Raw genomic sequence first — 461,373 nt, 5'->3', positions numbered from 1 at the left:
ATAGCACCCGCGCCACCGCTACCACAGAATGAAATACCGAAATCTGCTTTTTCGCTATTCATCACATCACCCAGTTTCATATCTGCGGCCACACCGGGAATAACCACCACGCGACCACCAGCTAATTCAACACCTTGCCCAACTTTCTGGCCTTTTCCTAAACGGTCGCCAATCACAACGGTAATTTGACTCATAGTCTCTTCTCCAGATCAGGTTTTTATGGGTTATTATCTTTCGCTACTTCAAAATGCACCGACAACAAATAAGCTTCTTCAATGGGTAAATTAGGAAATTCATCGACCACCTGTTGTGCCATTTGCATCGAATGTGCTGAAATCTCATCAAATAATGATTTCTCCACTTCAGGTAACGGCTCGCCTGTTATTGAGCGCAACACCATAGCCCGAATGTGTGATGTCAACATCTGCTGTTGAACTGCATTGGTAAAAATATTTTCGGCATTTAACATCGCGGTAATTTCAGCTAATACCCGCTCAGTGATGATAATGGCCTCTTTCATTCCAGGGTCTTCGACTGCATTCAATGCGGCTAGATCATTCACGCTAGCAATCCTCTATTCCTTGCGGTTACAACTTTATGACTGCAAAGATAAGTTCAGTTATTTATTCGACCTTGCCTCTGCGCGATAACCTCACCCTACCTGCAAGCGGAATAGCTGTGTAGCGGCATTTTTTCCAGTTCAAAGTGGAAATGTAATGGAGTGATGGGATCACTTTCGCAAATAGCGATGTTAGATAGCTAACTTAATCATTAACAACAAAATAACTTTTATATAAATGCACAGCGAAAGCGGGCAGCGGAAAAAAGTTCGTGATCCGGATCTCTTTCTTTTCTAGTCGGAAGAGCCTAATATCAGATTAATATTAAGCTATTTTCTAACACCCCCTCTCCTATGGCGTGGGGGTGTTGTTTTTATGTTTTGCTGAAATTGAAATTGGAGAGTGGTATGACCAAGCCAACCATCACGATTAACGAGCTGGATGCTGAACGTTTGGATGCGTTACTGGCGCAACCGGCCTTTGCCGGTTCAGTGGTCGCAACAGCGCTCAATGAAGAACTGGATCGTGCAGAAATTCTGCCCCCGAATGCTATCCCGGCAGATGTAGTGACCATGAACAGTCGCGTGCGTTTTCGCGACCTGAATAGCCAGGAAGAGCATATTCGCACTTTGGTTTATCCAGCGTCGCTGAAAGACAGCAATGAGCAACTCTCCGTCATGGCGCCTTTAGGTGCAGCACTGTTAGGATTGCATGTTAATGACGAAATAAGCTGGAAATTGCCGGGTGGGGATGAAGCCCGCATTACGGTGCTGGAATTACTGTACCAACCAGAAGCTGCCGGTGAATATCACCGCTAATTGATGTTAGGAGGGTAATGACCTAAAGCCATTACCCTCTTTCCCCGATCAGCGGTACTTTTTGTGATAAGTATCGCGCGTCGGTTTAAAGTCTTGTGCCGCCTTTTTAGCTTCATCTAGCTTGCCTTGATCGGCCAATGCCAGTGCGCCATCAATCTGTCCAATCAATAAATCCAAACCATGGCGAAAATCTTTCACCTCAGGGCTATCCTCGGCTTTATTTTTCAATTTGCTAGGGATCCCTTTCTGCGCATCAAGTGCTGCTACTCGCATTGCCTGTAAGCCTTTCTTGATGACATCAGTAGAATCAGCTTTCAGCACTTTGCCGTAGTTCTCAGCAATAGTATCCATGTTATCCGCCACACTCGCGGCCATTGCCAGGCTACTGGCACTGAGTAATGCCGCCGCGATTAATCCCATGATTGTCTTGCCCATTTGCGTTCCTTATAATTATTGTTAATTTAATAGTTACATTGCTCCTACTTAACATAGGCAATAGAAAACTAAACTGACAATAATTTTTTGTAATCAGTTAAGAAATGGAACTGGGCTGGATTCAGACAAAAAAAAAGCTGGCAACAGATGCCAGCCTTAGATTTATAGCAACAAATTATTATTCGCCCGCAATCTTCATGGCAGGTAATAAAATAGAGCCACATTGAATGTTACTGCGCGTTTCGATGTCACTGCCAATGCTGACGATATTACGCAGCATATCTTTCAAGTTGCCAGCGATAGTTATCTCGCTGACCGGATACTGAATCTCACCGTTTTCGACCCAGAAACCGGCCGCACCACGCGAGTAATCACCGGTCACGGTGCTGACACCCTGGCCCATCAATTCAGTCACCACCAAACCTTTATCCAGTTGCTTTAGCATTCCCGCGAAGTCCTGCCCCTGACCGGCAACACGCCAGTTATGGATGCCACCTGCATGTCCGGTACTTTGCAGCCCCAATTTACGGGCAGAATAACTGGTTAGCAGATAGGTTTGCAGCACCCCATCTTTGACAATTTCACGTTGCAGCGTACGTACACCTTCACTGTCAAACGGTGTCGAAGCCAAACCACGCAGTAAATGTGGATGTTCTTCAATCGTCAGCCACTCTGGTAGAATCTGCTTGCCGAGGTGGTCGAGTAAGAAAGTGGATTTACGATAAATATTGCCACCGCTGATGGCCGATACCAAATGTCCAAACAGGCCAGTTGCCACTTCTGCGGCGAACAGCACGGGCGACTGCATGGTAGGCAGCTTACGCGGCGATAAACGGGATAAAGTACGGCGAGCACACTCTTCACCCACCCATTCAGGACTGGCTAAATCTTCCATTCGGCGGCCAATGGTATAGGCGTAATCTCGCTCCATATCCCCATTGTGCTCCGCAATCACACTGCTGGAGAGTGAGTGGCGGCTAGAGCAGTAGCTCTGCAACATACCGTGGCTATTGCCGAATACCTTAATCCCGTAATGGCTGTTAAAACTGCCACCTTCCGTATTAGTAATCCGCTTGTCAGCCTGTAATGCTGCTTGTTCAGCACGAGCGGCCAGTAAGATACCTTGCTCTGCATCTAAATCACTCGGGTGGAACAAATCCAAATCCGGTGCATCAAAGGCTAGCAATGATTTCTCAGCCGGGCCAGCGTAAGGGTCAGGGGAGGTATAACGGGCAATATCCAGCGCTGCCTGTACTGTACGGGCGACCGCATCTGGATTTAAATCGGTGGTGGAGGCACTGCCTTTACGCTGCTGGTGATAAACGGTAATTCCCAGCGCACCGTCGCTGTTGAACTCGACGTTTTCCACTTCGCCAAAGCGGGTACTAACACTGATTCCGGTGGTTTTACTGACGGCAACTTCGGCCGCATCAGAACCCGCGCGGGCCAATTCCAAAGCCTGTGCAACAGCTTGTTCCAGCGTTTTACGCTGTTCTGCAACTTGAGTGACTACTTTCATCAGTCTGCCATAATTAATGAGATAATCGTTCAGGAAAGTGTCGTAATGAAACGACTTACACGGATAAAATAGATAACACGATGGTTCTGAGTCTATCAGAGATCTTTGCACAATTTCGCAGAAAGCCAACAACCTGCTAGGCTTTACATGAGTTTATATCACTGAAATTAAAGGATTAATTTCTATCAATGTCCACACATTGACCACATCTAGTAAACATGGCCTCGCTTGCGAGGCTTTGTTTTATCTTGCGTCATGCGCGTAAAGTTAGCAAACGGCGTTTTACTTGATAGCCGTTATGACTGTTTTTGTTGGTTTTCTGGCCGAGATCAAAGTGAGTTTCTCACCCGTTTTTACAGTATCAAAATTTCCCCTCAACTTTGCGCAATCCCTTGCGGCGTCTGGCTTGCCGCACAATTCTATTTATTCTCCTGAACGCTTTCCGTTTTGCATTTGATCGGACGTAAAACATAAAATCCCTTTAAAATCATGACGTTGAATTTCTTAGATCACATCGAGATCGTTCCAATTACTGTAATTCACTGAAATCTATATCACTCGTTACAGTTAGAGATCCATGCGAGATCTTTAGCGTTGGCGCGGTCTGGCGTGGGTGTTTGTAGAGTTACCAAACTGAAATAATTCCCCCAAATATTTTGTGCAGGCGTGGTGGGAGTGTGCGTTTTACTTCCCGTTTCTTTTACGTGGCCGGATTTACCCCGCATGTTTCATGGGTGGGTCATGGTGCGATCATCTTGTTTGAATTTGAATCTTGAGGTGTATTAGGTGGTGCGTGTCATGGCGTGGCTCTCAGAACGTCAGGCGCGATGTACTCCGGCCTTACTGCGCGGGCAGTAGGGAATTTTCCTGTAATTTTTACCGGGATATTACGTAATTTTGTTACTTTTTTTTGGGGGTAGGTACCGCTGCAGCACAGACAATTATGTCTGTGCTCGATGTCAGCTAGGCAATAAAGGGGCTGTACTTGGCGGTAAGGGCTTGTGTGCGGTTGGCCGTGGCGGTGAAATCACCGGCATTCAGTGGGCCACCGGTATTCTGGTGCGTGTGGCCTGCCGTCTGTTGTGCCAGGGTTTGGATCACATCCAGCGTGTCGGTTAACAATGTCAGCACATTGATATCATCGGTACCCAGGCGCACCGATGGCGCGATTAACTCCTGGGCTGCGGCCACACTGCGTCGAATGCCGGCGATTTTCTCCGTCAGCGCGCCGGCAACGTCAGTCGTTTGGTTCTGTCCAACGGTAATATTTTGGTTCTGGCCAACATCGTCATTTTTGTCTTTGCCGACCTTGGTCACCATATTGGCTGATGTACCTATTGAATAGTCGCCCTCGGCAAGTTGTATCACCTGGCCGGCCATCAGGGTTTTAGTTCCCAGCACGGTGGTGCTGTCATTGGCTTTTACCGTGGTGTTGCGGGTCGTGGTGGTACGGCTTTCCTCGTCACTGGTCACACTGCGCCGGCTGCTGGTTTCCTCAATCGCCTGGTCAGTGTCACGTTGCCAACTGCCGTCAACTGTCACGCGCTGACTGACGCCGGCGCGCTGCTGTTGTAACTGTTCGCCCGGTTTCACTGCGGGCAGTGATAGCCCCTCAGACAGTATTTGCCTAATCATCGGCTTGTCAGGCCGGCCATCAGCAAAACCAATTTCTACCAATGTCCCCTCTGGCGGGAATTGGAACATACCGCCCTCACTGCTGGCCATCGGAATGGGAAGCGGTACCGCGTTATATTCCTGCGCACCGGCGGCGGCGTTGCCGTTCTCGTCCAGCAACTGAACATTGACCGCATAACGTGGCCGGAATGGGTCGGACGGGTCGCCCAACTCGGCGGCATCGGTCGGACTCATTACCCGCGCACGACGGGGCAAATGTAACCCCGCCCCCAACTCTGGATAAAGTTTTTCAATCTGACGCTGTTCCGGGGATTTCTGCGCCGGCTGGCCCTGGCTGTTTAATGGCGTCCAGCTCAATGTCATGGTGTCGTCGCTCACATCTACCTTGGTGATGCGCCGGCCATTCACAATCACCCCCGGACGGATCGCCGGGATAAGTGGCAAGGTAAGACTGTTACCGCCGCCGCCGCCCTGGGCGAATTCCTGCGGAATATCAACCGGTGTTTGTGCAAAACGGGAATCGGCATAGCTGCCGACATAGACGGTGCCGTCAGACAGTTGGTACCAGACATAATCCGGGATGCTGAACGCGCGCCCCAAATTGAGCATCAGTTGATTACCGCTACCATTGTGTTGGAAATGGGGGATCGGGGTATCGGTATAAGCGGCATTTTCCGGTAATACAAAACGCATGTTGGTTGCTTTGCCGACCGCGTCGGTAACATCGCGTAACGTGGGGTGTTGCAGTGAGCACGGCCACGAACGCTCGAACACACCAACCAGCTCCCGCACAAGTAGTCGTTGCGCGCCATTTTCAGCCGGCGCGCTACGTTCAACAAATCCGGTTAACCAACGGTAAATAGATGTGTTATAGCCCAAATCCAACCGCACTAATTTACCGGTACACTCCTGGTCAGTTAATGCAGTGATAAAACCCAGGCCGCACCCATTGAGTGAGAGCGAAAGGTTTAAGCTATTGGCGGGGATTTCATCATCGCCAATGCGCAATGTTACAACGGATTTCATGCGCTCCCCCCGGCTGGGCCGATGGCGTTATCGACCTTTTGCAGCACACTTTCAAACCATGATCGACTTTCTGCTGTCTCGCCGTCTGCTGCACCGGCTGTAGATGTGCCGCCGGCGGTCTGGATAGTGGCATTTTTACCACCTTGGCTGGCCTGTTGTGCTTTGCGTTCGGCCACACTGGAATATTCAGCCAGGGTAAAATTAACCAGCCAGGCCATTTTATCGGTTTGCTCTGCGGCATCCACACCGCTGGTAAAGGTGGCTTCCCGAAATTTGACCGCCTGAGCTAATGAGTGGGCGACACGATAACGTTTTTTACTGCCATCACTGTTCTTGGCTTCGGCCAGGCTATAAATTCGCGTCAACATGGCGGGATTGGTGTAGTGAATTAACCCGGACACGCGCAACTCTTTACCCTTGGTGCCTTGTTCTGATTTGCTGGTACTGCTGGCCTGGCCGCTCTGGTCTTTGTCCTGTATTTGCATGGTGAGCGTTACCAGAATGTTTTTTAATAAAATCGCCTCCCCATCAAGGGCCAGCGTGACAACATCACTCATGATTGACCACCATTGCGCGCAGTGGGGCCAAATCAGCGCCCACAAACAGGATTGCCAGGCTGAATATAGCCTGGCTGTCGGGAATGTCTTTTTTCATCTCGGCGATCGCCGTTTGGGTATTGCCCTCAACTGACAGCGACCAAACCGGCACACTGGCCCCCTGCAATTGTGCCAGGCTATTTTTTGCCTCGGCCAGTAGTGCGGCGCGTTGTTGGCTGAATGCGGTCAGGGCCGAACCGATAGCCGCACTACTGCTGCCGGCTGCGGTATCACTGATTGCTTTTTGCAGGGCTTGCGCCCCGGATGCCTGGCGCGCGGTAGTAACAGATAGCGGCGCGGCGGCGGGTAGGCCACCAGGGCGCGCGGGAATTTGCATTTTACTGACATCCAGACTTAACGCGGCTTTGGCTCGTCGCTGAACCTGGGTTAATGCCGGGATGGGGAATACGTCGCCGGCGGCAGTCAGCAACGTAATAAATTCACCCAGGGTATTGGCCGTGATAAGCAATATCAGCACGTCCTGATTATTGTCAGTGCCGGCCAAGCGGCTGGCGAGTGCATTAATGGCATTGGCCGGGCTCAAAAACGAGCCTGATTTTTCCGTCTGGCCCACACCAAACGCCCAGGGGTGAACGGCCACGGTGGAACACGTAATCGGGGCCAGATTAGCCGGGATGCGCAGTAATGATTTACGCCACATAGGATGCATCCGGCCAAATCGGTACCCGGTAGCCATTATTGACGGCTTCAATCAATAACCATTGGGGCAATTCTGGCAATTCAACTAACGGCCAGCCGGCGACGGTCGGCCATGAACGGTAAATCGCACGGACGCCAATGAGTTCACCGCGTTGTTCCTCGGTCAGTGGTGCATCATCGATAGAATAATCACTGACCATCAGGGGATCGGTTGCAATAATAAACGTGTCGCGAAACATGCGGGCGGTTGCTGCCAGCAAATTATCGTTTATTGCCCATTGCACACCATCCCATCGGGTAAACCTTGCCGGTGCGCTGTCTGTAGTATCGGCAGGATAATCACCCAAATCAACTACCGTTACTTGCTCACCAGAAAGGGTGCTATAGCGAATTTCACCGCGATAATCTTTTTGATATTCCCATGCCAGCCCATCATGAGTGCGGCAAACCGCAAAACCTTTTTTTGCTGTTCTAGGTGAGTCTAAATAAGCATTGGCGGGTAATCCTTGCCCTACATTTAGGAACTCTTTAGATGCTGCGATAAATTCGCCCGTATCCGGCGCGGCGTTATATACCGTGACTTCACCGGCAGTGAGTGCATATCCATCTTTATCAAATTTAATCGCCATTACGCAGCCCTCACAATGTAGTTAAAGGCAATATTTCGCATACGGTTTTCATGGGCAGTAGGTACTACCGCTGAGGCATCAAGCCGGAGTCCCTGCACATTACCAGGGTTAGTATTCTGCCAGCCAACATACTGCCAACCATCTTGGCGAATAAAAGCCCCTGAAAAATCACTATTTTCAGTGCTTTTCCCACCGGCGGGAATATAGGAGCCGGTAATATTTCGAATGGCATCGCCCTGCTCAGAAAGCAAACCGCGCCCAGGGTCAACACCGCGCCCATCATCCCAGGAGCGAATAACATCACCCCGCATATCAGGGAGTTTGCCAGAGGGATATTTTGCGGCTAGTTTTGGATAGGTTGCCGTACTAAACGAGCCGCCATTGAGTTTAAAAAAAACAATACCCAGCGTCGTCGCAGGGATAGCAGCCAGTGGATACGGCAGCGGAATACCGATCGGGAACACTGCGTCAATTAATGCTCTCACGGCCACATTGGATGCAACATCACTTAACCCCAAGTTAGCTAGCGTTTGCGCTACTGCTGCTGGCCCTAACTCCTTTATCTCGAATAGCAGGTTTTCTATCTGCAAATATTGGTCATGCGGATTTTCTGCCCTAACGTGATCGCTGATAGCGGTAACGACATAACTCATTACCTGTTTAACCGCTTTTGGCGTTGCGGCCAGGGTTTCGCTCTCACTATCAGTAGCGCTATTCAGTTGGACAAAACCTTTTGCCGTGAGTGTGCCGTCCGGGTGGTTACGTGATTTCTCATGTTGTGCCAGGGCGTCGTCGGTGAGTGAGCCTTTGGGCCGTAAATCGGTAATATTGCCGGCGGCGTCGATACTGGCGACCGCAAACACATAGTGCATAAAACCGGATTGGCTGTAATTTTCCAGCGTTGGTGCGACGGTGATTTTTATCACAGCCTCCCACTGGCTGGTAATGTTGCCCTGCAAGCTGACATCAGCCCAAATCTTGGTCACCGCTGCGGGTACTGCAATGTTGCGATTAGCGGGTAGGTCGGCACGAATGCCACCAATGTAGCCGGTGCCTTGGGTGACAAAGAATTGTGAGCCAGTTTTAGCCACCAGATAGCCCGTACCAAAGAACGCCCCTGGGCCGTAGTTATCAGCATTAATGAGCCGCTGCATTTCATCAATACCGGTCAATCGGGCGGTAAAATCAATTTGCCAGGTTTCTGCCGGGGTAGTGATGCTGGTTGCGGTTGCCGCGCCGTTGTACTCCATTAAGAATGAACGTGTCAGGACGTTACCTTGTTGGCCGGTCACGTTGGCGATTTTGCGCTGGGTCGGTGCGTGCACAATCATCGCGACGGTTCCGCTGGCCTTATTGACCAGGCCGATCCAGTTGAAATCAAAATCGCCGATTTCTGTCCCCATGGTGACGGAATACACCACCGCATTATCATTGACCAGCCCAATTTTATTCACCGTCTGGCGGTGAACAATTTGCGCCGCCGGCGGCAATATCTCGGCGCGGTTAATGGGGACGGTATGATCCAGACCTGGGACATAAGCCAGGACAAACTCATCCAACACCACGGTGTTACCGGCGGCGGCTTCCTGAGCTTTCCATTGCTCAAAAGCAAAAGTAATCGCAGTTTGTGACATTAGTTTTTCTCCATCAGCGATGCGCCAAAGGCGGCGTTTGTCACTTCATTTGATACGGTGCTGGCGCTGTAGCAGATATACTCACACCCCACATGACCGGCACGAATATGCATATCCGCCGGCGTGATAATTTCATACCGGTAGCGGCGGCAGGTACGGCCATATTGGCGAATGATATTCATCAGTAATTCACTGTTTTCAGCCACCTGGCTATCAGTGACGCGCACGGTTATCACATCCCAATCAATATCCGGTTGCCGCTCCAGCAGTTCGACATAGCCCACGCCCAGGCGGGCGAAGATGGCAATAAATCCGGCAACTGAACCCGCGTCTTTGGCATTGATAAAGGCAAAATGTACCCGCTTGCGAAACAAGGTGAGCGGTTCACCGGCAAATCGAGTCACATCGCGCTGATATGCCAGCACATTAAGCAATGGCACCACGCAAGTTAGCGGGTCGGTCTGGTTAAGCGGCCATCTGATCCAGATGTAAACCTTTTGCCAAAACGCCAGGCAGGCGCGCATAAATTTGACTGGCTCACCTTTATTCAGCCATACCGGCAAGTTAAAAATGGGTAGCTTATCCATTGGCATTCTCCAGTGTCAGTTCGCCCAGACGCGGGACAGATAGCTCACTGATAATGTCGTCGCGTGAAAAGGTTATCGATTCAATTTCAACAAAATGATCGTGCAATTCTTCCCCCAGGCGCGACATAGAAAATCGACTGTGCGGCCAGGTTTTTTGTACGGTGTAATCGGTATTTTCTCGGAATGCACAGCCGATCAGATTGCGGATATTTGCCAGTAACGCGGTGACTTGTTCATCCTCTAAATTGCTGCTATCGAAAAAGTGAAGTGTCACGGTCAGGTCATAAATGACTTCTGGCAACGGTAAGCACAACACATCGTCACCGTGGCCATGATTGCCCTGGCTCATCACATAGTCATTCACCGTTTCGATAAACGGCTGGCTGGCGATGCCGGAATCCAGCAATAGATAAACGTTGGCGGTACCGGGCCCGCGCGGTGCATCGTGTAAGAAAAATATCCGGTCGGTGGTCAGCCCGGCAATGCCGGCAATTAATCCACGGTAAACCGCATCAATATGATATTGACCAGGCAAATTAAATTGATTACGTACCCGGTCGCGCAAGTCGTCGTCTTGTTCGGTGTCCGCGCCTGGCGCAATTAACCAGTTATCCTCATTCACTGCACTGGCGATACCGTTCACCGCGACCGGCAAGATACGAAAATAACCCGGTGCCAGGTTGTGGCCGCTGCCGGCAGTTTCTGCAATAACCGCAATTAGCGCACCGCTTACCCCTGCGGGTATCACTGTGTCGGCCAATGTCATTAATTTATAGACAGTGCCGTTAATGCGTTCGGTCTGAATAAGGGTGCCGGCGGGTACGGTGATTTCAGCGCTGGCGGTGTCTTTGGTGAAACGGATCACGCCTTGGGCGGTGCTGGCCTCTTTGCGGGATAAATTGACCGCCCAGGCAAAGAGATCCACAAATGTGCCGCTGGCGGTTGCCAGGAATAAATTAGCCATGACGGTATTAACCAGGGCATCAATCAACCACATCACAGGGGTAGTCACGATGGCCTTAATTAACCGCCAGAATGGGGACATATTTGATGTATTGGTCACTACATTTTCATTATCCACCGTTTTTTCGAATTCAGCGTGAACCTGGGTTTCTGTCGTCGGCATCCCCTGCGCGGCAAGAATGGCTTTATAGTCAGGATTGGGGCGATTATTCATGATAAATCTCGCGTTGACAGTGGGCCGAAATCATAGGTATCAGCCGTAATAAAATAATTTCCCTGGCTATCGTCCGTAATGACAATGGTACCCGGCACAATGCGGCTGTCGGTTTCAGTCAATAGCTCCATTTGCAACAAGATATCGGCACGCAATACCGGGCTGCGTTCGGCAATCAATAACTTGACCAGGCCGGATTCGATAATCCGGTGTACGCAATCCTGTGCAATGCTGATGCGGTTATTACACAACAGCGGTTCATTGCCGGATGAAAGCGTAAAGTCCCCGTCGGTTATCAGCAGGTCGATGTACAGTGGTTCACTCATCCGGCGGCAAGCTCCCTTGATTCCATGATGCTATCCAGCGTGGCCCCATTTGGCGGGTAAATATTCACTTCACCGATAGTATTGCCGGTGCGTATGGTGCTGGTCTGATTGCTGTTGTTGGTGGTCAGCGTTTTGGCTATCCCACCCTTATTCATGGCTGGGCTGACCAATCCAGCCGGTACGGGTAAGTTGGTGGCCGGCGCGGCTGCGCCGTCCTCACTTTGGCCTATAGGCTTAAGGTCGATATTGACGCCAGGGATTTTATTTAACTTGCTCACTATCCAGTTATAGGTCGCGCCAAAGGATTCCGTTAGGTAGTCCCATAAGCCACTAAACACATTGCCGATAGCGTCAACAAAGCCGTTAAAGGCTTCGACCGGCGACAAGCCGCCAAAGAATGCAACCACCATTTCCCAGCCCAAGGTAATGGAGGCCCACACACCGGCGAACATCTCCCCTACCTGGCCGGCAATCTGCATTACCCATTGAAACGCGGCGCTGTCCAGTAGTGCGGCCTTAAGCTGATCCCAATGAGAAATTACATACCAGACGCCCGCCGCCAGTGCGACAAGCCCGGCAATAATCAAAGTGATAGGGCTGGTTAGGAGTTGCATACCCACGCCGGCCAGCATGGTGGCAATACCGTAAGCACGCATTGCTACCGTGCTGCTTATCAACATCATGCGAGTTGCAATGAGCGTGGTGCGCATGAATTTTAGTGCGACGTTATAGATCCCAGTGACGAAGGTGACTAACTGAATGGCGCGAGCCTTGATATTGAGTGCCCACGTCAGGGCCTTGACTGTGACGGTGACCACCGTCAAGATCCCCTTCAAGCCTATCCAGATAAATCTCGATACGCCCATGACGATATTGGCAATCGCACCGGCTGCGGCCATACCGAGCGTAGCCATAGCGATGTAGCCAATCCAGCGCGCAATATTGGGAAACATGTCCAGCCATTTGGCAAACTGTGTGCCGGCATTAATCGCATAATCAGCCAGGGGGGATATGGCCGGAATAAGCTGCATCCCCACGGCAATTCGAATGCGTTTCCAGACCTGATCCACCCGTTCCCACATATCGGCCATTTTTTTAGCCATTGCCACCGCATGATCTAATCCCTGGGTATTCCCCATATCACGCATATGTTGGCGCAATTTATCGGCCTGGCCCCAGGTGGCGGTTAATGCTTGTGCGCCATCGCCAAAGGCTTTGTTTAATGCGGCTTGCGCCTTAACGTTGCCCTCAATGGTGTTACCGAATTTCACCTGGAGTTTTTGCAAAATGTCGGGGAATTCCAGCATTTGGCCTTGGGCGTCAGTAAAGCTAAGGCCCAACTGTTTACCACCCTCAATGGCGCTTTTCAGGAAAGCGTCGTAAATCCCGCCGGCCTCGGTGCCTTTGGTCTGTTTGAGCATTCCCATGACGGCGAGTTGTTCATCCATCCCCGCGCCCATTTGCAAGCCGGTGCCTTTGCTGGATTTGACCAACTCGCGAATCTCATCAAGGCTCGTGCCAAAGTTCTGCACCATGTAAGCGCCTTTAGACGCCATCATTTCGGCAAACGGAATATTGCCCATTTCGCTGGCGGTGGTGCGGAAGTTATTCGCCATGTCGGCCATATAATTGGCGGCACCCTCGGCGCTGCCTTTGGTGGCTACGGCCAGAGTATTAATGGCGGTGGTATAGCGCGGTAACTCATTGTCGGTGATGCCGGCAATGGTACTTTTGATAATGGTTGCCGAACTGATAAAGTCGGCGGCGTTCTTGCCGTAGGCAGTGCTAAACGTCTGCGCCGCTTTAAACATTTTGTCTAAGGCTTGTGTACTGACATTGCGGGTAGACAGCTCGTCTAAGGTCTTTTGAACCTCGTATGCAGGAGCAAGCAAAGCCTTGACACCCTGCGCAACACCCCACAGCCCTATGGCCCCGACCGCGATTTTCTTAAATGCCTGTTGGGATTTCTTGGCGAACTGATCGACAGACTGTTGCGCTTTGCCGAGCGGCGCGCTCAGGTTGTTTTTAAGACTCAACAGAAAAGACAGTTCTTTCATGATTATCCCTACTCACCGTTAAAGGCTTTACAAATCCCGCCGGCGACTCCGTTTATTGTGCTTTCTTGGAAATATTCAGCCAGCCAGACCGCGCGCGCCAGGCTCATGACGTCATCACCTTCTTGCGGGAGGTAATGACGCCGAAGCGTCATATATTGTTCAAGCGGGTTAGCCTTAATCGCTTGAATCAGCGCGTTTATTCCTTTACTTCGATATCTGCATCAGGTGCGTAAATCTCATTCACTTTCTTAGCGATTTGCGCCGCCATGCCGGGGAATTGCAGCAATTCGGCCAGACCGTCGCGAGACTCCGGCACAACAATGCGTTTCAGGTAGGTACTGATCGCGCCGACGATATTTTCATCGCGCGCCGACTCATTCAGGCACTTGTTATAGGCAACCAGTGTCGGGGCGAATTGCACCGTAATACCTTTTACAACCAGGGTGATCACGTCTTTGGTTTCTTTGCTCATTTCTCTCATTCCTTTCGTAAGTAAATTTCGGCGATTAACTGGTTGTGCCGCGCGGCGCAATCCGGGTAAATCTGCGCATATTGCTGCAATGTGTTGCTAAAATCGGTGCCAGTATTACCGGCCAGCCGTGGCAACGTGACCGGGCAAGGGGTTAACAGGTTTTCCTGATAAGGTACGCTCGGCACTTTCCGCGCTGGCGTTGAACAACCGGACAAACTCATCAGTAGCACAAACATTGCTAAATACCGGTTTAATGACCTCAGTCCTGATAAGTCGCTCTGTATGTACTTCATTCGCCCTTAGCCCCGCTAATTTGTCCTCAAGTTGCCGCGCCGATGTTCCGGCAATCTTTTCAACCTGTACTCGGTTGGCTTCTGCCAGTTGATTCATTGCCAGTTCGATTTTTGCCTGGCTCTCACCGTGCATCGTCCAGCCCAGCCACCAAGCTGCAATCAGTAGCAGTACCGCCGGCAACAATTCGCGCATCACTTCACCCCGTTATGTTCCAGGCTAAAATGATTGCCATCTTTGAAGCGCCCGCCCCAAGTGCCGCCAATCGATTCCCAATACTCACCCAGGGGTTTATAGGCTTCGCTTTTGTCCTGGTACTGGCCGTTAATAAACAAATTGAAATCCACTGCCAGGCGTTGTGTGTGCAAGCTGTTGGTGATGCCTTTGCCGTTCCTGGCGTTTAATGCGGCCTGTTCCGGGGTGCGGTAGGCTTCGCCAAAGGTCAGGCGGTAGCCGTGTTCGTCAGCCCAATTGATGAGCTGGGCGATCATGATGGTAAATACCGCCTGTTTTTCGCTTAATGTCATGATTCACTTTCCTTTTTAATTCGCCCTAAATAACGGGTAAGCAACCTTGTTAGGAGTAGCTCGATGACACTGGATCCGGTAATTCCTAGCGCCGATGCGATGGCGAGCAATTCCAAAAGGCCCAGACCGGGTAAATGAATAAGTGCCATACCCGCCAGTAATGACGTCGCCGAACCTAAGATGATGCGACCGACAATCAGTCGGAGGGTGAGCGCTTCGTTACCGACCAACACCTGGCCGAGAGAAATAAAGCCCCCAACCCCGCCCAGCATCAGCACAATGCGAATAAATGATGTTTCTCCGTTTGGCATATGCATCACTTACCCGACCAGGTCGCGGACATCGGACATTGATAAAATAGGTGTGCCGTCGATACGCACAAAATCCGGGCTGGTCACAAAGAATTTGACTTTATGAGTTGCGGTTTCACCGCCTTTCGGGTCAAAGGCTAGCGGGCTGGTGACTACCAACTTGCAGCCAAACAATTCAACGGATAATTCTTCATCACCGGTGTTGGCATAAAAAAGAATGTCAGTAGTCGGGATTTGGCGGTAACTGCCGGCTGATTTAGCTGCCGCACCAATTTTTTTAAAGTTCTTGGTGTCCAGCTCCATTTCACCCTCAGCGGCCACATCACCTGCTACGTAACCGTCAGGTACCCCGCGCGTTTGTGTGGCGGCGGTGTTGTCGGTGATATCCACTGAAATGGTTTTCACATGAATATTTTGTGTTCCCAGGCTAATGTCGAATGCATTACCCCCGATACGGGCCTTAGTCATAATTAACCCTCCGTGATAGTAGTGATCGACTCATCAAGCATGATGCCGACGGTGATTGTTTTAGCGCTGCCGTAAGGCCGTACCACAATGTAAATACTCACCGTTTCACTGTCCGACCAGGTAATGACCACATCGCCCGCTTGCGGTGACTTCACCTCGCCGGGGAATGTCTCGCCGTTAACTTGGACGCTGTGAGACATATCGCGCAGGGTGCGGGCGAAATAAGTCTGGTGTGCGGCAATGCTGCCCGGTGTACTGTTCATTGAACGGTCGCAAATTTTGGCGATAGCCTGAATGCGCACCCGACGAGAAGCTTTATCAACAATCCGCACATTCTCAATTTTCTGGAAATCGCCGCCAACCACGTCTAACGTGCGACCATCGGCCCAGTACATACCCTCATAATCGGGGTACCACATCGGCACGGAATAACGAAGGTCATGCATGGCGCGCAAATGGGCCAGAGTGACTTCAACCCCGTTGCTATCAACCGGCATATCTGCGGTATTAATCCCCAGGCCGATCAATGCACCGGTTTTCACTCGCGCCGGGCTGTCTGCTACGGTCACGCTGCGGTTGCATAAGCGGCCCGCCAGAACGCCGGCTTCATTGCCCCACAATGCTGGCACCAGTTGCACCGATTCGGCGGCAATGCTGGTTTCCAGTTCAGCCATAAAGGCCAGGTATTCCGACCAGGTCATTTCTGTTAGTAATTCTTTTTGCCCGGTCGGGCTGGCAACGGTCAGCATTGACCATGCCCAGCGGCCATATTTATTCGCCAGGTCGGCGCGCAGGGACGCATACAAATTAATTTTGGTGCGCCCGGCATTAATGTCGGTGATGGGAATAGTGCAAACAATCCCCTCAACAGATAAGTGCAATTGCGCGTTAATAATCGCCTGAACGTCGTCACCAGGTTGAGCATCAGTCGGCAAAATGATGGCGTAGGCTTGCCAGTTTTGACCGCCATTGCGCTGGCCGGCGCGCACGTTCTCACGCAGGTCAATATCTGCATCAACCAAAACCACGTCGATATCAGATTGTGAGTCGAGGGCAATCAAATCACCGGGGTTATCAGAATCAGCGGCGGCACTGCCAATAAACAAGACTGTGCGCTCTACTTCGTTAATCCTGCCCTGGCGCTGGTTAAGCTGGTTTAGTGTTACTGTGGGCCATGTCATTTTTTTACTTTCCCCTTAATGTCTTGCGCCCGGACGCCACCGCCGTAATTGATGGCTTGCATCTGGCGCGCCAGCATTTTGTTAAATTCATCGTCATTGACTGCCAGCCATTCGCGGCCAGGCAGGGTGATCGTCCAGCTTCTTTTTGACTCTTTCCCCTCAAGGCCGCGAATAATGGCCCCGGCTTTGCGTTGGCTCAGGGTTCGCATAATCTCAGCTACGGAGGGTGCGCGAGGCGCACTCACCGGAAATACGACATAACCCAAGTCCAGCAATTTTTTTGCCTGGTTCAGCGTGGCGTTTGCGGTGCTGTCTTGCCCTTTAGCCGCTTTTTGAGCGGTCATTGAGGTGGTAAAGCCCACCTGTTGCATTCGGCCCACCACACCGGGCGGCGTTTTTTTATTGCCCCGCAAATAAATTCTTGCTGAGTCGGACGCTGGCAGTTCACCAATAACCATCATTCCCGGCAGTTTGGTCATCATTTTGGCTTTACGCTTGTCAGCTCGTCCCGGCCACTTCACGCCCTCTGCGTTTTCCTGCCGCTTTTGATGGCGACGAGCGGCAGGCATGACACCTGATTTCAATATTCGCCAGAGCAAGCGGCGGCGCTTGGCGGGGGGTAACTCCAGATTCTTTAACGTCTTCTGGAGTGCGCCCCACTGAGCGGCGTTGAGCGTAAAATCAGCCTGCATCACGCTCACCCGCTGAGTGGGTCGGTGCGGCGATGCCGTTTGCGCCTACAATCCAGCCGGCCGTTGCTGTATTTACTACAGGGGGTGCGACGCGGTAACGCTTGCCTTTTAAAGGGATGATCCCCTCACTCTCGCTTTCAACCAGAATAATGTCGTCAGCCAGTGGTACGGTGATAAACAGGGCCGCATCCTCGTTATCCGTCAGTTGTAAAATGACGGTCGGAGGCGGCATTTCATCCAGGTTGTAATGCTCGTTGGCGTGTTCAGTCAGCCACACCATGACCAGGGCAAATAGTGTGTCTGGGTCATACTGGCGATAGGGCCAGCGTTCCCAGGCTAACGTCGCCTGATATTGGCGTATGGCTACACGGCGCTGACCTAGCCCCCACGCCTTAGCTGCGTGGATGATTTCAATATCTTCCATCCAGGCATCGGCCCCGGTGGTTTTCATCAGCCGTTCGGGCAAGTGGCTACTGACAAAATCATATAATTCATCCAGTTGCGTCATACCAGATGCACTCCCACGCGGCCCCGGCCCTTAATGCCACGTAATACCACTGCGGCCTCGGCCAGTAATGACGCTTTTGTCTGCGGTGCGTCCTGATTGGTGTTGTCCTCGCGCCGGCTAACAGCGGCAAACTCCCCCATCAAGTCGGCTTTTGTCCTGGCGTAGACCGCTTTTTTATATTGGGCGGTTAGTACGTTCTCGCCCTCCATCGTCGGGCCGGGTACTGCACTGGCAGATTGATACCCTTTACTTTTTTGCTGCATTACAAAGTTGGCTAACGAGGTGTTAACTTCGGCAACGGCGGCAAGCATGGCTTGCACCACGGTTTTTTCGTTAATGGTGGGCGGTATGCTGCGCTCACGCTGGAATTCATCCAGCGCCAAGTTAGGCCAAAAACCGTCATTGGTTAACGTGGATTGCTGAAAACCGTTATCACCGGGTCGAAACATAAAAACCTCTCGTTATGGGGTGCGGGCTGACAAGTTTCCACGGCCCGTTAGCGCTTGCGCTACGGCCTCCACTTCGCCCGCCCCGGCTGGCCGGGTGTCGGTACAGCCCCGCGACAACGTCAGGGGGCGGAGTTCACAATTTAAAAGGCTATTATTCGACTACAGCACCCTTGGGTAGATCAACAGGGGCATAGACCGCGAAGCCGGGATGGCGATCATCTTCAACCGCCTCTAACTCGCTTTCGTTAAACCAGTCTTTTAGCGCCCGACCGTCAGCAGTCTTGTAGAAAATGAAATATTGGTTTTCAGAGTGCGCATATTCGGCGCGACCGATAACCTCTCCCCACTCATCACTAATTCTGGGTTCAACTACTTGATTTAATTCAAATTTAAATTTCATCGTGATCGCCTTTTGATGGGTCAGATTCCGCTATTTCAGCGGCTTGTTTTTCCAGGGCGCGAATGCGGGAAGCAATGCGCTTACGTAACGTTTCTACCCCGATTTTTTGATGGAATCCCTCAGCTTGGGCGAGTAACTCATTCGCCCGCTTTAAGGTCGGGATATCACTGATCGCGGCGGCGGCGGGTTTGCCGTCTTTGTCGCGTAACAGGAATTCGCCGGCGAACTTGAACCATTTGGCGGTATGCCTTTCGTTTAACCGCCAGTTCTCGCGCACGTTGGTAAAGGTGCGGGAAAAATACGGCTCAATACTGCGGCCCGCTTGTGATTCGCCAGCGGCCCATTCCAGAATGATGTCAGCCACAAAAGCCGGGAATTTAGACTTGATTTTGTCCGGTGTCGCCTGACTCTGAGATATGGCAATATCGGCCCAATCCAGCGCCTTATCGATATCGCCGGTATCAAATAACCAGACCACGCAATAACCGAAAACAGGGTATGGGTAGACCTTGCCCGCCTTGAGATAACGCTCGGCATACGGAAGCCATTTAGGTAACAACTCCCGCGCCTTTAGCTCTATTTTGTCGGCAACACGCGATAGAACGCCCAGGCGTTTAACGTCTTTTTCCAGGCTCAATAGCTGCAAGTGCAGGCTTTCGTCTGCGCCTGGCTCGGCTTCTGTCGGGGCGGTATGTCGTACCCTTGCCTGAGCTAATGCCTGTGCCCGGTATCGTAATGGGTTAAACGCCATGGGGTTCCCTCCGTTTAAATCTGTGTGTTATCCAGGACAGGGGTATCTTGCCCTGGAGTGCCGGGGATCAAGCCATTCAGAATGGCAAAGTTAATATCCTCTTCGGCTTCAATGGTGATGGCCGCTTCGTCAATCGCGCCGTACAGCATCGGGTGCCCCAACGCATAACCAGAGTTACGCCACCATGCATTTTCAAAACCTAGGCGGTCTTGTACATGCTCCGCGCGGCGGTATTGGTGATTGCGCTGGTTATAGACGTGCAGGTTTGCCAGCGTGGTCACAACCATGCGTTTGCCTGGCAGGAATGGCGCTACATAGACGCGGCGACCGGTCACCGTATTGGCGAGCATTTGGGCGGCAATATTTTCTGTCGGTTTACCGGCCTCCTGGAATAAGCGGAACTGTTCGGCAGCAATCAAGTCAGAGCCGATCAACAAGACAATGTCCGGCTCATTCTGGAATTGGCTTGGAATAGTGGTACTGATAAGCCAGGAAGCCATCGCATCCAGCGTTTTAAAGATACCGTTCTCACCAAGGGTTAATTCACCGTCACCCGGATTGATCACGCGCGGGGTGAAGCCCGGAATACGGTCTTGCTCAGGTGTGGCGGGGTTCGCATGTAGAGTGTCGAAATTCTTCGCGATTTGGTGCCAGCCGATATTAATATCTTCCCCGTTCGGGTAGGTATCCTCATCGGTTTCAAGAGCCGCATGCGTACCATTAAAGCCCACACGCAAGATATCGTTCGCAAAGGAACGGAGGGTAAACTCGGCAACATGCTGAATAAATTCATCATCTGTCGTACCGGAATGAATCCAGTCAGACAGCGTTTCCCACGCTAGACGGGTGCATGAGTCGGTGGGGTATAATTGGTAAACGTTGCCGGACAGCCCCACATCCTTGGTAAATCGACCAGCTTTACGACGACCGGTGAACAGCCCTGGATTACCGACATCAATCACTTGACCGCGAATCTGGTCAACATCACGTACAGTGATCAATGGCATAAACCAACCTTGCTCCATCAGAGCCAAACGCAAAGCCGTTTCCTGTGGCGGGCTAATACTGAATCGACCAATGCCATTCGCCGTGATAGGGAGTATGGTCACATCCGAACCGCTAGCCTCACCAATGCGGCGCGCATAGTTTTGTGTCAGGGTATATAACTTATTCATTGGCATAATGAGTGCTCTCGTTTATTTGTCAGTGCGTTTACCGCAATGGCGATTTAATTCTGTCTGTTCCGGTTTAATTAACCGTAAATCAGAAGTTGTAACTCTTACCGCTGGACGCATTAGGAGCGGCGTCGGGTAATTTGGTGGTGACTTGTTCAAGCTTGTTGAACTTTTTATCAGCAGCGTTGAGTTTGTTTTTAAGTTTGCTGAATTCACCGCCTGTCACCTCGTCTTTAATTTCGGTCACTTCTTCCTGGACGGTGACCAATTCTGTTTTAACTTCCGCGAGGGCTTCCTGAATTTCGGTCACGTCAGTTTCACTGGCTTGCAACTCGGAAATAATGGTTGCTTGCTCTTCAATGGTTTCCGCTTGCTCTTCGACGGTGTCCTGTAATTCGGCTACCGCTTCAACAATTGTCTGAATATCTTCATCAGAAAACTTTCGGCTGGAACTGGAAAATAAACGGGACTTTGGTTTGACCGGTTTTTTATCACTGCCTTTATCGGCAAGATTAAAAAGACTGCGGAATAACGCTTTCTTTGGGTTTGAATCTTTGGATGACATATTTAATTCCTCGGTGTCGGCAACATCACTAATTACTAATGCCTCTAGTGCGCCGTAGAGTTTTCCATTTTTATTTGCACTAAAGCGCATGCGCTCAGTGCCGATGCTGGCCGGGGAGCTGGTGACGCCCAAGCCCTCAAGATAGGGCTTTCCGGTACCACGAAAATTCAGGTCGTCCGTAGGCTCGATAGAGCAAAACAGCATTTGCCCGTTGCGGTTGGCGTACAGCAAATCCATACCAGGACAAAGTCGGGCTTTAAGGCGCATCAAGCCGTCTTCTATCTCGGCTTTTAATTCCTGAACTTCGCCGCACGCGCCATACCAGCGCTCATGCTCCGGCCAAATCATGGCGGTATAGATTTGGGGGTCGTAACTTTCTGCCATATCGACCAGCCATTGCGACGGAATTTCCCGACCGTCAACCGTTGCACCCTCAGTCGCTATGCGAATAAAATTCGTTGTCAGTTGTGAACTGGGCATAATTAACCTATTTAATAAATCGGCTTGGCGTGGTGATGGTATTAACTCCACTCAGTATTACGGATTGCTTTTATTATTTCATTTATCAAACTTCTTATTAATTCGCAATAAAGGCGTATTGCGATTTATTGCGGCATTTAATTGTCATTTTGAATAAATAAAGCCGCCATAATGAGGCATGAGCAGAAAATCAAAATATCCAGAGGAATTAATAGGCGTTGCGCGCTCGTTATATTTAAAGCGCTGGACAGCCCAAGAGATAGCCGCTGAATTAAATCTTAATTCAACGCGGATTGTTTACTATTGGGCTGATAAAGGCGGCTGGCGCAGTTTATTAAGTGAGGAAGATTTAGAATCAGTTATTAACCGCCGTGCGGCTGTGTTGGTCGATAAAGCCAATAAAAATGATATTGAGTTAAAAGAACTCGATAAATACATTGATATGCACTGCAAGTTAATTGTCAGCCGTCATAAACATACTGAAAAAATTCACGCCATGAATTTAGAGGCGGCGGCGAGGGGGATATCTGCTACGGGAGCCGGTGGCACCATTGAGGCGATAGCCAGTGAGGGCGACGACGACAATAAAAAGAAAAGCGGCAAGCGTGGCGGTAAACGAAATAATGTGGCCGGCATTGTGGCGGCTGATTTTGACGAGTTTGTTGATGGTTTGTATGACTATCAAATCACACTGCGGGAAGCAAAGCTGCACCGTAACCGGATATGGCTGAAATCACGCCAAATCGGTGCAACCTGGTACGCCGCATTTGAAGCCCTGGAAGATGCCATTCTCACCGGCAACAATCAGGCGTTCTTGTCGGCCTCTCGCCCTCAGTCGCTTATTTTCCGGCGCTATATCATCAAGTTTGCCTTTGAATTGTTCGGCATTGAATTGACAGGTGACCCTATTGTATTGAGCAATGGCGCAGAGTTTCATTTCCTGTCAACCAACAGCAGCACCGCCCAGGGCTTTTGCGCCAACGTCTACATAGATGAAATTTTCCATCAGCGTGGGTTTACCAAACTAAAAGAAGCGGCCGCTGCGATAGCCACACATACCTATTTACGCCGCACTTACATTTCAACACCCAGCGCTAAAACGCATCAGGCTTACCCGTTCTGGACGGGTGACGAATGGCGTAAAGGCAAAAAGGCGCGGGAAAACGTCGACTTCCCGACCTTTGCGCAAATGGAAGCCGGGATTATGTGCCCGGATAACCACTGGCGTTATATCACCACGGTTGAAACCGCCGTTGCTGACATGGAGGAAAAGGCCAAAGTCTATGGCGATGCCGCCATTCTTATCAATCTGGAAGAGATACGGGAAGAAAACAGCGCAAGCGCCTTTAACCAGCTGTACATGTGCCAGTTCGTCGACATCGGCGATTGTGTCTTTCGCTTCGACCAGTTGGAAAAATGCCTCACCAGCGTGAGCACCTGGGAAGATCACGACGTCAACGCCATGCGGCCATTTGGTAACCGTGAAGTGTGGGCCGGTTATGACCCCGCCCGCAGCGGTGATACCGCCTCGTTTGTCCTGGTAGCCCCGCCGCAAGTGGACGGCGAACCGTTCCGGGTGCTGCATATCGAAACCTGGCACGGCTTCGCCTTTAAATACCAGGTTGGCCGCATCAAGGAATACATGGCCCGCTACAACATTACGCATATCGGCATAGATACCACCGGTATTGGCGGGCCGGTGTGCGAAATGGTGCAGGACTTCGCGCGCCGTGAAGTGACACCGATCCGTTACAGCCAGGAAAGCAAAAACCGCCTGGTGATGAAGATGATCGATGTGGTCGAGCACAAGCGTATTGCCTGGGATATTGAGGATAAAGGTATTGCGGCCAGCTTTATGGCCATTCGCCACACCACCACCAAGAGCGGCGGCGGCATGACATTTGTTGCTGACCGTAGCGCCGACACCGGCCATGCCGACCGATTCTTTGCCATCGCCCATGCGGTGATAAACGAGCCCATCAACAACGAACGCAAGCGGAAATCCGGCTGGGCGGGACGTCTGACAGGAAAAAATAATGAACAAACGCAAACAACGCTACAACGCCAGACAGCAAAAATCCAATGCGCAAGCTATGCCGGCACGGCGTGGCACATTCAGTATCGTAACGACCGACACACCGATGCCCATACTGACGCAGGGAACGCAGTACCACGAAATCTGGTACGACTCGACCGCCGACCACTGGCGGCAACCCATCGACCGGTTAGCCCTGGCGCAACTTGCCAACATGTGCGGCCAGCATGGCGGGGTTCTGTACGCCCGCAAGAATATGGTGGTGAGCGACTATGCCGGCGGTGGTCTGAGCCTGGGCGAAATGGGCCAGGCGGCTTATGACTATTTGCTGTTCGGTGATATCGCTATATTGAAAGTGCGTAACGGCTGGGGCGATGTAGTGGATTTGGTACCGCTGCCGGCGCTGTATGTCCGACGACGCAAGGACGGGGATTTTTCGGTCTTGCAGAAAGGCCCGCCGCTCATCTACCCGGCGCGCGATGTGATTTTTTTGCGCCAGTACGACCCACAGCAACAGGTTTACGGCTTACCGGATTATATCGGCGGGATGCACAGCGCCTTACTCAATACAGAAGCCACTATATTCAGGCGGCGCTATTTCCATAACGGCGCGCATACGGGCGGGATTATTTACACCACCGACCCCAATTTGAGCGACGAAATGGAAGAGGATATCGCGAAAAAAATTGAGGAATCCAAAGGCGTGGGTAACTTCAAAATGATGTTTATCAATATCGCGGACGGTGGCGAAAAAGGGGTGCAATTTATCCCGATTGGTGACGCCGGCGTGAAAGATGAATTCGCCAATATTAAAAGTATCAGCGCGCAAGACGTGTTGACCGCGCACCGTTTCCCCTCTGGCCTGGCGGGGATAATCCCCACCAACGGGGCGGTGATGGCAAGCCCGGAAAACGCGCGCGATACCTATCGAAAAGATGAGGTGATCCCGCTTCAACGAATGTTCGCCAGTGCAGTGAAGCATGATCCCGAAATCCCGCCCCATTTGCACCTGCAATTTGAGGGGCTAAACAGTGATGGATTGCCACTGACCAAGCCGGCTGATAATGAGATTGTTATCACGCCAGGTGATGGGGTGTAACGTATGAGAAATAAGCGGCAAAAAGTGCTAAAATCATCTCAAGATGGCGGTTTTTCGGGGGATGGTATGGCGACAATCAAGGTTATTTGCACGGCGTGTGGTGCGCGGATGCATAACCGCAAATCAGTATGGCAAGCGCCCCAGCTTGCAAACCTGTATTACACCTGCACCAATGTGGAATGCAGTGAAACCAGCGTTTATGAATTAACCCGCTCACATACCGTTAGCCCTAGCGGCTTGGGTGATAAGGGATTGATTAAAGCTTTGCTGGAAAGGCTGCGGCCAGATGAAAAACAAATAGCCCTGGACTGGTTACAAGGTCAGCCAGGATAAGAGAAACCCGCCGAACGGCGGGTTTTTTGTATAGCTACGGTACGAATATCAACGGTTTATTGGGTAGAACAGTTATTTCTACCATATGTTTCCCATTAATCTCCGCCGACACTTTGGATACCATAATGATATCAACCAATATTTCATTAATAACTTGCCTATTGAGGGCGCACTCGATTCGCAACTGGTCACCCTCGACAGGGCGAGAACCGAGTTTATAGGGGAAAATTAACTTACTTAACATCCCAAGCCTGATCCGTTCAAAATAGTCAGGGCCAACACAGATATCAAATACAGTCATAATCTCACTCCACACTCTGCGAGGATACAATTCTCAGTGGCTGCGTGTGCAGTGAGCTTTGCAATTCTTCACAGCCTTGGAGCCCCTCGCGAATATCGTTGTTAATGTGATCGATAAATACCGATATTTCAGAGGCTGGTATTGAATCGCCACAATGCTCTTCGTAACGGGTGATTAAGTTTGAGAGTGTACTGGTGGCTTGCATCGCGCGAGTTAAAAGGTGATAGGCGTCTTCTTCAATCATATGGGTGAACATGGGTGAGCCCTCAATAATATGAGTAAATCACCACCGTTGAGGTGCAAATCTCATAAGGGGTGGTGAGCTGACAGGGTTTGCACTACCGGTCACCCAAGACCCGGCGAGCCTTTCGACTCCCCTGCCAGCCCACCATTGTTTAGGTTGAGTCTGGCCGGCGCATAAAAAAACCGCGTAACGCGGCATGCGTTGGGTGATATCCGAGGTGCAAATCCCGGCAGCGGATTTTGCCGCTGCAACGAGACTATGGATCGGATATCACAAATAGTCAATCGGAGCCCTTACGTTTGACTGTGTATAAACAGCCGTCCTGACCGGCCCGATAATCTAGCTCATCAATACTAACAATCTGCCCTATCGCAAGACGGCGTAAGCCTGCGCGACTGATATCAAGCTGCATTGAGTTCGCAAAATCATCGATTTTATCAACCAATACATTAAGTTCAGGCGACAGCGCCCGCTCTCCGATGGTCGGCGGTCGAGGCTCTTTGGGTTTATCGTCACCGCCATACCTCGGCGGCGGTAATTTCCGCAACCGCTCACGCATTTCTCGCCGTTGGGTGAACGTTATTTTGGAAAAATCACTTAAATCAGGCGGTGGTGTTGTGCGTTTTTTACGCTGCTTTAGGGCTTCGTCGTCGGGGTGGGGACAGTTATTGCCACGAGTCCGAGGGGCGATACTGCCGCCCTCAACTGCAAAATCAAAATCAAGGTCAACGGCTGCGGCCGCTTCGCTGGCCTTGGCTTGGTTGTCGTCGCTGCCCGTCTTGCGTACCATTTTCCAATTGTCGGCGTGGGTACAGATGCGGGATTCTTCGCCCAGGCTCGGCGACCAGACGCCATAAATCTTAGTGCCGTGTTCGCCGTAGTCGTTGGGAGTTTCTGACTCGATGTAAGCGGTGCGGATAAGGTGATCTTTGCGGGGTTTGAGGACGCCACCTTGTTTTAGGATGTACGTTGCCATGCAGCCGGCATCCGCTGCGGCTAGTACATCATCCATCGCTTTATTGGGTAATACCTGTTTCCATTTCCCCTGTTCCGGTTTGGCCTGGCGTTGAAGCTGGCCGGCCAGCAAGCGTAACTCGCGGTATGCCTGGCGGGAGGGGATGCCAAAGAAGCGGAATTGCTGGACACCGTGAAGAGAAGCCCAGGCAACCGCCCGTTCGGTATCTTCGCCTAGCGGCTGTCCGGTTTCTTTACCCACTATTGGTTTACCGGTCTTTTTATCCAGCTTTCCTCTAATGTTGCTGCCGCGCACGTTCTTACCCAGGTACTTAGTTAGGTAGCTGGTGATGGTGCCTTTGCTTTTGAGTACCGGCTTCACATCAAAACGGGGCTTGATGTTGCTTCCCAACTCTTGGCGGTCTTCACGAATGGCAAACTCTCGCATCACCTGAGTTATCTTGGCGCGGTCTTGTTTTTTCATGATGCACATCAAATGCCAGTGGACGGTTCCGTCATGATGGGGTTCGGCAATGCGCACGCCATACCAGCGCAATTTTAATCGGTTGAGTTTTTTCCTGATGCCGGCAAAAAGGTTAACCAGATAATCACTGCTTTCCCTGACAGTTTTTGTGCTCCATTTTAGATTAGGTCTGCCGTCTTTAAGGGTGGCGTGATACCTGGATGGACAGGTTATTGTGTAAAACATCGCCTTATCGCCACGCATTTCTGCCAGATTCTCCAAGCCCTTACAGGCGGTCATCATTTCGATGTAGCGTAAGCGTGGGTTGCTGGCGCTGGCTTCGACCACCTGCTCCATATCCATGACAAAACCACTGTCATTAATCAGGTCGTGGGCGCGGATAAACTCAGCAGAGCGCCGCCATTGTTCGCGCTGATGAATAAGCGCTTCCTGGCTGATATAGGGGGAGGATTTCTTATGTACCAGCATGACGGCGCGCAGTTGTTCCTCTCGCCACTGACAACGCAGCCGCCATAACCGACCTTTCCACCAGGTGGCACAGCGTAGACGAGCCAGCGCGCCGGGGATTAGGTCATAAGGTATTTGGCCCCTGTGGCGTAATTTATCGTTGAGAGCGTCCCAATTAGGTGGGGTGATCGAGAACTTTAGGGCTTCGTTAGCAACAGCGTGATAAATGCGCAATATCTGGCTTGGAGTGGCATTTTCAACCGGGAGTGCCATCATTTGGCTATCAAGCAACATATCCATATGGGCTGCGGCCATTGTCGCCAGTGTGGTTACCTCTTTTTTATTAAGTTCGGCCAGGTGCAATAAACCGTCCAGTCTCTCGCGGCTGGCGATGTGTCTAAGTGCGGCGGTTTGTTGCTTTTCTCTCATTGCGTCCAGGCGTGACAATGCTTTCTCGACAATTTTGGTTAAGAAATCATTAGCCCGCTCGTCGCTACGTTCCCGACACAGGTAATCAATGCGTCGCTGTATAGGTTGACGAATAAATTTTGGCTGGTCGTTAAGATTAGCCTGGGTTTTTAAGCTGCGATTATGGTGTTCGGCTTCTCTGGCTAAGGCCAGCCAGGCAAGGGTTATTTCACGCTTAACCTCATCGTCTTCGAAATTATCAAGCCGCCACTGATGCCGAGTTTTGGCCTTGCGTTCCTCGTCAGTCAGCGCGGCTTCGGTGGCAGCTTTCTTGTTTTCAATATCTTTATGGTAGGCCGCTATCATTTGCGCTAGCGGGGTGAGCTGTACCGGCGCAATATTTTGACGCGGGCTTATGCCGGTGTTGGGTTTATTCCAAGAGTAAACCCCGGCAAACGTTTCATCGTTTCCGGGGTAAGGTTGTGGCGGGGTGGGCTGAATTCTGCCGCGTGCGTTGGTCATTGCGGAATGCTGGCGCAGGGCGTCGGCATTCGGCGCGACCGGTAATGGGTGACCTTGTAGACGTAGGCAACCGGAACTTCCATTTTCTCGGCGATGATCGCAGGCTTTACACCTTCATCGTAAAGCGCGCGGCAGAGTTCAACATCATAGTCGCTGTATCTGGCGTTGCGGTTGCGTTCGCCAATATTTGACGGGTTTATACCTTCGGTAAATGCTTTCTGCTGCACCGCTTTTGGTGTCCGGCCCAGGTGTTCGGCAATATCCTGATATCGGATTGTTGTTGCCGCTTCACGAAGATAAGCTAACTCATCCGGTGCCCAGGATTTGCAGCGGAATGAGGTTAGCCCATTAAGAAATGCCTTTCGCCTGACTGCCGGCACTGACCTACCCAAACGTTTGGCAATATCCCGATATCGGGTTGTTGCGATATTCTCACGTAAATAAGCTAGCTCGGCTGGTGACCAGGGAGCGAGGTGGCGGTTTAAGGTGCTCATATTGCACCGCCGGATTGCTCAATACTTTCTTTTAGCGGTTTTAATATATCGTCAAATAACTTTATATAGATATCCGCTGACTCTTTCCCATGTAAAAGGCCCATAGCAAAAGCATGCGCATATACAATTGTACGAATTCTCTCAACCGTTTCTATTGCGCCTTGTTTTCTTGCTGCTTCTAATTCAAATATTGCTGACATATCAATCTCCATAAATAAATCTCCCCCGCCACAAGGTGGTAGGGGATGTTCAATTTTATTTTTCGTCTGACGGTCGTTTGTATTTGTTGATGTTCAGCAGTACACGCAAAGCCATTGCGCCCGTTTGTATGGCTTCATGTCGGATCGCTTCTAAATCACCATCGTGATAATGGTAATTAACGGCGGCATCGGTCAGGTCGCCTGATTTCTCACTGAGAATAGAAACAGCGTGAAGTGCATCAGTCGGCCATTGGGGGTGTATTGCTGACGCGCGGACTACTTCATCAATTATTTCGGTTGAAAGAGGTAGATAGCGCGCAACATTGTCGGGTTTATGAGTAAATTCGCAGACAAGAAACGAACGGCCTGATGAAGCCAGCGCGTCGAAGGGATGATGATTAGACCACCCCGCATTTACATCTCTTTCCTGTTCCGCTTTAGGTTGTGCCTTTTGAAATGCTTCCGCTATGCGCTGGGCTATCACGCGGTCGGTTTCGGTTTTACTTATGGCGTAAATGGCTCTGTCGGTAGCCGTATCAATATCCATACCGCGGTGAAGTATATTTTTCCCCGCGTCTGTAACAGCGACAGCGTCAAGAATTGCAGTCCAGCGCTCATGAATGCGCACGTGTTTAGCTGTCATGGGTTCCATATTTTCTGCTTTTAACTTCACATTCTCGCGTCGCAATATATTCACTTCATTATTAAGACGCTCAATTTCAGTTGCGGCATTTATCAACTGTGGGATGCAGTGCTGGGCGGAGTCGCTAAAAAAAACATCGGGTGAGCGATCCTTAATAAACTCAATGGCGTGAGTCAGCCCTTTAATTGCATTTATGGTGCAGTCATTGGTTCCTTTATCAAAAGACATAATTATTTAACCTCTTTATTAATAGTGGATGAATTAACAACGGGTTTCATTTCTGATATCCATGTGGATAACTCTTTAAATACTTCCACCTTTGAAATGCTGGAAATATTCAAATTAGTCAGTTTATTTTCTAACCGCTCAAGCAATAACAATCGTTCAGAACGGCGGGCATTATTAAAATGCTCGACCAGTTCTATGTCGTTTATCTCATTTGTTAATTTTATCGGTGCAACACTCATTCTATTACCCCGCCTTTAGATAATGGGAATCCCGACGCAACAAAGCGCCTGTTAATTTCAGGTATTTATTTAATTACTTTTATTATCCGGTAAGGGTTCACAATCTATATAGGTGATCCGTTCCGGTAATAAGCTGGTTGATGCCCGCCATCTATTCAGTGCATCAACTAAATTTCTCTGCTCTTGCGGTAGCAGCTCCTTAAATCCTAAGCCATGCCTTGCCCTGGGAATGTCTGCAAGGTAATAAATGGCACCTTTCATTTTTGGGTCTGTCTCGCCCATTTCATTAATCAGTGCCGGTATAACTCCCTGGTGTTTTTTGCTTGGGAGCAAAGACCAAATTTCAGCTACATGCTGTAGGCCGTGCTGCCGCTCTTTTAATGTCAGCGGAACGGCGCGGGCCTCTTCGGTGTTTGCCATACATCCCCCTACGCAAATATTCCCATCAGACGCGCCCACCAACGGGGTTTAGCCCTGGGCTTTGTCATAAATGGAGTACGACAACCTTTAATAAACTGTACTTCGCTAGCCTTAGGCTGAAAATCGCGACCGTCTGGCGCTTCAATCCAGCCACGCATGTGCCGATGGTGCGTTACTTGCTGGCCGTTCCGTAGCATTGCAGCCAGTGACGGGCATTGATTAGCGGTCATTAAGTGATCTCCATCAAATGAATAGTTGCCGGGGTACTGCATCGCGCCCGGCGCGCGTTTTTTGTGGTACTGTTTTTGCGCCGGCTAATACTGTGAGAAGAAACCCCGGCGCTATACCCACCAACTACAAAAGGAAAATGCATGAGCAATGATATCGATGCTGAACTGGATAACATGGCTAATGGCGAACTATGGGAATTCTTTAATCTCGTTGGGCCAGGCCAGTCTTATGTAGGTATCCGCTTTGAATACGACCTTGAAGAACACGAAACGCTACCCGATGCCAAAAATTTAATTACCCTACTTACACTTGAAAAGGCGAAAGCGCTCATTGAGGAGCTTCGGATTCAGGTAAGTGAGATTGAGGGTCGGAGTGTGCCGGTTCAGCCTGAAAAGCCGCTTCACTAATTGCCGCCGAAATAATATTTCTCATTTCTCTGAAACTTACCCCAGGTGTGGATGTGCGCACCTTTCCTGGGGTTCTTGTTAGAAAATAGCCGGGTGCCACCTCTACAGTTAAGCTCTTACCGTCCGCAATTGGTTCTGCTAGCTCTTGTGACTTATCGTCGGAGGCGGGGGCATAAATAAAGATATTTTTAAATTCGACTTTACCGCCCAGCCCTTCCATTTCCCTTATGACGTCCCCTTTCATTTCGTCGTCAAAATCTGATTCGTTGGCGTAAAGAATAAACCCAGCGTGTGCGTCGTTGTGGTAATAGCGGCGGCGGAAAACGGTTTCTTCGCGGCCTAAGGTAACGGGCTTGCCATCAGCAGGAATAATGGCGGCGGCAATGTCGTCAATTTCTGCGAACGTGCGTATAGTGTCGCCATTAAGGAATTTAATTATTGAGCCGGGAGCGTCAGGAAGTACTGACTCAACACTTTCAGTATTAAGAATAAAGTATTTGTCGTCTTTCTTTATTTTGACAAAATTAGACATATTTAAATCCTCGCTCGGTTAGTAAGAAATAAAACCCTTTCGCAAATCTGTTATTTGAGGAAGGGCTTTAGCCCCTCAAAACTTCATTGAATGGTTCGGGTAATGTCTTACCGGCACTGAAACCCTGGACTGCATCCCTCAATAATGGGTACACCGTTTCGTCACCCTCGCCAGTGGTCACGGCCAGCGTTGTTAACATATCCAGATTGGCAATGGTATTTGCAGTAATAACCTTACGTTCACGAATGAAGTTGAATTTGCCGATATAGCCCTGGTCAAGCCGGATGCGCGCCGCTTCCATGTGAAAATGATGGGTCTGTAACACGATGTTGGCGAGTTGTAGAATCAGTGACTTTTTCATTTCAATCCCTCATTTCGTGGAGTGTGTCGATGTATTCAATGGCTTGCGCCAGTGCGTCGAACTTGCCGTAAGACTCATCACCCTGGCGAACGTGGTAACGGGTGATGTGGTCTATCTTGTTACGGTCAATGCGAGTAATGGAAAAACCAAGGTAACCGTGAGTGTGATCGCTAATGCGGGTTAGCTCATGGATGGGGTTATTGGGCGATGGGGTAGTCATGCCGTTGCGCTCTGATTCGGGGCTTCTCCACCTTTGATATTCCGCATCACGGTTAGCTTGTCCTTGCGAATTATATTCTCAATCCATTCCCGCTCTGCTCCAGTGCAAAGGGCGCGAGTTTTCGCCATCGCTTCTAAATATTCATTCCACATGATGAAACGGCGTGGTCGCTTGGTGCCGGGACGGCCCTCGCGGTGAACCGGTAACTGATTGCGATCCATCATGTTCACAACCGAGCCATAACTACGGCCGGTACGTGCGCAGAATTCGCGCGGTGTAATTGGCTCCGGCTCAGAAAACTTTGGCGTATTTCTATCTATTGGCATCTGTTAACATCCTTAATGGCTCTCTTCTGATGCTTCATGATGGCTTTACTTGTTATGTGAAGCCCCCTGATGTATCGGTTGAGTTGGATTATGTATGTATATTTTGGAAAATGCAAAATGAAAATTGATATTGCAGAAAAATTAAAACTAATGAGGGAAAGTGAGCGGATTACAAGTAGAGCCGAAGCGGCTGATTTACTTGGCATTCCTCAGAATGCTTTATGGAGGTACGAAACCGGCGATAGCGTGCCAAAAGGCGATGTGATTATGAAAATTCTCAATCACCCACGATACAAAAAATATGCCCTCTGGTTTATGACTGGCGAAATAGCTCCTGAATCCGGGCAAATCGCACCGGCTCTCGCACACTATGGGCAAAACGAAATAACCTCACCGTCCTCAGGCAAAAAGACTGGGTAACTCTCCATAATGATTTTTTGTGCTTCATTGATTCATTAAGTTTCTGTAATAACAGCAACATCGGAGGGCTTCGCAATGTCGATTAAGAAGCTTGATGATGGTCATTACGAAGTGGACTTACGGCCGCACGGGCGCGATGGAAAACGCATCCGGCGTAAATTTGATAGAAAGAGCGATGCACTCGCTTTTGAAAAGTATGTGATCGCCAACTTCCATAATAAAGAATGGTTAAGTAAACCTGCTGATAAGCGGCGTTTAAGCGAGTTTATTTCGAAGTGGTGGGATTATCACGGGCGTAATTTAAAGCACGGTAGTAAGCGCCTCAATGCAATTGAGGGCATATGCAATGACATGGGTGATCCGATGATGTATCAAATTACCAACCGTTTACTCATGGATTACCGTGCAAAACGGTTGGCTAATGGTATAAAGGCATCCACAGTAAATCACGCACTTGCTGTACTTAGTGGTGTATTCAGTGTGATGATCGAAGCTGAAGAGTTTTTTGGCGAGCACCCAATAAGATCGCTTGCACGCCTTAAGACGCAACAACCTGAAATGTCTTATCTATCATCGGAAGATATCACCAGACTATTAGACACGGCGAAAGGTGATGCGCGGCGTATAGCCATACTCTGTTTGGCAACTGGTGCCAGGTGGGGGGAGGCTAAGAGCCTTAAGGCAGAAAACATCATTCATAACCGAGTGACGTTTATTGAAACGAAGAATGGGAAAAAACGTTCCGTACCTATTTCACAGGAGATCGCCGACCAGGTGAAAACTATAGAAACCGGGCCGTTGTTTAAAACTCATTACCTGACGTTCTATAAGCTAATAAAAAAAGTAAAACCTGACCTCCCTCGCGGGCAAGCGGTACATGCTTTACGGCACACATTCGCAACCCACTTTATGATGAAGGGTGGAAATATAATCGCACTCCAACGAATACTTGGACATGCGAACATTCAGCAGACCATGACTTATGCGCACTTTGCACCCGACTATTTACAGGATGCAATAATGCTAAACCCGCTAAGTGGAATGTCCACAAACCGTCCACACTTGTGAGGTTTTGGGATGTTGTAGGATGTTTTTAGACGCCTAATGATGCTTTAAGTTGTTGATATCCGGTAGTCCAGCCCGTGGCTACTGGATATGCAATCCCACAACCTGCTACGATTAGCCTCTTTTTAAGGAATTTGACCATGAACAAACAGCCCGAAGACTGGCTAGATGAAGTCCCAGAAGATAAAAACGACGATGACGATGAAATTATCTGGGTCAGTAAAAGTGAAATTAAGCGTGATGCCGAAGCGCTGAAAGATCTCGGTACCGAGCTGGTTGAGCTGGGTAAAAACGCGCTAGAGAAGATCCCGTTAGATGAGGATCTGCTGGCTGCCGTTGAATTGGCACAGAAAATTAAGAAAGAAGGCCGTCGCCGCCAAATTCAGTTAATTGGTAAAATGCTGCGCGCCCGCGATGTTGAGCCGATTCAAACCGCGCTGGATAAGCTGAAAAATCGTCATAACCAGCAAGTCTCGCTATTCCATAAATTGGAAACACTGCGCGACCGTTTGGTTGAAGAAGGCGATGATGTCATTCCAACCGTGTTGGAATTATATCCAGAAGCTGATCGCCAGCAACTGCGTAGCTTGGTGCGTAATGCCCAGAAAGAGAAAGCAGCGAATAAACCGCCGAAATCGTATCGCCAGATCTTCCAGTATCTGCGTGAATTGGCAGAGAAGCAGTAGTCTATTCAATCAGGCGTAATCGTCGCAGGCAGCTTGAGTGCGGACAGCGCGCAGAACCCGGAGCGTACATGCAGTACGTGAGGAGTTCGAGCACTGTCCAAGCTCAAGATGGCAAGTAAAATAGTCTGATTAGACAATATTGAAACGTAAGCTGCCCGCCAGCTCCTCTTCTGCCTCTTCGAACAATAAAACTATTGCTCCAAAACGGCGTTTCCGGCGGTGATTGAAATGAATAAATTCAATCTCTACCGGTAAAGCTATCTCGCCTGTGACCACATCCCACAGCGCATCCAGATTGGCACCAAAACTTTCGCTCAGCGCAAATTTTTCGGCGAATGCGCGATAAAAAGTAGGAAGATCAGGTATATGGTCAAAATCGAACACCACTTTTACCATCTTTTCACTCCATCCGAATGAAATGCTTGTAGTGATCCTGAGTTAGATAAATCAGGCCGTCATTGGAGTAGAGCAACCGATCAGAACCACGATGCCCACAACGATAATTTACATCAGCTTCACGCCAGTTGCGGCCTTTGGCTTCAGGCAACTGACGTTCACGGTTAGAAAAACGATCGCCGCCGATAGCTTTTCCCGGTAGTACCTTACACAAGTTCCCTTCTTTTGGGTTCCAGCCCTTTCCACGCGCCTGCTGTTTGGTAATGTAAAAATCCGGCAGGCGGTGATGAGATTGCAAATATTTAACAACCTGTTGGTGCTGAGTCAATTGCTCAATAGAAGCAGGAGCCGATAACCGCGGGCGTTCAAGCTCCGGCGACTGACCAATATCACGAGCAGTGACATTATCAACGCCTCGGAACGCCACCACGACTAGCAGCAATAACACCGCCAGAATGGCCATAAGTCGTTTATTCATGGTTCTCCTTAACCTTCTGGCTTCCAATCATGTTTTGGCTACTCATCGCGATAACCCACTGCTAACTCTACCCACCAACGTGATACCTTTATCTGAATTATAAATTACCCAGATGCAAGGTTTTCACTTCCATAAACTCATCCAGCCCCAGCACTGAACCTTCTCGCCCAAGGCCAGATTCTTTAACGCCACCAAAAGGTGCCAGCTCAGTTGAGACCGAGCTTTCGTTCACACCAATCATACCGCTTTCTAGTGCGTCTGAAACCCGGAATACCCGTTGCAAGTTCTGAGTATAGAAATATGCTGCCAATCCAAATGGAGTATTATTCGCCCGCTGAATGACTTCTTCTTCCGTTTTGAAGCGGAAACAAGCAGCCAGTGGGCCAAAGGTCTCCTCAGAAGCCACTTTCATTTGTTCGGTGGCATCAGCAATCACAGTCGGTTGGAAAAAATTGCCGCCCAAGACATGGCGACTGCCACCGGCCAATAATCGCCCACCTTTCTCAAGCGCATCTTTTACGTGGTCTTCCACTTTCTCCAGACCTGCCAGGTTAATCAGCGGCCCCATGTTGACGTCTTTATCCATGCCATTGCCAACTTTCAGTTTTTTAACCTCAGCGGCCAGGCGGGTAACAAACTCGTCGTAAACGCCATCCTGAATATAGAAGCGATTGACGCAAACACACACTTGCCCGGCATTGCGGAATTTACAAGCCATGGCTCCCGCGATGGCAGCACCTAAATCGGCATCATCAAATACGATATAAGGTGCATTCCCACCTAACTCCATGGAGATTTTCTTCATGGTAGCGGCAGCATTACGCATTAAGGTCTTACCCACTTCGGTCGAACCGGTAAAGGAGATTTTGCGCACTTCAGGACTGGCCATGATGGCATCGCTGATAGCATGGGTATCACCGGCAACACCATTGAGCACTCCTGCGGGTACCCCCGCCTGCTCGGCCAATGCCAGTAATGCAAAGGCAGATAGCGGTATGTTATTGGCCGGTTTAATCAGCCCAGTACAACCTGCCGCCAGTGCTGGCCCGAGTTTGCGGGTGAGCATCGCCAGTGGGAAGTTCCATGGCGTGATAGCCGCAACCACACCGACCGGTTCACGGGTCGCCAGAATGCGGGCACCTTCCTTGGCCGGCGGAATGATTTCGCCATTGGCTCGCTTAGCCTGCTCACTAAACCATTGAATAAAGCTGGCGGCATAAGCAACCTCACCTAATGCTTCTTTCAATGGTTTACCTTGCTCAGAAACCATTATCTCGGCCAATGACTGTTGATGTTCCATTATCAACAAATACCAGCGCTGTAAAATCTCTGCTCGCTGTTTAGCGGGGGTTTTGCGCCAGGCAGGAAAAGCCTTACTGGCTGCTTTAATGGCGGCCTCGGTTTCATGTTTACCGGATTTAGCCACTTTTGCCACCAATTCACCGGTAGCAGGATTGCGGACCTCGAAAGTATCCTGCGCCTGATGCCAGGTGCCGCCAACGAAGTAACCAATATGATAAATACCGTCGCTGTGTCGCTGGGATTGTAATGGATTGCGTGATGGATTATGTGCTGACATCTTGTCGACCTCCTGCGGGAAATGATGCCCCCCATCAATGGAGGGCGAGGAAGGATAGTTCCAGATTCAGTATAGCCCTTGAAAAAGCGATGAGAACAGCTTAGCTCCTTTCGAGTATTTGCTAAATAAGCGCACTCTGATATCGGTGCAGCATGTCTGCCAGTCGTTTTACCGGTCGGGTAACAGATTCAGGTGATTGATAATCAACTAATTTCTGCTGATACTGGTCGAGTTCCTGCAATAATCTGGCGAAGTAATAACTGCGCTTCTGGGAGTTCTTCGCATTAATGACGCGATCCGCGGTGTAGCGAATTTGCTTATGGAAAGCACTCAATTCAGCATTCACCGGAACTTCCGTTTTATTGAGCCGCTGATGGGCGATAATCAAAGTTAAAGCCAGACGATACTTATCTATATCACCAGGGAACATCATCAAAAGCTGATTCAGTTGTTGATACAGCGCGGGTAAATGGTTTTCATTGCGGCGCGCTTTATTGGTGGTAAGCGCGGATACTGCACTGTAAACAAAACGATTTAACAAAGTTCTGCCGGTTCTTTCCTTAGCATTATCGCGGATCAACAACAACACAATCAGGGAAACAAAACAGCCGACAATTTGACCCAATGCGCTGTCGAGAAACAGGCTGACATTAAATTTCATCGGGTTACTCAACACCATAATATTGATAGTACTGGCTAGCGTACCAAGTGATCCCAAGCGCCGTTTTTGCACTTCGATACCAATAATAAAGGCCAACAACCCCAGGCTGATACACAGCAATAGCATACTCTGCTGCGTAGCGGGGATGATAAACATAAAGTACAACGCCCCAATGGGCAGCGCCATTATCACCCCTAGCAGGAAGTCTATCGCTACCATGCGAGGGTTAGGGGTTCGCATTGCCAGCGATGTCACCACTGCAATCATCACCATACAACCCGCACCGGATGTCCAGCCAGTCCAGAGCCAGAACAAGCCACCAATTGCTGTTGCAATACCGGTACGCAGGCCATTAATCATCGCGTGATGACCCTCAGCTGAGACATGCTTCACCGGTACCACGCCCGTTAGAATATCTTCCTCAACCAGACTAATACTGCTGTTGGTATGAATCCCCTTTGATAATAATAAATAGCGAGTTGCCGCCCCAACCCAACTACTGATGGTCGCGGGAATGTCCTCACTGTGGCTGCCACCGATAAATTGGCGCAGTTTTTTCATTCGTTGATGAATTTCAGCCGGTGTTTGTGCCGGTTCGCTCAACAGGGCTTTCAGTTCAGCGGTTAAGATATCGGGGTAATTGGCGAGCACCAGATAGGTTTCACACGCCTGGGTGATGAGTGTTAATGACTCGGTATGTAAGACCTGTAAACGGCGATTGCAGCGCTGCCAACGAGAAGATTCCATCATTAGATAGCTGCGCATCCCATTGAGTGCATTCGTATTTTTGACTAAATCATTCCAGGCACGATCGATATCGGTTTTTTCCGCTGGGCGAATACACAGTTGTAGCAGCTGATATTGATCCACTAACACCTTATCCACCAGCCGATCGATATCCTGCTTGATTGATCGCGGCGAAAACAGCAGATCAGCCATCACTGCACAGACGATCCCCAGCACAATCTCACTACAGCGCTCAACAGCAAACTGAGGGGTCAATAGCGGGGTTTCACCGGTTGTCACAATGATGATAAGCGCGGTATAGCCCGCCAAACCAAAGGCATAGGAGTTTTCGACGCGCACCAGTGAGGAGATCCAGGTACACACCCCAGCCCACAAGCAGCACAGCATCAAGGTCAAGACCGGCGCTCTGATGGTCAGAACAATTATAATCAGGCCGCCAATACAACCGATGAATGTTCCGATAATACGCAACCAGCCACGATGACGGATTGCACCAGAGAACGGTTCGCCACCGGCGGCAAAAGCCGGGCCAGCGGCCACAATCGCCGCCGTCAATACCGACCAGCGCGGTGTTTCCAATTGCAGATGGAAGCCCAGAAACAGTGCCGCCACAATGGCGAAACTAAGCTTAAAAGCAAAGCGCAGGCGGATAAAAGTCGGGCTGCTCATGTTAGCCAAACTCGCGCAGACGATGCATTAATTTCACCATCGGTGATGCCTGATTAGGGTCGAGATCCGTTGAGCCAGTAATAACCACTGTCGCGGTAGTACCTGCCGGATACGAATGCTGCTGATCTTCGCTATCTAAACGGATCTTCACCGGCACACGTTGTGCCAGTCTCACCCATTCCAGATTATTATCAATGGTCGCCAACCCTTTGCTATCCGCACTGCTACTGCTATTGGTGACCCCCGCAGAGATACTATCAACCGTGCCATGCAGAATGCGGTTGCTACCCAGCGGAGTAATTTCCGCTCGATGACCTGGCTTAACCCCTTCCAGCTTAGTCTCTTCCAAGTAGGCTAAAATATAGAAACTATCTTTTTTCACCAAAGCTACCGCCGTTGCACCACGGTTTATAAACTCTCCGGCGTGGACATTCAGGTTTGTCACCCACCCTTCGGCGGGAGCACGCACGGTGGTACGTTCCAGATCAAGTTTGGCTAAATCCCGCACCGCGACAGCTTTCGCCAATTGATGGCGCACGGTTTGTAATACGTTGTTGGACTGGTCAATCTCTTCTTGTGACATTGCCTGAATCCCCAGGCGTTGGCGTCTACCAGATTCCCGTTGTTTCTCGGCGGCTAGCGTCTGGTAATAGGCAACATCAGCTTCGGCCTCAGCCAACGCTTGTTGATAGCGCGGCTGGTCAATCACAAACAGTACTTGGCCTTTCTGCACCAGTTGGTTGTCTTTAACCGGCACATCAGTAATCAGGCCACTGACGTCAGGGGCAATAGCAACCACATCGGCGGTAAATTTTGCATCACGAGTCCAAGGCGACTCAGTATAAAAGGCCCAGACTTTGAAAATAGCCATAACAGCCAGTAAAACCACCAACAAGGTGATGCCGATGCGAATTATTTTTAATGAAAAAGTGCTCACGGCGACCTCAGGAAAAAAGACGAGATATTAAGTAAAAAAGACAACCATACAGTGCGGTATTAAATAGCGCTGGATGCCAGACAAACTCATAAATACCCGTGGGCTGCAACACACGGCGTAGAACGAAAAAAAATGCCAGCGAGAGAATCAGTTCAAGAAATATCGGCGGAAAAGAGAGACCGAAAATAACCATCACCGGAAGTAAACTCATTCTGTAAATCCTTCATGTTATAGGGTGTCGGTGAATACGCCCGGATGAATAGTCTGATACTCAGTTGAAACACATCCAATCACAGCAGCCACGACCAAAAGCACCAGCTATAAGACTGACTTATAGGTTAAACTTGATTGTTTAGTATGACTGCACTTGGACGAGACGAGGTAACACTTCGGCTACGTGGCTTTCAAATTTCGGACTGTTCTACCGACAGCAGTATATTAGCCTGCTTATTATCAAGTTATCTACAATGTGTGATCTAAATCACTTTTAAGCCAGAGTTAACAATCAACACAGAGTGAGCCATGGAAAGATTAAAACGGATGTCAGTCTTTGCCAAAGTCGTCGAATGCGGCTCCTTTACTGGTGCAGCACGGCAGTTGGCAATGAGTGTATCGTCGATAAGCCAAACGGTGTCAAAACTAGAAACCGAGTTAAATGTGAAACTGCTTAACCGCAGCACGCGACGTATTGGTCTGACGGAAGCTGGCCGAATTTATTATCAGGGATGCCGGCGTATGTTGCAGGAAGTGCAGGAAGTGCATGAGCAATTGTATGCGTTTAATAATACCCCGACCGGTACACTACGAATCGGTTGTTCTTCAACTATGGCACAAAACGTGCTGGCGACCATGACGGCTGAGATGCTGAAAGAATATCCAGGGCTTTCTGTCAATCTGGTGACAGGTATCCCTGCGCCGGATCTGATTGCTGATGGCTTGGATGTGGTGATTCGTGTCGGAGCTTTACAAGATTCAGGGCTATTCTCACGCCGCCTTGGTTCTATGCCGATGGTAGTCTGTGCGGCTAAACGTTATTTAGCACAACATGGCACACCGGAAAAACCCAGTGATATGACGAACTTCTCCTGGCTGGAATACAGTGTACGGCCAGATAGCAATTTTGAATTAATCGCACCTGAGGGTATTACCACTCAGATATCGCCACAGGGCCGCTTTGTCACCAATGATTCGCAAACCATGATCCGCTGGCTTAAAGCGGGTGCGGGCATCGCCTATGCGCCATTAATGTGGGTTATTGAGGAAATAAAACGCGGTGAGGTGGAAGTGCTATTCAAAAAATACCATTCAGACCCACGACCGGTATATGCACTATATACCGAGAAAGACAAAATGCCGCTTAAAGTCCAGGTCTGCATTGATTATTTAACCGAATACTTTAAACGCGTTGCAGAGGTATATCAGGGTTATCGATAAATACATCCGTTATTGGGCACTCAACTTGCTACTGAACTGAGCACCCAAAATACGGTGTTATCTAACAAACCTTACGCCGTACCACCTACCGTCAGATTATCCAACTTCAGGGTCGGTTGACCGACGCCAACCGGCAGACTTTGGCCTTCTTTGCCGCAGACACCGACGCCTTTATCCAGCGCCAGATCGTTACCGACCATCGAAATCTGCTGCATGGCTTCAATACCCGAACCAATCAAAGTGGCCCCTTTCACCGCGCTAGTGATTTTGCCTTTTTCGATTAAATAGGCTTCGGAGGTTGAGAATACAAACTTGCCGGAGGTGATATCCACCTGGCCGCCACCAAAGTTAGGGGCATACAGGCCATATTCCACACTGGAAATAATCTCTTCCGGTGTTGATTTACCCGCCAACATATAAGTGTTGGTCATACGCGGCATCGGCAAATGAGCATAGGATTCACGGCGGCCGTTACCGGTCGGCGCAACCCCCATCAGGCGCGCATTCAGCTTATCCTGCATATAGCCTTTCAGAATACCGTTTTCAATCAGCACGTTATATTGACCCGGCACTCCTTCATCGTCGATAGCTAATGAGCCACGGCGGCCTTGCATGGTGCCATCATCCACCACGGTACACAGCTCTGAAGCCACCAGCTTACCCATTTGCCCGCTGAATACTGAGCTGCCACGACGGTTGAAATCACCTTCCAAGCCATGGCCTACTGCTTCGTGCAACAACACGCCCGGCCAACCTGCGCCCAGCACCACCGGCATGGCACCAGCAGGTGCTGCGATCGCGGACAGATTCACCAGCGCCATCCGCACCGCTTCATTGGCAAAGTTATCGGCACGCACTTCACCATCCACCGTTTCCAGGAAGTAGTCATAGCCGAAACGACCACCACCACCGCTGGCACCGCGTTCACGTTTGCCGTTATCTTCCACTAATACGCTGACTGACAGGCGCACCAGTGGGCGTACATCTGCCGCCAGTGTACCGTCGGTGGCGGCGACCAGGATTTGCTCATACACGCCGGTCAGGCTGGCGCTCACTTCCTGCACCCGCTTATCAGCAGCACGCGCGACTTTATCTACGCGATGCAATAGAGCGATTTTGTCTTCACGCGACAGACTTTGCAGCGGATCAAGCAGCGGATACAGTGCTTGATGGCGAATCTCACCCAAGGTATGCACTTTGCCATTGCCAATATCACGCACAATACTACGTGCGGCATGAGCGCTTTGCTGTAAAGCATTCAGAGTGATTTGGTCTGCATAGGCAAAACCGGTTTTTTCACCGCTGACAGCGCGCACACCTACACCCTGATCAATATTGTAAGAGCCATCTTTGATGATGCTGTCTTCCAACACCCAGGCCTCGTGGTAGCTGGACTGGAAATACAGATCAGCATAATCGAGGCGGCGCTCAGCCAACTGCCCCAATACTGAGAACAAGTCCTGATGGTTCAGCTTGTTAGCAGCGAGTAACTGCTCACTGACAAACGAGAGGCTCATAGTTTTCACTCTTATTTAGATGATTGTTTTGAATCAGATAATGGTGGTACCAGCGATGACACAAAGCGATTGTGCTGCAATACCGGCATCTGGTTACGAATAGTTTTCAAACCTGTGGTTTCGATTTTGACTTTTAAGGCCGAAACCGCATCTGGATTCTGCCCAATGATTTTACCCCAGGCATCGACTGCCATGGTGTGACCCCAGGTACGGCGGGTTGCACCATGACGCCCCACCTGTGCCGCCGCCAGTATTACGCACTGGTTTTCAATTGCCCGGGCGCGCAATAAAATCTCCCAGTGAGCTTCACCGGTCACTTTAGTAAAGGCCGCCGGAACTGAAATAATCTCGGCACCCTGCGCCCGCAGAGCCTGGAACAGGCCGGGGAAGCGCAAATCATAACAAACCGTCATGCCAAGGCGACCTACCGGCGTATCAACCACAGTAAGGTGTTCACCCGGCTGATAGGTATCAGACTCACGATAACGGCCATGCACATCGTTGATATCCACATCAAACATATGAATTTTATCGTAACGGGCTTTAAGCTCGCCTTGAGCGTCAAACAGTAAGCTACTGGTGGTGATAAGGTCCGGTGACTCACGGCTTATCATCGGCATAGAGCCTACTTGAATCCAGACACCATACTTACGCGCCATCTCGCGGACTTCTTGCTGTAATGGCCCGTCATTGTGTTGCTCGGCATGATGACGATATGAGGCTGCATTGGCAAATAGCAATGCATTTTCCGGCGTCATAACCAGTTGAATACCTGAATTTAGCTGTTTGATCTGCTGCTCAATTTGAGCCAGATTGTCACGGGTATTTTCACCGCTGCATAACTGTAATAATGCAACATTGGCATTTTTCATGGCGCCTTACTCTCCTTTAGTTGGCGTAACACTTCATGGATAGTCGGTTGATCCAAGCTGCCGGTAATCTGGTAGCGAATCAACGAAATCTTGCTCCATAACGGCCCTAAAATCTTCGAGGCCGCGAATACTGCCGCTCCAACCACCGGGTTAATCGCAAAAGCAGTTGCGACACCAACAGTGGCAGAAATCTCTGGCGTAATGACCGCTTCCATAGCTATTTGACGTTTCACCAAATCAACATTCCCGCTCATCGCGATATCAGCCGCCAGCCCATCAACCACTAAGTCATTGGTATACATCACGCCATTTTTAATATTGGCAGTACCGCGAATAGAATCAAACGCAAAGTCACGACTAAACGTATCACTAAAATCAAGCTGGAGCTTACGTAATAGTGCGTCAAAACTCACCAGCCGTAATAACTGACCCGCTCGGCCGCCACCAAGATCGGTCAGTTGACCTCGGCCCAATCTATTCTTTAACGTGCCATTCAGGGTATTAATCTGCGGTTGCCACGGAACCCCGCGCCAATTGACATCAGCATTGATATCAAACGAGGCACCTTTTATCGGCGTCGTCAGACCAAAGAACGAAATAGTTTCATCAATTTTCGGCCCACTCAGCACCACATTGAGCGATGTTTTGTCACCTGAACTGTCTTGCTGCCACTGCCCGCTAATTTTCGCTCGTCCGTTACCCGCTTCGATTAGCCCATTGGTCAGTGCCAGAATATTGCCTTTCGGAGTCAAATCCGCATTAACGCGCCCGACACTCTGCCCGAGAATCCAACAATCCTTACAGCGAAGTTGCAGGGCTGGCCAGTCATGGAAGCGGATATTACTGAGGCTTTGTGGCTTCTGCGATGCCGCTTGCGCCAGTGGATCTTTCTTTTCACTTCCCGTCCACTGCGGGTTGTAATAAAGATAATCAATATCGGCATGCCACGGCCCACTTGCCGCCATTAGCAGGCGACCATCCACTTCCTGACCTTGTGCCGTGACTTTCGTCCCGGAGGGTAACGGATCGACCTGTAAGGTCAGATTGTGCCAAGCCTGGCCGCCTACCAAGAGCTGAGGTGTCTGCAATATCAGTCGTTTAGGAAGAATAACATTAGACTGACCGCCCTTGATTGCCGGTTGATCTGACGCGGCAAAAGGCGCGCTGACTGCCGCAAACTCCTCCCCCAACAATGCCAGCCAGCGCTCACCATCGAGGTTAGGCAACTTGAGCACCAAACCTTTATCATCTGGCAATAGCGGCGCTTTCTGACTCTCTGTTTTCAAAATAGAGGCGGTCTGCCAGATAGCGCGCGCCAACTCCACTTGTTGTTTTTGCATCAACCATTGGCTATTAAAAGCATTGTGACTGCCCGCACGACCCGATAAGGTAAAACTTTCAAGACCACCGACTGCTTGTATCTGTAGTGGTAATGGCTCACCACTTGATTTATCGAGTGGTGAAGGTAAGTGACTACTCACTTTCTTAAGATCGGCAGTCACATCAATTTTGTAGTCCGGCTTACCATTTTTAGGCAATTGCACCATGACCTTACCTTGCCAGTTGGCGCTGCCACTCAGTAACTTCGCCACATCGCCCGGTATGCCCGGTAATTTGGCGGGTAGCCAATCACCGTGCAGTCCAACATTCACCAAGAAGTTCTTTGGTTGTTCTTCAGTAGTAAAATCAACGGTTAATGGCTGCCCAAACCAGTTAGCTGATAAAGTATCACTCTCAAGATTGCCGTCATTGAAACGGAATTTGCCGCTGATATTCTCCAGTTGGCTTTGCAATGGCTTCACCAACAGGCTGTTATTTTTCAGTGTGACTTCACCGCTGGCATGAGTAATGCGGTTTTCTTCCAATGGGATATCTAGATGTAAGCGCCCACTAACATCACCTCCTACCTGCAACTCTTCCAGTGTCCCCGCTACCGAATCGTTGAGTGGAGTCTTAGTAAAGTAGTCATGGACGTCACGCCCAGCACCGGCGACTTCAGCATCAACATAGAGTTTTTCTTTCAGATAATCCGGAATGATAGCGCTGATATTACTACCAGTAACTTTACCCAGCATGGCATGAGGTGCATTCATCCACAGGCCTTCATTGAGAAAATCGAGGTCGATGGCTAAATTATCTAACGTGGGCCAATCCGGCTGGAACTGGAAGGTAGCGTTACGCAGCGGAACATAAACCTGGAACTGGCCCTCTTTATGTTTATAGGGGAAATCGTGAGGATTACCGTTGTAAATCAGCGTGGCATTGTCTACCTGCCCTCCGTGCAATGCCTCAGTCAAATAATCAGCCAGCTTTCCACCCATTAAAGGCACTGGGAAGTAACGCCAGGCATCTGCCGCATCATACAAACGAATACCCGTTAGAATCTTAAGCCACGGCTGCCCCATGTCCGGTTGCATGTAACGGAAACTACCGTTGGCCCACAATGATTTAGCCCTAACATCCAGCTGATCACTCCACATCTCCCAGCCTTTATCATCAACCTGCCAGTTCACAGCACCGCTAGCCTGACTGACCTCTAACGGTGCACGGAACATATCGCCATAAGGTAACGTGCTGTTTTTCAGATTGATATCCAGCCGTCCAAGCTCGACGGAGCCGCTGAGTGAACCTGCAAAATTATTCACTCCTGGCACCATATCCCAATGCTGCCAACTGATATCGTGCCATTTCGCCTGAAAACGGGTCTTTTGCGGTTGGCTGATAGGTATATCCAAAGCCAAAGCATCGACGATCCCTTGAGGCCTTAAATCAGCTAAGTGATTCATAAGCTCGGGGGTCAACAGTGATAATGTGGGTAATAGCGGCCCGACTCGCTCTAACTGAATATTAGTGGCACGAATGCGTAACTCTTGAGATTGGTCTGGTCCAATAAATTGACTATTTTCCGGCAACCACAGCGCTGACAAATGCCCTTTTGGCCAAGGTTGCCCATCGGTTTTCAGACTCAATTCCGGCGCATCAATTTGCCAACCATTACCCTGACGACGACCTTCCAGCACCAAGTTATCTACTGCTAACTGATGGGATTCGCCCTGCGCAGTCCAACTGGCTTGCCCCTGACTGAGCAACGCATTGCCGCTGTAGATTTCACCACTTTTGATACTCAACCACGCCGCCAAACTAAACTCAGCACTTTCCAACCCGGTATTGGTGTGTAGCCAGCGGCTAATCCAGGGTTTTACATCAATATTGTCGGCCTGCATATAAACAGTGCCGTTGCTTAAAATCCCCTGATTATCATGCAAGTCCATCCGCACCATTAGCACGCCGTGCTGACCATTAATGGTCGACAGGCTGATTTGACCTTCAGCACGATGCCGGGCTGGGAAGTTAAGCCAAGTGAGCTGTGGGATCTCTAATTCGGCGCGTGGGCCAGAGGGGGTAAGAAAAGAAATACGGCTGTTGCGTAGATCAAAGTGATCTAACTGACGTAAGAAAATATCAGTGATAGTGCTGGCTTCAAAGTTGTTGTCATTGCTTTGCTGCCTGTCTAGCGTGGTATTGAGATCCAGCTGCAATTGATAGAAAGTCATGTCGCGAAATTGCCAACGGCGATGCAACAATGACTGCCATACGTCAAGCGCAAGAGTCACCCGTTGCACTTGCCAGTCGGCTTTCGGCAACTTAGCGCGAATATCACGCAATTCCAATGTCGGGCCAAAGGTTTCCCACGTCCCTTGCATGAACCCCACTTCCAGTGGAATACCGCTGATGGACTGAATCTTGGCCACGATTTGTGGACGGTAATCGTTGATAAGAGGCAACATCATGCGTAGCCCACTGACCAACAGTGCAACCACAACAATTATTGTGGCGCCTGTCGCAAACATTATCCTGGGCAGTCGCCTCACACTTCTCTCCTTGCCATCCGCTGCAAGCTGTAAGACCGGGGGGATCTTACATCATCACCACATCAAATTGTTCTTGGTTATACAGTGGCTCAATCTGAACTTTCACTTGCTTACCGACGAAGATTTCCACTTCAGCCAGTGCATGAGACTCTTCACCTTTCAGCGCTTCCCCCACCGCTGGAGAAGCATAAACCAGGAAACGGTCAGAATCATAAGCATGGTGAACACGGACGATTTCGCGCAAGATCTCGTAGCACACGGTCTCTACCGATTTGACCGTGCCACGGCCACGGCAGGTTGGGCACTCATTGCATAATACATGCTCGATGCTCTCTCGCGTGCGCTTGCGAGTCATCTCTACTAAGCCTAGCTGGGAGAAACCGTTAATACTGGTTTTTACTCGATCTTTAGTCAGAGCTTGTTCCAGCGAATGCAGGACTCGCCGACGATGCTCTTCATTACTCATGTCAATGAAATCAATAATGATAATTCCACCCAGATTGCGCAGCCGTAACTGGCGCGCGATAGCTTGAGTAGCCTCAATATTGGTATTGAAAATGGTCTCATCAAGATTACGATGACCGACAAAAGCACCAGTATTAATATCCACGGTCGTCATGGCTTCAGTCTGATCAATAATCAGGTAACCTCCTGATTTTAGCTCAACTTTACGCTCCAATGATCGCTGTATTTCATTTTCGACATCATAGAGGTCAAAAATGGGTTGCTTACCCGCATACAGCTCCAGTTTTTCGGTCATTTCTGGAATATATTCACTGGTAAATTCCACCAGCAAATCATAGGTCAATTTTGAGTCAACACGGATTTTATCCAATGCTGCACCGGCGAAATCACGTAGGACACGTTGCGCCAGCGCCATTTCACCGTACAACTTATATTTGGTGATATTGCGTTTTTTACGTTCCTGAACCTTCGTCCATAAGCGCTTGAGGAAAGCGGCATCAGCGGCCAGCTCTCCTTCACCAATCCCTTCCGCGGCGGTACGGATAATAAAACCACCTTGCTCATCGCAATACTCTGCCACGGTTTTTTTCAGGCGCTCACGCTCAGCTTCACTTTCAATACGCTGGGAAACGCCAACATGGGCTGCACCCGGCATAAGCACCAGATAGCGGGAAGGTAGGGTAATATCGGTGGTCAGACGTGCGCCTTTAGTGCCAAGCGGATCTTTCACCACCTGCACCATGAGATCCTGCCCCTGACGAACCAGCTCAGCGATGTCGCGCACGTTAAAATTTTTCTGCTCATCCCCAGCCACGCATTCGGTGTGGGGCATGATATCGGAAGCATGAAGGAAGGCGGCCTTATCCAGACCTATATCAACAAAGGCCGCCTGCATCCCCGGTAAAACCCGGCTAACACGACCTTTGTAAATATTACCGACGATCCCTCTTTTGGCTTCTCGCTCGATGTGTATTTCTTGCAGGATGCCACCATCAATATAGGCAACCCGCGTTTCAGACGGTGTAATATTGACCAGTAATTCAGCTGTCATGTATTCCTCTCACATTACGTAGCGCAATGAAATTACTTAGTAATTCATGGGTTTCAACCAACGGCAAACCCACCACGGCATGATAACTGCCTGTAATGGATCTGACGAAACAACCACCTTTCCCCTGAATACCGTAAGCGCCCGCTTTGTCCATGGGTTCACCGGTAGCAATATAGTCACTGATTTCCAACTGGGATAACACGCGAAATGTCACATCTGTCACAACCATAGCAGATAACATATTTTTTCGGTCAGCGAGAGACACCGCGGTGATCACTTGGTGCTGCTGCCCAGACAATGCACTCAGAATTTGCTGTGCATGCGCTTTATCCCGTGGTTTTTCTAATACCTGCCCATTTAACACCACAATGGTATCTGCGCCGAGTACTGGCAAATCCTGCGGTGCGACACTCACCCCTGCTCGAGCTTTGTCCTGTGCTAAACGCTGGACATATTGTTGTGCACTTTCCTCGGCTCGGCGCTGCTCCTCAACGTCTGTTTTCAGTACCTCGAAAGGAACATCAAGCAGAGTTAGTAATTCACGGCGGCGCGGAGAACCAGAGGCGAGATACAGGGCGGTCATGAGTCTTAAATCCTTATTGCACCGTAAATTGACGGCGAATTTTACGCATTAACAAAAACAGCCAAGGCCACAGAATACCGTTGACCACACTACTCCAGAACACTTCGGGACGGAATGAGACATTACTGACTAAAAACTCAGACCAAAACACCACGACATCCATCGTCAGCGAGAGCAGCATCACAATAAGCGCCTGCTGCCACAAGGCCATATTGCGAAATAGCTGAAACTTAAACGCAACCAGATAAGCAATAATACTCAATGCCAGCGCCCGCACACCGAGAGTAGAACCCAAAATAAGGTCCATAATCAGCCCGAGAGTAAAGCCCGTCCCTACATTCACGCGATGCGGTAATGCCATAACCCAATAGATTAATACTAATGCTAGCCATGAGGGCCTGAACATATATATCTGTTCAGGCCACGGCATGATTTGCAGCACCATGGCAATCAGAAAGGATAACCAGATAACCCAACGACCATTACTGCTGTAACGGTTCATGGTGAGACTCCCGGAGCAGTCACTGCTGTTGGGGCCGTTGCTGTTGGCGGTGCCGGAGGGCCCATCGCATCTGCGGCCGGTAATACTTGCGACATCATGGGAGCCAAACGCTCATTTGCGACGCGACGGACTTCATCAGGTGGTAATGGCATACCCCCATCACGATCCGCGCCCCATAATAACAACAGGTAACGTAAGCGTTGTAAATCAGCGGTCGGGCGCGCTTGAATCACAGTATAGGCTCGCTGGTTATCAACTTTAACGGAAGAAACCACGGCTACCGGATAACCCTCAGGGAAACGGCCACCCAAACCGGACGTGACTAATACATCCCCAACACGAATATCTGTATTGTTAGGCAAATGCTCTAATAATAAGTCATCAGTGCAACCACTACCGGCGGCAATCACCCGAATATCATTTCGTAGAACCTGAATAGGAAGCGCGTGGGATGTATCACAGATCAATAATACGCGGCTGGTAAATTTACTCACCGCTACAACCTGGCCTACAACGCCACGGTCACTGATAACCGGTTGGCCTTCGTACACCCCATTGTTAGAACCTTTGTCGATAACGACTTGATCACTATAAGGATCCGTCCCACTGGACATCACCTGCGTCACCATTTTTTGTTCATCCTGACGCAACGGAGAGCCGAGCAATTCACGTAAGCGGTTATTTTCCTGCTTAAATTGCCCCAACAATTGAAGATCAGTATTTTTTAGCAATAGCTCTTGGCGCAACGCACGATTTTCAAGCTCCAACTGTTGGTGGGTAGCCAGAGTTTCAGAAACGTTGTCGAGAACTTTGCGTGGCCCATTGGCCAGAAAATAGAAAGGGCTAACGGCGGTGTCCATATAGGTACGTATTTTAACAAATGTACCCAATCGGCTATCCGCAATAACCAAAACAATGGCTGCAAGAACGGCAAAGAACAACCGTAGTTGCAGGGATGGACCCCGGCTAAAAATCGGCTTCATAAATTTTGCGTATTCCTCGACGACAAAAAAAGAAGTACTTGACCTGATGCGTACAAAATACGGTTATCCGATCAAGCCCTCTTCTTTTGTTTTGGCTGACTATTCTTCGCTGAACAAATCGCCGCCATGCATGTCGATCATTTCCAACGCTTTACCACCGCCGCGAGCGACGCAGGTCAATGGATCTTCTGCTACCACAACCGGGATACCTGTTTCTTCCATCAGCAAGCGATCCAGATTACGCAGCAATGCGCCACCACCGGTCAACACCATACCGCGTTCAGAGATATCAGATGCCAGTTCTGGCGGGCACTGTTCCAGCGCAACCATAACTGCGCTAACAATACCCGTCAGCGGCTCTTGCAGCGCCTCAAGGATCTCATTGGAATTAAGAGTGAAGCCACGTGGCACACCTTCTGCAAGGTTACGGCCGCGAACTTCAATTTCCAGAACTTCATCACCGGGGTACGCAGAACCGATACTGTGCTTGATACGTTCAGCCGTTGCTTCACCAATCAGGGAACCGTAGTTACGGCGCACATAATTAATGATGGCTTCATCAAAGCGGTCACCACCGATGCGTACGGAAGAAGAATAAACCACACCGTTCAGAGAGATAACGGCCACTTCTGTGGTACCGCCACCAATATCCACAACCATTGAACCGGTTGCTTCAGAAACCGGTAAGCCGGCACCAATTGCCGCAGCCATAGGTTCTTCAATCAGAAACACTTCACGGGCGCCTGCGCCCTGAGCAGATTCACGGATCGCACGGCGCTCAACCTGAGTTGCCCCGACCGGCACGCACACCAATACACGCGGACTTGGGCGCATAAAGCTGTTGCTGTGAACTTGCTTAATAAAGTGTTGCAGCATTTTTTCAGTGACAAAGAAGTCGGCGATAACACCATCTTTCATCGGACGAATTGCTGCGATATTGCCGGGGGTGCGCCCAAGCATCTGTTTAGCATCATGGCCCACAGCCGCAACGCTCTTCGGGGAACCGGCACGATCCTGGCGAATAGCAACCACTGAAGGTTCATTCAGTACAATGCCTTGTCCTTTAACATATATAAGGGTATTGGCGGTACCCAAGTCGATGGACAAGTCGTTGGAAAACATGCCACGAAATTTCTTAAACATAACGAAAGGATAATCCTGCAAGCTGGGGGCGGAAAATAAAATCCGCCTACTTTACCAACCACACGAAGCAGCGACAAGGCGCAAAAACGTCCTGATTCGGTGAAAAAGTAGCTGCGTTATTGACATATCGTTTCATCACGAACCCATGTTATTTGAAAAGATTGAATAAACCTTCAGCACAACACAGATTCTGCGCAACGACCGGCGTAACACAGCACATAAAATCTAACATTTAACCTGATTCTCGTCGGAAGTAAGCACCCACCAACGATTTACGGAAATGACTGGCACATTCTACGTTAATTTTTGCTCAACGATCAGGCTAAACATGGCCCTAATACGAATATTTTTTCTTTCCAGGGTTTAAAAGCGTTGGCGGAGCAAAAAAATTGCCCTGTCCACCGTAAACACCTTTCTCCTTTAGCGTTTGCCATTCTTGACGAGTAAGAACTTCTGCCGCAAAAACTTTTGCATGCGTTCCCGCACAAGCACCGGTCAGACTCTCGACAAACAACTGATTCTCATAACGCAGATTAATGCTTCTAACTAATCCCGGATGAAGTTTAATCATTTCAACCCGAAGAGACTTAATATATGACGTACTGACCACCGTCAATCCGGCCTGCGACACCAGGATCTTACACCCCACCCCCAGCAGTAAACGCATCATTGGGCGGATTTGGCTGATATATTGACACACATCTGCCTCTGCAAGTTCAAAGATAATTCGCTCTCTATCTGATTTTCTACATTGCAATAGCGTATCCCGCAGCCAGCGCTGGAAAGGACGCTGCAATAATGAATCAACGCTGATAGAAAATGCCAGAGTTTCATCCGGCCATAATGCTAATAAAGGAATTATCCGATCAATTTTTTGGCGGTCATAGCGCTCACCCAAACCGAACAATTGCACCAGTGGAGTAAATTCAGCGGCGCGCAATTCTTGTTCACCATCATAAATGCGGCTAATTATTTCTCGATGGTGAATTTTACCATCAACTGTAACAACCGGTTTCTGATAAAGCCGAGGGCCGCCGTTAGCCAGCGTTTGTTCTAACAAAGTACGCCATTTGACACTGCCACGGCCTTTTTCTGCTACACGAGTATCATAGACATACCAGCCGTTGCCCCCATACATCGCCGCATTTTTGGTCGCTTGTCCAGCATTATCCATTATCTGCTCTGCGGAATCGCCATTGCGGTACGCCACAATGCCAATATGCAGCAGTGACTCACGATCAATAACCTGTGGCTCGGGCAATGCCCCAAGCGCATGCACCAATTGTGCAGCGATAACATCGGCATCTTTTAGCGTTTTATGGGGGAGTAAAATAGCGATATCACTGTGATGATAACGGGCCAATAACGCAGAGGGATGGCGGGTAACAAAAGTCGAAAGCAGGTTAATCAGCGAATGCATCAGCTCTTGCACTTTCTGGTGATCATCCGTTTCAATTAAGCTGTCAAAATCCGGTAACTGCACCATCATCACAACCCCGTGGGCACCAGGCTCTTCCAATTGAGTCGTCAACTGATTATCAAAAAACTGGCGGTTACTGAAGCCGGTTTTGGCGTCCTGTGCGGCAAAAATACGAATTAATGTATCAACGCGATTACGCTCTTCTCTTACTTCTATCAGCTCAGCCAATAGATGGTCTATAGCACGGCTGGCACAAGGCGGCCATTCGTGGCCGTCACTATTAATGGCGTGTTCACGTTCGCCATTCAGGATCCGTTTAGCCCGCCACTCAAGTTTTTCCTGACCTGCGGTTTGTTCACGCAACCAACGGAAACTCAGCAACAGTGTTATCGCAATAATCACCACCACCAACGACAAAATAGCAGCGGCATAAAGGGAGCGGGCATAGCTGTTCAAGGGGTCAATATAAGTGAAATGCATTGAGGTCCCCGGCTGATGCAACATAGGAACAACTAAGCTACGGTGGCGGTTTTGACTGTCCCAGGGGGCATAAATGGCAGGGAGTTTTAGTTGGTACAACGTGCTGTTTTTATTCTGAACGCTCACTTCCAGCACACCTAGCGTTCGCATCATGATGGGTAGCCATTCGCGTTCTTTATCAGCAGGTTGTAACAGCAATGACTGATCATAAGCTGTCACAATGGTCTGGAGGCGGTACTCCATTTTTTTCTGGCATAAGTGAAAGAAACTGGCCGTGCTACCCAGTAGCACTAAGCACATCGCCAATACGACCAAAAAGGTCATAAATACAGAAAGTTTGGTTGTAAATCGCATCCTTTAACCTTGCGAAGCGCAATTCAATGAAAAAATGCCTCAGTCCCTTCGAGAAAAATACTATATGTCAGAATGCCGACATAATACTGATTTTTTACTTCGTAATGCGACAGAAACACAATAACTCAGCCTTTTTCTCTGAACTTTGGCTAATCCTCTTTCAAGAATAGTCACGGACGAAATCAACCACCTGATTTTTGTTCTTGATCAGGCTCGAGGGTTGATGTTGTCGCTATATTAGCCCACTCTTAAATCATTCTTTTTCTGTTTTTCTGGAGTGCCATATGCGAGCGCTTGTACTTGAGCAAACCGAAGGTCGTACTACCGCAGAAGTGCGTGAGATATCTCCTTCACAATTGCCAGCCGGTAATGTCACAGTTGATGTCATTTGGTCCAGCCTGAATTATAAAGATGCACTGGCTATAACGGGCAAAGGAAAAATTATCCGTGAATTCCCGATGGTGCCAGGCATCGATTTTGCGGGCACAGTTCACAGTAGCGAAGATCCACGTTTTCATGTCGGTCAGTCAGTTTTACTGACCGGTTGGGGCGTGGGTGAAAATCATTGGGGCGGTTTGGCAGAACAAGCTCGCGTCAATGGTGATTGGCTGGTTCCTATGCCTGACGGGTTGGAACCGCGTAAGGCCATGATTATTGGTACCGCTGGGTTTACTGCGATGCTGTGTGTCATGGCGCTAGAGGAAGGTGGCGTGACGCCTGAAAGCGGTGAAGTGGTCGTCACTGGCGCCAGTGGTGGTGTGGGCAGCACTGCAATCGCTTTACTTGCCGCCCTGGGCTACAAAATCGCCGCCATTTCGGGCCGAGATAGCAACAGTGATTACCTGAAAAGCCTAGGCGCTCATCGAGTGCTATCGCGCAATGATTATCTTGATGCTTCGCGCCCACTGGAAAAACAATTATGGGCCGGTGCTATTGATACCGTTGGCGACAAATTACTGGCTAAAGTGCTGGCGCAGATGAATTACAACGGCACCGTTGCCGCTTGTGGTTTAGCCGGTGGCTATTCGCTCCCGACGACCGTGATGCCATTTATTCTGCGTAATGTGCGGTTACAAGGGGTGGACTCAGTGATGACACCGCAACATCGCCGCCTGCAAGCCTGGCAACGACTACAGAAAATTTTGCCTGAAAGTTTCTATCAGCAGGCCTCGCAGGCCATTACCCTCGCCGATGCCCCGACTATCGCCGCTCGCCTACTGGCCAACGAAGTCACCGGCAGAACCCTGGTGAAAGTACGCTGATCCCGTGTCGCCGGAGGCTCATACCTCCGGCCTATTATCTGTATTGTAATGATTTTCAAATTTCTCTCTGCTCCTCTAGCACTTATCTCTATAAGCCGCCATGATTAATGTCAATGAGGTTGGTATGTCTACCCTGTTTGACGGAGTCATTTTATGCGAAATTTTTTATCCCATTCACTGCGTAATGCTGCCATGCCGCGCAAACTGACCGAAGCTGATGTGACACCAGAAAGTGTCTTTTATCAGCGCCGTAAAGTATTACAAGCATTGGGAATCACTGCTGCCACACTGGCATTGCCCACATCAGCTCAGGCTGACTTGCTAGCATGGTTTAAAGGAAATGACCGACCCAAAGCCCCTTCTGGTAAGCCGCTGGATTTCACTAAATCAACGGTTTACCATCCAGACTTGACGCTAACGCCGGAAGATAAAGTCACCGGCTACAATAACTTCTATGAATTCGGCTTGGATAAGGCCGACCCTGCCGCCAATGCCGGAACACTGAAAACCGAAGGTTGGCAGATAAAAATCGACGGTGACGTCGCCAAGCCCATGACACTCGATATTGATGACCTGACAAAACGCTTCCCGCTCGAAGAACGCATTTACCGTATGCGTTGTGTTGAAGCCTGGTCAATGGTGGTACCGTGGATTGGTTTTGAGTTGAGCAAATTGCTGAAACTGGTTGAGCCCACCAGCAATGCTCGCTACGTTGCATTTCAAACACTTTATGCGCCGGATCAGATGCCGGGGCAGGAAGATCGCTTTATTGGTGGTGGCCTGAAATACCCTTATGTCGAAGGATTACGGTTGGATGAGGCCATGAACCCACTGGCCTTTATGACCTTGGGTGTCTATGGCAAAGCCCTACCGCCACAAAATGGTGCGCCACTGCGCCTCATCACCCCGTGGAAATACGGGTTTAAAGGGATAAAATCCATTGTTCATATTCGTCTGACTAATGAACAGCCACCGACGACCTGGAACCTGAGTGCGCCCAACGAATATGGCTTTTATGCCAATGTGAACCCACATGTCGATCATCCGCGCTGGTCGCAAGCAACCGAACGCTTTATTGGCTCTGGCGGTATTCTTGATGTTCAGCGTCAACCAACACTGTTGTTTAACGGCTATGCCGATCAGGTAGCCTCACTCTATCGTGGCCTGGATCTACGGAAAAATTTCTAATGCGGCTTACTTTACGACAAATCAAGTGGCTCAAGGTGGCTATCTGGCTGGCCGTTGCACTGCCGTTTCTATGGCTGATCTTATCGGTAGATCAAGGCTGGTTCAGTGCTGACCCAGCCAAAGACATTCAACACTTTACTGGACGCATGACACTGAAATTGTTACTGGCGACACTGTTGGTCACGCCGCTAGCGCGCTATGGCAAGCAACCGCTGCTGATCCGCTGCCGCCGGTTGTTGGGTTTATGGTGTTTTGCTTGGGGAACCTTGCACTTAGTCAGCTACTCGGTATTGGAACTTGGACTGAGTAATATTGGCCTACTGGGGCGTGAGCTGGTGACCCGCCCTTATCTGACGTTGGGCATAATCAGTTGGCTGTTGTTACTGTCACTGGCTGTGACATCCACCTTATGGGCGCAACGAAAAATGGGAGCCAACTGGCAAAAATTGCATAATTTGGTGTATGTTGTCGCCATTCTTGCACCAATTCATTATCTTTGGTCGGTAAAAACTCTATCGCCACTCCCCATTCTTTACGCAGTGACGGCAGTGATATTATTGGCGTTACGTTATAAAAAATTTCGACAATGGTGCCGCTAACTGTCTGAACATATCGCGGTTATCCCCATCATAAATAATGTTGGAAGCACAGTTCGTTATTTTTTCTATTGAATATCTTCGCTGATAAGACCAGTATTTAGCTGCTAATTGCTACGATATCATTATAATGCCCGACCTTAGTACCGATCGCAGTGTCAAATTCATCGTAAAAAGGTGACAAATCGGTGACATCAGGTTATTTTTTACGATGATGTACTAATTGCCGGAGATACCAGCACAATGTCGGATAAGTTTCACATTTTGCTTCTGAATGGCCCGAACTTGAATCTGCTTGGAACCCGTGAACCGGAAAAGTACGGTTACACAACATTGGCTGAGATTGTCAGTCAGTTAGAGGCTCAAGCTCAGGGAATGGATGTGGTGCTATCCCACTTGCAGTCAAATGCAGAGCATGTGCTGATCGATAGAATTCACCAGGCTCGGGGTAATACCGACTTTATCCTGATTAACCCGGCAGCGTTTACACATACCAGTGTTGCACTGCGTGATGCACTGTTAGGTGTGCAGATCCCGTTTATCGAGATTCACTTATCTAACGTGCATGCCCGGGAGCCTTTCCGTCATCATTCATATCTCTCTGATATTGCGGTTGGCGTAATCTGTGGACTTGGCGCAGACGGCTACAACTTTGCTTTACAGGCAGCGGTAAATCGCTTGTCAAAATCCAACTAGACCCGAAATAATTCGAGTTGCAGGTAGGCGGCAACTGAGCGAATCCTCATAAGCTTATTGATTTTAAGGTCAATGGCAGTAACTGGGGGGTGAACGAAGGCAGTCAACACATATGCAACCTGAAGTACGATGGGTATAATTGCAACACACAAAGAGTACGGAATCACACTCATGGATATTCGTAAGATTAAGAAACTGATCGAACTGGTTGAAGAGTCCGGCATTTCAGAGCTGGAAATCTCAGAAGGCGAAGAGTCAGTACGTATCAGTCGTGCTCCCGCCGCACCAAACTACCCAATGATGCAACAGCCTTATGCTTTTGCTGCACCACAGCAACAGCCAGCACTGGCCGCCGCCGTTGCTCCAGCACCTGCTGAAGCCGCAGCACCAGCAGCCATCAGTGGCCATATCGTGCGCTCCCCAATGGTCGGTACGTTCTACCGCACCCCGAGCCCGGATGCTAAAGCCTTCATTGAAGTAGGTCAGAAAGTTTCTGTTGGTGACACTCTTTGCATCGTTGAAGCGATGAAAATGATGAACCAAATCGAAGCAGATAAATCCGGTACTGTAAAAGCCATTCTGGTTGAAAACGGTCAACCGGTTGAATTCGACGAGCCTCTTGTCGTCATCGAGTAACGAGGCGTTCCATGCTTGATAAAATCGTAATCGCTAACCGCGGTGAGATTGCGCTACGTATCCTGCGAGCTTGTAAAGAGCTGGGGATCAAAACTGTTGCAGTTCACTCTGTTGCGGATCGTGATCTTAAACACGTGTTATTGGCTGACGAGACTGTCTGTATCGGTCCCGCACCTTCTGTTAAAAGCTATCTGAACATTCCAGCGATCATTTCTGCTGCTGAGATCACCGGCGCGGTGGCTATTCACCCCGGCTATGGTTTCCTGTCTGAAAATGCTGATTTTGCGGAACAGGTAGAACGTTCAGGTTTCATCTTCATCGGCCCACGCGCCGAAACCATTCGCCTGATGGGTGACAAGGTTTCCGCAATCAATGCCATGAAGAAAGCCGGTGTACCTTGCGTACCAGGCTCTGATGGTCCACTGGATGACGACACTGCCAAGAACAAAGCCTTTGCCAAACGAATCGGTTATCCGGTCATTATCAAGGCATCAGGTGGTGGTGGTGGTCGTGGTATGCGTGTGGTGCGTCATGACAAAGATCTTGAGCAATCCATTAACATGACCCGTGCGGAAGCCAAAGCGGCTTTCAATAACGACATGGTTTACATGGAAAAATACCTGGAAAACCCACGCCATATTGAAATTCAGATTTTGGCTGACGGTCAAGGTAATGCTATCTATCTGGCTGAGCGCGACTGTTCTATGCAGCGCCGCCACCAGAAAGTGGTTGAAGAGGCACCAGCACCAGGTATCACCAGCGAAATGCGCCGTTATATTGGTGAGCGCTGTGCGAAAGCCTGTGTGGAAATCGGCTATCGTGGCGCGGGGACTTTCGAGTTCTTGTATGAAAACGGCGAGTTCTATTTCATCGAAATGAACACACGTATTCAGGTTGAACACCCAGTCACCGAAATGATTACCGGTGTCGATTTGATCAAAGAACAGCTACGTATCGCTGCAGGCCAACCTCTCTCCATCAAACAAGATGAAGTGAAAGTGCATGGCCACGCCGTGGAATGCCGTATCAACGCCGAAGACCCAAATACCTTCCTGCCGAGTCCGGGTAAAATTACCCGTTTCCATGCGCCGGGCGGTTTTGGTGTGCGTTGGGAGTCTCATATTTACGCCGGTTATACTGTGCCTCCATATTATGACTCCATGATCGGCAAGCTGATCACTTACGGTGAAAACCGTGATGTTGCTATTGCCCGCATGAAGAATGCGTTGGCAGAACTCATTATCGATGGCATCAAGACCAACGTTGAGTTACAGCAACGCATCATGAACGACGAAAACTTCCAGCATGGTGGCACCAATATCCACTATCTGGAGAAAAAACTCGGGTTGCAAGAAACCTAATATTTCGCCTTTTATATCAAGGCCGGTAAATTACGAGGTTAATGATAAAGCGCCCGTAGTGGTGAAAACAGGTAGATCGTAAAGACGCCGTAAAATCGTCCCTGATGGCTCGAGCCGCGCCATCCCTGACGCGGACGCTTTACTCTTCTGCCTGTCCTCACCTTACAAGATCGAGTTTTTGAGTTTTGTCAGCAATCTGAGGCCGGTAAATTACCGGCCTTTTTCTTTTCATTTGGTTAATTTTCTTTTGATTAATAGGGTTGGCATTTCGCATAGTGGTATGCCAATCACACTGCAAGGCTAAGATAACAATGGGATTTCCCAAATTAGTTGGCCTCGCAGCCAGGCAGCAAACAAATGAATCCCGATGAGCTGACTCAGGTCAGTGATTCGGGTGAATGAGTGCAGCTAACAATGCTGCGGGGTTAAGTAAGAAGGGAGAATATGGACACAAGGTTCCTACAAGCCAATAAAGAAGCACGCTGGGCCTTTGGCTTAACGTTGGCTTATCTGGCTGGGTGGATAATAACGGCGTATTTACCGGGCAACATCGCTGGGATAAGCGGTCTACCGGCCTGGTTTGAAGCCGCCTGTATTGCACTGCCACTGCTATTTATTGTGCTGTGCTGGTTAATGGTACGCGTCATATTTCGTGATATCCCATTGGGGGACGACAATGCAAACTGAGGTCGTCCTGCCATTAGTGGGCTATCTGGCCATGGTATTTGGCTTATCAGTTTATGCTTATACCCGCCGCAAAACTGGGAATTTCCTCAACGAATACTTCATTGGCAACCGCTCAATGGGGGGATTCGTACTGGCAATGACCCTAACCGCCACTTATATCAGTGCCAGCTCATTTATCGGCGGGCCGGGTGCCGCTTATAAATACGGCCTTGGCTGGGTGCTGTTGGCTATGATTCAATTGCCAGCAGTATGGTTGTCACTGGGCGTATTGGGTAAGAAATTCGCCATCCTGGCACGCCGTTATAATGCTGTAACCCTTAACGACATGTTGTATGCGCGCTATCAGAGCCGCTTATTGGTATGGCTTGCCAGCCTCAGCTTACTGGTGGCATTTATCGGTGCCATGACAGTACAATTTATCGGCGGTGCTCGTTTACTGGAAACAGCAGCGGGTATTCCTTATGACACGGGTTTACTGATTTTCGGTATCAGCATCGCGCTATATACCTCTTTTGGTGGTTTCCGCGCCAGTGTACTCAACGACGCCATGCAAGGGCTGGTGATGTTGGTCGGTACTATTTTGCTATTGGTGGCGGTTATCCATGCCGCAGGTGGTCTACATAAAGCCGTCGAGACTCTACAGCATATTGATCCCGCACTGGTTTCTCCACAAGGTGGCGATCAGATCCTCGATCTGCCGTTTATGGCATCATTCTGGATCCTGGTATGCTTTGGGGTTATTGGCCTACCACATACCGCCGTACGCTGTATTTCGTACCGTGATAGTAAAGCAGTGCATCGCGGCATTATCCTCGGCACCATTGTGGTAGCAATCTTGATGTTCGGTATGCATTTAGCTGGCGCATTAGGCCGGGCAGTGTTGCCAGACCTGAAGATTCCGGATCAAGTGATCCCGACACTGATGATAACCGTGCTGCCCCCCTTTGCTGCCGGGATCTTTTTGGCGGCACCGATGGCGGCGATTATGTCGACCATTAATGCCCAGTTGCTGCAATCCTCTGCCACCATCGTGAAAGATTTATACCTCAATCTGTGGCCGGAAGAGCTGAAGAACGAGCGTAAACTGACACGTATATCCAGCATGTCGACACTGATACTCGGGCTATTACTGCTGCTTGCTGCCTGGCGTCCGCCAGAAATGATTATCTGGCTGAATCTATTAGCCTTTGGCGGCTTGGAAGCCGTATTCCTCTGGCCACTGGTGTTAGGGTTGTACTGGGAGCGCGCCAATGCTCACGGTGCCCTTAGCTCAATGATCGTTGGTGCGATATGCTATACCGTGCTGGCCAGTTTCGACATTAAGATTGCAGGTTTGCATCCGATAGTGCCATCTCTGGTGCTTAACCTGCTGGCGTTTTATATCGGTAATCAGTTTGGCGATAGGGCGCGAGCGCGACAGCCTGTTGTAGTTAGCACTGATTAGAAACGATTAATTTATATTAGCTCGATTATATACCCAGTAGATTTCAAGATGCAGGAAGGCGGCAAGCGAGCGCATCCCGATGATGTTTACACCAGTAAGTGACTCGGGTGAATACGCGCACCCAACCCCCTGCGACTTGAAAGATGAAGGGGATTAAACTTTTGAGAGAAAAGCTATGCCTTGGATCCAACTAAAATTAAACACCACCGGTAATCAGGCCGAATCCCTTGGGGACGCGCTAATCGAAAGTGGCGCAGTATCCGTAACTTTCCAGGATACCCACGATAACCCTGTATTTGAACCGCTGCCAGGTGAAACTCGCCTGTGGGGCGATACCGATGTAATCGGTCTGTATGATGCGGAAACTGATATGGCAGAAGTGATTGCCATGCTGGAATATAATCCACAGCTCGGTAAAGGTTTCATCCATAAAATTGAGCAGTTGGAAGATAAAGATTGGGAACGTGAATGGATGGATAACTTCCATCCAATGCGTTTTGGCGAGCGTCTGTGGATCTGCCCGAGCTGGCGCGATGTGCCCGACCCTACTGCCGTTAATGTGATGCTTGACCCTGGTTTAGCCTTTGGGACCGGTACTCACCCGACTACCGCATTGTGTCTGCAATGGCTCGATGGCCTCAATCTGACAGGGAAAACAGTTATCGACTTCGGTTGTGGCTCTGGCATCCTGGCGATAGCAGCGCTAAAACTCGGTGCAGCGCGCGCTATTGGCATTGATATCGATCCGCAGGCTATCCAGGCCAGCCGCGATAACGCGCAACGTAATGGCGTTTCAGAGCGTCTGGAGCTGTATCTCGCCAAAGATCAGCCAGCCGATTTATCTGCTGACGTGGTGGTCGCCAATATCCTGGCTGGCCCATTACGCGAACTGGCGCCACTGATTAGCGTCTTGCCGGTTTCGGGCGGCCATCTTGGCTTGTCAGGTGTGTTGGCAACGCAGGCGGCGGGTGTCGCACAGGCTTACGAGGATAAATTCACTCTCGACCCAGTGGCAGAGAAAGAAGAGTGGTGTCGCATCACCGGTATTAAGAAGTAATACCGCCAGCAAATTATTGGCGTTACAGCTTACATTCATTGCTACGACGCCAATGATCTGACGGCAAATTAGTTGTGACGCCAAATTCGAGGAATAGCGCTAGCATTTCCCTGCATCATACTGCAATCCATCAAGCATTATTTTTAACTAAAATGAGATGTCTAACTCATTTATATCTGTTCTTTATCATTGGTTTGATGAATAAATCAGCACTTTCGACCACAATCATGCTATGCCTGTAGTCGATAATTATGTTGTTTAGTAGAAAATACTCAAGCGCACAAATTAACCATATCCACATAACGTCATGTTATATATGGATTAATGATTAATTAGCTCAGATTGACCTATTATTTATTGCTCTTTTTTCATCAATTGGTCAAAGTTTGGCCTTTCATCTGAGAGCAAAAATGCGTAATATACGCGCCCTTACGGACACAGTGTGGTCATTCTTTGTCTATGCGTATTGGACACATCCAGCTTACAAATTGCCTGATTGCCGCCCCGATGGCTGGTATAACAGACCGCCCCTTCAGAGCGCTATGTCACGGCATGGGGGCTGGGATGACTGTATCTGAAATGCTCTCCTCTAACCCAGAGGTATGGCGGACGGATAAGTCGCGTTTGCGCATGGTTCATAGCGATGAGCCAGGAATTCGTACCGTGCAGATTGCCGGTAACGACCCGGATGAGATGGCAGCAGCCGCCAGAATCAATGTGGCGAATGGTGCACAAATCATCGACATCAATATGGGATGTCCGGCCAAGAAAGTGAACCGTAAACTGGCAGGATCTGCATTATTGCAACATCCTGATCTGGTCAAACAGATCCTCTCCGCAGTGGTTAATGCGGTAGATGTGCCGGTAACGTTGAAGATCCGGACTGGTTGGTCTGCCGAACACCGTAACTGTATAGAAATTGCCCAACTGGCTGAAAATTGTGGTATACAGGCCCTGACGATTCATGGCCGAACCCGTTCTTGCCTGTTTAATGGCGAGGCGGAATACGACAGTATTCGATCAGTTAAGCAGATTGTTTCCATTCCCGTTATCGCGAATGGCGACATCACTGACCCGCATAAAGCCAGAGCGGTGCTCGACTACACTGGGGCTGATGCCCTGATGATAGGACGTGCCGCTCAGGGAAGACCTTGGATCTTCCGGGAAATCCAGCATTACCTGGACACTGGGGAGCTGCTGCCACCGATGCCACTTGGCGAAGTGCAGCGCTTGTTGAACGGGCATATACGGGAATTGCACGACTTTTATGGTCCAGGCAAGGGATTTCGTATTGCACGTAAGCACGTCTCTTGGTATCTCCAGGAGCACGCCCCTAACGACCAGTTTCGGCGCACATTCAACGCCATTGAGGATGCCAGCGAACAGCTGGAGGCGTTGGAGGCATATTTCGAAAATCTTGCGTAAACAGAAAAAAGAGCTGACAGAACTATGTTCGAACAACGCGTAAATTCTGACGTACTGACCGTTGCAACCGTAAACTCACAAGATCAGGTGACTCAAAAGCCTTTGCGTGACTCGGTTAAACAAGCACTGAAGAACTATTTTGCTCAACTGAATGGTCAGGATGTAAGTGACCTGTATGAGTTGGTACTGGCTGAAGTTGAACAGCCATTGTTGGACATGGTGATGCAATACACCCGTGGCAACCAAACCCGCGCTGCCCTAATGATGGGCATCAACCGTGGCACGCTGCGTAAGAAATTGAAAAAATACGGCATGAACTGATACTAGTCAGTTAAGGTGTTGTTTAAAAAGGCGTACTCCACACGGAGCGCGCCTTTTTTATTAGATCATATTCAGGCAACTTCTACTCGATTTCGTCCGTGCTGCTTCGCGCGATATAGCGCTTCATCAGCCCGTTTCAGTGTATCTTCTGGCATTCCTTCTCCATTCCAAAACGCCACACCCAATGAAATCGTGATAGGTCGAATGTCTGCCATCACCATCATTTCTACATTTTGCCGTAGCCGCTTGGCGACCTGTGTGGCGACTTCAGGCTCCGTGCCAGGTAACAACATCAGAAACTCTTCACCGCCACTGCGACATAGGATATCGCTGTCACGTGAACTTTCGCGGATTTGTATCGCCAATTGCTTGATAACCTCATCGCCGACGTCATGACCATAAGAGTCATTAATCTCTTTAAAGTGATCAATATCCAATGCAATAACAGAAAAATGCTGTCCGAGCTGCGCGAGAGGCTCAAGTGTTGTCGCTAGGCCACGTCGGTTATACAGGCCAGTCATGGGATCGGTTTGGGCCTCAAACCTCAACTTACCGATTTTCTTTTGCAACAGACTGATGCCGATCAGCAATGCTCGTTTGAGCTGAGTCGATTCGAAATACCATGAGGGAATCTCTTTAATGCTGCTGGCAATATCTGGCTTATCCATATCATTAGCACTACCTGCCAGAAGCCACAATGGGCGAGCGATTAAGCGGGATAACAACCAAACTCCCAACAAGGTCAGTAATGCCAGTGGTGCTATGTGGCCCAAGCCTTTAAGCATCAAACCTTCCAGAGGTTTCAAAGTGGATGACTCTGGTCGCAATGTAATAATCTCCCAACCTGGCGGCTCCACAACGGCATAACCCGCCAGCATCGACTCACCATTGTTGATAGTCACCATCAAGCTGCCATTGTCAGCTTTTTTGACAGCCTCGGTAATCGGCTTCGGCTCCAGTATCTCGCCAATGCGATTAACATCCCGGTGATACAAAATGCGTCGATCACGGTCGAGTACCACAATGTAAGAACCATCTCGATAATAATGCTCACCCAATAACTCATTTAAAATACTTTTCTTACGCAGATAAATCGTCCCGCCTATATAGCCGCGATAGTGTCCATCTGGCGTGATGATAGGTGACGATATATTGATAACCAGATTATTGGCTGCTGACACATAGGGTTTACTGATAAGCGGACGCCGGACTTTTAGCGCTTCCGCTGCTCCTGGCGAGGTCAAAGTATGGCCCAAGAGTTGTAGGCTATCTGGCGATGTTGCACGGACAACGCCGTGAGCATCGGTTATCACTACCGAATTAAAACTGTCTGTTTGGTATTTGAGCCGTGCGGTTTCTGCTTGCAGAACAGTCTGATCATCAAAATGATTAGCGGCAATCATGCTGCTGTAATGAAGCTGCTTTTGCGCACTTCGTAAAAAAATTTCAGTGCTTGACGCCAGCTTAGTGGCATAAACACGGTTAGCTTCCAGTGTGTTATCAATCAACAGCTGCCGTTGAACCCGATAGCTGGCATAGAAGCTATTTGCCAGTGTCACAAAGGCACTCATCACAGCCAGAATGAGGATTAAGCGACCTAAGTCGAGGCGGAAAATCTTGGTTGAAATCATCGAGCGTAACAAGACAACATTCCTGAAGAGGTTAATCGGCGATATTTGGTATTGACGTTAACATGAAAAGGAAGCGGGAACTCGCCTATGTGAGCATCTGCTCATTATTTATCTCCTCAAATGCATCATTATCACGCTATAGTCATTATTAACAGTTATCTATACCCTCAATAATTCGAGTTGCAGGAAGGCGGCAACTGAGTAAATTTCCTGGAGCTTACATGAGTAAGTGGCTGGCAGCCAACGCACATGCAGTTTGAAATATGACGGGGATATGGCTTTGGTGATTGTTAGCTAACGTCTGATTTGTACTGATAATTAGGGGGTCATGATGAATAAACTGGTCATTGTTGTAGCACTTGCGGCTACCGTATTAAGTGGGTGTGCCAACAACCGAACGGCGTCTGGTGATACTTTCACTGCTTCTCAGGCACGACAAGTACAGACTGTGACTTACGGCACGGTAGTCTCAGCGCGGCCAGTCACCATTCAGGGTGGTGATAAGAATAATATCGCTGGTGCCATTGGTGGGGCCGTAGTGGGTGGCTTCCTGGGTAATACTATCGGCGGTGGTCGTGGTAATAGCCTGGCGACAGCGGGCGGTGTCGTTGCTGGTGGTATGGCGGGTCAGGGTGTGCAAAGCGCAATGAACCGCAGTGAAGGTGTTCAACTGGAAATCCGTCGCGATGATGGCAGCAGCATCGTTGTCGTACAGGCACAGGGGCCAACCCGGTTCAGTGCAGGTCAACGCGTTATCATTGCCAGTGATCGAAGCGGTACAGTGACAGTTTCACCTCGTTAAATTCAAGTACCGGGGGGATTCCCCCGGTACTTAGCGGCCTAATGCAAAAAAATGCAGTTTTTTTTATTGGTCTAATTGGCTGTTTAGTCACATTAAAATAGCCAATTTCATGCATGCTTAGCTAAAAAAACCATTGATATTAGTTATAGCAGTCGAATATTGGGTTGCCACGAGTAATTTGTTGTGGTTAAATAGCGTCATCGGTTTGGAACACAGACCTTATGAAAGCAGTTTTAGTAAAGCAGTCCTCAGTTCAAGCGTTATCCATAGATATCCCTTCTCCGTGAGTCTCCTCCTAAGTGCCCAATAAGTTATCCTCTGAAAAACAGACCACGCTCGCTAACATATTGTGGAAAAACAGTATGGTGGCAAAAAAAATAATTGAAGGAAGTATCTCTATGTCTAATAAAATGACTGGTTTAGTAAAATGGTTTGACGCTGGTAAAGGTTTTGGTTTCATTACGCCTGCTGATGGCAGCAAAGACGTGTTCGTTCACTTCTCGGCTATCCAGAGCAATGATTTCAAAACCCTGGATGAAGGTCAAAAAGTTGAGTTCTCTATCGAGAACGGCGCTAAAGGCCCATCAGCGGTAAACGTAGTCGCTCTGTAATTCAGTGTGATTAGGGGAAGCAGGCTGCCAATAGCGATGACGGTTAGACCCGAGCAGAGCACCTACTCCCCAGTAAAGTAGTACCCGGTTGACAGTAACATTTATGCAAGCAGTTTTAGTAAAGCAGTTCCCCGTATTAGCGTTATCAGACAGATATCTCTTCTCCGCGAAATTCCTTCTAAGTGCCCCATAAGTTGTACCCAAGCCTATTCGCTCGCCAATGGCGGCAATCAAAAATAATTGAAGGAAGTATCTCTATGTCTAATAAAATGACTGGTTTAGTAAAATGGTTTAACGCCGATAAAGGTTTTGGTTTCATTACTCCTGCTGATGGCAGCAAAGACGTGTTCGTTCACTTCTCTGCTATCCAGAGCAATGATTTCAAAACCCTGGATGAAGGTCAAAAAGTTGAGTTCTCTATCGAGAACGGCGCTAAAGGCCCATCAGCGGTAAACGTTATTGCTCTGTAAGAGTCAATAATAGATATCTAAATCATTGAACTACAGTTTTAATGATGCAGGTATATCGGAATGATTTACGATAGCGATGAAGGTGATAGCCCTGAGCAGTTAAATCATTCTGAATAAAAAAAGCCCGCCTTTGTGCGGGTTTTTTTGTGTCTGAGAATATCATCCTATCTCTGATAATATAAGTATATGTTCAGATAAACCTGACATATTCAATGTTCAATATTTATTCATTATATCTTAACGGATATCTTCATTCTGTACTGCTGTTTACACTTCTCTCTCAGGCCCTTTACCATCTTGTCTATTCGTGCAAAATTATGTTGTTTTAACAGATAAAATCCCGCGCCATATAATTAATAAAGTAGAGTAATCGCCAAATTTAGTCTGAATTACCTTGTTCAGAGTAATATATTTATTTCACCAAACATCCCTGCTCCGTACAATATAAAAATGACTTTGATCAAAATCATGACGTTATTTTATCTATACAGTTATTTCATATAATCACAGCCTTAATAATATAACTATTCCCTACATCTGTTGGCGATGATTAACACTGCACATAAAATAGCATTAGGGTAAATATTCATGTCGATATTCAAAACGCGTATAGCAAGGATGCTGCTGATCCTATTTATTGGGATAAGTATCTGGTTTAGCCCAGTACCGGAATCGGTGGATCCACGAGCCTGGCATCTCATGGCGGTCTTTGCCGCAACAGTTATTGGCCTGATTCTCTCGCCATACCCGCTAGGGGCAATGGCCGTGTTTAGTCTAACGGTCGTGGCCGCCACCGGTTTGTTGAGCATTAAAGAGGTGCTCGCCGGTTTTGGCGATCCAACCATCTGGATGATAGCCTGTGCTTTCTTTATTTCACGCGGATTTATTAAAACAGGTTTTGGCCGCCGAGTTGGATACTTATTTATCAGTAAGTTAGGTCACAGCTCATTGGGTCTGGCTTACGGCTTGGTGCTAACAGATTTACTGTTTGCGCCCGCAATGCCATCAACCTCTGCCCGTTGTGGTGGCATCATCACCCCGCTGTTCCGCTCAATATCTGAAGCTTATGAATCCACACCAGACCGGGGTACTGAACGAAAAATCGGGGCTTTCCTGGTGCAATGTATCTTCCAATGTAACGCGATTACTTGCGCCATGTTCCTGACCTCAATGGCCGGTAACCCGATGATAGGCAAGTTGGCCGGCGAGATGGGCATCACCATTACCTGGACTAGTTGGGCATTGGCTGCGATTGTCCCCGGTTTAATCTCTCTGGCGGTCATTCCGTTGCTGCTATATCGCTTTTATCCACCGGAACTGAAAAAAACACCGGAAATGCGCGCACTGGCTCTCGTGAAACTGAAAGAAATGGGGCCGATGAGCCGCAATGAATGGATCGTGTTATCTGTATTCGTTGGGTTGGTAACTCTGTGGGTATGCGGTGCAGCACTGAATATCGATGCTACTATGACGGCCTTTATTGGTCTGGCTATCCTGCTGCTGAGCGGTGCACTAACCTGGGATGATGTCATCGCCGAGAAAGAAGCATGGCACACGGTGATTTGGTTTGCGGTATTGCTAACCCTTGCCAGCCAACTGAATAAACTGGGATTTATAAGCTGGTTTGGTGCCTCAATTGCTGGCTCAGTACAGGGCATGAATTGGGTACCGATGATGGGTATTCTGCTGCTGGCGTACTATTACAGCCATTACATGATGGCCAGTGCCATCGCTCATATCAGCGCTATGTATGCGATTTTTGTTTCTATTGCTATCGCAGCGGGCGCCCCGCCAATGCTGACAGTACTGGTGTTTGGTATGTTCAGTAACTTATACATGGCGACCACCCATTACTCCGGCGGCCCAGCGCCAATCCTGTTTGGATGTAACTTCATCCCGCTGGCAACCTGGTGGAAAATCGGTTTTCTGATCAGTTTAGTGGTCATTCCTATCTGGCTGATTATCGGTAGTGCCTGGTGGAAAGTGTTAGGGTTCTGGTAAGCATTCCGTGCACTTAAAGTTAAACACCGCGCTAATATATCGGCGCGGTGTATTTATTAGCTGCTGATATTCCTCCACGACAACCGCCAGAACACATTCCCCCCTCAACCCTTGATCTTGTTATTTCATTTGCCGCGGTTATGATATAATTCGCCAAAAGCTAATCTCGCTTACCGATAGCCCCTGTTTTGTGACCATTCACTACGCGACACCGCTTTTAATGTAAATGTAAATAATGTGTCAATTATCGTATTTGCGAAAACGATAGTCGACCTATGGTGTCTGAAGATATGTACCGCTATCGAATTATATCCTTATGCGCTACACGCTCGCACTTAACGTATAACGATAGAGTTCCCTATGATAAAACCGCAGAAGTTTCATATTTCCCTGCTCCACCCACGCTATTGGCTGACTTGGTTTGGCCTTGGCTTACTGTTTCTGTTAGTCCAACTACCCTATCCAGTGATCAATAAGTTAGGAATTTGGCTCGGCCGTACCTCAATGCGTTTTCTTAAGCGCCGAGTTTCTATCGCCCGACGTAACTTGGAACTGTGCTTCCCTGATATGGACAACGCTACCCTCGAACGGACTATTGTGGGTAATTTTGAATCCTTGGGTATGGGGTTACTGGAGACCGGTATGGCATGGTTTTGGCCCGATGCGCGCGTCAAACGCTGGTTTACTGTTTCCGGACTCAATAACCTGAAAAAAGCGCAGGAAGGTAATCGCGGTGTCTTGGTCATTGGTGTGCATTTTATGTCACTGGAACTGGGTGGCCGAGTGATGGGCCAATGTCAGCCGATGATGGCAATGTACCGCCCACACAATAATAAAGTGATGGAACTGGTGCAGACGTGGGGGCGTATGCGCTCCAATAAAGCAATGTTGGATCGCAAAGACCTGCGTGGCATGGTGCAGGCCCTGAAGAAAGGTGAAGCCGTTTGGTTTGCACCAGATCAGGACTACGGCCCACGTGGCAGCGTTTTCGCGCCCTTGTTTGCGGTAAATCAAGCCGCGACCACCAGCGGTACTTTTATGTTAGCGCGTCTGGCAAAACCGGCATTACTGCCGTTGGTGCTGCTGCGTAAAACGGATGGCAGCGGTTATGACCTGCTTATCCAACCGGCATTGGAAGATTATCCAATAGACGATGAATTAGCCGCCGCCCGTTACATGAATAAAGTGATCGAAAAAGAAATCATGCGCGCGCCTGAGCAATATCTTTGGTTGCACCGCCGTTTCAAAACCCGCCCAGCGGGCGAAGCATCACTCTATTAAGTCATCGTGTTCATAGAAAAACCCGGTCTCTGCCGGGTTTTTTATTGCCGTAATTCCACTTTGTATGGCGAAATTACGGCTGTATAACCACCGGTGCTGCACTGCCTATCTGTGTCGCACTTTCACTTATCGCAATAGCATTACGCCCCGGTAATGTCTTACAAGCCGCTCCAACGACTGGAGGTGCCGTCGTGGGATAGACATCTTTGGGTGAGATATAAACCGGCGTGGTAGCGACAAAACCGTCACTGAAAGTGGCTTCAACAAAAGTCGCCTGCCAACCAGAAGTGGGGACCGTCAGTGCGATATCAAGTGTATTATCTGGTGTGACTGCCAGTGGGAACTCGCTGTAGCGCACATCACAAGCATAGCGAAAATCACGTGCCTCACTGTTCGCAGCAGTCCACAACAACACTTTATCCGGCGTCTCAGATAAGCTTATCGTCAATGTTTTCACCTTATTTTTTATGGCGATGCTGGTATTGACTTGCGGCATTGACATGGATTGGCGTACGCGATTAACAAAAGAAATAAGTGACTGTTCGCTGAAAGTCTTAATACCCGAGTGACTAGAATTTGGTGCAACCCGCAGTGCTTTCTCACCGGGTAATTCGTCGTAATAAAAATCTGTATTGTCAGGCACGTAAAAATCATCGCCACTGGCATTGATAATATATTTCGGAATACTAAGCCGTGATTGGTACTCAGTCCCCATGTACTGGAGGGGATCAATAATTTGCATCAATTTAGCAAAACCGGCCGTATCCAACTTTTTATCAACTTCATCCAAATAATAAGGGGTAAAAGCGATGGGCCAATTGCCACCATAAGATTGATACATGTGTTCCAATGCAGCGCGAGTATCCAGTAAATCAATAACAAACGGCGCGATGGCTATAACGCGCGAATCCGCAATCGCCGTCAACCAAGTTGTCCAGCCACGTTTGGATAAGCCGGTGACAATAAAACGGTCTAATGCTTTCTCCGGCAAAGCTTGTTGGGCCATCGTCATAGCTTGGGAAATCGCCGCCGCCATTGGGACTTGTAAAGGTAATATTGTACGAGACTCCGGCGCATCCATAAATAAAGTCCAACTACGAGCGACACTGTAATCCTCTTTACGTGGTTCATTATCCTGCTGATATTCAAGATATTGATTGGGAATAGTGCTAATCGCTATCACTACCGTTTGGGTTTTGCGGGCAATATTTTGCAATGACTCGATGGAAAAGTCAGTCGGCCCGGAGACAGGAACCGTATCGCTAGGATGGTTAGTACCATTATTAATCACCACCAGCCCTTGCGTTGAAGTACTCTCACTCGGAATAAAAACCTCAACTTTATGCTGCCAGGTAGCAGGAGTGACTAACCCCTCTGGTGACCAATGCTGAGAAGTCAGTTGGCAGCGGCGCCATTCCAACCCCGGCAAATTCTCCTGACTCAGCAAATGGTAGAGAAGTGGTTCTGTGGCTAATTTATCTTTGTAGCAGGATAAAACCTGAGAGAAATCAGTATTGCTGCATTTTGTCGACTCAACATCCGTTTGTGCCAGGCAACGTGTCGTGAGTAGCCACGGCAACACACATATCAAGACAGTTAAATAACGAGGCATAATCCCTATCCTTTTATCTAATTTAGGTAAAAACATTCCCAAAGGGATTAGATAACGGATTGAGAATTCAAAAAATCCGAATTTCACCTGTCTTGCCGATTTTTTATATTAAGACACAGATAAAACACCAGCAGTAAATCCATTCGGCAGCCTGAAATCCTACAGATTCAGAGCATAGGAATTTTCTGCCCTAAAAAACACCAATTTGCCCTGAAATGCCCTATTAAAGGGCGTTTTATCCTATCGGCAGCCCCCAGAAAGAGTTAACCCTTAGTAATTATCCAGTTGTTCAATGAAATATAACTCTGGCACTCCATTTGCTAATACCAAACTGGCTACACGCCAACAGACAGCGACGGTGCATCACGGGTGCGCTACAAAATCAAAATAGGCATGACTTTGCCTCACAGGACGCTTTGATGAAAAACATAATGATTTCAACGCTGGTTGCTGCTGCTTCATTAGTGGCATTAGCGGGTCAGGCCCACGCGGGCACGACTTTGGATGCGGTGAAGAAAAAAGGCTTTGTGCAATGTGGTATCAGTGATGGGTTACCTGGCTTCTCATATGCAGATGCCAGCGGAAAATTCTCCGGCCTTGACGTTGATGTTTGTCGTGGTGTGGCTGCTGCCATCTTTGGTGATGCAGAAAAAGTAAAATATACCCCGTTGACAGCCAAGGAGCGCTTCACCGCGCTGCAATCAGGTGAAGTTGATATTTTATCCCGTAACACCACCTGGACATCATCCCGCGATGCTGGAATGGGCATGTTGTTTACCGGCGTGAACTATTATGACGGTATTGGTTTCCTGACACACAATAAAGCCGGGCTGAAAAGTGCCAAAGAGCTGGATGGTGCCACTGTGTGTATTCAAGCCGGTACCGACACTGAGCTGAATGTCGCCGACTACTTTAAAGCCAATAAGATGCAATACACCCCGGTCACCTTCGACCGCTCCGATGAAAGTGCCAAAGCGCTGGATTCCGGCCGCTGCGACACGCTGGCTTCCGACCAATCTCAACTGTATGCATTGCGTATCAAGTTAGGTAAACCAGACGAATTTATCGTATTACCGGAAGTTATCTCCAAAGAACCACTGGGGCCAGTGGTACGCCGTGGCGATGAAGATTGGTTTGCCCTTGTACGCTGGACATTGTTTGCCATGCTGAACGCAGAAGAAATGGGTGTGACATCGAAAAATGTCGAAGAACTGGCAGCCAAACCGACCACTCCTGATATGGCTCATTTATTAGGCCAGGAAGGCAATTACGGTAAAGATCTAAAAGTGCCGAATGATTGGGTAGTTAAAATCGTCAAACAAGTGGGCAACTACGGCGAAAGTTTCGATCGTAATGTGGGAATGGGCAGTGAGCTGAAAATCAAACGCGGCCAAAATGCGCTGTGGAACAATGGCGGCCTTCAATACGCCCCTCCGGTTCGCTGATGTAGACTCCCCTCCGGCAGGCTAGCCCTGCCGGATGAATGACACAGACCGAGGCCCACACTATGTCACAACGCCCAACCGTCAAAGGTGCCTTTTCGCTGACCAATCCAGCAGTGCGCGCCTGGCTGTATCAAATTATCGCGCTATTGATACTGCTCGGATGCGGTGCGTACCTTTTCCATAACACCATCACCAACCTGTCAACCCGAGGTATTACTTCCGGCTTTGCTTTCCTGAATAACAGCGCTGGCTTTGGCATTGTTCAGCATCTTATTGACTACGAACAGGGCGATACCTATGGCCGGGTGTTTCTGGTCGGGTTATTCAATACCTTGTTGGTCTCCGTATTGTGTATTTTCTTTGCTTCAATACTGGGTTTCTTTCTCGGATTGGCGCGCTTGTCCGATAACTGGCTATTACGCAAACTGTCGACCATTTATATTGAGACATTCCGTAATATTCCGCCGTTACTGCAAATCTTCTTCTGGTACTTTGCCGTTTTGCGCAACCTTCCGGGGCCAAGACAGAGCCTGGATGCTTTCGGCGTGGCATTTCTGAGTAACCGTGGTTTATATCTGCCATCCCCTGAATTTGTCGCCGGTTTTGTGCCCGCCCTGATGGCTGTGTTACTGGCGGTTATCGCCATCATTACATTGCATCGCTATAACCATTTTCGTCAGTTACATACCGGGCAATTCCGCCGCACCTGGCCTATAGGCTTGGCGCTGTTAATCGCCCTGCCCACGCTGGCTCATTGGCTATATGGCCCGGCACTGCACTGGGATTTGCCGCAGTTACGGGGGTTTAATTTTAAAGGCGGATTGGTGCTCATTCCCGAACTGGCTGCCTTAACACTGGCTCTGTCGGTTTATACCTCAACCTTTATTGCCGAAGTTATCCGCTCGGGCATTCAGTCCGTGCCTTATGGTCAACATGAAGCCGCCCGCTCATTGGCGTTGCCCAATACCGTCACCTTGCGCCAGGTGATTCTGCCGCAAGCGCTGCGGGTGATCATCCCGCCGCTGACCAGCCAATATTTGAATATCGTCAAGAACTCCTCACTGGCAGCGGCAATTGGCTACCCCGATATGGTGTCGTTGTTTGCCGGAACAGTACTAAACCAGACTGGCCAGGCGATAGAGACCATCGCCATTACCATGTCGGTCTATTTGGTTATCAGTCTGTCCATTTCATTTTTAATGAATCTCTACAACCGGCGCATTGCGCTGGTCGAGCGTTAAGGGAAGCGAATGACGATGATATTAACCCGCGAGCCACCCAGCACGGTACGGCCCGGCAACCCATTAAGCCGTATGGTTTTTTGGGCCAAAAAGAATCTGTTCTCCAGTTGGACTAACAGTTTACTGACCCTTTTGTGTCTATGGCTGATGTGGCAATTGATCCCGCAGCTGCTGAATTGGGCCGTTTTCAACGCCAACTGGCTAGGTACAACGCGCACTGATTGCACCCGAGAAGGTGCCTGCTGGGTATTTATTCATGCACGCTTTGGCCAGTTTATGTATGGCCTTTATCCTATTGATCAGCGCTGGCGCATCAATACCACGTTGATTATTGGCTTGGTCACACTCATCCCGCTGTTCTGGCGCGCAGTGCCACATCGCGGCCGCTATCTGGTGGTTTGGGCCGTGGCCTATCCATTATTGGTATGGGTGATGCTATATGGCGGTTTTTTCGGGCTGACTCGCGTTGAAACGCGCCAATGGGGTGGGTTGACACTGACCTTAATCATTGCAGCCGTCGGGATTGCTGGCGCGTTACCACTCGGCATTTTGCTGGCACTGGCACGCCGCTCCAGTATGCCCGTGGTGCGCATTCTATCGGTGGTATTTATCGAGTTTTGGCGCGGGGTGCCATTAATCACCGTGCTATTCATGTCCTCGGTGATGTTGCCACTATTTATGACCGAAGGCACCAGCATCGATAAGTTGATCCGCGCATTAGTCGGGGTGGTGTTATTCCAATCGGCTTATATCGCAGAGGTGGTGCGCGGTGGCTTACAAGCCCTACCCAAAGGCCAAACCGAGGCCGCCGAATCACTCGGGCTGGGTTATTGGAAAACCCAAGGGCTGGTTATCTTGCCGCAAGCGCTAAAAATGGTGATTCCAGGGCTGGTGAACACCATTATCGCACTGTTTAAAGATACCAGTCTGGTCATCATCATTGGTCTGTTTGACCTGTTCAGCAGCGTACAACAAGCCACTGTCGACCCCGCCTGGCTGGGTATGTCGACCGAGGGCTATGTCTTTGCCGCTGCCGTTTATTGGATTTTCTGTTTCAGCATGTCGCGCTATAGCCAGCATCTGGAGAAGCGCTTTCACACCGGACGTTCCACACATTGAGGCATAACATGAGCGACAAGATGATGATTACGCTGGAAAACGTCAATAAGTGGTACGGGCAGTTCCACGTATTGAAAGATATCAATTTGCATGTACGCCCAGGCGAACGCATCGTGTTATGTGGCCCTTCTGGCTCGGGAAAATCCACCACTATTCGTTGCATTAACCACTTGGAGGAGCATCAGGAAGGGAAAATCATGGTGGATGGTATTGAGCTGAATGATGATTTACGTAACATCGAGCGGGTACGCAGCGAAGTTGGCATGGTGTTCCAACACTTTAATTTGTTTCCGCACTTAACCGTGATGCAAAACTGTACGCTGGCCCCGAGTTGGGTTCGTAAAATGCCGAAGAAAGAAGCGGATGAGCTGGCGATGCATTATCTGGAGCGCGTGCGTATTGCGGAGCATGCACATAAGTTCCCCGGTCAGTTATCCGGCGGGCAGCAGCAGCGAGTAGCCATTGCTCGCTCTCTGTGTATGAAACCCAAAATTATGCTGTTTGACGAGCCGACCTCGGCACTGGATCCGGAAATGGTGAAAGAAGTGCTGGATACCATGATCAGTCTCGCACATGAGGGGATGACCATGCTGTGCGTCACCCATGAGATGGGTTTTGCTCGCACCGTCGCTGATAGGGTTATTTTTATGGATCGCGGGGAAATTGTCGAGCAAGCGCCCCCGGCTGAATTCTTCTCCAATCCAAAATCAGCGCGCACACAGGCATTTTTAGCACAGGTTATTCACTAACAAATTCATTACTTTGGGAGTTTCATTGGGTACTTCCGGGTGAGGGCATCCTCACCCTTTTTTATCGCGGTTACCACAGCAGATGCCCCATCAGCGGTGCGCCGATAACTGTAATAATACCGGCCAGCATCATCACCAGGCTGGATACCACGCCCTCCTGTTGCCCCATCTCATACGCTTTAGCCGTGCCTGCTCCGTGAGAAGAAGCCCCAAGGCCTGCGCCTTTTGCCAAACCACTGCGCACAGAAAGGCGTAGGAATAGCAAATCCCCTACCGCCATCCCGAATACCCCGGTAATCACCACAAACAGTGCCACTAAATCCGGTTGCCCACCCAGCTGTTTTGCCGCTTCCAATGCAAACGGTGTAGTAATAGAACGCACCGCTAAACTGCGCTGCACCTCTTCCGATAGCGTTAATAACTTCGCCAGCCACACCGAGCTGACCACCGCCACGGTAATAGCGGTGATAACTCCCGCAGTCAGAGACAACCAGTGGCGGCGAATAATCGACAGATTCTCATAAACCGGCACCGCAAACGCGATGGTTGCTGGCCCCAATAGCCACAATAACCAATGCGTCTCACCAATATAATCCTGATAAGAGATATGGGTAACCACCAGCAGCAACACCAACACCATCGGCGTCAATACCAAGGGCATCAGCAATAATGACCGGCGGCGGCGATAGAGTTTTTTATTGGCGAAATACAGTGCCAGCGTGGCAAGGAAACACGCAATACTGATAATAAAATCATTCATGATGATTAGACTTGCGGCGCTGTAGCCACACCTCAAAACGGTAAACCCGGTCAACCACCAAACCCGTTGCCGCCAGGGTCAGTGAGGTACTGACCGCGATAACGGCAAAAATCTTCCAACCGTCCACCATGATCAACTGAGCATAATTTACCACCGCCACGACCGCAGGAACAAAGAACAACAGCATTTCAGCCAACAACCAACGTGAACCAGCCTGAACCCAGCGCACCGGCAAAATCCGCAGCATAATCATAGCCAGCAGCAATAGCATGCCGACAATATTGGCGGGTAATGGTAGATGGAAAACGCTAACCAGTTGATCAGAAATAATAAATATCCCAGCATACAGTGCTACTTGAACCGGTACCTGTAAACGCATGAGAACAGACGGCGCAAAACTGCGTAACGCCAATGACATGAGAAACCCCGATGGGAAATTTTACCAGTGCTCAGTATAGGCCGCGGGCAACCTTGCGGAAAATGAATTAAAATCATTGGAATCATGCCTAAATGGCATACTTTTCCGCTCCGCTCACAGGAAAAATAATGGATATCCGAACACTGCGTTATTTCGTCGAAGTCGTGCGCCAGCAAAGCTTCACCCGAGCTGCGGAGAAGTTGTTTGTCACTCAACCCACCCTCAGCAAAATGCTGCGCAATCTGGAAAATGAGTTGGAGTGTAGTTTACTGACGCGTGAGGGGCGACGTCTGCATTTGACCGACAGCGGGCAGGCAGTTTATCAGCGTGGGCTGGTGATTCTCGACCAGTTTCAGCAGTTGGGAGCGGAGCTGGAAGACATTAGCTCATTAAAGAAAGGCAAGCTACGTCTAGGCATTCCGCCGATGGTTGGCACGCAAATGGCGGTACTTATCAGTGAATTTCGCGGCAGTTACCCCGGAGTAGAACTGCAAATTGCTGAATTTGGCGGTTTAACTGTGCAACAGGCGGTGCTCTCTGGGGAATTGGATTTAGCCCTAACGGCCCTCCCCGCTGATGCCGATTTACCGCTAACGTCATTACCGCTGTTCAGTCATCCATTGTGTGTGGTGGTGCCGCGCACCCCGTTTTGGCTTAATCGCACCACCCTCAGTATTCCTGAGTTAGCTGACCAATCCATCCTGATTTATAACGAAGATTTTGCCCTCTATCGCCAGCTAATGGATGCTTTTGCTGCCGGGGGATTTACACCGCAAATCGCCGTGCGCAGCGGTCAGTGGGACTTTCTGGCCGCGATGGTACAAGCCAATATTGGGATCGCCATTTTACCGGAACCTATCTGTCAGCGGCTGGATAAAAATGCACTGTTATGGCTACCATTAGAACCATTGATGCCTTGGCAATTAGGATTGATCTGGCGTCAGGGAAGTTACCTTTCTCACAGTGCGCAGGCGTGGATTAACCGCTGCCGTGAGTTTTGGCCCAATGGTTCGTTGGTGGAAATAAAACCGGCTACTGATCAGTAGCCGGATTGAAGAATATTAACCTTCTTTTTCGATCAGCAGCGCTTCCAGCAAATCCAGATCGTGCAACAGTTTTTGCAGAGTTTCGTTGCTGATTTTCTGTGTAGCACGCAAATGATACAGCTCACCGCGTTCAGCCCGCAGCGCGGTTAAGCGAAAGCGCCGCTCCAGATTTTCGATAAGTAAAGTGTTCTCGATTTCATCTTTACTGCCCGTTCGTCGACGCAAAGTCCCGATGACGCGAGAGCTGACCTCTTTTAGCAATTCAGGATCGATATTCTCCTCACTGCTGGCCGCCAGGCGTTCTTCCATTTTATTCAAGCTGACAATCGCCACTTCTGCCGCTGCCGCCCGCGCCAAACGAATCTCTTCGCGGCTAGCGCTTTTATCGGCAACAATTACGCCGCGCAATAATGGCGGTAAAGCAATAACCCCGACAATCACCGACAACAAAATGACGCCGGTGGCGATAAACACCAATTGATAACGGGATGGGAAGGCCGAACCATCACTGAGGAATAAAGGGATGGACAGCACACCGGCCAGTGTAATTGCCCCACGCACCCCGGCAAACGAGGCAACCCACAGTTCGCGGGTGGTGTAATTACTGAACTCCAATGGCCGCTTGCTCAACAAACGCTTACTGAGTTTCTTCATCGACCACAGCCAGCCAAAACGCAGCACCAGCAATGCACCATAAATGATGGCGACGTCGGCAAACAGATTCCAGGTTTGAATCGTCGGATCTAACTCAGCCTGCACAATTGAGGTTTCGAGAATCCCCGGTAATTGTAGGCCCAGCAGGATAAACACCATGCCGTTAAACACGAATTCCAGCATCGACCATACACTGTCGGCACGTAATCGCATGGTGAGCGGAGCATTGCGGATCACACCAGACTGACTAATGGTCATACCCGCCGCCACTGCGGCTAAAATACCGGACACACCAATATGTTCTGCAATCAAATATGAGGCAAATGGCAACAGCAGCAATAAGACGATTTGTGTTGCCGGATCATCGCCACTCCAGCGGCTCATCAGGCGCAGCGACTTACTGTATAGCCAAGTAACGGCCACACCAGCCAGCAGGCCACCAATCGCTACTTTCAGGAATTCCAGCGTCGCGCCGGACACTGTAAACACCATAGTGCCCATGGCAACGGCAATAGCAAACTTCAGCGCCACCAGACCGGAAGCATCATTCATCAATGCCTCCCCTTCCAGCACGCCCATAATTGATTTAGGTATACGCCCTTTCCCCACGATACCAGACAATGCAACGGCATCGGTAGGCGACAGCACTGCCGCCAGCGCAAAGGCGGCAACCAGCGGAATACCAGGCACCATCCAGTAAATCAGATAACCGATACCCACCACTGTGACCAATACTAAGGCCAAAGCCAAACCAAATATTTCCCGCCCGTGGTGAATAAACTCCCGCGTCGGTGTTTTCCAGCCATCAGCAAACAGTAGCGGCGGAATAAACAAAACCAGGAATAATTCCGGGTCAAAATCAACATGCAAACCAAAGTGGGGCCAGGCCAACAAAGCACCACAGACAATCTGCATAAGAGGGAGGGGAACTTGAAACGGTAACATTCTCGTGACAACGCCAGAAAGCGACACCACTAAAATCAGAATGAGGATTGTAAAAAAGATTTCCATGCTTTCCTTAGACTCAACTCAACGCAACACAAAACCTGATCGTACTCACCCACAAACAGGGGCGACGTGCAGCTTTTGATAGTAGATCAATTTTTTGTGCAATGGGGAAAAAAATCGGTAATTGATGGCAAGAAAATACAAAGAAAGTAGGGGTATTATCGAGCGTAATGGCATCGGGAACATATTCATCCCGATGCCAACCAAGACTCAAGGCTTAGATTGCCCAACCGCCAGCGTAGAATGCCACCAGCGCCACAGCGATAATTACAGTGCCAAGATTCAGCTTACGCCATTCACCGGAGCAAATACGGCCAATCACCAATGAACTGAAGCCCAGCATAATACCGGTCACGATATTGCAAGTCAGCACGATAAACACCGCGCAGAGCAAGCCAGACATAGCATCAACGAAATCTTCAAAGTCCAGTTTAGAAACGTTGCTCAGCATCAGCAAACCGACATACATCAGGGCCGGAGCAGTTGCATAAGCTGGAACCAAATAGGAGAGTGGTGAGAGAAACAGAATCAGCAAGAACAAGATACCGACGACGGTCGCTGTCAGGCCAGTTTTGCCGCCTGCCGCAGTACCGGCCGCTGATTCAATGTAAACTGCCGCTGGCGCTGCACCCACTAAACCGGCGAAGATGCTGCTGACGGAGTCAGAAGTCAGCGCTTTACCGCCACTGATAATCTGGCCGTCTTTATCCAACAAGTTTGCTTGCCCTGCTACCGCACGGATAGTGCCAGTGGCATCAAACACCGCAGTCATCACCAGTGCCAGCACACTTGGTAGCACCACGGGTTTCAGCGCGCCCATAATATCAAGACTAAAAATCAATGAGTTGCCGTTTTCATCTGCCAGACTTGGCATGGCAAACAATCCTTGATACTTAACACTTGGATCAAAAATCAAACCGATAATTGAGATGGCAATAATCACCAACAGAATGCCACCCGGCACCCGCAGTTTTTCCAGACCAAAAATCACTGCCAGACCTAATAACGTCATAATGACGGGGAAAGAGGTAAATGCGCCCAGCGCGACCGGTAAACCTTCAATTGGGTTTTTGATAACCAGACCGACACCGTTAGCAGCAATCAGCAGCAGGAACAGGCCGATACCAATTCCGGTGCCATGCGCCACCCCCATTGGCAGATTACGCAATATCCACGAGCGAATCCCCGTCACGGAGATAATGGTAAACAGCACCCCCATCAGGAATACCGCCCCCAGAGCCACGGGAATACTGATATGTTGGCCTAATACCAAGCTAAATGCAGTAAATGCTGTCAATGAGATGGCGCAACCAATCGCCATCGGTAGGTTCGCCCACAAGCCCATCAGCAAAGAACCTAAGCCCGCGACCAGACAGGTGGCAACGAATACCGCTGTTGGTGGGAAGCCCGCTTTACCCAACATGCTCGGCACAACAATGACCGAATAGACCATCGCTAAAAAGGTCGTCAGACCGGCCAGCACTTCCTGACGTACATTACTGCCACGTTCACTAAGCTTGAAAAACGCATCAAGCGAACTCTTCGGCTTTACAGCCTGGTTCACTTGAGGATTGTTGCTAGACATGGTTATGTCCCCTGTGTGTCATTTAAAAGTCGTCAACAAGTCACGCGCCCTTTCCATACGTAATCGTTTCCGTCCATGCCGATAAACTCGCCAATTCCCCCAATGTCGATATGACGGAGAAAATAGCAAACGATTAGCTGGAAACACACATGACTGAAAAAATCGAAGTTTAGGGTAGATGAAATTCAAAGCAAACGATTATCTAGCTATTCACAGCGACTAATCAACATCAGAAAGCGGCATTTAATGCATTTTCTTACATTAATTTGTCTGGGGGCATGTAATTCGAGTTACATGAAGGCGGGAAACGAAGTGTGAGCGAGCTCACACCCGTTTTTCTTATCTAACTCTTGATAGGCTTATCCGTTTTCTAATTTGAACGCGCCGCCCTTTTCAATCGCCTGTTGATAAGCTGGGCGCTGATGAATACGCACTAAGAAATCTTGCAGTTTCGGGAACCCCACAAGGCCGCTGCGCATATTTATTGCCTCAATAGGAAAACTCATCTGAATATCTGCGGCACTGAAATCACTTCCCGCAAACCATTGATTCTTTTCTAAATACTGTTCCAGATAATCGCGATGAGTAGCAATTTGCTTATTCAGATAATTTTTCTGCACCCCATCACCCAATGCTTTGGCGACCGGACGAATAATCCACGGAACAGGCGGCCCACCGAAACGGCTAAAGATAAGCTTCATCACCAGCAATGGCATCAATGAGCCTTCGGCGTAATGCATCCAGTAACGAAATTGCTGTCGATCATAATGGCCGGTGGGCTTAAACAAGCCTTGCGCATCATAGGTTTCCTGCAAATACTCGATGATGGCACCCGATTCCGCCAGTGTCAGATCGCCATCAGTAATCACCGGTGATTTCCCCAAGGAATGGATTTTTTTCAACTCCGGAGGTGCCAGTAAACTACCAGGATCGCGCTCATAGCGCTTCAACTCATAAGGAACTTGCAGTTCCTCCAACATCCATAAGATTCGTTGTGAACGTGAATTATTCAGATGATGAACAATAACCATGATCAATCTCCATGGGAGGAATATCAGAGTATTGATTATAAGCATAAAAAATATTTTTGTTTATGGCGCCGTGAGATGAAACATGACGTTACGCTCTGCGAGCAGAGTAAACTCTGCCCGAGATGATAATTTAGTGTATTAATGGCTGCTGTTTATTTTTTAAGGAGATATCCTTTAATTTCTCTGTAGGGACATTACAGACTATTTCGCGAATAATTCCGGCGATCGACTTTTCTGGGAAGCTTTCCCATTGCCCAATACTATCGCGTTTGGCGATAACCTTTCCTTTAGCGAAAAGCTCAGAAAAATACACTCTGTCGAATATTGCGCGTTCTGGTCTGTCACAGTTGATAACATTAATAGCACTCGAACTTTTGATCGATACGCCATCTGATTTGGAAATAACAGTAGCCTCTTTATAGTTATTGATTAAATAAAACTGGCGTAGATGAGCGTTGCCATTATAAAGCGATATACTTTCGAAAGATAAATAAGTCGTTGTATCTTTATTATCAACTAATTTAGCCATATGAGGAGGAATATCTACTTTTTGAGTTGCATGGGGTGCGCACCCTGTTAACCATGCTATTCCTGCAATAATAAAAAATCGTTTCATTATTCATTCCCTGCGGCAATATCTGGTCGTTCCTGGAGCAGAAGAGCCCGATCGATATTGCCCTGAATGGAACAGCTCAGCAAAGATTTGCCATTTTTGTTACTCAGCATCACGACCTTTTCAGCACTATCTTTCGCTGGAGCAATACCATCAATAGCTGAAGGATTCGGCTGCCATGGTTGTGTCAGTTCGACTTTGATTTGTGGATGAGTTATATAAAGTCCATTATTATTTTGCCATTTCACTTCGGGCGTTAAAGCGATAACTTTCTCGACAGGCTCATCAATTAATACTCCCCAGAAATAATATTTACCTAACTTCCCTAGATCTTCACTCTGCTCATAATAACCGGAGAGGGTCAAGTCACCATCGCGGAATGTATGAGTAAAGTAAGCAATTGTCCCTTCTTTATCCGTCACCGGCACCCAGGCAATTGCTTTATGGTCATCTTGGACACGGACCACTTTTTTCAGCGCTGTACGCTGCTGATAGAGCGTTTCGAAAAACTGAGGATTACATTGTATAAGACTGTCGGTAAAAGTAGCGGCAATGCTGCTACTCATAGAGACACCTAAAAACGAGGTAATAAATAAAACTTTCGATACAGACATACCTATCCCTTTTATCATCTGCTGCACGTCTTTTAGCAGCGCATTAGGCTTAGTCGCCAACCCGGTGACTCGCTAAGGTTTTTTTATCGGCAAGCTCAACAATGTACTTTAGCCCTTTTATTTTTCTTAACATCGATTTAGTCATGTGATGGCCGATGCAAACTCTATTATGTGTAGCCATAAAAAAACCCCGCCAAGGCAGGGTTTATTTCTATCACCAGTGTGACTGGTACTAAGCAAGTCGTAGGATCAGAACGGAATATCGTCGTCAAAATCCATTGGTGGCTCATTGCCGCCTTGTGGTTGTGCTGCTGGCGCTGATTGAGCCGGGCGTGAAGCCTGCTGGCCACCGCTGAACTGGTTGCCACCTTGTGGCTGCTGAGGTTGACCCCAACCGCCTTGCGCGCCACCGTCTTGTGGTGCACCACCACCCGCCGGAGCACCACCGCCTTGACGGCCACCCAGCATTTGCATGGTGCCGCCCACGTTAACCACAACTTCAGTGGTGTATTTCTCAACACCAGCCTGATCTGTCCATTTACGGGTTTGCAATGCGCCTTCGATATAGACCTGAGAGCCTTTGCGCAAATACTCACCAGCAACTTCCGCTAGTTTGCCGAACAACACCACACGGTGCCATTCCGTCTTTTCTTTCTGCTCGCCGGTTGCTTTATCACGCCAGCTTTCGGAAGTGGCCAGGGTGATATTGGCAACAGCGCCGCCATTCGGCATGTAGCGGACTTCCGGGTCTTGGCCCAAATTCCCGACCAAAATCACTTTGTTTACGCCTCTGCTGGCCATGTGAACTCTCCTGATGAAATAAATTTTGTACAGTATAAACCAGTAAGTTTAACACGCTAGCGGGTAAACGGCACAACTGATCATCGCTGCGCAATGCATTACAAATTTATTGCAATAACGGCCTTAATTGCACTCGGATACTGGATATCCATTCAGGTTTTTTTGTGTCATAATTATCCGTTTCGTACTGGCTGTGTACTTTTGGGATGTTGGAAATGCACCTGTATATCCCCAAAATAGGCACGGGAGAGGCTCAGTTTACATCCGGGAAATGTTTGAATGGATAATATCGAAGTTCGGGGCGCTCGCACCCATAATCTTAAGAATATCAACCTGATTATTCCGCGCGACAAACTGATCGTGGTCACCGGTCTATCGGGTTCAGGCAAATCCTCACTGGCATTTGATACCCTGTATGCCGAGGGCCAACGCCGCTATGTTGAGTCTCTCTCCGCTTATGCGCGCCAATTTCTATCGCTGATGGAAAAACCGGATGTCGACCATATTGAAGGTCTCTCTCCGGCCATCTCCATCGAGCAAAAATCGACCTCCCATAACCCGCGTTCTACCGTGGGCACCATCACTGAAATTCATGATTATCTGCGTTTGCTGTTCGCCCGTGTCGGCGAGCCGCGCTGCCCGGATCATGATGTGCCGCTTGCCGCGCAAACGGTCAGCCAGATGGTGGATAACGTCATCAGCCAGCCAGAAGGCCGCCGCCTGATGTTACTGGCGCCAGTGGTAAAAGATCGCAAAGGCGAACATACCAAAACGCTGGAAAATCTGGCAATGCAGGGCTATATCCGGGCGCGGATCGATGGCGAAGTTTGCGATCTGTCTGATCCACCGAAATTAGAACTGCAAAAGAAACATACCATTGAAGTAGTGGTCGATCGTTTTAAAGTGCGCGAAGACCTGGCTCAGCGTCTGGCTGAATCATTTGAAACCGCATTGGAACTTTCCGGCGGCACTGCCGTGGTTGCCGATATGGACGATCCTCACGCAGAAGAACTGCTGTTTTCCGCTAACTTTGCCTGCCCCATTTGCGGCTATAGTATGAGCGAGTTGGAGCCGCGTCTGTTCTCCTTTAACAACCCGGCCGGTGCTTGCCCAACCTGTGATGGCCTGGGTGTACAGCAGTTCTTTGACCCAGATCGTGTGCTACAAAACCCTGAGCTGTCACTGGCAGGGGGCGCAATTCGGGGTTGGGATCGCCGTAACTTCTACTACTTCCAGATGCTACGTTCACTGGCTGATCATTATAAGTTTGATATCGAAGCGCCATTTAACTCGCTGGATGCCACCATCCAGAAAGCCATTCTGTATGGTTCTGGCAAAGATACCATTGAATTCAAATACATTAATGACCGCGGTGATACCACGATACGCCGCCATCCATTTGAAGGTGTGCTGCACAATATGGAGCGCCGTTATAAAGAGACGGAATCCAGTGCGGTACGCGAAGAGCTGGCTAAATTTATCAGTAATCGCTCCTGTACTTCATGTCATGGCACACGTCTGCGCCGTGAAGCGCGTTATGTCTTTGTCGAAAATACTACATTGCCAGAAATCTCAGAACTGAGCATCGGTCATGCGCTGAGCTTCTTCCAAAATATGAAACTCAGCGGTCAGCGAGCACAGATTGCCGAGAAAGTACTAAAAGAAATCGGCGACAGGCTGAAGTTCCTGGTTAACGTCGGGCTGAATTACCTGTCATTGTCCCGCTCTGCGGAAACCCTCTCAGGTGGTGAAGCGCAGCGTATTCGTCTGGCCAGCCAGATTGGTGCCGGTTTGGTGGGTGTCATGTATGTGCTTGATGAGCCGTCCATCGGTTTGCATCAGCGCGATAATGAACGTTTGCTCGAAACATTGATTCACCTACGTAATCTGGGTAATACCGTGATTGTGGTAGAACATGATGAAGATGCCATTCGTGCCGCCGACCATGTGATTGATATCGGCCCTGGTGCCGGTGTGCATGGTGGTGAAGTAGTTGCAGAAGGGACCGTTGATGACATTATGGCAGCGCCTAATTCACTCACCGGCCAGTTCCTCAGCGGTAAGCGGGAAATTGCCATTCCAGCCCAACGCGTGGCAGGTGATCCAAGCAAAGTGTTGAAGTTGATTGGCGCCAGCGGTAACAACCTGAAAGATGTCACTCTCACACTGCCCGTTGGGTTATTTAGCTGCATTACCGGTGTTTCTGGCTCAGGTAAATCGACGCTAATCAACGATACCTTATATTGCATTGCACAGCGCCAATTGAACGGGGCGACCAGTAATGAACCGGCTCCGTATCGTGATATTCAAGGGCTGGAGCATTTCGATAAAGTTATCGATATCGACCAAAGCCCGATTGGCCGGACTCCGCGCTCAAACCCGGCAACCTATACCGGCATCTTTACCCCTATTCGTGAACTCTTTGCGGGCGTACCTGAGTCACGCGCTCGGGGCTACACGCCGGGTCGTTTTAGCTTTAACGTGAAAGGCGGCCGCTGCGAAGCCTGTCAGGGCGACGGGGTGATTAAAGTTGAAATGCACTTCCTACCTGACATTTATGTCCCTTGCGATCAGTGTAAAGGTAAGCGCTATAACCGCGAAACACTGGAAGTGAAATACAAAGGCAAGAGCATTCACGAAGTGTTGGCGATGACTATCGAAGAAGCACGTGAGTTCTTTGATGCCGTTCCGGCATTGGCGCGCAAGCTGCAAACCTTGATGGATGTTGGCCTGTCATATATTTGTCTGGGCCAGTCGGCAACGACCCTATCGGGCGGGGAAGCACAACGCGTCAAATTGTCACGCGAACTATCAAAACGTGGTACTGGCCAGACACTCTATATTCTGGACGAACCGACCACCGGCCTGCACTTTGCTGATATTCAGCAGTTATTGGCGGTGTTACATCAGTTGCGGGATCAGGGCAATACCATTGTGGTCATTGAGCATAATCTGGATGTGATTAAGACCGCAGACTGGATTGTTGATCTGGGGCCAGAGGGCGGCAGTGGCGGCGGCGAGATTTTGGTTTCCGGCACACCAGAGACCGTCGCAGAATGCGCAGCATCACATACGGCCCGATTCCTCAAACCTATGTTGCAGCGTAAGTAGCCATTAAATCAGCGCTCCGGGGCAATCCGTCAGTTGTCCTGGAGTGTTATTTTTAGCCTTCAGACAACTAACTCTTGCCGCCGATGCTCGGGTAATCCCTGTAAAACCAATTGGTAAGAACGGTCTATTAATGAATAGAACTGTGAGTTTGGTAATTTGCCATCCAGAAATACCGTGTTCCAGTGCGCTTTGTTCAAGTGTTCACTTGGCACGATCTCCGGATGTTGCTCTCTCAGGCTTTCTGCCAATTCAGGGCTGGTTTTCAATGAGATAGAGGGGCGTCCCTCCGTCTCGCCTACCATAGCAAACATCACATCCGCTACTTTAATCTGATTCGCCTGCCACTTCTCATGGTCACTCTGCTCTGCTCCAGGTTTGGACATGCAGTATTCCAGTAATGCTGAATTATTCATGCGGATATCTCCTGTAATGGGCCGGTACCGTCTCGCGAAACGGCCTCATAAGTTATTTATTCCATAAAGGCTTCATTAGGCAGTTACGCATGCTGAACCATCAGTTTGCGCCTTTCAAAACAGCTTTACTGTGAGCAATGAATGATCGTTTAGCATGTATCAGCCACATCAATTAGTATATTATTTAATCGATTTACAGCCATCGGTGTTGGGATAAACAAGTAGAAGATGAAGATAACTCACGGAAAGGTAGCGAAAAAAATAAACAAAAAAGGCGATATTTCTATCGCCTTAATTTAAATCATGTGAATAGCAGATTACTGTACCGCGGCAAAAGCCGCCGCAACACGCTGAACATTACTGTGATTGACGCCCGCCATACACATCCTGCCACTGGCAATCAGATACACACCAAACTCTTCACGCAGGCGATCCACCTGTTCTGCGCTAAAACCAGTGTAGCTAAACATCCCGCGTTGTTGCAGCAAGTAGTCAAAATTACGATTTGGTAGTGAAGCTTTCAAGGCTTCTACCAACGTGCTACGCATTTCAATAATACGTAGGCGCATTTGCTCCACTTCAGCCTGCCATTGCGCTCGCAATTCGGTGTCATGCAGCACTTTGGAAACGACTTGCGCACCGAAGTTAGGTGGGCTGGAATAGTTACGGCGAACGGTGGCTTTCAGTTGCCCTAAAACACGGCCTGCGACTTCTTCACTCTCACACACCACAGATAAACCGCCGACTCGCTCGTTATATAAAGAGAAGATTTTAGAGAAAGAGTTACTGATCAAACAGGGTAACTCAGCTGCTGCCATCGCGCGGATAGCATAAGCATCTTCATTCAGTCCGGCACCAAAACCTTGATAAGCGATATCCAGGAAGGGAATCAAATCCCGGCCTTTAGCTACTTCAATCACTTGATCCCATTGTGCATTAGTGAGATCCGAACCCGTCGGGTTATGGCAGCAAGGGTGCAATAACACAATGCTTTTGGCGGGTAACTGCTGGAGTACAGCCAGCATTTGATCAAACTTCACGCCCAACTTATCGTTATCGAAATACGGATAGGTATTGACCTTAAAACCTGCACCGCTAAAAATAGCAACGTGGTTTTCCCAAGTAGGATCACTGACCCAGACTTGAGAATCAGGAAAATAATGATTCAGGAAATCAGCACCAACTTTTAATGCACCGGAGCCACCCACGGTTTGAATTGTCGCCACTCGCTGCTGTACCAACATCGGATGATCTGCACCAAATAATAGCTGCTGGATAGCAGTACGATAGGAGTGGAGACCTTCCATCGGCAAATAGACTGGTGTTCCATGTGGCTGAACATTTAATTGTGATTCAGCAACTTGAACCGCTTGCATCAGCGGGATCTCACCCAGTTCATTGTAATAAAGCCCGATGCTCAAATTTACTTTATGAGCACGGTTATCGACTTTAAAACTTTCCATCAGCGACAGGATCGGGTCACCTGCGTAGGCGTCAACATTTTGGAACACGGCGCTGCTCTCCTTTAACGATAATTATTGTCTCTAGCAGCTTACCTTATTCCCCTAAATATTCCATCGCGACGCGGGAGGTCAGCTTAGTAATCAATTCGTAGGCGCTGATACCAGTGCAGGCTGCAATTTTCTCAACCGGCAGCTCAGCGCCCCACAGCAATACCTCGTCACCCACTTTATCTGTCGCATTTGGCCCGAGATCAACAGAAATCATATCCATTGAAACCCGGCCCACAATGCCAACTTCGCGGCCATTTAGCCACATCGGGGTGCCTGAAGGAGCGCTGCGCGGATAACCATCGCCGTAGCCGATCGCCACCACCCCCAGACGGGTATCGCGATCACTCACCCAAGTACCGCCATAACCTACAGGTTCACCGGCTTTATGCTCACGTACCGCTATTAGGCTGGATTTCAATGCCATCGCTGGTTTTAGTTCAAAATGACTGGCATAAGGCTCATCCATTGGTGAAACCCCATACAGTATGATTCCTGGGCGAACCCAATCACGGTGTGCTTCTGGCCAGAGCAAAATACCGCCAGATGCCGCGATAGATTGCTTGCCAGGTTTATCGGCGGCGAAAGTATCAAAACAGTCTAGTTGCTGGCGGGTGGTATCCACTTGCGGCTCATCCGCCCGGCTAAAGTGACTCATGATATTGACTGGCTGAATAACATTCTTACACGCGCTTAAGCGCTGATAGAAAGCCTCCGCGTGCTCTGGACGCACACCCAAACGGTGCATGCCGGTATCCAGTTTCATCCAAACATGAATAGGAGCAGAGAGCTCGGCAACTTCCAGCGCTTCCAATTGTTCAATGCTATGTACCGCAGTTTCAATGCAATTAGCCGCTAGAATAGGGAGATCTTCTGCCGCAAAAAATCCTTCCAACAACAAAATCGGTTTCACGATCCCACCGGATCGGAGCATCAAGGCTTCACCGATCCGCGCTACACCGTAGCAATCTGCATCTTGCAAGGTATGCGCTGTTTCTAATAACCCGTGGCCATAAGCGTTTGCTTTCACAACAGCAATCAGGCGGCTTTGCGGCGCTATACGCCGTACCTGTTGCAAGTTATGTCGCAGAGCGCGGCGGTCGATTACTGCTGTTGCCGCTTTCATTTCTTATCCTTAATACTCAATAGATGTTATGCCCAAAGTCATTGGAGTTGCAGGTAGGCAGCAAGCGAACAAACCCCGATGAGCTGACACCAGTCAGTGATTCGGGTGCATGCGCGTAGCTAACAATCCTGCGGCTTCAAGTACGAAGGAGGATTACTCATCATCGTATTGCGGGCCGGCATAATTATCAAAGCGCGACCATTGACCATTAAACTTCAGTCGAACAGAACCGATCGGGCCGTTACGCTGTTTGCCCAAAATAATCTGTGCAATCCCTTTCTCATCACTGTTTTCGTGATACACCTCATCACGATAAATAAACATGATTAAGTCGGCATCCTGCTCGATTGAACCTGATTCACGTAAGTCGGAGTTGACCGGCCGTTTATCCGCACGTTGCTCCAAGCTACGGTTAAGCTGAGAAAGTGCCACGACCGGCACTTGTAGCTCTTTTGCCAATGCTTTCAGGGAACGTGAGATTTCGGCGATTTCCAAGGTACGGTTATCCGAAAGCGACGGCACCCGCATCAATTGCAGGTAGTCGATCATAATCAGGCTTAACCCACCATGTTCGCGAAAAATACGTCGCGCACGGGAGCGCACTTCAGTCGGAGTCAGACCAGAGGAGTCATCAATATACATATTGCGTTTTTCCATCAATATGCCCATGGTGCTCGAAATCCGTGCCCAATCCTCATCATCGAGCTGGCCGGTACGGATACGCGTCTGATCGACATGGGACAATGACGCCAACATACGCATCATGATCTGATCGCCTGGCATCTCCAGACTGAAGATCAATACCGGCTTTTCCTGCATCATCGCAGCGTTTTCGCACAGGTTCATTGCGAAAGTAGTTTTCCCCATCGACGGGCGCGCGGCGACAATAATCAAATCTGACTTCTGCAAGCCAGCAGTCTTCTTATCCAAATCGGTAAAACCGGTTGAAACCCCGGTAACGCCATCATGTGGCCGCTGGTAGAGCTGCTCGATACGCGCGACCGTGGCTTCGAGGATCTGATCGACGCTTTTCGGTCCTTCATCTTTATTGGCCCGGCTCTCGGCAATCTGGAATACCTTCGATTCGGCTAGATCCAGCAGATCTTCACTGCTACGCCCTTGCGGATCGTAACCCGCGTCAGCAATTTCATTCGCAACCGAGATCATTTCACGTACGACTGCACGCTCACGAACGATGTCAGCATAAGCACCAATATTCGCTGCACTTGGCGTATTTTTCGATAGTTCTGCCAAATAGGCGAAACCGCCTACCGATTCCAAATCACCCTTTTGCTCCAGTGACTCAGAAAGCGTGATCAAATCGATTGGCTTGCTGTTTTCCAGCAAACGCTGCATTTCAGTAAAGATTCGGCGATGTGGGCGGCTGAAAAAGTCATTGCTGGCAACGCGCTCAGAGACATTATCCCAGCGCTCGTTATCCAGCATTAAACCGCCCAACACGGACTGCTCTGCCTCCAGCGAATGAGGCGGGAGTTTCAGCCCTTCCATCTGGCGATCGCGTGGCTCTGTCATATTGTTGGTAGGTTTTTTTGCTGCCATGAAAAGTGTTCTTTACCTCTATTATTGCGCCAGGATAATGGTTGCTATAGGAAAATAGTGCCGCTTAGTATACGCGATGATACCCGAAGGGTAATTATGAATTCCCTATTACTTATCGGTATTAGCAAGATCTCGGCTCCTGGTGTAGAACCCTATAGGGTAAAATATATCTATCGTAAAGGAGCTAACATGGCAAAGCATATTCAATTTAGCACCACAGGTGGGCCGGAAGTGTTGCAATATCTCGATTTCACGCTGGCGGCCCCCGCGACGCATGAAGTTCAGGTAGAAAACAAAGCTATCGGAATTAATTATATTGATACCTATGTGCGTAGCGGCCTTTACGCACCGCAGCACTTCCCGAGTGGACTGGGAACTGAAGCCGCCGGGATCGTGACAAAAGTAGGTTCGGCAGTTAACTCACTAAAAGTGGGTGACCGAGTGGTTTATGCTCAGTCAACTCTCGGTGCTTACAGTGAAGTACATAATGTTGCTGCGGAGAAAGTTGCTCTGATCCCAGAACAAATCTCTTTTGAACAAGCCGCAGCTTCATTCCTTAAAGGGCTGACTGTTCAATATTTATTGCGCCAAACTTATGAAATTAAACCCGGCCAGGTGTTCTTATTCCATGCGGCAGCCGGTGGTGTCGGGTTGATTGCCTGCCAATGGGCAAAAGCGCTGGGTGCCAAATTAATTGGCACAGTGGGTTCTGATGAAAAAGCCGAATTGGCTAAAGCCAATGGAGCGTGGGCAACCATCAACTACCGTACAGAAAATATCGCTGAGCGGGTGGCTGAACTGACGAATGATGAAAAAGTGGATGTGGTATACGACTCGGTGGGCAAAAGCACCTGGCTGGACTCACTTAATAGCCTCAAACGCAGAGGTTTAATGGTCAGCTTTGGTAATGCCTCTGGCCCGGTGACAGGGATAGACCTTGCTATACTCAACCAAAAAGGCGCGCTGTATGTGACTCGCCCATCTCTTAATGTTTATGTCACTAACCGACAAGAACTGGAAAGCGCCAGCCACGAACTGTTTTCACTGATTATCAGTGGCGCAATTAATGTGGATGTAGCCAAAGCTCAGCAATTCCCGCTAAGCGATGCTCGTCGTGCTCATGAAATATTAGAAAGTCGTCAGACAACCGGCTCCAGCCTGTTAATTCCTTAATTAAGGATTTTAGTCAATTAATAATGGATAGTTGGGTATTACTATCCATTATTAACAATTATAGTTTATTAAAAAAATTATTTCATATTACTTTTAGCGTATTAACCAGTGCGTCCTTATTGTCCTCTTTGGGTTATCTATATATCCTCAGTTTGTAATAGTTAAGTAACATAATTTCATTACATACATTGAGGTTTTAATTATGCATGATTCAGAAATCAATAGAGATATAAAAACATTACTGAACGCTTTTTATCGTGACAATAGAATTAGCAATGAAGAACTGCAGATACTACGGGACTTTGCTGATGAAAGGTTTGATTTATTGCTCAGTGAATTCGGTGAAAATAATAGTTTATCTGCATTTCAAAAATCCACTGATGTCACCGTTCAATTAATGCAACAAAGCTTTTTTGATATAAAAAAGAAATGCAATAATCAAGAAGAGAAGATAATTATCAAAGAAGCATTTGTCGCTCAAATAGTTTATATTATTGCTAACTACAATCGATTTTTTACTAATATCTAATACTAACGATTCCTCTTCTCACGTGGCTTAATTTAATATTTTAGATACTTAGTTTTTAGTCATTCACTTTACACTATAAAAGTAATAACCAGGGCCTCTAACAACTAGAAGCCCTGGTTACACTGCTTTCTTTAGTGCAAACGTAGGGGTACTACAGGGTAGACTGCCAGAACTGAGTGCCGTTTATACAGCTATTGTTAGCTCTGTCAGGGATGAAAATGTGATCCCAAACTGTATCGGACTGCATCCTAGCAAGCTCGTTTGAGAAAAAATACGTTTTCCCCCAGATTTATCCTACTAATCTTTCAGGCTGTGATCTCTGCTGCAAGAAAGCGAAATTTTAGTAATGCCTTACAGTAGGTTTCTGCATCGAACGCCATATCCAGACCACCACAACGGCCAGAATCAGCCAAGGTAGTAGCTTAAACATCATGATAAATAACCCACCCAACATCATAAAGGCCGCCGCAACCAATAGAGCTGCAAAGATACCCAGTAACGAAATACCGGTCACCATAAGCATGATAAAAAAGCCGATAACAAAGAAAATTTCAAACATGGCAGGCTCCTAAATAACTGTTTATTCCCCCACAATCACTTGATTAAATATAACAATCAGTTCGGGGATTTTATAAGGAGTATTACAAGAAACGTGCCAATCGCGAAAAGACGGGTAACCACTTGAATTTTATTATTTTAGATAAAAACAAGCCTGCCAAAACAGCAGGCTGGCGTGGTCAATTTCACTAACTTATAGTCATTTTTCTTAAGAACTGTGCTGTGGGCGGGTCACCAGAGCCAGCGCCTGTTCGACAACGGAAACATCTGCTCCAGGCTTATGTGCATTTTCACTCAGATGACGACGCCACTGGCGCGCGCCAGGTATCCCTTGGAAAATACCCAAGATATGACGAGTGATATGCCCTAAATAAGCACCGCGTGACAGTTCTTGCTCGATATAAGGAAAAAGAGCTTCAACAGCTTTAACACTATCTACCACCGGCGCATTTGGGTCAAAAAGTTCACGATCCACTTGCGTCAATATACTGGGATTTTGGTAAGCTTCGCGGCCCATCATCACCCCATCAACATGTTTAAGATGTTCTTTAGCTTCAACCAGTGTTTTCACACCACCATTAATGGCAATGGTCAGTGTAGGAAAATCACGTTTAAGCTGATAAACCCGCTCATAATCCAGTGGAGGTACTTCACGGTTCTCTTTCGGACTTAAGCCTGAGAGCCACGCTTTGCGGGCATGAATGGTGAATATATCGCATTCACCACGCTCCGCGACAGTTTGCACGAACTCACACAAGAACTCATAACTATCCAGCTCATCAATCCCGATGCGGGTTTTCACTGTAACCGGAATAGAAACGACATCACGCATGGCTTTTATACAATCAGCAACCAGACTAGCCTCTGCCATCAAGCAAGCACCAAAACGGCCGTTTTGCACTCGATCAGACGGGCAGCCTACATTCAGGTTTATTTCATTGTATCCGCGAAGCTCAGCCAGCTTGGCACAATGGGCTAATGCCTGCGGATCACTGCCACCCAGTTGTAGTGCGACAGGATGGTCTTGCTCGCTATAGGCCAGATAGTCTGCTTTACCATGAATAATCGCACCTGTTGTAACCATTTCGGTATACAACAAAGCCTGTTTGGTCAACAAGCGATGAAAATAGCGGCAATGACGATCTGTCCAGTCGAGCATCGGCGCGACGGAAAAACGCTGTAGGGGATAATGTGGCTTATCAGCCTGAGTGCTGGAAAAAGTCTGAGCTTGGTACATTTACTGTAGTTTCATCGGTTATGACTGCATCAATTACCCATTAATATTACTCATTGAGTAAACCAAACAATCGGAAAGAATATGTGATTATACCATAGAACTTTATAATGGCAGTCTGAGTGATAGTTGTAGCTAACACATGGCAACACGCGACTAGCAGCTTTGACTTGCTAAAGTTGTGACACTCCGCGACATCCTATTTTTTCATCTATCGGCGATTAGCTGTAAATATGATAAAATTGGCACCATTCAAATGCTGCGGGATGTACATGATGAACCCTATCAATCAGGAAAAGCTGCTTGCTCAGGCTGAAAGCCTGTGCCAACAACGAAACGTCCGGCTGACACCGCAACGTCTTGAAGTCTTGCGTTTGATGGCGCAACAGCCTGGTGCAATCAGTGCTTATGATCTGTTGGATTTACTGCGTGTTTCTGAACCACAAGCTAAACCGCCAACAGTCTATCGTGCATTGGATTTCTTGCTTGAGCAGGGGTTTATTCACCGTGTTGAATCAGCAAACAGCTATGTGCTATGCCATCATTTTGAAGAGCCAACTCATACTTCGGCATTATTTATCTGCGATCGCTGCAAGATAGTGACTGAACGAACAACTGTTGGTATCGAGGAAGCTCTGGCACAGTTAGCAAAACAGTCTGGTTTTACCCTGCGCCATACGGTGGTTGAAGCTCATGGTTTATGTGCTGAATGTGGGGAAGTCGAAGCATGTGAAAGCCATGATCATTGTGGTCATGACCATTCTATTGTGACTAAAAAGAAGTAGTCCCTGATGATAAAAGTAGACTGTCGCCTGATAGGCGGCAGGATAAGTATGAGAGGAATAATGGCTATAGAGAATAAATAAGAATTTAAATAAAACAAGACACATCCTTGTGTCAATTCGATATAAATAAGATACCTGAAGAGTATTGCTAATTATTAAATTCACCACTAAGTTTTAATGTGAAGAATATAAAAAACTAAAGGTTATTTAATAAATAAGTATTCTATGAATACCAGAAGCTCGATTTATTTATATCGATATCAGTTTAACACCGCTACCAGCGATATTTGCTGTGATCTTCCCAAGCCTTAACTTCTTTCTCGGCTTGCTCTTTCTGATAGCCGTATTTCTCCTGGATTTTACCCACCAGCTGGTCACGCTTACCTTCAATGACGGTCAGGTCATCATCGGTTAGTTTGCCCCATTTCTCTTTCACTTTACCTTTAAACTGCTTCCAGTTACCGTCGGCTTGATCTTTATTCATAATATCTCCGTTACCTTTGGATTAGTCAGTTTATTTAATTAAATACGGTAATAAATAGTTTAAATTTGAAATCGTTCCTTCGCTTACCGTATGAATAACTGTAGCAGAGGATACTGATAATTAAAGTCAGATTAATATTAATCACTGATACTTGAGAAATAAACAGAAAGGAAAAGCTGATAATATTCAGTTAAAACAGCAAGTAATAACTTATTATCGGAATATTCTCAAACTAGATTGAGTTGAATATAAAAGGGATAAAATTCTTTATATACCCTTCTTACTGAAGGGTATATAAATCAACGCGAAAATCAGATCCAGTCGCCATTACGGATGACACCAACGGCTAGACCTTCAATAGTAAAACTTTGTTCACGTAGATCGACTACAATCGGCTGGAACTCACTATTTTCTGGCAGAAGTTGGACGATATTACCTTGTTTTTTCAAGCGTTTTACCGTTACTTCATCATCAATACGCGCAACAACCACTTGCCCATTACGTACATCTTGGGTTTTATGTACAGCGAGCAAGTCACCGTCCAGAATACCGATATCTCTCATCGACATTCCATTTACCCGCAACAGGAAATCCGCACTCGGCTTAAACATGGAAGGATCGACTTTATAGTGGCCTTCAATATGCTGCTGCGCTAATAGTGGCTCCCCTGCGGCAACCCGGCCAATCAGTGGTAAACCATCTTCTTCTTCCATCAATAGACGGATACCGCGAGAAGCGCCGGAGACAATCTCGATCACACCCTTACGGGCCAGTGCTTTTAAATGCTCTTCAGCGGCGTTAGGAGAGCGAAACCCCAGGCGCTGCGCAATTTCGGCACGGGTCGGTGGCATACCTGTTTGCGCTAGGTGATCGCGCACAAGGTCATAAACCTCTTGCTGTCTGGTAGTAAGTGCTTTCATTCCGCCCCCTGTTTGTTTATACAGTCTTGCTGTGAGTATATACAGGTAAGTGAGTATTGGGAACCAAAGAGTGAATAAAAACAGGGATTAATCACTGTTTACATCCACAGCGCTGTTTATCGCGTTGTTTATCGCATTCTTAGCCGACATGCTGCCAGAGCACTGTTACCCATATAAATAACGCCAACAAAATGGCCAGACATACGGCAGCAGACCCCATATCCTTGGCCCGTCCTGATAGTTCGTGGAGTTCACTGCCGATGCGGTCCACCACCGCCTCAATAGCACTATTGATAACTTCAACAATGACGACTAGCACCACACTCGCGATCAATAAAATACGTGCTGTGGCCTCTATATCTAACCAAAAGGCCAGTATGATAGCGAGTATGGCAGCCACTGCTTCCTGGCGAAATGCGGCTTCATTTTTCCAGGCTGCGGTTAAACCTTTCACAGAATAACCAGCAGCTTTATAGATTCGGGTTAATCCAGTTGACTGATTTGCCATATTTTATTGCCTTTATCTTAAGTTAATGATGATTTTTGCCGCTTTCTGTTGTCTCATCACCACAGATCTCAAAACCAGTTTCTGGTATCCTTGCGACGAATTGCTAACAAGAGGCTTCATGTAGTTATGTCAGGTTGGCGTAAAATATATTATAAGTTATTGAATTTACCACTTAAATTGTTGGTAAAAAGCAAGGTTATTCCGGCAGATCCTGTGACTGAGTTAGGGTTAGACCCGTCTCGTCCTATTCTGTACGTTTTGCCTTACAATTCTAAGGCTGATTTACTGACTTTGCGAGCGCAGTGTCAGGCTCAGGATCTGCCCGACCCATTGATTCCATTGGAAATCGATGGTGTGCAGCTTCCCAGCCATGTCTTTATCGATAACGGCCCAAGGGTATTTCGCTATTACGCCCCGAAGCAGGAATCGGTAAAAATATTCCACGATTATCTCGATCTGCATCGCAATAACCCGGAGTTGGATATTCAAATGCTGCCGGTGTCGGTGATGTTTGGCCGCTCTCCAGGGCGTGAAGGCCACGGTACGCCACATCTGCGCGTACTGAACGGTGTGCAGAAATTCTTTGCAGTATTGTGGCTGGGCCGCGATAGCTTTGTGCGTTTTTCCACCACAGTTTCACTGCGCCGGATGGCCAGTGAACATGGTACAGATAAAACAATTGCCCACAAACTGGCGCGCGTAGCGCGGATGCACTTCTCACGTCAGCGTTTGGCTGCTGTAGGCCCTAGCCTGCCGGCACGTCAAGACCTATTCAAGAAACTGTTAACATCCAAAGCGATTGAAAAAGCGGTCGCCGATGAAGCTCGCACCAAGAAAATCTCCCATGAGAAAGCGCAGCAAAACGCCATAACGTTGATGGAAGAAATTGCCGCCGACTTCTCTTATGAAGCCGTGCGTCTGTCGGATCGGGTTTTGAGCTGGACGTGGAACCGCTTGTATCAGGGGATTAACGTCCATAATGCTGAGCGTGTACGGCAGTTGGCGCAAGATGGCCATGAAATCGTCTATGTGCCTTGCCACCGCAGCCACATGGATTACCTGCTGCTATCTTATGTCCTTTATCATCAGGGGCTGGTGCCGCCGCATATTGCTGCCGGTATTAACCTTAATTTCTGGCCCGCTGGCCCGATCTTTCGCCGCTTAGGTGCGTTCTTTATCCGTCGTACCTTTAAAGGCAACAAGCTCTATTCCACCGTGTTCCGTGAATATCTGGGTGAGTTGTTCACCCGGGGCTACTCAGTGGAATACTTTGTTGAAGGCGGGCGTTCACGTACCGGCCGTCTGTTGGAGCCCAAAACCGGCACTTTGTCGATGACCATACAGGCTATGCTGCGCGGCGGTTCACGCCCAATCACCTTGGTGCCGATTTACATCGGCTACGAGCATGTGATGGAAGTGGGGACTTACGCCAAAGAGCTACGTGGTGCAACTAAAGAGAAAGAGAGCCTGTTACAGATGTTGCGGGGCTTGCGCAAGCTGCGCAATCTCGGTCAAGGCTACGTCAACTTTGGTGAGCCAATACCGTTGACCACCTATCTGAATACCAATGTGCCGCAATGGCGTGATGCTATCGATCCTATTGAAGCACAGCGCCCAAGCTGGCTGACGCCAGCGGTGAATGACTTGGCCGGTAAAATTATGGTCAGAATTAACAATGCGGCAGCAGCCAATGCCATGAACTTGTGTTCTACCGCATTGTTAGCATCACGTCAGCGTTCACTCACCCGCGAGCAGTTACTTGAGCAACTTGATTGCTACTTGCAACTGATGCGCAATGTGCCTTATGCGAAAGATGTCACCGTGCCGGATAAGACGCCGGAAGAGCTACTTAATCACGCCTTGAATATGAATAAGTTCGAGGTGGAGAAAGACAATATTGGTGACATTATCATCCTGCCACGGGAACAAGCCGTGCTGATGACCTACTATCGCAATAACATCCAGCACTTGCTGATCCTGCCATCGCTGATTGCTAGCATGGTAATGTACCAGCGGCGCATTACCCGTGCCGAATTGTTACGCCAAATCAGCATGATCTACCCAATGCTAAAAGCTGAATTGTTCCTGCATTACAGCAAAGAGCAACTGCCACAGACCCTAGATACGCTGATTGATGAACTGGCGCGCCAACAGTTGATTTGCGACAAAGGAAGTGAGTTGGTGCTGAACCCAGCCCGTATTCGCCCACTGCAATTACTGGCAGCGGGAGTGCGAGAAACCTTGCAACGTTATGCGATTACCCTTTCATTGCTTAGTGCGAACCCCAGTATCAATCGGGGTGCGCTGGAGAAAGAGAGCCGCATTATGGCACAGCGTTTATCTGTGTTGCATGGGATTAACGCGCCGGAATTCTTCGATAAAGCGGTGTTCTCAACCTTGGTGGGCACATTGCGGGAAGAGGGTTATATCAGTGACAGCGGTGATGCTATTCAGGAACATACACTCGAAGTTTACAATATGCTGAGCGCATTGATGACACCGGAAGTGAAGCTGACGATTGAAAGTGTCAGTATGCCAGCAGAAACCAATAACCTGCTGCCAGAACCTGAGGCAGAGGATAAAGAAGAAAACTAACTCTTCGCTCTGTTAAGTAAAAACAAGAATGGCCGGATTCATCATCTGGCCATTTTTTTATAGATAACTAATGAAGATACCGAGAAACAACACCAATCCTACGTAATTATTATTCAAAAACGCGCGGAAACATGGATCACGTTCACGTCCAGCAATTATCTTCTGTTGGTGGACAAACAGAGTACCAGCCAGCAGAATTGACCAATAAAATGCTCCGCCAAGATTCATCAGCCAGCCAATAGTCACCATTAGAACCAGCGTTGCCAGTTGCAGCAAACCAATAATCAGCTTGTCCTGTTGACCAAACAAAATCGCAGTAGATTTGACGCCAATCTTCAGATCGTCATCACGGTCAACCATCGCATATTGGGTATCATAAGCCACCGTCCAGCAGATATTGGCCAATAAAAGTAGCCAGCAGACCAAAGGTAAACTTTCGCTCACGGCGGCAAAACCCATTGGGATTGACCAACCAAAAGCTGCACCCAAGACCACCTGAGGCAGATGTGTCACCCGCTTCATAAAGGGATAGACCCAGGCTAATGCCAGTGCTGCCAATGATAGCCAGATAGTCATGCTATTGAGCGTGAGTACCAACCCGAACGAGAGCAATACCAAGACGACAAACAGGACTTTACTTTCTTTCTCGCTGATAAGGCCGCTAGGTAATGGCCGTGATGCGGTGCGTTTCACAAAACCGTCAATGCGGCGGTCAGCATAATCGTTGACGACACATCCAGCCGCGCGCATAAAAAAGACGCCCAAGACAAAAACAATCAATATTTTGGTGTCGGGAATACCTTTCCCTGCCAACCATAACGCCCAGAGGGTCGGCCACAACAGTAGTAATGAGCCAATGGGTTTATCAATGCGCATCAAACGGCAATAAGCCCGCCATTTGCTTTGAAATTCACTTCCCTTCAATTTCTCACTCTCCAAAATCTCCCCCCTCTTAAATCGAATACAGCGGCGAGGCGGGTAAAAAAACTTCCGTCAACAACAGGGGTTTACCAGACAAGCGCAGTAACGAACGGCGCGCCCAAAGCTCCTCTTGCCGCCCTACCTGAATATAATCCCGGGTTAAATTGTTGCCACCAAATAAATAGCGCCCAAGGGGTAATGTGCCTAAATCCACCAGCGCCCGATCAGGGCCAGAGAGTGTTTCTTCGGGGATAATAGTACGCCCCAGTAGCCACGGCTCATTATCACCACACAATACAATCTCGCGCAGCCAATAGCGCTTACTTATCGGCAGATGTTCAGCATCTTCGCCTAATGCATGACGTGTAATAAAGCATTCTCGTTGTGGCTCGACATGAACCCGCTGGCAATGTTGCTCAAAACGTCGGGTCATCGAGCCTAATTCCATCAACCAATCCGCGATAGCAGCCGGTAGATTTGGCTGTTCAATAGCACACCATTGGATAGGCTTTATAATTGATGCATCGCCGGTAGACATGCAGTTAGCTCCCTGCTGGGGATAAAAAACCCATCCCGCTAAGTCGTCAATAGGGAGCCATTGTAGCGCAGAATGCGTGTCCCGCGACATTAGGTTGCTTTTTATTACCTAACAAAATGAACGGCCTAATGACGCGTATATTCTTCAATATGATCGAGGATAAGCTCAAACTTACCCTTGAATCCCAAATGTTGCTTGGCATCTATTGGTGAATAATATCCTTCCTCTGCGTCACCGAAATCGATAGGATAAAATGTGTTACTTTCCTCATCATATAAAAAATTATTAAAGCCAAAATCATTATGAATACAGTTGTAGCGCCCTAAATCCTCGACCATACTTAAAAAACGCTCTCTCGCATTAGCTGGGTAAATCTCGGTCTTAATCTGCGCCAGCGTTTTGCCTGGCACGCGATACATTCTTATATAATGTTGGTTACCTTTATTAATTAATTCAGCAGCACCTTCACCGTAGTATCGATTAAAGAACTCAACCTCTTTCTTGAACACATTATCTATAAGATATGGATCTTCCGTACCTATTTTCTTAAGAACAAAATCGGGGTTATTGGCATCAAGATAGACTTCAGCTGTCAATCCGCTACCAATTTTTTTACCTAATTTAATTTTAGGATTAAATTTAGAACCAGAATCTTTTGATAACAATGGCCCGCCCCCCGGTAACCTACCTTGTGGCGAAAATTCAGGGCCTTGCTTCATGACCACCCCCAAGTCCTTGCCGGTCGCTAAATCAACTTCCCAATAATAAGCACCGCTGATCCCTTGTCTGACCCACGCCTCACGTATTCCATCTGCCATTTGTGGATCTTTAAGCTCAATACGTTGTATTTCAATTGGCTTTCCGTGTGGGCTTTGTATCATTTGGCGATCAAGTTCAGTTGCCGTGGGTGATAGCTCAGGAAAACCTGATGCGGCTGTGCCCCGCGGAAGGGGTTCAATCAACTTCACCCCCCGCTCCATTCCCCTGAGCTGCCCGGCCTCCATCAGCATGGCCACCATACCCGCCGCCATATTTTCCTTTTCGTTACGAGAACGCGGTCCTTCAACTCTGGCGATAGTACACATAGGGTTCGGCAGTGGGAGTTTACACACCCAGTGTTCTTCTAACGATGTCCAGGCATTGCGCCAAAAACGCGCATTCTCAGACTCTGGCCGATAGTCACTGGCAAGGGCATTGATTTTATTTTGTAGCGCCCCGCCAACAGGCCGCTGGCCTTCAGTAATTAATATCTCTATTGCCTGGGCCCGGATTGCAGGATGAGAGCTGATCTGTGTATTGTATTCATCTTTTTTAGCTTTCATCGTTTTAGCCACGTCAATCAGTCTGCCGTTATTACCTGTCAGCGACATATTTTCAACAGTACGATCACTCGCATCTCGACGCCGTTTGAATTCATCAAAAGGTGAATCGAATTTTTTCTCTGAAAAACCAAACTGAGGATCCTGACGGTAAATATATTGCCGAGGTAAATAAATGTCCCTTACCTTATTTTCTGCCAGAATTTCTCTGATCGCATGATCGTCATTAAACGCAGCAGGAGGATGACGATAAGCTAAACGCATATCGAGATAATTTAACTGTTGTTCTATTTTTTCTGGTTCGGTTTTATAAAGTCGGTCATACGCCAAAATGTATAAGGGCTGATCGGGCCCACAAAGTTTAGCCAGAGCTTTAAGCTCCACCTCAAACCGCTCATGTTCCAAATCTATAGCTGTGCCAGCAACAATGTTGTCCGCCAATTGTTTTATGCGTTCAAAGGTAGTCTGAGCGTTTTCAGACAAATTGGACATATTGATATATCCAGCCATATGTTTTATAGCACTTGCTACTTGCTCTAAAGTGAGAGGTTCAACTTCATTCGATTGACTGAAATGAGATAAGAAAATAGCCGTCGGGCTATAACTCGCCCCACCAGCTTGATGCAACTGATCTTCTTCTTGAAGCAACAGCTGATACAGTTGCTCGGTATTCTTGCCTTCCAGTTCCGCAACAGCTTTGCCTTGCAATTGGTAATGTAATTTGAGGGTAGTTGTAAGAGAAAACGCCAGGCTGCCTACCGCATGTTCAAAATCGAGAAATTGCGTGAAATCCTGCTGGCTACAGGCATCAAATCCAATTTGGTCGCACCCGTTTAAAATCATCTCCGCCAATTCTGATGATTGCCTTTTTAGGTGGCTCCCTTGGGCATTTTTTGGTGCAAAGCCATTGGCGAGATAAGATTCTGATGATAGCAATATCGCCGGTGGGGCATTCATCCCTTCGTGAATAACTCTTAATGCCCTGAATGCCCGAGCAACCGGTCGTTCCGGCGAACCCAATTGCTCCTGCCCCCAATCGTTCAAATCCGCACGGGGAATCTCCGCTATTTCACCATAACGATTGCCATAATGGGAATAGTTATAAAGTAGCGCCGCCTGAAGTTGGATCTCTTTATTTTCAGGTCGATAAATTGCGGCTAATAACTCAGCCAACGTAAGCTTATCTGTTTGTCCTAGCCGCCAGGCAAGACTAAGAGCAGCGAGTGGCGTAAGTTTTTCATCTTGGGAAAGCGCCAATCCTTTCTGACGTAATCTAAAAAGAGTTTCTCGTTCCAAACTGATAACTCGAGCCTTTTCATACCCTTGAACTGGCGTTAATCCTGCTCTTAAATGTGATAAATCATCTAAAGTATTCGCATACTCCACACCTTCAACATCATGAAGTTGCAGATAAAGATCGACAATTTTCCCTACACGGGCATCACTGATTTCTGGAAACTGTCTAGCCCACGTTTTTTGATCCAATTCTCTGGAGCGCTCAATTAGCTGCATCGCGTGGCTGAACGCCGGGTCCACAGTAGAACTGACGTTGGGTAACTCTTTTACCAATTTTTCTAATAGAAGATTATCTCGTGCCGTCACTTTTAAAGGTAATACTTTCGCCTCCATAAGGTAGGTGAGTTCCGCCATGATAGAACTTAGAGTTAATAGCGAAAGGTTATCTTCTGCCATCTGTGGAAAACACGGTTGCACCGCAAATGGAGTCGACCAAGGCTGTGCGGCAGCCCCTAAATAAAGTTTATTTTCCTTTAACATCAAATAGTTCCTTTAATTTAATCAGCTGAACAATAAACTATCGTTTAAAGTGATCTCATGTCATTTATGATATCGACAAAAAACCTATCGCATGTCTTATAAAGGCTCATTTACTCTTTGTATTTCTACAAAAAATAAATAAGTGGATTTGATATTTAAAGCAAAATTAACTAAAACACGGTGTAGTGAGCGGCAGTAGCCGTTATTAAATCTAATAAGAAAAAAGGTGCGCCGAGGCGCACCAATCATCCAGCCATATTCGGCAGTGCCGGGATTTACCCCTTGCCTTTTACACTACCAATAAAGGTTTTTCGGGCTGAAGTTGAGCCCAAATGTTCCGCTTCGTTCAACAATTTCAGCGCCTTATCAACATCACCGGCTTTCACCGCGTCTTTAATCGCCTGGTTGAAATAGTTTTCAGTCTCACTCAGCATTGGCTCTGCCGGTTTTGCAGCTACTGGTGCCGCGACTGTCGCAGGCTGAATAGCGCTGCCCACCACGACAGGTGCTGATGCCGGTGTTGACTGTATTAAGCCAATCATCACATTACCCATACCTTGTTCGGCAGTGGCTTTAATTCTCAAGTTGCCGGTTGGGATATGCTTGGCGATAGGATCCGGAATATCGGGCACCGCATTTCCTACGCCCATAGCATAAGCCTTCGCCGGATCCAGTAGCTTGGTGGTTTTAGCTAGATCATCACGGGTGGTATAGACCAGCAGATAGATCTGTTTTTGTCCCAGCGCCGGAGTCAGCTTCATCACTCCTTGCAAGCGATCGCTGGTCATGATGCCCGCTTTTTCATAAGTGAAATAGCTGGACGGATAATAAGCCGCCGGGCGCATTTGTTCGTCTAACACTAAAACACTCGGAGCAAATAATTGGTTGTCTGTCACCAAACTGCTGAGCGTGATCTCCATTGATCCACGATCGGCTGGTAAAGTAACAGCGGCTACAGCACCGTCCACATTCCCTTGCGAGATTTGTGGGCTGGAGGCAGTCAATTTGATATCTTGCGTCGCCGGTGGCACTAATGGTTGCCACGGCAATTGTTGTAATGTCGCGGTACTGATCGTCGGCGCGATAGAAACATTCGCAGGGGAAATCGTTGATTCGGCTTGTGCTGCAAGAGGTGCAGTGCCCCCCAGAGCCAATGCCAGACAGAGTGTCAGCAGATTCTTTTTCATTGTTATACCCTCGTACATTAAGCGTCAGCGCTAACTGTGCACAGGCAAGGTCGGCAAAGTTAACCAATCTACCCGTCATACTTCAAGCCGCATGTGTGTTGGCTTCGCTCAATCACCCGTATTGCTTACTTATGTAAGGTCATCAGGATTATGAGCCTCAGCTCACCCTACGGGCCAGCGCAAGCGCTGTTCAAAATGGTTTACAACCAATTTGTCTCTCGCTTGCCGCCTTCCTGCAACTCGAACTATTTTGGGTATGTTTCTTGTTGTCAGCAGAATGCGAGCCATCGCCCGCACACCAGTAACACAGTTATTTCAGCAAACAGAACAGCCGCCCCAAAGGACGGCTGTATTACTTTTGTTACCACCAAGCTTCGAATTGCGCGCCGAAGGTCACTTCATTGCTCTTACCACGGCTATCGGTACCAATGGTCCCGTTTTGCGCTAACCCATTGTCTGGGCTTTTATCAACATTGTTGTAGCCCCACTTCTCATCCCAATTAGCATAAGTTGCGAAGACACGGATTGCCGGACGAGACCAAATGCTGTCACCTGCCTGCCATTGTTGTGCCAGGGTCAGTTTGTATTGACCGTTACGGTCACCAGTACGTTGTGACTTAACATTGTCGTAGCCCGCTTCCAGCAAGGTACTCATGATTGGCGTCCATTTGTACATTGGGCGCACACCCACGCTGTACCATGTGGTGCCGTTGTTGTTGTCCCAGTCAGTATCCTGATACAACGCGACATACATCATGTCCCACTTCTCTGCCAGATTGATGGCACCGTGGTCGATAACACGCAGCATGTGGCCGTTGTTGTTTATAGACGTCCCTTGTGAATGGCCGCTGTTCCATGAAGTCATAGAGTCAGTCGCATACTGGACCACAAATTTGTTAAAGCCACCCATCATGCTTTGGGTATGTTCAGCGGTCAGTAACACGCCATCTTTAGAAGCATTAGGTGCTAATGAATAATCGTCCTGGGTGTTGGCGCGGCCATAGTCCACACCGAATTCCAATGAGCCGCCTGGGTTGGTTTCTAAACCGGCTAAACGGATGTCATACACATCGTTGATGGTTTTATCGGCATCTTTGCGCTGATTATTGATCCAGGCGCTTGAACCACCCGCTTCTGAGTTACGAGTTGCTGCCACAGACAATTTACCGAAGCCCAGATCAATGGCTTCTAAACCTGCACCTGGGCCGGAAATATCCCAGTAGTAGAAGTCAATCATATGGACGTCATGACGTTGATAGAAACGTTTACCGGCCCACATGGTGGAACCCGGCAAGGATTCAATCAGATTCTTACCCTGCACGTTGGCTTCGCGGAAAGCCGGATCGGTGGATTCCCAATCATCACGTTGTGAAACGGAATAGGCGACGTTGGTATCTAAATAGAAGCTTTTATCGCCTTCTTTCCACAATTCCTGGCCTAATTTAAGTTCCGCATAAGTTTCACACTCGTTACCCAGACGGTATTTACTTTGAGCACCGGTTGTTTTGAAACATTGTTGTTCACCGCCACTTCCCGTCCAGCCGATACCGGAGCGCGCATACCCGTGGAAATCAACAGCCAGAGCTTGAGTGGAAAGGACACCAGCGGCAACAGCCAGTGCTATCGGTAACTTGCGCAGAGTAGTCATCAGTAATCTCCTGTTATATTTGCCTGTCGGCATGCGTGCTTAACATTTTCCGAAACCGACCGTCGTGGTAACTAGACGCCCAGTTCTTGGTACAATCGCTTACACGCAGTGCCATCTTCACGGAAAAGATGGCAACGGTATGGCGGCAGACCGATGGCGAATGTTGCACCTTCTTCTACCAGCACCACGTCGTTCTGGCGGTAGACCAGGTTTTGACGTATTGCAGGGATTTGGATGTGAATTTGAGTCTCATTACCCAGTTGCTCTACCACCTGAATCTCACCTTCCAGCGTGACTTCAGAGGCACTGCTTGGCAGCAGATGTTCCGGACGGATACCCAAAGACATATTTGCACCGACATGAACTCGCTCACCTTCCACCGGCAGCCACACTAACTGGCCATTAGGATTTGGCAGTTCGATCTGCACCTGATGAGGTTCAACGGCGGTCACTTTAACCGGTAAAAAATTCATTTTTGGCGAGCCGATAAAGCCCGCGACAAAGCGGTTGGCTGGATAGTGGTACAGTTCCAGTGGCTTACCGACTTGCGCCACATTGCCGGCATCCAGCACCACAATTTTGTCGGCCAATGTCATGGCTTCGACCTGATCGTGGGTGACGTAAATCATGGTGCGTTGTAGACGCTTATGGAGGCGTGATATCTCAATACGCATCTGCACTCGCAGTGCCGCATCCAGGTTGGAAAGCGGTTCATCAAGCAGGAAGACATCCGGCTCGGCGACCAAGGTACGGCCGATGGCCACACGCTGGCGTTGGCCACCGGATAGCGCTTTAGGTCGGCGTTCCAGCAGGTGAGCCAGTTGCAGCACTTCCGCTACCTGATTCACTCGTTGGTTAATTTCTGCTTTCTTCGCACCGGCCAACTTCAGGCCGAAAGACATGTTTTCTGCCACAGATAGATGGGGATAAAGCGCATATGACTGAAACACCATGCCAATACCGCGCTCTGACGGTGGCACTTCATTCATCCGTTTACCGCCAATCAACAACTCACCCGAGGTAATATCCTCAAGACCGGCAATCATCCGCAGCAGCGTTGACTTTCCACACCCGGATGGCCCAACAAAGACAACAAACTCACCGTCATTGATTTCCAAATTGATGTCTTTGGAAATCACAGCCTCACCAAAGGCCTTATAAACGCCGCTCAGCGTTACATTAGCCATCTGTTACTCCTTTGCTTACGCAAACAACTTTTCATGTGAACCTGACTGAAGAAAAATGGCGGAAGCAAATTCCGGCATGACCCATCGATTACTCCCAGTCCCCTGATGACTCTCTTGCTGCGCGCCGTACCGCCATGCCTGAGCAAGGTTGCCCCGGACGACGTCGCGGCCTGAGTATAGGGCCGCACGTTGGTTAACGCTGCAACGTCCTGATCGACCTGGGTAGTAATTAACCGAACAACCACATTTGGTTGGTGACGCTGTTTCAATGACGGCGATAATGCGGCAGTCGCACTATTTGGTAATCATCCGTAACAAAGTTTTTCATGGGGGAGGAGATGGGAGGATGAGGGAACGACCACTGCGAGTAGAAGTTCCATCACAAATACAAATACGTGACCTGACACGCAAATTTCGACCTACATTATTGTGTCTGACACCACAGAATAGGCTGCAGTGTTAAGTCGGTCACAATAACTCGTTGGGGGGCGTAGAGAGGGGGAGGATGATGCTGTATCCAGTTGTGACTCAATATGTCAGCGTAATGTATTAGTCCCTGTAATAAATGTTTTGGTCAGTGCAATAAGATAGATGTAATGACTCACAAGAAAGTCGGTACCCACAAAATTGGATAAAAGGATTGGATTATGACTCGCAGCTTCACAAAATCCGGCATTGGTAAGACCGCACGTGTTTTGGCTCTTTCAGCGTTAACCACACTGGTGCTCTCTTCCTCTGCTTTTGCCAAGATTGAAGAAGGTAAACTGGTTATCTGGATTAATGGCGATAAAGGCTATAACGGGTTGGCGGAAGTCGGTAAGAAATTTGAAAAAGATACCGGTATCAAAGTCACTATCGAGCACCCAGATAAACTGGAAGAAAAATTCCCACAAGTGGCTGCGACCGGTGATGGCCCAGACATTATCTTCTGGGCACATGACCGCTTTGGTGGCTACGCGCAATCTGGTTTGCTGGCCGAATTGCACCCATCTAAAGCCTTCCAGGACAAACTGTTCCCGTTCACATGGGACGCCGTGCGCTTTAATGGCAAACTGATTGGTTACCCAGTGGCGGTCGAAGCACTGTCCCTGATTTACAACAAAGACCTGATCAAAGAAGCACCGAAGACTTGGGAAGAAATTCCTGCACTGGATACTACCCTGCGTGCTAATGGCAAGAGCGCCATCATGTGGAACCTGCAAGAACCCTACTTCACCTGGCCACTTATCGCCGCTGACGGTGGTTATGCCTTCAAATCTGAAAACGGCGTCTATGATGTCAAAAACGTTGGCGTGAATAATGCCGGAGCTAAAGCAGGCCTGCAATTTATTGTCGATCTGGTGAAGAACAAACACATCAATGCTGATACTGATTACTCCATCGCAGAGGCGGCCTTTAACAAAGGCGAAACAGCGATGACTATCAATGGCCCGTGGGCATGGTCTAACATTGATAAAAGTAAAATCAACTACGGCGTGACGTTACTGCCAACCTTCCACGGCCAACCTTCCAAGCCGTTCGTGGGTGTTCTAACTGCCGGTATTAACGCCGCCAGTCCGAACAAAGAACTGGCGACTGAATTCCTGGAAAACTATCTGATAACTGACCAAGGCCTGGCTGAAGTCAATAAAGATAAGCCTCTGGGCGCTGTTGCACTGAAATCATTCCAGGAGCAATTGGCAAAAGACCCGCGTATTGCGGCAACTATGGCTAACGCCACCAAAGGCGAAATCATGCCAAATATTCCGCAAATGGCCGCCTTCTGGTATGCAACCCGCAGTGCAGTGTTGAACGCCATCAGTGGGCGTCAAACCGTGGAAGCTGCATTGAACGACGCAGCAGCCCGTATAGTTAAGTAACTGTTTCACCTGCAAAAGGGGCGCGGTTCGCTGTGCCCGACACCGTTTTCAGTCGTAGAAGTCGCTGATAGAATGAGCTTAAGGGAACATTATGCAGTTATCCCACACCGAATACCAAAACCGTAAAAAGAAAACCGCCTGGTGGCAAAGTGATGCGCTTAAGTGGCTTATTATCAGCATATTAAGCTTATTCACCTGCTATTTAATCGTGTTGATGTATTCTCAAGGCGAATATCTTTTTGCCATCGTGACGCTGATTCTGGTGACTCTAGGGCTGTACGTTTTCGCCAATCGCCGTGCTTATGCCTGGCGTTATGTTTATCCCGGCGTAGCAGGGATGGGCCTATTTGTTCTGTTCCCCTTGATTTGTACTATTGCCATTGCCTTTACCAATTACAGCAGTACCAACCAATTAACCTTTGAACGCGCCCAATCAGTATTACTGGATAGACAATTCCAGACCGGTAAAACCTATACTTTTGGTCTTTACCCCAGCGATAACCAATGGCGTTTACAACTGACGAACCCGGATGATAGTAACGTACTGATTTCAGAGCCTTTCAGCTTTGATGCGGTCAATGGACAGTTACTACACCTTGCCCCTGCCAGCGCTGAACAGACTGGCGAGCGTGCTTCACTGCGGATTATTACCCAAAATCGTCAGGCACTCAGTGGCGTGGTGGCAGTCTTGCCCAATGGGGGCGAGCTACGCATGAGTTCACTGCGTCAATTCGCCGAAACCAGCCCGCTTTACACATTAGCTGCTGACGGTAAAGAACTCAAAAATCAGCAGACAGGTGTGATATATCGACCAAACCTTGATACTGGCTTTTATCAGGCAATCAATGCTGACGGTCAGTGGGAAAATGAAAAACTCAGCCCCGGTTTTACTATCACCATCGGCTGGAAAAACTTCCTGCGGGTACTGCAAGATGAAGGTATCCAAAAGCCCTTTATCTCGATCTTTATCTGGACCATCCTCTTCTCAGTCTTGAGTGTCATCCTGACCGTTGCCGTCGGTATGGTGCTGGCTTGCGTGGTGCAATGGGATGCCCTGAAAGGGAAAGCTATCTATCGCGTGCTGCTGATATTGCCCTACGCGGTTCCGTCATTTATCTCAATTTTGATCTTCAAAGGGTTATTTAACCAAAGCTTCGGGGAAATTAACCTGATGCTTAATCAGCTATTTGGTATCAAACCCGAATGGTTCAGTGACCCCATTACTGCTAAAAGTATGATTTTGATTGTGAATACCTGGCTGGGTTATCCCTACATGATGATCCTCTGTATGGGGCTGTTAAAAGCCATCCCTGATGACTTATATGAAGCATCGGCTATGGACGGTGCAGGGCCTTTCCAGAATTTTTTCCGTATCACCTTCCCGCTACTGATTAAGCCGCTGACCCCGCTAATGATTGCCAGTTTTGCCTTTAACTTTAATAACTTCGTTCTGATTCAGTTATTAACGCGAGGCGGCCCGGATATGATTGGTACCAGCACCCCAGCGGGATATACCGATTTGCTAGTTAACTATACCTATCGTGTTGCCTTTGAAGGTGGGGGTGGGCAAGACTTCGGGCTGGCAGCGGCAATTGCAACACTGATTTTCATTCTGGTAGGCGCACTTGCGATACTGAATTTGAAAGCCAGCAAAATGAATTTTGACTAAGGAGGAGATGCAGATGGCTATGGTTCAACCTAAATCCCAGCGTTTGCGTCTATTTGGCACTCATTTCTTAATGCTGTGCTTTATCGCGCTGATTATGTTCCCGCTACTGATGGTGATTACCATTTCACTGCGGCCCGGTAACTTTGCCACTGGCAGCCTGATCCCGGATCAAATCTCCTGGGAACACTGGAAACTGGCTCTGGGCATGAGTGTAACCCATGCTGATGGTAGCGTGACTCCGCCACCATTCCCGGTGATGTTATGGTTGTGGAACTCAGTCAAAATTGCGGTGATTACCGCCATTGGCATTGTCACCCTCTCCACCACTTGTGCTTACGCCTTTGCCCGCATGCGTTTTCGCGGCAAAGATACCTTGCTTAAAAGTATGCTGATTTTCCAGATGTTCCCCGCAGTGTTGTCACTGGTGGCGTTATATGCCCTGTTCGACCGCCTGGGGCAATATATGCCGTTTATTGGGTTGAATACTCACGGCGGCGTGATTTTTGCTTATATGGGGGGGATTGCCCTGCATGTTTGGACCATCAAAGGCTATTTCGAAACCATTGATAACTCATTGGAAGAAGCCGCCGCTCTGGACGGCGCTACACCATGGCAAGCTTTTAGGTTGGTGCTGTTGCCACTGTCGGTGCCGATTTTAGCTGTCGTCTTTATTCTGTCGTTTATTGCCGCGATTACCGAAGTTCCGGTCGCGTCTCTGCTGTTGCGCGATGTGGACAGCTACACTCTGGCAGTGGGTATGCAGCAATACTTAAACCCGCAAAACTATCTGTGGGGCGATTTTGCCGCTGCCGCCGTGTTATCGGCCATCCCTATCACCGCCGTCTTCTTACTGGCGCAACGCTGGCTGGTCGGTGGCCTCACGGCAGGTGGAGTGAAAGGTTAAATTGATGCTAAAGGGGTGACTGTTCCTACGGGCGCTCCGGTGGCTTACACCACTACGACCCGAACGGAACATTTCCCCTTCTATCCGTATTATCAGTTATTTAAATTTATGCCGCTGCTTCACTTGCTGTATTTTCCCTCTGGTACTGTGTCTTTGGCGGCCTTGATGGCCGCCATTTTTATTCGCGCTTCAGCCGCTCGGTATTGGCTAAATACAAAGTCACCACCAGCAGCAATATCGAACCCGAATAAATCAGCGTATCAATTGGATTTTCATGATCGACAATGATCAGCCGGATAATTGCGGTGATCCCAATATAAATAAAATAGCGTAGTGGGAAGTGATAACCGGACTCAAAGTACTTAACAATCAATGCGATAAACTCGAAATACAGAAAGTAGATCACAATCCCTTCAATCAGCATGTAAGAAGACGCATCCTGATTATTGACGAATAAAACCTTGCCGAGATGGAAGGTTTCTTTTATCAGAAAGACCACCAAAATAGCGGCCAATGCAATCAACCCCACATTCAGTAAACGCTGTAGATTTTTGGCTATCCACTGTGAGCGCGAATTTTTGGCCATAAATACTCCTATTGAAAGTAGGTGAAATGATCCGGACCCAAAAAAAGCCCCTTACATTAGTAAGGGGCTAATAAGCGCGGATCAAAGAGCTTAGCCCGTTAGCTTAACGCCAGCTCTTGAAACGGTTAATCAACGCATTGGTAGAACTGTCATGGCTGGTGACATCTTTGTCATCTGCCAGTTCTGGTAAAATACGGTTAGCCAGTTGTTTACCCAGCTCCACACCCCATTGGTCGAAGGTGTAGATATTCAGGATAATCCCTTGTGTGAAGATCTTGTGCTCATACAGCGCAATCAATGCACCCAGGCTGAAGGGTGTGATTTCGCGCAGCAAGATAGAGTTGGTTGGGCGGTTGCCTTCGAAAACTTTGAATGGCGCAACATGAGCCACTTGCTCAGGTGTTTTACCTGCAGCAGCAAATTCTGCTTCAACTTCTGCCAATGATTTGCCGAAAGCCAGGGCTTCGGTCTGTGCGAAGAAGTTAGACAGCAGTTTCGCGTGGTGGTCACTCAGTGGGTTATGACTGATAGCCGGTGCGATAAAGTCACAAGGAACCAATTTGGTGCCCTGATGGATCAACTGATAAAACGCATGCTGGCCGTTAGTACCAGGCTCACCCCAAATAATTGGGCCAGTCTGGTAATCAACTGGTTTACCATCACGGCCAACATATTTACCGTTGGATTCCATATTGCCCTGCTGGAAGTAAGCCGGGAAACGGTGCATATATTGGTCATATGGCAGGATAGCTTCGGTTTCTGCGCCAAAGAAATTGTTGTACCAGATGCCAATCAACGCCAGCAGAATCGGCAGGTTTTTCTCAGCCGGAGTTTCTGCAAAGTGTTTATCCATAGCATGTGCGCCACTGAGCAACTGTTCGAAGTTTGCGAAACCAACTGACAGCGCGATAGACAAGCCAATAGCAGACCACAGGGAATAACGGCCACCGACCCAATCCCAGAACTCAAACATATTGTCGGTATCAATACCAAAATCGCCTACGGCTTTAGCATTGGTCGACAATGCCGCAAAGTGTTTAGCAACATGTTTCTCATCACTCGCGGTAGACAAGAACCAGTCACGTGCACTGTGAGCGTTAGTCATGGTTTCTTGAGTCGTAAAGGTTTTTGATGCGACCAGGAACAGTGTGGTTTCTGGATTTAGGGGTTTCAACGTTTCAGCAATATGAGTGCCATCCACGTTAGAAACGAAATGCATATTCAGATGATTTTTATACGGACGCAGCGCTTCGGTCACCATGTAAGGGCCGAGATCTGAACCACCGATACCGATATTTACCACATCAGTAATCGCTTTGCCGGTATAGCCTTTCCATTCGCCGCCAATCACACGGTCACAGAACTGTTTCATTTTCGCCAGTACCGCGTTTACTTCTGGCATCACATCTTTGCCATCGACCACAATCGGCGTATTGCTGCGGTTACGCAGAGCAATATGCAGCACAGCACGATCTTCGGTGCGGTTGATTTTCTCACCAGAGAACATGGCCTTAATTGCACCAGCCAGATCAGTTTCTTTAGCCAGAGCTTGCAGTTTTTCCATGGTTTCGCTGGTAATGCGGTTTTTGGAGAAATCCACCAGCATTTGATCGTCAAAAGTCGCTGAAAATTGGCTAAAACGCTGGTCGTCCTTGGCAAACAGACTACTGATAGTGACATCTTTCATCTGTTCAAAGTGTTGCTGTAACGCTTTCCAGGCAGCGGTTTGACTAGGATTAATATTTTTCATAGCGGCGCTCTTCTAGGCTTAAGGATTAATGAAACGAATACTTTGATTGTATCCTGTTACCCTGTGATTGAGATCTCTTTTCTTGCGATAGGTATTATCTCTCGAAACAACTATTGATCTGATCCATGTTTCTCAATACCTCGGTTCATCTTAAGATTTTTAATCATAATCTGAAGACCTTCAATCAGATACTCTAAATAATTCGAGTTGCAGGAAGGCAGCAACTGAGTAAATCCCCAGGAGCTTACATGAGGGAAGTGACTGGGGTGCGCGAAGGCAGCCAACGCACATGCAGCTTGAAGTATGACGAGTATAGTGGCCGCTCACATTCAGGCCAGTATCCAATCAATTTAGTGATATGAGAGAGCATATTATTAAATATGAAAATACCTCATAGCCATTTCATTGACAGAAAGTGGATAACCCGTTATTTCCTTGTACAGAGAAAAATACCGCCGACCACCCGAGATGGCATCTGACACGAGGTTTTTTAGATGATTTCCGCTTCACAACGACAGGCTTCACAACAACAGTCTTCACAACAACAAGCTCGCAGTGCCCCATCCCAGACGGTAGTCGCCAAATTTGGTGGTACTAGTGTGGCTGATTTTGATGCCATGAGTCGCAGCGCGGACGTCGTTTTATCGAACCCGGATGTTCGTTTGGTAATTTTGTCGGCTTCAGCCGGGATAACCAATCTGTTGGTCGCGCTGGCCGATGGTTGCGAACAGGAAACTCGCGCCCTTCATTTAGATGAAATCCGCCGCATTCAATACAGCATTCTCGCTAAACTTTCTGGCCCAGCCGTTATTCGTGAAGAAATTGACCGCATGCTGGAGAACATTGCCATGCTGTCAGAAGCGGCCAGTCTGGCTACCTCGGCAGCACTGACGGATGAACTGGTCAGCCACGGCGAATTAATGTCGACATTATTGTTTGTCGAACTGTTACGCCAACGCCAGGTGGCGGTGGAATGGTTTGATGTGCGCAAGATTATGCGCACTAATGATCGCTTTGGCCGAGCCGAGCCAGATACCCACGCATTATCCGAACTGGCCCAGACCCAATTAGCGCCACGTATCGAGCATGCCATTATCGTAACGCAAGGTTTTATTGGTAGCGAAAGTAAAGGTCGCACCACCACGCTAGGCCGAGGTGGCAGTGATTACACGGCTGCATTGTTGGGAGAAGCGCTGAATGTCAGCCGCATTGATATCTGGACGGATGTTCCAGGGATTTATAGCACTGACCCGCGGGTAGTTCCCGGTGCAAAACGTATTGATAAAATCGCTTTTGAAGAAGCTGCTGAAATGGCGACGTTTGGTGCCAAAGTGCTGCATCCGGCAACTTTATTACCGGCCGTGCGTAGCGATATCCCAGTATTTGTCGGATCGAGCAAAGATCCCGAAGCAGGCGGTACCTTGGTGTGCAATGAAACGTACAACCCTCCGCTATTCCGGGCCTTAGCATTACGCCGTAAACAAACTCTGCTAACCCTGCATAGCCTGAATATGCTGCACGCACGCGGTTTTCTGGCCGAAGTTTTTAACATTCTGGCGCGCCACAATATCTCGGTTGATTTGATAACCACCTCTGAAGTGAGTGTAGCACTGACACTGGATACCACGGGCTCGACATCGACTGGCGATAGCTTGTTGACCAGCTCATTGTTGACAGAGCTTTCCTCCCTGTGCCGGGTTGAAGTGGAAGAAAACCTGGCATTGGTGGCGATTATCGGGAACAACCTATCGCAAGCCTGCGGGGTGGGTAAAGAGGTGTTTGGCGTGCTTGACCCATTCAATATCCGTATGATTTGTTACGGAGCCAGCAGCCACAACCTGTGCTTCCTGGTACCGGGCACTGATGCCGAGAAAGTGGTGCAAACACTGCATCACAATCTCTTTGAATAACTGATTATTTGAATAACTAAATTGTTTAAATAACTGAATTGTTTAAATAACCAGCAATACAATAATGTAGTTTTATAACAAACCGGGCGCTTTCGTCCGGTTTTCTTATCTCTAACACTGACGATTAAGGATACTCGCTTCATGTTAGCCAAAATTACCCGGCTGTTCCCACTCTGGGCATTACTGCTCTCAGTTGCGGCCTATTTCCGCCCGACAACCTTTGTCGGCATTGGCCCCTATGTTGGCCCGCTATTGATGCTTATTATGTTTGCGATGGGGGTGACTTTGCGATTAGATGATTTCAAACGCGTGTTATCGCGCCCGGCCCCCGTCGCGGCGGCAACATTCCTGCATTATCTGATTATGCCACTCACCGCTTGGATTCTGGCAATCTTATTCCGTATGCCACCCGATCTGTCTGCCGGAATGGTATTAGTCGGCAGTGTTGCCAGCGGAACAGCATCCAATGTCATGATTTATCTAGCTAAAGGTGATGTTGCGCTCTCCGTGACTATCTCTGCTGTTTCGACATTGGTCGGCGTATTCGCTACCCCACTGCTGACTCGTTTATATGTGGATGCCACCATCAGTGTGGATATCGTCGGTATGCTCAAAAGTATTCTGCAAATCGTGGTTATTCCTATTACTGCGGGCCTGATTGTCCATCATACCTTCACTAAAACCGTCAAACGTATCGAGCCTTATCTGCCAGCAATATCAATGGTTTGTATTGTCGCCATTATTAGTGCGGTAGTCGCCGGTAGCCAGAGCCATATTGCTTCTGTCGGTTTCGTGGTGATTATTGCGGTTATTCTGCATAACGGTATTGGTTTGCTAAGCGGATACTGGGGTGGGAAACTGTTTGGTTTTGATGAGTCAACCTGTCGCACATTGGCAATTGAAGTCGGGATGCAAAATTCAGGATTAGCCGCCACTCTGGGTAAGATTTACTTCTCCCCCTTGGCCGCACTGCCAGGCGCGCTGTTCTCGGTTTGGCATAACTTATCTGGCTCACTGCTGGCAGGTTATTGGTCAGGTAAACCGGTAGATAAAGAGAAAAAATAGATAATTATCTAATACCCCAAGAAATGAGTATTGCAGGTGAGTGATAGGCTCCCCTGCAACATCTCATCTAAGCGTCAATCAATCAGCATCATAACCCAGGTTCGGGGCCAGCCAGCGCTCGACTTCACCTACCGGCATACCTTTACGGGCAGCGTAATCTTCAACTTGATCGCGCTGAATCTGCGCCACAGCAAAATATTTACTATCCGGATGACTGAAATACCAGCCCGATACCGATGCCCCAGGCCACATGGCATAGGACTCCGTCAGTTTCATCCCGGTATGAGTTTCCACATCCAGCAACTGCCAGATTTGGCCTTTCTCTGTGTGCTCTGGGCAAGCCGGATACCCCGGAGCCGGGCGGATCCCTTGATAATTTTCCCGCACTAACTCTTCGTTGCTCAGATTTTCATTCGGTGAGAAGCCCCAATACACCTTACGCACCCGCTCATGCAGATATTCCGCAAAAGCCTCTGCCAGCCTGTCAGACAGCGCCTTAATCATGATTTTATTGTAATCATCATGTTGAGCATCATAGGCATCGGCCAATGCATCCTCTTCCAACCCGCCAGTGACCGCAAAGGCACCATAATAATCAGCTTTACCGCTGGATTTAGGTGCGACGTAATCAGCCAGACAATAGTTCGGAAAATCGGTTTTTTCGGTTTGCTGGCGTAAGTGATGACTAACCACCAGCACTTCATCACGTCTTTCATCATGATAAATTTCGATATCATCGCCGACACTGTTGGCCGGAAATAGCCCGACGACACCTTTTGGATGCAGTAACCCCTCCGCTGATAGTTTATCCAGCATCTCATTAGCATCAGCAAACAGGCGTTTGGCCTCTTCACCGACCACTTCATCTTCCAGAATGCGCGGATACTTCCCCGCCAGCGACCAGGTCATAAAGAATGGCGTCCAGTCGATGTAGTTACGTAGAGTTTCTATGCTGGCTTCCACCGCCTGCACGCCTAACTTATGTGCCACCGGTGGAGTGTAGTTTTCCCAATCAATAACGGTTTGGTTATCTCGTGCCACTTGCAAACTGACCGGCGGAGTACGTGGTTTTTTTCGCGCATGTTGAATGCGGACAGTTTCGTATTCTTTGCGAGTTTTCGCTATAAAATCATCTCTTTGCGTATCAGATAACAATGCTGAAACTACGCCAACACTGCGCGATGCGTTAGAGACATAAGTGGTAGACCCACTGTAGTTCTGCTCAATTTTAACCGCGGTGTGTGCTTTGGAAGTGGTAGCCCCCCCAATCAGCAGCGGCAAGGTAAACCCCTGACGCTCCATCTCTTTAGCGACATTCACCATCTCATCAAGCGATGGCGTAATCAGGCCGGATAAACCGATAATATCGACCTTTTCTTCCCGCGCGGTACGCAGAATTTTTTCGGTCGGCACCATCACACCCAAGTCTATGATTTCATAGTTATTACACTGCAACACCACACCGACAATGTTTTTGCCGATGTCGTGTACATCACCTTTAACTGTCGCCAGCAAGATTTTACCGGCCGTAGTGCCTTTCTGTTTACTGGCTTCAATATAAGGTTCGAGATAGGCAACCGCTTGTTTCATCACTCGGGCGGATTTTACCACCTGCGGCAGGAACATTTTCCCCTCGCCAAATAAGTCACCCACCACATTCATCCCTGCCATCAGTGGCCCTTCGATAACCTCGATTGGCCGATCGGCCTGTTGGCGGGCTTCCTCAGTATCCAGCTCTATGAACTCGGTAATCCCTTTAACCAGTGAGTATTCCAGACGTTTTTTCACCGGCCAGCCGCGCCATTCCGCTTGCTGAATCGCCACCTCATCACTCTTACTGCCACGGTATTTTTCTGCCAGATCCAGCAGGCGCTCAGTGCTGTCATCACGACGATTAAGAATGACATCCTCAACTGCATTACGCAGTTCATCTGACAGATCGTCATAGATTGCCAACTGTCCGGCATTCACGATCCCCATATCCATTCCATTACGAATGGCGTAATAAAGGAATACCGCATGAATAGCTTCCCGCACCGGATCATTACCACGGAAGGAGAACGAAACGTTGGAGACTCCGCCTGAAATCATGGCATGCGGCAGTTCGGCTTTGATATCGGCACAAGCTTCAATAAAGTCGACGGCGTAGTTGTTATGTTCTTCAATCCCGGTAGCGACGGCGAAAATATTCGGGTCAAAAATAATATCTTCCGGCGGGAAGCCAACGGTTTCAGTCAGAATTTTATAGGCGCGGCGGCAAATCTCTATCTTACGCGCGCGAGTATCAGCCTGCCCCTGCTCATCAAACGCCATCACCACCATCGCTGCACCATAGCGCCGCACCAGCTTGGCATGATGAATAAAGGCATCGACACCCTCTTTCATCGAAATGGAGTTAACGATGCCTTTACCCTGAATACATTTCAGACCTTTTTCGATAACATCCCATTTGGAGGAGTCGATCATAATCGGCACCCGGGCAATATCGGGTTCACCGGCAATCAGATTCAGGAAGCGCACCATAGCAGCTTCAGCATCCAACATGCCCTCATCCATATTGATATCGATGATTTGCGCGCCACTTTCAACCTGCTGACGAGCCACATCGAGCGCTTCGCCATATTTCTCTTCTTTTATCAGCCGCTTAAAGCGAGCCGAACCCGTGACGTTTGTCCGTTCACCGACGTTAACAAACAGCGTATTAGCATCGATTGTCAGGGGTTCCAGCCCTGCTAAACGGCAAGCGACCGGAATATCCGGCAACGGACGTGGTGCAACGCCAGCGACAGCTTTAACCATCGCGGCGATATGTCGTGGCGTGGTACCGCAGCACCCGCCGACAATATTTAAAAACCCTGCCCGCGCCCACTCACCAATCTGTTCGGCCATCTCTTTGGCTTCCAGATCATATTCACCAAAGGCATTCGGCAAACCGGCATTCGGGTGCGCACTGACATAATATTCAGAAATTCGTGATAGCTCAGCGACATATTGACGTAACTCATCCGGTCCCAAAGCACAGTTTAGGCCAAAAGAGAGCGGCTTCACGTGGCGCAGAGAGTTATAAAAAGCTTCAGTGGTTTGGCCGGAGAGAGTACGACCAGAAGCATCGGTAATGGTGCCGGAAATCATCACCGGCAACAGCATACCCATAGCTTCAAATTCAGTTTCGACAGCAAAGGTGGCTGCTTTGGCATTCAGGGTATCGAAAACCGTTTCAATCATAATTAAATCAACACCCCCCTCAATCAGGGCACGGGTCGATTCACGGTAAGCCTCAACCAACTGATCAAAACTGACATTACGAAATGCCGGATCATTCACTTTCGGTGAAATAGATGCGGTGCGGTTGGTCGGTCCAAGCACCCCGGCAACATAGCGTGGTTTGTCAGGTGTGCGGGCAGTCCATTCATCAGCACAGAGACGGGCCAGTCGGGCAGCTTCATAATTCATTTCAGCTGACAGCGACTCCATCTGGTAATCCGCCATAGCAATGGAGGTGGAGTTGAAGGTATTGGTTTCGAGAATGTCAGCGCCGGCTTCAAGATAGGCATTGTGAATCGCAGTAATGACTTCAGGCTTGGAGAGCACCAATAAATCATTATTCCCTTTCAGATCACTGGGCCAATCAGCAAAGCGCGCACCACGGTAATCCGCCTCTTCCAGTCGATAGCTCTGGATCATGGTTCCCATGCCACCATCCAACACCAAGATCCGTTGTGCTAATTGTTGGTGTAATTCCTTAACCTTATTATTTGTTACTGTGTCCACCACTGTCGCCTCTTTACCCTGTTGCCTTGCCATTATCCGATGCATCTTTAATTGTTTATTCGTATCAGACATGCTGAAAAATTCATCTGTCATCCTAGCACAAGTTGTCAATGTAATGAGTCCAGTCACAGTTGAGACTTTTTCAGGTAGGAAACCAAACTCATCGGATGAGCAATTCCTGAAGTTTTCATGCATAATTAAAAACGAAAATGAGTTCCATAATAATAGACAAGAGGCTTATTTATGGCGTTACCGATTGCGATCAAACGGGGGAAGAAACCCAAGGCAGCTGCGCAAATGGCGACAGCTCCAACTGGCCAGGTTCAATCATTGACCCGGGGCCTTAAATTACTGGAATATATTTCCGAAGCACAGGGTAGTGTCGCACTGACAGACTTAGCACAACAGGCGGGTTTACCTAATTCCACCACTCACCGCCTGTTAACCACCATGCAACAGCAAGGTTTCGTTCGCCAAGTGGGGGATTTAGGCCTTTGGACGATGGGCGCACACGCCTTTATTGTCGGCAGCAGCTTTTTGCAAAGCCGCAATTTACTGGCTATGGTTCACCCCATGCTGCGACGTTTAATGGATGAATCTGGTGAAACCGTCAATCTGGCAGTGCTGGATCACAGTGACTATCAGGCCATTATTATCGATCAAGTACAATGTACCGCTCTGATGCGGATGTCCGCTCCGATTGGAGGCAAGCTACCCATGCATGCCTCGGGTGCCGGTAAAGCATTTCTCTCCACCCTGCCAGACGAGCAACTGGTCCAGCTTTTACATAAAAAGGGGCTGCATGCCTACACGCAGCATACCCGCACCAGCCCTGCTAGTTTGAAAGAGAATCTGGCGCTGATTCGCAAGCAGGGTTATTCATTTGATGATGAAGAACATGCCCTCGGTCTACGCTGTATCGCCGCCTGTCTGTTCGATGAACATCACGAAGCCTTTGCCGCAATTTCTATTTCCGGCCCGATATCGCGCATTACCGACGATCGTGTCACAGAGCTAGGCGCATTGGTTATTCATGCTGCGAAAGAAATCACTCAATCATACGGCGGCGGGAATCGTAATTAATTAAATAATCGAATGCATAAAAACTTTGTCGTTCGGTGAGAACAAGCAGATCGTAAAGACGCCGTAGATTAAGCACAGTGATCTAAGGGTTTACCGCACCTAGGGGCACTCCGGCGGCTCACGCCGCTACGACCCCAACGGCACGATTCCCCTTCATTTGATATCGTTATTCATCTGTATTTTTCAATCCAACCAAGGCGTAGCGAGCGAAAGGAGTTTGGGTGCGCCCTGCGCGCAGAACCTGGAGCGTATATGTAATACGCGAGGAGTTCGAGCACAGCGCAAGCCCAAAATCCGCACACGCAGTAGCCGTTAATTTAAAGTCCGCTGGGAGAAGCGTTGTTTTCGTCGATAGGCAAAAACATCCTCCACATGCCCATCACGGATACGCTGCTGCAAACCACGCCAGTAACTGGCATGGAACAAGTCGCTGTGCATTTCCTCAAAAAAGTGCCGAACTTTGCGGTCACTACATAAGAAATGGCGAAATTCTTCGGGGAAAACATCATTGGGAGATACGCTATACCACGGCTCACTGGCCATCTCATCTTCCGGATAACGTGGCGGCGGGATATCGCGGAAATTCACCTCAGTCATATAACAAATTTCATCATAATCGTAGAACACTACGCGCCCATGACGAGTTACCCCGAAGTTCTTAAATAACATGTCGCCGGGGAAAATATTCGCCGCCGCCAGTTGTTTAATGGCATTACCGTATTCTTCAATAGCATCCTTCAACTGCTGATCATTTGCCTGCTCCATATAGAGATTCAATGGCGTCATCCGCCGCTCCATATAAAGGTGTTTAATGATGATTTGGTCGCCTAAGTCTTCCAGTTTTTCCGGTACTTCCCGCTGTAATTCAGTCAGTAATTCTGCACTGATGCGATGCTTATCAATCACAAAATTCTCATACTCTTGGGTATCCGCCATTCGCCCTACTCGGTCATGTTCTTTAACCAATTGATAGCACTCTAAGACTCTCGCCTGACTGACTTCTTTTTGTGGCGCGAACTGATCTTTAATGATCTTAAAAACCCGGTCAAATGATGGCAGAGTAAATACCAACATCACCATCCCTTTGACCCCAGGCGCAATAATAAACTGTTCGCTGGATTGATGAACAAAGGTTAGGTATTCACGATAGCTTTCGGTTTTACCGTGTTTTTGGCAGCCAATCGCCATATACAGTTCAGCAGTCGATTTGCCCGGCAAGATTTCCCGCAGCCATTCCACCATTGCCGCAGGTAAGGGGGCATAAACCATAAAATATGAACGGGCGAAACCGAACACAATACTAGCCTCGGCCTTGCTGGTGAGGCAGGTATCAATAAATAGCCCGCCTGATTCATTGTGATGGATAGGTAGCAGAAATGGATAGACCTCGTCAGCCAGTCGCAGTTTCCCCACCAACCAAGCGGCTTTATTACGATAAAACAGTTCATTAGCAATTTGAAACCGCGCTGCTGCCAGTTGCTCATCGGTAAAGTTTTGCCGCAATGCAGTCGCAATGTAGCCGATATCGCGGGGCAGATCTTCCCAAGGTAAACGCAGCGGCAAATCATTGAGTACCACCTGCAACATACCGCTCAAATCTCCCTTGGGGGCAAAATCACGCGCCAAGGGACGGGGAATTTCACGAAAGCGCCGCTCCGGTTGTGAACTGAAAACAAACAGCTTATCCGGGGTTAAATCGCGGTGTTTAAATAACCGACAATAGACTGAATTAAAAAAACTTTCAGCGATTTCAAAGCGCGGATAATCGGGGAGCAAGTCGGTATAAATATCTTTTACTCGCGTTAGAAAATTCACATCAAAACAGCGCTGATCAGTGATGTGTTTCAATTGCTCCACCACCAGACCCACATGACTATCATAGAGGTGAATACGCTTTTTCATCGCCTGCTGTACCGCATGCCAATCAGCCTGCTCAAAACGATGTTGCGCCCCCGCAGTGATCTCCAGAAAGCGGCCATATTGAGCATCAAACCCCTGCAAAATTGTTTGCGCGATTAATTGTTCCAGCTTTGTCACCATACTCACCTCCGTCATACGGAACAGAGCCTGCATAAGCAGGCTCTTGATAACACACTCTTTCACTCAAATAGTGGAGCTAAAATTGCTGTTCTTCCGTCGAGCCGGTCAATGCTGTCACGGAAGACTCACCGCCCTGAATGATATTGGTGACTTTATCAAAGTAGCCGGTACCCACTTCCTGTTGATGAGACGCGAAAGTGTAGCCGCGCTCAACAGCGGCAAATTCTGGCTGCTGAACCTTCTCAACATAGTGTTTCATGCCTTCTCCCTGTGCGTAAGCATGCGCCAGATCGAACATGTTGAACCACATGCTGTGGATACCCGCCAGTGTAATAAATTGGTATTTGTAACCCATTGCCGACAGCTCGTCCTGGAAGCTGGCAATCTGTTGGTCCGTCAGGTTCTTTTTCCAGTTAAACGATGGAGAGCAATTGTAAGCCAATAATTTACCTGGGAATTGTGCGTGAATCGCATCAGCAAAACGTTTAGCTAGCGCCAAATCTGGCGTTGAGGTTTCGCACCACACCAAATCTGCATACGGGGCATAAGCCAGGCCGCGACTGATGGCTTGCTCAATACCAGCATGAGTGCGGAAGAATCCTTCAGCAGTGCGATCGCCAGTAATGAATTCGCTATCATGCGGGTCACAATCAGAAGTCAGCAAATCAGCGGCATCAGCATCGGTACGGGCAATCAGCAGTGTTGGCACACCGAGAACATCAGCAGCCAGACGGGCGGCAACCAACTTCTGAATCGCTTCCTGAGTCGGTACCAAAACTTTACCGCCCATATGACCACATTTCTTCACGGCAGCCAGTTGGTCTTCAAAATGTACGCCGGCAGCACCCGCCTCAATCATAGCCTTCATCAATTCGAATGCGTTCAGCACACCACCAAAACCGGCTTCCGCATCGGCTACAATCGGCAGGAAATAGTCGGTATAACCTTTGCTACCTGGCTCAATATTATTTGACCATTGAATCTGATCTGCGCGACGGAAACTGTTATTGATACGTTTAACCACTGCGGGAACGGAGTCAACCGGGTATAGCGACTGATCCGGATACATGCTGGATGCGGTGTTAGCATCAGCCGCGACCTGCCAGCCTGACAGATAAATGGCCTCAACCCCTGCCTTCGCCTGTTGCAGCGCCTGACCACCGGTTAACGCACCTAAACAGTTGATATAATCTTTACGCGATTTGCCGTGCAGTAATTCCCACAATCTCTTCGCACCGTGCTGCGCCAAAGTGCACTCTGGGTTGACTGAACCACGTAATTTAATCACTTCTTCGGCACTATACGGGCGAATAATGCCCTCCCAGCGCGGTGATTTCCATTCCTGTTCCAATTGCTGAATTTGTTGAGTACGAGAGGTAGTCATGGCGATATTCCTTATTATTTAATTTTGTAGGGTTAAATAGGATTTGATACCTAAAGTCATTGGCGTTGCAGCCAGGCAGCAAGCGAACGAGTCCCGATGAGCTGATACAAGTCAGTGATTCGGGCGAATAAACGTAGCTAACACCGCTGCAACTTCAAGGACGAAAGGTATTTCAGGCTAATAGTGCGTAGCCGGGTAGTGTCAGGAAGTCGATAAGCTCGTCTTGTGTTGTAATTCGCTCCATCAAACGCGCAGCTTCTTCAAACCGCCCGCTATCAAATCGCTCTGCGCCAAGCTCCAGCTTCACCACCTGCATTTCTTCACTCAACATATTTCGGAACAGCTCTTTCGTCACCGTTTGACCATTACTCAGGTTTTTCTGGTGATGTATCCATTGCCAGATAGAAGTACGGGAAATCTCTGCTGTCGCAGCATCTTCCATCAGTCCATAAATCGGCACGCAACCATTGCCAGATATCCATGCTTCAATGTATTGCACAGCAACCCGGATATTGGCGCGCATCCCTTCTTCCGTGCGTTCACCGCTGCAAGGCTCCAACAATTCAGCTGCGGTGATAGGTTGGTCCTGCGCTCGGCTAACCTCTAATTGATTTGGCCGGTCACCCAGCACCTTGTTAAAGACTTCCATCACGGTATCGGCCAGTCCTGGATGGGCGACCCATGTACCATCATGGCCATTACTGGCTTCTAACTCTTTATCCGCCCGGACTTTATCCAGTACTTGCGCATTTTTTACCGGATCTTTATTCGGGATAAATGCTGCCATGCCCCCCATCGCTAAAGCACCGCGTTTATGGCAGGTTTTGATCAATAAACGAGAATACGCGCTCAGGAATGGTTTATTCATGGTGACCGATTGGCGGTCTGGCAACACACGATCACTGTGGTTTTTCAGTGTTTTGATATAGCTGAAGATATAGTCCCAACGACCACAATTGAGTCCAACAATGTGATGGCGCAGGTGGTAGAGGATTTCATCCATTTGGAACACGGCAGGTAATGTTTCAATTAATACCGTGGCTTTAATGGTGCCTTGCGGTAAGTCGAAGCGCTGCTCGGTAAAGGTGAAAACATCACTCCACCAAGCAGCTTCCTGATAAGACTGCATCTTCGGCAAATAAAAATAAGGGCTGCTGCCATTGGCAAGTAATTGCTTATAGTTATGATAGAAATACAAAGCGAAGTCGAACAGACCACCAGGAATATCTTCCCCCTGCCATTTCACATGTTTCTCCGGCAAGTGCAGGCCGCGAACTCGCGCAATCAGTACCGCAGGGTTGGGTTTGAGCTGATAAATCTTGCCAGATTCATTTGCATAGGAAATCGTACCTTTTACCGCATCATGCAGGTTAATTTGACCATCAATCACTTTGTCCCAGCTTGGTGCCAACGAGTCTTCAAAATCAGCCATAAAGACTTTTACGTTAGCATTGAGAGCATTAATCACCATTTTGCGCTCAACCGGCCCCGTAATCTCTACCCGACGATCACGTAAGTCAGCAGGAATCCCCTGAATCTTCCAGTCACTCTCACGAATGGAATTAGTTTCCGAAAAAAAATCCGGCAAGGCACCTTGGTCGATATTTTTTTGCCAGGATACCCGTAAGGCAAGGAGTTCACGACGTAACTGTGCGAATTTCACCACCAAATCGGTCAAGAATTCGATCGCTTCATCCGGTAAAACCTGTCTTTCAGCAGCATTAAAATGCTGTGTAAAAACTAACTCCGTGCCGACTAACTGTTGTGTCATTTCCCTTCCCCTTTCCAATTTCACCGCTTTCACATCAACGCTAATGTAGCGTCATTCTTGGCTTCGTATCGGATAATGTGTTCCAACCGGAAATTGAAGGCTAGATTATATGGTCACTTTTCACCCCGACAGGACTAAGAATAATCAATTAATTAAGAAAATCAAAAACGATTTCCATTTTTATTTAAAATATTTTTTTAATCTTTATTTATCATATCGTTAACATAATGGTGAGTATTAGATAGATAGGAACTAGCTTCCATTAATGACTTTATCTCATGGTAACTCGTTGTTTGATAAAGAGATCAGACCAGTTTAAGTTAAGATGAATGGGGTATATTCGAGCAAAAAATAGAAAGGCGGCTCGATTCAGCCGCCTTTATTAACATTCTGGGAGGGGAAAAGTTAGTCGAGAGTCGGATTCATATGACGTAAATCAAATGGTGTGATTTGGTAAACGTAGTAGTTCAACCAGTTAGCAAATAACAGATGCCCGTGGCTACGCCAGGATGCTTTGGGGGATAATGAAGCATCATCATTGGGGAAATAATTGAGTGGGATTTGTGGATTCAGACCAGCAGCCAGATCACGTTGATATTCTCCCGCTAAGGTATCAACATCATATTCAGGATGACCGGTTACAAAAGCGACCCGCTTGTCTTTACTGGCAAATAAATATGCACCGGCCTCTTCTGAGGAAACCAGAATATCCAGATCAGTGTATTGCTGAAGTACCTCGACGGGGAAATCGGCATAACGAGAGTGTGGGGCCAAGAATGTCTCATCGAAACCACGCGTGAGTAGCGCCATTGGTTTATCTGTTTGATGCTGGTAAATACCTGAGAGTTTAGTCTCACGCGTCATTTTAGGAATACCATATAAGATATTTAAAGCTGCCTGTACCGCCCAACACACGAATAAAGTTGAGGTTACATGGTCTTTTGCCCAGGCAATAATACGCTCAATTTGCGGCCAATAAGCAACATCACAGAAATCGATCAAGCCCAGGGGAGCTCCTGTCACAATAAGCCCGTCAAAATTTTGCTCCTGAATATCTTCAAAATCACAATAAAAGTTGTTCAGGTGCTCAGCTGGCGTATTTTTTGACTCGCGACTATCAATTCGCAACAATTGAATATCAATCTGTAGGGGTGAGTTCGAGAGTAAACGCAGGAATTGATTTTCCGTCTCAATTTTTTTAGGCATCAGATTTAAAACCAACACCTTCAGGGGACGAATTTCCTGAGTTTTTGCACGCGATGAGGTCATAACAAAAACATTCTCATTACGTAAAAAACTCACTGCTGGTAATTCATCAGGAACCCGAATTGGCATGCCTATATCCTCAATATATCCATTTATACGTTTAGACTTCTAGATGCCTGAAGATAGCGGATTTTTGGAGGAAAGTCGAGCAATCTGCTGCAACCTGAAAATGTTTCATTGCTGAAATTTCAGCCTATAAAATATAGTGAGCAGCCATAATCATTTTATATACTGCAAAAATACAAAAATCCTCTGCAGATATAGGTAGTTAAGTGTCATTTGGCGATGTAATTTCAGATATATTATATGGAAGGTAGTGGCGATTGAGGCAATCTATTATCGGTTACTAGCCGTTTATTGGTATGTAGATATTTATCGAATAGTAGAAAAGCAAAAATCCCACGCTTTTGGCATGGGGTCTTTACTTGATTTGATACCTGGCAGTGTCCTACTCTCGCATGGGGAGACCCCACACTACCATCGGCGCTACGGCGTTTCACTTCTGAGTTCGGCATGGGGTCAGGTGGGACCACCGCGCTATTGCCGCCAGGTAAATTCTTTTCTACAACTACCGAACTTTAACCCATGTAACTGGTGCTGATACCCAGAGTCGAACTGGGGACCTCACCCTTACCAAGGGTGCGCTCTACCAACTGAGCCATATCAGCACGCTAAATTTGATGCCTGGCAGTGTCCTACTCTCGCATGGGGAGACCCCACACTACCATCGGCGCTACGGCGTTTCACTTCTGAGTTCGGCATGGGTTCAGGTGGTCCCACCGCGCTATGGCCGCCAGGCAAATTCTGTTTTAATTAACCCGCTTGGTATCTCTACCCAGCCAGCCAACCCAATCTCGGAACTTCGCTGAAAATTAATCTCACTCTCTCAAATCCAAAACACCTTTGGTGTTGTAAGGTTAAGCCTCACGGATCATTAGTACTGGTTAGCTCAATGCATCGCTGCACTTACACACCCAGCCTATCAACGTCATAGTCTTTAACGTTCCTTCAGGGGGCTTAAAGCCCCAGGGAAGACTCATCTCGAGGCAAGTTTCCCGCTTAGATGCTTTCAGCGGTTATCTCTTCCGAATTTAGCTACCGGGCAATGCCATTGGCATGACAACCCGAACACCAGTGATTCGTCCACTCCGGTCCTCTCGTACTAGGAGCAGCCCCTCTCAATCTTCCAACGCCCACGGCAGATAGGGACCGAACTGTCTCACGACGTTCTAAACCCAGCTCGCGTACCACTTTAAATGGCGAACAGCCATACCCTTGGGACCTACTTCAGCCCCAGGATGTGATGAGCCGACATCGAGGTGCCAAACACCGCCGTCGATATGAACTCTTGGGCGGTATCAGCCTGTTATCCCCGGAGTACCTTTTATCCGTTGAGCGATGGCCCTTCCATTCAGAACCACCGGATCACTAAGACCTACTTTCGTACCTGCTCGAGCCGTCACTCTCGCAGTCAAGCTAGCTTATGCCTTTGCACTAACCTCACGATGTCCGACCGTGATTAGCTAACCTTCGTGCTCCTCCGTTACTCTTTGGGAGGAGACCGCCCCAGTCAAACTACCCACCAGACACTGTCCTCACCCCGGATTACGGGGCCGAGTTAGAACATCAAACATTAAAGGGTGGTATTTCAAGGTTGGCTCCATGCAGACTGGCGTCCACACTTCGTTGCCTCCCACCTATCCTACACATCAAGGCTCAATGTTCAGTGTCAAGCTATAGTAAAGGTTCACGGGGTCTTTCCGTCTTGCCGCGGGTACACTGCATCTTCACAGCGAGTTCAATTTCACTGAGTCTCGGGTGGAGACAGCCTGGCCATCATTACGCCATTCGTGCAGGTCGGAACTTACCCGACAAGGAATTTCGCTACCTTAGGACCGTTATAGTTACGGCCGCCGTTTACTGGGGCTTCGATCAAGAGCTTCGCCTTGCGGCTGACCCCATCAATTAACCTTCCAGCACCGGGCAGGCGTCACACCGTATACGTCCACTTTCGTGTTTGCACAGTGCTGTGTTTTTATTAAACAGTTGCAGCCAGCTGGTATCTGCGACTGGCTTCGGCGCCGAGAGCAAGTCTCTTTACCTAATGCCAGCGTGCCTTCTCCCGAAGTTACGGCACCATTTTGCCTAGTTCCTTCACCCGAGTTCTCTCAAGCGCCTGAGTATTCTCTACCTGACCACCTGTGTCGGTTTGGGGTACGATTTAATGTTACCTGATGCTTAGAGGCTTTTCCTGGAAGCTTGGCATCAACTACTTCACCACCGTAGTGGCTCGTCATCACACCTCAGCGTTGATAAGTAACCGGATTTACCAAGTCACTCCGCCTACATGCTTAAACCGGGACAACCGTCGCCCGGCTAGCCTAGCCTTCTCCGTCCCCCCTTCGCAGTAACACCAAGTACAGGAATATTAACCTGTTTCCCATCGACTACGCTTTTCAGCCTCGCCTTAGGGGTCGACTCACCCTGCCCCGATTAACGTTGGACAGGAACCCTTGGTCTTCCGGCGTGCGGGTTTTTCACCCGCATTATCGTTACTTATGTCAGCATTCGCACTTCTGATACCTCCAGCAACCCTCACAGGTCACCTTCAACGGCTTACAGAACGCTCCCCTACCCAACAACACCTAAGTGTCGCTGCCGCAGCTTCGGTGCATGGTTTAGCCCCGTTACATCTTCCGCGCAGGCCGACTCGACCAGTGAGCTATTACGCTTTCTTTAAATGATGGCTGCTTCTAAGCCAACATCCTGGCTGTCTATGCCTTCCCACATCGTTTCCCACTTAACCATGACTTTGGGACCTTAGCTGGCGGTCTGGGTTGTTTCCCTCTTCACGACGGACGTTAGCACCCGCCGTGTGTCTCCCGTGATAACATTCTTCGGTATTCGGAGTTTGCATCGGTTTGGTAAGCCGGGGTGGCCCCCTAGCCGAAACAGTGCTCTACCCCCGAAGATGAGTTCACGAGGCGCTACCTAAATAGCTTTCGGGGAGAACCAGCTATCTCCCGGTTTGATTGGCCTTTCACCCCCAGCCACAAGTCATCCGCTAATTTTTCAACATTAGTCGGTTCGGTCCTCCAGTTAGTGTTACCCAACCTTCAACCTGCCCATGGCTAGATCACCGGGTTTCGGGTCTATACCTTGCAACTAGACGCCCAGTTAAGACTCGGTTTCCCTACGGCTCCCCTATTCGGTTAACCTTGCTACAAAATATAAGTCGCTGACCCATTATACAAAAGGTACGCAGTCACACCACGAAGGTGCTCCCACTGCTTGTACGTACACGGTTTCAGGTTCTATTTCACTCCCCTCGCCGGGGTTCTTTTCGCCTTTCCCTCACGGTACTGGTTCACTATCGGTCAGTCAGGAGTATTTAGCCTTGGAGGATGGTCCCCCCATATTCAGACAGGATGTCACGTGTCCCGCCCTACTCATCGAGTTCACAGCAAGTGTGTTTTTGTGTACGGGAGTATCACCCTGTACCCTGCGACTTTCCAGACGCTTCCACTAACACACAAACTGATTCAGACTCTGGGCTCCTCCCCGTTCGCTCGCCGCTACTGGGGGAATCTCGGTTGATTTCTTTTCCTCGGGGTACTTAGATGTTTCAGTTCCCCCGGTTCGCCTTGCATGGCTATGTATTCACCATGCAATAGTGCAACGAATTGCACTGGGTTTCCCCATTCGGGTATCGTCGGTTGTAACGGTTCATATCACCTTACCGACGCTTATCGCAGATTAGCACGCCCTTCATCGCCTCTGACTGCCTAGGCATCCACCGTGTACGCTTAGTCGCTTAACCTCACAACCCGAAGGTGTCTTGACGACAACTTGCGTTGTGATTATTTGAGAGACTCTAATACAGGTTAATCCTTATCTCAGTACCTCTACGGAGAGATAAGTTTCAGCTGTATTGTTTCAATTTTCAGCTTGTTCCAGATTGTTAAAGAGCAATATTTCACAACACACTGTGTCTTGCGACCGCAGTACGTTTTGAAATAATTTTTATATGGTGGAGCTAAGCGGGATCGAACCGCTGACCTCCTGCGTGCAAGGCAGGCGCTCTCCCAGCTGAGCTATAGCCCCATATAAAAAGCAAATCACCTTATTGCTGCAACTCAACAGGGAATGGTGAGTTGGTGGGTCTGAGTGGACTTGAACCACCGACCTCACCCTTATCAGGGGTGCGCTCTAACCACCTGAGCTACAGACCCAACAAGGTACTAAAGCCCGACTAATTTCTCAGTCCGGCCTTATTTGCTCGTTACTTTCTATCAGACAATCTGTGTGGACACTGCGCAATGCGTATCGTTAGGTAAGGAGGTGATCCAACCGCAGGTTCCCCTACGGTTACCTTGTTACGACTTCACCCCAGTCATGAATCACAAAGTGGTAAGCGCCCTCCCGAAGGTTAAGCTACCTACTTCTTTTGCAACCCACTCCCATGGTGTGACGGGCGGTGTGTACAAGGCCCGGGAACGTATTCACCGTAGCATTCTGATCTACGATTACTAGCGATTCCGACTTCATGGAGTCGAGTTGCAGACTCCAATCCGGACTACGACAGACTTTATGTGGTCCGCTTGCTCTCGCGAGTTCGCTTCACTTTGTATCTGCCATTGTAGCACGTGTGTAGCCCTACTCGTAAGGGCCATGATGACTTGACGTCATCCCCACCTTCCTCCGGTTTATCACCGGCAGTCTCCTTTGAGTTCCCACCATAACGTGCTGGCAACAAAGGATAAGGGTTGCGCTCGTTGCGGGACTTAACCCAACATTTCACAACACGAGCTGACGACAGCCATGCAGCACCTGTCTCACAGCTCCCGAAGGCACTAAAGCATCTCTGCTAAATTCTGTGGATGTCAAGAGTAGGTAAGGTTCTTCGCGTTGCATCGAATTAAACCACATGCTCCACCGCTTGTGCGGGCCCCCGTCAATTCATTTGAGTTTTAACCTTGCGGCCGTACTCCCCAGGCGGTCGACTTAACGCGTTAGCTCCGGAAGCCACGCCTCAAGGGCACAACCTCCAAGTCGACATCGTTTACAGCGTGGACTACCAGGGTATCTAATCCTGTTTGCTCCCCACGCTTTCGCACCTGAGCGTCAGTCTTTGTCCAGGGGGCCGCCTTCGCCACCGGTATTCCTCCAGATCTCTACGCATTTCACCGCTACACCTGGAATTCTACCCCCCTCTACAAGACTCTAGCTTGCCAGTTTCAAATGCAGTTCCCACGTTAAGCGCGGGGATTTCACATCTGACTTAACAAACCGCCTGCGTGCGCTTTACGCCCAGTAATTCCGATTAACGCTTGCACCCTCCGTATTACCGCGGCTGCTGGCACGGAGTTAGCCGGTGCTTCTTCTGCGAGTAACGTCAATCACAAAGGTTATTAACCTTTATGCCTTCCTCCTCGCTGAAAGTGCTTTACAACCCGAAGGCCTTCTTCACACACGCGGCATGGCTGCATCAGGCTTGCGCCCATTGTGCAATATTCCCCACTGCTGCCTCCCGTAGGAGTCTGGACCGTGTCTCAGTTCCAGTGTGGCTGGTCATCCTCTCAGACCAGCTAGGGATCGTCGCCTAGGTGAGCCATTACCCCACCTACTAGCTAATCCCATCTGGGCACATCCGATGGCGTGAGGCCCGAAGGTCCCCCACTTTGGTCCGTAGACGTTATGCGGTATTAGCTACCGTTTCCAGTAGTTATCCCCCTCCATCAGGCAGTTTCCCAGACATTACTCACCCGTCCGCCGCTCGTCACCCAGAGAGCAAGCTCTCTTGTGTTACCGCTCGACTTGCATGTGTTAGGCCTGCCGCCAGCGTTCAATCTGAGCCATGATCAAACTCTTCAATTTAAGATTTGTTTGATTTGCTATGAGTTAACATAGCGATGCTCAAAGATTACTTTCTGCAAATATGCATTCGAACCGAAGTTCAAATGTGTACTGCTTTGGTCACTCTTCAAGACTTTGATATTTCTTCTGCCTGCCGAAACAGGCTTCGATATCGTCTTGCGAGTGCCCACACAGATTGTCTGATAAATTGTTAAAGAGCAGTGCGTTAGCAACACTTGGTTGGTAACGCGAGGTGCGCATATTACGCTTTCCTCATTCAGAGTCAACATTTAATTTTGTTGAATTTCTCTGTTCTCTTTGCCGGTCACTTAACTACTTGATTCGTTGTGTGCCGTCTCGATGGATGCGCATTATAGGGAGTCGAATTTTTTGCACAACTCTTTTTTCGTGTTTTTTTCTTGTTTGAATACTTTTCACTCCTTACGTGCAGATCTTGGTCGATCCGCTGTATTTTCACGGCGATCACCGTGCTCAATTGGTTGTAATTCCATCAGCAAAGGCTAGTATTGCCGGTAAAGTACTTTCTTATAAAGAGGCTATTATTATGTCCGATGCTATTCGCCCCTATCTTCATTACTTACCTACGCTAGGTGCACACGTCATGATCGATAGATCCAGTGTGATCATTGGTAATGTTGTTTTGGGTGATGATGTCAGTGTCTGGCCGCTAGTCGCCATTCGGGGTGATGTCAATCAGGTGAGTATTGGTGCACGTTCTAATATTCAAGATGGTAGCGTGCTACATGTTACTCATCAATCAGAGCATAATCCCGAGGGAAACCCTCTGATTATTGGCGAAGATGTGACTGTCGGACATAAAGCCATGCTTCACGGCTGTACTATTGGGAATCGGGTATTAGTAGGGATGGGTTCTATTATACTAGATGGCGCGGTTATAGAAGATGATGTCATGATTGGAGCGGGCAGTTTGGTTTCCCCTGGAAAGCGATTGATTAGTGGTCACCTTTATATGGGTAGCCCAGCCAGACAAGTTCGCCCTCTAACACCTGCTGAATTAGAAGGCCTGCTTTATTCTGCGGGTAACTATGTGCGCTGGAAAGATGACTATTTGGCAGAGACCAAATAGAAGCTAATTTCTGATGCAGGGAATGAGTTATGCCTCTCCCTGCATTGTGCCATATCTTTCTATTTAGCCTAACTCATCGCGCAGCTGATTTAATACAGGGGTAATTTCAGGCATGACACCATGCCATAACTGAAAAGCATGTGCAGCCTGCCCCACCAACATACCCAAACCATCGGCATAGCTTGTCACCCCCAAACGCGTGCTCCACGCTAGAAATGGTGTACTATCCGCTTGATAGAACATATCGTAACAGCGAGTTTGTGGGCTAATAATATCCATAGGTAAGTTTGGCACTTCGCCATGAATACCCGAAGCTGTTGCATTGATGATTAAATCAAACGGCTTCCCACTCAGATCTTGCATCTCGACAGCATCTATATCCCCTAAATGGTGGAATATTTCTGCAAGTTGCTGCGCTCGAGCATAAGTCCGGTTAGTGATAACGACTTTGCAACCATATGAAAGTAAAGGAAGGATCGCACCTCGAGCCGCCCCACCAGCACCCACCAATAAGATACGATCTGTCGTCTGGATCAAATGCTGTCGTTCAAGATCACTGAGTAAGCCAATACCATCAGTGTTGTCACCTAACAGACGTCCGTCTTTTAATTGCTTAATCGTATTCACGGCTCCCGCTAGTGATGCACGATCGGTCAATTCATCACACTTTGCGTGAGCACGTTCTTTAAACGGTGTCGTTATGTTTGCACCTATCGCCCCACCGGTAAAAAAAGACACTAATGTCTCTTCAAAGGTTTCATTCGGGGCCAAAACCATACCGTAGCAATGTTCAATACCGGTTTGCTCAGCAAAGAGCGCATGGATCCTTGGCGACTTACTGTGCCCAATAGGGTTACCAAACACTGCGAACTTCTGATCCATGCTATTTCCTACCCTTGACGAAAATGTTTGCCGGTTAGTGCATCTCTAATTTCAGATGGATTCAAACGCCCACCAACCAAACCTGCCAGCACTGGCAGAGAAGAGCCAAATTGTCTTCTGACTTCTTCAGTTGTGCGGCATGGTTCTTGCCCACTTAAATTCGCGCTGGTTGAAACCAAAGGTTTGCCATATTGGCAACAGAGTTGCTGTACAAGTGGATGATCACTCACTCTCACTGCCAATGAATCAAAACTGCCCGTTAGCCAGCGCGGTGTCTCAAGACGAGCGGGGATGACCCAAGTTACCGGCCCTGGCCAAACGGAAAAAATAGTCTCCCGCTGTGAATCAGTGAGTGTCGAGTCATCCACATACGGTTTTAACTGTTCATAATTGGCAGCAATCAGAATCAGTCCCTTCTGCCATGGTCGCTGTTTTAATGCTAATAAGGCATTTACTGCTTTTTCACTATCAGGGTCACAGCCTAAACCAAAAACAGCTTCTGTCGGATAGGCAATAACCTCTTCTTGTTGCAATGCCTGCAATACATCCGACAAAGCGGCTCTATTTTCATTTCCACTCACGTTGTTATTACTCACTGACGACTGCCTTCCCGCATAACTTACTGGCGCAAAAACGTTTTACACCTTGTGCTGTTCTCTTTTCCATTAACAATGGATAGTGGCAATAAGCACACTCTCCCGCAATGGGTGGCTGATTAATTGTAAATTGGCAATCGGGGTAACGATTGCAGGCATGGAAGGCTTTTCCAAACCGAGATTTGCGCTGTAGCAATTTTCCTTGTCCACACTGTGGGCAGTCGATCGATGTTTCATCCGGTTTATCAATGACTTCAGTATGATCACATTGCGGATATTGGCTACAACCAATAAACATACCAAAACGCCCTTGCCGCAATACCATATCCGAACCGCATGCAGGGCAATGATGCCCTTCCAGAACTTTCACGATATGACCATCAGATTGCGCTTTCAATGGCCGCATATACTGACAGCCTGGATAATGTGAGCAACCAAGGAATGGGCCATGACCGCCGCTGCGAATGACTAGCGCCGATCCGCACTCAGGACACGACCCATTATCCTTGGCAGTAACTGTTTTTGTCATAACGCCTTCTATATAAAGTTATTTGTCCGTGATATTACCACTTAGTGCAAATAACCTTCATTGACTTCAAAAAGTAACTCTTCCATCTGCTGATAAGCACTTTCATAACCCGGAATATTAAAGAGCACCATTAACACAACCCACTTGAGATCCTCCAAATCAATCTCATTCGAGTCTAATGCCATAATACGGTCGATAACCATCTCACGAGTATCAAGGTTTAACACCTGAATTTGCTCAAGAAACAGGATAAAACCACGGCAAGTAACATCCAGGCGTTGGGACTCTTCTGCCGTATAAATACGCAGTGCTTGCGGATCCGCAGCATAGAGATAAGGTGCTTTCTGCCCATCTTGTAGGTCAGCGAGAGCCTCTAACCAGTTCAGGGCGTTGTTGATATCCTCACGATAGAAACCTGCTTGTGCAAGATCGTCAGTAATCTTGTCTTGATCAACAAGCATTTCCGACTCGTTATGCATATAAGTTTCAAATAAGTAAATTAGAACGTCGAACATGGCCTGCCCTCCTTAATCGGACATAGCCGCCGGGTACAGCTGCGATCCATCCTGCTAACTCCAGCTCGAGCAATTTGCTGACGATATCTGGCACAGGTTGGCCGGCGCGTTCGGCGACGACATCAACGGGTGTCACCTCATCTCCTACGTTAGCCAACACATCGGCAAATGGCAATTCAACTTGCCCTTCGGATGAAGAAATAATTACTTTCTCGGGTAATGATATCCATTGTAGCGTTCCCCCTATCTGTTCAACGACCTCACAGGCTGATCTCGCCAAGTAAGCTCCCTGCTGGATTAACCAATGTACGCCCTCACTAGTTGCACTGCCTAGTGGCCCCGGTAAGGCAAAAACATCTCTCCCTTGCTCCATAGCATAGCGTGCAGTAATTAAAGAGCCACTTTTCAGTGTAGCTTCGACCACCAATACTGCGGAGCTTAACCCACTGATAATACGATTTCTTCTAGGGAAATGAGTGGCAACAGGTAATGCTGTTGTTAGAAACTCGGAGACTAAAACCCCACCGTGATGCTCAATTTCTAGCGCTAATTGGCTGTGACGACGTGGGTATATGTTTTCCAGACCGCTACCTAATACCGCAATGGTTTTTCCTTTGGTATTCAAGGCCGCCTTGTGACATATTCCGTCAATCCCCATAGCCAAGCCACTGGTGATAACTAACCCAGTAAGAGCCAGTTCTGAAGCAAAATGTCGCCCCCAATGTTCGCCATAATGACTAAAATGACGACTCCCCACCATGGCAACTTGTGGTCGATAAAGGACATCAAGTTCGCCAGCTGCATAAATGACTAATGGAGGGGAGGAAATATGAGTCAAACGCGGCGGATAGCCGGGTTCACCATAAGCCAGTAAGTGATGAGCAGAGTCAGCAAGCCAAGTTAGGGTGGCATCAATATAACGAGGGTCTACCTGAGTAAATTGCTGACATTGCAGCGGTTCTAACCCGTAGGCAGCTAATCTCCCGAGGTGAACATCACCACTGGCAAGTAACCTTCTAACCAAGGCACTGCCTTTTATTGCTCCTAGCCCTTTGACCTGACTCATCCTGAGCCATAATTCCGCCGCTAACATATCGCCTCCCTGGCTTGCTTCCTAAGCTGACACCGATTTGTTCAATTGGTAGACGATGCTGTCAATCAAGGCCGGAAATGTCTAGAATAGAGATTGAATATCATTCACTACTCGGACGCAGATCTAGATATTTATGTCAGTATTACAAGTATTACATTACCCAGACGAGCGGCTGCGCAAAATTGCAGCGCCAGTTAAAGAAGTCAATGGTGAAATCCAGCGTATCGTGGACGACATGTTCGAAACGATGTACGCAGAGGAAGGTATTGGCCTTGCTGCAACACAAGTGGATGTTCACCTGCAAATTATCGTCATTGATGTTTCGGAAAATCGTGACCAGCGTTTAGTGTTGATTAACCCTGAACTGTTGGAAAAAAGCGGTGAAACCGGCATTGAAGAAGGTTGCTTATCCATTCCTGAGCAACGTGCATTGGTTCCTAGAGCAGAAAAAGTCAAAATCAGAGCGTTAGATCGTGACGGAAAACCGTTCGAGCTAGAAGCTGATGATTTATTGGCAATTTGTATTCAGCATGAAATGGACCACTTGGTTGGTAAACTGTTTGTGGACTATTTATCACCACTGAAACGTCAGCGCATCCGCCAAAAGCTGGAGAAAATGGCCAAGCTGAATGCTCGTGCTAACTAACCCCTTTTAATTCAGGAAACCAATGTGTCTGATTCTTTGCGGATTATTTTTGCCGGAACTCCTGACTTTGCAGCGCGCCATTTAGGCGCGCTGTTGTCTTCTCAACATCAGATTGTGGGTGTTTTCACTCAACCAGACCGCCCGGCTGGCCGAGGGAATAAACTCACTTCTAGTCCGGTTAAGGTCTTAGCCGAACAACACGATATTCCCGTTTTTCAGCCAAAATCATTACGGCCAGAAGAGAATCAGCACCTGGTTGCCGATCTTAATGCAGATATTATGGTGGTGGTCGCCTATGGCTTAATTCTCCCCGCATCTGTTTTGGCCATGCCACGCCTAGGTTGTATTAATGTCCATGGTTCTCTGCTGCCGCGCTGGCGCGGTGCTGCGCCAATCCAACGTTCATTATGGGCTGGCGATGCAAAAACCGGTGTGACAATAATGCAAATGGATGTCGGGCTAGATACCGGTGATATGCTGTATAAAATTGAGTGTGATATTCAGCCAGAAGACACCAGTGCTACGCTCTACGATAAGTTGGCGCAGCTTGGCCCTCAGGGCTTATTGGTAACATTACAACAGTTGGCCGAAGGCACTGCACAGCCCGAAGTACAAGATGAAGCGCAAGTTACCTATGCAGAAAAACTCAGCAAAGAGGAGGCCAAATTAGATTGGTCACTTTCTGCTGTCCAGTTAGAGCGTTGTATTCGTGCTTTCAATCCTTGGCCAGTCAGCTATTTCGTTGTTGATGAACAACCCATCAAAGTTTGGCAAGCACAAGTACTCGCCACTGTTGATAAAGTAGCACCTGGCACAATCATTTATGCCGATAAACATGGCATCCAAGTCGCTACCTCTGATGGTATTTTGAACATTACACAATTGCAACCCGCCGGAAAGAAAGCTATGTCCGCTGCTGACTTGCTAAATTCACGACGCGAATGGTTCACACCCGGTAGCCAGCTAGCATAAAAGATCTATTTAATCATAGACCCAATAGATTTCATGGTGTAGGAAGGCGGCAAACGAGAGAATCCCGATGAGCTTATTTATTTTAAGGTCAATCGCAGTAAGTGGTTCGGGTAATCGAGAGCAGCCAACGTATCTGCAACTTGAAAGATGACGGATATAAGTTTCATTGCCCGGTATATCATCATCGGGCCACTTTCCCTTTATTTGCTGACGTTTGTCGGCTTTTTTGGTTATGAAAAACACATATAATCTCCGCAGCATCGCTGCTAAAGCAATTAGCCAGGTATTGGATCAGGGGCAATCGCTCAGTACCGTTTTGCCTGGGCTACAAAAAAGTATTTCTGATAAAGATCGCGCATTGCTGCAGGAGTTGTGTTTTGGCACTTTGCGTGTCCTCCCACAGCTAGAGTGGTGTATCCAGCAGTTAATGGCACGCCCAATGACAGGTAAGCAGCGTGTTTTTCATTATCTGATTATGGTTGGGCTTTATCAGCTGATATACACACGTATTCCGCCTCATGCGGCACTGGCAGAGACAGTCGAAGGCGCAACCGTACTCAAACGGCCGCAGTTAAAAGGGCTAATTAATGGCGTACTGCGCCAATTCCAACGTCAACAAGTGGAATTACTGGAACGAGCTGCAAATAACGATAGCCACTACCTTCATCCGAGCTGGTTATTGGCACGAATTAAGCAAGCCTATCCTGATCAATGGCAGCAGATCCTAGATGCAAATAATCAGAAACCACCAATGTGGCTGCGCGTAAGCCGACTACACCATTCACGCAGTGAATACCTCGAGCTACTGAAGCAAGCCAATATTGACGCTCTGCCTCATGACTTTTATCCTGACGCAGTTCGCCTTATTACACCTTGCGCAGTCAGTGACCTCCCCGGCTTTGAGCTTGGCTGGATAACGGTGCAAGATGCATCGGCACAAGGCTGTGTTGATCTGCTTGATCCACAAAATGGTGACCAGATCCTCGATTTGTGTGCCGCTCCGGGGGGCAAAACAACCCATATTCTGGAAGCTGCGCCAAAGGCCCATGTATTAGCTGTCGATATAGATGAACAACGCCTCAGCCGGGTTAAAGAAAATTTACAACGCCTGAAATTACATGCAGACGTGCGAGTCGGCGATGGTCGAATGCCAGATGAATGGTGCGGTGATCAACAATTCGATCGAATCCTGTTAGATGCCCCTTGTTCAGCAACGGGTGTTATTCGCCGGCACCCAGATATCAAATGGTTGCGTCGAGACAGTGATATTGCCGAGTTGGCCCAACTTCAATCTGAGATAATTGAAGCTATCTGGCCTAAACTGAAAAAAGGTGGCGTAATGGTTTATGCTACCTGTTCTATATTGCCCGAAGAGAATCAGCAGCAGATCGCCACTTTTCTGCAACGCCACAGTGAAGCAGACTTGGTCGAAACTGGCACAGTTTCAACTCCTGGCAGGCAAAACTTGCCTCATCCTGAGGATGGCGATGGTTTTTATTATGCAAAATTGATCAAAAGATAGTCGTGGCCTTTGCTACCTCAAACCTAATTTCAGTGTGAAACAGAGAACGCTATGAAAATAATTATTCTTGGGGCGGGGCAAGTTGGCGGTACCCTGGCAGAAAATCTGGTGGGTGAGAACAACGATATTACCGTGGTGGATGTCGATTCCGGCCGGTTGCGCCAGTTACAAGATAAATTTGATTTGCGAGTCGTGCAAGGGCACGGTTCGCACCCGCGAATTTTACGAGAAGCCGGGGCAGAAGATGCCGATATGTTGGTTGCAGTAACAAATTCTGATGAAACCAATATGGTTGCCTGCCAAATAGCATACTCGCTATTTAACACACCAAACCGTATCGCTCGCATCCGTTCAGCTGAATATATTCGTGAAGCAGATAAGCTGTTTCTCCCGGAAGCGGTCCCTATTGATCATTTAATATCACCCGAGCAGTTAGTTATAGATTACATCTATAAACTAATCGAATACCCCGGCGCTTTGCAGGTCGTCAATTTTGCTGAAGGTAAAGTCAGTATTGCTGCGGTCAAGGCCTATTACGGCGGACCATTAGTCGGAAATGCATTATCATCTTTACGTGAACATATGCCGCATATCGATACCCGAGTCGCGGCTATATTTCGTCAAGACCGGCCAATCCGTCCGCAGGGTTCTACAATTATTGAAGCTGGTGATGAAGTCTTCTTTGTTGCCGCCTCGCAGCATATCCGAGCAGTGATGAGTGAACTGCAACGGCTGGAAAAACCCTATAAACGCATCATGATTGTCGGTGGTGGAAACGTTGGGGCAGGCTTGGCGCTACGATTAGAAAAAGACTATAGCGTAAAATTAATCGAGCGGGATCAGCAACGCGCTGCAGAACTAGCAGAAATGCTGCACGATACAATCGTATTTTATGGCGATGCATCAGATCAGGAATTGTTAGCAGAAGAACATATTGAACAGGTTGATGTCTTTATTGCCATTACTAATGATGATGAAGCTAATATTATGTCCGCCATGCTCGCAAAACGCATGGGTGCTAAAAAAGCAATGGTATTAATCCAGCGTAGTGCGTATGTCGATCTGGTTCAGGGAAGTGTTATTGATATTGTTATATCACCACAACAAGCCACTATTTCCGCGCTATTAGGTCACGTCCGTAAAGCCGATATCGTTAGCGTATCATCATTGAGACGTGGGGTTGCAGAAGCGATAGAAGCCATTGCTCATGGCGATGAGACCACATCAAAAGTAGTAGGACGAATGGTCGAAGATATAAAGCTGCCACCGGGAACAACTATTGGAGCAATTGTTCGTGGTGATGAGGTTATTATTGCTAATGGGAACTCGGTTATCAAACAGGGGGATCATGTTGTGATGTTTATTACCCACAAGAAATTTGTCCCCGATGTGGAACGGTTATTCCAACCAAGTCCATTCTTCTTGTAATCAAAGACGATTAAATCAAAACTATTCCGATAGAGAATCGAAAAATTTTCCTATAATTATCGCTGTATCCAGTTTTATTTAGCTAAAATTAAGTAGTTCATTTTAAAGGGGGTGTTGGTTATGAGTTTTATGAAGGAGTTTCGTGAATTTGCCATGCGTGGCAATGTGGTCGACTTAGCTGTCGGGGTAATTATCGGTGCCGCGTTTGGCAGAATTGTTTCTTCACTTGTTGCCGATATCATAATGCCACCATTAGGCTTATTGCTCGGTGGAGTAGACTTCAAACAATTCCATTTCGTATTACGTGCGGCCGAAGGGAATATTCCAGCTGTAGTGATGAATTATGGTAGTTTTATTCAAAGCGTTTTTGATTTCGTTATTGTTGCGCTGGCTATTTTCTCCGCCGTTAAACTGATGAATAAATTACGCCGTGAAAAAGCGGAAGAACCTGCAACGCCTCCAGCACCTACAACAGAAGAAAAACTACTCGCAGAGATTCGTGATTTACTGAAAGCGCAACAGCCAAAATAACTACAGCTTTATTTAACGTTAAAAGCCATCATTTGATGGCTTTTTTATTGGTTTCAAATCGAGAAGGCCAGTGGTAATAAATCTATTGATCGCTTACCACTGGCCTCCCAGTTACCGCCTTTTGCGTGCTTTTCTTTACGCTGATAGCTCCCTTTGCCTTTAACATTCTTCTCAATACGTTGCCTGAAAAGAGGATCATGCAGAAGGGCTTCCAACGCGTTATCCTTGATTTTTCCTTTGGTATGCCGATATGTCGTCATAGTCGTGCCTCACTAATGAAAGTATTGACTAAAAATCCCACGAATAATACTGCTTGTGTGAATTGATTAAAACTATCCATTTGAAAAATTTAATTCCTGGCTAACTCTTCAGCAGCACCCTGTTCCAACGCCTCCAGAATTGAGCAATAAGTCGTGGCATGCGCACTGCCACAACATGCATCACTCAACCGTTTTAGTGACTCACGCATTCTTTTTAGCTCTGTAATTTTACTTTCTACATCGAGTAACCGAGAATCCACAATAGCTTTCGACTCCTGGCAGGTATGATGTTCAGGATCGACGCGGATCGACAGTAGTTCAGCAATTGTTTCTAATGTAAAACCAAGCTGCTTTGCATAACGAATAAAACGCAAGCGCTGCAAATCTTGTTCAGTATAAAGTCTGTAACCACCTTCAGTCCGTTCACCATGATCCATCATGCCTTGTTTTTCATAATAGCGAATAGTATCCGGCGTCACGTCAGCAAGTTTAGCGATTTGCCCAATTTTTAACATGCATTACTCCTCTTTAGACAGTTTATATGACACTTTATGCTGATATTCTTGATGCAAAAAATCTGTGCTAAGACCTGCCTGCTTTAATTTTAACTCTAATAAAGCCAATCGTTTATGTAAACTCTCATAGTCTTCATGCTGCTTGTTGAGATGTGACAATAAATCAGTGATAGTGAGTGCTTCCTGCCTACCCTGTAATTCGGGAGGAAGGTATCCCGCATTCTTCAGTAATCTGTATCCGGCCCTTAACTCAACGGGAACGAAGGTATCATCATCGAGTATTAATGGTTGACCATTGCCAGGTAAATTATCGAGTTCACCTTTTTCTTGAGCATTGATAATGTGTCTTTCAGCCCATTCGTCAATTAATCCCATATTCCTCCTAGAGATCAGTGTTCACAAAAATGGAATGGCGATTAAGATTAATGGATTGGCAGGTAAATAATAAGAGGAAAGAAGAAAGATACGAGAGGTAATACTTATCTTACTGAATTATGGACGTAAAAAAACCGGGCAAGCCCGGTTTTTTTACGCGTTTACAGATTACTCTGCAGCAACTACTTCTGCTTGCGATGCAGCACGATCAACTAACTCGATGTAAGCCATCGGTGCGTTGTCGCCTGCACGGAAGCCACACTTCAGAATGCGAGTGTAACCACCGGCGCGGCTCGCGAAACGCGGGCCTAGCTCGTTAAACAGTTTTGCCACGATCTCGTTATCACGAGTACGGGCGAATGCCAGACGACGATTAGCTACGCTGTCGGTCTTGGCAAGAGTAATCAGCGGCTCAACAACGCGACGCAGCTCTTTCGCTTTCGGCAGGGTCGTCTTGATTATCTCATGACGAACCAAAGAGCCGGCCATGTTACGGAACATAGCCTGGCGATGGCTGCTGTTACGGTTCAGTTGACGACCACTCTTACGATGGCGCATGACCTTATCCTTCTCAGTAAAACCTTAACCTGTGATCCGGTTACTCGTTATCAGCAATGCTAGCCGGTGGCCAATTTTCTAGGCGCATGCCTAAAGAAAGACCACGTGATGCGAGCACGTCTTTAATCTCAGTAAGAGATTTTTTACCCAGGTTAGGCGTTTTCAGCAACTCAACCTCGGTACGCTGTACCAGATCACCGATGTAGTGGATAGCTTCTGCCTTGAGGCAGTTAGCAGAGCGGACAGTCAATTCCAGATCGTCAACAGGGCGCAGCAGGATCGGATCAAACTCTGGCTTCTCTTCTTTAACTTCCGGCTGACGTACATCACGTAGGTCAACGAAAGCTTCAAGCTGTTCAGCCAAGATAGTTGCCGCACGGCGGATCGCCTCTTCAGGATCGATCGTACCATTGGTTTCCATCTCGATAACCAACTTGTCCAGGTCGGTACGCTGTTCTACACGCGCTGCTTCAACATTGTAGGCAATACGCTCTACAGGGCTATAGCATGCGTCTACTAACAAACGACCAATCGGGCGCTCATCTTCTTCCGAATGAATTCGGGCAGAAGCCGGCACATAACCCCGACCACGTTGAACTTTGATACGCATACTAATAGATGCGTTCTCATCGGTCAGGTGGCAGATAACGTGCTGCGGCTTGACGATTTCGACATCACCATCATGGGTGATATCGGCTGCAGTCACAGGGCCAATGCCAGACTTATTCAGGGTAAGAATAACTTCATCTTTACCCTGAACTCTCACCGCCAGCCCTTTCAGGTTGAGCAGGATCTCCAGGATATCTTCCTGTACGCCTTCTTTGGTGCTGTACTCATGCAGTACACCATCAATCTCAACCTCGGTCACCGCGCAACCCGGCATAGATGAAAGCAGAATACGGCGCAGTGCGTTGCCGAGAGTATGGCCAAAGCCACGCTCTAACGGCTCAAGGGTCACCTTGGCGTGCGTCGAACTGACTTGCTCGATATCTACCAGGCGCGGTTTTAGAAACTCTGTCACAGAACCCTGCATTGTGTCCTCTCTTTGGTACTAAGCTTTACTTGGAGTAAAGCTCGACGATCAGGTGTTCGTTAATGTCCGCAGACAGATCAGTACGTTCAGGAATACGTTTGAACACACCTTCCATCTTGACAGCATCAACTTCCAGCCAAGTCGGCTTTTCACGCTGCTCAGCCAGCTCCAAAGCTGCCTTAACACGAGACTGCTTTTTAGCTTTCTCACGGATGCTGACTACGTCATTCGGAGATACCTGATAAGAAGCGATGTTAACAACGCGACCATTTACCATGATAGCTTTATGACTAACCAGCTGACGTGATTCAGCACGAGTTGCGCCAAAGCCCATACGGTAAACTACGTTATCCAGACGGCCTTCCAGCAATTGCAACAGGTTAGCACCTGTGTTGCCTTTCAGACGTGCTGCTTCTTTATAGTAGTTACGGAATTGACGTTCTAGAACACCATAGATACGGCGAACTTTTTGTTTCTCACGTAACTGCACACCGTAGTCAGACAGACGCGGTTTACGCGCACCGTGCTGGCCAGGTGGTTGTTCAATCTTACACTTGGTGTCAATCGCGCGAACGCCAGACTTAAGGAACAGGTCTGTGCCCTCACGACGGCTCAGCTTGAGCTTAGGACCCAAATATCTTGCCATTTTCTCTCTCCAACAAACCTAAAAGCAGCGTTATACGCGGCGCTTTTTCGGCGGACGACAACCGTTATGAGGGATCGGAGTCACATCAGTAATATTAGTGATGCGGAAACCAGCCGCGTTTAACGCACGGATAGTAGACTCACGGCCCGGACCAGGTCCTTTAACCATAACTTCCAGATTCTTGATACCGTATTCTTTCACTGCGTCAGCGCAGCGCTCTGCTGCAACTTGCGCTGCAAACGGAGTAGACTTACGAGATCCACGGAAACCGGAACCACCTGCTGTTGCCCAACCCAATGCGTTACCTTGACGATCTGTAATAGTAACGATGGTGTTGTTGAAAGAAGCATGGATATGAGCCACACCGTCAGAGACTGTCTTTCTTACACGCTTGCGTGCACGAATAGGTGCCTTTGCCATTATTCAATCACCCCGATTATTTCTTGATCGGTTTACGCGGACCCTTACGGGTACGTGCGTTGGTCTTAGTACGCTGACCGCGAACTGGTAGACCACGACGATGACGCAAACCACGATAAGTCCCAAGGTCCATCAGACGCTTGATGCTCAGGGTCACCTCACGACGCAGATCACCTTCTACAACGTACTTGGCAACTTCGTCACGCAGCTTCTCGATTTGCTCTTCAGACAGCTCACTGATCTTAACATTTTCAGCAATACCCGCAGCAACACAGATAGCCTGTGAACGGGTCTTACCGATGCCGTAGATCGCAGTTAAAGCGATAACGGTATGTTTCTGATCAGGAATGTTAATGCCTGCTATACGGGCCACTATGCACTCCTACTATTTTATACAGCAATACCATTCTGAAAAGCCCGTTTTCAGGATACTCAAATAGCATTGCAGTCACATACAAAAGATTGGCTGGCTAATCTAGCCAGCTCAACCCAACTTTGCAAGAAAAATATGCAAGATAAATCAGCCTTGACGCTGTTTATGCTTTGGTTCGGCACTGCAGATTACGCGAACGACACCGTTACGCTTAACAATTTTGCAGTTACGACATAATTTCTTGACGGAAGCACGAACTTTCATTTTTACTCTCCGTAACTTCTCAAACATCCCTGAATTAGCGGTTATAGCCTTTCAGGTTTGCTTTCTTCAATGCAGACTCATATTGACTAGACATCATCAGAGTTTGCACTTGAGCCATAAAGTCCATGATGACCACCACTACGATAAGTAGGGAGGTACCACCAAAGTAAAATGGTACTTTCATCGCGTCACGCATGAACTCCGGGATCAGGCAGATGAAAGTAATATACATCGCACCAATTAAGGTTAGACGCGTCATTACTTTATCGATGTACTTCGCCGTTTGCTCTCCCGGACGAATTCCTGGCACGAATGCACCGGACTTCTTCAGGTTATCTGCTGTTTCACGCGGGTTAAACACCAACGCCGTGTAGAAGAAACAGAAGAAGATGATTGCAGACGCATAGAGTAACACATAAAGCGGCTGTCCCGGCTGCAAATACATCGAAATAGTCGTCAGCCAGTTCCAACCTGTCCCACCCCCAAACCATGATGCAATCGTGGCAGGGAACAGAATTATGCTGGAAGCAAAGATTGCAGGGATAACCCCCGCCATATTCACTTTCAACGGTAAGTGTGTGCTCTGTGCTGCATAAACACGACGACCTTGTTGACGTTTAGCATAGTTAACGACGATACGACGCTGACCACGTTCAATGAAAACAACGAAGAAGGTTACTGCAAACACTAATACTGCAACCAACAGCAACAGGAGGAAGTGCAGGTCGCCTTGCCGAGCTTGCTCGATGGTATGGGCTATTGCAGGTGGAAGACCAGCAACAATACCAGCAAAGATTATGATTGAAATACCGTTACCGATACCACGCTCAGTAATCTGTTCGCCAAGCCACATGAGGAACATAGTCCCCGTGACCAAGCTAACAACAGCGGTAAAATAGAAGGCAAAGCCTGGATTGATTACCAGACCTTGCATCCCAGGCATATTCGGTAGACCGGTAGCAATACCGATCGATTGGAATATAGCCAATACCAACGTGCCATAGCGAGTGTACTGACTAATCTTACGACGGCCAGCCTCCCCTTCTTTCTTTATTTCTGCTAACGCTGGATGAACCACCGTCAGCAGTTGGATAATAATCGATGCCGAAATATACGGCATGATACCCAAGGCAAAGATAGAAGCACGACTGAGAGCACCACCAGAGAACATGTTAAACATTTCAATGATGGTCCCTCTCTGCTGCTCGAGCAATTTAGCAAGCACAGTGGCATCGATACCAGGAATCGGAATAAAAGAGCCGATACGGAAAACAATAAGCGCACCGATAACAAACAAAAGTCTGCGCTTCAGTTCGCCTAATCCGCCTTTAGCACTTTGAAAATCTAATCCTGGTTGCTTAGCCATCTGCTACTTATTCCTCAATTTTACCGCCAGCAGCTTCGATAGCAGCACGAGCGCCTTTGGTGACACGCAGACCACGAAGAGTTACCGCACGAGTGATTTCGCCTGAAAGCATAACTTTCGCGAACTCAATCTGGGTACCAACAACGTTAGCGGCTTTCAGCGTGTTCAGGTCGATTACGTCGCCTTCCACTAAAGCCAGTTCAGACAGACGAACTTCTGCCGTGATCATAGCTTTGCGAGAGGTGAAGCCGAATTTCGGCAAACGACGATATAAAGGCATCTGACCACCTTCAAAACCACGACGTACGCCACCACCAGAACGAGAGTTCTGACCTTTGTGACCACGACCAGCAGTTTTACCCAGGCCAGAACCGATACCACGACCTACACGCTTCGGCGCATGCTTGGCACCTTCAGCCGGAGACAGAGTATTTAAACGCATCTGTTACTCCTCAACTTTAACCATGTAGGAAACCAAGTTGACCATACCACGCACAGCAGGAGTATCCTCACGCTCTACAGTATGACCAATACGACGCAGACCTAAACCGATCAGAGTTGCCTTGTGTTTCGGCAAACGACCGATACTGCTTTTTGTTTGAGTTACTTTAATAGTCTTTGCCATGGTTATTTCCCTAGAATTTCTTCGACGGATTTACCACGCTTAGCAGCGACCATTTCTGGAGATTTCATATCTTCTAGAGCAGCGATAGTTGCACGAACCACGTTAATCGGGTTAGTAGAACCATATGCTTTAGCTAAAACGTTATGAACCCCTGCAACTTCCAAGACGGCGCGCATTGCACCACCGGCAATAATACCGGTACCTTCAGAAGCTGGTTGCATGAATACACGGGAACCTGTGTGAGCACCTTTAACAGGGTGCTGCAGAGTGCCGTTATCCAAAGCAACATTAATCATAGCGCGACGGGCTTTTTCCATCGCTTTCTGGATCGCTGCCGGAACTTCGCGTGCTTTGCCGTAGCCAAAACCAACGCGACCGTTACCATCACCAACTACTGTCAGTGCGGTAAAGCTGAAAATACGGCCACCTTTTACGGTTTTAGATACGCGGTTTACCGCGATCAGCTTTTCCTGCAGTTCGCCAGCTTGTTTTTCGATGTGAGACATCTTACACCTCTACCTTAGAACTGAAGGCCAGCTTCACGGGCAGCATCTGCCAGTGCCTGGACTCGACCATGATATTGGAAACCGGAACGGTCAAAGGATACTTTCGTGATCCCTTTTTCCAATGCGCGCTCAGCAATAGTTTTGCCTACAGCTGCTGCGGCATCTTTGTTGCCGGCGTACTTCAATTGCTCATTGATAGCTTTTTCTACAGTAGAAGCTGCTACCAAAATTTCAGAACCGTTTGGTGCGATAACCTGCGCGTAAATATGGCGTGGGGTACGATGTACCACCAGGCGAGTCGCACCCAGTTCTTTGAGCTTGCGGCGTGCGCGGGTCGCACGACGGATACGAGCTGCTTTCTTATCCATAGTGTTACCTTACTTCTTCTTAGCCTCTTTGGTACGCACGACTTCGTCGGCGTAACGGACACCCTTGCCTTTATAAGGCTCAGGACGACGGTAGGCACGTAAATCTGCTGCAACCTGACCAATCACCTGCTTATCAGCGCCTTTCAGCACGATTTCAGTTTGGGTCGGACATTCAGCAGTAATGCCAGCCGGCAATTCATGGTCAACTGGATGAGAGAAGCCTAAAGCTAAATTCACCACGTTGCCTTTAACTGCGGCACGGTAACCTACACCTACCAATTGAAGCTTCTTGGTGAAGCCGTCGGTAACACCAATGACCATTGCATTAAGCAGTGCACGAGTGGTACCCGCTTGGGCCCAACCGTCTACAGCGCCTTCGCGTGGAGCGAAAGTCAGTGTATTTTCTTCTTGCTTAACTTCAACAGCACTATGGACGGTACGAGTCAGCTCGCCGTTCTTACCCTTAATCGAAATAACCTGACCGTTGAGTTTTACCTCTACGCCGGCAGGAATGACGACGGGTGCTTTTGCAACACGAGACATTCTTTCCTCCCGAATTAAGCTACGTAGCAGATAATCTCGCCACCAAGACCAGCTTGGCGAGCTGCACGATCGGTCATAACACCTTTAGAGGTAGAAATAACAGCGATACCCAAACCGGCCATAACTTTTGGCAGCTCATCTTTTTTCTTATAGATGCGCAGACCTGGACGGCTGATACGTTGAATGCTTTCTACCACTGCCTTACCCTGGAAATACTTAAGTGCTAATTCCAGAACAGGCTTGGTGTCGCCTTCGACTTTAAAATCTTCAATAAAACCTTCTTCCTTCAGAACGTTGGCAATTGCCACTTTCAGCTTGGAGGAAGGCATGGTGACCGCGACTTTGTTTGCGGATTGACCGTTACGGATACGGGTCAGCATATCCGCGATCGGATCTTGCATGCTCATCTGTCTTTACTCCCGTGATTCAATTGGTGACAATTACCAGCTAGCCTTTTTAAGGCCCGGGATTTCACCGCGCATTGCGGTTTCACGGACTTTAATACGGCTCAACCCGAACTTCCGCAAGAAACCATGCGGACGACCAGTTTGGTTGCAGCGATTACGCTGACGGGACGGGCTGGAATCACGCGGCAGAGACTGCAGCTTCAGAACAGCATCCCAACGTTCTTCGTCGGATGAGTTCACACCAGAGATAATAGCTTTTAATTCCTCGCGTTTAGCGCGGTATTTTTCAGCTAGTTTCACGCGAACGACTTCGCGTGCTTTCATTGATTGCTTAGCCATCAGTAACCCTACCTTACTTGCGGAATGGGAATTTAAAAGCAGCCAATAATGCACGGCCTTCATCATCGGATTTCGCAGTAGTGGTAATGGTAATATCCAAACCACGCACACGATCTACTTTATCGTAGTCGATTTCCGGGAAGATGATCTGCTCGCGCACACCCATGCTGTAGTTACCACGACCATCGAATGACTTAGCGGACAAGCCACGGAAGTCACGGATACGAGGTACAGCAATGGTAATCAGACGCTCAAGGAATTCCCACATGCGTTCGCCACGCAGGGTTACTTTACAGCCGATCGGATAGCCCTGACGGATTTTGAAGCCTGCAACAGATTTGCGTGCTTTGGTGATAAACGGCTTTTGGCCGGAGATTGCTGCCAAGTCAGCTGCTGCATTATCCAGCAGTTTCTTGTCAGCGATCGCTTCACCAACACCCATGTTCAGGGTGATCTTCTCGACCCGAGGGACTTGCATGACAGAGTTGTAGTCAAACTGAGACATCAGTTGTTTGACCACCTCGTCTTTGTAGTAATCATGCAGTTTCGCCATCGTATTACTCCAAATTACTTGATAGTTTCGCTATTAGATTTAAAGAAACGGACTTTTTTTCCGTCTTCGAATCTAAAGCCTACACGGTCAGCCTTACCAGTTGCCGCGTTGAACAGCGCAATGTTGGAAACTTGAATTGCAGCTTCTTTTTCAACAATGCCACCTGGTTGGTTCAGGGCCGGAACCGGCTTCTGATGTTTTTTAACCAGGTTGATACCTTCAACAATGACCTTACTAGCAGACAGGACATTCTTTACTTTACCGCGCTTACCTTTGTCTTTCCCGGTTAGCACGATAACTTCGTCATCACGACGGATTTTCGCTGCCATGGTTCGCTCCTTAGAGTACTTCTGGTGCCAGAGAGATAATTTTCATGAACTTCTCATTACGCAGTTCACGAGTTACCGGCCCAAAAATACGCGTGCCGATTGGCTGCTCGCTGTTATTATTTAAAATAACACAAGCGTTGCCATCGAAGCGAATGACAGAACCGTCCGGGCGACGTACACCCTTCTTGGTGCGCACCACTACCGCCTTCAGAACATCGCCTTTCTTCACCTTGCCACGAGGAATTGCTTCCTTGATGGTGATCTTGATGATGTCGCCGATGCCTGCGTAGCGACGGTGCGAGCCACCTAGAACCTTGATACACATTACGCGACGTGCACCGGAGTTGTCGGCCACGTTCAGCATAGTCTGTTCTTGGATCATGTTAGTGCTCCGCTAATGTCAACTACTACTTTAGGACCCAGAATAGGTCGTTTAAAAGCCCCATGAATGAGGGCGCAGCATTATAACACCGCTTCCAAATTATGGGTAGAAAAAATAAACGGCCCACTTTCTGAGCCGTTTATTATGTTCGAGTTGGCTACTCTATTACAGAATCGCTTTCTCTACAACGCGAACAAGTGTCCAAGACTTAGTCTTTGACAATGGACGGCATTCGCGGATTTCTACCACGTCACCGATTCCACATTCATTGTTCTCGTCATGTACATGCAATTTCGTCGTACGACGGATGAATTTCCCATAAATTGGGTGCTTCACCACACGTTCGATAGCAACAACCATGGATTTCTCCATTTTGTCACTAACTACGCGACCTTGCAGAGTACGGATTTGGTCAGTCATTACGCACCCGCCTTTTCAGTCAGTAAAGTCTTAACACGTGCGATATTACGGCGCACTTGTTTCGACAGGTGAGTTTGTTGCAGCTGGCCACTAGCCGCCTGCATGCGCAAATTAAATTGCTCACGCAGCAGGTTGAGCAGCTCAGTGTTCAGCTCTTCAACGCTTTTTTCACGCAGCTCTTGTGCTTTCATTACATCACCGTCTTAGTTACAAAGGTGGTTCCTACAGGCAGTTTCGCTGCAGCGAGCTTAAATGCTTCGCGAGCAGTTTCTTCCGGCACACCAGCCATTTCAAATAAAACTTTTCCTGGCTGGATCAGGGCAACCCAATACTCTACGTTACCCTTACCTTTACCCATACGCACTTCGAGCGGCTTCTCGGTGATCGGTTTGTCCGGGAATACACGGATCCAGACCTTACCTTGACGCTTAATTGCACGTGTCATCGCACGACGGGCTGCTTCGATTTGACGAGCCGTCAGGCGGCAACGGCCACAAGCTTTCAGGCCGAACTCACCGAAGCTAACATCCGTACCTTGCGCAAGGCCACGGTTACGGCCTTTGTGCATCTTACGGAATTTTGTACGCTTTGGTTGTAACATCAGCGATTCTCCTTACTTGCGGCCTTTACGCTGCTGCTTTTTAGGTTGAGCAGCCGGTTCCGGTTGTTCAACAGCAGCCATACCACCCAAGATCTCACCTTTGAAGATCCATACCTTAACGCCGATTACACCATAAGTGGTGTGCGCTTCAGATGTGTTGTAATCGATATCCGCACGCAGTGTATGCAACGGAACACGACCTTCACGGTACCATTCGGTACGCGCGATTTCAGCACCGCCAAGACGGCCGCTTACTTCAACTTTGATACCTTTAGCGCCAAGACGCATTGCGTTCTGTACAGCACGCTTCATAGCACGACGGAACATAACACGACGTTCCAGCTGTGAAGTGATGCTATCAGCAACCAATTTTGCGTCCAGTTCCGGTTTACGGACTTCGGCGATGTTAATCTGTGCAGGAACGCCAGCGATATCCGCTACGACCTTACGCAGTTTTTCGACATCTTCACCTTTCTTGCCGATAACGATGCCAGGACGAGCTGTGTGAATAGTCACACGGATGCTCTTCGCTGGACGTTCGATAACGATGCGAGAAACGGAAGCTTTCGCTAATTCCTTAGTCAGGAATTGGCGAACTTTAAAGTCGCTGTCCAGGTTGTCAGCGAATTCTTTGGTATTTGCGTACCAGGTAGAGTTCCAAGCTTTGACAATACCTAGTCGAATACCATTAGGATGTACTTTCTGACCCATTGCTAGTCTCCAGAGTCTCAGCGATCGGACACAACCACAGTAATGTGGCTGGTGCGCTTCAGGATGCGATCTGCACGACCTTTTGCACGCGGCATAATGCGCTTCATGCTAGGGCCTTCGTCTACGAAAATCTTCGTGACTTTCAGATCATCGATGTCAGCGCCATCGTTGTGTTCTGCGTTAGCAATGGCAGACTCTAGTACCTTCTTAACCAAACCAGCAGCTTTCTTGTTGGTATAGGCCAGAGTTTCCAGAGCTTGCGACACTTTCTTACCGCGAATCAGGTCCGCTACTAAGCGAACCTTCTGAGCAGAAGAACGAGCGTGGCGATGTTTAGCGATAGTTTCCATCTCTTCCTCCTACCTTAGCGCTTTTTAGCCTTTTTATCGGCCGCATGGCCGCGATAAGTACGGGTCGGCGCGAATTCGCCCAGTTTGTGACCGACCATTTCATCGGAAACAAAAACGGGAACGTGCTGACGACCATTATGGACAGCGATGGTCAAACCGATCATATTTGGAAAGACCGTTGAACGACGGGACCAAGTCCGAATTGGCTTCTTGTCTCCGCTTTCCACCGCTTTCTCTACCTTCTTCAGCAAGTGCAGGTCAATGAAGGGACCTTTCTTGAGAGAACGTGGCATGGCTTATCCTCTAATTATTTTTTACTACGGCGACGTACGATGAACTTATCAGTACGCTTGTTGCTACGGGTCTTCTTACCTTTGGTTTGAACGCCCCACGGGGTTACCGGGTGCTTACCAAAGTTACGACCTTCACCACCACCGTGTGGGTGATCTACCGGGTTCATCGCCGTACCGCGAACGGTAGGACGAATACCACGCCAACGACTAGCACCTGCTTTACCCAGGACACGCAGCATGTGTTCAGCGTTACCGACTTCACCTAAGGTGGCGCGGCAATCAGCTAGAACTTTGCGCATTTCGCCTGAGCGCAGACGCAGAGTAACGTAGGAACCGTCACGAGCAACGATCTGAACGTATGCACCAGCAGAACGAGCCAATTGGCCGCCTTTACCTGGTTTCATTTCTACGTTATGAACCGTTGAACCAACTGGGATGTTACGCATAGGCAGGGTGTTACCTGCTTTAATTGCAGCATCAACGCCAGATTGAATCTGGTCACCAGCTTTCAGGCCTTTCGGCGCCAGGATGTAACGGCGTTCGCCGTCTTTGTACAGAACCAGCGCGATATTCGCGGAACGGTTCGGATCGTACTCCAGACGCTCTACCACAGCAGGGATACCATCTTTGTTGCGTTTGAAGTCAACCAGACGATAATGTTGCTTGTGGCCACCACCGATATGACGGGTAGTGATACGGCCATTGTTGTTACGGCCACCGCTTTTGCTTAATTTCTCAAGCAACGGGGCATAAGGCTTACCCTTGTGCAGCTCAGGGTTAACCACTTTAACAACGTGGCGACGACCCGGAGACGTAGGTTTACATTTAACAATTGCCATTGTTTACTCCTCCGACTTACTCTGCGCCGCCGATGAAGTCCAGATTCTGGCCTTCTTTCAGGGTGACGTAAGCTTTTTTCCAGTCGCTACGACGACCAACACGCTGACCGTGACGCTTACTCTTGCCTTTAACCAGCAAGGTGTTAACGTCTTCGACTTCGACTTCAAACAGTTTCTGCACTGCAGCTTTAATTTCTGCTTTGGTCGCGTCTTTGGCAACTTTGAGAACGATGGTGTTATTCTTTTCCATCGCAGCGGACGCTTTTTCAGATACATGCGGCGCGCGCAGTACTTTCAGCAGACGTTCTTCACGAATCATGCCAGCATCTCCTCAACTTGCTTCACAGCATCAGCAGTCATAACCACTTTGTCGAAGGCGATCAGGCTAACTGGGTCAATACCGGCTACATCACGGACATCAACCTTGTACAGGTTGCGAGCTGCCAAGAACAAGTTCTCGTCCAGTTCACCAGTGATGATCAGTACATCTTCCAGAGCCATATCTTTCAGTTTCTGTGCCAGCAACTTAGTTTTAGGTGCTTCAACAGAGAACTTTTCGACAATGATCAGACGATCTTGACGTACCAATTCGGACAGGATGCTTTTCAGCGCGCCGCGGTACATCTTTTTATTTACTTTCTGACTGTGGTCCTGAGGCTTCGCAGCAAAGGTCACACCACCTGAACGCCAGATTGGGCTCTTTACAGAGCCTGCACGCGCACGGCCGGTACCTTTCTGGCGCCACGGTTTTTTACCGGAACCAGTTACTTCGGCGCGGGTCTTCTGAGCACGAGTACCTTGACGGGCACCTGCTGCATAAGCAACAACAACCTGATGTACCAGCGCTTCGTTGAAATCACGACCGAAGGTAGTTTCGGAAACAGTCAGCGCGCTTTGCGCGTCTTTCACTATTAATTCCATTGCTATCCCCTTACGCCTTCACAGCTGGTTTAACGATCAGGTTGCCACCGGTTGCGCCCGGTACAGCACCCTTAACCAGCAGCAGGTTGCGCTCAGCGTCAACACGTACTACGTCCAGGCTTTGAACGGTTACACGTTCGTCACCTAGGTGGCCTGCCATTTTCTTGCCTTTAAACACTTTGCCCGGAGTCTGGTTTTGACCGATAGAACCCGGAACACGGTGAGACAAGGAGTTACCATGGGTAGCATCTTGGGTACGGAAGTTCCAGCGCTTAACAGTACCGGCAAAACCTTTACCTTTAGACGTACCTGTAACATCAACTTTCTTAACGTCTGCAAAAATCTCGACGCTAATTTCTTGGCCAGCAGTGAACTCTTGACCTTCTGGAAGGCGGAATTCCCACAGACCACGGCCAGCTTCTACGCCAGCTTTAGCGAAATGACCCGCTTCTGGTTTAGTAACGCGGTTAGCTTTTTTAGCACCGGTAGTTACTTGCACAGCACGGTATCCGTCGTTCTCCAGGCTTTTGACCTGAGTTACGCGGTTCGCTTCAATTTCGATAACAGTTACTGGGATTGAAACGCCATCTTCTGTGAAGATACGAGTCATGCCCACTTTCTTACCGACTAAACCAATCATTGTTTCAACCTCTCAATCGCTCAATGACCTGATTAACCCAGGCTGATCTGCACGTCTACACCGGCAGCCAGATCCAGACGCATCAGAGCATCAACGGTTTTCTCGGTTGGCTCAACGATGTCAACCAGACGCTTGTGAGTGCGAATCTCGTACTGATCGCGCGCATCTTTATTGACGTGCGGAGAGATCAGAACGGTAAAGCGCTCTTTGCGAGTTGGCAGCGGGATCGGACCACGAACCTGCGCACCAGTGCGCTTGGCAGTCTCGACGATTTCCGCAGTTGATTGATCGATCAAACGATGATCAAACGCTTTCAGGCGGATACGGATTCTTTGGTTCTGCATGAGACCAGAGCTCCAATTATTTATAAACGTAAATGATTACTCCTCGCACCCATTTCGATTGATGGGGGAGTGTAATCGTTCAACATATAACTCCCATATCGGGAGTATTGTTCGGTTCTAGCACTAGGCTGTAGCCGACAGATTAGTTTCAATCTGACCTATCAAGATTAGGTAGGCCCGCGCATTATACGTAAATACCAGCAGGAAGCAAGCCAGTGTTGAAAATCTATGCGAAAACTTACCAGATAATTTAATTAGGTGGATATATGGCTATGTTTGAAGGTTTGCAGATAAGTAAGAGTGAGACCGATTCTGCTCTCACTCTTTTAACTCAATATAATGTGGCGGGTAAGCTAGCGATTGCACGCCAAGCGAAGGAGTTAATCTTTTGCTAATTGAGCCTGTGAGTAGTTCTGTATTCCCAGACGTTCGATAAGACTAAGCTCTGTTTCAAGCCAATCTATATGACCCTCTTCTTCAGCCAAAATTTCCTTTAACAAGTCTCGGCTGACGTAGTCATGTATCGAGTCCGCATAGGCAATGCCTTCGCGCAGATCCTTTGCTCCGGCCAACTCAAGGGCTAAATCGGATTTAAGTATTTCCTCAACATCCTCACCAATGTTCAACTTACCCAAATCCTGTAAGTTAGGAATACCTTCGAGAAATAAGATGCGTTCGATGTATTTATCCGCATGCTTCATTTCGTCAATGGATTCGTGATACTCCTTATCATTAAGGCGCATCAGTCCCCAGTTTTTGAACATTCGTGCGTGGAGAAAATATTGGTTGATAGCAACTAACTCGTTTCCGAGCAGTTTGTTGAGATGTGCAATTATTTTTTTATCGCCTTTCATAGATAACCCCTCCGCTTCCAGTACTAAAAGTGTAGTACCAGATGGCAAAGTATGGAGGAAAACTTCTCCCAGCTAACTATTAGGCAACATCATTCATTTCTGGAATGTTTGCGCGTTCCTCGATCAATATTTCTCTCGCCTGTCGAATGCATTTTCCACAGTCGGTACCAATCGGTACTAATTGACGCAGTTGTTGAATGGTATGTGGGTGGTGCTGACGGACAACTTTACGGATAACTTTGTCAGATACCGCATTACACAGGCAAACATACATAAAATGACTCACTTCTTAACCAGTATCTACAGTGTAAATAAGAATGCGAGTTATTTCAATTAAGATTATTTTCTGTGAGCAATGAAAAAGGGCGCCGAAGCGCCCTCTATTTGATCAATAAAATAATTAATCAATAAAACAATTAAGCGATAACTTTAGCAACAACACCAGCGCCTACAGTACGGCCGCCTTCACGGATTGCGAAACGCAGACCGTCGTCCATTGCGATTGGGTGAATCAGAGTAACAACCATGTTGATGTTGTCACCTGGCATCACCATTTCAACGCCTTCTGGCAGTTCGATGGTACCGGTTACGTCAGTTGTACGGAAGTAGAACTGAGGACGGTAGCCTTTGAAGAACGGAGTATGACGGCCGCCTTCATCTTTGCTCAGAATATAAACTTCTGATTCAAAGGTAGTGTGTGGCTTGATAGAACCTGGTTTAGCAAGAACTTGACCACGTTCGATATCTTCACGCTTGATACCACGCAGCAGAACACCAACGTTCTCACCAGCACGGCCTTCGTCCAGCAGTTTGCGGAACATTTCAACGCCAGTACAAGTAGATTTAACAGTATCTTTGATACCAACGATTTCTACTTCTTCACCAACTTTAACGATACCGCGCTCTACACGACCAGTTACAACAGTACCACGGCCTGAGATAGAGAATACGTCTTCGATTGGCAGCAGGAATGGCTTATCAACCGCACGTTCTGGTTCTGGGATGTAAGTATCCAGGTAGCCAGCCAGTTCGATGATTTTATCTTCCCACTCTTTAACGCCTTCCAGCGCTTTCAGAGCTGAACCTTTAACTACTGGGATGTCATCGCCTGGGAAATCGTAAGCAGAAAGAAGTTCACGAACTTCCATTTCTACCAGTTCCAGCAGCTCTTCATCGTCAACCATGTCGCATTTGTTCATGAATACGATCATGTAAGGAACGCCAACCTGACGACCCAACAGGATGTGCTCACGAGTCTGTGGCATTGGGCCATCAGTTGCAGCAACAACCAGGATAGCGCCGTCCATCTGAGCAGCACCGGTGATCATGTTTTTAACGTAGTCGGCGTGCCCTGGGCAGTCAACGTGCGCATAGTGACGTGACGGGGTGTCATATTCAACATGAGAAGTGTTGATGGTGATACCACGTGCTTTTTCTTCTGGTGCGTTATCGATCTGATCGAAAGCACGAGCGCTACCGCCGTAGGTTTTAGCCAGAACGGTGGTGATTGCTGCAGTCAGGGTAGTTTTACCATGGTCAACGTGGCCGATAGTACCGACGTTTACATGGGGTTTGGTACGTTCAAATTTTTCTTTAGACACGACTATATTCCTTACTCTTGTGCTCTCCCACTGATGAGAGAGCACTGGATCATTGTTTTAAACCCGAAAGCTTATTTGCCACGGGCTTCGATAACGGCTTTAGCGACGTTACTAGGTGCTTCAGCATACTCCAGGAATTCCATGGAGTAAGAAGCACGGCCCTGAGTCTGAGAACGCAGGTCAGTAGCATAACCGAACATTTCAGACAACGGAACCTTGACGCGAACGGTTTTACCGGTAGCAGTATCTTCCATACCTTCGATGATACCACGACGACGGTTAAGGTCGCCCATTACGTCACCCATGTAATCTTCAGGGGTTTCGACTTCAACCTTCATGATTGGCTCAAGCAGAACTGGTTTAGCTCGTTTGAACCCTTCTTTAAAGGCGATAGAACCGGCTAATTTAAACGCCAATTCTGAGGAGTCAACGTCATGGTAAGAACCGTAGTGCAGACGGATTTTAACGTCAACAACTGGGTAACCAGCCAAAGGACCGGCTTTCAGTTGTTCCTGGATACCTTTATCAACAGCAGGGATGAACTCTTTAGGAATAGAACCACCAACGATTTCGTTGACGAATTCATACCCAGTGCCACCCGGTGGTAACGGAGACATGTCGATAACAACATGACCGTACTGACCACGACCGCCTGATTGCTTAGCGTGCTTACCTTCCACGTCCTTAACGGTATCGCGGATAGTTTCACGGTATGCAACCTGAGGTTTACCGACGTTTGCTTCCACGTTAAATTCGCGGCGCATACGGTCAACCAGGATATCCAAGTGCAGCTCACCCATACCAGCGATGATAGTCTGACCAGATTCTTCGTCAGTCCAAACGCGGAATGATGGATCTTCTTTTGCCAGACGACCCAGAGCCATACCCATTTTTTCTTGGTCGGCTTTGGTTTTTGGTTCAACGGCAACAGAGATTACTGGCTCTGGGAACTCCATACGTTCCAAGATGATCGGATTAGCTGGATCACACAAGGTGTCACCAGTCGTCACGTCTTTCAGACCAATCGCTGCTGCGATGTCGCCAGCACGAACTTCTTTGATCTCTTCACGTTTGTTGGCGTGCATCTGTACGATACGGCCCAGACGCTCACGCTGTGAACGCACTGAGTTCAACACGGTGTCACCGGAGTTAACAACGCCAGAGTACACACGGAAGAACGTCAAGTTACCCACAAACGGGTCGGTTGCAATTTTAAACGCCAGTGCAGAGAACGGCTCTTTGTCGTCTGAGTGACGAACTGCCGGAGTATCTTTACCGTCGTCCAGAATACCGTTGATAGCTTCAACATCAGTTGGTGCTGGCAGGTATTCGATAACTGCATCCAGCATTGCCTGTACGCCTTTGTTTTTAAACGCAGAACCACAGGTAACCAGGATAATTTCGTTGCGCAGAACGCGTTGACGCAGAGCTTTCTTGATTTCTTCTTCGGTCAGCTCTTCGCCGCCCAAATATTTGTCCATCAGCTCTTCTGACGCTTCTGCAGCAGATTCAACCAGATTCTGGTGCCATTCAGCAGCCAGTTCAGCCATATCAGCCGGGATCTCTTCGTATTCGAAGGTCACGCCCTGATCAGCTTCGTTCCAGTTGATCGCTTTCATTTTTACCAGGTCGATAATACCGGTAAATTTCTCTTCCGCGCCGATAGCCAGTTGCAATGGAACTGGATTCGCGCCCAGACGAGATTTAATCTGACCAACAACTTTCAGGAAGTTAGCACCCATACGGTCCATTTTGTTAACGAACGCAATGCGTGGAACTTTATATTTGTTAGCCTGACGCCATACGGTCTCAGACTGTGGCTGAACACCACCAACTGCACAGTAAACCATTACCGCGCCGTCAAGAACACGCATGGAACGTTCTACTTCGATGGTGAAGTCAACGTGCCCAGGGGTGTCAATGATATTGACGTGATGTGGTTCGAACTGTTTAGCCATACCAGACCAGAAGCAGGTAGTAGCCGCAGAAGTAATGGTAATACCACGCTCCTGCTCCTGTTCCATCCAGTCCATGGTGGCTGCGCCGTCATGGACTTCACCGATTTTATGGTTTACACCGGTGTAAAACAGGATACGTTCGGTAGTGGTTGTCTTACCGGCGTCGATGTGAGCGCTGATACCGATATTACGATAGCGCTCAATGGGTGTTTTACGAGCCATTTGATTCCTCTATTCCTAGGACGTTCATTCGGTTAACACATGCGGGCTAACTATTAAAGCGCCCGCATGGTTAGCATAACTACTGCGTGGTGATTACCAGCGGTAGTGCGCGAACGCCTTGTTAGCTTCGGCCATACGGTGAACGTCTTCACGTTTCTTAACAGCAGAACCTTTGTTCTCTGCTGCGTCAGACAGTTCATTCGCCAAGCGCAAAGCCATGGATTTATCACCGCGTTTACGAGCAGCATCAACGATCCAACGCATTGCCAAGGCATTACGGCGAACCGGACGAACTTCAACTGGTACCTGATAAGTAGAACCACCAACGCGGCGAGACTTAACTTCGACAGTCGGGCGCACGTTGTCCAGAGCTACTTCGAAAGCTTCCAGAAAATCTTTACCTGAACGCTGAGCCAGGGTCTCCAGCGCGGTATAGACGATTGCTTCTGCAGTAGATTTTTTACCATCTACCATCAGGATATTTACAAATTTAGCCAGCAATTCAGATCCGAACTTAGGATCTGGTAAAATTTTACGCTGGCCAATTACACGACGACGTGGCATGGAAATACTCCGTTGTTAATTCAGGGTTGTCCAAAACTCTAAGAGTTTATTTTGACATTAATGTGAAAATGTTTGGCCTTACTTAACGGAGAACCATTAAGCCTTTGGCTTCTTCACGCCGTACTTAGAACGTGATTGCTTACGGTCTTTAACACCTGAGCAGTCAAGCGCGCCGCGAACGGTGTGGTAACGCACACCTGGCAAGTCTTTAACACGACCGCCACGGATCAGGATCACGGAGTGTTCCTGAAGGTTATGACCTTCACCACCGATGTAGGAGGTGACTTCAAAACCGTTAGTTAAACGCACACGGCAAACTTTACGCAGTGCGGAGTTAGGTTTTTTCGGAGTGGTTGTATATACGCGGGTACATACACCACGTTTCTGCGGGCATGCTTCCAGCGCAGGAACGTTGCTTTTAGCAACCTTCATGCTGCGTGGCTTGCGAACCAGCTGGTTAATCGTTGCCATTATTAAAAAAGCTCCTGGTTTTTTGCTTCGTAAACACGTGATAAATCCCCCTCGTTTGCACTACTGGCAGAGAACGAGGACGCAGAATTTTATGGCTGACTATCTAAGGTGTCAAGAAATATACAGCATTGACTGCATTACCATGCCAGTTGTTGCTGATGTTTTAGGGTCAAATCCACGAAGTGAGTATAGCTGATTAGCATCGCACTGTCTGAAATTTGACCACATAAACCGCGCGCAATCACATCATCTTCCAATACAAATAGCGAAGCCGGGTTATTTAACAATAAGTTAAGACTTTCACTGTTTTTCAAAACGGCCATCACACCATCTTGCAGGAATAGAATCGCATCTTCAGATGTGACTAATCTCAGCAATGCAGATAAATCGCAGTGATAAGGGGAATGACTGACGGTAAACAGCATTATGGCTACCCAAACCTCATTAAAAAGTCAGCACAACATCATAATTTGCCAAGTGGCGGCGCAAATTTACCGGAGATAATACTTCGACATCAAGTATCCAATCCGTCACTTCACTTAATCCGCGCTGCTGCAATGAGTCTTCACAAATATAAAAATGCTCGACATCGTACAACGGTAAGACACCGAAAGTAGCAATATAGTTTCTAGCGAGAATTTTTTCTGGCTGCTGCTGTGGGAGTAATTGCAATACACCATCGGAAAGGAAGAATACGCCCAGATTTTCACTCAGTGCAGATGTTGCCAGCAAAGCATCCAGTCCCTCGCGACCAGCTGAATTACCATGAGGGCCTTGGGTGAAAACAAAAGCGACACTTTTCATTGTCATTAAAATTGCACCATACGATCACAGGTTAATGCTGCTTCTGCCAACGCACCCAGCCCGCCCAAGGTAAAACCGGGTTGCAGATTTGCCGCTGCCAAGTTGAGTTGCTCGGCTTCATGTCGGTCAGTAACACCGCGGCGCAATGCCGCCGCCACACACACATTCAATACGACAGCATGTTCGCTCGCTAATTGTTGCCATGCGCGAACCAAGTCAAATTCATCATTGGCAGGTGCGGTTAATTGGTTAGCATTCAAAACGCCTTCGCGATAGAAAAAAACACTAACCAAATTGTGACCTGAGTTTACCAAAGCTTGAGCAAACTGATAGGCACTGCTGGCCTGCTGGGTGCCATAGGCTGGCCCCGTGACCATCAGGCAGTATTTCACGCCCGACATTAACGCTCATGCCCCACAAGATCACCACTTTTGAACTGGCGAATGTAGAGATAAACCGTGTGTTTAGAGATGTTTAGCCGTTCAGCGACCTGGTTAATGGCATCTTTGATATCAAAAATCCCTTTCTCGTAAAGATTCAACACAACCTGACGATTCTTCGCATTGTTCGATACATTGCGATCGGCATTCACTTCCTCGATGGTGAACTCCAGAGTCTGTGCCACGAGGTCATCAACCGATGAGGCAAAGTTTACTGAGGAAGGGACTTCTTGTGTTTCCGGCGGCATAAACGTCTGAATGATTTGCGAGAAAGGTACATCCAGATTCATGTTTATGCATAGTAACCCGATAACACGCTGGTCACGGTTTCGGATTGCGATAGTAACCGATTTCATTAACACACCACTTTTGGCGCGCGTGAAATAAGCTCTTGAAACACTGCTGTCGGCACCTGCCATATCATGCAACATCCGCAGTGCAAGGTCAGTTATAGGAGAACCAATCTGCCGGCCTGTGTGTTCACCATTCGCAATTCTTACCGCAGAGCTTTTCAGGTCTTCCAGTGAATGCAGGACAATTTCACAGTGGCTGCCAATAAGCATCGCCAAGCCATCAACGATAGCTTCGTATGATTTGAGTATTTCATGGTCCGTCTGACTGAACGGACGCTCATCCAGTAAATCCAGTTCACTGGTTTCGCTACTGAGAAGCGAATTAGACATCGAAGACACCATCCTCTACGTAAAGCCTGTCTCAATACCATTGGCAGACTCATAACTCAATATCCTGAATTTTAAGTCTAGCAAAGATGCCGAGATAAAATCCTTGCGTTCGCGCGTGATATTGACGTTAAGCCCACAAGCCATAAATCGTCAAGTTATCAACGAGCAGAAGTGCAAATTGATATACCGAAAAAAAAACCGCCACGACAATTATCGCGGCGGTTATCAGTATAACCAGCACTCAGCTACGACAGCGAATAAGCTAAATTACTTCTTAGCTTTTGCGTCAGTAGCCGCTGGCTGTTCTTCTTGGGCATCAGCTTTAGGTGCTGCTTTGATATCCAACAGTTCTACATCAAAGACCAGAGTAGAGTTAGCAGGGATACCTGGGACGCCAGTTTTGCCATAAGCGAGTTCTGGTGGGATAACCAGAGTGATCTTCCCGCCTTTCTTGATTTGCTTCAGGCCTTCGGTCCAGCCTGGGATAACACCATCAAGGCGGAAGGACAGTGGCTCACCGCGTTTGTAGGAGTTATCAAACTCAGTACCATCAGTCAGTGTCCCTTTATAGTTAACTACCACGGTATCACTGTCTTTTGGTGCATCACCGGTACCGGCTTTCTCTACTTTGTACAGTAGACCAGATGCCGTTTTCTTCACATCTTTTTCTTTAGCGAAAGTTTCGCGGTACTTAGCGCCTTTATCGGCGTTTTCTTTAGCATCCTGCTCCATTTTGGCTTGAGCAGAAGCTTTTACGCGCGCTTCAAAACCTTGTAAGGTTTTTTCGATTTCTTCGTCTGACAGTTTGCTTTTGCTGGCAAAGGCGTCCTGTACACCGGCGATCAACTGGTCTTTATCCAGTTTAATGCCTAACTTCTCTTGTTCTTTAAGGGAGTTGTCCATATAACGCCCTAATGATGCACCTAATGCATATGCAGATTGCTGGTCATCGTTCTTAAATGCGCTATTTGTCGTTGCAGCCGCATCAGCGACTTTAGCTGTTTCCGCGACTTTAGCTGTTTCCGCGACTTTAGCTGTTTCCGTGGTTTTAGCTGTTTCAACGGCTTTAGCTGTTTCAGCTGTTTCCGCTGTTTCCGCAGCGAAAGCCGCAGAGGTATTCAGGGTCAGCGCCATGGTCGTTGCCAGTAGCGTTACTTTAAACAGTGATTTCATCCATTTCTCCATTGGCTTAAGGACACTTACCCCAAGCAACGATTCTAAGTGTAACTTGTACTATAACTGTCTGTGCGAACACAAAACAATCTCTATGCTGATGCTATTAAGTGATATTAAGACTTTTTTTACTACAAGAAGTTTCGTTTTATCGATATCTTGACCCTTACGGGGTAATCATAGAGTTTTATAGGTAGAATCAACCCTCCCTACCTTTTCCATATTATCACCGCATGGAAAGTAGCCAAAGGGTATGGTTTGCAGTCATGAGAGGAAATTAAGATGGAACAATCCCTGTTTGAACAACGGCTGGAAATGCTGGAAAGCCGTCTGGCATTTCAGGAAGTGACAATTGAGGAACTCAATTTGATCGTGACGGAGCATCAGATGGAAATGACCAAACTGCGCGAGCATCTACGTTTATTGACCGATAAACTACGAGAATCTCAGTCTTCCATGATGGCCTCGCCAGCAGAAGAGCCGCCACCGCCACACTATTGAGCAAAAAGCCAGCCACAAGGCTGGCTTTTGACTGACCATATCAAATTTTAGCAACAGGTCAGATTTTAGTGACAGCCACAGCCGCCTTTACCACAACCACCTTTGCCATGTTCATGACCGTGGTCACTTTCATCATGGCCGTGGCCGCCGCAGCAACCGTCACCGTGTTCATGGTGATGATCATGCTCACCATGTACGTGACCATGTTGCAGCTCTTCTTCTGTTGCTTCACGGATAGCAACCACTTCAACGTGGAAGTTCAAATCCTGACCCGCCAGCATGTGGTTACCATCAACCACAACATGCTCGTCTTCAACTGCAGTGATTTCGACCGGTACTGGACCTTGATCGGTATCAGCCAGAAAACGCATGCCAACTTCCAACTCATCAACGCCCATAAAGACGTCTTTAGGTACGCGCTGCACCAGATTTTCATCATAGCTGCCGTAACCTTCGTCAGCATTCACACGCACATCAAAGCTGTCGCCAGCTTCGTGGCCTTCGAGCGCTTTTTCCAAACCAGCGATCAGGGAACCGTGTCCGTGCAGGTAGTCCAACGGCGCGCTCACCGGAGACTCATCAACTAAAACACCGTCTTCTGTACGTACCTGGTAAGCCAGGCTGACCACCAAGTCTTTTGCTACTTTCATGATATCTCCTACCCTTGGAACAAAAATTGGCACAGATTGTAGCGGAAATCTGCACCGCTGTACTCACCAGCATAAAAAATCGCGAAGGATAACGCTACTCCGGATGGAAAATACCGATCACTTGTTCATGTGGACGGACGTGTTTCTTAACCTGCTCATCCGTTTGACGCTGATGGTGACCGCACTTAACACACTCCACCACTTCAACCTGATCTTCACGCCACAAAGCCAGTGTATCCAATGCCTTACACTGTGGACAAACCGCACCGGCAATAAATCTTTTACGGTTTTTTGTTTTATTAAGAGCGTTTGTCATCGTTTTCTCCGGCATTATTCGTATTCATCCCAGCCATCTAACTGCCGACTTTCATGCAGCATTTCTCGTTGGAAAATATCTTCCAGTTCACGGCGGGCTTCTTTAACTCTGGAAATTTGCGCCACATCACCATGATGCTGCGGCACCAGTTCACGCAACATTCGCATATCGAGCCGCCGAAAATGTTGCTGCGCACGATAGGCTTGATGGGGGTGCATACCTAACCCCAGTAATGTTTTTCGCCCCAGTTCTAGCGCACTGGAGAAGGTTTCGCGCGTAAAGTCTTTGACGCCATTTTGCAGGAGTTCATGGGCTTCAACACGCCCTCTGGCTCGTGCCAGAATGTGCAGGTTTGGGAAATGCTGCTGGCACAGATGTACGAGCGCCATGGTGTCTTCCGGCTCGTTACAGGTGATAACAATAGCTTTGGCCTTTTCTGCCCCGGCAGCGCGCAGTAGTTCCAACTCAGTAGCATCACCATAGTAAACTTTATAGCCGTATTTGCGCATCACACTGACCGCACTGACATCGCGCTCCAACACAGTAATGCGCATTTTGTTCGCCATCAGTAAACGGCCAATCACCTGACCAAAGCGCCCAAAGCCCACAATAATCACCTGTGGATCATTGTCTTCAACAAAGGGTTTCTCGTCGCTCTCCTCTTGCGCGTTGTAACGACGCACTAAAATACGGTCGATACCCTGCATCAATAACGGCGTGGTCATCATTGATAGAGTAACCACCACCAGCAATAACGCCAGTTGTTCGGCATTTAAAACATGTTGAGAGAATGCTGCAGAGAACAAGACGAAAGCGAATTCACCGCCCTGACTCAGCACGCCGGCAAATTGCAGGCGTACCGAACGGCGCAAACCAAATGTCCGTGCCAGGCCATACAGCACCGTACCTTTGATAAAGACCAGCGCCAGAACCCCTAACAGAACATCAAGCAGATGAGTAAACAGAACGCCAAGGTTCAAAGCCATCCCGACTGAGATGAAAAATAGCCCGAGCAGCAAGCCCTTAAAGGGTTCGATAGCGATTTCCAGTTCATGCTGGAATTCACTTTCCGCCAATAAGATACCCGCAATAAATGTCCCTAATGCCATAGATAGGCCTAGTGCATCCATAAACAGTGCCGAACCTAATACCACGAGCAAGGCCGCCGCGGTGAAAACCTCGCGCACACCAGTGGCCACAATGTAGCGAAACAACGGGCGCAGCAGATATCGGCCACCAATCAACATACCGGCAAAAGCCGCCACTTTAATGCCAATTTTGACCCAATCATTAGCAGCGCCACCGCCACCAGCCAAAATAGGAATCAATGCCAAAGCCGGGATAACCGCCATGTCTTGGAACAGTAAGACCGAGAATCCGAGTTGACCGCCTTCATTGCGATTCATCCCTTTTTCACGCATCAGCTGTAATGCCATCGCTGTTGACGACATCGCCAAACCAATACCGCCAATCACTGCGGCTTGCCAGGCAAATTGGGTAAAATAGAGCAATGCCCCTAATACTGTAGCGGTTATCACCACCTGACCTGCACCGACACCAAAAATAGATCGCCGCAACTGCCAAAGTTTCGCTGGATTCAATTCCAAGCCAATGATAAACATCAGGAAAACAACACCTAATTCGGAGAAGTGGAGAATTTCGTCAACATCACGAATAAACCCCAAACCCCAAGGCCCGATGGCAATACCGGCTATCAGATAACCCAATACCGCACCGATACCCAAGCGCTGCGCAATAGGAACCGCCACCACAGCGGCAAATAGAAATAATAAAATCGCGGTCAGTAGCGCCGAGCCTTCCATATTCAGTGCCCTCCTGTCGCTAGCGGTGACTGCAACCACTGCGCATAAGCTTGTGCATGGCTGGCCAGAACTTCCGGCTTTTGTCGCCGCGCCCAGTAAATAATCATCGGACTCATCCAATGCATATGACACATAGCTGCTGTCAATTCAAAAGGCCGCAAAATATCTTCCATTGGATAGCGGTTATACCCCCCTGTGCGATAAGCTCCCTCCGGCTCGCCAGTGGTAATCACCGAACGCCAGTATTTACCGGTCAGTGCATGCCCACCCACCCCATTGGCAAAGCCCCGCGCCAACACGCGATCCAACCATTCTTTCAGCAATGCCGGGCAACTGTAGGTATAGAGAGGATGTTGAAAGACAATAATTTGATGTTCACGCAGTAACTGCTGCTCATAGTGAATATCAATAAAAAAATCCGGATAATGTGCATACAGGTCGTGCACAGTGACATGTTCTAACTGCTGCACCGGTTGCAGCAAAACCCGATTAGCCACCGAGTCTTGTGACTCCGGATGGGCATACAACAGCAAAACCTTCGGTGGCTGCGACATCATTCCCCTCCAAAGCGTCGTCAGGGTCCGGTTTTTCCGTTACCATGCTTCGCAAAGACCAAAAAAGACTAAGAATTTGTACCCAAGTCATTGGCGTTGTCAGTTGGCAACTTCAAGAACCCTGGGAGATAAATACCCTAAATAATTCGAGTTGCAGGAAGGCGGCAAGCGAGAAAATCCCGATGAGCTTACTGTGTTGTAAGTGGATTCGGGTTATTGAGCATAGCCAACGCACATGCGACTTGAAGTATGACGGGATAATTTAACATACTCTAAACATACGGCACTCTATGATTGTTTTTTCCTCGCTACAAATTCGACGTGGTATTCGCGTCTTGCTGGATAATGCAACAGCAACGATCAACCCTGGGCAAAAGGTCGGGCTGGTCGGTAAAAACGGCTGTGGTAAATCTACGCTGCTGGCGTTGCTCAAAGGCGAACTGAGCGCCGATGGTGGCAATGCTACTTTTCCCAGTAACTGGGCACTGGCTTGGGTCAACCAAGAAACCCCTGCCCTGGATGTGCCGGCGATAGAGTATGTTATCGACGGTGACCGCGAATATCGCCAATTGGAGGCCGAACTTCAGGCCGCCAATGAAAAAAATGATGGTCATGCCATTGCCACCGTGCACGGCAAGCTCGATGCCATTCACGCATGGACTATTCAATCCCGTGCTGCCAGTTTGCTACACGGATTGGGGTTTTCTCAAGAAAGTTTACAGCAGCCTGTGCGCTCATTTTCAGGTGGTTGGCGAATGCGTCTTAACCTGGCACAAGCACTGATTTGCCGCTCCGATTTACTGTTACTGGATGAGCCGACCAACCACTTGGATTTGGACGCCGTGATCTGGCTAGAAAAATGGTTGAAAAACTACTCCGGCACACTGGTGTTGATTTCCCATGACCGCGATTTCCTTGATCCTATTATCGATAAAATTCTGCATATTGAACAGCAGACGCTGAATGAATACACAGGTAACTATTCATCCTTTGAACGTCAGCGTGCCACCAAACTGTCACAGCAACAATCGATGTATCAGCATCAACAAGAGAAAGTTGCGCATCTGCAAAGTTACATTGACCGCTTCCGTGCTCAGGCGACCAAAGCCAAACAAGCCCAAAGCCGCATTAAAATGCTGGAGCGGATGGAACTGATTGCACCGGCCCATGTAGATAACCCGTTTCATTTCAGTTTCCGCACGCCAGAGAGCTTGCCAGATCCACTGTTACGCATGGACAAAGTCAGTGCTGGTTATGGCGATCGCACGATTTTAGAGTCCATTAAGCTCAATCTGGTGCCTGGCTCGCGCATTGGTTTGTTAGGCCGCAACGGAGCAGGTAAATCTACCCTGATCAAGCTGCTAGCCGGAACATTGGAACCACAAAGTGGTGAAATCGGTCTGTCCAAAGGGATTAAATTGGGTTACTTCGCCCAGCATCAGCTTGAATTCTTACGAGCAGATGAATCTCCACTACAACATATGAGTCGATTGGCCCCCAAAGAGCCGGAGCAACAGCTACGTGATTATCTAGGGGGTTATGGTTTTCAGGGTGATCAGGTTACTGACCCGACAGCCCGTTTCTCCGGAGGTGAAAAAGCACGTCTGGTGTTGGCTCTGATCATCTGGCAGCGCCCTAACCTACTGCTGCTTGATGAACCGACTAACCATCTGGATCTTGATATGCGCCAGGCCCTGACCGAAGCATTGATTGATTTTGAAGGCGCATTGGTGGTGGTTTCCCATGATCGTCATTTACTGCGCTCCACCACCGATGATCTTTATCTGGTACATGATGGCAAAGTGGAGCAGTTCGACGGTGATCTCGAAGATTATCAACAGTTTCTGGTGGATCTACAGCGCCAGCAAAGTCAACAGGATAATCCAGCCAAAGAGTTGTCCGGCAACAGTGCGCAGCAGCGCAAAGATCAAAAACGCCGTGATGCTGAGTTCCGCAGCCAAACCCAGCCGTTGCGTAAGCAAATTATGACGCTGGAAAAACAGATGGATAAGCTCGGCAGCGAGTTAGCAGCCATCGAAGAGCAACTGGCTGATTCAGCTCTCTACGATATTTCTCGCAAGGCTGATTTAACCCAGTGTCTGCAACAGCAAACGCAAGTGAAAGCCAAGCTGGAAGAGACTGAAATGCAGTGGCTGGATGCGCAAGAGCAGTTGGAGAATCTCACCAAGCTGTTCGAAGCGGGATAACTCGCCTTTCAAAAAATACCTCATTAAGGATAATAAGGTTATGAATAATAGGGATATTAGCGTGATAGTGCCGGTGTTTAATTGCGGCGCTTATCTCGCACTACTCTTAGATTCACTGTACCAGCAGTCTGGCGTGTCATTGGAAATCATCGCCGTTAATGATGGCTCAACCGATAATAGCCTGGCGATTTTAGAAGATGCTGCGCGCAGTGACTCGCGACTGATCATCGTGAATCAATCCAATCAAGGACTTTCAGCCGCCCGTAATGCAGGTATAACTCGGGCGACTGCTCGCTGGATTGCTTTTGCTGACGGTGATGATTGGCTTGCACCCAATGCATTATTGACTTGGTTGCAGCAAGCTGAGCAACAACAACTAGATTTACTGGTAGGCAATGGTTTTAGCTTTACTGCTGATCCTTGCTTACCCCCAGATAGTCCTTTGTTACATAAACAATCGTGGGGTAAAACACTTAGTGGCCAGCAATGGATTATCCGCAGTGTTGAGCATAATGAATGGCCACATTACGCATGGCTGCAATTAATTCGCCGCGAACTCATTAATACTCACCAGTTGGCATTTATTCCCAAAATGCTCCATGAAGATATTCTGTGGACGACTCATCTGGCGTTTGCCGCACAACGTATTGGATTCTGTAATGCGCCGTTTTATGGTTACCGTACCAATTTGCAATCCATTACACACTCAGCATCAGTTCACACCTTATTGGCTCGCGCCAATAGCTATCTCCATATTATTAAAGCGTTAGTTAGCCTTGCCAGGGCACAAGAACTACCTTTACGCGCTGCACTGTTACGCCACGCCAATCAAGAGAGCAGCCATTTTTTAGGGCTAATGCGTAAGAGATTACCGCCGTCACCAGAGCGTACAGCGTTAGCCATTGAGTTTCGGGAGCTCGGTTTACCCTCGGCCCTATATCAGGGGGCGAGTAATATCCATGAGTTTTGGCGGGCATTACGTTGCTCCGTGATTTTGGCACGTTTAGCACAACAAAATCATAACCCTTAGAAATAGATAGATAACTTATACTTATTTCCGTGAATACTTAGAAGGTTTTAGTGTCTAATAGACAATAAATTTTCGGTAGGAATAGGTGTAAATGCAGCGCATTTTGGTTATCCGGATAGATTTCCTTGGTGATATGGTCTGTACCACAGCGTTGTTGCATGCACTCAAGCAACGTTGGCCAGCAGCAGAAATTCATGTATTAGCGAATAAATACAATCAGGCGGTATTGGCTCGCAACCCTGACATTTCTGCAGTTCACACCTATGTTTACAGTAAGCAATGTGAAAGGAATCAGCAGCATGGCAGAATTAAGGCTATCGTTAACCGTCTGGCACTGATTCGACGATTACGGCGATTGCACTTTGATCTGCTGATTATTCCTAATGGCGGCATGAACAAAAACAGCATTCAATTCGCTAAACTACTGGGTGGTGCGGATGGTCGCTGGCATACCACTGAAAGTGAGTTCGACGATCGCAATCCTGACCATGTGACCAATCGACCCATACGCCATGAGGCACTCTCAGGTTTCACGCTGGTACCAGAATTAGAGCCCGTTGATATCGACGCATTGCAACTGCACATCTATCCAGATCCACAATTGCAGGTGAAATGGCGAACAGAATTAGGTGAAAAAGACCGACCGCGGATTGGCTTGTTCATTTCCAACAAAGCTCCGCAACGTCGCTGGAGTTTGGTGAAATGGCAACAATTGGCGCAAAAACTCAGTGATCAGGCAGATATCATCATGTTGTATGACCCAACAGATCCTCCGAGCGAAGAACAGTTGGCCACTTTTCAGGGCCGTTGCCTATTCACCCCCAGCGTTGATGAGTTTGTTGCAGCCATAAGTCTGCTGGATATGGTTATTTCAGCTGATAGTTCACCGGTGCATGTCAGCTCTGCATTGCAAATACCGGTGGTCGCGCTGTTTGAATCGCGGCCAGAAAAGTACTTGCGCTGGTACCCTTTGGTTCACCATGTCTTGTTACATGCGGGGCCGCAAGTTGAAGACATCACGGTCGATGCCGTCGAAAGTGCAGCCCGCTCATTATTGGGCAACAAATAAGATAGCCTATTAAGGCCGAAATACCGGCTTATCCCCGAGAATAGTCGCTCTGTGCATAATCCGTCGCTGCGGTAGATAATCCGCATTAGCATAATGTTGGGTAACGCGGTTATCCCAGATAGCCACGTCATCCTGTTGCCAGCGCCAGCGCACTTGAAACTCCGGCTTGGTGGTATGTGCAAATAGAAAACGCAGTAGCGCATCGCTCTCTTTCTCACTCAGATCCACTATTCTGGTAGTGAACCCTTCATTAACAAATAATGCCTGACGCCCACTCACCGGATGAGTACGCACTACCGGATGGAGCAATGGCGGATTCCTCTCTTTTGCCAGCAACCAGCGCTGATGGTCTTCTGGCGTTGCGCGGTGCTTATGCTCGGGGAAAGAATGGGTGAAATCATGCTCTGCCCGTAGCCCAGCTAAAAGCTGTTTAAACGGTGCTGAAAGGGCTTCATAAGCGGCAATGCCACTGCTCCATAACGTATCACCACCGGTGCTCGGCAATTGCTTGGCAGCCAGAATCGCACCTAAAGGTGGCGTCTTGATAAAAGTGACGTCAGTATGCCAATTATCATTATCCGGCGGATTATTATCGTGCGTATCTAAAACAATAATCTCTTCACACTCTTTCGCGTGAGGATAAACCGGATGAATATGTAAATCACCAAAGCGCCCGGCTAAATCGCGTTGCTGTAACGGGGTAATCGGTTGATTGCGGAAAAACAGGACTTGATGCTTGAGCAATGCATGATAAAGCTGTTCAAACTGGCTATCCCCTAACGGGCGGGTGATATTCACATTTTCAATCAGAGCGCCAATATACGGTCCCAACGGCGTCACTACCAAACGTTCATTCATTGCTGTGCTCCATACCAAGGCGTTAACCGGCGTTGAATTGCCCGCAAACTTAATTCCATACCAAAAGCGATAATGGCAATCACACTGATGCCCGCAATCACTACGTCGGTGGCGAGAAATTCTCCAGCCGATTGCACCATAAAGCCCAATCCACGAGTCGCAGCGATTAACTCAGCCGCCACTAATGTTGACCAACCGACACCCAGCCCAATACGAATGCCGGTTAAAATCTCCGGTAATGCGCTGGGCAAAATAACAAACCATAAAACCTGCCAGCGGCTGGCACCCAATGCGCGTGCCGCTCTCACTCTTACCTGTGCCACACTGCGTACGCCTGCTACCGCAGCCAAAGTGATCGGTGCGAATATAGCCAGATAAATCAGCAAAATTTTTGATGTCTCGCCAATACCAAACCAAATCACCATTAGTGGTAGATAGGCCAGTGGTGGCACAGGACGATAAATCTCAATAAGCGGATCCAGCACGCCACGCACTGTGCTGCTCAGCCCCATAGCAATACCGGTGGGGACGCCGAGAGCTATAGCGGCTAACAGGGCAATTAAGATACGCCCCAAACTAGCCGCCAAATGTTGCCATAACGTGGCATCCATAAAGCCCTGTGGGCTGGCAGTCACCAATAACTGATGCAGAACCTGTTGCGGTGCGGGCAAGAATAACGGGCTGATAAGCCCAAGTGCGGTAACAGCCCACCACAGCGTCACCACACTCACCAATGTGGCGATGCTGAGCCACAATCCTTTCGTCGCCGGTAAACGGTACACAGGCTTCTTAGCGATCAAGAGCGCTGGGCGCAGGGTATCTGGCGTTGGTAATGAAGTGGCTTGCGGGCGTAAATTGGTGTCGCGTAATGTACTGTGTAGGCTCATATCAGGGCCTCCCGCTGTTGGAAGACTTTACCCAGCACATATTCGCGACGGGCAATAAATTCAGGATCAGACTTAATGCTGCGGCAAGCTTCGCCATCGGCATAGCGCTGACCAAAGTTGAGCGATAATCGCTCGACCACCAGCCCTGGCCCCGGTGACAGCAATATCAGTTCGCTGGCAAGAAATACCGCCTCTTCAATATCGTGAGTAATCAGTAGAATTTGTTTGCCGGTATCACGCCAAATAGACAGCAGCAGCTCTTGCATCTGTTCACGAGTAAAAGCATCGAGCGCACCGAACGGCTCATCAAGCAGTAATAAGCGCGGATCCACCGCCAGCGCTCGCGCAATCCCCACTCGCTGGCGCATCCCTCCGGAAAGTTGCCAAATGTAGTGATGTTCAAAACCCGCTAACCCGACCCGATTAAGCATTTTCAGCGCGGTTGCCTGCCGCTGTTGCTTGTTCAAACCAGCCAGTTGCAGGCCAAACTCCACATTGCTGACCACATCGCGCCACGGCAGTAAGCCCTCATGCTGGAACACCACTCCCCGTTCGGCACTCGGGCCGTGAACCGGAATATCATCCAGAGTGATGCTGCCAGCTGAAGGCTCCATAAATCCGGCAATCAAATTCAACAATGTGGTTTTGCCACAACCTGATGGCCCCAATACCACGACCAACTGTCCGGATGCGATTTGTAATGACACATCCTGTAAGGCAGGTTTGCCCTGATATTCAGCCCACAGGCCACTGACATTTAACATGATGGCTCCTAGGACTGCGGGGTCGCCTGAACATCTTTCACAAAGCGGTCAGTGACGAAATCACGATAATCACTGGCCACCTGCGGGATCTTACCCTGCTGTTTGAGGAACGCAGCGGTATCACGGATAGCTTGATCCACCGGCTGACCCAGTTGTGTTATCTGCTCAGCCACCGGCAAATAAGTGTTGCCTTTCACCAGTTCTGGCACTTGTTCTGGCGGAACACCGCTTAAGCGCGAAAGCTGGCTCAGATGTTCTGGATTTTTAAGCCATTGATCAGGTTGAGCCAAGTAAGCCCCTTGAGCGGCCAATGCACTGCGGGCAAAGGCGGTCACCACTTCAGGATGGGCCTGAGCGAAATCCTTGCGTACCACCCAAACATCCAGGGTTGGCGCGCCCCATTGCCCCACTTGCGCGGAGTCAGTCAGGACAGTACCGGTTTTGGCTAATTCGTTGACAGCAGGAGCCCAGACATACGCGCCATCAATATCACCACGTTGCCAGGCGGCAGCGATAGCGGGTGGCTGTAAGTTCAGAATAGTGACCTGATCCGGCTTGATACCCCAATGCTTCAGAGCGGCCAGTAGGCTGTAATGGGTGGTAGAGATAAACGGCACAGCGATGCGCTTACCAATTAAATCCTGCGGGGTTTTGATCTCTTTTTTGACCACTAATGCTTCAGAGCTACCCAGTTGCGAGGCCAATAGGAAAACCTCAATCGGGACATTCTGGCTGGCCGCAACAGCCAGTGGGCTGGAGCCGATATTGCCAATCTGCACATCACCCGAAGCAAGCGCTCTAACGACACTAGAGCCACTATCAAATTTACGCCAATCTACCTTGGCACCGGAAAGCTTGGCAAAGCTGTTATCCGCTTGCGCGACTTTGGCTGGTTCCGCAGAGGTTTGATACGCCACGGTCATATCAACAGCATGTGCGCTGGTCGCCACCAATGACAGAGCCAACAGCGCCCCACCCGCTCGCCAGATGCCGCTAACTGCGCTGGCAAGGCTTGTAGAAGAAAAGGTTATCGTCATGGGTTCACTCCGCTCGGTTAACAGTGTCATTCGTTATGGTTGCGACCCTAAACAAACTTGGTGCGCTGAGATGACAGTGATACCTGAAGGAGTAACACCGCTAAAGGAATAAAAAATTATTCTTTATTCCTTTAAGCGATAACAAATTGACTCACAATAGAATTCTTATCCGTAACAAACAGTTAACTAAAATGTAATTTCGCCTTTAAGGAAAATGCGGGATGCACCTGAAATAAAAGTGCGCTCCCCGACTAAAGTGCAGAATAGCTCACCACCGCGCGCAGATATCTGGCGAGCATGCAACGATGTTTTACCCAACCGCGCCACCCAATATGGCATTAACGTGCAATGAGCTGAGCCGGTAACCGGATCTTCATTGCTGCTCAGGGTAAAGTAGCGCGAAACAAAATCGACCTCATCACCCGGCGCAGTCACAATCACACTTCGGCCGGTATAAGCAATCAGCGCCACCAGATCCGGCTGTAATTGACGTACTTGTTGCTCACTCTCCAGCACTACCAGTACGGATTTTGCCTGCCATACCTGCTGAATATCGACGCTAAGTAGTGCCTTCAGTTCAGCCGCAATCGCAATCTTCTCTGGGGGCAATGCAGGGAAATCCAGTGATAGTCGGCTAAAGTTATCCGTGTCGCGCTTGACATGTAAATCACCACTGGCGCTACGAAAACAGATATCGTGCAAACCGGGGTTGACCACGTTGAACATCACATGCGCCGCCGCCAAGGTGCCGTGGCCGCATAAATCTACTTCACGTTCTGGCGTAAACCAACGGATTGCCGATTTATCTCCTTCATCCCAGACAAAGCTGGTTTCCGGCAAATTGATTTCCGCAGCGATACACTGCATCTGTGCTGCCGACAGCGGTTTTTTCAGTAAATACACGCCAGCAGGGTTACCGGATAACCCTGTGCCGATAAACGCATCCACATGAAAATAGTTATAAGCCATTAATTAACCCCACGGTTAATACTCTAAATAATGTTTGCAGCTGCCTCGAAGACACGGGGCCCATTAATGGGTCGAGTAATGAAAGCAGCCAACGCACATGCAGCTTGAAGTATAACGAGTATGATCAATGCCAAATAAGCAACACACAGGCCGCCGTCAGCAAGCCCATCGCGATATTAAAGGTAAACCATGCCCGGCGACTGCGTAACAGACGACCGATCAATGTTCCAAAACCCAGCCAAATGATACCGGCCACCAGATTCACCATAAACATACCAAGACTGATCATTAAGATGGAATGATTATAGGCTGCACCTGCCATGCTAAAGCTGGCGACTGATCCTAATCCCATCAGCCAGGCTTTTGGGTTAAGGAACTGCAATAACCATCCTTGATACAAACGCAGCGGTTTTGGTGGAGCAACATTGGTGTCTAATTTTTCATAGGCCGAAGTGGCAATTTTCCATGCCAGCCATAGCAGATAAAGACTACCCAGGATTTTCAGAATTAAGTGCAAAGAAGGGTAGATCAGAATCAGGCCACCGACACCAAACGCCACCAGCAGTAGCATGCTTTGCATGCCTAACATAATGCCTAACATCAACCAGATAGACCGCATAAAACCAAAATTGGCCCCAGCTGAAGTTAACAGCATATTGTTTGGGCCGGGAGTGATAGCGGCAACCCAGAGAAAACCTACCATTGAAAGAAATAAACTCAGTTCCATGAGACGGGTGCCTCTCACCCAAAATGATGCGCGATATACCCATGAAGCTAACAGTGTGCTATTGATCACACAAGAGCAACAACATGATTTCCATTCACCATATGCATGAAATATTTCGTCCGCTGGCCGGTGCCAGCAACCCACATCTGCAAACGCTGCTGCCACGGCTGGTCAGGCGGCGGGTTCAACTGCAACCTTTTTGGCAACGGCTGGAATTGCCCGATGGGGATTTTGTCGATCTGGCCTGGAGTGAAAACCCCGAGCTGGCACGGGATAAACCCAGAGTCGTGCTATTCCACGGGCTGGAAGGAAATTTTTACAGCCCCTATGCCCATGGCTTGCTACGCGCCTGGCAAGATAAAGGGTGGCTGGGTGTGGTGATGCATTTTCGCGGATGCAGTGGCGAACCTAATCGTAAATCACGTATTTATCATTCTGGTGAAACAGAAGATGCCCGATTCTTTCTGCGTTGGTTGCGGGAGAGCTATGGTCAGGTTCCCACCGCTGCGGTTGGCGTCTCTTTGGGTGGCAATATGCTGGCGCTCTATTTGGCTGAACAAGGGCAGTTGGCCGCTCAAGGACAAGAGAGCTTATTAGAGGCAGCCGTGGTGGTTTCTGCACCACTGATGCTTGAACCTTGTGCTAATCGTATGGAACAAGGTTTCTCTCGCGTCTATCAGCACTATTTGTTGAACCAACTGAAGTTAAATGCCACCCGCAAGCTGTTGCATTACCCCGGAAGCCTGCCGTTGGATCTGCCTCAATTGAAAGGATTGCGGCGAATCAAAGAGTTTGATGATGTCATCACGGCAAGAATACATGGCTTCAATGATGCACTGGATTACTATCGACGTTGCAGCGCTTTACCGTTATTGCCGCAAATTACGACTCCACTGCTTATCATTCATGCCAAAGATGATCCATTCATGACGGCCGAGGTCATCCCGAATCTACGCGAGTTACCGGACAATATTGATTATCAGTTAACGGAGCATGGCGGCCATGTCGGTTTTGTCAGTGGCTCATTAAAACATCCACAAATGTGGTTGGAACAACGTATTCCAGCCTGGCTTTCCCCCTATTTGGAGCAACAGTCATGATCATCCCCTGGCAGCAAGTCGACAGCGAAACGCTGGATAATCTGCTGGAAGCCTTTGTGCTACGTGAAGGCACGGACTACGGCGAACATGAGCGGTCATTGGCACAAAAAGTCGAAGACGTGCGCCGTCAATTAGCCAGTGGTGAGGCCGTATTAGTTTGGTCAGAGTTACACGAAACCATCAATATCATGCCGCGCGGTGCCTTTCGTGCCGGAGCCGAAGAGCAACCATAACCCCTGCGTTGTCACCCTATTCTCTAAGTAAAATCAGGGTGACAAGCCGGGCACTTTGCCCTAAAAATACCCATTAACAAGAAAAAATAGACCGTTTAAGCCCGCCCACTGAGGATCTCACCCCATGGAGTTACAGCTAATATGTCAATTAAACATCCGGTTATAGCCGTCACCGGCTCAAGTGGCGCAGGGACAACCACCACCAGTCTGGCATTTCGCAAAATTTTTCAGCAATTGAATATCCGCGCAGCGCAGATTGAAGGTGACAGCTTCCATCGTTATACCCGTCCTGAAATGGATACCGTCATCCGTAAGGCACGGGATCAAGGCCGACATATTAGCTATTTTGGCCCAGAAGCCAATGACTTTGGTCAGTTAGAAGAGAGTGTGTCGCAATACGGCGAGCATGGAACCGGGCGCTCACGTAAGTATCTCCATACCTATGATGAAGCCGTGCCCTATAACCAGATCCCAGGCACATTCACCCCTTGGGAGGCGTTGCCGGAACCCACTGATGTGCTGTTTTATGAAGGTCTGCACGGCGGGGTCGTGACCGAACATCATGATGTCGCAAAACATGTCGACTTGCTGGTCGGCGTGGTACCGATAGTCAACCTGGAGTGGATTCAGAAATTAGTCCGTGATACCGGCGAGCGCGGCCATTCCCGTGAAGCGGTCATGGATTCGGTGGTGCGATCTATGGACGACTACATTAATTACATTACGCCACAGTTCTCACGCACCCATATTAACTTCCAACGTGTTCCGACGGTTGATACCTCAAATCCGTTTGCCGCCAAAGCCATTCCGTCACTGGATGAAAGTTTTGTCGTCATTCATTTCAGAGGTTTGGATCAAATCGATTTCCCCTACTTGCTCGCAATGTTGCAAGGGTCGTTTATTTCCAATATCAATACATTGGTCGTACCCGGCGGGAAGATGGGGCTGGCAATGGAGCTGATTATGGCACCGTTGGTGCAGCAATTGCTGGAAGGTAAAAAAATCGGTTAATCCTTCGTCCTTGAAGCCGCAGTAAAGCAATTGCTGGAAAGAAAAAATAATTTGACGCTATCCCAACCCAAAGTAGTTGGGGCTGCAGGTAGGCGGCAAGCGAACTCATCCCGATGAGCTTACATAAGTAAGTGATTCGGGTGAGCGAGTGCAGCTAACAACCCTGCAGCTTCAAATACGAAGGGGTTAATTACGCGATGTCACGGATTTCAAAACTATGGGTAATGGTCGCCGCTTTCCCCAACATTAAAGAAACCGAGCAATACTTCTCGGCCGAGAGTTCAACCGCGCGCTCAACGATTTTATCCGTCAGGCCTTTGCCACTGACAATAAAATGCAGGTTAATTTGCGTAAACAGGCGCGGAGCTTCTTCCCGGCGCTGGGACGTTAACGTCACTTCGCAATCGCGCACATCGTTACGCCCTTTCTGTAAGATAGAAACGACATCAATTGCACTACAGCCACCGGCCGACATTAACAACATTTCCATCGGACTTGGCGCTTTGTCTCCAGCATTCCCATCCATTAAAATTTGATGACCTGAAGCGGACTCACCTAAAAATGTTAGCCCTTCAACCCACTTTACACGTGCCTGCATAACTCTTGCTCCCGGTTAAATTTTCCGATTCAGACTACGCTTTCATTTACAAACTGGCAATGTAACCCGATGTTCATCATGCTGAAGCGATACAACACAAGACACTAGCCTCATCCTGTGCTACAAACAGAACCGAAAGTATTGTTTTTAGAATTAAATAGGGTAGCTTCTCAATACTCAGTGAAGGGTTTCTATCCGGTACGTATCTTGGCTATACCTTTCGGCAGTTGAGCAAATTAATATGCTAAGAGAAAGTGTATTTTATAAGCACGCCGTACAGGGAACTCTGAGCCCTGTTAAGTTAGGCAGCGATAACAACAGAGGATAACAGCGAATGGTTCTCGGCAAGCCACAAACAGACCCGACTCTCGAATGGTTCCTGTCTCATTGCCATATCCACAAATATCCATCGAAGAGTACGCTAATTCACCAAGGTGAAAAGGCCGAAACGCTTTACTACATCGTGAAAGGCTCCGTTGCGGTGCTTATCAAAGATGAAGAAGGTAAAGAGATGATTCTCTCCTATCTAAATCAGGGAGATTTCATCGGCGAACTTGGATTATTTGAAGAAGGCCAAGAACGTAGTGCCTGGGTCAGAGCAAAAACTGCCTGTGAAGTGGCTGAAATTTCTTACAAAAAATTCCGCCAGTTAATTCAGGTCAATCCAGATATCTTGATGCGCCTGTCTTCACAAATGGCGAATCGCTTACAGATAACATCTGAGAAAGTGGGTAACCTTGCTTTCCTTGATGTGACTGGACGCATTGCACAAACGCTGCTTAATCTGGCAAAACAACCTGATGCCATGACCCACCCAGATGGGATGCAGATAAAGATTACTCGCCAGGAAATTGGTCAAATAGTTGGCTGCTCCCGCGAAACTGTGGGGCGGATACTAAAAATGCTGGAAGATCAAAATCTGATCTCCGCACACGGTAAAACGATTGTCGTTTACGGCACTCGTTAATTCCCTATAAACCGGTGCCGCTACCTCGGCACCGGTTTTCTTCATTTATACCCGTTATACTTCAAGCTGCATGTGTGTTGGTTGCTTTCATTACTCGGCCCGTCCATGGGCCTCGCCTCTTCGAGGCCGCTGCAAACAGTGTTCAAATCGGTTCCAGATCGATTTGTCACCCCAGTCACTTACTGGTTGTTGAGCTTACAGTAAGTAGACTCTTGGGAATTTGCTCAATTGCCGCCTTCCTGCAACTCGAATTATTTAGGGTATTATTTTGTGTAATTAATAAATTTCTGGGCCTATATGAAATGGCAACGGCTTATTTATCATCCTGAAGTTAATTATGCGCTCCGCCAAACACTGGTTCTCTGCTTACCGGCGGCGTTGGGATTTGCCTTTGGTGAATTGCGGCTGGGGTTGATGTTCTCTCTGATACCGGCCTGTTGTAATATTGCTTCGCTCGATACTCCCCATCAATATTTCTTCCGGCGGCTGATTGTCGGCGGAACGCTCTTTACTTTCAGTAGTTTTCTGACTCAACAATTACTGCTGTGGGATATCCCATTGCCGGTAGTGATGCTTGGTCTCGCATTAATGTTGGGGGTAAGTGGTGCCATCAGCCAGCTCAATGGCCGGCTGCTCCCAGCCGCATTGATCGCCGCGATTTTCAGTCTCAGCATGGTAGGTCGTGCGCCTATTTGGCAAGCACCATTGATGTGTGCTGTGGGGACCCTCTGGTACGGGGTATTTACCTGGCTATGGTTTCGGTTATGTAAAGACCAACCCATCCGCGAACCACTGAGTCAGCTTTACCATCTGTTGGCCGATTATTGCGATGCTGCGTACTCTTTGCTCCGTCAGCGCCAGAAAGCGGAAAAGATGATGCAAGCCCTGCTGGATAGACAGCAAGGCATTATGGATAAAATTAACCAACTTTATCAACAGTTTAACCTGCTACACAATGCCACCCAAAAAGAGCAAAAGCGGCTACTGATTCTCTTCCAGATGGCGCTTGATTTGCAGGAACATATCACTGCGGCGATGAATCAGTCAGAAAAGGCGGAAGAACTGATAGAGCAAAGTTCGATAGAGGCCATCCTTGAGCGTAATATGCAGATTATCTCAACACAAATGCGCACCATCGCCGATAATATTCTCTATCACCACCGCGCGAAGACTCATTTCAGTGCCGGTGATGCTCTGGTCGAGCTGGAAGAAGTTGCCCAGCAACATCCAGATAATCCGGTGGCACAATTCTGCTATTACCATATCAGCCACATTATCCAGATTCTGAGTGACCAGCGCCCGCAATATGAACGCGATTTGATGTGCAACCAACTACCTCAACCATTCTGGCCCGCACTTGTCAGCTATTTATCATTTAAATCCAGTGCATTGCGTGATGCAGGCCGCATGGGCGTGACGCTGGCAGCAGGTAGTTATGTCGGTAGTCTGATCCATCTGCCTAAACCTTATTGGATTTTACTCACCATCATGCTGGTGACGCAGAACGGCTATAACGCCACTAAAATTCGGATTCACCACCGAGCTCTAGGTACTCTGATTGGGTTGTTACTTGCAGCGGCCCTACTGCATTTTCAAATGCCGGAAGGGACTACGCTGAGCATCATGTTGCTCATCACACTGGTCGCCTATCTGGTTCAACGCAAAAACTATGGCTGGTCAGTCATCTTTAGAACCATCACTACAGTGTATATCTTGCAGTTATTGACCGGAGAGGGTGCCGACTTTTTAGTTCCACGATTGCTGGATACCTTAATCGGCTGTGCATTAGCCTTCGCCAGCGCACTATGGTTGTGGCCACAGTGGCAAAGCGGTTTGCTACGAAAGAATGCGCATCAAGCACTAGAGAGTTATCAGAAGATTCTACGCATCCTACTGAAACCAAACCCAGATATTGGGCAGCTCGCCTATGAACGCATTCAGGTGAACAAAGCCAGCAATGCTGTTCTGAGTTCACTCAATCAGGCCATGCAGGAACCAGGATTTAACTCAAAATATTTAGCCGACATGCGCCTATGGGCCACCCATAGCGAGCTTATTGTTGGGCATATCAATGAGATGACTATCCTGACTCGCGCCTATCCATTAGAAGAATCACCGCTGGAATCAGATAAACACCACATTCAGCTGACTGTAAAATTGGCGGAAGAATATTTACAGCTTTGTGAGATGGCGATTCAGCAATGCCAGCAACGGCTGGAGTCGGATAATAGTGAGGGGAATAACGATTTTGTTCAAATGTCAGATATCAACCCTGATACACAAATATCTGAATCGGAACGCAATTTACGACGCATCTTGTCACATCTCAGCGTAATGCATACCGTTTCATCTCTGGCATGGCAGCAACAACCGCACCACGGTATTTGGCGTCGGGGCAAGTAACAGAGAAGCGCCTAAAGTGGAGAGGTTAAAATCTCTCCACGGGCTTATTTACCCTTGCACCAGGCTAGCAATCACATGTTCCAAACGCGCCATACCTTGCTGAATATCTTCTTGCTCAATCACCAGCGAAGGTGCTAATCGCAACACATCTGGCCCGGCATTGAGGATCATCAAGCCATTCGCTGCCGCGGCTGTCAGGAACTCGCGCGCGCGCCCCTGGTATTGCGGTGCTAATTCAGCGCCAATCAATAGCCCCATGCCGCGGATATCACTGAACACATGATACTTGTTATTGATATCTTGCAGAGCTTGCACAAATAGGCCGTGGCGCTGTTCAATACCATTAAGTACCTCAGGGGTGTTAATGACATCCAGCGCGGCTTCTGCAACCGCACAGGCGAGAGGATTGCCGCCATAGGTGGTGCCATGCGTGCCTACCGCCATCACCGATGCAATTTCCTCTGTGGTCAGCATCGCACTGACAGGGAACCCGCCCCCCAGAGCTTTAGCTGTCGTGAGGATATCTGGCGTCACACCATAATGCATGTAGGTAAACAGCTTACCGCTGCGCCCCATACCGCTTTGCACTTCATCAAATACCAACAGCGCTTTATGTTGATCACAAAGCGCACGAACCCCTTGTAGGAACTCAGGCGTGGCAGCAGTAATCCCACCTTCACCCTGAATAGGCTCCAGCACGACTGCACAAGTGTGGTCGTCCATGACGGCTTTTACCGCCGCCAGATCATTAAATGGCACGTGGATAATATCCGCCGGTTTTGGGCCAAACCCATCGGAATACTTTGGCTGCCCACCAACAGATACAGTAAACAGCGTGCGCCCATGAAATGCATTATGGAACGCAATGATTTTAGTTTTATAAGGACTATGGCGTTCAATGGCGTAATGACGCGCTAACTTAAACGCCGCCTCATTCGCCTCACCACCCGAGTTGGCGAAAAACACCCGATCGGCAAAGGTTGCTGCAATCAGTTTCTGCGCCAAACGCAGTGCTGGCTCATTGGTAAATACATTACTGGTATGCCATAACATTTCACCTTGCTGATGCAATGCTGCCACCAGTGCAGGATGGCAATGACCCAATGCAGTAACCGCAATTCCACCTGCAAAATCAATGTATTCCGTACCTTGTTGATCCCACACGCGGCTACCTTTCCCTTTTACCGGGATAAACTGCGCAGGCGCATAAACAGGCAAAATAACCTGATCAAATGTACTGCGAGTTACTGCTAACTTATCTGCCATTACGCTGTCCATCCTAATAAACCATTGAGCTGCCAATTTATGACACGTGAAAATATAATCATAAAATATGCATAAAAAATCATAACCAAGCAAACAAAAAATCAACCAATGGACAAAGTAGATCTCAACAGATTAATTTTTAAGGAAATTATCTAATAATTGATGGCCTTGCTCGCTAAGAATGCTCTCCGGATGAAACTGCACCCCTTCCAGTGGCAAGGTGCGATGGCGGATACCCATAATCTCATCCATCACTCCGTCCTGCTCTGTCCATGCGGTCAGTTCAAAACAATCAGGCAATGAATCGGCGGCAATCACTAAAGAATGATAACGGGTAACCGTTAGCGGCTGATTAAGCCCACAGAAAACACCCTGCCCACTGTGGCGAATTGCTGTCGTTTTACCATGCATCACTTGTCGCGCCCGCACGATACGCGCCCCAAAAGCCTGCCCTAGTGCCTGATGACCCAAGCATACGCCCAGTATGGGTAATTTATCAGCAAAATGACGAATAGCATCCAGGGAGATCCCGGCCTCATTGGGGGTACAAGGACCGGGGGAAATAACCAAATGAGAAGGTGATAGTTTTTCAATATCAGTTAGTTGTACTTCATCATTGCGTTTAACCACCACCTCTGCGCCCAGCTCGCAAAAATACTGGTACAGGTTGTAGGTAAACGAATCGTAATTATCGATCAATAACAGCATTTCATATCCAAAAAATCAGGTTAGCGCTTGCGCCCACCAGTAATTGACCCCAGAACACCGCGCAAAATTTGTCGTCCCAGATCGCGTGCCATACTTTTAGCCGCAGTCTGAACGATACCATCACGCTTGCCACCACGTGGGCCAGTAGAACCAAATAGCAAATCATTCAGTCCATCCATCAATCCGCCGCCCTGACTACTCGGCTGCTGCGGAGCTGTCGAACCGTCTGGAGCCGCGTCTCCCAAGGTGGAGGAGCCACCTGCTGATAACTTCTCATAAGCCGACTCGCGATCCACCCTCTCTTCATAGCGGCCATACAGTGGTGAATGATTGATCGCGTGATTACGTGCTGCAGTGTCCAGTGCACCCATTTTAGATTGCGGGGCAATCACCATAGCGCGCTCAACGATATTGGGCCGCCCTTTCTCATCAAGGAAGGAAATAAGTGCTTCGCCAACACCCAGCTCGGTAATCACCTGTTCGGCGCTGAATGCCGGGTTAGCGCGCATCGTTTGTGCCGCAGATTTAACCGCCTTTTGATCCCGTGGAGTAAAGGCACGTAGAGCATGCTGCACACGATTGCCCAATTGGCCGAGAATTTTATCAGGAATATCCAATGGGTTTTGTGTCACGAAATAGATGCCAACCCCTTTAGAGCGAATCAGCCGTACCACTTGCTCAACTTTATCCACCAGCGCAGTCGGGGCATCGGTAAACAACAAATGGGCCTCATCAAAGAAAAAGACTAATTTAGGTTTATCGACATCACCCACTTCAGGTAATTGCTCAAAAAGTTCAGCTAGCAACCAAAGCAGAAAAATTGCATACAGTTTTGGTTGATTAATCAGACGGTCAGCGGCCAGCAGATTGATAACCCCTTGCCCATTGCTGTCAGTTCGCATCAAGTCGTGAATGTCCAACATCGGCTCGCCAAAAAATTGATTAGCGCCCTGCTCTTCTAAAGTCAGTAAACCGCGCTGGATAGCGCCAATCGAGGCGGGTGTAATATTGCCGTATTGGGTGCGGAACTGTTTTGCATTATCGCCAACGAATTGCACGATGGCGCGTAAGTCTTTCATGTCCAGCAGCAGTAGGTTGTTGTCATCCGCAATTTTAAATACCAATTGCAGTACACCACTTTGCACGTCATTGAGATCAAGCAAACGTCCCAGCAGTAACGGGCCAAGATCGGAAATGGTGGCTCGGATTGGATGGCCTTTTTCAGCGAAAATATCCCAAGGCACAATCGGGCACGCTTGGGGTTGCCAGTCTGACACCCCAATAGCCGCCAACCTTGCTTGCAGCTTTTCAGACTCAACACCTTCAGCACCGATACCGGATAAATCGCCTTTCACATCAGCCAGAAATACCGGCACGCCAATGCGGGAAAATTGCTCGGCCATTTTTTGTAGCGTGACGGTCTTACCCGTACCTGTCGCACCAGTAATCAAGCCATGACGGTTTGCTAATGCCGATAAAATTACTAAATCCTTTGCCGGCTGTGCCTTCGCGATAAGCAATGCTTCACTCATAAACCGTTACCCCCAACTGAGACAGATAATTGATTATATGCAACCTGGTCAGGCAAAAGGATTAATTTCTGATGAGGATGGGATGTTAGCAGGGTATATCAGCCTTCGGGGAAGAAGGCTGACGACTAAATCATTAAGGTAAAACTTTTGCCGACAGAATAGTGATCGGTTTCACCGGCACATTTTGGTATGGCCCGACGTTTTCTGTCTGAACCTGAGAGATTTTCTCTACCACATCCATCCCCTTAACCACTTTACCGAACACGGCATAGCCAAAGTCACGTTGGCCATGATCGAGGAAAGCATTATCTGCCACGTTGAGGAAGAACTGGCTGGTGGCGCTGTCTTTATCTGCGGTACGGGCCATGGAAATGGTGCCACGCAGGTTACGCAAGCCGTTATCTGCTTCATTTTTGATCGGCGTTTTAGCCGTCTTTTGTTTGAAATCGGCAGTAAAGCCCCCGCCCTGAATCATAAAACCGGGGATAACGCGGTGGAAAATAGTGTTGTTGTAATAGCCGTTGTTGACGTAATCAACGAAATTCTGTGTTGAAACCGGTGCCTTCTGGCTATTGAGTTCCAACTCAATATTCCCAACCGACGTTGTTAACAACACATGAGGTTCACCGGCGGCTAAAGCTGCGGGCACCACGGCGCTTAGGGAGCAAATTGCAATGAAGGTCACTAAAGTACGTTTGAACATTAACGGTTCCTTTCTGTGGGATGCGAACAACGGAAAAGCGCTTTGATTCTAGAGAGCTGACCCGCTCAATGCCACCCATTTACGGTTATTTACGTAACAGAATAGGCATTTTCGCAGAAAACTCACTACTTCGGCCATTAAACCGCATCGTAGATATTAATTAGCGAAACTAAATCATCTACCCAATCTCAGACAATGCTGAAATTCTGCAACCGGGATCACGTCTTGCTTATTTCCTTGATCTAAGGCTGTCATTTTTGCGAGCAGCATCCCATTTTGTTTTTGGTTAATCGTTAGTCTTCTCTCAAATGAGAGCGCTCTCATTTATAATTTACTCATGTGGAGGCCAAATATGAAAACCTTTAAAATTGCCATTGTTGGCGGCGGCAGTAGTTATACCCCTGAGCTAGTCGATGGATTAATTCAGCGAATTGACCAACTACCAGTTACCGAACTGGCACTGGCTGATGTCGAGTTAGGCCGTCAAAAAGTGGAGATTATTGCCGCACTGACCCGCAGAATGCTGGATCGTCACGGGTTGGAACAGGTGAAAGTTAGTGTTCACTTCTCATTGGATACCGCCATTGAAGGTGCCAGTTTCGTTCTGACACAATTCCGTGTCGGCCAACTCCCGGCACGGGCGGCAGATGAGCGCTTGGGTTTGAAATATAACTTACTCGGACAAGAGACCACGGGGGTCGGCGGTTTTGCCAAAGCGCTCCGTACTATTCCGGTTATGCTAGATATTGCAGCGAAAGTTGAAAAGCTGGCACCGGATGCCTGGATAATCAATTTTACCAACCCAGCCGGTATCGTCACCGAAGCAGTAACCCGCTATAGCAAAGCGAAGATTATTGGCCTGTGTAATGTTCCGATCAGTATGCACCATATGATTGCAAAGTTACTGGATGCGCCTTATGAAGATATTCAGCTGCGTTTTGCCGGCCTAAATCACATGGTATGGGTGCATGAAGTGCTCCAGCAGGGTAAAAACGTCACCGCAGATGTGCTAAACATGTTGTGTGACGGAGCTTCACTGACCATGAACAACATCAAAGAAGCACCATGGCCACCGGAGTTCCTGCGAGCAATGGGTGCTATCCCCTGCCCTTATCATCGCTATTTCTACCAGACACAAGATATGCTGGCAGAAGAAATGGCTGCAGCAGCTGAACGCGGCACCCGCGCAGAACAAGTGATGCAGGTAGAAAAAGAGTTGTTTGATCTGTACGCTGACCCACATCTGGATAGTAAACCGGAACAACTCAGTTTCCGTGGTGGATCATTTTATTCTGAAGTAGCACTGGAACTTATTCGTGCAATTCATAATAATTTAGGTACGCAACTAGTTGTGAATACGACAAACCGTGGTGCGATTCGTGGTTTGTCTGATGGTTCCGTGGTAGAAACCAACTGTATTGTTGATGCGCAAGGTGCACACCCACTGACTTTTGGCCCTTTACCGGTTTCCATGCATGGGCTAACCCAGCAAGTCAAAGCCTATGAGCGTCTGACGATTGAAGCTGCAGTGCACGGCGATCGCCGTAGTGCTTTGTTAGCATTGGTGACCAATCCACTGATTGGGAACGCCAGTATTGCTCAGCCACTACTAGAAGATGTTCTTCAGGTAAATAAACTTTACTTGCCGCAGTTCGCAGATTTGTAACATTCATTCATTTTATACTCTACGTAATTGGAGTTGCAGTTCCCCCTGCAACTTCAAGTATGAAGGGGATTGGAGTCAGCAATGGTCACACTGGAAGACGTCGCGGTATTAGCCGGGGTATCCCGCGCTACGGTATCCCGCGTGGTCAATGGTGATACCAATGTTAAAGCGCAAACGCGTGAAAAAGTAGAACAAGCGGTCGCAGTTTTGGGCTACACCCCGAATCCTGCCGCACGGGCACTGGCCTCCAGCCAAAGTAATACGCTGGGGTTAGTGACCACATCCTACCGTGGAGGTTTTTTTGGGGCTTTGATGGATTTTGTCCAAACTGAAGCCGAATCTCAGGGTAAACAGCTGTTAGTCACTCAGGGGCGGGATAACGCAGATAAGGAATGGCAGGCTATTCAGCGCCTGTATAACCTACGTTGCGATGGATTAATTCTGCATGTCCGTTTTCTCAGTGATGAAAAGCTACATCAGTTAGCGGCAGCAGGCCGTTCGTTTGTCTTATTGGATAGACTGGTTCCCGGTCTGGAAGCCCGTTGTGTTACGTTTGATCATCGCCGTGCCAGCCAAATGGCAACACAGGTACTTATTGATGCTGGCCATCGCCACATTGCTTGTATCAGTGGTTCAGCGCAGCGCCATTCCAGTGAATTGCGTCGTCAAGGCTTTATCGATGCGATGCAATTAGCCGATTTAGATCCGGTAGCTTGTGTGGAAGGGGTTTATGACCTGGAAAGCGGCTATCAGCGTGCAGATGAGATTCTCAAGCGCCCCCCCCACCCCACCGCTATATATTGTTGTAACGAAGAAATGGCTATTGGTGCTCTGCTCGCTATCAATAAGCATCACTTGCAAGTCCCACAGGATATTTCGTTGCTTTGCTATGACAGTGGCGAGCGCGCCCCATTTGTCCGCCCGGCATTAACCAGCTTACATTTTCCCATTGTAGAAATGGCGCGATATGCCACTCAATTGCTAATAAACCCATTGATTCCCAATGCCAGTTTCCCACCTGCGATTATCATGCGCGAGTCAGTTATGCCGCCTAAAAAATAGTATTTATGTAAACTCTCCGCTGAGTAACATGCATCTTCCTGCCACTCTTTCCTTGTGTGAAAACAGACTCAAAATATCCTCATCTCCTGTCATATTCAGAATATTTATCAATGCATCTCCACTGCAAATTGTGACACCTCACTATTTTTCGCAATCGTGTCCCACTCATTGCATTAAAAATTGAATGTAAATCACAAAAACTGACTATGCCTGTGCTAGGATCCGCCGCCTCAGTGCAGAAATGGTTTTAGCGCTTTTTATATAGGCTCTTACTATTATTGACTTAACATTATGCTGACACAGGCTCCATCTATGAATAACAGCAATCGCCTTCGACTCACTTGGATCAGTTACTTTTCATACGCGCTGACCGGTGCGTTAGTTATTGTCACCGGGATGGTGATGGGAAATATCGCAGAGTATTTCAATCTGCCTATTGCCAGTATGAGTAACACATTCACTTTCCTTAATGCCGGTATTTTGATCTCTATCTTCCTGAATGCCTGGTTGATGGAAATCATTCCATTAAAACGTCAGTTAGTCTTTGGTTTCATTCTGATGTTAATCGCCATTGCCGGATTAATGGTTGGCCATAATCTAATGATCTTCTCCATCAGCATGTTTATTCTCGGCGTCGTCAGCGGGATAACCATGTCGATAGGTACCTTCCTGATTACCCACATGTATGAGGGACGTCAGCGCGGTTCACGCCTGTTGTTCACCGACTCATTCTTCAGTATGGCCGGGATGATTTTCCCAGTCGCCGCAGCAATGCTGCTGGCACGCCATATCGAATGGTACTGGGTCTATGCCTGCATCGGCTTGTTATATGTCGGTATTTTCGTGCTAACACTGTGCTCTGAATTCCCGGTTCTGGGCCATAAAGCCACCGATCAAAGCAAGCCTGTGGTGAAAGAAAAGTGGGGTGTGGGTGTGCTGTTCCTGGCGATTGCCGCACTCTGTTATATCTTGGGCCAACTCGGTTTCATCCAGTGGGTACCGGAATACGCTACCAAAACCTTCAACATGGATATCAATCAGGCTGGCCAATTGGTCAGTAACTTCTGGATTTCCTATATGATTGGGATGTGGGTATTCAGCTTTATCCTGCGCTTCTTTGACCTGCAACGCATTGTCACCGTGTTAGCGGCGCTGGCAACATTGGCGATGTACATGTTTGTCAGTACGGATAATCCAGAGCACCTGAGCTACTACATTCTGGCGTTAGGTTTTGTCTCTAGTGCCATTTACACCACGCTGATTACGCTAGGTTCACTGCAAACCAAAGTGTCTTCACCAAAACTGGTGAACTTCATTCTGACCTGCGGTACTGTCGGCACCATGTTGACCTTCGTGGTAACTGGCCCGATTGTAGCTAATAGTGGTGTTCATGCCGCACTGGCAACCGCCAACGGCTTGTACCTGACCGTATTTGTGATGTGCCTGATCCTAGGCTTCTTCACCAAGCACCGCAGCCACGGCCACGTGACTCATTAACTTAGCTGTTTGATTGCCCTGCCGCCATATCGGTTGCAGGGCAATTCTGTTTATACGCTTTATTTAAAATTTACCCGCTCTTCCTGACCGAGATAAATCCAGCTCTCTGCTGGTTGTGTCTTCGCTATCACCCCCCCGTGGCGGATGGAATAATGCACCGGCACTTGCCGCCGCACCGCATCAAAACCGTTTTCTGCTGGCAGAATAATCAGATTGGCACTGTTACCCGGCTGCACACCATAATCTGATAAATTTAGGGTTCTGGCACTGTGGGTGGTTATCAGATTCAATCCATCATTGATTTGGCCGTATCCCATCAACTGGCAGATATGTAACCCCATATGTAATACCTGCAACATATTGGCGGTGCCCAGCGGGTACCACGGGTCGAACACATCGTCATGACCGAAACAGACATTAATCTGTGCCGCTAGCATCTCTTTCACCCGCGTAATACCCCGCCGCTTGGGGTAAGTGTCAAAACGCCCTTGCAGATGAATATTCACCAGTGGATTGGCTACAAAGTTAATACCTGACATTTTCAGCAAGCAGAATAACCGAGAGGCATAAGCACCATTATAAGAGTGCATCGCCGTGGTATGGCTGGCAGTCACCCGCGCGCCCATGTTCTCCCGGTGCGCCAATGCTGCCACTGTTTCGACAAATCGCGACTGCTCATCATCAATCTCATCACAGTGAACATCCACCAGCCGCTGATACTTTTGCGCCAATGCAAAGGCGATATGTAGCGATTCGACGCCATATTCGCGGGTAAATTCAAAGTGAGGAATAGCGCCAACCACATCAGCACCCAGCCGCAATGCCTCTTCTAACAGCGCTGCACCATCAGGATAGGAGAGAATTCCCTCTTGCGGGAAGGCCACAATCTGCATATCCACCCACGGACTGACTTCTTCTTTGACTTCCAACATGGCACTTAAAGCCGTCAAGCTGGGGTCCGAAACATCAACATGGGTGCGGACATACTGAATACCATTAGCTATTTGCCACTTCAGTGTTTGCCAGGCGCGCTGCTTAACATCATCCCGGGTCAGTGAGGCTTTACGCTCAGCCCAGCGCTCAATGCCCTCAAACAAGGTGCCGGATTGATTCCAGCTTGGCTGCCCGGCAGTTTGGGTGGTATCCAGATGAATATGCGGCTCAACAAATGGCGGCAATGCCAGCCCACCTTGGGCATCCAATACCCCATCACCGGTTACTGGCTGCTCCGGTTGCGGCACAATCGCCGTGATTTTGCCCTCGGCAATGGCTATCTGCCACAGCCCCGCTTGCCCAGCAAGGCGGACATTATTAATTGTGCTTAATAAATGATTCGTTAAAGATTGGCCCGCCATAGATGACTCCATGATTGCTTTCGTTATTACGCTTTAGCTTACCCGACCTACCGCCACTCGCCGATTTTCTTTTACTAAAACACCGTTTTAATTTAATGAAGAAAAAAAGCGAAACTGAAACCATTCAGCCAAACATGAATGAAATCCACAACTTATAAAAAACGTTAAAAATCAGCCATCTACCACCTTAGAGGTATATGGCTGGCAAATTGATTTACATCAATGAGTGCGCTGTGCGGAAGATTAAGGTGAGGGTAGAAAATTAAAAATTGAGGCAAAAATGAGCAAAGTCAAACTTGCCATCATCGGCAACGGTATGGTCGGCCACCGCTTTATTGAAGACTTATTAGATAAAGCAGATAAAGATCAATTTGAGATAACCGTCTTTTGCGAAGAACCGCGCATCGCTTATGATCGGGTTCATCTTTCTTCTTACTTCTCCCACCACACTGCGGAAGAACTGTCATTAGTTCGCGAAGGTTTTTATGAAAAGCACGGCGTCAAAGTGCTGGTTGGCGAGCGCGCTATTACCATAAACCGCAAAGAAAAAGTCATCCACTCCAACAGCGGCCGTACTCTTTATTACGACAAGCTGATTATGGCGACCGGCTCCTATCCGTGGATCCCGCCGATTAAAGGCAGCGAAGGGCAAGACTGCTTTGTTTACCGCACCATTGAAGATTTAAATGCCATTGAAGCTTGCACCCGCCGCAGCAAACGCGGGGCAGTCATTGGTGGCGGATTGTTAGGGTTGGAAGCCGCAGGCGCACTGAAAAGCCTCGGCGTAGAAACCCATGTCATTGAGTTTGCTCCGGTATTAATGGCTGAACAGCTTGACCCAATGGGTGGTGACCAACTGCGCCAGAAGATTGAGCGCATGGGCGTCAGAGTTCACACTGGCAAAAATACGCAAGAAATTGTCCATACTGGACAAAACAGCCGCAAAACCATGCTGTTTGCCGATGGCACTCAGTTGGAAGTCGATTTTATCGTCTTCTCCACCGGTATCCGTCCACAAGACAAACTGGCCCACCAATGCGGTTTAGCCACAGCGCGCCGTGGTGGTATTGCTATCAATGATTATTGCCAAACCTCCGACCCGGATGTGTACGCCATTGGCGAATGTGCATCATGGCAAGAACGGACTTTCGGGCTAGTCGCACCAGGTTACAAAATGGCCCAAGTGACGGCTGACCATTTACTGGGGCGCGAAAATGCCTTCCAGGGCGCAGACATGAGCGCCAAACTCAAGCTCCTCGGTGTAGACGTGGGTGGGATTGGTGATGCCCACAGTCGCACTGAAGGCGCGCGAAGCTATGTTTATCTCGATGAAAGTAAAGAGATTTACAAACGTCTGGTGGTCAGTGCCGACAACAAAAAACTGCTCGGGGCGGTGCTGGTGGGTGATACCAGTGATTACGGTAACCTACTGCAATTAGCGCTGAATAATATTGAGCTACCGGAAAACCCCGATAGCCTGATTTTGCCAGCCCATGCGGGCAGTAAACCAGCGATGGGGGTTGATTCCCTACCGGATACCGCACAGATCTGCTCCTGTTTTGATGTCACCAAAGGCGATATTATTCAAGCCATCGGCCAGGGTTGCCATACCGTAGCAGCGCTTAAATCGGCGACGAAAGCCGGTACCGGTTGCGGCGGCTGCATTCCCTTAGTGACCCAAGTGTTGAATGCCGAACTCAGCAAGCAAGGCATTGAAGTTAATCACCATTTGTGTGAACACTTCGCATATTCACGTCAAGAGCTATATCACCTGATCCGTGTCGAAGGGATTAAAAGCTTTGACGCCTTGCTGGAAAAATATGGCAAAGGTTATGGCTGTGAAGTATGTAAACCGACGGTGGGCTCACTGCTAGCCTCCTGCTGGAATGAATATATATTGGAGCCGCAACACACCCCGTTGCAGGATACCAATGATAATTTCCTCGGCAATATCCAAAAAGACGGCACTTACTCGGTTATCCCGCGTTCACCGGGTGGGGAAATCACGCCTGATGGTCTGCTGGCCATTGGCCGCATCGCCAAACAATATAATCTCTATACCAAACTGACCGGCTCACAGCGCGTCGGGATGTTTGGCGCACAAAAAGACGATCTCCCGGCTATTTGGGCGCAGTTGATTGAAGCGGGCTTTGAGACCGGACACGCCTATGCCAAAGCACTGCGTATGGCAAAAACCTGTGTCGGTAGTACCTGGTGCCGCTTTGGGGTTGGCGATAGTATTGGCTTCGGTGTCGCACTGGAACACCGCTACAAGGGCATCCGTACACCACACAAAATGAAATTTGGTGTTTCCGGCTGTACCCGTGAGTGTTCAGAAGCACAGGGAAAAGATGTCGGGATTATCGCCACCGAAAACGGCTGGAATCTGTATGTCTGTGGCAACGGAGGGATGAAACCGCGTCATGCAGATTTACTGGCTGCAGATCTGGATAAAGAAACCCTAATGCGCTATCTCGACCGCTTTATGATGTTCTACATCCGCACCGCCGATAAGCTGCAACGCACCTCGGTATGGCTGGAAAGTCTGGAAGGGGGCATTAACTATCTACGCGCCGTCATTCTCGATGACAAATTGGGCATTAACGACCAGCTCGAAGCGGATATTGCTCGCCTACGCGATAAAGTCACCTGCGAATGGAAAGTCACCGTCGAAAACCCGGCTGCACAAGTCCGTTTCGCCCACTTTATCAACAGCCCGCTACGTGACCCGAATGTACAAGTAGTACCTGAACGTGAACAACATCGCCCGGCCCGTCCGGATGAACGCATCCCTGTTCGGGTGCTGGAACTGGAGGATAACTTATGAGTCAGTGGATTCCACTTTGCCCATTAGCCGATATTTTGCCCGGTAGCGGCGTATGTGGCCTGATTGGTGAGCATCAAGTCGCGGTATTCCGTCCTTATGCGGACGAACAGGTGTTTGCCATTAGCAACATCGACCCCTTCGCACAGGCCAGTGTGCTCTCGCGCGGATTAATTGCGGAGCATCAAGGTGATTTGTGGGTGGCCAGCCCGCTAAAAAAACAACATTTTCGCCTACATGATGGCTTCTGTCTGGAAGATGAGACGCGCTCGGTTGCCCATTTTGATACGCGGGTTCACGACGGCATTGTGCAAGTCAAAGCGTGATAGATAACTGGGGGATCCGGTCAATCTGGATCCTTAACAAAAATAACATCAATCATCCCCAAAGATATTGGCGTTGCAGCAAGGCAGCCAACGAGCTAATCCCGATGAGCTTATTTATTTTGAGATCAACGGCAGTCAGTGATTCAGGTTGGTGAGTGCAGCGAACACAGCTGCAGCGTCAAGAGCAAGGGGACTGGGATAGAGTATGTATACAGACACCATTAACAAATGCGCAGCCAATGCAGCGCGTATCGTCAAGCTGGCGAAAGAAAGCCCACTGGGCTTTTGGATTGGTTCAGCGATGGCCGGTGCTTATGTCGGCCTTGGCATTATTCTGATTTTCACCCTGGGCAATCTGATTGATCCCGCTTACCGCCCATTAGTCATGGGGGCCACCTTTGGTCTGGCGCTGACTTTGGTGATTATCGCCGGTTCAGAGCTGTTTACCGGCCACACCATGTTCCTGACCTTTGGGGTCAAAGCGGGCACCATCAAATCCAGTCAAATGTGGGCTGTACTGCCGCAAACCTGGCTGGGGAATCTGCTGGGTTCTGTTTTTGTTGCCCTGCTTTATTACTACGGCGGCGGTAACCTGCTGTCAGTGGATACCAGTTTAGTGCACACCGCGGCGCTGGCAAAAACCTCTGCGCCAGCTATGACCTTATTCTTTAAGGGTGTACTATGTAACTGGCTGGTTTGTCTGGCGATCTGGATGGCAATTCGGGTAGACGGTGCAGCTAAATTTATCGCTATTTGGTGGTGCTTGCTGGCCTTTATTGCCTCCGGTTACGAACACTCCGTAGCAAATATGACGCTGTTCGCCTTGTCTTGGTTCGGTCATCACAGCGAGGCTTACACCCTGAGCGGTATCGGTCATAACCTGCTGTGGGTGACACTGGGAAATACCCTGTCAGGCGCGGTATTTATGGGACTGGGTTATTGGTATGCCACCCCACGGGAGCAACGCCCACAGCCTGCGGTAGTCAATGCGCCACAAGCCGTAAAAGAGTGAGTTATACGAGATTAATGGCAAAACCAGTGAGTGAAGGGTTTACCGCACCTAGGGGCGCTCCGGCGACTTACGTCGCTACGACCCCAACGGCACGATTCCCCTTCAATTGACTTAGCCAGCAGTCAGATACCCGAATTCACCAGCTCTTAGGGGCTGGTTTTACCCCCTAGCGGCCTCAACCTGAAGGATTGCCCATGGACTACTTCCCGATTTTCTGCCAACTGCAAAACAAAGCCTGCCTGCTGGTCGGTGGTGGTGAAGTGGCCGAACGTAAAGCCCGCTTATTGCTTGATGCGGGTGCCGCCGTCACCGTGAATGCCTGTGAATTTACCGAGCAGTTTCGCGATTGGGCGGAACAGGGGCTGCTTTCATTAGTCAGCGGGGAATTCGCACCGGAACTGCTGGCAGAAAAATGGTTGGTAATTGCCGCAACTGACCAAGTGGCCGTCAATGCGTTGGTCTATCAAAGTGCCAACCAACAGCGGGTATTCTGCAATGTGGTTGATGACCCAAAACGCACCAGTTTTATTATGCCATCAATCATTGACCGCTCTCCTATCATGATAGCTATCTCTTCTGGCGGAAAAGCACCGGTATTAGCGCGATTGCTGCGAGAAAAACTGGAAGCTATGCTGCCACAGCATTTGGGCCAATTGGCACAGTTGGCAGGTCACTTACGTCAGCGGGTTAAACAGCATTTTACCGCGATGACTGACCGTCGCCGTTTCTGGGAAAAACTGCTCACCCACGACCGTCTGGCGCAATCACTGGCTAATGAGGATCAGGTACAAGCCGAGCAACACGTCGAACAATTGTTCAATGCACCACTGTCTGATCGCGGCGAAGTGGTATTAGTCGGAGCCGGGCCGGGGGATGCTGGTTTGCTGACATTGAAAGGTTTACAGCAGATTCAGCAAGCTGACGTGGTGGTGTATGACCGGCTGGTATCCGATGAAGTGATGAATTTAGTGCGACGCGACGCCGAGCGAATTTTTGTTGGTAAAGAGTCTGGCCGCCACACCGTGCCGCAGGATCAAATCAATCAGATTTTGCTGCAACAAGCACAACAAGGGAAACGTGTGGTGCGTTTGAAAGGCGGCGACCCGTTTATTTTTGGCCGTGGCGGCGAAGAGCTAGAAACACTAGCAGACTACAATATTCCGTTTTCTGTGGTACCGGGAATTACCGCAGCATCTGGCTGCTCAGCCTACAGCGGCATTCCACTGACCCATCGTGATCACGCCCAAAGTGTGCGGCTGATTACCGGCCACGCCAAGAAAGACAGTCAGTTGGATTGGGCCAATCTGGCGGCAGAAAAACAAACTCTGGTGTTCTATATGGGACTATCACAGGCCGGTGAGATTCAGCAGCAACTGATTCGACACGGTATGCCAGCGACAACCCCTGTTGCTCTGGTCGAGAATGGCACTTCGCGACATCAGCGGGTGGTAAGCGGCGAACTGAGTCAACTGGCACTGCTTTCTCAGCAGGTCAGCAGCCCGAGCCTGATTATCGTCGGCAGTGTTGTCAGCTTACGTGAAAAACTGAATTGGTTTTCCAGTGCGCAACATGACAAAGCAGAGATGAAGGAACAAGTTGAAAGAGTGGGTTGAGCTAAATTTGAGTCAGAAGGGGGAAGGCTCCCCCTTCGAATGACTTATTGATTCACTTATGGATGTGCAACAAAACCAATAGCTTCATACACTTTCGCCAGTGTATCTTGTGCGCGAGCACGCGCCTTAGCCGCGCCTTCACGCATCACTTCCTGCAAGAAAGCCTCGTCTTCGCGATATTGATGATAACGCGCCTGAAGCTCGCTCAGCATGCCAGAAACTGCATCGGCAACCGCACCTTTCAAATGACCATACATTTGGCCTTCAAACTGGGCTTCCAGCTCCGGAATAGACTGGCCTGTCACACCTGACAAAACATCCAGCAGGTTAGAAACACCGGCTTTCTTCTCGGTATCATAACGGATAACCGCTGGCTCATCAGAATCGGTCATGGCGCGTTTAATCTTTTTCACCACAGATTTAGGATCTTCCAACAATTCGATGACGTTATTACGGTTATCATCAGATTTGGACATTTTTTTGGTCGGATCCTGCAACGACATCACCCGCGCACCGGCTTTTGGAATAAATGGCTCTGGGATTTTGAAAATATCGCCATAGAGATTATTGAATCGGCTAGCGATATCACGGCTCAATTCCAGGTGTTGTTTCTGGTCTTCACCAACCGGTACCTGGTTAGTCTGATACAGCAAAATATCCGCCGCCATCAATACCGGATAATCGAATAAACCGGCGTTAATGTTTTCAGCATAACGGGCTGATTTGTCTTTGAACTGGGTCATGCGGCTCAGTTCGCCGAAGTAGGTGTAGCAGTTCAGCGCCCAGCCCAGTTGAGAGTGCTCTGGCACATGGGATTGAACAAAAATGGTGCTTTTCTGCGGATCAATACCGCAAGCTAGATACAGCGCCAAGGTATCAAGCGTTCTTTTACGCAGTAACGTTGGGTCTTGACGCGCAGTGATTGCATGCAGATCAACAATGCAATAAATGCAATCATAGTCATCCTGCATCTGTACCCACTGACGCAGCGCACCCATGTAATTGCCAATAGTCAATTCACCGGACGGCTGCGCGCCGCTAAATACGATAGGCTTTTGTTTATCGGATACAGCAGGTATTTCAGTGGGTTTACTCATTTTATACTTCCTGATCTTTTAAAGATGATAGCCCGATGGCGGGCAACAGACAGGCAAAGTGCTCCAGCACACAGTCAGGATGACTGGTGGCAATAGCTTCACCATAGTTATATCCATAGGTCAGCCCGACACAGGGACAACCCGCCGCCTGTGCGGCCATAATGTCATTACGTGAATCACCAACAAACAGCATCTCATGGGCATGCAAGCCAAGTTTGGCCAACAATAAATACAATGGAGCTGGATGCGGTTTCTTCACCACCACATCATCACCGCCAATAATGACGGAGAAATAATCGGCAATACCCAACGACGTCAGCAGCGGTGCAACAAATGGCGTGGGCTTATTGGTAATAAGGCCCATCGGCAGGCCACTGGCCGCCAGTTGATCCAATGTCGCTTTCACTTGCGGGAATAGCTGACTTCCCTGCTCAACCGTCTGGGCGTAATAGTGGTCAAACAATTCACGAGTATGCGCCACAGATTGCGCATCTGGCTCGCAACCAGCCCAGCGCAATGCACGCTCGACTAACACATCAGCGCCGTTGCCAATCCAGGTTGATACCAAATCCTTACCAGCAACCGGCAAGTTTTGATGTGACAGCGCCATATCAATCGCGCTGGCAAGCCCCGGAGCGCTATCAACCAATGTGCCATCCAAATCGAAAGCCATACCGCGAATAGAGTCGAACTTAGTCATTGGCAGACATCGCCAACTCACTGCGCATGGCATCAATGACTGCAGCGTAATCTGGCTGATTGAAAATAGCCGAACCGGCAACAAACATATCTGCACCTGCTGCCGCGATATCGCGGATATTATCCACTTTAACACCACCATCTACTTCCAAACGAATGTCATAACCGCTGTCATCAATCAACTTACGCACCTGACGCAATTTATTCAGCGTTTCAGGAATGAAGGACTGACCGCCGAAGCCGGGGTTCACCGACATCAACAAAATGACATCCAGCTTATCCATCACATAGTCGAGATAGCTAAGCGGAGTGGCAGGGTTGAACACCAAACCCGCCTTACAGCCATTCTCTTTGATGAGCTGCAAGGTGCGGTCAACATGTTCTGAGGCTTCAGGATGGAATGAGATGTAGGTGGCACCTGCTTTAGCAAAATCAGGGACAATACGGTCGACCGGTTTCACCATCAGATGGACATCAATAGGGGCAGTAATACCGTAATCACGCAGAGCCTTGCACACCATCGGCCCGATAGTCAGATTAGGAACGTAGTGATTGTCCATCACATCAAAATGCACAACATCAGCACCAGCGGCGAGCACCTTGGCGGTATCCTCACCCAAGCGGGCAAAATCTGCTGACAGAATAGACGGGGCAATTAAAAACTTTTTCATCCGCTTCTCCAAACGTGTCTCTTTGCTTTATGAGGCGTCAGCATGACAAGCTTTCTCTCTCATAAACCATGGGGTTTGAATCTTTACTGAGCGGTAGTCCCCACTCAGCTATACAGCGCCAAAAGCTCATTCACTTTACTACGGCCAAGGATATTACGGCTGATAGTACGGCGCGCTTTTACCACATGCAGTGACGCCTGATGATACCAATCGCGCGTCAGTTCTGTGTCGTGATTAGAAATCAGAACCGGGATCTTGTTTTCTGCTGACAGTTGGTAAGCCAGACGAGCCAGATTCTGTTGATCCACTAGACCAAAGTTACTGGTGTGATATGCCGTAAAGTTAGCCGTCGCTGATAATGGCGCATACGGAGGATCGCAGTAAACCACAGCCCCATGCACAGCTTTTAGCAAAGTTTCCTGATAGTGCTCACAAACAAAAATGGCATTTTGCGATTTTTCAGCAAACCAATACAGCTCATTTTCCGGGAAATAAGGTCTTTTGTAACGACCAAAAGGTACATTAAATTCACCGCTCAAATTATAACGGCACAAACCGTTATAACAGTGGCGATTCAAGTAGAGAAACAATAATGCACGGCGATAGGCATCGCTGCTGGCGTTAAACTCTTGACGCAGTTGATAAAACTGTTCGGAATGATTGAAATCGCCGGTGAATAAAACGCGAGCATCCCGCACGAAGTCATCAGTGCGGTCCTTCACGATATTGTAGAGGTTGATCAGATCACTGTTGATATCGGCCAGTATGTAAGATTCATACTCGGTGTTAAGGAACACCGAACCCGCACCGACGAATGGCTCTATCAAGCAGTCTCCCGCTGGTAGATGGCGTCGAATGTCATCAACCAGCGGATATTTCCCACCAGCCCATTTTAAAAAAGCGCGGTTTTTCTTCATGCCGTCAGTTAGCTACTTAATAATTCAGAGCCGCAGATTGTACTCTGTTTCAGACAGCACATCAGCGCACAAATAAGAATGATTTATTTTCTAAGGTCTTGCTGTACTTGTTGTACAGGTTTAACCCACGGTTTTTTCGCCTGAACATCGGCAGGTAAGGTGGCTATCGCCCTTTTTGCATCAGCAGAAGAGGCGTAGTTGCCACTCACCAGGATGTACCAAGGCTTACCATCACGTTTAGTTTCATACACATGATAGTCAGATAATTTTTGCTGCTTGGCATAAGCATTCAAGGTATCTGAACGCGATGCACTGCTCAATTGCAACGTAAAGTGACTGCCAGGAGCATTCTTCAATGCGCTGCTGCTGCCAGCTGAGCCTGACTTCACCCCTGCGGAAGCAGCTGGAGCAACAGCCGTAGTCGGATTTTTATGGCTAATTGCAGGTTGTTTAGTCGCAGCTGCGGCCTGCTTCTGCGCCGGGTGGGTAATGGTTTCCCTTGCTACTGGCACTTTGGCCCCTTTCGAGGTCGAAACCGTCGCGGGTGCTGTTGGCAATGTGGATGTCTGACCATCATTCATGTTCTGAGACAAGGTATCTACCTGCCCCTGAGTCTGAGAGAGTGCGTCAGACATATTACCCGGTAATTCAACACGTTGAGTCGGAGCGTTGGTAGAAGACTGCGGCGCGGCCTCGGTAGGCGTCGGAGAAATCGGCGGAACATTGATATCTTGTGGCTGAGCGCTGTTCTTCACGCCATTGGCATCATGACCATCGGTAGTATTATTTGCTACACCGGGTTGGGTATTATTGCCGCTGGTCAGTGAGGATGAATCAGACAGATTGATGTTTCGCGTAGCATCCACATTTGGATTTTGTTGGGATGCTTCATGCTCTGTCGGTGCTTTCAGGGCTGAACCGATGGCAATAATAATCAATAACAGCACTAAAATGCCGATACCAATCATCATATGTTGGCGTGAAACAGCAAGCTTAGGCCCAGTCGAAGACTTACGGGCACGTGTAGGGCGACGGTCACTGCTATCTGGTTTCAGATCGTCTTCCGGCTTTAAATCATCCATCTAAACCCTCCAACTAGAGGCAAAAGCCTACCGCATATATCATTGCAGCCCGGCTGATTGATTTTACTGACTGCTAACAGGCTAAACCGCCCGCAGCAAAGGAATATGATAAAACGTATAATATCGTACTTATACCATTTTCTATAACTGGCAATCAGTGATAGATGCCAGCACCATGTCATGAGCGATACCGCTACGAATTTCTGACTGACCTATCGCAGTTGGCAGTACCAGACGAAGCTCTCCGGCCAGCACTTTTTTATCTCGCATCATGTGGGTTAAATAGGATTCTGGCGTCATTTCCTGCGGCCCGCTAACTGGCAGACCGGCACGTAAAAGGAGTTTCTTGATACGCTCAACATCTTTAGCTGAGAACTGGCCCAATCGACGGGAGGTGTTAGCGGCCATCATCATACCGGCAGCAACAGCTTCCCCGTGTAGCCAGACGCCATAACCCATTTCGGCCTCAATGGCATGACCATAAGTATGGCCCAAATTGAGTAAAGCGCGCATCCCGCTCTCTTCCCGTTCATCGGCAGCGACAACATCGGCTTTCAATTCACAACAGCGACGGATGCAGTAGGCTAATGCCGACATATCCAATGCAAGAAGTGAGTCGATATTGATTTCCAGCCACTCAAAGAAAGCTGCGTCAAGAATGATGCCGTATTTGATAACTTCAGCCAGCCCGGAAGCAAGCTCACGTGAAGGGAGGGTTTTGAGACAGTTAAGGTCAACCACCACCGATGCGGGCTGGTAGAAAGCACCAATCATGTTCTTACCCAATGGATGATTCACTGCGGTTTTACCACCGACAGAGGAATCCACTTGAGAAAGTAAAGTAGTAGGAACTTGAATAAAGCGAACACCGCGCTGATAGCAAGCAGCGGCAAAACCGGTCAGGTCGCCTACTACACCGCCCCCCAAGGCGACAAGTGTAGTATCACGACCGTGCGGTTTTTCCAGAAGGGCAGAAAATACCTGCTCCAGAACGCTCAGAGATTTATACTGCTCGCCATCAGGTAAAATTACCTGATCAACTTTAATGCCACCTTGTTCCAGTACTGCCCGGAGCGAATCCAGATAGAGTGGCGCTAGCGTTTGGTTGGTGACCAGCATAACCTGGTCACCCGCTTTCAGCGGCTTAAAAGAGGCTGGATCATTAAATAATCCAGCAGCGATCGTAATCGGGTAGCTACGCTCCCCTAACGTGACAGTAATCTTCTCCATGTCGCGCCCAGTAACCTTCTTAACTTACGCCCGTGGGCATTAGTAAAATGCTAAAATCAATTACTTTCCAGCATGTTGATAATCTGGTTAGCAACAACTTTCGCGCTTTGATCGTCAGTGCGGATGGTGACATCTGCAATTTCTTCGTATAACGGATTACGTTCTTTTGCCAGTGCTTCTAACACTTCACGCGGAGGCGAATCAACCTGCAACAACGGACGTTTTTTGTCACGCTGCGTACGAGCCAACTGCTTTTCGATAGTGGTTTCCAAGTACACCACAACGCCACGGGCTGACAAACGGTTACGGGTTTCTCTGGATTTAACAGAGCCACCACCGGTTGCCAGCACAATGCCTTGTTTTTCCGTCAGTTCATTAATAACTTTTTCTTCACGATCGCGGAAACCTTCTTCGCCTTCCACGTCGAATACCCAGCCCACGTCAGCTCCGGTACGTCGCTCAATTTCTTGATCAGAGTCGAAAAACTCCATATTGAGTTGCTGAGCTAACTGACGACCAATAGTGCTTTTGCCGGCACCCATAGGCCCAACCAGAAAGATATTGCGTTTCTCTGCCATGTTTTTGGTATTACTAAGACTATTCGTTAATGATAACCCGCCCCGCCAATCAAATTAGCAACGGGACCTAAACTGAAACCTCATGAGCGATAGTGCGAGATCAGACGGAAAATTATCTCAGCACTTCTGGTAGTTTGGCAACCGAATAAATCGTTGTACACGTCGTGGGAGGGAAACCATACGTTTTTATCGGCGTATCAACGTTATTAAAAACCTCGGAGCTCAATTCGGTAACCCTTGTAAGCTAAATCCGAGGCAGCGTCAAATTTAGAAGCCTCCAATCACACAAAAAGTTGCAGAAAGTCACCAAGATTGGTCTGTTTTCATAAATCAGCACTTCGTAATACTCAAGCACTGATTAACCTTGGCGTGATGAAAATAACTAACTCCCGACGACTTTGTTGCCGGGCATCCTGTTTAAACAGCCCACCCAACCAAGGAATATCGGCTAATACAGGGACTTTATTAAGCCCATGACTGCTTTTTTGCTGGAAAATCCCGCCTAACACAATCGTTTCGCCATCATTTACCGTAATTTGGGTTTGTATTTCCTGCTTATCTATTAATAAAGTTTCACTATCACCACGTTTCATCGCCATTCCTGGCATATTTTGGCTGATTTTTAAGTTTAAAGTAATTTTACCATTCCGCAGTATTTTCGGTGTGACCTCCATCCCTAGCACCGCTTCTTTAAACTCAATCGTAGTCGCCCCTTTTTTACCCTGCGAGACAGTATATGGAATATCAGAACCTTGCTTGATACTGGCAGTTTGTTGATGGGAGGTCACTAACCGAGGGCTGGCAATTATGTCGACCTGATTTTCCTGTTCCAGTGCGCTCAACTCCAGTTCCAGTAGCCGCCCCCCGATGCGGGCAACATTAAAACCAGCGCTGACGGCACTATTTGGTAGAGGCAAATTTACATTAAAATCACTCATTCGAAGTGACGAGGTGGGTTTGGTATCCCCCATACCCCAGCGTACGCCAAGTTCTTGCAAGTTTTCGCGGCTGATGGTCACGATATGCGCGGCCAACTGGACTTGCTGTAAAGGCAAATCCATCTCTCCCAGCCAATTTTTTAATAATGCTAATGATGCGGGAGTATCGCGAATCAATAATGTATTGGTACGTTTATCTACCACCACACTGCCCAACGTGGACAGTAGCTCCCCTTCCGCCAGATTCAAACTATCTGCAACTTCTTCGGCATCGGCATATTGTAAGGCGAAGCTCAAATTGCTCAGTAATTCCGGCGCGTTTTTTTGTTCCGCCCGCAGTCGTCTTTCCTCACTATCCTGTTCGGTGAAAACCATCATCACCGCCCCTTCCCGCTCGACTTTCAAGTGACTCATCCGTAAAACGATAGCAAGCGCTTGATCCCAAGGAGTATCCACTAGCCGGAGACTGAGATTCCTGCCAATATCTGATGCAATGACTAAATTCAATTGTTGATAGTCCGCCAGTGCTTGTAACACCACGGAGACGGGAGCATCTTGAAACTCCAGTGAAACTGGCTTGCCACTTTTGGCATCAATGGCAAAAGAAGTGATTAGCAAAACGCCGCACAACAGAAAGGTAGATAATGGCTCTCGCGTCATACAACATACATTCCAAAGCCGGTTTTTGATTTTAAATATATTTGTGATTTTAAATCGCGAGACTCTCATCAGATTCATTCCTTTTAATACTGATTATTAATGGGTTAGCGCATTGAAAGCACCACAGAACCCGATGAGCCTGAGCATGGCCGTTCTACGTTGACATGCTGGAGACTCACCTGTCGCTCACTGATGTGAGTTACCTGCCAATAGGGCAATAAGCGTGTTTCTATCGCCACCTTTTGCCACTGCCCCTCTGAACGTTGTACCCAGCCAATATGATAATCTGCACCGCGTACAATGCCCTGCAATCGCCATCCGGCAAACGTTTTCCGCTCATCATCACAAGATGCTGTTGATATTCGCTCAAAAGGATTGCGCCCAAGCTCTGCCAATAGGGATTCTGCACCCACAGCCGGAACCTGTGATACTGCGACAAGTAACCCTCCGATCACCCACGCACTCTTACGGTAATCACTCACTTCCACCTCCAAAAAAATACTCTTGTAGTGTTAGTTTTACGGTCAGTGCATTTTTATCACGTGTAATATCAGTTAGTTGTATTTGAACCGATGATGAGGTGGAGACTAACTGACGAAGTAAATGGAGTAATCCATAAAAGTTGATCCGTAAGGTTGCAGCCCATTGCTGTTGCTCGACCAAATCTGCTCCGCCGCCCCCTACAAGCGCTTCAGATTGCCGCTGCCAACTTATAACCTGTCCACCAAAAGGCCCAATCCATTTGCCGACTAAATGTGCTATTGAGCTAGCGGGTTGCTGTCGCGATGCTTCTGCCACACTCAACGCGGTCAGTTCCTGTTGCAGAGAAAATAGCGATGGCAACAGTGCCAACTCTGACTGTTGCCGCTCAACCTGTTGCTGGTGTTGGATAATTTCCTGAGTGCTGAACTGCTGCTGTTGCCATTGAGGACGTAGCAGCATGCTATAAGCACCTAAACCAATCAGCCCCAGTAGCCCCCATTGATATAAGCAGAGCTGCCAACCAGGCCGATCCAGCCAACGTTGCAACTGTTTATTCATCACTGATACCCTCCTGAGGCCAATCTACCTGTGCCATAAACCGAAAATGCCCATCATCCCGCTGAGAAATCCGCTGCAGGCGTACATTTGCCAATAGAGGCTGTCGGCCCAATTGCGCTAAAAAATGATGGATCGCGGCGTAATCTTGGCTAACCGCCTCGAAAACCAGCTTATCGCTTTGCGGTGTCAGGCTGATCAACCAGCAGTTATCGGGAATTTGCTGGGATAGCTGTTGCAATAACACCGAATAGCGATGAGCAGATTGATACATCTGTGCTCGTTGCTCTGCACGCTGTTTTTGCGCCATGAGTTGTTGCACCTGTTGATGCTGCTGGCTCAATACTGTCTGCTGTTGCAAAAGTGCCTTCAGACTGCCTTGTTGGCTAATTTGTCGTGAGTGTGACTGCATCTGCATAGCCACCAGGGTGATGGCAAAAAAAATCCCTTTACACAAGCCTATGTTGCGCCAAAATCGGTAACGAGATAACTGACGCGCTGCACGCCATGATGAAAAGTTAACTTGATACATCAGTCATCTACCGGGCGTAATGCCAGCCCTCCGGCTAAGGTGAATTCTGCCGGTGATGAAGGCAAGGGAGGTTGATACTGAGTAAATGCGGCAAAAGGTGACCAGAGTGCAGTATTTTCCGGTGCAGGCTCATCCATGATACTGCTGTAATACACGTTGACTGCCTTATCACTCAATTCAGAATATTGGCTATCAAGTTGCGTCAATAAAATAGATAACGAATTGAGCATATTAGAGCCGCTCTCCGGTGCACCGTCAGTATCAATGGCTACCACACCGAAGATAAACGGCATGTCATTGGAGGAAACCCATAACCACTCATGCGCCAGCCGATGGACTAACCAATAAGGCCCTACCAAACCGGCTGCCGTCGCCATATAACGTAGAGCGCAGGGGGTGATATCAATGATGTGTGATGGCAGATCAGCCTGTTGTAAACATTCTTGCCATTGACGAACTTCTGACTGGCGGGCAGCAGTGGTTAATAATTCACCGCCAGATATCGCCCGATAATCCAGTGCCAACTCCTGACTGCTTACCGGGAAAAGCTTACTCGCCAACGCATGAATGAAACCCTCGCGTTCAGGTTCTCGTAGCCGCCGATCCGGTGCGGGAATGGTCTGCTGCAATATGCGCTGTGCTGGCAATGCAATGCGTAATGAAATATGTCTCGGTAATTGTTTGCGTAATAATTTGAGTTTGTCGCTAACCACATCTGGCTGTTGTAAAATACCCTCCCGCACAGCCCCATAAGGTAAGGTTTGATGCCACCAGAACCGCAGTTGCCAACCATAGCGCCGTCTGACAACTGCCAAGGCGCGTATCGCCTCCATTTGAATATCTAGCCCAACCTGCCAATATTGTGTGTACATCTTTGTCGACCTCCATGTCGAGACAGAATAAAAGAACGTATCCATGTAACGGGCTTGCCTTTATACTACGGCGCGGTTGTTTATAAACTGCCCAATTGACATTGAATGGGAAATCTCAGGTGAAGTTCGTAAAGTATTTTTTGATCCTTGCGGTGTGTTGCATTTTACTGGGAGCAGCCTCGATATTTGGCCTGTACAAATATATTGAGCCTCAGCTACCCGACGTTGCCACACTGAAAGATGTCCGGCTGCAAACACCTATGTTGGTGTATAGCGCCGAAGGCGAATTGATCGCCCAATACGGTGAAAAGCGCCGTATCCCGTTGACATTAAAACAAATTCCACCAGAAATGGTGCATGCGTTTATTGCGACGGAAGATAGCCGATTCTATGAGCATCACGGTGTGGACCCGGTGGGTATCCTACGTGCGGCTTCTATTGCTATGGTGTCGGGGCGCGCCTCTCAAGGGGCCAGTACCATCACCCAGCAGTTAGCGCGAAACTTTTTCTTAAGCCCGGAACGAACCTTGATGCGTAAAATCAAGGAGGCTTTTCTGGCGATTCGCATTGAACAGCTACTGACCAAAGATGAAATTCTTGAGTTATATCTGAACAAGATCTATCTGGGTTACCGCGCCTATGGTGTCGGAGCGGCGGCGCAGGTTTATTTCGGTAAAGAAGTTAACGAGTTGACTCTCAGCCAGATGGCGATGATTGCCGGTTTGCCAAAAGCGCCATCAACGTTCAACCCGCTTTACTCACATGACCGCGCTGTTGCGCGTCGTAATGTGGTGCTGTCGCGCATGTTGGATGAAAAGTACATCACCCAAGCGCAGTACGATCAGGCTCGCAGTGAAGAGTTGGTTGCCAACTACCATGCACCACAAATTGCTTTCTCAGCACCTTATCTGTCCGAAATGGTGCGGCAGGAAATGATTAAGCGCTATGGTGAAAACGCCTACACCGACGGCTATCAGGTCTATACCACTATCACCAAAAAGCTTCAGCTCGCGGCGGTGGATTCCTTACGCGCCAATGTGTTGGCTTATGACATGCGCCACGGCTATCGTGGCCCATCCAATGTGTTATGGAAGGTAGGCGAAAGCGCATGGAGTCGTGAGCAAATTATTGATTCACTGAAAACACTGCCAGTCTATGGTCCACTGTTGCCTGCGGTTATCACTGAGGCAAATGCGGAACAGGCAACTGCCATGTTGGCTGATGGTAGCAGCGTGACATTACCGATGGCCGGTATGCGCTGGGCGCGTCCGTATAAATCTGATAATGCTCAGGGGCCGACACCTAAAAAAGTGACTGATGTAGTTCAGCCAGGTCAGCAAATTTGGGTCAGAAAAGTGGATGACAACTGGTGGCTCGCTCAAGTGCCAGACGTCAACTCCGCCTTGGTTTCTATTGACCCCAATAATGGTGCAATTAAAGCGCTGGTAGGCGGTTTTGACTTTAACCAAAGTAAATTCAACCGTGTTACACAGGCATTGCGTCAGGTAGGTTCGAATATCAAACCTTTCCTGTACACCGCGGCAATGGACAAAGGTCTCACCTTAGCAAGCATTCTCAACGACTTACCGATTACGCGTTGGGATGCGGGTGCAGGTACCGATTGGCGACCAAAAAACTCGCCACCCACTTATGACGGCCCGATTCGTCTGCGTCAGGGCTTGGGTCAATCGAAAAACGTGGTGATGGTTCGAGCCATGCGCGCTATGGGTGTGGATTATGCGGCTGAATATCTGCAACGCTTTGGTTTCCCGGCACAAAACATTGTGCATTCAGAATCATTGGCGCTGGGTTCCGCTTCATTCACGCCATTGCAGCTAGTCCGAGGTTATGCGGTGCTGGCAAACGGCGGCTATTTAGTCGATCCGTATTTCATCACCAAAATCACCGATGATACCGGCAATGTGCTGTTTGAAACGAAGCCGAAGATTGTTTGTGAAGAGTGTAACTTACCGGTCATTTACGGCGACACGCAGCGCTCTGTAGTGCTGTCCGATGATAACACCGAAAACGTGGCGACTTCACAAACCAATAACGCCAGCAATGTGCCAATGCCGGAGCTGGAACAAGTCACCCCAGCGCAAGCTAAGCTCAATAGCGATGAGCAGTATGCGCCGCATGTCATAAGCACGCCGCTGGCGTTCCTGATTCGTGATGCATTGAACTCCAACATCTTCGGTGAACCGGGCTGGATGGGGACAGGCTGGCGTGCTGGGCGCGACTTAAAACGCAAAGATATCGGCGGTAAAACCGGTACCACCAATAACTCGAAAGATGCCTGGTTCTCCGGCTATGGCCCGGATACCGTGACCTCAGTCTGGATTGGTTTTGACGATCATCGCCGCGACTTGGGTCGTAGTAGTGCATCTGGCGCAATTTCTGATCAGATTTCAGGTGCTGAAGGCGGGGCGAAAACGGCTCAACCGGCATGGAATGACTTTATGAAAGTGGCCCTTGAAGGTTTGCCGGAAAAACAAGTCGCGCCACCACCGGGTATCGTCAGTGTAGTGATTGATAAGCAAACAGGTAAGCTATCCACAGGTGGGCCAGGTAGCCGCTCAGAGTACTTTATCGAGGGGACACAACCCACCGAATATTCTGTACATGAAGCGGGTACGACGCTGATGGATAACGGCCAGACTCACGAACTGTTCTGATAATTGAGTCACTGCTAATAAGCCGGGTAATCGCAAGATTGCCCGGTTTTTTGATGAGAGCAGCTCAATATTAAGCGATACCCGCTTTAGTCAGAAATGCCTGGGCCAAAAATAGTGCGCTAACATTTCGGGCTTCGCAAAACCCCGGTTCGTCGAGAAGCGCCATCATATTCGCAATCGGCCAACGCACTTGTGGCAGCGGTTCTGGCTCATCACCTTCCAGACTTTGCGAATAAAGGTTTTGCGCGACAACAATGTTCATTTTGCTCGAGAAGTAGGAGGGGGCCATCGTCAGCTTACTAAGGTAATCAAAACGCTCAGCGCCAAATCCAACTTCCTCCATCAATTCACGATTAGCAGCGTCTAATACGCCCTCTCCGGGATCAATGAGCCCTTTAGGGAAGCCCAACTCATACTCTTCGATACCCACGGCATATTCGCGGATCAGCAGCAAGTCATTGCCAATAATGGGCACAATCATAACGGCTTCGCGATTCGATGGGCGCATACGCTCATAGACACGTTGCACACCATTGCTAAACTCCAGACTCACCGCTTCAACAGTGAACAAGCGGGAGCGGGCAATCGTATCTATTTTATGTATTTTAGGTTTTTGCAGGTGTTTCATAATGGCCCCAAATTAAAACTCGCCGCCGGTCGGACGCGCATCGGGGTAGTCAGGCCCATAATATGGTTACTTAATAAGCCACTTTTTACCTATGCGGATGAACCCGACTCTTTATACTGGATTTTATTAGAACTTGATCACATTGTGCGTTAATGAGAACCTTTATCGCAATGTCAGTTAGATATAATTTACCTGTTTTTAACATGGCGGCGAGTTTAGTCAAGACTCAACCGGTTAATTATCATCCTATATCTGCGCAACATTAGTTAAAATTTGTGTTTGAAAATAGGATTATGCTGATATTAACAATGTTTTAGCCTTGCTATCCTTATCAGTCTACGGGTAGTTTAAGAGCACTTGTATTAGGTTATTTGATGAATAACGCTGTTATATGCCTCTGTACTGTGTTTATGCGTAATATGTACCCTAAATGATGCAAGTTGCAGCAAGGCGGTAAATGAAATCCGCCAAAGCACAAGCAGTTTGCCGCATGTTGGGTATGATGCATTATTTCATAGAGTTGATGTAAGTCAGGGGCGCTCGGATGGGGATGGGATGAGCACAATAGTCTTAATATTGGCCTTACTGTTGACCAGTCTGATCGCAGTAGGTTTGCTGTGGTGGTTCCGATTCCGCCGATCTATCCCCGTAACTGCAACACTGCCGTTCGCGAAACCCACGCATCGAAAACTGACACCGGAAGAGCGGGTCCACATTGAAAATTACCTGCTAAACCAACAAGATAAAATCGGGTTTAAACCCCAGTCAACGTTTGATACCCTAACCCTGACAGACAGTGCACCTTCGCACACGAAACTGATTTTAACACCTCAAAGTGACAATGTTTATGCGGTAACCCGCGCGATTACTCGCTATGGTGTGGCAACTGACGAGCCAAATAAATGGCGCTATTATCTTGATTCTATTGAAGTTCATCTACCGGCCTCATGGGAACAATATATTACTCAGGATAATGACGTCGAACTTATCCAAACCCAAACGATCCCTTTGGTTATTTCTCTTAACGGGCATACGCTAAAAAATCATCAGTCTGAGAACACTTACCAGCCTATTTTATCTTCCGTGGCGCAAAACGCGTCAATCCGCAAGGCGGATAGCGAGCATATTGAGCTACTGAATATCCGCAAGGAAACTCCGGAAGAATATGCCCTGCATGGCACTAACGGCTTGAAAGAAGCGGGGGCCATTTGTTTGGCATTGCTGCTACTGTTCTTTGCACTGACTGGCCCTGCGGTAACGCTGCCCTGGCTTATTATTGTGGCGGCAACACTGACTGGCTGGGCATGCTGGAATATGTTCCGCCCACTATCTGAAAAAGATTTGCGGGAAGTTCATTGCTTAAGCGGCACACCAAAGCGCTGGGGCCTGTTCGGTGCGTCAAATCAGGGGCAGATGAATAATATCTCGCTCGGGATTGTCGACCTGATCTACCCGGCACATTGGGGGCCCTATTTTGCTCATGATTTGGGCAAAAAAACCAATATTGATATCTATCTCAATCGTCAGGTTGTACGTCAAGGGGCGTTTTTATCCCTGCATGATGAAATGAAGCACTTTCCCCTACAACGCTGGGGAAAAAACCTGACATTAATGGCCGGATCACTGTTGGTGATGGCGTTATTACTGATTTATGTGCCACTGGGGCTGCCACTAAAATTAAGTGTCGCCTGGTTGCAAGGCGCACAAAGCCAGCAGGTGACCAGCGTTGAAGCATTAGAAAAAATGCCGCTCCGTATTGGCGATATGCTGAAAGCGCAGGGAATGGGGATGTGCTATGTCCCGCCGAACACTCAAAACTCGCACAGTTTTGTTTTCACACCTTTTGATTGCTCCGGTATCTATTGGAATAACGCAGCACCATTGCCGCAACCTGAATCTGAGATCATTGAAAAGGCAGCATCACTGGTGGCTACCGTCAATCAACAGCTACATCCCCAAGGTTCGGATGCTAACGTTAACCCACAACTGGCAACTGCTATTGAAAAATCCGGTATGATTTTGCTGGATAACTTTGCGGATATCGTCTTAAAAACACAGGCATTATGCGGTGGTGATGCTGATTGCATTCGCCTGAAAAATGCTTTGGTGAATTTGGGTAATGCCAAGAATTGGTCAGGGCTGGTGAAACGAGCACAATCAGGTACCTTAAAAGGCATGAATGTGCTGTTACGCCCAGTCAGCGCCGACACGCTGGAAAATCTGGTTAAGACGGCAACCTCATCATTTGTTTACCGTGAAACACATCTGGCAACAGAAGCCTTAAACAGCCCTCCGCCGGGTGGGTTCCTGATTACCAGTGATGAGGGTAAACAGTTAGTCAATCACCCAGCTCCCTCGGTTCCTCTGTTCGATTACAGTGCATTGGAGCAGTGGCGCGAATTGCAACGGCTCTCGGGGCTACTACTCAATACCCCATTTAAGGCAGAAGGTATCATTACCAATATCACCACGGATGCCAATGGAACTCGCCACATTGCATTACACAGTGAACCGGATATCGTGACACTCGGTCGCTATTTGGGTACCAGCCTGCTGCTGCTGGTTCTGATTGTGTGTTTAGTGGTGAATACCACCTTATTTATTCGGCGCGTCCTGAAAAACCGCAGCCGTATGGATAATATTCAACGCTACTATGATAATTGCTTCAACCACCCCCTCACACCAGCGCCTTTCCTACGTTAGCCCTTTTTCGTTTATCATTAGTCTTATTTACGCCCTAAATAATTCGAGTTGCAGGAAGGCGGCAAACGAGTGACTAATCGGTTGAAAACCGATTTGAACAGCATTTATGCTAGCCCGCAGGGTGAGCCTCTTTGAGGCTCATTAATCCCCAAGAGTCTACTTACTTTAAGGTCAACGATCAGTAAGTGACTGGGGTGACAAATCGGTCTGGAACCGATTTGAACGCTGTTTGCAGCGGCCTCGAAGAGGCGAGGCCCATGGACGGGCCGAGTAATGAATGCAGCCAACGCACATGTAGCTTGAAGTATGACGGGTGAATACAGCTAATGCGGAGTCGCGATGCCCCCTGAATTGAATTGGCAAGAAATTGATACCGTGCTGTTGGATATGGATGGCACTCTGCTCGATTTAGAGTTCGACAGCCATTTCTGGCTCAAGCAGGTACCGGAAACACTCAGCCAACGCCGGGAGATATCTCTGGAGCAGGCGCATAAAATTATCCATGATGAATATCTGGCAGTGCAGCACACACTAAATTGGTATTGCTTCGATTATTGGAGCGAGCGGCTAGATTTGGATATCTACGCGATGACTACTCAAGCGGGCAATCGCGTGCGATTGCGCCAGGATACACAGCCCTTTTTAGCCAGTTTACGTGAACGCGGCTTACGAACCATTTTACTTACCAATGCCCATCCGCACAGCCTGGCGGTAAAAATTGAGCACACCGCTCTCGACCAGCACCTTGATTTATTACTTTCTACCCATACATTTGGTTATCCAAAGGAAGATCAACGACTGTGGCAAGCTGTCACGCAGCATACCGGGCTGAATCCTGCCAGAACCTTATTTGTCGATGACAGTGAGAAGATTCTGGATGCTGCGCGCACCTTTGGTATCCGCTACTGTCTGGGAATAGAAAACCCTGACTCCAGCTGCGCTGATAAAGCATTTCACAGCCACCCTGCAATCAATGACTACCGTAAACTATTGCCTGCATTAGCGTTGCGCAAGTAATGTCGGAATAAATGAGTATGACGGCTGGGAGTATTCATGAAAGAGAAAGCAGTCTCGGACGAATCGGTTCGGCTAGATAAATGGCTTTGGGCGGCTCGGTTTTACAAAACCAGAGCAATAGCGCGGGAAATGGTGGATGGCGGCAAAGTCCATTACAACGGCCAGCGTGGTAAACCGAGTAAGCTGGTTGAAATCAATGCTGAAATTCGTCTGCGCCAAGGTAACGATGAGCGCACGGTGCGGGTCTTGGCGCTACACCACCAGCGCAGAGGCGCAAGTGAAGCGCAGGCATTGTATGAAGAAACTGAGGTCAGCATTGCTAACCGAGAGAAAGTGGCACAAGCACGTAAGCTCAATGCTCTGACCATGCCACATCCGGATCGGCGACCGGATAAAAAAGAGCGTCGCAATCTAATCAAATTTAAACAAGGCGAGCCTGAGTAAACTGCTTGCAGCCAGAAAGAGAGAAAATTATGTCTAATCACGATCAATCGAATCACGATCAACTGCAGCGCTACCTATTCGCTAACCATGCTGTGCGCGGTGAACTGGTTTCAGTCAATGAAACCTACCAGCAGATGCTCGCTAATCATGACTACCCTCCTGCGGTACAAAAACTGTTAGGTGAAATGTTGGTCGCGACCAGCCTACTAACCGCGACCCTCAAATTTGACGGTGATATCACGGTGCAATTGCAAGGTGGAGAAGGACCACTCTCACTGGCAGTGATTAACGGCAATAATAAGCAAGAAATGCGCGGTGTCGCCCGCTTTAAAGGCGAAATCAGTGATGAAAGTACGCTGAAAGAGATGATGGGCAACAGTGGCTATCTGGTCATAACCATCACGCCTGCACAGGGTGAGCGCTATCAAGGCGTAGTGGCATTGGAAGGTGAGACTATCGCCGCCTGCCTGGAAAATTACTTTATGCAGTCAGAACAGCTACCTACCCGTCTGTTTATCCGCACCGGTAATGTGGAAGGTAAACCTGCAGCAGGCGGTATGCTGTTACAAGTTCTACCCGCGCAGGAGCGTAATGAAGATGAGTTTGATCATCTCGCACAGCTCACTACCACCATCAAAGCTGAGGAATTATTCACCCTGCCGGCCAATGAGGTGCTGTATCGTTTATATCATCAGGAAGAAGTGACGCTTTACGAGCCACAAAATGTCAGTTTCCGCTGTACCTGTTCTCGCGAACGTTGTGCCGATGCATTAATAACGCTATCCGAAGATGACGTCAAAGAAATGCTTGAGCAAGATGGCAATATTGATATGAATTGTGAATATTGCGGCACTCACTACCTGTTTGATGCGGTCGATATTGCTACATTAAAAAGCGGTAATAGCCCTTCATCAGAACAAATTCATTAATTCTCGTAATACTTGGTTGGGTGCTGACTCGTGCCCAGCCATTTCTTCTGCCGTTTCATACTTGCGACAATCCGTGTCCTATCTCTCATAACCTAGCGAAAAGTAGCCCATATATTGAAATATTTGAACGCTATCGCTGTTAATCGGAGATGAGTAATTACAATCGCTGGTAGAAAATTGACGATCCAGGAGTTATGACATGAGTGTTAAAGGAATTACCCCGCAGGAGCTCGCCGCCTATGGCATCCATAACGTCAGCGAGATTGTTTACAACCCAAGCTATGATTTACTGTTCCAGGAAGAGACTAAACCCACACTCGAAGGATACGAGCGCGGAACCCTCACCAAAACAGGAGCAATTGCGGTAGATACCGGTATCTTTACCGGCCGCTCACCAAAAGATAAATATATAGTCCGTGATGCTATCACCCAGGATACCGTGTGGTGGGCCGATCAGGGCAAAGGTAAGAATGATAATAAGCCGCTAAGCCAAGAGACCTGGACTCACCTGAAAGGGTTGGTCACTAATCAACTGTCTGGTAAGCGCCTGTTTGTTGTTGACACATTCTGCGGTGCTAATGCCGATACTCGTCTGCAAGTGCGATTTGTCACTGAAGTAGCCTGGCAAGCGCATTTCGTTAAAAACATGTTTATCCGCCCAACTGATGAAGAATTGGCCCATTTCGAGCCTGATTTTATCGTCATGAATGGCGCTAAATGCACTAACCCGAACTGGAAAGAGCAAGGTCTGAATTCAGAGAACTTTGTGGCCTTTAACCTGACGGAACGTATGCAGCTGATTGGCGGCACATGGTATGGCGGTGAAATGAAGAAAGGTATGTTCTCAATGATGAACTACCTGTTGCCACTGAAAGGGATTGCTTCCATGCACTGCTCGGCTAACGTCGGTGAAAAAGGCGATGTGGCTATCTTCTTCGGCTTATCCGGTACCGGTAAAACTACCCTGTCCACTGATCCGAAACGCAAGTTGATCGGCGATGATGAACATGGCTGGGATGATGACGGCGTATTTAACTTTGAAGGTGGCTGCTACGCCAAAACCATCAAGTTATCCGAAGAAGCAGAACCCGATATTTATCATGCGATTAAACGTGATGCATTGCTGGAGAATGTGGTGGTGCTGCCAGATGGTACTGTTGATTTCAATGACGGCTCCAAAACTGAAAACACCCGTGTTTCTTATCCTATCTACCACATTGAAAATATCGTTAAGCCAGTCTCTAAAGCAGGTCATGCCACCAAGGTTATTTTCCTGACTGCCGATGCCTTTGGCGTATTGCCGCCGGTATCTCGCCTGACGGCAAATCAAACCCAGTATCACTTCCTATCTGGCTTTACCGCCAAACTGGCGGGTACTGAACGCGGTGTCACTGAGCCAACACCAACCTTCTCTGCTTGTTTTGGTGCCGCATTCTTATCACTGCATCCAACACAATATGCAGAAGTATTGGTTAAACGTATGCAAGCAGTGGGCGCTCAAGCTTATCTGGTCAACACCGGTTGGAATGGCACCGGCAAACGTATTTCCATCAAAGATACCAGAGCTATCATTGACGCCATTCTGAATGGTGAAATTGATAAAGCTGAAACCTTTACTCTGCCAATCTTTGATCTGGCCGTGCCGATGGCATTACCAGGCGTAGACCCCGCAATCCTCGACCCGCGCGATACATACGCGGATGTTGCGCAGTGGCAGGAGAAAGCCGAAGATTTAGCGAAGCGTTTTACCACTAACTTCGATAAGTATACCGATACCCCAGCAGGGGCTGCGTTGGTTAGCGCAGGGCCAAAGATCTGATTTAGATTTGGTTTTGTAAGATGACAAAAGGGGCACATTTGTGTCCCTTTTTGTTTTTCGCAAATCAAGAATGGATTAAATCTGGTTTGGTGGTTTAGTGATCAGGTTGGGTTGTGGTTGTGGTTGTTCGGTGATCGGGTTCGGTTGTCATGAGTTTAGTGATTAGCTTATCTCCGTAGCCTCAACCGCCAAAGGGTGCTGGCGCGCACCCTTATGGAATCCCGCGCTTGCGCGAAATATTGCCCTGCGGGTAAACCCTCCTGCGTCTTTCGGGCTGACGAGCCAGCGCGATTCGCAATCCATGCTCAAGCGCGCTTTTCGCGGGCGTCCATGCCCGCTCACTCTACCCTCACTCCTTGTCGGCAATATTCCTGATTGCGCTCAACGTCAAAAACCAATTCAAAACCCTGTTTTTAGGTTTTGATGTTAAAAGCACATTTGAGCCGCCGAGTGAAGAATGAAGATAGGACGCGAGGAAGGGATGCCGAGCGAGGGCCGCTTGAGCATGGATGCGAATCGGCCCGGGCCGTCAGCGAAATGATGAGTCGAGGGCACCCACGCAGTGGGCAAGCGATAGGTGCGTAAGCGCAGGGGTTCCAAGGGGGCTACGCGCTTGTAACCCCCTTGGCGGTTGGTTCATCGGAGGCTAAGTAAACTCCGTTGCTCTAACAACCGAACCGAATCACTAGTCACTGAACAATTAATATCCAATAACCAAATCTGATCACACCACCACTGGTGGCTTAGCCTTAACATCCAACGGCAACGGGATATAGGCCCGAATCCGTAATCCACCCCGCTCGCTGGTACCGATATCCAACGAACCGGCGTGTGCATCAATAATTCGCTGCACAATGGCCAGCCCTAACCCAGTGCCACTGGTACTGCGGGCGCTATCGCCACGGACAAAGGGCTGGAACAAATGCTTCAAATCTTCCGGCTTAATACCAGGTCCATCATCTTCCACCTGGAACCAAGCCCGCTGTAGCTCTGTGCCACTGCTCACTTTTATCCAACCATTTCCGTAACGAGCGGCATTCACCACCATATTTGCCAAGGCGCGCTTGATCGATAATGGATGAATATCTACCATCACCTCGCCTTCACACAAATCCGTTTCAATCACTCGTTCATAGCCACTTTCAGCAGCGATCACTTCACCCAATACCGCATTAAGATCGCTCGATTCGGTCGGCATCTCCTGCCCAGTGCGCAGATAATCAATGAACTGCTCGATAATGGCATTACACTCTTCAATGTCCTTATTGATTGACTCAGACAAATAACCGTCGGCTTCACTCATCATTTCTGTCGCCAAACGGATACGGGTCAATGGCGTACGCAAGTCATGACTGACTCCCGCCATTAACAAGGTGCGGTCATCAGCCAGCAACTTCACGCCAGCCGCCATTTGATTAAATGCCCGGGTGACCGAACGGACCTCAGAAGCACCATATTCGCGCAGCGGTGGCGGAATGATGCCCTTACCGACCTGCAAAGCCGCATGTTCCAGTTCAACCAAGGGTCGATTCTGAATACGGATAAACAGCCAGGCACCGCCAACTGCCAGTAACATGATGGCCAAGGTATAACGGAACAGCGGCGAGAAATCGCCCTGATGGATCTCGGTTAATGGCACCCTCACCCAAATATCTGGCGATAACCACGTTTTCAGCCAGACAACGGGCGAGTTTTTATTCACTTCGACCCGAACATCGGTTGGCCCACCTAATTGCTGGGCCATTTGATCACTAAGAAACTTGTAATGCTGTGCCCAACGCAGGCCACTTTCCTCTGCCGCCGCATTGGTATAAAGCGAAATCCCCAATTCACGGTAAATCTCACGCCGAAACGCTGGCGGGACTTCAAGTAGCGTGCCATCTTCCAGTTGCAGCCGATCAGTCATCAGCATACGGACTTCATATGCCAATACTTTATTAAACTGCTGCAAACTGGGCAAAATGGCGAAATTCAGTACCACCAGATACGTCGTGACCAAGCTGACAAACAGCAAGGTCACAATCAGTAATAAGGTTCGGGCAAATGAGCTACGTGGAGAAAAGCGCCATCGCCTCATGCTTTACTGCCGTCCGGCACAAATACGTAGCCCAAGCCCCATACAGTTTGGATATAGCGTGGATGAGCTGGATCTTCTTCTACCATGCGGCGCAAACGTGAAATCTGTACGTCGATAGAGCGTTCCATTGCACTGTATTCACGGCCACGAGCCAAATTCATCAGTTTATCGCGAGATAATGGCTCCCGTGGATGACTGACTAAAGCTTTCAGCACCGCAAACTCGCCGCTGGTCAGTGGCATAGGTTCATCTTCACGGAACATCTCGCGGGTACCCAAGTTCAGTTTGAACTTACCAAAGGCAATCACCGCTTCTTCTTGTGAAGGGGCACCTGGAAGTTCGTTGGCCTGACGGCGTAGCACCGCGCGGATACGAGCCAGCAGTTCGCGTGGGTTAAATGGCTTTGGAATATAGTCATCGGCACCAATTTCCAGCCCGACGATACGGTCAACTTCTTCACCCTTGGCCGTCACCATAATGATCGGCATTGGGTTGCTTTGACTGCGCAGGCGGCGGCAGATAGACAGGCCATCTTCCCCCGGTAACATCAGGTCGAGCACCATCAGGTGGAAAGACTCACGAGTCAGCAAGCGATCCATCTGCTCCGCATTGGCAACACTGCGCACCTGGAAACCTTGTTCTGTCAGGTAACGTTCCAATAGCGCGCGCAGGCGCATATCGTCATCAACGACCAGAATCTTGTGATTCTCTTGCATTTTATTACTCCCAAAGGCCGTATTGCCTGAATCTGCACATTGTTAGAAAAACTCACTCTATACCCTAAATCATTCGAGTTGCGGGAAGGCAACAACTGAGCGAGTCCCCAGGAGCTTACATGAGTAAGTGACTGGGGTGAACGAAGGAAGTCAACACACATGCAGCTTGAAGTATGACGGGTATAACAGACAACTATTTATGGTATACATTCTAGTCGAAATTGTTACAAAGCTTATTGTCAGGCTTAATTATCAACACTTTCATCAAATGGGCGGTAGCGAATCTCTAAAATCCAGTAGTTCGCCTCACCATTTGGTGTTTGAACCGTCACCTCATCATCGACCTGTTTACCTATCAAGGCACGGGCCACCGGCGAATCGATTGAAATCCATTTTTTTGCCGGTTCGAACTCATCCGGCCCCACCAAACGAAAGATGCGCTGTTCTCCTGATTCATTTTCGACCCGCACCCAAGCACCAAAATAGACTTTCCCTTCCTGGCGAGGATCGGGATCAACAATTTTCAACACTTCAAGACGTTTGGTCAGAAAGCGTACCCGACGATCAATTTCCCGCAGGCGCTTCTTACCATAGATATATTCGGCATTTTCCGAACGATCACCCATAGCCGCTGCTTCAGACACCGCCTGAGTGACTACTGGCCGCTCTTCTCGCCATAGATAGTGCAGCTCACGATCCAGTGCCTGCCAGCCTTCGCGGGTAATATAGTTACTTTTCGCCATACCGTTATCCACTTATTCCTTTGGCAGAAATGCCACTACTATACCTTAACCTTTTACCGATAAGTTCACGTTAGCTCAAGCTCGGCGACCACTCTACTGGCAATTTATCCGGGCAATCCGTATAACTATCTTCTGCCGTTTTTCCGACTCACTATCAAAATTGATATCAGACTTATGAATGAACAACTGAGCAGCATTATTGCAAGCGAAATACAGGCGCGACCAGAGCAAGTTATTGCCGCGATAAGCCTGCTGGATGAAGGTAATACCGTGCCCTTTATTTCACGGTATCGTAAGGAAGTTACCGGCGGGTTGGATGATACCCAGCTGCGCCAGTTGGAAAGCCGTTTGGGTTATCTGCGCGAACTTGAAGACAGACGCCAAACCATTCTTAAATCAATCGAAGATCAGGGCAAGCTCACCGACCAGCTAGCCAGTGCCATTAACGGCACGATGAGTAAGACTGAGCTGGAAGATTTATATCTTCCTTATAAGCAAAAGCGCCGCACCCGCGGCCAGATTGCGATTGAAGCTGGTCTGGAACCCTTAGCAGACAGCCTATGGAATGACCCACAGCAAGATCCGGAACAGGTCGCCCGCGCTTATGTCGACGCCGATAAAGGCGTGGCAGACACCAAAGCGGCGCTGGATGGGGCGCGCTATATCCTGATGGAGCGTTTTGCGGAAGATGCCACGTTGCTGGCAAAAGTGCGCCAATACTTGTGGAAAAACGCCCATTTGGTATCAAAAGTGGTGGAAGGCAAAGAGCTGGAAGGTGCCAAATTCCGCGATTACTTCGATCACCACGAACCTATCGCCCAAGTCCCTTCTCACCGCGCGCTGGCAATGTTCCGTGGTCGTAATGAAGGGGTGTTGCAACTGGCGCTGAACCCCGATCCACAATTTGATGAACCTCCTCGTGAAAGTCAGGGCGAGCAGATCATTATCAACCATTTGGATTTGCGCCTGAATAATGCACCGGCTGACAGCTGGCGCAAAGCCGTGGTCAACTGGACATGGCGTATTAAGGTGCTGATGCATCTTGAAACCGAGCTGATGAGCACCCTACGTGAACGGGCAGAAGACGAAGCTATCAATGTATTCGCTCGTAACATGCAAGATTTGCTGATGGCCGCTCCGGCGGGGATGCGAGCGACTATGGGCCTCGATCCAGGTCTGCGTACTGGGGTGAAAGTAGCGGTGGTTGATGCTACTGGCAAGCTGGTTGCCTTCGATACCATCTATCCTCATACCGGGCAGGCTGCTAAAGCCGCTGCCGTGGTGGCCGCCCTGTGCATCAAGCATCAGGTTGAATTGGTGGCTATTGGTAACGGCACCGCATCACGTGAAACAGAGCGCTTCTTTACCGAGCTGCAACAGCAATATCCGGCGGTGACGGCGCAAAAAGTCATTGTCAGTGAGGCTGGTGCTTCGGTGTATTCGGCCTCAGAGCTGGCCGCGCTGGAATTCCCTGATCTGGATGTTTCCATCCGTGGCGCAGTTTCTATTGCTCGCCGGTTGCAAGATCCGTTGGCTGAACTGGTTAAAATCGATCCGAAATCTATCGGGGTTGGTCAGTATCAGCATGACGTCAGCCAAAGCCAATTGGCGAAAAAGCTGGATGCGGTAGTAGAAGACTGCGTAAACGTCGTGGGTGTGGACTTGAACACCGCGTCAGTACCATTACTGACCCGCGTGGCTGGCCTGACCCGCATGATGGCGCAGAATATTGTAAACTGGCGTGATGAAAATGGGCGCTTCCATAACCGCGAGCAATTGTTGAAGGTCAGCCGCTTAGGGCCAAAAGCTTTCGAACAGTGCGCCGGTTTCTTGCGAATTAACCACGGGGATAACCCGCTGGATGCTTCAACGGTGCATCCAGAAACCTATCCGGTGGTCGAGCGTATTTTGGCAGCTACCGAGCAAGCATTGCAGGACTTAATGGGCAATGCCACAGCATTGCGTAGCCTCAACGCCCGCGATTTCACCACCGAAAAATTTGGCGTACCGACCGTTACAGATATCCTGCGCGAGTTAGAAAAACCGGGCCGAGATCCGCGTCCTGAATTTAAAACTGCGATATTTGCCGAAGGCGTGGAAACACTGAATGACCTGACACCGGGGATGATCCTCGAAGGCTCAGTGACTAACGTGACTAACTTTGGTGCGTTTGTCGATATCGGCGTTCATCAGGATGGTTTGGTGCATATCTCCTCACTGGCAGATAAGTTTGTCGATGACCCGCATAAGGTGGTGAAAGCCGGCGATATCGTCAAAGTTAAAGTCATGGAGGTGGATTTACAGCGCAAACGTATTGCTCTGACAATGCGCCTTGATGAGCAACCAGGTGAAAGCGGTTCACGTCGTGGTAATGGTGCTGAGAACCGTGCTAATACCAATAATGACAATCGTGGTGCCAGTCGACCGCGTAATAGCAATGAATCCAATAGCCGCCCACCCGCTAAAGGGCGAGCAGACAGTCATTCCGGTGGTAACCATTCCAGCAGCAACAACAGCGCCATGAGTGACGCATTGGCGGCGGCTTTTAAAAAACGCTGATATCTCAAGTAAGGGCCAGATTCTGTGGCCCTTTTTCATTGATCTTATTTCATCGAATTCTTCGGTTCAAACTCGTCCCTAACGCCATATTGAGCACCATTGCTCATATTTTTTTCTTCTATAAGATCGCAGCGTTATCTTTTAAATTAATTAGCACGCAATTCTTTTTTCGGTGTTCTATCACACTAAATCAGACGTAGACTGAACTGATTTAACATCATATTTAACATGAAGTTTAATTTAGTCCGTTATTACACTTAATTTATAAATAATTACGATAACACTCCATGTGTTAATTAAAATATGAATGTTACTTGATTCAAATCATAGTGAAGTGATTATGTTAATTATCGGTATTTCTAATTGTGACAGTAGCTTATACAAACATTCCATTAACTGATTTAACTCATCGTTCGCATTTGCGATCGCGCTAGTTTGGTGGTAAAACAAGCGCAAATAGAAATCAGACTCATTAATTAAAAAAATGAAATCGTAATGAATATTTACTTTTGAGTCTTTAACCTGAGTTGAATATGAAAACGATTCTTACTATTATTATTTTAATCATTATTTATTAGTGGTGGAACTTCTCTGAACTCTGGTGTGCTAATACGTTATAACGAGAGGCTTACATGCATCTGATCCCACAGCGCTCCTACAAAATTGTTGGTTTCTCACCTGAAATTAGCCCAGCTTACCGACAAAAATTATTATCACTGGGTATGCTTCCCGGCTCTTCATTTAATGTTGTCCGCCTGGCGCCATTAGGTGATCCCATTCAGATAGAAACCCGCAGAGTCAGTCTGGTGGTACGTAAAAAAGATTTAGACCTACTGACGCTAGACCTGCAGCCCTAATATTTCAAATTAACGTCTTATTCTGGCTGTGAGGTGATGTAGTAAAACCACCTTGCATAGGCCGATTTTAATCTACTGATATCACGTTGGATCATGAAAGCACTCACAATTGGCCTAATTGGCAACCCCAATGCGGGTAAAACTACCCTTTTCAACCAGTTAACTGGGGCTCGCCAACGGGTAGGTAACTGGGCTGGGGTCACTGTTGAGCGCAAAGAGGGCCACTTCAGCACCGCAAAGCATCAGGTGACGTTGGTTGACCTGCCGGGAACATACTCACTCACCACCATTTCTGAACAAACCTCACTGGATGAGCAAATTGCTTGCCACTATATCTTGAGCGGCGAAGCGGACTTATTGATTAACGTGGTAGATGCCGCCAATCTAGAGCGCAATCTCTATCTGACACTACAACTGATAGAGTTAGGTATCCCCTGTGTCGTGGCCCTCAATATGCTGGATATCGCCAAGAGTCAGCACATTGATATTGATATCGAAGCACTTTCTCAGCAATTGGGCTGCCCGGTTATTCCGCTGGTTTCTACGCGGGGGCAGGGTATCAATGAATTAAAAAACAGCATTGATGAGCTTCAACCCATACCTTTCAAGGCATTGGTTAACTACCCGCCGGTGCTACTCAGTGAAGTGGATAAGTTGGTGCAAGCGATGCCTGAGTCTTGGCCAGTGCAGCAGCGCCGCTGGCTGGCACTGCAAATATTAGAGGGTGATATCTATAGCCTGGCTCGTGCTGGCATCTCCCCTTCTATCGTGGAGCTGGCTCGTGAAAATCTGCGGCAAAACCAGCACGAAGACCCGGAACTGGTCATCGCCGATGCCCGCTATCAAAGTATTGCTCGTATCTGCGATATCGTCGGTAACTCACAGCAAGCTGAACCAAATCGCCTGACCCAAGTGCTTGATAAAGTGATTCTGAACCGCTGGTTAGGTGTACCTATCTTCTTGTTTGTCATGTATTTAATGTTCGTCTTAGCCATTAATATCGGCGGGGCGTTACAACCGATATTTGATATCGGCTCTGCGGCACTCTTTATTCAAGGAATACAGTGGGTTGGCTATACGCTTCATTTCCCACAGTGGCTAACCATCTTCCTAGCCCAAGGTGTCGGCGGTGGTATCAATACCGTGCTACCACTGGTGCCACAAATTGGCATGATGTATCTGTTCCTCTCCTTCTTGGAAGACTCGGGTTATATGGCCCGCGCAGCCTTTGTTATGGACCGGCTAATGCAGGCGCTGGGATTACCGGGTAAATCTTTTGTGCCACTGATCGTCGGCTTTGGCTGCAATGTGCCCTCGATTATGGGCGCACGCACTTTGGATGCTCAACGTGAACGTTTGATAACGATCATGATGGCGCCGTTTATGTCCTGTGGCGCGCGGCTGGCTATATTTGCTGTATTTGCCGCCGCCTTCTTCGGCCAGGATGGAGCCAGTGTCGTCTTTTCTCTCTATTTGTTAGGTATTGCCGTCGCCATCCTCACTGGATTGGTACTGAAATACACCATCATGCGCGGTGAAGCATCACCCTTTGTGATGGAGTTACCGGTTTACCACGTACCACACCTCAAAAGCCTGTTATTGCAAACCTGGCAGCGGCTGAAAGGCTTTGTATTGCGCGCCGGGAAAGTGATTGTTATCGCCAGTATTTTTATCGGTGGCCTGAATAGTTTTTCTTTTAGTGGTCAAGCGGTGGATAGCATCAATGATTCAGCACTGGCCTCTGTCAGTAAAGTATTGACTCCGTTACTGGCTCCGATGGGGATCCATCAAGATAACTGGCAGGCAACCGTTGGGTTGGTGACTGGGGCGATGGCGAAAGAAGTGGTGGTGGGGACACTGAATACCCTTTACACCGCTGAGCAAATTAACAACCAGCCTTTTGATGCTGAAAACTTTAATCTATTGAGTGAATTGTCCGGTGCAGTTGATACCACCTGGCAGGGATTAAAAGAGACCTTCAGCCTCAGTGTGTTAGCTAACCCCATTGAGGCCAGCAAAGGCGATGGCGAGATGGCAGCCGGTTCGATGGGGATGATGAGCAGCAAGTTCGGCTCCAGTATCTCTGCCTACAGCTACCTGATTTTTGTCTTGTTATATGTGCCTTGTGTCTCGGTGATGGGGGCAATTGCGCGGGAAACCAGCCGGGGCTGGATGACCTTCTCAATACTGTGGGGGCTAAATGTTGCGTACTCACTGGCAACCTTGTTCTATCAAGCCGCCACCTTGCGTGACCACCCACAGCAGAGCCTCAGTATTATCGCCTTAGTTATTATTATTAATGCGCTGATTCTGTTTGGTTTACGTCGTGCTCGTAGCCGGGTCACGGTAAGGCTACAAAACAGCGCGCCAGCCAGTTGTTGCCAAAGTTCGGGTAATGACTGTCATTAACAAGGAGGAGAAAGTGGCAAGCCTGGTGCAATTACGCGATGCCATCGCCCTTAGCGGCAGTGCTGATGCGAACCAGTTAAGTCATCAATTGGCGATGCCTTTACCTCTGGTTGAAGCAATGCTGGAAAAGTTAACGGCGATGGGCAAGATTGAACGCATTGAGCAAGATAATAGCGGCTGCCTGAGCGGCAGTTGCAAGAGTTGTCCTGAGGGGAAAAATCAATGTAGCACGGTGAGTTATCAGTTAAGAAGTCATCGTTAAGTTAAATGAGATGCCCACTTGGGCATCCCTGATAATGTTATTTATAGACTTCTGCATCCGCATCAAACTTCTTCTTCTCGCGCTCGGCAATAATCACATAATACTTGCCGCCTTTCTCATCGGCTAATTTTGACAACTCTTGCTTCACATCCATGGGTGAGGTTGCCTGGCCCGAGGTAGTGATTGTGCCAATCTTCTCGTAATTCTTCGCTTCTTCTTTGGTAATTTCTTTAGCCGCCATCGCACCAAAAGAAACCCCAGTCACCACCAGAGCTACAGCCAGATTTTTCAATAAATTCATGCCAAATACCTCGCAAATGAAGGATTACTGCTTACACATGTCATACCAAGACAGTAACAATTATTAATTAAATTTAATATTTAGCCATTAAATCACTGATTAAATTTTACTTAGCTATGTATTGCTCTGTTGGGCGAAATCCACGACGAGTTGAGAAAACGCCTCGGGATGAGAGACAAAAGGTGCATGCGCAGAGCCTGGCATCACCACCGATTGAGTATGCGGCCACTGGCTGTCTAGCAATGCCGCTACTTTGCGTGGTACCAAGCCATCCAGATAACCATAAATACGCAAGAAAGGGAACGAACAGTCGGCCAATTCTTCTCGTAAATCTGCTGTGCGCAGGATATCCAGCCCGCCGGTTAACACCTCCACCTTCGGCATTTGGTGTTGCAATACGACCGCTTTCAGCAAACGCGCGTCCTGGCGTGCGCTTTCCGTTCCCAGCGTTTGTAATGCCAGAAAACGCTCCACAGTACGCTGGAAATCCTCACTAAGTTGTTGCTGGAAACCGGCCAATACTTCCGGGCGAATCCCTGGCCACTCTTCATGGGCCGTAAAACAAGGAGAAGACGAAACCGTGATCAAGCCACGAACACGCTCAGGGTGGCTCAAGGCTATCTGGCTGGCAACCAATCCGCCCATTGACCAGCCAAGCCAGATTGCTTGCTGCGGCGCTTGCTGTAAGACTATTTCAGCCATTTCTGACAGTGACATTGCGCCAAATTCAGTGCTACGCCCATATCCAGGGAGGTCGACCAAGTGCAGACGAAAATGCGGCGCGAGTCGATCAATTATGCAATGCCATACCCCTGCATTCAGCCCCCACCCGTGCAGCAACACAAGATCGCGATCGCCTTCACCACAGATGTTCCAATAAAGTTGTTTCATACGTTAGTATCCTGTTGCCTTAACCCTGTATAGCATCATTTATTAAGGAAGATAACTATGCTAACAATCGTCAGCCCGTGTTGGCTATGCCAGCAACCGCTATATCATCCAAAGCACGGTATTTGTGGCTACTGCCGCCACCACTTCCCGCCATTACCGCCCTGCTGTCCTTACTGCGGCTTACCTTGTAGCAATACTGCTTTGTCTTGTGGCCGCTGCCTGAAACAGCCGCCGTGCTGGATGAGTATGACGGCGGTCAGTGATTATGCTCCGCCATTGGATGGGTTGATAAAAAAGCTCAAATTTAACGGGACAACCTCACTGGCTCCGGTATTGGCCCGATTATTATTACTACGTTGGCTCGATGCCAAACGGCACGGAAAAGTCATCAAACCAGACAGAATTATCAGTGTGCCGCTGCACCGCTGGCGCTGTTGGCGGCGTGGATATAATCAAACAGATTTATTAGCGCGACCATTGGCACACTGGATTGGTTGCCACTACAGCAATAACACCTTACGGCGAATTCGTGCGACTCCCCCTCAACAGCAATTAAAAGCCACAGCACGCCGTAAAAATATGCAGGGAATATTTCGCTGTATGGAGTCAGTTCGCGGCCAACATATTGCTTTGCTAGATGATGTTGTAACAACTGGCAGTACCGTGAATGAGATTGCCAGGCTACTATGGGCTGAGGGGATCGCCTCATTGCAAGTCTGGTGTATCTGTCGAACCTTGTAGTCACCCTAGCAATGGGCGTATTATAACCGACAAGAGTAGTCAACTATTGAGCAGATGCCATGATCACAATAACAGACGCAGCACAATCTCATTTTGCCAAACTGCTGGCAAATCAAGAAGAAGGCACCCAAATCCGCGTATTTGTTATCAACCCCGGTACACCAACCGCTGAATGCGGTGTGTCTTACTGCCCACCGGATGCCGTTGAAGCAACAGATACCGAACTGAAATTCGAGCAGCTATCAGCCTATATTGATGAGCTGAGTAAACCTTATCTGGAAGATGCTGAAATCGATTTCGTCACTGACCAGTTAGGCTCACAGCTGACACTGAAAGCACCTAACGCCAAAATGCGCAAAGTAGATGACAACGCTCCGCTGATGGAGCGAGTTGAGTATGTTCTGCAATCGCAAATTAATCCGCAATTAGCTGGTCACGGTGGTCGTGTCACCTTAATGGAAATCACACCAGATGCGTTAGCTATCCTGCAATTCGGTGGCGGTTGTAACGGTTGTTCTATGGTCGATGTGACCTTGAAAGAAGGCATCGAGAAAGAGCTGTTGCAGAAATTCCCAGAATTGAAAGGTGTGAGAGATTTGACCGAGCATCAGCGCGGCGAGCACTCTTATTACTAATTTGCCTGCGTCCTTGGCGCTACAGCTGTGTTAGCTGTGCTCGCGCACCCGAATCACTGACCTGAGTCAGCTCATCGGGGCTTGCTCGTTTGCTGCTTTGCTGTAACACCAATGACTTTGGCTAATATATTTATCAATGCTGACAAAGTTAGATGCCAAACTAAAGGGAAACGTGCCGTTGGGGTCGTAGCGGTTTAGGCCCCCGGAGTGCCCCTAGGTACGGTAATCCCTTGGATCACCGGCTTTATTGTTGATTTTGTCATCATATTCAGGGGGATTTCTCCCCCTTTTACTTCTTATACTTTTCCTGAATCACCTAGGAATCACCCCGCTGAAACATTCTTGCGGCGCTTATCCAAATCTTTCAATAAACGACTAACCTGGTCATCGGCAAACATCTCTTCCAATGTTGCCGTCAACTTTCGCCGCCAGTTTGGATATTCATCACTGGTGCCTGGAATGTTCACTGGGGTGGCCATATCCAACCAATCTTCCGGCTGCAAACCCAATAATGCACTGGCGCTGTCGGCAACATAGCGCTGCAATCCACGATTAAGAACCGGGCTCATCGACAGCAACGACGCTTTATGACCCACTTTCTTGGGTACGCAATCATAATGATGCAACCCTTCCAGTAAGCCTTGTTTCGCACGTTCCCTATCAAGATAAAGCTGTTTCAATATCTGTTGATCCGGATATAGCCCTAGCTTATTCCCCAACGTCAAATCATCACTTTGCCAATAACCGCGCAACGTCGGCAGATCATGAGTGGTGATGGTTGCCATCGCTTGTACTGGATAAGACTGTGGTGCACGGAAGATGTTTTCGCTGTCATGCTCAAAATAGAGCACTTTATAGGAATACACTCCGCTGTCGCGCAGCTTACCGACAATCTCAACCGGCACCGTACCTAAATCTTCACCGATCACCATGCAGCGGTGACGCTGACTTTCTAACGCTAATATCGCCAGCAGATCATCGACCGGGTATTTGACATAAGCCCCTTGATCCGCCGTTTGACCGTAAGGAATCCACCACAGACGCAATAACGCCATCACGTGATCAATACGCAACGCGCCACAACTGGTCATATTAGCCCGCAACAAATCAATAAAAGGCTGATAAGCGCGCGCCGCCATGACGTGCGGATCCATGGGTGGCAACCCCCAATTCTGGCCCAGCGGCCCTAAAATATCGGGCGGCGCTCCCACTGAGGCTTTAAGACAATATAACTCGCGATCACACCAGGTTTCAGCGCCGCCTTCTGCAACACCGACGGCTAAATCGCGATACAATCCCAGCGGCATTTTCCGTGTTTGACTGGCACGGAAGCAGTCATCAAACTGGCTGGCCGCCAACCACTGTAGCCACAGGTAGAAGTTCACTTCGTCGGCATGCTCACGGCTGAAATCAGCCACGGCACTATTGTGCCCATCACGATATTTTTCCGGCCACACCGGCCAGCCCCACATCATAGGGTCGTTTTTGCTCAAATGAGCATGCAAAGCATCAAAAACGGCCTGTTGATGTAGGCTGCTTCCACCCTGTTCAACAAAATGATGGAATGCATGTACCCGAGCATCTTTGGTTTTGCGCGCCGTAAAAAGCGGGAAAGCTAAACGCAAAGCAGTCAATTTGAGTTGCATGACCTGCGGATAATCAACCCATTCATTGGCTCGCGCTTTCGCCAGTGCGCTTTGTGTCTCGGGCTGGTGCCACCAGGTCTGCGCCGCCTCGCTATGCTGGAATTCATCCACGCGATTGACATCGATATAAATCACATTCAGCCAGCGCCGGGAAGAAGGGCTGTAAGGGCTTGCACTGTGTGGGTTGGCTGGATACAGCGCATGAATCGGGTTAAGACCAATAAAGGCCCCGCCACGCCCACCAACCTGCTCCAACATCTGGTTGAGGTCGCCAAAATCACCGATACCCCAGTTATGATCGGAGCGCAGGGTATACAACTGAACACAAGCTCCCCAGAGTTTTTTCCCTGCCAGCAGGGCATCTGGCTCATAGCAACGTTTCGGCGCGACAATAACCGAGCACTGCCACTGCTGTAAGCCTTGTTCCAATACCAAGCGGTGATAGCCTTGCGGCAGTGAAGCCGGCAATGTCAGTGTTTTTTTTGCACTGATACGGCCCTGATGTAAATCACCTTTTTCGGTCTGTAACTGCCAGTGATAATCGCCTGATCCCGCCATTGGCAGCTGCATTGCGCTGCCAAAAGTAAATATCTTTACCGGTGGTAATGGTGCTTTTTCTGTCTGAGAATCTGAGAGCACACTGGTGCGCCCCATGGCCGCCAACAACTGCTGCTTGGTTTGTGCTGAAATAGCCTGCGACTTACCATGCGCATTAATATAATTGGCGGCAATCCCTGCCAGTGTCGCTGCTTGATCGAGCGATTTACGATCCATGCAGTCTTCTCCTTAACGTTTGGCTTGCCAGATTCGCGTTTGATAATCGCGAATTGAACGGTCAGAACTGAACATCCCTACCCGGGCGGTGTTAAGAATGGTACGGCGGGTCCATTCATCCTGATCGCGGTACAGGGCATCAATTTGATGCTGTGCCTGACAATATAAAGCAAAATCAGCCAATACCAGATAAGGGTCGCCCCCTTCCAACAAGCTATGCAACATCATGTCAAATGCGTGTTTATCACCTTGGCTAAATGCGCCGCTGGCCAGCTCATCCAGGATGCTTTTCAGATGTGCATCAGCTTTCAAATAAGTCTGTGGCTTATAACCTTTCGCCAGAATGGCTTTTACCTGTTCAACAGTGTTGCCGAAAATAAAGATATTCTCATCACCCACCTGTTCAGCAATCTCGACGTTAGCGCCGTCCAGCGTACCTACCGTCAACGCACCATTCAGTGCCAGTTTCATATTGCCGGTACCGGAAGCTTCTTTGCCCGCGGTTGAAATCTGCTCGGATACATCCGCCGCGGGGATCATCAACTCAGCGACCGAAACTTTGTAATCCGGGATAAAGACAACTTTCAGGCGGTCTTTAACGATCGGATCATTATTGATCTTCTCAGCTGCCTGATTAATTGCATAAATAATATTCTTGGCTAAATAATAGCCCGGCGCTGCTTTAGCGCCAAACAGGAACACACGCGGGACAATATCCAGATTTGGGTTATCGCGGATCTGGCGATACAGCGACAGAATATGCAGCAGATTCAAATGCTGACGTTTATATTCATGCAAGCGCTTAATCTGCACATCAAAGATGGCATCCGGGTTAATGGTTATCCCCATAACGCGCTTAACATATTCAGCTAACTTAACTTTATTGTCGTACTTGATCTGCTGATAGCGATGGCGGAAAGCGTTATCTTCGGCATAAGGCTCAAGCCCGGCTAATGCATCCAGATCATTCGCCCACTCCACTTTTAATGTGTCATCAATCAAACCAGACAGTGCTGGGTTACATTGCTTCAACCAGCGGCGTGGCGTAATACCATTGGTAACGTTGTGGAATTTATTTGGCCACAACTGATAGTATTCAGGGAATAAATCTTTGATAACCAAATCTGAGTGCAACTGCGCGACACCGTTCACTGCAAAGCCGCTGACTACGCATAAATTGGCCATCCGCACCTGCTTATTATGGTGAACTGCCAGCTTGGCCCAAACCTCTTCATCGCCCGGCCACTGCTTATCAACCAACTTCTTAAATTGCGCATTGATCTGCTTGATAATGACAAAATGACGTGGCAGTAAGCTGCGCACCAGTTTTTCATCCCAGCACTCAAGGGCTTCTGGCATCAAGGTGTGATTGGTATAGGCGAAGGTTCTACTGGTGATCGCCCAAGCCGCATCCCAGCTCAGCTGATGTTCATCCAACAATACACGCAGCATTTCAGGAATGGCGATAGTCGGGTGGGTATCATTCAACTGAATAACTTCATAATCCGGCAATTCCGCCAGCTTGCGGCCTGCCAAATGGTGCTTGCGTAAGATATCCGCCACCGAACAAGCGCACTGGAAATATTGCTGCATCAGCCGCAGGCGTTTACCGGGCAGATGATTATCATTCGGATACAGCACTTTAGTCAGCTTTTCTGCTTCAACACCGTTTTTTTCGGCCAGCAGGAATTTACCGTCATTAAAGTTTGTTAAATCAAATGGATGCTCGTGAGTTGCCTGCCATAAGCGCAATGGCTGAGTGACGCCGTTTCGAAAGCCCAGCACCGGTAAATCCCAAGCTTCGCCACGTAAGGTAAAGGCCGGACGCCATAACTGACGGCCATCCGCTTGTTTCTCCAGCTTGCCACCAAAACCGACATCCACCGCCAGCGCGGCATTATGGCGGAACCACGGATAGCTCTCGCGCTGCCAATTATCAGGCGCTTCCTGCTGCTTACATTCACTGAAAGATTGCCGGAACAAGCCGTATTGATAATTCAGACCATAACCAGTGGCGGGTTGCTCAACTGTCGCCATCGAATCAAGGAAACAAGCTGCCAGACGCCCCAAGCCTCCATTGCCCAATGCAGGGTCGGTTTCCTGCTCTAACAGGTCACTCAGATTAACCTGCTGCTGAGCTAACAGCGCCTCAACTTGGTCATACCAACCCAAGTTAATCAGGTTATTAGCAGTTAAACGGCCAATTAAAAACTCCATTGAAATGTAGTTAACATGGCGCTGTACTTTTTTGGCTTTACCGGGGGCGGGCTGAGCAGTCAACTGTTCGGCTAATGCCGCACTGACCGCTTCCCACCATTGGTGCTGGGTCATTTGCTGGGCGGAGGTTAAGCCAAAGCGCTGCCACTGGCGGGCAAGTGCGGCCAGAAAATCGTCCTTTTTAAGCATAGGCTGTGACATAGGGAGGTCTCTATCCTGTGAGTGGGGTAATTTTACCCTTATCCTGCCAATGAGAACTGACAAGAGCATCATCCTGCCGAACGATTAGCTGGGGATGAGTCGCAGGGCGTAGCTAAAATTGTGATCCGGTGCAACTTACAGCCAAATGAAACATTAACTCTATTGCAATAAGATGGCCGTTATCAGACCTTAGCAGTGCTGATTAATTACGAGGCTAAAAATAATTACTCTTATGAATGCCTGTAACAACTTCCTACAAATGGATATATCAATCGCCAGGACGTCTTCTCACCGGATCTCTTTGAAACCGGACATAGCATGCTGATCCCATCAAAACTGAGCCGCCCGGTACGGCTGCAAAATACCGTGATACGTGATCGCTTGTTAGTCAAGTTATCAGGTGTTGTAAATTACCGTCTGACCTTAATCAATTGCCCTGCGGGGTATGGTAAAACGACGTTGATCGCTCAGTGGGCAGCCGATCAAGCTAATCTCGGCTGGTATTCTCTTGATGAAAGTGACAATCAACCAGAGAGATTTGCGACCTATTTGGTGGCAGCGATCCAATTGGCGACCAGAGGCCATTGCAGCAAAAGTGAGGCTATAAGCCAAAAGCATCAATATGCCAGCCTCTCGGCGTTGTTCGCACAATTATTTATCGAGCTGTCCGAGTGGGATGGCCCGCTGTTCCTGGTTATTGATGATTATCATCTGATTACCAATGATGCTATTCATGAAGCTATGCGCTTTTTCCTGCGCCATCAGCCAGAAAATCTGACATTGATTATGCTCTCGCGTACTTTGCCGCCACTGGGGATTGCCAACTTGCGGGTTAGCGACCAGTTGTTGGAATTAGGGATGCAACAGCTGGCATTTAACCATCAGGAAGCACAGCAATTCTTCGATTGCCGCCTCTCCGTGCCGCTGGAACAAGGTGACAGCAGCCGCCTGTGTGATGAAGTTGAAGGCTGGGCGACGGCGCTGCAATTGATCGCGTTATCATCTCGCCAGCCCAATTCCTCCGCACAAAAATCAGCAAAACGACTGGCAGGTCTAAATGCCAGTCATTTGTCAGATTATCTGGTCGATGAAGTGCTGGATCAGGTCGATAGCAATGCACGCGCTTTCCTGTTGCGTTGTTCGGTTTTGCGCTCGATGAATGATGCCCTGATTGTGCGCCTGACCGGTGAAGATAACGGCCAGCAACGGCTGGAAGAGTTGGAGCGCCAGGGCCTATTTATTCATCGCATGGATGATAGCGGCGAATGGTTCTGTTTCCATCCTTTGTTCGCCACTTTCCTGCGCCAGCGCTGCCAGTGGGAACTGGCGTTAGAGTTACCAGAGTTACATCATGCAGCGGCTGAAGGTTGGATGGCGCTGGGCTATCCGGCGGAGGCTATTCACCATGCATTGGCGGCAGGTGATGTCGGTATGCTGCGCGATATCTTGTTACAACACGCTTGGACGCTGTTTAACCACAGTGAGTTAGCCCTGCTGGAACAATGTCTGGTCGCGCTACCCTATTCTTTGTTGGTACAAAATCCTGAACTGGCACTGTTACAGGCCTGGCTGGCGCAAAGCCAGCATCGCTACGGTGAAGTTAACACCTTGCTTGAGCGCGCCGAATCGGCAATGCAGGAACGTAAAATTCCTATTGATGAGATTTTGCGAGCTGAATTCGATGCTTTACGTGCTCAGGTGGCCATCAATGCCGGCAAACCGGAAGAAGCCGAAAAGCTGGCAACAGAGGCACTGAAATATCTGCCAATGGCGAACTTTTACAGCCGTATTGTCGCTACCTCGGTCACCGGGGAAGTGCATCACTGCAAAGGGGAGCTGAGCCGCGCGCTGCCGATGATGCAGCAAACCGAGCAAATGGCACGCCGCCACGAAGCCTATCACTATGCTTTATGGGCATTATTGCAGCAAAGTGAAATTCTGATCGCGCAAGGGTTCCTGCAAGCAGCTTATGAAACACAAGATAAAGCTTTTGATTTAATTCATGAGCAGCATCTTGAACAACTGCCGATGCATGAATTCCTGTTGCGCATTCGCTCTCAGATATTGTGGTCGTGGTCACGGCTAGACGAAGCCGAAGAAGCGGCACGTAAAGGTATTGAAATTCTGGTGAATTACCAACCACAGCAGCAATTACAGTGTCTGGCGATGTTGGCAAAATGCTCATTAGCGCGTGGTGATTTGGATAACGCCAACATGTATATTCAGCGCTGCGAGGTACTGCAACATGGTAGCCAGTATCATCTTGATTGGATTACCAATGCTGATAAGCCACGGGTTATTCACTGGCAAATGACTGGCGACAAAGCCGCAGCGGCAAATTGGCTGCGTCAGGCCGAAAAACCGGGCATGGCGGATAACCACTTTTTGCAGGGTCAGTGGCGCAATATTGCACGGATACAGATTATGTTGGGCCGTTTTAATGAAGCGGAAGTGGTGCTGGATGAACTCAATGAGAATGCCCGCCGCTTGCGTCTTACCAGTGATCTTAACCGTAACCTATTGTTAAGTAATATTCTTTACTGGCAAACCGAACGGAGAAGCGAGGCACAAAAAGCGCTGATTGAATCACTGTCACTCGCCAACCGCACCGGTTTTATCAGCCATTTTGTGATTGAAGGTGAAGCGATGGCGCAACAGCTACGCCAACTGATCCAACTCAATGCGTTACCCGAGTTAGAGCAGCATCGTGCCCAGCGCATTCTGAAAGACATTAATCAGCATCATCGGCATAAGTTTGCTCATTTCGATGAGATCTTCGTCGATAAGCTGCTAACTCACCCACAAGTGCCAGAACTGATCCGCACCAGTCCGCTAACCCAGAGGGAATGGCAGGTATTGGGGCTGATTTACTCCGGTTACAGCAACGACCAGATAGCCAGCGAGTTAGATGTCGCAGCCACCACCATTAAAACCCATATTCGTAATTTGTATCAAAAATTAGGGGTTGCTCACCGGCAAGATGCGGTGCAGCAAGCGCAGCGGCTATTACAGATGATGGGGTATGTTTAATAAACCGTATTATTTAAATTAAATATCAGTGGGTTAAATTAATATTTATCTCTCTGACGAGGTAAGGCAGCCAATAACCATTCTATTTGACTGGTCTTTATTGATGAAAAATTGATTACAATCTCGCACTTAAATTGTCAATCGCGATAAAGGTCATCAGCAATATGGAACAGTTTGAAACAATCAGTATTGAGCAGGCCTATAACCGCCTAAAAGAACACCAAGCAGTTTTAGTTGATATCCGCGATCCACAAAGTTTTGAAGCAGGCCATGCACCTGAGGCGTTTCATCTGACCAACAGCAGCTTGCATACTTTTATGCAACAGACTGATTTTGAACAACCGGTGATGGTGATGTGCTATCACGGCAATAGCAGTAAAGGTGCCGCGCAGTATCTGCTCCAGCAAGGTTTTGAGGCGGTTTACAGCATTGATGGTGGTTTTGAAGCATGGGCAAGAAGCTATCCGCAAGACGTCGTACAGGTCAGTTAGCTAATACTCACCCGATTGTGATATTTTTAAGCACTTTGATTAAAATCTCGTGATACCCAATAGATTTCAAGAGGCAGGAAAGCGGCAAGGGAGAAAATCCCGATGAGCTGACTCAAGTCAGTGATTCGGGTGAGCGAGAGCAGCCAACACAGCTGCAACTTGAAATATGAAGGGTATAAATATGGTTCGTGTGATAGCAATATCTAATCTCCGTTTGGCACAGGCCTTCGTTGATTATATGGCCACTCGTAATGTGGTACTGGAAGTAAAGCCGGATGCTCAGGGTGCGGAGATTTGGCTTGCCGATGATGAGCAATTACCCTTGGTACAGCATGAGTTGGAACAGTTTTTACTCGATCCTCTCAATCCGCGCTATCAAGCCGCCAGTTGGCAATCGGGCAATCTGCATTCTAACCTGCCTTATCAACGTTTTTCTTATCTCCAAACTCTGCGCAGCCAGGCCGGGCCACTGACACTGAGTGTCATGGTGCTGTGTATCGCCATTTATATTTTGATGCAAATCGTCGGTGATGCCGCAGTGATGTCCTGGCTGGCATGGCCGCGCGATAACAGCCAATATCTGCAAATCTGGCGTTGGGTGAGCCATGCTTTTTTACATTTTTCGCTGCTGCATATCCTGTTTAACCTTATGTGGTGGTGGTATCTGGCCGGACAGATGGAAAAACGGCTTGGCACCGGCAAATTGCTGGTATTAACTATTGTTTCAGCCTTATTCAGTGGCTGGGGACAATCGCTGTTTAGCGGTGTGAATTTTGGCGGCCTTTCTGGTGTGGTTTATGCCCTGATGGGCTATGTCTGGCTGACCGGTGAACGCGCACCGGAGCGGGGTATCTCGCTGCCGCGTGGTTTGATGGTTTTCTCGGTTCTCTGGTTGGTTGCTGGATATTTCGATATTTTAGGGTTGTCGATTGCCAATGCAGCGCATGTTTCAGGCTTGATTATTGGGTTACTGATGGCATTTTGGGATACGCGCAACAGCGCAAAAACCACACAATAACTGTCTGGAGCAACCAGGCACATTAGGGGATTATCGTGAAGCAAACGCAGCGGCATGATGCGATTATTGAATTGGTTCGCCAACAGGGCTACGTCAGTACTGAAGAGCTAGTGGAACATTTTGCTGTTAGCCCGCAAACTATCCGACGCGATTTGAATGATTTGGCGGATCAAAACAAGATTCACCGGCATCATGGCGGTGCGGCGTTACCCTCCAGCTCAGTCAATGCGGCTTATAACGACCGTAAAGTGATGTGGTCGGAAGAGAAGGCGCGTATTGCCCAGCGTGTTGCCAGCCAGATCCCCGATGGCGCGACCCTGTTTATTGATATCGGCACCACACCGGAGGCGGTCGCTCACGCTTTGATGAATCATAAAGGTCTGCGCGTGGTCACCAACAATCTCAACGTAGCTACATTGCTGACCGCTAAAGAGGATTTCCGTCTGATTCTGGCGGGCGGCGAAGTGCGTACCCGTGATGGTGGAATTATTGGTGAAGCCACATTGGACTTCATTTCTCAGTTCCGCCTTGATTACGGTATCCTCGGTATTAGCGGCATTGATATGGATGGTTCCTTGTTGGAATTTGATTACCATGAAGTGCGTACCAAGCGGGCGATTATCGAAAACTCCCGTTGCGTGATGCTGGTGACTGACCATTCCAAGTTTGGCCGTAATGCGATGGTGAATCTGGGAAATATGAATCTGATTGATTATTTGTTTACCGATCAGATGCCCCCGGCCAGTGTGATGAAGATTATTGAACAGCATGAAGTCCAACTGGAGTTGTGTTAACCGTTTGTTTTGGTGATGCAGTTCAGTGATTTGATTCGGTTGTCAGAACTTCAGAAATCAAGAGTAGATCGGACCAGGTTTCGGTTGATGCTCCAGTTCGGTTGTCAGAACTTCACGGCTCACTTAACCTCCGATGAACCAACCGCCAAAGGGGGCGGCGGCCCCCTTGTGGAATCCCGCGCTTTCGCACGTATCGCTAGCCCACTGCGTGGGTGCCCTCACTCATCATTTCGCTGGCGGGACGGCTTTATTCGCGTCCCTGCTCATGACGCCTAAATCCGCCGTCCATGGCGGATTTCCCTTGCTACACTCTTCACTCGGCTGCTCAAATGTGCTTTTAACATCAAAATCTAAAGGCAGGGTTTTGACTTTCTCTTTTGACCTTGAGCGCAATTAGGGATATTACCGACAAAGACGATGGCCCGAGTGAGCTGCCATGGACGGCGGCGAAAAGCGCGCTTGAGCAGGAGCGAATCGCGCTGGCTCGATAAGGCCAACGGCTGCCGGAGGGGACTGCGAATAGCAGTAATATTTCGCGCAAGCCGCAGGTGCAGGAGGGCCGGCCTGCCCTCCTGCTCGATTGAGGCCACAGAGGTGAGATGGTAACCGAACAAATATCAACCGAAACCTAATCCAATCTGTTCTAACAACCGAACCAAACCTATTCACCAAATCCAAATCCAAACCGCCCTCCCCACTACATATCAATAACAAAACCGTTACCTCCATCACGCATAAATGTTTTTTTTTTGGTTAAGTCTTGGCTTGTTTGTTGGTTTTTGATTACAATCATGAGCGAAAACGAACATTAAAGAGCTATTTCGAACATCCGGAGGAAGTAAGCATGGAAACCAAAGACTTGATCGTGATCGGTGGCGGCATTAATGGTGCCGGTATCGCTGCGGACGCTGCAGGGCGTGGCCTGTCCGTTCTGCTGCTGGAAGCACAAGATTTGGCCTGTGCTACATCTTCTGCCAGCTCCAAACTTATCCACGGCGGCTTACGTTACCTGGAACACTATGAATTCCGGTTGGTCAGTGAAGCATTGGCCGAACGTGAGGTTTTGCTGAAACTGGCTCCTCATATCGCTTTCCCAATGCGCTTTCGCCTGCCACATCAGCCCCATCTACGTCCGGCGTGGATGATTCGTACCGGCTTATTCTTGTACGATCATTTGGGCAAACGTACCAGCCTGCCTGCCAGTAAAGGGCTACGTTTTGGCCCCGAATCAGTGTTGAAGCCCGAGTTAGTGCGCGGTTTCGAATATTCTGACTGCTGGGTAGATGATGCCCGCCTGGTAGTGCTGAATGCTCAGGAGGTGGTCGAACGTGGCGGCGAAGTGCGTACTCGCACCAAAGTGACTCGCGCCTGGCGTGAACAAGGCCTATGGATGGTGGAAGCTGTCGATGCCAACACCGGCAAAACCTTTACCTGGCGCGCCAAAGGGTTAGTCAATGCTACCGGCCCGTGGGTTAAACAGTTCTTCGATGAGGGTCTGAAACTGAAATCACCTTATGGTATCCGCCTGATCAAAGGTAGCCATATTGTGGTGCCACGAGTTCATAACCAACCACAAGCTTATATTCTGCAAAACGAAGACCACCGTATTGTCTTCGTTATTCCTTGGTTGGATGAATATTCCATCATCGGTACCACAGACGTCGAATACCACGGCGATCCGAAAGATGTGAAGATCGACGACCAGGAAATTGATTACCTGCTGAAGGTGTATAACGACCACTTTAAAAAGCAACTGGGCCGAGATGATATCGTCTGGACATACTCTGGCGTTCGTCCGCTGTGTGATGATGAATCAGATTCACCGCAAGCGGTTACCCGTGATTACACACTGGATGTCGCCGATGAAGACGGCAAAGCACCGCTACTGTCAGTATTTGGTGGCAAACTGACCACCTATCGGAAACTGGCAGAACATGCGCTGGAAAAACTGTCCGGCTATTATACCAATGTCGGCCCTGCATGGACGAAAACCGGCTCGTTACCGGGCGGGGATATTGGCGGCAATCGTGATAACTACACGGTACAACTGCGCCATCGCTATAACTGGTTACCTGAAGGGCTGGCGCGCCGCTATACCCGTACTTATGGCAGTCATAGCGAGCTAATTTTGGCTGATGCCACCAGCATCGAAAGCTTGGGCGAACACTTCGGCTACGGTCTGTATGAAGCAGAATTACGCTATTTGGTTGAAAAAGAGTGGGTTGTTGAACTCGATGATGCCATCTGGCGTCGAACCAAGTTAGGCATGATGCTAGACGAAGCGCAAAAACAACGGATTTCTCAGTGGCTGGCAGAAGCGCAAGCTGAGAAACAACAGACTCTTTCCTTGGTCTCCTGATAACAAATACCCGTCATCTATCTGTTAAAAAAACCCTCTTCACAGTTTACTGTTGAAGAGGGTTTTTGTTATTAACTCGCCGAATGTTTAAAGCCTTATCGGCTTAATATGCCAAATATCATCGGCATACTCTTGAATAGTCCGATCCGAAGAGAAATAGCCCATATTAGCAATATTGAGTATGGTTTTACGTGTCCATTCATCAGGATGGCGATAGAGCGTATCGACTTGCTCTTGGGTATCCACATAACTGCGATAATCTGCCAGCAATTGATAGTGGTCACCCAGATTAACCAGCGAATCAAACAGGCTGGTGTATCGATGAGGCTCTTCCGGGCTGAAAGCTCCGGTAGCAATTTGCGTCAATACTAAATGCAGCTCCGGATCTTCGTCATAATATTTCCGTGGGTTATAACCGCTCTTACGTAGAGCCTCAACCTGCTCGGTAGTATTACCAAAGATAAAGATATTATCCTCACCGACATGTTCGCGAATCTCGACATTTGCCCCATCCAACGTGCCAATCGTTAGCGCCCCATTCAGCGCAAATTTCATGTTACTGGTTCCTGACGCCTCGGTACCCGCCAGCGAGATCTGTTCGGAAAGATCAGCTGCTGGGATAATCAACTGTGCCAGACTGACACTGTAGTTCGGAATGAATACCACTTTTAGCAGGTTATTAATGCGCGGATCGTTATTGATCACCTTGGCTACATCATTGATCAAACGAATAATTTGTTTCGCATTGTAATAAGCCGACGCAGCTTTACCGGCAAACATCACCACTCGCGGTACCCACTTCTCATCTGGTGCTTCAAGAATGCGGTTATAGCGGGTTATCACATGCAGAACATTCAACAGTTGTCGTTTGTACTCATGAATACGCTTGATTTGTACATCAAACAGCGCCGCCGGATTCACCACAATATTCAGCTTTTGCGCAATATAGATAGCCAGCTGCTTTTTGTTCTCCAGCTTGGCTTTTTGCACCGCCTTCAAGAAGCTCACGTAATCAATATTGTTTTTCAGCTCACTGAGTTGACTCAAATCTGTACGCCAGTTATGACCGATACTGTCATCCAATACTGCGGCCAATGGCCGGTTAGCTAACCCCAGCCAGCGCCGTGGCGTAACCCCATTGGTTTTATTACAGAAGCGGTTTGGGAAGATACGGGCAAAATCAGCAAACAGCGATTGCACCATCAATTCTGAATGTAGCGCCGAAACGCCATTCACTTTATGGCTGGCGATCACCGCAAGCCAAGCCATACGTACTCGTCGACCATCATTTTCATCAATAATCGATACTCGTGGCAACAAATCGGGTTCGTCCGGATACTGTTCCTGCACCAGTTTGAGGAAATGATCATTGATATCAAAAATGATTTGCAGATGGCGCGGCAGAATTTTGCCAATCATGTCGATAGGCCAGGTTTCCAGTGCTTCGCTCATCAGGGTGTGGTTAGTGTAAGAGAATACTTGCTGCACCACATCCCAGGCATCCATCCAGCTAAATTTATGCTCATCAATCAGCAGGCGCATCATTTCAGGGATAGAAAGCACCGGATGGGTATCATTCAAGTGAATAGCAATCTTATCAGCCAAATTATCGAATGTTTGGTGCATCGCCCAATGACGATTAAGAATATCCTGCACCGTGGCGGAAACTAAAAAGTACTCTTGCCGCAAGCGCAATTCGCGCCCGGAGTAGGTCGAGTCATCGGGATAAAGCACCCGGGATACGTTTTCTGAATGGTTTTTATCTTCTACCGCTGCGAAGTAATCACCCTGATTGAATTTACCCAGATTGATCTCATTACTGGCCTGTGCGGACCATAAGCGCAGAGTATTAGTCGCATCTGTATCAAAACCAGGAATGATTTGATCATAGGCACAGGCAAGAATTTCTTCCGTTTCCAGCCAGCGAGTTTTGCTGCCTTCCTGCTGAATACGGCCACCAAACCGCACTTTATAGCGGGTATTGTGCCGTGGAAACTCCCAGGCATTACCATATTCCAGCCAGTTATCCGGCGACTCCATCTGCTGGCCATTGACGATTTTCTGGCTAAACATGCCATATTCGTAGCGAATGCCGTAACCGCGACCGGGAAGTGCTAATGTCGCCAGTGAATCCAGAAAACAGGCCGCCAGACGCCCTAAGCCACCATTACCTAAACCAGGGTCATTCTCTTCTTGCAGCAGCTCAGACAGATTGAGGCCCATTTCATCCAAAGCCTGTTCGATATCTTCATATATCCCCATCGATAACAGTGCATTAGAAAGCGTTCTCCCCAAGAGAAACTCCATCGACAAGTAATAAACCTGTCGAACGTCTTGTGATAATTGTGCACGATTAGAACGCAGCCAGCGTTCAACCATACGGTCACGCACAGCAAATAAAGTCGCATTCAGCCAATCGTGCTGAGTCGCAATAGAGGGATCTTTGCCCACAATAAACATCAGTTTGTAGGCAATGGAGTGTTTCAGCGCATCCACACTGACAACAGGTGAGGTATAACTGAACGGTGATGTCATAGCGGTTTTCCCAATTTTTGATTACAACAAATCGGCAACGAGAAATCACAGACGCCGATAAAGTGACAGATAGTCTGCCGCGGCGACTTGCCAACCAAAGTCCAATCCCATTGCGTGGCGCTGGACGTGACGCCAATGTTTTGGTCGGCTCCACAGAACAAAAGCACGGCGAATCGCCCGCACTAATGCTTGTGCATCGCATTCATCAAACACAAACCCCGAGGCACTGCCGTCTGCCAGATTTTCTAGCGCGCAATCCACCACGGTATCTGCCAACCCGCCCGTATGCCGGACCAGTGGCAAGGTGCCATACTTCAAGCCATACAACTGTGTTAGCCCACAAGGTTCAAAACGGCTAGGCACCAGAATCACATCCGCACCGGCAATAATTCGGTGTGAAAATGCCTCGTGATAGCCTATTTGCACCCCAACCTGACCGGAATAGTCTGCCGCAGCCGCCAGGAATGCCTCTTGTAAAATGGCATCACCCGCCCCCAGAACAGCCAATTGCCCTCCTAACTTCAGTAAATCGAGCAACGCTTCCAGCACCAAATCTAACCCTTTTTGCTCCGTCAGCCTGCTGACCACGGCAAAAATAGGTTTCTTCTCCGTCACCTCCAACCCCATGGTGGTTTGCAGGTGTGTTTTATTTATCGCTTTCTTTTGCAGGTTTTCTGCATCATAGCGGGCATGGAGTAAAACATCCGTTTGTGGGTCCCAGATATCACTGTCCACACCATTGAGGATTCCGGTTAATCGTCCCTGACTGGCCCGTTCTTGTAGCAAACCCTCCATGCCGTAGCCGAACGCAGGTTGGGTAATTTCCCTGGCATAGGTCGGGCTAACAGTGGTGACATGGTCAGCAAAGAACAACCCGGCTTTCAGATAGGAAATTTGGCCATAGAATTCCAGCCCATACATTTGGAAAAATGCAGCTGGCAACTGTATTTCAGCCAAATGGTGCCCCGAAAATAGCCCTTGATATGCCAAATTATGGACGGTAAATACTGAACGTGCCGGGCGGCCCCGTGCCGCGAGATAAGCACAAGCTAGCCCGGCATGCCAATCATGGGCATGCACCACCTCTGGACGCCAATAACCATCCAGGCCACAAGCCAGTTCACAAGCCATCCATCCCAGTAATGCAAAACGGCGATAGTTATCTGCATAAGCATGTAAAGATGGGTCGTGGTACGGGCTTCCTGCCCGATCATAGAGGCCCGGTGCATCAATCAGGTAAATACCAATCCCCTGATAATGGCCATAACGTAATGAAACACGGCCAGCAAAGGTATCAATCTCTCTGACCAAAACCGTGTCTGGTATGCCACGACGTAAGTCAGGGAACCCCGGCAGCATAACCCTAACATCGGCCCCCTCAGCAATTTGAGCGGCAGGTAAGGCACCAACAACGTCAGCCAATCCCCCGGTTTTTAACAACGGGAATAGCTCAGAACATACGTGTAGAACCCGCATCATTTTTCCTATTCACTTTTAAGCTTTGCCAGCATAGAACGGGTCACTAACACCACCCCGCCCTCAGAGCGATAAAAACGTTTGCTGTCTTCTTCGGCGTTTTCCCCAATAACCGTCCCCTCAGGTATCTGGCAGGCTCGGTCAATAATGCAGCGACGCAGGCGGCACGAACGGCCCACATTGACATCCGGTAGCAACAATGTGGAATCAATAGTACAAAATGAATTTACTCGCACTCGAGGGAATAGCACCGAATGCACGACTACCGAACCGGAAACAATACAGCCACCGGAGACTAACGAGTTCATGGTCATACCGTGGCTACCAGAGCGGTCCTGCACAAACTTGGCAGGTGGCAGCGGCTCCATATGTGTCCGAATTGGCCAATCGCGGTCATACATATCCAGCTCTGGCGTTACCGATGCTAAATCGAGGTTCGCGCGCCAGTAGGCGTCCAGCGTTCCTACGTCACGCCAGTAAGGCGGTAACTCAGCATTAGAGGTCACACAGGAAAGGTCGAATGGATGTGCCCAGGCCACTCTTTGCTCAGTCAATTTAGGAATGATATCTTTACCAAAATCATGGCTGGAGCCGGGAAGCTTTTGATCTTCTTCCAATAATTTAAATAGATAATCAGCATTGAAAATGTAGATACCCATGCTGGCGAGAGCCATATCAGGGCGGCCCGGCATCGCAGGAGGTTTAGCCGGTTTTTCATAGAAAGCGGTTATTTGGTAATCGTCATCCACCTCCATGATACCAAACTCAGTGCCTTCCTTAATCGGCACCGGAATACATGCCACAGTACACTCAGCGCCTTTCTCTGCGTGGTCGAGCAGCATGCGGGAGTAATCCATTTTGTAAATATGGTCACCCGCCAGAATGACGATATGTTCTGCTTTGTAGCGGCGGATAATATCCAGATTCTGATAAACCGCATCTGCGGTACCTTTGTACCACTGCTCAGTGCTTAGACGCTGTTGGGCGGGCAATAAATCGACAAATTCGTTCATTTCCTCATTGAGGAATGACCAGCCACGTTGAATATGCTGAACCAAGCTATGCGACTGATATTGCGTTATCACGCCAATACGCCGGATACCCGAATTCAGACAGTTGGAAAGGGCAAAATCAATAATGCGAAACTTGCCGCCAAAATGAACTGCGGGTTTAGCACGGGTCGCCGTTAAATCTTTCAGCCGCGAACCCCGGCCACCCGCCAGAATCAACGCGACAGATTTATTCGGTAATAATCGAGCTAACATCAGTGGGTCTTTATTCTCGAACTTAACCATGAAGACTCCTTAAAATTTCTGTGTGAGCACGCAAACGGTATGTGCAGACCCATTCCATACGGTTAATGATTCCGTATGCTCTGACGGCTCAAAAGGAGGAATCACCACCCATTCCCCCGCAGGTAAATGCATTTCACATGCTTGATCAGTGGCATTAATCACCACTAGCCAGCGCTGAGATAACCGAATTTGAAGTTGTTTCTGATCGCCCTGCTCCCAAGCCCAATCACTCAGCGCTTCCCCCTGACTATCCAGCCATTGCACATTGCCATCTCCGTCTTCCCACCATGAGTCTTGAATCAGAGCCGGAATCTGCTGGCGTAATCGAATAAGTTCGGCAGTAAATGCCGTTAATTCTTGATCTGCGCTCCCCCAGTCGAGCCAGGTGAGAATGTTGTTCTGACAATACGCATTATTGTTGCCTTGCTGACTATGACCGTGCTCATCGCCAGCCAGCAGCATCGGTGTACCCTGTGAAAGTAACAACGTGGTCAGTAATGCGCGCTGGCACGCTTTGCGCCGTTGCCAGATAGCGTCATCCGCCACCAAACCTTCACTACCAAAATTATTGCTCAGATTGTTATCACTGCCATCACGGTTCTCTTCTCCGTTGATTTGGTTATGTTTTTGGTTAAAGCACAGCAAATCTTGCAGGGTAAAACCATCATGGGCGGTAATTTGATTGATACTGGCGGAAGGCAAACGCTCCCGATGTTTGAATAAATTGCTGGATGCTGCGAAATGCTGGGCGAATTGCCCCAAAGGTAAATCGTTGCGTAACCAGAAGCGGCGCATGGCATCGCGATACTGGTCATTCCATTCGCTAAAACCGGCAGGAAAGTTACCCAATTGATAGCCCCCCAAGCCGATATCCCAAGGCTCTGCAATCATCTTGCAATTACAAAGCTGTTTATCAGCCGCCAGTGCGGCAAACAAAGGGGCATGTTGGTCGAAAGCCGGTGAGCGCCCCAAAACCGTTCCTAAATCAAAGCGGAAACCATCAATGTGGCAGCTATCAACCCAATAACGCAGGCAATCAACCACCCACTGCATCACACAAGGTTGGCTAAGGCGCAATGTATTGCCACAACCAGTCATGTTGTCATATTCACCCTCGGGGGTGAGCCAGTAGTAGCTGGCATTATCGATCCCACGCTGACACAGAGTGGGACCAAACACATCCAGCTCTGCACTGTGATTGAATACCACATCCAAAATCACTTCAATACCGGCTTTATGCAGCGCTTTAACCGCATCACGGAGCTCTTGCAGTGGGGAAATCCCTTCACGACCAGAAGCATAATCCGAGTCAACTGCATAGGGAGCGAGTACGTTGTAACCCCAATAATTACTCAGCCCCATCTTCTGCAAGCGTGGCTCATCAACATGGAATTGCACCGGCAGCAACTCCAACGTCGTTATACCCAGCTTTTGCAGGTATTGAATCATGACTGGATGAGCCAAACCGGCGTACGTGCCACGTAGATCTGCCGGAATATCCGGATGCAATTGAGTTAAGCCGCGCACATGGGCTTCATAAATGACAGTATTACCCCAAGGAATCGCCGGTCGGCGATCCTCCTGCCAATCATATTCTTCATAGACCACAATACACTTAGGCACGGCGGCTGAACTGTCGCGAGAGTCGGGCTGACTCACCCCCCCCTGTAAGTTAGGGTCATCACCTACTTTGCTATCTAGCGCGAGAGTACAAGGATCTATCAATAGCTTGTTGGGATTAAAACGATGGCCTTGTTGCGGATTAAATGGCCCACTAACACGGTAACCATAGCGCTGCCCAGGTTTTCCTTCAGGAAGATAACCATGCCAGATATCCCCACTGCGGGCCGGTAACGGAATACGCAATTCCTGGTTATTATCATCAAACAGGCACAGTTCAACCTGCTCTGCATGGGCCGAAAACAGCGTGAAATTGATTCCGACACCATCAAAATGAGCACCCATTGGCGTCGGGGAGCCACTCGTCAGAGTCGTCATCCTACCCCTCCCGCACCAGATAAATGGTCGACAGCGGTGGCAGAGTTAGCAGTAATGAATGATTGTGATGATGGCTGCCTACTTCATGGCTATGAATACCGCCCTGATTACCCATATTGCTGCCACGATAAAATGCTGAATCGGAGTTCAACACTTCACGATAATGCCCGCTATGTGGGACGCCTACGCGGTAGTTATAACGTGGGACTGGCGTAAAATTACTAATAACAATCAGTTCGTTACCATCAGCGTCACGGCGCAGGAAAGCAAATACCGAGTTTTCATGATCATCCACCACCAACCACTCAAAACCAGCCGGTTGGTAATCCAACTCATAGAGTGGCGCATGCTGCTGATAACAATGGTTAAGGTCACGAACCCAGCGCTGCACTCCCTTATGCCAACCATTTTCGTCATCCAGCAAATGCCAGTCCAAACTGGTATCGAAATTCCACTCACGCCCTTGGGCGAATTCACATCCCATAAACAGCAATTTTTTGCCTGGATGCGCCCACATAAACCCATAGTAGGCCCGCAAGTTAGCGAATTTCTGCCATGCATCACCGGGCATTCGATCAAGGACTGAACGTTTGCCATGCACCACTTCATCGTGAGAGATCGGTAAAATAAAGTTCTCGGTATAGGCGTATAACATACCGAAAGTCATTAGATTATGGTGATATTTGCGGTGAACAGGGTCACATTGCAGATAATTGAGCGTGTCATGCATCCAGCCCATATTCCACTTGTAGTTAAAGCCCAATCCACCCGCATCAGGAGGTAATGTCACCCCTGGGAAGTCAGTAGACTCCTCAGCCATAGTGACACCGCCGGAGCGCTCAACACCGATGGTATGGTTGGTGTAACGCAAGAAGGCAATCGCCTCGAGATTTTCGCGCCCACCGTAATAATTGGGCACCCATTGTCCTTCGGCACGGCTGTAATCGCGGTAAATCATTGAAGCAACAGCATCAATACGTAATGCATCAATGCCAAAACGCTCCATCCAGTAAAATGCATTCCCCGCTAAATAGTTGCGAACTTCATTGCGACCATAGTTATAAATCAGGGTATTCCAGTCCTGATGGTAGCCTTCACGCGGATCGGCATATTCATATAATGCTGTTCCATCGAACGTCGATAAACCATGCTCATCACTAGGGAAATGACCCGGAACCCAGTCAAGAATGACGTTAATTCCTGCCTCATGGAATTTGGCGACAAAATCTTTGAAATCTTGTGGTGTGCCGAACCGGCGAGTCGGTGCGTACAATCCCAGCGGTTGATAGCCCCAACTACCATCAAACGGATGCTCATTAATCGGCAGCAATTCCACATGGGTAAAGCCCATATATTTGACGTATTCGACCAATTGATCGGCTAATTCGCCATAACTGAGCCAAAAGTTATTGTCGGTATGGCGTCGCCACGAACCAAGATGGACTTCATAAATAGAAATAGGTGAACGCAAGTCATTGGCTTTTTGTCGGGTGGGAGTATTTTCGACCACGTCGGGCAACGGACTGATCAATGAGGCTGTTTCTGGTCGCATCTGGGCTTTAAAGGCGTAAGGATCCGCTTTTAACCGCACCTGACCGTGGCAATCTATTATCTCAAACTTATACAACTGCCCCGCTTGCACGCCGGGCAGAAATAGCTCCCAAATACCATTTTCTCGCCGTAACCGCATTGGGTGGCGACGACCATCCCAAAAATTAAATTCCCCCACCACAGAAACACGTTGAGCATTCGGTGCCCAAACCGCAAAACTGACCCCCGGCACCCTATCCAGACTCATCAAATGCGTCCCTAAGCGTTCATAAGGGCGTAGATGGGTACCTTCTGCTAATAACCAGGTATCGATATCCTGCAATAGTGTGCCGAATCGGTAGGGATCTTCGATGACTTGTGTGCTTTCTTGCCACGTAACGGCTAACTGATAACGGAAAGGTTTTTTACGCTGGGGGATGTTGGCAATGAAGAAACCACGCGGATCTTCACTCTGAAGTTGAACGACATTGCGCTGAGTTTCTGCTTCAACCAACCATACCTCTTTGGCATCCGGCAACAACGCACATACCTGTAATCCCCGCTCAGTTTGGTGCATACCCAAAACGGAAAAAGGGTCGGCATAATGGCCGGAAATAATCTGATTAATCACCTGACGGTCGGGAAGTACTGGCATATCTTCTTCCTTTGATTAACATCATGATTTTATGCAAAATTTTAGGCCCACAACTAAAATTCAGCATATTAATCATGCAATCCATTTAATGTATTAGGCATGATCAAGGTCAATAAATAGACTTAACGCCTCAACCTGTCTTTATGATTGCACACTTAGCAATAGGATTTTTCTCACCCAAACTATAAGCATAGTCAATAAGAGCTAAAAAAATTGGCTTATGATTAATGAAATTTTTTCTCACGCAAATAAGTGAAAAAAAAGAAGATTAAGCTGTGCAAGAAACACATATGTGATGGAAATGCCGTTATGAGTCGCACAAAGAAACTGTGATACTCGCCAGACGAAATGAGCAAAACAACAAGCTGACACGGTTTTTAGCCCCATAGGGCTTTTTTGTTGAAACAAGGTGCGGGTTAACTTCTCTGTCGAGAAATCTGGCTACAATAGCAGCAGCTATAAATAATCTTAGTAATAACAGTGGTCATCCAACATGGGCGTTAGCCAGATCGAACTGATTTTTTCCCTTTTACAACAGATGTGTGTCTATCTGGTCATCGCTTATCTGTTGAGTAAAACACCGCTATTTATCCCCTTAATGCATGTTACCATTAGGTTGCCCCATAAACTGGTGTGCTACCTCACGTTTTCCATGTTTTGCATCATGGGAACCTATTTTGGTTTGCATATTGATGACTCCATCGCCAATACCCGCGCTATCGGTGCCGTATTGGGTGGCGTGCTAGGGGGGCCATCAGTCGGTTTTCTGGTGGGTCTGACCGGGGGGTTACATCGCTACTCTATGGGAGGAATGACCGCCACCGCCTGTATGTTATCTACCATCACCGAAGGGTTATTAGGCGGGCTACTCCATAGCTATCTGATCCGCAAAAATCGCCTTGACCTGTTATTCCAGCCTTTGGTTGTCGCCGCTATTACCTTGGTAGCCGAAGTCCTGCAAATGTTGATTATTCTGGCAGTGGCGCGCCCCTTCCATGAAGCGGTCGAATTGGTTGAGAACATTGCCTTGCCCATGATGATAACTAACACCATCGGTGCCGCGATGTTTATGCGTATCTTATTGGATCGGCGTGCTATTTTCGAAAAATACACCACCGCATTCTCAGCTAAAGCGTTACAAATTGCCGCGCGGACAGAAGGGTTATTACGCCACGGTTTTGATCAGCAAAACAGCATGCGAGTAGCGCGTATTTTGTATGAAGAACTGGGTGTGGGCGCGGTAGCAATCACTGACCGTGAGAAACTGCTGGCGTTTATTGGCACTGGTTCAGACCATCATAAAGTGGGAGGAGCCATTACTTCCGACCATACCCACCGGGCGATTGAGCTGAATCAGGTGGTCTACGCCGACGGCAACGCCGTGCCCTATACCTGTTCAATTTCACCGACCTGTAAGCTAGGTTCCACCTTGGTTATCCCGTTGCGCGGAGAAGAGCATCGGGTGATTGGTAGCATCAAACTGTATGAGCCAAAAAGTAAGCTATTCTCCAGTATTAACCGCACATTGGGTGAAGGCATTGCTCACCTGCTATCGGCACAAATTCTGGCCGGTGAGTTTGAGCAGCAAAAGCAGATGTTGGCACAATCCGAAATCAAACTGCTTCACGCGCAGGTCAATCCGCATTTCCTGTTTAATGCGCTCAATACTCTGTCGGTGGTGATCCGGCGCAATCCAGACCATGCCCGTAAACTGGTACTGTCTCTGTCGACATTTTTCCGTAAAAACCTTAAACGCAGTCATGATGTGGTTACACTGAGTGATGAGATTGAACATGTGAATGCTTATCTGGAAATAGAAAAAGCGCGGTTTGCCGATCGCCTGAGTGTTGAAATTTCATTACCAGATGAGTTGATGGAGGCGCGTTTACCGGCATTTTCGCTACAACCGGTGGTGGAAAATGCCATCAAACACGGTATTTCGCAGATGTTCAGCAATGGTCGTATCACCTTGCACGGCAAGTTGGATGACCATGTTCTGGTGCTGGAAGTTGAAGATAATGCCGGATTATATCAACCGCGGCCAAATGGTGATGGGCTGGGTATGAACCTTGTGGATCGGCGGATTAAAGTGCGTTATGGCAGTGAATACGGTTTAACCGTAATAAATAAAGCTGAGAAATTCACCCGTATCATCATTAAACTGCCGTTTATCACCGCAAGTGAGAGCTAACCTGCGGATAGCTTTTTACGCGTAATGATATTCACCATATTAAGCACTGCGGCGGAGTGTTCATGCCGCCGCCATGCCAAAGTAATCTTGGTTTTTAATAGGCTGTCATCAATCTCATGATAAGTGACATTATTTGCCTGAATAGTTGTGAGCGAACGGGGTACCAGAGTAAAACCAAAACCGGCAGAAACCATACCAATCGCCGAGACCATCTGTGGCGATTGCTGCCCTAACTCGGGTTGAAACCCTGCGCGATAGCAAGCTGTCATAATAGCATCATATAATCCGGGGCCGACTTCCCGTGGGAAAATAATCAGTTTTTCATGCTGTAGTGCTTGCAGATTGATTTGTGGTAAACGGTGCAGCGGATGATTATGTGGCAGTACCAACAGCATATCTTCCTCTACCAGCACCTTACAGGTGAATTCATTACTGGCATCACAGGGTTGGCGAATAAAAGCCACATCAATATGTCTGTTACGTAAATCATTCATTAACACCGGCATGGTCTCTTCGCTGGGCGACAATATCACCTCCGGATATTTATCCCGATAAGCATGGAGCAATTGTAAGACGATGGGCTGAAATGCTGTCGAGCTGGCAAAACCTACCCGCAGTTTACCCGTTTCCCCCCGTGCAATACTTTTAACCCGTTTTATCGCTTCATCCGTCAACGTCAATATATGACAAGCATCCTCATAGAACACTTTCCCCGCATTGGTCAATTCGACCCCTCGCGTCAACCGGCGCAGTAGTGGTGTGCCTATTTCTTGCTCCAATTTTTGAATCTGTTGGCTCAGTGGGGGCTGTGAAATACCCAGCATTTCGGCTGCTCGGGTGAAGTGCCGAGCTGAAGCCACTGCAACAAAATAGCGTAGATAACGTAATTCCATATATTTTTGATATCGAAAAAGTGGGATTCCTATATTGGTACTTATGCTCTTTCGGCGTCAACCTTATATATAAATATAATTTATGTTACAAAAAAGTGAAGAAGAATATGACTGAATCAATGACATCGCATTGCTCGTGTGCTCAAGAGGTGACTGAAAGCTTTATCACCTATCAGGGACAGCATCCCGATTGCGCCATTTACCAGACATCGCTGATGAGCGCATTGATTGGCGGAGTTTATGAAGGCCAGGTTACGATGGCTGAGTTATTGAAATACGGCGATTTTGGATTAGGAACATTTAACAATCTTGATGGCGAACTCGTTGCATTAAACAGTAAAATTTATCAATTGCGATCCGACGGCAGCGCCCGCTCAGCCCAACCACAGCAGAAAACCCCCTTTGCAGTAATGACCTTTTTTCAACCGACTGAAAAACGCCAATTCGAGCATAAAATGAGCCGGGAGCAGCTCCACAAAGTGATTAACGATGTTGCCGCAACAGACAATCTGTTTTGCGCACTCCGTATTGATGGCAAGTTCAGCCATGTCGAAACCCGTACAGTGCCACGCCAACAACGTCCCTATAAACCCATGCTTGAAGCTATCGCCGAACAACCCACCTTCGAGTTTGAACATCAAAGTGGCGTGATCATTGGTTTTCGCAGCCCCAAATATACCCAAGGTATTAATGTTGCTGGCTATCACGAACATTTTATTACCGATGATCGCAACGGGGGTGGCCACGTACTGGATTACCAACTGGAAAACGGCATTCTGACCTTTGGTACTGTCGCCAAATTGGTTATCGACCTGCCGCAGGAACCTGATTTCCTTACAGCAAATCTTTCCCCACAGAATCTCAACAGCATGATATGCGCCGTAGAGAGTTAATCCACCGTATAAAGCGAAGACATACATCCTAAATAATTCGAGTTGCAGGAAGGCGGCAAACGAGAGAGTCCCGATGAGCTTACATAAGTAAGTGATTCGGGTGACAAATCGGTCTGGAACCGATTTGAACGCTGTTTGCAGCGGCTTCGCAAAGGCGTGGCCCATGGACGGGCCGAGTAACGAGCGTAGCCAACGCACATGCAGCTTGAAGTATGACGGATATAAAAGGACAACATATCATGATAAATGAACCTAATATTCTGACCTGGAAAAGCGGTGCCGATCTGGTGGTTAATCATTTAGAGCAGCAAGGTGTGAAACAGGTATTTGGCATTCCGGGGGCTAAAATTGATCGGGTATTTGATTCACTGGAAGATTCCAGCATCAACACCATCGTGGTACGTCATGAAGCGAATGCCGCCTTTATGGCGGCTGCTGTTGGCCGATTGACCGGTAAAGCCGGTGTCGCGCTGGTGACCTCCGGGCCGGGTTGTGCCAATCTGGTTACCGGCCTCTCTACGGCGACCTCCGAAGGGGATCCGGTCGTGGCCTTGGGTGGTGCAGTTAAACGCTCCGATAGCCTGAAAATAACGCATCAAAGTTTGGATACCGTGAGCATCTTCCGCCCAGTAACCAAATTTAGCGCCGAAGTGACAGCTTCTGCGGCACTTTGCGAAGTGCTGGGTAATGCCTTCAGAAGCGCTGAGTTTGGCAGACAGGGCGCCGCCTTTGTCAGTCTGCCACAAGATATTCTCAATAAACCCATCACCGGACAGGCGCTAATTCATCGAGTTTGCCCACAAAGCGGTAGCGCACCACTCAATGAAATTATTGCTGTCGCTAAATTACTTAATCAGGCTAAAAATCCCGTCTTGTTACTGGGATTGATGGCGAGCCAACCAGCCAATGCGCAAGCGATCCGGCGCTTGCTTCATCACAGCAAAATACCGGTTACTAGCACCTATCAAGCCGCTGGTGTCGTTGACCAAGCGCATTTCGACCATTTTGCTGGCCGGGTAGGGTTATTTAATAATCAGGCGGGCGATAAGCTACTGCAACAAGCTGATTTGATTATCACTATCGGTTATAGCCCGGTGGAATATGATCCCGCGTTATGGAACAACGGCCGGGCAACATTGATACATCTGGATATTTTACCCGCTGAGATAGATGTAGCTTATCAGCCCGAAAAAGAGCTATTGGGTGATATCGCCGCCACATTGGAAGTACTCAATCAGCAGATACATGGCCCGATAATTTTAACCTCTCAAACACAGGCAATACTGGAAGATCGCTGTCGTCAACGGCGCGACCTGGCCAATCGTGCGGATAAAATGAGTGGTTTCGCTATCCATCCACTGCGACTGGTGCGGGCAATGCAGGATATTGTCAACAATGACGTAACACTCTGTGTCGATATGGGGAGTTTCCATATTTGGATTGCCCGCTATCTCTACAGCTTCCGTGCCCGGCAAATTTTAATGTCAAATGGCCAGCAGACTATGGGCGTCGCCCTGCCGTGGGCCATTGCGGCTGCACTGATAAATCCGCAGCAAAAAGTAGTTTCTGTCTCTGGGGATGGGGGTTTTATGCAATCCAGCATGGAGTTAGAAACTGCGGTACGGCTTAAAAGTAACCTACTACATATCATCTGGGTGGATAACGGTTACAACATGGTGGAAATTCAGGAGCAGAAGAAATACCACCGCTCATCTGGTGTCAGTTTTGGTCCGATAGATTTTAAAATGTATGCAGAATCCTTTGGTGCAAAAGGCTTTGCTGTTGAATCTGCTGATGAGTTAACGGTTAAATTACACCAGGCAATGGATACTCAAGGCCCGGCCGTCATCGCCATTCCGGTTGATTATTCAGATAACTACCGCTTGATGGAAGAACTGAACATCAGCCAGCTGTTGTAATTGTGGCCGTCTTTATTAATACGTTATCCCAGCAACAATGCCGCAATAAAAAAGCCCTGACTATAAGGTCGGGGCTTGTCATCATGATTAGAAAGTAAATTACAGCAAAATTCGCAGCATACGGCGCAGTGGTTCAGCAGCGCCCCATAATAATTGGTCACCGACGGTGAAGGCGGAAAGATATTCCGGCCCCATATTCAGTTTACGCAGACGACCCACCGGAGTATTCAAGGTACCGGTCACCGCAGCAGGGGTCAGTTCGCGCATACTCAACTCGCGATCATTCGGGATAACGCGGACCCAGTCATTGTGAGTTGCCAGCAGTTGTTCGATTTCTGGCAGCGGCACATCTTTTTTCAGCTTCAGTGTAAAAGCCTGGCTATGGCAACGCAGTGCGCCGATACGAACACACAGACCATCAACCGGGATAACACTGCCGGTATTCAAAATCTTGTTGGTTTCAGCCTGGCCTTTCCACTCTTCACGACTCTGGCCGTTATCCAGCGCTTTGTCGATCCACGGAATTAAACTACCCGCCAATGGCACGCCAAAGTTGTCGGTCGGCAATTTGCCACTGCGAGTGGCCGCAGTCACTTTACGTTCGATATCCAAAATAGCCGAGGCGGGATCTTGCAGCTCTTTTGCCACATCAGCGTGCAACATACCCATTTGGGTCAGCAATTCGCGCATGTGACGAGCACCACCACCAGAGGCTGCCTGATAAGTCGCAACAGATGCCCACTCAACCAAATCATTAGCAAACAAACCGCCTAATGACATCAGCATCAGGCTGACGGTACAGTTGCCACCAGCAAAGGTCTTGATACCTTTATCTAGCCCCTGTTGAATGACACCGTGGTTCACCGGGTCCAGAATGATAATTGCGTCATCTTGCATACGAAGAGAGGACGCGGCGTCAATCCAATAACCTTGCCAGCCAGTTTCTCGCAGCTTTGGATAAATTTCGTTGGTATAGTCTCCCCCCTGGCAAGTGATGATAATATCCAATGCACTCAACGCATCAATATCATAAGCGTCTTGCAACGTACCTTGCTGACCCGTGAAAGAGGGCGCTGCTTGGCCGTGTTGAGAGGTAGAGAAAAAGACCGGGCGGATCCCGTCAAAGTCGCGTTCTTCAATCATGCGTTGCATGAGTACTGAGCCGACCATACCGCGCCAGCCGATAAAACCAACGTTTTTCATGTTTACTGCCCTGCCTTGGAAGGTGACACCGATTAATGGATGTCTGTCTCGCATCGCTGCTGATGCATACGGCAAACTGACGAGGACAGACCTGATACCACCTTACAAAATATGGACAAAGTGGCAAGTTAAATTATTCGATACCAGAATGATTCAAAGCAATCTTCCTAATATGTGACTTTGACTGGCGGGAAACGCCAGTTATTTTGATTTTTTTGAGGTAATAATGACAGAGATGATTGCGGCAACGGTGTTGCTGTTTTTGATTATGGATCCGCTGGGTAATTTACCGATTTTTATGTCGGTGCTTAAACATCTGGAACCTAAACGGCGGCGAGTGGTGTTGATTCGCGAATTGCTGATCGCACTCATATTGATGCTGATTTTCCTGTTCGCTGGCGAGAAGATTCTGGCGTTCTTAAATTTGCGTACGGAAACAGTATCAATATCTGGCGGTATTATTTTGTTTTTAATCGCGATTAAGATGATTTTCCCCTCTCCCGAGAGCAGTGTTACCGGGCTATCGGCCGGGGAAGAGCCTTTTCTGGTTCCGCTCGCCATCCCATTAGTGGCAGGCCCGTCTATTCTGGCGACCCTGATGCTGCTATCCCATCAATATCCTAACCAGCTTAGCCATTTGGTGCTGGCATTGATGATTGCCTGGGGTTTATCTGCGGCGATTCTACTGATGTCGAATCTGTTTCTGCGCTTATTGGGTAGTAAAGGTGTTAGCGCATTGGAGCGCCTGATGGGATTAATTTTGGTGATGTTATCAACGCAGATGTTTTTGGATGGCGTGCGCGCGTATCTGACAAAATGAATTTACGCGCCCGTTGACGGCAAAGTTATTGATAGCTCGGTGAGTGAAGGGTTTAACGCACCCAAGGGGCGATTCCCTTCATTCAACTTTGCCAACAGTTTGCATCACGCGATGATTAGTTCTGTTTTTCCAGTGCCAACACACAGCGCTGCACAACTTCATCAATATCTGCATCAATATCCACACAGATAACATCCGGCTCTTCTGACCCCGGCTCTTCCAATGCTTCAAACTGACTTTTTAATAAATCAGTAGGCATAAAATGGCCGGAGCGGGCTTTTAGCCGTTCCATAATCACATCAAAACTGCCCTTTAGGTATAAAAACACCATTTCCGGGTTACCTTCTCGCAGCCGATCGCGATAACGCCGTTTCAGTGCTGAGCAGACAATAATGCCGCTTTCATTCTTGTGGTGCAGGCTATAAGCCGCGTCGCTTAGGCGCTCTAACCACGGCATGCGATCTTCATCATTGAGAGGATGCCCACTGCCCATTTTCTGAATATTGGCGCGGGGATGCAGGTCATCACCGTCAATAAATTTGGCGTGAATCCGGCGGGCTACAGCTTCACCCACAGTCGTTTTTCCGCTACCCGATACACCCATCACGATAATGCTACGTCCTGCCATAATGTTGATCTCTATCTCAGAATAGGAATTTTACCACTCGCTATGGTTCCGTATTTTACCATGTTACCGGTATCATGATACCGGTAACAAATGGAGATGTGACTTTTATCACACCGGATAGACATCGTCATTGGACTCAATCGCGCAATCACGCTGGCTCCAGCTGACTGTAACCATAATAAAAAGCGATACATATACTCTAAATAAATGGAGAAATACTATGCCATTAGTCATTGTCGCGGTTGGCGTTGCCATGCTGCTGTTACTGATGATCCGTTTCAAGCTCAACGGATTTATCTCACTGATACTGGTCGCTCTGGCGGTGGGTGTTATGCAAGGGATGCCGGTCGACAAGGTTGTCGGCTCGATCAAAGCAGGGGTCGGTGGAACGCTGGGCAGCCTGGCGCTCATTATGGGCTTCGGTGCCATGCTGGGTAAGTTGCTGGCGGACTGTGGTGGCGCTCAACGAATTGCCACTACTCTGATTGATAAATTTGGTAAAAAACATATTCAGTGGGCGGTCGTTCTCACCGGTTTTACTGTCGGTTTTGCCCTATTCTATGAAGTTGGTTTTGTGTTGTTGTTGCCGCTGGTATTCAGTATCGCCGCTTCAGCTCGTATTCCATTGTTATATGTGGGTGTCCCGATGGCCGCAGCGTTATCAGTGACTCACGGCTTCTTACCCCCTCACCCCGGCCCAACCGCTATTGCCACCATTTTCCACGCCGACATGGGTAAAACTCTGTTATATGGAACGTTATTGGCTATTCCAACGGTAATTTTGGCCGGCCCGGTATTCGCTCGTTTCCTGAAAGGCATTGATAAACCGGTACCTGAAGGGCTGTATAACCCGAAAACATTTACCGATGAAGAAATGCCAAGTTTTGGCGTCAGTGTCAGCACCGCGCTGGTGCCGGTTATTTTGATGGCAATGCGGGCGGTGGCAGAGATGATTTTGCCCAAAGGCCACCCGGTTCTCTCCTATGCCGAGTTCTTGGGCGACCCGGTTATCGCCACATTGATCGCCGTGTTAATCGCGATTTTCACCTTTGGCTTAAACCGTGGCCGTTCAATGGAATCGGTGATGGACACGGTGACCGACTCCATCAAAATCATTGCGATGATGCTATTGGTTATCGGTGGCGGTGGAGCTTTCAAACAGGTTTTAGTCGACAGCGGTGTTGACCATTACATCGCCAGCATGATGAACAGCAGCGGGCTATCACCAATTCTGATGGCATGGTCGATTGCAGCCGCGCTACGTATTGCACTGGGTTCTGCCACTGTGGCCGCCATTACGGCAGGCGGGATTGTGGCCCCTCTTATTGCTACCACCGGGGCTAGCCCTGAATTGATGGTGATTGCAGTGGGTTCAGGTAGTGTGATTTTCTCTCACGTCAACGATCCGGGTTTCTGGCTATTTAAAGAATACTTTAACCTGACTATCGTCGAGACTTTCAAATCATGGTCAGTGCTGGAAACCATTATATCGGTCTGCGGATTGGTTGGCTGTCTGTTATTAGCAATGGTGATATAGCATTAGTGATATAACATTAGTGATATAACATTAGTGATATACAACAGTGACTTAGATACTGCCACCGGGGAGAATGGTGAAACCAACATCAACCATCTTGGGTGTAACCACCTCTCCGCGTAGCCGGGCCAGTAAGCGCTCGGCACCAATTTGCCCCATTCTCTCGCGCGGGGTCAGTACACTAGCGAGTTTCGGAACCATCGACTGGCCAATATCATGCCCGTGGAAACCGGCTATCGCCATATCATGCGGAATAGAAAGTCCTTGACGCTGGCATTCAAATACCGCGCCAATGGCCAGGTCGTCATTGGTGCAAAAAATACTGTCAATCTGCGGATAATTCACCTGAGCCTCGCGCAATAACTCAGCCCCAGCTGAATATGATGAGGAACGGCTAGTCATCACACTCATCGGCTCCAAGCCGGACTCTCGCATCGCCTGCTCATAACCTTGTTGCTTAATCACCGTTCGCTCATCCTGACGCGCACCAAAATACACTACGAAGCGGTGACCTTTGGCGATAATCTGCTGAGTCATCTGTCTTGCGGCTTCAAAGTTATTAAAACCCACGGCTAAATCAATGCAAGGCGAAGAACAATCCATCAGTTCAATAACAGGGATGCCCGCAACCTCAATCATTTTCAAGGTACGCGCCGTATGATGGCGCTCGGAAAGGATTAACCCATCAATATTGTAAGAAAGTAGCGAGGTCAACCGCTGCTCTTCCCGTTCTTTCTGATAGCCATAATGTGCCAACATGGTTTGATAGCCATGCGCATCTGTCACGCTTTCAATACCTCTGAGTACCTCGGCAAAAACCTGGTTAGTTAATGATGGCAGTAATACGCCAATAGCATGGCTGGTTGCGTTGGAAAGGATATCGGGAGCACGATTAGGGATGTAGCCAAGTTCGTCTAGCGCCAGTGCAATTTTTTCCCGCAACACAGCAGAAACTTGCTCTGGATTGCGCAAATAACGGCTGACGGTCATTTTAGTGACCCCAACCATATCGGCAACGTCTTGTAGCACTGGCCTTTTTTTCTTCATTATCAATGAACTGAGGCAGAGTAAACGGGGTGCCATTCTAGCAAAGAAAAGGGTATGGCGCGATGCACATACCCTTTTTTACTTAGGAAGATCAAACTTAAACTGGCGGCAAATCAAACAGCAAGATTTCACTGTCTTCATCGGCATGAATAGAAAGAGCAGCTTCATCCCAGATAGCGAATGCATCGCTGGTGCCAGCACGGTGTCCATTGATAGACACATTGCCTCGTACGACCTGTATCCAGATACGGCGCTCTGCCTGAATCTGATAAATTGACTGCTCTTCACGTTTCAATGCCCAGCGCCACAGCGTCATATCCTGGAACACTTTTAGCGAGCCATCGCGGGCATCCGGAGATAGCACCAACTGCCGCCCTTGCGGAATATCGAACATTTGCTGTTCGTAACGAGGTTCCAAACCGGTCTTATTCGGGATAATCCAAATCTGGTACAAATGTAGCGGCTGGTCATCGCGGCCATTATATTCTGAATGGCGAATCCCCGTACCAGCACTCATTATCTGAAATTCACCCGCATGGATTTGTTCTTTGTTGCCCATACTATCCTGGTGTTCGACAGTACCGGACAACACATAAGTCAGGATTTCCATATCTTTATGCGGATGGGTACCAAATCCCTGACCTGCGTCGATAACATCTTCGTTAATGACACGTAGCGCTGAAAAACCCATAAATTCTGGATCGTAATAATCAGCGAATGAGAAGGTATGCCAGCTGTCCAGCCAACCGTGATTAGCATGGCCACGTTCTTCTGCTTTGCGTAAATAAATCATGTTCAGTTCTCCTCAACGTTTTCTTTAGTCTAGATGTCGTAGGAGAATATGAAAGCGCAAAAAACTCACTCCTCTGTTCAAAAAATTCGACTGATTAATAAGTTAAAGGACAAATGATTTGAGTTTGAAGTGATTAGCGGGAAAACAGGCAAAAAAAAAGCCAGCACCCGGCTGGCTAAGTAAACACTGGAAGCAATGTGAGCAATGTCGTGCCTTCGTAATGCGAACACCTAAACTTTGATGGTCTCATCTGAAAGCACGACAATGATAATCATTATCACTCTCACTTGTAAAGTGTTTTTTTTCGCCACTTGCAATATTATTGACTCCACTAAATAAAACGATATTTTATTAGGTAATTCAAACAGTAAGAGTAAGGGTATATTTATGGGAAATGTACAGATACGACATGTGGAATTCAGCGATTATCCCGCCTTGCAACAGCTATTTTCTCATCCACAGGTTTATCGAGACACATTACAACTTCCTCTACCTTCGCTTGAAATGTGGGCTAAAAAGATCAAAGAAATACCAGCCGGGATGCATAATTTAGTAGCATGCATTGATGAAGAGATCGTGGGTCAACTGACTGTTGAAGCAAATCAGCGTGCACGCCGACGTCATGTGGCAACTTTTGGTATTGCTGTTGATGTTAACTCTTGCAGGAAAGGTGTAGGCAGTGCATTGATGGCAGCCATGATTGACTTATGTGATAACTGGTTGAATATACAATGTATTGAACTAACTGTTTTTGTTGATAATCTGGCAGCAATCGCCCTCTATCGTAACTTTGGTTTTGAAATTGAAGGAACCAGCCCATGCTATGCCTTCCGTGACGGCCAATTTGTTGATGCTCACCATATGGGGCGGATAAAAATACCAGTCTAGCCAACAGGGGATAAGCGATATAGCTAATCCCCTGTAGTGACGGTCTAAACCTCGACGGTATACAAAGCAATAAATACACCGGTAATTTGAAAGATGATAAATATTACTAAATACCCGCTGTTTCTTTGATATAGCGGCGGGCTTTCACTGCATATTCAAATGGATTAGCAATCGCAGGATCTTGTTCTGCCTCGACCACCATCCATCCTTGATAACCTTTTTCATCCAACAATTTAAACACTGGACGGAAATCAATAACACCATCACCGGGAACTGTGAATGTGCCTTTTTTCACGCCATCAAGGAAACTGAGTTTTTTCGCTTTAACTTCCGCGACCACCTCATCACGAACATCTTTTAGATGAACATGATTAATACGCGGTAAGTATTTTTCTAAAATAGCTAACATCGCTTCCTGACTCCCTTCGGAATAATAGGCATGCCCAGTATCAAATAGCAGATAAACATCGTCGTTAACCATACTCATATAACGATCAATTTCTTCCGTGGTTTGAATACCTGTCCCCATATGATGGTGTAAGCACACCTGCATCCCTTTTGTCGCCGCTATTTTAGCAAGTTCGTTATAGCCCTCTGCAACACGTTGCCATTCAGTATCAGTAAAGTAAGGCTTCTCTTCAAAGATAGCTTTTGTGGTTCCCTGAATACTTTTACTTTGTTCTGAACAGCCTATAACTTTGGCCCCCATTGCATGGAGGAAATTCATGTGATTAGTAAATTCATCAATAGTTTTAGCGCGTTGACCATCAGCAAAGAAAGTACTAAACCAGGCATTGCAAATCTGCATACCGCGTAGTTCAAGCATAGGTTTCAATACGTTAGGATCTCGTGGATATTTACTGCCAACTTCACTGCCGATAAATCCGGCCAGTGCCATTTCACTAATACATTGTTGGAAGGTATTTTCTTTGCCTAAATCTGGCATATCGTCGTTCGTCCAACCAATAGGAGCGATTGCCAACTTCACACGATCTTTATTCATGATAAACCTCTGCAATACATCTAATTTGTACAGATGAATACAATTAAAAGGTGATTAATTGCCCGTCCTTTAATGCAAAAAATAGTCTTTATTCAAGCTTTAAATAGTGCTTAATGCTCAGATGTTTATAGGGTTTTATTTACCCAATAATTCGCGTTCAATTCGTTCGCGGGTAGCAACCGCCTGATGCACCATTTTTTCCGGATAACCAAAAAGAGAAGTCGCAATAATGGATTCACCACCAACTTTAAACGTCCGGTTGGCAAAATCCATATCACGTAAAGTCTGAAATAGCGCGGAGAAATCAACCTCTCCCTCGCCAATACCCACATGTTGATGAATAACAGCATCAACCCCGGGTGGATTCATAATATAACGGCAGTGTTTGGTGTGATTCATGGTATCGGCAATCAATACATGAGAAAGGTCATCGCCAGCATATTGCAACATACTGGCGACATCACCTTTGCCTTTATCGTAGAAAAATGTATGGGGAACGCTATAAAGGTATTTCACATTATCGCTGCGTAGTGATTTCACTAAATCTGCGGTTTCATTATTTTCTTCGCAGAAATCCCACGGATGAGATTGAATCTCGACCCGGATACCTTCGCGCTCAATAATCGGTAATAACTCTTCCATTGAGCGATACCACATCTCTTCACAAATTTCAGGCTCATTTGGGTCGCCAGAAAGTTCGGTGTTAATAACAGAAACGCCCATCTCAACAGCAATTTCAATCATTCTCTTCCAGTTGGTAACTGCCGCCTGTCGCCGAGCTTCAAGTGGCCCAGCCCAGCGATATACCACAATAAAAGATGATATTTCGACCCCAGTTTCCTTTAATGCTTTCTTATACTCAGCGACAACTTCACGGCCAGCTTTAGGGTGCTTATAAAACGGATTTAGTTGTGGGTGTGGTGACTGCTCAATATAGTCATATCCCCACTCCGCCACTTGGCGAACCATTTTAGTGATACCCAGTTCTTTAATGACATCAGCATCAAATGCAATCTTCATAGTGCTCCCGGTTTCACATGAAATAAGTGCAAGCTGGATATAGACCCGTTAGCCAATAAAAAATCTGACTATGCATCAGTTTTTCAACTGACGCACAGGCAGCTGATATTGATATTATTTGTCATAAAAACCGGGCCGTTGCGGCAAACTTATCGGGACAATCTGGCCACTTTCCTGCGCAGCAATACAGGCATCAGCAGTAACCGCCGCAGCGAAGCCATCCCAGGCGGAAGGCCCAGAGAGTTTTTCAGCTAACACATCGTTGATAAAGGCCTGCAACTCAACATCGTAGGCATCAATAAAACGATCTTTCCAATCAGTGAGAATTTCATTTGAAAGCCGCGCTTCACTACGCAGCAATACTGAAGAAGGTTCCGGTAATTTTGCAATGCCACTATCACCCACCACTTCGCATTGAATATCATAGCCATATTGGCAGTTCACAAAGATTTCAACATCAATACGCGTCCCTTTTGCCGTTTCGAATAGCACGACTTGCGGGTCTCTTAGGTGAGTTTTAGCATGTTTAGCTTTACGCGGGAAAACAACCTGAACCGAGACATAATCATCATCTAATAACCAGCGCAGCACATCAATTTCATGAATTAAAGTGTCAGTGATAGCCATACTTGTAGTGTAGTTATCACCCACTCTCGGGTTACGATGGGCGCAATGCAGCATTAATGGCTCGCCAATTTTTCCACTGGTAATCACATCTTTTAGTGCGCGATAACCTTGGTCGTAAGGTCGCATAAACCCGACTTGAACCAAGCGCTTACCTTGTGCCGCCTCAGCCTCTACAATACGTTTACATCCTTCAGCGGTTACAGCTAATGGTTTTTCGCAGAATACGTATTTACCCGCAGCAACAGCCGCCAATACGAACTCTTCATGACTTGGGCCCCAAGAGGTGACCAGCACCGCCTCCACTTCTTTGGCATTAATGACTTCATACCCATCGGCATAAACATTCGCTTCGATACCCAAGTCACGAATAACTTTAGTGGCACTTTCGTGATTAATATCGGTCACAGCGACAATACGGCTACCCTGCAACACCTTGCTACAGCGGCGAATATGATCCTGACCAATAGCACCTGTCCCAATCACACCAATATTTAATGACATATTATTTCCCTCATGAAGTTTGGCTTGCAGGTGATCCCTGCTCATTTTATGACTTCACATCCAGATCATTTAATTAGCATTAATAATCACGGGCTTTGGCGATATTCTTTTCCAGTTCCCGTACGACTGCGTCCGTTTTTTCACTGTCAGATACTTGAGCAACCCCGACTCGCCACCAACTCAGATAGCCATGAACCATAGTTTTTGGCAGAACTTTTATGTCTATTAAGGTTGAAACTGTCTGCAAGCGGGCATCGGCCAATGCATCAAGCAGTTGCTGTTCCGTAACAACTCGATATGTCTTACAGCCATAAGCAGCAGCCAACATGGCGAAATCTACCGGAACAAAATCGCCGTCTAGTTGGCCAGTTTCTTGATTACGGAAACGGAATTCAGTGGCATAGCTGTCCATACCATGTTCCATCTGGAGATTATTGATACAGCCATTTGTCATATTATCGAACAATATGACATTGATTTTGCAGCGTTCTTGAATAGAGGTGACCAGTTCGGAGTGCAGCATCATGAAGGCACCATCGCCGACCAATGAGTAAACTTCACGGTTCGGTTCCGCCAGCTTCACGCCCAACGCAGCACTGACTTCATAGCCCATGCACGAGTAACCATATTCGACGTGATAGCCATTACTGCCTTTTGTGCGCCATACCCGCTGTAAATCACCGGGTAAGCTGCCGGCAGCCGCAACAATGACCGCATCTTGAGGTAATTGACGATTCAGAACCCCCAGCACCTGGCTTTGTGTCAGGAAAGAATCGGTTTTATCAATAAACTCGCCAAAGACCTGCTCACGATCCAAATGGTCATTAATTTCAGGGGTAAAATGCTCGGTTTGGTATTCCACCTGATAGACCCGCGTTGTCTCAGCTAATTGCTCAGCACGCATCCGAGCAATCTCCCCGCCCCAATTAGCCTGATAACCAGTACTACCAAGTTGCTGATGTAATGCAGATAATGCTTCACGCGCATCCGCCAGCAACTGTAAACCATCCAGCTTGCCAGCATCAAAAGCACTAACATTAATATTGAGGAATGAAACATCCGGATTCTGGAATAACCATTTCGATGATGTCGTAAAGTCGGTATAGCGAGTGCCGACACCAATAACTAAATCAGCCTGTTTCGCCAAGGTATTCGCCGCCAGGCAACCTGTTTCACCAATACCGCCAAGATTCAATTCATGTTCTGAGCTGATAGTGCCTTTACCCGCTTGTGTTTCAACCCACGGTATCCCGAAACATTCAGCAAATCGTTGTAATGCCTGACCCGCTTGTGAATATTTTACGCCACCACCACAGACCAAAATCGGTTTGCGTTTCGAAGTCAATAAAGCAATAGCATCAGCCAACATGGCGGCACTGGCAGGTCGCCGGTCAAGGCGATGAACGCGTTTCTGGAAGAAATAATCTGGATAATCATAAGCTTCAGCCTGTACATCTTGCGGCAAACACAGCGTTACGGCACCAGTCTCTGCCGGGTCAGTCAGTACCCGCATGGCATTAATACACGCACTCATCAGTTGCTCTGGCCGCGTAATGCGATCCCAGTATTTACTGACGGGCTTGAATGCATCATTAGTACTGATACTTAGATCATGAGATTGTTCAATTTGCTGGAGCACGGGATCGGGTTGGCGTGAGGCAAATACGTCACCAGGAAGCAGCAGTAAGGGAATACGGTTGGCTGTTGCAGTTGCGGCGGCGGTCACCATATTGGCACTGCCTGGCCCAACAGATGAGGTACAAGCATAGATTTGCTGACGCAGTTTTTGTTTGGCGAAACCAGTCGCTGCATGGGCCATTCCTTGCTCATTTCGCCCTTGATGAACCACCAGCTCGCCGCAATCCTGCTCCAGCGCCTGCCCAACACCCAGTACGTTGCCGTGACCAAAAATAGCAAAAATGCCTTTGATAAATTTTATTTCCTGACCATCAACTTGCAGGTATTGATTGTCCAAAAATCGGACTAATGCCTGTGCCATGGTTAGCCGAATTTTATTCATTTATTCATCCTTTGCTCTGTTTGCGCGATACAACAGTGAGGTGAAACATAGCAGGGATTATAAACAAATATTTTTTTCATAAAATCACATTACAGAAGAAACATTTCATTCTGCGATGAAGATCAAATAATCAGGTAAACACTGAAACCGGCACACTCGCATTAACTCACGTGAAATAGCGTTATTTAAAACCAACAGTAAATGAGCCTAATTAATTGATATTATCAATTTATATTATTCACAAATGCTTTCCATTTCCTGCTTATAAAACCATCAATAACGAGCACTATCCTTGGGTTTAAGCCCTATTTTCGTGCGTAATATCGGGCTTTTAGCCAGGTCACATAATCGGGGAATAAATTTCATTTAATCTTGAAGTTGAAATATTTATTCCTCATACTGATTTCAGAAACGTTACTACGGGTTTATTTCATCGGTCATTGTCGAGGTTTTAAAAGAAGGAAATGGGGATGGGTACACAACACAAAGTGCTAGATGTCATATGTATCGGGCGAATTGCCGTCGATTTTTATGGGCAACAGATTGGTTCCCGGCTGGAAGATACCAGTACATTTGCCAAATATTTGGGCGGATCATCAGGTAATGTCGCCTACGGCACAGCAATTCAAGGCTTGAAGTCAGGTATGTTGGCACGTGTTGGTGATGAACATATGGGCCGCTTCCTGCGCGAGGAATTACAACGTGTTGGAGCTGATACCCGTTTTCTTATTACTGACAAGCAGCGCCTAACTGCATTAGTTATTCTCGGTATTAAAGATCAAGAAACCTTCCCTCTGATTTTTTACCGTGAAAACTGTGCTGATATGGCCCTGACGCCAGATGATATCGATGAGTCTTATATTGCATCATCACGAGCACTGGCTATCACTGGCACACATCTTTCACACCCAAATACACGTGCCGCTGTATTGAAAGCGCTGGAATACGCGCACAAGCATGGGCTACGAACTGCTCTGGATATTGATTACCGTCCGGTATTATGGGGCTTGACCTCACTTGGCGACGGTGAAACACGTTTTATTGAGTCAGAAAAAGTGACTCAGCAACTGCAAGAAGTCCTGCATCATTTCAATTTAATTGTCGGTACTGAAGAAGAGTTCCATATCGCGGGGGGCAGTACAGATACGCTGGTAGCGCTGCAAAATGTGCGTAAAGCAACTCAGGCGACACTGGTCTGCAAGCGCGGAGCACAAGGTTGTTCAGTATTCGAAGGTGCAATCCCCTCCAGTTGGGAGCAGGTCAAACTCCATTCTGGTGTTCGCGTTGAAGTTCTCAATGTCTTGGGGGCTGGTGATGCCTTTATGTCTGGTTTACTGCGCGGCTATCTTAATGATGAAAGTTGGGAGCAAGCTTGTCGTTATGCCAACGCCTGCGGCGCACTGGTTGTTTCACGTCATGGTTGCGCACCTGCCATGCCAACCAAAATTGAATTAGACGATTACCTCAGTCGCGAGCACTCTGTTCCGCGCCCTGATCACGACGCTCGTCTTAATCATTTGCATCGGGTCACCACCCGTAAACAGCAGTGGCCGGAGCTTTGCGTGTTTGCTTTTGATCACCGCAAACAATTGGCTGATATGGCGCGTGAAGCTGGTGTGAGTGAAGAGCGTATCCCCAAACTCAAGACATTATTACTACAGGCTGCGCAGCAAGCGGCTCAAGAATCAGGTCTGGAACATAAAAGTGGCATTCTGGCAGATACCACATACGGCCAGGAAGCGCTCAACACCATTACTGGTCAAGGGTGGTGGATAGGTCGCCCCGTTGAGCTACCCAGCTCAAGGCCATTACGCCTTGAACATGGCAACATTGGTTCCCAACTCATTGATTGGCCACTGGAACATGTCGTGAAGTGCCTGGTATTTTATCATCCGAAAGACAGTGCGGAGCTGCGCCAACAGCAGGATGAGCTGATTCAGGATGTTTACCGTGGATGCTGTAAGTCAGGACATGAGTTACTCTTGGAAGTGATTTTACCCGAAGATCATAAAGACAAAGATGAGCGTTATTACATTGAAACTATGGCACATTTTTATGCGCTAGGTATTCAACCAGATTGGTGGAAACTGCCGCCGCTAAGCGCTGAAAACTGGCAAAAAGTAGGTAAACTGATTGAAACTCAAGACCCCTATTGCCGGGGTGTATTGATTCTTGGGTTAGATTCGCCGGAAGCTATATTAAAAGCAGGCTTTGCTGCAGCGGCAAAAGCACCTTGGGTTAAAGGTTTTGCTGTCGGGCGCACCATCTTCGGCCAGGCATCACGTCATTGGCTGCAAGGTGAGCTAAATGATGCCGAGTTGATCGCACAAGTGAAACAAAATTATCAAACGCTGATAGGCTATTGGCGAGATTATCGTCCAGTCATCTAAATTTAAAACAGCTTTAGTAGCGCTGGCGTGGAAAACGTTGGCGCTATTGTGCTGCTATCTGCATGGTTTATTCCTTATTAGCCTGAAAAAATCCTGATTTCTGTCAAACTTAATAAAGTAATATCTTTTGCTTATAGCCGTTTCCTTTATCATAGTTTAGTAAACGGTTTTAGTTCGCAATGAAATAAAAGCAAATGCGAATATCAACAAATGAAATTTTCCAACCATCTGTTAGAATAGCTGACAGATAACCCTTGAATTTTCCTCTGCCGTGGGCCGAATGGATGAATAACCCAACTCAACTATCATTGCTACAAGACCAAATTCGTCATCGTTACGAGACATTAAGCAAACGCTTAAAACAAGTTGCCCGTTATATCCTGGATAACAGTAACAGCATTGCATTTGATACAGTTGCTTCCATTGCGGCCCAAGCCAGTGTGCCACCCTCAACCTTAATCCGGTTTGCAAATGCCTTTGGTTTCAGCGGATTTAACGAAATGAAACAGGTATTCCGTCAACATCTGATGGAAGAAACCGTTAACTATACCGAACGCGCACGTTTATTCCGTCAAACCTCAACTGATGGCAATACCGCACCAGAAAAACCAGCTGAAATACTGAATGTATTTACGATGGTCAATGCACAAGCTCTACAGCAACTGGCGGTGCAAACCAGCGCCGAACAATTAGATAGAGCCGTCGAATTGTTAAACAATGCTGAAAATATCTATGTAATTGGTTTGCGTCGTTCTTTTAGCGTAGCTTCTTATCTGACCTATGCATTACGCCATTTGGAACGCCGGGCTTTTCTGATAGATGGGCTTGGTGGAATGTTTGCTGAACAACTGAGCATGGTAAAACCCAAAGACGTGGTGATTGCTATCAGTTACTCACCCTATGCACAAGAAGCCTTAGAACTGGTGGAATTGGGTGCAAAAAGTGGTGCGCAGCAAATTGCGATTACTGATAGCCAGGTTAGCCCATTAGCGGCTTTCAGCGATGTTTGTTTTGTGGTGCGGGAAGCTCAAGTCGACGGGTTCCGTTCACAGGTTGCCTCTATGTGTCTGGCACAAACCTTAGCCGTTTCATTGGCACTGAATAACGCCAAAGCATAACTCTCAGGTATTTCCAAGTCAGATGTAGCTGTGGCGAGTCATAAAATGGGTAGGATCCGCCTACCCATTCAATTTAAGCTTTAAAACTCGGCTTAGTTTTTTTCTACCGGGTATTGCCCACTGTTGATCCATGCATGATCTTTTTCCCAGGTAAATTTCCATAACCGTACTGGCCCTGCCATAACATTCAAATAATAGTTATCATAGCCAGCCAATGTCGCCACTGGGTGGTAACCTTTTGGCACTTTTACGACATCTCGGTTATAAACTGGCATACATTCATCCAGTGAACGGTCGTCGGTATATACCCGCTGCATGCAAAAACCTTGCTCTGGATTTAGCCGGTGATAGTAAGTTTCTTCCAGATAAGTTTCATCCGTCGCATTTTCCTGATCATGTTTATGACTTGGGTATGAACTGGTATTCCCCTCATCAGTATAAACCTCAACCACCAGTAAACTGTCTGCAGGTTTATCGTCAGGCAAGATGTTATGTACTAATCGCTGGTTACGCCCCTTACCTCGCCGCTCTACTCCTACATCTGCTGGCGTAATCAGACGAGAGGGTAAATGGCCATTACTGGGCGCACGGCAGACCGCCAATTCCAAATCGGTCTCTGCCACGACTTTCACACTCTCATGGTGTGGAACATAAACAGAATAAGGCGGTGTTCGTTCGAACGGGCTCATGCGTTTGCCAATATGCGGATATTCAGCGTGCCGTGTTGATACCGAGGCAATTCCAGCAACTAATACCAGACAGAGTTCATTTTCAGCACTCTCCAGCACCAATGCCTTTCCAGCGGTAAGCCGATAGACATCAAACCCAACAAAACGCCAACCGGCGTCCTTCGGTGAAATATGCTGAATACGCCCATTCGCATCCGGCGGCTGACATTTCGCAAGCAGTGACGACATGATGACTCTCCTGTTAACAACATGACATTATTCTAACGAACACCCTCAGGTAGCATTAACCCAGCGTTGGCATACTGTATTCTGAAACAGTTTGCTGACCTGTTGGCCAACGGGCTGTGGTTGTTTTCATGCGGGTGTAGAAACGCACCCCATCAGTACCATGAACATTTAATGCACCGAACACGGAACGTTTCCAACCACCAAAACTGTGAAACGCCATTGGTACTGGAACAGGTACATTGACGCCAACCATCCCCGCCTGAACCTCATGTACGAACTGCCGTGCATAGTGGCCGCTACTGGTAAAAATCGCACTCCCATTACCAAACTCATGACTATTCACCGTACTAATTGCCGTTTGATAATCAGGCACTCTGACAATCCCTAACACTGGGCCAAAGATTTCTTCCTGGTAAATCTTCATTTTCGGAGTGACATGATCAAACAGGGTGCCGCCTACATAGTATCCTTGCTCATAACCCGCAACTTTATAATGACGGCCATCTGTGACTAATGTCGCACCTTCTTTAACACCTTGATCAATATAGCCAAGTACCTTTTTCTGATGGGCAGCTGAAATTAGCGGTCCCATTTCATTTTCTTCCCCACCTTGCTGTATCCCTGGGCCGACACGCAGGCGAGCAATGAGTGGTTTTAACTTTTCAATTAATTTATCAGCGGTACTATCGCCGACGACGACCGCAATAGGTAGTGCCATACAGCGCTCGCCTGCTGATCCAAATGCCCCCCCCATCAATGCATGTACGGTCGCATCCAAATCAGCATCTGGCATGATGATCGCCTGATTTTTCGCTGCGCCAAAAGCTTGTACACGTTTACCGTGCGCACTGGCAGTGGTGTAAATATGTTCGGCAACAGTAGAAGAACCGACAAAACTTACGGCTTGAATTCGTGGATCTGTACAAAGTTGGGCAGCACTTTCATTTGAACAGTGAATAACATTGAATACGCCGTCAGGCAAACCGGCTTCCGTCAGCAACTCAGCTAGACGAACTGACGCTGAAGGGTCCAATGCCGGCGGCTTCAGAATAAAGGTATTGCCACACGTCAACGCAATGGGGAACATCCACATGGGTACCATCGCAGGGAAGTTAAAAGGGGTTATCCCAGCGACAACGCCCAAAGGCTGCATCATTGAAAAGCTATCAACCCCGGTACCAACATCTGCGGAATATTCGCCTTTCAATAAGTGCGGGATACCACAGGCGAACTCGACGACTTCCAGACCGCGAGTGATTTCGCCCAAAGCATCTGAATAGACCTTGCCATGTTCACGAACAATCAACTCCGCCAATTCATCGCGGTGTTGTTCAATCAGGGTTTTAAAGTTGAACATAATGCGAGCGCGGCGCAGAGGGGTGGTTCGTGACCAATCGGCAAAGGCCCGATGAGCTACGCCAATCGCATGATGAACTTCTTCAGCTGTACTTTGCGTGACCTGGCTTTCAACCTTACCGGTGGCTGGATTATGAATATCGGCAGTTTGATTGCTGGAACTCAGGGAATTTTTCCCACCGATAAAGTTACTCACGATTTTCATGTCTCACCCTCTTCTCAATAGCTGCTATCGCAGGGTTCGATCAAAGTGACTTAAATCAGACAACTCATAACGAACCATACGCTCAATCAATAAGGGCTATCTTGTTGTGGGACCAAAATAGCCAACAAGGCGACCAGCCGCCAGACAGGCGAAAAACCAGCCGATATGCAGACTCTATGCTATTGGAAAAAAAGTTTCAAATAACTTTGTTTGGAAATTTTGTTTTGTGCGACGTATCGCAAGTTCCTGCAAGAACAAAAGGTAAAAACCAAAAAATCCAGATAGCCCACGCAATGCCATCATCAGCCTAAAACGTCCTACTACTCGGCTACAAATAAGCTGTTAATGTAAAAAAAGACCAGGCTAATGAGAACTTGATGAATTTAGCCAGTCCGATATTTGAGCTGAATCGAAAAATTCATATTCCGTTATTTAAATAAAATGAAATAAATGTTCTAATTTTAGTGCTGTTCAGAAGAGATTTCTCATACATATCTATCACAGCAGGAGCTAACACCATGTCTATCGCACAAGATCGTTTCTGTATTAATCGCAAAATTGCCCCCAACTTAAATATTGAAAGCTTTTTCCGTCTGGTTAAAAAATGCGGGTTAAATAAAGTTGAATTACGTAATGACATGCCGAGCGGCAAAGTAACGGATGAGTTAAGTTCGGCGCAGCTCAATGCACTGGCCGAGGAATATGACATAGAAATTGTGACTATCAATGCACTGCAACGCTTTAATCTGTCAGAACACCGCCCAGCATTGCTGAAAGAAGCAGAAAGCATGCTACAACAAGCAAAAGATATTCGCTGCCAAGGGATTATTTTATGCCCAAACTGTAGCGCCAGTGACCGACGATCAGCCGAGCAAAAAGAACAAGAGACGCTGGATGCCTTGGTACTATTGGCTCCGTTATTCAAAAAGTACCAAGTGACCGGCCTCGTGGAACCTTTAGGCTTTGGGGTCAGTTCATTACGTTCTCACTTGCTAACGCAAGCTATCATCCGCAAGTCAGCCGCTCCCTACAAAATGGTGCTGGATACCTTCCACTACTATCTAAGTGATGTTGCACAGGCTGAGTTCGATGCCCATATCGACGTCAATTCTATTGGACTGGTACATCTTTCTGGTGTCGAAGAGACACGGCTGAAGTCCACACTCAATGATGAAGATCGTATCATGTTGAGTGAGCAGGACAAACTGAACAGTAAACAACAAGTGGCAAATCTTGAACGACTGGGCTATCAGGGAATATATGCTTTTGAGCCGTTTTCATCACAATTGAATATCTGGTCAGAAGCCGACATTGAAAGGGAAATTCGCCAAAGCATTGCGTACTTACAAAACTAGCATTCAAACTGAGGCTGAGAACGGCTAAGTTCATAAAACTTAGCCGCTTTTTATTGATATGCTGTAGGGTAACTGACTCCCTCTCCCCCAAAACATCGAATAAGATTTATATCTGTTTACGCTTTACTGTCAGCGCCCCACTATTTGGGACTATGACCGCTCCATCTCACAACTAGGCTAGCAGCGCCAGCGAGGGTGATTAAGGCGACTACGCCAGTCCATCCCATTCTTTCAAACATCAAGCTACCTAAGGCGGAACCGACAGCCATCCCGATAAATACGCCCGTAAATAACAATGCATTAAGTCGACTGCGAGCTGAGGATTCCAGACTATAAATAATGGTTTGATGGGCTACCAGTGTGGCCTGCACACCAAAATCAAATCCAATGGCGCTGAGCACAATAAGTGCTATCTGGAGATGAAATGGCAGCAGTGGCAAAAGGAACAAAGCAGTAAAGGACAGGGTCGCCAGACTTGCACCAATCAACGTAACCACTTGCGGTCCCCGGCGGTCAGCCAATGAACCGGCTAATGGTGCGGCTAATGCACCTGCGGCACCGGCAAGGCCAAACGCGCCCGCTACAGCACTGCCGAGGTGATAAGTATCCTGCAACATTACCGCCAGTGTAGACCAGAAAGCACTAAACCCTACAGAAAGTAGCCCTTGTGCTAACGCCGCCCGACGGAAATCTTTAAACTGTAGCCATAAATGGCCCATTGAGGCGAGTAACGCCGGATAACTCAGTGCTGAGGTTGCCGGTACGCGCGGTAAACTCCGCCATATCACCAGCGTTATTATAATGACTGATAGTGCAGCCCCCATATAAAGCGACCGCCAACCAATTTAGCTAGCATCGACCGTATAGAGTTGATGCAAACATTTATTCGTATCGTCGAGGCCGGTAGTTTGTCTGCGGCCGCAGTACGCCTGGGTACTAGCCAGCCGACTATCAGCCGTCGTTTGCAGACATTAGAGCGGTTACTTGGTCTGAAATTATTGCAGCGAACCACGCATATCATGAAGTTGACAGATGATGGCGAACGTTGCTATTCCCATGCCAAACAGCTTGTTGAGAGCTGGAATACGATGGAAGATGACTTACGTGGTGCGACTGACGAACCCAGAGGGCTATTGCGTGTTCTGGTTCCACATACTTTCGGACAAGACCAATTAATCAAGCCACTTAAAGACTTTCTGCACCAATACCCGAAAATGTCCGTTGAAGGGATACTACAGGATTTAAATCTTATTTAAGTTAAATTAGCAATAATAGAAACCGATTTTGATACTCTAATAAAATAAAATTATTCTATAAATGTTATTATTAACACGCTATAAAACATTGCTACTACTGTGTTTCTCGTTTCTTATCACCATCACTCCATCTCTCAACAAATAATTAACATTTCACTACCTTATAATCTATTGCTTAAAATAGTTTGACTAAAAAACATACTGTTTTACTTATGGTACATATTCCAAAAAAGAAACATATTTTTGCGTGACAATAATATAATGTTTTGTAATCTTTGCTAGTACTTTAAATTTATGAGTATCCTACAATGATAAAACTAATAATTACCGATCTGGATGGCACTTTTCTTGATGAGAATGGGGATTACAATCGAGAAATGTTTCAGGACGTCAAAAAAATCATGTCACAGAAAGGTGTTCATTTTGCGATATGTACCGGTAAACAATGTGAGCGTGTAGAGGAACTGTTCAAGGGTGATGCGGAAAAATTCTGGATTATGGGTGATAGTGCCACCAGAATAAAATATAAAGATGAATATATTTATCAGTCTCTGATTAAAAATCAACTTGGATTGAATATCATTACCAAACTAGAAGCCATCAATAAAGAGCTCGTCATCATTGCTTGTACAACTGAGGGCGCTTTTATTAAGAGTTCTATTTCTAAAGAAATGGAAAGTAAAATTATAACGTCATATGCCAAAGTGACAAGAGTCGATGATTTTTATCATGTGAATCATGATTTTGTTAAAATTTCTATTTATGACGAAAAGGGTCGCTGCCCTAGTTTTAAACCTCATCTTCACGAATTCTTTGATAAAGCCTATATCGTTGTTTCTGAAGATGCCTGGATTGATATTGCCGATATCGGCGTGCATAAAGGGCATACAGTCGAAATCCTACAGAATTTATTAAATGTTAATAAAGACGAGACAATGGTGTTTGGTGATGGGCTGAATGATATTGAATTAATGGAAAGAGCGACCTTCAGTTTTGCTATGCGTAATGCTTTTGAAGAAACCAAGTCTGCTGCGAATTTTATCACGGGCAGAAATACAGAGAGCGCCGTTATGTTAACCATTCAAAGAATTCTGACACTGCAATAATATTATAGCTCCATCGAGTTGGCCGAATTTATCTGGAAGGTCAGGGAAAAACAGACGCACTGAGACATATCTGTACTTACCGTCTTGGTATTTACAAACCTATCTCGCTGCGAATAGCCCCCCTGGCCTTCCCACTTTACTATCCCAGCTTATCGTTATTACACACATACCGATAGAAGCAACCAGCTGGTGCTCACACGCCAATAAATAATCTTTTAAAATGAAATGACTAATCAATTAACTTACCAATCGATACCTTTTTGTGCCTTAACTCCACTATCAAATGCATGTTTGATTGGCCGTAACTCACTAACCGTATCCGCGAGTTCAATAATATTACGGTGACAAGCACGCCCAGTGATAACAACACTTTGATTCTTCGGCCGGTTTTTTAGCGCGATAATCACCTCATCCAGCGCCAAATAGCCGTAGGTAATCATATAAGTCAACTCATCCAAAATCACCAGTTCATAAGAGGGGTCAGATAACATCCGATATCCCTGTTCCCATACCACTTTTGCCGCAAGAGTATCAGCCGCTTTATCTTGTGTATCCCAGGTAAAACCCGTCGCCATAATATGAAACTCGACACCATTGCGTTCCAGCAGGTTGCGTTCACCATTTTCCCATGCCCCCTTGATAAACTGAAGCGCACCAACCCGCATACCATGCCCTACCGCGCGGGTTGCTGTCCCAAAAGCAGCGGTCGTTTTCCCTTTGCCATTGCCGGTAAATACAATAATGATGCCGCCCGTCTTAGTCGCATCAGCAACACGTATCTCAACATGGTCTTTAAGACGTTGCTGCCGTTGTTGATACCGTTCTTCATGCACAATGAAACCCTCGAATAGGAACTATTGTTGGCAACCAGAGCATGCCTTCATCTGAATCTGGTCAAAGAAAGAGTTGCCTTTATCATCCAGTAAAATAAAGGCTGGAAAGTTTCTAACTTCCATTTTCCACACTGCTTCCATTCCCAGCTCAGGATACTCGATACATTCCAGACTTTTGATATACTCCTGCGCCAAAATAGCCGCGGAACCACCGATACTACCCAGATAGAATCCACGGTGTTTCTGGCAAGCTTCAGTCACTTGCCGGCTACGGTTGCCTTTTGCCAACATGACCAGACTGCCACCATGGGATTGGAAGAGATCCACATAAGGATCCATACGCCCACCCGTTGTTGGCCCCATTGAACCTGAAACAAACTCGTCAGGCTTTTTCGCTGGCCCGGCATAATAGACTAGGTGATCTTTCATGTACTGCGGTAATTCTTCTCCCCGTTCTAAACGCTCTTTCAACTTGGCATGAACGATGTCGCGTGCCACGATCAGTGGGCCATTAAGTGATACACGGGTAGATACTGGATAACGGGAAAGTTGTTCACGAATTTTATCCATCGGCTGGTTAAGATCGATATTTATCACCGTCCCTTCGTTATTCACGCGCAAATGTTCAGGAATATATTGTTCAGGATGGCGCTCCAATTTTTCGAGCCAGATACCTTCTTGATTAATTTTGGCTTTAATATTGCGGTCAGAAGAACATGAAATAGCCATACCTATCGGGCAGGAACCTCCGTGGCGCGGTAAGCGAATAACGCGTACATCGTGAGCAAAATACTTGCCACCGAACTGAGCACCTAAGCCAAACTCACGAGATGCCTGTAGTAACGCCTGTTCGAGTGCCGTATCACGAAATGCCTGACCATATTCATTACCTTCGGTTGGCAAATTGTCATAATATTTGGTTGAGGCCAACTTGGCTGTCTTCAGTGTTAATTCAGCAGAGGTTCCGCCAATAACAAAAGCAATGTGATAAGGAGGACAAGCCGCGGTTCCCAGCCCTCTCATTTTCTCGATTAAAAAGGTCTTGAGCTTTTTGGGTTCCAGAACAGCTTTTGTTTCCTGGTATAAGGCTGCTTTGTTTGCAGAACCGCCTCCTTTATTCACAAACAGAAAAGTATATTGCGCGCCAGGGGTAGCAAAAATATCGATTTGACCGGGAAGATTGGTTCCGGTATTCACTTCGGTATACATATCTAACGCCGCATTTTGTGAATGGCGCAAGTTATCGTGATGGAAGGTGTTATAGATGCCGCGGGATAAGGCTTGTGCATCATCACTATCAGTCCAAACTCGTTGGCCTTTTTTGGCCACAATAGTCGAAGTACCCGTATCCTGACAATTAGGCAAGATACCTCTTGCTGAGATCTCAGCATTCCGTAATAGCTGAAGCGCGACATATTTATCGTTTTCGCTTGCTTGAGGATCATGCAAAATAGCAGCAACTTGCTGTTGATGGGCTGGGCGTAGAAAAAAAGAAGCATCATGAAAAGCTTGCTGAGATAGCAGTGTCAGGGCTTCAGGCTCAATTTTTAATATGTCTTTATCTTCGACTTTAATAGTAGAAACATACTTATCTGTTAATAAGTAATACTCTGTTTTATCCTCAGAAAGAGGGAATAGCTCTTGATGAAAAAAGTCATTTTTATACATTATATTCACTCAATTAACTAAATGATAAATAGCGAGCAGAACTGGCTATTAATTACATAAAATCATTTAATTAATAACCAATGAACATACCTCATGCGTTACCTAACCATTATTGATGGAATCAAATAAAAAGCAATTGTTCTATCTGCAACACATAATGCTTATTAGTTAATAAGACTCTAATGACTTTTTAATTTCAAAAAAAACGCTACTCTCTTAACGACAATTTTATATTTAATCACTTTACGAACAAGTACTTTATAAAAATCAGTCAACCCACGTTCTTTTCAACTCTTCTTCTTTCGATTTATCGTGGATCCAGCGACTGAATTTTTGCAAACTCCGTAGCCCTCTTTTGCCGTCCTTATAAGTTAAAACAAAATGGTTTCCGGTACTCATCGGCAAATCACAAGGAATGACCATATCCCCATTTTCTAAATCTTTATGAATCGCAAAACGCGGTAATAACGCTACCCCAAGGTTGGAGCGAACAGCAGAAATCAGCATTGATAGAAGATCTAACCGTGGCCCCATCCTGACTTTCGGACTATTCACACCTGACAATGCAAACCAGTCATACCAGCATCCAAACGTGTTGTTTGATGAAGTAATGTAAATTCCTCCATCAATTGCTCTGCGCGCATCACTTTTTTATCATCACGCCACAACATGCGGCTACAAACAGGAACCAACTCTTCTTCAAACAGATGCTCATTTTGTGCCCAAGGGCTACTGAAGTCTTCGCGCATAATTGCTGCGTCATATTTCAGATTCAAAAAGTCAGCACCTGTGGTAAGCGCAGTTAAATTAAGTACAATTTCCGGATGATTTTCATGAAAACTACTGAGATTAGGAATAAGCCAATGGGTACTAAACGTAGGAGTTACAGCTAATTCCAGCACTTGTTGTGTCGACTGGTAAGACATAATGCTTTGCGTATCTTTTTCCAGTTGTTCTAGCGTATCCCTGACCAAATCAAGGTAATAACGCCCGGCATCATTGAGGAAAATCCGTTTACGAACATGGTGGAATAATGACACGTTAAGGAATTCTTCCAAGGCGGTGATCTGGCGGAAAACGGCACTTTGCGTTAGCGCTAACTTCTCCGCAGCTCTTGTGTAGCTTTCATATTGAGCTACGGCTTCAAATGTCACTAATAAGTCAGTTTTTGGAATTTTGTAACGCATTGTAACTCACCCATTATTTCATAAAATAATTCGCTAAACGGCCTGATTTTTCGAGATGGTTATATTAGGAATTAACATCGTATTTTATTGGTTTTTTAACATACACAGTTTTATTTATATGGACATAGCACTCAGTCGTTTTTGTGATAGTCTTCATAATTATAAATAATAAATCTAATATTGCGGTAGAAAACAAAATTAATTAATAAAAACACAACTGACAACAATGCAATTTTAAATTTCAAAAAAAATTGAACATCATATATTTTGAAGAGTTCATTCCGTAAAGTGATTAAATAATGGGAGCGGGGTCAAGTATCGAATGTATCTATTGATGGATAATGGCGCGGTATTTTTAAGTTGTTTGTGGCTTATATAATATGTTTTTAATAATTAGCATTAAGAAATCATATACGCTAAATAATTCGAGTTGCAGAAAGGCGGCAAGCGAGAAAATCCCGATGAGCTTACACGAGCAAGTGATTCGGATGATAAATCGGACGGGAATCGATTTAAACGCTGTGTTGCAGCGGCCTCAAAGAGGCGAGGTCCATGAATGGGCCGAGTAGTGAGCGCAGCCAACGCATATGCAGCTTGAAGTATGACGGGGATAAACCGCATCTGCTATAAAGGTTATTATAATGAGAATAGGGAAAGTATTGTTAGTTGGCGCGGGTCCAGGAGATGCATCATTAATCACTGTAAAAGGATTGCTTGCCATTCGTGAAGCTCAAGTTCTTGTTCATGACCGCTTAGTGAATTTGGAGTTAATTTCTCAAGCTCCACCCAATTGCCAGATTATTAATGTCGGAAAAACCTCAAACCACCATCCAGTTCCTCAGGAACAGATCAATCAAATCCTCATTGATCATGCTTTAGCGAGCAAGAATGTGGTGCGCCTCAAAGGTGGTGATCCTTACGTGTTTGGCCGTGGTGGTGAGGAAGTTGAAAGTCTTTCGCGCTATCAAATCCCCTTTGAAGTTGTTCCCGGTATCAGTTCTTCTATTGGTGGATTGGCTTATGCCGGTATTCCTGTCACCCATCGCCATTATGCTTCCAGTTTTCATGTGGTCACCGGACATATGTGTCAGGGAAATGAGCCACAAAATTGGAATGCTTTGGCACAATTAGACGGCACACTGATCGTACTAATGGGCATGACCCGACAAGAAGAAATTTGTCAGTTGTTAATCCAGGGAGGGAAATCACCAGATACCCCCGCCGCCGCCGTAATGTATGCCAGCCATCAACAGCAGAAAATGGCCAAAGGGACACTCTGCACACTGAAAGATGAAATCGCACGTCAAAAGCTGCACGCACCCGCACTGTTGGTGATTGGCAACGTCGTGAATCTGAGTGATGTTTTGGCCTTTACTGCCCAGCAAACCGATATCAATAATAAGTCACTGTCACTGGCAATATAATGTGCTACCAGCAAAGATATTTTGGCGGTGAGGCTCCCTCGCATGGCTGAAGCGTGCTGCCCCGCCTCTTGCGGTGAATTGCTCCAAGGATGGATCCTCGGTGGGGAAAAACTGATCTCTTGTCCAATAAATTGGTATAGCAGAGTCTCGGTTACACCAGGAAAACCAGGGCAAAATGAGCGGCCACGGATGCGCCAAATGCTTAGGCAAGTCTTGATGCACTTTGGTGAACCCCCATTGCTGGCAGAGAGAATCTGTATCGAGTTTGAATCAACAATTCCCGTGGCTAAAGGTTTAGCCAGTAGCACCGCTGATATTGCAGCAACAGCTATTGCCACGGCTCGGTTACTTGGGCAATCACTAAGTGATATGGCGTTGGCCCGACTCTGCGTCGCGCTCGAGCCAACTGACAGCACCATATTTAAAGACCTCACCCTGTTTGATCATCAGACGGCACAAACTCAACTGCCATTTTCTTGGTTACCTGATATCGACATTGTATTGCTGGAAAGTTCGCAGACACTGGTGACAGCCGAATTTCACCAACGAAATCGCCATTCCCTTTTGTTGAAACAAGCGCCCAATTTGGCAAAGGCGATGCAGCAATTTCGCCTGGCGAATGAGAAGCGCTGCTGTCATAGGCTTGGAGAGGCAACCACATTGAGTGCTATCGCCAGTGAATTCGCACTGCCTAAACCCCAATTTCATCAATTGCTAGATATTGTTGAGCACAGCGGTATTTATGGTTTGAATGTGGCCCATAGTGGTAGCGTTATTGGGTTGCTGTTTAATCCCCATCAACATGATCGAGATCGTCTTATTCACACTTTGCATCACAAATCGTTAATACAATATTATCCAAAGATACATTTAGTAAAAATAGTGGCTGGTGGAGTGAGTTAATAACTATGCCTCTATCACTAACATTACTAATAACAGTTATTAATAATGATAGTTAAATATATGACCAGTATCACAATACCAACATAAATAATAATCATACCTGGATCACATTTTTGCTTTGAATATGACTTTCAATTCAAATTGCATTTATAGATGGTTATTAAAAATCAACATAAAACCAAAATTAACATGATGATTTTATTTGAAATAAATTAAAAATATTTTTTATACCTTGTTTTTTCAAGATGTCCTGACAATAAATCAATTGTATTTGACTTATAGGAGAAGCACATTAAAAACCAATGAAACCAAAATCTACCACTATCAGTTTTATATAGAGCACGTAAATAAAGTCAGTTATGAAAAATAGAATAGTTTCCTGTGGAAACCTTGTTAATTTTTAACTTTCCACCAAAAAAATATATGGAACGTAATCTACATAGAGGGCAAAACATGCAAAACCCAACAATTGTTATTGGCGTCATTGGTGCTGATTGCCATGCTGTTGGTAATAAAGTGCTCGACCGGGTATTTACCATGCACAATTTCAGCGTAATTAACCTCGGCGTTATGGTGAGCCAAGATGAATATATTGATGCCGCCATTGAAACCGGCGCTCAAGCCATTGTCGTTTCCTCTATTTATGGACATGGCGAAGTAGATTGCATCGGCATGCGCGAGAACTGTATTGAACGCGGAATTGGTGAAATATTGCTCTATGTCGGCGGAAACCTGGTTATCGGTAAACATGATTTTTCTGAAATAGAAGCCAAATTCAAAGGGATGGGCTTTAACCGTGTTTTCGCACCCGACACTGATCTGGAATTAGTCTGTTCTCTGATGAAACGCGATATTGAGCATGTTATGCAGGCAGAGGAAGCCGCTGAGGGTATGCAATGATCAGCGTTTCTATCGATATCGGCTCCACCTGGACCAAAGGGGCAGTATTCGAGGCAACAGATGACTCTCATATTGAAGTGAGGAACTACGCATTATCCCCAACAACGCCACACCATTTAGCTGAAGGGTTCTTTTCAGTATTAAATAAGGTTCTGGATGTTCGTGATGCACGGCCAATGTTAGCTTCAGGAGAGATCAATATTGATTACTCTTCTTCTGCTAAAGGGGGGCTTGCCGTTGCCGCCATTGGGTTGGTGCCAAGTATTACACTTGAGTCAGCTAAGGTCACCGCGCATTCTGCCGGAGCTAAAGTGTCACAGCACTTTGCCTATAACCTGAATAAGTCAGATGTGCGGGCTTTAGAAGCATCGCCACCTGATATTCTGCTATTTACGGGGGGGACTGATGGCGGTGATTACGGCCACGGCTTGTTAAATGCCAAATTGTTAGCTCAATCTAACCTTGAATGCGCCATTATTTATGCTGGAAATCGCGACTTGCAAGATGATGTGCAAGAGATCCTCGGCGGTAAAGATTTAACCATCGTCGACAATGTGCTACCCAACCTCGATAGCCCGAACCCTCATAGTGCGCGTAAAGCCATTTGCGACATTTTCCTGCATAAAATTGTTAAGGGGAAAGGTTTAGATGTCATCGTCGATCTGACCGGTGAAGAACCCCTGCCAACCCCTTATTCAGTCTTTGAATTGGTACAGCAAATTCGCTAACACGTCCCCGATTGGGAAACCTTCATGCTGATCGATATGGGAGGTGCGACTACCGATGTTTACTCCTCTTATAACAACCATTTGCTACCTGACACCATTATGCATGGTATCCCTGAACCACTGATTAAACGCACTGTTGAAGGTGATCTGGGGATGCGCGTTTCAGCACTCAACGCGGGCGAGACCGGCACGATGATGATTGATCATTATTTTGCTCATCAACAAACCAAAATTGATGCTTTTCATCACTATCTAAAATATATCTCTGCTCATCCCGATTATTTGCCCCAGAGCGATGAGGAAATAGTGTTCGACCAATTACTCGCCGGAATGTGTATCGGGTACGCATCTGAACATCATGCGGGAACTAAAACGCAGGTTTGTACCTGTGCTGGCAATATTGACCTACAAATTGGGCGCGATTTAACCCAGGTGAAAAAAGTCATCGGTACCGGGGGGTGGCTCTCCCGAGCAGACTCATTCGATATCCATAACTGGCTGAAATATCGAAGTTTAGATGAGAAAAGCAGAAAAGTTCTGCTTCCTGACCAGTTTGAATATTACAGAGATACCCAAGGTTTATTCCCCCTGCTCGCTAATGTCTCCCGTCGCTTTCCTAAAGCTGCCGCCCAGACTGGTGTTCGAATTTTGCACAAATAAAAATTGGAGTCATGATGGAACTTCGAAACAAAAAGATTTCTTTAGATGATTTTATGTCCGAGCGCTTTCACGTATTAAAAACCTGGCATACCGGCAAAGATGTTGAGAATTTTGAAGATGGGGTGAAGTATCAGCAAGCCATTCCGGAGTCGAAAAATTTTGCCAGAGCCTTGTTTGAAGCTGACTGTAACGGCATTACGCTGAGTCAACCTCGTGCAGGGGTAGCGCTAATTGAAGAACACATTGAGCTACTGAAAACACTACAAAAAGATTGCGACCTGTTACCAACCACCATTGACGCGTATACCCGCCTCAATCGCTATGAAGAAGCGGCGGTTGGTATTCAAAAATCGATTGAAGCGGGCACTTCCAAACTCAACGGGTTACCGGTGGTCAATCATGGCGTAAAAGCTTGTCGCCGCATTACCGAGTCCTTATCTAAGCCTCTGCAAATTCGTCATGGCACTCCCGATGCGCGCCTGTTAGCAGAAATCGCGATGGCCAGCGGATTTACCAGCTACGAAGGTGGTGGCATCTCTTACAACATCCCTTATGCAAAACGTGTGACGTTGGAGAAATCCATTCGTGACTGGCAGTACTGCGATCGTTTGATTGGGGTCTATGAAGAACACGGTATTCGTATCAATCGCGAACCATTTGGCCCGCTAACCGGCACCTTGATCCCGCCATTTGTTTCCCATGCAGTTGCCATCATAGAGGGTCTACTGGCACTGGAACAAGGGGTGAAATCCGTCACCGTCGGTTACGGTCAGGTGGGTAATATTGTGCAAGATATTGCTGCAATTCAGTCATTACGCGAACTGGCACATGAGTATTTCCGTGGCAATGGTTACGAAAATTACGAGCTCAGCACAGTATTCCACCAATGGATGGGTGGGTTCCCGGAAGATGAATCTCGTGCCTTCGCGGTGATCTCTTGGGGAGCGGCGGTCGCCGGGATGGCAGGGGCCACTAAAGTCATTACCAAAAGCCCTCATGAAGCCTACGGTATCCCTACCGCTGAGGCTAATGGTCAGGGATTGCGGGCATCAAATCAAATGCTGAACATGGTTCGTGACCAAAAATTCCCACCTTGCGTGGAAGTTGATCGCGAAGTTGCACTGATTAAACGCGAAGTACGCGCCGTCATGGATAAAGTCCTGGAACTGGGCCACGGCGATATTGCGATAGGGACTGTACGGGCCTTTGAAGCTGGCGTGCTGGATGTCCCTTTTGCTCCAGCCACCTGCAACTCCGGCAAGATGATGCCAATCCGTGATAACCATGGCGCAATCCGTGTGTTCGATCCCGGTTCAGTTCCCCTGCCTAAAGATGTGCTGGCGCTCCACCATGATTTTATCGCTGAACGCGCTAAAGAAGAGGGCCGCATCCCTTCATTCCAAATGATCATTGACGATATTAACGCCGTATCCCACAGCAAATTAATAGGAAGACCATAATGAAAATCAAGCACGCACTGTTCACCGCAGGTAACTCATCGTTCTACTTCGATGACCAGCAGGCCATCAAAAATGGTGCAAAACTGGATGGATTTATCTATCAAGGTAAACCTGTAACTGAGGGATTCAGCGCAATTCGTCAGGCGGGTGAATGCGTTAACGTCCAATTAATCTTAGAAAATGGTGCTGTCGCTGTGGGCGATTGTGCCGCCGTACAATACTCCGGTGCCGGTGGCCGTGATCCTTTGTTTATCGCCGCCAATTTTGTTCCTTTCCTGGAAAAATACATCAAACCACTGCTGGAAGGGCGTGATATCAGTGAATTTCGTCTGAACGCAACCTTCTTCGATGAAGTGACAATTGATGGCAAACCACTACATACGGCCATCCGTTATGGTCTTTCTCAGGCATTACTGGATGCAACCGCATTAGCGACTGGCCGTTTAAAAGCAGAAGTGGTGTGTGATGAATGGCATCTGCCGTTGATTGCCAAACCGATCCCTCTGTTTGGTCAGAGCGGTGACGACCGTTATATCGCCGTCGATAAAATGATTCTTAAAGGTGTGGATGTTCTGCCACATGGCCTTATCAATAATGTTGATGAAAAACTGGGCCGCAATGGCGAAAAACTGCGTGAATATGTGAGCTGGTTGGCTAAACGCGTCAGTGATTTACGCGTCGATCCGAGCTACAAACCGGATTTACATATCGACGTTTACGGCACCATTGGCCTGATTTTCGACATGGACCCGATGCTGTGCGCAGAGTACATCGCCAGCTTGCAGGAGCAGGCCGGTGAACTGAATTTATATATCGAAGGGCCGGTTGATGCGGGTAATAAACCAGACCAAATCCGCCTATTAACCGAAATCACCCACAACCTGAAAAAACTGGGTTCGAACGTCAAAATCGTGGCCGACGAATGGTGTAACACCTACCAAGATATCATCGATTTTACTGATGCAGGTAGCTGTCACATGGTGCAAATCAAAACCCCGGATCTGGGCAGTATTCACAACATTGTTGATGCTGTTCTGTATTGCAATAAAAAAGGTATGGAAGCGTATCAAGGCGGTACTTGTAACGAAACCGATATCAGCGCGCGTACCTGCGTACATGTTGCTATCGCCTCCCGGCCAATGCGTATGCTCATCAAACCGGGTATGGGTTTTGATGAAGGAATGAACATTGTGTTCAACGAGATGACTCGCACCATCGCGCAACTGAAGACAAAGGCTAACTGATATGTCTAAAACTTTTAAAATCCTATCGCCAACAGCCATTCTGGGATATGGATTTCCAGAAGAAAGCTTTATAAGGGCGATGGAGGAATCACCTGATTTAATCGCCGTGGACGCGGGTTCCTCTGATCCCGGCCCGCACTATCTGGGTTCAGGCAAACCATTTACCGATCGGGCGGGAGTCAAACGGGATCTGCGCTATATGATAACCGCAGGTGTGAAACAGGGCATTCCGGTGGTTATCGGCACTGCCGGTGGATCAGGAGCCGCACCGCATTTGGAATGGTGTCGCCAGATCATTTTAGAAATTGCCCAAGAAGAGTCGCTAAACTTTACTCTGGCGGTTATTCCTGCTGATGTGAGTAAAGAAGCGGTTCATGCAGCCCTTGATGCAAGCAAAATTCAGGCGCTGGATTTTGTCCCTGAATTGACTCATGAAGCCATTGATGCAACAACTTATATCGTTGCACAGATGGGAATTGAGCCTTTCCAGGAAGCATTACAGGCTGGCGCACAAGTGGTGTTAGGTGGCCGTGCTTATGACCCCGCATGCTTCGCCGCGCTCCCTATCATGATGGGGTTCGATGAAGGCCTGGCGTTACATTGTGGGAAAATTCTGGAGTGCGCTGCCATTGCAGCAACACCGGGATCAGGTTCTGACTGTGCGATGGGTATTCTGGATGAAACCGGTTTTACGTTGAAGACCTTCAACGAGAAGCGCCAGTTCACTGAAACCTCTGCTGCTGCACATACATTATATGAAAAATCAGATCCTTACTTCTTACCTGGCCCCGGTGGGGCATTGAATCTGAAAGCATGTAACTTTAAAGATGTGGGTAATGGTCAGGTGCGCGTCACTGGATCGGTACATGAACATACGCCCTACACCGTGAAGCTGGAAGGTGCTCGCCCGGTCGGTTATCGTACACTGAGTATTGCTGGCACACGCGACTCGATTATGATTGCCGATATCGATAACATCTTGCTTGAAGTGCGCAAAAGTGTGGAAAAAAACCTGAGTATTGAGCCAGACTCAGTGCAGCTTAACTTTCATCTGTACGGCAAAAATGGCGTGATGGGGAAAATGGAGCCGGAGCCGGATACCACGTCTTATGAATTAGGTATTTTGCTCGATGTTGTGGCCCCATCTCAAGCGACTGCCGACAGCATTTGCTCACTGGCCCGCTCTACCTTGCTTCATTATGGTTATGCTGGCCGAATTGCAACCGCAGGTAATTTAGCTTTCCCATTTTCCCCATCAGATATTAGGGCCGGTCTGGTTTATGAATTCTCCATTTATCACTTAATGGAATATACACCAGAGATTGCCTTTAAGTTTCGTCTGGAAAATGTCACAACAGAAGGAGCGATGGCATGAAAATATCAATTTTAGATTTAGCTCATGTCGTCAGATCAAAAAATGCCGGGCCATATGAATTAGTGTTAGATATTTTATTTAAGGATAAAGAGATATATTCATCCATTAAAACATCCGGCCAATTTAAAAAAGAACTGATAGCAAAACTTTATAAAATTGAACCTGGCCTTGTCCATCGCATTGTTTGGTTTGATCCGGCGAACGCCGTCAAAGTGGTCATGCCACGTAGCCTTGTATCTGGCGCCGTAGGCGACACTGACGTCTATGGCGCCCAACAACATGCACCATTATTGAAACTTGAGTTCAATATTTAGTTTTTCATTAGTTGTAACCGTAGAATATATTTCCTAAATCATCCGGTGCATTGTGCTGCGCTATGTGCTTCGCCCTGCACCGTTTTCAATATACCGATAAACACAACATCAGTAACATTATTAAATGACTTAAAAAAAACAATACCACCCTACTTATAAATGGAATCATTATGAAATCAAAAAGTTTGACCACAATGATCATATTGGGTCTGATAATAGGTATTATCGTCGGGTTTTTAATAAATTCCTTTAGCAGCCCTGATTTTGCAAAGTCGTACGCATCTGAAATATCTATTTTTACCGATATATTCCTACGATTGATCAAAATGATCATTGCCCCGTTAATCATCTCAACATTAGTGGTTGGGATTGCCAAAATGGGTGATGCCAAAACATTAGGACGCGTTTTTTCAAAAACGCTGTTCCTGTTTATTTGCGCAGCATTCATTTCCATTCTGCTCGGTTTAGTGGTGGTTAACCTCCTAAAACCAGGGGATGGCATTAACTTCGTAGCCGCAACCGCCAGTGCTGTAGACGGTATTGCACCAGTTCCATTCTCCGCGAAGGTCTTTATCTCGCATGCCATTCCAACCAGTATTGTTGATGCGATGGCACGCAACGAAATCCTGCAAATTGTTGTATTCTCCGTCTTCATGGGGGTTAGCCTTTCAGCTATTGGTGAGAAGGCAAAACCTATTGTTTCGGTATTGGAATCACTGGCTCACCTGATGATGAAACTCACAGGTTATGTCATGCTATTTGCTCCGTTGACCGTCTTTGCCGCTATTTCAGCGATGATTTCTGAACGTGGTTTAAGCGTATTGGTTAGTGCCGGTATCTTTATGGGCGAGTTCTATCTTACTCTTGCCCTATTGTGGGTTATTTTGATTGGTTGCTCTGCTCTGCTAATTGGCCGTTGTATTTTCCGGTTAGTCAGAAGTATCAGCGAGCCTGCGCTACTTGCCTTTACTACTTCAAGCTCTGAAGCCGCCTTCCCCGGCACGTTAGAAAAACTGGAAGAGTTCGGCGTTTCTAACAAAATTGCCAGTTTTGTTCTCCCTATCGGTTACTCATTCAACCTGGTAGGCTCGATGGCATATTGCTCATTTGCAGTCATATTTATTGCTCAGGCATGTAATATTCATCTGAGCATGGGCGAGCAAATCACCATGTTGTTAATTCTGATGCTGACCTCTAAAGGCATGGCGGGCGTGCCGCGCGCGTCATTAGTGGTTATCGCAGCCACTCTCAGCCAATTTAATATCCCGGAAGCTGGCTTGATTCTATTAATGGGTGTTGATCCCTTCCTCGATATGGGTCGTTCAGCCACTAACGTGATGAGTAATGCGGTTGGTGCAGCACTGGTTGGGCGTTGGGAAGGTGAACATTATGGTGACGGTTGCCGTGGTGTGGCGAAAATAGGTACCGAAACGGTAGTCATCCAAGAAGCCGTCGCCGTTCAAGAGAGTTTCACTCTTGAGGCGCAAGCTAAATAACGCCACCTAAGCCTTTACGCCACATCAGGGAAACAAAACCCCAGGCTTATATAAGCCTGGGGTCGATAACTGAGTAATAAATACCATTATCTCTGTTTGGCCGCCAGTGCCTGCGCACAGGCCCAGGCAGAGCTCCAGGCCCATTGGAAGTTATAGCCCCCTAACCAACCAGTGACATCAACCACTTCACCAATAAAGTACAACCCAGGCACTTTATGAGCTTCCATGGTTTTGGAGGAGAGCTCTTGGGTATCGACGCCACCAATCGTGACCTCAGCAGTACGATAGCCTTCTGTTCCATTAGGTTGTACCCGCCACTGTTGCAGGTTTGCCACCAACGCAGCCTGTTGCGGCACATTTAGCTGCTTCAAAGTGACATCCGGCAGTTGCTCCAGCGTCTGTAGACATTCCACCAACCGCTTAGGTAACAGTTGAGCCAGCGTGTTCTTCAACGTTTGATTAGGATGAGCTTGCCGCTCATTGTCCAGAAATACATCTAAATCAGTGTCGGGAAGTAAGTTAATGCTCACATACTCGCCAGCCTGCCAATAGCTTGATAGTTGTAAAATTGCAGGGCCAGAAAGACCACGATGGGTAAATAAAATACTCTCACGGAAACTGACACCATTCTCTGCCGTCACCACCGCTGGGACTGAAACACCAGAGAGTGTTTGCAGATGATCTAACAAAGGCTTGTGCAGAGTAAAGGGAACCAAAGCGGCGCGAGTCGGTAATACTTTCAAACCAAACTGTTCTGCCAACTTATAACCGAAGGGAGAGGCTCCCAATCCCGGCATAGATAATCCACCTGAAGCCACCACAAGTGAGTGAGCGCTCACTTTAATATCATTAACCTGCAACACGAAACCCGTCTCGGTTTTTACCACTGACAGCACATCGCTGCGTAATCGAATCGTGACTTGCCCCAATTCGCACTCTTTCAGTAAAAGCTCAACCACTTGTTGGGCTGAATCATCACAAAACAGTTGCCCTAGCGTTTTTTCATGCCAGGCGATGTTATAGCGATTCATCAGATCAATGAAATCCCATTGGGTGTAACGTGCTAAAGCAGATTTACAGAAATGAGAATTTTGTGAGAGGTAAGCTGCGGGTTCGACAAACATATTAGTGAAGTTACAGCGACCACCACCGGACATCAATATCTTGCGTCCAGCCTTTTTGCCATTATCCACCAAGAGTACCCGGCACCCCGCTTGCCCAGCTTGAGCTGCACAAAACAGGCCCGCAGCACCTGCGCCTATCACTACCACATCAAACTGTTCCACACTGGGCCTCACTGAGTAAAATCATCATCACTGCAAAAGTGTCCGTTTTTTCGCCAAACTGCATACTATTCGTTCATTCAACCGACAAATTAGCGGCGGGAGATTGTAAGTCGCCCACTCTCAGGAAGCTAGAGTAAGAAAATGTCTCATAGAGTAAAACTAAGTAACCTGCTGATATACCATATATATATTGTTAAAAATGGCGAATTCATCCGCGGTCATGTCAAAAAAAGGTCATATTTTCCTTTTCCCCACACCCCATTGTCACTGATAATGCGCCGCGTTCATGTCCACAAACTGGCGTAACGCTTATGCTACATCTTTTCGCTGGCCTGGATTTCCATACCGGCCTAATGTTAGTTCTTGCTTTGTTGTTTGTGCTGTTTTACGAAGCCATCAATGGTTTTCATGACACAGCCAATGCGGTTGCAACCGTAATATATACCCGCGCCATGCGTTCACAGGTGGCTGTCGTGATGGCAGGGGTGTTTAATTTCCTCGGCGTGATGCTGGGTGGTTTGAGCGTGGCTTATGCCATTGTTCACTTACTGCCTACTGATCTGCTGTTAAATGTCAGTTCGGCACATGGGTTGGCGATGGTCTTCTCTATGCTGCTGGCGGCGATCATCTGGAATTTGGGCACGTGGTATTTCGGTATCCCAGCCTCCAGTTCGCATACGCTGATTGGTGCAATCATCGGTATTGGTTTAACCAATGCATTAATGACCAGTACATCTGTGGTAGATGCACTGAACGTTCCTAAGATGATTCAAATCTTCCTGTCTTTAATCTTATCCCCGATTGTGGGTCTGGTTATTGCTGGTTTGATGGTGTTCCTGTTACGTCGTTACTGGAACGGGACTAAGAAGCAGCAACGTATTCACCTGACCCCCGCGGAACGTGAAAAGAAAGACGGTAAACGTAAACCGCCATTCTGGACCCGCACTGCCCTGATCCTCTCGGCTATTGGCGTGAGTTTCTCTCATGGCGCTAACGATGGTCAGAAAGGGATTGGCTTGATCATGCTGGTATTAATCGGCGTAGCTCCGGCTGGGTTTGTCGTGAATATGAATGCAACAGGCTATGATATTGCCCGCACCCGCGATGCAGTGACTCATCTGCAACAATATTATCAACAGCATGTTGAAGCATTGCCTCATGCTATCGCACTGAAGCCACTGGTACCGACACCAGATACATTGCCAAACACCCCAGAACAGTTCCACTGTGATAGTTCACGCGCCATGATAGCGATTGATCATGCACAGACGCTGTTAGCAAATCTGCAAAGCTATGACGACCTGACGGTCGATCAACGTAGCCATATGCGCCGCTTGCTGATGTGTGTTGCTGAGACCGCTGGGGCCGTTGCCAAACTGCCAGAAACCAGTGCTCAAGACCGCCGTTTCCTCAATAATCTGCGCACAGATTTGTTAGAAACCGTGGAATACGCACCAACCTGGATTATCGTTGCCGTCGCTCTGGCCCTGTCTTTGGGTACCATGGTTGGCTGGAAACGTGTTGCAGTCACTATCGGTGAGAAAATCGGTAAGAAAGGCATGACCTACGCACAAGGGGTTTCTGCTCAGATGACTGCGGCGGTCTCCATTGGTATTGCCAGTTACACCGGTATGCCAGTATCGACAACTCAAGTGCTCTCATCAGCGGTTGCCGGCACCATGTTGGTGGATGGCGGTGGTGTGCAGAGTAAGACGGTGAAGAATATTATGTTGGCGTGGGTCTTAACCTTGCCAATCTCAATTCTTCTTTCCGGCGGGTTATACTGGATAGCGTTGAAATTTATTTAAATCCAGCGAAACAGTTATACTCGCATTGAGAAAACTCGAATTTGAGATAAATAAAAGGCGGCCTTATCGGTCGCCTTTTTACGTATTGTTATGCCAAAAATTCATACTAATACCACAATATTAAGCCCAGCAGACTAACCATAACCAAACCACATAATGCGCTAGTCAGGATAAACTGCCCACGTAGCCTCTCACAACGGCGAATAAATTCCGGGTCATGATGATCAAGATAACGTTGAGCAAAGATATAACCGACTAATCTAATCTGTTTGCTCGGCTGACCGTGAGAGGTGAAAAATCCACCACCATCAACGTATTGATACAGCAACGGGTCGCAACCACGTAATACCACTAACAAAGCACGCAATGATGAATAATAACGCGCCATATTAATTACACATACCACACACAAAGCCCAAAAAAGCGCGACGGTACTGATCATAATCATCCTCCCAGCGATATCACACGCACCAAGTCCATTCCCCTGAACCCTTGCGCTATCGCTCACTCTAGCCGATACAAACACCCCCAGGGCCTCAAAAGTCACCCCCTATTGTTCGCTCACTGATTGTGACTCGATATGATATCCACTCGACACACTATCTGAACGTGTTGGACTCCCTTTATGAGTGTAGGAAATGAAATGAGAAATAGCCTGATAATCTCTAAATTAAGCTAAATTGGGTGGTTACTAAGTATCGATTAGTATTAACTTATAACGAACTTTGCTCATTATAAAATACTGGTTCCACCCGAAAATACTGTCTAAATATTAATCTTTCTTAACTGATTTATGTAAATCAAGCGGCTATTATTTTTAGGTTATATTTACATCACAAATATAAAATTACGCACATCATGCTATCTGAACAGCGCTATACTTAGGGTAATGATCTGCTTTAAATTCAATCAGTGCGACGATATGTTATGGCCAAGCGCGGTAGAGTTTGGTCAGTTTTTGGTGTAAAAAGACAGACGCTGACTTTAGTGATCATCATCAAAACAGTGTGTTGTGATCCATGAAACACTTCGGTTAAGGGTCATAATGGTACTATGTAGATATCGTGTTAGCACCCGTTCAAAAGGTTGAATGTTTGCTTACCCATTAATTAACATTATGGAAGGAGTTTACTTATGGCTTACAAACACATTCTGATTGCGGTTGACCTATCTCCGGAAAGTAAGGTGTTGGTGGAAAAAGCGGTCTCAATGGCTAGACCGTACAATGCCAAAGTTTCCCTGATCCATGTCGATGTAAACTACTCAGATCTCTATACCGGCCTGATCGACGTTAATCTTGGCGATATGCAGAAACGCATTTCTGAAGAAACACACAATGCGTTGACCGAGCTTTCTCAAAACGCAGGCTATCCAATTGAACAAACACTGAGCGGTAGTGGCGATTTGGGTCAGGTACTGGTTGATGCCATTAAGAAATACGATATGGACTTGGTATTATGTGGCCATCACCAGGATTTCTGGAGCAAGTTGATGTCTTCAGCACGCCAACTGATCAACACCGTACATGTCGATATGCTCATCGTACCACTGCGCGATGATGAAAATGGTGAAGATGATTAAGCTACATAAGCTACATTAACTTAGCATCATCACCTCTCACGCCCGCCTTTAGCGGGCGTTTTTTTATGCTGAACCCCGCCCCAACCCTATATTTCCTCACATTAATAACCCTGCTAAGTTTTTATCAAAATCCCTTGCGGCATGAATATAAACCAGTGATATAGTCGAAGATGCACAACATCGTCTCCTCACTATTTTGGATAATAATAATAGGCCGCAAAAATCTGTCAGGAGAGTCTTAATTGGTACAAGGAATTATTAGTGATGAATGCTTTAACCTCTCTGGAGTCATTTTTAGAATCTTTACAACAACGTGATGCCAATCAACCGGAATACCTCCAAGCCGTACGTGAAGTTTTCACGTCACTGTGGCCTTTTCTGGAGCAAAACCCTCATTACCGAGAACAAAGCCTACTGGAACGTTTAGTCGAACCGGAACGCGTCATCCAATTCCGCGTTGCATGGACTGACGATCAAGGAAAAGTACAGGTCAACCGTGCATGGCGTGTTCAGTTTAACTCTGCGATTGGCCCCTATAAGGGCGGGATGCGCTTCCATCCATCAGTAAACTTATCCATCCTTAAGTTCTTGGGTTTTGAACAGACCTTTAAAAATGCCCTGACAACACTGCCAATGGGCGGGGGCAAAGGCGGTTCTGATTTTAATCCGAAAGGGAAAAGTCAGGCAGAAGTCATGCGTTTTTGCCAGGCACTGATGACCGAGCTTTATCGTCATCTGGGCCCGGATACTGATGTTCCTGCGGGTGACATTGGTGTAGGTGGCCGCGAAGTCGCCTTTATGTCCGGCATGATGAAGAAACTATCCAATAACACCGCCTGTGTTTTCACCGGCAAAGGGCTTTCTTTCGGCGGCAGTCTTATTCGCCCAGAAGCTACCGGTTACGGCTTAGTTTATTTCACCGATGCTATGCTCAAGCGCCACGGTTTAGGTTTTGAAGGGAGAAGAGTCTCTGTTTCTGGCGCAGGTAACGTGGCTCAATATACTATCGAAAAAGCTATGGAGCTGGGCGCTCGAGTCATTACCGCCTCTGACTCCTGTGGTACTGTGGTTGATGAGGAAGGCTTTACGCCGGAAAAATTGGCCCATTTGGCCGAGATTAAAAACAAACGTTACGGCAGCATCGAAGATTATGCCCGTGAACGTAATCTGGTTTATTTAGCAGGCCAGCAGCCGTGGAATGTCCCGGTTGATATCGCCTTGCCTTGCGCAACACAAAACGAGCTGGATTTACCTGCCGCCCGTCAGCTCATTGCTAATGGGGTTAAAGCCGTTGCCGAAGGCGCTAATATGCCAACGACCATTCAGGCAACCGATGCTTTCCTCGATGCTGGTGTTTTGTTTGCGCCGGGTAAAGCTGCCAATGCCGGTGGCGTTGCAACCTCTGGCCTGGAAATGGCACAGAATGCGGCTCGCCTGAGCTGGAAATCAGAGAAAGTTGATGTCCGCTTACACCACATCATGCTGGATATTCACCAATCTTGTGTCGAATATGGCGGTGAAGGTAAGCAAACCCACTATGTTCATGGCGCTAATATTGCCGCCTTTGTCAAAGTAGCCGATGCTATGCTGGCCCAAGGTGTGCTGTAAATAATAAAACCCCATATTCTTTGAGATAAATATCGATAAGAATATGGGATTATATCCAATTATATTCACCACTCATATTCATATTGGTTAACTCATTCATCTTAAAATTTCGCTTTAAGATTTCGCTTATTTATAACAATAATCTAATCAGTAATATATCTGCTCATTAATACATTTCAAATAATATGATTTTAAATAATTGCAGGGTTATATATTCATGGAAGAAATAAAAAACACCATTAAGAACTTGGAAAAAATAGATTATACGGCAATAACTCATCGTGAAAAATGGGAAATAAAAAATAGTAACAACATTACTACGGTGAACTTTTCATTTACTCAGGAAATACCAAAAGAATATCATTATTATAAACTTAATCATAATACGCCAATATCGTCTCTTAATCCGTCACAGATTGACCAAGCAAAATCCACATTTATAAATATATCAGATGTGGCAAATATAATTTTTACTGAGGTTAAAGATAGTCAAGCTAATATCCCCATCGTCAATGTCCACCCGGATAAACCTATCAGAGCGGCAGGTTATGCACACATTCCTAGTAGACGAAACCTGAGCCCGATATTCATCAATGCAGACATCTCAGAGAACCTTACTCCTACTAACTTAAATTATGGCGGTCACGTTATCGCTCATGAAGTCTTACATGCCGTTAGTTTGAAACATACTCATGACACAGTTGGCTTGACGCAACGAGAAAGTGTTATGAGCTATTTCTCTGAGCAGCTTTCAGGTGCTAACTATCGTGAGTATTCTGCTTCCACACCACAACTGTATGATATCGCTGCACTTCAATACCTTTATGGTGCCAATATGCGTACCCGCACCGGTAATACCATCTATGGTTTTAATTCTAATAGTGATAGAAAGCATTTCAGTGCACACCACAGTAACGATCCATTAATATTCTGTGTATGGGATGCCGCTGGCATCGATAGTTCTGACTTTTCCGGTTATACACAGAATCAAATCATTAATCTTAATCAGGGCAGTTTTTCAAATGTCGGTATGTTATCCAGTAATGTCTCAATTGCTTTTAATGTGATCATTGAAAACGCCATCGCAGGCAGTGGTGATGATGTATTAATCGGCAATCAGGTCAATAATACTTTAAAAGGGGGGGATGGCGATGATCAATTATATGGAGGGATAGGCGCTGATCATCTTTGGGGTGAGAAAGGGCGAGACATATTTTGTTATCGTGACATAAATGATTCAACACTAAATGCTGCTGATACAATATATGACTTTGAATCTGGTCACGATAAAATAGATATATCATATCTAGCGAGCAGTAAGATTATACTAACGGATGGATTTAGATCTACAGACCATCATCATGACCGTACTGAAGTAGCGCAATTTTATGGTGAGACGAGTGATCTCACCTACTTAATGATTAATTTTGATCATACCGATCAGACAGATATGGTGATTAAACTCGCAGGTAAACACCAACTAACCACTCATGATTTTATTTGTGCACCGCGACTAACAACCTAACCCTTTATGACAGGCTGCTAACACTCAAGTGCCGCAGCCTATATCCAAAGGCATGCCGCTAAGGAAAATAAAGATCAAAACGATGACTTTTGGTGGTCACTGCGGCCTGTGCTGCAATACCTGCCAGTGGTTCGGCATAATCCGGGCGCTTAACCACCACCCGTTTAGTGGCCAATGCGCGTGCCGGTGCCAGTAAACCATCGGCGTCTTCGTCAGCCCCGACCAATGATTGGAATACCCGCATTTCCTTTTTAACCAACGCACTTTTTTGCCGGTGCGGGTACATCGGATCGAGATACACAACTTCGGGCCGAGGCTCAATTTTCGCCAGCGCGGTTAAGCTGGAAGCATGTAATAACGTTAACCGCTCGCGTAACCACGGGCCAATTTCCGCATCCTCATAGCCACGGCGCAAACCATCATCCAGCAATGCGGCAACCACTGGATTGCGCTCCAGCATTTGCACATAGCAACCCAGTGCCGCCAGTACAAAAGCATCTCGCCCAAGGCCTGCCGTAGCATCGACTACACGTGGCAGATACCCTTTTTTGATACCGACAGCTTTAGCGACCGCCTCACCGCGCCCACCACCAAATTTACGACGATGGGCTAGCGTGCCAGCAACAAAATCAACATAAATGCCGCCGAGTTTTGGCTCATCCCGCTTACGCAATTCAAGGCGCTCAGGTGTTAAAACCAGCGCCATAATAGACTGCTCGTCAGACACCAACCCCCAGCGTTCAGCCAGAATAGACAAGGCGCCGGGATCGGCGCCTGCTTCAGACAATAAACAAATACTTACCTGTGACACATTCTAGCCCTTAATACCGTAATGGCGCAGCATAGCATCCAACTGCGGCTCACGGCCACGGAAGCGCTTGAACAGAGTCATTGGCTCCTCAGAACCGCCACGGGACAGAACATTATCGAGGAACGACTGCCCTGTTGCGGCATTGAAAATACCTTCCTCTTCAAAGCGCGAGAAAGCATCAGCCGAGAGCACTTCCGCCCACAAATAACTGTAATAACCCGCGGCATAACCACCAGCAAAGATATGACTAAAGGCATGTGGGAAACGCCCCCAAGTTGGCGATGGCACTACCGCAACCTGTTTTTTCACTTCATATAAGATCGGCAGGATCTGCGCGCCAGTCAGTGGATCGAACTCATAATGCATACGGAAATCGAATAGTCCGAATTCCAGTTGACGCAGGATAAACAGTGCCGCCTGATAGTTTTTCGCCGCCAGTAGTTTATCCAGCATCTCTTGTGGCAGTGGCTCATGGGTTTCGTAATGACCAGAAATAAATGCCAGTGCTTCCGGTTCCCAGCACCAATTTTCCATAAACTGGCTTGGCAATTCGACCGCATCCCACGGTACGCCGTTGATACCAGAGACACCGGCAGTATCAATTTGGGTCAACATATGATGTAAACCGTGGCCGAACTCATGGAACAATGTTGTCACTTCGTTATGAGTAAACAGCGCCGGTTTGCCGCCCACTGGCCCGTTAAAGTTACAGGTTAGATAAGCAACAGGTTTTTGTAATTGGCCATTCGCTAAACGCAAGCTGCCGACACAATCGTCCATCCAGGCTCCACCGCGCTTATGTTCGCGGGCATATAAGTCCAGATAGAAGCTACCGCGCAGTTCACCGCTGGCATCATATAGCTCGAAGAAACGCACATCTGGATGCCAGGTATCAACATCATGGTGTTCTTTGGCCGTAATGCCATAAATGCGTTTAACCACTTCAAACAGCCCTTCTACCACCCGCTGTTCCGGGAAGTAAGGGCGCAACTGCTCGTCGCTGATGGAGAACAAATGCTGCTTCTGTTTTTCGGAGTAATAAGTGATATCCCACGCGGCTAACTCGCTGACACCATAATGCTTTTCAGCAAAAGCACGTAACTGTGCCAGCTCTTCTTCTGCTTGTGGCCGCGCGCGTTTTGCCAAATCATTCAAGAAGCCCAGCACCTGTTGTGGGCTTTCTGCCATCTTGGTCGCCAGTGATTTATCGGCATAACTGTTAAAGCCCAGTAATTGAGCCAATTCATGGCGCAATGTCAGGATTTCGGCCATGATTTCGCTGTTATCCCATTTGCCCGCATTCGGCCCTTGATCAGAAGCGCGAGTGGCAAAGGCGCGATACATCTCTTCGCGCAGTTCAGCGTTATCGGCATAAGTCAGCACCGGCAAGTAACTCGGCATATCCAGAGTCAGCAACCAGCCCTCTTGCTCTTTGGCTTCGGCCATCGCTTTAGCGGCAGCTAATGCACTTTCTGGCAAACCTTTCAGTTGCTCAACATCGCTAATCAACTTGCTCCAACCCATAGTGGCATCGAGCACGTTATTGCTGTAAGTCGACCCCAACTCAGATAAGCGGGCCACAATTTCGCCATAACGTTTTTGTTGCTCCGGCTCCAGACCAATACCAGATAACTGGAAATCACGCAGCGCATTTTCTACCGCTTTACGCTGTGGCGCCGTCAAGGCATCAAACCCCGGCCCTTCTTTCAAGCTGACATAAGCCTGATACAAACCTTTATGCTGACCGACCCAAGTGCCATATTCAGACAGCAGTGGCAAACTTTGTTCATAAGCCTCACGCAATTCCGGGCTGTTTTTGACTGAATTCAAATGCCCAACGGGCGACCAAATGCGTGATAAGCGATCATCGGATTCAGCCAATGGCTGGCACAAATTATCCCAGGTGAAAGGGCCTGGTTGGGCGACCACTCGCTCCACCGCTTGACGGCATTCATCCAATGCAGATTTCACCGCAGGCACGATATCTTCAGGGTGAATAGCAGAAAATGGCGGCAGGGAGAACGGGGTCAACAGCGGATTTATCATAAGGAAGTCCTGATTATTTTTTGAATTTCAGCGCCAGACAGTGCCCAGCAACAGAGAATAAATTACGTATTAATAATTAAGATGAGGTCTGTCAGTATGAAAATCAATGGCTGACGGCTTAAATTGGCCAATCAACAGCCTCAACCTTTCCATTGTGGAACGATGGGATTTTTATCACCAATTAATGCTTTTCACTTTTTATCCACCAGACAGTTTATACTGGTTGCCATAATGTGTTGGCTGCGGTGACTGACGACGATGTTTAGTCGCATCCACAAAGAAAGGCCGCAAGAAACACTGCCACAATGTACAGATATATCAATTGGTTAAAATAAAATGTTAAGTTACCGCCATAGTTTTCACGCCGGCAACCATGCCGACGTTCTGAAACATACCGTTCAAAGCCTGATTATTGAGTCTTTGAAAGAAAAAGAAAAACCGTTCCTGTATCTGGATACTCACGCCGGTGCTGGCCGCTATCAGTTAAGCGGCGAACATGCTGAACGCACGGGTGAATACCTTGAAGGTATCGGCCAACTGTGGCAACGCGATGACTTACCCGCTGATTTAGCCCCGTATATGAGTGCAATCAATTATTTTAATCGTAGTGAGAAGTTGCGTTACTATCCTGGCTCACCGTTGATTGCCCGCCATTTACTGCGTGAATACGACAAAATCCATCTGACCGAACTGCACCCTAGCGATTACCCGCTACTGCGCAATGAATTTGCCAAAGATGAGCGCGCCAAAGTCCAGCGAGCCGATGGTTATCAGCAGCTTAAATCACAGTTACCGCCACCATCACGCCGTGGGCTGATTCTTATCGACCCACCGTATGAAATGAAAACTGATTATCAGGATGTGGTGAAAGGTATTCAGGAAGGTTATAAACGCTTTGCAACGGGCACCTATGCATTATGGTATCCAGTAGTTTTACGCCAGCAAGTCAAACGCCTATTGCGGGATTTGGAAGCCACTGGCATCCGCCGTATCTTGCAAATTGAATTGGCCGTTCGCCCTGATAGTGACCAACACGGTATGACCGCGTCTGGCATGATTGTGATTAACCCGCCGTGGAAGCTGGAGCAGCAAATGAACACGCTGCTGCCGTGGCTACACAAAGCACTGGTGCCTTCTGGCCATGGCCATACGCTGGTGAAATGGGTAGTGCCAGAATAATTCTTTTCTAAATGAATCGCCTATCAGAGCCATTGATGCATAAAGCTTTATCAAGCGCTAAACTGATAGGCAATTTTTTAAACGACTTGGAAACGACACTGATGACCAAACATTACGACTATCTGGCAATTGGCGGTGGCAGTGGTGGGATCGCATCGATCAACCGGGCAGCCATGTATGGCAAGAAATGTGCGCTGATCGAAGCTAAAGAGCTCGGTGGCACCTGTGTCAACGTCGGTTGTGTACCGAAAAAAGTGATGTGGCATGCCGCGCAAATTGCAGAAGCCATTAAACTGTATGGCCCAGATTACGGTTTCGACACCACAGTGAATCATTTCGATTGGAAAACGCTGATTGCCAATCGTACTGCTTACATCGATCGTATCCATCAGTCTTATGACCGTGGTTTAAGCAATAACAAAGTGGATGTTATTAAAGGTTTCGCGCGTTTTGTTGATGCGCATACCGTGGAAGTAAACGGTGAGAAGATAACCGCCGATCACATCCTGATCGCCACCGGCGGTCGCCCAAGTCATCCAGATATTCCTGGGGCAGAATACGGCATTGATTCCGATGGTTTCTTCGAATTGAACGAAATGCCAAAACGGGTTGCCGTAGTAGGCGCCGGTTATATCGCGGTAGAAATCGCAGGTGTACTCAATGGGTTAGGCACAGAAACGCATCTGTTTGTGCGCAAACATGCGCCGCTACGTACCTTTGATCCGCTGATTGTTGAAACCCTGTTGGAAGTGATGAACACCGAAGGGCCGAAACTGCATACCGAGGCAGTACCGAAAGCGGTTATCAAAAATGCAGATGGCAGCCTGACACTGCAATTGGAAAACGGCACAGAAGTGACTGTCGACCATCTGATTTGGGCCATTGGCCGTCAACCAGCAACCGATAACCTGAATCTGGCCGCCAGCGGTGTCAAAACCAATGAAAAAGGCTATATCGAGGTCGATAAATTCCAGAATACTAACGTCAAAGGTATCTACGCTGTTGGCGATAATACCGGTGCCGTTGAATTGACACCAGTGGCTGTTGCGGCAGGTCGTCGTCTATCTGAACGCCTGTTTAATAACAAGCCAGACGAGCATCTGGATTACAGCAATATCCCAACCGTGGTATTCAGCCATCCACCCATCGGGACTATTGGCCTGACTGAACCGCAAGCGCGCGAGAAGTTTGGCGACGAGCAAGTGAAAGTGTACAAATCGTCCTTCACCGCGATGTACAGTGCCGTTACGCAGCACCGCCAACCATGCCGGATGAAACTGGTGTGTGCAGGGCCGGAAGAGAAGATTGTCGGTATCCACGGCATCGGTTTTGGTATGGATGAAATCCTGCAAGGGTTTGCTGTCGCCGTGAAGATGGGCGCAACCAAGAAAGATTTCGACAACACGGTTGCTATTCACCCGACTGCCGCCGAAGAGTTTGTTACCATGCGCTAAGGTCTTTTGCTCGAACTTAAAGGCTATAAATCGACCAGTTTATAGCCTTTTTTATTGCTTTGAATTCGACCTTCAAGAATATTTTTCACTTTCGCGCTGGCGATTTCCTACCAGTTTCCAGCCAAAATTCATACCCGCCGCAGACAGCAGGATTGCACTCGCACCCGCCATTTGCATGACACTTAGCCGATGACCAAATACCAGCCAGTCGACAAAAATCGCCACCACCGGATAGATGAAAGAAAGCGCACCAACCAGGCTGGTCGGGATCTTCTGAATCGCGCCATATAATAGTGAAGACATTAACCCGGTATGAATAACGCCAATAATGAGCAGTAATCCCCATGTGCTTTCTGGCAGCGGAAAATCAGACCACCTCACGAAGGGGGCCAGCAAAATTGCACCAACCAACAACTGAATCAGCACAATCAGATGCGGCGGCAGGCCCTTTAGGCGTTTGATAATCGCTGCCGTGACCGCGTACATAAATGCCGCCCCTAGTGCCATCACTACACCAATGAAGTAGTCGGAACCCAAGGTGATAGCGCCCTGCTGTCCAATAATAATAAACAACATTCCGCCAAAAGCGACCAGCAACCAACCCAATGCATTCGCCGTTAATTTCTCACCAAAAAACAGTACGCCTAGCCCGACCAACATAAAGGGCTGAGTATGATAGGTCACCGTCGCAACCGAAATAGAGGCGTGAGAGTACGCGCCAAACAGTAACACCCAGTTCAATACCAGCGTAATGCCGCCGAGAATAGCAATGATAATGTGCTGTCGAGTGAGCACACCACGTTTAAGCAAACCCAGCATGACGCAAGCAATAAACATCGCGAATGCACCAAACACACAACGCCAGAACACAACGGTCACAGCGGGTTGTCCTGATACAATCACCGGCCAGCCCACCGTACCGGAGATAAGCATGGCGACAATCATCTCCACTGTGCCACGCGTTTTTATTTTCATCATTTTCACTCCACAATAGCTGCCGAATGCTTTGGTATTGAGTACTTGGCACTCAACCCTCAATACATTAAAATGAACAAGTGACTATTATGGTGAACGACATTCAGTTGTTCGTCAAGATGAACAAACGGATGATATGGTGAACAATGACTGATTCTGTGCTCGATAATTCAGACCATGCCGCAACCCCTATTGGCTTACTTTCTGCCTCTATCCGACGGGAACGTGAGAAGTTGGGGCTGACGGTAACGGAATTAGCCAAACGTGCCGGTATCGCGAAATCAACATTATCGCAATTGGAAGGCGGAGCCGGTAATCCCAGTTTGGAAACGCTCTGGTCGCTGGCAATGGCGCTGGGTGTCCCCGTCAGTCGACTCATCGCCCAGCCCCGCCTGCATGTTCAGGTGATCAGAGCGCATGACGGGATACCCGCGGTTTCTGAACAAGCAAATTACACCGCTACGTTACTGGCTGCCTGCCCCGCCGGGGTACAGCGTGATATCTATCGAATTAACGTTCAGCCTGGTGAACCAAGGCGTTCCCGAGCGCATATGCCCGGCACAATTGAACATGTCATTATCGGTTCAGGTAAAGCCAGAGTTGGGCCTGTTGACCAAGCGGTTGAATTAAACAGCGGTGATTACATGAGCTATTCCGCAGACGTAGAGCATATTTTTGAAGCATTGACCGTGGATACCACTGCCGTGATGATGATTGAGCACGCATAAGATATTGAGGTATCTATGGAATTGACGGTAGGAAAAAGCCATTTGCGGGCGGTTGTGCGCCACTTTGGCCCGGCCATCGAGTGTGTTCAACTTGAATCTTATGCCCCCGCCCTGCTTAAGGTTGGTGAGTTACGAGTGAAAATGCAGTTCAGCACAATCAATCCCTCCGATCTGATTACTATTTCTGGTGCATATTCCTCACGAACCCCATTACCCTTCGTGCCCGGCTTTGAAGGAGTTGGCATAGTAGAAGATGGCAGCGAATTAGTGGGTCAACGCGTCCTCCCACTGGGGAGTGCCGGTGCATGGCAGCAATATAAGCATTGTGATGCGCAGTGGTGTTTTGCCGTTCCAGACTGGCTCACTGATGAGCAAGCCGCAACCGGCTATGTTAACCCGATGACGGCCTGGTTGATGCTAACAGAAGTCCTCGCCGCAGCCCCCGGAATGAAGATAGTGGTCAGCGCAGCGAACTCGACGATTGGTGTGATGCTGATTCGAATGGCAAAACAATTGGGCCTAACAGTCACCGCGATTGTTCGCCACGCCGGGGCTGAAAATGCTGTTGATTATGCTGAACCTGATGAGTTACTGATATTGCCGGATACGGGCAATGTGACTTATAGCAATCCATTACCGCCAATCGGAGATGCTGATGCCGTGCTCGATTGTGTTGGTGGCAAGACTGCAATGAAGCTGGCAGGAATGGTACGGCAAGGTGGGAAATTTATCTCTTACGGGCTGCTTTCCGGTGACCCAATTCCTGCCTCATTTTGGCAATATCGGCCTGATATTCGCTTTAGTTACTTCCACTTACGTCAATGGGTTCATACTGCAGGCCGTGATGCGCTGGCAGCAAAGCTAAATGAAATATTCCCGCTCATCCGTGATGGTATTGCCAGTTCAAGAATCGCAGGGATATTCCCTCTCAATGAGCTACCCGCTGCATTGAGTGTTATGAGTCAGAATGCTTCTCAGGGGAAAATTCTTATTCGTTGTAATAGCTAAAAAAATCAGGCCAGAGCTAAGCCCTGGCCTGAAAGTCATAAGGTAACATAATGAATTAGAAGCTAATCTTCACACCGATATTACCCGCATAACCGTCCATTTTACCGTTAAAAGCGCGCTGATATTTAGCATCTGCGTAAATATCAACATTACTATTCACTTTAGCAGTCACGCCAGCACCACCCTGCCAATAGGTTTTACTGAATTCAGGGCGCAGACTCGCCGTATCAATAGTCACCTGTGGGTTTTTACCTAACTGATACACCACATCAGCAGATAAATAAGGTTTGATAGTTTGCTGCTTGGTTGCCTCACTAAAGACACGCATCCCAGTACGGACCTGCCCGACAGAGTAAGAAGTACCGCTCACGCCTGAAATCTCGTCACTAAAACTGTTCAGATTCAGATATTGGTATTTCAGTTGCCCCTGAGGCTCCACTTTCCAACTTCCTGCAATAGGGTATGCCTGACCCACTTCGGCAGATAGCGCCACACCATAACCATTCTGTTTGGCATCATGTTGGCTCTGATAATTATTGCGGTATAACGTCCCTTGACCAACGAGGTCGAGATAGCCACCTTGTGGCGTCATTAAGGTGTAATAACCGCCCAAACCGTAAGCATCAGTCTTAATCTTACCGGTATTTATTGATAGCTCCGGACGCATAGCCCGCGCCTTATCTTGCGTATCAGTTTCCTGCTTACCCAGCGTTATCATCACGCCCGCTGTTGCTTGTGTTCCGGCCGAATTTTCAGCTTGATAGAAATCATGGCCCAATTGAGCGAACCAGATATCTGAGTCATAGCTAAAACGACCCGCATCAAACTTATTATGCTGCCCACTAATTCGGCCCCAGGAATCCTGATTAAAACCATTGGCCGCACCTTCCGCTGATCCACGGCGTTCGTGCAAACTGCCTAAAGTGGTAAAGCCATAGAATGCATTTAACCACGGCGCGGCAATATATCCCGGCACTTCACTGCGATAAGCCGTTTCAGGAGGTTGTGGTACCACAGGCGCAGGGTCAACATCAATACCTGTCCCCGGATCTGTCGGGTCAACAGGCGTCAGATTGGACTGCAAATTCCAGCTATGTTCGTCGATTTGATATAAAAAGTACTGATATGCCCCAGCAACAACCGGGCTGCTCATGGTGAATTGTCCGGCGTGGGTATCACCATCAACGTTAATCAGATTGATGCCGGCACCGGTAGTCAATGCCCCCAGCCCACCTTGATTCATCACCTGAACAGAATGCTCACCACTAACATTCCCTATTACATGCAATTTATCTGTCGGTGAACTGTTATCGCCTAATTGCGCATTGAAAACAAAACTACCATTGCCCGTCAGATTGCTATTAATGGTTAAGGTACTAAAACTGTTACCTAACGCGCGTGCATTTGGGTTACTGCCGCTTGGCGTAAAGTTCATCTGACCCAAAATGTGCATCGATTCAACATCGGCATCACCGGTCAAATTCCACACGCTGCTGCTATCAACATCAACACTTTTGGCGTTATGTGCTGCACCAGTCCAGACCGAATTGTTCTTCAGTGTTAAGTTAACATTATTATGCTCTTCCGCCTGAAGGTCACCCACCAGCACAGAATAGTTGTCACCGTTAAGATTGACGTTACTTATAATATTGAGCGGTGAAGCCACCGTTCCGACGTTAGTACTGGCGTTGACCAGCAACCCATTGCCACCGATTAACTGTGAACCATTGTTCACATCAATATTGATATTGGCACCATATGCGCGAACACCCACACCGTTCTCACTGAGAACCTGAGAGTTATCCAAGATAACCTTGCTATAAACTGCATTCGAGCCTGCGGCATAAATTCCACCCGCATTCATACCACTGGTGGTAATTTGGCTGTCTTTTAGCGCAATAGAGCTGCTGGTTTGAGTCCACAAAGCATAAGCATTGGCACCGGTCGAGGTCGCGGTGACATTTTTAGCATTGATAGACGAACTGTTAAAGGTGCCGAGCACCATACCTGAAGCACCGGTTGTGTTAATCGTCGCCCCGGTCAGATTCAGATTTCCACCACGCGCAGCACTAGCACCAATACTGCCAACACCGGCTGTAGAGATGCTCATATTGGTGGCATCAAAAATTGATTCTGAGTAAATGCCGTGAGAACTATTGCCGGTTGTTCTCACGACTGTACTATCGACAGTTGCTGTGCCCCGGTTCTCTATAGCGGTGGCACCATCCCCTTCGGTAATGAACTCGGCATTATTTACCTTCACCGATGACGTCGTATCCGGTACCCAAATTCCCATGGCATAAGTGCCTTTGGAATGGTAGGAACCGCCATTGATCGTGACGTCAGCGTTCATATTAACGTTAACCATCGTCGCGTTGCCGCTACGAGAGATCGCATTGATATTATTTAATATAATGACTGCTTTATTGGTCGAACTGTTACCCATAGCGCGTAACACTGCGCCAGAAGCCAAATCAATATTGGCATTGCTGACTGTAGCCGAACCGGCAATATCAAAAACCTGACTCATATTACCCGTGGCCGTCAAACCATCCATGGTAATAGTCGAATCCCGGCCAACACTCACCCCGGCGTAGGCATTACTCATATTAATCGTGGTGTTATCTAAGGTGGCATTTATACCGCCATTCCCAATATAAACTCCGGTACCATTGTTACTGCTGGTGTTATTTATAGTGTTATTCGCTCCACTTAGCGCACTGCCAATATCACTCAGATAAATACCGTAACTACCGCCACCACTGGCATTAATCGTCGTATTATTGACTGTCAATTTGGCACCACCGGCCCCCGAAATACCGTAAGTCGATGAGCCACTGGTGGAGATCACGGTACCATTAATATCAGCACTGCTCCCCAGCCCCGTCGAAGAAACACCATAAGCGGTGGAGCCAGTCGTCGTCACCGTCCCCCCCCGTAAATTCACGGTGCCTTTATTATTGCTGATACCAAATGCCACGACACCATCAGTCTTGATAGCCGATCCATTCAGTGTCAGAGTGCCACCATTAGTCACACTGGCACCATTTGCACCGCGCCCCGTGGTAGTGATAGCGAGGTCTGATTCGCCAGTTACCTCACTGGTAGAACCTTGCACGATGATCGGAGATAGGTTGTCACTATCGGTGCCATATTCACCTAAGATTGCAACAGAATTACCATCAGTGACACTGACTGTCTGTGCCGCCCAACTATAAAGTGGGGTTAGCAGCGGCACCAGTAAACTGGCCAGCAACGTTTTACGAAAACAGGGTAAGCGCACTATATTATTTATATTCATGTTAACAACCTGGTTTTATAACAAATTCAAATAGAAAAAGTGTTTAACTTTATTTATTAGGCATTGTTTTATTTGTAAAATTTATATTTACTCGTCAGGTTTAACTTAAAGAAAATAAATAACCTAACCTATTAGGAATATATGTGATAAGGAATGATTTTAATATGGGACTGCATACCTAAATACGTAGTCCATTTCCTACAAATATAAATCAAGATCTGAATCAGCCGCTTAAGACGGTTGAATTGAGAATATAACTAGCGTTAATTTCAGTATGCCAAAATGATGGAATTTACCCACTACGGTTGTGATAGACGTCGACTCTGCTATTATCAACAGATTAGCTACTGTTTTATGTCACATTTTGTAGAAGAATCATCTACATAAGGCATAGATAACTGTATTCGAGGAGAATTATGCCGAACACACCGCGAGACAATCCAGCCCCGCTGGCTGTTGGGATTGAAACTGGCAAAAAAGCGATTTCCTTTATGACACGGATAAGTGATCGTGTGAAAGCTTACCCGGCAGTCGCCCATATTATCCGTGCAACAGACCGTTTCAATGATCGATTGGGCAGCCAGTTTGGGGCCGCTATTACTTATTTTTCATTTTTGTCACTTATTCCTATCTTGATGGTTTCTTTTGCCGCAGTGGGTTTTGTGCTGGCATCCAATCCGGACTTATTAGCTGAGCTAATTAACAAAATTGTTAATACCATCAGTGACCCAAGTTTGGCAGCCACACTTAAAAACACCGTAAATACCGCTATCCAACAACGTACGACCGTGGGATTAACCGGTTTGGCGATTGCACTTTATTCCGGAATAAGTTGGATGGGAAATCTACGCGAAGCCATTCGCGCCCAGTCACGAGATGTTTGGGAGCGGAACCCGCAGGATCAGGAAAAGTTCTATTACCGCTATGCGCGTGATTTTGTTTCGCTCACCGGGTTAGTTATCGCGCTGATCATTACCCTGTCGCTGACGTCTATCGCCGGTGCGGCACAATCTGCAATTGTTGATGCATTAGGGTTAGGGGGGATCGAATGGTTGCGACCGGTCATGACACTCATTGCCTTATCAATCTCTATTGCCGCTAATTATCTATTATTTTTATGGATTTTCTGGATTCTGCCGCGACATAAGCCGAAGAAAAAAGCACTGTTGCGCGGTACCCTGATTGCCGCAATCGGTTTTGAAATCATCAAATTCATCATGACCATGATGCTGCCCCGCCTTGCCAGCTCTCCATCGGGAGCAGCTTTTGGTTCAGTAATCGGCTTAATGGCCTTTTTCTACTTTTTCGCTCGCTTGACCTTATTTTGTGCCGCCTGGATAGCCACCGCTCGCTACGCCGAGGACGGCACCCTGCCCCAGACAAGCAGCAATAACACCGCAGAGTAACCGCTGATCATGGAGGATCACCAATGTCTCGCAATATAAAATTACTGTTACTACTCGCCGTTGTCATGCTAACGGCTTTGCTGGTCTATCAATTTCGTTTTAGCCACGCCGATGCACTGTGGAAAATTGTTAGCCAGCAATGTGTTCCGCATATGGAAAAGGAAGATAACCCGCAACCCTGTGCTGAGGTCGATACACAAGCCGGTTTCGTGGTGTATAAGGATAAAAATGGGCCATTACAGTATTTATTAATGCCGACCGCCAAAATCAGCGGCATAGAAAGCCCACAGTTATTAGCCGACAGCAGTCCAAACTATTTCTTTGATGCCTGGCAAGCTCGCCACTTTATGGCGGATAAATATGGTGCGCCCATTGATGACGCGGATATCTCACTAGCTATCAATTCAAAATTTGGCCGCAGTCAGGACCAACTGCATATTCATATTTCATGTCTAAAGCCCGCAGTCAAAACGGCCCTGGCAGCACAGAAAGCTGATTTCCGTCAGCAATGGCAGCCCTTACCCAGCGGGTTATTGGGGCATGATTATTTAGTTCGACGCACTACGGCAGCAGAATTGCAACAATCAGGTGCGTTTCGTTTGTTAGCAAGTGAAGTGCCGGGCGCGAAAGGTGAAATGGGGCGTTATGGTTTAGCCCTGACAGCATTACCGGATGGGCAATTCTTACTACTCGCCAGCAAAGCGAGCCTGATAAAGTTGCATCGTGGATCGGTGGAGGAGTTGCAAGACCACAGCTGCCAACTGCTCCCCCAACCACCGATACATTAACCCGTTATTTTTTCTGCTTCATTTTCTGCAACAGCGGCGTGCACTGATTTTCTTCCGCTTCACTTGGGGAAATCAGTGCCAGCAATGCAGCGGCTGGTGTGAGCGCCACACCTAACACCGCAGCAACTGCGCCACGGGCCAGTAAAGGCCCGGCTTTAACCCCGGCATCAGGCTGTTTAAACGTGCCTTTCACATACAACGGGGAACGTAAGGTCAGAATTCTCAGCCCTTTGCTTTCCGGATCAATCGATAAATCCATCCGTTCGGTAGCAAAATTGATATTACCGGTAATGTTGATAATGGCATTTTCGGTATCAATAACAAATAAGCGCGGTGTCGCCAGGCCATTGCGCAACTGAATATCCGCCACTGCGCAGTTAATTTTGACCTCATCATCACCAAACAGCTTCGCCACCAGATAGTTACCTACATTCAGGCCGAGTAATTCCATTAAGCTCCGGCTAATAAGTCCCTGATTGAGTAACAAGCGCAGGTTACCATTACTGGTTGCCAGCAGCGCAGCAACTGAGTTACCGGTAGCAGTAAATGACGCATCGCCATTTAACTGCCCCAAGCTGTTACGCATTGCCTGCACCTGTGGCAACAGCTCTTTCAGTTGTAGCCGGCGGGCATGCAAATCAACTTTGCCCTGCATCGGGTCTTTGTTGCCATTCAGGCGCAGAGTTGCATTGAGGTTCCCCCTGGCCATGCCAAATCGCAGTGGATCGAGCAGTAACTCACCATTATTCAGCACTACGTGAGTGGAAAGGTCGGTCAGTGGTAATGATTTATCCCGATCGATACGCTTAGCCGAAAAGGTAACATCGGCATCCATCACTCCCCAGCTTTTGGTATCAAATTTTTCAGTCGGCAGCACTTTATTGCTCGGTTGTCGGCTGCGTTCGCCACGATTGGCTTTCTCCTGATTAGAATCCGCCCCAATTAAAGGGGCCAAATCAGCAAAACGTAATTTATCTGACGACATGTTGCCGACTAATTTCGGGCGCGGCTGGCTGGCGGTGTAAGTCAGGTCGCCATGAATATCGCTATCGCCGATTTTGCCATTAAAGTTTTCATAACGATAAACCGCCCCACCGGCCTGTTTGAGGCTCGCGATTAAGCGGCCATCGGTATTAAATGGAGGAGTGGCCGGCAATAACACACCAATCAGTGGATAGAGGTTATCCAAACTGGCACCGGAGAATTTCAATTGCAGATTCAACCCCGCCAAATTGGCAGGATCGGTTAATGTACCCGCCACCACCACCCGGGTAGAACCCGAGCGGACATCTGCCTGTAATGGGAAAGGAATGCTGGCATCACTCATCGACAACATCCCACCGATTTTGCCGCTACCGGTTAAAGGCTGCCCCTGATACTTGCCGTCAATCTTCCAACCAAACACAAAGTCCGAGGCATTGTTCTGCGCTTTTTCAGTGGTTTTTTTCTCGTTACGGGCACCGGTCACCTCAGCAAATGGCAGCGGCTTACCCAACGGGTCAATCACCGCCTGCAAGTCTGCTTTCAGAACCGCGTCTTTCAGATTTATCTGACCACGATCAAACACAATATCATCAATATTTACCGACCAATCAGACGCGCCACTCTTATCCTCGGCCGAGCTATTCGCCAGGTTAAATGTCCAGTTATTCTTACCATCAGCAAGGCGTAGCAGAGTGGCATCCGGTTGTGTCAGCCAGATACGCGGTATCCAGACCTCTTTCGCCAGCAACGCCAGCGGAGCAATACTGGCATCAACCCGTTTTAGGGTGACCATCTCACCAGTAGGGAATGCGGTAGATTCTGTTTTGTCTTCGGCGGTATTGTGCTTACTAGTGGCTTTATTGTTCTTACCAGCGGCGTTATCGCCGGCTAAATCGGGCGGATTGCCCAGCACCAAATCCTCAGCGTGGATATGCGGCCAGAGCACCCAGCCGCGCCAGCCAGGCTCATCGCCGTTACGTGACCAGTCCACACTCAGATTACCGCGAATAGCGAAAGGACGGTGCAACTCGATAGAAACTTTCTCATTGATGGTTGGCTTTAGACGATTCCAGTCGAAAGTCTTAATAAACACGATAGCTGCTATCAGTAGCAGCAGAATAATCCCGACTATGCCTGTCAGCACTTTTCCAGTTTTGGTCATAACAGCTCCATGCCAGTACTCATGATATTAAAAACGTAAAAAGTACTTTAACCATAGTCGAGAATGAAGCAACAGGGTGAGATGGAGGAAAGAGGAGCTGATTTATTGACCCAAAAGCATTAGCCGCAAAACAGCATAGGGAGGGTTTGTAAACGATCAAATGACGCGGGTCGAGAGAGATAATATCCTTGTGCGGCGACGGCATCAGACTGCTGCACCATTGCCCATTCTTGTGAGGTTTCCACCCCTTCAACAATCACGCCTTTGCTATAGCCAGCCATGAGAGTCACCAATTTGAAAAACAGTTGGTTTCCGACATCACTTTCTTGCAGCACGATAAACAGGTCTCTGGCGACTTTGATGTACTCATAGCGCCAGCTAATAAATGAAGTGAAATTTGCCAGCCCGCTACCGAAATCATCCAGCCATAGGCGATCTGCTTCAGCAATACGTGCAAAGGGGGTATCAAGAGAGGTATCGACATGCTCAAGTAATTCAAAGCGAATATAAGGCATGGCATCGATTAACACCTTAGCCTGTAAGTCATCCTGCATCGCCATCAAAGCCTGACCATCAATGTTAATTGAGACCAACACCGAGTGATGCACAAATATCGCATGCCATTGTTTAACCATATTCAACTGCTCAAGCACCACATTCAAACGGGCGCTGATACTGATTGAACTGAAGTAATCTTCCGGATTCAGACGAGTATCCGGTGATGATGGGTGAAAAACAGCCGTAAGCAGCTCGATAGCCAGCAGCGCACCTGAGGTACGATAGATAGGTTGAAAAGTGTACCGACGCTGACATTGCCGCCAGAAGCTCTGTCCTTTATTACGATCAATGGCGGCAAAGGATGGCGCAAGTAAACCTGATATTTTATTGGTCATCATCAGTTTAGTCGCCATGTTTTAGGGCACCAGACAGTCAAGGCAATAGATATTACCGTCAGTTTGAGCAACCCTGTATTAAACAGTTTTCCTTCTGGAGATGTTATCGACTCGGACGAACAGAACTTTATATCGCAGCATGACAGATTATTATTTCCAGCCAGATTACAGGCCTCGGCAGGCTGGCGCGGCACATTTAAGCCATCTATATTACTTAACTCAATAATGCCATTACTGTTAATGGAGATGAACATGCCTTATGTCAATATTAAAATTACTCGCGAAGGCGCGACGGCGGAGCAGAAAAAACAGCTGATCGCCGGAGTGACCCAACTGTTAGTCGACACTCTGGGTAAAAACCCGGCGACAACCGTGGTCGTGATTGATGAAGTGGATACCGATAACTGGGGAATTGGCGGCCACAGCGTGACCGACCTGCGAAAGTCATCATAATTGTCTTCAGAATCGCGGGAAACTTGTCAGTTTCCCGACCTATATCATAAAAAATTTAAAACGTCGTTTTAATACTATTGACTCTAACCAAGCCAGCAGTGAGACTAACCTTATTCCCCTTATTGACTCACAGGCCAGCTTTCCATGACCAGCAAAAATATTGCCGTTATCGGCGAATGCATGATTGAACTGTCACAAAAAGGTACCGACCTTAGCCGGGGCTTTGGCGGTGATACGCTGAATACAGCGGTATATGTTGCCCGTCAGGTGTCAAAGCAAGACTTGAATGTCCATTACGTCACAGCGTTGGGTACTGATAGTTTCAGTAACGAGATGTTGGCAGCTTGGCAGAAGGAAAACATTCACACCGATCTAATTCAGCGTATGGATGATAAATTGCCAGGGCTGTATTTTATCGAAACAGACAGCACCGGTGAGCGCACCTTCTATTATTGGCGCAATGATGCTGCCGCACGTTTCTGGCTCACCAGCCCTGCTGCAGACGAAATCTGCCAACGCCTGGAAAAGTTTGATTATCTGTATCTTAGCGGCATCAGCCTGGCGATCCTTGACAATGCTTCCCGCCAGCGCTTACTGAAATTACTGCGTGCCTGCCGTGCTAACGGTGGCAAAGTTATCTTTGATAATAACTACCGCCCTCGCCTATGGCAGAGCAAGGAAGAGACGCAACAAGCCTACCACGACATGTTGGCTTGTACGGATATCGCCTTCCTGACGCTGGATGATGAAGACATGCTGTGGGGCGAGAAGTCACTAGAGCAGGTCATTGAACGCACACAGAATTTAGGTGTAAACGAAATTATTATTAAGCGCGGCGCAGATTCCTGCATCGTCTGGGTGAAAGAGGGATTTGAAGCTCACCAGTATGATGTGCCAGCGGTTAAACTACCGAAAGAAAAAGTGGTCGACACCACTGCGGCTGGGGATTCCTTCAGTGCCGGTTATCTAGCTGTTCGCCTGACGGGTGGTAGCGCACATGACGCCGCTGTGCGTGGACATTTAACCGCCAGCACCGTGATTCAGTACCGTGGCGCCATCATCCCACTGGCAGCCATGCCTGCAGTGTGATTGATCATATTTCTCACCAGAAATCAGAATGAAGAGGAAGCGCCCCTAAGTGCGGTAAACCCTTCGATCACTGAAGCCCGAACAATAGTGTCCGGGCTTATTCATAACGATTGACTCAATATTTTACTTACTGAGCTGTTGTTGGTGTCGCGGGTGCTACCTCCGCAGAAGCCACTGTGGGGGCCGCATCTTCTGGCACCACCGTGTGTGGCGTCATAATCGCGTTATAGGCATCTTGCAGCGCTTTCACATTCACTTCTGGCTCACCTTTTGGCTGGGTCAGAATTAGCGTGGTATCTTGCGATAATTGCTGCTTCAATTCCTGATTTAGCTCCGCCAACGTCAGCCCAGACAAAAATGCCTGCCGTAGCTTCTGATACTGTTCTGGGGCAATATCCACCACACCACTCTGCTGTGAACGCAAACGCTGACTCATCAAAATATCAGTATCTGTGCGAGCATAAGTGGCAAACAACTTACTGAGTTGATCGTTTTTCTGCACCATCAAGGCATCGAACTCAGCTTGACTCAGGCCCTTCTCACGTAAGCTAGCCAGTTCGCGCGCCACAAAATTCATGCCCGGCGTCAGACTTTCAGTTGGCGTATTCAGGTGAATCGCACATTGAGCACGTTGATATTGCACCCGACAATCAAAGCCCAGCTTCAGATTCTTCTGATCACTTTTTTCCAGCACTTGTTGAATATGCCAGAATAGTGCCTCACGGGCTAAATCACTGCGCCAGTAGCGGCTTAACGCAACGGAGTCCTGAATCGGATGCCAAGGGGTATCCCACATTAATGATAATGTGTCTTGCGTCGCCTGCTCACTCATCAAGCTCACCGGCTCTGGTGGCAGCGGCGCAAGCATCGCGATAGGTGCTGGCGTTGTGCGTTTCCCTTTCAACTCAGAGAATGTTTTGCCAATTTGGGCTGCAATACTGCGACTATCTACATTACCCACCACATACAATGTCATGGCATCCGGCGTATACCATTGCTGATAAAACTGTTTTAGCTTCTCGACATCGACCGATTTTGCCACTGGCTGGCCGGGATCATGCCCCATTAGAGAAGAGCCTTTAAGACGATAACGCCACCAAGGTTCCTGAATATTTTGCGGGAATGTGGCAATAGGATCGGTTGCACTATTCAGTGCTGCATTGACAGTCTGTTCACTGATAGCCAGCTTGCCACTGGTATCGGATAACCACGCCAAGGCTTCTTTCATCAAATCGGGGCGGTTATTGGGCAAACTCAAACTGTATAAGGTGAAATCATAAGATGTAATAGCCGGTGGCAACGGGCGATCGTTATCGACCCCTTGCTGCCATAGAGACTGAAGCTGGGCAGGAGTAAAACTCGCGCTGCTCATTAATGCCAGGCGCGGCAACAGATGGGCAAAACCAACGTGTTGTGCACTCTCAGATAATGAGCCAGTATTAACGACCAGACGTAACTCGATCCGATCGCTAGGGCGCTGCGGTGTTGCTAGCAACTGCCATGAAAACCCGTTTTCTAATTTTCCCTGCTGCCAGGCAGGATCGGGTTGTAGTGCTTCAGCCTGCACATTACTACTGGCGGCAGCCAACAATAATCCACCAACTATGAGACGAATTCTGGTGCCCTGCATGTGAACCCCTACTTAATAAACTATCCAATTTTAAAACAATGCAATCCTTACGTGAACCATGCGTGTTTTCATGCAAATTGTCACAGTGAGAGCGGAACGTGGGAGTGTACCATTCTGTTAGACCGCATGCTTTTGCGGATGTCACTCATCAGAGTAAAAAATAGTATCTAAATGGTAATTAACACAAGAAATGGTCTCGCGGGGGGATCTAGAGCGGCTACCGGTGACAATGTTAGCCACCGGTAGTGAATTGAACAAAAGACTTAATATTTTATTTTGAGCGGATCAAGAAGAAATACTGCTCTTTATCTCGTTATTCGGTAAGGTTTTATTTGATAACACCGCTTGCAGCTGATCGTTATCCAACTGATTACACCATTTCGCGACAACAATGGTTGCAACCCCATTCCCCACCAGATTAGTCAGCGCACGGGCTTCAGACATAAAGCGGTCGATACCCAGAATCAGCGCCAATCCTGCCAATGGTAAATGCCCCACCGCAGAAATAGTGGCAGCCAAAACGATAAAGCCGCTGCCTGTTACCCCGGCCGCACCTTTTGAGGAGAGCAACAGCACCACCAGTAAGGTCACCTGATGAATAATATCCATATGGGTATTGGTAGCCTGAGCAATAAATACCGCCGCCATCGTCAGGTAAATAGAGGTTCCATCCAGGTTAAACGAGTAACCAGTCGGAATAACTAAGCCCACCACAGATTTCTTACACCCCGCTTTCTCCATTTTATCCAGCATGCGCGGCAGCACAGACTCTGAAGATGATGTCCCTAACACGATCAACAACTCTTCTTTTATATAACGGATAAACTTGAAGATATTAAAACCATTGAATTTCGCGATAGAACCCAGCACTACCACCACAAACAACACGCAAGTTATGTAGAAGCAGATAATCAACTGACCCAGCTGCACCAAGCTGCCCACACCGTACTTACCAATAGTAAAGGCCATTGCACCGAAAGCCCCGATAGGTGCCAGGCGCATAATCATATTGATAATACCGAAGATAACGCGGGAGAAGCTCTCAATGACATTAAAGATAAGCTGACCTTTTTCACCCAGACGATGCAGGGCAAAACCGAACAGAACAGCAAACAGTAAGACTTGCAGAATGTTGCCACTGGCAAAGGCACCCACGACGCTGCCAGGAATGATATCCAGCAAGAAAGGTATAATCCCTTGCTGCGAGGCTTGTTCGGCATAAAGTGCAACCGCCTTGGCATCCAGTGTCGCTGGGTCGATATTCATGCCAGCACCGGGTTGCACCACGTTAACAATCACCAAGCCAATCAGCAGTGCAATGGTACTGACAATCTCAAAATAGAGCAGCGCAATGGCACCGGTGCGGCCCACCGCTTTCATACTTTCCATACCCGCAATACCGGTCACCACAGTACAGAAAATCACGGGTGCGATAATCATTTTAATTAGTTTAACAAATCCATCACCCAAAGGTTTCATTTGAGCGCCGAGTTCTGGGTAAAAGTGCCCCAATAATACGCCCAAGGTAATCGCCGTTAACACCTGAAAATAAAGACTTTTAAATACTGAAGCTTTCATAACTATGTCCTTTTGGAGAAATACACGGCAGCCTGTCGCTTTGCTCTCTGTGATGATTGAGTGACACTTCTTTTTATCCGTGCTTGCGCGGAAAATAACACCCTCATAACAATATGGAAATTATTAGTTGCACTGGATTGCACCCTAAATGCGAAATTAAGAACTGAAACGCTTCAAGCGGCAGCAACAATGGGAATTCAGTCAAATCAACCAGACAATTAACTCAAAATGATTAGCTACAAGAATGAATAGAAAAGAAACAACCAACAGAAATAAGGGATTATCGGAATGAGTGATTATTGAGAGGGACGTTTGGCGGGTAATTGCCCCCTTTTAAGGGTAGGGAAAGGGGGCTATTTAGCAAAAACAGTCCGGGTTATTTGATGGCCCGGCTGGGTAGCGCAGCAGCACTATTAATCGCAATTTCGTTAATGGCACTCCAGTTATTAACATCCGTACCGAAGGTATCCAACTTGATATATTTAGCCGTGACGGGTGCAAAAGTCAGTTTTTCACCATTTTTATCTGCGGAAGATGTTTCCAGACCTTCAGCCAACGGCTGCCAGCTTTTGCCATCATTGGAGTAAAAAATGGAAAATTTCAGTTTCCGCTCCGTGGGTTTAAACGGGACAATAAGAATATTTTCAATGGATTGCTCTTTATCCAGTTCAAGCTGCACCCAACTTTCACCAGATGCCGCCCAACGCGTTTTAACATCACCATCAGCGACATTCGCCGGGACATGGCCTTTTTCACTGTCATAACCGGATGCCGTTACAGCAACAATTTGCGCCGCATAACCAGATGCGCAGAACAACGAACCGAGCAAAACTGTGGCTAAAATTTGTTTTTTCATCAACCTATCCTTTTTATCACGACGATGAGAACCCGTGGGTAAAAGCGCCGGGCAAGCAGACCCTGGGAAGCCACTGCTCGGCACTTTTTACCAACAGCGGCCCCAGCACGGGCCGCTGTCGGGACTATTTACGGCCGTTCGGTTGCAGCTTCTCACCCACATTGAGCAAGAACAGTTCATTATCACGGGTTGAAACTCGCGCTGAACCGTCATCCATTCGATACGCCCCTTCCGTGAAGCCCGCACCATTGAGGAAAGGTGCCACTGCCTGTGGTTTATTACGCAATGACGCTTCCAGAGCCAGCAGAGCGTAAGGTTCTATAGCATCAACATCGGCGTATTGGCGATCAGGCGAAGCCATGAAGAAACCGTCGATATAACGCGTTTTAATCATATTATCGCCGATTTTCTCTGCCAGTTTTCGATAATCCGCTACCTGGCTGGCATTATAGAGATCCAACAAAGCAAACAAGGCGTAAGGATCACTGTTGGTAGTGCCCATATTGACTTTGACTTCTTTACCCGGCGCAGTACCGATATCACCCAGCCTCTGGTCGTTGGCAATACCGCGGGCTACTTTCCACAGTAATGGGTCATTGTCGATAGCATAGGCACGCGCATAAGAAATCAGGAATTCATTACCGGCTTTGTATGGCTTAATCACTGTGCCTTTCTTGCCGTAATACCCATCACGCGGCAGGGTGTAATTCGACAAATCCTGCCCGTTGGCTATCATTGGCCGGAAGGTATTGTCTTGATCGTTATAGGCATATTTGGCGAATGCTTTCAGACCATCCACTGTCCATTTCAGCAAGTCCTGCCCCTGTGGGCCTAAGTCTTTACCTAATTGCAACTGCATTAAGGCATTCTCAGAATAAAGGGTGCTGGTGCGCCCTTTAAGCATCATATTGCCTTCCAGTGCTGTCGGGCCGAACTCTGGACCAAACTGACGCTGAGCACGGTCACCGAATTTGGAATGGGTATCGGCATCATCAGTGGGTTCTTCACGTTTCAGGGCTTGTGTGAATTGATAAACGCCGAGGCCCGTTTTGGCATCTCGCGGCAAAACATACTGATCGGCCAGGCGTTTAGCCCAAGTTAATGCGCCCTGATCTTGTTGGTGTTTGTAAAGCAGGGACGCGGAATAAATCAGATCATTCCCCGCATTAAGAAAACTCAATCCCTTGGTAGAAAAGAAAGGAGGCTGCTGCTCAAATTTGCTTTCCCACAGTGCGCCCATCGGTTTGCCATATTCACCGTGTCGGCTGGTTTCGAGAATACGCCAATCATAAACATGGGCATTCCAAAAACCACGAATAAAGCGAGCAGTCGCATCACTGTCGACACTGAACATCAGGTCATAGTAGGGATAGGCATTTTTCAGCTCATGCACCCTCTCTTTTTCACTTGGCCCTTCTGGTTGGAGGGTTTTCAGATCAACAAACCGGTGTCCGCCCCAATACAGTAAGCCACTCGGGTCTTGATAGTGCTGGAAGTGATAGCGAACAATATCTTCAGCACGCTTCTGATAGCGCGGATCACCACTGAGTTGGCTCAAGCCACTCATGATACGCATCAGGTTTTGTTGTGCTGAGAAGTTTGATAATACTGCCCGACGGCCATCGGGGAATATCCATTCCAATTGCTGTCCGGTTCGGGGGTCAACACCATCCGCCAGCAGCGGGCTGGGCTTATCCCCGTGGTAAGTATCGGATGCCTTGTTTAATACATTATCGACATACTGTTTTACCACGGTCAGGCGGTCGGTATCCGCTGCCTGAGCGACGGGTATATACAGCGTTGCCAGCGCAGCCATACTCAAAAATAACGCTCTTTTTTTCATTACTTCGTTACCTGTCAAAAATCGTTATAGCGAGGTGTGACCCCTAAGGTCAGAATTTAATTATTTCAACGCGGGATCAGAAGCTGTATTTGATACCTACACGGTAACGAGTTTGGCGCTCATCGGTATTTTTGCTGCCGGAAACATTACCGATAGCCATATAAGGCGACCAGTTCTTATCCCACTTATACGTCAATTTAAAATCATGGGTCCAATCGTAATTTTCGTTATCCGACAGAATCACACCGGCTTTATTCGCTTGCTTGTAATCCAACTCATAGTCTAATTGGAAGTCTTTATTGATTTTATAACTCAAAACACTCGTCAGGTTATAACCATTTTCAGACGTGTCTTTTTTTGTATTAATATTAGCGCTGATGCGTTTGTAATAAGGACGATAACGCAATGAAACAGAGAGATCATCAGTGATATTTGCCTTACCACGTAGATAAGGACGATAGCTGTTAGCCGTCGAGCTTGAATCTAATGAGAAACCTGGTTCGATAGAGAATGTTTTATCAATTTTATAGACATAGCTAGCAACCACTTCAGTGCCGTTACTCACACCTTCATGGAATGGCTTATCTTTGTCACTGGCACTTTTCCACTTACCTTCCAGCGATAAGCCAAAGCCATTAGCAAAGCGGTGGGACATTAATAAGCGGTCTTTGTGATTATTACCACTTTGGTCTTGTGTTTCATGACGATAATCAATGGTTACTGCCATTGCGCTGGTGCTGATAAGTGATGCCACTGCCAGAGATAATAATTTAAATTTCATTACAGTTACCTTATTTTAATAAATAACGTTAATTATTATGATAAATATACATTCCACTTATGAAACGTCATTCTATTTATTTTGATATAAAGTTCCGAGATCCATGACTAACAGTTCGAAATTAATAGAACTTATATCCATTTATGTGACAAGGTTCAAAGTAAATAGTTTTGACTAATGCACTTGGACTGTGATTTTTTTGTTATAGCCTAGGGATAGCAAGGGGTAGGGGCAATTCCGAAGGGAATCGCCTTCGAATTAAATAGTCTTGACTAGGCAGGTGCTAGTATTGTATATGTGGCTGAATAAACAAAATAGATGTCAGTCGAATATTTTCTTATAGGTATTATTATTGGTTTTAATCACTTTTATATAATAACGTTATTTCCGCAGGGATAATTTGGCAATCAATACACTTAAAAGTATGGAGAAGTAGGTATTTTAGATAAAAATCTATTTTTATTTAATATAGGGAAGGATAATATTTTGGCTGCTACTATTTAGACGAAAATACTGATATTCGACTAAAGCACAGTGATTAAGCGCAAATCAAGTCAGTGATTCGGGTAAGTGAGGGAAGCTAACGTAGCTGTGGCATCAAGGGCGCAGGGTAAAGCGAGTATCGAATTCCTCACGTGATAACGGCTCCGAAAATAAAAAGCCCTGACCACATCGAATACCGTGTTTGAGTAGCCATTGCCGTTGTTCTTCAGTCTCTACGCCTTCAGCCATCACTCGGAGTTTCAACACATCAGAAATGGTGCTGATAATTCGCGCCATCGCATCGTCTTCTGGCAAATGTTTCACAAAGCTTTTATCCAATTTAATGATATTCACCGGCAAGCTTTTCAGATGATTGAGATATTGCAGACTTGAATAGCCGGTACCGAAATCATCCAGAGCAATCGATAACCCCAGTCCCTGTAACTCACGCAGCAATACGTACGCGGCGTCGAGATTTTGAATCTGCGCGGTTTCTGTGATTTCCAACACCAATTGGCTCGGGTCAATGTTATAGCGACCAATCACGGTTTTTAGATGTGTAATGATACTATCGCATTGTATTTGCAAACCGGAAATATTCACCGCCAATGACAAGTTCATTCCTTGTGCTTTCCAGTCAGCCAGAATGCGGCATGCTTCCTCCAGCACCCAACTGCCGAGCGGCATCATGGCCCCACTCTCTTCCGCATCAGGAACAAACTCAGAAGGTAAAAGATAACTGCCATCCGCTTGGCGCCAGCGTAGTAATGCTTCGGCACCTATAATCCGCCGCTCTCTCATATCCCACTGTGGCTGTAAAAACAGGACGAAATCACGCCGTTCAATCGCCTGCAAAATATCATTTTCCTGCGTCAACTGCTTTTGCGTTTTATGCAACGAAGACCGGCCAGTACTTTGGGTACGGCTCATATCCGTATAAGCCTCAGTTAACAGTTGCTGGTTACGATTATAATTGCGAACCAATATACCCAGTTCATCATCCTGATGATGGGCAGGCATAGTCAATTGGTGATTCAGTACACCTTGCTGCCCAATATGTTCCAGCTCTTTAGCCATCGCCCGTAATGGATGAATAATCAGGCGGTTAATACACCAGGCAATAGATACCGAGAGTACCAGTGCCAATAGCAAATAAGTCGACAGCATTGCCGACAAGGTGCTCAGAATAAATTGATACATACGATACGAGTCCACACGTAACACCAAATGTGCCAGTGGTTGCGGATTAGCAGAGACTCGCTCCAGTGAATACAGTGGTACCGTTATCTGAACGGGCAGAGCAAAAATGCGCTTGGCCCAGCGGGGGACTGGCCGCTCGGTGGGGAAACTTGCGTGTAACACTTGAATTTGATTAGGCAGAATCACATCGGCACGGCTAAGAATGCCAATGGGCAGTAAGTTATTGAGGATTTTTTTGGCTTGTGGGATATCGACGCTCAAGATGGCCTCAGACAGCGGCTGACGCACGGAATAAGCGATACTCTCCAACTGCTTGGCGTAGTCATCTTTGCGCTGCTGCACAAAGTGGAACAACTGAAGAACGATAAAAATACAGATGGTGACCAGTGCAACAACGGCCACTGCTGCCATTTGCTTAATCGTTAATGAACGCCTTACCCGCAAACTCACTCCCACCCATTCCGACTGAATAAAATAAGATGGTTGCCACTGTTATGCGGCGACTCATCGATGCTGTCCGAGTATACTCGATCGCCCTGAGATTTTATCTTGCGAAACTAAACCGGTTGGGAAGAATACCGTGGGTTTCGGTCTTTTCCTATCAAGATCGCAACTTCAAAGTGCTATTAAACACGATGAAGTTGCTTTTTTATGCAAATAAGCGCAGCTGGCGATCACTTAAAGTCCGCGTAAGGCACTAACGGTTGCGGTGGCATATCCAGATCACCTTGCCATCCCGCCATCGAGTAGCGCAGGTAAATCAGCGCATGGCTTGGGGTATAATCTTTTGCTTGCTGGATATCCACTCCGGCACCCAGTGTCCAATGTGAGCTCAGACGGCGCTCAATCAATGCTCGTAAGGTGTAGCCCACACCATTGCTGCTTTCACCACCATCAGTGTCATAACGGTCTGAAATATTTTTTGGCCGATTTGTATCAGGATCAATAACAGGAGCCGGGAGCAAACTCTGAATCGGATAACGCGCCCTATCACTGGTGGCTGAATGTGATAGCGAAACCGACCCACCCAACTCCCAAGACCAGTTATCTGTCCGCTGCCGATAGTTCACCGGAATAGCCAGTGACAAATATTTCTGCGGGCTGTAATACCCGCCCTGACCTAGCGTATAACCACTGAGATCTTTTTGGTAATGCCACCACATACCATTCAAGCCAATGGTGAAACGGCGATTGTCTTCATTGATAAGTTTGTAGTAATAGCCAGTCATAAAACGTAGCCGCTGGTTATCGGCCACATTTTTCCCGGTTAGATAATGATAACTTAAATCACTCCAGACCCCATTTGCTTCACCCCGATCATAGCTAGTACCTAAGCTTACGCCACTGGCACGCACGCCACCCCAGGTGATATTGGTATTAGGATCTTTTGCACCGGCAAAAGCCAACAATGAGCTGGATATCGGCCGCCGTGAGGCAGTTGCTGTCCACCCCATGTGATTCCAGCTGTTGCTGTATGCCACACCACCGACCACATCAACCACATCAAATCCCATCGGAGTTGTACCGATATCCGTGGCCCAACGGTCATTCTGCCAACCAACAGCCACACTGGTACCTGTTGCCCGTTGATGTAAATCCGTGTGACAAACCGTTTCGGAGCGATAGCAAGTCCCCGCTTTATACCGAGTATTGGCATCCAGCGTGCCTGCATCCATCTGCACAGTATCGGTGCGGAAGAACGCCCGACCATCGGCTAGCGCAGTGTCTACCTGCAACATAGTGTTGTAGGCGCTGAGGTCAGAAATCCCTTCAGTACCGCTGGAGCGCAGATAATCCTGATCCAGTGTGACGCGGGTATCCTGCTGGCGATAGAGGTCCGCAGCATCAGCACGAATGCCTCGTTTGAGCCAATCATCCGTGGCCTGATTACGTGTTAGTAAGGTATAGCTGTCATTATCTGTCGGCAGTGTCGGTGCAATACCGCTAGCGACCATCGCCTGTTTGAAATCATCTTGCGCAGCAGTTGGCTGCCCTTGTGATTGCGCTAAACGGGCCGAGTCGCGAAACACCAACGCATCATCCTGTGATGGTGCGCCTTTGGCGGCAGCGGGTTTCAACCGTTGGAAGATATCGTCTGCTTTTTGTGGTTCACCCACACCATTCCAGGCATTAGCGACCCGCCGTTGGGTATTTAAGCTGGCACCTTCGCCCGTCAGTGGTTCAGTTTGCAAATGCTGACGTGCATCGCTAAGGCGGCCCTCGGCAATATAAGCCTCGATTTCGCCCAAACGCGCATCAGGGTTTTGCGGCTCGCGCGCCCGAATACGCTGATAGCCCGCCAGCGCCTCACTGTAATCACCACGTTCCAGCGCCCAATCGGCCAGTGTCAGGTCAATTTGTGTATTCGCCGGTTGCTGACGTAACGCGGTTATCGCTCCGGTTTCATCGCCATTTTCCCGCAGTTGGCGCGCCAATGTCAGCACTTGGTCTAATTTCAAGCGCTGATCTAATTCACGAATATTATCGTTCCATTGCGCCGCTGGCAGTGTGGCCAGATGCGCCAATGCCTGGCTATCTCGCTCGGTGCTAGAAAGGTAGAGCGCGTAAGCATAGACCTGCTCTGGGTCACCCGGTTTACGACTGACCAATTGGTGGAACTCTGCATCCGCTTGCGACAAATGGCCATCTTGCGCCAATGCTTGTGCTAACCGATAAGTTATCCAGACATCATTCGGCGCCATCTTTTGCGCTTGCCGGTATTTCTCTGCCGCCTGATGCCACTGTTGCTGTGCCGCCAACGTTTCCGCCTGCTGTTTCAGCATATCTAATTGCAGGCTGTTGAGTGTGTCGCGCATTTCTACCTGTTGGCTGCGCGGCAAGTTATTCAGGTAATTGAGTGCTTTTTGTGGGGATTCACGTTGATAGATATTAGCTAGCCCACGCACCGCACTGCTGTTAGCTGGATCAAGACGCAATGCTTGCTGGTAATGCTGCTCGGCAGTTTTATCATCATGACGGGCCACGGCCACATCACCCAAGCCAATCAGTGCATAACTGTCGCTGCCATCTATTTGACGCGCCTGCTGATATTTTTGCTGGGCCAGTGCAGTATTGCCGGTTTTCAGCGCTTTATCCCCTTCATCATTCAGCAACCAGTAACGGTTGGTCTTGATCAAACTGGCCCATTTATCACTCTTCAGGCCGTCTTTGTCTGATTTTTGTGCCTGTTCAAACAACCGCAAAGCCTGTGCACGATCTCCCGCACGGGCATAAGCCAGGCCCAGTGCGCCTAGAATTTCAGGATCATTAGGAGAGGCTGCCAATGCTTGTTTCAATGCCGGTATTGCGGCCGCGCCACTACCACTGTCGACTTTCGCCAACCCACTTAACCGCGCCTGATAGGTCGGATCGGCCAGCATGGCTTGCTGATTAGCCAGCTCTTTGCGAGCGATATCTGCTTGTTGGCCAGTTGAAAACACATTGAGAAAATGGGTCAATGCAGCAACACTTTGCGGGCTTACCGTCATCGTTTTGATGGTATCCATCCACAAATCAGCGGCATCTGACGTTCCGGTAGGGTCTGTGGCCACTTTCTCCAACATCGCGTAGCCCTGTGCGGCCTTTTGTTGGCTGAAATACATGCGCGCCAATGCCATGCGTAGAGCGATATTGCCGGGATATTGTTGGTCTAGCGAAGCAAGTTTCTGGGTAGCCAGCGCTTCCTGACCCGGTAACCGCGCCACCAGCCGCCAATATTCAACTGCCAGGTCCAGTGTGGGTGGATTCCCTTGTAGCAACTGATCATATTTAACTTTTGCTTCTGCGACTCGCCCAGCGGTTGCCAACAGGCGCGCCTCCTGCAATTGTTGACGCACCTCAGGTTTTGTCATGGCCAACATCAGCTTAGCGCGCCGATACACATCAGAGTCAGGTACCAATTGTTGCAATTTATCTAACTGCTTCTGTGCTTCTGCCAGATTCCCTTGCCGCAATGCCTGACGTATTTCCGCCGCAATAACATCTGGATTATTCGGGTCCATCATATTCAGGCGATACAGTGACTGCTTAACCAACTCGTCTTTATTGGTCGCCTCGCCCAATCGTACCTGTTCGAGTAAAAACTGGGTTGGCGAGACCGATTCGGCCCCCCGCGCTATACCAATAAAGGCTTGAGGCAATAACGCCAGGCTTAACAGCCAGTTTATTTTAATGTTGCGCATTGACTGTTCCATGAGGGCTGAAGCTCACCCTGACGATTAAAGCTATAACGATGTTGTGCCCATCCCTGACCAAACAGTGTCAGCACTGCACTGTAGTAAGCATCGGCTCCCGGAGGTGAATCTTGTACCCGTTTTTGTTGTTGGCTAAGCGCCTGCTGATTAAACGGTGCGGGACTGCTGGCTAGAAACGGCAATAATGCCGTCGAAAAGCCAACCGGCCCATCACCGGTTATTTTGCCAGTCAAAGTATCGATCTTTTCCGGTGGCAAACCTTGCTGTTGGGTGACTTCAGCCATCGGTTGGAAGCGCTGGATAAGTGCCGCCTTTTGCGGACTATTATTCGATAACATCCCGGCCCATAAGTAAGTACGAATCGCATCGTAGCTACCGAGATTTGGGTGAGTTTCATCCGGCTGCCAGCCTTTATCTTTTTGCCACACCACCCAGTCAGGGCTGAAACCATGGGGTGCTGTTTCCAGCCATAGCCGCTGATTGGTTTTCTCCATGGCTTTCCACGGCCCAGCAAAAGAGGCAAAACGCGCCAGCAATTGTGGTGGCAGATAGCTTGGATTGAGCCGCCAACGGTCTTCATTATTAAAGCCAATTTTGCCCGGTAATAACATTTCACCCAAGCCGGGAATATTCACCACTTCTTCTTTGGCAATGCGTTGCAGCAGCAACGTTCCCATGCTCTGGTAGCGGCGGGCATCCCACAATCGGCCGGCCTCTAATAAGCTGTAAGCAATCCACAAATCAGCATCAGAGGCCGAGTTTGGGTCGAGAATATCCCAGCTATGTCCGTTACGTTGCCCCCACAACCATGCGGGCAGCCGGGCGGTTAAATCTCCCGCTGACAAGTTGTTTTCCGTCCAAGTGAGTAATCGATCGAATGTCTCGCGATCATCAGCCACCAATGCAAAAAACAAGCCGTAACTCTGCCCCTCCGACGTGGTGACTTTCCTCGGGTTGCTGGGGTCGATAACCCGTCCCGCCTCACTGATATAGTGTTGTTTGAACTGCTGCCATGCTGGCCAATCACAAGCTGCTGCGGTACCAAAACTGGCAAGCAGCAGCAGGATGCATACCAGTCGTTTAAACATCACGACCATCAGAATTAATCTCTCTCATCAGGTGATAACCGGCGGCGACTGATCAGGCGTAACAAGCGCCAGGCCATCATTGCAGCAATCACCACGACTAACACTGCGACACCCGCCAACAGAACCGGATGAGAAGATAAGCTGTGCCAGATGCGCTCCTACCAAGGTAAATGACCGACATCATAGGTGTCACCAACACGTAGGCTGTTAACGCCTGACTCACGGATAACCGCGACCGAGCCAAACACCGCCTCACGTTTGCCGCTGTCGAGCAACGCGTTATTCAGTAAGCTGTAGCCATGCGGGCTGTCAGCCAATAACGCCACGATACTGCGTTGCGGGAAGTTAGGTGACTGCACACCGATAATAGCCGACATCGCGCCTTCAGAACTGACGGTCGTTTTACTATCTGCCACCCTATCGGAAGCAGGAGCCAACATGTCCGGCAAGCCCGTTTGGCGATTTGGCATTTTGACCCAGCTCTGGGTTTGATCCACCAGCAAGTTAATCTTCTGGTCATCACGTAATTCTGGCGGAATGGTACCGATAATCAGCACATCGACATCTTGGTCTTTTGCCTCTGACCAGTCGTCGGTGATGTTAATACCCAACGCCGGGTAACCGACTTGCGCCCCGATATTCCCCACGGTATTCAACAGCGTAGTCAGTTGTGACGGCGCAGGTTTTGGTGGCACCAAGACCAGAGTTTCGGAGAGATCTGCCAGGCGACTGAATGGGAAACCAGCATTAGCAAATGCCCGCAAATCGGGCATTTCCATAAAGTGGCGGTAACCGGAGAAATCAATAGTGGAATTACCATCAATCACCGCGTGGTTTGGCGCGGTAGAGTAGGTTTCACAGCGCCCTTCCGCGCCGCTCGCCAACAAGGTGCTGTAGTCAAAATCAAAGCGTAGCTGGTTGGTTGCTCCCAGTTTCAATGCCGGAATGGTCAACCGCTTGGCAGAGTCTTGTAAGCCTTGCAGCAATGGCAGCCGCAGGATTTTACTGTCTTCCGGCGTATTCGGCGACAGCGGGTAGTCCTGCACAAATTGATTATTCAGGCTAATACTTAAGCGGGAACCATCCATCAGGCGCGTTGAGGTATAACGATATTTCAAACGCATATCAATGCCCGCACTGCGGATCAGGAATAAATCCGGTGGCAGGTTCAGCGATAATGAAATCGGCGGCGGCAATAAACCGGTAGTTTGCAACTGATCTGGATATTGCTGTAACTCAGCAAAAGTCATGGGCCGGTCGGTACGCACCCAGTTTGGCGCATCATAAGGCTGGCGTGGTGCCAGTTGTTCGACTTTATCTACCGTCACATTTTGACCACGGAACAGGATATTGCCTTGCGCTATCCCCTGTGCCGCTATGATTAGGTCATTATCATCACGGCCCAGAATCAGTAACAGCTTCACATACGGGTTATCTGGGTGACTGATAATTTCCACCGTCGGTGCTTTGACCTGCGGGTAATCTTTCAAGAAATCAGGGCGCTGGGCGTTGGTCGCAAAGACCACGGCATGCTGAGTCGGTAGCTGATTATACAAAACCGGGAAATTCTGCCCGCGCCATTGCGCTTTATCACCAAACCACGATGCCAAAATAGAGGCTGCGCGTTGCTGCGCCACATCCGGTACCGCGGCAAAAACTACCGGTAAGCTGAGCGGACGATTATCCCGCGCATCAAAGAAAGGCTCAGGGAAATGGGATAAATCATTTTTGACTGACAGTGATTGATAGCGTAAATCCAACGTGCTGGATTTGCTGATATCCAGCCACAGCGTATTGCTGGCCGGATTCTCACAGATGTTCTGATAGTGGCCGACAAACACTAACCGCAGCCGATTGAAATCACTGATATAAAGCGGATCAATCGGCAACTGGAACCGCGTTGGTTTACCCAGTTGGTCCTTAGTGATTGCCGTGACACCCATCAGTTCATCATTCAGAAAGACTTTAACCTGTGATTCCACCGGGATAAGTGAAGGTGATGGCGTAAATTCGAGGTTTAACATCGCATTAGTGATCACTTCATCACTGCGCACGCCAAATTCAATCACCCCTTCTGGATTGGTACCACGCAAGGCGAATGTCCCCGGTGGTGGGGCAATCTTAGCAAAGGTGTAAGCGACGTCGCGAACGGGGACGTTCGGCAATGCCGCCGGAGCGACAGGTGCTAAATCCACTGTTGCTGCGACAGCAGTCGTCGAGGCCGCCGATTGAAGCGACGGAACTGCTGGTGTTTCGGCATGGGTGAATGGCGTCAATCCCAAAGCCAGTGCGGTAAACCAGGTTATTTTTCTCGTCATCATATCATCATCAATGTTGAGCCACTGTCTGGCCCTGGCTACTCGGAGCCTGATTTTTATCCACGCCATGGGGTACAAACGATGCAATCCAGGCAATCAGGGAGGTAAATCCTATCAATACATTTCGAATCACCGGTGGAGCATAGCTGGCCATACGGACATAGCCTCTAAAGCCTAGCGCCAAAACATCACGCAAGCTTTCAATCGGTTTATCTTCTGGGAAGCCATCCTGCCACAGCGCCCACGTGTCAGCGCGAGCAAAAGTACACTGTATAAAATCAATATGTTGGGACACACTCAGTTGATGCATCCGCATCCCGACTTTGGTGCCAAAAGCGCGAGTGACTTCACACGGGAAGGTATATTCCTGCGCGCCGCGTTTAAGCAGTAGATGTACCGCTTCACCGTCTTTCAGTAACCCGGCTTCGCGCATTTCGATCCCCACCCCACCATCGGAATAGTCACGCAGGGTGCAGGAGAACAAGTGGCCATCAGCACGCGCCACCGCTGCTGGCATGGCAATCTCGACACGGTGAGATTGGCGAACTTGTTTGGCTTCAACCGCCACCGCTACTGCCCCGCCTAAAATCGTCATATTATAAATGACCCACACCAGGCTAATGACCACGGTCATGATTTCAGTCGCCGGGCCATAACCCAAGCGCCACAAGCCCGCAATCAAACCGGCCAGATTCAGCAATACCAGCGTCATATAAGGACGGGTTATCACCCAATCCACATGTTGTGCTTCGACCAACCCACCTTTTGCCGTGACATTAAACGTCCCTTTATGGGGATTGAGCAGCGCCACAGTAGTCGGGCGGGCAATATACCAGGCCAGCACCGTTTCATAGATTTCACTCCAGAATGAGTGGCGATATTTACCTTGTAGGCGGGAGTTGGTAAGGCTGGCGTGAATCATATGCGGCAACACATAAAGTGCAATGGCCAGTGCTGGTGCGAAAATAATGTAAGCATGCAGCAACAGGAATGCCAGCGGCGCGGTCAGGAAAATCAAGCGCGGAATGCCGGATAAAAAGTGCAACATAGCGTTGGCGTAACACAAGCGCTGGACAAATTTCAGCCCTTTGCCCAGCAGCGGGTTATCCAACCGGAAGATTTGCACCATGCCGCGCGCCCAGCGGATACGCTGTCCGATATGTGCTGACAAGCTTTCGGTTGCTAATCCGGCCGCCTGTGGAATACGAATATAAGCTGATGTGTAACCTTTGCGGTGTAGACGCAATGATGTATGGGCATCTTCGGTAACGGTTTCCACCGCTATCCCTCCCACCTCATCTAGCGCACTGCGGCGTAGCACGGCGCAGGAACCACAGAAGAAAGTTGCATCCCACATATCGTTACCGTCTTGCACCAGGCCGTAGAATAACGTGCCTTCATTCGGAGTTTGACGAAAACGCCCCAGATTGCGCTCAAAGGGGTCGGGTGAAAAGAAGTGATGCGGCGTCTGAATCATGCCGAGCTTTTTATCTTTAAAGAACCAGCCGACGGTCAGTTGCAGGAAAGACCGGGTGGGCACATGGTCGCAGTCAAAGATAGCGACAAACTCACCGGTGGCCTGTTTCAGCGCATTATTGATATTACCGGCTTTGGCGTGCTCATGGGTCGGACGGGCAATGTAGTGCACCCCCACTTCTGCGGCGAATGCTTTAAACGCGGGCCGGTTACCATCATCGAGAATATAGATATTGATTTTGTCTTTCGGCCAATCAATACCCAGCGCGGCATAAATGGTTGGTTTCACCACACCCAGGTCTTCGTTATAAGTCGGCACCATCAAATCAATGGTTGGCCAACTATTGATATCTTCCGGCATAGGCACTGGCTGGCGGTTGAGCGGCCAAATAGTCTGGAAATAGCCCAACACCAATACTACCCAAGCATAAGTTTCGGCTAACAGTAATAATAAACCGCACACTAGACTGACAGGGTCATCCCAGTTAAGGGTTTCGGTATAACGCCACCACAAGTAGCGGCAGGATACGGTTAACGAAAGCACAATCAGCATCAGGGTAGGCAAGCGCCCTGGCACTCGCCGCACCACCATAGCAATGGCCCACAGCAGTAATACAAACACGAATTGTGCCATCATGCCAAATGGCTGTGAGATACACAGCAGGGCCAGGATGCCGGTAAAAATACCCAAAATAATAAACAGGATACGGCGGGTGCGCCTTGAAAGTTGGCTTAATTGGATGGCAACTGAGTTCTCTATTTTCTGAAGTTCAAAGCGCTCAGGAATACTCCCCAACCAACTGATATATCCCTGTCTTTTGTTTTTTACCCAACCTTTACCCGCGGCCGCTGGTTGGCGTTTCTTATTATGATCAGATTGCGGCCGGATTAATAACAGCCACAACCCTTGCAGCAGATAACGCAAACCATCCCCCAAACGTGGGCGATGGGGGGAAATTTGCGGGAACCAGTAAGTGCGGTGTTGTATCACACTCTGCCAGCTCGGGGACTCGAGGCGCAGGAAGACCCAGCACAGTGGCAGCGCCAGCGTAGTGAGAAACGCCGTGAGCACAGTGCAGCCTTGCTGCATATAGAGATGATAGCGGCGGCGCATCCCCTGATAGGCCGGGGTGAGGAATAACATCCGCATCAGGTGATTCATAGGCCGCTTTCCGCAGCATTAATCAGGCACCAATTTGCCAAAGTCACCACTTCTTCTGCCGCCAGACTTTGCGCGCTGTATTCACCCAATGGCTGTTTAGCTGCCAATGCTTCAGCCATTGCTTCATCGCGATGAATAAATATAGGTAATAAGCTCTCCAGACTTTGTAGCCAGAGCTGGTGTAAATCCTGTTGTAAACGGCTGCTGGCAGAGAACTGATTAAGCAAAAAATGGCAGCCGGCAGGCAAATTTTGCTGATGCAGGCGGATATGGCAGCTGGCATCTGCATGAATAAGAATCAGGGTTTGATCAGCCAGCGCCAGTGCTTGACGGGTCAATGCGCTATCACCCGCAGGGATATCCAACAGAATCCAGCGATAGCGCACATTGGCCAGCAATCGAGACAGATTCTCTTGCCATTGACGAGGATGTTGCTGCAAAGAGGCGCTGAGTTGTTCATTTTCAACTTGAGTTAATTGGCCGAAGGGCAAGAAATCCAGCTTCTCGGTATAGCGCATCGCACCTTGCTGCCAACCTTCGCCATCCACTTCAGCTTTAGCCCAACCACGGGATTGCTCAAAACTCATGTTGAAGTGCAACCGCAGTAAATTATCCGGTGAAAAATCGATCACCAAAACCGATTCATCCAGTTGCTGTAATGCCCATGCCAGAGCTGTGGTGACCGATGTCGTGCCAATGCCCCCTCTTACACCTTGCAAAGCCAATACCGGCATAGACTATTTACTCCCTGTGGATTGCGCCAATTCGGCCAGCAATGGCCAGCGAGCCATCATTTGGGTTAATCGCTCCTGACGGACAATATCGACATAACTTAACGTGGGTAACGAGAAAGCCTGACTTAATGCTAGTAGATCATCCTGAGCTTCAAGTGAAGTTTTCTCATGGAATCGATTTATTATCGTCTTCATTTATCCGCCTTTAGAAAATAGGCTATGGTAATTAAGTATAACAATAACCAGAGTATACTTTCTCCCAATAATATGAGTCTTAGATTAATATCAAGGCAGGAACATTGGTTAATACTTCTTGCAATGTTACAATTGTTCCTTGAATTTATCCAGTAATTGGCCCAATAGCACTTTAACGAAAGCAGATAAAGAATCTATGTCACGATCTTTCTCATTAGGTGTTCGAAAAATCTGGGATGAATTAGCCGTAATGCAGGCTCCTGGATTCTATTGGGTCAATATTGAACGTCAAGTTGATGCCAATTTATTTTGCCAGCAACTTATTCGTAGCCAACCTGAAAGTACCCGGGCAGCATTGATTTGTTCAGGGCAAAAACCTGAAACTCTCCTGAGTAATGTTGTCCATTCTGGCCCCAGTAAATTACCACTATTTAACTTACCTGCTCAAAAAAACGCCTTAAAATATTTAACTCATGATTTAATGCGTTCGCTGCGCCCACAACAGCGACTCTTCATTTTGTTTGCGCCCGCTAATCTGTGGCAAACTTTTACCAGCGAAGAGATGCAGCAGTGGCTACAGCATATTCAGCAATGGCTAGGAGCCCAGAACTGTACATTACTGGTGATTTGTCATAGCACTGGCATTAATAAAATCAAAAATCAGTTGGTCAGTCAGCACCGTTATTTACAAGGTTTGGCTAATCTGCAATGGCAGCAGGATAACGCGCAATATGTAGTTTCCTGGTGGAGCACCGCAAAAGGGGTGACCGCCAATCAGTTGGTTTTGCTCGAAGCCGATGAACAAGGCTGGAGCATGGCGGATGAAGTCCAGCAAGCCCTGCCGCAGTCACGCAATGATGAACATCTGTATTTAGCAGAAAGCAGCATTCTGGAAGGTGCTCCGCCCCTTTCTACCCACTGGCAATTACTGGAATCTAATACCTCTCTGGCTCAGCGCGCAATGACGGCGCATGCCGCAACACTTATTTTTGCGCTGAATCAAAGCGAGCAAATTGATGAAATGGCGCATCAAATCCACAACATCCGCCGTCAACGCGGCAATACAGTCAAAATCGTGGTACGCGAAATGCATGCCAGCTTGCGCTACAGCGACGAGCGCCTGTTACTGGCCTGCGGGGCCAATTTGATTGTGCCCCATGTTGCGCCATTGTCGCGTTTTCTGACAATGCTGGAAGGCATTCAGGGGCAGCGCTTCTCGCGTTATGTTCCCGAAGATATCAATGCACTACTGGAAGCATTGCGCCCCCTTCAGCTCAAAGGCTATCTGCCCCCCACCGAGTTCTACCAATCGGTTTTGCAGTTAATGAATAACACCTTGTTACCGGAAAACGGTAAAGGTGTACTGGTGGCGCTACGAGCAGTACCGGGGCTACAAGCACGTCAGGCACTGACACTGTGCCATTTGCGCCGCTATGGCGACGTAGTGACGGTGTCTGATAATCGGTTATTACTATTCCTTTCTACCTGTCGTATCAATGACTTAGATACTGCTTTAAGTCATATTTTCCGCTTACCGGTAGCCGAGGCATTCAGTAACCGGCTGGTGTGGTATCAGGATCAGGAGATCATCTCAGAGATGAACCGAATGATGAATACTCCCGAGGCATGGCAAGCCACTGGGGATAAAAAGACTTATAAACAAGAAGTTGATGTGCCAGAGCAAGCTGCACGCGTCCGGCGCACCCCCGTACCACTGACACTGAATATCGGTTCTCAGGAGAACGCCTAATGAATCTCAATGATATTGGGCAAATTCTGTTACTGGGGGCCATTATTTTTTTCCCACTGGGCTATATGGCCCGCCGCTGGTTTCCGCGGTGGTGGGAGAAAAGGCAGCATTTATTCTTATCCGCGCGCTATTTAAAATCAGAAGGGATCTGGTTGCGTGATGGCTCATCTCCACAGACTAAGAAATAACCATGAACGCAAAAAATAAACAGCAAGAATGGCAGAGCCCGTGGCGCTATTGGCGCGGTCTGGGCGCATGGAACTACTACTTTCTGCTCAAATTTGCCCTACTGTGGTTTGGTTACCTGAACTTCCATCCGCTGGCAAACCTGGTATTTCTTGCCTTTCTGCTGTTCCCAATCCCAGCATATCGTGTCCACCGCTGGCGTCATTGGATAGCCATACCCATCGGTATCGGCCTGCTTTATCACGATACTTGGCTGCCCGGTATCAACAGCATCATGAGCCAAGGCTCGCAGGTCACGGGCTTTAGCTTTAGCTATCTAATTGAACTGCTTAGCCGTTTCATTAACTGGACGATGATAGGAACAGCCTTCGTCATTCTGGTAGGCTACCTGTTTATTTCACAGTGGATTCGAGTGACTGTTTTTGTCGTAGCCGCCATGATTTGGCTAAATGTCGCCGGTATCGCCGGGCCAGCATTTTCTCTGGCTTCCACTGCGGAGACGGCAGCGACAACAGCGCCAGCAAGCACAGATCAACCCTCAACTGCAGGGAGTAGCCCTGTTGAAGCCGGTGGGCCGCCAACCGACGCAAATCTGACCGCTCATTTGAATGCTTTTTATGAGCAAGAGAAAACTCGTCACACAACATTCCCGGCTTCACTGCCAGGAGACGCACAACCCTTTGATTTATTAGTTATTAATATCTGCTCGCTGTCATGGTCAGATATTGAGGCCATTCAACTGGATAAACACCCGCTGTGGAGCAAGTTTGATATTTTGTTCAAGAACTTCAACTCAGCCACCGCCTACAGTGGCCCGGCGTCTATCCGCCTGTTACGCGCCAGCTGCGGCCAGTCATCACACAAAGATCTGTATCAGCCACAAGACCAACAGTGCTATCTGTTTGATAATTTAGCTAAACTTGGGTTTACCTCACAGTTGATGATGGATCACTCTGGTGTCTTTGGTAATTATCTGCAAAACATCCAGGATGACGGCAATATGCGCGCACCGATGATGTCGCAGAAAGGTATCAGTAACCAATTGGCCTCTTTTGACGGCGAGCCGATTTATAACGATCTGGAACTACTGAATCGTTGGCTGGAACAGCAGAAGAATGGCGGTGATTCGCGCAGCGCAACTTTCATGAATATCATACCCTTACATGATGGTAATCGTTTCGTGGGCACCAATAAATCGGCAGATTATCGTACTCGCGCCCAAACCCTGTTTGACCAGTTGAATACCTTCCTCGAAGAGTTGGAAAAGTCTGGTCGGAAAGTCATGGTGGTCGTGGTGCCAGAGCACGGAGCTGCCTTGGTGGGTGATAAAATGCAGATGTCTGGTCTGCGCGATATCCCGAGCCCTAGCATCACCCATATCCCAGTGGGGATTAAGCTGATTGGCATGAAAGCGCCACAGCCAGCCAGCCCGGTAGTAGTCAGTGCGCCAAGCAGCTATCTGGCGATTTCTGAATTGGTGTCACGCATGGTGGATGGCAAAGTGTTTACCACTCCAAGTGTTGATTGGCAGACGCTGACGCAGGGTTTACCGGAGACCGCCGTAATATCAGAAAATGATAATGCTATTGTGATGCAATATCAGGGCAAACCCTATATTCGGCTAAATGGCGGTGATTGGGTACCTTATCCCCAATAAGGCCCCAGTATTACTGATATTCGCTATAAAAAAAGAGTGCATTTATTGCACTCTTTTTTTATTAATACCAACGTTTTAATATCCGTCAAAAATATTCTTACATAAATAAAGAGAAGCTAATTAATCGCTAGAACAGTCACGAAATAATATCAATAATATTTTCTCTTCATAGATAAAAAATGTGATCCGCATCATTTTAAATTCACACTTTTGCTCGGATGAGAAATATTAACTATGGCGTTATTCTATTTTTTTTGTATCACTCATACATAAATAATTCATTATTCTTTACATGCTAATTAATTTATTAATCGCCTGTATAAATATTTCGGTGTTGGTCAAGACTCGCTTTATGAAAGATATGAATGAACGGGTGGGCTTAAGCTGCTGCAAGGATAATAATGTGAAAGAAAAAAATGAAAACTATTCAGAAAAGTAGTATAGCTCAAATAGCTGCGTCAAATCATTCTGGCGTTCAGAAACGGGGTACCAGTACATTCAGCAAAGTTCTGTCAAGAATCTCCAATACCGTTCAAGAATGCATTAGAACTTTCGGGCAAAAAGGTCATTCCCTACAACCTGCCGATAAGATAGAAATCAAAGCGGTGCAATCCCAGAATATACAAGTTAAGACCGAGATAAAGCGCCCCAAGGAAGCGCCACCAGCACCGCCACATTCTCCAACGGTAGCTAACAAACCAGCGAGACCGGAACCGCCAGCCCCCCTTGCACCTCGGAATTCAAGCAACACGGCATCAGCATTTCCTCCTACGGTAGCTAAGAAAACGCAGGTAACGCGCCCCACAAGTCCGCCGCCGCCACCTCCGATTACGACACCTAATCAGCCACTGATGCCAGTTCGCACGGCACCGCCAGTTCCTGTTGCGGCAAATATAAGTCAGCAAGGGCCAGAAATCTCAGCACAGAATGGGAGCGAGCCCGTTAAGCCTGATGTTTCCATTAATGATATTAAAATGACGCCAGATGAGCTGACGAAGGCATGGGCTGCTATAGCACTTGCCAATGCAAGTTTTGAGAAACAGTACAGGCAGCAAAAATAATAAATAGCGACCTCAAGCTAGCCAAATAGCGCCCTGGATTTGCATCTGAGATGAGCGGAGAATATCTTGCGACACTCTCCGCTCATCATTACTGCATCCGGCTAAGCGCCGCTGACCTTTTCTGCTTCATCCTGATCAATAGCAAAACAAGCTACCATTTGGTCGCCATACTTCTTCAGTTGCGGCTGTAACTGAGTGCAAGTGCCAAATGCCCGGCGGCAACGCGCATTGAACGCACAACCTGGCGGTGGGTTCATTGGGCTTGGTAACTCACCGGTCAACTTAATACGCTCGCGGCGCATATCCGGATTCAATCGTGGTGTAGCAGATAACAATGCTTGCGTATAAGGGTGACGCGGATTATTGAAAATGGCCTCTTTGCTGCCTTTTTCAACACAACGCCCCAGATACATCACCATCACTTCATCGGCAATATGTTCAACCACTGACAAGTCATGGGAGATAAAAACATACGACAGCCCCAGCTCTTGTTGTAAATCCATCATCAAGTTCAATACCTGTGCCCGCACCGACACATCCAGCGCAGAAACCGGTTCATCGGCAATCACCACATCCGGATTCAACATCAACCCGCGCGCAATGGCGATACGCTGGCGCTGACCACCGGAGAACATATGCGGATAACGGTCATAATGCTCGGTTTTCAGGCCGACTTTCGCCATCATCGCCAATGTTTTTTCGCGGCGCTCTTTGCTGCTAAGTTTGGTATTGATTTGCAGCGGTTCTTCCAGGATCTGCCCCACTTTCTTACGGGGATTCAACGAACCATAAGGGTTCTGGAACACAATCTGGATTTTCTGTCGCCGCAGCTTCTCAGCACTTTCATCTGGTTTGAGCAAATCCTGACCTTGATAGTAAAGTTCACCGCCGGTTGGGATTTCTATCATAGTCAGTAAGCGGCCGAGAGTGGATTTCCCACAACCCGATTCGCCAACCACCGCCAATGTTTTGCCGCGCTCTAGAGTGAATGAAACACCATCCAGAGCTTTAACCAGACGTTCCGGCGCAAATAACCCTTTTTTGACCGGATAGTATTTTTTTAAATCAATGGCTTGTAACAGTGGCTTGGTTGCCTGTGATTCATTTTTCATATCAGTAGGTTGACTCATAGGGTCGGCCTCCCCGCATCATCAAGCGGTGTATGGCATTTAACCTGACGCCCCGCTGGCCCCAACAGTTCAGGTTCTTCACGGCGGCAGCGATCATTGGCATACGGGCAACGCGGGTTAAGCAGACAGCCCTCAGGACGATCATATTTACCCGGAACCACACCCGGTAATGATGCCAACCGCGCTTTATCCTGCGCAAACTCCGGTAACGCCCGCAACAAGGCCTGGGTGTATGGATGGCGCGGCGCACGGAAGATTTCCGACGATTTACCGGTTTCTACCACCTGACCGGCATACATCACAATAATATGATGAGCCGCTTCAGCCACCAGTGCCAGGTCATGCGTAATCAGCAACAGCGCCATATTTTCGCGCTGCTGTAATTCCAGCAGTAACTCAATAATTTGCGCCTGAATGGTCACATCCAACGCGGTTGTCGGCTCATCGGCGATCAGCAGCTTTGGCTTACACGCAATAGCCATAGCAATCATCACGCGCTGGCTCATCCCGCCGGAAAGCTGGTGCGGATACACATCCAAACGCGACGCCGGGTCAGGAATACCCACCAATGTCAGCAAATCTACTGCCCGCTGATGACGCGTTTTACGATTGCCGCCCTGATGTACCTTCAGCGCTTCCATTATCTGGAAACCGACGGTATAGCACGGGTTAAGGCTGGTCATCGGGTCTTGGAAGATCATCGCCACTTCCGCGCCCACTAATTGACGTCGCTCTTTTTCAGAAATCTTGGTCAGGTCGCGGCCATTAAACTCCAGCTTATCGGCCATCACTTTTCCGGGATAATCAATCAGCCCCATGATTGCCAATGAACTAACTGATTTACCAGAGCCAGATTCACCGACAATTCCGACCACCTGACCTTGCTCAATGCTGTAACTGATACGATCTACGGCTTTGAACGGCGCATCTTCGTCACCGAAATGCACCGATAATTTATCTACATTTAAAAGTGCCATCTCTCTCTACCTCTGTTACTGCTTGAGTTTGGGGTCGAGAGCATCACGCAGGCCGTCCCCCATCAGGTTAAACGCCAGAACCGTCAGCAGAATCGCCACACCGGGGAAGGTCACAACCCACCAGGCACTTTGGGCAAACTGCAACACATCAGAGAGCATGGTGCCCCACTCTGGTGTTGGCGGTTGTGCACCCATGCCGAGGAAGCCGAGAGCCGCCATATCCAGAATGGCGTTAGAGAAGCCGAGAGAAGCCTGCACGATCAACGGTGCAAGGCAGTTTGGCAAAATATTGATAAACATTTGGCGCATCGCGCCCGCACCGGCCACTCTTGAGGCCGTGACGTAGTCGCGATTCACCTCAACCAGCACGGCGGCTCGCGTCAATCGCACGTAGTGCGGCAAGGCGACAAAGGTTAGCGCCAACGAGGCATTCACAATGGAAGGTCCGAATACCGCCACTAACACTAATGCCAGCAACAGGCTTGGCAGTGCCAGCATGATATCGACCACACGCATGATGATGGCATCGACAATCCCACCGAAATAACCGGCCAGTAAACCGAAAACCACGCCCATCACCAGCGACAGAACCACCACCAGACAACCCACCAACAGCGAGAGGCGAGCACCGTACATCAGGCGGGACAAAACATCGCGGCCTACATCATCGGTACCGAGAATGAATTTCCAGCTACCGCCCGCTTCCCAGACGGGTGGCTTTAGCAATGCATCACGAAATTGCTCGGCTGGCCCATGTGGGGCAAGCCAGGTAGCACCTGCGGCAATTACCAACATAATAATGATATAAAACAGGCCGATTACAGCCCCTTTATTGCGCTTGAAATAGTGCCAAAACTCCTGCATTGGAGTCATCGGCTTCGGCGCACTTTTTACTGTAGACTCAGTAATTTGAGACATTCTGCGCCCCTTATTTCTTGTGACGAATACGCGGGTTAACTACGCCATAGAGCACATCTACCAGCAAGTTAACTAAAATAATCATGATCGCAACCAGCAACACCCCACCCTGTACCACCGGGTAATCTCGGCGTTGCAAAGCATCCATCAACCAACGCCCTAATCCCGGCCAGGAGAAAATGGTTTCCGTCAAAATCGCGCCCGCTAGCATGGTGCCGACCTGCAAACCAATCACGGTAACCACCGGCAATAAGGCATTGCGCAAGGCATGGACTACAATCACTCGCATCCGACTCAAACCTTTGGCGCGCGCGGTACGGATATAATCTTCGCCCAACACTTCCAACATGGAAGAACGGGTCATACGCACGATAACGGCGAGAGGAATGGTGCCCAATACAATCGCTGGCAAAATCATATGCATCACCGCATCTTTGAAGTCACCCGGTTCACCCCAAACTAAGGTATCTATCAGCATAAAACCGGTCAGCGGCAGGCTGTCGTCGAGGAATACGGTATCGCTGACACGCCCCGAGACTGGGGTTAGGTTCCATTGCACCGAAACCAGCATAATCAGCATGATGCCCCACCAAAAGATAGGCATCGAGTAGCCAGTCAGGGAGATCCCAACGGCGGTGTGATCGAATATTGAACCGCGTTTGACTGCTGCCAACACACCAACCGGGATACCCACCGCGATAGCAAATAGCATCGCGCAGATACCAAGTTCCAGTGTCGCTTTGAAGCGGGGAACGAACTCTTCCCAGACAGCAATACGGCTTTTCAGCGAAATGCCGAGATCGCCGTGTAATACGCCATTCACATAATGGAAGTATTGTTGATAAAGCGGCTTATCCAGCCCCATTTCCGCCATGATTTGAGCATGACGCTCGGTAGAGATACCGCGTTCCCCAGCCATGATGGTCACCGGGTCGCCCGGGATCATATGAACAAAAGCAAAGGTCAGCAAAGTAATGCCGATAAACGTTGGGATAACTAACCCCAAACGTCGGAGTATGAACTGCAACATATCCCGAACTCTCTGTGTAGAATGCCAGGCCGCTCGTGGGCAACCCAGCTTATTAAACCTCCCCAATAAGCTATTTTACTTGCCATTTTGACCTAGGGCAGTGCTCACCACCGTCACGTACTGCGTGTACGCTCCGGTGCTTGCGCGCTGTCCATGCCCAAAATTTCTGCGACAATAACACTTATTGGGAGAGCTTATATGGCTCACATCTGTATCTGTCTTAACCTAAATAAGAAACCGGCGAATATGCGTACTCCACACATTCACCGGTTGTCTACAAGGTTAAAATTAATCCAGGGACACGTTGTCGAAATGGTGTTTACCTAACGGATCAACCACATAACCTTTCACTTCTTTACGCACTGGCTCATACACGGTTGAGTGAGCCACAATCAGCGCTGGCGCTTGATCATGCATCACAACCTGAGCTTGTTTGTAAAGTGCGACACGTTTGTCATGGTCAGACTCAGCACGCGCTGGCTGGATCACGTCTTCAAACGGCTTATAGCACCACTTGGAGTAGTTAGAACCTTGTTTGGCCGCATCACAGCTGAACAGGGTGGCGAAGAAGTTATCCGGGTCCCCATTGTCCCCAGTCCAGCCCATCATCACAGTTTCATGCTCGCCGTCTTTGGCACGCTTGAGGTATTCGCCCCACTCGTAAGTCACAATCTTGGCTTTCACGCCCACTTTCGCCCAGTCAGACTGGATCATTTCAGCCATACGACGGGCATTTGGGTTGTACGGACGCTGAACTGGCATTGCCCATAGGTCGATGGCGAAACCATCTGGCAGACCGGCTTCTTTCAACAGCTCTTTCGCTTTAGCAGGATCGTAAGCGTAATCTTTCACGTCATCGTTATAACCCCACATGGTTGGTGGGATCAGGTTCTTGGCCGCCTGGCCAGCCCCTTGATAAACCGCATCGATAATCGCTTGCTTGTTAACGGCCATGGTCAGCGCTTGGCGAACCTTGACGTTATCCAGTGGTTTTTTCTCAACGTTGAAAGAGAGGTAACCGACGTTCAAGCCCGGTTGCTCCATCAAATTGATGGTTTTGTCTTCTTTCATGCGGGCAATGTCAGCCGGGTTAGGGTACGGCATAATCTGACATTCATTTTTCTGCAACTTAGCGTAACGGACTGACGCATCAGGAGTAATAGAGAAGACCAAACGATCAATTTTCGGTTTGGTACCCCAGTAGCCATCAAATGCTTTGTACAGGATGCGGGAATCTTTTTGATACTGTTGCAATTGGAACGGGCCAGTGCCGATAGGGTTTAAATCGACTTTTTCCGGTGTGCCCGCTTTCAACATGTTGTCAGCATATTCGGCGGACAGAATTGACGCAAAATCCATTGCCAGATCGGCCAGGAATGGAGACTCTGGACGAGCCAGTTCGAAACGCACCGTGTTGTCGTCAACTTTAACAATATTGGTGATTAAATCACCCATACCCATACCCTGGAAGTATTCATAGCTGCCGCCAGATACTTTATGGTACGGATGTTTATCATCTTTCTGACGCATAAAGGAATAAATCACATCGTCAGCATTGAAATCACGAGTCGGTTTGAAGTCTTTGTTATCTTGCCACTTCACCCCTTTACGCAGGTGGAAAGTGTAAGTTTTGCCATCTTCACTCACTTCCCACTTCTCAGCCAGACTGGGTTCAATTTCGGTGGTCCCGAGTTTGAATTCAACCAGACGGTTATAGATAGGAACTGAACTTGCGTCATAAGTCGTGCCAGAGGTGAAAAGTTGCGGGTTGAAACCTTCCGGAGAACCCTCAGAACAATATACCAATGTTTTCGCTTGTACACTGGCCGCTACGGTCAGTGCAATCAGCCCAATACCGAATTTCAGTATCCCTGTTTTTCCCAAGGAAATCGTCATCGCTTGTGCTCCATTATGGTGATGTGTGTTGTGTGTACGGCCAAGTCCTATAATTTTTTCGTCCGTGGACTGTACCGTTTTGGCCTATTAACCGCAGGGATGCGGAATTGAGATGTCGGATAATTGTTATCGCGACAGCAACATTGAATGTATGAAATCACCCAAAATCACTCTCGATGACTACCCCTGAGAGTACCAATTTGGCAACAGTTGGTAACAACGTCAATACGGTCTGAGTGGATTTATCAAGACAATGAGAAACAGTATGCAAACATAAAAAAAACTTCCCATTAACATTATCAGCATTAAAATTTATGCTATTAGCCATGAACTAGTTGCATTAACTGGCTAATGATAATAAAGCAGCTGTAACATCCAGTGACAAACAAAAAAACTTTGTTGCTAAATGCTGCATATCTGTTCAGATTTTTTTGTAATATCGATAGAAAATAGAGGGAAATGCTGTTGTGACAGCCGATAAGTGACGTGAACCTTGTCACATACAGCCGGAATTTCAAACATTTTGCGTGCTGTTAAAAAAGCGAAATGCAGGCCTGGTTATCTATGTTAACCAAGAGCAGATATGGCTCTCAGATAGGCTGCACTATAATGACGCCCTAAATCAGTGCATCATGCTGTCAGAGTAAAAGAAGTGAGTACAGATTCGGGTGATAGAGTTCATTTAAGGCTTAAGGGTTTGAATAACATCGAGGCCACCATGTATCACGCCTGCATCACCGGGGAATCTTTTATAACGTAACTCTATATCACTAAATGCACTGACGATCCTGCCTTTATCATTGCTTAACTCATTAGTATCAATCAGGATATTTTGAGAGGTAATGATATTCCCATGGTTATTATCGACTGTTTTTGTTTTTAGCTGTATATCAGCAGATCCAACACTTGCATTCGATTTGATAACACCCCGCGTATTATTAATTGTGTAATCAGCGGTAATGGACGTTAGCCGACTGTTAGCATAAATACTGCCTGTTTTATTATTAACGTTATGCCCAGAAATTCTAATACCAAACTTCTCGCCAACCTTATAACTCAAGCCTTGCCTGTCACTTTTTATCCTCCCTCCGACATTATCTATGTTACCACTGCTTCTTAATTTTATTTTCGGTGCAGATACTCTGCCATTACTATTATTAATAAATGAGGTTGATATAAGATGGGCTATCGTTCCAGCATCAATTGTCCCTTTATTTTTTATGCCTCCATTTTTTGCAAAAATTAATATTTTATTAGCATACATCCCACCAAGTTGAGTAACATCAACGGCAATGTGGGTTCTGCTATCATCGATATAGTCATATATTGGCTTGATATTTAATAACTTTCCAATTGGGGCAAAATTGACATTCAGCTTCCCTGTGGTAACAGCGATATCGCCACTTCTTATTTCACCATCTATGATGAGCAAAGTTGAAAACAGATCCAGATAAGTACCAAAATCATCGTTATGACTTAAGCCATTCTTATCAATACTGATATTACCTTGCGCAACGTGATAACCCATTAAATTACCCACTCGGCTAAATACGGGTGTTCCGGTAGTCAGCGTGACATGGTTGGTATTATAAAATTGGCAACCATTGCAGCGGATTCCTGATGGATTAGCAATAATCACATGAGCTGCTGGACCAATCACAGTTAAACTTCCATACAGTTCGGTTTGTTTATCTGATGTCACTTCATTTAAAATAACCTTTGCCGATTGATTAACCAGATTGGGGTTGCCAACAAAGCCTGGCCCATCAACTTTTAGATTGTTAAAAAAAATCTTATTATGCCCACGACCGAATAATAAATTAAATTCTTCATATTTATTATGTGATACTCCTTGCGCTGTTGGTGTGGTGATATTAATAGTGGTAAAAACTGCTCCCTGGCAATAAACATCTTGCGTCTTACAGTTTTTCCTTTCTTCAATATATTTATTTACACTTGGCTGTTGGTTATGGGGTGCATGAGCATCAACAATCACCCTAGCTAATAAAGAAGGACTTATGTAAATAAAAATACTGGCTAGAAAATAAATATATATTCTTTCCATATTTACCTTAAAATTTCCGTTCAATTAGCTAATATTGCCAATTGAGCATAAAACCCAAGACGATAGGATCAGTATTAAAATGAGCTGGCTTATCAAGCGGGGTGCTAATATTGATGTTATAACCCAACCGCCGATAATATCCTCGAACGCCTATTACAGCACCAATCAGACGATCACCCAGTAAAAATTGCCCTCCTTTGTTACTCACTTCGCCATAATCTAGCCCTAAATAGAGTTGATTCGCGAGTCGCTGATTCATCCAGGCGATATCATTTTTTAAAAACCAGCCTTGTTGCCCCATAAGTGCACTGTCGGTAGTAAACCCACGCACTGAATTTCGCCCGCCAATAGAAAATTTATCCTGCATAGTGACAGCCGATCGCGTGTATTGCTGGCCAAATGTCGGCTCATATTGGAAATGATGTTCACCCAACATAAAAGGAATATTCAGTGAAGCGCTAATATTAATCAGCCGGGCCGTTGAGAATGAATCCCTGCCCGGTGATGGGCGTGCGCCAAACCATTGGGTTCCTTGCTGATAGTTAATCCCGCTACTGATGGTTGCCCAGCGAGTATAGTGAAGATGTTGTAACCCGAGTTGCCAGTCAACAGTATCCGACCGCTGGATTTCCAATTCTATATCAGCAAAAAAGCGGTTGGACTTACGGATTAACGCCCCAGTATAGCCCACCGTTTTATAGTTATTACCTCGCATGAGTAACCATTGAATTTGCATATCCAGGGATCGCCAATACGTATGATATTTATACGCGGTATTGGCTACCAACAAAGATTGATAATAGGCTCCTTGGCTGGCCGTCATACTCAATAGCCAATATCCAAAAGGGATTGAATAATGCAGGACAAAATTGTGGTTCCCTTTATCGTGATGGTTATCCAGCTCACGACTGGCAGAGAAATGAGCCAAATCACTTAGCGATAGTGGGTTATCAAGAAATAAAGTAGCACCAGCACGATAGCGACCAACACCGTAGTGTCCCGCATCATCGAGAAAAGCATTCATGCGCCAGAAACGTAACTGCTGGCGAGTCACCATAATCTGACTACTCAAATCCTCAGGATTGAGTACCACATCCATAGTGGCATTCACTGAAGGTAAACGCTGTAAATTATCCAACCCTTGTTCAAGGTTACGTAAATTAACCAAATCCCCCTGCCGGCCAGGAAACACTGTATTTAACTGAGCATAATCTTGGCTATTTTCATGGTGTTCAATACTAGCTAAACGTCCAGGAATTAAAGTCAGAAATAAAGTACCATCCACATAACTATCTTCAGTAAAAGCCACATGCGAAGTGATATAACCATCAGCAACCAGCTGCCATTGGAGTGTGTCGCGTAGGGATGATAACCCTTTCTCATCCATACAATTGCCTTGAGCCTGCGTTGCCCATTGTATTAAGCGCCCTGCATTCGGAAAGGCATCAATATTCATCAATTCGATACGCTTAATAACCAGACAAGACCCAATGCCTGTCGGTGCAGAAAGTTGGTTAACTTTCGCATAAGCAGTAAAGGGCATAATCGATATAAAAAAAGATAGTAAGACGGCCATTGCATCTATTTTTTCATAAAATATCGAAATCCCCTGATTGATTATTCTCAACATCATACAACAAGCTCCACTTCAATTAGGCCATGAGTGAATTCTGTCAACAGAACAATTGACCACAGCATGTGGCTAATAACTTAACCAATACAGATGTAGTTATTTAAGATTTTTAATTCGAAGTGGCTTGATTCATATTTCTGATTGTTTTATTTTCCCAAAAAAGGAAAAAGTACCATCCTTATTTTTAGTATAACTATCAGGTTTTTTTGCAATACTTTCACTATGTGACAATACTTCCATCTTGCTATTAATCGAATATAGTTCCACAGATTCACCTGTCATATGCCCACCCGACTTATTTTTAATATTTCCTCTTGATATCATCTGGATCACTCCCTTGGACTTAATTTCATTTAAATTTCTTATATTACCTTCTGCGACAATACGTATTTTATTCGCATAAATCCCTCCTATATCACTGACATCAACACTTTTAGAGTAACCAGAAGAACTCAAATAGGAAATCAACGGCGTTATACCCATTTTATTATCAGCAGATGCTAACTTTATTTTATTTTTTCCGGCAATGATAAAAATATCAGCAGCAGTCACATTACCATCTACATTTAAGGTATTAGAGAATAAATCGAGATAGGCAGATTTTTCACCTCTCCCCTGGTGGTTCAACCCTGATGGATAAGATATGCCATTGTTGATATTGATATATCCATCGAATATCTTAAAACCTTGCAGCTTAGTATGACGGTTAAAGTAGGGCATACCCGTGGTCAGTGTCAGGTGAGACATATTAGTAAATGAACAACCATGACAATCAATACCCGATGGGTTGGCGATAATAACATGCGCATCTTGGCCAAAAAGCTGAATTTTCCCGGCTAAGCGGGTCGCTTGTGAAGATCTCACTTCATTTAAAATAACAGTTGCAGATGACGTAACCAGATTTGGATTACCATTTCTCCTCTTGGATAACTCATTATTCAGGGTAACAACATCCTTATGATGAGGTACATCAAATTTTGTATATTTATTATGTGATAATCCATTTTTATCTGGTGATTGAATATTTATTGTGGTTTTTTCGCCACAACCTATGACAGAACGGCATGGAGCAAGAGATAATACATTAGGTTTTATCTTGATATTGGCCTGTTGATTGTTGGCTGCAGTTTTATCCGCAATGATATTGGTGGCATGAGATAAGGGAATATCACATAGCGATAATAATATGCTGAGAGGTAACAAAGATAAACGTCTGTTGATATCACTATTAATGTAGTTCATATGATTCCTCTTATAACATTGTTAATGTAGTTATTATATCGTGTACGCTAGTGGTTAAAACCGATATCAATTAGCAGCTTTAAATAAGAGGAAGTAAATGTTATAAAATATCACCTACATATTATAAAATATATATCGCAATAAATTAGTAATAAATGAAATTTTTTAATACGAGTATAAAGACGAAAAAAAACCCTGACACTGCTGTCAGGGTTCTTAAATTTGGTCGGCGAGAGAGGATTCGAACCTCCGACCCACTGGTCCCAAACCAGTTGCGCTACCAAGCTGCGCTACTCGCCGAATTGGGGCGCATCTTACTGCTACGACTTTGGGCCGTCAATCACTTTTTAACAAGCCGCTGGTGACTGTTGTTAAAAGCATCACCAGCGGTTAAAACTGAGTCAGTTGAATAAGAATCAAGCTTCAGCTTGTTTCAACTGTGGCGATTGTGCTCGTAAAAATGGCAATAAGAAGAAAGCAGATAAACAGGCCGCTATGGAAATAACGACAAAGAAGCCATTCCAGTGCCAAATCTCCATAATGCGAGCAATAGGGTAGCCTGATAAAGCCGCACCTAAGTAGGCGAATAACCCGACAAAGCCAGTGGCAGCACCCGCGGCATCTTTATGTGAGCATTCAGCGGCTGCCATACCAATCAGCATCTGAGGACCAAAAATAAAGAAGCCGATAGCGAAGAAACACCCTGCCTGCAAGACATAACTGACTCCCGGCATAATCCACAATGACGCAACAGAAAGGAAGATACCAATAGCGAATATCAGATTCATCGGTCCACGATTACCGCGAAACCACTTATCTGATCCCCAACCAGCAACCAGCGAACCAATAAATCCGCCCACTTCAAATAATGAAATTGCCGAGTTGGCCGTCATTAATGAATAACCTTTTTCTTGCGTCAAATAGAGGTTACCCCAGTCATTGATCGCGGTGCGGACGATATAAACCAGCACATAGGAAACCGCCAATAACCAAATATATTTATTAGTTAATACATAGCGCTTCACAATCTCTTTATTCGATAACCCCTGGCCCTCAGATTCTTGTACCAGCTCCATGGCATCATTGCGCCACTTACCCACACTTGGCAACCCCATAGTGCTTGGTTTATCACGTAACCGCCAGCACATCAGTAAGCCGATCACGACACCGATAATGCCAGGTATAATCATGCCGTAGCGCCAGCTAAAATGCAGAGAAATAAAGCCCACCAATAAGGGAATTAATGCACCCCCAAAGTTATGCGACGTATTCCAAATTGCCCACCAACCACCACGCTCTGAACGGGAATACCAACTGGTTAAAATCTTAGAGCATGGCGGCCAACCCCAGCCCTGGAAGAAAGCATTCAGAATCCATAAAGCACCGAAGACTAACAGTGACGAGCTCATACCAAACAGAATATTAATAATCCCGGTCATAACCAGGCCAATACCCATAAAATAACGCGGGTTTGACCGGTCACTGATCATGCCCGAAATAAATTTAGAACAGCCATAGGTGATATAAAATAGCGTACCCAAAATACCAACATCTGACATCGTCAGCCCTAAGTCGCTGAGCATGGCGGGCATAATGAAATTGAAGCTTTTACGGGTGAAATAGAAAGCTGCGTAGCCGATATACATCGTCCACATTAATTGAATACGCCAGTATTTATAAGACGAATCGATTTGCGCTTGTTCCGTCACTGGCGGCACGTTATCGCGACTTTTGAGGAAAAACCACATGTGAACCTCAGAAAATTTTTTAAGTAGAGTCATCATGTTCCTCACGCGCACCAAACTAATGAGAAAAACACCTGTAAAAAACGAGAATATTTCTTAGTTTTCATTAGCTGGCAAAGAAATTGTGGGCAAGATCACATTTAAACAGGTGCCATTATCAACACTCAGTGTAAAACTGCCACCTAGCGCACTGACTCGCGACTGCATACCTCTTAAGCCATAGCCCGGTGTTAGTGTCGCCAAGTCAACGCCTTTCCCATTATCACGAATCGTCAACGTTATCTGCTGTTTATCCTGCTGCGCGTTGATCTCGATACGGCTGGCAGCCCCGTGTCGATACGCATTGGTGATGCCTTCCTGGCAGATACGATACAGTGTGATCTTCAAGGTCTCATCTATAGGGCTATCATCGACTTGCCAATGCAATACACCAACAACGGATTGATCCTGTGGAATAAGTTCACGCATTAATGCCGCAATGGCCGCCGATAGCGGTAAGTTATTTAATGCCGCAGGCCATAATTTGGCTAAAACATCATGGACGCCATCATAAACCCGCAATGCCAGTGTTTCTATCATCCCGGCACTGGTTAGGACTGTCTCCTGTGTAGACAGTCGCTTGATAATACTGGCCTGAGTACGGATAACCGTCACCGTCTGCCCGACCTCATCATGCAGCTCACGCGCCACATTACGACGGGCTTGTTCTTCTGCCACCACCAACGCTTTGGCTAATTCGCGGTTTTCATTCAGCCGTACTTGTAATTGCAGATTTAGCTCGCGTTGGCGCTGAATTCCGGCTCCCAGCAATAAACCGGTCAAACTTTGCGCCAAGAGTGATAACAGCAAATCACGGTGTGAATCTAACTCTGCCGGAGTGATAATCAATAGCACCATGCCATTGAGTAAAGTGGCCACCACTGCCCCTTGCCAGCCATAACGGTAAGACATAAATACAATGGGAATTGCCAGGCAGAAAGGCGCGAATAAATATAAATCCGACTCGGTGATATGGTGTTGTAACCAGATACTTAACGCAAACAGTAGCAGATACCACATGATGTGGTTCAAACGCAGGTTAATCGGTTTATGAATCAGCCCCGGTTCAAGTGGAGCCCAGATTTGGCGCACCAAGTAATGCCACAATAGCAGGCAAATTGGCGCAATGGTTAAACCGCCAACTAACCCCAACAATAGCGCCATCGCACCTTGTTCACTGGCAATTTGCCATCCTAATGCCTGTATCAATGCAGCACCGATAATGACTGCGCCCTGCATCAAGGGCCATTTCCATTCACTGTCATTTTTCTGGTGACGTAATAGCCAAGGGGAAGCAACAACGGCTAATAAGGTCGTCGCCAACAGCAGAGGAATTACAGTCCATAACAAGCGATAAGAGTAGCCAAACTGATCAGTGAGCAGCCACCAAAGTAATGCGTCACCCAGTAGAATTCCCGGCCAATATTGCCGTGGGCTTTGCAATAAAATGCCCATGCGCAGACCAAAAGGGAATAACAACATGGCCTGTAAAGGCCGGTCAACCAACAAGGTGCCAACAGACCATAAACAGAAAGCGGCGGTGATATAAATAAACAATAATGCCAGCAACATCATCAAGCGTTGCATCATAGATTCAACACCTGCTTGGCTAATTCAACATTATTACTGACACCCAGTTTGGCAAATAAGTTAGCGCGGTGAACATGAACTGTTTTCGGTGACAAGCCAAGTGATTCCGCGATGTCACGCACTTCCATCCCTTGCGCCAGCAGCACAGCAACTTCTCGCTCACGGCGGGTTAAAGGATCAATAGCAACGCGAGCCAATTTCTGGGCAATTTCAGCCATTAAATAAACCCCGCCACTGCCGACTGTGCGTACCGCATTAACCAAATCTTCAGGTTTACAACGTTTGGAGAGAAACCCACGCGCACCGCGTTCCAGCGCCATCTCGACTAACGCCGGGCTGTCATGCATCGAAAGCATAATAACGCCCATACCTGATGGAAGATCTTTCAAGAGATCCAAACCACTTTCATCAGGCATAGAGATATCACAAATACAGATATTGGCCTGCAAGGCGGGCAGCCCAGCTCGAGCCTGTTTCGCCGAACTAAACTCTCCTACCACCTGAATATCGTCTTCCAGAGCAAGTAGCTGGGCAAAACCTGAGCGCACAATGTCATGATCATCAATAAAGACAACACGGTAAGCCATAGAAGGCTCCAGCCGGTAGGGATTCGGGACTGGAGTATACCGCACCCTCAAAGCGACAATGAGATTGATATCAAAAATCATGCCGTATCAGATTTTACTTGCGCTCATTAATTATATTGCAGGCTGAGGAGGCCGTCCTGGTGCCTGACACCAGTTATTAGCTGCATTAATTCCGCCATCCGGTGAGGTATAACCTAAACACCCCAAAATAGAGTCAAACAGCTCAACCTGACGATGACTTTTACCGACGCGCTGCTCTGCCTGTAGTTGCTCAAAAGCCGTGAGGCTTCCCGGTTGGGCCAGAAACTTATCTGATGCCCAGACCATTAATGGCACACGGAATTGCTCTGGCGGTGCCATTTCACGTGGTGTGCCATGGAAGTGAGAATTATCGTCAATAGATTCACCATGATCAGCAGCATAGAACACTAGCGCTTTCTTATCACGCATTTGATCAATGACATTGGCAATAAACGAATCGGTGTATAGCACGCTGTTATCAAAAGCATTTATCAGTTGCTGCTTACTACAAAAGTCATCCACACCCATACATTCAGGCTGATAGCGAGCATAGCTACGAGGGTAACGTTGCGAATAGAGATAATGTGACCCTTTGGTATGCAGTATGACTAAATGCTTACCAACCGGATAACGCCCGAGTGACTCTTTCAATTCATCGACCAACAGCATGTCATCTACTGGCTTATCATCGTTACGTTTCTCAGAAGCGATTAATTCCCGAAACGAATAATTATCAACACTCGCATTATTGTAGAACCACATCTCGCTCTGCATGGCGAACAATTCAGAAGTGAAGCCCAGGGATTTCATCACCGCGAACACATTTTGTTCTCTCAGCGAGCGCTGTGGGTTATCTTCCGTTCCTCCTTCACGCACGAACATGCAGCGCAATGAAAGTTTGGTGGAGGTATCGCAAGATGTGCCACGAAAAGCAACTAAGTTCTTTTCTTTACTGAGACGTGGAGTGGTATCGCGCGAATATCCTAGCAACCCCATATGGTCCCAACGGGTGGTTTCACCAATAATAAACACAACATAGGTATCATCAATACCGGCTGGTGCGACATAAGTATGGTGCTCCGCTGGGTCATACAACGTTGCCGCGTCATACTTCTCATCGTATTGCGTGTACGCGTATAAACCCAATGCAGCCAACCAGTTAGAAGGTAAATATGAGTGGGCAACCACCCCGCCATAACTGGGTAAATCCACGGTTTTCAATTGTTCATCCGCGTGCTGTACTTTATCCAGATAACGAATGGGCAACCAAACCAATGCGACCACCACCGCCATCAGTAAGATTGGCTTGATACGCTGACCCGGAGTCAAAAATTGCTCTAATAGAGTGAGTCGTAAACTATTTTTCCAGATAAGCAGTAGAGGCAGTGCGCTGACGACGACCATCCAAATGATAAAATGGAGTCCAATAACCTCTTTAGACAGGTCAGTATCAGTGGTCAAAACGGATATGACGATGCCGTAACCAATCACCACATTGAAAAACGTCATGTAATAACTGGCTGCGACAGAAATTAATACCAGAAGGGTTGCGACTACGCGATAAAACCATCGGCCACCGAGGGAAATAATGCGCATAACAAAAAAGGTAAACAGAATAATTGCCATCACTTCGATGATAGCTGACACCACTTTTATGCCTTGAATACCTTGGCTAAAGGTGTCAAAACGACGATAAAAGACAGAGATATTCAGGAAAATACCAATATAAACAGCCAACAACAAAGAAATACTTTGCTGCGATAAAGATTTAACTCTGTCCATATAACGCAGGGTCTCCAGAGACACTATTTGCGGCTTGAATCCATCAGACAGTGAACCCCTCCTCAGGTTCAGTGTAAAGCCAATAAGCACGCTATTGATTTCAGTTACAAGAATTATCCTAATCAATCTTGGCTATTCAGTCTGAGAACTGGCATATAGTCCGGTATCGATATACCAGCGTATTTATTAGGCAATATGATGGCGGGGATTATATGCCCACAAAATAATTTTTATGGGCTTTTGCGTGCGAAGAGAGAATTATTTGATATTCAAAGTGACATCAATATTGCCACGGGTGGCATTGGAGTATGGGCATACAACATGGGCTTTTTTCACTAAATCTTCAGCCACACTTCGCTCGATGCCTGGTAAGCTAATATCCAGTTGAACTTCAATGCCAAATCCCGTCGGTATAGCGCCAATGCCTACTGTTCCTTCAATACTGGCGTCATCGGGAATTTTCACTTTTTCTTTTGATGCCACAAATTTCAGCGCCCCGAGGAAGCAGGCAGAGTAACCCGCCGCAAACAGTTGCTCTGGATTTGTCACGGCCCCACCAGCGCCGCCCATCTCTTTAGGGACACCCAATTTTACATCCAATACGCCATCCGAGGAGGTTGCCCGACCATCACGGCCACCCGTCGCTTTAGCTTTGGCACGATATACCACTTTTTCGATAGACATAGTGCTTTCCTTTGAGGGTCAATAATTATGGAGAACATGTACGATTTGAAAGTATGGCACTCATTATGAAAAAGCCCCCAATAGGGGGCTTAAATAGCACAATCATTTAGAAAAATAAGATCATTTAGCCGGAGCGTCGATTTTGTCGTCAATGCGCTGCAACATATACGGGTAGAACGGATTTGATGAGATGCGCATCAGTGAATCCAGCCCAACCACCAAAACAGCCCGCTCACCGCGTGCGGCGAATGTCCCTAGGCTGATACCGTATTGGTCACGCGGTTCTGGGTAGCGACCATAGAGTGAATCACTCATTGGGAATGGTAATGCCACATGAGATAACGAGAAGATATCTGGCGGATAAATCAGCCCGGTCGGGGCTGAAGTCTCGTCGGTTTGACCAGCCAATGTTGTCAACGCCACGGTTTCATTACTTTGTGGTGAGACATTGCTGATAATCGTCACGCTGTAATTACGCGGTGGTGGCGGTAATAAACGAGCCAAGGCCGTATAAGAAGATGTTCTTAGTAATGGGCCGAAGCTTGCAGCGCGGTTCAAGTCGAACAACACCACTTCACTGCCATTCTTAGGCAAGTGATTATAAAGAGCCGTCACAACAGCACGGGTGCTAACTGTTGAATCCATTAATGACTGGAAGGTCAAAATTGGAGGTAACTCCGCCATCTTATTATTTCGGGCATCACGCGCAATTTGCTGCTGCAACACAGATGTCAGCAAATAAGACTGACGGGCAGCATTCACCGGGAATGAGTTGTATTTGAATGGATTAAACTCGGGCACAATCCCTAACCAAGCCGCTTTGGCAAAGGCCGGGAAGATAGCAGGCCAACCGGCTATGCCAGCAAAACGCGCGAAGCTTGTGACCCCAATCATTGGCGATATCAAAATAACGCGCTCAGGTTTTGCCAGTTTCGGGTCATCCAGGGAGTCGAGTGTATATTTCATTGCCAATGCTCCGCCGTTGGAGAATCCAACAACATGCAATGGTAAATCAGGGCCGCTCAGTGCTTTGGCTTCACGGACAGCAAGGCGAGTAGCCGCTAACCAGTCCTGCCATTCAACATCAGTCAACGCACCGGGTACCGTGCCATGAGCAGGTAAACGAATGCCAATGGCAACATATCCACGTTGACGGTAATTCTCTGCAATATGACGCAAACTATAAGGAGTATCAGTCAGGCCATGCAGTAATACTACGGCACCTTTAGGCTTACCTTCGGGTTGCAAAATATAAGAACGGTTCCAGTCATTTTTAAAATGAGGTGGATAAATTGAGCTACCAGAATAATAACGGTTTAATGGAACCTGAGTTCTGGGTTCCAGTTTTTCGGTAACATTGGTACGAACTTCATCGAAAATATTGTTTTCAGCTTTTATGTAATCCGCCCAACTGGCTTTATCAATCTCAGCGGCGCGCATATCATGAGGAACAAACGTATGCCAAAGCTCCAGTTTCGGGCCGCGTTGTGTATCATAAATTCTTATCGCCAGTATGGTGAGTGATATAACCACCAAGACCAGTACAATCCGTTTAATCCACCGCTTAATAGCTAGAGCTGGCATGGGCAGTTACTCCGTAGATATATAAATTTCATCGTTAAGGTCACTTTATCACCATCTGGTTATGCCGCTACTTTAAACGCAAAGCATTATCTTGGTATATAGTGCGATATTAATAAAATTAGCATCCAGCTATTACGCTCCAAGAAACAATCCTCAACCGCTTAATTCCCCCGTCATCCACCTCATTTCACTGGCCGCTCCGCCCTCCCTCAAAATAAATCGGGCCGCAGATGTGATTAATCGCGGCCCAATTCAGAATGACGATTGCTATGCTTCGCTGTTTTCCACCCGCTCGGCAATAACATGAACAGGTGTTTTCCGTACCCAAACCCACCAGGCCAGTGTCATTAATATCACCCAAGCCAAGCCAACATACATGGCAATACGGGTATCAGGAAAATACCCCAAAACCGCAATAATGAAGGCCATAAAGATAATAGTGAGCATCGGAGCCACCGGCCAGAAAGGCACTGGAAAGGCGAGGCGGGCAACATTTTCTTTGCTCATTGAGCGGCGCATCGCGACTTGCGAGATAAGGATCATCAGCCACACCCAGACTGTGGCAAAGGTCGCAATCGAGGCAATAATCAGGAATACATTCTTCGGGATCAGATAATTCAACACCACACCCAATAACAGTGCTATTGCCATCACTAAAATGGTCATCCAAGGCACGCCATTACGGGTCAAACGACTGAAGCATTTAGGTGCTAGCCCCTCCTGTGCCAGGCCATACATCATGCGGCCAGCACCGTAAATATCGCTATTGATCGCCGAAATAGCCGCAGTAATAACCACTAGATTCAAAATATTGGCAGCAGAACTGATCCCTAAACTACTGAAAATTTCTACAAAAGGACTGCCATTTTGCCCAATGCTATTCCACGGATAAATAGCCATCAAAACAAATAAGGTCAGAACATAGAACAGTAGAATACGTACAGGAACAGTATTGATAGCTCGTGGTAATACTTTTTCCGGATCTTTTGCCTCACTGGCCGTCACTCCGATGATTTCAATACCACCAAAAGCAAACATCACCACAGCAAATGAAGCAATCACACCTGTAATACCGTTTGGCATAAATCCTTGATGAGACCATAAATTACTGACCCCAGTACTCTCATGACCGGCACCGAAACCAAACATCATAATGCCTAGCCCTGCCGCAATCATGGCAATAATCGCGGTTACTTTTAGCAGTGATAGCCAAAACTCCATTTCACCAAATACTTTGACTGAACACAGATTTAGCGCACCAATAAAGAAAATAATACTCAGCACCCATACCCACTGCGGTGCATCCGGGAACCATAGTCCCATATAAATACCGAACGCCGTGACATCAGCCAGCGCCACAATGATCATCTCAAAGGTATAGGTCCAACCGGTAAGAAAGCCCGCCAGTGGGCCAAGGTAACGGCTGGCGTAGTGGCCGAATGAACCCGCAACTGGATCATGCACCGCCATTTCGCCAAGTGCGCGCATCACCATGAATACGGCGGCACCACCAACCAGATAAGCGAGTAATACCGCGGGCCCGGCCAGACGGATTGCCTCGGCAGAGCCATAAAACAAGCCGGTACCAATGGCAGAACCTAACGCCATGAACCGGATATGCCGGGCGCTAAGGCCGCGTTTGAGCGTGGATGAATCATTCTTCATGGTACATTCTCGCAAGATTTGTGCCCTTACAGGCAGGGGTTCAGAGAGGGTGATCCCGATTACCGGGATCACCTATAGGTCAATGTTTTTAAATGCTTATTATTCGTTATTAAAGACTTGGTAGTAGATGCGAAGGCATCAGCTCATTCATATGACGCAGAGCAATGAGCTGGCTAGCAGCTTCAATATCGGGGGCAAAAAAACGGTCTTTTTCGTAGTAGGCCACATGCTTACGCAGTAGCAGGCGAGCTGGTTCCAGAGCATCTGATGTTTTCAGGCCCTTGCGCAAATCTAGCCCCTGACATGCTGCCAACCACTCAACAGCCAGAATGCCGCGCACGTTTTCAGCCATCTCCCATAAGCGCTTACCTGCACGGGGAGCCATAGAAACATGATCTTCCTGATTCGCTGAAGTTGGGATACTGTCGACACTGGAGGGGAATGCCAGCCCTTTATTCTCACTGGTTAGTGCCGCCGCCGTAACCTGCGCAATCATAAAACCTGAGTTTACGCCGCCGTTCTCCACCAGAAATGGTGGTAGCTGCGACATATGTTTATCCATTAACAGCGAAATACGGCGTTCTGCTAACGAGCCGATTTCTGCCAGCGCCAGCGCCAGATTATCTGCCGCCATTGCGACCGGTTCGGCATGGAAGTTACCGCCAGACAACACATCGCCCTGGTCAGCAAATACCAATGGGTTATCTGATACTGCATTAGATTCAATCGCCAGAACTTCCGCAGCCTGCCGCATTTGGGTCAGACAAGCCCCCATGACCTGTGGCTGACAACGCAGAGAGTATGGATCTTGAACTTTGTCACAATTACGATGAGATTCAGAGACTTCACTACGTTCGCCAAGCAAATGACGATAAGTACTGGCAGCATCAATTTGCCCACGCTGGCCCCTAACTGCATGAATACGGGCATCAAACGGGCTACGAGAACCTAATGCTGCTTCAACCGTCAGGCTACCAAAAACAGAGGCTGCGGCATAAAGGTCTTCAGATTCAAACAAGCCACGCAACGCATAAGCGGTGGAAACCTGAGTACCATTAAGGAGTGCCAGCCCTTCTTTTGCCACTAGTGTCAGTGGCTGCAAACCGGCTTTGGCTAATGCTGTATGAGCATCTAGCCATTCCCCTTGATAGCGGGCTTTACCTTCACCGAGCAGCAGCAAACTCATGTGTGCCAACGGAGCCAGATCACCGGAAGCCCCAACAGAGCCTTTTAGGGGAATATGCGGATAAACTTGTGCGTTAACTAATGTTATCAACGCCTGAATAACCTCAAGCCTGATACCGGAAAAACCACGCGCCAGGCTATTGATTTTCAATACCATAATCAAGCGTACAATCGCGTCATCATTGGGTTCCCCAACACCTGCTGCATGGGAAAGAACAATCGAGCGTTGTAGGTTTTCCAAATCTTCTGTCGCAATACGCGTGGAGGCCAATAGACCAAATCCAGTGTTGATACCATACGCAGTGCGCTTCTCTGCCAATATTTTCTGTACGCAATCCACACTTTGCTGAATAGGTGCATAAGCACTTTCATCCAAAGTTATTTGTACGGGGTGCTGATAAATATGTCGCAAATCAGCCAGCGTCATCTGGCCAGGACGCAGTGTCATTGTTGTTTTCATGCTTTTTTCCCCTGAGTTGCGGCAATCATTGGCAGGTTAAGCCCCTGCTCTTGTGCACAATTAATCGCTATGTCATAACCTGCATCTGCATGGCGCATTACGCCAGTAGCTGGATCATTATGTAATACTCGGGCGATACGTTCGGCTGCTTCGTCGCTACCATCACATACCACCACCATGCCAGAATGTTGTGAGAAGCCCATTCCAACACCACCACCATGATGCAGTGATACCCAAGTCGCGCCACTGGCAGTATTCAGCAATGCATTAAGCAGCGGCCAGTCAGAAACGGCATCAGAACCATCCTGCATGGCTTCAGTTTCGCGATTAGGACTGGCGACCGAGCCGGAATCAAGATGATCACGTCCAATCGCAATCGGCGCTGACAGCTCACCTGTTCGTACCATCTCATTAAAGGCTAAGCCTAATTTAGCGCGCTGCCCTAAGCCAACCCAGCAGATACGCGCCGGTAGCCCTTGGAAGCTGATACGTTCACGGGCCATATCCAACCAGTGATGTAAATGCTCATCATCTGGGATAAGTTCTTTAACCTTAGCATCCGTCTTATAAATATCTTCGGCGTCACCGGAAAGCGCGGCCCAGCGGAATGGGCCAACACCACGGCAGAATAACGGGCGAATATAAGCAGGAACAAACCCCGGGAAATCAAAAGCATGGGTAACACCCATATCTTGTGCCATCTGACGGATATTGTTGCCGTAGTCAAAAGTCGGGATGCCCATATTGTGGAAAGCCAGCATTGCTTCAACATGTTCTGCCATTGACGTTTTGGCTGCATTCACCACCAGTACCGGCTCACTTTGGGCACGGCGGCGATATTCTTCCCAGCTCCAGCCTTTTGGCAGATAGCCATTCAGCGGATCATGGGCACTGGTTTGGTCCGTCACCATATCCGGGCGAACCCCACGGCGTACCAACTCAGGTAAGATTTCAGCTGCATTGCCGCATAATGCGATAGAAACAGCTTTTCCAGCAGAAGTGTATTTTTTGATGCGCGCCAACGCATCATCAAGATCTGTCGCTTGTTCATCGACATAGCGTGTTTTGAGGCGGAAATCGATACGGCTTTGCTGGCATTCAATGTTCAAAGAACAAGCTCCGGCCAAAGTGGCCGCCAGTGGTTGCGCCCCCCCCATACCTCCCAACCCTGCCGTTAATACCCAGCGCCCTTTCAAGCTACCGCCAAAATGTTGCCGTCCCGCTTCGACAAAGGTTTCATAGGTGCCCTGCACAATGCCTTGGCTACCAATATAGATCCAACTGCCCGCCGTCATCTGGCCGTACATGGCCAGCCCTTTGGCGTCTAACTCATTAAAATGTTCCCAATTAGCCCAATGCGGAACTAAATTAGAATTAGCAATCAGCACCCTCGGCGCATTACTGTGGGTTTTGAAGACACCCACTGGCTTGCCTGACTGAATCAATAAGGTCTCGTCATCGTTCAGATGAGTAAGGCTTTCCACAATCTTGTCGTAGCATTCCCAGTTACGAGCCGCACGGCCAATACCACCGTAAACGACTAATTCTTTAGGATTTTCAGCTACTTCGGGGTCGAGATTATTCATTAACATACGCAACGGGGCTTCGGTCATCCAACTTTTAGCAGTCAGTTTTGTGCCACGCGAAGCTCGAATCTCAGTATCACGGAATCTATTTTGGGCAGTCACGGCAATTTCCTTCAACCAGTTTTTCAGGTATCAACGACATTACTTAGCTTGAATATTTATTAACATATACTCGTATAGACAAGTACAATCAAGCATCAAAAAAACAGCAATAAAACACCAAGCATTTAAAAATGAATGATGTTAATAATGTTTAAAATTAATTAGTTATAGGAATCCCCAAGGGGGTTAAGTCAAAGTGGAAGGATTTTCGACGTGATTTCGCCAGGGAAATTAGCATAAAATTGGTCTGTTTTTGCGCACGGAGTCACATATATTTCACATCGATTTTACATTGCGACATTCAAAATGCGGGATCTTTCACTTCATCATTATGGGGTAATATTGTTAGATCTATAAATAATGGATCATATCCATGCATCTCAGATTAGCTTGCGCCAGTTGTGAAGGATAAAGACTCTCGCCCAGTAGAATAAAACCCTGCTTTTCATAAAATGCCAATGCATTAGGTGTCGAGGCAAGGGTCAACTTTGTGAAATCTCGTAGTTTCGCTTCATGCTTGATCGCATCTAAAATACGAGATGCCATACCATGACCTTCAAATTCAGGTAATGTAAAAATAGCTTCGACGCTACCGGATGAGAGATCTAAAAAACCAGTGGCAACAGCAAGCTGGCTAATTGGGTCATCGATGACAAAAAATGGATTATGCGCTACAGCCTTAGGATATCCCGCAGGCATCTGATCTGGTGTCCAAGCTATCAATGTTTTTTCATCATACACATTTCGACACCCATGCCTTATGGCTTTATTCCTTACCAACCATAACTGATCTGCTTCATCAGGTGACGCTAACCTGACCTCCATATATCCTCCTGTTTTTATTCGACATACCAGCGGTAGGCCCCAAAATAATAAAAGCCCCGACTACACTAGTCAGGGCTTTTAAGGTACTACACATTTAAAATTAAACATTAATTAACTTAATAACGTGATACTTATCTTGGTACTATTTATAAAGATGTACATGTTTACAGGAATATTTTTGTTTAGAACTAACTCTGCCCTCCAATATATTAACTGAATGGTAACATTCCCAACTTATTACATTTAGTCATGCTTTTGATAAAACTGACTAAATTAGTACATCACCCTCGCGATATATACTCTTTGTTACGTGGCTTTACTTTCGTCGCGATATCCTCGATCTCATACTGAAGTACACAAATCGCGAACATTACTATAAACAACAAAGCCTTAACTCATCGCGTATCGTCCACAGAATGCGATTATGAAGATTTACTGCATGACCTTAAAGCATCATCGCATGAGTAAATTATAGATAAACTCATAACGAATCTCACATAAAAAAATATTTCGTGACCTTTATCGCATTATTTTAAATCTGCTACATGGACACCGGCTAAATAAAAAGTTCGCTACTAATTGCACCGGTGTTAAATTCCAATCTACGTGTTCTATATCAGATGTCAATACTGTTTTTAAGCACATGTATTTATTATCAGTACTATTGAAGATTTTATGGTGATTTATTGATTTAGATTAGTCTCAATCGTCCATAATCAGGGGCTCAGGTATCAAGACTATTCACATATAGCCATACAAAGGCGTTTATTGAGCACTATCCAGATACTAAATTCCTGAAAGTTCGCTAATTAGCGACGGCTATTTGTCGCATCATTACAGCAAAGGATATCTCTAGAATGGGGGTTATGCCCCCAGCACAGGGTAGAAACCAGTAGACCACGGTAGATTCAGACAGACTACTTTCGTTGCAACCATCGGATTATAAAAGGATTTATTGACGAAGAGAGAATGCGGGAGATAGGCCTTGGCAGATCACAGGAATACTTAAAACATTATTACACATTGATATATAAGTAAAATTTTAAATTGGAAGTATGACTCTATACACTTTCCTATACACAATAATTAATGCGGTGATATTTTGAACAACTATTAGGGTGAGAACTCAATAGGCATATATTCAAATCAGCCAAGAAAAAAAGATTTATAGAAAAACTGTTCACACTGTTCACTTTTGAATTTAATCATTTAAATACAATGTATTAGATAGTGATCAGTTAGTGACGAGTTTATCCTAACTAGTCACTTGCAGTGAACAGTCGGCCATTGAATACAAAAACACCGGCCTAGGCCGGTGTGATTATTTTTGAGGTGCCAAGATAAGTGGGACGAATTGGGGATAAAAGAAAGGCCTGCAAGCAGGCCCGAGTACACACTGATACATTGCTCCCCGGTGTTGGATGTATGAGGTTTGTACAACGCAACTATAAGTGTCGTAACTGATAGCGTCCAATGGGTTAGGCAGATCAATAACGCCATATTGATCGGTAGAAACGATCGTGATGTTGTTTATTCAATGTGCTTCACATTTAGGCAACCAGTCGGCCTCGCAATCTTCACTTAATATCAGATTGGTTTGCATCCCCTGATTGGTCTTACGTTTCAACAAGGCCATTTCATATTCACTCAGAGTCTGTGGTACAGCGCGCCCGAATGCGGTCAGGCTCATTGGCCGTTGATGGCCGCGCGCCTCCATAAATGACAGGTAAGCGTGATACAGGTATTTACGCGGATTAGCCGGGATGATGTTGGCATTCCCCATATACAGGCCATTGGGGGTATTAACCGCCAGCAGATAACCACAAAAATCAACCAACGGGTCAGCACCGCGTTTAATCTCCAGCGCTTCATCCGAGTTCTGCTGCGCTTCAAGTAGCGCACGGGCATCATTGGGAACAATAAAACGCTGCATCAGGTGACGCACAATAACCGCCAGTTCACCGGTAATTTTCGCCAGTAATAGCGGGTCGCGCTCATTGGCCGGGATAACCTCCGGGAACGGCAGAATAACCCGGCGACGGGATACGCCGCCACTGCGGTCACTGAACTGCATCGGGTTGTTATTGACGGCCAGAATCACCGCCGGGATATGGGTGGAATAGGCATCACGGTATTTTGGGTCAATGGCAACGGCATCGCCGCCAGTGATGGCTTTAATGCCCGCCCCGTCACCGCTCCATCGCTCTTGGTCTGGCAGGATAATCAGAGAGAACCCTACTACAGAGGCACGTTCCCGCGACGATTCCAGCGTATCGATGGTAGCCGAGGTGGTATTGTCTTTACCGGCCAGTAAGCTGGCGATGGAGGCCATCACGCTTTTGCCACTGCCGCCCGGCCCGGTCACTTCAAGGAACAGTTGCCAGTCATAGCGGTTCGCCAACACCATATATAGCGCCGCGAGAATACGCTCCTGTTTCTCATGCTGTTGCCCGGCGGCCCGCGTTAACCAGCGCCAAAAGTGCGGGGCATGGTCGGACAGATTTTCCCCGGCTTTGGGCGGGGTGTAATTCACACTGTTCACGGTACGCAACCAGTGCGTTTTTTGGTGTGCGCTGAACTGGCCGGTAGTGGTATCAAATACCCCGTTACGAAAACCTATCAAGTGCCGGGCGGGTGTTCCCATTTGTGGCACCATCAGCTTGAGCGTATCGAGTACGCTGTTTATCCCGGATGCTGAGAACGGGGCGCGGATTTTATGGAACAGAGCGGCAATTTCCCGGCTGAGTATCCGATACGGCAGCACCTGCCACGCCCCGTTCTCATAACGACACAGGTCTTCACCGACCTGTGGCACCGCCAGCAAGTGCTGATAGTGCTCTACCAACAATTCGGCCTTTTCACTGGCGCTCATGGCTTTCAGGTCGGCGTCACTGAGCGTATCGAACGGGCTGGGCTGTTGCGGCTGATTAAATGCCTGTAACTGGGTCAGGGCGGCCAGTTTACCTTGCTGCTGATAAACGTCGTTCCAGTCACCAATAACCGGCGGCAACGCCAGCTTACCGCCGCTCAATTGGGCGGCCTCGGTTGCGCGGGTCTGGCCGGTGCCGTTCTCGTCATTATCGGCGGCCAGCAATAGCAGTGCATCCGGGTAGTGGCTACGCAACTGTTGCGCCAGCGCAGGCAGATTGTTCGCACTGAGCGCAACACAAACACTTTCCCCGGTCAGGTGATGCACCGTTAGCCCGGTTGCATAGCCCTCGGTCAGCCAGATAACGGCGTTATCCTGTCCGGGCAAGAAATGACAGGCGGCTTTCACCTGTCCCCCGGCCAGTGTGCGCTTGTCACCGCTGGCGTTAATCAACTGGACGTTAACCACCTCGCCGGTGCTGTCGGTCAGGGGAAATAACAGGTCGCCGGGCTGATAGGCAATCCCCCCAACACGCAACGGTTTATCGTGTAATGTCAGCGCCTCCAGTTCTGGCCAGCCTTTGGCGGCCAGATAGGCATTCCCGGTCTGTGGTTGGGCGACAGTCAGCAGTTGTTTAGCCTGTTCTGCGGCCCGCTGTCGTACTTGCGCTTTCACCTGTGCTTCCTGTCCGGCATTGTGTATCGGTAATGGCGGGTGTGATGGTTCGCCTAATACCTCAGCCACTTTGCAGGCGGCTTCCTTGGGCGTGACCGCCAGCGCCTTTTCAACCAGATTCAGGCCATCGCCACCGCCGCACTGGTTACAAAACCATGTGCCACGCCCTTGCAGGTTATCAAAGCGAAAACGGTCTTTACCACCGCACATTGGGCAGGGCTGCGCCCGGCCTCCGGCAGTGATATGAATACCGAGCGCGGGGAGCAATACCGGCCACTGACCGGTAGCTACACGTGAGGTATGTGAAACGCTTAATGTTGTCATTCTCTGTTTCTCCTCAGTGCAGGGGGGTATTGCGGGTTGTGGTTATCTGCGCTTGGCACAGCTCATCCATCATTTTTTGCCCTAATACCGTCAGGCGCGGCGGAGCCAGCAGAATATCCGGCTGCACCATGTCACTGAGCATGGTGCAGGCCATATCCATACCGGCCTCTGGCCCGTGCTGGCGCACATAATAGCCCTCAATATCCATTGCTATCGTCATTTGCAATTCATCCAGCGAGTAACCAAGGCGTACCCCGTGAGACACGCAGTTATCAAGATAGGCATGGGCTAACGCACGGCGGTAAACAGCGGTACGGACTTCAACGGGCAGACAGGATTGATTCAGGGTATTCATACGATGGGGGCCTCCATGCGGGATAAGATTTGTGATTCGCAGGTGTTCATCACCTGTCCGAGCTGGTCAGTCAGTAACGCCACCATTGAGGCGAACGATTCAGGCGACGGTGGGGTAATACCGTGTAGCAGGCTGCTTTGTGTTTCCAGCATATCGAGGAACGTCACACCGACATTGTGCGCATGCTGGAGGCGTAAGAAATCAGCGTGAGGGATGCTGTACTGCGTATCACGGTCATAACGGGCGGCAAGGGTATTCATGCGACTTCCCCCAGTGGCAGACGGCCAGCAAACGACAGGATGTAGTCACGGGTTAAACGCAGGCGGGCATTCTTCTCACTGCTGGCGGTGGTACGCAACATGCAGGGACGCGCCGTTAATTCAGTACGGCGAACAGCAGCAAACAGATAGATAAATTGCGGGTGTAACGGGGTGAGGGATGTAGCCATAGTGGCAGCCTCCAATAAGTATTGGTTATTGCTACCACGGAAGTTCTCACACTTGGGTGGTAGCCCAGACGGGGGTGAGAAACCGGCCTTATTGGAAACCGGCCAGCCCGAAGGCTGCCCCGCCTGAGCCACCATTGCTTGATAGCGACAGTGATGTCGAAACCACTGTGCAAAAAACTGGTAGGCCGAGGCCACGACATAAAAAAACACGCCTGGCGCGTGTTGTGTCGCCAATAAGTAACACGGGTTCTCACGCCCGGCTGCCGATGTTGCGACAGCACGGCGACTATAACGCAAGGCCTGCAAAAAATGCAAGCCAGAGAAAAGCCCTTTTTGTGGGATGAGGGTCATCGGTTTAACAGTCAGTCTGAATATCAGGCTTGGGCTGTGCGGGGGCACGGGAGTAAAAATTGGCCTGTGCTGGCGTACTCGGCGTATTGCCCGACATCACTTGCACCACGCCGTTTAGCTGGCTGCGGTACTTGGGTAAAGCAAGGCCGGGTTGTTGCTGCGCAATCTGGAACGCCTCAGCGATGTATTGCACGTCGCCCTCATTCAGGGTGAAGAATTGCTCACCGATTTTTAGGGTGATCATGCTGATACCCCCTGACGGTTAGCAATACGCTCTGCCATCCAGCCCTCAATCTCAGAGGCCAGCCATGCGACGTTCTTACCGCCGAGGGAAATCTGTGCGGGGAAGTGGTCACGGCTAATCAGTTCATAAATGGTTGAGCGGGATAAGGCGGTGGTGTTAATCACTTCCGGCAGGCGCATAAAACGGTCACGCGGGTAGTGTATTGCCATCGGTGGAGGAGTATTGGATAAAGCCTGTTGTGTCATTGCAAGCATGTAAAGCTACCTTGTAGTTGTCCGGCCATATACCGCCGGGTTTGCTGGGATTCAGTTGGGTAGCCCCCTATTGTGAGAATATTTTTACCTGATGCAACAAGCTATTGTTGTGTGATTCAGCAAACTCACCAACCCATGCTCATCCCTGAAATTTGTCACATTTGCCTCTTTTAGCCTTTCTTTGCCTTTCTTTGCCTCTCTTAGTATTTCGTTTGTTTTTTACCCACATTTAATAGGGTTAATTGAAATATATAATATTTTTTAATTCCAAAACGGTATAAGAAATTGGCTGATTATCATTCTGTCTGAATGGTTTTTTAGCTAGCCAGAGAAAAAGCTCTTTTTTGACCGAGTGAACAGTAGTGAACACTTGGTGAATAGTTTCAAGTGAACTGTTCACCCTTTTATTTATTGATTATTAATACTTTTTTCCTAAAGTGAAGAGTAGTGAACAGTTTTGATAAAACTATTATCTTTATGGCCTTTTAGCTTGGCCGTGGGGAGAGTGTTGTATGGGAAATGGTACAACGAGCATTGATTGAGACGTTGTGTGAGAGCTTGCAAAATGACTCCACCTTGACTGACACGGAGTTATAACTAGATGAGCCAAACAACCCCACACCCAATTACACCCGCCCTTGAAAGCTTCAAAGCGGCGAAAGCGCAACACCTAAAGAATGAAGAAACCTATGAAGAAATTATGTCCTCCATTGCCCGCAGTCAGCAAAAGCAGCGCGACGCCGAAACCCAAAGCCAGCAGGCCGACGGCACTTGGCGTAAACTGTTTCGCAGCCTGCGCGGTGAAATGACGGATGAGCTACAAACCGAACATATCCGCCGGATTTCACAGCGGGAGTTGGCACAGGAATTCGGCCATCTGATTGAAGAACTCGAGCTGGATAAAAATAGCACTCTGCTAAAACTGTGCGCGTCAGCAAAACCCTATAAAGATACACATCGCGAAGCCCTAATGGCTTACGCAGACATAGAAATAGCCGCTGCATTGCACACCTTGTCACCAGAACTCATGCGGGCAGTAAAAATTAAAATGGCCGTTAACGATGTCTACGGTAATGAATCACCGGCGCGCGCGCTGAGTATGCTTATTGATGCAGCTATTGTAGCCGCCGCCCTGTATCCCTTAAATATGGCAAAAGAGACCATACTGGCAGAACTGACCTTAGAGCGGCCACAACCGGGTTATGTAGATTCTGATTTGAACAATAGCCCGATAACACGAACACGGCTAGCTGAAGCAATTATGGCAAAAAGGAAAAAACTCAATCCAGCCGGGGAGCAATAATTATGATGCGTTGTCCGGTATGTAAACATGCATCTCATACGCGCTCTAGTCGATATTTATCAGAGCAGACAAAAGAGGCCTATTATCAGTGCCAAAATATAGAATGCTCTTGCACCTTTAAATCAGTTGAGAGTGTTGACAGGATTATTACTCGACCTCCGATTAAAGAGCCTGAAATAATACCAGAGGTTATTCTACCAGAACGAAAAATATTAAATCGCTACGGTTCTAACGCACGAATTCATTAATAACCCCACTCCGCCTGTAACCTCTCAAGGCGGGGACTTTTCTCTGACTCTCACCACTTCGACCTTGCCGTTTAAGGGCTTTTTCTCTGGCTAGCCTGCCAAAATGAGCACTGCATGCATATAGTGCATGATTTTGCATGCAACGCCCCGGCATCAAAACACCTGAAACACCGCACCACAAGGGCTTGTAGGCTCTCTATGTCATGCATGAAAAGTGCATGATAAAGTCAGAGCGCGTAGGCGGGGGACCATTGCGCGCGAGACGCTAAACACGTATTAAATACCAACAATGTCACCAATCTCTCTTCTACAAAAAGAAGGTATATTTATTTTGTCCAAATCTATATTTTTAAGAAAATCCATGTATTCTTCTGGAGTTTTCAACCCACCAGGCTTCTTTTTTTTATAAATCATAAGTGCCGTCGATCTAGATAGGCCAAGAGACATTAAATTCAATACATCTACATTACAGGAACCAAATTCTAAATATGCACTTATGCTTTCTACTTTTAAAGCTTCACTTTCCATCCCTCGTTCTCTCATAACAAGTTTTAATATATCTTGATACACTTCCATATATTTAACTAGATTATATCTAACTTGTTTTTCTAAAGAGTTAAGTAACTTCCTTATAATTTTAGTTACTTTTCTTTTTTTAGCTATCTCTTCGATGAAACCATCATCTGAGTAGTTTATGATTATCTCTCTATCAACTTCATATTTTATGATACTTGACATGGATTTTCCGGTCATCCACTTATAAGATAACATACTGATCCATCTTGAGTATCTGTCACTTATATCCCAAGAGAATACATCTCTAATTATAGCGATAGCTTGATCTATCCTAGACTTACCACCTTTATAATATGGTGAATACAAAGAGTAGCTAATCAAATCATTTTCATTTAAAAAGAAATCATATAATGACTGTAAATATTCAGGTCTTATTGTTCTATGCAACAACAAGATATCATTTGGTACTGTTATTTTTAACCTCCTGATATAATCATAATTATACTCAAATATTTCATGACTATCAGAATTCTCATACTCAGATGTAAGGTAGGTATTAAATTTTTCATCATCTTTAATTTCATGATATAACTTAGCAAAGGCAACTTCAGCAAGATCTTTTTCTTTATCGTTTAATTCAATATCTTCAATTAAATTGAGAATAATACCGCCACCATCATGCATTACATTTGACATTGAAGATGATATCTCTTGCAGTTTTTCTCCTTGGTAAGAATCATCTTCCCAACTATCTGGTTTTATGCACCAGATATTCCCATGAAACTCTTTTAATAGTCGTCCTGCTCGCCCAGATAAGTTAAGAAAGTCAGCCCTCATCATTGGCTCATCACCACTATGTGGGTCTTCGACCACAATGTGTTTAGCTGGAAGATTTACTCCTTGTAACAAGGTACTGGTACATACGATAAACTTTATATCTCCCGATTTAAAAAGCCTCTCAATTCCTGACCTAATTATAGATGGCATATCTCCATAATGATAAGCAACACCAGATTGTAGGCAATGAATCAGTGAATAATAACTATGTATCTCATCATGAATAAAATCAATAAACTCACAAAGTTCATCTGATATTTCATGTTTATTTATATTCGCTAATTCAATTGCTACATTTTCAGCATCAGATGGTTTATTAGAAAAAATTATTAATGATTCATCTTGCTTACATATATATTTAGAAAATGCTGCTCGCTGCTCTCCCTTACTTCCTCTAAGCTTAAACCCTAAATCAACATTGCCAATATCAATCACTTTACCGTCATGTAAGATGGATATCTTAGCTGTGCTTATTTTCCTATTAACCGTTGAAACCAATATTATATTTTGAGAAACTGGTGATATATTTTCAACAAATGAATGCCCTGTCATATCTCTTTTAAATAAAGATAAAAAATACTCAGGATTCTTAATTAAAGGACTTGAAAATAGCATTGACACATTAGGGAACAATCTTAAAACCATTTCAATAGAATTCTGTAATACAATTCCTCTTTTCCCTTTCTGAATTTCGTGAGCTTCATCAACGATCAGTAGATCAATATAAAACCCAGAGTTATTATAGGAATTTGATAATAAACTAATTAAACGCTCTTGAGTAAGTACGTATATCGCCCCTGAAGATATAGTTGCTTTTTCTACTAAAACCGGAGTCGTTCTGATAATCACATCTTTCATTCCCGACTTGTAGAATGTATGCCTTATTGTGGTAGATACCTCTGAGATAAGCGCTCTCGTAGGAACAATATATACAATACATTCACTAGGAAAATCCTTAACTCTATCAACTAGACTTAACGCAAGAATGAATGATTTCCCTGCTGATGTAGGAGCAGAAAAACTTAATATATTATGTTTCTTCAAGCTACTAAAAAGATTATATTGAAAATCAGTTAATGAAATATCGTTTTGCAATGTGTTTTCAGCTTCCCGTGCTATCCGCTCTAAAGATAGATTAATATTCAACTCAGGTTCAGAACCAGAATATAATCTATCTCTCATTAAACTTCTACCGGGAAAGTTACCTATTCTTGATAAAACAACATCAGCAAATGGTATAATTCTTTCATATGAATTCCCGTAAAGTTCAATTAACCTACTTATAATCTCATATGCTTTTGATATTTCACCATCTACATCAGACACCGACAAAATTGATGCATAACCAAGTAGTTTATCAATGTCATTAGTAGTAATACTTTTACATGAAGATTCTTTTGTGAAATTATCATTAAACAAATTAATCGTACTTTCGATAATAAGTCTATTGTAAATTTCATTAGCCCAATCCATAGCCCACCCCTAATCCAAGGCTTTATTAAAAGCATCTCGAAAATCAGATACTGATGGGAAAGGAATAAAAAACACATCAAATTTTAAATGCTTGTGTTTAAATCCAGAAAACTTAGTTCTTAATATTTCAGTTATTCTGGGGAAATCTCTTTCAAATTTCCCCCTAAAATCTTCTAATAAGTGGTCCACATTACATAAATCAATGTATCCGTTCCAATCATAGCCTATCAAGCATGCATGATTTATTCTCACACCCTCACCCGGTTCACCTAGAGCTATAAGATCAGAAACTGCACTTTTTATTTCATTATTTGAGTACTTAAAATGCTTTGTCACCATAGAAAACTCATGCTTATACATCTCATTTTCATGGAAACCATCAATGCTATCTAGGGCCGACTTAATGGCAGCTGAGATATTTTTGTATAACTTAGCTTCGCCAAAATAAAAGTCTACAATCCTATCTATAGGATCCCACCTTGCATGAATCCCATCAGACCCTTTTACTTCATCATTAGAATTGGTTTTTAATTCCATTTTGGCAACTATTTGTGGGGCTCCTAAGACAGCCTCCATAAGGAAAAAAAGTAATGCCTCACCCGCTTCTCCAGTTTTATCGGCTTTTTTTTCAGATATGTTGGGATGCCTGAAAAGTGCTCGAGCCTGTTTTACTAATCTAGCCGATTGTGTTGGCGTCAGTTGCTCATCCCGATTTTTAGACGAAATACAAAAATCAATTATATATTCATAGAGTGTTTCGGCTAATTTTTTTATCATTGGTAATCCATTACCATCAAACTTAAGATGATGAAATCTCAAGTTTGCTTTCATACCCTGTATTGTGAGGTCATGTTCAATCACTGCAATGCAGCTATTAAAATCTTTGGACTGTACTGTAACAAACTCATTAATACCTTTTAATGTGCTCACATTTGTCCCGTCATATCCAAACCTATTTGAATAAAATCAGCATACCACTGCAACATCTCTCTTCGCTTTTCAAGATACTGCGCATGATTGTAAGTGCCGCGAATACTGTTCTTATCAACGTGAGCCAATTGTAGCTCAATCCATGCACTATCATAGCCTTGCTCATGCAATATCGTTGACATGGTATGTCTAAATCCGTGACCCGTCGCACGGCCTTTATAACCCAGTAATTCAATGACCTGATTGACTGTTTCTTTACTTATAGGCTTTTTATGGTCATTTCGTCCAATAAAAATATAGGGGTAATGCCCGGTGATAGGTAAGAGCTGTTTAAATAGCGCTATAACTTGTGTAGACAGCGGCACGATATGAGGGCGACGCATCTTCATTCGTTCTGCTGGAATCTCCCACAAGCCGCTCTCAAGATCGATTTCCTGCCAAGTAGCAAAACGCATTTCCTTAGTTCGTACACCAGTCAACATCAGTATCTTTGCGGCGTTCTTGGTTATAATGCTGCCGGTGTAACCCTCTAGGTCACGAATAAAATATGGCATCTCCTCGGCGGACAGGAACGGGTAGTGCTGTTTCTTGGGTGTACTTAATGCGCTGGCAAGGTCAGGGGCGGGATTATATGCAGCCCGGCCGGTAATAATGGCATAACGAAATACTTCCCCGCAGCGCTGACGTACTTTGCGCGTTTTTTCTAACGCCCCGCGCTTTTCGATACGTTGAAGCACATCAAGTAACTCCAGCGGTGTGATTTCTGCAATTGGCCGTTTACCAATATACGGGAATATATCCGCCTCAAAGGTACTCATGATTTCTTCCCTATATCCCAAAGACCAACGATCCGCTTTAGCTTTATGCCACTCGCGGCTAATGGCCTCAAAAGAGTTTTCCGATGAAAGCCGCTGCGCCAATTTCTCAGCCTTTTTCACCTCTGCGGGATCTGTTCCATCTGCAACCTGTTTACGTGCCACATCTCGCTTAGAGCGAGCTTCAGCAAGGGATATCAAGTCATAAGTCCCTAATGACATTAATCGGGCTTTACCAGCAAAACGATAGCGAAAACGCCACCCTTTACTGCCGTTAGTTTCAATTAAGAGTGATAGCCCTTGCCCATCACTCAGGGTATAGGCTTTTTCTTGTGGTTTAGCACGGCGAATCTGGATATCTGAAAGTGGCATGTGTATAGCTCAAAAAGGTATAGGGTAATTCTATACCCTTTACTATACACAATTGTTACGGATTTAGAGAGATCAACTCGGACGCCCACGGACAACAAGACACTCTATCTATTGGTTTTATTGGGGTTTTTAGGACTTTTATGGAGTGATACGGAAGAGCTTTGGCGGAAGATCACAGGAGTCGAACCTGCCAGGGACCGCTGGCGGCCCCATCTGGATTTGAAGTCCAGCCGCCCCACCGGGGACGATGATCTTCCAGAGAAGATATGAGTGTAAGGCGGTGATTATAGCGTTTTTATTACATGGCGCTATTCATTCAATAGACATGATGAATAAATTCCCTCACCAGACGGAATCTAACGTCATCATCTGCGGCTTAAAAACGACTAATAGCTGACCTCACCATACTTATCACGATGCTCTTTTGGCGTGATTGAATAGCCTTTTTTGAAGACCGAATAGAAATATTGCAGCGATGGATAACCACACATTTGAGAGATTTCATTGATGGGTAATGAAGTTGCAGACAACAAATTGCGGGCCCTATCGAGCTTCTCTTCATGAATAACACCATGAATAGTCTGTCCAATATCATCTTTGAAGCGCTTTTCCAGATTTGAGCGCGACATCCCTACGGCATCTAGTACCTGTTCAACCTTAATCCCCTTGCATGCATGATGACGTATATAGTGCATCGCTTGAATCACGGCCGGATCGCGTAATGAGCGAAAATCTGTCGAACGCCGCGCCATCACTTTCACCGGAGGCACCAGAATACGCTGCAACGGCGCAGCTTCTTGTTGTTTCTGACGCTGATTAAGACGCTGATGCAATAACTTAGCCGCGCGATAACCCATCTGCCGCGTCCCCTGCACCACCGATGAAAGTGCTACTCGCGATAAATAGCGGGTTAGTTCTTCATTATCAATACCAATCACACTCAGTTTCTCTGGTACCGCAATATCCAGATGCTCGCACACTTGCAATAAATGCCGCGCCCGCGCGTCAGTGACAGCAATAATTCCGGTCTGATGTGGCAGCGTTTGTACCCAGTCCGCCAGCCGATTTTGCGTGTATTGCCAGTTAGCGGGCGCAGTGGCCATCCCCTGATAGACGACTCCTTGATATTGCTCTGCCGCGACTAATTGCCGGAAGGCATACTCTCGCTCCTGCGCCCAGCGTTTATCACTACTGGCCGGCAAACCATAAAAAGCAAAACGGTTTAAACCCTTCTCTTTCAAATGCATAAATGCTGCCTCAACCAGAGCTGAGTTATCCGTTGCAATATAATCTACTGCCGGATAATCCTCTGACTGATGATAAGATCCCCCCACACCGATAATCGGAACATCAACATTAGCCAGCAGTTGCTCTATCTGCCGATCATCAAAATCAGCAATAACACCATCGCCTAACCAATCCCTGATATTCTCAATGCGGCAGCGAAAATCCTCCTCGATAAAAATATCCCAGTCGCACTGTGAGGCCTGCAAATACTCACCAACACCTTCCACCACTTGCCGGTCGTATACTTTGTTAGCATTAAATAACAAGGTTATCCGGTAGCGTTTCTCAAACATGGGAATGGCTCCTGAAATAGGTGGGAGGGGTGATAGACAAAGAGATCAATGCAGTATGGCATTGATCTCTTTTTGATGATGGGATCAGACCCAGCGTTTGGTTGCAGAATCCATCCACACTGCCAACAGCAAAATTGCACCTTTGACAATGTACTGCCAGAATGTCGGCACATCTAGCATGCTCATCCCATTGTCGAGAGAAGCCATGATAAATGCCCCCATAACTGCCCCCGCCACACTCCCGATCCCACCCGCCAAGCTGGTGCCACCAATGACACAAGCGGCAATCGCATCCAGTTCGGCAATATTACCAGCTGAAGGTGAGCCTGCACCCAGACGTGAACTGAGAATCAGACCCGCCATTGCGACCATCAACCCGTTGATAGCAAATACCGCCAGTTTGGTGCGCTCCACATTCACCCCAGACAAGCGCGCGGCATCGATATTGCCGCCAATAGCATAGATCCGGCGGCCAAATGCGGTGCGGGTGGCCATAAAAATACCCGCCAACATCAATGCCGTGAGAATCAATACTGGAGTAGGGACGCCCCGATAATCATTCAGTAAATAGATGGCACCAAGAACGATAACTGCTGTAATAGTTTGACGAGTAACATCACCTTGGGGCGCGGCAACAGGTAAGCCCAGTCGGATACGATGGCTACGTCGACGCCACTGCCAGGCAACAAATAGCATCAGGCCAATTGCGCCAATGCCAAAACCAAGGCCGTTTGGCAGATAACTCTGACCAATCTGCGACATGGCATTACTGGTGGGTGAAACGGTCGTGCCGTTGGTAATACCAATTAAAATGCCACGGAAAGCCAACATCCCTGCCAATGTGACAATAAAAGAAGGTACTTTGCGATAAGCAACCCACCAACCATTCCATGCGCCAAGCACCAACCCCAATCCCAGAGTAACTACAATGGTCAGAGGGAGCGGCCAACCGAGCCACACATCAAAAATAGCTGCCGCACCGCCCAATAACCCCATCATCGAGCCAACAGATAAATCAATTTCGGCCGAAATAATGACAAACACCATCCCCACCGCCAAAATGCCGGTGATCGCCGTTTGCCGCAGCAGATTTGAGATATTCCTGGCGCTGAGATACGCCCCTTCGGTGGTAAAAGTGAAAAACAGCATAATCACGGCTATCGCCGCCAACATGACAAAAACTTGTAAATTAATCGATTTTAGTCGTAATAATGGCTTTTTATCGCCATTTTCGGGTGTGTTCACTTCGGTTTGATTAGCTTGCGACATGGGTTTCACTCCTGAGTGCGGCTTCCATGACCTTCTCTTGTGTCAGATTATGGTTAATGAGATCGGCTTTGATGCGCCCTTGATGCATGACCAGCACCCGATCACTTAATCCCAAGACCTCCGGTAGTTCAGAGGAAATCACAATGACCGCAATCCCTTGCTGGACTAATTGATTGATAAGTTTATAAATTTCGTACTTTGCGCCAATATCGATACCGCGTGTCGGTTCATCGAGAATCAAAATTCGTGGGTTCAATAGCAAGCATTTGGCAAGAATGGCTTTTTGCTGATTACCCCCACTAAGTCGCGCAATGGGCAGCTCAGAAGAAGAGGTTTTCACCTTTAATCGGGCAAGTGATTGCACAATAATTGATTGTTCTTTGGCGTCATCCAGCATGCTGAAAGAGCCGGTGAAGTCATCTAGTGCAGCCAGTGTGATATTAGCTCCCACCCCCATAACCGGTACGATACCGTCTTTCTTACGATCTTCTGGCACCATGGCAATCCCAAGTTTCATGGCTTGTTGGCAATGACTGATGGTCACAGCTTTACCATCAATAAATATCTCGCCTTGCCAGCGACCAGGATAAACACCGAATAAACATTGCACCGTTTCTGTTCGTCCAGACCCCACTAGCCCGGCAACACCTAATATCTCTCCGCGTTTTAAAGAGAAAGAGACATCATCAACTCGCCGAATATGGCGGTTTACCGGGTGCCAGGCACAAATATTTTTCACCCGCAGAATTTCCTCACCAATGTGGTGAGCTTCGTATGGATAGAGTTCTTTCAGTTCACGGCCCACCATCATGGCGATAATGTCATCTTCACTCATGGTCGCCGCAGAGCGAGTACCGATATGGCGGCCATCGCGGATCACACAAATATGATCTGATATCGCTTTCACTTCATTCAATTTGTGCGAGATATAGATGCAGGCAATGCCGTGATTGCGGAGATCACGGATGATATCCAGCAAAATAGCCGTTTCACTTTCGGTTAAAGAAGCGGTCGGTTCATCCAGTACCAGCAACCGAACTTGTTTGTTCAGTGCTTTTGCAATTTCAACCAATTGCTGCTGCCCAAGCCCCAATTCACCCACCGGGGTATGAGGGTCTACCACCAGTTTGACCTGTGCAAGCATTCGTTGGCAGCGCAGGTACATGGCGTCGTAATCCATAATGCCAAAACGTCCCCATTCGGAGCCGAGAAACATATTTTCCAACACAGACATTTGCTTCACCAAAGCTAACTCTTGATGAATTATCGCGATGCCTTTTTGTTCGGTTTCGCGGATATTTTTTGCCTGAAGTATTTCACCTGAGAAGATTATTTCCCCCTGATAGGAGCCTGCGGGGTAAATAGCACATAACACTTTCATTAATGTGGACTTTCCAGAGCCATTTTCGCCACATAAAGATAATACTTGCCCGGCCTCCAATGTCAGGCTGATATTATCTACCGCCTTGACGACACCGAACTGCTTGGTAATTTCTTTCATTTCTAGCAGGTAGGGCATAATTCCCTCCATATATCTTTTATGCCTGAGGTTGCAGCATAATTAGCTACAACCCCAATGACTTCTGATATATTCAGCAACGAAAAAATAATTAGTAAATGTCCGATTTCTTGTGGAATCCATCTGCTATAATTGTGCTATCGATATTATTTTTATCTACCTGAATCGGCGTCAACAAATAAGCAGGAACATCTTTTATACCGTTATTTAATTTACTATTTGCTTTTGGTTCCTCGCCTTTACCCAAACTTACCGCAATTTCTGCAGCATCGTTGGCTAATTTACTGATTGGCTTATAGACCGTCATAGTTTGGGTGCCAGCAACAATACGTTTTATTGCCGCTAAATCAGCATCCTGCCCAGAAATAGCCACTTTACCCGCCAAACCTTGTGCAGCTAACGCCTGAATAGCCCCACCGGCGGTGGCATCATTAGACGCCACGACAGCATCAATTTTGTTATTGTTAGCTGTTAGCGCATTTTCCATGATTTTTAAGGCATTTTCTGGTAACCAAGCATCAACCCACTGATCACCGACGACTTTTATTTTCCCCTCTTTTATCAATGGATTAAGAACTGTCATCTGCCCCTGACGGAACAGCTTGGCATTATTATCTACCGGCGAACCGCCCATCAGGAAATAATTACCTTGTGGCACTCGTTCAACCAGACTTTTAGCCTGTAACTCACCTACTTTTTCATTATCAAAAGAGATATAAAAGTCAATATCAGCATTATTTATCATACGGTCATAAGCTAATACTTTTATTCCTTCCCGTTTTGCTTCGGCGATGACATTACTTAATACTTGCCCGTTATAAGGAATAATAACCAAAACATCGACACCACGGTTAATCATATTCTCAATCTGCGACATTTGAGTTTCTTCATTGCCATTCGCTGATTGAACAAATACTTTAGCGCCAAGAGACTCCGCCTTGTTAACAAAAATATCGCGGTCTTTCTGCCAACGTTCAAGACGAAGATCGTCTATTGCCATACCAATTTTAATTTCTTTACTGAATCCGGGCTGGCTAAACATGACCAGAGCGGCACATGCGGAGAGTAAAATGTTCTTAAATTTCATCTTTCGGTACCTTTCTTATTGTGCAAGCAGGGTAAGAGAAACGGTAAACATCAACTGCAATAGGGATTGTTGTCGCTTATTTTCACATCGGCAATTACAGATTTTCGTCCGCCAATTATGTTTTTTGGTTTAATGTTAATTTTATGATAACGATCATGTTTTCTTTCCTGGAAAATGCATAATTCCAGTAAGAGATGTTATCCAGACAATGAATACCAGTGATTATTTATAATTAATTGGGTATTTATGAGATCTACACCACAATTAATAATTCTCTGAATTTAAGTGTGAAATAACGTAATTGAGAGAATAACAAACAACTCCGAAGATAAAAGCTCACCAGCCCGATAATGCGGGTCAGCTTCCAAGGAGTATTGCATGTCATCTTATTTTGATAAATTAGAACAAGTGCGTTACGAAGGCAGCCAGAGCACTAATCCACTGGCATTTCATCACTACAATCCGGATGAAATTATCCTTGGTAAGCGAATGGCCGATCACCTAAGGTTCGCTGCCTGCTACTGGCATACTTTCTGCTGGGGCGGGGCGGATATGTTTGGTAGCAATGCCTTTGAGCGCCCCTGGCAACAATCGGGAGATGCATTGGCTTTGGCAAAACGTAAAGCTGATGTGGCTTTTGAATTCTTCCATAAACTGAATGTGCCTTATTACTGCTTCCACGATGTGGATGTTTCTCCAGAAGGCGCATCATTAAAAGAATATTTAAACAATTTTGCTGCCATGACTGATGTATTAGCTGAGAAGCAAGAAAGTAGCGGCGTAAAATTATTATGGGGCACCGCCAACTGCTTCACCCACCCGCGCTACGGTGCTGGTGCGGCGACCAATCCAAATCCAGAAGTTTTTAGCTGGGCGGCGACCCAAGTCTTTACCGCCATGAATGCCACCCAAAAACTCGGTGGAGAAAACTATGTGTTGTGGGGCGGACGCGAAGGCTATGAAACACTGTTAAATACAGACTTACGGCAAGAACGTGAGCAAATTGGTCGTTTTATGCAAATGGTGGTCGAACATAAACACAAGATTGGCTTCCAGGGCACATTGTTGATCGAACCAAAACCCCAAGAACCGACTAAGCATCAGTATGATTATGATGTTGCTACAGTTTATGGCTTCCTCAAGCAGTTTGGACTAGAAAAAGAGATTAAAGTTAACATTGAAGCTAACCATGCCACTTTGGCTGGACACTCTTTCCATCATGAGATTGCCAGTGCGATTGCATTAGGTATTTTCGGTTCGGTGGATGCTAACCGTGGTGATCCGCAATTAGGTTGGGATACTGATCAGTTCCCGAACAGTGTGGAAGAAAATGCGCTGGTGATGTTTGAAATCCTTAAAGCCGGAGGCTTTACTACCGGTGGGCTGAATTTTGATGCCAAAGTACGCCGCCAAAGCACAGATAAATATGACCTGTTCTATGGCCATATTGGGGCGATGGACACCATGGCTTTAGCACTGAAGATTGCAGCAAAAATGATTGAAGATGGTCAATTAGATAAGCAAGTTGCTGAACGTTATGCCGGTTGGAATACCGATTTGGGGCAACAAATCCTAAAAGGCAAAATGTCGCTGGAAGATTTAGCCTCCTATGCCGAGCAACATAATCTAAACCCACATCACCAAAGCGGGCATCAAGAATTGCTGGAAAATAGGGTTAACCGCTATATCTTCGGCTGATAAACCTCGACGCCGCAGACAAAGCCAAATGAAGGGGAAACGTGCCGTTGGGGTCGCTCTTAGTTTCAAATACAAGTGCGTAAGCCACTGAAGCGCCTCTAGGCACGGTCAACCCTTCACTCTCTGAACGATAAATATGAGGAATACATATGTACCTTGGCATCGATCTGGGCACCTCCGGCGTTAAAGCCATTCTCCTGGCCGAAAACGGGCAAGTTATTGCCAGCCAAGGTGCAGCATTATCTGTTTCCCGCCCACACCCTTTATGGTCTGAGCAAAGCCCCGCCGACTGGTGGCAAGCCACTGATCAAGCTATGCGGGCTTTAGCCGCAGACCATGATTTAACACAGGTAAAAGCACTGGGATTGACGGGCCAAATGCACGGCGCTACTTTGCTGGATAAACAGCACAAGGTGCTGCGCCCAGCCATTTTATGGAATGATGGCCGCAGCTTTGCCCAGTGCCAAGCGCTGGAAAAAGCGGTACCCGAATCCCGCCAGATTACCGGCAATCTGATGATGCCGGGTTTTACTGCACCAAAGCTGAAATGGCTGGCAGAACATGAACCAGAGATTTTCAATCGCATCGATAAAGTATTGTTACCCAAAGATTATCTCCGTTTTCTGATCAGCGATGACTTTGCCAGTGATATGTCAGATGCTGCCGGAACAATGTGGCTCGATGTGGCAAAGCGCGACTGGAGCGATGAGATGTTGGCGGCCTGCGGCCTAAATCGCCAGCATATGCCCGCCCTCTTCGAAGGCAGCCAGATTACCGGCCATGTCAGTACCGAGATTGCGCGACGCTGGGGCATCAACCCTGTTCCGGTAGTGGCTGGCGGGGGGGATAATGCCGCCGGTGCCATCGGGGTGGGCTTGTATCAAACCGGGCAAGCAATGTTATCGCTGGGGACATCCGGGGTCTATTTTGCCGTCAGTGATGGTTTTCTGAGTAACCCGGCCAGCGCCGTACACAGTTTTTGCCATGCTTTACCCAATACTTGGCACCTCATGTCAGTGATGCTGAGCGCCGCATCCTGCCTTGATTGGGCATGCCAACTCACCGGTAACGAGAGTGTTCCTGCGCTGATTAATGAAGTGGAAAATACACCACCAGCCGCCACTCCTGTGTGGTTCCTACCCTATCTTTCTGGCGAACGAACCCCCCACAATAACCCCAATGCTAAAGGAGCTTTTTGGGGATTTACCCACCAACACGGCCGGGCAGATTTAGCTCGTGCGGTATTGGAAGGAGTAGGATTTGCTTTAGCTGACGGAATGGATGCCCTGCATGCTAGTGGTTTACAGCCCACATCAGTCACGTTAATTGGTGGCGGCGCTCGCAGCCCTTATTGGCGGCAAATGCTAGCAGATATCAGCGGCCAGACTTTGGAATATCGAACAGGCGGTGATGTCGGCCCCGCACTCGGCGCGGCCCGACTGGCCCAAATTGCGCTCAATCCGGATGTCCCGTTAGCCGAATTACTGCCTGCATTACCACTGGAACAAACTCATTTACCTAATACACAACGCCATCAATATTACGCGGCTCGACGCGTTATCTTTAAAAAGCTCTATCAGCAATTACTGCCATTATGTGAATGTGAGTAAGATAAAGTGCAAGCTATAAGCACATAGCTAGCAGAACAGGCTGTGGAAATTATATTTTCTTTTCCACAGCCTGAATGCGGCAATGACCTATCGAGCAGTTAACGCTGCGAATGATCATCTGACCAAAATCATCCATATAGCCGAGACTATAGTCGCTACCTTTATATCCGGGAGTCTTGACAGACTCAGTACCGAATGGCGCAATCATGACACTGTCAAAACCGGGAAAATTACCGCGACTATCCTGATTTAAATGCCCTAATGTAACGTAATACGGCGTAGGATTATGAATTTTAAGCTCTTCTCCTTGCTGCCTAATCTGTAACTTCTCCTGCCAGACAGTCTTATAATCCGCTTTAATCGCCGCTGGCCGATAAAATAACTTTATTTTATTTTGGATGGCGATTTGCACTGCTGCGGTTATTTCACTTTTCGGAGGAATTTCCCGCACATTAAAATAGAATAAAGTTTCACGATCAGCGGCTAATTGCTTGATACCTGGCAGTGAAATAATTCTCACCTGGCTTTTCTGACCCACATCAATTCGCTGTATCGCAGGCAAAACAGACAAGGGGCTATCAACTTTCTGCCCAGCGGCATTTTCTAACCAAGATTCTGCTAAGTAAGGCAATACCTCGCTTTTATTTTGCAAAATCACATTGGCTGACGTATCGGCACTATTGAAAATAATCCGCGTTCTATCCAGAGATATTGACGCCTCACTTATCATCGTGACAAACAATAAAGCAGTTCCTACCAGAGCATTATTTCGCTGTTGGTTTGCTCGTATCAGAATAACGTTATTAAGGTTTACCATGACTTATTCCATTCCCATTGATTGTCATACCGTGAATAACGGTTTTCCTTACTCACTGTTTTCGGCCAATAAACTGTTTTAATGAGCCTATCTGGCCATTAATTTTTTAACTTACTGAACGGGCGGTCGTAAAAAATCTGGTCCCTTTTGCTCCCTATGATGGCTGGATTTGGCATTCCACTTAGCTCAAAACCCGCAGATGATGGAACTCTACCCAAACGGCAGAGGGCCGGATATGACTAACAGCGCATTACTGATAATTGATGTCCAACAATCATTCGAACATAAATCTTTTTGGCAACAACAGGATCTCCCTGCCTTCTCTACGGCACTGAACCAACTCATTGCGGGTTGTAAACAGCGCGGAGTAGCACTGGTAGATGTATTCCACGTCGCGCCGGAAGGCCCGTTTTCGCTGGCTTCTGGCTATGTGAAGCCCATGTCATTGGTTTCGCATCACGCAGATGTGACAGTGCAAAAGCGAGTGCATAATGCACTAACTGATTCAGGGCTAGATCAATGGCTGATGGAGCGTCAAATAAACCACCTGATTATTGCCGGTATGCGTACCGAGCAATGCTGTGAAACCACCGCACGCGTGGCGTCGGACCTAGGCTATCAAGTCACTTTCGTCACGGAAGCTACGCTGACCTTTCCAATGACCCAGCCTAATGGCATCGTCCTGAGCAGTGAGGAATTGAAATTACGTACGGAGACGGTGCTCGTCGATCGGTTTGCGACTATCCATACCGTCGCGCAAGTACTGACAGCACTGGATTCACCATCATCAGTAGCGGCTACTCAAAAAGCCGTCAATTGGCAGCCACAGCCTTATCTTCCTCGGACTATCACACCTGCGGGTATCAAAAATCTTAACCGCTGGCAGTTGAAACACTATGTGATTCGTTATTCACAGGCGCAGAGTGCCGTCCCTGCTTATCAACTCGCCAGCCAGTGGTTACCCTATGATGCTGAAACAGTGGATCGCCCCGGAGTTGGTTTTATGATTGAACATCAGGGAAAAACATTGAATTACCTGATTGTTGGTTGGTGGGATAACGAAAACGAATTGCGGGTGAAAGTCTGGGTGCAGGAACAGGGAATTTGGCGCGCAGCGCGTGATGAATCCTTCTGCGTTTGGGATTTACAGGTAATGGGCTTTGAGCGCGATGCTTTTGTTGATACTTTGCTACAGCATACTCCGGATATTCCGGCTTATATGAATCGTTATCTGACGATAACTGTGGATTAACCATGCAACGAAATGTCTATTTTCTCTTGCTGCCCGGCGTGCTGTCGCTGGATTTAACTGGCCCAGCCGAAACGTTACGGCTAGCGGGGTCATTTAACCTTTGTTATATCAGTCCATTACCCGAGGTAATGTCCTCCACCGATATGATGTTAGGCCAATTGCAGGCGCTACCTGATAGCTTACCGGAAGGTAGCTTGCTGGTAGTTCCGGGGGTGAGCGATTCACGTCACTATTTTGCGACAGAAGCAGCCGCAATAGCCCGCCGATGGCTGCAGCAAGAGAAAGTCGCCATTACGCAGCAAAAAACGATATTGGTTTGTGTCTGTTCTGGAGCATTATTGGCGGCTCAAGCTGGGCTGTTGGATGGCTATCAATGCACAACTCATCACCATGTGCTTGAACGGTTACGCCAGCAAGCGCCGGCGGCCCAAACTAAAGAAAACCGTATTTTCGTTGAAGATCGTGGAGTGTATACCAGCGCCGGGATTACCGCCGGTATTGATCTCTCTTTGCATCTGATCAGCCGTTATTGCAGCCCGCAAACTGCACTGGAGGTGGCGCGCGAAATGGTGGTGTATTTTCGCCGCTCAGGTGATGACCCGCAACTTTCACCCTGGCTACGTTATCGTAACCACCTCCACCCGGCGGTACATCGGGCGCAGGACGTGATGTCAGCAGAACCACAAGCGGAGTGGTCACTGCTTCAGGTGGCGCATAAAGCGCATGTCAGCAGTCGTCATTTAACCCGATTATTCCGTGAACATGTGGGGATCAGCGTGCGTGAATATCATGAACAATTGCGGGTCGCGGTTGCCGAAGTCCGCCTGCAGGAAGGATTTAATCTGGAGAAAGCCGCACTGGCAGCCGGATTTTCCTCCGGCCGTCAGCTTCGGCGCGCACAACAGCGCAGGCACGCAATCATTAACTGACTAATCGCCGCCGATCAAGGCGTTGCAACCCCATCGACAATAAAGTGCTTAACGCCAGTGCTAAGGCAAAGACATAGAAAACATCCAGCACCGGATAGTCAGTAAAATCATAATGATGGGTGCGGATGAAATGAATAATCAGTGCATGGAAACCATAAATAGCCAGCGAATGTCCGGCCAGCCAACTCAACCAGGCAATGGGCTGATTCAAGCAGTTTTTAAACCATACCAGCAGTGATACCGCCGCAACAAAAACCAAGGGGCCGCAGTACATATAGAAGGTATCGGCAAAGCTGCCATTAATTCGCGTCTGTTTCTCCGTTGAGATGGCAATAAATATCACGCTTATTATAAACAATAATGCCGCGCCCCAACTGATAGCTCGCCCTCGCGTCTCAAGCATGCCAATCGCTCGCCCCAGTAGCGCATACAGCAAGTAATAGAAAGTATCGCCGTAGATATAGAGATTTATCGGCAGTAATTGAAAACCACCGATTGAATATTTACTGGTCTGCGGGTTGGCCACCACCGCCAACAGCAAAATAACGACCGCCAGATAGCGGCCTGATACCGGTTTGACGTTAATCAGCGGTGAGACCAGGTAAATCACAATAATGGCGTAGAAAAACCACAAATGATAAAACACGGGTTTTTGTAGGATGTTTTTTAGCGACGCCAAACCATTGATCGGGGTCAGGGTAGAAATATAGATAAGTGCTATCACGCTGTAAAACAACAGGCATAGCCCGATGCGGGTAAAATGCTTTTGCTGTGCGCTTTTTTCTCCAAAAAACAGATAACCGGAGATCATAAAGAACAAGGGTACACAGGCCCGAGAAGCCGAATTCAGCAAATTGGCGATGTCCCAGTTCGCTTCCCCTACTTGCGCCCCGCTGGTGACGTAATAGGTGGTAGCATGGATCATGACCACCATAATGCAGGCAACAGCCCGCAGATTATCAATCCAGCCTATCTTATTGGTCATGCATACTCTCTATCGCCGTCATTTATAAAAACGCTTATCTATTTATGTCACCAATAATCAGGCTGCAAACAATAACGTAAATTTGACTGATACCCAAAGTAAATGAACCCCATCAGGACGAAGGGTAATTGTTGCCATAAAGTTATATTGACGGCAAAATAACCCTCCTAATGCACTCTGACTATAGATCCTATCTGAGTGCTTCCAGTTTTTTATTTTTACTATTAATAACTTAACCTATGCAAACTTCATTCTCACCCGCGACGCGTTTAGGTCGACGGGCGCTTTTATTTCCCTTGTGCCTGGTATTATTCGAATTTGCCGCATATATCGCCAACGATATGATTCAGCCCGGCATGCTGGCGGTAGTCGCCGATTTTAATGCCAGTATTGAGTGGGTTCCGACATCAATGACAGCCTATCTGGCGGGTGGGATGTTCCTGCAATGGCTGCTTGGGCCGTTATCAGATCGTCGTGGCCGTCGCCCAGTGATGCTGGTGGGTGTCGCATTCTTCGTGGTCACCTGCCTTGCCATATTATTGGTCACGTCGATTGAACAGTTCATCGCCATGCGTTTCCTACAAGGCATCGGTTTGTGCTTTATCGGCGCAGTCGGTTACGCCACCATTCAGGAATCCTTTGAAGAAGCGGTTTGTATCAAAATCACCGCCCTGATGGCAAATGTGGCATTAATTGCCCCGTTACTCGGCCCATTGGCGGGTGCCGCCTTGATTCATGTTGCACCGTGGCAATTCATGTTTGTGATATTTGCGGCGCTCGGCGCAATTTCATTTGTGGGATTGTGGCGCGCGATGCCAGAAACCGCCTCGCGCCAAGGGGAAAAACTGTCGGTAGGAGCGATGTGGCACGATTATAAACAAGTGCTGGCCAATCGCCGTTTCCTGTGCGGATCCCTCGCATTGGGCTTTGCCAGTTTGCCTCTACTGACTTGGATTGCCCAGTCTCCGGTGATTCTGATCAGCGGTGAGCAGCTCTCAACCGTGGAATATGGCATTTTGCAGGTACCCATTTTCGGCGCACTGATTATCGGCAACCTGACATTGGCGAGATTGAGCGGTAAAACCAGTATTCCGCAACTTATCCGCTATGGTGCCGGCCCGATGATTATTGGCCTAATGATTGCCGCTGGCTCGACCCTCTATTCATCCCATGCTTATTTGTGGATGACTGCTGGGCTGAGTCTCTATGCCTTTGGTATTGGCCTGGCAAATGCCGGTTTAGTGCGACTGACGCTGTTCTCTAGCGATATCAGTAAGGGAACTGTGTCTGCTGCCATGGGGATGATCAGTATGATGGTCTTCACCTTGGGGATTGAATTTGCGAAAGTGGCTTATTTGTGGGGCAATAGCGGTATTTTCAATCTGTTCAATCTCATCAGTGGCTTGCTGTGGCTGGGCTTGGTGATGATTTTTATTCGCCGTCAGCAAGATTCATAGGCTGCAGAGTAATATGTACTGGAGAAGTCACGATATGCTTCTCCAATTTAATATCACTCATGTACTCAAGCTCCCCTGAAATATTTTTGATATAAAGCATCACAAATAGTCTGGTCAAGTTGGTTTGACCAACTTACTGTGATGCTTTATATTTGATGCAGGCCAACAACAAAGGGGGGTCTATGGAAAAGATCAATATTTATGATGCCAAGACCAACTTATCTAAGTTGATTAACGCAGTGACAACTACTGGCGAACCTTTCTTGATTGCCAAAAATGGCAAAGCATTGGTAAAAGTCATTCCTTATATTGAGGAACAGCCAAAACGTAAATTAGGTTTTTTGGCTGGCAAGGTCTCTTGCCCTGATAATTTTGATGATGAAGACAAGGCTGTCATTAATCTGTTTGATGCTAAGGATGAAGATGATTTATTTACTTGATACTCATATTCTAATCTGGCTTGCTGCCAAACCAGAGAAACTTAACAAGGAAGTTGAAAACATCATCACCAATTATAATAATGAAATTTATTTCAGTGTTGCTAATATCTGGGAAATTGCGATAAAAAAAGCACTTAAGAAAATAGAAATTGATCCCGAAATGTTACGCAAGGGATTGTTTGAAAACGGATTCAAAGAATTAGCGGTAAAAAGTGAGCACGTTCTTAACACCCTCAAACTCCCAGACATGCATCAAGATCCTTTTGATCGAATTTTAGTTTCACAAGCCAGAGTAGAAAATCACATTCTCATTACTGCCGATAGCAAAATCATCGATAGCACCGCAGGTTATATAACAATTCTCAAAAATTAGAGATACAGCCAAAACATCATTACAAATGAATTAAAGCGAATAGGCATCTGTAATGATGTTAAATCAGCAATATATTAACTTCCCGCAGAAAACAGCCCGCTGTCGCGCAACAAATGGTCATTACCCCGACGGCGAGTGAAGCCGCTGCGGTCAAAGAATTCAAGGATTTGAATCGCCAGCTTACGGCCAATACCTAACCGGTCACGAAAATCAGCTGCGCTAGCACTGCCTTGACTGGCATCTAATTCACGAATCAACTCAGCAAACTGCTCAATACGTTGGCTCAGATAGTAGCGGTCGGGAACAATTGCCGTGATGTAGCCCAGTTGTGCCGCTTTACGTAGCAAGCTACGCATTTCACTTTCATCCATTGCCAATTCCGCCGCTAAATCACGAACCCACCACGGATCGTCAGAGAAATAGAGGGCAACCTGTTGCCATCGTGCTTGTTCTTGCTCGGTAAATCCCAATCCATGATCAGGGAGATGCAGCCAGCCACGGGTATTTTTTAGCGCGCCTTGTGTCAGCAGATTATCAATCAAACGAAACACCAATGCTTCATCCAATGTCGGCAATGCCATGCGGCGCAAGCGCGCCCGCCCTAATCCTAACTGATCAGTATGCTGTTGATGATAGAGGCATAAAACATGTAATAAGGTTTGTTGAGCTTGCTGAGCATGAGGGCTAGACAGGGCAATATCACCGGCCACCACACAATCAGTACCTGCCAGCAATGTTGCCATATCATGGCTGTTAAGCTGACGTGCCCAACTGAATTTATGCAGAGAAATCGGCCCTTGTGCCAAATGCAACTCTAGCACTTCAGGATCACTCTTCGCTTGCGCTAACGCGCTTAACCACGCCAAAAATGCCGGTTGCCGTTTCCCCCGTTTTGGCACCGCCAGATGAATAACACGCGCTCCACCTAATGTCTTTTTCGCGGCAATATCTCGCAGAATAAGACGATCATTCTCAGCCAACCACAGGGGGTTATCCAGCAGTAGCTCGGCCAGTATCAATTGAGATTTATCGCCCTCTGGTGGAGAGGTGTTAAGCAATGAGAAGCGCCCGGTAATATGGCTGGCGGCATGATGCAAATGCAGCGGTTGCCAGTGCTGTATGGGTTCATCTGCATCGACGACGACCAGCACTCTATCTAGAGGTTCCGCTGGTTGTTGGGCTAATAGCCAGTCGCCACGATTGATCTGTTGTTTGCTAATATCACCGGAGATATTCAGGGCGATGCGCTGGCCAGCCTGCGCGTGCTGGGTATTCTGGTTTTGAGCGTGTATACCCCGCACCCGTACTGGGCAATCGCTGCCCGTGAGCCATAAGGTATCATCCACCGCCACTTTGCCCGCTAAAGCCGTTCCCGTCACCACTAAACCTGCGCCTTTCACACTGAATGCGCGGTCAATAGCCAGACGAAACCGCCGTGATAGCCGGTGACTTTTTTCATCTTGCTGATGGCATTGCGCCAGATGCTCGCGCAATTCACTGATACCCAGATCGGCCGTAACCGCAGTGATAAACAGAGTGACTTGCTCGATTTCCCAGCCTTGTGCTAACAGCTCCTCCATCACTTGCTGGCGTACTTGCGCAATACGCTCGTCATCCACTCTATCGGATTTAGTCAGCGCCACCGTCAATGTCGGGCGCCCCGTCAGCCGCAGGATGGCCAGATGCTCCCGAGTTTGTGCCATCACGCCATCATCACAGGCCACTACCAGCAAAGCATGGTCGATACCGCCGACGCCAGCCAACATATTGGCAAGAAACTTCTCATGTCCGGGGACATCAATAAACCCAATAATGCTGCCATCTGATTGCGGCCAGTAGGCATAACCCAAGTCAATGGTCATTCCGCGCTGCTTTTCTTCCGGCAAGCGGTCAGCATTAACCCCGGTAATCGCCTGTAACAACGTGGTTTTACCGTGATCAACATGACCCGCGGTTGCAATAATCATGGTGCCAACTCCCTGAGCAACGCTGCCTCATCCTCCAAACAGCGCAAGTCCAACCATAAACGCCCATCAGCCACGCGGCCAATGATAGGTTTAGCCAATCCACGCCAGCGCGCCGTCAGTGCCTCCAGAGCGCTTCCACGTCCCTCTTTAGGGGTAAATGTTACTGCCCAACTGGGTAACCGGTCTACAGGTAATGAACCACTGCCAATCTGCGACCAGCATGGCTCTACCGCCAGCGTAAACTCAGCGCCATGACTGCTATTTAGGGCGGTCAACACCCGCTGCGCACTCTCGGCAATATCTTGCGCCGGACGCGCCAGCAGCCGCATTGTCGGTAACAATTCTGTCAAACGATCGGGCTGCTGATAGAGGCGCAAGGTCGCATCTAATGCAGCCAGTGTCATCTTATCGGCCCGAAGCACCCGTTTGAGCGGATGTTGCTGCAATTGATCAATCCACTGCTTTTTACCGAGAATGATCCCTGCCTGAGGGCCACCGAGCAGTTTATCCCCTGAAAAAGTCACCAAATCGACGCCCGCTGCAATTAACTGCTGCGGCATAGGCTCCGCCGGTAAGCCGTAGCGGGTCATATCCACCAGCGAACCACTGCCCAGATCTGTTGCGGTCGGAATCGCAAATTCATGTCCCAAGGCAGCCAGTTGCTGCTCCGCCACCGAGGCCGTAAAGCCCTCAATACTGTAATTACTGGTATGCACTTTCATCAGCAAACCAGTATGTTCGCTAATGGCCTGACGGTAATCTTTTAGATGAGTGCGGTTGGTGGTACCGACTTCAACCAGCTCACAACCGGCCTGACGCATCACATCCGGGATACGAAAAGCGCCGCCAATTTCCACCAATTCACCCCGAGAAACCACGACCTGCTTCCCGGCGGCCATGACAGTCAGCATCAAAAATACCGCAGCGGCATTATTATTAACGATGCAGGCATCTTCCGCTCCAGTCAGTTCGCAGAGTAAATCGGCTACCGCGCGATCACGATGCCCACGACCAGCACCACTCAGCGAATACTCGAGGGTAACCGCGCCGCGCATGGCATCAGTTACCGCAGCAATAGCGGATTCCGCTAAAGGTGCTCGCCCTAGATTGGTGTGTAAAACGGTACCGGAGAGGTTAAAGACGGGTTTTAATGCGGGTTGACGTTGGTTCAGTCGATAACGTAAAGCCGCAGGCCAGTCCGCACACCAATCAGCCAATGTATGGAATTGACGGATGTATTCACGGGCTTCAGCCTGCATCAAACGCAGGTTCTCAGTTAACAATGCTGCGCCATATTCATCCAGCAAAGGGGCCATTTCTGGCGCTCGCAGCAAGCTGTCTATGGCAGGTAACTGACTGTAAAGATGATGGGGTTCTGCGCTCATAGCCACTCAAATCAGGGGTAATAAGGAAAAATTATTCCCCGGGAAACAAAAAGGGATTAATACTGCTACGGGCAAACCCTTCGCCTTCCATCTTGGCATCAAGAATCAGCGAAGCCAAATCATCTGCCACTGCTTCTACCATCGGGTCTTTTTCCTGATATAAGATTTTCAGGTAAGTGCCACAATCACCACAACTTTCCGCTTTCACAGCGGCTAACTCGGTGTCTAGCGACCAGTAGTTCAAATCACGGGTCTGCTCACAATTACTGCATTTGATCCGCACTACATGCCACTCGCTTTCACACAAGTTGCAGTGCAAATAACGTAAACCGTTTTGTGTACCAATATGTACCACACTGGAGACCGGAATACTGCCACACACCGGGCAGAATTGGCGATGTTCCCCATATTCGGCCCGCGCTTTGCCAGGAATTTGGCTCGCCATCTGTGCCCAATACAAGGATAGCGCAGCCCAGATAAAGGGCGCTTTTTCGCTGCCAATCTGTGCAAACTCGCGGTTTAACAGTGCATCTGCGTACAATTCCAGCTCATGTACTGATGCCTTATCCAGATTATCCAATACCGCCACGATATGGTCGGGGGCATCATGGCGTAACTCGGCAATCAATGCTGATAACAGCTTGCGCCAGTGATCCGTGCGCGGAAAAACACTCAAATCTAGCGGCGGTTTACCACTGGCCGCAGATTGTGCCAACTCAGCCTGCATATCCAACACCAGCGGGTGGTCATGCAGCGCTTTTTGCTGCGCTTGGGTGATTTTGGCGGCAAAATCCAGATAGTCAGCCAGTGGATTATCCAGCGCTAACTGCTGCAAACGCTCAGTACGCCGGGTATACAGGCTTTTTAAATTCGCGAAAAGTAACGGCGGGATATTCCCCGCCGTTGTACCTTTTTCGCTCTGTTTACCTAATTGATCTTTAGGGACAATGCGAATACTCATCAGGGTTTCTCTTCCTGTTTGTTCTGAAGCTGCCTTTTGGCATCGACCTCGCGATACCAACGCGGATGGTGCTTTTTAGCCCATGCTGCGGGTACCCAACCTTCTACCATCGCGGTAATGGTGCCTTTCACCCACAGAGCGGCATAAATATGCACCATAATCACGATAATCAATCCTACCGCGGCCAACGAATGCACCAACAGCGCCAGACGAATCAGTGGGATCGGGAAAGAGGGCGCAAAGTAAGGCCGCCAAATTACCACGCCACTGGCCAGCAATAACACCAGGCTGATAATAGCCGCCCAGAATACGCATTTCTGACCAAAATTATAGCGCCCCGTGTCTCCCACTTCCTCATTCATGGCAATTTTATGGATATTTTTAGCCCACTCCAGGTCTTCCTTGTTGATCAAGTTATGTTTCCAGTAACGGAAAAACATGATGAGGAAGGCAGTGAACATAATCACCCCGGCGAAGGGGTGAAGGATACGCGCCAGCTGCGGCGTACCAAAAATATTCATCAACCAGTTAAATGACGGAAAGAAGAACCCCAAACCACTGATCGCAGCTAATATAAAACAAAAAGCCACTATCCAGTGGTTGATTCTCTCCGGCGCACTGTAGCGCTGGATACGCTTTTCTTTTCTCATTTCCGCGTCTCCCCGTCGTCTGAGTGTTCAGCGGTGGTAGGCTCAGGAGCCTTGGATGCGGTATCGGAAGGCGTGGAATCCGATTTATCGTCTTCGTCCTCTTCTTCCTCAACCCGGTTCGGGCCGACACCCACGTAGTGGAAGATACTGGCGGCAAAGGTCGCGGCAAAGCCAATTGCGGCCAGTGGTTTCCAGATGCCTTTCCAGAAGGTGACCGTCGGACTGATGGTCGGGTTCTCCGGCAAACCATGATAAAGCTGAGGTTTATCAGCATGATGCAGCACATACATCACGTGGGTGCCCCCAACACCCGCAGGGTCATATAACCCGGCGTTATCAAAGCCGCGCGTTTTCAGCTCGCTAACCCGGCCTGCGGCCACTTCTTTCATCGCTTCTTTGGTACCAAAGTGAATCGCCCCGGTCGGGCAGGTTTTCACACAGGCAGGTTCCTGACCCACACCGACGCGATCGACGCACAAAGTACATTTGTACACTCGATTGTCGTCTTTGTTCATGCGCGGGACATCAAACGGGCAACCGGCGATGCAGTAACCACAACCGATACAGTGCTCTGACTGGAAGTCGACAATACCATTAGCATACTGAATGATAGCGCCTTCTGACGGACAGGCTTTCAAACAGCCCGGATCAGCACAATGCATGCAGCCATCCTTACGGATCAGCCACTCCAGCTTGCCGCTCTCTTCGTCTTCAACTTCAGAAAAACGCATTACCGTCCATGACTTGGCGGTCAAATCGGCGGGGTTATCGTACACCCCGACGTTATGGCCCACTTCATCACGAATGTCGTTCCACTCCGAACAGGCCACCTGACAGGCTTTGCAGCCGATACAGGTGGTGACGTCGATAAGCTTGGCCACCTCTTGCTGGTGGTTACGATCCTGTGGCGGCGGCGTAAGGGAATTGGTGCCAGAGCGCCGGATAATGTCTTGAGTTTGCAGTGACATAGGTTCTCTCCGTTACACCTTTTCCACGTTGACCAAGAACGCCTTAAACTCTGGCGTTTGCGTATTAGCATCACCGACAAACGGTGTCAGGGTATTGGCAATAAAGCCTTTTTTCGCCACCCCTTCGTAACCCCAGTGGATCGGGATACCAATAGTGTCAACTTCCTGCCCATGAACATTCAGCGTACGAATACGTTTAGTCACTACTGCCTTGGCTTTGATGTAGCCGCGGTTGGAGCTGACTTTCACGGTATCACCCTGCTTAATGCCCTTTTTCGCGGCCAGTTTTTCGCCAATTTCCACAAACTGTTCCGGCTGAGCGATAGCATTGAGTAGTGCATGCTTAGTCCAGTAGTGGAAATGTTCTGTCAGACGATAAGTGGTGCCGACATAAGGGAACTGCTCATGAGAACCCATTGCAGCCAGGTCATCTTTAAAGACGCGCGCTGCTGGGTTGGATATCACATTTGGATGCAGTGGGTTGGTGCCCAGCGGCGTTTCGAATGGCTCATAGTGTTCCGGGAATGGCCCTTCTGCCATTTTGTCGATGGCAAACAGACGCCCCATACCTTCAGGCTGCATAATGAATGGCCCGACATCACTACCCGGCGCGGCAGCACTGTAATCTGGAATATCGACGCCACCCCATTTGGCACCATCCCACTCCAGCAGCTGCCGTTTCGGATCCCAAGGCTTACCCTGTGGGTCAGCGGACGCGCGGTTGTACAGAATGCGGCGGTTAAGCGGCCATGCCCATGCCCAGCCCAGCGTATTACCAAGGCCTGATGGATCAGCATTATCGCGTCGTGCCATCTGGTTACCGGCGGGTGTCCAGCTACCGGCAAAGATCCAACAGCCACTGGCGGTGGTGCCGTCATCGCGCAGGTGAGCAAAGGTGCTGAGCAGCTCGCCTTTTTTGACCAGAACTTTGCCATCGGCATCGGTAATATCGGCCAGCGCTTTACCATTGCTTTCTTGTGCCACTTCTTCTGGCTCTGGATTATCTGGCGTCAGGTAATCCCAGGTCATATTGAGCACCTGTTCTGGCACTGCACCCCCTTCGCGGCGGTACATATCGCGCAGACGACTAAAAATACCCGCCAAAATAGCGCCATCGTTCAATGCTTCGCCCGGCGCATCAGCACCTTTCCAGTGCCATTGCAGCCAGCGGCTGGAGTTAACGATGGAACCGTTTTCTTCAGCGAAACAAGTGGATGGCAAGCGGAATACCTCGGTTTGAATTTTCGATGGATCGACATCGTTAAATTCACCGTGGTTTTGCCAGAAATTCGCAGTTTCCGTATTGAGCGGGTCAATAGTCACCAGGAACTTCAGTTTCGACAGTGATGCCACTACTTTGTTTTTGTTCGGGAACGACGCGACCGGATTAAAGCCCTGGCAAATATAGCCATTCACTTTACCCTGCGACATCATCTCGAAATACTGCAAGACGTCGTAGCCTTTATCCCACTTAGGTAACCAGTCGTAGCCCCAGCCGTTCTCTTTCTGGGCTTTATCACCGTAGAAACTTTTCATCAGACTGACGAAGAATTTCGGGTAATTACTCCAGTAGTTAACCTGGCCCGGTAACAAGGTTTTCGGGGTATTGGCCTTCAGGTACGTATCAATATCCGGCTGCTTTTCTGACGGCAAATTCATATAGCCCGTCAAGCTTTGTGACAGTAAGCCCAGGTCAGTTAAGCCCTGAATATTAGAGTGACCGCGCAAGGCGTTAATACCGCCCCCTGCCATCCCCATATTACCCAGCAGCAATTGGATCATCGCCATAGTACGGATGTTCTGCGCACCAACCGAGTGCTGTGTCCAGCCCAGCGCATACAGGAACGTGGCAGTTTTATTGGACACGCTGGTTTCGGCGAGATATTCGCAAACCTGTAAGAAATCTTCTTTTGGCGTACCGCAGATGTTGGAAACCACCTCTGGCGTGTAACGGCTGACGTGTTCTTTCAGCAAGTTCCACACACAGCGCGGGTCTTGTAATGTGACATCGCGTTTGGCAAAGCCGTTTTCATCCAGCTGGTAATTCCAGGTGGTTTTGTCGTATTTGCGGCTTTCGGCGTCATAACCACTGAATAAACCCTCATCAAAGGTATAGTCTTCCCGCACCAGCAAGCTGGCGTTGGTATAAGCTTCGACGTATTCACGGTTAATTTTGTTATTGGTCATCAGATACAACAACACGCCGGATAGGAACGCAATATCGCTACCGGAACGGATTGGCGTGTAGAAATCAGCCACCGAAGCAGTACGGGTAAAGCGTGGGTCTATCACCAGCAACTTGGCATTGTTGTGGATTTTGGCTTCCATCGCCCAGCGGAACCCCACCGGATGCGCTTCTGCCGCATTACCGCCCATGACGATAACTAAGTCTGCGTTCTTGATGTCAACCCAGTGGTTAGTCATCGCACCGCGACCAAATGTTGGAGCAAGACTTGCTACCGTTGGTCCGTGTCAGACACGTGCTTGGTTGTCTACGGCAAGCATGCCGAGAGCGCGACTAAATTTCTGGGTCAGATAACCCGTCTCATTACTGGATGCAGAAGCACACAGCATACCGGTACTCAGCCAACGGTTGACGGTCACGCCCGCATCGTTAGTCTTAATGAAATTAGCGTCCCGGTCTTCTTTCATCAGCTTGGCAATGCGGTCAAATGCATCATTCCAAGTGATTCGCTGCCATTTGTCTGAACCTGGTGCGCGATATTCTGGGTATTTCAAGCGGCTTTCGCTGTGAATAAAATCCACCAGCCCAGCACCTTTAGGACACAGCGCCCCGCGGTTTACCGGATGATCCGGATCCCCTTCAATGTGGAAAATACTCTCTTTGGCGTTTTTAGCACCATCGCCGAGGCTATACATCAAAAGCCCGCAACCGACGGAGCAATATGTGCAGGTATTCCGCGTTTCACGGGCGCGCAGCAACTTATAATTGCGCGTTTCCGCTAGCGCCACTGACGGCGCAAAGCCGAGTGCCGCGACCGTAGTTCCTGCCATACCGCCAGCGCAGATCTTAAAGAACTGCCTTCTGCTGACCTGCATGGATCTCTCCTTCATTCATTGTCACATTGTATAAATTTAAAATTCAGTTCTCGCTTCCCTCAACAAAACCAGAAGCGCTAAAATCGCTAAAGCGATATCACCTTTATCGGTGTGGGATACATTTCTATATAAATATAATTATACCCATACCATTCTTAATGTGAATGTTACCACATTGTGATTATGGGTTATAACTTTCAGGGCCGCATAGTGAGCCAGATAAAACCATCAGATATTGACCTTGCCACCGGAATTTGCGGTGCCAAACAACTTAACGTGCTAGAACGCCATCAAATGACCAAGCCGCAATTGGATTGGCTAGCAGAAGAAGTGCCGGTAGCTCTGGTGTATAACGGCATTTCCCATGTGGTTATGATGGCCACCCCTAAGGATTTAGAGGCTTTCGCACTGGGGTTTTCGTTGTCAGAAGGTATTATTAGCGCGCCACAAGAAATCTATGCCATTGATGTTTCGCCCAGTTGTAATGGTATAGAAGTGAATATTGAACTCTCCAGCCGCCGTTTTTCCGGTTTAAAAGAACGCCGCCGAGCTATGGCAGGCCGCACTGGATGCGGGGTTTGTGGTATCGAACAACTGGACGATATTTTTCGCCCAATAACCCCCTTACCCTTCACACAAACCTTCGACCTCAACTATTTAGACCGCGCACTTGCACAGCTCAAGCAGGTGCAAACCGTGGGTCAACTGACCGGTTGTACCCATGCTGCCGCCTGGATTAATCCTCAAGGCGAATTATTAGGTGGCTGTGAAGATGTAGGTCGTCATGTGGCACTGGATAAACTGCTCGGGGTTCGAGCCAAACAGCCGTGGCAGCAGGGTGCGGTGCTGGTTTCCAGCCGCGCCAGCTATGAGATGGTGCAGAAAACCGCCATGTGTGGCGCCGAGATTTTATTTGCTGTTTCAGCTGCAACAACCTTAGCAGTTGAAGTCGCCGAACGTTGTAATCTCACCTTGATTGGCTTCAGTAAACCCGGCCGGGCAACGGTGTATACACATCCCCAGCGGATTCAGGAATAGAAAGACCATACAATAAGTACGGCATTGATAATCATTTTCAATATCATTTAATTAACTATAATGATCCGAATGCTTACGCGGTGCTTACTTTTTTTGTGCCGCCTTACACCTACGGAGACGATGATTATGAGTTACTCACTGCCATCCCTACCTTATGCTTATGACGCCCTGGAACCACACTTCGATAAGCAGACGATGGAGATCCATCACACCAAACACCACCAAACCTATGTTAACAATGCAAATACGGTGTTGGAGAGCTTCCCTGAGCTGGCTAAATTCAGTGTTGAAGATCTGATCAAAGATCTGGACAAAGTTCCAGCTGAAAAACGCACCTTTATGCGTAATAACGCTGGTGGTCACGCTAACCACAGCCTGTTCTGGAAGGGCTTGAAACTGGGCACCACTCTGACCGGTGACCTGAAAGCCGCTATCGAACGTGACTTCGGCAGCGTTGATAGCTTCAAAGAAAAATTTGAACAAGCTGCGGCAACGCGTTTCGGTTCAGGCTGGGCCTGGCTGGTACTGAAAGACGACGGCAAACTGGCTGTTGTGTCGACTGCTAACCAAGACAGCCCGCTGATGGGTGAAGCTGTTTCTGGTGCATCAGGTTTCCCGATTGTGGGCCTGGATGTGTGGGAACACGCTTACTACCTGAAATTCCAAAACCGCCGCCCAGACTACATAAAAGCATTCTGGAACGTAGTTAACTGGGACGAAGCAGCCGCGCGTTTCGCTCAAGCTAAGTAACGAAAGTAGCTATACCCTATAGCTTCAAGTTCGAAAGATACATGCCAGCAAGGTCCTCTTGCTGGCATTTTTTATTGCTACTTACTGGCTTTTTTATTGTTAAAGTTTAATCAATTCCTGCCGATAGAATGTACAAGAAGGTCACTGGTATTCATGGATATTAGATCCATGAACTATAACCCTAAATAATTCGAGTTACAGGAAGGCGGCCAACGCACATGCAACTTGAAGTATAACGGGTATTACGTTTGGGAAAAGCACTCTTGCCAAGGCTGCCCCGCATACCGCCAGTTCCCCGAAATCCTCTAATAATTAGACCTCCCCAAACTCACCTACGCTGATTGATTTGCAGCAAAAACACCGCATAACGGAGAAGAACATGGCAGCATTTAGCAAAGTTTTTGGTAACTTTGAAAACGTGAAAGTCGGTAAAAAGCTGGGATTAAGCTTTTTCCTGATGTTGTTGTTGGTTGGGATCATCGCTGGTACCACCGCATATCATTTCTCCGCCATTGAAAAACATGCTTATAAAGTCGATTTGAGCTACAAAATTAATGATGAGGCTAATCAGGCGAAATATAACCGTGCGCTATATGAACGTACCTATGACCTGAAATACATCAAAGAAAACTCTCAACATATCAATAATATAAAAAATTTATTAACCCAAAGCGAAAGTCTTAGTTGGTCGGAAAACAACCGCAAGACAATCAGTAGCATTGCCGATGTGGTAGACGAATATCTGCAACAACAAAGCAATTTTGTTAATGCAGTGGCTCATAAGGACGATGTACGCAAAAGTTGGAATATCTCTGAAACGCAAAAGAACCTCAATGAGTTACAACAAAGTTTGCTTAATGAGGGGGCCGATACCCACACCCAGATTCTGCTGGCGGAAATGAACCAAAAGTTAATGACCGTGCGCTATAACGCGCGAGGTTTATTACTGGATCGCAACCAGGATGCAGAGTCTTCATTGATAACCTCAATCAATATCGCCAGCAGCGCAGCGGATGCTTTTATGCCAGTGCTATCAGCCGATCAGCAAAAACTATTAGCTCCGGTCATTTCCAGTCTCAGTGCCTATAAAGACAACGTATTAGCCTATTTACCGGCATATCAGCAAGAGCTGGAAGTGGGTAAAGTGATGGAAGAGAATGCCAATGAATTAAACAAGTTGGCGACGCATTTGTTCACTCAGGAACTACAAGGTACTCATGATGAAATCAATAATGCGCAATTGCAGCTAGCTATAGCAGCTATTACGGCACTGATATTGGGTTTACTGATTTCATGGCGCATGACTCGCCAGATTACTGTGCCACTGCGCACCACGTTGGCGATGGCCGAGCGCATTGCCACCGGTGATTTAACCGCAGCGACCACCTCCAATCGTACTGATGAACTGGGCCTGCTGATGAATGCCGTCGCCCGAATGAATGAAAACCTGCGAGCCATGATTGACGAAATTCGCATTGGCGTCAGCCAGGTATCTCATGCCTCTGGCGAGATTGCTGCCGGCAATACTGATTTATCATCCCGAACAGAGCAACAAGCAGCTGCGGTAGAAGAAACTGCCGCCAGTATGGAGCAGCTGAATGCCACGGTTAAACAGAATGCTGATAATGCCCACCATGCTAATCAGCTAGCGACGGAAGCATCACAAACCGCGCAACAAGGCGGCAAGCTGGTTAACGATGTGGTGCGCACTATGAACGATATTTCTGGCAGTTCTAAACGCATTTCTGAAATCACCTCGGTGATTAACAGTATTGCTTTCCAAACTAATATTCTGGCGCTGAATGCCGCAGTTGAAGCGGCGCGTGCCGGTGAGCAAGGGCGTGGTTTTGCTGTGGTCGCGAGTGAGGTGCGTAATTTGGCACAACGCAGTGCACAGGCAGCAAAAGAAATTGAAGGGTTGATTGGAGAGTCGGTATCTCAAGTCAATGCCGGTACATCGTTGGTACAAAATGCGGGTCAAACTATGGAAGATATTGTCCGCTCAGTAACCCATGTGCGCGATATCATGGCGGAAATTGCCTCAGCCTCAGATGAACAAAGCCGGGGCATCACCCAGGTCAGTCAGGCTATCTCGGAAATGGACAGCACGACTCAACAGAACGCCGCATTAGTGGAAGAGTCTGCCGCTGCCGCTGATTCACTGGCAGAACAAGCTATCTTACTGGCACACGCTGTTGCCGTGTTCCGCCTGTCCGAAGCAGAGACTGAATCTGTTCAAAGCGAAACAACCACTCCACGGGCAACCCCACCACGCCCAGCCCCTGAGACGAACCGCAGCCAACAGCAGGACAACTGGGAAACCTTCTGATTCTGCGTTAAACCATGGAGCCCTGTCGTCAGGCAGGGTATTCTGAATCTCCCTTCTGAACGCAGACAAGGAGAGCAGATGAAATATCCACAGGTTTATATCGGTAAAATCGAGCCTTACAGCGGCAGTTCCCCAAGTGCCATTGGCAAACGTCAGGTGCAGGGCAGCATTATGCTCACATCTCTGGGGCTGGAAGGGGATGAACAAGCCGAAACTCGCTTTCACGGCGGCCCGGATCGGGCGTTATGCCACTACCCACGCGAGCATTACGCTCACTGGGAACAGCAATTCCCTGAACAGGCTGAGTTTTTTTCCGCTCCGGCTTACGGCGAGAACATATCGACCCTCGGCATGACTGAACAAAATGTCTATATGGGGGATATTTACCGCTGGGGTGAAACACTCATTCAGGTGACACAACCGCGCTCACCTTGCTACAAACTCAACTTCCATTTTGCTATCGAAGATATGTCGGTGCTGATGCAGCAAACCGGCTACTGCGGTTGGTTGTATCGTGTGATTTCACCCGGCAAAGTCAGCGACGGCCATCCACTTGAGCTATTAGCGCGCACCAGTGATATCAGTGTATCAGAGGCCATTGCTATTGCCTGGCATATGCCGTTTGACGAAGAACAGTATCACCGCTTGTTGTCAGTATCTGGATTATCCGCCAGTTGGAGCAAAACCATGCTGACCCGTATTTCGCAGGGAAAGATAGAAGACTTTAATCGGCGGTTGCTAGGGAAGAATTAACGACAGGGTTATGGCATAACAAACATACCGATTTTATCAACAAACTTGGCTGTATCCAATTGAGATACAAACTCTGTTTATTGATGAGGAGGCTAAAATGGCTACACACACCACAATGTTGCATGTCCGGATTGATGATGACGTCAAAAAACAGACAACGGCAGCACTCAATGCAATGGGTCTTTCGGTTTCCGATGCTGTACGTTTGTTTTTAAATCGCGTCGTCGCAGATCAAGCAATTCCATTTGAATTAAAAATACCTAATCCCCAAACACGTGCGGCGATGCAGGAAGAAGAAGAGATCGTTCAAACTCATAGCGCACGTTTTACGACTTCTGATGAGTTATTTATTGAACTTGAAAAAGACAACAGTCAGTAAACGAACGACATTGCCAAGGACGGCAGATTATATCAAAGGCTTTCTTAAAGACTGGGAAAACTTCCGTGAATATCATATTGGTGGAGATTTTTTACTCATCTATAAATTAAGTGACAGCAGTAAAATAAGTGAGATTGTTTTTGTCCGCGCAGGGACACACTCAGAACTGTTTGATTGATAATATTTATATATAAAACCGGGCGGCGGCCATGCCACACACCCGATTATGTCGAAAGTCGAAATCAGAACGCTTTTTTGGCGTAACCAGTCACTTCTTTCAGGCCCATCTCGCGGCCTAATGCTGTCATTGGGTGAACCACCACAATACCGCGCACGGCTTTCTTCAAGGTGCCCATATCAGCCTGTTCTTTTTTGGTGATGGCACGGCTGAAGGGCAGTTTAGCCAATTTCTGGGCTTCAGCACTCAGGTTTTTAACTCTGACTTCTTTCAAGCGCTGGATTTCAGCCGCCAGTTTCTCTTTTTCTTTCATATGCTGTGCGATTAAATCCACATTACCCTGCTGAATAACAGTTGGATCTTTGTGATTCAGCGCATCCAGCATATCGCTTAGACGTTTGATTTCTGCATGTTCTTTCATAGTATTGGCCCGTACATGCCGCTAATGGGCACGATATTTCGCTAAAGTTGGAGATAGGATAGCACTGATTGTGCATCAAGATGGATAGTGTATCAGGATGCATCTCTTTCGGCAGCAGCCTCCTGAACCGGCCGCCACTGCATTCCAGCTGGTAAACCACTCATTTCACATGCAACCGCCCCCAATCGCTCCAATGCCCCGGTATAGCGGCTATTAAATGGATAACAGCAGGATAGGCGAAATGCATGACGATAGCGGCCACTGGGTGAATAAAGCGTCCCTGGCGTCAGGCAAATCTGCTCTTGCAGCAATTGATGGAACAGCGCGACGGTATCGACGCTATCAGGAAATTCGACCCAAAAAACAAATCCGCCAGCCGGCTGTGTCACTGTAGTTCCGCGCGGGAAGTTGCGGGTTATCAGTTGCTGGGCTTGCTGTACTTGCTGCGCATAGCGGCGGCGCAAGCTACGTAGATGGTGATCATAGCCGCCAGACTCAAGAAACAGTGCCAGAGTCTCCGACAGCAACATCGGCTCCGCCATCGACGACACCGCTTTTAGTTTGTGCAGTGCCTCGGCAAAGCGCCCGCCATCAATCCAGCCGATACGGAAGTCCGGTGCCAACGTTTTGGTAAAACTGGAGCAAAACAACACCCAGCCATCACGATCAAAGGCTTTAACTGCCGGAGATAACGTCGAACCAAATTGAATTTCAGCATACAAACCATCTTCAATTAATGGCACTTGGTGATCGTTCATCAGCTGTGCCAATCGTTTTTTAGCGGCGAGCGGCATGGTATAACCCAATGGATTCTGCACCGTCGGCATAGCAATCAGTGCATTCAGTCGCCCTTCTTCAAGTAACAACTCCAGTACATCCAATGAGAGCCCTTGCTGTGGATCAGTTGGAATCTCCACAGCTTTCAACCCGAGGCTTGCCAGCAATGGCATCAGATAGAAATAGGTCGGTGATTCCAGCCCGACACAATCCCCCGGTTTGGTGGTCACCCGTAGCGCCAATTGCAGCGCCTCCATGCATCCATGCGTAATGGTGATATCAGCCGGATCAGCCAACATCCCCAGTGTCATGGCACGGCGAGCAATTTGCTGTCGCAGGCGCTGGCTGCCGGGGGGCAAAGAATATTGACTGATTAATTGCGGCTCGCGGCGTAATAAGGAAGCCATGATACGACCCAACTTGGCGCTGGGATAGAAATCACCTGTCTGCGGGCAGGCCAGGGAGATATTGGTAAAGCGCGGATTTTGCTGTGCAGCAAAGACGGTATCAATCAAATCCAGCACTTCGTCCACCGGTTTCCCGACCGTGGCCGTTGGTACCACCGCGGTTGACGGGCTACAGACATAAAACCCCGACTGCGGGCGCGCTTCAATCAGACCGCGGTCTTCCAAGGTGCGATATGCAGCCACAACCGTATTGATACTGACCTGATGGCTCTGCGCGTACCCCCGCACCGAAGGCAGGCGGCTACCGGCCAGGAGACTGCCATTTTTAATGGCTTGCGCCAAATTGTCAGCCACTTGTAAGTAGCGAATTTCGTTGATAACAAGGGACATGGTGACAGTTCTCCACAGGATCAATGGGTACAGTTTAGTATCATACAAACTGTACCCATAACAATAGATAACTTCTGCTTCTGACGCCATCACGGATTGACCTTTATGCTGAATCTCTTGATAAAATTAAGAGGATCGCCCCCATGTTAGACAGTGCTTTCATCAGTTACGTCACCGTAATGTCGATAACCCCAGGCCCGAATAATCTGTTGTTGGCCGCTTCTGGTGTCAATTTTGGCTTACGCCGAACTTTCCCGATGATGTTGGGGATTACCTTTGGTTGCGCACTGCAATGCGCACTAATGACCACGCTATTGGCATTTATCCTCAGTTGGGTGGGAGTTGTCCGTCTGCCTTTGGTGACTTTAGGCGGGGGCTATTTACTGTGGCTCTCGTGGAAGATTTTTAATTCCGGCACTCCTAATGCCAGGGATAGTGAGCAACCTATGGGCTTCATTCAGGGGGCATTATTTCAAGCGATTAATCCAAAAGCCTGGTTGATGGCAATGAATGTCGCCATCTTATTCACCCCAAGGGAAGGCACAACACTGAATCATACTTTGCTGATTGTCGGTGGCTTTGCTTTATTGAATCTACCCTGTGTGGCAGTTTGGGCAGTGATGGGAGATCAATTGCGTCATGCGCTGCGCGTCAATTGGAAGCTGCGGTTATTTAACGGCGTGATGGGTGGCTTGATGGCAATAACAGCATTATGGCTGTTGGTCGAAGAATGGCTCAGTGTCTTTAATCATTAAACATGGCCAAGCGGCGAGAGTTTCGAAACTTGTTTTTGACTGATGCGGGAGAGCAATTCAGTAATCGATAGCACCATAGTGGAACGCACCATCTGCTGATAACGCTGTCGTTGCATGGCAATCAGCGAAGCATCGGCTTCATCTGGGCGTAAGAATGTTGGTACCGGTGGTAGCTCAGCAACACAATGCAATTCGCCAAATGGCCCGAGGATTTCGTCATCGGTAAAGCGATACTCGGTGCCATCATGGTTTAACTCTTCACGCAGCGCCATTAATAACTCAGCATCTTCATACTCATGTCGAGTGATGACGCCCAAAGCATAGACCAACTTCAATCGTACGGATAACTCACCCAACGGCCCATCCCCGACCAGCAATGGCTCCACGGCATATTTCACCGCATAGTCATCTTTACGAAAAACCTGCACCACGAGAATGTTTAGCGCTTCTGCCAATAATTCGACAGCAGCCATCAAGAAACTCCGAACGGTTTTCCCCGCGTTCAGATGTTCCAGTACCCGATTCTCAAATGCCTGTGTTTTCTCAATCATCGCTTGTCACTGGGGTGGTTTCAGATTATCGGGCTAACAAAGGATAAATACCGCGTAATCCAACACGGTATTTATCCCCATCATACTTCAAGCTGTATGCGCGTTGGTTACGCTCAATAACCCGAATTATTTAGGGTATATCACCTAACACAACGGGCTGGGGTGTTAACAGAATCAGTGCGCCAGCTTGTCCTGCATGGCGTTATACACACTCACCGCCTGTTCCACAACCTCGCTATCAGCTGGCAGTCCGGAAATTTGAGCAAGCGTGGCTTTCGGCCCTAACTTAGCCAGTAATTCAACCAGTTCCTGTGCTTGCGGGTCTTGCTCACTGCGATAGCTCATCGCAGCCGCAATACCGGTCACCAAGTTATTATGTGGCAACTGATATTCCAATGTCCCTAACAGCGGTTTGATCAAACGGTCGCCGGCACTCAGTTTTCGCAGTGGCTGACGGCCAACACGCTCAACATCATCGTGCAGATAGGGGTTTTCAAAACGGGAGAGAATTTTTTCGATATAAGCGGCGTGTTTCTGTGGATCAAACGCATAACGCTTAATCAGTACCGCGCCACTCTCTTCCATCGCACCTTTCACTGTCTGGCGTACCGCGGGATCAAGGATCGCATCACGAATGGTTTGGTGACCGGCAAGCTGACCCAAATAAGCGGTAATGGCATGCCCGGTGTTCAAAGTGAAGAGTTTACGCTCCACAAAGGCCATCAGATTGTCAGTCAGTTCCATACCGGCGATTTGCGGCGGCGGCCCTTTAAACTGGGTGCCATCAACAATCCACTCGCTGAATGTTTCTACTGTCACGGCCAGAATATCGGTACTACCTGCTTCTGATGGCGGCACAATGCGGTCTACTGCTGAGTCAACAAACCCAACATGTTGCTCAACCCATGCTTGCTCACTTTCTGGCAAGGCCGCAAAAACATGCTGTTTCAACTGACTGGTACCACGTACCATATTCTCACAGGCAATAATATTCAGTGGGCGGGTATTACCTTGTTGATGACGGGTGACCAAACCTTGTGCCACGGTGCCTGCGATGCGGGCCAGAATTTGTGGGCCAACCGCGGTGGTGACAATATCCGCTTGTGCAATCAGTTCCACCACATCCGGGCTACTACTGTTGACGGCGCTGACATTCTTCACTTCTTCGATTCGCGCTTGCTCACCCACCACATTAACCTGATAACTCTTACGCTTATTCAGCTCATCCAATAGCGGCTGATTAACATCTGCGAAAGTAAGTTGTGCACCGGCATCAGCAATCAGTTTACCAATGAAGCCCCGGCCAATATTACCTGCGCCAAAATGTAATGCTTTCATATTTTTTACCTTTTGCTGTATAAGGGCCGTTTTCTCCCAACGGCCCTTACTCGTCATACTTCATTGACTCGCGGTTACTTTTTACCGCCGAGCAAATCCAACACTTCTTGTACGCTGGTCGTTTTGCTTAAGCGCTCAATGACAGAGTCATCGTCCAGCGCGTTGGTCAGGCTGGTAATGACATGAATGTGCTCATTGTTACGAGCCGCAATACCAATCACCAAGCGAGCCACTTCGTCTTCTTCATCGCCAAAGCGCACACCTTCAGGGTATTGGCAGAACACCACACCCGTCTTCAGCACACGATCTTTAGCTTCAATGGTGCCATGTGGCACGGCGATAGATTCGCCCAGATAAGTGGAAGTCAGTTTCTCACGTTCCAGCATCGCTTCAACATATTCAAGCTCAACATAACCACCTTTCACTAACTGCTCACCGGCAAAGCGGATAGCCTGTTCTTTGGTTGTCGCATGTTGGTTCAGGAAAACATTCTCCGCGCCCAGTTTGAAGAGATTAGCCTCTGATGGCTCAAAACTATCATCCAGTTTTTCAATCACTTTCTGGACAGTGTCAGCACTAGTGCTGGCTTCGACCAGGCGAGCCGTCAGATTGGTATACAACTGACTGTCGAGGAAATTGGTCAACGAAATATGCTGTGCCTGTGGCGCATGGCGCATGGCGCGTTCAGTCAAATCACGGTGAGTGATAACCAAATCGACATCTTCCGGCAAGTTGTTAATGGCACAGTTGGTCACAGAGATGTGCTTCAAACCGGCATCCAATACTTTCTTACGCAATACACCGGCACCCATCGCACTAGACCCCATACCGGCATCACAAGCGACGATGATTTTACGAACTGTGCTCAAGTCGCCCGCAGCGGCTGCTGCATTGGCTGCTTGCGCGCCTTTAGATTGCGCTTTCATGTCTTGCATACGACGAGTGGCGTCTTCCAAGCTGTCTTCTTCGTCGTCTTTGACTTTAGAGGTTTTCAGCAGGATGGCTGAGACCACGAAGGACACGGCAAATGCAGCTGCGACCGCAGCAATGTTGGCAAAATAAGCACCTTTAGGTGTCATTGCCAATACCGCGAGGATAGAACCAGGAGAAGCAGGGGATACCAGACCGCCATTCAACACAGTCAGAGTGAACACACCTGTCATACCGCCCAGAATTACCGCCAGCAATAGGCGTGGGTTCATCAGAACGTATGGGAAATATATTTCGTGAATACCACCGAAGAAGTGGATGATAGCCGCGCCGCCAGCAGATTGCTTCGCGTTACCTCTGCCGAAGAACATGTACGCCATCAACACACCCATACCTGGGCCTGGGTTAGCTTCGATCAGGAAGAAGATAGACTTACCGGTTTCAGTCGCCTGTTGGATACCCAAAGGAGAGAAGATACCGTGGTTAATGGCGTTATTCAGGAACAGGATTTTGGCCGGTTCGACGAAGATAGACGTTAGTGGCAGCAGGTTAAGCTGCACCATGATGTGCACGCCTTTCGCCAGCACATGAGATAATACTTCAACCAATGGGCCAATCGCCATGAAGGCCAGAATCGCCAACAGCATACCGATGATACCGGCTGAGAAGTTGTTAACCAACATCTCAAAGCCACTTTTGATTTTACCTTCAACCCAGCGGTCAAAGTGTTTGATTGCCCAGCCACCCAGAGGGCCGACAATCATTGCACCGAGGAACATTGGCATATCCGCACCAACGATAACCCCCATAGTCGTGATAGCGCCGACCACGCCACCGCGATCTCCCCCGACCAAGCGGCCGCCGGTATAGCCGATCAGCAATGGCAGCAGGTAGGTGATCATCGGGCCAACCAGTTTGGCTAGCGTCTCATTCGGCAACCAACCCGTTGGAATAAACAGTGCGGTGATAATACCCCAGGCGATAAACGCACCGATATTGGGCATAACCATATTACTGAGGAATCGGCCAAAATTTTGAATTCTGACCTTTGCGTCTGGTGAAAACATAAAACACCCCTATTGGTACGCGCTAACAATAAGAGCGCGATATAATTGTTTTGTTGAGGCAGTTCTGCAAAACCCGCCGGTGCTATCGAATACAAACACGCTGTATGCAAAACAAACTCTAGCATGCTCTTTTACTCACGCGTAGCTCACCTATATTTTGTGATACAGATCACACAAAACCACCTACTACAGGGGCTAATTTAGTGATTGGGATCACACTATCAAGCTATAAGAAAGCCACGGGGGATAATTTTTAAGCTAAAAATGACCATTATAGTGATTTATGTCACATTTTTATGATGTGCGTTTGTTTTGAAAATGTGATGTTAATCACAAGTTATTTTTGTTCGCAGAAGCAAGATGAGACATTCACTCGACTAATAATCACCCAGACGCCACTCTTGATAGAAATGTGTAATAAAACAACAGGAGGAAGGAGGCTCGCGATTGGATCAGGTTTTAGTTGAAATTATTTCGGTAATTGGGTTCGGTTATTAGGGCTTTGCGAATCAAGAGCAGATTGGATTATTGTTTCGGTTGGTATCAGCTCAGTATTTACCTTATCTCCGCTGCCTCAACCGAGCAGGAGGGCAAGCCGGCCCTCCTGCATCTGCGGCTTGCGCGAAATATTACTGCTATTCGCAGCCCCCTCCGGCAGCCGTTGGCCTTATCGAGTCAGCGCGAGTCGCTTCCTGCTCCAGCGCGCTTTGTCGGTAATATTCCTGATTGCGCTCAAGGTCAAAAGAGAAAATCAAAACCATGGTTTTTAGGTTTTGATGTTTAAAAGCACATTTGAGCAGCCGAGTGAAGAATGAAGCAAGGGAAATCCGCCAAGGACGGCGGATTTAGGCGTCATGAGCAGGGACGCGAATAAAGCCGTCCCGTCAGCATAATGATGAATCGAGGGTACCTGCGAAGCAGGCTAGCGATACGTGCGCTAGCGCAGGGGATCCAAGGGGGTTACGCGCTTGTAACCCCTTTGGCGGTTGGTTCATCGAAGGTTAAGTGAACCATGAAGCCATAACAACCGAACTGATCATCGAGTCACCATCAACCGAACCGGATCACCCAATCACCGAACCAATTAACCCATCAGCCAATTAAAAAATTACTGCATGACACTCATTACACTCTTCTGTGCTGCCATCATCGCCGGGTACTTGGCGACCAGGTTAGCCATCATCGCGTTATATTGTGCCGCTTGTTGTGCAGTTTGGAATTGAACGCCACCATTATTGAAAGTGACTTGAGTCCCCTGCTGTTGCAGGAAATCCCCAACCTGTGCCAGATCCTGCACAAAGGCAGAAACCACTGGAACCGCCGGAATCAACACATTGGTTGGCTGAGTGACCACGTTATCAAAGACTTTATTAAACACTACTTTCAGGTCATCTGGCTGCTTCAATGCTGCCACAGCGCTATCTGCCTGTGTTTTGGCTGTGCGAATTTGCTGTACTAACAGATTTAAAGCACCCGCTGACTGCTGTAACGCATCACGTTTATTGAGATAATCTTGCGCGACACGAATCTCATTGATTTGTGCGATAGCAGGCGTCAGGCTGGCATCCACAGACTTACTGAGTTGCTGGGTAAAAGTGACTAAAATCGCATAATCGCTGACATAAGGGCCAAACTTCTGCTTTTGATCTTCACTCAGCGTTGGCAGTTTCATCCCACTGCGCATCACCGTATTTTGCAGATAATCAATAAAAGCCTTACGTTGTTCTGGTTCTTTATCCCCGCAGGCAGTTAATTGGAACACTACCAATAACGCCAGCAATGGCGCTAACCAACGTGAATATCGGACTGTATTCAGTGCAAAAGTCATGTGAAACTACTCCTATGATAAGTACTTATTTTCACAACATCCTATTCTTATCACCCAACTCCAGTATTAAGAATAGATAAGGGGAGCGATATGCGCTCCCCTATTGCCAGGCAAGAATAGGATTACTGCAACAGAGAAATATCAGCAACCTGTAAGAACAAATCTCGCAGTTTACTCAACAATGTCAGTCGGTTAACCCGCACGGCATCATCTTCATCCATCACCATTACGCTTTCGAAGAACTCATCAATGGTTTCGCGCAGCGCCGCCAGTTCAACCAGTGCTTCCTGGTATTGACCTGCCGCAAACACCGGTTCAAGCTTATCGCGCAACACCACCAGATGTGTAGCCAGCTTCAATTCTGCTGGCTCTTTCAACACAGAAGCACGAACGTGGTCATTCAGCTTATCAGTGGATTTCGCCAGAATGTTCGACACACGTTTGTTCGCCGCAGCCAGAGCCGCAGCCGCGTCCAATGTGCGGAAATAGGTTACCGCTTTCACCCTGGCATCAAAATCAGCTGGACGGGTTGGGCGGCGAGCCAATACTGCCTGAATGGTATCAACGCTATGACCTTCATCCTGATACCAGGCCCGGAAGCGGCCCAGCATGAACTCAATCACTTCATCGACCACGTTGGTGTTGGTCAGCTTGCTGCCATACAGGCGCACAGCCTCTTCGGTCAGCGTTTGCAGATCCAGCGGCAAATTCTTCTCAACGATAATACGCAATACACCTAGTGCGGCACGGCGCAGAGCAAATGGGTCTTTATCGCCTTTCGGATGTTGACCGATACCGAAAATACCCGCCAACGTGTCCATTTTATCGGCAATAGCCAATGCACAAGCAACCGGATTTGACGGCAAATCATCGCCAGCAAAACGTGGCTGATACTGCTCATTCAGTGCGACCGCAACGTCTTCAGCTTCACCGTCGTGGCGAGCATAATGCATCCCCATCACACCTTGGGTATCAGTGAATTCGAATACCATATTGGTCATCAGATCGCATTTGGACAGCAAACCAGCGCGAGTAGCGTGGTTAACATCGGCACCAATCTGCGCTGCAACCCAACCGGCCAGCGCTTGAATACGGTCAGTCTTATCGCGCAGGGTGCCCAATTGCTGTTGGAACAGCACGGTTTCCAGACGCGGTAGATTATCTTCCAGGCGTTTTTTACGGTCAGTTTTAAAGAAGAACTCAGCATCCGCGAGACGTGGACGCACCACTTTCTCGTTACCCGAAATAATCTGCTGAGGATCTTTCGATTCAATGTTGGCAACAAAAATGAAGTTTGGCAGCAAATTACCCGCCGTGTCGTAAACAGGGAAATACTTCTGGTCACCCTTCATGGTGTATACCAGTGCTTCCGCTGGAACGGCCAGAAATTTCTCTTCAAATTTGGCGGTCAACACCACCGGCCATTCAACCAGCGACGCCACTTCTTCCAACAAGCTTTCACTCAGATCAGCAACACCGCCAATCTCCTGTGCGGCTAATTCTGCATCACGCTTAATGATAGCTTTGCGTAATTCATAATCAGCGATAACTTTACCGCGTTCCTGCAAGACTTGCGGGTATTGATCGGCATTATCGAGCGTAAACTCAGGTTCACCCATAAAGCGGTGTCCACGAATAATACGATCTGAATCGATACCTAATACCGTGCCAGGAATGACTTCGGAACCTAACAGCATAGTCACGGTATGAACCGGGCGAACGAATTGGGTATCTTTATCACCCCAACGCATCAATTTAGGAATAGGCAGTTTGCTCAGTGCGGTATTGACCATCCCCGCCAGCAACAACTGCGCTGATTGACCTTTGACATGCGCGCGATACAGCAGCCATTCGCCTTTATCGGTAACCAAACGCTCTGCTTGATCGACAGTAATACCACAGCCGCGCGCCCAACCCTCAGCCGCTTTGCTTGGCTTACCTTCAGCATCAAATGCTTGCGCGATTGCCGGGCCACGTTTTTCGACTTCACGATCAGCCTGAGTCGCACTTAAGTTAATGACTTTTAACGCCAAACGGCGCGGTGCGGCATACCAAATAACCTCGCCGTAAGGCAAGTTAGCGTTATCGAGTTCAGCCGTAAAATTGGCGGCAAAAGATTCGGCCAGAGAACGAAGAGCCTTCGGCGGCAACTCTTCCGTGCCGATTTCCACCAGGAAAGTCTGTTGAGTCATGACAGCCTCTTAGTTCTGATTCTTTTTGCACATAGGGAAGCCCAATGCCTCGCGGGAAGCATAATAAGCCTCGGCGACAGCTTTGGTCAGCGTACGAATGCGCAGAATATAACGCTGACGCTCAGTTACCGAGATGGCTTTACGGGCGTCGAGCAGGTTAAACGTGTGACCAGCTTTGAGAATACGTTCATAAGCCGGCAGTGGCAGCGGAACTTCCAGCGCCAGCAGTGACTGGGCTTCTTTCTCATATTGCTCAAAGCAGGAGAACAAGAAGTCCACATCGGCGTATTCAAAGTTATAGGTGGATTGCTCCACTTCATTTTGATGATAAATATCGCCGTAGGTGGTTGTACCCAGTGGGCCGTCACACCAAATCAGGTCATAAACGCTATCTACGCCCTGGATATACATTGCCAAACGTTCCAGACCATAAGTTATTTCGCCGGTGACCGGTTTGCATTCCAAACCGCCCACTTGCTGGAAGTAAGTGAACTGCGTTACTTCCATGCCGTTTAGCCACACTTCCCAACCCAGACCCCAGGCACCCAGCGTTGGGTTCTCCCAGTTATCTTCGACAAAGCGAATGTCGTGAATCAACGGGTCCAGACCCAGCTCTTTCAAAGAACCTAAATAGAGTTCCTGAATGTTATCTGGTGAAGGTTTGATAATGACCTGGAACTGATAATAGTGTTGCAGGCGATTTGGATTCTCACCGTAGCGACCATCGGTCGGGCGGCGTGAAGGTTGTACATAAGCAGCAGCGATTGGCTCTGGGCCAAGTGCGCGCAAACAGGTCATTGGGTGGGAGGTACCCGCGCCGACTTCCATGTCCAGTGGTTGAACAATGGTGCAGCCTTGGCGCGCCCAATAGTCCTGTAACGTCAGGATCAGGCCCTGAAAGGTCTTGGTATCAAACTTTTGCATGTTGGATTCGCACGCGATACAAGTGGATTAAAATGGAATGGGTCAGTATACCCGTTGACCGTAAGATATACAGCCAGAATCCGGTAAGATGCAACAATCAAAGCAGATTTGTCGATAAAATGAGCCTTTAATTGGATTCCAACGGATAATTTTGTGCAATATCCATCAAGATAAAGAATCTGTCGATAGGTTGCTAATCAGTCAATGAACAGCGATCATCCCCAACTAAAATCGGCAACAAAGGAAAACGAGTAATGAGCCTACAACGCTGCGGTTGGGTGACCACTGATCCTCTGTATCTCACTTATCACGATACTGAATGGGGAATTCCACGTACCGACAGCCAGGCATTATTCGAAATGCTGTGCCTAGAAGGTCAACAAGCCGGGCTTTCATGGATAACCGTGCTGAAAAAACGCGAACACTATCGCAAATGCTTTCATAACTTTGATCCGATTCGTGTAGCGAAAATGGGGCCAGAAGAGGTTGAGAAGCTGGTGCTGGATAGCGGAATCATCCGCCATCGGGGTAAAATTCAGGCGATTATTACCAATGCACAGGCCTATCTGGCCATGGAAGCCAATGGCGAAGACTTTTCGCGTTTTATCTGGGGTTTCGTCGATGGCGAGCCAAAAATTAACCATTGGTGGTGTTTGGCGGAATGCCCGGCAACGACGCCAATCTCAGATGCGATGTCTAAGGCACTCAAAAAACGTGGTTTTAAGTTTATCGGCTCCACTATTTGCTATGCCTTTATGCAGGCCAGTGGCTTGGTGAACGATCATCTGGCGAGTTGTTTCTGCCATCCCGATAATGCAGTGAAATGATTAGAACTTACCAACCCGACGATATCGATGCTGTAATGCAATTGTGGCTCACCAGCACGACTGCGGCGCATCCTTTTATTGCCGAACAATATTGGCATGAGAGCGCCCCGTTGGTACGAAACACTTACTTGCCAGCAGCGCAAACCTGGGTGTATTGGCACCCAAACGCTACCGGCGGTGAGGATTTGATTGCAGGGTTTATCAGTATTCTGGAAGAAAAACTGGTGGGGGCATTGTTTGTTGCCCAACCTTTTCACCGGCAGGGTATCGGTAAGGCATTAATGGAACACGTTCAACTGCATTACCGCGCCCTGACGCTGGAGGTCTATCAACAAAATCAGCGTGCCTGCCACTTCTACCGTAAACAGGGCTTTACCCAGATAGGGAAAGCATATAACCCTGAGACCAAAAGCACTATTTTAACTCTACACTGGCAATACCTATTTAGTTAACTCCTTATTTTATCACCTAACATCTGATAAATTTTAATGAACGTAGCGAGCAAAAAATAGTATTACCCTATCCCAATGCCAATTTATCACTGGTATCAACTAGGGGGTATTATGATAAGGATTATTATCAATAAAACATCACTATTTCTCTTAATAATGACTTTATCATCTATTTTTGCTAATGAAATTAAAAGTAGAAATATTTGCTTGTATCCTAAAGATAAATATCAAATTGAAATAGAGACAACCCACGATACGGAATATATTGATGATGACAGATTTGAGCGCGACACTATAGGAACATTAGGTTGTGCTTTCATACCTGCATTGGCAATTTATAATTATATTACTCATAGCCGGTGTGATCAGGCGGATAAGTTATGGCATCAGATATCACATTGGTTTTCGGAAGATAATAAAAATAAGGCGATATTAATAGTTGGCAATGCCCCCTTACTTAAACCGCAGCCCCCCTTCTCCGAATATAAAAATAAACAGGCCGCCCCAGTCACGTTGACATTAAACAAGATCAATACACAATTACATCATCAGGCACTGACCTTACCTGCCACTGCACGATTTTGTAGAACTTCAATAGATAATATTCTGTCCACTCGCTATCCACGCAGCCCCGATGATCATTGCCCACAATGGATATCCCGAGTGCTAGCTGACTTTACGACGTTATTAGGTCATTCCTTACGTGACTGGACACCCGAGCAACTACAGGATGTAGTCACGCGGATTGATGCACAACAGACAACGGGCTATGCAGTTAATGATCAGGATACAGAGGATCATCTGGTGAGTGAAGTCAGGGGAGCCGTAGAAAGGTTGGGTTTAGTTGAAACAATCCGGCAAATCAGCCGCGCATTCGATTATTCCCGCTTGAATTATGCTAATTATCTTGAACATAACCCTGGCGCCAGTGCATCCCCTATTGCCGCACAAAGCCTGCCATTAGGGGAGTATTCGCTCTCTTTGGAGTCTTATCACTATCCCACCGAACCACATGTGGTTCGTATTCGTGAGAATAATGAGTGGGTGGTAAGACCCGACTTATATTTTGAGGTAGAAATTATTGAGAGCAACGTAACAGACCGGTCTGCCATCACTCTAGCTCATACCGTAATGAGCCATTGGTTTAATACTTATCTATTCGCGCCATTAAAAACAGACCAGCAAGGCAACCCGATGACTGAGCTTGATCGCACTACCAGTGCTGCACGAACAACTAGCACATCTTTATTACTCGAATTAGAAGGTAACAGCAGCGGCTATCTATTTGTGGTGGTGCGATTGAATGGGGAAACAGTTAGCATTCTGGGTGCAAGCGAGGGTCGGGCTGCGGGTGAAGAGTATTATATTGATGTTTCTGTAAGTAAACCACGTAATGTCCTCACGCCGAATGTGGAAGGAAACGTACGTGGAGCAGGCACCGCTGCCGTACATGAATTGGCTCGTTACTTGAAACAAAAATGCGTGAAAGTATTACGTTCTAATGTTATTTCCCAGCCCTCTGCCAGAGTAAAAAGTAAACTCGGTTTCATACATGACGAAATTTAACATTTAGTCTTTCACATTTTCCAAATAAATAGAGGTCATATGATGAAATTAAACTTAATAATTAATATTACTATATTAATTTCATTAACAACATCAGCCCCGAGAGCTATCGCTAATGAAATTGAAAGAAACCATACTGAAAATAAAATCACTCCACAAATTAACAAAGAGTATTTAAGCCCAGTAAATAACCAAGCAGTATGTTTATTTAATGATGATAAATTATCAGGGAAATCGATGTGTTTCACCTCGGGAGAAAACATTGACTTTCTCGATAGAGATGATGAAGTGATAGAAAATGACAGTATCTCTTCTATATCTATTCCTGATGGGATGTTAGCCACCATATATAAAAATGACAATTATAATTTACCTTATTTAAATTTAATGGAATCTATCGGACAATACGATCTCGCTGATTTAGGTATGGATAATCAAATTAGCAGCGTTAGGGTTGCTAATTCTCCTATCGAAGGTTGTAGTGAACGTTGTGTCATTCTGAAAAGAATGCAACTACCGTTATCGGATATATTTGCTCATCATTGGAGTGATCCTAACTATCCCAACAAGCAGGTTTTACTGAGTTTTGATATTAATGACCAGAGTATTTTTATGACAGAATTACTTTTAGGGCCAATAATATGGTTTTCTAATAGAGATTTATTTATCTTTAATAGTCAACATGATAGCGAACCACTGGTCTTTCGTATTCACCCAGATGCTAATCGATTCTCCCTGCTATTTCATCTCAACAGTAATCGTATTGCCGTTGATTATATGGAAAGCCGTGGCACTGAACAAATCGCCCTATCCCCCACAATCATGGTTGCGGTCGCTCCCTTTGATCGCCCAATCGAAACCTCAGCCATCATCATTAATAATACCGGCAAGTATCCACTGGTTATCGACCAAGTAGTGATGGCTGCCAGCGCTGAAAGTGTTCAGTCGGTACAACACAGAAGCGAACGGGATACCGCCGGAACATTAGGTTGCGCGTTTATCCCCGCACTGGCGATTTACAATTACATCACTCACAGTCGGTGTAATCAGGGCGATATGCTGTGGAGTAAAGTCACCCATTGGTTTTCTGATGAAAACAAAGATAAGCCAGTATTAGTGACCGCTAACTCTCCGTTACTTAAGCCACAACGACCAAAAAATAGCGGCGGCGCTTCACTGACCTTAACGAAAATTGAAACTCAGCTCCATCATCAGGCCCTCACCTTACCGGCTACTGCACAGTTTTGTAAAACGTCAATGGAGAATATCCTCGCCGAACGTTATCCCCGTGATATAGATGTACACTGTCAGCAATGGGTCTCCAGAGTATTAGCTGATTTCACCCTGTTATTCGGTGATTCATTACGCGACTGGACGCTGGATGTTCTACGCCGGGTATTAACGCAAATCTATGCGAATGATACGACAGGCTTTGCAACTAGCGATCCGGCGGCAGAAAGCCGGCTGGTAAATGAGGTCAGAGAGGCTATACGTTATCTGGGGTCAGAAGAAGAAGCCATCCGCCAAATCTCTCAGGCATTTGAATATACGCGCCTAAATTACGCGCGCTATCTGGCGCACAATCCTACTGCCACGGCTTATCCCGCCGGTGCCCAGCGTTTGCCATTAGGGACCTATTCACTCTCATTGGCTTCCTATCATCATCCCACTGACCGTCCTGCTGCACGGGTACGTGAAAACGACGAGTGGGTGACCCACCCCGATTTATATTTTGATGTCGATATCCTTGATACAACTATCCCAGGCCAACCAGAGATTGATGATCCTTTGATGGACGATGCCCGAGCAGCACTCGCCGCCTGGACCGACATTTACAATGTTGTTCCTGTCCACTATCACATCACTAACGAATATTGGTCGGAACATGACCGCACTATCGAAGCAGGGCGAGCGCACAGTTACTCACTGTATAGTGAAATGCTCGCGCCTGAGAATGACTATATCTACGTTGCGGTACGACTAAGGGGAGATATTGTCAGTCTGCTTGCCGCCAGAAGAGATGAGTCCTTCGAGAACAGCGATGAAAACTACTATGTTGAATTTTTTGTCACTGATCCGAACTATGTACTGATACCAGATGATGAAGAGAGCGTTCGCGGAGCTGGCAGCGCAGCAGTGCAGGCGCTGGCCAACCACCTAAAACAACGCGGGGTGAAAGTTATACGTTCTCGAGTCATTTCTCAGCCAGCGGCACGGGTAAGTGCAAAGCTTGGCTTTCATCATGATGAATTCTAAATACCCACAGGTAACGGATGGTAGGAGTGGGCCCGTTGAAAAATGCTGACACTTTCCGCTTGTACCACCAATCCCTATACCGGCGAATCACAAGTGGGCAAATCAGGTTATGGGGCAGGTATCGCCGCCGGTAAGGCGCAGAATCGTCGGGTTGAAATTACCTTAAGCCCACTGTAATTGTTATGATTTTACTGCGGATAACGTCTTACGCTTTATCCACATTCTCTCTGTTGAAGCCATCCGGTCATCATAATTACTCCAGCTTGATACGATAAGTACAGCGCCGGGATCCGGATAAAATATGTTCAATCCGTTCAACCGGCACTCCCAGAGCTTGCTGAAATACCGACAATTCTGCCCGACAAAATCCCTGGCAACTGGCAGCAGCGGCACAGATAGGGCAATGATTTTCAATCAGTAATATTGAGCCATCGGCCTGAGTCTGGCATTCCGCCATGTATCCTTCCTGAGAGCGAATAGCCACCAACCGTTCTACCCGTTCATCAATATTATGAGCGCCTTCCATCGCCTGACAATACATATCACGCGTTTCTTGCTCACGAGTATCTATCAGTAAATTAAGCGCTGCTTCTCCTAATTGTGTGCGCACCATACGCAATAGTTGAACGGTTAGCTCGCTGTGAGCATCAGGAAAACGGGCATTTCCTGCCTCGGTAAGTTGCCAAAGCTGGATAGGCCGCCCAACACCTTTTGTCTGCGCCACCGCCACAACCAAACCATCTTTGGCTAACTTTACGAATTGTTGGCGGGCGGCTTCCCCTGTCGTGCCGAGTATTTTTCCCGCATCTGCCGCTTGCAAGGGGCCACGGGTTTTCAGCAACAGCAGTAGGCGCTCAGCAACAGACTGCGGCTGACTGGTCGAATGATCGATATTCATATCTATCCCAGTATCGTTGATGCATTTTTAATTCTGATGATTATCAGCATAACATTTTACAAGCATATACTTGACTTATTGTTGACCACTGGCCTACCTTATTCCAAGTATTTACTTGTTTAAATTTAACGTAACAACTCGCTTAACTCAATAGATAACCAGATTTCTGGCAGGATAAATAACGTGATAATGAATGATGCAAGCCGATGGAGTGATTTGTTCTCTGGCAAAAATGCGGCTTTTGCCATAGCGCTGTCGGGTGGGGTGGTATTACATGCCATCAATATCTATATCGCCACCACTATCTTACCTTCAGTAGTGCTGGAGATTAATGGCCTGAATTTATACGCCTGGAATACCACCCTGTTTGTCACCGCGTCGATCCTAGGTTCTGCATTATCTGCACGTTTGCTCAGTGGTTATGGTGCGCGCAGCGCCTATTTGTTTGCCTCACTGACCTTTATGCTGGGCAGTGCTTTATGCGCAATGGCACCGAATATGCCGCTGATGCTGGTTGGCCGAACCGTGCAAGGTTTGGGGGGCGGTTTTCTATTCGCCCTCTCTTACGCCATGATTAATCTGGTCTTTCCACAATCATTATGGCCAAGGGCGATGGCGCTCATTTCAGGAATGTGGGGTGTAGCAACACTGATTGGCCCTGCGATTGGTGGGATATTTGCAGAAATGAACGCCTGGCGCTTTGCTTTCTGGACGTTACTGCCGGTGACGCTGATTTATGCCATTTTTACCTGGCGCATCCTGCCGAAAGGAAAATCCAGCACCGCAATCACCTCGGCATTACCTGTAACCCAGCTCGTGCTATTAACCGCAATTGTCCTGACCATTTCCGCCAGCAGTATTGCCAGCAGTGGCCTGACGAATCTGGTGGGTATCGTGTTGGCATTGTTGCTGTTGGCGCTGCTATTGCGCATAGAATCCCGAGCCACCTCGCGTTTACTGCCAAAAGGAGCGCTGCGCCTTAACTCACCTTTGGCCGCACTCTATATCACCATCTCTTTACTGGCGATCGGCATTACTTGTGAGATTTTTGTCCCTTACTTCCTACAAACCTTACACGGGCAGTCACCACTGATTTCTGGTTATATCGCTGCCACGATGGCTGCGGGCTGGACAATTTCTGAGGTCATGAGCGCTGGCTGGAAAAAGTCAGGTATTCGCTGGGCGATTATTAGCGGCCCAATTATTGTGCTGGTAGGGATCATTGCACTCGCCATCCTGATGCCGGTAAGTTCATTGGGCAGTTGGCAGCAAATGGGCCCCATCGCCATTGCGCTAACATTAGTCGGTTTCGGTATCGGCTTTGGCTGGCCACATTTACTGACCCGCATACTGCAAGTGGCAGCGGAAGAAGATAAAGATATCGCCGGAGCCTCGATTACTACGGTACAGATGTTTGCTACCGCCGTCGGGGCTGCGATAGCCGGTATGGTGGCGAACCTTTCCGGCCTTAATGCACCCGGCGGTGTCGCGGGTGCCGAAAATACCGCTCACTGGCTATTTACTCTGTATGCGATTGCCCCAGCACTGGCGATTATTACTGCGCTACGTTGCGCGGCTATTCGCTCCCAGCCCCAGTCGGTTAATAGCGTTACTAGCCATTAAGTTTTTAACATCAGAGGTGCCAACCTACTCAGATGGGTTGGCCTTTTCATTAGTCGTAACATTATGAGTCTGATTAGCGCTTGATCCCGCACCGGTAATTGCTGTTATTCTGGCTTTAATTCTTAATTCTTAATTCTATTTACCCAAAGTCATTGAGATTGCAGGTAGGCGGCAAGTGAGTAAATCCCGATGAGCTTATACAAGTAAGTGATTCGGGTGAGTGAGTGAAGCCAACACCCCTGCGGTGTCAAGTACGAAGGGTAAATGATTGGAGGTTGTGATGAAGCCATCTATCGTGCTTTACAAAAGTATTCCTGCTGACCTACATCAGCGTTTAGAGCAATATTTTACTGTGAACAGTTTTGATGGTTTATCTTCGGATAATCAGCCCGAGCTATTATCTGCTCTGCAACAAGCTGAAGGCCTTATCGGTTCTGGCGGTAAAATTGATCAGGCATTCTTGGAATGCGCACCGAAGCTGCGAGCCGCTTCAAGCATTTCTGTTGGTTATGATAACTTTGATATCGATGCGCTGACGCAGCGCAGAATAGCCTTAATGCACACCCCTACCGTTCTAACCGAAACCGTCGCCGACACTATGATGGCACTGGTGCTATCCACTGCTCGGCGGGTGGTAGAACTGGCTGAACGCGTGAAAGCCGGAGAGTGGCAAGACAGCATCGGTGATGATTGGTTTGGTGTCGATGTTCACCACAAAACCATCGGTATTCTCGGCATGGGCCGAATTGGTATGGCGCTGGCTCAGCGAGCACACTTTGGTTTCAGCATGCCGGTGCTGTACACCAGCCGCCGCCCACATGAAGAAGCTGAAAAGCGCTTTGGTGCTCGCCGCTGCTCACTCGATACCTTGCTGGCCGAGGCCGATTTCCTCTGCATTACCTTGCCGATGACCGAGCAGACTTACCATATGATTGGCCGTGAGCAACTGGCTAAAATGAAATCTAGCGCCATCTTGATCAATGCGGGTCGTGGGCCGGTGGTGGATGAGCAAGCACTGATAGCTGCGCTGCAAGATGGCACTATTCATGCTGCCGGGCTGGATGTATTTGAACAAGAGCCACTGCCAGTGGATTCGACATTACTCAAATTACCGAATGTGGTTGCTGTGCCACATATTGGTTCCGCCACCCATGAAACCCGCTACAACATGGCGGCCTGCGCGGTAGATAACCTGATTGCGGCACTGACCGGTACCGTCACAGAAAACTGCGTCAATCCGCAGGTATTACAGCAAGCATAATTTATTCCACTGGCCTGTTAGCTGGCCAGTGACAACTACCTTCTAACCTTGGGAGGTTCTCGATAGTATTAAATATACGGAGTATTTGAATCTCCCCGCTTTTGACTTGATAAGGCAATAAATAAGGGAAGTTTTGCAGTACTAACTCCCGTGTGCCCATCACTCTTCCGGCCCGTCCCATTGAGGGATTGGTCGCTAATAATGAAGTTAATTGATGGACTTCATTGGCAAAATTTTTCGCCACAGTAGGGTTTCTCTCATATAACCACTGATACTCGCTTTGTAAGTTTACAGCCGCTGTCCTTAGCCATTTCACATTCATTATTTATCCTTATCCTGAACGGCCACACCCATTTTTTCAAAAAGTGTATTCATCTCATGTTCAGAGATGAAATCTTGCTGATCAGATTCGATAACACCTTGTTTTATCTCTGTAATTTGCCATGCCTCACGATCCAGAAAATCCTGAATTGCCTGTCCGGCCAAATAAGACTTAGTACGCCCGGTAGCCTCTGCCAGTAACGACAGTTGGTTCGCAAGCTCGTCCGATATTCTTACTGACATAACACTCATTTTTTCTCTCCACCTAGAGAATTACAATGTATACATTGTAGTTTAGACTAAAAAGAAGACAATAAAAAACGACAAATCCCTCTCATCCGCAGCCCTCCTCCTTATAAAAACGGCTCAGGGATGAGGCTATTTCTTCGCCGTCTTGGCACTCTGATATTCATAAAACTTTATACGTTTCTCAGACCCAAGGAAGACGCGTTATGAAATATCTCACGCTCCCTTTGCTACTGGTTTTATCGCCAGCAGCCATGGCGAACTGGTCACTTCAGCATTTCCCGGCGTTTACTGAACAAGATAGCGGTGTTTTCCTGAGTAGTAGCGCGCTCATCAAAGGTGAATATCTCCTTAAATTTTATCAAGATAAGCGATGCTGGCAGCCAACCGGGCCGGTAAAACTGAATCAGACTTTTTCGCTGCAACCCTGCCAGAATCAAGCTGATATCCAGTGGAAGCTGTTCCGTGATGGTCAGTATCAGGTACGTATTGATACCCGCAGCGGCACACCAACACTCACCTTGAGCATCAAAGAACCAGTGGCGGAAACGGTCAAAGTCGTGGCTCACCGCTGTCAGCGCTGGGATGGAAAACCGGTGACGATTGATGTCAGCAAGACCTTCGCTGAAGGCGAAAGGGTGCGAGATTTCTACTCTGGCCAAACAACAAAAGTTTCTCTCGGTAAAATCACACTGCAACCCAGCCCTGAAAGTGGCGGATTACTGCTGCTAGAGTCAGCACAAACTCAGCATGCGGCTGCTTTTAGTTGGCAAAATGCCACGGTTTATTTTGCTCTGACGGATCGTTTTAAAAACGGCAACCCAGACAATGACCACAGCTACGGCCGCCACAGCGATGGCATGCAGGAAATCGGTACTTTCCACGGTGGTGACTTGGCTGGCCTAACCGAAAAACTTGATTATTTGCAACAACTTGGGGTCAATGCGTTGTGGATAACTTCTCCACTGGAGCAAATTCACGGCTGGGTCGGCGGCGGCACCAAAGGTGACTTCCCGCATTACGCCTATCATGGTTATTACGGTCTGGATTGGTCTCGTCTGGATGCCAACATGGGCACCGAACAGGATTTGCATAAACTGGTTGAGCAAGCCCATAAGCACGGTATCCGCATTCTATTTGATGTAGTGATGAATCATGTGGGATATGCCACTCTGGCAGATATGCAGAGCTACCTGTTCGGATCGCTGTATTTGCAAGGCGATCAACTGGAAAAAACACTGGGTAAAAACTGGACAGACTGGACGCCGGGCAAGGGACAAACCTGGCATAGTTTTAATGATTACATCAACTTTAGTGATAAAGCCGCATGGGATAATTGGTGGGGTAAGAAATGGATCCGCACCGATATTGGTGATTATGACTCCCCCGGCTATGACGATCTGACCATGTCGCTGGCTTTCCTGCCGGACATCAAAACCGAATCTACCCAAGCCAGTGGTTTACCGGTGTTTTATCGCCATAAACCCGATACCGCCGCGCGAGAAATTGCCGGTGCCACACCGCGTGATTACCTCACGCATTGGTTGAGTCAATGGGTTCGCGATTATGGTATCGACGGCTTTCGTGTTGATACCGCCAAGCATGTCGAGAAGCCCGCCTGGCAACAACTTAAGCAGCAAAGCTCTGCGGCTTTAGCTGAGTGGAAAGCAGCTCACCCGGATCAGGCGCTGGATAACTTGCCATTCTGGATGACCGGTGAAGCCTGGGGTCACGGCGTGATGAAGAGCGATTATTACCAAAACGGCTTTGATGCCATGATTAATTTTGATTTTCAGGATCAAGCTAAACAAGCACTGGCCTGTTTCTCGTCCATTGATGGCACATACCAACAAATGGCGGAGAAACTGCAAAATTTCAATGTGTTGAGCTACATTTCATCCCATGATACACGGCTCTTTTTTAAAGATGACGCACAACAATCCTTGATGAAACAGCAACGCGCGGGTGACCTGCTACTGCTGGCCCCGGGGGCAGTGCAAATCTTCTATGGCGATGAAAGTGGACGAGAGTTCGGCCCTACCGGATCAGATCCATTGCAAGGAACCCGCTCGGATATGAACTGGAATGAACTGACCGGAGAAAAAGGCGCGCTGTTGGCGCACTGGCAAAAAGTCAGTCAGTTCCGCGCTCGTCACCCAGCGATTGGTGCAGGCGTGCAGCAGTCACAACAAACCGCTGATTACTATGCTTTTAGTCGCCAACATCAGAGCGATAAAGTCTTGGTAGTTTGGGTCGGCGACAAAAAAGAGTAAACCAGTTTATTATTTTGCAATAACACATCCTGCCGATATTTTAGCGCGGCAGGAAGAATTCTTTCCGCATTGCGTCCGCTTTTATCTGCGAGTATGGTAGCTGTTCACTTACGGATAACAATAAATTTTCATTTATGAAGTTTTCACTTTTCGGCGATAAATTCACCCGCTACGCGGGTATTACCAGACTGATGGACGACCTCAATGACGGCCTGAGAACCCCAGGTTCTATCATGCTTGGCGGGGGTAATCCGGCGCATATTCCAGAGATGGATGCTTATTTCCAACAACTTTGTCAGGAAATGCTGGAACGCGGGCAATTGACCGAGGCGTTGTGCAATTATGACGGGCCACAAGGGAAAGACCTGCTGCTAAAAGCACTAGCAAAAATGCTGCGCGATGAGTTGGGTTGGCAAATTGAGCCACAGAACATTGCACTAACAAATGGTAGCCAAAGCGCGTTTTTCTACTTATTTAATTTATTCGCTGGCCGCTATGCCGATGGCAACCGTCGGCGAGTATTATTCCCATTGGCACCGGAGTATCTCGGTTATGCTGATGCGGGCCTCGACGAAGATTTGTTTGTCTCTGCCAAACCCAATATTGAGCTATTGCCAGAAGGGCAATTCAAGTATCACGTCGATTTTGAACACCTCAATATTACCGATGACATAGGCCTAATTTGCGTCTCACGGCCCACCAATCCGACTGGCAATGTAATTACTGACGAAGAGTTGATTCGTCTGGATGCTATTGCCCAGCAACGTGGTATTCCATTATTGATTGATAATGCTTATGGCGTGCCCTTCCCTGGCATTATCTTTACTGATGCCACACCGCTGTGGAACCCGAATATCATTCTGTGCATGAGCTTGTCGAAACTGGGCCTACCCGGTTCACGCTGCGGGATAGTGATTGCTGATGAGAAAGTCATTTCAGCTATCACTAACATGAATGGCATTATCAGTTTGTCTCCGGGGAGTTTGGGGCCAGCGATTGCCGCTGAAATGATTGAGCGTGGTGATCTGTTGCGTTTATCCAAAGAGGTCATCCGGCCATTCTATTTTGAACGGGTACAGCAAACTATTGCTATCCTGCGCAAATACTTGCCGCCCGAACGCTGCCTGATCCACAAACCGGAAGGGGCGATATTCCTCTGGCTGTGGTTTAAAGATTTGCCGATCAGCACCGAACTGTTGTATCAACGCCTGAAAAAACGCGGTGTGTTGATGGTGCCTGGCCACTACTTCTTCCCCGGTCTGGAATATGACTGGCCGCATACTCATCAGTGCATGCGGATGAATTATGTCCCGGCACCGGAAGATATCGAAAAGGGTGTGGCGATTCTGGCCGAAGAAATTGAGTTGGCGTATCAGGAAGCACAGTAAAACAGCCATTCTTAGCTTCAATAACAGAGTAAAGAGTGGAGAGAACAGGCCGATCGTAAAGACGCCGTAAACCCGTCCCTGGGGGCTCGAGCCGCGCCTTCCCTGGCGCGGACGCTTTACTCTTCGGCCTATCCTTTCCACTTAGTCATTGCCATAGCTGCCGACCAAACTACCCGCTATAGTGTCCAGAACAGCACGGCAAGTATCTGCGGCGACATGATTCGTAAGAACATCGCCAACGGATAAACAGTTGCATAAGAGAGTGCCGCTGCGCCGCTGGTAGGGTGCAAACCATTGGCAAAGGCCAGTGCCGGTGGATCAGTCATTGAACCTGCTAACATGCCGCACAGTGTCAGATAGTTCATCTTAGCCAGCATGCGCGCCAGAATGCCCACGGTCAGTAGCGGTATCCCGGTGATCATCGCCCCGTAGCCAATCCACGCCAGCCCATCACCATTGACCAGCGTATTGATAAAATCACCGCCAGACTTCAGCCCAACGACCGACAAGAACAGCACGATCCCCAGTTCACGCAGCGCCAGGTTGGCACTCGGCGGCATAAACCAATATAGCTTGCCGATACTGCCAATACGCCCAAGGATAAGTGCGACCACTAGCGGGCCCCCCGCCAGCCCCAAACGCAGCGCCGCCGGAAATCCCGGAATAAACAGTGGGATTGACCCTAACAACACCCCCAAACCGACGCCAATAAAGACCGGAAGCATTTGAACTTGCTGTAGTTTTTGTTGCGCGTTACCCACAACAGCAGAAACGGCCTCAATAGATTCCGGACGCCCTACTAAATTAAGAATGTCACCAAACTGTAAGCTGGCATTGTTACTGGCGACTAACTCAATCCCGGCACGGTTTAATCGAGTGATTGCCACGTCATATTTCTGTTTCAGGTTTAAGTCGCGAATTTTCTTACCCAAAACAGCCTCATTGGTCACTACCACACGAGCGGTTTGCAGCACCGTACTGGCCGTTGATAAGGTGACATCTACCTCTTCCCCGACCACCAGCCGCACTTTCTCCAAAGCCTCGCGCTGTCCAACCAAATGCAAATAGTCACCTAGCTCAATGACAGTACCTGACAACGGAACCATCAACAAATCACCGCGCTTCAAGCGGGAGCAGACCACCTCATCGCTGTTCAGTAATGGAACATCCTGCATTGATAGACCATGCAGATTGGGGTTTCGTACTGCCACGTTCATGGTTTGCAGCAATTCACGGCTCTGCCCGTGGCTGCTATCAAACTCTTTTGCTTCACGATCAAAGTTAATTTTAAAGAATAAACGGATCATCCACATGACCAACAAAATACCGCAAATACCGAATGGATAGGCCATCGCATAACCCATCCCCATTTGGCTGACCAATTGGGGTGGTGAACCTAAATCAGTGAGGATTTGTTGTGCTGCCCCAAGAGCCGGGGTGTTAGTCACCGCACCTGAAAATACGCCCAGAATAATGGGCAGTGGCACCGCAAACAATTTATGGATAATTGCGGTCACTAACCCACCGACAACAACCATCAGGATAGCAAAGCAATTCAGCCGCAACCCCGAGACTCGCAGTGAGGAGAAGAAACCCGGCCCCACCTGAATACCGATGGTATAAACAAACAGAATCAGGCCAAATTCCTGAATGAAATGCAGCATGTCTCCATTTAGAACCAGTTCGTAAGTTTGTGCAAAATGGCCCACAATAATGCCGCCAAATAGCACCCCGCCGATACCTAACCCCACACCATAGACTTTCCAATTACCGATCCATAACCCCAATACGGCGACCAGCGCCAGCATACTGACGGTAAGGGCGATAGCACTCATAAATCACTTCCTTGCCTAAGTTTAAAAACCGGTCGGCCACGTGGCATGTTATTGGGTCATACATGGCCTTAAATTCCTCTACCCTAAATAATTCGAGTTGCAGGAAGGCGGCAAGTAAGAGAACCCCGATGAGCTTACATAAGTAAGTGATTCGGGTGATTGAGCGCAGCCAACCTACATGCAGCTTGAAGTATGACGGGTATACTGTTAGTAGGGATTTTGTCAGAAGGGGCGGAAAGTGAATGTGGGATGCACCACAAAATGCACCGGAGAGAGGGGAATCTCTCCGGTGAAAAAACAAACACGGAAATTTATACCCAAATTAATTGGCGTTGCAGCAAGGCTGCAAGTGAACGAATCCCGATGAGCTTACTTCGATTAAGTGATTCGGGTGAGAAAACGCCGCTAACAAAGCTGCGGCGTCAAGTAAGAAGGGTATTCGTTACCGGCACCTCAGGCAGAGGTACCGGTCATCATAATTACTGCTGTTCTGATTGCTCGGTTGCAACCGGATTATCTAATACCTGATGCTCTTGAGGAGCGGCACTGCCAATGCTAATACGCTGTGGTTGCAGTGCTTCTGGTACCTGGCGCAACAGATCAATATGCAGCAGACCATTTTCAAATTGAGCATTATCAACATTCAGATGCTCTGCCAAAGTAAAGGTCAATGAGAACTCTTTACGCACCAAGCCTTGATGCAGATATTCAACCTGTTTTTCAGCCGGTGTTGGCTTACCGCGCACAGTCAAACGCGGGCCTTCTACTTCAATATCCAGTTCGCTCTGTTTAAAACCGGCCAATGCCAGTGAGATGCGATAGTGGTTATCATCAGTTTTCTCAATATTATATGGAGGGAAGCCCTGAGAATCCTGGCCGCCCTGCATTGAACTGGCTAATTTATCAAAACCAATCCACTGACGAAGTAAAGGTGACAAATCATAATTACGCATATATATAACTCCTTCTTTGAAGCGAGATAATAGAAAGCCGATCAGTCCCCGATTACGGCAGACTTGGCTCAGTTATGAATAATGTGAATTAGTCACATTATTGAAAAACTATTTAATAAACCTATTATTTAATTTCAATACGACGTGGTTTTAAACTTTCTGGTACTAAACGCTCCAGATCGATATACAACAAACCATTGACTAAATTGGCACCTTTAATTTTAATGTGCTCAGCCAATTGGAATTTACGTTCGAAGTTTCGCTCAGCGATACCTTGATATAAATAAGTTCGTTGTGCTGGCTCACTGGCATGAGAACCACGAATAATCAATAGGTTATCCTGAGTAACGATGTCCAACTCCTGTTCTGCAAAGCCTGCTACCGCGATCGCAATGCGATAGTTATTTTCATCGACCAATTCGACGTTATAAGGAGGATAACCGCCATTACTTTGATTCTGGCCGGATTCTAATAGATTAAATAACCGGTCGAAACCGATAGCTGAACGATACAGTGGTGCAAGCTCGGAATTACGCATAAAAACTGCCTCCTAAATATATTAGCAAGGATATTGTCATATTTTGTATTAAGCCTTCCACTCTGGACAGGCTCTTGGTCTGAATACCCTGTCGGCGTATTCCCTCTGACCTAATAATAAAATGAGGTCGACAATCTTCTTTTCAAGAGCAAAATTAAAAAAAATTTTCACAAGAAAATTCTTAGTACGAAGTTTATTAATTTCATTATTCGATAAATGCGCTGTTATAACTTACACTTAGGTAAATTTACATCACAATACTGAATCTTTCACCATAGGAACTGTCTGTAAGGTGGTGTAAAAATCATGCCAAAACTTGGCATTAATAGTGGGTTGAACCTTGTAACCTGTAACTCCCCGGTATGATGAGAGCTGAAAAAACAATGAAAAATACAGTTATCCCTTTTGTTACCGGCTGTTCGCTGCTTTTGTCCGGCGGCTGTTCCAGTATTATGACGCACACCAGTAGCAGTCAAGGTTATTACTCCGGTACTGAAGCCAATGTGGCGATGCTCAAAGATGATAATACCGGTTGGGCGCTGCGGCCCTTGCTCGCGGTGGATTTGCCGTTCTCAGCGGTGATGGACACTTTATTATTGCCGTATGATTACTTGCGTTCCGACAGTGAAGATAAAATGGCCAACTCCCCACGTGAGCGCATCCGTCAGTTCGAAGCGCAGAATCAGTCAGTAGCCCACCCCGCAGATACGCCAGTCCAATGAGTTAGTCTATATTGACGGTAAAGATTTGTGCTAAGCCGTCGATTTCCCGCATAAAGGCAACTTTAGTGCCATCGGGCGAAAACACCACCGCATCCGCCATGGGTGCAACAGCACTCCGCGCAGTCAAGCGCCGTAATTGACCGGTTGTACTATCACATTGCATCACACTGTTATCACACACAAATGCCAGGCTGCGTCCTTGCGGTTGCCAACTGAATGCCGACTGAATCCCCCCCTCCGTGAATGTCAGTTGCCGTGGTTCACCACCATTGGGTGATACCAACCACAGCTGCACCACACCCTCATCATCTTTCATTAAACAAGCAATGGTACTGCCGTCTGGTGAGGTTCGCAGCCAATGCCGAGGGCTAGTCGCCAGTCCTGGGAAACGCCGCTCAGCCGTAAAAGTTAACCGCCGTTGTCTGGCGCCTACGGGCGGGGCTGGCATGGTGGTTTGAGTTCCCTCAAGTGGCGCTTCACCCGCACGAGCATAATCCCGGTCATGCTCGGGTAAATCAGCAATAAAGATTTCCGGAATTTTTTCGCCCTGCGCCGAAAGCGTGTCGCCAATAAATGCCAATGCCCAACGCTGGCGAGTACCGTCCGCTTTCAGATAACCCTGCGAACCTATCCAACCCTCTTCATAAGCGCGGTTTATTTGGTCACTACCCGCCAAGGGCGTAGGGGTAGTTCGAGTCACTAACACACAGAAATGGCTGCCATCATATTCACGCGGATGTTGTTTAGGCGGATTGACACCGTGCAAAGGCAAGGCTACGCCTACGTTGCGGCAATCCAGAGCGGGGTCTTGTTCGTGAAGCACATGGTCGTTGTAGGTAAAACTCAGGCGACTGCCGTCAGGGCTGAAAACATGCACATGGCTGCCTCCGCGCAACGCGCCGGGGGTAAAGGGTGGTGTGATATCCATGGCATCCAATGTGACCGCTAATTCTCTGTCCGGCTCAGTGACAATCACCCCTCGCCGGTGATGAAAATCATAATGCCAGTGACTATCGGGGTGTTCCGGGCCATGAATAAACACATAGCGTGCTGGATTATCAGGGCTCACGGTCACCACGCCAACATGGGCACCATGTTGAGCACGATAAATAACTTCAATCTCACCAGTGATGCAATTAACCCGCTCAATCGTTAAACCACTAAACGTACTGCCATTAGGCCGCACATCATATGCCAGCCATTGGCTATCCGGCGTCCAAACATTGATGTTGGTGAGCTGATGACCTCTGGGATCAAAGGTGAGTTGCTGTTCCTGCAAGGCCATACGCGCTCCTTCCGTGATTATGCTAACGATAATTTATTTTACTGAATTATATCACTCCCACTTCCTATTACTGTAAACCCAGTCAGCAAAAAACCATGGTGTTTTAGAAAAAAAGTCTAATATGGATTTTTTATTCCAAGTGAAATTTCCCTATGCTCAGCCAATACCAGCCTATTGCCGACGCGATAGCCACACTTTTTTCTCCTTATGCGGAAATCGCTCTCCACGACTTAGCCAGCCAAAAACTGGTTTATATCGCGAATAACTATTCACAACGCGAATTAGGGGAAGACTCCAATCTCAGCGATCTGCAATTTGATCAGCATTCGCAAGTGATTGGCCCTTACCAAAAGCGCAACTGGGATGGCCGTCAACTGCGGTCTATCAGCACTGTGCTGCGGGATGGCAATGGGCAAGCTGTCGGGCTGCTGTGTATCAATCTGGACATTACTGTCTTTGAAAGCGCGAAAGCAGCACTGGATATGTTCCTGTCAGGCCATCAATTGCAGCCGCAACCTGATGTGTTGTTCCAAGATGACTGGCAGGAGCGAATCAATACCTACACGCACCACTGGCTGCAACAGCAGCAACTCACTCTGGGAGCATTGAACAATATTAACCGTCACCAGTTAATTGAGGCGCTTTATCAGCAGGGGGCATTTAACGGCAAAAATGCAGCCGGTTATGTTGCAAAAATCCTGAACATTGGTCGTGCGACTGTTTACAACCATTTGAAAAATATAAAAACTACTAAAATTTAAAGGAACCGATATGAACACCTTATTCGATGCTATCAAAGAGGCCCACCAAGCATTACGCCCACAAGTGAGAGTAACACCGCTGGAATATAGCCCATTACTGTCCCAACACAGTGGTTGCGAAATCTATCTCAAATGTGAGCATTTACAACACACCGGTTCTTTTAAATTTCGCGGAGCCAGTAACAAACTGCGTTTATTAGCTGAGGAGCAACGCCAACGCGGCGTTATCACAGCATCTACCGGCAATCACGGGCAAGCCATGGCGCTGGCAGGGAAGTTCGCGGGAGTGGAAGCCACCATTTATGCACCAGAACAAGCAGCGTCCATCAAATTAGAAGCCATTCGTGCGCTGGGTGGAGAAGTTGAGCTGGTTCAAGGGGATGCATTAAGTGCAGAACTGGCAGCGGGTAGTGCCGCGCAGCAACAGGGTAAAATCTATATCTCCCCTTATAACGATAGGCAGATTATTGCCGGACAAGGGACTTGTGGTATGGAGATGGTTGAACAACAGCCGGATCTGGATGCTGTATTTGTGGCAGTTGGTGGCGGTGGATTGATTTCCGGTATTGCTACTGTGCTGAAAAAACTCTCGGATAAAACTCAGATTATTGGGTGTTGGCCTGCCAACGCCACCAGTATGTATACCAGCCTGGAAAACGGCAAAATTCAAGAGGTAGCGGAGCAAGAGACTTTGTCTGATGGCACCGCTGGGGGCGTAGAACCAGGAGCAATAACCTTTGCGCTTTGCCAGCAATTAATCGACCAGAAAGTGCTGGTGAGTGAACAGGAAATCAAAGATGCCATGCGTTTGATTGCCCATACTGACCGCTGGATGATTGAAGGTGCCGCCGGTGTAGCCTTAGCGGCAGCACTAAAGCAGGCATCACTTTGGCAAGGTAAAAAAGTGGCCGTAGTGCTGTGCGGAAAGAATATTGTACTGAAAAAATATCTGGGAGCAGTCAGCGAATGATTATCCTGAATAAGCAGCAGATTCTCGACAAGTTCGATGCTGATGCCATCACATTACTACTTAAAGCAGGGTTTATCGCGTTTAGCCAAAAACAAGTACAAATGCCACCAGTACAGCATTTGCTGTTTGAACAAGCTGAGGGCGATTGTTGTATTAAAAGTGGCTATTTGCAGGGCGATAGTCAATTTGTAGTGAAAGTCTCAAGCGGTTTTTATCATAACCCGACTCAAGGGCTGGCCAGTAATCAGGGGCTAATGATGGCATTTTCTGCCCAGACCGGTGAGCCTCAGGCCCTATTGCTCGATGAGGGCTGGTTAACTGCGCTACGTACAGCATTGGCTGGTCGCATTGTGGCCGAGCTGTGTGCGCCACAGCATATCCACGCGATCGGTATGGTCGGCACCGGAATGCAAGCACGGTTGCACCTGATGTACCTGAAAAGTGTGATTTCGTGTCGTCAGCTATGGGTTTGGGGCCGCAGTGAAACCGCATTAGAAGAATACCGCCAATACGCCCAGACGGAAGGTTTTGAAGTCAATACCACCTTGGATGCTGCGGAGTTAGGCCGTCACTGCCAGTTTATTGTCACCACCACCCCTAGCAGCGAGGCTATTTTGCACTCTGCTGATATCCAGCCCGGTACACACATTACCGCCGTCGGCGCGGATGGTGCAGGTAAGCGCGAACTGGCCCCTGAGTTAGTAGCAAAAGCCGATAAAATCCTGGTTGATTCATTGGCACAATGTACTGAATTTGGTGAGATTTCATCTGCATTTCAACAACAACTATTGACGCATCATACCTTAATCGAGATTGGCACGGCTTTAACGGGAAATAGCGTTTTCCGAGATAATGAGCAGCAAATTACCTTAGCAGACTTAACCGGGTTAGGGATTCAAGACGTGCAAATAGTGAAAGGAATTCTGGGGCGATAAGAGAGAGTAGGCTTTTAGATTCTCTCTGTTGACTCTAAAAGCACATTTGAGCTGCCGAGGGCACCCACGAAGTGGGCAAGCGATACGTGCGAAAGCGCAGGGGTTCCAAGGGATTACGCACTTGTAACCCCTTTGGCGGTTGAGGCATCGGAAATAAGCTGAGCGCCGATCTCATATCAACCGAGCCAAGCACCTAATTTGTAATAGAGCAGACCCAATCAAAACTCAAAGTACATATTTCTCAATAGCCATCGCTACACCGTCTTCACTATTGGTACCCGTCACAAACTGCGCTATCTCTTTCAGTTCGGGGATGGCATTGCCCATCGCAACACCGACACCGGCGTAATTAACCATCGCGATATCATTACCCTGATCGCCCAGCGCCATAATGTTTTCCTGTGCGATACCTAAATGGTCAGCCAGCATTTTCACTCCAGTCCCCTTATCAACCCGTTTACTCAAAATTTCCAGGTAAAAAGGAGCGCTTTTCATGATATTAAAGCGCTCAAAGGCTTCCGCTGGCATCATCGCTAAGGCGTGATCCAGTTTTTCTGGCTCATCAATCATCATCACTTTAGGGAAGCGCAAGGTGTGATCCATCTCTTCTACCGCACGGTATTTCAATGGAATACCGGTCAGCAGCACTTCATGCAGGGTATATTTGCTGATGTCTTTGTTAGCGGTATATAAAGTATCAAAATCAAAAGCCTGGAAACTGACCCCCATTTCTCGCGACAAAGCTTCGAAATAAAGATAATCCTCGAAACTGAGGGTTTCTTGCAAAATACACTCACCCGTAGCCGCTTTTTGTACTAATGCGCCGTTATTACTGATGCAATAGTCACCACTGTTTTCCATATTCAGTTCGCGTAAATAACGCTGGACCCCGATATAAGGCCGTCCAGTGGCTAATACCACACTGACCCCTTTCGCCCGGGCAGCATCAATAGCCTGTTTTACACGTGGGGTGATTTCATGCTGTGTATTCAGCAATGTGCCATCCATATCAATAGCAATTAATTCAATAGCCATAGGTCCTCACATTTATATAGCGAATGGCTCATGCTAGCGCGATTCAGCGCTCAAATGCTAGTAAGTCCGTGTACTGCACAAATGCCATCAGCCGTCATCAGCCAAAAAAAAGCCCAGTAGCAGTCTCCCGCTCTGGGCTTTCCTATCTGATCAATAAGTCATCTGATCAATTAGATATCGATATTTGCTGCTCGCAACGCATTCTCTTCGATAAAGGCACGACGAGGTTCAACCGCATCGCCCATCAGAGTGGTAAACAACTGGTCTGCCGCAATGGCATCTTTCACCATCACCCGCAACATACGGCGGCTGGTTGGATCCATAGTGGTTTCCCACAGTTGCTCTGGGTTCATTTCACCCAGACCTTTATAGCGCTGGATTGCCAGGCCACGACGCGACTCTTTAACCAACCAGTCAAGTGCATCTTCGAAACTTGAAACCGGCACACGGCGCTCGCCACGTTCAACAAAAGCACCTTCTTCGATTAAGCCGCGTAACTTGTCGCCCAACAGACAGATCTTGCGATATTCACCACCGTGGATGAAATCGAAGTCCAGATCATAATCGGTATCAACCCCGTGGGTACGAATACGTAATACCGGCTCAAACAGTTGACGCTCACGGTTTTCATGCACCACGGAACTGTAGCTGCTGCCATGCTGTTCTTTCTCATTTAGCATGACTACCAACGAATCAATCCATTGCGTTACCGCCTCTTTATCGCTCAAATCCTCTTCGTTCAAGGTTGGTTGATAAATCAGGTTATTCAGTAAAGCACGCGGATAACGACGTTCCATACGAGCAATAGTTTTCTGGACGCTATAGTGCTCGGCAACCAGTTTCTCCAGATGTTCACCCACCAGAGGTGGTGCATCGGCATTGATATGCAGAGCCGCGCCATCCAGTGCCAGAGTCATCTGATACTGCTCCATCGCGTCATCATCTTTGATGTATTGCTCTTGTTTACCTTTTTTCACTTTATACAGTGGCGGCTGAGCGATAAACACATGACCACGCTCAATAATTTCCGGCATCTGGCGGTAGAAGAAAGTCAACAATAACGTACGGATGTGAGAACCATCCACGTCGGCATCGGTCATGATAATGATATTGTGATAACGCAATTTGTCCGGGTTATATTCATCCCGTCCAATACCACAACCCAACGCAGTGATCAGTGTTGCCACTTCCTGCGAAGAAAGCATTTTGTCAAAACGCGCTTTCTCGACGTTCAGAATTTTACCTTTCAGCGGTAAAATGGCCTGGTTTTTACGGTTACGGCCTTGTTTCGCAGAGCCGCCCGCTGAGTCCCCTTCCACTAAGTAGAGTTCGGACAGTGCTGGGTCACGTTCCTGGCAGTCAGCCAGTTTGCCTGGTAAGCCAGCCAAATCCAGCGCACCTTTACGACGCGTCATTTCACGAGCTTTACGCGCAGCTTCACGAGCACGGGCCGCGTCAATAATTTTGCCAACCACGATTTTGGCGTCGGTTGGGTTTTCCAGCAAATACTCAACCAGCTTCTCGTTCATCAGCGTTTCGACCGCAGTTTTTACCTCAGAAGAAACCAGTTTATCTTTGGTTTGCGAGGAGAATTTAGGGTCTGGCACTTTCACGGAAACCACAGCAATCAAGCCTTCACGGGCATCATCACCGGTCGCACTGATTTTCGCTTTTTTACTGTAACCTTCTTTATCCATGTAGCTGTTCAGGGTACGAGTCATCGCCGTACGGAACCCGACTAAGTGAGTCCCCCCATCGCGCTGTGGAATGTTGTTGGTGAAACAGTAAATATTTTCCTGGAAACCATCGTTCCACTGCAATGCCACTTCTACACCGATATCATCTTTCATGGTGGAGAAATAGAACACTTTCGGGTGGATCGGATTTTTGTTTTTGTTCAGATACTCAACAAACGCTTTGATACCGCCTTCGTAATGGAAGTGGTCTTCTTTGTCATTACGTTTGTCTTTCAGCTTGATTGAAACCCCAGAGTTCAGGAACGACAGCTCACGCAGACGTTTGGCCAGGATTTCATATTGGAATTCGGTATTATTGGTGAACGTCTGGAAACTCGGCCAGAAACGCACGGTTGTCCCAGTTTGATCGGTTTCGCCCACCACTTTCAATGGTGCTTGCGGCACACCCATCTTGTAAGTCTGCTCGTGAACTTTACCTTCACGGCGAATCACCAGCTCCAGTTTTTCAGACAGGGCGTTAACAACGGATACACCTACGCCGTGCAAACCACCGGAAACTTTGTACGAGTTATCGTCAAACTTACCGCCAGCATGCAACACGGTCATGATGACCTCAGCTGCCGATACCCCTTCCTCGTCATGCATACCGGTTGGGATACCACGACCATCATCCTGTACAGAAACAGAGTTATCCGAATGGATGGTGACGATAATCTCTTTACAGTGGCCAGCGAGGGCTTCGTCGATAGCGTTGTCCACAACCTCGAATACCATGTGGTGCAGACCGGTACCGTCATCAGTATCACCGATATACATGCCCGGACGCTTACGAACCGCATCCAGCCCTTTTAATACCTTGATACTTGAGGAGTCATAAGTATTCGACATCAACGTTTCTCGCTCATTTTTAATCCTGTGGTTGAACCTCTATTTTGCCATGTTCCACGCGGAACATCTTGCCCTTTTCACCTACCATGTCAGCCACTTGTTCAGCACTTACTGCGCTGACAAAGACCTGTGCCTGGGTAGCTTTTAAACGCTCGGCCAATAAACGACGACGGCCGGTGTCTAATTCGGAAGCAAAATCGTCAAGCAGATACAGGCAACGCCGCCCGCTCTGTCGGGTGAGAAACTCACCCTGCGCTAACCGCAGTGCGCACATCAGCAATTTTAGCTGACCACGCGATAGCAAATCTTCTACCGGCGTACCATCGGCCCGAATGCGGAAATCCGCTTTATGTGGCCCGACGGCGGTATAAGTTAGCGCTCTGTCACGCTCAAACTGGCGTTCCAGCAACTCACCATAGTCACTCTCTTTATCCCAACCGCGCTGGAAAGAGAAACTCAGGGCGAACTCTGGCAGGAACAGGGCGCATGTGGCTGAAATATCTGCCGCAATTGCGTCACTGTATGCCGCCCGCCACTCACTAATGCGCTCAGCCAGCGGGATAATTTCCTGATCCCAGGCCCGGATTTGCGTATAGCGACTCACCTGGCGCAGCGCGGCGTTGCGCTGCTTAAGTAATCTTTTCAGATTGCTCCAGGCCATAAAAAAACCGGGTTCATTATGAAAGCAACCCCAGTCTAAAAAGGCACGCCGAAATTTTGGCCCGCCATTCAATAAGGTAAACCCTTCAGGGGTGATCAACTGCATCGGCAACAGTTGTGCCAATTCAGCCACTTTATGACCATCAGTGCCATCAATGCGCACTTTGGTATCACCTTGTCGGCTTTTACTCAGCCCTACGGATGATTCACGCTCATTCGCATCAACCCGACCATGCAACACAAACTCGGCACATTCGTGACGAATCACGCGGCCTGCCTGCAAACTACGAAAAGCGCGGCCATGACCCAAGGTATAAATCGCCTCCAACACACTGGTTTTACCGCTGCCGTTGGGGCCAACTAAAAAATTAAACCCCGACGCCAGTGCCAAGTCTGCCGATTCGATATTGCGAAAATCTTTAATTAATAAACGCGTCAGAGCCATGCTTTACAAACGCATTGGCATGACAACATAAGCCGCAGCCTGGCTGGCACCATCTTCAATCTGCACACTGGAGACCGAGTCGGTAAGTAATAGGCTTACATCTTCGCACTTGAGCGCATTCAGCACATCAAGCACATAGCTGACGTTGAAACCGATCTCCATTTCCGCCCCATCGTAGCTGACATCGAGGATCTCTTCCGCTTCTTCCTGTTCAGGGTTGTTAGCGGTGATCTTTAGCTGATTTTGGCTCACATAGAGCCGAACGCCGCGAAACTTCTCGTTGGACAAAATAGCAGCACGAGCAAAAGCTTGTTTCAGTAAATCACAGCTTGCTTTCAGTGTCTTATCCGGATTTTTTGGCAATACGCGACGATAGTCTGGGAAGCGCCCATCAACCAGCTTAGAGGTAAAAATAAAATCCCCCACATGCGCACGGATATTATTGCTACCAATTTGCAGGCGCAACGGCGTATCACCACCATCCAGTAATCTGACCAACTCCATCACGCCTTTACGCGGCACGATCACCGAATGTGACGGTAATGTCTGGCCAATTGGCATAGCGCAAACAGCCAAACGGTGACCATCAGTTGCGACAGTGCGCAGCTCTTCGCCTTCAGTCTCAAACAGCATACCGTTCAAGTAATAGCGCACATCCTGATGAGCCATCGAGAACTGAGTAGACTCAATCAGACGCTTCAATGTGGCTTGCGGTAAGGTGAATTCGACTTCACTTTGCCAATCATCCAAATTTGGGAAGTCTGCCGCTGGCAAGGTAGATAGCGAGAAACGACTGCGGCCAGAACGCACCAACAGGCGGTCACCATCTAGTGCGACGGTAATTTCTGCGCCTTCCGGCAAACCACGCCAGATATCAAAAAACTTCCTGGCAGGTACAGTGGTCGCGCCCTGCTCATGGGGGTGAGACAGCGCTACGCGCGCAACCATCTCCATTTCCAGATCGGTACCGGTCAGCAACAACGAGCCTTCCGTGACTTGTAGCAACAAGTTACCCAATATTGGCAACGTAGGACGTCCACCCAGCGGGCTACTGACCTGTTGCAGCGGTTTTAGCAGATGCTCACGTTCAATGATAAATTTCATAGCGCTAGGAGGATAATGTTCTGATTAAGTTAGAGAAATCTTCTTTGATGTCGTGACTCTCTTCACGCAATTGTTCAATTTTGCGGCAAGCATGCAACACCGTGGTATGGTCGCGTCCACCAAACGCATCGCCGATTTCAGGCAGGCTGTGGTTGGTTAGCTCTTTCGCCAATGCCATCGCCATTTGGCGTGGCCGGGCTACCGAACGGGAACGCCGTTTGGAGAGCAGGTCTGCGACCTTAATTTTATAATATTCTGCGACAGTCTTTTGAATATTATCGATAGTAACCAGCTTTTCCTGCAATGCCAGTAAGTCACGTAGAGCTTCGCGAACAAAATCAATGGTGATGGCCCGCCCGGTAAAATTGGCATTGGCGATCACACGATTCAATGCCCCTTCCAGCTCACGAACATTGGAGCGCAGACGCTTGGCAATAAAGAACGCGACCTCACCCGGCAAGCGGATATCATTTTCATCCGCTTTCTTCATCAAAATCGCAACGCGGGTTTCCAGTTCAGGCGGCTCAATCGCCACCGTCAGGCCCCAGCCAAACCGCGATTTCAAACGATCTTCAACCCCATTGATCTCTTTTGGATAGCGATCTGAGGTCAGAATGATTTGCTGATTACCTTCCAGCAAAGCATTAAAGGTGTGGAAAAACTCTTCCTGGGAACGCTCTTTATTGGCAAAGAACTGAATATCATCGATTAATAATGCATCAACTGAGCGATAATAGCGTTTAAACTCTTCTATCGCGTTGTTCTGCAAGGCTTTAACCATATCTTGCACAAAACGCTCAGAATGCATGTAAACCACTTTGGCATTGGCTTTACGGGCCATGATGCCATTTCCCACAGCATGTAACAGGTGAGTTTTACCTAAACCTGTACCGCCATAAAGGAATAACGGGTTATACGCACCACCCGGATTATCTGCAACCTGACGTGCAGCAGCACGAGCCAATTGGTTCGATTTACCTTCAACGAAGTTATCAAATGTGTGCTTAGGGTTCACATTCGAACGGTAAGACAGTTCAGGTTGAGCAGGCGAGCTATCCCAGCTCGGGCGCACAGGTGCACTGCGGGTAACCGGAGCAACAGGCGCACTAACGCTGGCTGTAACTGGATGACTGTGAGCTCTTACCGCAGGTTTACTCCCCACTTCAAAACGCAGTAAGGGAACCTCGCTGCCACAGAAATCATTAAGTAACCCATTGATATTGTTTAAGTACTTATCACGGACCCAGTCCAGTACAAAACGATTAGGTGCGTAAAGCGCCAGAGTATTGTCACTCAGTTCCGCCTGTAAGGGGCGTATCCACATACTAAATTCTGTGGCAGGTAACTCATCCTGCAATCGGGCAAGACACTGCTGCCAAAGCGAAAGTGACAC

Annotated in this window: 407 protein-coding genes, 5 tRNA genes, 4 rRNA genes and 7 pseudogenes (1 of these 423 only partly in view); 144 read left to right on the top strand and 279 right to left on the bottom strand. The window is 47.9% G+C overall.

What is annotated here, in order from left to right; translation table 11 throughout:
• A protein-coding gene (locus ACF3VQ_RS02115) for a glycine-rich SFCGS family protein (RefSeq protein WP_004392359.1) crosses the window boundary here: on the bottom strand, positions 1-194 show its 5' portion. The gene continues 172 nt to the left of window position 1, outside the view; only the first 194 of its 366 coding nucleotides appear in the window; the start codon lies at positions 192-194; its stop codon lies off the left edge, out of view.
• Positions 195-217: 23 nt separating this feature from the next.
• Positions 218-562 carry a glycine dehydrogenase gene (locus tag ACF3VQ_RS02110; RefSeq protein ID WP_392433209.1) on the bottom strand — a complete coding sequence of 115 codons (345 nt, stop codon included), beginning with the start codon at positions 560-562 and terminating at the stop codon, positions 218-220.
• Between the two features lie 405 nt (positions 563-967).
• On the opposite strand from ACF3VQ_RS02110, the gene rnk reads away from it, so the two are divergent.
• The gene (rnk, locus tag ACF3VQ_RS02105; RefSeq protein WP_005174306.1) at positions 968-1,378 is read left to right on the top strand and encodes a nucleoside diphosphate kinase regulator; all 411 of its coding nucleotides are present in this window, start codon (positions 968-970) and stop codon (positions 1,376-1,378) included.
• Between the two features lie 48 nt (positions 1,379-1,426).
• Here the strand turns inward: rnk and cybC are convergent, their stop codons facing one another.
• The 25 genes from cybC to ACF3VQ_RS01980 all read right to left on the bottom strand — a co-directional run bounded on the left by cybC (position 1,427) and on the right by ACF3VQ_RS01980 (position 21,929).
• Positions 1,427-1,813 (bottom strand): cytochrome b562, encoded by a 387-nt coding sequence (gene cybC, locus ACF3VQ_RS02100; RefSeq protein WP_392433208.1) that lies wholly within the window; start codon positions 1,811-1,813, stop codon positions 1,427-1,429.
• Positions 1,814-1,991: 178 nt separating this feature from the next.
• A complete protein-coding gene (gene pmbA, locus ACF3VQ_RS02095; protein WP_020282726.1) occupies positions 1,992-3,332 on the bottom strand; it encodes a metalloprotease PmbA in 1,341 nt (446 codons plus the stop codon).
• A gap of 963 nt (positions 3,333-4,295) precedes the next feature.
• Positions 4,296-5,993, bottom strand: a complete 1,698-nt coding sequence (locus ACF3VQ_RS02090; protein WP_392433207.1) for a hypothetical protein — start codon at positions 5,991-5,993, stop codon at positions 4,296-4,298.
• A complete protein-coding gene (locus ACF3VQ_RS02085) occupies positions 5,990-6,550 on the bottom strand; it encodes a hypothetical protein (RefSeq protein ID WP_392433206.1) in 561 nt (186 codons plus the stop codon). The genes ACF3VQ_RS02090 and ACF3VQ_RS02085 overlap by 4 nt, the downstream gene beginning before the upstream one ends.
• Entirely contained in the window at positions 6,543-7,250 is a 708-nt protein-coding gene (locus tag ACF3VQ_RS02080) for a hypothetical protein (protein WP_392433205.1), read from the bottom strand. The genes ACF3VQ_RS02085 and ACF3VQ_RS02080 overlap by 8 nt, the downstream gene beginning before the upstream one ends.
• Positions 7,240-7,878, bottom strand: a complete 639-nt coding sequence (locus tag ACF3VQ_RS02075; protein ID WP_392433204.1) for a phage tail protein — start codon at positions 7,876-7,878, stop codon at positions 7,240-7,242. Before ACF3VQ_RS02075 ends, ACF3VQ_RS02080 begins: the two co-directional genes overlap by 11 nt.
• On the bottom strand, positions 7,878-9,512 hold the full coding sequence (locus tag ACF3VQ_RS02070) for a phage tail protein (protein WP_392433203.1): 1,635 nt from the start codon (positions 9,510-9,512) through the stop codon (positions 7,878-7,880). Before ACF3VQ_RS02070 ends, ACF3VQ_RS02075 begins: the two co-directional genes overlap by 1 nt.
• Positions 9,512-10,099: a hypothetical protein gene (locus tag ACF3VQ_RS02065; RefSeq protein ID WP_392433202.1), complete on the bottom strand. Its 588-nt coding sequence runs from the start codon at positions 10,097-10,099 to the stop codon at positions 9,512-9,514. Before ACF3VQ_RS02065 ends, ACF3VQ_RS02070 begins: the two co-directional genes overlap by 1 nt.
• Complete coding sequence (locus ACF3VQ_RS02060) at positions 10,092-11,276, bottom strand: baseplate J/gp47 family protein (RefSeq protein WP_392433201.1); 1,185 nt, start codon at positions 11,274-11,276, stop codon at positions 10,092-10,094. The genes ACF3VQ_RS02065 and ACF3VQ_RS02060 overlap by 8 nt, the downstream gene beginning before the upstream one ends.
• Complete coding sequence (locus ACF3VQ_RS02055; RefSeq protein ID WP_392433200.1) at positions 11,273-11,602, bottom strand: DUF2590 family protein; 330 nt, start codon at positions 11,600-11,602, stop codon at positions 11,273-11,275. The genes ACF3VQ_RS02060 and ACF3VQ_RS02055 overlap by 4 nt, the downstream gene beginning before the upstream one ends.
• Positions 11,599-13,659: a phage tail tape measure protein gene (locus tag ACF3VQ_RS02050; protein ID WP_392433199.1), complete on the bottom strand. Its 2,061-nt coding sequence runs from the start codon at positions 13,657-13,659 to the stop codon at positions 11,599-11,601. Before ACF3VQ_RS02050 ends, ACF3VQ_RS02055 begins: the two co-directional genes overlap by 4 nt.
• An 8-nt stretch (positions 13,660-13,667) precedes the next feature.
• The gene (locus tag ACF3VQ_RS02045) at positions 13,668-13,811 is read right to left on the bottom strand and encodes a DUF6890 family protein (RefSeq protein ID WP_392433198.1); all 144 of its coding nucleotides are present in this window, start codon (positions 13,809-13,811) and stop codon (positions 13,668-13,670) included.
• A gap of 44 nt (positions 13,812-13,855) precedes the next feature.
• Entirely contained in the window at positions 13,856-14,131 is a 276-nt protein-coding gene (locus ACF3VQ_RS02040; RefSeq protein ID WP_392433196.1) for a putative phage tail assembly chaperone, read from the bottom strand.
• 114 nt (positions 14,132-14,245) lie between these two features.
• Entirely contained in the window at positions 14,246-14,617 is a 372-nt protein-coding gene (locus tag ACF3VQ_RS02035; protein WP_392433195.1) for a hypothetical protein, read from the bottom strand.
• Positions 14,617-14,949: a M15 family metallopeptidase gene (locus ACF3VQ_RS02030; protein ID WP_392433194.1), complete on the bottom strand. Its 333-nt coding sequence runs from the start codon at positions 14,947-14,949 to the stop codon at positions 14,617-14,619. The genes ACF3VQ_RS02035 and ACF3VQ_RS02030 overlap by 1 nt, the downstream gene beginning before the upstream one ends.
• Complete coding sequence (locus tag ACF3VQ_RS02025) at positions 14,946-15,260, bottom strand: holin (RefSeq protein ID WP_392433193.1); 315 nt, start codon at positions 15,258-15,260, stop codon at positions 14,946-14,948. Before ACF3VQ_RS02025 ends, ACF3VQ_RS02030 begins: the two co-directional genes overlap by 4 nt.
• A gap of 9 nt (positions 15,261-15,269) precedes the next feature.
• The gene (locus ACF3VQ_RS02020; protein WP_392433191.1) at positions 15,270-15,728 is read right to left on the bottom strand and encodes a phage protein; all 459 of its coding nucleotides are present in this window, start codon (positions 15,726-15,728) and stop codon (positions 15,270-15,272) included.
• Between the two features lie 2 nt (positions 15,729-15,730).
• Positions 15,731-16,909 carry a DUF2586 domain-containing protein gene (locus ACF3VQ_RS02015; protein WP_392433190.1) on the bottom strand — a complete coding sequence of 393 codons (1,179 nt, stop codon included), beginning with the start codon at positions 16,907-16,909 and terminating at the stop codon, positions 15,731-15,733.
• Positions 16,906-17,601, bottom strand: a complete 696-nt coding sequence (locus tag ACF3VQ_RS02010) for a hypothetical protein (protein ID WP_392433188.1) — start codon at positions 17,599-17,601, stop codon at positions 16,906-16,908. The genes ACF3VQ_RS02015 and ACF3VQ_RS02010 overlap by 4 nt, the downstream gene beginning before the upstream one ends.
• Positions 17,591-18,109 (bottom strand): phage tail protein, encoded by a 519-nt coding sequence (locus tag ACF3VQ_RS02005; protein WP_392433187.1) that lies wholly within the window; start codon positions 18,107-18,109, stop codon positions 17,591-17,593. The genes ACF3VQ_RS02010 and ACF3VQ_RS02005 overlap by 11 nt, the downstream gene beginning before the upstream one ends.
• The gene (locus ACF3VQ_RS02000; protein WP_392433185.1) at positions 18,106-18,558 is read right to left on the bottom strand and encodes a head completion/stabilization protein; all 453 of its coding nucleotides are present in this window, start codon (positions 18,556-18,558) and stop codon (positions 18,106-18,108) included. The genes ACF3VQ_RS02005 and ACF3VQ_RS02000 overlap by 4 nt, the downstream gene beginning before the upstream one ends.
• Positions 18,559-18,709: 151 nt before the next feature.
• Positions 18,710-18,958 (bottom strand): hypothetical protein, encoded by a 249-nt coding sequence (locus tag ACF3VQ_RS01995; RefSeq protein ID WP_392433184.1) that lies wholly within the window; start codon positions 18,956-18,958, stop codon positions 18,710-18,712.
• Positions 18,948-19,709, bottom strand: a complete 762-nt coding sequence (gene gpM / locus ACF3VQ_RS01990; RefSeq protein ID WP_392433182.1) for a phage terminase small subunit — start codon at positions 19,707-19,709, stop codon at positions 18,948-18,950. Before gpM ends, ACF3VQ_RS01995 begins: the two co-directional genes overlap by 11 nt.
• A 14-nt stretch (positions 19,710-19,723) precedes the next feature.
• Positions 19,724-20,890: a phage major capsid protein, P2 family gene (locus tag ACF3VQ_RS01985; protein ID WP_392433181.1), complete on the bottom strand. Its 1,167-nt coding sequence runs from the start codon at positions 20,888-20,890 to the stop codon at positions 19,724-19,726.
• 82 nt (positions 20,891-20,972) lie between these two features.
• The gene (locus tag ACF3VQ_RS01980; protein WP_392433179.1) at positions 20,973-21,929 is read right to left on the bottom strand and encodes a GPO family capsid scaffolding protein; all 957 of its coding nucleotides are present in this window, start codon (positions 21,927-21,929) and stop codon (positions 20,973-20,975) included.
• A gap of 178 nt (positions 21,930-22,107) precedes the next feature.
• On the opposite strand from ACF3VQ_RS01980, the gene ACF3VQ_RS01975 reads away from it, so the two are divergent.
• From ACF3VQ_RS01975 to ACF3VQ_RS01965, 3 genes are read left to right on the top strand one after another with little or no spacing between them, the layout of a single operon-like run.
• Entirely contained in the window at positions 22,108-24,285 is a 2,178-nt protein-coding gene (locus ACF3VQ_RS01975) for a terminase large subunit domain-containing protein (protein WP_392433178.1), read from the top strand.
• Positions 24,179-25,063, top strand: a complete 885-nt coding sequence (locus ACF3VQ_RS01970; RefSeq protein WP_392433177.1) for a phage portal protein — start codon at positions 24,179-24,181, stop codon at positions 25,061-25,063. The genes ACF3VQ_RS01975 and ACF3VQ_RS01970 overlap by 107 nt, the downstream gene beginning before the upstream one ends.
• Before the next feature lie 3 nt (positions 25,064-25,066).
• A complete protein-coding gene (locus ACF3VQ_RS01965; protein ID WP_392433176.1) occupies positions 25,067-25,396 on the top strand; it encodes an ogr/Delta-like zinc finger family protein in 330 nt (109 codons plus the stop codon).
• A gap of 34 nt (positions 25,397-25,430) precedes the next feature.
• Here ACF3VQ_RS01965 and ACF3VQ_RS01960 read toward each other — a convergent pair whose 3' ends face one another.
• The 13 genes from ACF3VQ_RS01960 to ACF3VQ_RS01900 form a co-directional block, all read right to left on the bottom strand.
• Positions 25,431-25,697 carry a hypothetical protein gene (locus ACF3VQ_RS01960; RefSeq protein ID WP_392433175.1) on the bottom strand — a complete coding sequence of 89 codons (267 nt, stop codon included), beginning with the start codon at positions 25,695-25,697 and terminating at the stop codon, positions 25,431-25,433.
• A 4-nt stretch (positions 25,698-25,701) separates the two neighbouring features.
• Positions 25,702-25,953 (bottom strand): hypothetical protein, encoded by a 252-nt coding sequence (locus ACF3VQ_RS01955; RefSeq protein ID WP_392433174.1) that lies wholly within the window; start codon positions 25,951-25,953, stop codon positions 25,702-25,704.
• Between the two features lie 268 nt (positions 25,954-26,221).
• Entirely contained in the window at positions 26,222-28,756 is a 2,535-nt protein-coding gene (locus ACF3VQ_RS01950; protein WP_392433173.1) for a replication endonuclease, read from the bottom strand.
• Complete coding sequence (locus ACF3VQ_RS01945; protein WP_392433172.1) at positions 28,753-29,250, bottom strand: hypothetical protein; 498 nt, start codon at positions 29,248-29,250, stop codon at positions 28,753-28,755. Before ACF3VQ_RS01945 ends, ACF3VQ_RS01950 begins: the two co-directional genes overlap by 4 nt.
• The gene (locus ACF3VQ_RS01940) at positions 29,247-29,462 is read right to left on the bottom strand and encodes a hypothetical protein (protein WP_392433171.1); all 216 of its coding nucleotides are present in this window, start codon (positions 29,460-29,462) and stop codon (positions 29,247-29,249) included. Before ACF3VQ_RS01940 ends, ACF3VQ_RS01945 begins: the two co-directional genes overlap by 4 nt.
• Before the next feature lie 43 nt (positions 29,463-29,505).
• On the bottom strand, positions 29,506-30,321 hold the full coding sequence (locus tag ACF3VQ_RS01935; protein WP_392433170.1) for a hypothetical protein: 816 nt from the start codon (positions 30,319-30,321) through the stop codon (positions 29,506-29,508).
• Positions 30,322-30,323: 2 nt separating this feature from the next.
• Complete coding sequence (locus ACF3VQ_RS01930; RefSeq protein ID WP_392433168.1) at positions 30,324-30,560, bottom strand: hypothetical protein; 237 nt, start codon at positions 30,558-30,560, stop codon at positions 30,324-30,326.
• 69 nt (positions 30,561-30,629) lie between these two features.
• Complete coding sequence (locus tag ACF3VQ_RS01925) at positions 30,630-30,980, bottom strand: DUF5347 family protein (protein ID WP_392433167.1); 351 nt, start codon at positions 30,978-30,980, stop codon at positions 30,630-30,632.
• An 8-nt stretch (positions 30,981-30,988) separates the two neighbouring features.
• Positions 30,989-31,210 (bottom strand): phage filamentation protein Fil family protein, encoded by a 222-nt coding sequence (locus tag ACF3VQ_RS01920; protein ID WP_392433165.1) that lies wholly within the window; start codon positions 31,208-31,210, stop codon positions 30,989-30,991.
• A gap of 328 nt (positions 31,211-31,538) precedes the next feature.
• The gene (locus ACF3VQ_RS01915) at positions 31,539-32,150 is read right to left on the bottom strand and encodes a hypothetical protein (protein WP_392433164.1); all 612 of its coding nucleotides are present in this window, start codon (positions 32,148-32,150) and stop codon (positions 31,539-31,541) included.
• A gap of 67 nt (positions 32,151-32,217) precedes the next feature.
• Entirely contained in the window at positions 32,218-32,511 is a 294-nt protein-coding gene (locus ACF3VQ_RS01910) for a hypothetical protein (protein WP_392433163.1), read from the bottom strand.
• A 1-nt stretch (position 32,512) separates the two neighbouring features.
• Positions 32,513-32,731, bottom strand: coding sequence for a hypothetical protein (locus tag ACF3VQ_RS01905; RefSeq protein ID WP_392433162.1), 219 nt, complete (start codon positions 32,729-32,731; stop codon positions 32,513-32,515).
• A complete protein-coding gene (locus ACF3VQ_RS01900; protein WP_392433161.1) occupies positions 32,728-33,057 on the bottom strand; it encodes a hypothetical protein in 330 nt (109 codons plus the stop codon). The genes ACF3VQ_RS01905 and ACF3VQ_RS01900 overlap by 4 nt, the downstream gene beginning before the upstream one ends.
• Before the next feature lie 117 nt (positions 33,058-33,174).
• Here ACF3VQ_RS01900 and ACF3VQ_RS01895 point away from each other — a divergent pair, with 117 nt between their 5' ends.
• The 3 genes from ACF3VQ_RS01895 to yjgA all read left to right on the top strand — a co-directional run bounded on the left by ACF3VQ_RS01895 (position 33,175) and on the right by yjgA (position 35,228).
• The gene (locus ACF3VQ_RS01895) at positions 33,175-33,477 is read left to right on the top strand and encodes a helix-turn-helix domain-containing protein (RefSeq protein WP_392433159.1); all 303 of its coding nucleotides are present in this window, start codon (positions 33,175-33,177) and stop codon (positions 33,475-33,477) included.
• Positions 33,478-33,552: 75 nt separating this feature from the next.
• Positions 33,553-34,545 carry a tyrosine-type recombinase/integrase gene (locus ACF3VQ_RS01890; RefSeq protein WP_392433158.1) on the top strand — a complete coding sequence of 331 codons (993 nt, stop codon included), beginning with the start codon at positions 33,553-33,555 and terminating at the stop codon, positions 34,543-34,545.
• A 137-nt stretch (positions 34,546-34,682) separates the two neighbouring features.
• On the top strand, positions 34,683-35,228 hold the full coding sequence (gene yjgA, locus ACF3VQ_RS01885; protein WP_005174310.1) for a ribosome biogenesis factor YjgA: 546 nt from the start codon (positions 34,683-34,685) through the stop codon (positions 35,226-35,228).
• Between the two features lie 129 nt (positions 35,229-35,357).
• Here the strand turns inward: yjgA and ACF3VQ_RS01880 are convergent, their stop codons facing one another.
• The 6 genes from ACF3VQ_RS01880 to aaeX form a co-directional block, all read right to left on the bottom strand.
• Positions 35,358-35,624, bottom strand: coding sequence for a barstar family protein (locus ACF3VQ_RS01880; protein WP_392433157.1), 267 nt, complete (start codon positions 35,622-35,624; stop codon positions 35,358-35,360).
• 4 nt (positions 35,625-35,628) lie between these two features.
• Positions 35,629-36,102 (bottom strand): ribonuclease, encoded by a 474-nt coding sequence (locus ACF3VQ_RS01875; protein WP_392433156.1) that lies wholly within the window; start codon positions 36,100-36,102, stop codon positions 35,629-35,631.
• Between the two features lie 97 nt (positions 36,103-36,199).
• The gene (locus ACF3VQ_RS01870; RefSeq protein WP_392433155.1) at positions 36,200-37,681 is read right to left on the bottom strand and encodes an NAD-dependent succinate-semialdehyde dehydrogenase; all 1,482 of its coding nucleotides are present in this window, start codon (positions 37,679-37,681) and stop codon (positions 36,200-36,202) included.
• A gap of 121 nt (positions 37,682-37,802) precedes the next feature.
• Positions 37,803-39,758, bottom strand: a complete 1,956-nt coding sequence (aaeB, locus tag ACF3VQ_RS01865; RefSeq protein WP_392433154.1) for a p-hydroxybenzoic acid efflux pump subunit AaeB — start codon at positions 39,756-39,758, stop codon at positions 37,803-37,805.
• Between the two features lies 1 nt (position 39,759).
• Positions 39,760-40,695 (bottom strand): p-hydroxybenzoic acid efflux pump subunit AaeA, encoded by a 936-nt coding sequence (aaeA, locus tag ACF3VQ_RS01860; RefSeq protein WP_392433153.1) that lies wholly within the window; start codon positions 40,693-40,695, stop codon positions 39,760-39,762.
• Positions 40,696-40,702: 7 nt separating this feature from the next.
• The gene (aaeX, locus tag ACF3VQ_RS01855; RefSeq protein WP_392433152.1) at positions 40,703-40,906 is read right to left on the bottom strand and encodes a p-hydroxybenzoic acid efflux pump operon protein AaeX; all 204 of its coding nucleotides are present in this window, start codon (positions 40,904-40,906) and stop codon (positions 40,703-40,705) included.
• A gap of 311 nt (positions 40,907-41,217) precedes the next feature.
• Between aaeX and aaeR the strand changes: the two genes are divergently transcribed.
• Positions 41,218-42,129, top strand: a complete 912-nt coding sequence (gene aaeR, locus ACF3VQ_RS01850) for an HTH-type transcriptional activator AaeR (RefSeq protein ID WP_392433150.1) — start codon at positions 41,218-41,220, stop codon at positions 42,127-42,129.
• A gap of 71 nt (positions 42,130-42,200) precedes the next feature.
• On the opposite strand, the gene tldD is transcribed toward aaeR, so the two are convergent.
• From tldD to csrD, 9 genes are all read right to left on the bottom strand, one after another.
• Complete coding sequence (gene tldD, locus ACF3VQ_RS01845; RefSeq protein ID WP_392433149.1) at positions 42,201-43,646, bottom strand: metalloprotease TldD; 1,446 nt, start codon at positions 43,644-43,646, stop codon at positions 42,201-42,203.
• An 11-nt stretch (positions 43,647-43,657) separates the two neighbouring features.
• On the bottom strand, positions 43,658-44,518 hold the full coding sequence (gene nit1, locus ACF3VQ_RS01840) for a deaminated glutathione amidase (RefSeq protein ID WP_392433148.1): 861 nt from the start codon (positions 44,516-44,518) through the stop codon (positions 43,658-43,660).
• Entirely contained in the window at positions 44,515-48,390 is a 3,876-nt protein-coding gene (yhdP, locus tag ACF3VQ_RS01835; protein WP_392433147.1) for an AsmA2 domain-containing protein YhdP, read from the bottom strand. Before yhdP ends, nit1 begins: the two co-directional genes overlap by 4 nt.
• A 46-nt stretch (positions 48,391-48,436) precedes the next feature.
• Entirely contained in the window at positions 48,437-49,906 is a 1,470-nt protein-coding gene (gene rng, locus ACF3VQ_RS01830) for a ribonuclease G (RefSeq protein WP_392433145.1), read from the bottom strand.
• Complete coding sequence (locus ACF3VQ_RS01825) at positions 49,896-50,489, bottom strand: Maf family protein (protein WP_392433143.1); 594 nt, start codon at positions 50,487-50,489, stop codon at positions 49,896-49,898. The genes rng and ACF3VQ_RS01825 overlap by 11 nt, the downstream gene beginning before the upstream one ends.
• A gap of 13 nt (positions 50,490-50,502) precedes the next feature.
• Positions 50,503-50,991: a rod shape-determining protein MreD gene (mreD, locus tag ACF3VQ_RS01820; RefSeq protein ID WP_019080082.1), complete on the bottom strand. Its 489-nt coding sequence runs from the start codon at positions 50,989-50,991 to the stop codon at positions 50,503-50,505.
• Positions 50,988-51,974, bottom strand: coding sequence for a rod shape-determining protein MreC (gene mreC, locus ACF3VQ_RS01815; RefSeq protein ID WP_392433142.1), 987 nt, complete (start codon positions 51,972-51,974; stop codon positions 50,988-50,990). The genes mreD and mreC overlap by 4 nt, the downstream gene beginning before the upstream one ends.
• A gap of 99 nt (positions 51,975-52,073) precedes the next feature.
• A complete protein-coding gene (gene mreB / locus ACF3VQ_RS01810; RefSeq protein WP_002228205.1) occupies positions 52,074-53,117 on the bottom strand; it encodes a rod shape-determining protein MreB in 1,044 nt (347 codons plus the stop codon).
• 334 nt (positions 53,118-53,451) lie between these two features.
• The gene (csrD, locus tag ACF3VQ_RS01805) at positions 53,452-55,371 is read right to left on the bottom strand and encodes an RNase E specificity factor CsrD (RefSeq protein WP_392433141.1); all 1,920 of its coding nucleotides are present in this window, start codon (positions 55,369-55,371) and stop codon (positions 53,452-53,454) included.
• 284 nt (positions 55,372-55,655) lie between these two features.
• Here csrD and ACF3VQ_RS01800 point away from each other — a divergent pair, with 284 nt between their 5' ends.
• The 11 genes from ACF3VQ_RS01800 (at position 55,656) to fis (ending at position 66,044) form a co-directional block, all read left to right on the top strand.
• Positions 55,656-56,633 (top strand): MDR family oxidoreductase, encoded by a 978-nt coding sequence (locus ACF3VQ_RS01800; RefSeq protein WP_392433140.1) that lies wholly within the window; start codon positions 55,656-55,658, stop codon positions 56,631-56,633.
• A 153-nt stretch (positions 56,634-56,786) separates the two neighbouring features.
• Entirely contained in the window at positions 56,787-57,821 is a 1,035-nt protein-coding gene (gene msrP, locus ACF3VQ_RS01795; protein ID WP_392433139.1) for a protein-methionine-sulfoxide reductase catalytic subunit MsrP, read from the top strand.
• Positions 57,821-58,420, top strand: coding sequence for a protein-methionine-sulfoxide reductase heme-binding subunit MsrQ (gene msrQ / locus ACF3VQ_RS01790; RefSeq protein WP_392433138.1), 600 nt, complete (start codon positions 57,821-57,823; stop codon positions 58,418-58,420). The genes msrP and msrQ overlap by 1 nt, the downstream gene beginning before the upstream one ends.
• 240 nt (positions 58,421-58,660) lie before the next feature.
• Complete coding sequence (gene aroQ, locus ACF3VQ_RS01785; RefSeq protein ID WP_392433137.1) at positions 58,661-59,113, top strand: type II 3-dehydroquinate dehydratase; 453 nt, start codon at positions 58,661-58,663, stop codon at positions 59,111-59,113.
• Between the two features lie 171 nt (positions 59,114-59,284).
• A complete protein-coding gene (gene accB, locus ACF3VQ_RS01780; protein ID WP_005163113.1) occupies positions 59,285-59,749 on the top strand; it encodes an acetyl-CoA carboxylase biotin carboxyl carrier protein in 465 nt (154 codons plus the stop codon).
• 11 nt (positions 59,750-59,760) lie between these two features.
• Positions 59,761-61,110: an acetyl-CoA carboxylase biotin carboxylase subunit gene (gene accC, locus ACF3VQ_RS01775; protein WP_005174345.1), complete on the top strand. Its 1,350-nt coding sequence runs from the start codon at positions 59,761-59,763 to the stop codon at positions 61,108-61,110.
• Positions 61,111-61,554: 444 nt separating this feature from the next.
• A complete protein-coding gene (locus ACF3VQ_RS01770) occupies positions 61,555-61,797 on the top strand; it encodes a YhdT family protein (protein ID WP_392433136.1) in 243 nt (80 codons plus the stop codon).
• Positions 61,787-63,241, top strand: coding sequence for a sodium/pantothenate symporter (panF, locus tag ACF3VQ_RS01765; protein ID WP_392433135.1), 1,455 nt, complete (start codon positions 61,787-61,789; stop codon positions 63,239-63,241). Before ACF3VQ_RS01770 ends, panF begins: the two co-directional genes overlap by 11 nt.
• Positions 63,242-63,416: 175 nt before the next feature.
• Positions 63,417-64,298 (top strand): 50S ribosomal protein L11 methyltransferase, encoded by an 882-nt coding sequence (prmA, locus tag ACF3VQ_RS01760; protein ID WP_392433134.1) that lies wholly within the window; start codon positions 63,417-63,419, stop codon positions 64,296-64,298.
• A 459-nt stretch (positions 64,299-64,757) separates the two neighbouring features.
• On the top strand, positions 64,758-65,723 hold the full coding sequence (gene dusB, locus ACF3VQ_RS01755) for a tRNA dihydrouridine synthase DusB (RefSeq protein ID WP_005174350.1): 966 nt from the start codon (positions 64,758-64,760) through the stop codon (positions 65,721-65,723).
• A 24-nt stretch (positions 65,724-65,747) separates the two neighbouring features.
• Positions 65,748-66,044, top strand: a complete 297-nt coding sequence (gene fis / locus ACF3VQ_RS01750) for a DNA-binding transcriptional regulator Fis (protein WP_002210061.1) — start codon at positions 65,748-65,750, stop codon at positions 66,042-66,044.
• Positions 66,045-66,115: 71 nt separating this feature from the next.
• Here fis and ACF3VQ_RS01745 read toward each other — a convergent pair whose 3' ends face one another.
• Positions 66,116-67,675 (bottom strand): sensor domain-containing diguanylate cyclase, encoded by a 1,560-nt coding sequence (locus ACF3VQ_RS01745; protein ID WP_392435410.1) that lies wholly within the window; start codon positions 67,673-67,675, stop codon positions 66,116-66,118.
• A gap of 331 nt (positions 67,676-68,006) precedes the next feature.
• Here ACF3VQ_RS01745 and ACF3VQ_RS01740 point away from each other — a divergent pair, with 331 nt between their 5' ends.
• The 5 genes from ACF3VQ_RS01740 to lpxP all read left to right on the top strand — a co-directional run bounded on the left by ACF3VQ_RS01740 (position 68,007) and on the right by lpxP (position 72,840).
• Positions 68,007-68,477, top strand: a complete 471-nt coding sequence (locus tag ACF3VQ_RS01740) for a glycine zipper 2TM domain-containing protein (protein ID WP_075336430.1) — start codon at positions 68,007-68,009, stop codon at positions 68,475-68,477.
• 398 nt (positions 68,478-68,875) lie between these two features.
• Positions 68,876-69,088, top strand: coding sequence for an RNA chaperone/antiterminator CspA (gene cspA / locus ACF3VQ_RS01735; RefSeq protein ID WP_005163090.1), 213 nt, complete (start codon positions 68,876-68,878; stop codon positions 69,086-69,088).
• A gap of 257 nt (positions 69,089-69,345) precedes the next feature.
• On the top strand, positions 69,346-69,558 hold the full coding sequence (cspG, locus tag ACF3VQ_RS01730) for a cold shock protein CspG (protein ID WP_005163087.1): 213 nt from the start codon (positions 69,346-69,348) through the stop codon (positions 69,556-69,558).
• 588 nt (positions 69,559-70,146) lie between these two features.
• Positions 70,147-71,559 carry an anion permease gene (locus ACF3VQ_RS01725; protein ID WP_392433133.1) on the top strand — a complete coding sequence of 471 codons (1,413 nt, stop codon included), beginning with the start codon at positions 70,147-70,149 and terminating at the stop codon, positions 71,557-71,559.
• 360 nt (positions 71,560-71,919) lie between these two features.
• Entirely contained in the window at positions 71,920-72,840 is a 921-nt protein-coding gene (lpxP, locus tag ACF3VQ_RS01720) for a kdo(2)-lipid IV(A) palmitoleoyltransferase (RefSeq protein WP_392433132.1), read from the top strand.
• A gap of 73 nt (positions 72,841-72,913) precedes the next feature.
• Here the strand turns inward: lpxP and ACF3VQ_RS01715 are convergent, their stop codons facing one another.
• Positions 72,914-74,452 carry a PhoPQ-activated pathogenicity-related family protein gene (locus ACF3VQ_RS01715; protein WP_392433131.1) on the bottom strand — a complete coding sequence of 513 codons (1,539 nt, stop codon included), beginning with the start codon at positions 74,450-74,452 and terminating at the stop codon, positions 72,914-72,916.
• 419 nt (positions 74,453-74,871) lie between these two features.
• On the opposite strand from ACF3VQ_RS01715, the gene ACF3VQ_RS01710 reads away from it, so the two are divergent.
• From ACF3VQ_RS01710 to ACF3VQ_RS01695, 4 genes are all read left to right on the top strand, one after another.
• Complete coding sequence (locus ACF3VQ_RS01710) at positions 74,872-75,897, top strand: amino acid ABC transporter substrate-binding protein (protein WP_392433130.1); 1,026 nt, start codon at positions 74,872-74,874, stop codon at positions 75,895-75,897.
• A gap of 62 nt (positions 75,898-75,959) precedes the next feature.
• Complete coding sequence (locus tag ACF3VQ_RS01705) at positions 75,960-77,138, top strand: amino acid ABC transporter permease (protein WP_392433129.1); 1,179 nt, start codon at positions 75,960-75,962, stop codon at positions 77,136-77,138.
• A gap of 9 nt (positions 77,139-77,147) precedes the next feature.
• Positions 77,148-78,257: an amino acid ABC transporter permease gene (locus ACF3VQ_RS01700; protein ID WP_392433128.1), complete on the top strand. Its 1,110-nt coding sequence runs from the start codon at positions 77,148-77,150 to the stop codon at positions 78,255-78,257.
• Positions 78,258-78,265: 8 nt separating this feature from the next.
• Positions 78,266-79,006 (top strand): amino acid ABC transporter ATP-binding protein, encoded by a 741-nt coding sequence (locus tag ACF3VQ_RS01695; RefSeq protein WP_392433126.1) that lies wholly within the window; start codon positions 78,266-78,268, stop codon positions 79,004-79,006.
• A 70-nt stretch (positions 79,007-79,076) separates the two neighbouring features.
• On the opposite strand, the gene ACF3VQ_RS01690 is transcribed toward ACF3VQ_RS01695, so the two are convergent.
• Both ACF3VQ_RS01690 and ACF3VQ_RS01685 read right to left on the bottom strand, forming a co-directional pair.
• Entirely contained in the window at positions 79,077-79,766 is a 690-nt protein-coding gene (locus ACF3VQ_RS01690) for an LrgB family protein (protein WP_005174368.1), read from the bottom strand.
• Positions 79,759-80,184 (bottom strand): CidA/LrgA family protein, encoded by a 426-nt coding sequence (locus ACF3VQ_RS01685; protein ID WP_019080101.1) that lies wholly within the window; start codon positions 80,182-80,184, stop codon positions 79,759-79,761. The genes ACF3VQ_RS01690 and ACF3VQ_RS01685 overlap by 8 nt, the downstream gene beginning before the upstream one ends.
• Before the next feature lie 128 nt (positions 80,185-80,312).
• Here ACF3VQ_RS01685 and ACF3VQ_RS01680 point away from each other — a divergent pair, with 128 nt between their 5' ends.
• Positions 80,313-81,230 carry a LysR substrate-binding domain-containing protein gene (locus ACF3VQ_RS01680; RefSeq protein ID WP_392433125.1) on the top strand — a complete coding sequence of 306 codons (918 nt, stop codon included), beginning with the start codon at positions 80,313-80,315 and terminating at the stop codon, positions 81,228-81,230.
• A gap of 15 nt (positions 81,231-81,245) precedes the next feature.
• Here ACF3VQ_RS01680 and ACF3VQ_RS01675 read toward each other — a convergent pair whose 3' ends face one another.
• The 6 genes from ACF3VQ_RS01675 to ssb1 all read right to left on the bottom strand — a co-directional run bounded on the left by ACF3VQ_RS01675 (position 81,246) and on the right by ssb1 (position 87,536).
• Complete coding sequence (locus ACF3VQ_RS01675) at positions 81,246-82,895, bottom strand: Na+/H+ antiporter (protein WP_392433124.1); 1,650 nt, start codon at positions 82,893-82,895, stop codon at positions 81,246-81,248.
• A gap of 214 nt (positions 82,896-83,109) precedes the next feature.
• Positions 83,110-84,477, bottom strand: a complete 1,368-nt coding sequence (locus tag ACF3VQ_RS01670) for an NCS2 family permease (protein ID WP_392433123.1) — start codon at positions 84,475-84,477, stop codon at positions 83,110-83,112.
• A 359-nt stretch (positions 84,478-84,836) separates the two neighbouring features.
• Positions 84,837-85,508, bottom strand: a complete 672-nt coding sequence (locus tag ACF3VQ_RS01665; protein WP_392433122.1) for a glutathione S-transferase family protein — start codon at positions 85,506-85,508, stop codon at positions 84,837-84,839.
• Positions 85,509-85,638: 130 nt separating this feature from the next.
• Positions 85,639-86,124, bottom strand: a complete 486-nt coding sequence (locus ACF3VQ_RS01660) for a surface-adhesin E family protein (protein ID WP_392433121.1) — start codon at positions 86,122-86,124, stop codon at positions 85,639-85,641.
• Positions 86,124-86,735, bottom strand: coding sequence for a hypothetical protein (locus ACF3VQ_RS01655; protein WP_392433120.1), 612 nt, complete (start codon positions 86,733-86,735; stop codon positions 86,124-86,126). Before ACF3VQ_RS01655 ends, ACF3VQ_RS01660 begins: the two co-directional genes overlap by 1 nt.
• A gap of 249 nt (positions 86,736-86,984) precedes the next feature.
• A complete protein-coding gene (gene ssb1, locus ACF3VQ_RS01650) occupies positions 86,985-87,536 on the bottom strand; it encodes a single-stranded DNA-binding protein SSB1 (RefSeq protein ID WP_019080106.1) in 552 nt (183 codons plus the stop codon).
• 279 nt (positions 87,537-87,815) lie between these two features.
• Here ssb1 and uvrA point away from each other — a divergent pair, with 279 nt between their 5' ends.
• Positions 87,816-90,647: an excinuclease ABC subunit UvrA gene (gene uvrA / locus ACF3VQ_RS01645; RefSeq protein ID WP_392433119.1), complete on the top strand. Its 2,832-nt coding sequence runs from the start codon at positions 87,816-87,818 to the stop codon at positions 90,645-90,647.
• Between the two features lie 59 nt (positions 90,648-90,706).
• Here the strand turns inward: uvrA and ACF3VQ_RS01640 are convergent, their stop codons facing one another.
• The 4 genes from ACF3VQ_RS01640 to dnaB all read right to left on the bottom strand — a co-directional run bounded on the left by ACF3VQ_RS01640 (position 90,707) and on the right by dnaB (position 95,257).
• On the bottom strand, positions 90,707-91,060 hold the full coding sequence (locus tag ACF3VQ_RS01640) for an MmcQ/YjbR family DNA-binding protein (RefSeq protein WP_005165225.1): 354 nt from the start codon (positions 91,058-91,060) through the stop codon (positions 90,707-90,709).
• Between the two features lie 317 nt (positions 91,061-91,377).
• Positions 91,378-92,571: an amino acid aminotransferase gene (locus ACF3VQ_RS01635; RefSeq protein WP_392433118.1), complete on the bottom strand. Its 1,194-nt coding sequence runs from the start codon at positions 92,569-92,571 to the stop codon at positions 91,378-91,380.
• Positions 92,572-92,617: 46 nt separating this feature from the next.
• Complete coding sequence (alr, locus tag ACF3VQ_RS01630) at positions 92,618-93,697, bottom strand: alanine racemase (RefSeq protein ID WP_392433117.1); 1,080 nt, start codon at positions 93,695-93,697, stop codon at positions 92,618-92,620.
• A gap of 153 nt (positions 93,698-93,850) precedes the next feature.
• Positions 93,851-95,257 (bottom strand): replicative DNA helicase, encoded by a 1,407-nt coding sequence (gene dnaB, locus ACF3VQ_RS01625; protein WP_025376782.1) that lies wholly within the window; start codon positions 95,255-95,257, stop codon positions 93,851-93,853.
• Between the two features lie 189 nt (positions 95,258-95,446).
• Between dnaB and ACF3VQ_RS01620 the strand changes: the two genes are divergently transcribed.
• Positions 95,447-96,430: a quinone oxidoreductase gene (locus tag ACF3VQ_RS01620; RefSeq protein WP_392433116.1), complete on the top strand. Its 984-nt coding sequence runs from the start codon at positions 95,447-95,449 to the stop codon at positions 96,428-96,430.
• Positions 96,431-96,632: 202 nt separating this feature from the next.
• On the top strand, positions 96,633-96,959 hold the full coding sequence (locus ACF3VQ_RS01615; RefSeq protein WP_392433115.1) for a hypothetical protein: 327 nt from the start codon (positions 96,633-96,635) through the stop codon (positions 96,957-96,959).
• A gap of 340 nt (positions 96,960-97,299) precedes the next feature.
• On the opposite strand, the gene pspG is transcribed toward ACF3VQ_RS01615, so the two are convergent.
• Both pspG and dusA read right to left on the bottom strand, forming a co-directional pair.
• Positions 97,300-97,518 carry an envelope stress response protein PspG gene (gene pspG, locus ACF3VQ_RS01610; RefSeq protein WP_392433114.1) on the bottom strand — a complete coding sequence of 73 codons (219 nt, stop codon included), beginning with the start codon at positions 97,516-97,518 and terminating at the stop codon, positions 97,300-97,302.
• A gap of 207 nt (positions 97,519-97,725) precedes the next feature.
• The gene (gene dusA / locus ACF3VQ_RS01605; protein ID WP_392433113.1) at positions 97,726-98,754 is read right to left on the bottom strand and encodes a tRNA dihydrouridine(20/20a) synthase DusA; all 1,029 of its coding nucleotides are present in this window, start codon (positions 98,752-98,754) and stop codon (positions 97,726-97,728) included.
• A gap of 272 nt (positions 98,755-99,026) precedes the next feature.
• On the opposite strand from dusA, the gene zur reads away from it, so the two are divergent.
• Positions 99,027-99,536: a zinc uptake transcriptional repressor Zur gene (gene zur / locus ACF3VQ_RS01600; protein ID WP_392435408.1), complete on the top strand. Its 510-nt coding sequence runs from the start codon at positions 99,027-99,029 to the stop codon at positions 99,534-99,536.
• Between the two features lie 274 nt (positions 99,537-99,810).
• On the opposite strand, the gene ACF3VQ_RS01595 is transcribed toward zur, so the two are convergent.
• The 3 genes from ACF3VQ_RS01595 to ACF3VQ_RS01585 all read right to left on the bottom strand — a co-directional run bounded on the left by ACF3VQ_RS01595 (position 99,811) and on the right by ACF3VQ_RS01585 (position 101,448).
• Positions 99,811-100,020, bottom strand: a complete 210-nt coding sequence (locus ACF3VQ_RS01595; RefSeq protein ID WP_004391853.1) for a CsbD family protein — start codon at positions 100,018-100,020, stop codon at positions 99,811-99,813.
• A 311-nt stretch (positions 100,021-100,331) separates the two neighbouring features.
• On the bottom strand, positions 100,332-100,940 hold the full coding sequence (gene lexA, locus ACF3VQ_RS01590; protein WP_004704739.1) for a transcriptional repressor LexA: 609 nt from the start codon (positions 100,938-100,940) through the stop codon (positions 100,332-100,334).
• A gap of 139 nt (positions 100,941-101,079) precedes the next feature.
• Positions 101,080-101,448, bottom strand: coding sequence for a diacylglycerol kinase (locus tag ACF3VQ_RS01585; RefSeq protein ID WP_392433112.1), 369 nt, complete (start codon positions 101,446-101,448; stop codon positions 101,080-101,082).
• A gap of 126 nt (positions 101,449-101,574) precedes the next feature.
• On the opposite strand from ACF3VQ_RS01585, the gene plsB reads away from it, so the two are divergent.
• Entirely contained in the window at positions 101,575-104,043 is a 2,469-nt protein-coding gene (plsB, locus tag ACF3VQ_RS01580; protein ID WP_005174551.1) for a glycerol-3-phosphate 1-O-acyltransferase PlsB, read from the top strand.
• 57 nt (positions 104,044-104,100) lie between these two features.
• Here plsB and ubiA read toward each other — a convergent pair whose 3' ends face one another.
• The 7 genes and pseudogenes from ubiA to ACF3VQ_RS01545 form a co-directional block, all read right to left on the bottom strand.
• Positions 104,101-104,967, bottom strand: coding sequence for a 4-hydroxybenzoate octaprenyltransferase (gene ubiA / locus ACF3VQ_RS01575; protein ID WP_392435406.1), 867 nt, complete (start codon positions 104,965-104,967; stop codon positions 104,101-104,103).
• A gap of 28 nt (positions 104,968-104,995) precedes the next feature.
• Positions 104,996-105,502 (bottom strand): chorismate lyase, encoded by a 507-nt coding sequence (gene ubiC / locus ACF3VQ_RS01570; RefSeq protein WP_392433111.1) that lies wholly within the window; start codon positions 105,500-105,502, stop codon positions 104,996-104,998.
• 125 nt (positions 105,503-105,627) lie between these two features.
• Positions 105,628-108,597 (bottom strand): hypothetical protein, encoded by a 2,970-nt coding sequence (locus ACF3VQ_RS01565; RefSeq protein ID WP_392433110.1) that lies wholly within the window; start codon positions 108,595-108,597, stop codon positions 105,628-105,630.
• Positions 108,598-108,872: 275 nt separating this feature from the next.
• Positions 108,873-109,784, bottom strand: a complete 912-nt coding sequence (malM, locus tag ACF3VQ_RS01560) for a maltose operon protein MalM (protein WP_392433109.1) — start codon at positions 109,782-109,784, stop codon at positions 108,873-108,875.
• Between the two features lie 361 nt (positions 109,785-110,145).
• Entirely contained in the window at positions 110,146-111,432 is a 1,287-nt protein-coding gene (locus ACF3VQ_RS01555) for a maltoporin (protein ID WP_392433108.1), read from the bottom strand.
• A gap of 71 nt (positions 111,433-111,503) precedes the next feature.
• Complete coding sequence (gene malK / locus ACF3VQ_RS01550) at positions 111,504-112,619, bottom strand: maltose/maltodextrin ABC transporter ATP-binding protein MalK (protein ID WP_050078159.1); 1,116 nt, start codon at positions 112,617-112,619, stop codon at positions 111,504-111,506.
• A gap of 15 nt (positions 112,620-112,634) precedes the next feature.
• Positions 112,635-112,864 (bottom strand): annotated as a pseudogene (locus tag ACF3VQ_RS01545) (hypothetical protein).
• Positions 112,865-113,266: 402 nt separating this feature from the next.
• On the opposite strand from ACF3VQ_RS01545, the gene malE reads away from it, so the two are divergent.
• The 3 genes from malE to malG all read left to right on the top strand — a co-directional run bounded on the left by malE (position 113,267) and on the right by malG (position 117,051).
• Positions 113,267-114,478, top strand: coding sequence for a maltose/maltodextrin ABC transporter substrate-binding protein MalE (gene malE / locus ACF3VQ_RS01540; protein ID WP_005165720.1), 1,212 nt, complete (start codon positions 113,267-113,269; stop codon positions 114,476-114,478).
• Between the two features lie 91 nt (positions 114,479-114,569).
• Positions 114,570-116,147, top strand: a complete 1,578-nt coding sequence (gene malF / locus ACF3VQ_RS01535) for a maltose ABC transporter permease MalF (protein ID WP_392433107.1) — start codon at positions 114,570-114,572, stop codon at positions 116,145-116,147.
• Positions 116,148-116,160: 13 nt separating this feature from the next.
• Positions 116,161-117,051 carry a maltose ABC transporter permease MalG gene (gene malG / locus ACF3VQ_RS01530; protein WP_005165723.1) on the top strand — a complete coding sequence of 297 codons (891 nt, stop codon included), beginning with the start codon at positions 116,161-116,163 and terminating at the stop codon, positions 117,049-117,051.
• 178 nt (positions 117,052-117,229) lie between these two features.
• Here the strand turns inward: malG and psiE are convergent, their stop codons facing one another.
• Positions 117,230-117,637, bottom strand: coding sequence for a phosphate-starvation-inducible protein PsiE (gene psiE, locus ACF3VQ_RS01525; RefSeq protein WP_004705335.1), 408 nt, complete (start codon positions 117,635-117,637; stop codon positions 117,230-117,232).
• Positions 117,638-117,740: 103 nt separating this feature from the next.
• Positions 117,741-119,387, bottom strand: a complete 1,647-nt coding sequence (pgi, locus tag ACF3VQ_RS01520; RefSeq protein WP_392433106.1) for a glucose-6-phosphate isomerase — start codon at positions 119,385-119,387, stop codon at positions 117,741-117,743.
• Positions 119,388-119,881: 494 nt separating this feature from the next.
• Here pgi and lysC point away from each other — a divergent pair, with 494 nt between their 5' ends.
• Together lysC and panS are read left to right on the top strand one after the other, a co-directional pair.
• Complete coding sequence (gene lysC / locus ACF3VQ_RS01515) at positions 119,882-121,297, top strand: lysine-sensitive aspartokinase 3 (RefSeq protein WP_392433105.1); 1,416 nt, start codon at positions 119,882-119,884, stop codon at positions 121,295-121,297.
• A 141-nt stretch (positions 121,298-121,438) separates the two neighbouring features.
• Entirely contained in the window at positions 121,439-122,362 is a 924-nt protein-coding gene (panS, locus tag ACF3VQ_RS01510; RefSeq protein ID WP_392433104.1) for a ketopantoate/pantoate/pantothenate transporter PanS, read from the top strand.
• 78 nt (positions 122,363-122,440) lie between these two features.
• Here the strand turns inward: panS and metH are convergent, their stop codons facing one another.
• Complete coding sequence (gene metH, locus ACF3VQ_RS01505) at positions 122,441-126,136, bottom strand: methionine synthase (RefSeq protein ID WP_392435404.1); 3,696 nt, start codon at positions 126,134-126,136, stop codon at positions 122,441-122,443.
• A gap of 240 nt (positions 126,137-126,376) precedes the next feature.
• Between metH and iclR the strand changes: the two genes are divergently transcribed.
• Entirely contained in the window at positions 126,377-127,216 is an 840-nt protein-coding gene (gene iclR, locus ACF3VQ_RS01500; RefSeq protein ID WP_392433103.1) for a glyoxylate bypass operon transcriptional repressor IclR, read from the top strand.
• 312 nt (positions 127,217-127,528) lie between these two features.
• Here the strand turns inward: iclR and aceK are convergent, their stop codons facing one another.
• The 11 genes from aceK to ACF3VQ_RS01445 form a co-directional block, all read right to left on the bottom strand.
• Positions 127,529-129,256: a bifunctional isocitrate dehydrogenase kinase/phosphatase gene (aceK, locus tag ACF3VQ_RS01495; RefSeq protein ID WP_392433102.1), complete on the bottom strand. Its 1,728-nt coding sequence runs from the start codon at positions 129,254-129,256 to the stop codon at positions 127,529-127,531.
• Positions 129,257-129,332: 76 nt separating this feature from the next.
• Positions 129,333-130,640: an isocitrate lyase gene (gene aceA / locus ACF3VQ_RS01490; RefSeq protein ID WP_019080130.1), complete on the bottom strand. Its 1,308-nt coding sequence runs from the start codon at positions 130,638-130,640 to the stop codon at positions 129,333-129,335.
• A gap of 172 nt (positions 130,641-130,812) precedes the next feature.
• Entirely contained in the window at positions 130,813-132,411 is a 1,599-nt protein-coding gene (gene aceB, locus ACF3VQ_RS01485; RefSeq protein WP_392433101.1) for a malate synthase A, read from the bottom strand.
• A gap of 405 nt (positions 132,412-132,816) precedes the next feature.
• Positions 132,817-133,746: a homoserine O-succinyltransferase gene (gene metA, locus ACF3VQ_RS01480; RefSeq protein WP_392433100.1), complete on the bottom strand. Its 930-nt coding sequence runs from the start codon at positions 133,744-133,746 to the stop codon at positions 132,817-132,819.
• A 366-nt stretch (positions 133,747-134,112) separates the two neighbouring features.
• A 5S ribosomal RNA gene (rrf, locus tag ACF3VQ_RS01475) occupies positions 134,113-134,228 on the bottom strand.
• 41 nt (positions 134,229-134,269) lie between these two features.
• A tRNA-Thr gene (locus ACF3VQ_RS01470) sits at positions 134,270-134,345 on the bottom strand.
• 14 nt (positions 134,346-134,359) lie between these two features.
• Positions 134,360-134,475, bottom strand: a 5S ribosomal RNA gene (gene rrf, locus ACF3VQ_RS01465).
• Positions 134,476-134,590: 115 nt separating this feature from the next.
• Positions 134,591-137,497: ribosomal RNA gene (locus ACF3VQ_RS01460) — 23S ribosomal RNA — on the bottom strand.
• A gap of 208 nt (positions 137,498-137,705) precedes the next feature.
• Positions 137,706-137,781, bottom strand: a tRNA-Ala gene (locus tag ACF3VQ_RS01455).
• A 51-nt stretch (positions 137,782-137,832) separates the two neighbouring features.
• Positions 137,833-137,909 (bottom strand) — tRNA-Ile (locus tag ACF3VQ_RS01450).
• Between the two features lie 102 nt (positions 137,910-138,011).
• Positions 138,012-139,554, bottom strand: a 16S ribosomal RNA gene (locus ACF3VQ_RS01445).
• Together the 16S, 23S and 5S rRNA genes with 3 tRNA genes alongside form the textbook arrangement of a ribosomal RNA operon.
• 544 nt (positions 139,555-140,098) lie before the next feature.
• On the opposite strand from ACF3VQ_RS01445, the gene ACF3VQ_RS01440 reads away from it, so the two are divergent.
• Positions 140,099-140,641, top strand: coding sequence for a gamma carbonic anhydrase family protein (locus tag ACF3VQ_RS01440; RefSeq protein ID WP_392433099.1), 543 nt, complete (start codon positions 140,099-140,101; stop codon positions 140,639-140,641).
• A gap of 63 nt (positions 140,642-140,704) precedes the next feature.
• On the opposite strand, the gene aroE is transcribed toward ACF3VQ_RS01440, so the two are convergent.
• Genes aroE through dprA form a run of 5 tightly spaced genes read right to left on the bottom strand, consistent with a single transcriptional unit; the run spans position 140,705 to position 144,256 of the window.
• Complete coding sequence (gene aroE, locus ACF3VQ_RS01435) at positions 140,705-141,523, bottom strand: shikimate dehydrogenase (protein WP_392433098.1); 819 nt, start codon at positions 141,521-141,523, stop codon at positions 140,705-140,707.
• 8 nt (positions 141,524-141,531) lie between these two features.
• Positions 141,532-142,104, bottom strand: a complete 573-nt coding sequence (gene tsaC, locus ACF3VQ_RS01430; protein WP_392435772.1) for an L-threonylcarbamoyladenylate synthase type 1 TsaC — start codon at positions 142,102-142,104, stop codon at positions 141,532-141,534.
• 7 nt (positions 142,105-142,111) lie between these two features.
• Positions 142,112-142,648, bottom strand: a complete 537-nt coding sequence (locus tag ACF3VQ_RS01425; protein WP_392433097.1) for a topoisomerase DNA-binding C4 zinc finger domain-containing protein — start codon at positions 142,646-142,648, stop codon at positions 142,112-142,114.
• A gap of 41 nt (positions 142,649-142,689) precedes the next feature.
• Positions 142,690-143,163, bottom strand: a complete 474-nt coding sequence (locus ACF3VQ_RS01420; protein WP_392433096.1) for a DUF494 family protein — start codon at positions 143,161-143,163, stop codon at positions 142,690-142,692.
• Positions 143,135-144,256 (bottom strand): DNA-protecting protein DprA, encoded by a 1,122-nt coding sequence (gene dprA, locus ACF3VQ_RS01415; RefSeq protein ID WP_392433095.1) that lies wholly within the window; start codon positions 144,254-144,256, stop codon positions 143,135-143,137. The genes ACF3VQ_RS01420 and dprA overlap by 29 nt, the downstream gene beginning before the upstream one ends.
• A gap of 133 nt (positions 144,257-144,389) precedes the next feature.
• On the opposite strand from dprA, the gene def reads away from it, so the two are divergent.
• The 5 genes from def to mscL all read left to right on the top strand — a co-directional run bounded on the left by def (position 144,390) and on the right by mscL (position 149,355).
• Entirely contained in the window at positions 144,390-144,902 is a 513-nt protein-coding gene (def, locus tag ACF3VQ_RS01410; RefSeq protein ID WP_004709217.1) for a peptide deformylase, read from the top strand.
• Between the two features lie 24 nt (positions 144,903-144,926).
• Complete coding sequence (gene fmt, locus ACF3VQ_RS01405) at positions 144,927-145,874, top strand: methionyl-tRNA formyltransferase (RefSeq protein WP_392433094.1); 948 nt, start codon at positions 144,927-144,929, stop codon at positions 145,872-145,874.
• 232 nt (positions 145,875-146,106) lie between these two features.
• A complete protein-coding gene (gene rsmB / locus ACF3VQ_RS01400; protein WP_392433093.1) occupies positions 146,107-147,396 on the top strand; it encodes a 16S rRNA (cytosine(967)-C(5))-methyltransferase RsmB in 1,290 nt (429 codons plus the stop codon).
• Between the two features lie 51 nt (positions 147,397-147,447).
• Positions 147,448-148,824, top strand: a complete 1,377-nt coding sequence (gene trkA / locus ACF3VQ_RS01395) for a Trk system potassium transporter TrkA (RefSeq protein ID WP_005166392.1) — start codon at positions 147,448-147,450, stop codon at positions 148,822-148,824.
• 120 nt (positions 148,825-148,944) lie between these two features.
• Entirely contained in the window at positions 148,945-149,355 is a 411-nt protein-coding gene (gene mscL / locus ACF3VQ_RS01390; RefSeq protein ID WP_392433092.1) for a large-conductance mechanosensitive channel protein MscL, read from the top strand.
• 53 nt (positions 149,356-149,408) lie between these two features.
• On the opposite strand, the gene ACF3VQ_RS01385 is transcribed toward mscL, so the two are convergent.
• The 42 genes from ACF3VQ_RS01385 to fkpA all read right to left on the bottom strand — a co-directional run bounded on the left by ACF3VQ_RS01385 (position 149,409) and on the right by fkpA (position 173,106).
• A complete protein-coding gene (locus ACF3VQ_RS01385; RefSeq protein ID WP_392433091.1) occupies positions 149,409-149,615 on the bottom strand; it encodes an alternative ribosome-rescue factor A in 207 nt (68 codons plus the stop codon).
• A gap of 89 nt (positions 149,616-149,704) precedes the next feature.
• Positions 149,705-150,130: a Zn(2+)-responsive transcriptional regulator gene (zntR, locus tag ACF3VQ_RS01380; protein WP_392433090.1), complete on the bottom strand. Its 426-nt coding sequence runs from the start codon at positions 150,128-150,130 to the stop codon at positions 149,705-149,707.
• Positions 150,131-150,133: 3 nt separating this feature from the next.
• Positions 150,134-150,505: a DUF1992 domain-containing protein gene (locus ACF3VQ_RS01375; RefSeq protein ID WP_392433089.1), complete on the bottom strand. Its 372-nt coding sequence runs from the start codon at positions 150,503-150,505 to the stop codon at positions 150,134-150,136.
• Positions 150,506-150,673: 168 nt separating this feature from the next.
• Entirely contained in the window at positions 150,674-151,063 is a 390-nt protein-coding gene (gene rplQ / locus ACF3VQ_RS01370; protein ID WP_004391407.1) for a 50S ribosomal protein L17, read from the bottom strand.
• Positions 151,064-151,103: 40 nt separating this feature from the next.
• On the bottom strand, positions 151,104-152,096 hold the full coding sequence (locus tag ACF3VQ_RS01365; protein WP_004709232.1) for a DNA-directed RNA polymerase subunit alpha: 993 nt from the start codon (positions 152,094-152,096) through the stop codon (positions 151,104-151,106).
• A 25-nt stretch (positions 152,097-152,121) separates the two neighbouring features.
• A complete protein-coding gene (gene rpsD, locus ACF3VQ_RS01360) occupies positions 152,122-152,742 on the bottom strand; it encodes a 30S ribosomal protein S4 (protein ID WP_002218949.1) in 621 nt (206 codons plus the stop codon).
• A gap of 30 nt (positions 152,743-152,772) precedes the next feature.
• Positions 152,773-153,162: a 30S ribosomal protein S11 gene (rpsK, locus tag ACF3VQ_RS01355; RefSeq protein ID WP_004709234.1), complete on the bottom strand. Its 390-nt coding sequence runs from the start codon at positions 153,160-153,162 to the stop codon at positions 152,773-152,775.
• Positions 153,163-153,178: 16 nt separating this feature from the next.
• The gene (gene rpsM, locus ACF3VQ_RS01350) at positions 153,179-153,535 is read right to left on the bottom strand and encodes a 30S ribosomal protein S13 (protein WP_004702348.1); all 357 of its coding nucleotides are present in this window, start codon (positions 153,533-153,535) and stop codon (positions 153,179-153,181) included.
• Between the two features lie 147 nt (positions 153,536-153,682).
• Entirely contained in the window at positions 153,683-153,799 is a 117-nt protein-coding gene (rpmJ, locus tag ACF3VQ_RS01345) for a 50S ribosomal protein L36 (RefSeq protein WP_002227352.1), read from the bottom strand.
• Between the two features lie 34 nt (positions 153,800-153,833).
• On the bottom strand, positions 153,834-155,165 hold the full coding sequence (gene secY / locus ACF3VQ_RS01340) for a preprotein translocase subunit SecY (protein ID WP_002213344.1): 1,332 nt from the start codon (positions 155,163-155,165) through the stop codon (positions 153,834-153,836).
• Between the two features lie 7 nt (positions 155,166-155,172).
• Positions 155,173-155,607 carry a 50S ribosomal protein L15 gene (rplO, locus tag ACF3VQ_RS01335; protein WP_004391411.1) on the bottom strand — a complete coding sequence of 145 codons (435 nt, stop codon included), beginning with the start codon at positions 155,605-155,607 and terminating at the stop codon, positions 155,173-155,175.
• Positions 155,608-155,610: 3 nt separating this feature from the next.
• Positions 155,611-155,790, bottom strand: a complete 180-nt coding sequence (rpmD, locus tag ACF3VQ_RS01330; protein WP_002213339.1) for a 50S ribosomal protein L30 — start codon at positions 155,788-155,790, stop codon at positions 155,611-155,613.
• A 2-nt stretch (positions 155,791-155,792) separates the two neighbouring features.
• The gene (gene rpsE, locus ACF3VQ_RS01325; protein ID WP_004391412.1) at positions 155,793-156,296 is read right to left on the bottom strand and encodes a 30S ribosomal protein S5; all 504 of its coding nucleotides are present in this window, start codon (positions 156,294-156,296) and stop codon (positions 155,793-155,795) included.
• Positions 156,297-156,310: 14 nt separating this feature from the next.
• A complete protein-coding gene (rplR, locus tag ACF3VQ_RS01320; RefSeq protein ID WP_002213336.1) occupies positions 156,311-156,664 on the bottom strand; it encodes a 50S ribosomal protein L18 in 354 nt (117 codons plus the stop codon).
• Positions 156,665-156,673: 9 nt separating this feature from the next.
• A complete protein-coding gene (rplF, locus tag ACF3VQ_RS01315; RefSeq protein ID WP_392433088.1) occupies positions 156,674-157,207 on the bottom strand; it encodes a 50S ribosomal protein L6 in 534 nt (177 codons plus the stop codon).
• 14 nt (positions 157,208-157,221) lie between these two features.
• On the bottom strand, positions 157,222-157,614 hold the full coding sequence (gene rpsH / locus ACF3VQ_RS01310; RefSeq protein ID WP_005159858.1) for a 30S ribosomal protein S8: 393 nt from the start codon (positions 157,612-157,614) through the stop codon (positions 157,222-157,224).
• 33 nt (positions 157,615-157,647) lie between these two features.
• The gene (gene rpsN / locus ACF3VQ_RS01305; protein ID WP_392433087.1) at positions 157,648-157,953 is read right to left on the bottom strand and encodes a 30S ribosomal protein S14; all 306 of its coding nucleotides are present in this window, start codon (positions 157,951-157,953) and stop codon (positions 157,648-157,650) included.
• Between the two features lie 13 nt (positions 157,954-157,966).
• Positions 157,967-158,506 carry a 50S ribosomal protein L5 gene (rplE, locus tag ACF3VQ_RS01300; RefSeq protein ID WP_005159856.1) on the bottom strand — a complete coding sequence of 180 codons (540 nt, stop codon included), beginning with the start codon at positions 158,504-158,506 and terminating at the stop codon, positions 157,967-157,969.
• Positions 158,507-158,520: 14 nt separating this feature from the next.
• The gene (rplX, locus tag ACF3VQ_RS01295; protein ID WP_004391420.1) at positions 158,521-158,835 is read right to left on the bottom strand and encodes a 50S ribosomal protein L24; all 315 of its coding nucleotides are present in this window, start codon (positions 158,833-158,835) and stop codon (positions 158,521-158,523) included.
• Between the two features lie 10 nt (positions 158,836-158,845).
• The gene (gene rplN / locus ACF3VQ_RS01290) at positions 158,846-159,217 is read right to left on the bottom strand and encodes a 50S ribosomal protein L14 (protein WP_002213325.1); all 372 of its coding nucleotides are present in this window, start codon (positions 159,215-159,217) and stop codon (positions 158,846-158,848) included.
• A gap of 165 nt (positions 159,218-159,382) precedes the next feature.
• Positions 159,383-159,637 carry a 30S ribosomal protein S17 gene (gene rpsQ, locus ACF3VQ_RS01285; protein ID WP_002228135.1) on the bottom strand — a complete coding sequence of 85 codons (255 nt, stop codon included), beginning with the start codon at positions 159,635-159,637 and terminating at the stop codon, positions 159,383-159,385.
• A complete protein-coding gene (gene rpmC, locus ACF3VQ_RS01280; RefSeq protein ID WP_005159843.1) occupies positions 159,637-159,828 on the bottom strand; it encodes a 50S ribosomal protein L29 in 192 nt (63 codons plus the stop codon). The genes rpsQ and rpmC overlap by 1 nt, the downstream gene beginning before the upstream one ends.
• Positions 159,828-160,238 (bottom strand): 50S ribosomal protein L16, encoded by a 411-nt coding sequence (rplP, locus tag ACF3VQ_RS01275; RefSeq protein ID WP_002218940.1) that lies wholly within the window; start codon positions 160,236-160,238, stop codon positions 159,828-159,830. The genes rpmC and rplP overlap by 1 nt, the downstream gene beginning before the upstream one ends.
• 12 nt (positions 160,239-160,250) lie before the next feature.
• Complete coding sequence (gene rpsC, locus ACF3VQ_RS01270; protein WP_002221644.1) at positions 160,251-160,949, bottom strand: 30S ribosomal protein S3; 699 nt, start codon at positions 160,947-160,949, stop codon at positions 160,251-160,253.
• Positions 160,950-160,966: 17 nt separating this feature from the next.
• Positions 160,967-161,299 (bottom strand): 50S ribosomal protein L22, encoded by a 333-nt coding sequence (gene rplV / locus ACF3VQ_RS01265; RefSeq protein ID WP_004391423.1) that lies wholly within the window; start codon positions 161,297-161,299, stop codon positions 160,967-160,969.
• A 14-nt stretch (positions 161,300-161,313) separates the two neighbouring features.
• Positions 161,314-161,592 carry a 30S ribosomal protein S19 gene (gene rpsS, locus ACF3VQ_RS01260; RefSeq protein WP_002213430.1) on the bottom strand — a complete coding sequence of 93 codons (279 nt, stop codon included), beginning with the start codon at positions 161,590-161,592 and terminating at the stop codon, positions 161,314-161,316.
• A gap of 14 nt (positions 161,593-161,606) precedes the next feature.
• On the bottom strand, positions 161,607-162,431 hold the full coding sequence (gene rplB, locus ACF3VQ_RS01255; RefSeq protein WP_004709246.1) for a 50S ribosomal protein L2: 825 nt from the start codon (positions 162,429-162,431) through the stop codon (positions 161,607-161,609).
• 16 nt (positions 162,432-162,447) lie between these two features.
• Positions 162,448-162,750, bottom strand: coding sequence for a 50S ribosomal protein L23 (rplW, locus tag ACF3VQ_RS01250; RefSeq protein WP_005159841.1), 303 nt, complete (start codon positions 162,748-162,750; stop codon positions 162,448-162,450).
• Positions 162,747-163,352 (bottom strand): 50S ribosomal protein L4, encoded by a 606-nt coding sequence (gene rplD / locus ACF3VQ_RS01245; RefSeq protein WP_005174626.1) that lies wholly within the window; start codon positions 163,350-163,352, stop codon positions 162,747-162,749. The genes rplW and rplD overlap by 4 nt, the downstream gene beginning before the upstream one ends.
• 10 nt (positions 163,353-163,362) lie before the next feature.
• Entirely contained in the window at positions 163,363-163,992 is a 630-nt protein-coding gene (gene rplC / locus ACF3VQ_RS01240) for a 50S ribosomal protein L3 (RefSeq protein WP_004709250.1), read from the bottom strand.
• A gap of 32 nt (positions 163,993-164,024) precedes the next feature.
• Positions 164,025-164,336 (bottom strand): 30S ribosomal protein S10, encoded by a 312-nt coding sequence (rpsJ, locus tag ACF3VQ_RS01235; protein ID WP_001181005.1) that lies wholly within the window; start codon positions 164,334-164,336, stop codon positions 164,025-164,027.
• Between the two features lie 380 nt (positions 164,337-164,716).
• Positions 164,717-165,190, bottom strand: a complete 474-nt coding sequence (bfr, locus tag ACF3VQ_RS01230; RefSeq protein ID WP_032820222.1) for a bacterioferritin — start codon at positions 165,188-165,190, stop codon at positions 164,717-164,719.
• A gap of 79 nt (positions 165,191-165,269) precedes the next feature.
• Positions 165,270-165,464, bottom strand: coding sequence for a bacterioferritin-associated ferredoxin (gene bfd, locus ACF3VQ_RS01225; protein ID WP_392435770.1), 195 nt, complete (start codon positions 165,462-165,464; stop codon positions 165,270-165,272).
• A 142-nt stretch (positions 165,465-165,606) separates the two neighbouring features.
• The gene (gene tuf, locus ACF3VQ_RS01220; RefSeq protein WP_004391430.1) at positions 165,607-166,791 is read right to left on the bottom strand and encodes an elongation factor Tu; all 1,185 of its coding nucleotides are present in this window, start codon (positions 166,789-166,791) and stop codon (positions 165,607-165,609) included.
• Between the two features lie 71 nt (positions 166,792-166,862).
• Positions 166,863-168,971, bottom strand: coding sequence for an elongation factor G (gene fusA / locus ACF3VQ_RS01215; protein WP_392433086.1), 2,109 nt, complete (start codon positions 168,969-168,971; stop codon positions 166,863-166,865).
• A gap of 93 nt (positions 168,972-169,064) precedes the next feature.
• Entirely contained in the window at positions 169,065-169,535 is a 471-nt protein-coding gene (gene rpsG, locus ACF3VQ_RS01210; protein ID WP_002212324.1) for a 30S ribosomal protein S7, read from the bottom strand.
• Positions 169,536-169,631: 96 nt separating this feature from the next.
• Positions 169,632-170,006: a 30S ribosomal protein S12 gene (gene rpsL / locus ACF3VQ_RS01205; protein WP_002212323.1), complete on the bottom strand. Its 375-nt coding sequence runs from the start codon at positions 170,004-170,006 to the stop codon at positions 169,632-169,634.
• Between the two features lie 137 nt (positions 170,007-170,143).
• On the bottom strand, positions 170,144-170,431 hold the full coding sequence (tusB, locus tag ACF3VQ_RS01200) for a sulfurtransferase complex subunit TusB (protein ID WP_392433085.1): 288 nt from the start codon (positions 170,429-170,431) through the stop codon (positions 170,144-170,146).
• A 19-nt stretch (positions 170,432-170,450) separates the two neighbouring features.
• The gene (gene tusC, locus ACF3VQ_RS01195; protein WP_392433084.1) at positions 170,451-170,816 is read right to left on the bottom strand and encodes a sulfurtransferase complex subunit TusC; all 366 of its coding nucleotides are present in this window, start codon (positions 170,814-170,816) and stop codon (positions 170,451-170,453) included.
• Positions 170,816-171,211 (bottom strand): sulfurtransferase complex subunit TusD, encoded by a 396-nt coding sequence (tusD, locus tag ACF3VQ_RS01190; RefSeq protein ID WP_392433083.1) that lies wholly within the window; start codon positions 171,209-171,211, stop codon positions 170,816-170,818. The genes tusC and tusD overlap by 1 nt, the downstream gene beginning before the upstream one ends.
• Positions 171,211-171,933: a transcriptional regulator gene (locus tag ACF3VQ_RS01185; protein WP_019084070.1), complete on the bottom strand. Its 723-nt coding sequence runs from the start codon at positions 171,931-171,933 to the stop codon at positions 171,211-171,213. The genes tusD and ACF3VQ_RS01185 overlap by 1 nt, the downstream gene beginning before the upstream one ends.
• 267 nt (positions 171,934-172,200) lie before the next feature.
• Positions 172,201-173,106, bottom strand: a complete 906-nt coding sequence (gene fkpA, locus ACF3VQ_RS01180) for an FKBP-type peptidyl-prolyl cis-trans isomerase (RefSeq protein WP_392433082.1) — start codon at positions 173,104-173,106, stop codon at positions 172,201-172,203.
• A 282-nt stretch (positions 173,107-173,388) separates the two neighbouring features.
• Here fkpA and ACF3VQ_RS01175 point away from each other — a divergent pair, with 282 nt between their 5' ends.
• Entirely contained in the window at positions 173,389-173,607 is a 219-nt protein-coding gene (locus ACF3VQ_RS01175) for a SlyX family protein (RefSeq protein ID WP_005159809.1), read from the top strand.
• A gap of 65 nt (positions 173,608-173,672) precedes the next feature.
• Here the strand turns inward: ACF3VQ_RS01175 and slyD are convergent, their stop codons facing one another.
• The 4 genes from slyD to kefG all read right to left on the bottom strand — a co-directional run bounded on the left by slyD (position 173,673) and on the right by kefG (position 176,950).
• Positions 173,673-174,257 carry a peptidylprolyl isomerase gene (gene slyD, locus ACF3VQ_RS01170; protein WP_004391442.1) on the bottom strand — a complete coding sequence of 195 codons (585 nt, stop codon included), beginning with the start codon at positions 174,255-174,257 and terminating at the stop codon, positions 173,673-173,675.
• Positions 174,258-174,351: 94 nt separating this feature from the next.
• Positions 174,352-174,573, bottom strand: a complete 222-nt coding sequence (locus ACF3VQ_RS01165) for a YheV family putative zinc ribbon protein (protein ID WP_392433081.1) — start codon at positions 174,571-174,573, stop codon at positions 174,352-174,354.
• A 14-nt stretch (positions 174,574-174,587) separates the two neighbouring features.
• A complete protein-coding gene (gene kefB, locus ACF3VQ_RS01160) occupies positions 174,588-176,396 on the bottom strand; it encodes a glutathione-regulated potassium-efflux system protein KefB (RefSeq protein WP_392433080.1) in 1,809 nt (602 codons plus the stop codon).
• Positions 176,397-176,398: 2 nt separating this feature from the next.
• Positions 176,399-176,950 carry a glutathione-regulated potassium-efflux system ancillary protein KefG gene (gene kefG, locus ACF3VQ_RS01155; RefSeq protein ID WP_219642636.1) on the bottom strand — a complete coding sequence of 184 codons (552 nt, stop codon included), beginning with the start codon at positions 176,948-176,950 and terminating at the stop codon, positions 176,399-176,401.
• 290 nt (positions 176,951-177,240) lie between these two features.
• Here kefG and ACF3VQ_RS01150 point away from each other — a divergent pair, with 290 nt between their 5' ends.
• The 3 genes from ACF3VQ_RS01150 to ACF3VQ_RS01140 all read left to right on the top strand — a co-directional run bounded on the left by ACF3VQ_RS01150 (position 177,241) and on the right by ACF3VQ_RS01140 (position 181,256).
• On the top strand, positions 177,241-179,157 hold the full coding sequence (locus ACF3VQ_RS01150; RefSeq protein WP_392433079.1) for an ABC transporter ATP-binding protein: 1,917 nt from the start codon (positions 177,241-177,243) through the stop codon (positions 179,155-179,157).
• Positions 179,158-179,197: 40 nt separating this feature from the next.
• The gene (locus ACF3VQ_RS01145) at positions 179,198-180,187 is read left to right on the top strand and encodes a glycosyltransferase (RefSeq protein WP_392433078.1); all 990 of its coding nucleotides are present in this window, start codon (positions 179,198-179,200) and stop codon (positions 180,185-180,187) included.
• A 91-nt stretch (positions 180,188-180,278) separates the two neighbouring features.
• Complete coding sequence (locus tag ACF3VQ_RS01140; RefSeq protein ID WP_392433077.1) at positions 180,279-181,256, top strand: glycosyltransferase family 9 protein; 978 nt, start codon at positions 180,279-180,281, stop codon at positions 181,254-181,256.
• 9 nt (positions 181,257-181,265) lie between these two features.
• Here the strand turns inward: ACF3VQ_RS01140 and tauD are convergent, their stop codons facing one another.
• The 6 genes from tauD to ACF3VQ_RS01110 form a co-directional block, all read right to left on the bottom strand.
• The gene (gene tauD, locus ACF3VQ_RS01135) at positions 181,266-182,114 is read right to left on the bottom strand and encodes a taurine dioxygenase (RefSeq protein WP_392433076.1); all 849 of its coding nucleotides are present in this window, start codon (positions 182,112-182,114) and stop codon (positions 181,266-181,268) included.
• Positions 182,111-183,001, bottom strand: a complete 891-nt coding sequence (gene tauC, locus ACF3VQ_RS01130) for a taurine ABC transporter permease TauC (protein ID WP_392433075.1) — start codon at positions 182,999-183,001, stop codon at positions 182,111-182,113. Before tauC ends, tauD begins: the two co-directional genes overlap by 4 nt.
• Positions 182,998-183,765, bottom strand: coding sequence for a taurine ABC transporter ATP-binding subunit (gene tauB, locus ACF3VQ_RS01125; protein ID WP_392433074.1), 768 nt, complete (start codon positions 183,763-183,765; stop codon positions 182,998-183,000). The genes tauC and tauB overlap by 4 nt, the downstream gene beginning before the upstream one ends.
• Positions 183,766-183,773: 8 nt before the next feature.
• Positions 183,774-184,802 (bottom strand): taurine ABC transporter substrate-binding protein, encoded by a 1,029-nt coding sequence (tauA, locus tag ACF3VQ_RS01120; protein ID WP_392433073.1) that lies wholly within the window; start codon positions 184,800-184,802, stop codon positions 183,774-183,776.
• Between the two features lie 186 nt (positions 184,803-184,988).
• The gene (locus ACF3VQ_RS01115) at positions 184,989-185,771 is read right to left on the bottom strand and encodes a PhzF family phenazine biosynthesis protein (RefSeq protein WP_392433072.1); all 783 of its coding nucleotides are present in this window, start codon (positions 185,769-185,771) and stop codon (positions 184,989-184,991) included.
• 124 nt (positions 185,772-185,895) lie between these two features.
• Positions 185,896-186,498 carry a LysE family translocator gene (locus ACF3VQ_RS01110; protein WP_392433071.1) on the bottom strand — a complete coding sequence of 201 codons (603 nt, stop codon included), beginning with the start codon at positions 186,496-186,498 and terminating at the stop codon, positions 185,896-185,898.
• Positions 186,499-186,599: 101 nt separating this feature from the next.
• Here ACF3VQ_RS01110 and ACF3VQ_RS01105 point away from each other — a divergent pair, with 101 nt between their 5' ends.
• The 3 genes from ACF3VQ_RS01105 to ACF3VQ_RS01095 all read left to right on the top strand — a co-directional run bounded on the left by ACF3VQ_RS01105 (position 186,600) and on the right by ACF3VQ_RS01095 (position 188,842).
• Positions 186,600-187,598, top strand: coding sequence for a hydrolase (locus ACF3VQ_RS01105; protein WP_392435768.1), 999 nt, complete (start codon positions 186,600-186,602; stop codon positions 187,596-187,598).
• Positions 187,595-187,831, top strand: a complete 237-nt coding sequence (locus ACF3VQ_RS01100; RefSeq protein ID WP_392433070.1) for a YheU family protein — start codon at positions 187,595-187,597, stop codon at positions 187,829-187,831. The genes ACF3VQ_RS01105 and ACF3VQ_RS01100 overlap by 4 nt, the downstream gene beginning before the upstream one ends.
• Positions 187,832-187,972: 141 nt before the next feature.
• Positions 187,973-188,842 carry a phosphoribulokinase gene (locus ACF3VQ_RS01095; RefSeq protein ID WP_005159760.1) on the top strand — a complete coding sequence of 290 codons (870 nt, stop codon included), beginning with the start codon at positions 187,973-187,975 and terminating at the stop codon, positions 188,840-188,842.
• A gap of 190 nt (positions 188,843-189,032) precedes the next feature.
• Here the strand turns inward: ACF3VQ_RS01095 and ACF3VQ_RS01090 are convergent, their stop codons facing one another.
• Positions 189,033-189,440, bottom strand: coding sequence for an OsmC family protein (locus ACF3VQ_RS01090; RefSeq protein WP_392433069.1), 408 nt, complete (start codon positions 189,438-189,440; stop codon positions 189,033-189,035).
• A 334-nt stretch (positions 189,441-189,774) separates the two neighbouring features.
• Between ACF3VQ_RS01090 and crp the strand changes: the two genes are divergently transcribed.
• Complete coding sequence (crp, locus tag ACF3VQ_RS01085; protein WP_002212297.1) at positions 189,775-190,407, top strand: cAMP-activated global transcriptional regulator CRP; 633 nt, start codon at positions 189,775-189,777, stop codon at positions 190,405-190,407.
• A 297-nt stretch (positions 190,408-190,704) separates the two neighbouring features.
• Positions 190,705-192,810: a YccS/YhfK family putative transporter gene (locus ACF3VQ_RS01080; protein WP_392433068.1), complete on the top strand. Its 2,106-nt coding sequence runs from the start codon at positions 190,705-190,707 to the stop codon at positions 192,808-192,810.
• 48 nt (positions 192,811-192,858) lie between these two features.
• Here the strand turns inward: ACF3VQ_RS01080 and ACF3VQ_RS01075 are convergent, their stop codons facing one another.
• The 4 genes from ACF3VQ_RS01075 to ppiA form a co-directional block, all read right to left on the bottom strand.
• Positions 192,859-194,076 (bottom strand): aspartate aminotransferase family protein, encoded by a 1,218-nt coding sequence (locus ACF3VQ_RS01075; protein WP_392433067.1) that lies wholly within the window; start codon positions 194,074-194,076, stop codon positions 192,859-192,861.
• 132 nt (positions 194,077-194,208) lie between these two features.
• Complete coding sequence (locus ACF3VQ_RS01070; RefSeq protein WP_392433066.1) at positions 194,209-194,784, bottom strand: aminodeoxychorismate synthase component II; 576 nt, start codon at positions 194,782-194,784, stop codon at positions 194,209-194,211.
• Positions 194,785-194,804: 20 nt separating this feature from the next.
• Positions 194,805-196,316 (bottom strand): helicase HerA-like domain-containing protein, encoded by a 1,512-nt coding sequence (locus ACF3VQ_RS01065; RefSeq protein ID WP_392433065.1) that lies wholly within the window; start codon positions 196,314-196,316, stop codon positions 194,805-194,807.
• Positions 196,317-196,449: 133 nt separating this feature from the next.
• Complete coding sequence (gene ppiA, locus ACF3VQ_RS01060; RefSeq protein ID WP_392433064.1) at positions 196,450-197,019, bottom strand: peptidylprolyl isomerase A; 570 nt, start codon at positions 197,017-197,019, stop codon at positions 196,450-196,452.
• A 352-nt stretch (positions 197,020-197,371) separates the two neighbouring features.
• Here ppiA and ACF3VQ_RS01055 point away from each other — a divergent pair, with 352 nt between their 5' ends.
• From ACF3VQ_RS01055 to tsgA, 3 genes are all read left to right on the top strand, one after another.
• Positions 197,372-198,685: a 6-phospho-beta-glucosidase gene (locus ACF3VQ_RS01055; RefSeq protein WP_392433063.1), complete on the top strand. Its 1,314-nt coding sequence runs from the start codon at positions 197,372-197,374 to the stop codon at positions 198,683-198,685.
• 81 nt (positions 198,686-198,766) lie between these two features.
• A complete protein-coding gene (locus ACF3VQ_RS01050) occupies positions 198,767-199,747 on the top strand; it encodes a LacI family DNA-binding transcriptional regulator (protein WP_392433062.1) in 981 nt (326 codons plus the stop codon).
• Between the two features lie 312 nt (positions 199,748-200,059).
• Complete coding sequence (tsgA, locus tag ACF3VQ_RS01045) at positions 200,060-201,244, top strand: MFS transporter TsgA (protein WP_392433061.1); 1,185 nt, start codon at positions 200,060-200,062, stop codon at positions 201,242-201,244.
• Between the two features lie 59 nt (positions 201,245-201,303).
• On the opposite strand, the gene ACF3VQ_RS01040 is transcribed toward tsgA, so the two are convergent.
• Positions 201,304-202,599: a cytosine deaminase gene (locus tag ACF3VQ_RS01040; protein WP_392433060.1), complete on the bottom strand. Its 1,296-nt coding sequence runs from the start codon at positions 202,597-202,599 to the stop codon at positions 201,304-201,306.
• 280 nt (positions 202,600-202,879) lie between these two features.
• Here ACF3VQ_RS01040 and nirB point away from each other — a divergent pair, with 280 nt between their 5' ends.
• From nirB to cysG, 4 genes are all read left to right on the top strand, one after another.
• A complete protein-coding gene (gene nirB, locus ACF3VQ_RS01035) occupies positions 202,880-205,426 on the top strand; it encodes a nitrite reductase large subunit NirB (RefSeq protein WP_392433059.1) in 2,547 nt (848 codons plus the stop codon).
• Positions 205,423-205,749 carry a nitrite reductase small subunit NirD gene (nirD, locus tag ACF3VQ_RS01030; RefSeq protein ID WP_392433058.1) on the top strand — a complete coding sequence of 109 codons (327 nt, stop codon included), beginning with the start codon at positions 205,423-205,425 and terminating at the stop codon, positions 205,747-205,749. The genes nirB and nirD overlap by 4 nt, the downstream gene beginning before the upstream one ends.
• Positions 205,750-205,954: 205 nt before the next feature.
• A complete protein-coding gene (nirC, locus tag ACF3VQ_RS01025; protein ID WP_392433057.1) occupies positions 205,955-206,761 on the top strand; it encodes a nitrite transporter NirC in 807 nt (268 codons plus the stop codon).
• 194 nt (positions 206,762-206,955) lie between these two features.
• Positions 206,956-208,374 (top strand): siroheme synthase CysG, encoded by a 1,419-nt coding sequence (cysG, locus tag ACF3VQ_RS01020; RefSeq protein WP_392433056.1) that lies wholly within the window; start codon positions 206,956-206,958, stop codon positions 208,372-208,374.
• A 56-nt stretch (positions 208,375-208,430) separates the two neighbouring features.
• Here cysG and trpS read toward each other — a convergent pair whose 3' ends face one another.
• The 12 genes from trpS to pilM form a co-directional block, all read right to left on the bottom strand.
• The gene (trpS, locus tag ACF3VQ_RS01015; RefSeq protein WP_392433055.1) at positions 208,431-209,471 is read right to left on the bottom strand and encodes a tryptophan--tRNA ligase; all 1,041 of its coding nucleotides are present in this window, start codon (positions 209,469-209,471) and stop codon (positions 208,431-208,433) included.
• Position 209,472: 1 nt separating this feature from the next.
• Entirely contained in the window at positions 209,473-210,171 is a 699-nt protein-coding gene (locus ACF3VQ_RS01010) for a phosphoglycolate phosphatase (protein WP_392433054.1), read from the bottom strand.
• Positions 210,164-210,841, bottom strand: a complete 678-nt coding sequence (gene rpe, locus ACF3VQ_RS01005) for a ribulose-phosphate 3-epimerase (RefSeq protein WP_392433053.1) — start codon at positions 210,839-210,841, stop codon at positions 210,164-210,166. The genes ACF3VQ_RS01010 and rpe overlap by 8 nt, the downstream gene beginning before the upstream one ends.
• 104 nt (positions 210,842-210,945) lie before the next feature.
• Entirely contained in the window at positions 210,946-211,758 is an 813-nt protein-coding gene (gene dam, locus ACF3VQ_RS01000; RefSeq protein WP_392433052.1) for an adenine-specific DNA-methyltransferase, read from the bottom strand.
• Positions 211,759-211,841: 83 nt separating this feature from the next.
• The gene (locus tag ACF3VQ_RS00995) at positions 211,842-212,840 is read right to left on the bottom strand and encodes an SPOR domain-containing protein (protein WP_392433051.1); all 999 of its coding nucleotides are present in this window, start codon (positions 212,838-212,840) and stop codon (positions 211,842-211,844) included.
• Positions 212,841-212,981: 141 nt separating this feature from the next.
• Complete coding sequence (aroB, locus tag ACF3VQ_RS00990) at positions 212,982-214,070, bottom strand: 3-dehydroquinate synthase (protein ID WP_392433050.1); 1,089 nt, start codon at positions 214,068-214,070, stop codon at positions 212,982-212,984.
• Between the two features lie 56 nt (positions 214,071-214,126).
• The gene (aroK, locus tag ACF3VQ_RS00985; RefSeq protein ID WP_004391482.1) at positions 214,127-214,648 is read right to left on the bottom strand and encodes a shikimate kinase AroK; all 522 of its coding nucleotides are present in this window, start codon (positions 214,646-214,648) and stop codon (positions 214,127-214,129) included.
• A gap of 347 nt (positions 214,649-214,995) precedes the next feature.
• Positions 214,996-216,315, bottom strand: a complete 1,320-nt coding sequence (hofQ, locus tag ACF3VQ_RS00980) for a DNA uptake porin HofQ (protein ID WP_392433049.1) — start codon at positions 216,313-216,315, stop codon at positions 214,996-214,998.
• Positions 216,316-216,350: 35 nt separating this feature from the next.
• Positions 216,351-216,701, bottom strand: coding sequence for a pilus assembly protein PilP (locus ACF3VQ_RS00975; protein WP_392435766.1), 351 nt, complete (start codon positions 216,699-216,701; stop codon positions 216,351-216,353).
• 19 nt (positions 216,702-216,720) lie between these two features.
• A complete protein-coding gene (locus ACF3VQ_RS00970; RefSeq protein WP_392433048.1) occupies positions 216,721-217,287 on the bottom strand; it encodes a pilus assembly protein PilO in 567 nt (188 codons plus the stop codon).
• Positions 217,280-217,816 carry a PilN domain-containing protein gene (locus ACF3VQ_RS00965; protein ID WP_392433047.1) on the bottom strand — a complete coding sequence of 179 codons (537 nt, stop codon included), beginning with the start codon at positions 217,814-217,816 and terminating at the stop codon, positions 217,280-217,282. The genes ACF3VQ_RS00970 and ACF3VQ_RS00965 overlap by 8 nt, the downstream gene beginning before the upstream one ends.
• Positions 217,816-218,688 (bottom strand): type IV pilus biogenesis protein PilM, encoded by an 873-nt coding sequence (gene pilM / locus ACF3VQ_RS00960; RefSeq protein WP_392433046.1) that lies wholly within the window; start codon positions 218,686-218,688, stop codon positions 217,816-217,818. The genes ACF3VQ_RS00965 and pilM overlap by 1 nt, the downstream gene beginning before the upstream one ends.
• A 119-nt stretch (positions 218,689-218,807) precedes the next feature.
• Here pilM and mrcA point away from each other — a divergent pair, with 119 nt between their 5' ends.
• Positions 218,808-221,363, top strand: a complete 2,556-nt coding sequence (mrcA, locus tag ACF3VQ_RS00955; RefSeq protein WP_392433045.1) for a peptidoglycan glycosyltransferase/peptidoglycan DD-transpeptidase MrcA — start codon at positions 218,808-218,810, stop codon at positions 221,361-221,363.
• A 70-nt stretch (positions 221,364-221,433) separates the two neighbouring features.
• Here the strand turns inward: mrcA and nudE are convergent, their stop codons facing one another.
• Entirely contained in the window at positions 221,434-221,991 is a 558-nt protein-coding gene (gene nudE, locus ACF3VQ_RS00950; protein WP_392433044.1) for an ADP compounds hydrolase NudE, read from the bottom strand.
• A gap of 555 nt (positions 221,992-222,546) precedes the next feature.
• Between nudE and ACF3VQ_RS00945 the strand changes: the two genes are divergently transcribed.
• The 5 genes from ACF3VQ_RS00945 (at position 222,547) to pckA (ending at position 228,903) form a co-directional block, all read left to right on the top strand.
• Entirely contained in the window at positions 222,547-224,694 is a 2,148-nt protein-coding gene (locus tag ACF3VQ_RS00945; protein ID WP_392433043.1) for an intracellular growth attenuator family protein, read from the top strand.
• Positions 224,695-225,033: 339 nt separating this feature from the next.
• Positions 225,034-225,711, top strand: coding sequence for a GMP/IMP nucleotidase (gene yrfG / locus ACF3VQ_RS00940; protein ID WP_392433042.1), 678 nt, complete (start codon positions 225,034-225,036; stop codon positions 225,709-225,711).
• A gap of 36 nt (positions 225,712-225,747) precedes the next feature.
• Positions 225,748-226,155 (top strand): ribosome-associated heat shock protein Hsp15, encoded by a 408-nt coding sequence (gene hslR / locus ACF3VQ_RS00935; protein ID WP_392433041.1) that lies wholly within the window; start codon positions 225,748-225,750, stop codon positions 226,153-226,155.
• Between the two features lie 29 nt (positions 226,156-226,184).
• Entirely contained in the window at positions 226,185-227,084 is a 900-nt protein-coding gene (gene hslO, locus ACF3VQ_RS00930) for an Hsp33 family molecular chaperone HslO (RefSeq protein ID WP_392433040.1), read from the top strand.
• Between the two features lie 199 nt (positions 227,085-227,283).
• Positions 227,284-228,903 (top strand): phosphoenolpyruvate carboxykinase (ATP), encoded by a 1,620-nt coding sequence (pckA, locus tag ACF3VQ_RS00925; RefSeq protein WP_392433039.1) that lies wholly within the window; start codon positions 227,284-227,286, stop codon positions 228,901-228,903.
• Positions 228,904-229,627: 724 nt separating this feature from the next.
• Here pckA and envZ read toward each other — a convergent pair.
• The 3 genes from envZ to greB all read right to left on the bottom strand — a co-directional run bounded on the left by envZ (position 229,628) and on the right by greB (position 232,439).
• On the bottom strand, positions 229,628-230,980 hold the full coding sequence (envZ, locus tag ACF3VQ_RS00920; protein ID WP_392433038.1) for a two-component system sensor histidine kinase EnvZ: 1,353 nt from the start codon (positions 230,978-230,980) through the stop codon (positions 229,628-229,630).
• Positions 230,977-231,696 carry a two-component system response regulator OmpR gene (ompR, locus tag ACF3VQ_RS00915; RefSeq protein ID WP_004709363.1) on the bottom strand — a complete coding sequence of 240 codons (720 nt, stop codon included), beginning with the start codon at positions 231,694-231,696 and terminating at the stop codon, positions 230,977-230,979. The genes envZ and ompR overlap by 4 nt, the downstream gene beginning before the upstream one ends.
• Before the next feature lie 245 nt (positions 231,697-231,941).
• Entirely contained in the window at positions 231,942-232,439 is a 498-nt protein-coding gene (greB, locus tag ACF3VQ_RS00910; protein ID WP_392433037.1) for a transcription elongation factor GreB, read from the bottom strand.
• Between the two features lie 174 nt (positions 232,440-232,613).
• Between greB and ACF3VQ_RS00905 the strand changes: the two genes are divergently transcribed.
• The 4 genes from ACF3VQ_RS00905 (at position 232,614) to ACF3VQ_RS00890 (ending at position 238,526) form a co-directional block, all read left to right on the top strand.
• The gene (locus ACF3VQ_RS00905) at positions 232,614-234,998 is read left to right on the top strand and encodes a Tex family protein (protein WP_392433036.1); all 2,385 of its coding nucleotides are present in this window, start codon (positions 232,614-232,616) and stop codon (positions 234,996-234,998) included.
• Positions 234,999-235,630: 632 nt separating this feature from the next.
• Entirely contained in the window at positions 235,631-235,855 is a 225-nt protein-coding gene (feoA, locus tag ACF3VQ_RS00900; protein WP_004702177.1) for a ferrous iron transporter A, read from the top strand.
• A 93-nt stretch (positions 235,856-235,948) separates the two neighbouring features.
• On the top strand, positions 235,949-238,264 hold the full coding sequence (gene feoB, locus ACF3VQ_RS00895) for a Fe(2+) transporter permease subunit FeoB (protein ID WP_392433035.1): 2,316 nt from the start codon (positions 235,949-235,951) through the stop codon (positions 238,262-238,264).
• Between the two features lie 13 nt (positions 238,265-238,277).
• The gene (locus ACF3VQ_RS00890) at positions 238,278-238,526 is read left to right on the top strand and encodes a FeoC-like transcriptional regulator (RefSeq protein WP_392433034.1); all 249 of its coding nucleotides are present in this window, start codon (positions 238,278-238,280) and stop codon (positions 238,524-238,526) included.
• A gap of 37 nt (positions 238,527-238,563) precedes the next feature.
• Here the strand turns inward: ACF3VQ_RS00890 and ACF3VQ_RS00885 are convergent, their stop codons facing one another.
• Both ACF3VQ_RS00885 and bioH read right to left on the bottom strand, forming a co-directional pair.
• Positions 238,564-238,827 carry a YdgH/BhsA/McbA-like domain containing protein gene (locus tag ACF3VQ_RS00885; protein WP_019081549.1) on the bottom strand — a complete coding sequence of 88 codons (264 nt, stop codon included), beginning with the start codon at positions 238,825-238,827 and terminating at the stop codon, positions 238,564-238,566.
• Between the two features lie 114 nt (positions 238,828-238,941).
• Entirely contained in the window at positions 238,942-239,718 is a 777-nt protein-coding gene (gene bioH, locus ACF3VQ_RS00880; RefSeq protein WP_392433033.1) for a pimeloyl-ACP methyl ester esterase BioH, read from the bottom strand.
• Positions 239,719-239,775: 57 nt separating this feature from the next.
• Between bioH and gntX the strand changes: the two genes are divergently transcribed.
• Together gntX and nfuA are read left to right on the top strand one after the other, a co-directional pair.
• The gene (gene gntX, locus ACF3VQ_RS00875; protein WP_392433032.1) at positions 239,776-240,459 is read left to right on the top strand and encodes a DNA utilization protein GntX; all 684 of its coding nucleotides are present in this window, start codon (positions 239,776-239,778) and stop codon (positions 240,457-240,459) included.
• A 59-nt stretch (positions 240,460-240,518) separates the two neighbouring features.
• Positions 240,519-241,094, top strand: a complete 576-nt coding sequence (nfuA, locus tag ACF3VQ_RS00870) for a Fe-S biogenesis protein NfuA (RefSeq protein ID WP_005159611.1) — start codon at positions 240,519-240,521, stop codon at positions 241,092-241,094.
• A gap of 323 nt (positions 241,095-241,417) precedes the next feature.
• Here the strand turns inward: nfuA and malQ are convergent, their stop codons facing one another.
• On the bottom strand, positions 241,418-243,514 hold the full coding sequence (gene malQ / locus ACF3VQ_RS00865) for a 4-alpha-glucanotransferase (protein WP_392433031.1): 2,097 nt from the start codon (positions 243,512-243,514) through the stop codon (positions 241,418-241,420).
• Positions 243,515-243,526: 12 nt separating this feature from the next.
• Positions 243,527-245,932, bottom strand: coding sequence for a maltodextrin phosphorylase (gene malP / locus ACF3VQ_RS00860; RefSeq protein ID WP_392433030.1), 2,406 nt, complete (start codon positions 245,930-245,932; stop codon positions 243,527-243,529).
• A 318-nt stretch (positions 245,933-246,250) separates the two neighbouring features.
• On the opposite strand from malP, the gene malT reads away from it, so the two are divergent.
• The 5 genes from malT (at position 246,251) to glpD (ending at position 253,624) form a co-directional block, all read left to right on the top strand.
• Positions 246,251-248,962 carry an HTH-type transcriptional regulator MalT gene (gene malT, locus ACF3VQ_RS00855; RefSeq protein WP_392433029.1) on the top strand — a complete coding sequence of 904 codons (2,712 nt, stop codon included), beginning with the start codon at positions 246,251-246,253 and terminating at the stop codon, positions 248,960-248,962.
• Between the two features lie 164 nt (positions 248,963-249,126).
• Positions 249,127-249,453, top strand: a complete 327-nt coding sequence (glpE, locus tag ACF3VQ_RS00850) for a thiosulfate sulfurtransferase GlpE (protein WP_392433028.1) — start codon at positions 249,127-249,129, stop codon at positions 249,451-249,453.
• Positions 249,454-249,634: 181 nt separating this feature from the next.
• Positions 249,635-250,471, top strand: a complete 837-nt coding sequence (gene glpG, locus ACF3VQ_RS00845) for a rhomboid family intramembrane serine protease GlpG (RefSeq protein WP_392433027.1) — start codon at positions 249,635-249,637, stop codon at positions 250,469-250,471.
• A gap of 35 nt (positions 250,472-250,506) precedes the next feature.
• On the top strand, positions 250,507-251,265 hold the full coding sequence (locus ACF3VQ_RS00840) for a DeoR/GlpR family transcriptional regulator (protein ID WP_005157500.1): 759 nt from the start codon (positions 250,507-250,509) through the stop codon (positions 251,263-251,265).
• Positions 251,266-252,109: 844 nt separating this feature from the next.
• Positions 252,110-253,624: a glycerol-3-phosphate dehydrogenase gene (glpD, locus tag ACF3VQ_RS00835; protein ID WP_392433026.1), complete on the top strand. Its 1,515-nt coding sequence runs from the start codon at positions 252,110-252,112 to the stop codon at positions 253,622-253,624.
• An 87-nt stretch (positions 253,625-253,711) separates the two neighbouring features.
• Here the strand turns inward: glpD and glgP are convergent, their stop codons facing one another.
• Genes glgP through glgB form a run of 5 tightly spaced genes read right to left on the bottom strand, consistent with a single transcriptional unit; the run spans position 253,712 to position 263,113 of the window.
• Positions 253,712-256,159 carry a glycogen phosphorylase gene (gene glgP, locus ACF3VQ_RS00830; protein WP_392433025.1) on the bottom strand — a complete coding sequence of 816 codons (2,448 nt, stop codon included), beginning with the start codon at positions 256,157-256,159 and terminating at the stop codon, positions 253,712-253,714.
• A 45-nt stretch (positions 256,160-256,204) separates the two neighbouring features.
• Complete coding sequence (gene glgA / locus ACF3VQ_RS00825) at positions 256,205-257,635, bottom strand: glycogen synthase GlgA (RefSeq protein WP_392435764.1); 1,431 nt, start codon at positions 257,633-257,635, stop codon at positions 256,205-256,207.
• Between the two features lie 8 nt (positions 257,636-257,643).
• On the bottom strand, positions 257,644-258,930 hold the full coding sequence (gene glgC, locus ACF3VQ_RS00820; protein ID WP_392433024.1) for a glucose-1-phosphate adenylyltransferase: 1,287 nt from the start codon (positions 258,928-258,930) through the stop codon (positions 257,644-257,646).
• 9 nt (positions 258,931-258,939) lie between these two features.
• Positions 258,940-260,928, bottom strand: coding sequence for a glycogen debranching protein GlgX (gene glgX / locus ACF3VQ_RS00815; protein ID WP_392433023.1), 1,989 nt, complete (start codon positions 260,926-260,928; stop codon positions 258,940-258,942).
• A 1-nt stretch (position 260,929) separates the two neighbouring features.
• Entirely contained in the window at positions 260,930-263,113 is a 2,184-nt protein-coding gene (glgB, locus tag ACF3VQ_RS00810; protein WP_392433022.1) for a 1,4-alpha-glucan branching protein GlgB, read from the bottom strand.
• Between the two features lie 493 nt (positions 263,114-263,606).
• Between glgB and ACF3VQ_RS00805 the strand changes: the two genes are divergently transcribed.
• The gene (locus ACF3VQ_RS00805) at positions 263,607-265,304 is read left to right on the top strand and encodes a LytS/YhcK type 5TM receptor domain-containing protein (protein WP_392433021.1); all 1,698 of its coding nucleotides are present in this window, start codon (positions 263,607-263,609) and stop codon (positions 265,302-265,304) included.
• Here ACF3VQ_RS00805 and ACF3VQ_RS00800 read toward each other — a convergent pair.
• Positions 265,301-266,197, bottom strand: coding sequence for a LysR family transcriptional regulator (locus ACF3VQ_RS00800; RefSeq protein ID WP_392433020.1), 897 nt, complete (start codon positions 266,195-266,197; stop codon positions 265,301-265,303). The genes ACF3VQ_RS00805 and ACF3VQ_RS00800 overlap by 4 nt on opposite strands.
• Before the next feature lie 107 nt (positions 266,198-266,304).
• On the opposite strand from ACF3VQ_RS00800, the gene budA reads away from it, so the two are divergent.
• Positions 266,305-267,090: an acetolactate decarboxylase gene (gene budA, locus ACF3VQ_RS00795; RefSeq protein ID WP_392433019.1), complete on the top strand. Its 786-nt coding sequence runs from the start codon at positions 266,305-266,307 to the stop codon at positions 267,088-267,090.
• A gap of 239 nt (positions 267,091-267,329) precedes the next feature.
• Positions 267,330-269,009, top strand: coding sequence for an acetolactate synthase AlsS (gene alsS / locus ACF3VQ_RS00790; RefSeq protein ID WP_392433018.1), 1,680 nt, complete (start codon positions 267,330-267,332; stop codon positions 269,007-269,009).
• Positions 269,010-269,108: 99 nt separating this feature from the next.
• On the opposite strand, the gene asd is transcribed toward alsS, so the two are convergent.
• Positions 269,109-270,212: an aspartate-semialdehyde dehydrogenase gene (asd, locus tag ACF3VQ_RS00785; protein ID WP_392433017.1), complete on the bottom strand. Its 1,104-nt coding sequence runs from the start codon at positions 270,210-270,212 to the stop codon at positions 269,109-269,111.
• A 226-nt stretch (positions 270,213-270,438) separates the two neighbouring features.
• Between asd and ACF3VQ_RS00780 the strand changes: the two genes are divergently transcribed.
• Positions 270,439-271,032: a YhgN family NAAT transporter gene (locus ACF3VQ_RS00780; RefSeq protein ID WP_005174792.1), complete on the top strand. Its 594-nt coding sequence runs from the start codon at positions 270,439-270,441 to the stop codon at positions 271,030-271,032.
• A gap of 115 nt (positions 271,033-271,147) precedes the next feature.
• Here the strand turns inward: ACF3VQ_RS00780 and ACF3VQ_RS00775 are convergent, their stop codons facing one another.
• Positions 271,148-271,660 (bottom strand): gluconokinase, encoded by a 513-nt coding sequence (locus ACF3VQ_RS00775; RefSeq protein ID WP_019081569.1) that lies wholly within the window; start codon positions 271,658-271,660, stop codon positions 271,148-271,150.
• Between the two features lie 220 nt (positions 271,661-271,880).
• Between ACF3VQ_RS00775 and gntT the strand changes: the two genes are divergently transcribed.
• Positions 271,881-273,197: a gluconate transporter gene (gntT, locus tag ACF3VQ_RS00770; RefSeq protein WP_392433016.1), complete on the top strand. Its 1,317-nt coding sequence runs from the start codon at positions 271,881-271,883 to the stop codon at positions 273,195-273,197.
• 51 nt (positions 273,198-273,248) lie between these two features.
• Here gntT and gntR read toward each other — a convergent pair whose 3' ends face one another.
• The gene (gntR, locus tag ACF3VQ_RS00765; protein WP_005174797.1) at positions 273,249-274,244 is read right to left on the bottom strand and encodes a gluconate operon transcriptional repressor GntR; all 996 of its coding nucleotides are present in this window, start codon (positions 274,242-274,244) and stop codon (positions 273,249-273,251) included.
• A 97-nt stretch (positions 274,245-274,341) separates the two neighbouring features.
• The gene (locus ACF3VQ_RS00760; RefSeq protein ID WP_005174799.1) at positions 274,342-275,037 is read right to left on the bottom strand and encodes a pirin family protein; all 696 of its coding nucleotides are present in this window, start codon (positions 275,035-275,037) and stop codon (positions 274,342-274,344) included.
• 387 nt (positions 275,038-275,424) lie between these two features.
• Here ACF3VQ_RS00760 and ACF3VQ_RS00755 point away from each other — a divergent pair, with 387 nt between their 5' ends.
• A complete protein-coding gene (locus ACF3VQ_RS00755) occupies positions 275,425-275,925 on the top strand; it encodes a GNAT family N-acetyltransferase (protein ID WP_392433015.1) in 501 nt (166 codons plus the stop codon).
• A 106-nt stretch (positions 275,926-276,031) separates the two neighbouring features.
• On the opposite strand, the gene iolE is transcribed toward ACF3VQ_RS00755, so the two are convergent.
• From iolE to iolD, 4 genes are all read right to left on the bottom strand, one after another.
• Positions 276,032-276,928 carry a myo-inosose-2 dehydratase gene (gene iolE, locus ACF3VQ_RS00750; protein WP_005174802.1) on the bottom strand — a complete coding sequence of 299 codons (897 nt, stop codon included), beginning with the start codon at positions 276,926-276,928 and terminating at the stop codon, positions 276,032-276,034.
• Between the two features lie 135 nt (positions 276,929-277,063).
• Entirely contained in the window at positions 277,064-277,948 is an 885-nt protein-coding gene (locus ACF3VQ_RS00745; RefSeq protein ID WP_392433014.1) for a sugar phosphate isomerase/epimerase family protein, read from the bottom strand.
• A 114-nt stretch (positions 277,949-278,062) separates the two neighbouring features.
• The gene (locus ACF3VQ_RS00740; protein ID WP_392433013.1) at positions 278,063-279,076 is read right to left on the bottom strand and encodes a Gfo/Idh/MocA family protein; all 1,014 of its coding nucleotides are present in this window, start codon (positions 279,074-279,076) and stop codon (positions 278,063-278,065) included.
• A gap of 79 nt (positions 279,077-279,155) precedes the next feature.
• Positions 279,156-281,096, bottom strand: a complete 1,941-nt coding sequence (gene iolD, locus ACF3VQ_RS00735) for a 3D-(3,5/4)-trihydroxycyclohexane-1,2-dione acylhydrolase (decyclizing) (RefSeq protein WP_392433012.1) — start codon at positions 281,094-281,096, stop codon at positions 279,156-279,158.
• A 470-nt stretch (positions 281,097-281,566) separates the two neighbouring features.
• Here iolD and iolC point away from each other — a divergent pair, with 470 nt between their 5' ends.
• The gene (iolC, locus tag ACF3VQ_RS00730) at positions 281,567-283,486 is read left to right on the top strand and encodes a 5-dehydro-2-deoxygluconokinase (RefSeq protein ID WP_392433011.1); all 1,920 of its coding nucleotides are present in this window, start codon (positions 281,567-281,569) and stop codon (positions 283,484-283,486) included.
• 284 nt (positions 283,487-283,770) lie between these two features.
• Positions 283,771-284,604 (top strand): MurR/RpiR family transcriptional regulator, encoded by an 834-nt coding sequence (locus tag ACF3VQ_RS00725; protein WP_005157438.1) that lies wholly within the window; start codon positions 283,771-283,773, stop codon positions 284,602-284,604.
• A gap of 92 nt (positions 284,605-284,696) precedes the next feature.
• Here the strand turns inward: ACF3VQ_RS00725 and iolB are convergent, their stop codons facing one another.
• Positions 284,697-285,521, bottom strand: coding sequence for a 5-deoxy-glucuronate isomerase (iolB, locus tag ACF3VQ_RS00720; protein ID WP_392433010.1), 825 nt, complete (start codon positions 285,519-285,521; stop codon positions 284,697-284,699).
• A 55-nt stretch (positions 285,522-285,576) separates the two neighbouring features.
• Positions 285,577-287,082 (bottom strand): CoA-acylating methylmalonate-semialdehyde dehydrogenase, encoded by a 1,506-nt coding sequence (locus ACF3VQ_RS00715; RefSeq protein ID WP_392433009.1) that lies wholly within the window; start codon positions 287,080-287,082, stop codon positions 285,577-285,579.
• Between the two features lie 518 nt (positions 287,083-287,600).
• Here ACF3VQ_RS00715 and ACF3VQ_RS00710 point away from each other — a divergent pair.
• On the top strand, positions 287,601-288,437 hold the full coding sequence (locus ACF3VQ_RS00710; RefSeq protein WP_392433008.1) for a TIM barrel protein: 837 nt from the start codon (positions 287,601-287,603) through the stop codon (positions 288,435-288,437).
• A gap of 140 nt (positions 288,438-288,577) precedes the next feature.
• On the opposite strand, the pseudogene ACF3VQ_RS00705 reads toward ACF3VQ_RS00710, so the two are convergent.
• Positions 288,578-289,279 (bottom strand): annotated as a pseudogene (locus tag ACF3VQ_RS00705) (MFS transporter); the annotation flags it as partial.
• Positions 289,280-289,309: 30 nt separating this feature from the next.
• Between ACF3VQ_RS00705 and ACF3VQ_RS00700 the strand changes: the two are divergent.
• Positions 289,310-289,678 (top strand): annotated as a pseudogene (locus tag ACF3VQ_RS00700) (LysR family transcriptional regulator); the annotation flags it as partial.
• Positions 289,679-290,001: 323 nt separating this feature from the next.
• Positions 290,002-290,799, top strand: coding sequence for a Cof-type HAD-IIB family hydrolase (locus ACF3VQ_RS00695; RefSeq protein WP_392433007.1), 798 nt, complete (start codon positions 290,002-290,004; stop codon positions 290,797-290,799).
• Positions 290,800-291,041: 242 nt separating this feature from the next.
• Here the strand turns inward: ACF3VQ_RS00695 and cobO are convergent, their stop codons facing one another.
• From cobO to ACF3VQ_RS00680, 3 genes and pseudogenes are all read right to left on the bottom strand, one after another.
• Positions 291,042-291,632, bottom strand: a complete 591-nt coding sequence (cobO, locus tag ACF3VQ_RS00690) for a cob(I)yrinic acid a,c-diamide adenosyltransferase (RefSeq protein ID WP_392433006.1) — start codon at positions 291,630-291,632, stop codon at positions 291,042-291,044.
• Between the two features lie 21 nt (positions 291,633-291,653).
• The gene (locus ACF3VQ_RS00685) at positions 291,654-293,300 is read right to left on the bottom strand and encodes a fumarate hydratase (protein WP_392433005.1); all 1,647 of its coding nucleotides are present in this window, start codon (positions 293,298-293,300) and stop codon (positions 291,654-291,656) included.
• Between the two features lie 267 nt (positions 293,301-293,567).
• Positions 293,568-294,487, bottom strand: a pseudogene (locus tag ACF3VQ_RS00680) (LysR substrate-binding domain-containing protein).
• A 641-nt stretch (positions 294,488-295,128) separates the two neighbouring features.
• Here ACF3VQ_RS00680 and cobA point away from each other — a divergent pair.
• From cobA to ACF3VQ_RS00635, 9 genes and pseudogenes are all read left to right on the top strand, one after another.
• Entirely contained in the window at positions 295,129-295,911 is a 783-nt protein-coding gene (gene cobA, locus ACF3VQ_RS00675) for a uroporphyrinogen-III C-methyltransferase (RefSeq protein ID WP_392433004.1), read from the top strand.
• Between the two features lie 42 nt (positions 295,912-295,953).
• A complete protein-coding gene (locus tag ACF3VQ_RS00670; RefSeq protein ID WP_392433003.1) occupies positions 295,954-296,814 on the top strand; it encodes a GHMP kinase in 861 nt (286 codons plus the stop codon).
• Between the two features lie 453 nt (positions 296,815-297,267).
• A complete protein-coding gene (gene glmS, locus ACF3VQ_RS00665; RefSeq protein ID WP_392433002.1) occupies positions 297,268-297,714 on the top strand; it encodes a methylaspartate mutase subunit S in 447 nt (148 codons plus the stop codon).
• Positions 297,711-299,102, top strand: a pseudogene (gene glmL, locus ACF3VQ_RS00660) (methylaspartate mutase accessory protein GlmL). The gene glmS and the pseudogene glmL overlap by 4 nt, the downstream one beginning before the upstream one ends.
• Before the next feature lie 14 nt (positions 299,103-299,116).
• A complete protein-coding gene (locus ACF3VQ_RS00655) occupies positions 299,117-300,562 on the top strand; it encodes a methylaspartate mutase subunit E (protein WP_392435761.1) in 1,446 nt (481 codons plus the stop codon).
• Positions 300,562-301,806: a methylaspartate ammonia-lyase gene (locus ACF3VQ_RS00650; protein ID WP_392433001.1), complete on the top strand. Its 1,245-nt coding sequence runs from the start codon at positions 300,562-300,564 to the stop codon at positions 301,804-301,806. Before ACF3VQ_RS00655 ends, ACF3VQ_RS00650 begins: the two co-directional genes overlap by 1 nt.
• A gap of 1 nt (position 301,807) precedes the next feature.
• A complete protein-coding gene (locus ACF3VQ_RS00645) occupies positions 301,808-303,181 on the top strand; it encodes an acyclic terpene utilization AtuA family protein (protein ID WP_392433000.1) in 1,374 nt (457 codons plus the stop codon).
• Positions 303,178-303,495, top strand: coding sequence for a DUF4387 domain-containing protein (locus ACF3VQ_RS00640; RefSeq protein WP_392432999.1), 318 nt, complete (start codon positions 303,178-303,180; stop codon positions 303,493-303,495). Before ACF3VQ_RS00645 ends, ACF3VQ_RS00640 begins: the two co-directional genes overlap by 4 nt.
• A 170-nt stretch (positions 303,496-303,665) precedes the next feature.
• Complete coding sequence (locus ACF3VQ_RS00635; RefSeq protein ID WP_392432998.1) at positions 303,666-304,991, top strand: dicarboxylate/amino acid:cation symporter; 1,326 nt, start codon at positions 303,666-303,668, stop codon at positions 304,989-304,991.
• 86 nt (positions 304,992-305,077) lie between these two features.
• Here the strand turns inward: ACF3VQ_RS00635 and ACF3VQ_RS00630 are convergent, their stop codons facing one another.
• On the bottom strand, positions 305,078-306,277 hold the full coding sequence (locus tag ACF3VQ_RS00630) for an NAD(P)/FAD-dependent oxidoreductase (protein WP_392432997.1): 1,200 nt from the start codon (positions 306,275-306,277) through the stop codon (positions 305,078-305,080).
• A 311-nt stretch (positions 306,278-306,588) separates the two neighbouring features.
• Between ACF3VQ_RS00630 and pitA the strand changes: the two genes are divergently transcribed.
• On the top strand, positions 306,589-308,085 hold the full coding sequence (pitA, locus tag ACF3VQ_RS00625; protein ID WP_392432996.1) for an inorganic phosphate transporter PitA: 1,497 nt from the start codon (positions 306,589-306,591) through the stop codon (positions 308,083-308,085).
• Positions 308,086-308,191: 106 nt separating this feature from the next.
• Here the strand turns inward: pitA and uspB are convergent, their stop codons facing one another.
• Positions 308,192-308,527, bottom strand: coding sequence for a universal stress protein UspB (uspB, locus tag ACF3VQ_RS00620; protein ID WP_005157391.1), 336 nt, complete (start codon positions 308,525-308,527; stop codon positions 308,192-308,194).
• A 692-nt stretch (positions 308,528-309,219) separates the two neighbouring features.
• Between uspB and uspA the strand changes: the two genes are divergently transcribed.
• From uspA to ACF3VQ_RS00605, 3 genes are all read left to right on the top strand, one after another.
• Positions 309,220-309,666, top strand: a complete 447-nt coding sequence (gene uspA, locus ACF3VQ_RS00615; protein WP_005157389.1) for a universal stress protein UspA — start codon at positions 309,220-309,222, stop codon at positions 309,664-309,666.
• Between the two features lie 264 nt (positions 309,667-309,930).
• A complete protein-coding gene (gene gdhA / locus ACF3VQ_RS00610) occupies positions 309,931-311,274 on the top strand; it encodes an NADP-specific glutamate dehydrogenase (RefSeq protein ID WP_392432995.1) in 1,344 nt (447 codons plus the stop codon).
• A 217-nt stretch (positions 311,275-311,491) separates the two neighbouring features.
• Positions 311,492-312,799 (top strand): M10 family metallopeptidase C-terminal domain-containing protein, encoded by a 1,308-nt coding sequence (locus ACF3VQ_RS00605; protein WP_392432994.1) that lies wholly within the window; start codon positions 311,492-311,494, stop codon positions 312,797-312,799.
• A 58-nt stretch (positions 312,800-312,857) separates the two neighbouring features.
• On the opposite strand, the gene rsmJ is transcribed toward ACF3VQ_RS00605, so the two are convergent.
• Positions 312,858-313,610 carry a 16S rRNA (guanine(1516)-N(2))-methyltransferase RsmJ gene (rsmJ, locus tag ACF3VQ_RS00600; RefSeq protein ID WP_392432993.1) on the bottom strand — a complete coding sequence of 251 codons (753 nt, stop codon included), beginning with the start codon at positions 313,608-313,610 and terminating at the stop codon, positions 312,858-312,860.
• 3 nt (positions 313,611-313,613) lie between these two features.
• On the bottom strand, positions 313,614-315,656 hold the full coding sequence (prlC, locus tag ACF3VQ_RS00595) for an oligopeptidase A (RefSeq protein ID WP_392432992.1): 2,043 nt from the start codon (positions 315,654-315,656) through the stop codon (positions 313,614-313,616).
• Between the two features lie 336 nt (positions 315,657-315,992).
• On the opposite strand from prlC, the gene ACF3VQ_RS00590 reads away from it, so the two are divergent.
• Positions 315,993-316,835: a 23S rRNA (adenine(2030)-N(6))-methyltransferase RlmJ gene (locus ACF3VQ_RS00590; protein ID WP_050076663.1), complete on the top strand. Its 843-nt coding sequence runs from the start codon at positions 315,993-315,995 to the stop codon at positions 316,833-316,835.
• 101 nt (positions 316,836-316,936) lie between these two features.
• Entirely contained in the window at positions 316,937-318,289 is a 1,353-nt protein-coding gene (gorA, locus tag ACF3VQ_RS00585) for a glutathione-disulfide reductase (RefSeq protein ID WP_392432991.1), read from the top strand.
• Between the two features lie 72 nt (positions 318,290-318,361).
• Here the strand turns inward: gorA and ACF3VQ_RS00580 are convergent, their stop codons facing one another.
• Positions 318,362-319,264, bottom strand: coding sequence for a DMT family transporter (locus ACF3VQ_RS00580; RefSeq protein ID WP_392435758.1), 903 nt, complete (start codon positions 319,262-319,264; stop codon positions 318,362-318,364).
• Between the two features lie 146 nt (positions 319,265-319,410).
• Between ACF3VQ_RS00580 and ACF3VQ_RS00575 the strand changes: the two genes are divergently transcribed.
• Both ACF3VQ_RS00575 and ACF3VQ_RS00570 read left to right on the top strand, forming a co-directional pair.
• Positions 319,411-319,992: a helix-turn-helix domain-containing protein gene (locus ACF3VQ_RS00575; protein WP_392432990.1), complete on the top strand. Its 582-nt coding sequence runs from the start codon at positions 319,411-319,413 to the stop codon at positions 319,990-319,992.
• Between the two features lie 15 nt (positions 319,993-320,007).
• Entirely contained in the window at positions 320,008-321,000 is a 993-nt protein-coding gene (locus ACF3VQ_RS00570; RefSeq protein ID WP_392432989.1) for a zinc-dependent alcohol dehydrogenase family protein, read from the top strand.
• A gap of 55 nt (positions 321,001-321,055) precedes the next feature.
• On the opposite strand, the gene yapE is transcribed toward ACF3VQ_RS00570, so the two are convergent.
• The gene (yapE, locus tag ACF3VQ_RS00565) at positions 321,056-324,301 is read right to left on the bottom strand and encodes an autotransporter adhesin YapE (protein WP_392432988.1); all 3,246 of its coding nucleotides are present in this window, start codon (positions 324,299-324,301) and stop codon (positions 321,056-321,058) included.
• Between the two features lie 416 nt (positions 324,302-324,717).
• On the opposite strand from yapE, the gene yhjD reads away from it, so the two are divergent.
• The gene (yhjD, locus tag ACF3VQ_RS00560; RefSeq protein ID WP_392432987.1) at positions 324,718-325,707 is read left to right on the top strand and encodes an inner membrane protein YhjD; all 990 of its coding nucleotides are present in this window, start codon (positions 324,718-324,720) and stop codon (positions 325,705-325,707) included.
• A gap of 23 nt (positions 325,708-325,730) precedes the next feature.
• Positions 325,731-326,495: a CDP-diacylglycerol diphosphatase gene (locus ACF3VQ_RS00555; RefSeq protein ID WP_392432986.1), complete on the top strand. Its 765-nt coding sequence runs from the start codon at positions 325,731-325,733 to the stop codon at positions 326,493-326,495.
• A gap of 4 nt (positions 326,496-326,499) precedes the next feature.
• On the opposite strand, the gene ACF3VQ_RS00550 is transcribed toward ACF3VQ_RS00555, so the two are convergent.
• Both ACF3VQ_RS00550 and pdeH read right to left on the bottom strand, forming a co-directional pair.
• Positions 326,500-328,641, bottom strand: a complete 2,142-nt coding sequence (locus ACF3VQ_RS00550; RefSeq protein ID WP_392432985.1) for an AsmA family protein — start codon at positions 328,639-328,641, stop codon at positions 326,500-326,502.
• A 119-nt stretch (positions 328,642-328,760) separates the two neighbouring features.
• Positions 328,761-329,552: a cyclic-guanylate-specific phosphodiesterase gene (pdeH, locus tag ACF3VQ_RS00545; RefSeq protein ID WP_392432984.1), complete on the bottom strand. Its 792-nt coding sequence runs from the start codon at positions 329,550-329,552 to the stop codon at positions 328,761-328,763.
• A gap of 234 nt (positions 329,553-329,786) precedes the next feature.
• On the opposite strand from pdeH, the gene ACF3VQ_RS00540 reads away from it, so the two are divergent.
• Together ACF3VQ_RS00540 and ACF3VQ_RS00535 are read left to right on the top strand one after the other, a co-directional pair.
• Complete coding sequence (locus tag ACF3VQ_RS00540) at positions 329,787-329,987, top strand: 2-hydroxymuconate tautomerase family protein (protein WP_004388926.1); 201 nt, start codon at positions 329,787-329,789, stop codon at positions 329,985-329,987.
• 144 nt (positions 329,988-330,131) lie between these two features.
• Positions 330,132-331,076, top strand: coding sequence for a sugar kinase (locus tag ACF3VQ_RS00535; RefSeq protein ID WP_392432983.1), 945 nt, complete (start codon positions 330,132-330,134; stop codon positions 331,074-331,076).
• Positions 331,077-331,203: 127 nt separating this feature from the next.
• Here ACF3VQ_RS00535 and ACF3VQ_RS00530 read toward each other — a convergent pair whose 3' ends face one another.
• The 12 genes and pseudogenes from ACF3VQ_RS00530 to bcsR all read right to left on the bottom strand — a co-directional run bounded on the left by ACF3VQ_RS00530 (position 331,204) and on the right by bcsR (position 350,613).
• Positions 331,204-332,706 carry a M16 family metallopeptidase gene (locus ACF3VQ_RS00530; protein WP_392432982.1) on the bottom strand — a complete coding sequence of 501 codons (1,503 nt, stop codon included), beginning with the start codon at positions 332,704-332,706 and terminating at the stop codon, positions 331,204-331,206.
• A gap of 285 nt (positions 332,707-332,991) precedes the next feature.
• Positions 332,992-334,284, bottom strand: coding sequence for a dicarboxylate/amino acid:cation symporter (locus tag ACF3VQ_RS00525; RefSeq protein WP_392432981.1), 1,293 nt, complete (start codon positions 334,282-334,284; stop codon positions 332,992-332,994).
• A 376-nt stretch (positions 334,285-334,660) separates the two neighbouring features.
• On the bottom strand, positions 334,661-335,140 hold the full coding sequence (locus ACF3VQ_RS00520) for a discoidin domain-containing protein (protein WP_392432980.1): 480 nt from the start codon (positions 335,138-335,140) through the stop codon (positions 334,661-334,663).
• 124 nt (positions 335,141-335,264) lie between these two features.
• Positions 335,265-336,983: a pectate lyase gene (locus ACF3VQ_RS00515; protein WP_392432979.1), complete on the bottom strand. Its 1,719-nt coding sequence runs from the start codon at positions 336,981-336,983 to the stop codon at positions 335,265-335,267.
• 76 nt (positions 336,984-337,059) lie between these two features.
• A complete protein-coding gene (locus tag ACF3VQ_RS00510) occupies positions 337,060-337,764 on the bottom strand; it encodes an oligogalacturonate-specific porin KdgM family protein (RefSeq protein ID WP_392432978.1) in 705 nt (234 codons plus the stop codon).
• 597 nt (positions 337,765-338,361) lie between these two features.
• Complete coding sequence (locus tag ACF3VQ_RS00505; protein WP_392432977.1) at positions 338,362-339,891, bottom strand: EAL domain-containing protein; 1,530 nt, start codon at positions 339,889-339,891, stop codon at positions 338,362-338,364.
• Positions 339,892-340,121: 230 nt separating this feature from the next.
• The gene (gene bcsC, locus ACF3VQ_RS00500; RefSeq protein WP_392432976.1) at positions 340,122-343,628 is read right to left on the bottom strand and encodes a cellulose synthase complex outer membrane protein BcsC; all 3,507 of its coding nucleotides are present in this window, start codon (positions 343,626-343,628) and stop codon (positions 340,122-340,124) included.
• Positions 343,610-344,737, bottom strand: coding sequence for a cellulose synthase complex periplasmic endoglucanase BcsZ (bcsZ, locus tag ACF3VQ_RS00495; protein ID WP_392432975.1), 1,128 nt, complete (start codon positions 344,735-344,737; stop codon positions 343,610-343,612). Before bcsZ ends, bcsC begins: the two co-directional genes overlap by 19 nt.
• A 5-nt stretch (positions 344,738-344,742) precedes the next feature.
• Positions 344,743-347,046: pseudogene (gene bcsB / locus ACF3VQ_RS00490) on the bottom strand (cellulose biosynthesis cyclic di-GMP-binding regulatory protein BcsB).
• 10 nt (positions 347,047-347,056) lie between these two features.
• A complete protein-coding gene (bcsA, locus tag ACF3VQ_RS00485; RefSeq protein WP_392432974.1) occupies positions 347,057-349,684 on the bottom strand; it encodes a UDP-forming cellulose synthase catalytic subunit in 2,628 nt (875 codons plus the stop codon).
• A complete protein-coding gene (gene bcsQ, locus ACF3VQ_RS00480) occupies positions 349,681-350,418 on the bottom strand; it encodes a cellulose biosynthesis protein BcsQ (RefSeq protein ID WP_392432973.1) in 738 nt (245 codons plus the stop codon). Before bcsQ ends, bcsA begins: the two co-directional genes overlap by 4 nt.
• Before the next feature lie 3 nt (positions 350,419-350,421).
• A complete protein-coding gene (gene bcsR, locus ACF3VQ_RS00475) occupies positions 350,422-350,613 on the bottom strand; it encodes a cellulose biosynthesis protein BcsR (RefSeq protein WP_019084141.1) in 192 nt (63 codons plus the stop codon).
• Positions 350,614-350,809: 196 nt separating this feature from the next.
• Between bcsR and bcsE the strand changes: the two genes are divergently transcribed.
• The 4 genes from bcsE to ACF3VQ_RS00455 all read left to right on the top strand — a co-directional run bounded on the left by bcsE (position 350,810) and on the right by ACF3VQ_RS00455 (position 355,267).
• Positions 350,810-352,363 carry a cellulose biosynthesis protein BcsE gene (gene bcsE, locus ACF3VQ_RS00470; protein ID WP_392432972.1) on the top strand — a complete coding sequence of 518 codons (1,554 nt, stop codon included), beginning with the start codon at positions 350,810-350,812 and terminating at the stop codon, positions 352,361-352,363.
• Complete coding sequence (bcsF, locus tag ACF3VQ_RS00465) at positions 352,363-352,551, top strand: cellulose biosynthesis protein BcsF (protein ID WP_392432971.1); 189 nt, start codon at positions 352,363-352,365, stop codon at positions 352,549-352,551. Before bcsE ends, bcsF begins: the two co-directional genes overlap by 1 nt.
• A gap of 2 nt (positions 352,552-352,553) precedes the next feature.
• Positions 352,554-354,206 carry a cellulose biosynthesis protein BcsG gene (bcsG, locus tag ACF3VQ_RS00460; RefSeq protein WP_392432970.1) on the top strand — a complete coding sequence of 551 codons (1,653 nt, stop codon included), beginning with the start codon at positions 352,554-352,556 and terminating at the stop codon, positions 354,204-354,206.
• Positions 354,207-354,622: 416 nt separating this feature from the next.
• Positions 354,623-355,267, top strand: coding sequence for a hypothetical protein (locus tag ACF3VQ_RS00455; RefSeq protein ID WP_392432969.1), 645 nt, complete (start codon positions 354,623-354,625; stop codon positions 355,265-355,267).
• A 101-nt stretch (positions 355,268-355,368) separates the two neighbouring features.
• Here ACF3VQ_RS00455 and dppF read toward each other — a convergent pair whose 3' ends face one another.
• The 25 genes from dppF to ACF3VQ_RS00330 all read right to left on the bottom strand — a co-directional run bounded on the left by dppF (position 355,369) and on the right by ACF3VQ_RS00330 (position 385,533).
• Positions 355,369-356,379, bottom strand: coding sequence for a dipeptide ABC transporter ATP-binding subunit DppF (gene dppF / locus ACF3VQ_RS00450; protein ID WP_392435756.1), 1,011 nt, complete (start codon positions 356,377-356,379; stop codon positions 355,369-355,371).
• Between the two features lie 14 nt (positions 356,380-356,393).
• Positions 356,394-357,374, bottom strand: coding sequence for a dipeptide ABC transporter ATP-binding protein (gene dppD, locus ACF3VQ_RS00445; protein WP_392432968.1), 981 nt, complete (start codon positions 357,372-357,374; stop codon positions 356,394-356,396).
• A gap of 15 nt (positions 357,375-357,389) precedes the next feature.
• A complete protein-coding gene (gene dppC, locus ACF3VQ_RS00440) occupies positions 357,390-358,292 on the bottom strand; it encodes a dipeptide ABC transporter permease DppC (protein ID WP_392432967.1) in 903 nt (300 codons plus the stop codon).
• A gap of 10 nt (positions 358,293-358,302) precedes the next feature.
• Complete coding sequence (gene dppB, locus ACF3VQ_RS00435) at positions 358,303-359,322, bottom strand: dipeptide ABC transporter permease DppB (protein WP_019081650.1); 1,020 nt, start codon at positions 359,320-359,322, stop codon at positions 358,303-358,305.
• Between the two features lie 288 nt (positions 359,323-359,610).
• On the bottom strand, positions 359,611-361,218 hold the full coding sequence (dppA, locus tag ACF3VQ_RS00430; protein WP_392432966.1) for a dipeptide ABC transporter periplasmic-binding protein DppA: 1,608 nt from the start codon (positions 361,216-361,218) through the stop codon (positions 359,611-359,613).
• Positions 361,219-361,900: 682 nt separating this feature from the next.
• Positions 361,901-363,283, bottom strand: a complete 1,383-nt coding sequence (locus tag ACF3VQ_RS00425) for a filamentous hemagglutinin N-terminal domain-containing protein (protein WP_392432965.1) — start codon at positions 363,281-363,283, stop codon at positions 361,901-361,903.
• A gap of 28 nt (positions 363,284-363,311) precedes the next feature.
• Complete coding sequence (locus ACF3VQ_RS00420; RefSeq protein ID WP_392435754.1) at positions 363,312-364,826, bottom strand: ShlB/FhaC/HecB family hemolysin secretion/activation protein; 1,515 nt, start codon at positions 364,824-364,826, stop codon at positions 363,312-363,314.
• A gap of 219 nt (positions 364,827-365,045) precedes the next feature.
• Positions 365,046-366,158, bottom strand: coding sequence for a filamentous hemagglutinin N-terminal domain-containing protein (locus ACF3VQ_RS00415; RefSeq protein WP_392432964.1), 1,113 nt, complete (start codon positions 366,156-366,158; stop codon positions 365,046-365,048).
• A gap of 223 nt (positions 366,159-366,381) precedes the next feature.
• Positions 366,382-366,458 (bottom strand) — tRNA-Pro (locus ACF3VQ_RS00410).
• 116 nt (positions 366,459-366,574) lie between these two features.
• Positions 366,575-367,906, bottom strand: a complete 1,332-nt coding sequence (locus ACF3VQ_RS00405) for an MFS transporter (protein WP_392432963.1) — start codon at positions 367,904-367,906, stop codon at positions 366,575-366,577.
• 93 nt (positions 367,907-367,999) lie between these two features.
• Positions 368,000-369,532, bottom strand: a complete 1,533-nt coding sequence (gene uhpB / locus ACF3VQ_RS00400; RefSeq protein WP_392432962.1) for a signal transduction histidine-protein kinase/phosphatase UhpB — start codon at positions 369,530-369,532, stop codon at positions 368,000-368,002.
• Positions 369,529-370,119, bottom strand: coding sequence for a transcriptional regulator UhpA (gene uhpA / locus ACF3VQ_RS00395; RefSeq protein ID WP_392432961.1), 591 nt, complete (start codon positions 370,117-370,119; stop codon positions 369,529-369,531). The genes uhpB and uhpA overlap by 4 nt, the downstream gene beginning before the upstream one ends.
• A 111-nt stretch (positions 370,120-370,230) precedes the next feature.
• A complete protein-coding gene (gene eptB / locus ACF3VQ_RS00390) occupies positions 370,231-371,922 on the bottom strand; it encodes a kdo(2)-lipid A phosphoethanolamine 7''-transferase (RefSeq protein ID WP_392432960.1) in 1,692 nt (563 codons plus the stop codon).
• Between the two features lie 258 nt (positions 371,923-372,180).
• A complete protein-coding gene (locus ACF3VQ_RS00385; RefSeq protein ID WP_004875517.1) occupies positions 372,181-372,606 on the bottom strand; it encodes an organic hydroperoxide resistance protein in 426 nt (141 codons plus the stop codon).
• A 120-nt stretch (positions 372,607-372,726) separates the two neighbouring features.
• On the bottom strand, positions 372,727-374,190 hold the full coding sequence (locus tag ACF3VQ_RS00380) for an alpha/beta hydrolase (protein ID WP_392432959.1): 1,464 nt from the start codon (positions 374,188-374,190) through the stop codon (positions 372,727-372,729).
• Positions 374,191-374,457: 267 nt separating this feature from the next.
• Positions 374,458-375,855 (bottom strand): amino acid permease, encoded by a 1,398-nt coding sequence (locus ACF3VQ_RS00375; RefSeq protein ID WP_392432958.1) that lies wholly within the window; start codon positions 375,853-375,855, stop codon positions 374,458-374,460.
• 109 nt (positions 375,856-375,964) lie between these two features.
• A complete protein-coding gene (hutH, locus tag ACF3VQ_RS00370) occupies positions 375,965-377,500 on the bottom strand; it encodes a histidine ammonia-lyase (RefSeq protein WP_392432957.1) in 1,536 nt (511 codons plus the stop codon).
• Positions 377,497-379,188, bottom strand: coding sequence for a urocanate hydratase (hutU, locus tag ACF3VQ_RS00365; RefSeq protein WP_392432956.1), 1,692 nt, complete (start codon positions 379,186-379,188; stop codon positions 377,497-377,499). The genes hutH and hutU overlap by 4 nt, the downstream gene beginning before the upstream one ends.
• A 351-nt stretch (positions 379,189-379,539) precedes the next feature.
• Positions 379,540-380,013, bottom strand: a complete 474-nt coding sequence (locus ACF3VQ_RS00360; protein ID WP_392432955.1) for a GNAT family N-acetyltransferase — start codon at positions 380,011-380,013, stop codon at positions 379,540-379,542.
• A gap of 1,534 nt (positions 380,014-381,547) precedes the next feature.
• Complete coding sequence (locus tag ACF3VQ_RS00355; protein WP_392432954.1) at positions 381,548-383,881, bottom strand: primase-helicase zinc-binding domain-containing protein; 2,334 nt, start codon at positions 383,879-383,881, stop codon at positions 381,548-381,550.
• A 13-nt stretch (positions 383,882-383,894) separates the two neighbouring features.
• Positions 383,895-384,236 (bottom strand): DUF5375 family protein, encoded by a 342-nt coding sequence (locus tag ACF3VQ_RS00350; RefSeq protein ID WP_392432953.1) that lies wholly within the window; start codon positions 384,234-384,236, stop codon positions 383,895-383,897.
• Positions 384,233-384,496: a hypothetical protein gene (locus ACF3VQ_RS00345; RefSeq protein WP_032814182.1), complete on the bottom strand. Its 264-nt coding sequence runs from the start codon at positions 384,494-384,496 to the stop codon at positions 384,233-384,235. The genes ACF3VQ_RS00350 and ACF3VQ_RS00345 overlap by 4 nt, the downstream gene beginning before the upstream one ends.
• On the bottom strand, positions 384,493-385,035 hold the full coding sequence (locus ACF3VQ_RS00340) for a host cell division inhibitor Icd-like protein (protein ID WP_050099449.1): 543 nt from the start codon (positions 385,033-385,035) through the stop codon (positions 384,493-384,495). The genes ACF3VQ_RS00345 and ACF3VQ_RS00340 overlap by 4 nt, the downstream gene beginning before the upstream one ends.
• A 4-nt stretch (positions 385,036-385,039) precedes the next feature.
• Positions 385,040-385,279 (bottom strand): hypothetical protein, encoded by a 240-nt coding sequence (locus ACF3VQ_RS00335; protein ID WP_226722893.1) that lies wholly within the window; start codon positions 385,277-385,279, stop codon positions 385,040-385,042.
• Complete coding sequence (locus ACF3VQ_RS00330; RefSeq protein ID WP_004874969.1) at positions 385,276-385,533, bottom strand: AlpA family transcriptional regulator; 258 nt, start codon at positions 385,531-385,533, stop codon at positions 385,276-385,278. The genes ACF3VQ_RS00335 and ACF3VQ_RS00330 overlap by 4 nt, the downstream gene beginning before the upstream one ends.
• A gap of 601 nt (positions 385,534-386,134) precedes the next feature.
• On the opposite strand from ACF3VQ_RS00330, the gene ACF3VQ_RS00325 reads away from it, so the two are divergent.
• Both ACF3VQ_RS00325 and ACF3VQ_RS00320 read left to right on the top strand, forming a co-directional pair.
• Positions 386,135-386,836 (top strand): aldehyde dehydrogenase, encoded by a 702-nt coding sequence (locus ACF3VQ_RS00325; protein ID WP_246108425.1) that lies wholly within the window; start codon positions 386,135-386,137, stop codon positions 386,834-386,836.
• Between the two features lie 2 nt (positions 386,837-386,838).
• Positions 386,839-387,084: an ogr/Delta-like zinc finger family protein gene (locus ACF3VQ_RS00320; protein WP_145512779.1), complete on the top strand. Its 246-nt coding sequence runs from the start codon at positions 386,839-386,841 to the stop codon at positions 387,082-387,084.
• A gap of 276 nt (positions 387,085-387,360) precedes the next feature.
• Here ACF3VQ_RS00320 and ACF3VQ_RS00315 read toward each other — a convergent pair whose 3' ends face one another.
• The 8 genes from ACF3VQ_RS00315 to xylF form a co-directional block, all read right to left on the bottom strand.
• Complete coding sequence (locus tag ACF3VQ_RS00315; RefSeq protein WP_392432952.1) at positions 387,361-389,910, bottom strand: DEAD/DEAH box helicase; 2,550 nt, start codon at positions 389,908-389,910, stop codon at positions 387,361-387,363.
• 9 nt (positions 389,911-389,919) lie between these two features.
• A complete protein-coding gene (locus tag ACF3VQ_RS00310) occupies positions 389,920-390,840 on the bottom strand; it encodes a DUF1837 domain-containing protein (RefSeq protein ID WP_061112026.1) in 921 nt (306 codons plus the stop codon).
• A complete protein-coding gene (locus tag ACF3VQ_RS00305) occupies positions 390,837-392,027 on the bottom strand; it encodes a tyrosine-type recombinase/integrase (protein WP_392432951.1) in 1,191 nt (396 codons plus the stop codon). The genes ACF3VQ_RS00310 and ACF3VQ_RS00305 overlap by 4 nt, the downstream gene beginning before the upstream one ends.
• 162 nt (positions 392,028-392,189) lie before the next feature.
• Positions 392,190-392,284 (bottom strand) — tRNA-Sec (locus ACF3VQ_RS00300).
• A 129-nt stretch (positions 392,285-392,413) separates the two neighbouring features.
• Entirely contained in the window at positions 392,414-393,607 is a 1,194-nt protein-coding gene (gene xylR / locus ACF3VQ_RS00295) for a D-xylose utilization transcriptional activator XylR (RefSeq protein ID WP_019084157.1), read from the bottom strand.
• 84 nt (positions 393,608-393,691) lie between these two features.
• Complete coding sequence (xylH, locus tag ACF3VQ_RS00290; protein WP_392432950.1) at positions 393,692-394,876, bottom strand: xylose ABC transporter permease XylH; 1,185 nt, start codon at positions 394,874-394,876, stop codon at positions 393,692-393,694.
• Complete coding sequence (locus tag ACF3VQ_RS00285; RefSeq protein ID WP_392432949.1) at positions 394,863-396,395, bottom strand: xylose ABC transporter ATP-binding protein; 1,533 nt, start codon at positions 396,393-396,395, stop codon at positions 394,863-394,865. Before ACF3VQ_RS00285 ends, xylH begins: the two co-directional genes overlap by 14 nt.
• 91 nt (positions 396,396-396,486) lie before the next feature.
• Entirely contained in the window at positions 396,487-397,482 is a 996-nt protein-coding gene (gene xylF, locus ACF3VQ_RS00280; protein ID WP_392432948.1) for a D-xylose ABC transporter substrate-binding protein, read from the bottom strand.
• 378 nt (positions 397,483-397,860) lie between these two features.
• On the opposite strand from xylF, the gene xylA reads away from it, so the two are divergent.
• Together xylA and xylB are read left to right on the top strand one after the other, a co-directional pair.
• Positions 397,861-399,180, top strand: coding sequence for a xylose isomerase (gene xylA / locus ACF3VQ_RS00275; protein WP_392432947.1), 1,320 nt, complete (start codon positions 397,861-397,863; stop codon positions 399,178-399,180).
• Between the two features lie 149 nt (positions 399,181-399,329).
• Positions 399,330-400,790 (top strand): xylulokinase, encoded by a 1,461-nt coding sequence (gene xylB / locus ACF3VQ_RS00270; RefSeq protein ID WP_392432946.1) that lies wholly within the window; start codon positions 399,330-399,332, stop codon positions 400,788-400,790.
• Between the two features lie 49 nt (positions 400,791-400,839).
• Here the strand turns inward: xylB and ACF3VQ_RS00265 are convergent, their stop codons facing one another.
• Complete coding sequence (locus ACF3VQ_RS00265; protein WP_392432945.1) at positions 400,840-401,607, bottom strand: molecular chaperone; 768 nt, start codon at positions 401,605-401,607, stop codon at positions 400,840-400,842.
• Positions 401,608-401,842: 235 nt separating this feature from the next.
• Here ACF3VQ_RS00265 and ACF3VQ_RS00260 point away from each other — a divergent pair, with 235 nt between their 5' ends.
• Together ACF3VQ_RS00260 and ACF3VQ_RS00255 are read left to right on the top strand one after the other, a co-directional pair.
• Positions 401,843-402,859, top strand: a complete 1,017-nt coding sequence (locus ACF3VQ_RS00260) for an isochorismatase family protein (RefSeq protein ID WP_392432944.1) — start codon at positions 401,843-401,845, stop codon at positions 402,857-402,859.
• A 2-nt stretch (positions 402,860-402,861) separates the two neighbouring features.
• Positions 402,862-403,788, top strand: coding sequence for a GlxA family transcriptional regulator (locus ACF3VQ_RS00255; RefSeq protein WP_392432943.1), 927 nt, complete (start codon positions 402,862-402,864; stop codon positions 403,786-403,788).
• On the opposite strand, the gene ACF3VQ_RS00250 is transcribed toward ACF3VQ_RS00255, so the two are convergent.
• A complete protein-coding gene (locus ACF3VQ_RS00250) occupies positions 403,781-404,773 on the bottom strand; it encodes an acyltransferase (RefSeq protein WP_392432942.1) in 993 nt (330 codons plus the stop codon). The genes ACF3VQ_RS00255 and ACF3VQ_RS00250 overlap by 8 nt on opposite strands.
• Positions 404,774-405,012: 239 nt before the next feature.
• Between ACF3VQ_RS00250 and ACF3VQ_RS00245 the strand changes: the two genes are divergently transcribed.
• From ACF3VQ_RS00245 to ACF3VQ_RS00235, 3 genes are all read left to right on the top strand, one after another.
• Positions 405,013-406,230, top strand: coding sequence for an MFS transporter (locus tag ACF3VQ_RS00245; protein ID WP_392432941.1), 1,218 nt, complete (start codon positions 405,013-405,015; stop codon positions 406,228-406,230).
• Between the two features lie 182 nt (positions 406,231-406,412).
• Positions 406,413-406,670 carry a type II toxin-antitoxin system Phd/YefM family antitoxin gene (locus ACF3VQ_RS00240; protein ID WP_145589405.1) on the top strand — a complete coding sequence of 86 codons (258 nt, stop codon included), beginning with the start codon at positions 406,413-406,415 and terminating at the stop codon, positions 406,668-406,670.
• A complete protein-coding gene (locus tag ACF3VQ_RS00235) occupies positions 406,654-407,043 on the top strand; it encodes a type II toxin-antitoxin system VapC family toxin (protein ID WP_392432940.1) in 390 nt (129 codons plus the stop codon). The genes ACF3VQ_RS00240 and ACF3VQ_RS00235 overlap by 17 nt, the downstream gene beginning before the upstream one ends.
• Before the next feature lie 74 nt (positions 407,044-407,117).
• Here ACF3VQ_RS00235 and selB read toward each other — a convergent pair whose 3' ends face one another.
• From selB to fdnG, 6 genes are read right to left on the bottom strand one after another with little or no spacing between them, the layout of a single operon-like run.
• Positions 407,118-409,010, bottom strand: a complete 1,893-nt coding sequence (gene selB / locus ACF3VQ_RS00230; protein WP_392432939.1) for a selenocysteine-specific translation elongation factor — start codon at positions 409,008-409,010, stop codon at positions 407,118-407,120.
• Positions 409,007-410,395 (bottom strand): L-seryl-tRNA(Sec) selenium transferase, encoded by a 1,389-nt coding sequence (gene selA / locus ACF3VQ_RS00225; RefSeq protein WP_392432938.1) that lies wholly within the window; start codon positions 410,393-410,395, stop codon positions 409,007-409,009. Before selA ends, selB begins: the two co-directional genes overlap by 4 nt.
• A gap of 31 nt (positions 410,396-410,426) precedes the next feature.
• The gene (gene fdhE, locus ACF3VQ_RS00220) at positions 410,427-411,356 is read right to left on the bottom strand and encodes a formate dehydrogenase accessory protein FdhE (protein ID WP_005161934.1); all 930 of its coding nucleotides are present in this window, start codon (positions 411,354-411,356) and stop codon (positions 410,427-410,429) included.
• Positions 411,356-412,006, bottom strand: a complete 651-nt coding sequence (gene fdoI / locus ACF3VQ_RS00215; protein ID WP_392432937.1) for a formate dehydrogenase cytochrome b556 subunit — start codon at positions 412,004-412,006, stop codon at positions 411,356-411,358. The genes fdhE and fdoI overlap by 1 nt, the downstream gene beginning before the upstream one ends.
• Positions 412,003-412,974 (bottom strand): formate dehydrogenase subunit beta, encoded by a 972-nt coding sequence (gene fdxH / locus ACF3VQ_RS00210; RefSeq protein WP_219657540.1) that lies wholly within the window; start codon positions 412,972-412,974, stop codon positions 412,003-412,005. Before fdxH ends, fdoI begins: the two co-directional genes overlap by 4 nt.
• A gap of 12 nt (positions 412,975-412,986) precedes the next feature.
• On the bottom strand, positions 412,987-416,034 hold the full coding sequence (gene fdnG / locus ACF3VQ_RS00205) for a formate dehydrogenase-N subunit alpha (protein ID WP_392432936.1): 3,048 nt from the start codon (positions 416,032-416,034) through the stop codon (positions 412,987-412,989).
• A gap of 183 nt (positions 416,035-416,217) precedes the next feature.
• Here fdnG and fdhD point away from each other — a divergent pair, with 183 nt between their 5' ends.
• From fdhD to ACF3VQ_RS00175, 6 genes are all read left to right on the top strand, one after another.
• Positions 416,218-417,072: a formate dehydrogenase accessory sulfurtransferase FdhD gene (gene fdhD, locus ACF3VQ_RS00200; RefSeq protein ID WP_392432935.1), complete on the top strand. Its 855-nt coding sequence runs from the start codon at positions 416,218-416,220 to the stop codon at positions 417,070-417,072.
• Between the two features lie 126 nt (positions 417,073-417,198).
• Entirely contained in the window at positions 417,199-417,822 is a 624-nt protein-coding gene (gene sodA / locus ACF3VQ_RS00195) for a superoxide dismutase [Mn] (RefSeq protein ID WP_013650637.1), read from the top strand.
• A 379-nt stretch (positions 417,823-418,201) separates the two neighbouring features.
• Positions 418,202-420,151: a methyl-accepting chemotaxis protein gene (locus tag ACF3VQ_RS00190; protein WP_392432934.1), complete on the top strand. Its 1,950-nt coding sequence runs from the start codon at positions 418,202-418,204 to the stop codon at positions 420,149-420,151.
• A 78-nt stretch (positions 420,152-420,229) separates the two neighbouring features.
• Positions 420,230-420,904 carry a 6-hydroxyaminopurine reductase gene (yiiM, locus tag ACF3VQ_RS00185; RefSeq protein ID WP_392432933.1) on the top strand — a complete coding sequence of 225 codons (675 nt, stop codon included), beginning with the start codon at positions 420,230-420,232 and terminating at the stop codon, positions 420,902-420,904.
• Positions 420,905-421,001: 97 nt separating this feature from the next.
• Positions 421,002-421,283 (top strand): type II toxin-antitoxin system RelB/DinJ family antitoxin, encoded by a 282-nt coding sequence (locus ACF3VQ_RS00180; RefSeq protein WP_392432932.1) that lies wholly within the window; start codon positions 421,002-421,004, stop codon positions 421,281-421,283.
• Positions 421,180-421,461, top strand: coding sequence for a type II toxin-antitoxin system mRNA interferase toxin, RelE/StbE family (locus ACF3VQ_RS00175; RefSeq protein ID WP_392432931.1), 282 nt, complete (start codon positions 421,180-421,182; stop codon positions 421,459-421,461). The genes ACF3VQ_RS00180 and ACF3VQ_RS00175 overlap by 104 nt, the downstream gene beginning before the upstream one ends.
• Before the next feature lie 64 nt (positions 421,462-421,525).
• On the opposite strand, the gene ACF3VQ_RS00170 is transcribed toward ACF3VQ_RS00175, so the two are convergent.
• Both ACF3VQ_RS00170 and ACF3VQ_RS00165 read right to left on the bottom strand, forming a co-directional pair.
• The gene (locus ACF3VQ_RS00170; protein WP_005161962.1) at positions 421,526-421,882 is read right to left on the bottom strand and encodes a YibL family ribosome-associated protein; all 357 of its coding nucleotides are present in this window, start codon (positions 421,880-421,882) and stop codon (positions 421,526-421,528) included.
• A gap of 92 nt (positions 421,883-421,974) precedes the next feature.
• Positions 421,975-423,456, bottom strand: coding sequence for a PLP-dependent aminotransferase family protein (locus tag ACF3VQ_RS00165; RefSeq protein WP_392432930.1), 1,482 nt, complete (start codon positions 423,454-423,456; stop codon positions 421,975-421,977).
• Between the two features lie 143 nt (positions 423,457-423,599).
• Between ACF3VQ_RS00165 and ACF3VQ_RS00160 the strand changes: the two genes are divergently transcribed.
• Entirely contained in the window at positions 423,600-424,211 is a 612-nt protein-coding gene (locus tag ACF3VQ_RS00160) for a LysE family translocator (protein WP_392432929.1), read from the top strand.
• Here ACF3VQ_RS00160 and ACF3VQ_RS00155 read toward each other — a convergent pair.
• From ACF3VQ_RS00155 to glyQ, 6 genes are all read right to left on the bottom strand, one after another.
• Positions 424,208-424,762, bottom strand: a complete 555-nt coding sequence (locus ACF3VQ_RS00155; protein WP_005161972.1) for an MltR family transcriptional regulator — start codon at positions 424,760-424,762, stop codon at positions 424,208-424,210. The genes ACF3VQ_RS00160 and ACF3VQ_RS00155 overlap by 4 nt on opposite strands.
• Before the next feature lie 174 nt (positions 424,763-424,936).
• Positions 424,937-426,100 carry a mannitol-1-phosphate 5-dehydrogenase gene (locus ACF3VQ_RS00150; protein ID WP_392432928.1) on the bottom strand — a complete coding sequence of 388 codons (1,164 nt, stop codon included), beginning with the start codon at positions 426,098-426,100 and terminating at the stop codon, positions 424,937-424,939.
• 74 nt (positions 426,101-426,174) lie between these two features.
• Positions 426,175-428,097, bottom strand: coding sequence for a PTS mannitol transporter subunit IICBA (locus ACF3VQ_RS00145; RefSeq protein ID WP_392432927.1), 1,923 nt, complete (start codon positions 428,095-428,097; stop codon positions 426,175-426,177).
• Positions 428,098-429,205: 1,108 nt separating this feature from the next.
• On the bottom strand, positions 429,206-429,925 hold the full coding sequence (locus tag ACF3VQ_RS00140; RefSeq protein WP_392432926.1) for a DUF3053 domain-containing protein: 720 nt from the start codon (positions 429,923-429,925) through the stop codon (positions 429,206-429,208).
• Positions 429,926-430,047: 122 nt separating this feature from the next.
• Positions 430,048-432,117, bottom strand: coding sequence for a glycine--tRNA ligase subunit beta (gene glyS, locus ACF3VQ_RS00135; protein WP_392432925.1), 2,070 nt, complete (start codon positions 432,115-432,117; stop codon positions 430,048-430,050).
• Positions 432,118-432,126: 9 nt separating this feature from the next.
• Entirely contained in the window at positions 432,127-433,041 is a 915-nt protein-coding gene (gene glyQ / locus ACF3VQ_RS00130) for a glycine--tRNA ligase subunit alpha (protein WP_005175094.1), read from the bottom strand.
• A 254-nt stretch (positions 433,042-433,295) separates the two neighbouring features.
• Between glyQ and ACF3VQ_RS00125 the strand changes: the two genes are divergently transcribed.
• The 5 genes and pseudogenes from ACF3VQ_RS00125 to ACF3VQ_RS00105 form a co-directional block, all read left to right on the top strand.
• Positions 433,296-433,868: a DNA-3-methyladenine glycosylase I gene (locus ACF3VQ_RS00125; RefSeq protein WP_392432924.1), complete on the top strand. Its 573-nt coding sequence runs from the start codon at positions 433,296-433,298 to the stop codon at positions 433,866-433,868.
• On the top strand, positions 433,865-434,320 hold the full coding sequence (locus tag ACF3VQ_RS00120; protein ID WP_392432923.1) for an N-acetyltransferase: 456 nt from the start codon (positions 433,865-433,867) through the stop codon (positions 434,318-434,320). Before ACF3VQ_RS00125 ends, ACF3VQ_RS00120 begins: the two co-directional genes overlap by 4 nt.
• 111 nt (positions 434,321-434,431) lie before the next feature.
• Positions 434,432-435,886, top strand: a complete 1,455-nt coding sequence (locus ACF3VQ_RS00115) for a GNAT family N-acetyltransferase (RefSeq protein ID WP_392432922.1) — start codon at positions 434,432-434,434, stop codon at positions 435,884-435,886.
• 237 nt (positions 435,887-436,123) lie between these two features.
• Positions 436,124-438,142, top strand: coding sequence for a GNAT family N-acetyltransferase (locus ACF3VQ_RS00110; protein ID WP_392432921.1), 2,019 nt, complete (start codon positions 436,124-436,126; stop codon positions 438,140-438,142).
• Between the two features lie 42 nt (positions 438,143-438,184).
• Positions 438,185-438,271 (top strand): annotated as a pseudogene (locus ACF3VQ_RS00105) (OmpA family lipoprotein); the annotation flags it as partial.
• A 124-nt stretch (positions 438,272-438,395) separates the two neighbouring features.
• On the opposite strand, the gene ACF3VQ_RS00100 reads toward ACF3VQ_RS00105, so the two are convergent.
• A complete protein-coding gene (locus tag ACF3VQ_RS00100; protein ID WP_392432920.1) occupies positions 438,396-439,040 on the bottom strand; it encodes a helix-turn-helix transcriptional regulator in 645 nt (214 codons plus the stop codon).
• 189 nt (positions 439,041-439,229) lie between these two features.
• Between ACF3VQ_RS00100 and ACF3VQ_RS00095 the strand changes: the two genes are divergently transcribed.
• Both ACF3VQ_RS00095 and ghrB read left to right on the top strand, forming a co-directional pair.
• Entirely contained in the window at positions 439,230-440,663 is a 1,434-nt protein-coding gene (locus ACF3VQ_RS00095) for an MFS transporter (protein ID WP_392432919.1), read from the top strand.
• A 280-nt stretch (positions 440,664-440,943) separates the two neighbouring features.
• Positions 440,944-441,924 carry a glyoxylate/hydroxypyruvate reductase GhrB gene (gene ghrB / locus ACF3VQ_RS00090; RefSeq protein WP_392432918.1) on the top strand — a complete coding sequence of 327 codons (981 nt, stop codon included), beginning with the start codon at positions 440,944-440,946 and terminating at the stop codon, positions 441,922-441,924.
• 1 nt (position 441,925) lies between these two features.
• Here ghrB and ACF3VQ_RS00085 read toward each other — a convergent pair whose 3' ends face one another.
• Both ACF3VQ_RS00085 and ACF3VQ_RS00080 read right to left on the bottom strand, forming a co-directional pair.
• Entirely contained in the window at positions 441,926-442,246 is a 321-nt protein-coding gene (locus tag ACF3VQ_RS00085; protein WP_392432917.1) for a type II toxin-antitoxin system RelE/ParE family toxin, read from the bottom strand.
• Entirely contained in the window at positions 442,246-442,497 is a 252-nt protein-coding gene (locus ACF3VQ_RS00080) for a CopG family ribbon-helix-helix protein (protein WP_392432916.1), read from the bottom strand. The genes ACF3VQ_RS00085 and ACF3VQ_RS00080 overlap by 1 nt, the downstream gene beginning before the upstream one ends.
• 200 nt (positions 442,498-442,697) lie before the next feature.
• Here ACF3VQ_RS00080 and ACF3VQ_RS00075 point away from each other — a divergent pair, with 200 nt between their 5' ends.
• Both ACF3VQ_RS00075 and ACF3VQ_RS00070 read left to right on the top strand, forming a co-directional pair.
• On the top strand, positions 442,698-444,764 hold the full coding sequence (locus ACF3VQ_RS00075) for an alpha-amylase (protein ID WP_392432915.1): 2,067 nt from the start codon (positions 442,698-442,700) through the stop codon (positions 444,762-444,764).
• Between the two features lie 134 nt (positions 444,765-444,898).
• On the top strand, positions 444,899-446,152 hold the full coding sequence (locus ACF3VQ_RS00070; RefSeq protein ID WP_392432913.1) for a valine--pyruvate transaminase: 1,254 nt from the start codon (positions 444,899-444,901) through the stop codon (positions 446,150-446,152).
• A gap of 176 nt (positions 446,153-446,328) precedes the next feature.
• Here the strand turns inward: ACF3VQ_RS00070 and ACF3VQ_RS00065 are convergent, their stop codons facing one another.
• The 3 genes from ACF3VQ_RS00065 to ibpA form a co-directional block, all read right to left on the bottom strand.
• Positions 446,329-447,987, bottom strand: a complete 1,659-nt coding sequence (locus ACF3VQ_RS00065) for a putative transporter (RefSeq protein WP_392432912.1) — start codon at positions 447,985-447,987, stop codon at positions 446,329-446,331.
• A 479-nt stretch (positions 447,988-448,466) separates the two neighbouring features.
• Entirely contained in the window at positions 448,467-448,940 is a 474-nt protein-coding gene (gene ibpB / locus ACF3VQ_RS00060) for a small heat shock chaperone IbpB (protein ID WP_005161076.1), read from the bottom strand.
• Positions 448,941-449,064: 124 nt separating this feature from the next.
• Positions 449,065-449,478, bottom strand: a complete 414-nt coding sequence (gene ibpA / locus ACF3VQ_RS00055) for a small heat shock chaperone IbpA (protein WP_392432910.1) — start codon at positions 449,476-449,478, stop codon at positions 449,065-449,067.
• Between the two features lie 383 nt (positions 449,479-449,861).
• Here ibpA and ACF3VQ_RS00050 point away from each other — a divergent pair, with 383 nt between their 5' ends.
• Complete coding sequence (locus tag ACF3VQ_RS00050; RefSeq protein ID WP_392432909.1) at positions 449,862-450,200, top strand: YceK/YidQ family lipoprotein; 339 nt, start codon at positions 449,862-449,864, stop codon at positions 450,198-450,200.
• Between the two features lies 1 nt (position 450,201).
• On the opposite strand, the gene ACF3VQ_RS00045 is transcribed toward ACF3VQ_RS00050, so the two are convergent.
• Complete coding sequence (locus tag ACF3VQ_RS00045) at positions 450,202-451,485, bottom strand: DUF3748 domain-containing protein (protein WP_392432908.1); 1,284 nt, start codon at positions 451,483-451,485, stop codon at positions 450,202-450,204.
• Positions 451,486-451,637: 152 nt separating this feature from the next.
• Between ACF3VQ_RS00045 and ACF3VQ_RS00040 the strand changes: the two genes are divergently transcribed.
• Genes ACF3VQ_RS00040 through ACF3VQ_RS00030 form a run of 3 tightly spaced genes read left to right on the top strand, consistent with a single transcriptional unit; the run spans position 451,638 to position 454,151 of the window.
• Positions 451,638-452,246: a transcriptional regulator gene (locus ACF3VQ_RS00040; RefSeq protein WP_392432906.1), complete on the top strand. Its 609-nt coding sequence runs from the start codon at positions 451,638-451,640 to the stop codon at positions 452,244-452,246.
• A 10-nt stretch (positions 452,247-452,256) separates the two neighbouring features.
• The gene (locus tag ACF3VQ_RS00035) at positions 452,257-453,216 is read left to right on the top strand and encodes a threonine/serine dehydratase (RefSeq protein WP_392432905.1); all 960 of its coding nucleotides are present in this window, start codon (positions 452,257-452,259) and stop codon (positions 453,214-453,216) included.
• Entirely contained in the window at positions 453,213-454,151 is a 939-nt protein-coding gene (locus ACF3VQ_RS00030; RefSeq protein WP_392432904.1) for an ornithine cyclodeaminase family protein, read from the top strand. The genes ACF3VQ_RS00035 and ACF3VQ_RS00030 overlap by 4 nt, the downstream gene beginning before the upstream one ends.
• Before the next feature lie 225 nt (positions 454,152-454,376).
• Here ACF3VQ_RS00030 and yidA read toward each other — a convergent pair whose 3' ends face one another.
• The 5 genes from yidA to dnaA all read right to left on the bottom strand — a co-directional run bounded on the left by yidA (position 454,377) and on the right by dnaA (position 461,373).
• The gene (yidA, locus tag ACF3VQ_RS00025) at positions 454,377-455,186 is read right to left on the bottom strand and encodes a sugar-phosphatase (protein ID WP_392432903.1); all 810 of its coding nucleotides are present in this window, start codon (positions 455,184-455,186) and stop codon (positions 454,377-454,379) included.
• Between the two features lie 170 nt (positions 455,187-455,356).
• Positions 455,357-457,771, bottom strand: a complete 2,415-nt coding sequence (gyrB, locus tag ACF3VQ_RS00020) for a DNA topoisomerase (ATP-hydrolyzing) subunit B (RefSeq protein WP_392432902.1) — start codon at positions 457,769-457,771, stop codon at positions 455,357-455,359.
• 19 nt (positions 457,772-457,790) lie between these two features.
• The gene (gene recF, locus ACF3VQ_RS00015) at positions 457,791-458,876 is read right to left on the bottom strand and encodes a DNA replication/repair protein RecF (protein ID WP_013650659.1); all 1,086 of its coding nucleotides are present in this window, start codon (positions 458,874-458,876) and stop codon (positions 457,791-457,793) included.
• 3 nt (positions 458,877-458,879) lie between these two features.
• Positions 458,880-459,980 carry a DNA polymerase III subunit beta gene (gene dnaN, locus ACF3VQ_RS00010; RefSeq protein WP_005161099.1) on the bottom strand — a complete coding sequence of 367 codons (1,101 nt, stop codon included), beginning with the start codon at positions 459,978-459,980 and terminating at the stop codon, positions 458,880-458,882.
• Positions 459,981-459,984: 4 nt separating this feature from the next.
• Positions 459,985-461,373 carry a chromosomal replication initiator protein DnaA gene (gene dnaA / locus ACF3VQ_RS00005; RefSeq protein WP_005161100.1) on the bottom strand — a complete coding sequence of 463 codons (1,389 nt, stop codon included), beginning with the start codon at positions 461,371-461,373 and terminating at the stop codon, positions 459,985-459,987.

Source organism: Yersinia fenwicki, from assembly GCF_043099325.1.
GTDB lineage: Bacteria > Pseudomonadota > Gammaproteobacteria > Enterobacterales > Enterobacteriaceae > Yersinia.
The sequence above is the reverse complement of the archived record's forward strand: the minus strand, read 5'-3'. Positions and strand labels throughout refer to the sequence as shown.

Excerpts from the sequence above, each read along its gene's own strand:
- ACF3VQ_RS00325 (WP_246108425.1), top strand. The coding sequence starts at position 386,135 with ATGAGCCAAACAACCCCACACCCAATTACACCCGCCCTTGAAAGCTTC.
- ompR (WP_004709363.1), bottom strand. The coding sequence starts at position 231,696 with ATGCAAGAGAATCACAAGATTCTGGTCGTTGATGACGATATGCGCCTG.
- ACF3VQ_RS01800 (WP_392433140.1), top strand. The coding sequence starts at position 55,656 with ATGCGAGCGCTTGTACTTGAGCAAACCGAAGGTCGTACTACCGCAGAA.
- ACF3VQ_RS00515 (WP_392432979.1), bottom strand. The coding sequence starts at position 336,983 with ATGAAAAAAAGAGCGTTATTTTTGAGTATGGCTGCGCTGGCAACGCTG.
- prlC (WP_392432992.1), bottom strand. The coding sequence starts at position 315,656 with ATGATAAATCCGCTGTTGACCCCGTTCTCCCTGCCGCCATTTTCTGCT.
- aroB (WP_392433050.1), bottom strand. The coding sequence starts at position 214,070 with ATGGAGAAGATTACTGTCACGTTAGGGGAGCGTAGCTACCCGATTACG.
- fdhD (WP_392432935.1), top strand. The coding sequence starts at position 416,218 with ATGGGTTATAACTTTCAGGGCCGCATAGTGAGCCAGATAAAACCATCA.
- ACF3VQ_RS00725 (WP_005157438.1), top strand. The coding sequence starts at position 283,771 with ATGAATAACCCAACTCAACTATCATTGCTACAAGACCAAATTCGTCAT.
- ACF3VQ_RS00965 (WP_392433047.1), bottom strand. The coding sequence starts at position 217,816 with ATGTATCAAGTTAACTTTTCATCATGGCGTGCAGCGCGTCAGTTATCT.
- ACF3VQ_RS00995 (WP_392433051.1), bottom strand. The coding sequence starts at position 212,840 with ATGGATGATTTAAAGCCGGAAGACGATCTGAAACCAGATAGCAGTGAC.
- rplB (WP_004709246.1), bottom strand. The coding sequence starts at position 162,431 with ATGGCAATTGTTAAATGTAAACCTACGTCTCCGGGTCGTCGCCACGTT.
- lexA (WP_004704739.1), bottom strand. The coding sequence starts at position 100,940 with ATGAAAGCACTTACTACCAGACAGCAAGAGGTTTATGACCTTGTGCGC.
- ACF3VQ_RS00115 (WP_392432922.1), top strand. The coding sequence starts at position 434,432 with ATGATAAGGATTATTATCAATAAAACATCACTATTTCTCTTAATAATG.
- ACF3VQ_RS00885 (WP_019081549.1), bottom strand. The coding sequence starts at position 238,827 with ATGAATTTATTGAAAAATCTGGCTGTAGCTCTGGTGGTGACTGGGGTT.
- ACF3VQ_RS00645 (WP_392433000.1), top strand. The coding sequence starts at position 301,808 with ATGTCTAAAACTTTTAAAATCCTATCGCCAACAGCCATTCTGGGATAT.
- ACF3VQ_RS00420 (WP_392435754.1), bottom strand. The coding sequence starts at position 364,826 with ATGCCCTTTACTGCTTATGCGAAAGTTAACCAACTTTCTGCACCGACA.
- aroQ (WP_392433137.1), top strand. The coding sequence starts at position 58,661 with ATGTCGGATAAGTTTCACATTTTGCTTCTGAATGGCCCGAACTTGAAT.
- ACF3VQ_RS01420 (WP_392433096.1), bottom strand. The coding sequence starts at position 143,163 with ATGTTCGACGTTCTAATTTACTTATTTGAAACTTATATGCATAACGAG.
- ACF3VQ_RS00100 (WP_392432920.1), bottom strand. The coding sequence starts at position 439,040 with ATGAATATCGATCATTCGACCAGTCAGCCGCAGTCTGTTGCTGAGCGC.
- ACF3VQ_RS01115 (WP_392433072.1), bottom strand. The coding sequence starts at position 185,771 with ATGGCTTATAACTATTTTCATGTGGATGCGTTTATCGGCACAGGGTTA.
- ACF3VQ_RS02020 (WP_392433191.1), bottom strand. The coding sequence starts at position 15,728 with ATGACTAAGGCCCGTATCGGGGGTAATGCATTCGACATTAGCCTGGGA.
- ACF3VQ_RS02000 (WP_392433185.1), bottom strand. The coding sequence starts at position 18,558 with ATGTTTCGACCCGGTGATAACGGTTTTCAGCAATCCACGTTAACCAAT.
- aroK (WP_004391482.1), bottom strand. The coding sequence starts at position 214,648 with ATGGCAGAGAAACGCAATATCTTTCTGGTTGGGCCTATGGGTGCCGGC.
- dppB (WP_019081650.1), bottom strand. The coding sequence starts at position 359,322 with ATGTTGCAGTTCATACTCCGACGTTTGGGGTTAGTTATCCCAACGTTT.
- ACF3VQ_RS01910 (WP_392433163.1), bottom strand. The coding sequence starts at position 32,511 with ATGAAAAAGTCACTGATTCTACAACTCGCCAACATCGTGTTACAGACC.
- iolC (WP_392433011.1), top strand. The coding sequence starts at position 281,567 with ATGGGTACACAACACAAAGTGCTAGATGTCATATGTATCGGGCGAATT.
- ACF3VQ_RS00510 (WP_392432978.1), bottom strand. The coding sequence starts at position 337,764 with ATGAAATTTAAATTATTATCTCTGGCAGTGGCATCACTTATCAGCACC.
- ACF3VQ_RS01875 (WP_392433156.1), bottom strand. The coding sequence starts at position 36,102 with ATGAATAAACGACTTATGGCCATTCTGGCGGTGTTATTGCTGCTAGTC.
- ACF3VQ_RS02015 (WP_392433190.1), bottom strand. The coding sequence starts at position 16,909 with ATGACATGGCCCACAGTAACACTAAACCAGCTTAACCAGCGCCAGGGC.
- malE (WP_005165720.1), top strand. The coding sequence starts at position 113,267 with ATGACTCGCAGCTTCACAAAATCCGGCATTGGTAAGACCGCACGTGTT.
- glgB (WP_392433022.1), bottom strand. The coding sequence starts at position 263,113 with ATGCCAGTACTTCCCGACCGTCAGGTGATTAATCAGATTATTTCCGGC.
- ibpA (WP_392432910.1), bottom strand. The coding sequence starts at position 449,478 with ATGCGTAATTCCGAGCTTGCACCACTGTATCGTTCAGCTATCGGTTTC.
- ACF3VQ_RS00380 (WP_392432959.1), bottom strand. The coding sequence starts at position 374,190 with ATGCCAGCTCTAGCTATTAAGCGGTGGATTAAACGGATTGTACTGGTC.
- ACF3VQ_RS00635 (WP_392432998.1), top strand. The coding sequence starts at position 303,666 with ATGAAATCAAAAAGTTTGACCACAATGATCATATTGGGTCTGATAATA.
- ACF3VQ_RS01700 (WP_392433128.1), top strand. The coding sequence starts at position 77,148 with ATGACGATGATATTAACCCGCGAGCCACCCAGCACGGTACGGCCCGGC.
- rpsS (WP_002213430.1), bottom strand. The coding sequence starts at position 161,592 with ATGCCACGTTCTCTCAAGAAAGGTCCCTTCATTGACCTGCACTTGCTG.
- tusB (WP_392433085.1), bottom strand. The coding sequence starts at position 170,431 with ATGCTGTTTACCGTCAGTCATTCCCCTTATCACTGCGATTTATCTGCA.
- crp (WP_002212297.1), top strand. The coding sequence starts at position 189,775 with ATGGTTCTCGGCAAGCCACAAACAGACCCGACTCTCGAATGGTTCCTG.
- aaeX (WP_392433152.1), bottom strand. The coding sequence starts at position 40,906 with ATGAGTTTACTTCCGGTGATGGTTATTTTCGGTCTCTCTTTTCCGCCG.
- ACF3VQ_RS01935 (WP_392433170.1), bottom strand. The coding sequence starts at position 30,321 with ATGTCTTTTGATAAAGGAACCAATGACTGCACCATAAATGCAATTAAA.
- ACF3VQ_RS01970 (WP_392433177.1), top strand. The coding sequence starts at position 24,179 with ATGTGCGGCCAGCATGGCGGGGTTCTGTACGCCCGCAAGAATATGGTG.
- slyD (WP_004391442.1), bottom strand. The coding sequence starts at position 174,257 with ATGAAAGTAGCAAAAGACTTGGTGGTCAGCCTGGCTTACCAGGTACGT.
- sodA (WP_013650637.1), top strand. The coding sequence starts at position 417,199 with ATGAGTTACTCACTGCCATCCCTACCTTATGCTTATGACGCCCTGGAA.
- ACF3VQ_RS00535 (WP_392432983.1), top strand. The coding sequence starts at position 330,132 with ATGACCAGCAAAAATATTGCCGTTATCGGCGAATGCATGATTGAACTG.
- trkA (WP_005166392.1), top strand. The coding sequence starts at position 147,448 with ATGAAAATAATTATTCTTGGGGCGGGGCAAGTTGGCGGTACCCTGGCA.
- rpsG (WP_002212324.1), bottom strand. The coding sequence starts at position 169,535 with ATGCCACGTCGTCGTGTAATTGGCCAGCGTAAAATTTTACCAGATCCT.
- xylH (WP_392432950.1), bottom strand. The coding sequence starts at position 394,876 with ATGTCGCAAGCTAATCAAACCGAAGTGAACACACCCGAAAATGGCGAT.
- tldD (WP_392433149.1), bottom strand. The coding sequence starts at position 43,646 with ATGAGCCTCTCGTTTGTCAGTGAGCAGTTACTCGCTGCTAACAAGCTG.
- ACF3VQ_RS01365 (WP_004709232.1), bottom strand. The coding sequence starts at position 152,096 with ATGCAGGGTTCTGTGACAGAGTTTCTAAAACCGCGCCTGGTAGATATC.
- ACF3VQ_RS00335 (WP_226722893.1), bottom strand. The coding sequence starts at position 385,279 with ATGATCACCCTAAAAATCGGTGAGCAATTCTTCACCCTGAATGAGGGC.
- ACF3VQ_RS00520 (WP_392432980.1), bottom strand. The coding sequence starts at position 335,140 with ATGAAAAAACAAATTTTAGCCACAGTTTTGCTCGGTTCGTTGTTCTGC.
- ACF3VQ_RS01040 (WP_392433060.1), bottom strand. The coding sequence starts at position 202,599 with ATGGCGGGCCAATCTTTAACGAATCATTTATTAAGCACAATTAATAAT.
- ACF3VQ_RS00030 (WP_392432904.1), top strand. The coding sequence starts at position 453,213 with ATGATTATCCTGAATAAGCAGCAGATTCTCGACAAGTTCGATGCTGAT.
- ACF3VQ_RS01065 (WP_392433065.1), bottom strand. The coding sequence starts at position 196,316 with ATGAGTGAAGCATTGCTTATCGCGAAGGCACAGCCGGCAAAGGATTTA.
- ACF3VQ_RS02070 (WP_392433203.1), bottom strand. The coding sequence starts at position 9,512 with ATGTCACAAACTGCGATTACTTTTGCTTTTGAGCAATGGAAAGCTCAG.
- csrD (WP_392433141.1), bottom strand. The coding sequence starts at position 55,371 with ATGCGATTTACAACCAAACTTTCTGTATTTATGACCTTTTTGGTCGTA.
- rplV (WP_004391423.1), bottom strand. The coding sequence starts at position 161,299 with ATGGAAACTATCGCTAAACATCGCCACGCTCGTTCTTCTGCTCAGAAG.
- yhjD (WP_392432987.1), top strand. The coding sequence starts at position 324,718 with ATGCCGAACACACCGCGAGACAATCCAGCCCCGCTGGCTGTTGGGATT.
- mscL (WP_392433092.1), top strand. The coding sequence starts at position 148,945 with ATGAGTTTTATGAAGGAGTTTCGTGAATTTGCCATGCGTGGCAATGTG.
- ACF3VQ_RS00150 (WP_392432928.1), bottom strand. The coding sequence starts at position 426,100 with ATGAAAGCATTACATTTTGGCGCAGGTAATATTGGCCGGGGCTTCATT.
- cysG (WP_392433056.1), top strand. The coding sequence starts at position 206,956 with ATGGACTACTTCCCGATTTTCTGCCAACTGCAAAACAAAGCCTGCCTG.
- ACF3VQ_RS00070 (WP_392432913.1), top strand. The coding sequence starts at position 444,899 with ATGAAGTTTTCACTTTTCGGCGATAAATTCACCCGCTACGCGGGTATT.
- hslR (WP_392433041.1), top strand. The coding sequence starts at position 225,748 with ATGAAAGAGAAAGCAGTCTCGGACGAATCGGTTCGGCTAGATAAATGG.
- ACF3VQ_RS01745 (WP_392435410.1), bottom strand. The coding sequence starts at position 67,675 with ATGATTTCAACCAAGATTTTCCGCCTCGACTTAGGTCGCTTAATCCTC.
- selA (WP_392432938.1), bottom strand. The coding sequence starts at position 410,395 with ATGAGCGCAGAACCCCATCATCTTTACAGTCAGTTACCTGCCATAGAC.
- metA (WP_392433100.1), bottom strand. The coding sequence starts at position 133,746 with ATGCCAATTCGGGTTCCTGATGAATTACCAGCAGTGAGTTTTTTACGT.
- dprA (WP_392433095.1), bottom strand. The coding sequence starts at position 144,256 with ATGTTAGCGGCGGAATTATGGCTCAGGATGAGTCAGGTCAAAGGGCTA.
- ACF3VQ_RS01425 (WP_392433097.1), bottom strand. The coding sequence starts at position 142,648 with ATGACAAAAACAGTTACTGCCAAGGATAATGGGTCGTGTCCTGAGTGC.
- ACF3VQ_RS00685 (WP_392433005.1), bottom strand. The coding sequence starts at position 293,300 with ATGTATAAAAATGACTTTTTTCATCAAGAGCTATTCCCTCTTTCTGAG.
- ACF3VQ_RS02030 (WP_392433194.1), bottom strand. The coding sequence starts at position 14,949 with ATGACATTAAGCGAAAAACAGGCGGTATTTACCATCATGATCGCCCAG.
- ACF3VQ_RS00525 (WP_392432981.1), bottom strand. The coding sequence starts at position 334,284 with ATGAAAGCTTCAGTATTTAAAAGTCTTTATTTTCAGGTGTTAACGGCG.
- iolB (WP_392433010.1), bottom strand. The coding sequence starts at position 285,521 with ATGTCGTCACTGCTTGCGAAATGTCAGCCGCCGGATGCGAATGGGCGT.
- dnaN (WP_005161099.1), bottom strand. The coding sequence starts at position 459,980 with ATGAAATTTATCATTGAACGTGAGCATCTGCTAAAACCGCTGCAACAG.
- aceK (WP_392433102.1), bottom strand. The coding sequence starts at position 129,256 with ATGGTGACAAAGCTGGAACAATTAATCGCGCAAACAATTTTGCAGGGG.
- ACF3VQ_RS00570 (WP_392432989.1), top strand. The coding sequence starts at position 320,008 with ATGGAATTGACGGTAGGAAAAAGCCATTTGCGGGCGGTTGTGCGCCAC.
- glgC (WP_392433024.1), bottom strand. The coding sequence starts at position 258,930 with ATGGTTAAGTTCGAGAATAAAGACCCACTGATGTTAGCTCGATTATTA.
- dppD (WP_392432968.1), bottom strand. The coding sequence starts at position 357,374 with ATGGCACTTTTAAATGTAGATAAATTATCGGTGCATTTCGGTGACGAA.
- fusA (WP_392433086.1), bottom strand. The coding sequence starts at position 168,971 with ATGGCTCGTAAAACACCCATTGAGCGCTATCGTAATATCGGTATCAGC.
- bcsF (WP_392432971.1), top strand. The coding sequence starts at position 352,363 with ATGAATCTCAATGATATTGGGCAAATTCTGTTACTGGGGGCCATTATT.
- alr (WP_392433117.1), bottom strand. The coding sequence starts at position 93,697 with ATGAAAGCGGCAACAGCAGTAATCGACCGCCGCGCTCTGCGACATAAC.
- ACF3VQ_RS00095 (WP_392432919.1), top strand. The coding sequence starts at position 439,230 with ATGAATGATGCAAGCCGATGGAGTGATTTGTTCTCTGGCAAAAATGCG.
- tauC (WP_392433075.1), bottom strand. The coding sequence starts at position 183,001 with ATGAGCCTACACAGTACATTACGCGACACCAATTTACGCCCGCAAGCC.
- ACF3VQ_RS00350 (WP_392432953.1), bottom strand. The coding sequence starts at position 384,236 with ATGAATACCCTGAATCAATCCTGTCTGCCCGTTGAAGTCCGTACCGCT.
- ACF3VQ_RS01900 (WP_392433161.1), bottom strand. The coding sequence starts at position 33,057 with ATGCCAATAGATAGAAATACGCCAAAGTTTTCTGAGCCGGAGCCAATT.
- ACF3VQ_RS01945 (WP_392433172.1), bottom strand. The coding sequence starts at position 29,250 with ATGAGCACCTTAAACCGCCACCTCGCTCCCTGGTCACCAGCCGAGCTA.
- nfuA (WP_005159611.1), top strand. The coding sequence starts at position 240,519 with ATGATCACAATAACAGACGCAGCACAATCTCATTTTGCCAAACTGCTG.
- ACF3VQ_RS01680 (WP_392433125.1), top strand. The coding sequence starts at position 80,313 with ATGGATATCCGAACACTGCGTTATTTCGTCGAAGTCGTGCGCCAGCAA.
- dppA (WP_392432966.1), bottom strand. The coding sequence starts at position 361,218 with ATGACGATTTCCTTGGGAAAAACAGGGATACTGAAATTCGGTATTGGG.
- gyrB (WP_392432902.1), bottom strand. The coding sequence starts at position 457,771 with ATGTCGAATACTTATGACTCCTCAAGTATCAAGGTATTAAAAGGGCTG.
- tusC (WP_392433084.1), bottom strand. The coding sequence starts at position 170,816 with ATGACAATGAAAAGTGTCGCTTTTGTTTTCACCCAAGGCCCTCATGGT.
- ACF3VQ_RS01660 (WP_392433121.1), bottom strand. The coding sequence starts at position 86,124 with ATGAAACGATTTTTTATTATTGCAGGAATAGCATGGTTAACAGGGTGC.
- rplE (WP_005159856.1), bottom strand. The coding sequence starts at position 158,506 with ATGGCGAAACTGCATGATTACTACAAAGACGAGGTGGTCAAACAACTG.
- ACF3VQ_RS00255 (WP_392432943.1), top strand. The coding sequence starts at position 402,862 with ATGCAACGAAATGTCTATTTTCTCTTGCTGCCCGGCGTGCTGTCGCTG.
- accC (WP_005174345.1), top strand. The coding sequence starts at position 59,761 with ATGCTTGATAAAATCGTAATCGCTAACCGCGGTGAGATTGCGCTACGT.
- bcsC (WP_392432976.1), bottom strand. The coding sequence starts at position 343,628 with ATGCGCAACATTAAAATAAACTGGCTGTTAAGCCTGGCGTTATTGCCT.
- feoB (WP_392433035.1), top strand. The coding sequence starts at position 235,949 with ATGAAAGCACTCACAATTGGCCTAATTGGCAACCCCAATGCGGGTAAA.
- ACF3VQ_RS01925 (WP_392433167.1), bottom strand. The coding sequence starts at position 30,980 with ATGGCAAACACCGAAGAGGCCCGCGCCGTTCCGCTGACATTAAAAGAG.
- rpmC (WP_005159843.1), bottom strand. The coding sequence starts at position 159,828 with ATGAAAGCACAAGAGCTGCGTGAAAAAAGCGTTGAAGAGCTGAACACT.
- dusB (WP_005174350.1), top strand. The coding sequence starts at position 64,758 with ATGCGTATTGGACACATCCAGCTTACAAATTGCCTGATTGCCGCCCCG.
- bfd (WP_392435770.1), bottom strand. The coding sequence starts at position 165,464 with ATGTATGTTTGCCTGTGTAATGCGGTATCTGACAAAGTTATCCGTAAA.
- ACF3VQ_RS00285 (WP_392432949.1), bottom strand. The coding sequence starts at position 396,395 with ATGCCCTACCTGCTAGAAATGAAAGAAATTACCAAGCAGTTCGGTGTC.
- ACF3VQ_RS01975 (WP_392433178.1), top strand. The coding sequence starts at position 22,108 with ATGAGCAGAAAATCAAAATATCCAGAGGAATTAATAGGCGTTGCGCGC.
- glpD (WP_392433026.1), top strand. The coding sequence starts at position 252,110 with ATGGAAACCAAAGACTTGATCGTGATCGGTGGCGGCATTAATGGTGCC.
- ACF3VQ_RS00140 (WP_392432926.1), bottom strand. The coding sequence starts at position 429,925 with ATGACTTTTGCACTGAATACAGTCCGATATTCACGTTGGTTAGCGCCA.
- glgA (WP_392435764.1), bottom strand. The coding sequence starts at position 257,635 with ATGCGGGTTCTACACGTATGTTCTGAGCTATTCCCGTTGTTAAAAACC.
- ACF3VQ_RS01905 (WP_392433162.1), bottom strand. The coding sequence starts at position 32,731 with ATGACTACCCCATCGCCCAATAACCCCATCCATGAGCTAACCCGCATT.
- psiE (WP_004705335.1), bottom strand. The coding sequence starts at position 117,637 with ATGGCCAAAAATTCGCGCTCACAGTGGATAGCCAAAAATCTACAGCGT.
- ACF3VQ_RS00240 (WP_145589405.1), top strand. The coding sequence starts at position 406,413 with ATGGAAAAGATCAATATTTATGATGCCAAGACCAACTTATCTAAGTTG.
- ACF3VQ_RS01965 (WP_392433176.1), top strand. The coding sequence starts at position 25,067 with ATGAGAAATAAGCGGCAAAAAGTGCTAAAATCATCTCAAGATGGCGGT.
- yiiM (WP_392432933.1), top strand. The coding sequence starts at position 420,230 with ATGAAATATCCACAGGTTTATATCGGTAAAATCGAGCCTTACAGCGGC.
- ACF3VQ_RS00375 (WP_392432958.1), bottom strand. The coding sequence starts at position 375,855 with ATGAAGAATGATTCATCCACGCTCAAACGCGGCCTTAGCGCCCGGCAT.
- malT (WP_392433029.1), top strand. The coding sequence starts at position 246,251 with ATGCTGATCCCATCAAAACTGAGCCGCCCGGTACGGCTGCAAAATACC.
- eptB (WP_392432960.1), bottom strand. The coding sequence starts at position 371,922 with ATGGACAGAGTTAAATCTTTATCGCAGCAAAGTATTTCTTTGTTGTTG.
- malQ (WP_392433031.1), bottom strand. The coding sequence starts at position 243,514 with ATGGATCGTAAATCGCTCGATCAAGCAGCGACACTGGCAGGGATTGCC.
- ACF3VQ_RS00385 (WP_004875517.1), bottom strand. The coding sequence starts at position 372,606 with ATGTCTATCGAAAAAGTGGTATATCGTGCCAAAGCTAAAGCGACGGGT.
- ACF3VQ_RS01920 (WP_392433165.1), bottom strand. The coding sequence starts at position 31,210 with ATGACCGCTAATCAATGCCCGTCACTGGCTGCAATGCTACGGAACGGC.
- cobA (WP_392433004.1), top strand. The coding sequence starts at position 295,129 with ATGAGAATAGGGAAAGTATTGTTAGTTGGCGCGGGTCCAGGAGATGCA.
- dppF (WP_392435756.1), bottom strand. The coding sequence starts at position 356,379 with ATGAAAAATGAATCACAGGCAACCAAGCCACTGTTACAAGCCATTGAT.
- ACF3VQ_RS00800 (WP_392433020.1), bottom strand. The coding sequence starts at position 266,197 with ATGGAATTACGTTATCTACGCTATTTTGTTGCAGTGGCTTCAGCTCGG.
- glyS (WP_392432925.1), bottom strand. The coding sequence starts at position 432,117 with ATGACTCAACAGACTTTCCTGGTGGAAATCGGCACGGAAGAGTTGCCG.
- ACF3VQ_RS01145 (WP_392433078.1), top strand. The coding sequence starts at position 179,198 with ATGAATAATAGGGATATTAGCGTGATAGTGCCGGTGTTTAATTGCGGC.
- selB (WP_392432939.1), bottom strand. The coding sequence starts at position 409,010 with ATGATTATTGCAACCGCGGGTCATGTTGATCACGGTAAAACCACGTTG.
- rplN (WP_002213325.1), bottom strand. The coding sequence starts at position 159,217 with ATGATCCAAGAACAGACTATGCTGAACGTGGCCGACAACTCCGGTGCA.
- ACF3VQ_RS02005 (WP_392433187.1), bottom strand. The coding sequence starts at position 18,109 with ATGACGCAACTGGATGAATTATATGATTTTGTCAGTAGCCACTTGCCC.
- ACF3VQ_RS00740 (WP_392433013.1), bottom strand. The coding sequence starts at position 279,076 with ATGTCATTAAATATTGGTGTGATTGGGACAGGTGCTATTGGTCAGGAT.
- ACF3VQ_RS00235 (WP_392432940.1), top strand. The coding sequence starts at position 406,654 with ATGATTTATTTACTTGATACTCATATTCTAATCTGGCTTGCTGCCAAA.
- ACF3VQ_RS00540 (WP_004388926.1), top strand. The coding sequence starts at position 329,787 with ATGCCTTATGTCAATATTAAAATTACTCGCGAAGGCGCGACGGCGGAG.
- hofQ (WP_392433049.1), bottom strand. The coding sequence starts at position 216,315 with ATGAGAGTCTCGCGATTTAAAATCACAAATATATTTAAAATCAAAAAC.
- ACF3VQ_RS01725 (WP_392433133.1), top strand. The coding sequence starts at position 70,147 with ATGTCGATATTCAAAACGCGTATAGCAAGGATGCTGCTGATCCTATTT.
- ACF3VQ_RS01695 (WP_392433126.1), top strand. The coding sequence starts at position 78,266 with ATGAGCGACAAGATGATGATTACGCTGGAAAACGTCAATAAGTGGTAC.
- ACF3VQ_RS00655 (WP_392435761.1), top strand. The coding sequence starts at position 299,117 with ATGGAACTTCGAAACAAAAAGATTTCTTTAGATGATTTTATGTCCGAG.
- fdoI (WP_392432937.1), bottom strand. The coding sequence starts at position 412,006 with ATGAGAAAAGAAAAGCGTATCCAGCGCTACAGTGCGCCGGAGAGAATC.
- bioH (WP_392433033.1), bottom strand. The coding sequence starts at position 239,718 with ATGAAACAACTTTATTGGAACATCTGTGGTGAAGGCGATCGCGATCTT.
- glmS (WP_392433002.1), top strand. The coding sequence starts at position 297,268 with ATGCAAAACCCAACAATTGTTATTGGCGTCATTGGTGCTGATTGCCAT.
- accB (WP_005163113.1), top strand. The coding sequence starts at position 59,285 with ATGGATATTCGTAAGATTAAGAAACTGATCGAACTGGTTGAAGAGTCC.
- uspB (WP_005157391.1), bottom strand. The coding sequence starts at position 308,527 with ATGATCAGTACCGTCGCGCTTTTTTGGGCTTTGTGTGTGGTATGTGTA.
- ACF3VQ_RS01955 (WP_392433174.1), bottom strand. The coding sequence starts at position 25,953 with ATGTTCACCCATATGATTGAAGAAGACGCCTATCACCTTTTAACTCGC.
- ACF3VQ_RS00970 (WP_392433048.1), bottom strand. The coding sequence starts at position 217,287 with ATGAATAAACAGTTGCAACGTTGGCTGGATCGGCCTGGTTGGCAGCTC.
- ACF3VQ_RS00170 (WP_005161962.1), bottom strand. The coding sequence starts at position 421,882 with ATGAAAGAACATGCAGAAATCAAACGTCTAAGCGATATGCTGGATGCG.
- msrQ (WP_392433138.1), top strand. The coding sequence starts at position 57,821 with ATGCGGCTTACTTTACGACAAATCAAGTGGCTCAAGGTGGCTATCTGG.
- aaeR (WP_392433150.1), top strand. The coding sequence starts at position 41,218 with ATGGAAAGATTAAAACGGATGTCAGTCTTTGCCAAAGTCGTCGAATGC.
- bfr (WP_032820222.1), bottom strand. The coding sequence starts at position 165,190 with ATGAAAGGCGATAAAAAAATAATTGCACATCTCAACAAACTGCTCGGA.
- ACF3VQ_RS01185 (WP_019084070.1), bottom strand. The coding sequence starts at position 171,933 with ATGTCTAATTCGCTTCTCAGTAGCGAAACCAGTGAACTGGATTTACTG.
- nudE (WP_392433044.1), bottom strand. The coding sequence starts at position 221,991 with ATGAAACACCTGCAAAAACCTAAAATACATAAAATAGATACGATTGCC.
- ACF3VQ_RS01915 (WP_392433164.1), bottom strand. The coding sequence starts at position 32,150 with ATGTCTAATTTTGTCAAAATAAAGAAAGACGACAAATACTTTATTCTT.
- fdhE (WP_005161934.1), bottom strand. The coding sequence starts at position 411,356 with ATGAGTATTCGCATTGTCCCTAAAGATCAATTAGGTAAACAGAGCGAA.
- cspA (WP_005163090.1), top strand. The coding sequence starts at position 68,876 with ATGTCTAATAAAATGACTGGTTTAGTAAAATGGTTTGACGCTGGTAAA.
- panS (WP_392433104.1), top strand. The coding sequence starts at position 121,439 with ATGTTAGCCAAAATTACCCGGCTGTTCCCACTCTGGGCATTACTGCTC.
- ACF3VQ_RS01585 (WP_392433112.1), bottom strand. The coding sequence starts at position 101,448 with ATGGCAAATCAGTCAACTGGATTAACCCGAATCTATAAAGCTGCTGGT.
- ACF3VQ_RS01565 (WP_392433110.1), bottom strand. The coding sequence starts at position 108,597 with ATGTTAAAGGAAAATAAACTTTATTTAGGGGCTGCCGCACAGCCTTGG.
- panF (WP_392433135.1), top strand. The coding sequence starts at position 61,787 with ATGCAAACTGAGGTCGTCCTGCCATTAGTGGGCTATCTGGCCATGGTA.
- rpsE (WP_004391412.1), bottom strand. The coding sequence starts at position 156,296 with ATGTCTCACATCGAAAAACAAGCTGGCGAACTGCAGGAAAAGCTGATC.
- rpsN (WP_392433087.1), bottom strand. The coding sequence starts at position 157,953 with ATGGCTAAGCAATCAATGAAAGCACGCGAAGTCGTTCGCGTGAAACTA.
- uhpA (WP_392432961.1), bottom strand. The coding sequence starts at position 370,119 with ATGGCTTACCGTGTTGTCTTTATTGATGATCATGACATTGTGCGCTCA.
- ppiA (WP_392433064.1), bottom strand. The coding sequence starts at position 197,019 with ATGTTCAAACGTACTTTAGTGACCTTCATTGCAATTTGCTCCCTAAGC.
- ACF3VQ_RS00120 (WP_392432923.1), top strand. The coding sequence starts at position 433,865 with ATGATTAGAACTTACCAACCCGACGATATCGATGCTGTAATGCAATTG.
- ACF3VQ_RS00035 (WP_392432905.1), top strand. The coding sequence starts at position 452,257 with ATGAACACCTTATTCGATGCTATCAAAGAGGCCCACCAAGCATTACGC.
- ACF3VQ_RS01770 (WP_392433136.1), top strand. The coding sequence starts at position 61,555 with ATGGACACAAGGTTCCTACAAGCCAATAAAGAAGCACGCTGGGCCTTT.
- ACF3VQ_RS01620 (WP_392433116.1), top strand. The coding sequence starts at position 95,447 with ATGGCAAAGCATATTCAATTTAGCACCACAGGTGGGCCGGAAGTGTTG.
- ACF3VQ_RS01110 (WP_392433071.1), bottom strand. The coding sequence starts at position 186,498 with ATGGAACTGAGTTTATTTCTTTCAATGGTAGGTTTTCTCTGGGTTGCC.
- ACF3VQ_RS02055 (WP_392433200.1), bottom strand. The coding sequence starts at position 11,602 with ATGAGTGAACCACTGTACATCGACCTGCTGATAACCGACGGGGACTTT.
- ACF3VQ_RS00355 (WP_392432954.1), bottom strand. The coding sequence starts at position 383,881 with ATGACAACATTAAGCGTTTCACATACCTCACGTGTAGCTACCGGTCAG.
- rplX (WP_004391420.1), bottom strand. The coding sequence starts at position 158,835 with ATGGCAGCGAAAATCCGTCGTGATGACGAAGTTATCGTGCTAACCGGG.
- ACF3VQ_RS00190 (WP_392432934.1), top strand. The coding sequence starts at position 418,202 with ATGGCAGCATTTAGCAAAGTTTTTGGTAACTTTGAAAACGTGAAAGTC.
- ACF3VQ_RS00075 (WP_392432915.1), top strand. The coding sequence starts at position 442,698 with ATGAAATATCTCACGCTCCCTTTGCTACTGGTTTTATCGCCAGCAGCC.
- rpmJ (WP_002227352.1), bottom strand. The coding sequence starts at position 153,799 with ATGAAAGTTCGTGCTTCCGTCAAGAAATTATGTCGTAACTGCAAAATT.
- glpE (WP_392433028.1), top strand. The coding sequence starts at position 249,127 with ATGGAACAGTTTGAAACAATCAGTATTGAGCAGGCCTATAACCGCCTA.
- hslO (WP_392433040.1), top strand. The coding sequence starts at position 226,185 with ATGTCTAATCACGATCAATCGAATCACGATCAACTGCAGCGCTACCTA.
- cybC (WP_392433208.1), bottom strand. The coding sequence starts at position 1,813 with ATGGGCAAGACAATCATGGGATTAATCGCGGCGGCATTACTCAGTGCC.
- gntX (WP_392433032.1), top strand. The coding sequence starts at position 239,776 with ATGCTAACAATCGTCAGCCCGTGTTGGCTATGCCAGCAACCGCTATAT.
- hutH (WP_392432957.1), bottom strand. The coding sequence starts at position 377,500 with ATGAAAACAACAATGACACTGCGTCCTGGCCAGATGACGCTGGCTGAT.
- ACF3VQ_RS00715 (WP_392433009.1), bottom strand. The coding sequence starts at position 287,082 with ATGAAAATCGTGAGTAACTTTATCGGTGGGAAAAATTCCCTGAGTTCC.
- iolD (WP_392433012.1), bottom strand. The coding sequence starts at position 281,096 with ATGAATAAAATTCGGCTAACCATGGCACAGGCATTAGTCCGATTTTTG.
- ACF3VQ_RS01555 (WP_392433108.1), bottom strand. The coding sequence starts at position 111,432 with ATGACTACTCTGCGCAAGTTACCGATAGCACTGGCTGTTGCCGCTGGT.
- ACF3VQ_RS01655 (WP_392433120.1), bottom strand. The coding sequence starts at position 86,735 with ATGTCTGTATCGAAAGTTTTATTTATTACCTCGTTTTTAGGTGTCTCT.
- ACF3VQ_RS01690 (WP_005174368.1), bottom strand. The coding sequence starts at position 79,766 with ATGAATGATTTTATTATCAGTATTGCGTGTTTCCTTGCCACGCTGGCA.
- ACF3VQ_RS01440 (WP_392433099.1), top strand. The coding sequence starts at position 140,099 with ATGTCCGATGCTATTCGCCCCTATCTTCATTACTTACCTACGCTAGGT.
- ACF3VQ_RS02045 (WP_392433198.1), bottom strand. The coding sequence starts at position 13,811 with ATGACGCTTCGGCGTCATTACCTCCCGCAAGAAGGTGATGACGTCATG.
- ACF3VQ_RS01050 (WP_392433062.1), top strand. The coding sequence starts at position 198,767 with ATGGTCACACTGGAAGACGTCGCGGTATTAGCCGGGGTATCCCGCGCT.
- pdeH (WP_392432984.1), bottom strand. The coding sequence starts at position 329,552 with ATGGCGACTAAACTGATGATGACCAATAAAATATCAGGTTTACTTGCG.
- gntR (WP_005174797.1), bottom strand. The coding sequence starts at position 274,244 with ATGAAGAAAAAAAGGCCAGTGCTACAAGACGTTGCCGATATGGTTGGG.
- malK (WP_050078159.1), bottom strand. The coding sequence starts at position 112,619 with ATGGCTAATGTAACGCTGAGCGGCGTTTATAAGGCCTTTGGTGAGGCT.
- ACF3VQ_RS01950 (WP_392433173.1), bottom strand. The coding sequence starts at position 28,756 with ATGACCAACGCACGCGGCAGAATTCAGCCCACCCCGCCACAACCTTAC.
- ACF3VQ_RS01075 (WP_392433067.1), bottom strand. The coding sequence starts at position 194,076 with ATGGCAGATAAGTTAGCAGTAACTCGCAGTACATTTGATCAGGTTATT.
- iolE (WP_005174802.1), bottom strand. The coding sequence starts at position 276,928 with ATGAATAAAGATCGTGTGAAGTTGGCAATCGCTCCTATTGGTTGGACG.
- ACF3VQ_RS00670 (WP_392433003.1), top strand. The coding sequence starts at position 295,954 with ATGGCTGAAGCGTGCTGCCCCGCCTCTTGCGGTGAATTGCTCCAAGGA.
- tauA (WP_392433073.1), bottom strand. The coding sequence starts at position 184,802 with ATGACGATAACCTTTTCTTCTACAAGCCTTGCCAGCGCAGTTAGCGGC.
- ACF3VQ_RS00305 (WP_392432951.1), bottom strand. The coding sequence starts at position 392,027 with ATGCCACTTTCAGATATCCAGATTCGCCGTGCTAAACCACAAGAAAAA.
- ACF3VQ_RS01995 (WP_392433184.1), bottom strand. The coding sequence starts at position 18,958 with ATGAAATTTAAATTTGAATTAAATCAAGTAGTTGAACCCAGAATTAGT.
- ACF3VQ_RS01675 (WP_392433124.1), bottom strand. The coding sequence starts at position 82,895 with ATGGAAATCTTTTTTACAATCCTCATTCTGATTTTAGTGGTGTCGCTT.
- ACF3VQ_RS00415 (WP_392432964.1), bottom strand. The coding sequence starts at position 366,158 with ATGAACTACATTAATAGTGATATCAACAGACGTTTATCTTTGTTACCT.
- ACF3VQ_RS01665 (WP_392433122.1), bottom strand. The coding sequence starts at position 85,508 with ATGGTTATTGTTCATCATCTGAATAATTCACGTTCACAACGAATCTTA.
- ACF3VQ_RS01165 (WP_392433081.1), bottom strand. The coding sequence starts at position 174,573 with ATGACAAACGCTCTTAATAAAACAAAAAACCGTAAAAGATTTATTGCC.
- ACF3VQ_RS00155 (WP_005161972.1), bottom strand. The coding sequence starts at position 424,762 with ATGATTGAGAAAACACAGGCATTTGAGAATCGGGTACTGGAACATCTG.
- ACF3VQ_RS01980 (WP_392433179.1), bottom strand. The coding sequence starts at position 21,929 with ATGCCCAGTTCACAACTGACAACGAATTTTATTCGCATAGCGACTGAG.
- dam (WP_392433052.1), bottom strand. The coding sequence starts at position 211,758 with ATGAAGAAAAACCGCGCTTTTTTAAAATGGGCTGGTGGGAAATATCCG.
- ACF3VQ_RS01375 (WP_392433089.1), bottom strand. The coding sequence starts at position 150,505 with ATGGGATTAATTGACGAATGGGCTGAAAGACACATTATCAATGCTCAA.
- ACF3VQ_RS01080 (WP_392433068.1), top strand. The coding sequence starts at position 190,705 with ATGAAATGGCAACGGCTTATTTATCATCCTGAAGTTAATTATGCGCTC.
- fis (WP_002210061.1), top strand. The coding sequence starts at position 65,748 with ATGTTCGAACAACGCGTAAATTCTGACGTACTGACCGTTGCAACCGTA.
- ACF3VQ_RS02010 (WP_392433188.1), bottom strand. The coding sequence starts at position 17,601 with ATGCAGGCTGATTTTACGCTCAACGCCGCTCAGTGGGGCGCACTCCAG.
- rpe (WP_392433053.1), bottom strand. The coding sequence starts at position 210,841 with ATGAAAAAGTTTTTAATTGCCCCGTCTATTCTGTCAGCAGATTTTGCC.
- gpM (WP_392433182.1), bottom strand. The coding sequence starts at position 19,709 with ATGGCGTTTAACCCATTACGATACCGGGCACAGGCATTAGCTCAGGCA.
- glgX (WP_392433023.1), bottom strand. The coding sequence starts at position 260,928 with ATGACGACTCTGACGAGTGGCTCCCCGACGCCAATGGGTGCTCATTTT.
- greB (WP_392433037.1), bottom strand. The coding sequence starts at position 232,439 with ATGGCGAAAAGTAACTATATTACCCGCGAAGGCTGGCAGGCACTGGAT.
- xylF (WP_392432948.1), bottom strand. The coding sequence starts at position 397,482 with ATGAAATTTAAGAACATTTTACTCTCCGCATGTGCCGCTCTGGTCATG.
- rplW (WP_005159841.1), bottom strand. The coding sequence starts at position 162,750 with ATGATTCGTGAAGAACGTCTGCTGAAAGTACTGCGCGCGCCGCATGTA.
- ACF3VQ_RS00260 (WP_392432944.1), top strand. The coding sequence starts at position 401,843 with ATGACTAACAGCGCATTACTGATAATTGATGTCCAACAATCATTCGAA.
- ACF3VQ_RS01175 (WP_005159809.1), top strand. The coding sequence starts at position 173,389 with ATGGAACAATCCCTGTTTGAACAACGGCTGGAAATGCTGGAAAGCCGT.
- nirC (WP_392433057.1), top strand. The coding sequence starts at position 205,955 with ATGTATACAGACACCATTAACAAATGCGCAGCCAATGCAGCGCGTATC.
- ACF3VQ_RS00340 (WP_050099449.1), bottom strand. The coding sequence starts at position 385,035 with ATGACCCTCATCCCACAAAAAGGGCTTTTCTCTGGCTTGCATTTTTTG.
- malP (WP_392433030.1), bottom strand. The coding sequence starts at position 245,932 with ATGTCACAGCCTATGCTTAAAAAGGACGATTTTCTGGCCGCACTTGCC.
- ACF3VQ_RS02090 (WP_392433207.1), bottom strand. The coding sequence starts at position 5,993 with ATGAAATCCGTTGTAACATTGCGCATTGGCGATGATGAAATCCCCGCC.
- rplR (WP_002213336.1), bottom strand. The coding sequence starts at position 156,664 with ATGGATAAGAAAGCAGCTCGTATCCGTCGTGCGACCCGCGCACGCCGC.
- pitA (WP_392432996.1), top strand. The coding sequence starts at position 306,589 with ATGCTACATCTTTTCGCTGGCCTGGATTTCCATACCGGCCTAATGTTA.
- ACF3VQ_RS01090 (WP_392433069.1), bottom strand. The coding sequence starts at position 189,440 with ATGCAGGCACGTGTAAAGTGGGTTGAAGGGCTAACATTTTTAGGTGAG.
- ACF3VQ_RS01985 (WP_392433181.1), bottom strand. The coding sequence starts at position 20,890 with ATGCCAATGAATAAGTTATATACCCTGACACAAAACTATGCGCGCCGC.
- rsmB (WP_392433093.1), top strand. The coding sequence starts at position 146,107 with ATGAAAAACACATATAATCTCCGCAGCATCGCTGCTAAAGCAATTAGC.
- kefB (WP_392433080.1), bottom strand. The coding sequence starts at position 176,396 with ATGGAAGGCTCGGCGCTACTGACCGCGATTTTATTATTTCTATTTGCC.
- ACF3VQ_RS00590 (WP_050076663.1), top strand. The coding sequence starts at position 315,993 with ATGTTAAGTTACCGCCATAGTTTTCACGCCGGCAACCATGCCGACGTT.
- nirB (WP_392433059.1), top strand. The coding sequence starts at position 202,880 with ATGAGCAAAGTCAAACTTGCCATCATCGGCAACGGTATGGTCGGCCAC.
- rpsJ (WP_001181005.1), bottom strand. The coding sequence starts at position 164,336 with ATGCAGAACCAAAGAATCCGTATCCGCCTGAAAGCGTTTGATCATCGT.
- tusD (WP_392433083.1), bottom strand. The coding sequence starts at position 171,211 with ATGTCGGGCGTGAAATACTGCCTGATGGTCACGGGGCCAGCCTATGGC.
- glyQ (WP_005175094.1), bottom strand. The coding sequence starts at position 433,041 with ATGCAAAAGTTTGATACCAAGACCTTTCAGGGCCTGATCCTGACGTTA.
- pmbA (WP_020282726.1), bottom strand. The coding sequence starts at position 3,332 with ATGAAAGTAGTCACTCAAGTTGCAGAACAGCGTAAAACGCTGGAACAA.
- aaeB (WP_392433154.1), bottom strand. The coding sequence starts at position 39,758 with ATGAGCAGCCCGACTTTTATCCGCCTGCGCTTTGCTTTTAAGCTTAGT.
- xylR (WP_019084157.1), bottom strand. The coding sequence starts at position 393,607 with ATGTTTGAGAAACGCTACCGGATAACCTTGTTATTTAATGCTAACAAA.
- malG (WP_005165723.1), top strand. The coding sequence starts at position 116,161 with ATGGCTATGGTTCAACCTAAATCCCAGCGTTTGCGTCTATTTGGCACT.
- rpsH (WP_005159858.1), bottom strand. The coding sequence starts at position 157,614 with ATGAGCATGCAAGATCCGATCGCGGATATGCTGACCCGTATCCGTAAC.
- ACF3VQ_RS00745 (WP_392433014.1), bottom strand. The coding sequence starts at position 277,948 with ATGAAGATTGCATTTGATGCTGATGTCATTAAAGAACTGGGTATCACT.
- kefG (WP_219642636.1), bottom strand. The coding sequence starts at position 176,950 with ATGTCGCAGCCACCGAAGGTTTTGCTGTTGTATGCCCATCCGGAGTCA.
- rpsC (WP_002221644.1), bottom strand. The coding sequence starts at position 160,949 with ATGGGTCAGAAAGTACATCCTAATGGTATTCGACTAGGTATTGTCAAA.
- secY (WP_002213344.1), bottom strand. The coding sequence starts at position 155,165 with ATGGCTAAGCAACCAGGATTAGATTTTCAAAGTGCTAAAGGCGGATTA.
- yjgA (WP_005174310.1), top strand. The coding sequence starts at position 34,683 with ATGAACAAACAGCCCGAAGACTGGCTAGATGAAGTCCCAGAAGATAAA.
- rplQ (WP_004391407.1), bottom strand. The coding sequence starts at position 151,063 with ATGCGCCATCGTAAGAGTGGTCGTCAACTGAACCGTAACAGCAGCCAT.
- ACF3VQ_RS01880 (WP_392433157.1), bottom strand. The coding sequence starts at position 35,624 with ATGGTAAAAGTGGTGTTCGATTTTGACCATATACCTGATCTTCCTACT.
- ACF3VQ_RS01895 (WP_392433159.1), top strand. The coding sequence starts at position 33,175 with ATGAAAATTGATATTGCAGAAAAATTAAAACTAATGAGGGAAAGTGAG.
- ACF3VQ_RS02025 (WP_392433193.1), bottom strand. The coding sequence starts at position 15,260 with ATGCCAAACGGAGAAACATCATTTATTCGCATTGTGCTGATGCTGGGC.
- aceA (WP_019080130.1), bottom strand. The coding sequence starts at position 130,640 with ATGACTACCTCTCGTACTCAACAAATTCAGCAATTGGAACAGGAATGG.
- ACF3VQ_RS00775 (WP_019081569.1), bottom strand. The coding sequence starts at position 271,660 with ATGGCAGGACGTAGCATTATCGTGATGGGTGTATCGGGTAGCGGAAAA.
- gntT (WP_392433016.1), top strand. The coding sequence starts at position 271,881 with ATGCCATTAGTCATTGTCGCGGTTGGCGTTGCCATGCTGCTGTTACTG.
- lpxP (WP_392433132.1), top strand. The coding sequence starts at position 71,920 with ATGATAAAACCGCAGAAGTTTCATATTTCCCTGCTCCACCCACGCTAT.
- uhpB (WP_392432962.1), bottom strand. The coding sequence starts at position 369,532 with ATGATGCAACGCTTGATGATGTTGCTGGCATTATTGTTTATTTATATC.
- ACF3VQ_RS00640 (WP_392432999.1), top strand. The coding sequence starts at position 303,178 with ATGAAAATATCAATTTTAGATTTAGCTCATGTCGTCAGATCAAAAAAT.
- ACF3VQ_RS00065 (WP_392432912.1), bottom strand. The coding sequence starts at position 447,987 with ATGAGTGCTATCGCCCTTACCGTCAGTATGCTGGCGCTGGTCGCCGTA.
- ssb1 (WP_019080106.1), bottom strand. The coding sequence starts at position 87,536 with ATGGCCAGCAGAGGCGTAAACAAAGTGATTTTGGTCGGGAATTTGGGC.
- ACF3VQ_RS01095 (WP_005159760.1), top strand. The coding sequence starts at position 187,973 with ATGTCAATTAAACATCCGGTTATAGCCGTCACCGGCTCAAGTGGCGCA.
- uvrA (WP_392433119.1), top strand. The coding sequence starts at position 87,816 with ATGGATAATATCGAAGTTCGGGGCGCTCGCACCCATAATCTTAAGAAT.
- rnk (WP_005174306.1), top strand. The coding sequence starts at position 968 with ATGACCAAGCCAACCATCACGATTAACGAGCTGGATGCTGAACGTTTG.
- ACF3VQ_RS00040 (WP_392432906.1), top strand. The coding sequence starts at position 451,638 with ATGCTCAGCCAATACCAGCCTATTGCCGACGCGATAGCCACACTTTTT.
- pgi (WP_392433106.1), bottom strand. The coding sequence starts at position 119,387 with ATGAAAAATATTAATCCTAGTCAAACCGCTGCCTGGAAAGCGTTACAG.
- yrfG (WP_392433042.1), top strand. The coding sequence starts at position 225,034 with ATGCCCCCTGAATTGAATTGGCAAGAAATTGATACCGTGCTGTTGGAT.
- ACF3VQ_RS00160 (WP_392432929.1), top strand. The coding sequence starts at position 423,600 with ATGTTAGACAGTGCTTTCATCAGTTACGTCACCGTAATGTCGATAACC.
- ACF3VQ_RS00045 (WP_392432908.1), bottom strand. The coding sequence starts at position 451,485 with ATGGCCTTGCAGGAACAGCAACTCACCTTTGATCCCAGAGGTCATCAG.
- pspG (WP_392433114.1), bottom strand. The coding sequence starts at position 97,518 with ATGTTTGAAATTTTCTTTGTTATCGGCTTTTTTATCATGCTTATGGTG.
- ACF3VQ_RS01055 (WP_392433063.1), top strand. The coding sequence starts at position 197,372 with ATGAAAACCTTTAAAATTGCCATTGTTGGCGGCGGCAGTAGTTATACC.
- bcsZ (WP_392432975.1), bottom strand. The coding sequence starts at position 344,737 with ATGGTCGTGATGTTTAAACGACTGGTATGCATCCTGCTGCTGCTTGCC.
- tsgA (WP_392433061.1), top strand. The coding sequence starts at position 200,060 with ATGAATAACAGCAATCGCCTTCGACTCACTTGGATCAGTTACTTTTCA.
- ACF3VQ_RS02075 (WP_392433204.1), bottom strand. The coding sequence starts at position 7,878 with ATGGCGATTAAATTTGATAAAGATGGATATGCACTCACTGCCGGTGAA.
- feoA (WP_004702177.1), top strand. The coding sequence starts at position 235,631 with ATGCATCTGATCCCACAGCGCTCCTACAAAATTGTTGGTTTCTCACCT.
- uspA (WP_005157389.1), top strand. The coding sequence starts at position 309,220 with ATGGCTTACAAACACATTCTGATTGCGGTTGACCTATCTCCGGAAAGT.
- ACF3VQ_RS01615 (WP_392433115.1), top strand. The coding sequence starts at position 96,633 with ATGCATGATTCAGAAATCAATAGAGATATAAAAACATTACTGAACGCT.
- ACF3VQ_RS00755 (WP_392433015.1), top strand. The coding sequence starts at position 275,425 with ATGGGAAATGTACAGATACGACATGTGGAATTCAGCGATTATCCCGCC.
- bcsR (WP_019084141.1), bottom strand. The coding sequence starts at position 350,613 with ATGAAGACGATAATAAATCGATTCCATGAGAAAACTTCACTTGAAGCT.
- ACF3VQ_RS00360 (WP_392432955.1), bottom strand. The coding sequence starts at position 380,013 with ATGGAGGTCAGGTTAGCGTCACCTGATGAAGCAGATCAGTTATGGTTG.
- ACF3VQ_RS00455 (WP_392432969.1), top strand. The coding sequence starts at position 354,623 with ATGAAAACTATTCAGAAAAGTAGTATAGCTCAAATAGCTGCGTCAAAT.
- glgP (WP_392433025.1), bottom strand. The coding sequence starts at position 256,159 with ATGACATCACCGTTCAGTTATACCTCACCTGTTGTCAGTGTGGATGCG.
- envZ (WP_392433038.1), bottom strand. The coding sequence starts at position 230,980 with ATGAGGCGATGGCGCTTTTCTCCACGTAGCTCATTTGCCCGAACCTTA.
- ACF3VQ_RS00080 (WP_392432916.1), bottom strand. The coding sequence starts at position 442,497 with ATGAGTGTTATGTCAGTAAGAATATCGGACGAGCTTGCGAACCAACTG.
- rpmD (WP_002213339.1), bottom strand. The coding sequence starts at position 155,790 with ATGGCAAAGACTATTAAAGTAACTCAAACAAAAAGCAGTATCGGTCGT.
- rplD (WP_005174626.1), bottom strand. The coding sequence starts at position 163,352 with ATGGAATTAATAGTGAAAGACGCGCAAAGCGCGCTGACTGTTTCCGAA.
- ACF3VQ_RS00805 (WP_392433021.1), top strand. The coding sequence starts at position 263,607 with ATGGGCGTTAGCCAGATCGAACTGATTTTTTCCCTTTTACAACAGATG.
- ACF3VQ_RS00085 (WP_392432917.1), bottom strand. The coding sequence starts at position 442,246 with ATGAATGTGAAATGGCTAAGGACAGCGGCTGTAAACTTACAAAGCGAG.
- ACF3VQ_RS01870 (WP_392433155.1), bottom strand. The coding sequence starts at position 37,681 with ATGTCAGCACATAATCCATCACGCAATCCATTACAATCCCAGCGACAC.
- ACF3VQ_RS00165 (WP_392432930.1), bottom strand. The coding sequence starts at position 423,456 with ATGTCCCTTGTTATCAACGAAATTCGCTACTTACAAGTGGCTGACAAT.
- ACF3VQ_RS01150 (WP_392433079.1), top strand. The coding sequence starts at position 177,241 with ATGATTGTTTTTTCCTCGCTACAAATTCGACGTGGTATTCGCGTCTTG.
- ACF3VQ_RS00110 (WP_392432921.1), top strand. The coding sequence starts at position 436,124 with ATGTGTTTCACCTCGGGAGAAAACATTGACTTTCTCGATAGAGATGAT.
- ACF3VQ_RS01825 (WP_392433143.1), bottom strand. The coding sequence starts at position 50,489 with ATGACCGCCCTGTATCTCGCCTCTGGTTCTCCGCGCCGCCGTGAATTA.
- ACF3VQ_RS00710 (WP_392433008.1), top strand. The coding sequence starts at position 287,601 with ATGTCTATCGCACAAGATCGTTTCTGTATTAATCGCAAAATTGCCCCC.
- budA (WP_392433019.1), top strand. The coding sequence starts at position 266,305 with ATGACTGAATCAATGACATCGCATTGCTCGTGTGCTCAAGAGGTGACT.
- plsB (WP_005174551.1), top strand. The coding sequence starts at position 101,575 with ATGTCAGGTTGGCGTAAAATATATTATAAGTTATTGAATTTACCACTT.
- ACF3VQ_RS01070 (WP_392433066.1), bottom strand. The coding sequence starts at position 194,784 with ATGCTGTTATTGATCGATAATTACGATTCGTTTACCTACAACCTGTAC.
- ACF3VQ_RS02065 (WP_392433202.1), bottom strand. The coding sequence starts at position 10,099 with ATGGATAAGCTACCCATTTTTAACTTGCCGGTATGGCTGAATAAAGGT.
- yapE (WP_392432988.1), bottom strand. The coding sequence starts at position 324,301 with ATGAATATAAATAATATAGTGCGCTTACCCTGTTTTCGTAAAACGTTG.
- ACF3VQ_RS02050 (WP_392433199.1), bottom strand. The coding sequence starts at position 13,659 with ATGAAAGAACTGTCTTTTCTGTTGAGTCTTAAAAACAACCTGAGCGCG.
- zntR (WP_392433090.1), bottom strand. The coding sequence starts at position 150,130 with ATGTTAAAAATTGGGCAAATCGCTAAACTTGCTGACGTGACGCCGGAT.
- alsS (WP_392433018.1), top strand. The coding sequence starts at position 267,330 with ATGATAAATGAACCTAATATTCTGACCTGGAAAAGCGGTGCCGATCTG.
- ACF3VQ_RS01595 (WP_004391853.1), bottom strand. The coding sequence starts at position 100,020 with ATGAATAAAGATCAAGCCGACGGTAACTGGAAGCAGTTTAAAGGTAAA.
- ACF3VQ_RS00050 (WP_392432909.1), top strand. The coding sequence starts at position 449,862 with ATGAAAAATACAGTTATCCCTTTTGTTACCGGCTGTTCGCTGCTTTTG.
- ACF3VQ_RS01140 (WP_392433077.1), top strand. The coding sequence starts at position 180,279 with ATGCAGCGCATTTTGGTTATCCGGATAGATTTCCTTGGTGATATGGTC.
- aceB (WP_392433101.1), bottom strand. The coding sequence starts at position 132,411 with ATGACACAACAGTTAGTCGGCACGGAGTTAGTTTTTACACAGCATTTT.
- pckA (WP_392433039.1), top strand. The coding sequence starts at position 227,284 with ATGAGTGTTAAAGGAATTACCCCGCAGGAGCTCGCCGCCTATGGCATC.
- ACF3VQ_RS00245 (WP_392432941.1), top strand. The coding sequence starts at position 405,013 with ATGCAAACTTCATTCTCACCCGCGACGCGTTTAGGTCGACGGGCGCTT.
- ACF3VQ_RS00605 (WP_392432994.1), top strand. The coding sequence starts at position 311,492 with ATGGAAGAAATAAAAAACACCATTAAGAACTTGGAAAAAATAGATTAT.
- bcsG (WP_392432970.1), top strand. The coding sequence starts at position 352,554 with ATGAACGCAAAAAATAAACAGCAAGAATGGCAGAGCCCGTGGCGCTAT.
- rplP (WP_002218940.1), bottom strand. The coding sequence starts at position 160,238 with ATGTTACAACCAAAGCGTACAAAATTCCGTAAGATGCACAAAGGCCGT.
- ACF3VQ_RS00760 (WP_005174799.1), bottom strand. The coding sequence starts at position 275,037 with ATGATTTATTTACGCAAAGCAGAAGAACGTGGCCATGCTAATCACGGT.
- ACF3VQ_RS02080 (WP_392433205.1), bottom strand. The coding sequence starts at position 7,250 with ATGTGGCGTAAATCATTACTGCGCATCCCGGCTAATCTGGCCCCGATT.
- ACF3VQ_RS01930 (WP_392433168.1), bottom strand. The coding sequence starts at position 30,560 with ATGAGTGTTGCACCGATAAAATTAACAAATGAGATAAACGACATAGAA.
- recF (WP_013650659.1), bottom strand. The coding sequence starts at position 458,876 with ATGGCTCTGACGCGTTTATTAATTAAAGATTTTCGCAATATCGAATCG.
- ACF3VQ_RS01960 (WP_392433175.1), bottom strand. The coding sequence starts at position 25,697 with ATGACTGTATTTGATATCTGTGTTGGCCCTGACTATTTTGAACGGATC.
- ACF3VQ_RS00580 (WP_392435758.1), bottom strand. The coding sequence starts at position 319,264 with ATGAAAATAAAAACGCGTGGCACAGTGGAGATGATTGTCGCCATGCTT.
- ACF3VQ_RS01890 (WP_392433158.1), top strand. The coding sequence starts at position 33,553 with ATGTCGATTAAGAAGCTTGATGATGGTCATTACGAAGTGGACTTACGG.
- xylA (WP_392432947.1), top strand. The coding sequence starts at position 397,861 with ATGTCATCTTATTTTGATAAATTAGAACAAGTGCGTTACGAAGGCAGC.
- bcsQ (WP_392432973.1), bottom strand. The coding sequence starts at position 350,418 with ATGCCGGTATTGGCTTTGCAAGGTGTAAGAGGGGGCATTGGCACGACA.
- ACF3VQ_RS01670 (WP_392433123.1), bottom strand. The coding sequence starts at position 84,477 with ATGTCTAGCAACAATCCTCAAGTGAACCAGGCTGTAAAGCCGAAGAGT.
- ACF3VQ_RS01685 (WP_019080101.1), bottom strand. The coding sequence starts at position 80,184 with ATGTCATTGGCGTTACGCAGTTTTGCGCCGTCTGTTCTCATGCGTTTA.
- dusA (WP_392433113.1), bottom strand. The coding sequence starts at position 98,754 with ATGTACCAAGCTCAGACTTTTTCCAGCACTCAGGCTGATAAGCCACAT.
- ACF3VQ_RS00345 (WP_032814182.1), bottom strand. The coding sequence starts at position 384,496 with ATGAATACCCTTGCCGCCCGTTATGACCGTGATACGCAGTACAGCATC.
- lysC (WP_392433105.1), top strand. The coding sequence starts at position 119,882 with ATGATTTCCGCTTCACAACGACAGGCTTCACAACAACAGTCTTCACAA.
- nirD (WP_392433058.1), top strand. The coding sequence starts at position 205,423 with ATGAGTCAGTGGATTCCACTTTGCCCATTAGCCGATATTTTGCCCGGT.
- ACF3VQ_RS00145 (WP_392432927.1), bottom strand. The coding sequence starts at position 428,097 with ATGTTTTCACCAGACGCAAAGGTCAGAATTCAAAATTTTGGCCGATTC.
- iclR (WP_392433103.1), top strand. The coding sequence starts at position 126,377 with ATGGCGTTACCGATTGCGATCAAACGGGGGAAGAAACCCAAGGCAGCT.
- bcsE (WP_392432972.1), top strand. The coding sequence starts at position 350,810 with ATGTCACGATCTTTCTCATTAGGTGTTCGAAAAATCTGGGATGAATTA.
- ACF3VQ_RS00695 (WP_392433007.1), top strand. The coding sequence starts at position 290,002 with ATGATAAAACTAATAATTACCGATCTGGATGGCACTTTTCTTGATGAG.
- ACF3VQ_RS01710 (WP_392433130.1), top strand. The coding sequence starts at position 74,872 with ATGAAAAACATAATGATTTCAACGCTGGTTGCTGCTGCTTCATTAGTG.
- asd (WP_392433017.1), bottom strand. The coding sequence starts at position 270,212 with ATGAAAAACGTTGGTTTTATCGGCTGGCGCGGTATGGTCGGCTCAGTA.
- ACF3VQ_RS02060 (WP_392433201.1), bottom strand. The coding sequence starts at position 11,276 with ATGAATAATCGCCCCAATCCTGACTATAAAGCCATTCTTGCCGCGCAG.
- mreB (WP_002228205.1), bottom strand. The coding sequence starts at position 53,117 with ATGTTTAAGAAATTTCGTGGCATGTTTTCCAACGACTTGTCCATCGAC.
- ACF3VQ_RS00265 (WP_392432945.1), bottom strand. The coding sequence starts at position 401,607 with ATGGTAAACCTTAATAACGTTATTCTGATACGAGCAAACCAACAGCGA.
- msrP (WP_392433139.1), top strand. The coding sequence starts at position 56,787 with ATGCGAAATTTTTTATCCCATTCACTGCGTAATGCTGCCATGCCGCGC.
- ACF3VQ_RS01715 (WP_392433131.1), bottom strand. The coding sequence starts at position 74,452 with ATGCCTCGTTATTTAACTGTCTTGATATGTGTGTTGCCGTGGCTACTC.
- cspG (WP_005163087.1), top strand. The coding sequence starts at position 69,346 with ATGTCTAATAAAATGACTGGTTTAGTAAAATGGTTTAACGCCGATAAA.
- dppC (WP_392432967.1), bottom strand. The coding sequence starts at position 358,292 with ATGTCTCAAATTACTGAGTCTACAGTAAAAAGTGCGCCGAAGCCGATG.
- xylB (WP_392432946.1), top strand. The coding sequence starts at position 399,330 with ATGTACCTTGGCATCGATCTGGGCACCTCCGGCGTTAAAGCCATTCTC.
- fkpA (WP_392433082.1), bottom strand. The coding sequence starts at position 173,106 with ATGAAATCACTGTTTAAAGTAACGCTACTGGCAACGACCATGGCGCTG.
- ACF3VQ_RS02085 (WP_392433206.1), bottom strand. The coding sequence starts at position 6,550 with ATGAGTGATGTTGTCACGCTGGCCCTTGATGGGGAGGCGATTTTATTA.
- ACF3VQ_RS01705 (WP_392433129.1), top strand. The coding sequence starts at position 75,960 with ATGTCACAACGCCCAACCGTCAAAGGTGCCTTTTCGCTGACCAATCCA.
- malM (WP_392433109.1), bottom strand. The coding sequence starts at position 109,784 with ATGAAAAAGAATCTGCTGACACTCTGTCTGGCATTGGCTCTGGGGGGC.
- pilM (WP_392433046.1), bottom strand. The coding sequence starts at position 218,688 with ATGTACACACAATATTGGCAGGTTGGGCTAGATATTCAAATGGAGGCG.
- ACF3VQ_RS00320 (WP_145512779.1), top strand. The coding sequence starts at position 386,839 with ATGATGCGTTGTCCGGTATGTAAACATGCATCTCATACGCGCTCTAGT.
- ACF3VQ_RS00530 (WP_392432982.1), bottom strand. The coding sequence starts at position 332,706 with ATGCAGGGCACCAGAATTCGTCTCATAGTTGGTGGATTATTGTTGGCT.
- ACF3VQ_RS00945 (WP_392433043.1), top strand. The coding sequence starts at position 222,547 with ATGAGCACAATAGTCTTAATATTGGCCTTACTGTTGACCAGTCTGATC.
- ACF3VQ_RS00575 (WP_392432990.1), top strand. The coding sequence starts at position 319,411 with ATGACTGATTCTGTGCTCGATAATTCAGACCATGCCGCAACCCCTATT.
- malF (WP_392433107.1), top strand. The coding sequence starts at position 114,570 with ATGCAGTTATCCCACACCGAATACCAAAACCGTAAAAAGAAAACCGCC.
- aroE (WP_392433098.1), bottom strand. The coding sequence starts at position 141,523 with ATGGATCAGAAGTTCGCAGTGTTTGGTAACCCTATTGGGCACAGTAAG.
- ibpB (WP_005161076.1), bottom strand. The coding sequence starts at position 448,940 with ATGCGTAATTATGATTTGTCACCTTTACTTCGTCAGTGGATTGGTTTT.
- rplF (WP_392433088.1), bottom strand. The coding sequence starts at position 157,207 with ATGTCTCGTGTTGCAAAAGCACCCGTCGTCATTCCTGCCGGCGTAGAG.
- ACF3VQ_RS00125 (WP_392432924.1), top strand. The coding sequence starts at position 433,296 with ATGAGCCTACAACGCTGCGGTTGGGTGACCACTGATCCTCTGTATCTC.
- rpsQ (WP_002228135.1), bottom strand. The coding sequence starts at position 159,637 with ATGACTGACCAAATCCGTACTCTGCAAGGTCGCGTAGTTAGTGACAAA.
- ACF3VQ_RS00780 (WP_005174792.1), top strand. The coding sequence starts at position 270,439 with ATGACAGAGATGATTGCGGCAACGGTGTTGCTGTTTTTGATTATGGAT.
- ACF3VQ_RS00250 (WP_392432942.1), bottom strand. The coding sequence starts at position 404,773 with ATGACCAATAAGATAGGCTGGATTGATAATCTGCGGGCTGTTGCCTGC.
- tauB (WP_392433074.1), bottom strand. The coding sequence starts at position 183,765 with ATGTTAAATGTCAGTGGCCTGTGGGCTGAATATCAGGGCAAACCTGCC.
- ACF3VQ_RS01940 (WP_392433171.1), bottom strand. The coding sequence starts at position 29,462 with ATGGAGATTGATATGTCAGCAATATTTGAATTAGAAGCAGCAAGAAAA.
- ACF3VQ_RS00180 (WP_392432932.1), top strand. The coding sequence starts at position 421,002 with ATGGCTACACACACCACAATGTTGCATGTCCGGATTGATGATGACGTC.
- fdxH (WP_219657540.1), bottom strand. The coding sequence starts at position 412,974 with ATGTCACTGCAAACTCAAGACATTATCCGGCGCTCTGGCACCAATTCC.
- ACF3VQ_RS01010 (WP_392433054.1), bottom strand. The coding sequence starts at position 210,171 with ATGACTAAGTTCGACTCTATTCGCGGTATGGCTTTCGATTTGGATGGC.
- ACF3VQ_RS01640 (WP_005165225.1), bottom strand. The coding sequence starts at position 91,060 with ATGAATAATTCAGCATTACTGGAATACTGCATGTCCAAACCTGGAGCA.
- tauD (WP_392433076.1), bottom strand. The coding sequence starts at position 182,114 with ATGAATGAACGTTTGGTAGTGACGCCGTTGGGACCGTATATTGGCGCT.
- def (WP_004709217.1), top strand. The coding sequence starts at position 144,390 with ATGTCAGTATTACAAGTATTACATTACCCAGACGAGCGGCTGCGCAAA.
- ACF3VQ_RS00905 (WP_392433036.1), top strand. The coding sequence starts at position 232,614 with ATGAATGAACAACTGAGCAGCATTATTGCAAGCGAAATACAGGCGCGA.
- rpsL (WP_002212323.1), bottom strand. The coding sequence starts at position 170,006 with ATGGCAACGATTAACCAGCTGGTTCGCAAGCCACGCAGCATGAAGGTT.
- ACF3VQ_RS00650 (WP_392433001.1), top strand. The coding sequence starts at position 300,562 with ATGAAAATCAAGCACGCACTGTTCACCGCAGGTAACTCATCGTTCTAC.
- glpG (WP_392433027.1), top strand. The coding sequence starts at position 249,635 with ATGGTTCGTGTGATAGCAATATCTAATCTCCGTTTGGCACAGGCCTTC.
- ACF3VQ_RS00425 (WP_392432965.1), bottom strand. The coding sequence starts at position 363,283 with ATGGAAAGAATATATATTTATTTTCTAGCCAGTATTTTTATTTACATA.
- ACF3VQ_RS02040 (WP_392433196.1), bottom strand. The coding sequence starts at position 14,131 with ATGAGCAAAGAAACCAAAGACGTGATCACCCTGGTTGTAAAAGGTATT.
- rpsD (WP_002218949.1), bottom strand. The coding sequence starts at position 152,742 with ATGGCAAGATATTTGGGTCCTAAGCTCAAGCTGAGCCGTCGTGAGGGC.
- mreD (WP_019080082.1), bottom strand. The coding sequence starts at position 50,991 with ATGAACCGTTACAGCAGTAATGGTCGTTGGGTTATCTGGTTATCCTTT.
- ACF3VQ_RS01105 (WP_392435768.1), top strand. The coding sequence starts at position 186,600 with ATGCATGAAATATTTCGTCCGCTGGCCGGTGCCAGCAACCCACATCTG.
- gorA (WP_392432991.1), top strand. The coding sequence starts at position 316,937 with ATGACCAAACATTACGACTATCTGGCAATTGGCGGTGGCAGTGGTGGG.
- ACF3VQ_RS00555 (WP_392432986.1), top strand. The coding sequence starts at position 325,731 with ATGTCTCGCAATATAAAATTACTGTTACTACTCGCCGTTGTCATGCTA.
- trpS (WP_392433055.1), bottom strand. The coding sequence starts at position 209,471 with ATGAGTAAACCCACTGAAATACCTGCTGTATCCGATAAACAAAAGCCT.
- gdhA (WP_392432995.1), top strand. The coding sequence starts at position 309,931 with ATGAATGCTTTAACCTCTCTGGAGTCATTTTTAGAATCTTTACAACAA.
- ACF3VQ_RS01100 (WP_392433070.1), top strand. The coding sequence starts at position 187,595 with ATGATCATCCCCTGGCAGCAAGTCGACAGCGAAACGCTGGATAATCTG.
- ACF3VQ_RS00330 (WP_004874969.1), bottom strand. The coding sequence starts at position 385,533 with ATGCTTGCAATGACACAACAGGCTTTATCCAATACTCCTCCACCGATG.
- zur (WP_392435408.1), top strand. The coding sequence starts at position 99,027 with ATGAACCCTATCAATCAGGAAAAGCTGCTTGCTCAGGCTGAAAGCCTG.
- rplC (WP_004709250.1), bottom strand. The coding sequence starts at position 163,992 with ATGATTGGTTTAGTCGGTAAGAAAGTGGGCATGACTCGTATCTTCACA.
- nit1 (WP_392433148.1), bottom strand. The coding sequence starts at position 44,518 with ATGAAAAATGCCAATGTTGCATTATTACAGTTATGCAGCGGTGAAAAT.
- rplO (WP_004391411.1), bottom strand. The coding sequence starts at position 155,607 with ATGCGTTTAAATACTCTGTCTCCGGCTGAAGGTGCCAAGCATGCGCCG.
- yidA (WP_392432903.1), bottom strand. The coding sequence starts at position 455,186 with ATGGCTATTGAATTAATTGCTATTGATATGGATGGCACATTGCTGAAT.
- ACF3VQ_RS02035 (WP_392433195.1), bottom strand. The coding sequence starts at position 14,617 with ATGCGCGAATTGTTGCCGGCGGTACTGCTACTGATTGCAGCTTGGTGG.
- ACF3VQ_RS01385 (WP_392433091.1), bottom strand. The coding sequence starts at position 149,615 with ATGACGACATATCGGCATACCAAAGGAAAAATCAAGGATAACGCGTTG.
- mreC (WP_392433142.1), bottom strand. The coding sequence starts at position 51,974 with ATGAAGCCGATTTTTAGCCGGGGTCCATCCCTGCAACTACGGTTGTTC.
- prmA (WP_392433134.1), top strand. The coding sequence starts at position 63,417 with ATGCCTTGGATCCAACTAAAATTAAACACCACCGGTAATCAGGCCGAA.
- rng (WP_392433145.1), bottom strand. The coding sequence starts at position 49,906 with ATGACAGCTGAATTACTGGTCAATATTACACCGTCTGAAACGCGGGTT.
- ACF3VQ_RS01740 (WP_075336430.1), top strand. The coding sequence starts at position 68,007 with ATGAATAAACTGGTCATTGTTGTAGCACTTGCGGCTACCGTATTAAGT.
- dnaB (WP_025376782.1), bottom strand. The coding sequence starts at position 95,257 with ATGGCAGCAAAAAAACCTACCAACAATATGACAGAGCCACGCGATCGC.
- ACF3VQ_RS00315 (WP_392432952.1), bottom strand. The coding sequence starts at position 389,910 with ATGGATTGGGCTAATGAAATTTACAATAGACTTATTATCGAAAGTACG.
- bcsA (WP_392432974.1), bottom strand. The coding sequence starts at position 349,684 with ATGAATCACCTGATGCGGATGTTATTCCTCACCCCGGCCTATCAGGGG.
- ubiC (WP_392433111.1), bottom strand. The coding sequence starts at position 105,502 with ATGTCTACCGGCGATGCATCAATTATAAAGCCTATCCAATGGTGTGCT.
- rpsK (WP_004709234.1), bottom strand. The coding sequence starts at position 153,162 with ATGGCAAAGGCACCTATTCGTGCACGCAAGCGTGTAAGAAAGACAGTC.
- ACF3VQ_RS00550 (WP_392432985.1), bottom strand. The coding sequence starts at position 328,641 with ATGACCAAAACTGGAAAAGTGCTGACAGGCATAGTCGGGATTATTCTG.
- ghrB (WP_392432918.1), top strand. The coding sequence starts at position 440,944 with ATGAAGCCATCTATCGTGCTTTACAAAAGTATTCCTGCTGACCTACAT.
- ACF3VQ_RS00405 (WP_392432963.1), bottom strand. The coding sequence starts at position 367,906 with ATGTGGTTTTTCCTCAAAAGTCGCGATAACGTGCCGCCAGTGACGGAA.